Here is a 384981-nt window from a genome sequence, read left to right as displayed (position 1 = left end):
CCCCTGGGCCACCGGCGGCACCACCACCGTCAACGACGGCCGACTCCTCTGCCCCTGCCACCACGCCCGAGCCCACGACCCCCACTACAAGATGACCCAACTCCCCGGCGGGAAGGTCGCCTTCGCCCGGAGGACATAGGAGGACATAGGCCGAACGCTGCAGCACCGGGCGAGTGACCGCGGACGCGGCGGGGTACCCGTCGGTCATGGTCCGCAAGCTCGGCATCGAGGAGGAGCTGCTGCTCTTCGATCCCGAGAGCGGCGAGGTGGTTCCCGCCGCGCCGTCGGTGCTCAAGCAGTTCCGTGAGCACGGTCCGGGCCGGCGTCGGGCCCGGGTCGCCACCGACGAGCTCGACCACGAGCTGTTCCGCCACCAGCTCGAGACCCGTACCGATCCGGTCGTCCGGGTCACCGACGCGCTCGACCAGCTGATCGCGGCCCGCCGGACGGCGGGTGAGGCGGCGCGGGCTGCCGGCCTTGCGGCCGGCGCGTGCGGGATCGTCCCGCTCGGTGGGGACCGCTCGGTGGTCACCCCCAACGACCGCTACCGCGACATGGTCGACACCTACGGCGAGATCGCGCGCACGGGCGGCACCTGCGGGATGCACGTGCACGTCGACATCGGCTCCGACGAGGAGGGGGTCGCGGTGATCGACCGGATCGCCCCGTGGCTGCCGGTACTGGTGGCGCTCGCCGCCAACTCGCCGTACGTCGACGGCCGGGACTCGGGCTACGCGTCGTGGCGCGCTCAGGTGTGGGGGCGCTGGCCCAGCGCCGGGCCCACCGAGCAGTTCGAGACGGTGGCGGGCTACCGCGAGGTGTGCCGGATGCTCCTCGACGTCGGCGCCGCCCGCGACCCCGGGATGCTCTACTTCGACGCCCGGCTCTCGACGGGCCAGCCCACGGTCGAGGTGCGGGTCTGTGACGTGTGCACCGACCCGCTCGATGCCGTCACCATCGGGGCGCTGGTCCGGGGACTGGTCGAGACGGCCGCCGCGGAGTGGGCCGACGGGCGCCCGGCCGCACCCTGGCGGGCGGAGGCGCTGCGCGCGGCGCACTGGCGCTCGTCCCGCTTCGGGATGGCCGACTCCCTGGTGCATCCGCTCGTGCGCGAGCTGCGGCCCGCCCAGGAGGTCGTGGCCGCGCTGGTCGAGGCCGTCGAGCCGGCCCTGGCCGGGGCGGGGGACCTGGACCTGGTCCGCGGCCGGCTCGAGCGGGCGGTCAACGACAACGGCGCCACCCGGCAGCGTGCCGCGTTCGAGCGCGCCGGCGCGGTGCGCGGCGTCGTCGACGACCTGATCGCCCGCACGGAGGCGTCCTGGCAGGACCACGACAGTCGCCCCGAGAGCCTCTAGGGTCGGGCCATGGGCGAAGAGGTCGAGGCTCAGGAGTTCTCCCGGGCCGATCGCACGCGGCACCGCGAGAAGGTGCGGCGCAACCTCGACGTGTTCGCACGGATGCTCCACGAGGCGCGGTTCGACACCGACGACCCGATGACCGGGCTCGAGGTCGAGCTGAACCTCGTCGACGAGGAGGGTGACCCGGCGCTGAGGAACGCCGAGGTGCTGGCGGCCATCGCCGACCCCGACTTCCAGACCGAGCTCGGCCAGTTCAACATCGAGATCAACGTGCCGCCGGCGCGGCTGCGCGAGGGCGGCCTGACGACCTTCGAGGAGAGCCTGCGCCGCAGCCTCAACGACGCCGAGGGCAAGTCCGCGGCCGGCGGCACCCACATCGTGATGATCGGGATCCTGCCGACTCTCGGCGAGGGTCACATGAGCGTGTCCAGCCTGAGCGCCAACCCGCGCTACAAGCTGCTCAGCGAGCAGATCCTGCACGCGCGCGGCGAGGACATCACGATCGCGATCGACGGCCCCGAGCGGCTGCGCACGACCGCCGACTCGATCCTGCCCGAGGCGGCCTGCACCAGCACTCAGTTCCACGTGCAGACCTCGCCCGACCAGTTCGCGGCGTACTGGAACGCCTCCCAGGCGATCGCGGCGGTGCAGGTGGCGGTCGCCGCCAACTCGCCGTACCTCCTCGGCAAGGAGCTCTGGCGCGAGACCCGGATCCCGCTGTTCGAGCAGGCCACGGACACCCGCAGCGAGGAGCTGAAGGCGCAGGGCGTGCGGCCGCGGGTCTGGTTCGGCGAGCGTTGGATCACCTCGGTCTTCGACCTGTTCGAGGAGAACGCACGGTACTTCCCGGCGTTGCTGCCGATCACCGACGACGAGGACCCGCTGGCGGTGCTCGAGGACGGCGGCACGCCCACGCTGCCGGAGCTGCGGCTGCACAACGGGACGATCTACCGCTGGAACCGGCCGGTGTACGACGTCGCCGACGGCGTTCCCCACCTGCGGGTGGAGAACCGGCTGCTCGCCGCCGGCCCGACGGTGGCCGACACGATCGCGAACGCCGCGTTCTACTTCGGCCTGGTCCGTGCTCTCGCCGAGAGCGAGCGGCCGCTGTGGTCGCAGATGTCGTTCAGCGCGGCCGAGGAGAACTTCCACGTCGCGGCCCGGCAGGGGATCGAGGCGCAGGTCTACTGGCCCGGGGTCGGCCAGGTGCGGGCCACCGAGCTGGTGCTGCGCCGGCTGCTGCCGCTGGCACAGCAGGGCCTGGAGAGCTGGGGCGCGTCCGCGGAGGAGATCGACCGCCTGCTCGGGATCATCGAGCAGCGGTGCCTGATCGGGACCAACGGGGCGGAGTGGTTCGCACAGCGGATGCACGCAGCCGGCGAGACCGCCGACCGCTACGACGCGCTGCGCAGCACCCTGCTCGAGTACACCCGGGGCATGCACAGCAACGACCCGGTGCACACCTGGGTGTAGTCACCGCTGGCGCAGCCTCTTCCACTCCCGGCGCACCCCACTGCGCGGGTCGACCCAGCCGTGGCGGGTGACCACGACCAGGGTCAGGTCGACGCCGGCCTCTGCACCCGCCGTGCGGGCGCCCGAGACCCAGGCGGCGTCGACGTCCTCGAGCCCGAGCGCGCCCGGCCGGGTCAGCCACAGCAGGGGGACCGCACCGCTGCTGCGTCCCCGGTGGAGCAGCGCCGCGACGACGTCCGCGCGCAGCGCCTGGTCCAGGGTCGCGTCCGGGACGACGGCGACGACCTCCTCGGTGCCCCCGGGCCGGCCGGCGTGCAGCAGCGCCGGGAAGGACCGCCGCTGCTCGGAGCGGACGTGGTCTAGCACGGCCCGGCGCAGCAGCAGCGCGGTCGCCCGGTCCACCGGCTCGCGGATCCCCTCCACGCGGCACCACCTCCGGCGGCCAGCCTTCCCCGGGAGGATCGATGCCGTGTCGTTCCTCCACAGGCTGCGGCCGGTGCCGCCGATCGGTTACGGTGCGGGCAGTGGGCAACCGCTCACCTCAGCACCTGGGACAGGGAGTGTCGATGGGGACCGTCGTCGTGGGGTACGTGCCCAAGCCGGAGGGAGAGGCCGCGCTGCACAAGGCGGTCGCCGAGGCGAAGCTGCGAGACGCCCAGCTCGTGGTCGTCAACTCCCACCGCGGTGGCCAGGAGTTCGACGGCGACGCCGCGCTCCAGGCCGAGCGTGACCTCGAGGCGGTCCGCAAGGTCCTCGACGAGTCCGGCGTCCCCTACGAGGTCCGCCAGCTGGTCCGCGGCTTCGAGCCCGCCGAGGACCTGATCAGCATCGCCGAGGCCAGCGACGCCGAGCTGATCGTCATCGGCCTGCGCCGCCGCTCGCCGGTCGGCAAGCTGATCCTGGGCAGCAACGCCCAGCGGGTGCTGCTGGACGCGCACTGCCCGGTGCTGGCCGTCAAGGCCGACTGAGCGACTCCAACCGGTCCACGGCGAGCGGGGCGCCGCCGTCCTGCGCCATCGCCGCCGCCAGGGCCTGCGCGGCGGGCCGCAGTCCGCGCGCCCGTCGTACGGCGTCGCGCAGGCTGGTCGGCGACAGCCGGCGGCGGGGGAGGAGCACGCCGGCGCCGGCGGCCTCGGCCCGGCGGGCGACCTCGGCCTGGTCGCGGCCCCACGGGACGACCACGACCGGCACGCCGGCGGCCAGCGCCTTCTGGGTGGCGCCCATGCCGCCGTGCGTGACGGCGACCTCCGCGCGAGCCAACACGGGCGAGTGCGGCACGAACCGCTCGACGCGGGCGTTGGCGGGCACCTCGTCGTCGACGAACGATCCGCCCGGCACGGTCGCCACGACGTCGAGGTCCTCCTGCGCGAGACCGGCGAGGGCCGCGTCGACGAGCGCTCCGTCGTCCTGGAACTCCGAGGACGTCGTGACCAGCGCGATCGGCCGCCGCAGCTCCGCGAGCCACTCGGGCGGGCTGACGGGCGGCTCCCAGACGAGCGGCCCGAGGAAGCAGAACGACTCGGGCCAGTCGGTGCGCGGGTGCTCGAACGCCCGAGACGTGGGGTAGAGGGTCAGCGGCGCTCGTGTGTAGAGGTCGTGCGCGTCGCGGATCGGGGTCGCGCCGGCGAGCGGCCGGACGACGTCGTTGAGGGGCGGCAGGAAGGCCCGCTCGACCACGCCGAGCACCAGCGGGCGCAGCGCCCGGTTGCGCAACCGGCCGAGCGGGCCGCCGAGGGGCCGCAGGCCGGGACCGAACGGCGGCACGTCCCTCGACGGCAGCGGGGTCGGGAAGTGCTGGAGCAGCGCCCACGGCAGCCCCGAGGCCTCCGCGACCGCGGCGGCACCCCAGGTGTTGCCGTCGACCAGCAGCAGGTCCGGGTGCTCCTCGGCGACCAGCCGCTGGACCTCCGGGACCTCGACCCGGGCCCGGTCGGCGAACGTGCGCACCGTGCGCCGCAGGCCCGCCTGGGCGCCGCGAGCCCGGTAGTCGTCCAGCTCGATCGCCTCGATCTCCGGGCTGACCGCCTCCGCCTTCAGGCCGAGATCACGCAGTCGCGCCACCTCCGCCCCCAGGGTCCGCACGACGACGTTGTGGCCCCGGCTGCGCAGCTCGAGCAGGATCGGCACGGTGGGGAACAGGTGCCCGCGCGCGGGCGAGGTGTAGCACAGGACCTTCATGTCAGGACTCCTGTCAGGAGCTCGCCGATCGCCAGCTCGGTCTGGCGCCGGGACAGCCCCTCCTGCCGGCGCAGGAGGGACCAGGTGTGGACGTCGCAGATCGCGACGACCTGGGCGGTCCGGCGCCGACGGTCCGCACCGCCGAGGCCGTCGAGCCAGGGCGCGAACACCTGGGCGCACCAGTCCGCGTGGAGTCGCCGGCCACCCGCGGTGACCTCGGCGTACGCCGGCACCCGCAGCTCCTGCCGGAGCAGGTGCAGCACCAGGCCCCCCTCGAGCTCGTAGTGCTCGACGAGGTTGGCCACCGCCCCGGCCAGGTCGCCGACCGGCGCCTCCCCGCGCTGGGCGAGCACCTGGGCACGGATCCGGTCCGAGAGCGCACCGACGACGCCCTCCTTGGACGCGAACCGGCGTAGCACCGTCTGCACGGTGACGCCGGCGTCCGCGGCGACCTGGTCCAGGGTCACATCGTCGTAGTCGGCGACGGCGAACCGGGCGTGGGCGGCGTCCAGGATCCGCTCCCCGGTCAGCTCGGCGGACCGGGCGCGGGTCGTCTGCACGTACGACCGTTTCATGTGAGTGAGACTAATCTGAAAATGATCCCGGGTCCAGGGGTGGATACTGCGGGCCATGGCTTTCCACATCACGGGCGAGCCGGCCAGTGACGCCGTGCTGGACCAGCACCCGTTCGCGATCCTGGCCGGGATGATGCTCGACCAGCAGTACCCGATGGAGCACGCGTTCCGTGGCCCGGCCAAGGTGCTGGACCGGTTCGGCAGCCTGGACCCCTCGCGGATCGCGGGCGCGGACCCCGAGGAGTTCGCCGCGCTGTGCGCGACTCCGCCGGCGATCCACCGCTTCCCGGGCTCGATGGCGGCCCGGCTCCAGGCCCTGGCCGCGATCGTCGAGGAGCGGTACGACGGGCACGCGGAGCGACTGTGGGAGGAGGCGGCCACCGGCAAGGAGCTGCTCGCCCGGGTCATGGAGCTGCCCGGCTTCGGTAAGCAGAAGGCGCAGATCTTCGTCGCGCTGCTGGCCAAGCAGCTCGGCGTCCGTCCGGACGGCTGGGAGGCGGCGGTCGGCGCGTACGCGGAGCCGGGCTACCGCTCGGTCGCCGACGTCGTCGACGGCGACTCGCTGCAGAAGGTCCGCGATCACAAGAAGCAGGCGAAGGCGGCGGCGCGGCTCGCGGGGGAGGCTGCTGGCTAGACCACCCGCTGGCTACTCGCGAGTCACCGGGATCTGGACCTACCGTCACGAACGGCGAGCCAGAGATCGACTGAGTTCCCCTCCCATCGGATCCGTCCCTCGGGCCCCGCCGAGCCCCGCCGCCCCCTGGTCGGCGGGGCTCTCGGCGTTCGGGTCGCCGGGCGGCACCGGGCTGGGCGTCGACCCGCGGCCGCGTGCTCGGAAGCAGGGGGATTGCCGGGATCTCACGGGGCCCGTGGCAGAATGTGGTCCGCGGCTCTTGACGTTACCGGGCCTCGCCGCGCCCGGATCCGGTTCTCACAGTCGTTGACGAGAGGTGTTCGTGTCCTCGAACGCGCGCAAGATGCTCCCCGCCGAGGTGCTCACGCACCCTGCCGTCGTGGCCCTCATCGATCGAGGTACGCCGACCGGCAGCATCACTCCGGAGGAGGTGCGCCAGGCCAGTGAGGACGCGGCCGTCGAGCCTCGTCACCTCAAGGCGCTGCTCGCGCACCTGAGCTCGCTGGGCATCGCGGTCGAGATCCCCGTGACCAGCCGCGCGGTCGCGGCCACCGCGGCCCGCAAGACCGCGACCACCAAGGCGACCACCAAGGCGACCGCCAAGAAGGCGCCGGCGAAGAAGGCCGCCGCCCCCGCGAAGAAGGCGGCGCCGGCGAAGGCGTCGCCGCGCAAGGCCGCCGCGAGCCGCGCCGCCGGCGAGACCTCCGCGCCGGCCGAGCAGGCCGCGGTGATCGGCCCGGACGGCAAGAAGGTGCTGCCCGACGTGCCGGACGAGCAGTTCGAGAAGGACGTCGCGGCCGACCCGACCATCGTCGAGGACGAGAAGCAGGCGTCGTTCGTCGTCTCCGCCGCCGACGACACCGACGAGCCCGAGCAGCAGGTCATGGTGGCCGGCGCGACCGCCGACCCGGTGAAGGACTACCTCAAGCAGATCGGCAAGGTCCCGCTGCTCAACGCCGAGATGGAGGTCGAGCTCGCCAAGCGGATCGAGGCCGGCCTGTTCTCCGAGGAGAAGCTCGGCAAGGGCGGCAAGCTCTCGACGAAGATGGCCGAGGAGCTCGACTGGATCGCCGAGGACGGCCGCCGCGCGAAGAACCACCTGCTCGAGGCGAACCTGCGCCTGGTCGTCTCGCTCGCCAAGCGCTACACCGGACGCGGGATGCTGTTCCTGGACCTGATCCAGGAGGGCAACCTCGGCCTGATCCGTGCGGTCGAGAAGTTCGACTACACCAAGGGCTACAAGTTCTCCACCTACGCCACCTGGTGGATCCGCCAGGCGATCACCCGCGCGATGGCCGACCAGGCCCGCACCATCCGGATCCCGGTGCACATGGTCGAGGTCATCAACAAGCTGGCCCGCGTCCAGCGGCAGATGCTCCAGGACCTGGGCCGCGAGCCCACCCCGGAGGAGCTGGCCAAGGAGCTCGACATGACCCCCGAGAAGGTCATCGAGGTCCAGAAGTACGGCCGGGAGCCGATCTCGCTGCACACTCCGCTCGGCGAGGACGGCGACTCCGAGTTCGGCGACCTGATCGAGGACTCCGAGGCGATCGTCCCGGCCGACGCCGTGTCGTTCACGCTCCTCCAGGAGCAGCTGCACGCGGTCCTCGACACGCTCTCCGAGCGCGAGGCGGGCGTGGTCAGCATGCGCTTCGGCCTGACCGACGGGCAGCCCAAGACGCTCGACGAGATCGGCAAGGTGTACGGCGTGACCCGGGAGCGGATCCGCCAGATCGAGTCGAAGACGATGTCCAAGCTGCGGCACCCGTCGCGCTCCCAGGTCCTGCGCGACTACCTCGACTGACGGTAGCGGGCGCCTGGGACTGTTTTCGCAGGTCAAAGGCGGTTTCGGGCCTTCGGTCGAGCGACACGCTACGCGCTATAGCGCACGTAGTCCAGATATTCGGCTAGCCTGCGTGTCGTGGACACGACCGAGGCCGAGCTGCTCGCGCAGTCCTGGCAACTCGCGTTGCGGGCCGAGCGCAAGAGCCCGGAGACTCTCAAGGCGTACGGCGCCGGCGTGCGCGCCTACCTCGGCTGGTGCACGACCAGGCCGGCCGACCCGATGACCCGCGCGGCGCTCAACCTGTGGGTGGCCGAGATGCTCGAGAAGGGCGCCGCGGCCTCGACGGCGCGTTCCCGCCAGCTCGCCGTGCGGCGCTTCGCCGCGTGGCTGGCGGCCGAGGGCGAGCTGCCCGCCGACCCGTTCCTCGGGGTCAAGGCGCCCAAGCTCGACGAGCGGGTCGTCGAGCCGCTCACCGACGACGAGATCCGCGCGCTGCTCAAGGCCTGCGTCCCGCCGAGGGGCGCCACGCCGGCCGAGTCGATGCGGCACCGTCGCGACGAGGCCCTGATCCGGTTCATGTTCGAGACCGGCACCCGGGCCGGGGAGGCCGTCGCGCTGCAGCTGGCCGACGTCGACCTGGTCAACGGCGTGGCGATCGTGCGCAAAGGCAAGGGCGGGCGCGGTCGCACCGTGCCGTTCGGCCCGCAGACCTCGCTGGCGATCGACCGCTACGTCCGGCTGCGCCGAGGGCACCGGCTCGCCGAGTCGTCGCCGGATCTGTGGCTCGGCGACCGCGGCAAGCGGTTCAGCTATGACGCCCTCCACAAGACCCTCGGCGAGCGCGCCGCCGCGGCCGGCGTCGTCGGGTTCCATCCGCACAAGCTGCGCCACACCGCCGCCCACCGCTGGCTGGCCGCCGGCGGCTCCGAGAGCGGCCTCATGGCCGTCGCCGGCTGGACCCGCCCCGACATGCTGATGCGCTACACCAAGGCCCAGGCCTCGGCCCGCGCGGCCGAGGAGGCCCGCACGCTGAACCTCGGCGACGTGTGAACTTGAACTATTTGTAGAACTTTCTGCGTGTCGCGCGCGGCCCCCGGTCGCCGGGCGCTGTAGCGTCTGCACCAGAGATCTAGGCTCCGTAGGGTTTGACCCGGACCCGACCCGGAGGGAAGCACACAGGCGTCAGGAGGGCTGAACCGCTCAACCCGAGCGGTTCAGGTGCATCGCGTGACTGGCCGGCCGGGTTGGCCAACGTTCACGGAGCCGCGCCACAGAGATCGTTTCTGTGGAGGCTCCAAATGCCTGATCCGACCCGCGCCGCTCTCGGCGCCATCGGCGCCCACATCAGCTGGGCCAACACCGCCGACCGCGCCGCCCGGACTGCCCCGGCGCGTGCGGCCCTCGAGCAGAAGTTCCTCGACGAGGCCGACGGCGACCCGGTCCGCGCCGCGCACCTGCGCAAGGCGCACTTCAAGCGGCTCGCTCTGAAGTCGGCCCAAGCCCGGCGCGCCAAGACCGCGAAGGCGGTCGCGTCGTGACGACGCCGGAGGCCGAGCGCGCCCGGCGCCAGGCGCACATCGACGGCACCTGCCGGCTGCACGGACAGACGTGCACCTACTGCGAGCTCGTCGAGACGGAGCGCGTCGCTTGGGCGCTGTACATCCTGCGGGGCGGTCAACTCGAGGGCCCAGACCGGCCCGACGCCGACCGGCCCGACGCCGACCGGCCCGACGCCGAGGTCATCCCGCTGCGACCCTGGGGCCGGCGATGAACTACGCCGAGATGTTCGTCGGCTCCTGGCTGGCCACCTACATGCCGGTCGGCGTGCTCGAGGTTGTGCCCGAGACCGAGGGCACGGCGAGCACCGTGCTCTACGACCACTTCGCGGCGTACGTCGAGGCCATCAAGACCGGAGGCCTGGCCAAGGCACAAACGCCGTCAATCACGGCCTGGGGGCGCCGGATGACCGAATTGGGCTACCCGCCGCGGTCAACGGCGACACACAAGACCCGCCCGCTGCGGCTGATCGCGGCTCGCGGTGTCGGGTTGGGGGCCTAAAGTGGACAGTTCAGAGACCTACCCGACAGCGGAATATCCGCAGGTCAACCCCAGTGAATCCGTCGAGAGTGTCGGGTTGCCGGGTTCAAAAGTAGTGAGGCCGCATAACAACGCCTCTCAAAGTTCCACAATAAATCTCACTCCTAATGTTGTAGGGAGTCCGGACGAAACCGTTCGACCCGACACTGAGACGGATTCACCGGGGTTGACCAGCGGAAACGCCCTCTCGGCAACCCGTCACAACCTGGCATGGCCGACCGCACCCGCCTGGGCGGCGCGGTGGCAAGCGAAGATCGACGCCGCCCGGCTCCCGGTCCAGCGCGCCGATGCCGCCTGGCGAGCACTGCGCGCTGCCGCGAACAAGGCGCGACTCGAGCACGACGCCCAGGACGCCCTCTTCACCCAGGTCGCCGACTGGCTGATCGAGCGCGCCAACGCCCTCGCGCCCAAGCCGCCGGCCAAACCTGCGCCACGGCACACAGTCGACCGGGGATCGGGCGAGATCACGCCGGTGCGCGGATGTCCCTGCAAGCACTGCACCTGGGTCTTCTTGGTGCTCGAATGAGCACGCTCGCACCTGTGGTCCGGCACTTGGAGCAGCAGGTGGCCAACAACCAGCTCGCTGCGTGGGTCCGGATCTGGGTTTGGTGTCAGGCCAACGCCGACGATCACGGGCACGCCCGCGCCTACACGGGCGAGCTGCGTCGGCTCCTCGACACCAACGCCCGCGAGGTCAGCCGCGCCATCCGCCTAGCCCGCGAGCGCGGCGTGATCGACCCGTGCTCGACCGCCGCCTGCCTGGTCCTGCCCGGCCACGCCATCGCGCCGTGCGACGCCCACCACCGCGGGGCGGCATGATGCGGAAGCGCGCCTATGACGGGGTGCAGCTGCCGCCCACAGAGCCGCCGGCACCTGTCCCCACGACGCCAGGGCCACCAATGAACGGCGATCCTGCACCCACTGCTACCCCTGACGTTTCCGCAGGTCAGGCCCAGTCGGTCCGTTCCCAGGGTGCAGAGGGTGCAGATACCTCTCAACCCCCCTATGTGCGTGACGCACACAGGGGGGGTTGGGACTACCCGCACCCTCTGCACCCCGGCGCACCCGGGGCCCGCCTGGCCCAGCTCGAGGCGGAGCTCGGGGCGGCACTGGCGCCACCTGCCGACGGATCCCGGGTCGACCTCAAGCGAGTGCGCCGGGCCGCGAACACGGTGTACGACGAGCACCGGCGCCTGGAGTACGGCGGCAGCTCGTGACCGCGCTGGCCCCCTGGTCGGGGCGCAGGGTCCAGCAGGCCCGGGCGCTGGTCGCGGCCTGGCTGCCGATGACCTGCGGCCGGTGCCCCCGCATCGTCGACGGCACCGAGCCGTGGGTGGTGGGCCACAAGATCAGCCGGGCACTCCGCCCGGACCTGATGTGGGACCCCCGCAACTGGCAACCCGAGCACCGCGCGTGCTCGGACGGGACCGGTCAGGCGGCTGTGATCGAGAAGGCGCGCGCCGAGGGCGCTCGGGCCGCGCTGACCGGCGATTTTTCCCGCGCCGAGGCCGGCGGGCAGCCCCCGACCCTTCCCGTCTCTCCCTCCGGACGCCCATCGGGGCCCATCGAAGCCAGGTCGGGCCTCGCGTGGTCGCCGGACGCCCTGCGGCGCCACCCGTGGCTCACCGAATTCGCCGAGGTCCCTGAGGACGCGTCGCCGCCGCTGTGGATGAGCCCGCCGCCGGCCGACGCGGTCGGGTCCTACGGCGCCGAGGCCATCGAGTGGATCGAGTGGATCGAGAACAAGACGCTGCGCTGGTGGCAGCGGCTCGCGGTCACGCGCCAGCTCGAGCACCGCGCCGACGGCTCGCTGTGTCACCGCCAGGTGGTCGAGTCTGCGCCGCGGCGCGCCGGCAAGTCGCTGCGGATCCGCGGCATGGCGCTGTGGCGGCTCGCGATCGGCCCGGACCTGTTCGGCGAGCGACAGCTGGTGATGCACACCGGATCCGACCTCGCGATCTGCCGGGAGATCCAGATGCACGCCTGGCGCTGGGCCGAGAACGAGGCCGACTGGAGCGTCACCCGAGCCAACGGCAAGGAGGCCATCGAGACCCCCGACGCCGACCGGTGGCTGGTGCGCTCGCAGAACGCGGTCTACGGCTACGACGTCACCCTCGGCGTGGTCGACGAGGGCTGGGACGTGAAGCCGGGCACGGTCTCGGACGGGCTGGAGCCCGCGACGCTGGAACGGTCCAGCCCTCAGCTGCACCTGACGTCCACCGCGCACCGGCGCGCGACCTCCCTCATGCGCAGCGAGCTGCTCGCCGCGCTGACAGTCGAGGATCCGACCGTGCTGCTCATGGTCTGGGCGGCGCCGTACGGCTCGGATCCTTCCGACCCGGCCGTGTGGCGCGCCGCCTCCCCGCACTGGACCGAGGACCGGCGCCGCATGATCGCCTCGAAGTACGCCAAGGCCGCAGCCGGCGAGGACGACCCCGAGCTCGACGACCCGGACCCGATGGCCGGCTTCACCAGCCAGTACCTCAACGTGTGGCAGCTGCGGAAGGCGCTGGTCGCCGGCCGCGGCGACACGGTGGTCGACGAGGTGGCCTGGGGCGAGCTGAGGGCCGAGGTCAACGCCGGCCCGCCCGCTGCTGCCGCGATCGAGTCCTGGTACGAGGCGGGCCTCAGCGTCGCGCTCGCCTGGCGTCTCGGAGAGGGCCGCGTCGTGCTGTCCGTGTCCGCGCACGAGGACCTGGCCGGCGCGGTCGCCGCGGTGAAGGCGTCCGGCTACCGCGGCCGGGTCACGGTCGGCACATCCCTGCGTGAGGACCCGTCCGTGCGCGGCAAGCTGCAGACGCACTCAGGGGAGGGTCCGGTCATCGCTGCCGTGCGCGAGCTTCAGCGGCTTCTGGCCGAGGACGCCGTACGCCACGACGGCGGCGAGCACCTGACCCGCCAGGTGCTGGAGCTCCGCACGGTCGACGGCGCCGACGGTCCGCGCATGTCCTCGAGCGCCCGCGCCGACGCGGTGAAGGCCGCGGTGTGGGCGCTGCGGGACGCTCGACAGCCCGGCGGACGGATTCTGGGCATCGTGTTACCCAGTTCTGCGACCAAGGGTTAGCCAGAAACGGAGACCGGCCCCCGCCGCGCGCACGAACGCCCCAGTCTCGGTTCTCGTGGGAGTTCTTCGGTCGCTGCTGACGGGCCGGCCGGACCCGGTCCTGAGCGCAGCGCTCGAGGCGGAACCGGCCGGCACCTTCGCGGTCGACGCCGCCTCGTTCCCGTCCTCGGTCGTCGGGCTCGAGTCGTACGCCACGGCGACTGCGCCGGTTCCGCGTGTCTCGCGCCGTGAGGCGGTCCAGGTGCCGGCGGTGAAGCGGTCCCGCGACTTGGTGGCTGGCTCGCTCGGCACACTGCCGCTCGAGGTCGTGAAGCCCGACCTCACGATCGAGGCGACGTCCTGGCTGCAGCAGCCGGAAGCCAACGTCCCGCGCTCGGTCACGATGACCCGCCTGGTCGAGGACATGCTCTTCGAGGGCGTCGCCTGGTGGCGCGTCATTGCGTTCGACTGGCGAGGGTTCCCGGCCCGAGTCAAGCGCCTCAAGCCGCTGCAGGTCAGCGTCGACGAGGAGCGCAGCAAGGTATACGTCGACGGCAAGCAAGTGCCTGACGCCGAGCTGATCCGCTTCGACTCCCCGAACGATGCCCTCCTGGTGGCCGGGGCACGCGCGATCCGCCAGTGCCTGATCCTCGACAAGGCCGCGCAACGCTACGCCGAGGGCGCCCCGCCAGGTGACTACTTCACGCCGGCCGAGGGCGTCGACCCGTTCGCCGACAGCACCGAGCTGCAGGCCCAACTGCTCGACCCGTGGGCCCAGGCCCGTCAGGCCCGTTCGACGGCCTACATCCCCGCGTCGGTGAACTACCACGCCGCAGCCTTCAACCCCGAGCAGCTCGAGCTCGCCGACCAGCGCCAGCACGCGGTCCTGGAGATCGCCCGGATCGCAGGCATCGACCCCGAGGAGCTCGGCGTCTCGACCACCTCGCGGACCTACGCGAACCAGTACGACCGCCGCAAGGCGTTCATCGACTTCACCCTCGGCGGCTACCGCGCCGCGATCGAGGACCGCCTGTCCATGGGCGACGTCACCACGCGCGGCTCCGTCGTGCGGTTCGACCTCGACGCCTTCCTGCGCACCGACGCGCTCTCGCGCTACCAGGCCTACAAGGCCGGGCTCGAGGTCGGCGCGATCGAGGACCAGGCCGAGGTCCGTCGTCTCGAGGGCAAGCCGGCCTTCAGCACTCCCGCCACCAGCAGCGCCAGCACGACGACCCCAGAGGAGAACCTCGTGACCCCGACCCTCGCGGCGCAGGAGCCGCTCGCCATCACCTTCGACGCCGGTCCGGCCGTCGTGCTCGACGCACCGCCGGCCGCCGACGCCTTCTCGGTCGACACCGAGAAGCGCACCATCCGCGGCCTGGCCGTGCCCTACGGCAAGGTGGGCGTGTCCAACGGCCAGAAGTTCACCTTCACCAAGGGGTCGCTCAAGTTCGCCGACCCCAAGCGTGTGAAGCTGTGGGTACAGCACGACAAGAACCAGGCGATCGGGTTCGCCACCGCGCTCGACGACCGCGACGACGGGCTCTACGCCGAGTTCCAGGTCGCCCGCGGCGCCGAGGGCGACCGCATCCTCTCCCTCGCAGAGGACGGCGTCCTCGACGGCCTGTCCATCGGCCTGGGCCGCGGCGGCCGGTTCCAGGCACGCGACGGCGTCCAGTTCGCCATCGACGTGCCGCTGATGGAGATCAGCCTCACCCCGGCCCCGTCGTTCGACGACGCCCGCACCGGCGTGTTCTCCGAAGGGCGCGAGGGCCTCAAGTTCGACGCCGGCCAGCTCGCCACCGAGATCCGCAAGGCCATGTTCCAGGGCTTCTCCGACCTCGGCCGGCCCGAGGGTCGTGAGACCGTGTCGGCCACCGGTGGCCGGCAGTTCGAGGTCACCGAGCCGTCCCCGTACCGCTTCGACGGCACCAAGGCCGAGCACTCGTTCGTCGCCGACATGCGCAACGCCCAGCAGGGCGACGGGGAGGCCCGCCAGCGGCTCGAGGAGTTCGGCGAGGAGTTCGCGAAGTTCGCCGTCACCACGACGAACACCGCCTCGCTCAACCCGACCCAGAACCGGCCCGACCTGTACGTGCCGAACCTGCAGTACTCGCGGCCGCTGTGGGAGTCCGTGTCCACCGGCACGATCGACGACCAGACGCCGTTCACGGTGCCGAAGTTCTCCAGCGCCTCCGGCCTCGTCGGCGACCACACCCAGGGTACCGAGCCCACGCCCGGGGCGTTCGCGGCCACCGTGCAGACGATCACCCCCGGCGCCACGTCGGGGAAGATCGAGATCAACCGTGAGGTGCTCGACCAGGGCGGGTCGCCGCAGGCCGACCAGATCATCTGGAACGAGATGCTCAACGCCTGGTACGAGGCGATCGAGGCCAAGATCGCCGCGGCGCTCGCGGCCGTCGGCACGGCCGAGCTCAACATGGCTTCGGCGGTCGACGCCGCCCTGGTCGACTCGCTGACGGCGTACTTCGCCGGCCTGCAGTTCGTCCGCGGCGGCAACCGCTTCACCGCCTTCGTCTCCGACGGCAACCTGTTCCCGGCGCTCGTCGACGCCGCCGACTCCACCGGCCGCAAGCTGCTCCCGGTGCTCGGCCCGCAGAACGCCCAGGGCTCGGTCTCCGGCGGGTTCGACCGCGTGCAGCTGGGCAACCAGAGCATCCGGGCCGCGTGGGCGCTCGGCACCGGCAACGACAAGAAGTCCTACAGCTTCGTGCCCTCCTCGGTGTGGGCGTGGGCCTCGGCGCCGAAGAAGTTCGTGTTCGAGTACCAAGTCAAGTCGGTCGACATGGCCGTTTGGGGATATTCCGCGACCGCGGTCCTCCGCGACAGCGACGTCAAGCCGATCGACTACACCACGGCCGACGTCTGATGAGCCGCGAGCGGACTCCCCGGACGGAGCGGGTGACCCCTGCTCCGTCCGAGCCCGCCGAGCCCGAGGCCGCCGAGCGGAAGGGCATGCGTGGCCACGACGACCAGGGCAACGTCCGCCCGGCCGACGGCCGCTACGGCCTGCACCGGACCGAGGACGAGTCGGCGCATGTCCGCTCCACTGGCGAGCAGAAGGCCTGAGCGCAGCCCATGATCACGCTGACCGACGTCAAGGCCTACCTGGGCACCGGCACCACCGCGAGCGACGCGCAGATCCAGCGCGCGCTCGTGGTGGAGCAGGCGGCCCAGAAGGCCTCCTGTCGGCCGGCCGGAGTCGACACCGACGCCACAGCCGTCCTGGACGAGGCGCTGCTTCGCCGGATCGCGGTGAACCTCGCCCGCCGCGGTCTGCCGCTCGGGATGCAGATGAGCGACGTCGGTGCGGCGCGGATCTCGACCAGCGACCCCGAGGTGCGCCGGCTTGAGGCGCCCTACCGGAAGGTGACGGTCGGATGAGCATGGTCGTGCGTCAAGAGCTGGCGGCCGCGGCGACGAGCGTCGAGGGCGTCGTGTGCACGCCGACCTACACCCAGCTCAGCGCGCCGGGTCAGGCCTGTGTCCGGCTCGACCGGCACGAGTACCCGAACCCGTTCGGCGCGGTCGTGCACTGGAACGTCGTGATCTGCCTGGGTCAGGACATGGCCGCTGCCGAGACGTTCTTCGAGGCCAAGGTGCCGCTCGTCGTCGAGGCCCTGGCCCCAGTGCTCGTGGTGACCAGCGCGACCCCTCAGCAGCTCAACCTAGCCGACGGCACGAGCGTGCTCGCTGCCTTCGTCAACGGACACCGGGAGGCGTGATGGACGAGACGTACGACTTCCTCGCGAACGTGGAGGCCGCCGACCTCGCTGCCACCACCCCGACCGAGGTCACGGCCAAGCCTGGTGACGTCGTCGAGCTCGGTGTAGCGACCACGGCCCGGAGCCCGGTCGTCATGCACATCGAGGGCGTCAGCGCGCCGCTGCAGCTCACCCCGAGCGAGGACGGCGGCCTGCGCACGCTCATCGCCGTCGGGCCCGGGACCACCCGGGTCACCGCCCATGCCGGCGCCGCGAGTCCCGTCGAGTTCACCATTACCGCCGACCCGGCCGCGACCGACCCCGCCGCCGACACTGAGAAGGAGTAAGACCCCATGGCCGCACTCGGCACACGCTCACTGACCCTGACCGTCGGTGGACAGGACGTCACCGTTCAGGTCTCCAACTGCCGGATCGCATCCGCACCAGCGGACTCCGACTTCACCAGCTTCGCCGACGCCGCCGCCGGCGGCTCGCGGGCCTACCACCTGACGGGCACCGCGTCGCAGAACATGGAGACCGGCTCCCTGTGGGACCAGATCTGGAACCATGCCGGCGAGACCGTGGCCGTCGTCGTGAAGCCCAACGGAGGGGCGGCGGCCTCGGCCACCACCCCGACCTTCAGCGGCAACGTGGTGATCACGGAGCCGGACGGCGATCTGCTCGGCGGCGAGGCAAACTCCTCAGCTACCGCGAAGTTCACGATCGACTTCGACTGGGAGTTCACCGCCAAGCCCACCATGGCCATCGTCTGATCCGGCGGGTTCAGACATGGCTCGCGCAGGCTTGTACGTCACGGGACTCGCCCAGGTCACCCGTGCGCTGCGCGAGGTGGGCGTCGAGGTCGACGACCTGAAGAACGCCTTCGCCGCCATCGCCGCCGAGGGCGCGCGGCTCGCGGCGGGGTTCGCCCCGATGCGGTCTGGCCGCCTGGCGCGCGACATCCGGGGCAACCGGGCCAAGTCGAAGGCGGTTGTCACCGCAGGGCGGGCCTCGGTGCCCTATGCCGGGCCCATCAACTACGGCTGGCCGGCCCGCAACATCGCGGCCTCCGGCTACATGCAGAAGGCCTCCACCGCAATGGAGCCGGTCGCGCTCCGCCGCCTGGCCGACGAGATCGACAACCAGATCAAGAGACGAGGACTCTAGATGAGCACTACCGACATGACCGCCGAGGAGATGTTCGAGGACCTCACCGGCCTCGAAGAGACCCTGATCGCCGCACACTTCGGCGACGAGCCGGTCCAGCTGGCGCAGACGCGCCCGACCGCCTTCGTGCGGTCGCTGGTATTCGCCCACCTGCGACGCGCCCAGCTGCCGAACGCCAAGAACAAGCTGGTCTTCGACGAGGTCCAGAACATGCGGCTCGGCGACGTGAACACCTACTTCGCCGAGTCCGCCGAGGAGATCGACCTCGAGAACCCGGTGACTGCCGAGGGGGAAGGCGTCGCGCTCGAGCACTGAGGGCCGAGGCGCGGGCCGTGTGGTGCGTCCTGACCCACCAGTCGCCCGAGACCTACGACCGCCTCAGCCGCCTTGAGCGCGAGCTGTTCATGGAAGCCGCCGCGAGGATAGCCAAGAGAGGACTGTGACGTGCCGGGTCCGATCAAGATCGCCGTCCTCGCGAACGGACGCCAGGCGAAGGCCGAGCTCAGCGGCGTCGCGGCCACCGCTGAGCGAGTGTCCGGGCGCATGGCGAAGCTGCGCCTCCCGGCCGCGCTCGCGCTCGGCGGCATCGCGCTTGGTGCGCGGAAGGCCGTCAGCGCCGCCTCCGACCTCAACGAGACCATCTCGAAGACCGACCAGATCTTCGGCCGGCAGTCCGCCGGGATCCAGAAGTTCGCCGACGGGGCGGCCACCGCGCTCGGGCAGTCGAAGGTCCAGGCGCTCGACGCCGCGGCGACCTTCGGCCTGATCGGGCAGAAGGCCGGCCTGACCAGCGGCAAGACTGCCGACTTCGCCCGCCAGTTCACCACCCTCGCCTCGGATCTGGCGTCGTTCAACAACACCACGCCTGAAGAGGCCATCACGGCCATCGGTGCGGCGATGCGCGGTGAGTCGGAGCCGATCCGCAGGTACGGCGTGCTGCTCGACGACGCCACGCTCCGCGCCCGGGCCCTGAAGATGGGCCTGATCAAGACCACGAAGGACGCGCTCACCCCGCAGCAGAAGGCGCTCGCGGCGTCCCACGAGATCCTCGCCCAGACCAGCAAGGCTCAAGGCGACTTCGCCCGCACCAGCGACGGCGCGGCGAACAAGGCCCGGATCGTCGCCGCTCAGACCGAGAACCTCTCCGCAGCGCTCGGCCAGGCGCTGCTGCCGGCGTGGCAGCGCGTCCTCCAGGTGGCCTCCAGCGTGGTCGGCGTCATGTCCCGGCACCAGACCACCGCCAAGGCCCTGGTCGTCGTCGTGGCGGCGCTCGCCGCCGGCGTGCTCGTGGTGTCCGCCGCCACCTCGGTCGTCTCGGCGGCCACCGCCGCATGGACTGCGGTGGCGGTCGTCGCCAGCGCCGCCCAGAAGGCCGCGACCGCCGCGGCGCTGGGCACCCGGATCGGACTGGCCGCGCTCGCCGTGCAGACCGCGATCACCTCAGCCGCCAGCAAGGCCGCCGCGGCCGCTCAATGGCTGCTGAACGCCGCGCTCAGCGCCAACCCGATCGGCCTGGTCGTGATCGCGATCGCGGCCCTCGTGGCGGGCATCGTCATCGCCTACCGGAAGTCCGAGACCTTCCGCGCCATCGTCGACAAGGCGTTCGCCGGCATCAAGACCGCGATCACGGTCGCGGTCGACTTCGTGGTGAAGTTCGTGAAGAAACACTGGCCCAAGCTGCTCGTCATCCTGACCGGCCCGATCGGTCTCGCGGTCGTTCTGATCATCAAGCACTGGTCGAAGATCAAGGCCGCCACACGCGCCGCGTGGTCTGTGATCAGGGCCGTCGTCGGCAAGGCCGTGGCCGTGGTCAAGGCCATCGTCACGACCGAGATCCGCGTGGTCCGCACCATCATCACCGGTGCCTGGAACGTCGTGAAGACCGCCACCAAGGCGGCATGGACCGCCTTCAAGAACATCATCACAACGCAGGTCCGGCTCGCGGTCGCCGTCGTACGCGGGATCAAGGACAAGGTGAGCGCCGTCTTCTCCGGCGCGCTCGACTGGCTGGTCGACGCGGGCAAGAACATCATCCGGGGCCTGATCAGCGGCATCGACTCGATGATCGGCGCCGTCAAGGACAAGCTCGGCAAGCTCACCGACCTCATCCCCGACATCAAGGGCCCACCGGCCAAGGACCGCCGGCTGTTGCGCCCCGCCGGCCAGATGATCATCGAAGGCCTGATCGACGGCATCGACGACGCGATCCCCGACGTGAAGCGCAAGCTCGGCGGCGTCACGGACCTCCTGCAGCACGCCCTGGACGGCCGCTACAGCCCCACGCTCTCGGTCGACCTGGCCACCAGTGCGTACGGCGGCTCCTCGGGATCGCTCCTGCTCGATCGAGGCATGGCGCTGCTGGAGAGTGACAGCGGGCCCGCCCAACCGGCGCGCGTCACCATGCGGTTCACCGCCCAGCAGGTCTCCCAGCTTCAGCGTGGCCGCGAGATCCAGGCCGATCTCGACGTCTACCGCGCCGCCGGCGGCCGGACGAAGGTGAGGCAGCGATGAGCATCGCGCAGACCGCGACACTCGCCCACGGCTACACCATGGACGACCTCAACCGGGCGACCGGCACAGCGGTCCGGCAATCCCGAGGAGGCCGCGCCCTCGACTACGTCACGCCGAACCACCGGTGGGACTGTGCGTGGTTCGGGGTCGTCGAGCACCTGTACGCGAGCGAGGGCCCACCCGAGTTCTTCGATCTGGTAGACGCCGGCCGGCGCGCTATCCGCGCCGCGGCAGAGGACGACGCCCGCGAGCGCGGGGTCCTCAAGAGCAACCGGCCCAACCCTGGTCGGCGGTACTCCTTGCGCTCCGGGCACATGAAGTACTGGATCAACGACAACCGCACCAAGAGCGCCGACTTCACCGAGCGCACCGTCGAGCGGCTTGCCCTGCCCCAGGTGCTCGCGCTGCTCTCCGAAATCGAGTACGAGGCCATCGCAGCGATGGCCGTACACGGCACCCAGAGCGCGGCCGCCGCCGCGCTGGGCCTCGGGCACAGCGCCTTCGAGACCCGGCTCTACCGAGCCCGTGAGCGGATCCTGCGGGCCTGGCTCGAAGGTGAGACCCCCTGGTCGCTACGCAACGTCGACCTCAACTACGAGTGCCGCGCCGGTCACCTCCGCACTGAGCACGGCTTCCGCCTGAACGGTGACGGCCCGTGGCGGTGTCGGGCGTGCATACGCAACGCCGGACGGCGGCGCAAAGCCCGCGGCGACAAGATCACGAAGAGGAGCGAGGCGTGACGCTCAGCCTGATCGGACAGACGGCAACGCTGGTGCACGGCTACACGATGGCCGACGTCGACACCATGACGCGCTTTGCGGTCGCTCGCGCTCGCAGATCGGCGTATCTGCTCGACTCGAGCGACAGCTGGGACTGCGCCTGGCACGCCATCGTCGAGCAGCTCTACGCCAGCGCTGAGGACCCGGGCAGAGCGGTGCTGGTGGCCGAGGCGGCCCGAGCGATCAACCGGGCAATCAGTGACCAGCTGCACCATCGCGGCATCGCCAAGAACACCGGGGGCCTGATGCCCAACGCGGTGAAGTACTGGCTTCCGCCGGTAGTCGGTGCGGATGACGGCTTCGTGGAGAAGCTGATCGAGCGCGCCGCACTGCCCCAGATCCTCGGCCAGCTGTCGGCCGAGCAGTACGAGGTGGTCGCCACGGTGGCCGTCACCGGCACCCACCAGGGCGCGGCTGACGTGCTCGGTCTCACCGTGAAGCAGCTCAGGCGACGGCTCAAGGCCGCCCGAGAGCAGTTCGTCGAGCTGTGGTTCGAGCACGAGACCCCGCCGAACCGGAGGCCGACAGCCGGCCGGTGCGCAGCGGGTCACTCGACGACCGAGCACGGCTACCAGACCGCCAGCGGCCGGACGCGTTGCCGGCTCTGCATGCGCAACTACTCCAGGGCGAGCAGGGCCCGCGAGGGCCGCGCGCAGCTGACGGGCGTCGCCTGAGCCAGGCGCTGCCCTTCCTCGTGGGGCGGCGGGACCGTCGTCACGAGCCTTCGAGTGCCGCGAGCCGCTGTGCGACCTCGTGCATCGTCTCGGCCAGGCGGGTGAGCACCTCACCCTGCTTGGTCAGCAACTCGGTGTGCTTGGTGAGTAGTTCGGTCTGGAGCCGGATCAGCTCGAGCTGCTCAGCGCGCTGAGCCTCCGCCTCGCGCTCGCGCTCTTGCTGCATCTGGAAGGCCTCTAGGGCTGTCGGCTTGGACATGGTGCTCACGCTGCCACAGCGGCAAGCTTGCGCGTCAGCGCTTTGGCCTCTCGGTCGGGAGCGAGGCGACGTACTCCGCGAGGTCGGTGGCGAGCACGACGCGCTTGCTGGCCTTCACCCCCACGTAGTGGGCGACCAGCTCGCCATCCGCGATCGCCTTGGTCAGCGTGGCCTTGCTGATGCCGGAGGCCTCGACCGCGCCGTCCATCGAGTAGGAGACGGCCGCGAGCGCGAGGTGGGTAGTCATGGGCCCCAGCACAGCAGAAGGCCCCAGGCCGAAGCCAGGGGCCTTCTGCTGTTCAGGGCTCTGGGTGACGCCTCACACCTCGCGGTGTGCCTCGAGCCAGGTCGCGGCCTCCTCGGCCGCCGCCGCGAGCTCGCGCAGCGCCGCCGGCGTCGAGTAGTCGATACTGCCGTCGCTGTCGACCGAGTAGATCATGGGCCGGCCGTCGGCGGAGGTGGTCGCCCAGGCCTCGAGCGGCCCGAACCGGGGCCCGCGGTGCAGGCGGTCGCCGCTGCCGTCGTCGTACTCGTCGTCGATGCCGTGACCCGGCTTGTCAAGGCACCAGATGGGGCATGTGCTCGGCGTGGTCGTCGGAGATGATTCGGTCATGATGCTGCCTCCTAGATAGGCGGTGTCTAGGCCCTGGACGGTGTTCGTGCACCGGCCGGGGCCGCTTCTTCTACAGCGTGCCGGCGGGCGCCGACAGCCGGGCCTTGGTGATGATGGACGCGAGCTGGTCGACCTGGTCGGAGTCGAGCAGCCACCGCACGGTGCGCCACTCGGCCGGTGTGAGGTCCAGACCGTCGACCGCCGTAGCGAGCGCCTCGCGCTCTTCGACGAACGGGCGGTAGAGCGGCTGACCGGTGCGCTCGCGCAGGTCGGTCTCGTAGTCTTCGATCGCGCGGCGGAAACCCGCGCTGTCGGTGATCGCTTCCATGGGCATCTGGTGGGCCCTCTCATTCCAGGATATTGCGGCCCACACCACTTCTGACCTGCGCGGATAGAACGCTCACACCAACAGCGTTCAAGCGTCCGTAATGCGCGACTACCTGGACTGATCGGACCGGCCTCGGGCCGCGGGCTCGGTCCCGCGGCTCAGGGCGCCGCGTCGTACCCGAAGACCTGGTAGTCCTTCCGGTAGATCCCGGCCACCAGGTCCTGGAGCTCGGTCGAGGCCAGCAGCTCGGGGGTCCGCGAGGTCGCCGTGCGGTTGCGCGTCCGGGCCGGGACGACGGGGAGGGCCAGGCGCTCGCAGACGGTCGCGAAGTCCGCGTCGAAGGTCTCCAGCCGGCCGAGGAAGTCGATCTGGGTGAGGTCGACGAGGCGGGACTGGAACGCGAGGTGCTGGTTGGCGTCGTCGAGGTCCAGGCCGGCGACCCAGCCGGCGAACTCCTCGGGCCGCGAGCGCATCCGGGCGTGCGTGGGCTCGTCGAACTCGAAGTAGTTGGCGTTGACGACCTTGTCCTGCCAGGTCGAGACGAAGCGCTGCAGCGGGTGCCGGACGAACCCGAACCGGAAGTAGTCGGTGAACAGCGCGGTGGGGTAGCGCATCCACAGGGCGTGGCTGACCTCGCGGGCGACGTCGTTCTCGTCGAAGTACCCGACCAGCGTGCGGGTGGCGACCTTGGCGACCCGGAACCAGACGAAGCGGTGGGTGTGGCTGATCGTCAGGTTGTACGTCAGCGGCGACAGCCTGCCGGAGCGCTCGCTCGACTGCGCCGCCTGGCGCAGCGCCCGCTTCGCCTCGGTGGTGAGCCGGGCCCGCTGGTCCGGCTCGGTGCGCAGCACGTCCACGGAGATCTGGGGGGAGATCTGGGGGGAGATCTGGGGGGAGATCCGGGGGTCGGCCACGGCGGGAGCCTACCGGCGGGGTGGCCCGGGAGCGGGCCGCGGGATCAGCCGGCGGCGACCAGGGCGACCGCGCAGGCGCACAGTGCCAGGCCGACCGCCTGGGGTCGGTGCACGTGCTCGCGGAGCACGGTCGCCGCCAGCAGCACCGTGAACGCGGGGTACAGCGAGGTGATCACCGCGGTCACGGTCAGGTCGCCGCTCTGGGTGGCGACCAGGAACGCCCCGGTGGCCAGCGCGCCGAGGGCGCCGCTGGCCAGGCCGCCGAGCGCGTAGCGGTTGCGTGGCACCCAGTCCCGGCGCAGCGCGACGGCGACGGCGACGATCGCGACGCCGGCGACGACCTGGTTGAGGGCAAGCGGCAGGAAGCCGGCCTCCTCGGGGATCTGGGCGAGCGCGGCGAACAGCAGCCCGAAGCCGAGGCCGGCGAGGATCCCGTCGGTGAGCCCGGAGCCGGTCGCGGGGGTCGCGGTGGACTCGCGGGACACCAGCCACACGGCCGGCAGGGCGATCAGGATCCCGAGCCAGACCAGCTGCCCGGGCCGCTCGCCGGTGGCGACCCCGACGACGATCGGGACCAGGACCGACCCGATCGCCGAGACCGGCGCGACCACCCCCATCCGGCCGCCGGCCAGGCCGCGGTAGAGGAACGCCGTACCGAAGCCGTTGCCGAGGCCGGCGACGACGCCCCAGGCGAAGTCGGTGCCGGTGGGGGAGCCGCCGGTGAGCAGGCTGAGCAGCAGGACCAGCGCCCCGCCGCCGGCCTGGGCGGTCAACGACACCGCCCACGCACCGCCGCGCCGGGAGAAGATGCCCCCGTTGAAGTCGCTGAGGCCGTACGCCACCGCGGCGAGCAGCGAGAGCAGGATCGGCATCAGGTGGCTACGACCCCGGCGACCCACACCAGCGTGGCCGCCAGCGCCGCACCCAGCTCGATCACGATGCTCAGCCCCACGGCCTTGAGCGACTGCACCGTGGACGGCCAGGCCCGGGCCGAGCCCACCCGGCGCAGCTCGGCGAGGTAGACGCCGAGCACGAAGCCGAGGACCAGGCCGACGACCGGTACGACGAAGAAGCCGACCACGCCCAGAGCGACGCCGATCCACTGGGTCGACGCCGGGATCCCGGCGTCCTGGAGGCGCCGCCCCGGGACGAGGTACTTGACCACGGTGCCGGCGGCGATGAGCGTGGTCGCGACGGCGAAGACCACCCAGGCGGTCGGTCCGCCCGTGATCCCGGCCCACACCAGGACGGCGCCGACCACGAGGATCGAGCCGGGCAGCACGGGGACCAGGATCCCGACCAGCCCGACAGCGATCGCCAGGGCGACGAGGACCTCGGTCGGGCTCATGGGCGAGATCCTGGCACAGACGCACCGCGGCCCCGGACTCTCGTCCGGGGCCGCGGTGGATGACGGGGTGAGCGGGTCGTGCCGGCCCCTCCTCAGCGCTCGCCGTCTGTGGCGATGGTGGAGGTGCCGGAGAGCTTGTGGGTCTCGTCGACGACGTTGGCGGCGATCTCCCTGAGCTTGTCACCGTGCTCGCGGGCGTGGTGGGCGCAGAACAGCAGCTCACCACCGGACTGGAGCTCTACGCGAAGGTAGGCCTGGGCTCCGCAACGGTCGCAACGGTCCGCAGCGCTCAGCGCGGCGGTGCTGGGGGCAACTGCAGTGGTCACATCGGCCTCATTTCTCTTCTGCCTCGGTGTCAGCCACAACGTAGCGGCGGGCCCCAAGATTCCCGGCTCTTCGTGGTGTCGGACACCTCATCCAATCACGTTCTCACTTCCCTCTTCGGCCGATTTCCATGCCTTGGGAGACATCGGCGGCCGTCAAGGAGAAAAACGACGATCCGTGCTGAGTTCTCTGCTGAGTGTGACGTGACGGCGACCCGCGACGTTGCGGAAGGGATCGCCCGAGAGCCGATCGTGTCCACATCGTGACGTGCGTCGCAGTCCTGGTCGTGCTGGTCGGGCCTGCTGCTCGATGCTGCTGGCTGGTCCCGACCGGCTGCCGGGATCGGTGCTGACTGGTCGTGCGCTGCGCTGGTGGTGCCGGGGAAGTGTGCTGTCCACGGTAGCCAAGGCGCCCGCAGGCGAGCCTTCACCGGCCACCGGCGTGTCGCAGGTAGATTCGAGGCTGACACCCGCACGGATGGCCGGCGCGATCGGCATCGCTCGGCACGACCAGGAGCCCCACGATCGACAACACGTACAACGCAGCCCACCTCCTCGTGCTCGAGGGCCTGGAGGCGGTCCGCAAGCGTCCCGGGATGTACATCGGCTCGACGGACACCCGCGGTCTCATGCATTGCCTGTGGGAGGTCATCGACAACGGGGTCGACGAGGCGCTCGGCGGGCACGCCGGCCACGTCGAGGTCACCTTGCACCCCGACGGCTCGGCCGAGGTGTACGACGACGGGCGCGGCATCCCCACCGACAAGGAGCCCAAGACCGGGCTGCCGGGCGTCGAGGTCGTGGCCACCAAGCTGCACGCGGGCGGCAAGTTCGGCGGCGGCTCGTACGTCGCGACCGGTGGTCTGCACGGTGTCGGCCTCTCGGTCGTCAACGCCCTGGCCACCCGGATGGACATCGACGTGGACCGCTCGCCGGCTCGCCAGGGCATCTCGTTCCGCCGCGGCGTGCCGGGCGTGTTCTCCGGCGACGGCCCGCAGGCGGACTTCGAGGCACGCTCGGGGCTGACCCGCAAGGGTGCCCGGGTCGCGAAGGGCAGGTCCGGCACCCGCGTGGTGTTCTGGCCGGACCGCCAGATCTTCACCAAGGACGCCCAGTTCGTCTACGAGGACCTGATCGGGCGAGCCCGGCAGACCTCGTTCATCGTCCCGGGCCTCGAGCTCGTCATCCGCGACCTGCGCGGCCCGGACCCGGTCGAGGAGAAGTTCCGCCACGACGGCGGCATCGCCGAGTTCGCCGACTTCCTGGCGCCCGACGAGCCGGTCAGCGACATCCTGCGCCTCCAGGGCACCGACTCGTTCACCGAGACGGTCCCGCTGCTCGACGAGTCGGGGCAGATGACCCCGCAGGAGGTGGAGCGCGAGCTGCAGGTCGACGTCGCGCTGCGCTGGGGCACCGGCTACGACACCGTGCTGCGCTCCTTCGTCAACGTGATCGCCACCCCCAAGGGCGGCACCCATGTCAGCGGCTTCGAGCAGGCCGTGACCCGCACGTTCAACGACGTGATGAAGTCCGCGAAGGTGCTCAAGGTCAACGACGACGACGTGATCAAGGACGACGTCCTCGAGGGCATGACGGCCGTGGTGACGGTCCGGCTCGCCGAGCCGCAGTTCGAGGGCCAGACCAAGGAGATCCTCGGCACGCCCGCGGCCCGCACCGTCGTGCGCCGCGTCGTCTCCGCGGAGCTGAAGAAGTTCCTCACCTCGACCAAGCGCGCCGAGAAGGCGCAGGCCAAGCAGGTGATGGAGAAGGTCGCCGGCGCCGCCAAGACCCGGATCACGGCCCGCCAGCACAAGGAGACCCAGCGCCGCAAGAACGCCCTGGAGTCCTCGGCGCTGCCCTCCAAGCTCGCCGACTGCCGCGCCGCCGACAACGAGCGCACCGAGCTGTTCATCGTCGAGGGTGACTCGGCGCTCGGCACGGCCAAGCTGGCCCGCAAGTCCGAGTTCCAGGCGCTGCTGCCGATCCGCGGCAAGATCCTCAACGTCCAGAAGGCCTCGGTCGGCGACATGCTCAAGAACGCCGAGTGCGCCTCGATCATCCAGGTGGTCGGTGCCGGGTCGGGCCGCACCTTCGACCTCGACGCACGCCGCTACGGGCGGATCATCTTCATGGCCGACGCCGACTCCGACGGCGCCCACATCCGCTGCCTGCTGGCGACGCTGTTCTACAAGTACATGCCCGAGCTGATCCGGGAGGGCCGCGTCTACACAGCCGTGCCGCCGCTGCACCGGGTCGAGATCTCCAACCCGAAGAAGGGGATGGAGAGGTACGTCTACACGTACTCCGACGACGAGCTGCAGCGCAAGCTCGCCGAGCTGAAGAAGAAGGGCGTGCGCTGGAAGGACCCGGTGCAGCGCTACAAGGGCCTCGGCGAGATGGATGCCGACCAGCTCGCGGAGACCACGATGGACCCGCGGCACCGCACGCTGCGCCGGATCACCATCGACAACGCCGAGGAGGCCGCCCAGGTCTTCGAGCTGCTGATGGGCTCCGACGTCGCACCCCGCAAGGAGTTCATCGTGCAGGGCGCCTACGAGGTCGACGTCGAGGCGATCGACGCCTGACCACGCAGGACCAGCACCCGCACCAGCGCAGCGTAGGAGGCCCGATGCCCGTGCCGTGGGTCGACCCGGACGTCGACCTGCACCTGCCCGGGGAGCGCCTGGAGTGGGGCCGGCACCGGTTCGTGCTCCCGGCGATCGCGCTGGGCGGGATGGTGGGCGCGTCGGCGCGGTACGCCGCGGCCCGGGCCTGGCCCACCCCCGATGCGGGCGTGCCCTGGACGACGCTCGGCGTCAACGCCGCGGGCTGCCTGCTGATCGGCGTCCTCATGGTGTTCGTCGTCGATGTCGGCGGCGCGCACCCGCTGCTGCGTCCGTTCGCGGGGGTGGGGGTGCTGGGCGGGTTCACCACGTTCTCGACGTACTCCGTCGACACCGTCACGCTGCTCGACGCCGGCCGTCCGGCGGTCGCGCTCGGCTACTGGGCCGGCACCCTGCTGGTGGCGCTGGCCGCCGTGGCGGCCGGCGTGGTGGTGGCGCGCGCGGGCGTGCTGGCGGCGACCCGGCTCCGGCGGCGCCGAAGAGGACATCGCACCAGGAGAGGGGAGAGGCCATGACCACCGACCCGACGTCGGAGACGAGGCGACCTGCGGGCGGGCTCGGCGGGGCCGCGACCCGGCTGACCGTCTACGTCGGCGAGTCCGACACCTGGCACCACAAGCCGCTGTACACCGAGCTGGTGCACCGGGCGCACGCCGCCGGCCTGGCCGGCGCGAGCGTCTTCCGCGGCATCGAGGGCTTCGGCTCCTCCAGCACCGTGGTGCACACCAGCCGGCTGCTCTCGCTCTCCGAGGACCTCCCGGTGGCGGTCGTGGTCGTCGACACCGCCGACCGGATCGAGGCGTTCCTGCCCCAGGTCGACGAGGTGGTCGGCGAGGGCCTGGTCACCCTCGACGAGGTCACCGTCGTCGTGCACCGCTATCGGGACGACTCGGAGTGACGGGGTTCGTGTGGGTGTGCCTCGGCGCCGCGGTCGGGGCCCCGAGCCGCTACCTGGTCGACCGGGCGGTCCAGGCGCGCCACGACAGCCTGATGCCGTGGGGGACGATGCTGGTCAACGTCGTCGGCTCGCTGGTCCTCGGGGTGCTCGTCGGGCTCTCCACCGGACGCGACGTCCCCGACGCGGTGACCCTGACGCTCGGCACCGGCCTGTGCGGGGCGCTGACCACGTACAGCACCTTCGGCTACGAGACCTTCCGCCTGGTCGAGGACGGGGCCCGGCTGTACGCCGCGCTCAACGTCGGCCTGAGCCTGGTGGTGGGGCTCGCGGCGGCGGCGGCCGGGTACGCCGTCGGCGTCGCAGCGTGACGCCCACGAAGTCGTTGAAGAACGGACCTTGGTCCCGGGATCTGGCCCGGGCGACCCCCGCGGGCGTTCCTCGCCCGGCATAGGGTCGACTGCGTGTGCACGAGCGTCTACGTCGCGTCCGTCGAGGGCTACACCGGCAAGTCAGCGGTCGCGTTGGGGGTGCTGGACGTCCTCTCCCGCAGGGTCGAGCGGGTCGGCGTGTTCCGGCCGATCGTCCGCAACGACCAGGCCACCGCTCGAGGTGAGCGGGACTACGTCCTGGACCTGCTGACCGCCCACGAGGCGGTCACCCTCGACTACGACGAGTGCACCGGGGTCACGTACGACGACGTCCACGCCGACCCGGTCGCCGCGCTGGACACGATCGTCGAGCGCTACCACCGCGTCGCGGAGCAGTGCGACGCGGTCGTGGTGATCGGGTCGGACTACACCGACGTCGCCACGCCGACCGAGCTGTCCTACAACGCCCGGATCGCGGCGAACCTGAGCTCGCCCATCCTCCTGGTCCTCAACGGCGCGGACCGGACCCCCGCTGACCTGGTGACCCTGGCGGACATCGCCGGCACCGCGATCTCGGCCAACCACGCTGCGCTGTTCGCGGTGGTCGCCAACCGGGTCACCCACCCCGAGCCGGCGGAGGTGGTCGCCGCTCTCGGCCGGGACGGCGTGCCGGCGTACGCGATCCCCTACGATCCCCTGCTCTCGGCACCCTCGGTCGGCGACCTGATGCCCGCGTGCGACGGGACGTTCGTCTCCGGCGACCCCGCCCTGCTCGATCGAGAGGTGCTCGGCCTCCTCGTGGCGGGCATGACCATGCCGAACGTGCTGGACCGGCTCTTCGACGGCGCCGTCGTGGTGACCGCGGGCGACCGCCCCGAGGTGGTGCTCGGCGTCCTGATGGCGCACGTGTCCGCGAACTTCCCCCAGGTCGCGGGGATCGTCCTGAACGGCGGGATCGAGCTGCCCGTCCAGGTCTCCCGGCTCCTGGAGGGCATCGGCGCCACGCTGCCGATCATCGCGACCGACCTCGCCACCCAGGAGACCTCGGCGGCACTCACCGGCGTCCGCGGCCGCCTGACGGTGAGCTCGCCCCGCAAGATCGCCGCGGCGCTGGCCCTGTTCGCCCAGCACGTCGACGGCGCCGCGCTCCTCGACCGGCTCGACGTGTCGCGGACGACCGCCGTGACGCCGCTGATGTTCGAGCACCAGCTCCTGGACTCCGCCACCGGCCGGCGGATGCGCATCGTGCTCCCGGAGGGCGAGGAGGAGCGGATCCTGCGCGCCGCCGACCTGCTGCTGCGCCGGGGCGTGGCCGACCTGACCCTGCTCGGCGACCCGATCCGGATCAGCGCGCACGCCGCCCGGGTCGGCGCGGACGTCTCGGCCGCGACCCTGCTCGACCCGCGGTCCTCCGAGCTCGCCGAGCGGTTCGCCGAGGAGTACTTCGACCGCCGCAAGCACCGCGGGGTCGACCGCGCCGAGGCACTCCTGCGGGTCCGCGACGAGTCCTACTTCGGCACGCTGATGGTCGAGCTCGGGCTCGCCGACGGGATGGTCTCCGGTGCCGTCCACACCACGGCCCACACGATCCGGCCCGCGCTCGAGGTGGTGCGCACGGTGCCCGGGGTCTCGGTCGTGTCGTCGGTGTTCTTCATGTGCCTGGAGAACGAGGTGCTCGTGTACGGCGACTGCGCGGTCAACCCGGACCCCACGGCGGAGCAGCTCGCCGACATCGCGATCTCCTCGGCCGAGACCGCGGCGGCGTTCGGCGTCGCGCCCCGGGTCGCGATGCTGTCCTACTCGACCGGGTCGTCGGGGGCCGGCAGCGACGTGGAGAAGGTGTCGGCGGCGACGGCGCTGGTCCGCGACCGGGCACCGGAGCTGCTCGTGGAGGGCCCGATCCAGTACGACGCCGCCATCGACCCGGCGGTCGCCCGGACCAAGCTCCCGGACTCCCGGGTCGCCGGCCGGGCGACGGTGTTCATCTTCCCGGACCTCAACACCGGCAACAACACCTACAAGGCCGTGCAGCGCTCCGCGGGCGCGGTCGCGATCGGCCCGGTGCTGCAGGGGCTGCGCAAGCCGGTCAACGACCTGTCCCGGGGCGCCACGGTCCGCGACATCGTCAACACGGTCGCCATCACCGCCGTCCAGGCCCAGCAGCTCGCGGAGGTCGCCCGATGAGCGCGCTCGTCCTGGTGATCAACGCCGGCTCGTCCTCGCTGAAGTACAGCCTGATCGACGCGGAGAGCGGCCAGAGCCACGCGGTCGGGCTGGCCGAGCGGATCGCGGACGCCTCGGGCGCCACCGGCATCCTCAGCCACACCGGACCCGACGGGGTCGTGCACCGAAGCGAGCTGCCGCTGCCCTCCCACGAGGCCGCGCTGCAGGCGGCGCTGGACGCGTTCGCCGCCCACGGCCCGTTGCTGGAGGCGGCCACGATCACCGCGGTGGGTCACCGGATGGTGCACGGCGGCGAGCGCTTCTCCCAGCCCGCGCTGGTCGACGACGCGCTGGTCGACGCCGTGCGCGAGCTGGTCCCGCTGGCGCCCCTGCACAACCCGGCCAACCTCGAGGCGCTCGCGGTCGCGCGCCGGCTGTTCGACACGCTCCCGCACGTCGCCGTGTTCGACACCGCGTTCCACCAGACGCTGCCCGAGCAGGCCTACACCTACGCGGTGCCGCACGAGTGGCGCGAGGAGCACGGCATCCGGCGCTACGGGTTCCACGGGACCTCGCACCGCTTCGTCTCCGGCGAGACCGCGCGGCTGCTCGGCCGGCCGCTGGAGTCGGTGAACACGATCGTCCTGCACCTGGGCAACGGCGCCTCGGCGGCGGCGGTCGCCGGGGGCCGGTCCGTGGACACCTCGATGGGGCTCACCCCGCTGGAGGGCCTGGTGATGGGCACCCGCTCGGGCGACCTCGACCCGGCGCTGCACGCCCACCTGCACCGGCAGCTCGGCTGGTCGCTGGACGAGATCGACGAGCGGCTCAACCGCGACTCCGGCATCAAGGGCCTGGTCGGGTTCAGCGACTTCCGCGAGCTCGAGCGACTGCTCGAGGAGGGTGAGCCGCGGGCCCGGCTCGCCATGGACGTCTACTGCTACCGGCTGCGCAAGTACGTCGGCGCGTACTACGCGGTGCTCGGCCGGGTGGACGCGATCGCGTTCACCGGCGGGGTGGGGGAGCACGCGCCGGAGGTGCGCGCCCAGGCGCTCGCCGGCCTGGAGCGGCTCGGCATCCGGATCGACCCCGAGGCCAACCGGGCCCAGCGGTCGGGCGCGTTCACCGTGTCCGCCGAGGACAGCGAGGTCGCCGTCCTGGTGGTGCCGACCAACGAGGAGTGGCAGATCGCCCGGGAGTCGCTCGACGTCGTCCGCGACGTCTGACCCGCGGCTGCCTCTCAGACCAGCCGGTCCAGCAGGCCGGTGTCGACGTCGTAGAGGAACCCGCCGACCTTGACGGTGTCGGGGACGAGCGGGTGCGAGACGACCTTGTGCACGTCGTCGGCCAGCGCGGCGCGCTGGTCGGACACCATGCTGAAGGTCTGCCAGGAGACGTCCTGGCCGGCGGAGGCGCCGACCTTCTCGCGGACCTGGTCGAGCGTGGAGGAGGCCATCGCGCAGCGCGTGTGCGGGATCACCAGGATCCGGTCGACGTTGAGCAGGTGGACGCCCAGCACCAGCGCCTCCAGGGCCTGGTCGGTCACCCGGCCACCGGGGTTGCGGAAGATCTTGGCGTCGCCGGGCTCGAGGCCGACCATGCCGAGCGGGTCGATCCGTGAGTCCATGCAGGTCACGATCGCCACGCCGGCCCGGGCGACGCCATCGAAGCCGGCGAGCCCGAAGTGCGCCGCGAAGTCGCGGTTGGCAGCGAGCAGGTCGTCGAAGTCCGAGTTAGCCATGTCTCGGAGGTTAACAAGCGTTCACCCGGCGGCGCGGAGCAGGTCGCCGGTCGAGACGGCCCGGGTCGCGGCACCGCGGAACAGGACCAGGGCGAGGACCGCGGCGACGACGGCGCAGACCGCGGCGCCGGTGAACACGGTGTGCTCCTGGGCGATGCCGGCGACCTTGAGCAGGTCGGTGAACTCCGAGCAGCGGGTCCGGCCGTCGCACACCTCCCGCGCCGGGGGCAGGTCGGCCTGCTCGGCGTAGTAGCGGCGCAGGCCGATCGTGGTCAGGGCGGAGATCCCGACGAGCATCCCGACCATCCGGGCGACCACCACGAACGCGCTGGCCAGGCCGTGCACGTCGTCCTCGGTGCTCGCGAGCACCGCGGCGTTCACGGGTGCGAGGGCGAGCCCGAACCCGAGGCCGCCGAGCAGCAGCGGGATCGTGGCGCTCGCCCGGTCGAGGCTCTCCAGGTCCCAGGTCGCCATCCACAGGAAGCCGCCCGCCGCGCACGCCATCCCGGCCGCGGTCACCAGCCCGGCGCTGACCGTGCGGGTGAGGTAGCCACCGAGCACGGCCCCGACCGGGAGCGCGACCAGGAACCGGACCAGGACCAGGGCCGCCATCAGCTGGGAGTCGGGGTAGACGGTGGTGCGCGCGAACAGCGGGATGTCGATCAGCGCAGCGATCAGGGCGGCGCCGATGAAGAAGCTGACCAGCATCGCGCCCCACGCGGGGGCACGCCGCAGCGCACCCGCCGGGACCAGCGGGTCGGCGGTGCGCCGCAGGTGGACGACGAACGCGGCGGTGGCGAGCGCGGAGCCGAGGAGGTACCACAGGCCCTGGTCGGAGAAGACCTGCACCTTCGGGTCGGCGGTGGCGAACGCGAGGATCACGCCGGCGAGCGCGAGCGCGAGGAACAGGGCGCCGAGCAGGTCGGCCTCGCGCAGGGTGCGCAGCCAGGCGCGCACGTCGAGCAGCGGCCGGCGCGCGGTCGAGCAGCGTACGACGAGCAGCACCGCGGCGGTCAGGGCGACCAGGCCGAGCGGCGTGAGCCACCGCCCGTCGCCGGCGACCGGGATGAACAGCTGCCCCCAGGTCAGGTCGCGCATCAGCTCGCTGGGTCGCAGACACACCAGCGCGCCGGCCACGAGGGTGACCAGCACCAGGACCAGGCCGATCCAGTCGAAGGCACGGGGTCTCGAGGCTCGCTGCGCTCGCACCTCGACCACCGTGAGACGCCGGATGGCACCGGCGAGGACCAGGCCGACCGCGACGTTGATCAGGAAGATCGCGCGCCAGTCGGCGACGGCGAGCACGAGCGCGCCGAACAGCGGCCCGAGCACGCTGCCGAGCTCCTGGACGGCCGAGACGACGCCGAGCGGCACGCCGCGGCGCTCGGCGGGATAGAGGTCGGCGACCAGCGCGAGGGTCGCCGGCACCAGACCGCCGCCGCCCACACCCTGCAGGAAGCGGCCCGAGACCATCGACGGCAGGTCGTAGGCGAGCGTGGTGACCAGGGAGCCGAGCGCGAAGACCAGGAGCGCGGCGACGAGCACCGGGACCCGTCCACGCAGGTCCGCGAGCCGGCCGATCAGCGGCAGCATCGCGACGTACCCGAGCAGGAAGCCGGAGATGATCGGCGCCGCGCGCTGCAGCTGGTCCACCGGGATCCCCGTGGACGCCATCATGTCCGGCAGCGCTAGGACCACCACGTAGGTGTCGGCCGCCGCGAACGCGACGGCCACCGCGGCCAGCGAGAGCAGGACGCGCGAGGAGCCCATCAGGGGACCGTCACGGTGCGGTGATGTCCTGTTCCGTGCCGTAGTCCTCGAACGTCACGGTGTAGGTCATCGAGTCGGTGCCCTCGTAGAAGACCCCGGTCAGCCTCGCGCTGCGCAGCTCCCCGTCGTCGGCGATCGTGTACGTCGCGTCGAAGTCGCCCGAGGCGGTCGGGATCACGTTCTTGACGACGTCGTCACCGACGGAGCCGGTGTACTCGGTCAGCACCTCGCTGTTGTCCTTGCCGCCCCGGACGGAGTCGCCCTCCTCGAGGTCGGTCGTCGCCGGGAGCAGCGAGGAGAAGCCGCGGTCGGCGCTCATCAGCATCGCGGGGTCCGGGGCGCCGTAGTCGGCCGGGTCGATGTCCTGCCAGCCGGTGGTCAGCGGGAGCTGCACGTAGACCGAGCCGCCGACGGCGACCACCGGGACCTCGAAGGCCTGTCCGGAGAGCACGACCGTGATGCTGCCGTCGAACGCCGGTGCATGGGTGCCGACGCCTTCGGCCGCCTCGACCCCGGTCACGCCGTCGGGGAGGTCGTCCGTGGCCAGGGTGAGGTGGACGCCGCTGGTGTCGTCGAGGTGCTGCTTCGCCGTGGCGAGCGCCTCCTCGGGACTGGCGTCGGAGCCGCCCGTCGAGTCGTCGCTGCAGGCGGTCGCGGTGACCGACAGCGCCGTGAGGACGAGGGTCAGCAGCGCGGCCGGCGCGCGGTTGCGGAGGAGCACGGGCTCAGCCTTCCACACCTGCGATGGCGCCGATGCGGTCCGCGACCGGCCCCGCGCACGCGGCCAGCGGCTGGCTGCCGGGCACGCCGGAGCCGTCCCGGCGACCGGTCGCGGGCGGCAGGTCGACCGGGGCTCCGCTGGCGGCGGCCGCCCGGGCGGGGGCGGTCCCGGCCCAGGCGAACACCAGGGCGTCCTCGCCCCTCAGGAAGCGGTGGCAGCGCACGCCACCGGTGGCCCGGCCCTTGGCGGGGTACTCGCTGAACGGCGTCACCTTGACCGCGCCCGGCTCGGTGCCGGGCAGCGCCGTGGCCGACCCGGACGCGGTGACCACGACCGAGCCCTCGGGCGCGTCGGGGTCGATCGCCCCGAACCAGGCCACCCGCTCGCCTGCGGCGACCCGGACGCCGGCGATGCCACCGCCGGAACGGCCCTGGGGCCGCACCGACTCGGCGCCGAAGTGGAGCAGCTGGGCGTCGGTGGTGATGAAGCACAGGATCTCGTGGCCGGTGCTCAGCTCGACGGCGCCGACGACCTCGTCGCCGTCGGCCAGCCGGATCACCTCCCACTCGTCCCGGCCGAGCACCTCGGGGTTGACCCGCTTCACGGTGCCCTGGCGGGTGCCGAGCGCGAGCCCGGGCCCGTCGGTCCCGAGCGTGCAGAGCGCGAGCAGCCGCTCGCCCTGCTCGAGGGGCAGGATCTCGCTGACCGGCAGCCCGCCCGCGAGGTGCGGGTCGTTGGCGGTGCCCGGGAGCTGCGGCAGCTCGAGCACGCCGATCTTGACCAGCCGGCCGGCGCTCGTCAGGCCGCCGACCTCGCCGCGCGCGGTGGTCGCCACCGCCGAGACCACCACGTCGTGGCTGGCCCGGCCGCCGCCGCGGCCGGGCCGGTCGGCGTCGGCGGTGCGGGCCAGCAGCCCGGTGGAGGAGAGGTAGGCGAAACACGGGTCGTCGGCGACCTCGAGCTGCACGGCAGCAGCGGTCACGGTGGTACCGGCCGACTCGAGCAGCACCGTGCGGCGCGGGGTGCCGTACGTCTTGGCCACCTCGGCCAGCTCGTCGGAGACGACCTTCCAGCGCAGCTTGTCGTCGTTGATGATCGCGTCGAGCTCCTCGATGGTGTGGCGCAGCTCGTCCTGCTCCTTCTCCAGCTCGATCCTGGAGAACTTCGTGAGCCGGCGCAGCGGCATGTCGAGGATGTAGTCGGCCTGGACCTCACTGAGGTCGAAGACCGAGATCAGCCGCTCCTTGGCGGCCGCCGCGTTGTCGGAGGAGCGGATCAGCTGGATGACCTCGTCGATGTCGAGGATCGCGATCAGCAGGCCCTCGACCAGGTGCAGCCGGTCGGCGGCCTTGCCGCGGCGGAAGACCGAGCGGCGGCGTACGACGTCGAAGCGGTGGTCGAGGAAGACCTGCAGCATCTCCTTGAGGGACAGCGTGCGCGGCTGGCCGTCGACGAGCGCGACCGCGTTGATGCCGAAGGAGTCCTCCATCGGGGTGTGCTTGTAGAGCTGCTCGAGCAGCGCCTCGGGGACGAAGCCGTTCTTGACCTCGATCACCAGCCGCAGGCCGTGCTCGCGATCGGTGAGGTCCTTGATGTCGGAGATGCCCTGCAGCTTCTTGCTCTGGACCAGGGTCTTGATCCGCTCGATGACCTTCTCGGTGCCGACGCCGTAGGGCAGCTCGGTGACGACGATGCCCTTGCGGCGGTTGGTGACGTTCTCGACCCGAGCGGTCGCGCGCATCCGGAACGTGCCGCGGCCGGTCTCGTAGGCGTCCCGGACCCCCTCGAGCCCGACGATCTTGCCGCCGGTCGGCAGATCGGGGCCGGGGACGAAGCGCATCAGGTCGTCCACCGACGCCGCCGGGTGGGTGATCAGGTGGCGCAGCGCCTGCACGACCTCCACGAGGTTGTGGGGTGCGCAGTTGGTGGCCATACCGACCGCGATGCCGGTGGCGCCGTTGACGACGAGGCTGGGGATCGACGCCGGCAGCACGCCGGGCTCGGTCTCCTGCCCGTCGTAGTTCGCGCGGAAGTCGACGGTGTCCTCGTCGATCGAGGCGGTCATCGCGACCGCGGGCGGCGCCATCCGGCACTCGGTGTACCGCATCGCCGCCGGGGAGTCGTCGGGGGAGCCGAAGTTCCCGTGGCCGTCGATCATCGGCAGCCGCATCGACCACGGCTGCGCCAGGCGCACCAGCGCGTCGTAGATCGCGCTGTCGCCGTGGGGGTGCAGCTTGCCCATCACCTCGCCGACGACGCGCGCGCTCTTGACGTGGCCGCGGTCGGGGCGCAGGCCCATGTCGCTCATCGTGTAGAGGATCCGGCGCTGCACCGGCTTGAGCCCGTCGCGGGCGTCGGGGAGGGCGCGGGAGTAGATGACGGAGTAGGCGTACTCGAGGAAGGACGACTCCATCTCCTGCTTGATGTCGGTGTCGAGGATGTGCTCCTCGAAGTCGTCGGGGCTCTCCCCGTTCCTGGGGCCATGCTTGGGGGTACGCCGTGCCATGCGGGCCATTCTCCCTGCCGGCGCCGACGGATCCGGCGGGGGCACGCCGAGCGGGTGCGGCCGGGCGGGTGAGCGGGGCGGGTGAGCGGGGCGGGTGACGTCGGGCCGGGGGCCGGTAGATTCCTCGTGTGACCCAGCAGCACGCCCCGACGACCGCCCCAGCCCACTGGGAGGCCGACGTCCTGCTGCGGGACGGGCGGACGGCGCACATCCGGCCGATCCGGCCCGACGACCGCGAGGTGTTCGTCGAGTTCTACGCCCGGGTCTCCGACGAGTCGAAGTACTACCGGTTCTTCTCGCCGATGCCGCGGCTCTCCGAGCGCGACCTCGACCGGTTCACGAACGTCGACCACGTCGGCCGCGTCGCGTTCGTGCTGACCCTGCAGGGGCTGATCATCGCGGTCGGGCGCTACGACCTGGTCAAGCCGGGGGAGGCGGAGGTCGCGTTCCTCGTCGAGGACCAGCACCAGGGCCGCGGGATCGCCCAGCTGCTGCTCGAGCACCTCGCCCAGGCCGGTCGCGAGCGTGGCATCGAGCGCTTCGTCGCCGAGGTGCTGCCCGACAACACCCGGATGATCCAGACCTTCCGCGACGCCGGCTACCGGGTCGTCAGCGAGTACGAGGAGGGCGTGCTCCAGCTGGAGTTCTCCATCGATCCCACCGACACCGCCATCGGCGTGATGGTCAGCCGCGAGCACCGGGCCGAGGCCGCGTCGATCGAGAAGTTCTTCAAGCCACGCTCGATCGCGGTGATCGGCGCCAGCCGCCGCCAGGAGACCATCGGCCAGGCGCTGGTGCGCAACCTGGTGATGGGCGACTTCGCCGGCCGGGTCTATGCGGTCAACCCGACCGCCAGCGCCGTGTCCGGGCTGCCGACGTACAAGACGGTCGGCGACATCCCCGACGACGTCGACGTGGCGATCGTCGCGGTGCCCGCCGAGGCCGTCCAGGACGTCGTGCTCGACTGCGCCGCCAAGGGCGTGCACGGCCTGGTGGTGATCTCCTCGGGCTTCGCCGAGACCGGCGAGGAGGGCCGGGTGCGGCAGCGCCGGCTGGTCGGGCTCTCGCGCTCCTACGGCCTGCGGCTGATCGGACCCAACGCGCTGGGGATCATCAACACCGCCGCCGAGGTCTCGCTCAACGCCTCGCTGTCCCCGCTGATGCCGCCGCGCGGCCGAGCCGGGTTCTTCTGCCAGTCCGGCGCCCTCGGTACGGCGATCCTGGAGAAGGTCTACAACCGGGGCCTCGGCCTCTCGACGTTCGTCAGCGCGGGCAACCGCGCCGACGTCTCGGGCAACGACCTGCTGCAGTACTGGGAGGAGGACGACTCGACCGAGGTCGTCCTGCTCTACCTCGAGTCGATCGGGAACCCGCGCAAGTTCTCCCGGATCGCCCGGCGGGTCTCGCTGCGCAAGCCGATCATCGCGGTCCGGTCCGGCCGGACCACCCAGGGCGTCCCGATGGGGCACGCGGTCCGCAAGATCGTCGCGCCACCCGCCGCGGTGGACGCGATGTTCCGGCAGGCCGGGGTGATCCAGGTCGACACGCTCGAGGAGATGTTCGACGTCGCCCAGCTGCTCGCGCACCAGCCGCTGCCGCAGGGCCGCCGGGTCGCGATCATCGGCAACTCCGACGCGCTCGGGCTGCTGGCCGCCGACGCGGCGGCGGCGGTCGGCCTGGTCGTCAACAAGTCCACGGCGCTGGGCGCCGAGGCGAGCGCGGAGGACTTCGAGGACGCGCTCGACGCGGCCATCGACGACCCCGAGGTCGACTCGGTCGTCGCGGTCTACGTCCCACCGATCAACGTCTCCGGCGAGGACGTCGCCAACGTGCTCGCCGCGGTGGGCGAGCAGTCCGACAAGCCCCTGGTGTCCTCGTTCCTCGGCGCCGAGGGCGTGCCGGAGCTGCTCCGGGTCCCCGACGTCGCCGGCTCGACAGCCGGCCGAGGCTCGGTCCCGTCGTACCCGGGCGTGGAGGCGGCGGTCCGGGCGCTCGCCCGGGTCGTCGAGTACGCCGTCTGGCTGCGCACCCCCGACGGCGCGCTGCTCGACCCGGCCGAGGTCGACCTCGCGACCGCGAAGCGGCTGGTCAACCGGCTGCTGGCGCAGCACCCCGAGGGCACCGACCTGGACCTGGAGACGGTCACCGCGCTGCTCGCGGCGTACGGCATCGAGCTGTGGCAGGCCCGCGCGGTCGCGACCCGGGACGAGGCGGTCGCCGCCGGCGCGGCCCTGGACTGGGACGTGGTGCTGAAGGCGACCGCCGAGCACCTGCGCGAGCGGCCCGACCTGGCGCACGTGTGGCGCAACATCGACACGGCCGCGGAGATGACCGACGCCTGGGAGTCGCTCAGCCACGTGATCACCGACCCCAAGCGGGCCGGGTTCGTGGTGCAGAAGAACGCCCGCCCCGGCGTGCCGGTCGCGATCCGCAGCATCGAGGACCCGCTGTTCGGGCCGGTCGTCTCGTTCGGGATCGCGGGGCCGCTGACCGAGCTGCTCGCCGACAAGGCGTTCCGGATCCCGCCGCTGGGGGAGCGCGACGCCGCGGCGATGGTCCGCGAGATCAAGTCCTCGCCGATGCTCTTCGGCTACCGCGGCAGCGAGGTCGTCGACGTCGCCGAGATCGAGCGGCTGATCCAGCGGGTGGCGCAGCTGCAGAACGACCTGCCGCAGGTCAGCTCGCTCGAGCTCTCGCTGGTGCTCGCCGGCGCGGACGGGGCGACGGTGCTGACCGCCGCCGCCCGGGTCGACCCGGTCGCCGATCCGCGCTCGGACTGGTTCGTGCGGCGGATGCCGACGCAGGCGGGGGACACGCTGCCCTCGTAGGCGCGCTGCGGCGGCATCGTAGGATCCGGTGCCGATGGGGCCCGTCCGGGCCCCGTGACAGACTGCAGGCATGCGGAGCAGCAGGATCGACGAGGACCACGACCGGGCTCTCGAGCTCAGGGACGCGATCGACCGCACCGGCTACTACCCCGACGTGGTGGCCGACGGTGTCGCCGGTGCCGTCGCGGGCGAGCAGGTCGTGTCGTACTTCGTCCACCACGAGCCGACCTTCGAGCGCGACGAGGTGCGCCGGCACCTCTCCGTCGTGGTGCTGACACCGAGCCGGCTGATCCTCGCCCACACCGACGAGCACGAGGGTGACGACCTGCTCCCGGAGCCCTACACGTCGACCTCGACCGAGGCGATCCGCCTGTCCGCGGTGAAGTCCGTCGTGGTCACCCGGATGATCGCCAACCCGGCCGCCGGCCCGAGCCGGCCGGCCGAGGCCGTGATGACCATCGGCTGGGGCGGCGTCAGCCGGGTCGACCTCGAGCCGGCCGGGTGCAGCGACCCCGAGTGCGACGCCGACCACGGCTACACCGGGGTGCTCGCCTCCGACGACTTCTCGCTGCGGGTCTCGGCCGCCGCCGACGGGGGCGACGCGGTCGCCGGACTGCTGGCCTTCGCCGAGCAGCTCTCGGCCCGCACGCACGCCGACGAGAGGTGAGCGACTTCCTCGAGCCGGCCTACGGCGAGCGGTCGCTCGGTGACGTCGTCCCCGCCGTCGCGGCAGCGCTCGGACTCCGGGTCGGGGAGCCGCCGACCGGGCTGGTGCTTCCCGAGGCCTCGGCGTACGTCGTGTTCCTCGTCGACGGGCTCGGTGCCCGGCTGCTCGAGCGCTACGCCCATGCGGCGCCGTTCCTCTCCGGGCTGCTCCCCGGCCAGCCGCCCGGCACCAGTGGGGTGCCGTCGACCACGGCGACCAGCCTGACCTCGCTCGGGACCGCGCTGACCCCTGGTGCCCACGGCCTGGTCGGCTTCACCTCGCGGGTGCCCGGGACCGACCGGCTCCTCAACGCGCTGCTCTGGGACAAGGACGTCGACCCCCTGGAGTGGCAGCCGCACCCCACTGCGTTCGCCCGGCTGCACGAGGCCGGCGGGACGGTCACGGTCGTCAACAAGCGGGAGTTCGCGCGCAGCGGGCTCACCGTCGCCGCCCACCGGGGCGCGGAGTACGTCGGCGCCGACAAGGTCGGCGAGCGGATCGCGGCCGCAGTCGCGGCGTCCGCGGAGCCCGGGTCGCTGACCTACCTCTACGACGGGGACCTCGACTGGACCGGGCACCGGTACGGCGTCGCGTCCAGCCAATGGCTCCAGCAGCTCGCGATGATCGACGCGGAGGCCGAGCAGCTGCGCGAGGCGCTGCCCGGCCCGGTCCGGCTCCTCGTGGTCGCCGACCACGGGATGATCGACTCGCCGCCCGCCAGCCGCCTCGACGTCGACGAGCACGCCGAGCTGCGCGACGGCGTGGCGCTGCTCGGTGGCGAGGCACGGTTCCGCCACCTCTACTGCCACGGCGGGGCCGTCGCGGACGTCGCCGCCACCTGGACCGAGGTGCTGGGCGACCGCGCCGAGGTGCTGACCCGGTCCGCCGCGATCGGCCGTGGCTGGTTCGGTGCGGTCTCGCCCGCGGTGCTGCCCCGGCTCGGCGACGTGATCGTCGCGTGCCGCGGCGACCTCGCCGTCCTCTCGACGACCACGTTCCCCTACGAGGCCAAGCTGGTCGGCCTGCACGGCTCGCTCACGGCCGAGGAGATGCTGATCCCGATCCTGCTGAGCTGACGGGTCGCCGCCCGGGGCCCCGGGTCAGCCCAGGGTCATCCGCGGCTCGCCGTTGAGCAGGCCGGTGCCGGCGATCGAGCACTTCCCGCCCCGTGGGGCTCCGCCGTTCCAGGCCTGCCGCACGCAGGAGCGGGTCGCGAGCTGCGCCCAGTAGTTCGGGTGCAGCGACTCCTGGATGTAGTACGGGCTGCTCGAGCAGCAGGTGCTCACCGTGCGGATCTGGTTGATCCACTCGGTGTTGTCGACCGCGCCGGTCGCCAGCCAGTTGGCGATGCCCGTCTCCTCGTAGAGGCCGACCGTGGTCTCGCACAGCCGACGACCGTTGAACGCGGTGGAGAGGTCGAGGGTGCGGGTGTTCGTGAGCCCGGAGTCGGCGACCGCCCCGAAGACGGCGCCGTTGATCGTCGGCAGCGCCGAGTCGTTGGCCCAGTCGGCGTCCCTGTTCCAGAATCCGCAGCCGCCGGTGCTCTGCCGCGTGTAGCCGCTCTCGGAGTACCGGAAGCCGGCGCCCCGCGGGATCGGGCTCGGGTAGTTCTGCACGAGCAGGGTCCACTGGGAGTCGGCGTACCCGGCGTTGCGCATCGCCGTCGCCACGTTGCGCAGGGCCGCGGCGATCCGGGCCCGGACGGTCGTGACGTTGCTGGCCGTGAAGTTCGCCTTCACGCTGCTGTCGTCGTAGCAGTAGTCCTTCCACCAGGTCGGGGAGGACAGGAAGTCGCTGACGCAGGAGGTCACGACGTCGGCGAAGTTGAAGTCGTTGCCGCCGATGGACACCACGACCATGCCGACCCGGTGGGAGACGGCGAACTGCTGGAGCATCTTGGCCTGGCCGAGCCTGCCGGCGCCGTCGTCGAAGAAGTCCAGGCCGGGCTTGAAGTCGTCGCCGTTGGACGTGGCGGTCCTGGCGCCGGAGCAGGCCAGGTTGAGGCCGTTCACGCCGCCCCCGATGTAGGCCTCGGCCGCCTTGCTGCGGTGGCAGCGGGGGATGGTCTCGCCGGTCCCCGAGGCGTTGTCGAAGTACGCCGTCGACCCCAACGCGTCGGCCCGGCTCGAGGAGGTGTTGCTGCTGCCGGCCCAGCGTCCGGCCTCGCCGCTGATGTAGGAGTCGCCGAGGGTGACCACCCACGGGGTGCCGACCCCCGGCCCGTCGGCGCGGGCCTCCGGTGGCGCCACCACGAACAGCCCGACGAGGGCGGTGGCGAGGACGGTCAGGACGCTGAGGGTGCGGGCCCGGGCCCGGGATGTGACCACGATCACGGAGACTAGGGCTACTCGCCGGTATCGCGGAAGGGGGAATCCCTCGGCCGGCCGAAACTGCTTCATCGAATCTTCACGAGCGCGGGCGCACGTCCCTCACATCCTGGCGGCACCGTGGGAGCTGACGCAGGCCGGTGAGCGGCCGAGCGACCGATGAGCGGAGCTGAGGAAGATGAGGATGGACCGCAGGGCGATGACAGTGGGGCTGGCGACCGTGGGGCTGCTCGCGGTCACGGGCGGAGGCGTCGCCTGGGCGGTGGCCGCTCCGGGAGCCCCAGGGGGATCGGGCCCCGCGGCCGGGCAGTGCGCTGGACCGTGGACGGGTGGGGGGCCGTTCGGCGAGGCCGCCGGCGAGAACTCGCCGATGACCGCGGCGGCGGACTACCTCGGCCTCACCTGGACCGAGCTGGTCGAGGAGCTGCGCTCCGGCAGCTCGCTCGCCGAGATCGCCCAGGACCGGGGCAAGAGCGTCGCGGGCCTCGAGGACGCCCTGTTGAGCGCCATGGAGCGCAACCTCGACGCCCACACGGACCTGACCGATGCGCAACGCGATGCGGCCCTCGCGGCGATGGCGAGCCGTGTGGATGCCATGATCGACGGCACCTACCCGTACGGCATGGGCCCCGGCCACATGGGCGGCGGGATGATGGGCGGCGGGATGATGGGCGGCGGCGCCCGCGGCTGGATGGGGGGCTTCGGGGCCTGACGCGCGGCTGATGCCGCGGGCACCCGGGAGGTGAGGGATGACGAGGATCCTCGTCGTGGACGACGAGCCGCCCATCCGGACGGTGCTGCGCGGCTACCTCGAGGCGGAGGGCTTCGTGGTGTCCGAGGCCGCGGACGGGTCGTCCGCGCTCGCCGAGCTGCGCGCCGGCGCGGCCGAGCCGATCGACCTCGTGCTGCTGGACGTGATGATGCCGGGCATGGACGGCCTGGAGGTACTCCGCCGGCTGCGGACCGTCGCCGACACCTACGTCATCCTGGTCACCGCACGTAGCGAGGAGGTCGACAAGCTGGTCGGGCTCGGCGTCGGCGCGGACGACTACGTCACCAAGCCGTTCAGCCCGCGGGAGGTCACCGCCCGGGTGAAGTCCGTGCTGCGTCGCCGACGTGAGGGACCGCCGCGCGACGACGCCCTCCTGCGGTTCGAGGGACTGACCGTCGACCCGATCGGCCGGGAGATCTCGGTGGACGGCGCGCCCGTGCGGCTGACGACCCTGGAGTTCGACCTCCTGCACGCGCTGGCCCTGGCCCCCGGCCGGGTGTTCTCCCGGGCGCAGCTGCTCGAGCAGGTGTGGGGCAACGACTTCTACGGGGACGAGCGGGTCGTCGACGTGCACATCCGCAATCTCCGGGCCGAGCTGGGCGACGACGCCACCGAGCCGCACCTCATCGCGACGGTCCGCGGCGTCGGCTACAAGTTCGTCGGACGGCTCCGGTGAACCTGCGCCTGCCCTGGCGGCTGTTCGCCTCCTACACGCTCGTCGCTGTCGTCGGCGCCGCCGTGTCCTACCTGACGGTCCGGCTGCTCGCCCCGCGCCTGTTCGATCGGCGGATGGGCATGCTGGGTGACGGTCCGCAGATGATGGGCCGCGGGCCGGAGGTGCACGCCGCGTTCGTCTCCGCGGTGGACACCGCGCTCGTGCTCGGCATGCTCTCCAGCGTCGTCGCCGCCGCGGTCCTCGCCGTACTGGCGACGCGGCGGCTGCTTCGTCCACTGGACGCGGTGCGCGCCGCGACCCGGCAGATCGCGGCCGGACGCTACGACGCGAAGGTCCCGGCGCCCTCCGAGCCGGAGCTCGCCGAGCTGGCCTCCGACGTCAATGCGCTGGCGGACGCCCTGGCGGCCACCGAGAGCCGGCGGACCAGGCTGCTGGGCGAGGTCGCGCACGAGATGCGCACGCCGCTCACGTCACTCGACGGCTACGTCGAAGGGATGATCGACGGCGTGTTCACCGCGGACGAGGCGACCCTCGCCTCGCTCAGCGCCGAGCTGAGGCGGCTGCACCGCCTCGCCGACGACCTGTCCGACCTGTCCCGCACGGAGGAGCGCCGCCTCGACCTCTCGCCCAGCGACGAGGACCTCGCCGAGATCGTCCGGAAGACAGCGGCGCGCCTCGCACCGCAGTTCCAGGACGCCCACGTCACGCTGGAGGTGGCCGCCGCGCCGGTCCTGCCCGTGCACGTCGATCCGGACCGGATCACCCAGGTGCTGACCAACCTGCTCGGCAACGCGTTGCTGGCCACTCCGACCGGCGGCACCGTCACCGTCCGCACCCGGCGCTCGGTCGGGGCCGAGGTCGACGTCACCGACAGCGGGGTCGGCCTGGCGGCGGACGACGTCGAGCGGGTCTTCGAGCGCTTCTACCGCGCGCCCGGGCAGCTGCGCCGGTCCGCCGGATCGGGCATCGGGCTCACCATCGCCCGAGGGATCGCGCGCGCCCACGGTGGCGACGTCATGGCGGCCTCGGCGGGACCCGGCACCGGAGCGACGTTCACCCTGTACCTTCCCCGCCGCGACTGACCCGCCGAGGCTGGGGCGGACCAACCGGTCGGTACCGGTCGGTTCAGGCCACGTCGTCACCGGCGATCCGGGCTTCCGGCCCCAGCAGCCGCACCAGCAGTCCCGTGGCGTGGGCGCCAGCACCGCGGATCTCGAAGGTGCGCCCGGCGGTCTCCGCATCGGCGAGGATGTCGCGCAGCATCAGCGCGCCGGTGAGGTCGAGCCGACCGATCCGGTCGAGGTGCAAGACCACCCGGTCGACGGAGGGGTGATCCGCGATCAGCCTCGAGATGCTCCTCTCCAGGGCCGGAGCCGAGCCGAAGTAGAGCACGCCGGTCGGCCGGAGGTGCAGCGTGCTGTCCTCCACGCAGGCCGGCAGGTGCACCCCCATCTCCCGCCACAGGTGCACGGCCAGCGCGGCGGCGACCCCGATCAGGACACCCCGCTCGACCCGGGGCGCCAGTGCCATCGTGGCGGCCGCGGTCAGCACCCCCACCGTGAACTGCGGCTTCGACCAGCGCCAGTACAGCCGGGGGGTGCGGAGATCGACCAGCGAGGCGACGGCCCCGATCACGAGACCGGCGAGGACGGCGAGCGGCAGCGCGGAGAGCACGGACACGAACGGGAGGATGACCAGCACGACCAGCCCGGTGATGCCACCGCTCCACCGGGTCCGCGCTCCACTGAGCCGGTTGAGGCTGGTGCGCGAGAACGAACCGCCGACCGGGAACCCGCCGGCCGCCCCCGAGGCGAGGTTGGCCAGTCCCTGGCCGACGAACTCGCGGTTCGGGTTCCACGGCACCCGGTCGGCGGCGGCGTAGCGGCGGGCGATGGAGGCGGGCTCGGCGAAGCCCACGATCGCGATGACGAGCGCCGGCACCAGGAGCGCTGCGAGGTCGGTGGCCGACACGCCCTGGGGCCCGTCATACGAGAGGTTCACGGCGCCGACCGTGCGCCCGTCGTAGCCGGTGGCCCGGCTCCAGACGATGGCGAGGACCACAGCGAGCAGGGCCCCGGGGAACAGCGACCACAGACGGCGGCTGGCCAGCATCAGCGCCATCGCGGCCAGCCCGAGGACCAGGTCGGTCCACGCCCAGGTCGTCGGGTCGGCCAGCGCCCGGGTCGCGCCCACGATCGGGTTCGCCGACTCGGTCGCCACCCCGAGGAGGGGCGGCACCTGGGTGCCGATGATCAGGAGCGCCGCCGCGGTGGTGAAGCTGACCACGACCGGTTGGGACATCAGGTATGCGATCGGCCCGCCGCCGAGGAGGCCGAGCAGGATGCGGACGAGGCCGACCAGGACCGCGAGCACGGCCGCCAGCGCGGCGAAGTGGAGCGACTCCGGTCGGGCGAGGGGCTCCAGCGCCCCGAACGTCAGCAGGCTCGTCACGGCGACCGGGCCGGTCTGGAGGTAGGGGGAGGAGCCCACGAAGGCGCCGGCGATCGGCGCGGCCGCGGCGGCGTACAGCCCGTACACGGGGTCCAGGCCGGCGATGGTCGCGTAGGCGAGCGCCTGGGGGACAAGCACCAGTGCGACCGTTACCCCGGCGACGACGTCGCCCCGCACGGGTCGGGCGATCCGAGTGCGCATCTGCTCAGACGACGCTGAGCGGCAGCGGACGTCCGACGAGGCTTCGCCGGACGACGGGCAGGCCGGCGGCCATCCGGCTCAGCTCCCGGGCCGCGGGCGAGCCGGGAGCCGCCAGGACGACCGGAGTCCCGGCGTCGCCACCCTCGCGGACGGCCACGTCGAGCGGCACCTGACCGAGGAGGGGCGCCCCGACCGTGTCCGCGAGCTGCTGGCCCCCGCCGGACCCGAACAGCGGCGTGCTCGCGTGGCACGAGCCGCACACGAGGGTGGACATGTTCTCGACGACGCCGGCGATGGGCATCCGCGCGTCGAGAGCCATCCGGCCGACGCGCTCCGCCACCGTCCGCGCGGCCGGCTGCGGGGTGGTGACGGCGACCAGCTGGGCGTCCGGGACCAGCTCGAGCAGGGAGATCGTGACGTCTCCGGTCCCGGGCGGCAGGTCGATGAGCAGGACGTCGGGCTCGCCCCAGTGCACGTCGCCGAGGAACTGCTCGATCGCCTTGTGCAGCATGGGCCCGCGCCACACGACCGGCTCCTCGTCGTCGACGAAGAAGCCGACCGACATCAGCGCGACGCCGTGCGCCTCGACCGGGAGCATCAGTCCCTTCAGGGCCACCGGCGCGCGCCGTACGCCGAACAGGTGCGGCATGGAGTAGCCCCACACGTCGGCGTCGAGAACACCGACCCGCTTTCCCGCTGCCGCGAGCGCCACCGCGAGGTTCGCGGTCACCGTGGACTTCCCGACCCCGCCCTTGCCGCTGGCCACGGCGTACACCTGGGTACTCGAACGGGGGCCGAAGGGGTGATCGGTCTCGCGCCCGCCGCGCAGGCGGGCCGCGAGCGCCATCCGGTCGCCCTCGCTCATGGCTGCGAACCTCACCTCCACCCGCCGGACCCCGGCGACGGCGCCGACCGCCGCGGTGACGTCGCGGACCAGGGTCTCCTTGAGCGGACAGGCCGGCGTCGTGAGCCGGACCGTGACCCGCACGGTGCCGTCCCGGGCCGCCTCGACCTCGCCGAGCATGCCGGCATCGGCGAGCGGCAGGTGCAGCTCGGGGTCCTCGACAGCCGCCAGAGCGACGCGCACCGCCGCCATGTCGACCGTCGAGCGGTCGCCGGACCGTAGCCTCACCGGCCGCCACTCCTTGCGGCCCGGCCCGTCGCCTGGCCCGTCGCAAGGTACGCGGACCTCTTCGGTGTGACGTGACGCATCAGGAACTCCGGGCGGCGCAGCCCACCCGGGCCCGGGCCCGGCCGCGCCATCGCCAGCCACCGTCGGTAGACCTCGCGCGACTTGTTGACGTCGACCTCGACGTCGCCGTACTGGTCGTCGGGGCGGGCCCTCTCGATGCGGACCTTCTGGTGCCAGCAATGCATGCCGGACACCGGGTCGGGCTGCACGGGGAACGCCAGGTTCTGGTGGACGCCCGGGTCGTCCCAGTAGATCCGCTCCGAGTCGGGGTCCTCGCTCGGGAACGGTTTGACGCCCTCGAGGTAGCGCAGTCGCCAGATGCCGCCCTCGTCACGGTCGAGGTTGACCTTCCCCATCACCCAACGGCTGCCGGGGTGCCCGTCCTGCTGCCAGCGGCCCATGTGGTGGGACAGTCCCACGACGCCGGGGCGGATCGCCTCGGTCGCCCAGATCCGGACCACGAAGTGGCCGATCTCGGTGGTCACCCGGACCAGGTCGCCGGTGTGCAGCCCCAAGCTCACTGCGTCCTGCCGGTTGAACCACAGGGGGTGGGTGTTGGCGATCTCGTTGAGGTACTTGGCGTTGCCCGACCGGGTGTGGACCAGGACGGGCAACCGGAAGTTGGGCATCAGCACGAACTCGGCGTCGGTCCGGTCGATCCTGCGGGCCGACACGTGCGACTCGATGTACCCCGGTGTCGCATGCTCCGGCCAGCCCCAGTCGGCGAGCGTGGTCGAGAAGAGCTCCAGCTTGCGCGACGGCGAGAGCCAACCTGCGGTCGTCGTGCCGTCGTCGTGCAGGACGCCCACCGCGCCGGCCTCGCCCACCAGAGGGGGTTGGGTCTCGAGGTCGACCGGCTTGCGCAGCACGCCGTTCCGGTCGGGTGTCGCCCCCGCCAGCTCCGCGTCGGTGAGGGGTCGCTCGTCGAGGCGGTAGATGTCCCGGGAGACCTCGAACACGCCGTACTTGCGCATGTACTGCAACGGAGTGAGGCCCTGGGCCTCCGCCGCTCGTGGCAGGCCGGGCACGCTGTGGGTGAACAGGGTCTCGTAGTACTCGTCCTGGGTCATTCGCTCGCCGGGGCGCTGCGCGGACTCGAAGTACCTGCGGATGCCCAGCGAGCCGTCGGGGTCGATCTGCCAGGACAGCTCGAACCAGAACTCGTTCTCCTCCCACACCTCACCGGGGTTCGTGTCCCGGGTGTCGCGGTAGGGGATGCCGCGCTGCTCCATGGCGACCCGGGTGACCGGCTGCCGGAACGCCAGCCATTTGGAGGTGTGGGTCTCGAAGGACATCGTGTCGTGGCGCTCGGAGGCATGTCCCATCGGCAGCACGTAGTCGGCGAACGCCGCGGACTCGCTCCAGGTCGGGGTGAGGGCGACGTGCAGGCCCATCTTCGACTCGTCCTTGAGCATGTCGAGCCAGGTGAACCCGTCAGGGTTGACCCAGATCGGGTTGTAGACCCGGCTGAAGTAGACCTCGAGGTGCCCGCGCCCGTCCTCGAGCAGGTGGGGGAGCAGGATCGACATCTCGTTGGTGGTGAGGGGGTACTCGCGTGGCCAGAGCAGCTCGCTCCAGGTGTCGTTGGCCTCGGGCATGTCGGGGAAGTGTGGGATGAACTTGTCCCAGCCGTTGGGGTGCGTGCCGCCCTCGGTGCCGACACTGCCGGTGAGCACGTTGAGGAAGAAGAGGCTGCGGGCGATCTGCCAGCCGCCGAGGTTGCCCGCGGCCGCGGAGCGCCAGGTGTGGGTCGCGAGCCGGGTGCCGGCGTCCGCCACCATCTCGGCCAGCCGCTCGACCTGCGCGATCGGGACGTGCGCCTCGGAGGCGGCGAACTCGAAGGTGTAGTGCGCGTAGTCCTCGGTGAGCCGATCGAGGAACACCTCGAACTCGCGGGGCGCATCGGGGTGCAGCCTCTCGAGGTAGACGTCCCAGTTGACCCATCGCCGCAGGAAGTCGCGGGCGACCCGGCCGGTGCGGAGGAGGTGTGCGGCGACGGCGAGGAAGATCGCCGCCTCGCTGCCCGGCCACGGCGCGATCCACAGGTCGGCGTGGGAGGCGGTGTTGGAGAGCCGCAGGTCGAGGACGGCGATCTTCGCGCCGTTCTGCTTGGCCTCCATGATCCGCTGGGCGTGCGGATTGAAGTAGTGCCCGGTCTCGAGGTGCGAGGAGAGCAGGAGGATCGTCTTCGCGTTGGCGTAGTCCGGCGACGGCCGGTCGTAACCCATCCAGTGGGTGTAGCCGGACCGTCCCCCCGAGGAACAGACGTTCGTGTGGCTGTTGTGGCCGTCGACGCCCCAGGCCTGGAGCACCCGCTCGACGAACCCGTCCTCACCCGGGCGGCCGACGTGGTACATCACCTCGTCCCTGCGGCCCTCGACGATCGCCGCGCGGATCCGGCCGGCGATGTCGGCGAGCGCCTCCTCCCACGACACGCGCTCGAACTCGCCCGAGCCGCGCGGCCCGACCCGCCGGAGAGGATGCAGGATCCGCTCCGGATCGTGGACCTGGTTGATCGTGGCCGGACCCTTGGCGCAGTTGCGGCCGCGCGATCCCGGGTGGGCCGGGTTGCCCTCGAACTTCTTGATCGAGAGGTCCTCGTGGTCGACGTAGGCCAGCAGCCCGCACGACGACTCGCAGTTGAAGCAGATCGTGGGGATCAGGGAGTAGGTGTGGGGCACCTTGCGCGGATGGGCCTTGGCGTCGTACTCGACGTGGTGGTCCCAGTCCTCGACCGGCGGGTAGTTGCGCAGCTGCTCGTGGCGGCGCGCGCCGGGCAGGTTCACTTCGGGGTTCACGGACGCTCCATTCGAAGGATCATGAGAGGGGCGGATCCTGGCCGGCGCGCACGAAGGCGCTCTCGTAGGCGATCAGCGCCGGCTGGACCAGCAGGCCCGCGATCGCGAGCGGCACCGTGCCCAGGCCGCCCGCCGCCAACGCGCCGAGGACGAGCGCCGCCCCGGTGGGCGCGACTGCGCCGAGCCAGAACAGGGATGCGTACCGGCCCCGGGCGACGATGTGGGCCGCGACGGCCGCCTGGCGGCTGGCATGCCTGCCGGCGTACTCGAGGGCGAGCATCAGCAGGTGCACGGTCGCCGAGAGCACGAAGGCCATGGCGAGGAGGTCCTCGGCGGCCTCGGAGACGTCGAGGACCAGCGCGGCGATGGCGAGGGCGCCGCTGCCGACCAGCACGGCCTGGACCACCAGGTGCCAGAACAGCAGGGGGGACTGCCACAGGTCGCGGCCCTCCGCCTGACCGAACAGGAACGCCGTGTAGCCCGCCATCAGGGCGCTCACGGGGATCCCCAGCCACGCGAGGACCGTCAGGGCCCACCCCACGTCGAGATGGGATGCCAGGGCCCAGAGGATCGCGCCGCCGGCGAACGCCGTCAGCACGTAGGCACCCAGCACCAGCCAGGACGTCCAGTTCGACTTGAGGAAGATGAAGAGGAAGCGTTCGGGACGCTTGAGGTCCCAGACCAGCAGGCCGCCGGTCGTGGCCGCGCCGAACAGGCCCAGAGCGGGGGCGACCGAGTCGCCGAGGGTACCGGTCTCGACGCCCAGCAGGTGAGCCAGCAGCACGAGCGCCAGCGCGCCCGCACCCACCCCCTTGGTCCACAGGTAGGTGACGACCTTCCACCCCCACGGTCGCGGATGCGCCGTGTTGAGCGTGGTGCGGGCGCCGGTCACGTGGTCGCGGGGCAGGTCGCCCTGGATCTCCAGGCGCTGCCGGTCGGGCTTGGCCCACAGGTAGGTGTCGTCCACCGGCGCCGCGAGCGGGTCCAGGACGGCTCGGTCGGCGCCGAGGTAGAAGACGTTGGGGCCGGTGTTCTGCTCCGGTGAGCGCACCGCCGTCTCCTGGGTGGCGACGAGCCTCGCGATGCCGCTCGATGGGTCGTCCAGGTCGCCGACCCAGATCGAGTGCGTCGGGCAGACGACGACGCAAGCGGGCTCGAGGCCCTCGTCGACGCGGTGCGCGCACATGTTGCACTTGGCGGCGGTATGCGTGTCGGCGTCGATGTAGATCGCGTCGTACGGGCAGGCCTGCATGCAGGACTTGCAGCCGATGCAGCGTTCGTTGTCGAAGTCGACGATGCCGTCCTCGCGCTTGAACAGGGCCCCGGTGGGGCAGATCTTCACGCACGGCGCGTCGGTGCAGTGGTTGCAGCGCATCACCCCGAACGAGCGGGTGGTGTCGGGGAACGTGCCGCTGTCGACGTACTTGACCCAGGTGCGGAACTGGCCGAGCGGAACCTCGTGCTCGGTCTTGCAGGCGACGGTGCAGGCGTGGCAGCCGATGCAGGTGCGCTGGTCGATCGCGAAGCCGTACTGCACCCCCGCCTCACGCCTTCTGGATGTAGTAGCGGTACACGCCGTCCTCGGCGTCGGTCTCGAGCAGCTCGTGGCCGGTGTCCCTGGCCCACGCGGGGATGTCGCTCCTTGAGCCGCCGTCGGTGGCCTCGACGAGCATGATCTCGCCGGAGGCGATCTGCTTGATCCCCTTCGACGTGAGGAGGACCGGCATCGGGCACTTCTTGCCCTTGGCGTCGATGGTGAGGGTGATCTGGTGCGGCATGGGGACGCTCCTTGTCAGATGAAGAGGTTGACCTGTGACTTGCTCATCTCCGACAGCGCCGTCGCTGCCCCCACCGGGGTGCCGACGCCCTCGACGAGCTGGTCCTGACGCAGCCCCAACATCTCCATGGTCATCTCGCACGGCCACAGGTTCACGTCGAGCTCACGGCACATGTCGAGGAGCTCCTGGGGGCTGGCGACCTTGTCGTCGCGGGCGAGCTTCTTCATCATCCAGGCGCCGGCGCCGGCCATCTGGAGCTTGGAGAGCCGCATGTGGCCGATCCCGGGCCGGTTCATCCCGGCCAGCGCCTTGGTCATCGCGTTCTTCCCGGTGATCCGGACGTCGTCGCGCACCAGGGGGAACAGGCCCCAGAACGTGAAGAAGATCGTCGTTCGCATGCCGTACGCCGCCCCGGTGGAAGCCAGGATGAGGGTCGGCCACATCCGGTCCAGGTCGCCGCTCCAGGCGACGATCGTCATGCTCTCGGGTGTTTCCTCGCTCATCGACGGCGTCCTTTCACCTGCGTGGGTTGGATCTCGGCCGGCCATTGCGCGGTGTGATGCAGGACACTACATTCATGATTGCGCATATAACAAGGCTGATTGAAACCAGTTTCGGAGGAGCGCCATGGCCGACACCATCACCCCGCTCGAGCTGTTCCACGCGATCAACGCGGGGCACGTGAGCGAGATCCTCGACGTACGGAACATCGACGAGTTCGAGGCCAGCAGGGTCGAGGCGCACCGACCGGTCACGACCCGGAACGTCCCCGTCTACCGGGTCTTCGAGGACCTGGGCACGGAGGCAGGTCGCACGTGCGACGACGCGGTCGTGATCTGCGGGCAGGGCAACGGCTCGCAGCTCGTGGCCGAGGAGTTCGAGGACCTCGGGCGACGTGCTCGGTCCCTCGAGGGCGGCACGGACGCGTGGAACCGGCTGCTGGTGCCGGTCGAGGTCACCGGTCTGCCCGGCCCGGTGCGGGTCTGGCAGTTCCTGCGACCGGCCAAGGCCTGCTTGTCCTACGTCGTCGGCGTGCCCGGCCAGCACTGCATCGTCGTGGACCCGACGCGTCAGCCGCAGCCGTACCTCGACCTCGCGGCCGAGCACGAGATGAGCGTGACGCACGTGGTCGACACCCACGTGCACGCCGATCACGTCAGCGGAGGCCCACAGCTGGCAGCCGATCTCGGGGTGGAGTACCACCTGCCGCCCGAGGACGCCGGCGGGCTGGTGCCGTTCCCCAACCGGCCGCTGAAGGACGGCGACGTCCTCGACCTCGGGGAGGCCCAGGTGCGAGTGCTGAGCATGCACCTGCCCGGGCACACCCCCGGGACGATCGCGCTGCTCGTCAGTGACAGCGTCCTGCTCGTCGGCGACACCGTCTTCGTCCGCGGGCTCGGCCGCCCCGACCTGACGGGCCAGGCCGACGAGCTCGCGCGGGACCTCTTCCGCAGCGTTCACGAGCGCCTGCGGCCGCTGCCGGCACAGACGCTGATCGCTCCGGCGCACTGGTCGACGGCGGAGGAGGTGAATGCCGACGGTCTGGTCGTGACGACGCTCGCGGATGTGTTCACCGCCACCCTGCTCAACGAGCGGGCCATGGAGCGGTTCGTCGAGGAGATCGTCACCTCGTTGCCAGCGGCGCCGGACTCCTACGACACCATCCGGCGGGTCAACTCGGGCCAGCTCACACCGCCCGAGGACGAGATCGAGATCCTCGACGTCGGCCGCAACCAGTGCGCGGCATCGACGTCTCTGGCCTGATGAGCTCCGGGACCGGGTCGTCCGGTCGGGCCGATCGCGGTCCGCCGAGCGAGGTCGCGGACGCTCCGGACGACCGGTTCACCCTGGCCGACGAACGCACCTTCCTGGCATGGTCCGGTGGACCGCGTTCGGCTCGGTGCTGCTGTCGTTGGTCGCTGCGGGCGTGGTGGTGGGCGCGGCCGCCTCGCGCGGCTGGGCGGCACTAGACTGACCCATCGACCAGCGCAGGAGCTGAGGCGGAGGGAGCACACGTGGACCGAGACGTCGCAGCCGAGCTGCACGAGTTGCACGCCCGCGTGTGCAAGGCGATAGCCGACCCGAAGCGGCTGCTGATCATCAACGAGCTGCGCGACCGGGAGCTGTCGGTCGGGGACCTGTCCGAGGCCCTCGGGATCAGCCAGTCGAACGCGAGCCAGCACCTGGCCGTCCTGCGCGACCGCGGCTTGGTGACGACCCGGCGCGACGGGACCACCGTCTACTACCGCCTGCGCAGCACCAAGATCGTGCAGGCGGTCGACCTGCTGCGCGAGTTCCTCGCCGACGACCTCGCGGAGCGTGGGCGGCTCGGCGACGTGATCGCCGGCTGACCCCCTCGCGGTCACCGCGAGCCGGAACGCCCGCCGCTACCCGAACGGCAGCGGCTCCGGGGCCAGGGAGACCGCCTTGGCGCGGGCCGCGGTGAGGCGGCGCCGGTGGTGCTGGCGGCAGAGCACTTCATAGGCGACATCGGCCGGCGGCTCGTCGATCGCGTCGACGTCGCCGACCACGATCACCTCGCCCTCGACGACCATCATGCCGTTCTCCGTGCGGGCATTGTGGGTGGCGCGCTTGCCGCACCAGCACAGCGCCTCGACCTGGAGCACGTTCATCCGGTCGGCCAGCTCGACCAGCCGGGCGCTGCCCTCGAACAGCTCGGTGCGGAAGTCGGTGAGGATGCCGAACGCGAACACGTCGATCTGCAGCTCGTCGACGACCTTCGCGAGCTGGTCGATCTGGTCGCGGGTGTAGAACTGGGCCTCGTCGCAGATCAGGTAGTCGATCCGGCCACCCTGGGTGAGCGAGCTGACGACGTAGCGCCAGAACTCGAAGTCCCGGTCGACCTCGATCGCGTCGTGGGTCAGGCCGAGCCGGCTGGACAGCGTCGCCTCGCCGGCGCGGTCGAGGGTGGTGAACAGCCGGCCCACCCGCCCGCGCGCGGCGTGGTTGTGGTTGGTCTGGAGCGCCAGCGTGCTCTTGCCGGAGTCCATGGTGCCGGTGAAGAAGTGCAGTTCAGCCACGGGCGAATCCTGTCACGTCACCCGGCTCCGTCAGGATGGGCTCATGTCCTCCCCGCTGATCTCCGCCGCCGAGCTCTCCGCCGTGCTCGACTCGGTCACCGTGCTGGACGTCCGCTACCGGATGGGCGGGCCCGGCGGGCCGGTCGAGTTCGGGGCGGGACACGTGCCCGGAGCGGCGTACGTCGACCTCGACGCCGACCTGGCCGCGCCGCCGGGCGCGGGCGGCCGGCACCCGCTGCCGCGCACGGAGGACTTCGAGGCGGCGATGCGCCGGGTGGGTGTCCACGACGCACGGCCCGTGGTCGTCTACGACGACTGGTCCGGGCTCGCGGCGGCGCGGGCCTGGTGGCTGCTGCGCTTCCACGGGCACCAGGACGTCCGGGTGCTCGACGGGGCCTGGCCGGCGTGGGTGGCGAGCGGGGGAGCGGTGCAGGCGGTCACGGTCGCGCCCGAGCCCGGCGACTTCACCGCCCGGCCCGGATCGATGCCGGTGGTCGAGGCCGACGGCGTGCTGGACGTGCCGGTGCTGGTCGACGCGCGGGCGCCCGAGCGCTACCGCGGCGAGACCGAGCCGGTCGACCCGGTCGCCGGGCACATTCCGGGCGCGGTCAACGTGCCGACGACGACCAACCTGCGCGCGGACGGCCGGTTCCGCCCGCCCGAGGAGCTCCGGGCGCTGTACGCCGCGGCGGGCGTCACGGGTGAGGAGGAGGTCGCGGCGTACTGCGGCTCCGGCGTCACCGCCGCCCACGACGTGCTCGCGCTCGAGGTCGCCGGCGTCCGGGCGGCGCTGTACCCGGGCAGCTGGTCGGGGTGGATCACCGATCCGGCCCGGCCGATCGCGTGACCCGCACGACCCCCACGGCACTCCCCGTGGGGGACTACCAGTGCACGCCCTTGAACACCTTCGCGAGCATGATCTGCTCCGACTCGCGGGTGCCGCCCTCGCCCGGTGCCCTGCCCTTTGCGGCGGCCGAGTCCGGGAACACCTGGTAGGCCAGGTTGAGCACCCGGAACGCGAGCTTCGGCGTGAGCGTGTGCGCCACGGCGCCCGCGTTGCCGAGCATCGTGTTGATCTCGTGGGGGCGCTCGACCATCGCCTCGATCACCAGGTCCGCGGCCTGTGCCGGTGAGATCGTGGGGAACTTGTCGTAGAGCTTGGTCGGGGCGATCATCGGCGTCCGTACCAGGGGCATGTGGATGCTGGTGAACGTGATGCCGTCGCCGACCAGCTCCGAGGAGACCACGTTGCTCCAGGAGTCGAGCGCGGCCTTGGAGGCGACGTACGCCGAGAACCGCGGCGGGTTGGTCTGCACCCCGATCGAGGAGATGTTCACGACGTGCCCGCCGTGGTTGGCGCGCATCGCGGGGATCAGCCCCATCACCAGGCGCACCGCCCCGAAGTAGTTGAGCTGCATGGTGCGCTCGAAGTCGTGGAAGCGGTCCTGCGAGAGCCGCAGCGAGCGCCGGATCGAGCGGCCCGCGTTGTTCACGACGAAGTCGATCGAGGGCAGCTCGGCCGTCAGCGTCTCGCAGAGCGCGTCGATGGCCTCGAGGTCGGAGAGGTCGCAGGGCTGCACGACGGCGGTGCCGCCGCGGGACTCGATCAGGTCGCGCAGCTCGTCCAGCTTCTCCTTGCCGCGGGCGACCAGGATCGGGGTGCCGCCGGCCTGGGCGACCTTGATCGCGGTCACCTTGCCGATCCCGGAGGAGGCGCCGGTCACCACGACGTACTTGCCCTGGAGCCGCTCGCGCACCCGCGGGTCGCGGCCCGTCGACTCGTCGAGGTGCTCCTCCCAGTAGGTCCACAGGGTGCGGGCGTAGGACTCCAGGTCGGGCACGCCGATGCCCGACCCGGCCAGCGCCTGCTCGGTGCGCCGCGAGTCGAAGGCCGCGGTGAACGAGGTGTGCGCGAGCACCTCGGCGGGCACGCCGACGCGGCTGGTCACCAGGTCGAGCGCCGCCAGCACCGCCCCGTTCCTGACCACGGCGTTGAGCAGGCCGGCGGGCGTCAGCGCCTGCGGCAGGCGACGGGTCAGCCCACGGTCCAGCGGCGTCGCGAACCGGGGCGCGCCGGCCGCCGCGCAGAACGCGTTGACCATGTCGACCACCGGCTGCGGCTCGGGGTTGACCAGGTGGAAGGCCTCGCCGTCCCGGTCGGGCACGTGGGCGAGGTGGTCCATCGCGGCCGCGACGTAGTCGACCGGCACCAGGTTGGTGTCGCCGAGGTCGATCCCGACCAGCGGCAGCCAGGACGGCAGCCGGTCGCGCATCGCCTTCATCGCGCCGAAGAAGTAGTAGGGGCCGTCGACCTTGTCCATCTCGCCGGTCTCGGAGGCGCCGACCACGATCGCGGGCCGGTAGACCCGCCAGGGGACCGTCGCCTCCTCGCGCACGATCCGCTCGGACTCGAACTTGGTGCGGTGGTACGGCGAGGGCAGGTGCTGCCCCTCGTCGAACATCGTCTCGTCGAAGCGGCCCCGGTACTCCCCGGCCGCGGCGACCGACGACACGTGGTGGAAGCAGCCGGCGTCCAGCGCCTCGGCGAGCGCCAGCGCGTTGCGGGTGCCGCCGACGTTCATCGTCTCGTTGGCCTCGTCGTCGGCGGTCATGTCGTAGATCGCGGCGAGGTGGAAGAAGTGGTCGATGCCCCGGCCACTGCCGGCGCGGTGCTGCTCGACCCAGTCCGGGTCGACGCCGAGCGCGTCCGCGGCCAGGTCGCCGACCACCGGGATCACCCGGTCGGTGTCCCAGCGGGCGATCAGCGCCTCCAGCCGTGGCAGCGAGCCGGCGCGGACCAGGACGTGGACCTCGCCCTCCCGGTGGTCCAGCAGCTCGCGGACCAGGTGCCGGCCGATGAACCCTGTGGCGCCCGTCACGAAGTACGACATGCGGGGAGGCTACCCGCGGGTCGCGGCCCTGGACAGGGGAGCGGCGGGGCGGTCCTGGGTGGGCCTACGCGCCGTCGCCCTCGCTCGGGCCGAACATGATCTCGTCCCAGCTCGGCACCGACGCGCGGCCCCGGGTCTTCTTCACCGGGCGGCGCACCGGCGGCTCGTGGTGGTGCTCCTCGCGCGGCCGGTCGTCCCGGTCGTCCTCGAGCTCACCGCGGTGCAGGTCGTCCTCCGCGGCCGCCTGGGCGGCCTCCTCGCGCAGCCCGGCCTGCTCGGCGGCGACCTCGGGGTCGGCCGGCGGCTCGTCGTCGAGGAACGCCTCGACCGGCTGCTCGGAGACCAGCCCGATCGCGTCCTCGCCGAGCGGCAGCTCCTGGTCGAGGTCGCCGACCGCGCTGAGCCGGCGCTGGCGGGCGTGCCGCAGGTCGTCCGGTGCGGGCGCCGCCGCGGCGACGGCCTCACCGACCAGCCACCGGGCGTCCTCGTTGTCGAGGGTGACGTAGTTGCCGGGGGCGTCGAAGGTCAGCTCCGCGGTGCCGCTGCGCTCGGGGGAGGAGTACGACGCGGTCAGCGACCAGCGCCCGTCCTCGCGCCGCCAGGCGTCCCACTCGACGGTCGCCGGGTCGACGTTCGCGGCCCGCAGGTGGCTGGCCGCGGCGTCACCGAGGGTGCGGGCACCGGCTGCGGCCTGGCCGCCGTCGGTGCGACGTACCGACGAGCGCTGGGCGCGCTCGGCGACGTGCTGCCGCTCCGCGAGCACGGGTGCGGCGAACGCCATGATCTTGTCGACCGACGTCTGTGCCGCCTGCGCCACCGCCTCGGGGGACTCCCCGGACCTGATCCGGGCCTGGATGTCGCGAGGGCGGAGGGCACTGTCCATCTTGGTCTCCCATCGGCGGGTCCGGTCCCCGCGCAGCGCGGCCCGGAGGCGGTCGTCGACGTCCACGGTGTGCTCGACGCCCTCGGCGTCCACCAGGCGCAGCTGCAACCCGTCGTCGCTCACTCCGGCGAGCGTGAGGTGCGCCATCGGTGGTCGAGCTCCTTGTCCCATCGCGTCGGGTGCGTCTTCGGTGCGCCGAGCCTACGCCAGCGGAGGTCCCGTCCGCGGGATCGTCGCCGCGCGCCCCGCGGGCCGGAGGAGTGGTCACGACTAGCCTCGGAGGGTGTCTTCGCCCGAGCCCTCCACCACCCTGATCGTGCTGGATCTGGTCGGCATCTTCGTGTTCGCGATCAGCGGGGCGCTGGTCGCGGTCCGCAAGGGCCTCGACGTCTTCGGCGTCCTGGTCCTGGCCGGCATGACCGGCCTCGGCGGCGGCTTCCTCCGCGACGTGCTCATCGACGCGACCCCGCCGGCCGCGCTCCAGGACTGGCGCTACCTGATGGTGCCGGTCGTGGCGGGGGCGCTGGCGTTCTTCTACCACCCCGTGCTGGGCCGCGTGGAGCGCGCCGTGAACGTCCTCGACGCGTTCGGCCTCGGGCTGTTCTGCGTCACCGGCGCGCTCAAGGCGCTCGACTACGGACTGGGCCCGGCGCCCGCCGCCCTGATGGGGCTGGTGACCGGCATCGGCGGCGGGGTGATCCGCGACCTGCTCGCCTCGCGCGTGCCCGCCGTGTTCCGCGGCGAGCTGTACGCCACCCCGGCCCTGGCGGGGGCGGTCGTGGTGGTCGCCGGCACCCACGCCGACCTGCCGCTCGGCGTCGTGGTCGCCACCGGCGCCGGCCTGTGCATCGGGTGGCGGCTGCTGGCGCTCTGGCGGCACTGGCAGGCGCCGGTCCCGATGGGCCCCGCCAGCGTGTAAGGGGTCGAGTCGGCGCGTCTTGCCCGGCAAAAGGGGTCGAGTCGGCGCATCTTGCCCGGCAAAAGGCGTCGAGTCGGCGCGTCTTGCCCGGCAAAGGGGGTCGAGTCGGCGCATCTTGCCCGGCAACCGGGCACCTGGCGCCGAGTCGGGCGGAGGCTCAGTCGCCCAACACCCGCCGCAGGTACGCGTTGGCGAAGACCCGGTCCGGGTCGAGGCGGTCGCGCAGGGCGAGGAAGTCGGCGAAGCCGGGGTACGCCGGGGCCAGGTCCGCGGCCGTCCGGGTGTGCACCTTGCCCCAGTGCGGCCGCCCGTCGTGGGCGCGCAGGATCGGCTCGAGCAGCGCGAAGTAGGCGTGGTGGTCGACGTCGCGGTGCGTGTGGAACGCCAGGTAGAGGGAGTCGCGCCCCGCGGAGGTCGACAGGGCGATGTCGTCGGCGGGGGCCACCCGGATCTCCACCGGGAACGTGATCCGCAGGCCCGAGGCGTCGATCGCCGCGCGGCACTCGCGCAGCGCGTCCAGCCCGGCCGCCCGCGGCACGGCGTACTCCATCTCGCGGAAGACCACGCCGCGCGGGGAGGTGAAGACTCGGTGCGCGACGTCGCTGTAGGTGCGGGCGGACAGCAGCCGGCTGGTGGCCTGGTTGAGGGACGGGATGAGCGCCGGGACCCGGTTGGTCAGCAGGTTCAGGGCGCCGAAGACCCGGTTGGAGAGGAACTCGTCGTCCCACCAGTAGCGCAGCCGCGAGAGCGGTGCGACCTCGTCGGGAGCGGCGTCGAGCCGGTCGTCGGTCTTGGTGAGCATCCGGTCGGTGTGCGGGAACCAGTACATGTCGACGTGGTGGTGGTCCGCGACCCGCTGGTCGAACCCGTCGAGCGCCTCGTCCCAGCGCATCGGGGTCTCGTGCGCCTCGAGCACGAACAGCGGCTCGACCCGGAACGTGAGCGTGGTCAGCACGCCGAGCGCGCCGAGCCCGACGCGGGCCAGCGAGAGGATCTCCGGGTTGACCGTCTCGGTGGCCTCGACGACCTCGCCGGTGCCGGTCACCAGGGTCAGCCCGCAGACCTGCGCGGAGAGCGACGCCGCGACGCCGCCGGTCCCGTGGGTGCCGGTCGAGACCGCCCCGGCGAGGGTCTGCTCGGCGATGTCGCCCATGTTGTGCAGGCTCAGCCCGAGCGCCTCGAGCTGGTGGTTGAGGTCCGCGAGCCGGGTGCCGGCCAGCGCCGTCACGGTCATCGCCTCGCGGTCGACCGCGAGGATCCCGCCCAGACGGGTGGGCCGCAGCATCGTGTGCTCGGGCGCCGAGATCGCGGTGAAGCTGTGCCCGGTGCCGACCATCTTGAGCGTGGTCCGCTCGGTCCGGGCCCGCTCGACGGCCGCGACGATCGCCGCAGTGTCAGCCGGGTCCTCGACCCGGGCCGGCTGCGCCGACTCGATGCCCGCCCAGTTCCTCCACCCCGTCACGACGTGATCGTAGTGCGCTGCCGGGGCAGCGCCTGGGCCGCCGCGGCGGCGATCAGGCCCGCGGCGACCGAGACGAGGTACGCCGCGGACGCGCCCTGGTGATCGACCACCAGGCCGCTCAGGGTGGCGCCGGGCGCGACGCCGGCGACCAGCCCGGTCTGCATGATCGCCATGCCCTCGGTGAGCCGCCCGGCCGGCACCGACGCCTCGGTGAGCGACATCGTCGCGATCATCGTCGGCGCGATCGCGAAGCCCGCGACGAACAGGGCCAACCCCATCAGCGGGATCGACCCTACGAACGTCAGCGGCACCATCGCGCAGGCCATCGCGAACGCGCCCCACCGCACCCGCACGGTCGGTCCGCGGCGCCAGTTGATCGCACCGGTCAGCACCCCGGAGGTGAGGCTGCCGAGTGCCCACAGGGCCAGCAGGGCGCCCGACCACGGCTTGTGGCCGAGCTCCTCGGCGAACGCCACGGTGGTCACCTCGGCGGCGCCGAACAGCACCCCGAGTGCCGCGCAGACGACGGCGAGCGCGACCACGGTGCGCCGCGGCAGCGCCGGCCGCGGGCCGGCGGTCTCGGACCGCGGGTGCGCCGGCGGCTCGGTCGCACGCTGAGCGGTGAACGCCAGCGTGCCCACGACGCAGGCGACCACGCCGACCGCGATGCCGGCCACCGGGTGCCAGGCGGTCGCCAGCACGGTGACCACGATCGGCCCGAGGATGAAGACCGCCTCGTCGAGCACGGCCTCGAGCGCGAACGCGGTCTGCACGTCGGCGGGCCGCTCGAGCACGTGGGACCACCGGGCACGCACGCACGAGCCGACCTGGGGCAGGCAGGCGCCGCCGATCGCCGCGAAGACGTACGACGTCGCGATCGGCCAGCCCGCCTGCACCGACCAGACCAGCAGCGAGATCGACACCCCGAAGCCGGCGGCGGCGATGCTGAGGACCCGGCCCTGCCCGAGCGCGTCGAGCAGCCGGCCCTGGAGGATCGCGAAGCTCGCGTTGGCCAGCATGTACGCGGCCGACACGGCCCCGGCGACGCCGTACGACCCGGTGACCGCCGAGACCAGCAGCACGATGCCCAGACCCACCATCGAGATCGGCAGCCGCGCGAACAGCCCGGCCATCGAGAAGCGGAGTGCGCCGGGCTCCGCGAGGATCCGACGGTAGGACGTGAGCATCGCCTGGAGCCTAGGGCTGGGGGACCGCCCCCCACGAATCGTTATCGGAGGCTCCCTACGATGATTCGCATGAGCCTCGACCCCAGCCCGTACGACGCCGTCCTGCTGGTGTCGTTCGGCGGACCCGAACGCCCCGAGGACGTGGTGCCGTTCCTCGAGAACGTCACCCGCGGCCGCGGCATCCCGCGCGAACGGCTCGAGGAGGTCGGGCAGCACTACTACGACTTCGGCGGGCGGTCCCCGATCAACGACCAGAACCGCGCCTTCCTGGCCGCGCTTCGGGACGACCTCGCCGGCGCGGGGCTGGACCTCCCGGTCTACTGGGGCAACCGCAACTGGGAGCCGTTCCTGGCCGACACGGTCCGCGAGATGGTGGCCGACGGGGTCACCCGCGCCGCCTGCTTCGTGACCAGCGCGTACGCGTCGTACTCGAGCTGTCGGCAGTACCGCGAGAACCTCTACGACGCCGTCGCCGCGCTCGGCGCCGACCTGGAGGACGCTCCGGTTCTCGACAAGCTGCGGCACCCCTTCAACCACCCGGGCTTCGTCGAACCGATGGTCGACGCCACCCTCGCCGCGCTCGCCGACCTCCCCGAGCAGGTCCGCGAGGACGCGCACCTCGCGTTCGTGACGCACTCGCTGCCGGAGGCGATGAACGCCGGCAGCGGGCCGGAGGGTGGGGCGTACGTCGACCAGCACCTCAGCGTCGCCGACGAGATCGTCGAGCGGGTCCGCCAGGAGACCGGTCACCGGCACCGCCACGCGCTGGTCTACTGCTCGCGCTCCGGCGCCCCGCACGTCCCGTGGCTCGAGCCGGACGTCAACGACCACCTCGAGCAACTGCACCAGGACGGCGCGCCGGCCGTGGTCCTGGTCCCCATCGGCTTCGTGTCCGACCACATGGAGGTCGTCTACGACCTCGACGTCGAGGCGATGGGCACCGCGGCGCGGCTCGGGCTGCCCGCGACCCGCGCGGCGACGGCGGGAATCGACCCACGCCTGGTCGCGACGGTGCGGGACCTGCTGCTCGAGCGGGCCGCGGTGGAGCGCGGAGAGGACGTGGTGCGCGCCGTCGTCGGCCGCTGGCCGGCGTGCTGGGACCAGTGCCCGTCCGGCTGCTGCCCCAACCCGCGCGCGGAGCGGCCGGCGCTCGCGGGCGCCGACTCGTGAGCCCGGACTCCTCCGACGTGGGGCCGGCCCACGCGGGGCCGTCCAACGCGGAGCTCGCCGACCTGGCGCTGGAGGTGGCGCGGGAGGCGGCCGAGCTGGTCCGCGGTCGCCGTGCGGCCGGCGTGACGGTCGCGGCCACGAAGTCCAGCGAGGTCGACCCCGTCACCGAGGCGGATCGGGCCAGCGAGGCGCTGATCCGAACGCTGGTCGCCGCCCGGCGCCCCGCCGACGCCTTCCTCGGCGAGGAGGGCGACGACGTCGCCGGCAGCAGCGGGATCCGCTGGATCGTCGACCCGATCGACGGCACCGTGAACTTCCTCTACGACCTGCCGGAGTACGCCGTGTCCATCGCCGCGGAGCGCGACGGCGAGGTCGTGGCCGGCGTGGTGCTGAACGTCGCGCGGCGCACCGAGTACGTCGGGCACCGCGCCGACCGGGCCGAGCACGGCGGTGCGCCGGCCCGGGCGACCCGCGACGGGGAGCCCCTCGCCGTACGCGGGCCGGCGCCGCTGCGCCTGCGGCTGGTCGGCACCGGCTTCAACTACGACTCCCGGATCCGGGGGCTGCAGGCCGCCGCGGTCGCCCGGCTGATCACCCGGATCCGCGACATCCGGCGGTGCGGGTCGTGCGCGCTGGACCTGTGCCACCTCGCCGAGGGCGCGCTGGACGGGTACGTCGAGGAGGGCGTCAACCTGTGGGACCACGCCGCCGGCGGCCTGATCGCCGAGCTCGCCGGGGCCCGCCTCGGACACCTGTCCGGCGTCGGTGGCAGCGACCTGGTCGTGTGTGCTCCGACACACGGGTTCGACGAGTTCGTCGCGGCCGTTCAGGAAGCGGGTTTCACGGCCGATTGAGCCGTGCGACGCGCGGAACGGGCAGGGGATCCGGGGGAATAGGCACCCGTCATCCGATGTTCCTGATCCGCGACGTGGGCGCGGTGTGCGAGATACGGGTCTGATGGTGCACAATCTGCCGCGCCACGGTGCCGCGAAGGCAGGACCGACGAGACGTGGGGCAGCAGGTTCCAGGGGAGTGAGTGAGTGACGGATGGCGACTGACTACGACGCACCGCGCAAGAACGAGGACGAGCAGTCCGAGGAGAGCATCGAAGAGCTCAAGGCGCGCCGTCACGACAAGAACTCCGGCAAGGTCGACGAGGACGAGGCGGAGGCCGCCGAGTCCTTCGAGCTGCCCGGGGCCGACCTCTCCCACGAGGAGCTCGCCGTCGAGGTCAAGCCCAAGCAGGACGACGAGTTCACCTGCATGAGCTGCTTCCTGGTTCACCACCGCAGCCAGCTCGCCGACGCCAAGAAGATGATCTGCCGCGACTGCGCCTGAGCGGGCAAGATGCGCCGACTCGGCGGTGCTGAGCGGGCATGATGCGCCGACTCGGCGGTGCTGGGCGGGCATGATGCGCCGACTCGGCGGTGCTGGGCGGGCATGATGCGCCGACTCGGCGGTGCTGAGCGGGCATGATGCGCCGACTCGGCGTCAGGCGGGTCAGGCGGGTCAGGCGTTCTGGTTGTCCTTGCGCAGGTCCGGGGGCAGGTGGCCGGTGGAGCGGGCGTAGTAGGACGCCGCCCGGCGCTGGGCGATCATCCGGGCCAGCCCGATCGCCGTACCGCTGGCGACCGCCCAGCCGACGGCCTCCCAGATGTCCACGTCGGGGTCGGCCGGGTTCTCCGGGGGCTTCTTGCCGGTCGCGATCGTCCACGACTTGTCGATCGCCTTCTTGGCGAGCGCGGCCGCGCCGAGCGCGGACACGAGCGAGAACACGGTCCAGACCTTGGATCCTCCAGATGCCATGGCCGAACAGTACCCAGGCCCCCAGGCGTCAACCGGCGTGTGTCAGCCGGCGCGCGTCAGCGCGGCGAGGGCGCGCGCCAGCTCCTCCGGGTGCCGGGTGCCGACCAGCCAGTACGGCGCGGGGTCGGCCGGGTCGGTGATCTCCACCCGCACCGCGCGCTTGAGGTAGGGGCGCAGCAGCAGGTAGGCGCGGGCGTCGGCCTCGACGCCGGCGGTGCGGTGGGTCTCCTCGGCGTCCAGCGCGGTCACCGCCCCGAGGAACCCAGCGGGGATGTGTGCGCGGCCGGCGCGGAACGTGCCGTCGGCGACCACGATCCGCGCCGACCCGTAGGACCAGAACAGGAAGGTCAGCACCCCGAGCGCGACCGCGGTCACCAGCCATGCGGCCAGTGCCGGCAGCGCGACCACCACGGCCAGCCAGAGGGTGGCGACCAGCATCGTGCCCTGCACCCACCAGCGCAGCGGCACGCCCAGGCGCTCGCTGTAGACAGGCGTGAGGGTCACGGGCGGAATCCTTCCATTCCTCGGGTCGCGACCGGCCGGTAGGGTCCCGCGACGTGACCAGCGACGCCGACCACACCCTCGAGATCGCGGTGCAGCGCCTCGACCCCGACCTCCCGCTGCCGTCGTACGCCCATCCCGGCGACGCGGGCGCCGACCTGCTGACCACGGTCGACGTGACCCTGGCGCCGGGGGAGCGGGCGATGGTGCCGACCGGCATCGCGCTCGCGCTGCCCGAGGGGTACGCCGCCTTCGTGCACCCGCGCTCGGGCCTCGCGGCGCGGCACGGGCTCTCGATCGTCAACACCCCGGGCACCATCGACGCCGGCTACCGCGGGGAGATCAAGGTGATGCTGGTCAACCACGATCCGCGCGAGCCGATCGAGCTGCGCCGCGGCGACCGGATCGCCCAGCTGGTCGTGCAACGCGTCGAGCGCGCCCGATTCACGGAGGTGGGGGAACTCCCCGGCTCGGTCCGTGGTGCCGGGGGTTACGGTTCTACCGGTGGTTTCTGATCTCGTCCGAGGAGTGCTCGTGAAGTTCCGTCGCAAGTCCGCTGACACCGATGCGGCGGCCGACCCCACGGCCGAGTCCGACGTCGAGGGCGCGGCCGTCCCGTCCGGCCCGTTCGACATCGACGACCTCCCCGAGGAGGACGACGTCCCGCGTGTCGACCTCGGCTCGATGCTGGTCGCCCCCGGCCGCGAGCTCGAGCTGCGCCTGCAGGTCGACGAGGACGAGGAGGAGGTCCAGGCGGTGGTGCTCGCCGGCCCCGACGGCGTCCTCGAGCTGCGCGCGTTCGCCGCTCCGCGCGGCGGCGACCTGTGGGCTGAGATCCGGCCGCGGCTGGCGGCCGACTACGCCCAGCGCGGCGGCACCGCGACCGAGCGCGAGGGCCGGTTCGGCACCGAGCTCGACTGTCAGGTGAGCGTGCGCACCCAGGACGGCCGCACCGGCACCCAGGCGTCCCGGGTGATCGGCGTGAACGGCTCGCGGTGGATGCTGCGGGCCACGCTGATGGGCCGCCCGGCCCAGGACGCGACGGCCGCCGGCCCCTGGGAGGACGCGATCGAGCAGATCGTGATCCGGCGAGGCGCGCAGGCGATGCCGGTCGGCGCCGCGCTCCCGCTGGTGATGCCGCCCCGCGAGCAGCTCGTCGAGCGACCGAGCACCTAGGCTCTCGTGCCATGGCGGACAAGAGCCGGCTGCGCCGCAGCATCAGCCGGTGGGCCAACACCAGCGACCAGCACGCCCGAGACATGCGCCGGGAGTACGCCGGCGAGCAGCTCGACCGGATCGGCGATGCCCCGGACCGCGAGCAGGTGCGGCTGCGCGGCACCCTGCGGACCGTGACGCTGCGACCCCGCGGCGGGGTGCCCGCGCTGGAGGCCGAGTTGTTCGACGGCACCGGTACCCTCACCGTGATCTGGCTCGGTCGCCGCCGGATCACCGGCATCGCGCCGGGCCGCTCCCTGGAGATCCGTGGCCGGATCGGCCGCCACGAGGGGCACCGGATCATCTACAACCCGCGCTACGAGCTGATGCCGTGAGCGAGGCCGTCCCGGGACACACGCCACCCAGCGTCGACACAGTCGAGGCGGTCGTGCGGGCCCAGATCTCGCGCGCCCTCGGCGGGCGGCGCGGCATGGTGGAGGCCGCCGTACCCACGATCATCTTCACGGTCCTGTGGCTCTCCACCAAGGAGCTCCGGGTGGCGCTCGGGGCGAGCGTCGCGGTCGCGGTCGTGCTGCTGGCGGTCCGGCTGGTGCAGCGCACCACGGTGCAGTTCTGCCTCAACGCGCTGTTCGGCATCGGCATCGGCTGGGTGTTCGTGACGATCTCGGCCCGCCAGGGCGGGAGCGCGAACGACCAGGCGCTGGCCTACTTCCTGCCCGGGCTGATCTACAACGGCGTCTACACGGTCGTGCTGTCGCTGACCTGCCTGATCGGCTGGCCCCTCGTGGGGTTCATGGTCGGCAGCGTCACCGGTGAGCCGACCGCCTGGCACCAGGACCGCCAGATCGTGCGGCTGTGCACGACGCTCACCTGGCTGCTGGCGATCCCGTGCGCGATCCGGGTGGCGGTCCAGGCGCCCGTCTGGTTCGCCGGCAAGACCGGGTCGATCGACCCCGACTCCGCGGTCGCCGCGATGGGCATCCTCAAGATCGGGATGGGCTGGCCGCTCCAGCTGGCCGCCCTGGCCGTGATGGCCTGGGTGCTGACCCGGAACCGGACCCCGGTCGCCGAGGCCTGACCGCCCCCGGGGCCCAGCCGTCCCTAGCCGCCGTGGGCGGAGGGGGCGAGCAGGCGCTCGAGCTCCTTCTCGATGTCGGAGGGCACCACGAACAGCAGCTCGTCACCGGCCTCGACCGGCTGCTCGGCGTCGGGGACGTAGACCTGGCCGTCGCGCAGGATGGTGACCAGCGCGCAGTTCTCCGGGAACGGGATCAGCCCGGTCGGCTGGCCGACGTACGGCGAGTCGGCGGGCAGGGTCATCTCGACCAGGTTCGCGTTGCCCTGGCGGAACGTGAACAGCCGCACCAGGTCGCCGACGGTGACCGCCTCCTCGACCAGCGCGGACATGATCCGCGGGGTCGAGACGTTGACGTCGACGCCCCAGGCCTCGGTGAACAGCCACTCGTTGTTGGGGTGGTTGACCCGGCCGACGGTGCGGGGGACGCCGAACTCGGTCTTCGCGAGCAGCGAGGTCACCAGGTTGGCCTTGTCGTCGCCGGTCGCGGCGATCACGACGTCGCACTGGTCGAGCCGCGCCTCCTCCAGCGAGGACAGCTCGCAGGAGTCGGCGAGCAGCCACTCGGCGTCGGGGACCCGCTCGGGCTTGATCGACTCGGGGTCCTTGTCGATGAGCAGGATCTCGTGGCCGTTGATGATCAGCTCGCGGGCGATCGAACGACCGACCGCACCGGCTCCGGCGATGGCGACACGCATGGCTCACTCAGCTTTCGTCAGGTCCGCGGTCGATGACCTCGTAGGCCCGGGGGGCGTGCTCCTCACGCATCGTGACGTGGAGGATGTCGCCCTCCTGGATCATGCTCTCGCGGGTGGGCAGCATCCCCTCGCCGAGCCGGTCGATCCAGGCGATCCGGCAGCCGACCTGCTCCTGGAAGTGCACGGTCCGGTGCCCGACCCACGGCTCCGGGGCGGGCAGCTGATCGAGCCGGATGGTGCCGGAGGGGTCGCGGAAGGTGGGTTCGGCGCCGGCCGGGAGCAGGCGGCGCAGCATCTGGTCGGCCGTCCACTTCACGGTCGCGACCGTGGTGATGCCGAGCCGCTGGTAGACCTCGGCGCGGCCCGGGTCGTAGATGCGGGCCACGACCTGCTGGATGCCGAACGTCTCGCGGGCCACGCGGGCGGCGATGATGTTGGAGTTGTCCCCGCTGGAGACGGCGGCGAACGCGTCGGCGCGGCGGATGCCCGCCTTCTCCAGGACCTCCTGGTCGAAGCCCTGTCCGGTCACCTTGTCCCCGTTGAAGCCCGGGCCGAGGCGGCGGAACGCGTCCGGCTCGCTGTCGATCACCGAGACGGTGTGGTTGCGGTCCTCGAGACTGCGGGCCAGCGTCGAGCCGACCCGCCCGCAGCCCATGATCACGACGTGCACGTCGCAGACGCTACAGGAGGGACAGGGAGGGTCTAGCCTTTCCCGTCGTGAGTGTCAGCGACGTATCGAAGCGGATCCTGCTGGGGCGCAAGCTACGCAGCTCCCAGCTCGGGGAGACACTCCTGCCCAAGCGCATCGCACTCCCGGTGTTCGCCAGTGACGCCCTCTCCTCGGTGGCCTACGCCCCGGACGAGGTCTTCATCATGCTGTCCCTGGCGGGCGCCTCGGCGTACGTCTGGTCCTGGAAGATCGGCATCGCCGTCGCCTTGGTGATGGCGGCCGTGGTGGCGTCGTACCGCCAGACCGTGCACGCCTACCCCAGCGGCGGCGGCGACTACGAGGTCGCGACCGTCAACCTCGGCCCGACCGCCGGCACCACCGTGGCGAGCGCGCTGCTCGTGGACTACGTGCTCACCGTCGCCGTGTCGATCTCCTCGGGCGCCCAGTACGCCGCCTCCGCGATCGACGCCCTCAGCGGCCACGAGGCGACCTTCGCGAGCGTGATGGTCATCCTGCTGATGGCCATGAACCTGCGCGGGATCCGGGAGTCCGGCACGTTCTTCGCGATCCCGACGTACGCGTTCATGGTCGCGATCCTCGGCATGTGCGCCTACGGCATGCTCGAGCTGGCCGCCGGACGGCTGCCACAGGCCGCCAGCGCGGACCTGGAGATGGCCACCACGCCCGGCTACGACGACTCGATGACGACGCTCGCCCTCCTGTTCCTGCTGGCGCGGGCCTTCTCCTCGGGCTGTGCGGCGCTCACCGGCGTCGAGGCGATCTCCAACGGCGTGCCGGCGTTCCGGCGGCCGAAGAGCAAGAACGCCGCGACCACCCTGTTCCTGCTCGGCGCGATCGCGATCACGATGATGGTCAGCGTCATCGTGCTGGCCAAGCAGATGGGCCTCCAGCTGGTCGACCCGAGCGAGCTCGACCGGCTCACCCGCAACGGCGAGCCGCTGCCCGCCGGCTACGACCAGCACACGGTGATCGCCCAGATCGCGGACGCCGTGTTCCACGACTTCCCGGCGGGCTTCTACCTGGTCGTGACGGTGACCGGCGTGATCCTGGTGCTGGCCGCGAACACCGCATTCAACGGCTTCCCGGTGCTGGGGTCGATCCTGGCCAAGGACGGCTACGCGCCGCGGGCCCTCGGCTCGCGCGGCGACCGGCTGGCCTACAGCAACGGCATCGTGTTCCTCGCCGTGATGGCGATCGTGCTGATCCAGGTGTTCAACGCCGAGACGACCCGGCTGATCCAGCTCTACATCGTGGGCGTGTTCGTCTCGTTCAACCTCAGCCAGCTCGGCATGATCCGGCACTGGACCCGGCACCTGCAGCGGGAGAAGGACCCGGCGGAGCGGCGGCGGATGGTGCGCTCGCGCACCATCAACGCCATCGGGCTCACGTTCACGGCGGTGGTGCTCGTGATCGTGCTGATCACCAAGTTCCTCGCCGGGGCCTGGATCACGATCCTCGCGATGGTGTTCTTCTTCGCGGGCATGCGCGCCATCCGGCGCCACTACGACAGCGTCAACGCCGAGCTGGCCGCCGACGAGGAGGACAAGATCCTCCCGACCCGGGTGCACGCGATCGTGCTGGTCTCCAAGCTGCACAAGCCGACGCTGCGGGCGCTCGCCTTCGCCAAGGCCACCCGGCCCAACGTGCTCGAGGGCGTCTACGTCTCGGTCGACCAGGCGGCCACCAACCGGCTGCTCGAGGAGTGGGACGAGCGGAACCTCGGCGTACCCCTCAAGGTCCTGCACTCGCCGTACCGGGAGCTGGTCCGGCCGATCGTCGAGTACGCCACCGAGATCCGCCGGGCGAACCCGCGCGGCGTGGTCGCGGTCTACATCCCGGAGTACGTCGTCGGCCGCTGGTGGGAGCAGCTGCTGCACAACCAGACCGCGCTGCGGCTCAAGGGCCGGCTGCTGTTCGCACCCGGCGTGATGGTCACCTCGGTGCCCTACCAGCTGCGCTCCTCGGAGCTGGCCCGGGAGCGCGAGGAGCGGCTCGGGGTCTGGACCCGGCCGACCGACTACCGGCTGGGCGACCCGCGCACGCGTCCCGACTCGGACCGGCAGATCCAGCCGTGACCCGGCAGCCGCGACCGCGCAAGGCTCGCGGCGGCTCCCGGGTCGGCGAGCGGTTCGAGGCCGTGGTCGGCCCGATCGCGCACGGCGGGCACTGCATCGTCCGGCTCGAGGGCACCGCCGACGGGCCGTCGGACCGGCCGCGGGTGGTGTTCGTGCGGCACGCGATCCCGGGCGAGCGGGTGGTCGTGGAGATCACCGAGGGCACCGAGGGCGACCGGTTCTGGCGCGGCGACGCGGTCGAGGTCCTCGAGGCCTCCCGCGACCGGGTCGAGCCGCCCTGCCCGTACGCCGGCCCCGGCCGCTGCGGCGGCTGCGACTTCCAGCACGTGGCGCTGCCACGCCAGCGCGAGCTGAAGGCGGCCGTGGTCCGCGAGCAGCTCGGCCGGCTCGCCCAGACCGACGTGCATGTCGAGGTCGAGCCGGTCCCGGGAGCCGCCCCGAACCCCGACGCCGACGCCGACCTCGACGCGGGGCTGCGGTGGCGGACCCGGATCCAGTGGGCGGTGGGACCGCGCGGCCGGCGCGGGCTGCGCAAGTACCGCTCCCGCGAGGTGATCCCGATCGACGACTGCCTGATCACCCGGCCGGACGCCCGCGCGATCAGCCGGGCCGGCACCACCCTGGACCGGCACGCGACCGCGCTGTCGACGGTGGTGGGGGAGCGGGTCGACGTGCCGCGGTACGGCGGCGAGCACGTCTTCGCCGTGGAGGCCGACGGGTTCTGGCAGGTGCACCCGGGGGCGCCGCGCGTGCTGGTCGAGACGGTCCTGGACCTCCTCGCGCCGCGCCGCGGCGAGACCGCGCTGGACCTCTACTCCGGGGTCGGGCTGTTCGCCCGCTACCTCGCCGACGCCGTCGGGCCGACCGGCCGGGTGCTGGCCGTCGAGGCCGATCGGACCGCCAGCCGGCACGCCCGCGCCAACCTGGCCGGCCTCGAGGGGGTCGACGTCGAGTGCGGCGCGGTCGACCGGGTGCTGGCCGACCCGCTGCCCCCGGCGTACTCCTCGGTCGACCTGGTCGTCCTCGACCCGCCCCGCGAGGGCGCCCGCGCGCTGGTCGTCGAGCAGGTCGTCGAGCGCTCCCCGCGCGCCGTCGCGTACGTCGCCTGCGACCCCGCCGCCCTGGGCCGCGACGTCGCCACGTTCCAGAAGCTCGGCTACCAGCTGCGCTCGCTGCGCGCCCTCGACATGTTCCCGATGACGCACCACGTCGAATGCGTCGCTCTGCTGGAGAAAACCGGCTCCGACCTGCGGTGACGCGACTCGGGAGGGTGACGCACGCCTGCGCGAGGATGCACAGGGTTGCGCGGAATGGCCCGGAGGCTGGCGCGTGGCACGTGGGTCGAGATCCTTGCTCACCGGTCCCTGGCGCAGCTCCGCCATCGCCCATTCGCGGATGACGGCGCGCACGGCGTCGAGGTCCTCTTCGGGTGTTGGCTTCCTCTTCCTGCGCGGCACGACGACTGTGGGCACCGGGTACTCGTTCTTGTCCTTTCGAGGATCCAGCGAAGGTGATAGCGGTATGCGGCGAGAGACTCACGGTCCGGTGCGGTGCCGGCGAGCTCGCGGGGGCGTTCGTCGGCTTCACCCTCCGCCTTTCGAACCACACGTCGATCAGGCGGGCGACCGAGTCGTTTGGCTGGATGAGACCGCCGCCGAACGTGCCGGTGTGGTTGATGAAGAACGCCTTGAATCAGCGAGGCGTTCGAGCTGGGCAGCCGTAGCGGCCGGCGAGCCTGATCGGATGGCCTGAGCCTGGAGGCGTATTGCCAGCACCTGCTCGGGGTCCTCGAGATCAATGTCGACGATGTCGGCGATCCGTTTCATCCGGTGCCGGATCGTGTTTGGATGCACATGGAGCTCCTTCGCAGCCCGGCGAAGGTCGGTCTGGTAGCTCAACCATGCCTCGAGCGTCCGGACGTATTCGGTGCCGAATTGGTCGTCGTGTAGCTGCAACTCCCATACCGGTCCTGGGACGTCATGTTCTGTCATCACTTTCAGCGCTCGCGCCAGGTACAGGCGTGCCCACTCGTCCTCGAATGTCACTGATGACGCGAGAGAGGGTCGATCTCGAAGCAGGTCTGCCAACTCGTCCGCCTCGGTTCGAGACCCGGCGATCGTCTCGGATGTCCGGCTCACGCCGCCGGCCAGAAGGACGAGTGACCCTATCGAGGCAGTCTCCAAGACCAGTCTCCTCAGCCAGTCCCAACTTCCTGGCTCTGCTCCACGGGCCTGGACGAGAACGTAGACCTGCTGGTTAACCGTGGTGATAAGCGGAGTTTGCCACCCGGCGCGTCGGGCATGCAGAAGGAGCCCGGAACAGAGGTTGTCCGCCTCGAAGGCTTGTCTGTCGGCGCCGTCTTCATTGTCGTGAACACGTACTGCTCTCCAAGGTCCAGGGCCAAGAGCGCTCGGTACCCGCCCCGGACCGTGCGTCAGGAGGGAGACCAGGCACGCTTCCAGCTGCCGGCGCTCAACCTCGAGATGCGACTGAATGCGAAGCAACGTCGTCGACAACGACTCCAGGATCCACGACAGCCTCTCGAGGTCGGGGGGCATCGAGCGTTCGGATAGGACTGCCCATATCGCACCCAGCCACTGGCCTCGATGATGGATAGGCACCACCAGGCGAGGCATCGTGCCGTTCGGCCCGTCCTCGATCAGGAACGGACGATCCGACCCGACCAGCTTCTTGAACACTCCACGGGCCCGGTAATGGGCCAGCACCCTCGGGGGCACGCGCCGACCGACGATCGTCGCCAGCCGCGTCGGGTCCGTCTCCTCCTGGCCCGCTGAGTAGGCGAGCAATCTTGACTTGTTGTCTTCGATCGTGACCGGCGCGCCCAGGAGCTGTGCGGCCTCATCGGCCATCGCGAACAGGTCCTCAGGGTGCGGCCCGGCGCTTTCGACAGGCTCTCGGAACTCGCCGTCGAGGACCCGGCGGATCAAGACGACCAAATGGGCCCACGGAACTTCGGCGGGGCACGCGATGAGAGCGATGCCGCGCGACCGCGCCTGTTCGCGCACAGCCTCGAGACGTGCGTTCCCTTCCCGCAGTACGACGCCACACGCTCGGCCGGATGCTGCTTGGTCGATCAAGTCGAGCACGGTCGCCGCGGTTGCTCCGGCTCCGACGATCAACTCGCCGTGCTCGACCTGGGTGCGAACCTCCGGGTCGAACAGCGCAACATCATGTACCGGATCGTTGAATGCGGGTCTGTGTACGAACGACAGCATGTGCGGACCGAGCATGTCCACGACCTCGTCGAGCTCCGGCAGGAAGCCGTTCTGCCGCGAGCGCAGCGAATTGGACGAAAGCGAGGGCACCGCCGTTCTCCGCGTCACCGTACGTCCTCCCGCTTCGGGCGATGCGATGTTTGATCACATCAATAGTGGTGTCATCAATATCACATGGCACGCTCGTGGGGAAGAGGCTCGACAACATGCAGGAGTCGTGGTCTCGGCGGCGCGATCGGCCTCAGGGAACGCCCGGTGCTTCGACCCCACGGCGGAAGGAACGCCTCGTTCGGGGGCGTCGCGCGACGGCCTCGGACGCGCACGATGCGTCGATGAGGAGGAAGTCGGCTGAATCGCCCACGCGAAGCCATGGCGCCCCGTCCGGGTCGACGGCGGGAACGCCGCCGGTGGCCAGGGTTAGGGCGGCTGCCAGAGACCGTTCGTCGAGGCAGCCGAACCGCTGAGCAATGAGCGATGCCTTCTCGAGCATGTCGCCGCTGCCGAACGGATCCCAGTGGTCCATGACGCTGTCGGTGCCAACCGATATCCGTACTCCGAGCCGCCGCATCAGCGGCACGGGAATCGCGGCGTCGAGCTGCAATGCGGTGGTGACATCCACCCCGGCAGCCGCTAGTTCCTCCGCGGTTCCGGCTGCTGTCGACTCGTCGACCTGCGCCAGCGCGTAGGCGTGGCTGATCGTGACGCGGCCGTGCAGGCCGGCGTCCTCGGTGAACGCCGCGATCCGGCGCATCTGGAACGTTCCCAACGTCCCGGGGTCGTGAAGATGGATGTCGATGCCGATGCCGTATGCGGTGGCGAGCTCGAACGTGGCCTCGAGGGCCTTGTCGATGTTCGTCTCCGTCCGTGCGGGGTCGATGCCTCCGATGATCGAGGCGCCCGCTTGGATGGCGTCTCGTAGCACCGGCACCATGCGCCCGTCTTGAAGGCCGTGTTGGGGGAAGGCGACGATCTCGAGATGGGCCAACTGGTCGAGTGATGGGGCGAGCGCCGCGAGTCGCCCGACGCTCTCGGCGCCGACGACGTGGTCGACGTTCGTGTGAACCCTGAGGAACGACGTGCCACGTGAGGCGACGAGACCCACGATGGCGGCAGCCCGTTCCTCCAGATGGCTGACGAGCTCGGGTAGGAGGGCGACTTCCTGGTCGATTCGATCGGCGAGGCTTCTCGCAAGGGCTGGCGCGCGCCACGGGCCGCCGTAGTAGGTCTTGTCCACGTGGATGTGGAGGTCGCGCAGCGGCGGCAGAAGTAGGAGGCCGCCGCCATCGATCACCTCTGAGTCGGCTGGGGCGGTTGACGTGATGGCGGCAATCACGCCGTCGCGGACCTCTACCGCGGCTTGGATGCTTTCGGTGTGTGCGAAACCGCCGGGTTCATCGACGATCGCTCCGTCGAACCGGACGTTGTCCAGCCAGAAGCTGCTCAAGTCTTGTTCCTGCCTCGTTGTGCCCAGGCATCGACCGCGACAGCCGTGACCACGATCGTTCCCTGCACGATCTGCTGGTAGACGGGGTCGACCGCCAGTAGGTTCAGGCCGTTTCCGATCATGGCCAAGATCATCACTCCGAGCACCGTTCTCCAGACGGCTCCGGCGCCTCCAGCCAGCGACGTGCCTCCGAGCACGATGGCGGCGAGGACCTGGAACTCGAGGCCGACACCGACCTCCGCCTGGCCCGCGTTGACCTTGCTCGCGGCGAGCAAACCGGCCAGCCCGGCGGACATCCCGGACACGACGAAGACCACGGCCTTCACGCTGCCGACCGGTATGCCGGCCAAGCGGGCTGCTTCGATGTTGCCGCCGACCGCGAAGACCCTGCGTCCGAACACCGTAAGGTGGAGGAGAACTGCAACTGCGCCCACCCAGACGAACATCACCCAGACGGACCAGCGCAGGCCGAGCCAGCTGTCGACACCGAGGGTGTCGAACCCGACCGGCGCGGCCTGCACGATGAACCCGCCGGTTATGAGCAATGCCAGGCCGCGGATCACCAACGAGCTTCCGAGGGTTCCGATGAGCGAGTTGACGCGGCCGATGAGCGTGATTGCTGCATTCACGAGCCCGCAAGCCAGGCCGGCGATCACGGCGGCGACGCATCCGAGGATTACCGAGCCCGTATCGTTCGCGAACTTGGCAGCGGCGACGCCACTGATCGCGAATATGGCGCCGACCGAGATGTCCAGATCGCCTGCGACGAGCACCAAGGTGCCGGCGACTGCAATGATCATCACGGGAGCCCATTGCTCCAGGATCGTCGCGAAGTTCTGAGCCGAGAAGAATACGTCGGACGAGAACGTCAGGGCCAGGAACAGCGCTACGAAGCACGCGACGATCCCTAGGTCCCGGCCGTGTGCCAGGTCCAAGGAGAATGCGCGCCGGGCGGGGGGCGCGGGTGTCGTCTGGCCGACGTTCGCTTCTGTCATGTCTACTCCAGGTCAGTTGCTGGGCTTGCGGGTTGCAGTTGGCTCGGCGCCGAGGATGGCGCTCAGGACTGCGGCCTCGGAGGCGTGCTTCGCGAACTCTCGGACGATGCGTCCCCCTCGCATGGCCAGGACGCGGTCGGCCAGGCCCAGGACCTCTTCGAGTTCACTCGAGATCACGATGACGGCGACGCCGCGTTGTGCCGCTTCGTCGATCAGGGTGTAGATCGAGTGCCGCGCGCCTACGTCGACGCCTCGGGTGGGTTCGTCGATGATGAGTACGTTGGGGTCGCTCAGGAGGCAGCGGGCGAGGAGGACCTTCTGTTGGTTGCCGCCGGACAGCGAGCCGACCGGAATGTCGACGCCGCTGCCGCGGTAGTCCATCCGGTCGAGTAGGTCGGCTGCCATCGTGCGTCCAGCCCCCGGCATCAGGCATCCGGCGCGCGAGACCGCACTCAGGTGTGGCAGCGTCACGTTGCGGTGCACGGTGTGCCGAAGGAACAGTCCCTGGTCGCGCCGGCTCTCCGGCACGATCCGGACGCCTCGGTTCCACGCGTGGGTGGGCCCGTTCGGGCGGTAGAGCTGGCCATTCAGCCGCATCGTTCCCCTGGTCGCGCGTCGTGCGCCGAGCAGCGTGTGCGCCAGCTCGCTGCGTCCACTACCAACGATGCCTGCGATGCCGAGGATCTCCCCAGGCCTCACGGCCAGGGAGACATCTTGAACCTCGGGGCCGCTGGTGAGGTTCTCGACCACGAGAACAGGGTCACCTGGTGGAGGTGGCTGCCGGTCGGGGAACATCGTCACCAGCGACCGGCCGAGCATCGCTGCTACCAGGGCGTCCTGGTTCGTCGCAGAAGCGTCTCCCTGCCATGTGACCTGTCCGTCCTTGAGGACGGTGATGTCGTCGGCGATCTCGAGCACCTCGCCCAGGAAGTGTGAGACATACACGAAGGTCCTTCCGTCCGCACGCATCCGGTCGATGACCCCGAGGAGACGTTCGGACTCTCGACCGGTTAGGGCTGCCGTCGGCTCGTCCATGACGATCACCTCGGCCTGCGTGGCGAAGGCGCGGAGGATCGTCACGAGCTGGCGGTCGGCCACTCGCAGCGCCCCGACCGGGGCGTCGGGATCGAGGTCGAACCCGGTGGCCTCCAGGAGGGTAGCGACGCGGGAACGCATGGCCGCACGAAGCGCCACTCCGAATCGTGACGGCAGTGAGCCGAGCAGCACGTTCTCGGCGACCGACCGGGCCGGCAGTAGCGCCAGCTCTTGGTCGACGACGGCAACCCTGGCGCGGAGGTGCCCGGCTGAGCCGAGCACCTCCGCCGGATTCTCTCGGTGCAAGGTCACCTGACCGCGGGTGGCCGGGAGGTGGCCACTGATGACCTTGCCGAGTGTTGACTTGCCCGCGCCGTTCTCGCCAACGAGGGCATGAACGCGGCCCCGCCGAATCCGTACGGACACCTGGTCGAGGGCAGCGAACGCGCCGAACGACACGTTCACGTCTCGAACGTCGATGTGTACGTGTTCCGCTGCGTGGCTGTCGGGCATGCCGGATCAGCCCTTGAACTGCGACGGGAACTCAGAGGCGTTCTCGCTCGTCAACGTCGAACCGATCGGGCTGAGGTCGTCATACGTGTTGTACGACCGCTGGGTGGGCTCCGTGCCTCGCACGGCGGCGATCGCGATCTCCGTCCCGCGCTCGGCCTCGGTCCGAGGCATCAGGATGCTCATGCCCGCCGTCTGGCCATCGACGACGGTCTGCACGGCGGCGTCGCTTGCACCGGTAGCGAACAGCTTCACGTTGCCGAGCGCGCCAGCGCTCTCCAAACCGGCGATGACCGGAACCGGGTCCTGCACCGAGAGCAGCACGTCGAGGTCGGGCTGGGCACGCATCATGTCCGTGACTGCATTGATCGTCGTGGCGCGGTCGAACTTGCTCTCGGCTTCGGCCACGATCTGGATGTTCGCGTGCTCGGCGAAGACCTCATCGGTCGCGGCCCGACGCGCTGTGTCGTAGCTGAAGCCCTTGGTCCCGTACAGGTACCCGACCTTGCACGGATCCAGGTCGGCACAGGCCTCCACGACGACCTCCGCGGCATGCTGCCCGACCACGGTGGGCGGGGCCAGCAGCGCCGCGGTCAAACCGTCGACCTGCGGCTCGGCGGTCGTGGTGTCTGCACCGACCGGGGCGTTGATAGCCACGACCTTGATACCAGCGGCGATGGCTTCCTTCGCGCAGTTCGCCATCGCGACCCCGTCGACCGGTTCGATGACCATCGCCTGGTACCGCTGACTCTGGATGGCGTCCTGGCACTGGGTCAGCTGGGTCTGCGGGTTGAAGTTGGCGACGAACGTCCTGACCTCGGCGCTCCCGTCCTTCGCAGCGGCTGCTTCAGCGCCGGCAACGAACGAGTTTGCGTAGTCATTCTGGTTCGGGATGAGCAGGGCGACATTGACCTTTTCGTCGCCAGTGGAGTCGTCGTCGGACGACCCACACGCGGTGAGCGACAGCATGGCCAGCGAGCTGAGAGCGGCAAGCGCCAGCGGCAGTGAACGGGAACGGGAACGGTGCATGCGGATTTCCTTTGCGGACGGGTCCGGAGAGACCGAGTTCGGCCGGACAGACACTCGGTGCCGGTGATGCTGACACGGGCTCGAGCCACCCGAGGCTGTCGACGAATCACAACGTCAGGGCAGTTGGGAGTGCCTGCGGAACAACCCCCAGAGATGGCCGACGGACGTGACGCGGCGGTTGTGCCCGCGCGACACCCAAGAGCGCGAAGGTTGGCCAATCGCACTCGTGCCCTCGCGCTCAGGTGCCCCCAACATGCTCCATGTGAATGCTCATCCTCGTCCTGAGCGCGTCGCTGTCATCGGTGCCGGCATGGTTGGTTTGGCTACTGCCTGGCACCTGCAAGAACTCGGCACCGAGGTGACGGTGTTCGACCGCGCCGATGTCGGATCCGGATCCTCCTGGGGCAACGCGGGGTGGCTGACGCCCGGTCTCGCGACGCCGCTCCCAGAACCGTCAGTCCTCACATACGGTGTCCGCGCGGTCCTCAATCCCCGGTCGCCGGTCTACGTGCCGCCCCGCCTGGATCCCCGGCTGTGGCGTTTCCTGGTCGGCTTCGCGCGGCGCAGCACCATGCGCCAATGGCAGAAGTCGATGGAAGCGCTCATTGCGATCAACGATCTCGCGCTCGATGCCTTCGACGAGCTCGCGGATCGAGGTGTCACTGCCCCGACGAGTCCGGCGTCCTCCTTCGTCGCGGCCTATCGGTCGGCCTCTGACCGCGAGCCGCTCCTCCAGGAGCTCCAGCACATCAAGTCCTCGGGCCAGCGGCTGGAGTACGACTTGCTCGACGGAGCTCAAGCGCGCGCTCAGGAGCCCCTGCTATCAGATGAGGTCACCGCCGCCATTCAGCTCCACGGTCAGCGTTTCCTCGACCCGGGCGCCTATGTCCAGTCCCTAGGAGACGCGGTGCGCAACAGGGGAGCCCGGTTCGAGCTCCAACGCATCGTCGAGCGTGTGGATGCGAACTCGGCGGGTGTCTCCATCGACGGCGAGTCCTATGACGCTGCCGTCGTGGCCGCTGGTGCGTGGGCGGGCCCACTGCTGCGGCGGTTCGGTGTCCGGCGCCTCGTCCAGTCGGGACGCGGATACAGCTTCAGTGTCTCCTGCAGGTCAACGCCCCGAGGCCCGATCTACCTGCCATCCCAACGGGTCGCCTGCACGCCGATCGCCGACCGCCTCCGGGTCGCGGGAATGATGGAGTTCAGCCCACCCGACGCCAAGCTGGATCCCCGCCGCATCGCGGCCATCGTTGATGCCGCCAGACCGTTCCTCGACGGCGCCGACGTCGACGACCGGATCGACGAATGGGTCGGCCCGCGCCCTTGCACGGTCGACGGGCTACCCCTCATTGGCGCTACAGCGTCGCCCCACGTGTTCGTCGCAGGCGGCCATGGCATGTGGGGCATCACCCTCGGCCCGATCTCCGGAAGGCTGCTCGCCAAGCAGATCATCACCGGCAGCCACGGACCGGAGCTCGAGGCATTCTCGCCGCTCCGATGAGGCGGCATGAGTGGCGCGCCATTTCGAGTTGTGCTCGTTGCGAACCGCGGTGAGATCGCGGTCCTGGCCATCCCTGCAGCGCGAGAACTCGGCTACCGGAAACGCTGAGAGTGCGACTTCTCTCTGCCCGACGGTGACCTCCGGGTACATGAGGGCCTGGTGTGGCGGCGCCTCTGCCCTCTCGACCCCGGAGTTCCGCCGTCGGCCCAGGCCCGGTGATGGGAAAGTCCGTCCGGACGGCGAGCGGTCGGTGGTGAGCATTGACTCGGCGTCGCAGCCGGACCACAACTGGATCCGGACCGCCGTTTGCCGCGTGGATGGACGCGTACGGCTCGTGCAGGTTCGCGAGGTCGCCGACGAGAGGTCGGCCGGGTGGGAGCACAGGCGAGTCGGTCGATGACGGTGATCTCCTCGTGGTCGTGAACCCACCCTGGTGTTCATGACGCACAACCCGCCGGAGACACGTTGGTCAGAGCCGACAAGTGCAGGTCGGCACAACTCGCGAACGATGAAGCCATGAAGCGGATACATCTGCAGGGCGGTACAGTAGTCAACAGCGGGTCTTCGGTCGTTGCGGACGTGCTGATCGAGGACGGGTGTGTCGTCGCGATCGGCAAGAACCTGGTAGTCGAGGACGCGGAGGCGATCGACTGCGCCGGTCGGTATGTCATGCCGGGCGGCGTGGACGTCCATACGCATCTCGATGCGCCGATGATGAACACGAAGACCGCAGACGACTTCGCGAGCGGGACGAGGGCCGCTGCCGTCGGCGGCACGACGACGATCGTGGACTTCGCCCTCCAGGCCAAGGGCCAGAAGCTCGAAGACGCGCTGAACGGGTGGCATCAGAAGGCAATCGACAAGTGCGCCATCGATTACGGCTTCCACGTCGCGATCACCGACCTGTACGACGGGGCAATCGCCGACATCGAGGGCCTGGTCCGATCGGGTGTCACCAGCATGAAGATCTATATGGCCTACAAGGGCGCGATCATGCTGGATGACGGTGAGATGTACGAAGTCCTCCGGGAGTCCGGCCGGCTGGGCGCCAAGACGTGCGTGCACGCCGAGAACGGTGACGTGATCGACAGAATCTCCGCAAACCTGGTTGCGTCCGGAAAGACCGGACCCGAGAACCACGCCTTGTCCAGGCCGCCGGCCACTGAGGTCGAAGCGGTGAACCGGGCCATCGCCGTTTCCCGCATCGCGGACGCCCCCATCTACTTCGTCCATCTCTCGACAGGAGGGGCGACCGAGGCTGTCGCCGAAGCGCAGCTGAACGGCTGGCCCGTAGCTGGCGAGACCTGCACGCACTACCTGACCCTCGGTCCGGACCTCTACGACCTCCCCGACTTCGAGGCGGCGAAGGCAGTCCTCACCCCTCCGCTGCGCGACTCGAACCACCAAGAGGCGCTCTGGCGCGGCCTCAACAACGGCACGCTGGGCATCGTCAGCTCGGACCACTGCCCCTTCTGCTTCGTCGGCCAAAAGGATCTCGGGCGGCACGACTTCCGCGCCATTCCAAACGGCGGCGCCGGCATCGAAGACCGAATGCGGGTCATGTACGGCACCGGCGTGGCGGGCGGCCGCATCTCGCTAGAGCAGTTCGTGGCATTGACGTCGACCAACCCGGCCAAGTCCTTCGGGATGTTCCCCACCAAGGGATTCGTCGGCATCGGCGCGGACGCGGACATCATCGTGCTCGACCCGGCTGCCACGACGCACATCTCCGCCGCCACTCAGCACCAGGCCCTCGACTACAACCTATGGGAGGGCTGGACGCTTCCTGGCGCGATCACGCACGTCTTCTCGCGAGGCGAGTTGATCGCCAGCAACGGCCGATTCGTCGGCCGGGAAGGACACGGCAACTACCTGGCCCGAAGCGCCGTGTAGCGCCTCGTCCAAACACGAAGCCAGTCGGCGAGTACGACTGCCGCGACCTTCGCGCCGCCCCAGCCGCCGATCCGGATGTCGGCGGGCAACACAGGCGAATCCAGGACACGACCTCGCATAGGCGTCGATGTCCGAACCGACTCATGACCCAGAAACAGGAACGGAGCACAAGCATGAAGGCATTGGCGATTGACGAGTTCGGTGGCCCCGAGAACTTCAGCCTGATCGACATCGGGCTGCCCGACCCGGGACCAGGCGAGGTGACGATCTCGGTCAGCGCATGCGCCCTCAACCACATCGACGTCGACATCATTCGGGGCGTGTCTCGCCTGCCGGTCAGTCTGCCATTCGTGCCCGGCATCGAGGTTGTCGGAACGATCAAGAACATCGGACCTGGGGTGACCGGATGGGAGATCGGTGAGCGAGTCGCTCCCAGGGTCCAGCGAAACTGCGGACGATGCACCCCGTGCCTGACCGCACGCCAGGACTTGTGCGACGAGCTCGAGTGGATCAGCCTCGCCACATCCGGCGGCTACGCCGAGGAGCTCGTGTGTCACGCGGACCAGCTCGTCCGCGTCCCCGAGAACCTCACCGATGAGGCCGCGGTCGCCGTCCAGGTGGCATTTGGAACCGCTTGGCACATGCTCTTCACTCGCGGTCGACTGCGTGCCGGAGAGACTGTGCTGGTCAACGCGGTCGGCAGCGGGATCGGAGCCGCGGCCGTGCAGCTCGCACGGTGGGCCGGGGCACGCGTCATCGGGACAGCGGGCAGCGACGACAAGCTCGAACGTGCACGGGCGCACGGCATGGAGGCGGGCGTGAACTACACGGCCAACCCGGCCTTCGGGCCCCAGGTGAAGGAGCTCACCGGGGGCGGCGTCGACCTGGTCTTCGAGCACGTCGGTGGATCGACGTTCACCTCGGGCCTGGAGTCGCTCAAGAAGGGTGGGCGGCTCGTGACCTGCGGTGCGCACTCTCAGGAGGTGGTCCCGTTCGACATCATCCCGCTGTTCCGGGGTGAGTTCGAGGTCCTCGGTTCGTTCGCCTTCGTCCAGACCGAGGTGGAGAAGGTCTTCGACTTGGCCGCACGCGGCGTCATTGAGCCCCTGGTCGACAGTGTGTTCTCGCTCGCTGAGGGCGCCCGTGCCGTTGAGCGCATGGAGAGCCGGAAGGCTTACGGCAAGATTGTGATCATGCCGTGACCGCAGAACAGGTCTGGGTCGAGATCGAATGGACCGCGCTCGAACCGAACGAGCGCCGGCCGGATCTACCGGCCGACACAGCAGCTACGCCTCTGCTCGTGCGGACCCGCGGAAACTGTGTGGCGCCGGTCCTCGGCGAGAACGGGACCATCACCACCGTTACGGGACGCACACTCACGGGTGTCGTCCGCGAACTGCGACCCGGATACACGCACGGTTTCGGACATCCGCTTCCCGCGTGGCTTGCCATGCGCGACGCCATCCGCGCGGAGGCCGGGCCTCTGCGTGTCAGCGCGAGGAGAGACCCGCGATGAGTTCCTCCTACCGGGAGATCATGGAGCGCAGGTCGGAGATCCTCGACCGGGCTCTCGGCATCGACTACGGGCAGTTCGAGCAGGGCGCGCTCGCGTTCGACTACGAAGGGCTCCTCGCCTCGACGGGCCGGGATCTCGACGAGGTTCAGGCGATCCAGCGGAGCAGGGGGGTCGGTTCCACTCCTTTGCTCGAACTGCACAACATCACCGACCTTGTCCGGTCGATCTCCCCAGCCGGTTTCGGGGCACGCATCCTCGTGAAGGACGAGGCGGCGAACCCGTCAGGGTCCTTCAAGGACCGTCGCGCTGCGCTGTCGGCACACGTTGCCGCAGAGCGCGGGTACCGCGGCGTGGTAGCCGCCACCAGCGGGAACTACGGCGCTGCGGTCGCAAGCCAGGCCGCGAGGAGCGGATTGGCTGCGGTCATCGTCCAGGAGGCCTTCGACAGCCGGGGATACGGCCAACCGGAGATCCTGGAGAAGGCTCGCAAGTGCGAGGCCTTGGGTGCCGAGGTCCTGCAAACGACGGTGGGGCCGGAGCTCTTTTCGATGCTGCTGTCAGTACTGGAGGACACGGGCTACTTCAATGCGTCGCTGTACACCCCGATGAGCGTCCAGGGAATCGAAACACTCGGCACCGAAATTGTCGACGACGTCCGTGCCTTGACCGGCCGTGACCCAGCAGCGGTCCTGGCCACTCACGCCGGGGGTGGCATGTGCACCGGCGTCGGCCGCGGCCTTCGCGCTCGTGGCGCGGCGACCCAGCTGGTTGGGGTCTCGGTGGACCTCTCCGGTCTGCACATGGCATCGGACCAGCAGTTCAATCGAAAGTCGTTCACAACCGGCCATACCGGCTTCTCTGTTCCGTTCACAACCTGGCCGGACCGCGTCGACGTTCCCAGGAACGCGGCACGGCCGCTTCGGTACCTCGATCGGCTCGTGACGGTCAGCCAGGGTGCGGTGTTCCATGCGACCGAACTGCTCGCGGTCCTCGAGGGCCTCGAGCGGGGACCAGCTGGGAACACGTCGCTCGCGGCGGCTGTCGTGGTCGCACAAGAACTTCCTGCAGACGAGGTGATCGTCATCAGTGAGACCGAGTACACCGGGGCTGGCAAGACGCCGTGGTCTCAGCTGGAGTTCGCGTCGGGCCTCGGCGTCGAGATCTCGACAGGCACCGGACGCGGCACAGCAGGCAGCAGCATCGTGCTACCGCTCTCGGTCAGGGACGTCGCGATCGAGGACATCCGCCTTGACGACCTTCGTGCATCCTACGTACGGACCGCGGGTCGCACCGTCGGCCGTGAGTTCACCGACGATGAGATCCGCTTCCTCGCCGAAGACAGCGGCTGGTCGGACGAAGCCGTCCTTGCGGTCCACCGAGGCTGATATGAGGTGTGAAGGGTTCGTGGCCGCCCTGCCAAGTAGCCAGCACCGACCGGGATATCGTGCCTAAGTGGCCAAGTCATCGACAAGCCCGGCCGCCGAGGCGCCGGCTCCGAATCGTCAGCTCGGTGCCGGAATTCGATCGCGACGTAAACGGATGGGCCTCACCCTCAACGAGCTCGCCAAGCTGACTGAGTTGAGCCAGCCGTTCCTGAGCCAGGTGGAGCGGGGAGCCGCGCAGCCAAGCATGCGTTCGCTCAATCGCATCGCGACTGCGCTCAAGACGAATGGACCAGCGCTGCTCGCGGGGCCGCCGCGTCCCGGTTCGACCACGGCGCTCAGCCGTCACGACGACGATTCGACGGTGATGAATGACGAGGGCGCGTCTGCCTCTTCCTTGATTGCAGGGTCGGCGCGTTCTCTGAGCGAGGGGCTTGGCCACCTGACAGTCACCGAGTTCGTCGGCGGCATGGAGGAGTGGCCGGAGCCGTACGTCCACGAGGGCGAAGAGGCGGTCTATGTGGTCTCGGGAGCAGTCGAGATCCAGGTTGATGGGATGTCGCCGACCGTTCTCGGCCCTCGTGACTGCATGGCCTACAGCGGCCTGTCAGGGCACCGCTGGCGAATGCTGGAGCCGGAGACCACGGTTCTGCTGATCTCGAGTACGTAGGACGCCTCACGAGGCGCACCGGATGGGTGCGCCGTGCAGCGCCGGCTCGGCGAAGCGGACCTGTCGCCCACAGACACGGCCTCCAGAGATCGGCACAATCTGGGCCGACGCTTCATCACGCCCGGCGCCCATGACGCTCGGTAGAGGTACCGAGGGCCTCAGAGGCGGCTCGACGGCACTCCCGCGACTTGGTAGTCACTGGCTCCGGAGGTATCGATCCGACCGCGTTCGGGGCGTCGGATAGAGCAGACATCTTGACGGACTCTCGACGCGTGTGCCGAACGGACAATCACGCAGCCAAGGACTGAACAACGGTCACAACGACTCGTCGCCCATGCCCGGCGATGCTGAGTCAGCAAGCCGAGGACTCGGTCGCGCACCCGGACACGGAGGAAGAATGAGCAAGGATCTAACCCTGGCCGTAGCCCAAGTCGGCGGCATCAGCATCGACGAGGACCGGACTTCTGTGGTCACGCGGCTGGTGGCGCTTCTGCGTGAGGCGAAGATGCTTGGTGCCGACCTAGTCGTCTTTCCAGAGCTGACGCTCACCGCGTTCTTCCCTCGCTATCACCGTGACGATGTCTCGGACATGGACGGCTACTTCGAACGCTCGATGCCCAGCCCTCCGGTCCAGCCGCTCTTCGATGCGGCGAAGGAGCTCGGCATCGGATTCCACCTCGGGTACGCCGAGCTGACCCCTGAGGGTCGTCACTTCAACACGGCAATCCTTGTGAACGCAAACGGCGAGATTGTCGGGAAGTACCGGAAGATTCACCTCCCAGGGCACGCGGAGCCTGTCCCCAACAGCCAGTTCCAGCACCTCGAGAAGCGGTACTTCGAGGTCGGCGACCTCGGGTTCGGTGTGTTCGACGCGTTCGGCGCCCGAATCGGCATGGCCATCTGCAATGACCGCCGTTGGCCCGAGACCTACCGGATGTTGTCGCTGCAGGGCGCAGAGCTGGGCCTCTTCGGTTACAACACCCCAACGATGAACTGGAACCCCGATGAGGAGTCGCACCTCATCATGTTCAACCACCTGCTTGCGCTGCAGGCAGGTGCCTACCAGAACGCCATGTGGATCGCGGCCGCAGCGAAGGCGGGTCGTGAAGACGGTCACCGCCTGATCGGCGGGTCGGTCATCATCGCGCCCTCCGGAGAGATCGTGGCCAAAGCGCATACCGAGGCCGATGAGGTCATTGCCGCGCCCATCGACCTGGAGTTCGGTCGCCACTTCCGCGACTTCATGCTGAACTTCGCGGCCCACCGCCGCCCCGAGCAATACGGCCTGCTGCTCGAGCGAACGGGATACGGCGATCCGCTCCCCGTGCCACGCGACCGCTGGTGACACCGAGCCTGTCATTTCGCATGGAGCGCGTCGCGCTGCTGGAGAGAGCCCACTGACCAGCGGCGATGTGAGTCGCGATGACACGGTGGGCCGTCACGCAGTCAGCGCAGGCGCCCTTGGCTCGCTCCGGGCGCACCTTGCGGACACCTCCGTCGCAGCCAGCGGTGTGCGCTCCGAGCAGGCTCTCCTTCAGGCGCCGTTGTGGATTGTCGACGCGACGTGGCGGTCCCAGCCGAGCTGGTCGCGGTGCGTCACGGCGAGCGACGCGACTGCGATCACGACGGCGAGACCAGGGCGACGACCCCGTTGGACCGTCCGCTGGACATCGCGTCCGTGATTGCGGGAGATCAGGACGATCGACGCCGCTCACCGCAGGACGATCGCGGCGATCCAGGCGCTCCCTCGGGGCGGAGCGCCATCTGAGGGCGCCACCGGCCTCGGCCCCGCCGCCCCAGATCGTTTCGGCATCATGTATCTTGATATCAAGAGATATCGCTCCCGACCGATGGGTACCGATCGGCAGGGTTAGGACAGCCTTCCTTTTCCCCTGTTCGCGCCCGACGGCAGGATGGAGCGAATCACGGTGCAGACGAGACGTCAGAGGAGATGACTGCTGTGGCCAGTCAGGACAGCTTCGGTGCCAAGGGCACCCTGGACGTGGACGGAAAGTCCTACGAGATCTTCCGCCTGGACGCGGTCACCGGCGAGGGGCTCGACGTCGCGTCGCTGCCGTTCAGCCTCAAGGTGCTGCTGGAGAACCTCCTGCGCACCGAGGACGGCGCGGACATCACGGCCGACGACATCCGCGCGATCGCCGGGTGGGACTCGGACGCCGAGCCGAGCAAGGAGATCCAGTTCACCCCGGCCCGCGTGATCATGCAGGACTTCACCGGCGTGCCGTGCGTGGTCGACCTGGCCACCATGCGCGAGGCGATGGCCGAGCTCGGCGGCGACCCGTCGAAGATCAACCCGCTCGCGCCCGCCGAGATGGTCATCGACCACTCCGTGATCGCCGATGTCTTCGGCACCCCCGAGGCGTTCGCGCGCAACGTCGAGATCGAGTACCAGCGCAACCGCGAGCGCTACCAGTTCCTGCGCTGGGGCCAGGGCGCCTTCGACGACTTCAAGGTCGTCCCGCCCGGCACCGGCATCGTGCACCAGGTCAACATCGAGCACCTGGCGCGCACCATCTTCACCCGTGAGGTCGACGGCCAGCTGCAGGCCTACCCCGACACCTGCGTCGGCACCGACTCCCACACCACGATGGTCAACGGCATCGGCGTGGTCGGCTGGGGCGTCGGCGGCATCGAGGCCGAGGCCGCGATGCTCGGCCAGCCGGTCTCGATGCTGATCCCGCGGGTGGTCGGCTTCAAGCTCCACGGCGACCTGCCCGAGGGCTCCACCGCGACCGACCTGGTGCTGACGATCACCGAGATGCTGCGCGAGCACGGCGTCGTCGGCAAGTTCGTCGAGTTCTACGGCCCCGGCGTCAGCGTGCTGCCGCTGGCCAACCGCGCCACGATCGGCAACATGAGCCCCGAGTTCGGCTCGACCATCGCGGTCTTCCCGATCGACGAGGAGACGCTGAAGTACCTCGAGATGACCGGGCGCCCGAAGGACCAGCTCGCGCTGGTCGAGGCGTACGCGAAGGAGCAGGGCCTCTGGCACGACGCGGACGCCGAGCCGAGGTTCTCCGAGCGGCTCGAGCTGGACCTGGCGACCGTCGTACCCTCCATCGCCGGGCCGAAGCGGCCGCAGGACCGGATCTCGCTCGCCGACGCGAAGCAGTCCTTCCGCGGTGCGCTCACGACGTACGTCGACCACGAGAAGCCCGCCGTCGCGGGAGCGTACGACGAGGCGCTCGAGGAGTCGTTCCCCGCGTCCGACACGCCCGCCGCGCACGAGGGCGTGCACGGCCAGACCCCCCGGCGCGACTACCTGTCGTGCGCGCCCACGGACGGCGGCCGCGCGAGCAACCCGGCCCACGTCACCCTGGCGGACGGGACGAAGTTCGAGCTCGACCACGGCGCGGTGGCGATCGCGGCGATCACGTCGTGCACCAACACCTCCAACCCGTCGGTGATGATCGGCGCGGCGCTGCTCGCGAAGAAGGCGGTGGAGAAGGGCCTGCAGCGCAAGCCGTGGGTGAAGACCACGCTGGCCCCGGGCTCGAAGGTCGTCTCCGACTACTACGAGCGGTCCGGGCTCACGCCGTACCTCGACAAGCTCGGGTTCAACCTGGTCGGCTACGGCTGCACCACCTGCATCGGCAACTCCGGCCCGCTGATCCCGGAGGTCAGCCAGGCGGTCAACGAGAACGACCTCGCCGTGGCAGCAGTGCTCTCGGGCAACCGGAACTTCGAGGGCCGGATCAACCCCGACATCAAGATGAACTACCTGGCCTCGCCGCCGCTGGTGGTCGCCTATGCGCTGGCCGGCACGATGGACGTCGACCTGTTCGACGACGCGCTCGGCCAGGACCAGGACGGCAACGACGTGTTCCTGAAGGACATCTGGCCGACCTCGCAGGAGGTCCAGGACGTGATCCGCGACGCGATCACCTCCGACATGTTCACGACCGACTACGCCGACGTGTTCGCCGGCGACGAGCAGTGGCGCTCGCTGCCGACCCCCGAGGGCAAGACGTTCGCGTGGGACGAGAGCTCGACGTACGTGCGCCGGCCTCCGTACTTCGACGGCATGCCCGACGAGCCGGAGCCGGTCGCCGACATCGAGGGCGCCCGGGTGCTGCTCAAGCTCGGCGACTCGGTGACCACCGACCACATCAGCCCCGCCGGTGCGATCAAGAAGGACTCGCCGGCCGGCCGCTACCTCGCGGACCACGGGGTCGAGCACCGGGACTTCAACTCCTACGGCTCGCGGCGCGGCAACCACGAGGTGATGATCCGCGGCACGTTCGCGAACATCCGGCTGCGCAACCAGCTCGCGCCGGGCACCGAGGGCGGCTTCACCCGGGACTTCTCCGCCGACGGCGAGGTCACCACGGTGTTCGAGGCGTCGGAGGGCTACCTCGCCGCCGGCACCCCGCTCGTGGTGCTCGCCGGCAAGGAGTACGGCTCGGGCTCCTCGCGCGACTGGGCGGCCAAGGGCACCGCGCTGCTCGGCGTACGGGCCGTGATCGCGGAGTCCTACGAGCGCATCCACCGCTCGAACCTGATCGGCATGGGTGTGCTGCCGCTGCAGTTCCCCGAGGGCCAGACCGCCGAGTCGCTCGGCCTCACCGGTGAGGAGACGTTCTCGATCACCGGCGTCACGGCGCTCAACGACGGCACCACGCCGGAGACCGTGAAGGTCAAGGCCGGGGACACGGAGTTCGACGCCGTCGTCCGCATCGACACCCCCGGCGAGGCGAACTACTACCGCAACGGCGGCATCATGCAGTACGTCCTGCGCAACCTGCGCCGCGCCTGATCTCGAACACAGCGACCCGCCCGAGACCTTCGGGCGGGTCGCTGTGCTTCGCCGAGCGCGAGGGCCTCAGGCCACCTGGACGGTGAGGTCGGCGGCGTAGTCCGGCAGCGCCTCCTCGAGGGTGGCGGCGAGCTGCTCGGGGTCGACGACCTCCTCGGGGCAGGTGAAGGTGACGATCACGTGCGCCGGGGCCGCGGGCTCCTGGGGCGCCTCGGGGACCAGCTCGACCGGCGCGTCCTGGCGGCGGTGACAGCGGCTGCACTGCTCGATCTCGGCGAGCAGCGCGGCGTGCTCGGGGCTGTGCAGCCCTCGTCCGCTCGCGCCGCGAACGGTCGCGGCGGTCAGGCGGAGCATTCGCAGCTCGTGCCGCAGGCAGATCCTCGTCATCTCGTCCCCTCCTCGAGCCGGCGGATGGTCCCGGATGTCCGGCCGGGCCCCAACGGGTTCAACCTCCGGACGGGGAGAAGGTCACGGCCGGGACGCCGCAACTAGGCTGGACGCATGATCGTCGCGTTCAGCATCTCCCCGACTACCGCCGACGAGACCGGTGGCGTCTCCGAGGCCGTGGCGGCCGCCGTCCGGGTGGTCCGCGAGTCCGGGCTCCCGCACGAGACCAACGCGATGTTCACCAACGTCGAGGGGGAGTGGGACGAGGTGATGGCAGTGGTCAAGCGCGCCGTCGACGTCGTCGCCGCGGTGTCCCCGCGCGTCGGGCTGGTGCTCAAGGCCGACATCCGGCCGGGGTACGACGGCCAGCTCTCCGCGAAGGTCGAGCGCGTCGAGCGACTGCTCGCGGACTGACCGGACGGCGATGTCCGACCTGCCGCCGCCACCGGCGTACCCGCCTCCGCCGCCGGCGTACCCGCCGCCACCGCCGCTCCCACCCGAGCCGTCGCAGGGCCGACGGTCGCTGCCGGTCGTGCTTGCCGTCGCGGGGGCGGTCCTGGTGCTGGTGGTCGCCGTGGCCGTCCCGCTGGTGGTGCGCGTGCTGCGCGCCGACCGTGCCGCGCAGGAGGCGGCCGGCCTGGCGGCGGTCCGGGAGTACGACGGCCTCTCGCGGGCCCACACCGCGGCGGACGTCGACTACCCGCAGACGCCGCCGGTCGGCGGCCCGCACGCGGGGGCCTGGCTCGACTGTGGCGTCTACGACGAGCCGGTCCGCGACGAGAACGCGGTGCACGACCTCGAGCACGGCACGGTCTGGATCACCTACGACCCCGACCTCGACGCCGCCGACGTCGCCACGCTGGCGGACCTGCTGCCCGCCAACGGCATCCTCTCGCCGTACGCCGGCCTCCCGGCGCCGGTGGTGGTCACGGTCTGGGGCCGCCAGCTGGAGCTGGACGGCGCCGACGACGCCCGGCTGGCCCTGTTCGTCCGCACGTTCGGCGGCGGCGAGACCGCACCGGAGCCGTTCGCGTCGTGCGCAGGCGGGGTGACCGATCCCGACGGCGTGCCGGGCACTAACGTCTAGGACGGGTCGACGGAGGGCTGCACCCGCCTGCGGGACGCCTGGTCGCTGCCGGCCTCCTGGAGGAGCGCGACGTCGGTCCGGTAGGCCAGTGAGCGCACGGGCACGGAGGCGACCGTAGCGGCCCGTGGCACGATCGGGCGCGTGGATTCCGAGACGCGCAGCTACCGCACCGGCGACCGCGAGACCGTCCTGGACCTCACCGACGACTGCCGCGACTTCGTGGCGGGGCGCGGGGACGGCCTGCTGCACGTGTTCGTCCCGCACGCGACCGCCGGGATCGCGATCATCGAGACCGGCGCCGGCAGTGACGACGACCTGCTCGCGGCCCTGGCCGACCTGCTGCCCGCCGACGACCGTTGGCGGCACCGGCACGGGAGCCGCGGCCACGGGCGCTCGCACGTGCTGCCGGCGCTGGTGCCGCCGTACGCCACGGTGCCGGTGCTCGGGGGCCGGCTCGCCCTCGGCACCTGGCAGAGCGTGTGTCTGGTCGACCTCAACGTCGACAACGCCGAGCGCGAGGTGCGGCTCAGCTTCCTCGGCTGAGCCCGCGCGCCGCCGACGATCGGGGCGGTCGGGGGCCGCGCTGCTACGCTGGTGGTGTTGAAGGGGCCTCGGCTCCTCGGCGGCCGATCCTGACCGCCGGTTCGTCGCACTCATCACTTGGTCTTCGGTCAGCTGGACATCAAGCGCAGCGCAGATGTCTTCAGCTCGCGGCCGGCGAGAACGCCGGGCGCATCCAACACGAACAAGGAACACCAAGATGGCACAAGGCACCGTGAAGTGGTTCAACGACGACAAGGGCTTCGGCTTCATCGCCCAGGATGGCGGTGGCCCGGACGTGTTCGTCCACCACACCGCGATCGCCGGCACCGGCTTCAAGTCCCTCAAGGACGACCAGCGCGTCGAGTTCGACGTGACGCAGGGCCCCAAGGGCCCGCAGGCGGAGAACGTCCGCGCCCAGTAGTACCTGCTGAGCAGCACGAGGGGCGGATCACGATCTCGGTCGTGGTCCGCCCCTCGTGGCGTGTCCGGGGTCAGCGGTCGAACAGGTCGCGGTGCAGCTTCAGCTCCGCCTGCATCCGCCACGGCACCGGCAGCTTCCGCCGCTCGAGCGCCGAGACGTAGGCCTGGAGGGCGAGCATCAGCTCGTGCCGGGCGTCGGCGAGCTCGTCGCGCGCGACCCGGCCGTTGCGGCACTGCTCGACGGCGCTCCGTGCCCGGCGGACCCGCAGGAGCAGCGTCCCGAGGGACCGATCATGGGCAGGTTCGGTGGTCATCAGCAGACGACCTGATCGAGCCTCATCGACGTACCCGCCTCGCAGCCACCGCGCTCGGGAGGTCCACGGCGGCGGCTCCCCGAGCGGTTCCCGACAGAGTACAGGTGGCTACCTGCGGCTCGCGGCGCCGCTCGTCCGCGCGGACCAGAGGACGACGTCCCGAGGTCGAGGTGGCCTCGTACCCGGTCCGGAGCCGGGAGGACCCGGGTCCCGAGTCCCGGCTCGGGCGGGACCTCGGGCTCTACGCCGCCGGGCGTCGCGCGGAGAGAGTCGAGGGTGACGCGGGGGATGGGCCAGCGCAGGAACCGTGCGCCAAGTCCGGTCACAGGATGCGCGCCGAGTGACCGATGGTGAGCGGCGGCCACCAGGTTCCGGGAGCGGCCCACCCCCCGCCCCACCGTTCTCGGTGATCCGGCAGGATCCTGCGCGCGTGGAGGCCGCCCGGGTGGCATGCTGACGCGGTGCGCGTGGGTGGATCGCCGGCGGTCGCCTGCGGGGGGTGCCGATGAGGACGAGGTACCGACCGTTCCAGGCGCTCGCCCTCGCCGCGCTGGCCGCCCTGGTCGCCGCGTGCGCCGTGTTCGCACCGCTCTACGACCGCGCGATGCAGCAGGCCCTCACCGACATCACGGTCGAGCGCGCCGACCCCGCCGTCGCCGGCCTCCAGCTGATCGCGACCCGGGCGGGCGGAGGCGGCTTCGGGTTCCAGAACCGGGAGCGGCCGGCCGCGCCGGAGACCATCGCGGAGGTCGTCCCCGCGGGGACCCGAGCCCACTACCTCGCGCCGGTCCTGGGCTACGCGGCCGAGGCGAACGTGCTGCCCGGCTCGTCCCGGGACCCGGGCGGCGACGTCGTCTGGCGGGAGGGGGCGTGTGAGCACCTGACGCTCGTCGCCGGGGTCTGTGCGGAGCGGGCCGGCGAGATCATGGTCAGCGCGGCCGACGCGGACAACTTCGACCTGCCGGTGGGCACCCGGCTGGCGATCCCCGGGATCCCGCACAACGGCGCCCACGCGACCGTGCCGCGGGCGCACCTGGTCGTCGCGGGCGTCTACGACCAGGAGCCGTCGGCGTACTGGCTGGGCCTGCAGCTGACCGGGCGGTCCGGCCTCGTGGACCCCGGTCCGCCCGCCCAGGTCCAGCACGACGTCTGGCTGACCGCGCGCTCGACGTTCGAGGGCCCCGGGCTGCCGCCGCTGCCCGCCGGCCGGTCCACGGTCGGGCTCCCGCTCGACGTCGACGCGCTCGGGGTTGACGACCTGTTCGCGCTCTCCGACGCGATCCGCCGGCTCGCGAAGACCGCGGGCGCGGGCGCCGACGGCACCATCGTCACGCCGTACTCCGGCCTCCCCGACCTCGCGGACGACGTCCGGGAGCAGAGCGACCAGTCGCAGGTCACCGTGCCGCTGCTGATGGCCCAGCTCGGCCTGCTCGCCCTCGTCGTGCTGTGGCTGACCCTGCTCGCCGTCACCGAGCAGCGGCGGCCCGAGGTGGCGCTCGCCCGGCTCCGCGGCCGTGGCCGGCGGGGCGCGCGCGGCCTGCTCCTCGGGGAGCTGCTCCCGGTCGCGCTCGCGGGCGTCCTGCCCGGCGCCGCGCTGGCGCTGCTGGGGGTCTGGGCCGCGCGAACCATGCTGCTGCCCGGCCACGCGCCGTTCGAGACCGGCGTCCGGCTGCTCGGCGCGCTCGGCCTCGCCGTCCTCGCGCTCGTGCTGCTCACCGGGCTGGCGGTCGCCCGGGTCGCGCGCGAGCCGGTCGAGACGCTGCTGCGCCGGGTGCCGCCGCGCCGCAACAGCTGGGCGCTGGGCACCGGCGACGCGCTCGTGGTGGCCGGGTGCGGATCGCTCGTCGTGGTCTTCGCCACCGGCGGCCTGGAGGGCCCGGTGGCGCTCGCGGCGCCCGGCCTGCTCGCGGTCGTCGTCGGCCTGGTCCTCGCGCACCTGACCGGGCCGATCACCGCCCTCGCCGGCCGCCGGGCGCTCGCCCGCGGTCGGGTCCGAGCCGCGGTCAGCCTCCTGGACGCCGCCCGCAGCCCGGCCACCCGCCGGGTGGTCGCCATCGTCACGCTCGCCTCCGCCCTGGCCGTCTTCTCCGCCGACGCGTTCGTGGTCGGCGATCGCAACCGGGCCTCGGCGGCGGCGCAGGAGACCGGCGCCCGGCTGATCGCCGACGTGGAGGGCGGCGACCTCGCCGCGGTCCGGGGCGCGCTCGCCGACGTCGACCCCGACGGCCGCCGGGTCACGCCCGTCGTGCGGATCCGCCCGCCCGGCACCGGCGCGGTCGAGACCGTCGCCGTGGTGCCCGACCAGTTCCGCCGGATCGCGCTGCTGGGGACCGCCGCGCCGCCGGCGTCCGCCTGGGACCGGCTCGCGGTCTCCGACGCCGAGCCGATCCGGATCAGCGGGACCCGGCTCCGCGTCGACGTCGACGACTCGACGCTGGTGTCGATCCGCACCGACGGCGAGCGCGGCCCGCTGAGCCTGGGGCTGGACCTGGTCACCCCGGCCGGCGAGACCCTGCACACCGCGGTCGCCGACCTCCCGGACGAGGTCGCGCACGCCCGCTTCGAGGTGACGTCGTACTGCCGTGACGGCTGCTTCGTCACCGCCGTCTGGCTGCAGACCGTCCCGGGCGCCACGCTCACGGGCACCGCGACGCTGAGCAACCTCGTCGGCGAGGAGCCGGTCGCGATCGGCCCCGCCTCACGGTGGACGCCGCTGCAGGACCCGGTGGTCGGCGACATGGTGCCCGACTCGACCACGCCCGACCGGCTCACGATCCGGGTCCGCAGCGAGGGCTCCAGCGAGCTCACGATGCGGCAGGCCTGGCTGCCCAGCGTGGTGCCGGCGCTCGTCGCCGGCGCCCTCCCGCCGGCCTCCCAGGGCGACGACTTCGACCTGACCGGGCTCGACGGGACCGTGCGGGCCGCGGCACGGGTCGGCACCCTCACCCGGGTCCCGGGGGCCGGGCCCGACGTGGCCGTGGCCAACCTCGACCTGGTGCAGCGCGGGGTGAGCCTGGCGACCAGCGCCCGGGTCGCGCTGTGGTTCGCCGCCGACGACCGGGACCTGCTGGCCGAGGTCGACGCGGCCCTGCACGACCGCGGCGCCGGCATCGCGACCACCACGACGCTCGCGGACGTCCGGCGCGGCTACGACGAGTCCGCGGCCGCGTGGAGCGTGCAGCTGGCCGCCATCGTCGGCGCGGCCGCCGTCCTGATCGCGCTGCTCGTGCTGCTGGTCGGGGCGGCGAGCAGCTGGCGGTTCCGCACCCGTGACCTCGCGGCGCTGCGGATGAGCGGCGTGCCTCGCCGGACCGTCGGCGCGATGGCGGTCGCCGCCCAGCTGCCCGCCGTCGCCGTCGGCGTGGTCGCCGGCACCGCCGCCGGCCTGTACGGCGCCTACCTCGCACTCCCGACCGTGCCGCTCCTCGCCGACCCGCCGGCGGTCTCCACGCTGGACCTGGACACCGCCTGGTCGGCCGTCGCCGTGGCGGTGCTGGCGGTCCTCGCGGTGCTCGCCACCGCGAGCGTGCTGATCGGCCGCACGCTCGCCCGCCGGTCCGACGTACGACGGCTCAGGGAGACGCTGTGAGCGCCGCGCGGACCGGCCTGCGGGTGAGCACGCGGCGACTCGTCCACATCTACCGCTCCGAGGGGCACGAGGTCGCCGCGCTGTCCGGCGTCGACCTCGACGTCGCCGCCGGCGAGCTGGTCGGTCTGCTCGGACCCTCGGGCGCCGGCAAGTCCACGCTGCTCAGCCTGCTCGCCGGGGTGTTCCGCCCCAGCGCCGGCAAGGTGCACGTCGGCGACCTCGAGCTCTCCGCCGCGAGCGCCCGCGACCTCGACCGGATGCGGGCCCAGGACGTGGCGCTGATGCTCCAGGGCGCGGGCCGCAACCTGCTGCCGTACTACCCGGCCCTCGACAACGTCCGCTTCGCCCAGCGGGCCGCCCGCCGGGCCGGCAAGGACCTGCCCGAGCCGGAGGAGGTGCTCGCCGGGCTCGGCCTGGTGGCGGACGCGCGCCGGCCGCTCGCCGAGCTCACGCCCGGCCACCTCCAGCTCGCCGCCCTCGCGGTCGCGATGGGCTCCCGCCCCGGCCTGCTGCTCGCCGACGAGCCGACCAGCCAGCTCGACCATGCCGCCCGCGACCAGGTGCTGGCCGCGATCGCGGAGACCAGCCGCGAGCTCGGCACCACCGTCGTGATCGTCACGCACGACCCCGACGTCGCGGCCCGGCTGCCGCGCACGATCACGATCCGCGACGGTCGGGTCGGCGGCGAGGGCCGCAGCGGGGAGGAGTACGCCGTGGTCACCCCCGACGGGTTCCTGCCGCTGCCGCTGCACGTCCGCGACCGGCTCGCGCCCGGGACGCTGGTGCGCTTCCACCCGACCGACGGGTCCGGCTACCTCCTGGTACCCGAGGAGGAGTCCGATGAGTGACCTGCGAGCGAGCGGCCTCTCGGTCTCGTACGGCGACCTGCTCGCCCTGCACCCCCTCGACCTGGCCGTCGCGCCGGGCCGGATCGTGGCGGTGACCGGGCCGTCCGGCGCCGGGAAGTCGACCCTCCTGTGGGCCCTCGCCGGGGCCCTCGCGCCGACCGCGGGCCAGGTTCACCTGGGGGAGATCCCGGTGCGCGACCGCGAGCAGGCCGCCGGGCTCGGCGTGGTGGTCGTGCCGCAGGGCAACGGCCTGGCCTCGGCGCTGACCGCGGCCGAGAACGTCGTGGTGCCGCTGCTCAGCCACGGCGTCGGGGCGGCCGACGCGCACCGCCGTACCGCGGAGGCGCTCGCGGCGGTCGGCCTCGAGGAGTCCGGCAACCACCTGATCGAGGAGCTCTCCGGCGGCCAGCAGCAGCGGGTCGCGCTCGCGCGGGCGCTCGCCGCGCGTGCCGTGGTGCTGCTGGCCGACGAGCCGACCAGCGACCTGGACGCCGCCAACCGCGAGCGCGCCATGGCGGCGCTGCGCGCCGAGGCGGACCGCGGCGCGATCGTCGTGGTCGCCACCCACGACGCCGAGGCGGCCGCGCAGACCGACGCCGAGCTGCACCTCGACGAGGGCGTCGCCAGCTGGCCCCGGCCGCCGGCCTGACCCCGGCCCCGACCCGGCCCGACCGTGCCCCGTCCGGACCTCAAGCCGACTCCCAGTCGGTCCCAAGTTCCGCGGCGCACGCTGCTCCCACCGATCAAGCAGACGGCATCCAGCCTCGTCCAGCCTCGTCCAGCCTCATCCAGCCTCATCCAGGGAGCAGCACGTGAACCGCATCCTCTACCGCCTCGGCGCCGGCGCCGCGGCGCACCCGTGGCGGACGATCTCCGCCTGGGTCGCCGTGCTCGTCGTCGCCTTCGGGCTCGCCGGAGCCCTCGGCGGCACCACGCACGACGACTACGACATCCCCGGCGCCCGCGCCCAGGTGGGCATCGAGCAGCTGCGCGCCCATGTGCCCGACGGCGGCGGCGCGACCGCCCAGGTCGTCGTGCACGACCCGGACGGCGCCGCCCTCGACCCGACCGACCTCACCGGCCTGGTCCAGCGCCTGCACGGCCTCGACCACGCCAGCCACGTCTCCGAGCCGCGGGTCTCCGCGGACGGCGACACCGCGCTCGTCACCGTGTCGTACGACGTCCCCGTCACCGACCCCGACCTGGTCGGGGCGAACGGCTACGACCCGCTCGTCGAGGCCGTCGCGCCGCTGCGCGCCGACGGCCTCCAGGCCGAGCTCGGCGGCGAGCTGCCCGGCGGCGCCGAGTCGGAGCTGAGCGGCAGCGGCGAGATCGCCGGCGTGATCGCGGCGCTGGTGCTGCTGGTGGTCTCGTTCGGCTCCGTGGTCGCCGCCGGCCTGCCGCTGGCGATCGCGCTGATGGGCCTGGCGGTGGGCTCCGCCGGCGTCACCCTGCTCACCGCGACCATGGACGTCAGCACCGCCGCACCCACGGTCGCCACCATGGTCGGGCTCGGCGTCGGCATCGACTACGCGCTGCTCCTGGTCACCCGGCACGTGGAGTTCCTCGGCCAGGGCCTCGACAGGCGGGAGGCGGCGGGCCGCGCGATGGCGACTGCCGGTCGCTCCGTCGTGTTCGCCTCGGCCACCGTGCTGATCTCGCTGATGGGGCTGCGCCTGGGCGGGCTGCCGGTCTACTCGACGTTCGGCTACGCCACCGCGCTCGCCGTGGTGGCCGTGCTGGCCGCGGCGATCACGCTGGTCCCGGCGCTGTGCGGGCTGGCGGGCGACCGGCTGCTGCCCCGCCGTACCCGGACCGGCCGCGGTGACCGCGGCGCCAAGACCCCGCTGACCGCCCGGTGGGCCGCCCGCGTCGCCCGGCGCCCGGTCGCCGCGGCGCTGGCCGCGCTCACGTTCCTGCTCCTGCTCGCCGCCCCCACCCTGGGCATGCGCACCTGGCCGCAGGACGGCAGCAGCAACAGCCCGTCGACCTCCGTGCGCCGGGCCTACGACCTGATCGCCGAGGAGTACGGCGCCGGCGCGAACGGACCGTTCACGATCGTCGTCGACACCACCCGGGCCGATGCGGCAACGGTGGCCGACCTGGTCGCCGACCACGCCGGCATCGCCGGGGTCACCACCCCCGTCACCTCGCCGGACGGCGCGCTCGGCTTCTTCGCCGCGGAGCCCACCACCGGCCCCGCCGACGAGCGCACCTCGGACCTCGTGACGAGCCTGCGCGACGACCTCCCGGCGGGCGTCGAGGTCACCGGCACCACGCCGCTGTTCGCCGACATCACCGGGATGCTCTCGGGCCGGCTGTGGCTGGTCGTCGGCTTCGTGGTCGCGGTCTCCGTGCTGCTGCTGGCGATGATGTTCCGCTCGGTCGTCGTGCCGGTGAAGGCCGCCGTGATGAACCTGCTCTCGATCGGAGCGTCGTACGGCGTCCTCACGGCGGTGTTCCAGTGGGGCTGGGGCGGGAGCGTGCTCGGCATCGACCACGCGGTCGCCGTGTCGAGCTGGGTCCCGATCCTGAACTTCGCGATCCTGTTCGGCCTCTCCATGGACTACGAGGTGTTCCTGCTCTCGCGGATCCGTGAGGAGTGGCTGCGCACCGGCGACGCCCGGGGGAGCGTGGAGCGCGGCCTGGCCTCGACCGGCCGGGTGATCTCCTCGGCCGCGGCGATCATGGTCGTCGTCTTCCTCGGGTTCTCCACCGAGGCCGACACCGTGGTCAAGCAGCTCGGCTTCGGCATGGCCGCCGCGATCGTGCTGGACGCCACCGTGGTCCGCCTGGTGCTCGTCCCCGCCACGATGACCCTCCTCGGCCGCTGGAACTGGTGGCTGCCCGCGTGGCTGGACCGGCTGCTGCCGACCATCCAGGCCGAGCGGCACGAGTCCGACGACCAGATCTGGGACGACTTCGACCAGTCCGACGAGCGCACGCCGGCCGGCGTGTGAGCGGCCCCGGGTCCGGTGAACAGGGCGGACGACATGCTGGGAGCTCTGCGCGGGGTGCTGCACGAGCACCCCACCACCGAGGACGACGTGATGGTCGGCGGGCCGTTCCGGGTGCTGTGGCTGCTGACCCGCCCCGGCTTCGTGCGCCGGGAGGCCCGGGGGTTCCGGTACGTCTGACGGCCGGGCCCCCGCGTCGGTTTCCCCGGGTACCCGGGGAAACCAGCACTGTTCGGCCGAAACTTCGGCCTACAAGTGCAGGCTTTGCCTGAGGAGTCGGGGCGGACGTGCGGGGCGGCGGGGAGGGCGGGAAGGGCGGGAAGGGCGCCCGAGGCTAGAACCCGAACCGCTCCCGCTCGCGGCGGACCTGGTCCGCCGCGAGTGGCACGCCCCAGAGCTCGCACAGCTCGAGGGCCCGGTCGGCGTGCCGACCGGCCAGGTCGTCCTCGCCGGTGGCGTGGGCGGCCATCGCGAGGAACAGGTCGACCGGCCCGATCGCCGAGCCGGACCCGGCGCACGCCGGCCGGCCGGCGAGGTCGGCGAGGCACTGGTACGCCGTCGCCCCGAGCGCGGCGTCGCCCAGGTGGCAGGCCGCCTCGGCGCCCATGCTCCACGCCATGGGGGAGAACCAGGTGTCGGTGGCCATCGCCCGCTCGACGTCCTCGCCGTGCGCCTCGAAGTAGGCCCGGGCCCCGTCGAGGTGGCCGGTGCGGCACTGCACCGCCACGATGGAGGTGGCGATCGGGAGGAACGTGTTGCCCTCCATGGCGGTCATCGCGACGGACAGCTCGTCGTCGCGGCCCTGCCAGAGCAGCTGCATGAGGACGGCCCCGGCGACGGCCTCCTCGTAGCCGGTGATCGACACGACCTCGCCGATGCCCTGCAGGTGCTCGATGATCCGCTCCACCTCGTCGAAGCGGCCCTGCATCGCCGCCCACGACACCTCGAGGGAGTCCAGGACCAGCTGGGCGTAGATGTGCCGCAGCCGGTTCGCCTCCGCGCGGGCCCGGGCCAGGCTGTCGTCCAGTACGGCGAGGTCGCCCAGCTCGCCCGCGGCGACCGCGCGCAGGGTCAGCGCGGAGCTGAGCGAGAAGCCGTCGCCGAGCTGCTCGGCGAGACCGACCGCCTCGGTGGTCAGGTCGAGCCGCAGCTGCGCCGTAGCGGCCCGCCAGACCGCGATCGCCGCGTGCAGGCAGGCGCTCAGCGTGAGCTCGGGGTCACCGAGCCGGCGCGCCATGGCGACGGCCTCGGCCGAGATCGCCTCGCGCTCCTGCGGGGAGGCGCCGTAGTAGATCTCGCCGGCCAGGCCGAGCATCACCCGGCAGCGGGCCGGGGAGTCGCCCTCGGGCAGGCGGTCCAGGGCCCGGCGCAGGGCGCCGACCACCGTCGGGTCGACCTGGGCGTGCGCGGCGGCCTGCCACAGCGCGCCGGTGCTCGTCATGATCCCGGCCCGGCCGAGCAGGTCCGGGTCGCCGAGCTCGTCGGCGATCTCGATCGCCTCGTGGGCGACCTCGCGCAGCTCGATCCACCGGCCGGCCCGGCGCAGCACCTCGGCGAGGTCGGTGATCAGCTCGAACCGGGCCCGGTCGTCGGACCCCGGGTCCTGGTCCTGCGCGCGCAGCGCGTGCTCGAGCATCTCGAGCGCCTCGACGTACGCGTAGACGGCGATCGCGGAGCGGCCGGCGGCCTGCGCCGCGGGCCAGGCGTCGGCGAGGTGACGCGGCCCGGCGGCCAGCCAGTGCCGGGCGACCTCGGTCTCGCGGCCGGTGCGGCCGGCGAGCGCGCGGGCGGCCCGCGCGTGCACCCGGGCCCGGCGGGACCGCGGCAGGCTCGAGAGCACCGTGTCGCGCACCAGCGCGTGGGTGAACCGGAACCGGTCCACGCCGTCCTCCTCGACCAGACCGGCGGCCAGTGCGGGATCGAGCCGGTCGAGCACCTGCTCGTCGTCCTGGTCCGCGGTGCCGGCGAGGGTCCCGAGCTCGAAGATCCGGCCGAGCACGCTCGCGACCCGGAGCAGCTCGCGGGTCGGCTCGTCGAGCTGGGCGAGGCGCCGGGACAGCACCTCGTGCACGGCCGCCGGTGGCTGCGGCTCGGCCATCAGCGCCGCGGTGTCGCCGCGCTCGCGGGCCAGGCGGGCGTACTCGACGAGGAAGAACGGGTTGCCCTCGGTACGCCGGCGCAGGGCGTCCGACTCGGCCTCGGTGGGCTCGGACTCGGTGATCTGGGCGAACAGCTGGGCGGCCGCCGCCGCGGGGATCCCGCGCAGCTGGAGTCGCAGGGCGTGCTTGCGGGCGAGCGCCTCGGCCACCTCGGCCAGCGCGCCGGTCGGCGGCGGGTGCTCGCGCCAGGTGGTGAGCACGAGCAGGCGCGGTCCCGGGCCGTCGGCGACCGCCGCCTCGGTCAACAGGCGCAGCACCCGCAGGCTGGAGGTGTCCGCCCAGTGCAGGTCGTCGAGCACCAGCATCAGCGGCCCTGCGGTGGCTGCGGCGAGCACGGACCCGACCACGGTCTCCCAGGCCCGGAACGCCGCGCCGCCGTCGTCGTCGGTGTCGCTGGACGGCAGCTCGGAGCCGAGCCGCTCGAGGACGGTCGCCCAGGGCCAGAGCGCGGGAGCGCCGTCGTCCTGGGAGCAGCGGCCCCAGGCGATCGTCATCCCGTGCGCCGCGGCGTAGGTGGCCGCCTCGATGGACAGCCGGCTCTTGCCGATGCCGGGCTCGCCGGTGAGCGCGACGAAGGACGGCGACCGGTCCCTGCCCTCGACCACCCGGTCGACCAGGTCGGTGAGCGCGGCGAGCTCGTCGTCGCGCCCGGCCAGGGACCATCCCCACAGCGTCGGGAACGGCAGCGGGGCGTGCACCGCCGGACGGCTCGACGGCGGCGCCGGCTCGGGCACCGCGGTCGTCTGCTGCCGGAGCACCGCGGCCTGCACGGCGCGCAGCTCGGCGCCCGGCTCCAGGCCGAGCTCCTCGTCGAGCACGTCGCGGACCTGACGCAGCACCGCCAGCGCGTCGGCCTGGCGGCCCGAGCCCGCGAGCGCGAGCGCCCGCAGCGCCCAGGCCCGCTCGCGCAGCGGGTGCTGCCGGGTGAGCGCGTCCAGCTCGGCCGCCACCGTCGCGTGCAGCCCGAGCAGGATGCCGAGTGCGGAGCGGTCCTCGCTCGCGAGCACCCGCAGCTCCTCGAGCCGGGCGCGCTCGGCCTCCGCCGACGGCACCTCGCCGAGATCGGCGAACGGGACGCCGCGCCAGAGTGCGAGCGCCTCGTCGAGGGTCTGGTGCAGGGCGTCGAGCCCGGCGGCGTCCGGCGAACCGGGCGGGAGCGCCCGTCCCCGGCAGAGCGCGTCCGCGAGCGGGACGACCCGGCTGTGGGCGGTCGACACCGCCTGCTCGAACGCGGCGGTGTCGAGGTCCACGTCGGGCAGCCGGAGCGCGTAGCCGGGCTGCTCGGTGACCAGCAGGGTGCCGCCGCCGCGGGTGGTCCGGTCCGGCTCGAGGGCCCGGCGGAGGCCGGCGACGTACCCCTGCAGCGTGCCGGAGACGCCCGGCGGCGGGGCGCCGTTCCACACCACGTCGGCGAGCGTGTCGACGGAGACCGCGCGGCCCCGGTGCAGGGCCAGAGCGGCGAGGAGGGCGCGTTGCTTGGGGCCCCCCAGGCCCACCGGCCCGGCGGAGTCGGTGGCCACGGTCGTACCGAGGACGCCGATGCGCATGCCCCGAAGAATAGGGCCGCTCGGCGCAGGGTGTCCCTAGATGTGGTCCGCCACGTGGCAGCCCGGGCACGCCCTGCTCACGAGCCAGCTCGACGCGCGCGCGACGCACCGCGCCGGACAGCCGTGGAGGGCCGCGGGTGGCTGTGCTTCGGGGGCCCGCGGTCCGCGGTGGTCATCGTGGGTGGCAGCGACGGGAGAGCCGGGTGGATGGTCGCCTGCGGTCCCCGCCGCGGCCGAGACCGCAACCCGACGCCGACCCGACAGCCGCAGCCCGATCCGCTGGCCCGGGCATCGCTAGCGTGGGCGCATGCACCGGTTCGCCAGCGTCCTCCTCGTGGACCCCCGCGGGTGGGTGCTGCTCCAGGAGCGGGACGAGCGGCCGGTGATCGACCCGGACCGATGGGGCCTGGTGGGCGGCCACGTCGAGCCCGGGGAGGAGTTCCAGGCCGCGGCGTACCGCGAGCTCGCGGAGGAGACCGGCATCCGGCTGGCGCCCGGCGAGCTGAGTCGCTGGCGCGACACCGAGGTCTTCCACGAGGCCTACGGCACCGTCGACGTCGTGCAGGTGTGGGTCGGCCGGACGACGCTGACCGACGCGGACATCGTGGTGGGGGAGGGCCGCCGGATCGTGTTCGTCGACCCGGACCGCGCGCGAGCACTCGACCTGACCGCGTCGGCGAGCCGGATCGTCCCCGAGTTCCTCGCGTCCGGGACGTACGGCGAGCTGGTCGGATGATCGCGGACGCCCCGCTGGCCGGCGTACCGCTGCGCCGGCGGCGCCGGCCGGACGCCGTCCGCGCCGCGGTGCTGGCGGTCTGTGCCGTGTCGGCCCTCGCGCTCCTGGTGCGATCACTGCTCTGATGTCCTCCATGGACCTCACCGTGATCCCCGTGCCCGGCCCCGGAGCCGAGGACGTCGTCGTCGCCGGACCCGGACCCGACGAGGGGGCCGTGTTCACCGGCACCGAGGACGGCAGCATCTTCCGCGTCTCCCACGACGGGCGCCGGGTCGACCGCGTCGCCCACACCGGCGGCCGGCCGCTGGGCATCGAGCTCGACCTCGACGGGCGACTGCTCGTCTGCGACGCGCGACGCGGCGTGCTGCGGGTCGACCCGCGTGCCGGCGCGGTCGAGGAGGTCACCGACCGGCTCGACGGCGCGCCGATGATGTTCTGCAACAACGCCGCCGTCGCCACCGACGGGACCGTGTGGTTCACCGACTCCTCGACCCGCTACGGGATCGACCAGTGGAAGGACGACTTCGTCCAGAACACCCGCACCGGGCGGCTGGCGCGGCTCGGCACCGACGGCAGCGTCGAGGTGGTGATCGACGGCCTCGCGTTCGCCAACGGCGTCGCGCTCGCCGCCGACGAGTCGTACGTCGCCGTGGCCGAGACCGGTGCGCGGACCGTGGTCCGGTGGTGGCTGACCGGGGAGCGGGCCGGGACCCGCGACCTGCTCGCGAGCGACCTGCCGGGCTACCCCGACAACATCGCGCGGGGGAGCGACGGCCTGGTCTGGGTCTCGATCGCCAGCCCGACCGACCCGGTCGTGGAGCGCCTCCAGCGAGCGCCACTGCCCCTGCGCAAGGCCGTGACGAAGATCCCCGAGCGGCTCCAGCCGAAGCCGAAGCGGACGATCCGGGCCCAGGCCTTCGACGATACGGGCCGGCTGGTCCACGACATCGACCTGCCGGGCACGGCGTACCACATGGTCACCGGGGTCCGCGAGCACGACGGCCGGCTCTGGCTCGGGAGCCTGCACGAGCCCGCGGTCGCGGTCGTCGATCTGGCCCGGAACCCCGAGTCGTAGACTCGAGCACTATGGGCCTCCTCGACTCGATCGCGTCCCCGGGTGACCTGCGTGCGCTGAGCGACGCCCAGCTCGAGCAGCTCGCGAGCGAGATCCGCGACCTCCTGATCCGCACCGTGGCGACCAACAGCGGTCACCTCGGCCCGAACCTCGGCGTGGTCGAGCTGACGCTCGCCATCCACCGGGTCTTCGACTCCCCGCGCGACCGGGTGGTCTTCGACACCGGCCACCAGGCGTACGTGCACAAGCTGGTGACCGGTCGGGCCGCGAACTTCGGCACCCTGCGCCGTGAGGGCGGGGTCAGCGGCTACCCGAGCCAGGCGGAGTCCCCCCACGACATCGTCGAGAACTCCCACGCGTCCACGGCGCTCAGCTACGCCGACGGGCTCGCGAAGGCCTACACGATCCGCGGCGAGGACCGCCACGTCGTCGCGGTCATCGGCGACGGCGCGCTCACCGGAGGCATGGCCTGGGAGGCGCTCAACAACATCGCGATCGCCAGGACCAGCAGGCTGGTCATCGTCGTCAACGACAACGGCCGCTCCTACACGCCGACGATCGGCGGCCTCGCCACCGCCCTGACGTCGCTGCGCACCAACCCGCGCTACGAGAACGTGCTGGACCTGGTCAAGCGCCGGCTCAACGCGGTCCCGGGCGTCGGGCCGGCGGCGTACGACGCCCTCCACGCCATGAAGAAGGGCCTCAAGGACGCGCTCGCCCCCCAGGGCCTCTTCGAGGACCTCGGCCTGAAGTACGTCGGCCCCGTCGACGGCCACGACCGCGCCGCGGTGGAGCAGGTGCTCGCCCAGGCCAAGCGGTTCAACGGGCCGGTGATCGTGCACGCGATCACCCGCAAGGGCTACGGCTACGACCCGGCCGAGCGGCACGAGGCCGACCAGTTCCACGCGCCCGGACCCTTCGACGTGCAGACCGGCGCCGAGAAGCCCAAGGGCCGGATCTGGACCGACGTCTTCTCCGAGGAGATCGTGCACATCGGGCACCGCCGCAAGGACGTCGTCGGCATCACCGCGGCGATGATCCACCCGGTCGGCCTGGACGCCTTCCAGGCGCACTTCCCGGAGCGCACCTTCGACGTCGGGATCGCCGAGCAGCACGCCGCGACCTCGGCGGCCGGCCTCGCGATGGGCGGCATGCATCCGGTCGTCGCGTTGTACGGCACGTTCCTCAACCGGGCCTTCGACCAGGTGCTGATGGACGTCGCGCTGCACAAGTGCGGGGTCACGTTCGTGCTCGACCGCTCGGGGGTGACCGGCGACGACGGCGCGAGCCACAACGGCATGTGGGACATGTCGATCCTGCAGGTCGTCCCCGGGCTGCGCCTGGCCGCGCCGCGCGACCCCGCTCGCCTCTGCGAGCTGCTCAACGAGGCCGTCGAGGTCGACGACGCACCGACCGTCGTGCGGTTCCCGAAGGGCTCGCCGCCCGAGGACATCGAGGCGGTCGGCAGGGTCGGCGGCGCCGACGTGCTGGTCCGCAACGGCCCCAAGGACGTGCTGGTCGTCGGGATCGGGGCGATGGCCACGACGGCGGTCGAGGTGGCGCAGCGCCTGATCGCGCAGGGCATCGGCGTCACGGTCGTCGACCCCCGCTGGGTCAAGCCCGTCGACCCCGCGATCGTCGAGGTCGCCCGCGAGCACCGGCTCGTGGTCAGCATCGAGGACAACGGCGAGACCGGCGGCTGCGGAGCCGTGCTCCTCCAGACGCTCAACGCGGCCGGCGTGCACACGCCGTTCCGCCTGCACGGCATCCCGCAGCAGTTCCTCGGCCACGCGAAGCGCGCCGCGATCCTGGAGCGGATCGGCCTCACCCCGCAGGCGATCGCGCTCGGCATCGTGGAGGACATGACCTCGCTGTCCGAGGGTCGTTCTCCCCTCGATGTCGAGCAGACGACCTGAGGCCCTCCTCCTGGCCGCTGCGCTGGTCGCGGCGGCGCTGTCCGGTTGCTCCGGATCCGACGAGGAGCCCGCGCCGGCTGCTGCCGCCGCGGCCCCCCTGGACGTGGTGCACGCCCTCGACCGGGCCCTCGACGCCCGGGCCCGCGTCGTACGCCGGGCCGACGCCGCGGCGTTCACCCGGCTGGTCGGCGGCGGCGCCGGCTTCCGCGAGCGACAGGCCACCTGGTTCGGCAACCTGAGCCAGCTGCCCGTCGCCCGGCTGTCCTACCGGGTCGACCCCGGCAGCGTGGTCCGCGAGGGCAGGACCTACCGGGTCACCGTGGCAGAGTCGCTCCAGTTGGCGGGGTACGACGCCACGCCGGTCACCACCCAGGGCCGCTACCGGTTCGCGCCGGTGCCCCGCCACCCCGGCCGGCTGGTGCTGACCGCCGTCACCGAGGCCGACCCGCAGCCGTGGGACACCGGGCCGGTCGAGGTGCGCGAGGGCAGCGGCGTGCTCGGCGTCTTCGACCCCGGCAGCGTCGACCAGGCCGCGGCCCTGATCGGCTCCGTCGAGGACGGGATCGCCGCGGTGTCCGCAGCGGTGCCCTACGACTGGTCCCGCGCGGTCGTGGTCTACGCGCTCTCCGAACCGGCGTTCCTCGACAGCCTCGAGGACGTGCCCGGCGACGACCCGGGCGACCTCGACGCGGTCGCGTTCCCCGCGGGTGACGGCACCCGGTTCGTGCTCAACCCGCGGATGGTCGACCAGCCCGGCCGCGAGCGCGATCGGCTGGTGCGTCACGAGCTCACCCACGTCGCCGTGGGCACGCGGGACGACGCCGCGCCCGTGTGGCTCTCCGAGGGGCTCGCGGAGTACGTCTCGGTGCGGCCGCTCGCGCCCGAGGACCGCAGGATCCCCGAGGCCGCGATCGTCGCGGCCGAGGCGGGCGTGGCGGACCTGCCCGACGACGAGACCTTCAACGACGACGACTCCGATGCCCACTACGGCCTCGCCTGGTGGGCGGTGGAGTACCTCGTCGACGCGTACGGCGACCAGGCGCCCTGGCAGCTGCTCGACGCGATGGGCGTGCCCGGGGCCGACCCGGACGCCGTGCTGCGCGAGCGGTTCGCGACCAGCACCCACGACCTGGCACGCCAGGCGGACCGGCTGATCCTGGCGCTCTACGACCCGGCGGCCGGGACGCCTTAGCCTCACCGTTTCGGACCGGCGCCGAGCGGAAAGGGTGAGTGCATGAGCCTGATGCGCACCAAGTCCGTCGAGCAGTCGATCGCGGACACCGACGACCCGGACCACAAGCTCCGCAAGGAGCTCGGCGCGCTCGACCTGATGGTCTTCGGCGTCGGCGTCACCATCGGCGCGGGCATCTTCGTGCTGACCGGCACCGTCGCGGCGTCGAACTCCGGCCCCGCGCTCGCCCTCAGCTTCCTGATCGCCGGCGTCGCGTGCGGGCTCGCCGCGCTGTGCTACGCCGAGTTCGCCTCGACGGTGCCGGTCGCGGGCTCGGCGTACACGTTCTCCTACGCGACGCTCGGCGAGCTGGTCGCCTGGATCATCGGGTGGGACCTGATCCTGGAGTTCACGATCGGGGCGGCGGCGCTGTCGGTCAGCTTCTCCGGCTACCTGCAGGAGCTGCTCGCGGGGACGCCGTTCGAGGTGCCGGCCCAGATCGGCTCGGCGGCGGACGGCGTGATCGACGTGCCTGCCGTGGTGATCGCGCTGCTGGTGATGCTGGTGCTGATCCGCGGCACGAAGCTCTCCAGCATGGTCAACCAGGTCGTGGTGGCCATCAAGCTCGCCGTCGTCGCCGCGGTCATCGTGGTCGGCATCGCGTACGTCGACACCTCGAACTGGACGCCGTTCATCCCCGAATCCCAGCCGGTCTCCGGCGCCGAGGGCGGCTTCCGCCAGCTCCCGCTGATCACCACGCTGCTCGGGATCGAGCCGGCGGTGTTCGGCATCGGCGGCGTGATCGCCGGAGCGGCGATCGTGTTCTTCGCGTTCATCGGCTTCGACGTGGTCGCGACCACGGCCGAGGAGGCCCGCAACCCGCAGCGCGACATCCCGATCGGCATCTTCGGCTCGCTGGCCATCGTCACCGTGCTCTACATCGCGGTCAGCCTGGTCGTCACCGGCGTGCAGAGCTACCACGACATCGACCCCGACGACGCCGCGCCGCTCGCGACCGCGTTCTCGGCCGCCGGCGTCGGCTGGGTCGGCGACCTGATCTCCGTCGGCGCCTGCATCGGCCTGATCGTGGTCGCGATGATCCTGATGCTCGGCCAGTGCCGGGTCGCGTTCGCGATGGGCCGCGACGGGCTGCTCCCGCGCTCGATCTCGAAGGTGCACCCGAGGTTCGGGACGCCGCACCGGATCACCCTGATCACCGGTGTGGTGGTCGCGACGATCGCGGGCTTCGTCGACCTGAGCACGCTGGCCGACCTGGTCAACATCGGCACCCTGTTCGCGTTCATCCTGGTCAGCATCGGCGTGGTGGTGCTGCGCCGGACCCGTCCCGATCTGCCGCGTGCGTTCCGCACGCCGCTTGCGCCCGTCGTCGCCACGCTGGCGACGCTGCTGTGCTTCTACCTGATGCTCAACCTCAAGGGCGAGACCTGGGAGCGGTTCTTGATCTGGATGGCCCTCGGGCTCGTCGTGTACTTCCTCTACGGCCGGCGGCACAGCCGGGTGGGTCAGGCCGAGCGCGAGCGGAGGTTCGGGTCGGTGCAGGACACCGAGGTGCGGTGACCGGCACGACGAGCCCGACCTGCGCCCGGACCGGTGGACGGTCCGCACCGTCGGGGACCGGCTCGCCGAGCGCGGATGGCGAATCCGCTCGTCCGGACCACCGACGCAGCACCCTTCGACTACCGTGGGGCTCCACGTTTCGGGCCGTTGGGAGGTGAGCGGGTGGCGGATCCGGCCGAGACCGAGGACCTGTGGCGACTGATGCTGCAGCACTCGCCGATCGGGATGGCCGTGGTCCAGCTCGACGGCCGGCTGCTGATGGTCAACCGGGCGCTCTGCGAGATGCTCGGCTACGCCGAGGACGAGCTCGTCCAGCACGGCTTCCAGGACCTGACCCACCCCGACGACCTGGACGCCGACCTCGCGCTGTTCCACCGGGCGCTCGCCGGGGAGATCGACTCCTACCGGATCCGCAAGCGCTACCTGGACGCCCAGGGCCGCGTGGTCTGGGGCGACCTCTCGGTCGCGGTGCTGCGCGACGCGGACGGCGATGCCTTGCACTTCATCTCGCAGGTCCTCGACGTGACCGAGCAGCGCGCTAACGAGGAGCGGCTGGAGGCCGTGACCGCCGAGGTCGACCGGGAGCGGCAGACGCTGGCCGCGATCTTCGACACCGTGAACGTCGGGCTGCTCCTGATCGGCCCCGACGGCCGGTACGAGCGGATGAACAGGCGGCACGCCGACACGCTGCGACGCCCGTTCCCCGACGGGCACGAGGGCGAGGCAGGCCAGCTCGGGCACGTGTACTTCCCGGACGGCAAGACCAAGATGACGCGCGAGCAGATGCCGTCGTACCGCGCGGCCCAGGGCGAGGAGTTCGACGACTACAACTACTGGGTGGGCGCGGACCCGGCGACATGGTCGGCGTTCTCCACCTCGGCGCGGCAGGTGCGCGGCCCGTCGGGCGAGCGGCTGGGCGCGGTCCTGGCCTACCAGGAGATCACCGACCTGATGCGCGCCATCCAGGTCAAGGACGAGTTCGTCGCCTCGGTCTCCCACGAGCTCCGGACCCCGCTGACCTCGGTGCTCGGCCACCTGGAGATGCTCGGGGAACGGGACGACCTGACCGACGGCGCCACCGCCTGGCTGCGGGTCGTGCACCGCAACGCGGCCCGGCTGCAGGCCTTGCTCTCCGACCTGCTGCTGATCGGCCAGGTCGCCGACGGGACGCTGGAGCTGCACCCGGCGCCGGTCGACCTGCGGACGGTCGTCGACGAGGCCGTCGAGGCGGTCCGGGTGGTCGCGGACCAGAGCGACGTCACGATCCGCACCGAGGCACCCGCGACGCTCCCCGTGGTCGCCGACGGCCAGCGGCTGCGACAGGTCCTCGACAACCTGCTCTCGAACGCGATCAAGTACGGGCGTGCAGGCGGCTCGGCCACGGTCGGGCTGCGACAGGTCGGTGCCGACGTCGAGCTCGCTGTGGCGGACACCGGCATGGGCATCGCCGAGCAGGACCGGGAGCACGTGTTCGGCCGGTTCTTCCGCGGCGGCGAGGCGATCCGGCAGCACCTCCCCGGGACCGGCCTCGGCCTGAGCATCGTCGCCTCGATCGTGGAGGCACACGGCGGCACGGTCACCGTCGAGAGCGAGCTGGGTCGGGGGAGCACCTTCCGCGTGGCGCTCCCGGGTGCCATCGTCGAGCAGCACTGATCGGTGGCGAAAGCCCGGGGGTGGACGGGCCTTTCTGCTCTACGCGACGTGGCGCGGCGGAGAGAGCGTGGGTGCGGCCAGAAGGAAGGTGTCTCGACCGTGCGACTCGCCTGGAGGGACGACGTGGCCGCCCGCGCCGTCGCAGTCGCGGGGCGGGGCACCCGACGTGGTCGACCCGTGGACCGGATGACGGAGATGGACGGCGCAGGCGAACGCGACCACACCCCCGTCTGGCCCCTGGCCGGCACCTCCGCCCCCGGCGCCGTTGTGCTCGGGGTGGACTGACCGCACGACCGGGCCGCTGCGAGCCGTGCGGCTCGCGGCGGCCCGGGCGCGTGGGAGCGGTGCCCGGCCCGTGCCGAGGCTCAGTGGAACGTGCCGAGCCCCTCGCGCTCGAGCAGCATCGTCAGGCCGCCGTTCCAGAACGAGAACCCCGCGCCCGTGATCATCGCCAGGTCCAGGTCCTCGGCGGCGACGACCACGCCCTCGTCGAGCATCCGGCGGGCCTCGTCGGCGAGGCCCGTCAGCACCCGGGTGCGGATCTCCGCGGGCTCCAGGACGACCGGCTCGGCCGGGGTCTCGAGCAGCGCCTCGACCTCGGGGTCGATCGCGCCGTCGGGTCCGTAGTACGACGCCTTCCGCGCCGCCACCACGCGTTCGAGTGCGGGGGAGACGTAGAACCGGTCAGGGAAGGCGCGGTGCAGCGTCTCGTTGTTGTGCAGCGCGATCGCCGGTCCGACGAGCGAGAGGAGCATGAACGGCGGCATCGGCGCGACGCCCGCGAAGGCGCCGTCGACGACCGGCACCGGCGTGCCCTCGTCGACGATCCGCCCGACCTCGCCCATGAACCGGCCGAGCAGCCGGTTCACGATGAACGACGGGCTGTCCTTGACCAGGATCGTGGTCTTCTTCAGCGCCTTGCCGGTCGCGAACGCCGTGGCCAGCGTGGCGTCGTCGGTGCGCTCGCCCTTCACGATCTCCAGCAGCGGCATCACCGCGACCGGGTTGAAGAAGTGGAAGCCGACGACCCGCTCCGGGTGCTCGAGGTCGGCCGCCATCTCGGTGATCGACAGCGACGACGTGTTGGTCGCCAGGACGCACTCGGGGGACACGGACTTCTCGACGTCGGCGAGCACCGACTTCTTGACCGACATCTCCTCGAAGACCGCCTCGATGACGAAGTCGGCGTCCGCGAACACGTCGCTCTTGTCGACCGCGCCGGTGACCAGGCCCTTGTGCCGGTTCGCCCGGTCGGCGTTGATCCGGCCCTTGGCGAGCAGCTTGTCGATCTCGGCGTGGACGTAGCCGACGCCCTTGTCGACGCGCTCCTGGTCGAGGTCGGTGAGCACGACCGGGACCTCGAGGCGGCGCACGAACAGCAGCGCGAGCTGGCTGGCCATCAGACCGGCGCCGACGATGCCGACCTTCGTCACCGGCCGGGCCAGGGACCGGTCGGGGGCGCCGGCCGGTCGCTTGGCGCGCTTCTGCACGAGGTCGAAGGCGTACAGCGAGGCGATCAGCTCCGGCGTGTGCGACATCGCCTCGAGCGCGTCGTCCTCGCGGGCGAACCCGGCGTCGCGGTCGCCGTCGCGGGCCGCGTCGATCAGCTCGACGGCCCTGAGCGCGGCCGGGCTGGCGCCGCCGGTCTTGGCCCGGACGAGCGCACGAGCGCGCTCGACGGCCGCGTCCCAGGCCGCGCCCCGGTCGACCGGGGCACGCTCGACGACGATCTCGCCGCGCAGCACCGCACCCGCCCAGAGCAGCGACTGCTCCAGGAAGTCCGCGCCCTGGAACACCGCGTCGGCGAGGCCGAGCTCGTACGCCGCGGCACCGCCCAGCGTCCGGCCGTTGTTGAGCGGGTTCTCGAGGATCACGGTCACGGCCTTCTCGGCGCCAAGCAGGTTCGGCACCAGGAACGCGCCGCCCCAGCCGGGGACCAGGCCGAGCATCACCTCGGGCAGGCCCAGCGCGGGGGCGCTGTCCATCACGGTCCGGTAGGTGCAGTGCAGGGCCACCTCGAGCCCGCCGCCGAGCGCGAGGCCGTTGACGAACCCGAAGGAGGGCTTGCCGCCCTCGCCGAGCTTGCGGAACACCGCGTGCCCGAGCTCGGCCACGACGCGCACGGCGTCGGGGCCGCCCCCGGCGACGGAGGTCAGGTCGGCGCCGGCCGCGAGGATGAACGGCTTGCCGGTCACGCCGATGGCGATGATCTCGTCGTCCGCGAGCGCGGCGTCGATCGCCTCGTTGAGCGCGAGCAGCGAGCGCGGCCCGAACGTGTTCGGCTTGGTGTGGTCCTCGCCGTTGTCCAGCGTGATCAGCCCGAGCACCGCGCCGCCGCGGCCCGAGGTCGAGGTCGAGGTCGAGGGCAGCGTCACCTTGCGCAGGTGGGCGGCGGTCACGCGCTCGGCGTCGGAGGAGATCTCCTGGGCGCGCTCGAGCAGGGGGGTGATGTCCGGCATGTCAGGCCGCCTCTCCGGTCCAGTGGGGGTTCTCCCAGATCACGGTGCCGCCCATGCCGATGCCGACGCACATCGTGGTCAGGCCGTAGCGGACCTCGGGGCGCTCCTCGAACCGGCGCGCGAGCTGGGTCATCAGCCGCACGCCGGAGGAGGCCAGCGGGTGGCCCACCGCGATCGCGCCGCCGTACGGGTTGACCCGTGGGTCGTCGTCGGCGATCCCGAAGTGCTCGAGGAACGCGAGCACCTGCACCGCGAACGCCTCGTTGACCTCGAAGGCGTCGATGTCCTCGATGGTCAGGCCGGCCTGCTTGAGGGCCTTCTCGGTCGCCGGGATCGGGCCGGCGCCCATCACCTCGGGCTCGACGCCGACGAAGGAGTACGCGACCAGGCGCATCTTCACCGGCAGGCCCAGCTCGCGGGCGGTCTCCTCCTCGGCGAGCAGCGCGGCGGTGGCGCCGTCGTTGAGGCCGGCGGCGTTGCCCGCGGTCACCTTGCCGTGCGCGCGGAACGGGGTCTTCAGCGCGGCCAGCGACTCCATCGTGGTGCCGGGGCGCATCGGCTCGTCGGTGGTGGCCAGGCCCCAGCCCAGCTCCTCGGAGCGGGTCGCGACCGGCACCAGGTCCGGCTGGATCCTCCCGGCGTCGTACGCCGCGGCGGTCTTCTGCTGGGAGCGGACGGCGTAGGCGTCCACGCGCTCCTTGGTGATGCTCGGGTAGCGGTCGTGGAGGTTCTCCGCGGTCTTGCCCATCACGAGCGCGTCGGGGTCGACGACCCGCTCGGACAGGATCCGCGGGTTCGGGTCGACGCCCTCACCCATCGGGTGGCGGCCCATGTGCTCGACGCCGCCGGCGATCACGACGTCGTACGCGCCGAAGGCGATGCCGGAGGCGGTGGTGGTGACCGCGGTCATCGCGCCCGCGCACATCCGGTCCACGGCGTAGCCGGGGACGCTCTGCGGCAGCCCCGAGAGCAGCGCCGCGGTGCGGCCGATGGTCAGGCCCTGGTCGCCGATCTGGGTGGTGGCGGCGACCGCCACCTCGTCGACCCGCTCCGGGGGGAGCGACGGGTTGCGGCGCAGCAGCTCGCGGATGCACTTGATCACGAGGTCGTCGGCGCGGGTCTCGGCGTACTGGCCCTTGGCCTTGCCGAACGGGGTGCGGACGCCGTCGACGAAGACGACCTCACGCAGCTGTCGGGAACCGCTCATGTCCGCTGGTCTCCTAGGGTTCGGGGATGCGGGTAGGTTACCCCGGAGTAACAAAGCGGTCACCCACCGCCGGTGTGACCTCTCCCTCGCCACTACGCTGGGCCCATGCCTGAGCGCCTGGTGCACATCGTCGACGAGGTTCCCGAGCTCGACGACGCGCGCTCCCGGGGCGCGCTGACGATGGTGCTCGTCCTCGACGGCTTCCTCGATGCCGGCAACGCGGCCGGGCGGGCCGCCCAGCATCTGGTCGACCTGTCCGAGGGCCCGGTCGTGGCGACCTTCGACGTGGACAAGTTCCACGACTACCGCGCCCGGCGGCCACCGATGTCCTTCGTCCGGGACCACTACGACGCGTACGACGCCCCCCGGCTGGTCGTCCGGCTGGTGCGCGACACCGGCGGGGCGCCGTACCTCCTGCTGCACGGTCCCGAGCCGGACAACCGCTGGGAGGCGTTCTGCCGGGCGGTCCGCCAGGTCGTGGAGCGGTTCGGCGTGACCCGCGTCGTCGGGATGGGCGCGGTGCCGATGGCGGTGCCGCACACCCGCCCGATCGCGATCACCCACCACGCCAACAACCCCGCACTGATCACCGGCGAGAGCCCGTGGCGCGGCGAGCTGCGGATCCCCAGCAGCGCGCAGGCCCTGCTCGAGGTCCGGCTGGGGGAGTGGGGCCACGACGCGATGGGCTTCGTCGCGCACATCCCGCACTACCTCGCGCAGATGGACTACCCGCGGGCCTCGGCGGCGCTGCTCGAGCAGGTCGAGATCGCCGGGCGGCTCACCGTGGACCTGTCCGGGCTGCGCGCGGAGGCCGAGGACCGCGAGGCCGAGATCGCCCGGTACCTGGCCGCCAACGAGGAGGTCGCCGAGGTGGTCGCGGCGCTCGAGCGGCAGTACGACGCGTTCGAGCGTGCCGAGGAGAGCGGCACCAGCCTGCTGGCGCGGGAGCAGCGGCTGCCCACCGGCGAGGAGATCGGCAAGGAGTTCGAGCGGTTCCTCGCCGGGCTCGACCGCCCCGGCCCCGACACGGGTCCCGACGGCGACACCGACGAGACCCAGGGCTGACGGGGTGCCGAGGAACGCCGACGAGCTCGTCGCGCTGCTCGACCTCGAGCGCATCGACGACAACCTGTTCCGCGGGCAGCAGATGCCCTCGTCGCTGCCACGCGTCTTCGGTGGCCAGGCCGCGGCCCAGGCACTGGTCGCCGCGACCCGCACCGTGGACCCGGCGTACGTCGTGCACTCGCTGCACTCCTACTTCCTCCAGCCGGGCGACACCCGGGCGCCGACGATCTACGACGTCGAGAACCTCCGCGACGGCCGCTCGTTCGCGACCCGTCGGGTGCTCGCGCGTCAGCACGGACGGCCGATCTACGCGCTGACCGCGAACTTCCACCAGCCCGAGCCCGGCTACGAGCACCAGGACCGGATGCCCGAGGTGATCGCGCCGGAGGAGGCGATCGACACGCGCGCGGCCGCCGAGGCGCTCGACCCCGGCCGCGACACGTCCGAGGACGCGGAGTGGGACGTGGTCGACTTCCGCTACGTCGGCTCCGACGGCGACGGGCTGATCGAGCCCGACCCGGCGCACCCGGCGCGGCAGCGGTTCTGGCTGCGGGTCTCCTCGCCGCTGCCCGACGACCCGGCGCAGCACGTCGCCGCGTTCACCTACCTCTCCGACATGACCCTGATGGGGGCGGCGCTCGCGCCGCACGGCGTGCGGATCGGCGGGCCCGAGACACTCGTGGCCTCGCTGGACCACGCCGTGTGGTTCCACCGGCCGTTCCGCGCCGACGAGTGGTGGCTCTACGACCAGGTCTCGCCGTCCGCCTCGGGTGGGCGCGGGCTGGTGCTGGCCCGGGTGTTCACCCAGGACGGCACCCTGGTCGCCAGCGTGGCCCAGGAGGCGCTGATCCGCCGGCGGACCCGACCGTGAGCGGGGGCGAGCCGAGCCCGGCCGAGGAGCTGGTCGCGCTGCTCGACCTGGAGCGGATCGACGCCGACCTGTTCCGCGGCGGGCAGCCGGACTCGGTGCGGGCCCGGGTGTACGGCGGGCAGGTGGCCGCGCAGGCGCTCGTGGCGGCGACCCGCACCGTGGACCCGGCGTACGCCGTCCACTCGCTGCACTCCTACTTCCTGCTGCCCGGCGACTACTCGGTGCCGATCGTCTACGACGTGGAGCGGATCCGCGACGGCCGCTCCTTCCAGACCCGGCGGGTGATCGCGCGTCAGCACGGGCGGGCGATCTACTTCCAGGCGCTGGACTTCCAGCGTGCCGAGGAGGGCTTCGAGCACCAGGACGTCATGCCCGAGGTCAAGGCGCCCGAGGAGGGCCTCGACCTGGTCGAGGTGATGCGCCGCGGCGGCAACGCGGAGGCGGACGCGCTCGGCAGGGAGTGGGGCGCCCTCGACGTGCGCTGGCTCGGCAACTCGCGGTTCGGCCTCGACCCGGACCCGGACCGCCCGTCCCGGGCGCGGATGTGGGTGCGGCTCAAGGAGGGGCTCGGCGACGACCCCGTGGTCCACCTCGCCGCGTTCACCTACGCCAGCGACGTGACCCTGCTCGGCTCGACGCTCGCCGCGCACGGCGTGAACCCCTCGAAGACGCAGATGGCGTCGCTGGACCACACGATCTGGTTCCACCGGCCGTTCCGCGCGGACGAGTGGTGGCTCTACGACCAGGCCTCGCCGGCGGCGGTCGGCGCCCGGGGGCTGGCCTTCGGCCGGATCTTCACCCAGGACGGCACCCTGGCGGCCACCGTCGCGCAGGAGGGCCTGATCCGGCCGCGCAGCGACGAGTACGCCGGCCCCGGGGTGGCCTGAGCCCGCCCGGTCGGCCGGGTGGGCCCGACGGCGGGTCAGAACCCGGCGACCCCGGCGACCAGGGTCAGCGCGGCCACGAGCATCCCGAGACCGCCCACCACGGCCGCCGCGCCGCCGAGGTGCCGCGCCACCGGCTCCGGCCCGCGCAGGGCGCGTCCGGCCAGGAGAAGTGCACAGCCGGCGAGCAGGACCTGGGCGACGCCGGTGAGGACGACGCTGTCGCTGAACGAGCCTGGGCCGTTGCGGTTCAGCCAGCCCTGCACGGCGTACGTCCAGGCCCCGTCGGCCAACAGGCTGAGCGTGGCGATGACCAGGGCCGCGATCCCGGCGCCGGTCGGGGTCAGCCAGGCCGTGGACCGGCCCTGGCCCCCGGAGGTCTCGAACGCGGCCATGTCTGCTCCCGGTCGTCGACGTGCTGGCGCGCCGAGGCTACCGGGCGGAGGTGGACCCCGCGAGGTGCGGCGCCCCGGTCGACGGGGAGCTGAGCGAGAACGCCCACCGGTCGTCGACCCGGCGCGAGCCGAACGCGATCGTCCCCGGCAACAGGATCGGCTTCTTGAACGCCACCGCGACGGTGACCTCGGCCGGCAGCCGGTTCTCCAGGGCGCCGACGCAGCGGGCCATCGACCACATGCCGTGCGCGATCTGCCGGGGGAACCCGAGCGCCTTCGCGGTCAGCGGGTAGAGGTGGATCGGGTTGTGGTCGCCGGAGACCGACGCGTAGCGCCGGCCCAGGTCGCCGGGCAGCCGCCAGGTCGTGCCGGTCGCCGGCGCGGCGGGGAACGCCGTACCGGCCGGCGCGTCGTCCTGGCCCGCGCCGCGGCGCAGGAACGTCGAGGTCTCCTCCCACACCGGCTCGGCGCGCGAGTGGACCCGGGTCACCATGTCGAAGACCTGGCCCTTGGGGTGCGGCCGGAGGTTCTCGGCGTACGCCGTGACCTGGAGCGCCTCGGTGAGCGCGATCGGCCGGTGCTGGGTGATGGAGTTCTCCAGGTGGACGGTGCCGATCGCGGGGAACGGGAAGTCGCCCGCGGTCATGATCTCCATGTGCAGGCCGAACGCCAGCAGGTGCGGGTAGGGCAGCGGGAGCACGTCCTTGCGCGGGAAGCCGCACAGGTCGGCGTACCGCGCGACGTGGCCGGGGTCGAGCGCGACGTCGTGGCGCTCCAGGGTGCGCTCCGGCAGCGGGCCGCCACTCTTGCGGACGCCCGGCAGCAGGCTCACGACCGGCACCGCGGGCAGCGCCGCCCGGACGGTGGTCGGCAGCAGGTCGGCCCAGGCCATCTCAGGCCCCCAGCATCATCTGGCCGCAGACCCGCACGACGTTGCCGTTGACGGCCGTCGACGCCGGGTTGGCGTACCACGCGATGGTCTCCGCGACGTCGACCGGGAGGCCGCCCTGGGCCATCGCGTTGAGGCGCTGGCCGACCTCGCGGGTCGCGAACGGCACCGCCGCGGTCATCTGGGTGATGATGAAGCCGGGGGCGACCGCGTTGATCGTGATGCCGTCGGTGAGCTCGTCGGCGAGCGAGTCGACCAGCCCGATCACGCCGGCCTTGGAGGCGGCGTAGTTGGTCTGCCCGACGTTGCCGGCGATGCCCGCGATCGAGGCGACGCCGACGACCCGGCCGTTGGGCCGGATCACGCCCTGGTCGAGCAGCTCGCGGGTGATCCGCTCCGGGGCCGTGAGGTTGACCGCGATCACGGAGTCCCAGCGGTCCTCGGCCATGTTCGCGAGCTTCTTGTCCCGGGTGATGCCGGCGTTGTGGACGACGACGTCGACGCCGCCGTGCTTGTTCCTGAGGTGGTGGGCCAGACGCTGCGGGGCGTCCTTGGCGGTGATGTCGAGCACCAGGTGGTCGCCGTCGAGCTCCTTCATCACGGCCTGGAGCTCGCTGGCCGCCTGCGGCACGTCGACGCCGACGACGGTGGCGCCGTCGCGGTGCAGCACCCGGGCGATCTGCTCGCCGATGCCGCGGCTCGCGCCGGTCACCAGCGCGACCTTGCCCTCGAGCGGGCGCAGCCAGTCGCCCACCGGCTCGGCCCGGGTGGCGCCGTGGGCCCCGATCCGCACGACCTGCCCGGAGACGTAGGCGGACTTGGGGGAGAGGAGGAACGCCAGCGTCGAGGCGACAGCGCCCTCGGCGCCCGCGGCGACGTACACGAGCTGGACGGTGCCACCGCGGCCGATCTCCTTGCCGAGGCTGCGGGTGAAGCCCTCCAGGGCACGCTGGGCCACCCGCTCGCCGCCGGAGACCTGCTCGGGCGGGGTGCCGAGCACGACCACCCGGGGGCAGCCGGCGAGGCTGCGCATCAGCGGGGTGAAGAAGTCGCGGAGCTCACCGAGCTCCTCGGAGCCGGTGATGCCGGTCGCGTCGAGGACCAGACCCTGGTACGTCGTGCCGTCCTCGGCGGTGGCGCCCTCGACGGCGGCGATGCCGAGCGTGTCGAGGATCCCGACCAGCGACTCGGCCAGCCGGCCGCGGCCGCCCACGGCGATCGTGCCGTCGACCAGGGGCGCGCCCTCGACGTACCGTTCCAGCGTGGCGGGCGCGGGCAGGCCGAGCAGCTTGGTGACCTGACGGCCGATCGCGGACTGTGTGAAGCCCTGGTAGAGATCGCTCATGACGGGTATGTAACTCCTTGTGTAACTGAGAGTCCAGATTTCGTGATCTGGCCCTCATGCCCTTCTCTCGTTCCCCTGCTCGACGGAGGATGAACCCATGGCAGCCAACACTCAGGGCACCCCTCGGGGCAACGCCCAGGCCCCCGCCCACGGCAGCACCCGACGGGTCGCCGTCCTCGGCGGCAACCGGATCCCGTTCGCCCGGTCCAACACCGCGTACGCCGACGCGTCCAACCAGGACATGCTGACCGCCGCGATCGACGGCCTGGTCGAGCGGTTCGGGCTCCAGGGCGAGCGGCTCGGCGAGGTCGTCGCCGGGGCCGTGCTCAAACACGCGCGTGACTTCAACCTGACGCGGGAGTCGGTGCTCGGCTCCAAGCTCGCGCCCGAGACGCCGGCGACCGACCTCCAGCAGGCCTGCGGCACCGGCCTGCAGGCCGCGAGCCAGGTGGCCAACAAGATCGCCCTCGGGCAGATCGAGGCCGGGATCGCGGGCGGCACCGACACCACCTCCGACGCGCCCGTCGCGATCAGCGACCGGCTCCGCAGGAAGCTGATGAAGGTCAACGCCGCCCGGGACACCAAGGGCAAGCTGCTCGCGCTCGGTGCGATCCGGCCCGGTGACATCGGCCTGGAGATCCCGCAGAACGGCGAGCCGCGGACCCGGCTGTCGATGGGCGAGCACGCCGCGTTGACCGCGCTCGAGTGGCAGGTCGGCCGCGAGGAGCAGGACGAGCTGGCCGCCGCGTCGCACCAGCACCTGGCCGCGGCGTACGACCGGGGCTGGCTCGACGACCAGATCACGCCGTTCCGCGGCGTCGAGCGCGACAACAACCTGCGCCCGGACTCGACCGCGGAGAACCTGGCCAAGCTCAAGCCGGTCTTCGGCAAGGGCGAGGCGGCGACGATGACGGCCGGCAACTCCACGCCGCTGACCGACGGCGCCTCGGCGGTGCTGCTCGCCAGCGAGGAGTGGGCCGACGAGCACGGGCTGGCGCCGCTGGCGTACTTCGTGGACTCCGAGACCGCGGCCGTCGACTACGTGCACGGGGGCGAGGGGCTGCTGATGGCGCCTGCGTACGCCGTCCCGCGGATGCTGGCGCGCAACGGGCTGACCCTCCAGGACTTCGACTTCTACGAGATCCACGAGGCGTTCGCCTCGCAGGTGCTCGCCACCCTGAAGGCGTGGGAGGACCCGGTGTTCTGCAAGGAGCGGCTCGGCCTGGACGCCCCGCTCGGCTCGATCGACCGGGCCCGGCTGAACGTCAACGGCTCCTCGCTGGCCGCGGGGCACCCGTTCGCCGCCACCGGCGGCCGGATCCTCAACGTCGCCGCCAAGCTGCTCGCCGAGCAGGGGTCGGGCCGGGCGCTGATCTCGATCTGCGCCGCGGGCGGCCAGGGCGTGGTGGCGATCCTGGAGCGCTGACCTGCGGGGTCCCGGGCTGGCGCCCGGGGCCGTCGAGTGACGTGAAGTGGCTGTCCTGGGGGCCCCGGGGCAGCCACTTCACGTCACTCGACGGGAGATCAGCGGCTGGCCAGCGCCAGGGCCGAGGCGACCAGGTAGTCGCGGACCTGGTCCGGCGAGATGCTGCCGACCGTCGGCACGCCGGGGGCGGCCTCCTTGACGAGGATGCCGACCCGCGCGAGCTGGAGCGCGCCGAGCCCGCTGGCGTAGAGCGTGTTCGCGAGCAGGGTCGGGTCCTCGACCCGGAAGGCGCCCGCCTCGACGCCGTCCTCGAGCACCTGGCTCAGCGTGGCCAGGCAGGAGGAGATGCCCCGGCCCAGGCGCAGCATCGCGCTCTCGGACATCTCGTCGAAGAGCTCCGGACCGGTACGCCGCATCAGCGTCTGCGCGCAGTCGACGAACGCCGGGTGCGCCACGCCGTACTCCACGAACGCGCCGACCAGGGCGGCCAGCCGGTCCGGCGGCACCGTCGTGGAGTCGGCCGCGGCACTCAGTGCCTCGCGCAGCTCCTCGAGGTAGCCGACCAGGGTGAGCGCGAACAGCTCCTCCTTGCCGGTGAAGTGCCGGTAGACGATCGCACGGTTGATGCCGACCGCCCTGGCGATGTCCTCGATCTGCGCGTCGCGGACGCCGCGCCTGTCGAACAGCGCGCGGGTCGCGGCGATGATGTCCTTCTCGCGGGCCCGGCGTCGCGCCGCGGCCGCCGATCGGCGGCCGTCGGTGCCCGGGGTGGTGCTGGTCATGACGGCATCGTACTTCCGTGCAACTGGCAGTTGCACGGGTGTGACGGAGCAGTCGCGCTCGTCGGTCGGGCCGCGGTCGAGGGTCGAGGGTCGAGGGTCGAGGGTCGAGGGTCGAGGCGAGAGTGCGGTGGCTGGGTTGAACCAGCGTCATCCGGGCCACCGCGCTCGTGCTCCGGTCCCGCCGACGCTCACCCGAGGAACGACCGCACCGTGTCGATCGTGTCGATCTCGGTGACCGGCTTGTCGTCGCGGTAGCGCACCACCCGCGCGAACCGCAGCGCGACGCCGCCGGGGTAGCGCGAGGACCGCTGCACGCCGTCGAACGCGATCTCGACGACCTGCTCGGGCCGCACGTGCACGACGTAGGAGGACCGCGACGTCTCCAGCTCGAGGAACCGCTCGGTCTGCCAGGCGAGCATCTCGTCGGTCATCCCCTTGAACGTCTTGCCGAGCATCACCAGCCCACCGGTGGCCGGGTCGCGGGCGCCCAGGTGGATGTTGGAGAGCCACCCGTGGCGCCGGCCCGAGCCCCACTCGACGGCGAGCACGACCAGGTCGAGGGTGTGCACCGGCTTGACCTTCACCCAGGACGCGCCGCGGCGCCCGGCCTCGTAGGGTGCCGCGAGGCTCTTGACGACGACCCCCTCGTGACCCGAGAGCAGTGCCTGCGCGAGGAACTCCTCGGCCACCCCGAGGTCACCGGTGACCACCCGCGGCACCCGGTGCTGCTCCGGCACCAGCCGCTCGAGGGCGGCGGCGCGCTCGGCGGCAGGCGCGTCGAGCAGGTCGGCGCCGTCGAGGTGCAGGACGTCGAAGAAGTACGGCGTCACCGCCACCCCGGCCCCCATCGCGGTGCGCGAGGCGGTCTCCTGGAACGGGCGCGGCCGGCCGTCCTCGGCCAGCGCGAGCGCCTCGCCGTCGAGCACGAACGACGTCGACGGCAACGCGAGCGCGACGTCGACGACCTCCGGCAGCCGGGAGGTGATGTCCTCCAGCGAGCGGGTCGCGACCACCACGTCGGGACCCGAGCGGTGCACCTGGATCCGGATGCCGTCGAGCTTGGTGTCGACGGCCACCTCGCCGCCGGCGGCGACGCCGCCGGCCTTGGCGAGCGCCGCGGCCAGGTCGGGCGCGCTCGAGGCGAGCATCGGCAGCACCGGCCGGCCGACGGTCAGGCCGACCTCCGCCAGCGCCTCGACCCCCTCGAACGCCGCACCGGCCACCACGACCGTCGACCCGGCGAGCATCGCGGCCCGCCGCACGTCGCCGAGGGGTACGCCGGCCGCCGCGGCCAGCCCCTCCTGGACCAGCGAGTCGAGCGCGCCCTGGCGCACCGCGCCGGTCACCACCCCGCGCAGCCAGTCCTGCTCGGCTGCGGTGGCCCGGCCGAACAGGTCGACCACCGAGGCGGCCCGGGCGGCCTGCGAGCCGGCGCCCGAGAGCGCGGCGATCCGCCCGAACGCCTGGTGCACGTCGAGCACGGTCAGCGTCGCCGCCGGCGCGGGGGAGGGCAACGTCGCGAGCCCGCGCCAGCCGAGGCCGGTGCGGCGCTGGCGCAGCGTGCCGCCGACGTACGCGGTGACGGTCTCGAGCTCCTCGGCGTCGGCACGGGCGAGCAGGTCGGCGATCGCGGCGACCTTGGCCTTGCGGGACCGGGTGGCCGTGATCGCCGCGGAGGTGGCCACGACGTCGGTGAGCAGCACGGGTCCATTCAAGACGACGGCACCGACGGATGGCGGTCGGCTCGGGACCTTCGGCCCTCCGTGCCGCGCCGCGGCCGTCGATAGCGTCGGAGCTGAAGGAGGCCCGACCATGACCGTGCGACCCCACGACCTGACCGACCTGCTGCTCGCGCCGACGCTCATCGACCTCGACGACGTGCTGACACGGCTCGGCGAGCTCAACCCCGGCGAGCTCGCCTTCGAGCTGATCCTCGCCACCAACCACGAGCCGCGCGACGCCGGCGAGCGCGCCGCCGTGCTGCTCGAGTCGCTGCGCGTCCGGCTGGACCTGCACCGCTGGCAGCTCGCGCTGACCGACCGCGGGCTCAGCGTCGAGCACGGCGGCCGCGCGGTGGTCCTCGGGCTGCCCTCGAACGTCCGGGACTACCTCGCCGGATGATCCCGCCCGGCCGCGCCCCTACGGTGGGTCCGTGAGCCGGTTGCAGCGCCTCGTGGTCGACGTCGAGCGCGCCTGGGACGCCGCGCGCCTGCGACGGAAGGGGTCCGGGCGGCCGGCGGACTTCCGGATCGAGGCCTACCTGGGCCACGGCGGCTCCGAGGGCGTGGTCGTCCGCGGCCGGGTGCTCGACGACCCGCCGCCGACCGACGCGGTGGAGGGCGAGGGCGTCGGCGCCGCCGTACGCCGGAGCCTGCGGCAGTTCCTGACCGCCGAGCTGCCGGGGGTGCCGCTGCGGGTGACGGTCGCCGACGCCTCCGTCGAGGTCGTCACCGACACGGAGGGCTACTTCCTGGCCCGGCTGCGTCCCACCGCCCCCACCGGTCCGTGGCAGCACGGCCGGGTCGAGCTGGCCAGGCAGTACCGCGGCCTCGCCGACCCGCACCCGACCCCGGTGCGGGTCCGGGTGCCCGGCCCGGACGCGGCGTTCGGCGTGATCTCCGACGTCGACGACACGATCATCGAGACCGGCGTGCAGCGGGTCGGCCTGATGCTGCGCCAGACCTTCACCGGGTCGGCCCTGACCCGCACCCCGTTCCCCGGCGCCGCCGAGCTCTACCGGGACCTCGAGGCGGGCGCGAACCCGTTCTTCTACGTCTCCTCGAGCCCGTGGAACCTGCACGCGTTCCTGCTCGCGTTCCTCGACCACCGCGACTTCCCGCTCGGTCCGCTGCTGCTGCGCGACCTGGTCGGCAGTCGCGAGGGCCGGGCCCGCAAGCACGACCGGATCGAGGAGGTGCTCGCGCTGCACCCCGGCCTGCGGTTCGTGCTGATCGGCGACTCCGGCGAGCGGGACCCGCAGATCTACGCCGAGGTCGTCGCCGCCCACCCCGGCCGGATCCTGGCGGTCTACATCCGCGAGGTCCGCCTCGACCCGGGCGACGGCCGGGTCGAACGGGTCAGCGACTCCTGGGCGCACGACGTGCCGTTCGTGCTCGCCGCCGACAGCGCGGCGGTACGCCGCCACGCCGCCTCGATCGGGCTGCTGTGAGCGGGGCGCGCCTGCTGCTGGCCGTCGACGCCCCGTCGCTGCTGCACCGCAACCACCACGCCCGCGTCGGGTCCGGCCTCCTGGACCACGGCGGCCGGCCCGCCTGGGCGCTGCACGGCATGCTGCGCCAGATCCTCGACGCGATCGACCGGTTCGCCCCGGACGCGGTGCTGTTCGGTCTCGACGACCGGCGTACGTCGGTGCGCGAGCAGGCCTACCCGGCGTACAAGGCCGGTCGCGCCGAGAAGGACCCCGCCCTGGTCGACCAGCTCGAGCGGGCGGCCGCGCTCCTCGACGCCCTCGGGATGCTCACGGTCACCCCGGACGGCCTCGAGGCGGACGACGTGAACGCGTCCGCGGCCACCTGGGCCGAGCGGCACGGCTGGAGCTGCGTGCTGATCACCTCCGACCGCGACGCGTTCGCCCACATCAGCGAGCACACCCAGGTGCTGCGGCTGATCACCGGCGGCATCAACGGCTCCCCGCTGCTGAACCCGGGCCGGCTCCGCGCCATGTACGGCATCGCGGCCGAGCACTATCTGGAGTACGCCGCCCTCCGCGGCGACCCGAGCGACAACCTGCCCGGCGTCCCCGGGATCGGCGAGAAGATCGCACCGTTCCTGCTCTCCGAGATGGGCTCGATGCGGGCCGTGTGGGCCGACATCGACCACTGCGGGGGCGCGACCCTGGTGGCGACCCTCGACTCCTACTGCGCGGAGGTCGGCCGGCCCCGGATCGGCTCGGCCGTGCTGAAGCGGCTGGCCACCCCCGCCGCCCGGGAGCGGTTCGAGTTCAACCTCGCGATCATGTCCGGCCGCACCGACCTGGACCTCGGCCTGACCCCGGACGTCCCGGGCAGCCCCGGCCTGCTGCCGCTCCACCCGGACCGGGTCTCGCGGGTGGTCGGCCACCTCGGGGTCCCCGCGACGACCCAGCTGGCGCTGCGGGTGCTCACCGAGCCGCCGGCCAGCACCGGCCGCTGAGTCAGAGGCCGCTGAAGTCCGGCTCGCGGCGCTCGGCGAACGCCGCGAGCGCCTCGAGGTTCGCCGGCCCGCCCATCAGCTCGGCGAACGCGGCGTTCTCGCGCTCGCGGGCCGCAGCGATCCCGGCACGCAGCGGCTCGGTCATCGTGCGCTTGACCGCCACCAGGGACGCGATCGGCCGCGCGGCCAGCAGCTCGGCGTGCCGACGCGCCTCGGGCAGCAGGTCGTCGGGCTCGCAGACCCGCCAGACCAGGCCCATCTCGAGCGCCTCCTGCGCGGAGACCCACTCGGCCGACAGCAGCACCCACGCCGCCTGCTGCCGCCCGACCAGGCGGGGGAGGAGGTACGACGACGCCGCCTCGGGGGCGACCCCGAGGCTGGTGAACGGGCACTTGAGCCGCGCCGTCGTCGACATGAGCGCCAGGTCGGCGAAGCCCAGGATCGTGGCGCCGATGCCGAGTCCGACCCCGTTCACCGCGCAGATCAGCGGCTTGGGGAACTCGGCGAGCGCGTCGACCAGCCCGACGAAGCCGTGCCGCCCGGGGACGAACGCCGGGTCGGTGGCCCGGGCGTGCATCTCGAGCAGGTCGGTGCCGGCGCTGAAGCCGCGGCCGGCGCCGGTGAGCAGCACCACCGCGACCCCGGGATCCTCGGCGGCGTCGCGCAGCGCGTCCGTGGTGGCGTCGTACAGCTCCTCGTCGAACGCGTTCAGCGCGTCGGGGCGGTCCAGGGTGAGCGTGCGGACCCGCGCGCGGTCCTCGATCAGCAGCGGCATGCGACCAGACTAGCCAGGACTAGAACACGTTCCAGTGTCGGCGGCCCGGGCTATCCTCGCCGCGATGGACGGACGGGTGCGGGAGTGGCGACCGGAGTGGCCGTGCCCGGTCGGCTCGGTTCTCGGCGTGCACCGGCGCGGGGGCGGCGACCCGACGTACCGCATCGACCGCCACGCCGACGGCGACACCCACTGGCGCGGCATCCGCACGCCGGACGGGCCGACGACGCTAGCGGTCCGGGCGCGGCCGGGCGACGGCGTGGTCCACGCGGAGGCGTGGGGGCCCGGGGCGGCGTGGGTGCTCGACTCGCTGCCGGCGCTGCTCGGCGCCGAGGACGACGTGCGCGGCTTCGACCCGGGGCCGCACCCGCTCGTCGCGGAGGGCTGGCGCCGCTACCCGCACTGGCGGCTCGGCCGCACGGGGCTGGTGATGGAGTCGCTGGTGCCGGCGATCATCGAGCAGAAGGTCACCGGCCTGGAGGCGTTCGCCGGGTTCCGGATGCTCGTGCACCGGTACGGCGAGCGCGCCCCCGGCCCGGGCCCCGACCTGAAGCTGTGGGTGCAGCCCGACCCGGCCATCCTCCGCCGCGTCCCGTCGTGGGAGTGGCTGCGGATGCACGTCGACCCCGCGCGCTCCCGCGCGCTCGTGTCCGCCGCCCGGGTCGCGGACGCGCTCGAGCGGACCACCGGCCTGCCCGGCGGGGAGGTCGAGCGCCGGCTGACCAGCCTGCCCGGCATCGGCGTGTGGACCGCCGCCGAGGTGCGCCAGCGGGCCCACGGCGATCCGGACGCCGTGTCGTTCGGCGACTACCACGTCGCGAAGGACCTGGGCTGGGCGGTGGCCGGCCGGCCGTTCTCCGACGACGAGATGGCCGAGTTCCTCGAGCCCTGGCGACCGCACCGCGGCCGGGTGCCGGTGCTGGTCGCGCTCGTGGCCGGCCGCCGCGAGCGGCACGGGCCCCGGATGGCGCCGCGCACGCACCTGCCGGCGCGGGTCACCCGGCGCTGAGACCACCCGCCGCCGCCGGACGTCATACGGACAGTGTGTCCCCCTCCACGGACCGTATGACGTCTCGCGGGTGGGAGGCGAGGGACGTAACCGCGGTGGCGAGGCGCCGTTGCACCCTCGTGCGCAGCCGACCACCCGACCTGCAGGACGCCAACGTCTTCCTCACCGGAGCGGCGAGCGGCATCGGCCGGGCCACCGCCGAGCTGCTCGGCCGCCGGGGTGCCCGGCTGCACCTCACCGACGTCGACGCGCCGCGGCTGGCCGAGTTCGCCGAGCACCTGCGGGCCTGCGGGAGCACCGTGGTGCTGGCCGTACCCGCCGACATCGCCGACTACGACGCCGTCCGCGCGCTCGCGGCGGAGGTCACGGCGGTCTCCGGCGCGATGGACGCGGTCCTCAACGTCGCGGGCATCGCGATCTGGGGCACCGTCGCCGCGATGGAGCACGACCAGTGGCGGCGGCTCGTCGAGGTCAACCTGATGGGCCCCATCCACGTGCTCGAGACGCTGGTCCCCGAGATGGTCGACGCCGGCCGCGGCGGGTGGGTCGTCAACGTCTCGTCGGCCGCCGGCATCATCGGCATGCCGTGGCACGCCGGCTACAGCGCCACGAAGTTCGGGCTGCGCGGCCTCTCCGAGGTGCTCCGCTTCGACCTCCGCCCGCACGGCATCCACGTCTGCCTGGTCTGCCCGGGCGGTGTCGACACCGGGCTCACCGAGACCGTGCGGATCGCCGGCGTCGACACCGCGAGCCCCGCGTTCGAGCGCGCCCGGGCGCGCTTCCGCCGGCGTGCGGTGACCCCCGAGGCAGCCGCCGAGGCGATCGTCCGGGGCATGCTGCGGCGCCGCTACTGGGTCTACACCTCCGCCGACATCCGGGTGGTGCACGCCGTACAGCGCTGGTGCCCCCCGGCGTACGCGCTGATGATGACCGTCCTCAACCGCGGCGCGAACCGGGCGCTGCCCGCCGTCGCCCGCGCCCGGCGCGCGGACCGTGCGGCATGAGCGCCCGGACCACGCCGGCGCGCGTCCGGCCCGGCGGTCTTCGTGAGGTCGGACCGTTCGTGACGGCCTTCGCGTGGCTCGCGGGCCGGGTCAGCGGCACCGTGCCGCCGGCGGTCTTCCTCACGCTCGGCCGGAACCGCCGGCTGTTCTGGGGCTGGCTGTTCTTCGCCGGCCGGCTGATGCCGGGTGGCCGGCTGCCGCGGCGTGACACCGAGCTGGTGATCCTGCGGGTCGCGGTGCTCACCGGCTCGGAGTACGAGCACACCCAGCACACGCGGCTGGCCCGCCGGGCCGGCCTCGATGCCGCGGCCGTCGACCGGGTGAGCGACGGCCCGGACGCGCCCGGCTGGACCCCGCGGCAGGCGCTGCTGCTGGACGCGACCGACGAGCTCCACCACACCCGGGACCTCTCCGACCCGACCTGGGCGGCGCTGCGTGCGGAGCTCGACGAGCGGGTGTGCATCGAGCTGCTGATGCTCGTCGGCCACTACGAGATGCTCTCGACCACCCTGACCGCGCTGCGCGTGCAGCCGGACGCGGCGCGGGGGACCGGCCGCCGGTAGGCCCCCGGAGGCGACGGGTCAGAGCAACGGACGCAGCGGCCCGAGCAGGGCCTCGGTGAACTTGCGGTGCAGGTCCCGCGCCTCCCACTCCGCGTGGGTGAGCTCGAGCGAGTTGGACTCGTCGGTGTGGTAGATCTCCTCCATCGTCTCCGCGAAGCCCGGGTCGATGATCTCGACGTTGATCTCGTAGTTGCCGGTGAGGCTGAGCCGGTCGATGTTCGCCGTGCCGACCGTCGACCAGGTGCCGTCGATGGTGGCGGTCTTCGCGTGCACCATCGCGTCCTTGAACCGGAAGATCCGGACCCCGGCATCCAGCAGCTGCGAGAAGTACCCGCGGGAGAGCCAGTCGGCGACGATGTGGTTGGACTTGTGCGGCAGCAGCAGGCGTACGTCGACCCCGCGGCGCGCGGCGTCCTTGATCGCGTCGACGAAGTCCTGGTCGGGCAGGAAGTAGGCGTGGGTCAGCCACACGTTGGTCGAGGCCCGGCTGATCGCCTCGATGTAGATCGAGCGGATCGGGAACATCCACAGCCGGGGCACGTTGCGGTGGATCCGGATCCGCGGCTCCCACTCGGACGCGGTCTCGAGCAGCAGCGGCCGCTCGCTGCTGCCGAGGCGACGGCGGCGGTTGAGGTTCCAGAAGTCCGCGAACGCCCGCTTGAGGTCCCACACGCCGGGCCCCGTGATGCGCACGTGCGTGTCGCGCCACTCCGTGGCGTACGCCGAGCCGATGTTGTAGCCGCCGACGAAGCCGACCGCGTCGTCGACGACCAGGATCTTGCGGTGGTCGCGGCCGTACCGGCGCAGGTCGAAGAAGTGCAGCCCGGCCGGGTAGGCGGGGTAGCGCAGCACCTTCATGTTCCGCGGGAACCGCTTGAACCGGGGCGAGACCACGAGGTTCGCGAAGCCGTCGTAGATGCAGTAGACCTCCACACCCCGGTCGGCGGCCGCGGCGAGCGCGGACTTGAAGCGCTCCCCGACCTCGTCGCCCTTCCAGATGTAGGTCTCGAAGAGGATCTGGCGCTGGGCGCCGGCGATCGCGGTGAGCATCGCCTGGTACAGGTCCTGCCCGTAGGTGTACGTGGTGAGGGTGCCGTCGCCGACCGGCACGGTGCGCGGCGCGGTGACCGGGAACGGCTTGGGCCGCTTGCCGCGGCGCCGGTAAGAGTCGACCAGCGTCATCACGATCGCCAGCGCCAGCTGGATGCCGACCACGGCCAGCAGGGTGCGGCGCAGCACGGTGAACAGCCGCTCGGCGACGGACAACGGGCTGCTCACGCTGCAAACCCTAGCGAGCGGGCCGCGGGCCCGTGGAAACACACGGCGGCGGCTGTCGGCGCCCCCGTCTAGGCTCGAACCATGCGACCTGTCACCGATCTCGAGCGCCGGGTGGCGCCGTTCCAGGTGGTCTCGGACTACCAGCCGTCCGGCGACCAGCCGGCGGCGATCAAGGAGATCACCCGGCGCCTCCGGGCGGGGGTCCAGGACGTCGTGCTGCTGGGGGCGACGGGCACCGGCAAGACCGCGACCGTGGCCTGGGTCGCCGAGCAGGTGCAGCGGCCGATGCTGGTCATGCAGCCGAACAAGACGCTGGCCGCGCAGTTCGCCAACGAGCTGCGCCAGCTGTTCCCGGAGAACGCGATCGAGTACTTCGTCTCGTACTACGACTACTACCAGCCCGAGGCCTACGTCCCCCAGACCGACACCTACATCGAGAAGGACTCCTCGATCAACGAGGAGGTCGAGCGGCTGCGCCACTCCGCGACCAACAGCCTGCTCACCCGGCGGGACGTGATCGTGGTCAGCACGGTGTCCTGCATCTACGGCCTCGGCACCCCGCAGGAGTACGTCGACCGGATGGTCCGGCTCAAGGTCGGCCAGGAGCACGACCGCGACTCGATCCTGCGGCGCCTGGTCGAGATCCAGTACACCCGCAACGACATGTCGTTCACCCGCGGCACCTTCCGGGTCCGCGGGGACACCCTCGAGATCTTCCCGGTCTACGAGGAGATGGCGATCCGGATCGAGTTCTTCGGCGACGAGATCGAGCGGATGATGACGCTCCACCCGGTGACCGGCGAGGTCGTCACCGAGGACGAGGAGCTCTACATCTTCCCGGCGACCCACTACGTCGCCGGGCCCGAGCGCATGGAGCGCGCGATCCGCGGCATCGAGCTGGAGCTGGAGGACCAGCTCGCGACGTTCGAGCGGCAGGGCAAGCTGCTGGAGGCGCAGCGGCTGCGGATGCGCACGACGTACGACGTCGAGATGATGCGCCAGGTCGGCTCCTGCTCGGGCATCGAGAACTACTCGATGCACATCGACGGCCGGACCCGTGGCTCCGCGCCGAACTGCCTGCTCGACTACTTCCCCGAGGACTTCGTGCTGGTCGTCGACGAGTCCCATGTCGCCGTCCCGCAGATCGGCGGCATGTACGAGGGCGACATGTCGCGCAAGCGCAACCTGGTCGACCACGGCTTCCGGCTGCCGAGCGCGATGGACAACCGGCCGCTGCGCTGGGAGGAGTTCCTCGACCGGATCGGCCAGACCATCTACCTCTCCGCCACCCCGGGCGACTACGAGTTGGACAAAGTCAGTGCCGGCGGCGGCCCCCCTGATGTGGTCGAGCAGATCATCCGCCCGACCGGGCTGGTCGACCCCGAGGTCGTGGTCAAGCCGACCAAGGGCCAGATCGACGACCTGATCCACGAGATCAACGTGCGCGTGGAGAAGAACGAGCGGGTGCTGGTCACGACGCTGACCAAGAAGATGTCCGAGGACCTCACCGACTACCTCCTCGACGCCGGGGTCCGGACCCGCTACCTGCACTCCGAGGTGGACACCCTCAAGCGGATCGAGCTGCTCCGCGACCTGCGGCTCGGGCAGTACGACGTGCTCGTCGGCATCAACCTGCTGCGCGAGGGCCTGGACCTGCCCGAGGTGTCGCTGGTCGCGATCCTGGACGCCGACAAGGAGGGCTTCCTGCGCTCGGACAAGTCGCTGATCCAGACGATCGGCCGCGCCGCCCGCAACGTGTCCGGCCAGGTGCACATGTACGCCGACCGGATCACGCCGTCGATGGAGTCGGCGATCGACGAGACCAACCGGCGCCGGGCCAAGCAGGTCGCCTACAACACCGCCCACGGCATCGACCCGACGCCGCTGCGCAAGAAGATCGCGGACATCACCGACATGCTGGCCCGCGAGGACGAGAGCACCCAGGAGCTGCTCGACACCTGGCAGCACCTCGACCCCAAGCACCGCAAGGCCCCGGTGCCCGGGCTCTCGCGGATCGCCGGCGGCGAGGCGGGGCAGCACTCCGCCGACCTCGCCGGCCTGCCGAGCGCCGAGCTCGCCCAGCTGATCCAGGAGCTCACCGACCAGATGAAGGGCGCTGCCGCCGAGCTGCACTTCGAGGTCGCCGCGCGGCTGCGTGACGAGATCAGCGATCTGAAGAAGGAGCTCCGCCAGATGATGGAGGTGGGTGCGAAGTGAGTGCCGTCCGGCAGGTCCAGGTGACCTTCGACTGCGCCGACCCGAGGGCGCTGTCCCTGTTCTGGAACGAGGCGCTCGGCTACGAGCTCCCACCGCCGCCACCGGGCTTCGACTCCTGGGACGCGTTCGCCGCGACCCTGCCGCCCGAGCTGCGCAACAGCGCCTCGGCCTCCCAGGACCCCGCCGGGGTCGGCCCGCGGGTCTTCTTCCAGCGGGTCCCCGAGGGCAAGGCCGCCAAGAACCGCGTCCACCTCGACGTGCGCGCCGCTCCGGGTCTCCAGGGCGACGAGCGGATGGCCGCGCTCGAGGCCGAGTGCGAGCGCCTGGTGGCGCGGGGCGCCACCCGGGTGGAGCGCCACGAGCCCGGCCCGCCCCTCGGCGCCGGCCACATCGTGATGCAGGACCCCGAGGGCAACGAGTTCTGCCTGGACTGAGCGGAGACGCGTCAGCGGATCCGCTGATGGTGGCCGTGCGTCGGAGAGACCGACCACCACTAGGATTCTCGGAGTGACGCCGAGCCTCCGCAGCCCCTATGCGGTCTGGCTGGTCGGCCTCCTGGTCTACCTGGTGGCGGTCTTCCACCGCTCCTCCCTGGCGGTCGCCGGCCTCGCGGCCACCGACCGGTTCGACATCACCGCCTCCCAGCTGGCGACGTTCACGATGCTCCAGCTGCTCGTGTACGCCGGCCTCCAGATCCCGGTCGGCCTGCTCGTGGACCGGTTCGGGCCGCGCAGCCTGCTGCTGGCCGGCACCCTGCTGCTCACCGTGGCCCAGGTCGGCTTCGCGCTGGCCTCGACGTACGGACTGGCGCTGGTGGCCCGCGTCTTCGTCGGGATGGGCGACGCGATGACGTTCATCTGCGTGCTGCGGCTGGTGAGCACCTGGTTCCCGGCCCGGCGGATCCCCCTGATCACCCAGCTGACCGGCACCTTCGGCCAGCTCGGGGCGATCGCGGCGGCCGTGCCGATGACCTGGGCCCTCGGCCGCCTGGGGTGGACCACCGCGTACCTGATCGCCGCCTCGCTGGGCGTCTTCCTCGCCGCCGCGCTCCTCGCGGTGGTGCGCGACGCGCCGCACCTGACGCACCTGCGCGGGCCGACGATGTCCCTGACCGCCGTCAGTGCCAGCCTGGCCGCGTCGTGGTCCCACCCCGGCACCCGGCTCGGCTTCTGGATGCACTTCGTGACCCAGTTCAGCGCGACCGCGCTCAGCCTGCTGTGGGGCTACCCGTTCTTCGTGCGCGGCGAGGGCACCAGCTCGGCGGTCGCGGGCGTGCTGTTGACGATCATGGTCGTGGCGGTGATGTGCGCCGGCCCGGTGCTGGGCTGGCTCGTCGGCGCGCACCCGTGGCAGCGCTCGACGATGGTGCTCACGATCGTCGGCTCGATCGTCGTGGTCTGGACGGTCGTGCTGACCTGGCCGGGGGACGCGCCCCTGTGGCTCCTGGTCCTGCTCGTCGTCGTGGTCGGCGTCGGCGGCCCGGCGTCGATGATCGGCTTCGACCTCGGGCGCACCTCGAACCCGGACGAGCGGCTGGCCAGCGCGAGCGGGATCATCAACCAGGGCGGCTTCCTCGCCAGCCTGCTGCTGGTGATCGCGATCGGCGTCATCCTCGACTGGCGCACCCCCGGGGAGAGCTCGGCCTACGGCCCGTCCGCGTTCCGCTGGGCGATGAGCGCCCAGTACGTGCTGTGGGCCGTCGGGCTCACCCAGGTCTACCGCTACCGGGTCCGGACCCGGCGCGTGGTCGACCGCGACGAGCTCGAGGGCGTGAACCGCACCCCGGCGGGCTGAGGCTCGACCCGTCGATGCCGAGGCGCGCCCGGGACCGGGACGAACGTCCCGGCGCGGGTGGGCAGATCTCCTCTCGGATCGACCGGCCCCCGGCGGGAGACTCGAGGGAGGACCCCGCCCCTCGCATGCCAGGAGGCACCCATGTCCTCACGATCCCGGATCCTCGCCGCTTCGGTCGTCACCGGCCTGGCGCTCCCGCTGGCCCTCACGGCGCCCGTGGTGGCCGCCCCCGAGCCGCCTGCGGACCCGTCGGGCTGGGGGCCGGTGAAGACCCTGGCGGCCAGCCCCTGGGGCGAGTCGCTCGCGGTCGATGCGCGCGGCACCGTGACCGTCGTGTGGTCGACCGGTTCCGCGGCCGGGTCCGTCGTCGCGCTCCGGAGGCCGGCGGGTGGGTCCTGGGGCGACCCGGTGGTGATCGGGCACGGCACCCAGCCACAGGTCGCGGCCGACCGCCGCGGCGCCGTGACCGTCGTCTGGCTGACCGAGCGTGCGGGCCGGACCGATGGCGTGGCAGCGGCCCGGCACCCGGTTCGCGGCCGCTGGACCACGCCGGTGCGGCTCACCGGCGACCAGGCGACGCCGTACGCCGCCGGCGAGGTCGTGCTCGACGTGAATCCCGACGGCGACGCGGTGGTCGCCTGGGCGAGCCGGGACCGGCGCGACCGGCCGTGGCGGGTCCGGTCGGCGTACCGCCCGGCGGGCGGACCCTGGAGCGGGCCGGTCGCGGTGACGCCCACGGACGGCACCCGGCACCCGCAGGTCGGGATCGACGACGAGGGCCGCGCACTGCTGCTCCTGTGCCGCCAGCGCTTCGGGCACCCGCAGGTCCTCCGGACCCAGGAGCGGTCGCCGGACGGCAGCTGGACCGACCCGGTGGTCGTCACCCGTGCCGGCTACAGCCCGATCCTCGCGGTCGACGCCAGCGGGGACGCGCTGGTGGCGTTCTCGCCGGACTTCTCGGGGGTCGCCGCAGCGGTCCGGCCGGCAGGCGGGCCGTGGCAGCGCGCCCGGGCGCTCCTGCCCGAGGGCGTCGAGGTCGCCGACTTCGCACTCGCCGTCAACGACTCGGGCGCTGCCGTCGTCGCACTGGGACGCGTCAACGGCCGGGTCGACGTCGTCCGCCGGCCGGCCGAGGGCCCATGGTCGGCGTCCGAACGCGTGGTCGCCGGGGGAGACACCGTGTACGACGTCCTCGTGGCGCTCGACGACGCGGGGGACACGTTCCTCGGCTGGGGCGGCTACGCGCTCCTCGGCGCCTACCAGCCGGGTGGGGGCGCCTGGGGCGAGCCGGCCACCATCTCGCCCGACGCGGGCGTCGAGGTGCTGGAGAGCACGCACGTGCGGATCGCGCCGACCGGCGACGTGGCGGTGCTCTGGAAGCAGGAGGCTCGGCCCTTGAAGGTGCGGACGATGAGCGCCGTTCCGGCGCGCTGACCGGACGCGCACCTGGTTTGCGTGGTCCCCGGTCTGGTTAACGTCCGGGCATGACGAACATCGATCTCGGCCGGCCGATCCAGGGTGACGTCGTCGAGCTCATCCTCGACGATCACCGCCGCTTCGAGGCGCTCCTCCGCGACCTGCGAGACAGCAGCTCGGACCGGGACGCCGTCCTGCAGGCGTTCGCCGCGCTCCACGTGGCGCACGCCGAGGCGGAGGAGAAGCACGTCTACCCCAAGCTCAAGCGCAAGGACGCGGTCGACGACGAGGAGGCCGACCACGGCGTCGAGGAGCACGCCGAGGGCAACGAGGCGCTGCTCGCGGTGCTCGAGCTCAAGGGCACCGACACCCAGGCGTTCGACGACGCCGTGGAGGAGCTGGCCCGCCTGGTCAACCACCACCTGACCGAGGAGGAGCTCACGATCCTCAACCCGGCCCGCGAGGAGGTCGGGCCGCAGGTGCGGGCCGACCTCGGCGCGCGGTTCGCCGAGGAGCGCAACGCGCAGATCGATGCGGACTGCGGGTCGCTGGAGAACGTTCGTCGCATCGTCGCCGAGGCGCACCGCTCGGGTCTGCTCGACGACGATGACGACCAGTGATGAGGGCCGGCCGGGCTGGCGCGTCGTACCGACGCTGCTCGTCGCCTGGGCGGCCGTCCTCGGGGTCGTTCTCGGCCTGGGCTGGCTGATCACCGGTCCGCTCCAGTCGGCGGTGGATCCGTGGGACAACGGCGTCGTCCGCTGGTTCGCGGGCGAGCGCAGCGCCGACCTGAACCGCGTCGCCGACGCCGGCACCCTCCTCGGTGAGACGGTTGTGGGCGTTGCGGTCGCAGCCGTCGCCGCGGTCGCCCTCTCGCTCTGGGCCCGGTCGCTCCGGCCGGCCGTGTTCGTAGCGCTCGTGCTCGCCGGTGTCGGCGGATGCTACGGAATCGCCACCGTGCTGATCAGCCGGGACCGGCCGCCGGTGCGGATCCTCGACCCTGGTCTGGTGCCCGACGACAGCTTCCCCTCGGGCCATCTGGGCACCGCCGTCGCCGTGTACGGCGGCATCGCGCTGCTGCTCCGGTGGCTCGCCCCCAGGAGCCGCCCCTGGCCCTGGCTGCTCCTGCTGGTGCCGGTCGTGGTGGCGCTGGCCCGGCTCTACCAGGGCGCGCACCACCCGACCGACGAGCTGGCCAGCGTCTTCTACGCGGGCACCTGGCTCGCGGTCGTCGGCTCCGTGGTCCTGGGGGAGCGCGGCGCGGGCCGTGCACCCCCGGGGCCCACGGATCGCTAGGCGTCCGATCGGCGGGCGACGGAGCGCAGGTGGGTCGGGAGGCTCATCGGTCGGCCTCGTCGTCGGGCCGCCAGGGCTGGCCGAGCGCCTTGCGCTGGCGGTTCTCCAGCCGCCGGCGCTCCCGGGTGACCATCTCGGTGCGTGAGGTGGCGGTCTTCGCCGCGTGGATGCCGGTGCCGAGCATCACGAACAGCGGCCACGGGAAGCCGCCGAACATCACGGCCGCCCAGATCGTCCAGCAGATCACCGAGGCGACCACGAAGCCGACGATCGCCGAGCGCCGCTCCTCGCGCCACTTCGCCACCGCGCGCTCCTCGATCTGGGCGGCGGTCAGCACGCCGTCGCCGATCCCGGCGAGCGGGACCGGCGCCGAGACCGGCACCAGGCCCTCGAGCAGCGCCGGTAGGTCACCGAGGGTGCGGGCGGTGCCGGTGGCGGCGGTGCGGGCGTCGAACTCGTCGCGGTCGAGCCGGCCGTCGGCGTACGCCTCCGTGAGCACCTGGTGCACGACGTCGCGGTCGGTGTCGGAGGCTCGCAGCGAGGCGTTCTCGGAGTGCCGAGGGTCGCGGGTGAACGACGACCAGACCTCCTGCTCCACGCGCACATCGTAGGGGCGTCGGACGCTCCCGACCCGCGGCTGAGCGGTCCGGCCCACGTTTCCGGGCCGTCACCCGCGCGGAGGAGCGTCGTTGATCGGGGCGGGAGACAGGGGAGCGCTCGACGTTTGCCCGAAACGAGAACACGTTCTATTCTGTGGCGGCCGTCCAGACAGCTCCGGGGAGGTGGGCACATGGCGTTCTCAGCCGTGTCTGTGATCCGCGGCCCCGGCGAGATCGCGGTGATGGTGGTCGAGGTCACCAAGCGGATGTTCACCCGGCCCTTCCAGTTCCGCGAGTTCGTCGAGCAGGCCTGGTTCATCACCAGCGTGACGCTGATGCCCACGATCCTGGTGTCGATCCCGTTCGGAGCCGTGATCTCGCTCCAGGTCGGCAACCTCACCGGCCAGCTCGGCGCCCAGTCCTTCGCCGGCGCGACCGCGGTCCTCGCGGTGGTCCGCGAGGCCGCCCCCATCGCCGCGGCCCTGATCATCGCCGGTGCGGCCGGCTCCGCGATCTGCTCCGACATGGGCGCGCGCAAGATCCGCGAGGAGATCGACGCGATGGAGGTCCTCGGCGTCGACCCGCTCGAGCGGCTGATCGTGCCCCGCGTGGTCGCGACCATGTTCGTCGCGCTGATGATCAACGGGATCGTGATCGGCGCCGGCATCGGCGGCGGCTACTTCTTCACCGTGATCGTCCAGGGCGGCTCCGCCGGTGCGTTCCTCTCCTCCTTCACCGCTCTCGCGACCCTGCCCGACCTGTACATCTCGATGATCAAGGCGGTCGTCTTCGGGTGGCTGGCCGCGATCGTCGGCTCCTACAAGGGCCTGAACGCCGGCGGCGGCCCGAGCGGCGTCGGCCGTGCGGTCAACGAGTCGGTGATCGTCGCCTTCATGCTGCTGTTCTTCCTGAACGCGGTCATCACGGCCATCTACTTCCAAGTCGTCCCGCCCCCGGGGCTGTGACGCCGATGGCCTCCCTCAGCGCGCTCGGCGGCTCCTTCGTCCGAGGCCGGCGCGACTCCCTCGAGCAGTACGGCGACCAGCTGCTGTTCTACGTCAAGGCGCTGTCCTGGACGCCGCGCGCGATCAAGCGGTACCCGCGCGAGATCGTCAACACCCTCGCCGAGGTCACCTTCGGGGCCGGCGGCCTGAGCCTGATCGCGGGCACCGTCGGCGTGATCGCGTTCCTCGCGTTCTTCGCCGGCACCGAGGTCGGCATCCAGGGCTATGCCTCGCTGAGCCAGATCGGCGTCGCGAAGTTCAGCGCGTTCATCTCGGCCTACTTCAACACCCGCGAGGTCGCCCCGCTCGTCTCGGCGATCGCCCTGGCCGCGACGGTCGGCTGCGGCTACACGGCGCGGCTCGGGGCGATGCGGATCTCCGAGGAGATCGACGCGCTCGAGGTGATGGGCATCCCGTCGCTGCCCTTCCTCGTCACCACCCGGATGGTCGCGGCGTTCGTCGCCGTGATCCCGCTGTACGTCGTCGCGCTGAGCGCGTCGTACCTCTCGCCGCGCCTGATCACGACGCTCGTCTACGGGCAGTCGCCCGGCACCTACGACCACTACTTCCTGCAGTTCCTGCCGCCGATCGACATGCTCTGGTCGTTCTTCAAGCTGCTGTTCCTGGCGGCGGCGGTCATCCTGATCCACTGCTACTACGGCTACACGGCGTCCGGGGGACCCGCCGGCGTCGGCATGGCCGTCGGCCGCGCGATCCGCACCAGCATCGTGACGATCGTGGTCGCCGACTTCTTCCTCAGCTTCGCGATCTGGGGCTCCACCACGACCGTCCGGATCACGGGGTAGCCGCGCGATGCTGGTGAACATCTACCACGACAGCCCGCGGGAGCACCGCCGGCTGCTGGTGGCCGGCGTCGCGTTCCTGACGGTGATCGCGCTGCTGATCGCGCTGTCGATCGCGATCTACCAGAAGGTGTTCGACCCGGCCACGACCGTGCGCATCGAGGCCGACCGGGCCGGCCTGCAGCTCGCGAAGTTCGGGGACGTGCGGCTGCACGGCGCCCTGGTCGGCCAGGTCCGCTCGGTGTCCCAGGACGGCGACCAGGCGGTGATCACGGTCGCGCTCCAGCCGGACGAGGCGAAGCGGATCCCCGAGAACGTGTCGGTGCGGATCCTCCCGACGACGCTGTTCGGCCAGAAGTTCATCTCGCTCGTGACGCCGGCCGACCCGTCGCCGACCTCGCTCGCGGACGGGGACGTGATCCCCGCCGACCGCGTGGAGACCAACGTCGAGCTCAGCCGGATCCTCGCGAACCTGTTCCCGCTGCTGCGCGCGGTGCGGCCAGCCGACCTGAACGCGACCCTGAACGCCCTCGCCACCGCGCTCAGCGGCCGGGGCGAGCAGCTCGGCGAGACCATGGACCGGCTCGACGACTACCTCGGCGAGATCGACGACCACCTGCCGACGCTGCGCGCGGACCTGGTCAAGCTCGCCGACGTCGCGGACACCTACGACCTCGCCGCGCCGGACCTGCTCGGCGTGCTCCGCGACCTCACCACCACCGGCCGGACCGTCATCGACAACAAGGCCCAGCTCGGCGCGTTCTTCGGCGACCTCCAGGGACTCGCGGACACCTCGACCCGGGTGCTGCGCGAGAACTCCACGAACCTGATCCGCGTCGGCCAGGTCACCGAGCCGATGTTGCGGCTGCTCGCGGTGTACTCGCCGGAGCTGCCCTGCCTGCTCCAGGGCGCGGCTCGCTACGCGCCCCGTCTCGCCCGCACCTTCGAGGGCAACCAGGTCAAGCAGTACATCGAGTTCGGCACCGCCCAGTACCGCCCCTACGACGAGCGCGACCGGCCGACGTACGGCGAGGTCGGCCACGGACCCTGGTGCCTCGGCCTGCCGCACCCGAAGGTGCCCGCGCCACCCATCGCGCTCGACCAGGGCAGCGACATGGACGAGCACCCGCCGGACAGCCCGCTGCCGACGCAGCTCAGCGGGCTGGGCCGGGTCGGTGCGGACTACTCGGGCACCGCGGGGGAGCGGCAGGTCGTCAACGCGCTGCTCGCCCAGCTGACCGGGCGGCCCGCCGACAGCTACGGCTCGCTGGGGTCGCTGCTCTACGGCCCGGTCGTCAGCTCACCCGCAGCGGCCGCAGGGGGTGGGCGTTGATGTCGCGCAACTCGACCACGCTGGCCGCCGGCATCAAGCTCGGGATCTTCACGGTGGTGTCGATCCTGGTGACCGGCCTGCTCGCGGCGATCATGGGCAACATCGGCTTCGGCGCGGGGACGACGTACCAGGCGATCTTCAGCACCGCCTCGATGCTCGAGAAGGGCGACGACGTCCGCGTCGCCGGCGTCAGCGTGGGTGAGGTCAAGCAGGTCGAGCACTACGACCGCAGCGAGGCCCTGGTGACCTTCCGGGTGCAGTCCGACGTCCCGCTCACGACCGCCTCCCGGGCCGAGATCCGGTTCCTGAACCTGGTGGGCGACCGCTACCTGGCGCTCGAGGAGGGTGCCGACGCCGATGCCGAGCCGATGGAGTCCGGGGACACGATCCCGATCGGCCGGACCACGCCGGCGCTCGACCTGACCACGCTGTTCAACGGCTTCCAGCCGCTGTTCCAGGCGCTCAACCCGGAGCAGGTCAACGACCTGAGCATGAACCTGGTCCAGGTCCTCCAGGGCGAGGGCGGCACGGTGCAGGGGCTGCTGCAGAGGACGGCGTCGCTCACCAACACCCTCGCCGACCGCGACCGGCTGATCGGCCAGGTCGTCGACAACCTCGGCCAGACCCTGGCGACGGTGGACAGCCGGCACCAGCAGCTCAGCGACCTCGTCGTCGGGCTGAAGGACTGGATGGGCGACCTGGCCCGCGACCGGGGCACGATCGGCGCGTCGTTGCAGAACATCTCCGACCTCACCGTCGTCGTCGCCGACCTCCTACGGCAGGGGCGCCCGCTGGTGAGGTCCGACGTCGCGAAGCTGCGCCGCCTGGCCGCGCTGCTGAACGAGAAGAAGAGCAGCGACCAGCTCACCGAGCTGCTCGACCGGCTGCCCGAGTCGATGACCGACCAGACCCGGACCGGCACCTACGGGTCCTGGTACAGCTACTACATCTGCGGGTTCAGCGGCCGGATCACGCTGCCCGCGGACCTGGGGGAGCTGCCCGGCGTGCGCCAGCTGATGGCCCAGCTGAACAACCTCGACTTCCACTCCACCGCGCCGCGGTGCAACGGGGCGACGGCGCCATGAACCGCTACGGAGACGCTCGGGTCCTCCGGCTGGGAGCCATCACGGTGGTCGTGATGCTCCTGGTGATGGCGGCCGCCTTCAACCTCTCCCAGTTCCCCGGCTTCAAGGGCAGCACCTACCGGGCGGAGTTCAGCGACGCGAGCGGGCTCCACCGCGGCAACATGGTCCAGGTCGGCGGCATCCGGGTCGGCCGGGTCCAAGACGTCGCGCTGGAGAACAGCAACACCGTGCTGGTGACCTTCGAGGTCGACCACGGCGTGGAGTTCGGCACCGAGAGCAGCGCCTCGATCGAGGTGCTCAACCTGCTGGGCGAGAAGTACCTCGACCTGCAGCCGGCCGGCTCCGGCCAGCTCGACGAGGACGAGGTGATCCCGGTCGAGCGCACCCACTCGGCGTACGACATCGTCGGCGTGTTCGGCGACCTCACCACCACCACCGAGCGGATCGACACCGACCGGCTCAAGCAGGCGCTGGACGTGGTCGCGGACACGACCAACCAGGCCGCTCCCGAGATCCGGTCCAGCTTCCGCGGCATCGCCCGGCTCTCCCAGACCGTGGCGTCGCGCGACGAGCAGATCCAGGCGCTGCTGAAGAGCTCGCAGGGTGTCAGCAAGGTGCTCGCCGACCACAGCTTGGACCTCGTCGACCTGATGAAGCACAGCGACCTGGTCTTCCAGGAGGTCCAGCGCCGCAAGCAGGCCGTGCACCTGCTGCTCGTCAACGCCCGCAGCCTGGCGCGCCAGCTGCGCGGGGTCGCCGAGGACAACCAGGCCCAGATCGCCCCCGCGCTGCAAGAGGTCGACGACCTGCTCGCGCTGCTCAACGGCAAGGAGAAGGAGCTGAAGTCGACGCTGGCCGCCCTCGGCCCCTACGTCTCCATCCTCGGCAACATCATCGGCACCGGCCCCTGGTTCGACGCGTACGCCTCGAACCTCGCGGCGATCCCGACCGGCGAGTTCGTGCCCGGACCCCTGGAGGGCCAGTGATCACCGGACTGTGGAGCAGGGTCAACGGCCGCGCGCTCGCGGTCGCCGCCGCGGTGGTGCTGCTGGCGGCGACGTACTTCATCGTGCTGCGCGACGACACCGCGACCAGGACGGTGAGCGCGCACTTCCCCCGGGCGGTCAGCATCTACCAGGGCAGCGACGTGCGCATCCTCGGCGTCAACGTCGGCCGGGTGACCGCGGTGACGCCCGAAGGCAACTCGGTACGTGTCGACATGGAGTACGACGCGAAGTACCAGGTGCCGGCCGACGCGAAGGCGGTGATCGTGACGCCGACCCTGGTCGCGGACCGGTTCGTCCAGCTGACACCGGCCTACGACGAGGGCGACCGGGTGATGGCCGACGGCGCGGACATCGCGCTGCCCGACACCGGCGTCCCCGTCGAGCTGGACCGGATCTACGCGAGCCTGCGCGACCTCTCCGAGGCCCTCGGCCCCAACGGCGTCAACAAGGACGGCACCCTGGACCACCTGCTCCGCGCCGGGGCGCACGCCCTGGACGGCAAGGGCGCTCTCGGCAACCGGATGCTCAGCCAGCTCGCCGCCGCCGCGCAGACGTTCGGGGAGGGAGCGGGACCGCTGTTCGACACCGTCAGCCAGCTCGCCGAGTTCACCACGACCCTCGCCCAGAACGACAAGCTCGTCCGGGCGTTCATCAAGGACCTCGCCGGCCTCTCCTCCCAGCTCGCGGACGAGCGCACCGAGATCCAGGGGGCGCTCGGCGCCGTCGCCGCCGCGGTCGGGACGGTCAAGACGTTCGTGCACGACAACCGCGCGGCCCTGGTGGGCGACGTCGAGCGGCTCACCCGGGTGATGAAGACCATCGCGTCCGAGAAGGACAGCATCGACACCGCGCTGCGGATCGCACCGGTCGCCATCGGCAACCTCAGCCTGGCCTACAACAGCAAGTCCGGGACGATCGGCTCCCGGATCGGCATCAGCGGCAACGCCTGGGACGCCGACGGCTTCCTGTGTGCGGTCGTCCAGCAGTCCAGCCTCCCGCGCGCGAGCAAGGACCTGGCGTGCACGCTGTTCAAGCAGCTGCTCGAGCCGGTCGAGGGCCAGCTGCCCACGATTCCCCCCGGCCCCCCTGGCCCCCCCGGCCCGGACGGCCGGACGTCCGCGCCCGGTGCTGCGGCGGGTGACCCGGCCGGCGCCGGCGCCGGCCGGGTGCAGCGGCAGTACGCCGCGACCGGCGGCTCGCTCGGCCAGCTGATGGGAGGGGGCTCGTGAACCGCCTGCTCCGCAGTGGGGCCTTCATCGCCGTGCTCGCCCTGCTGGCGGGGGCGTGCAAGTTCGACGGCGCCTACGACCTCCCGCTGCCGGGCTCGCCGGTCGACGCCGACCACTCCTACGACGTGACCGCCGAGTTCGCCGACATCCTCAACGTGGTGCCGCGCTCCCCGGTGATGGTCGACGACGTCACCGTCGGCGAGGTCACCGACGTCGAACGGGTCGGCTGGCACGCCCGCATCACGCTGCGGATCCGCGACGACGTCCACCTGCCCGACAACGCGATCGCCGACATCCGCCAGGTCAGCCTGCTGGGGGAGAAGTACGTCGCGCTGGAGGCGCCCACCGGGACGACCGCCGCGGGCACGTTGTCCGACGGCGACAACATCCCGCTGGCCGACACCGGGCGCAACCCGGAGGTCGAGGAGGTCCTCGGCGCGCTGTCGTTCCTGCTCAGCGGCGGCGGCGTGAGCCAGCTCGGCACCATCACCCACGAGCTCAACCAGGTGATGGACGGGCGCACCGAGCGGCTGCGCCACCTGCTCGGCTCGCTGGAGAGCGTGGTCGGGACGCTCGACGACCAGAAGGCCGACATCGTGAACGCGATGGAGTCGCTGGACCACCTCACCTCGACGCTCAACGCCGAGAAGAGGACGGTCACCAGCGCCCTCGACGTCGCCGGCCCCGCCGTCGAGGTGCTCGCCGCGCAGCACGACGAGCTGATCGGGATGCTCAGCTCCCTCAACCGGCTCGGCGCCGTCGGCACCCGGGTGATCGGCCAGAGCAAGGCCGACATCCTGGCCTCGCTCGACCACCTCCAGCCGATCCTCCAGCGCCTCCACGAGGCGGGCGACGACCTCGCCCCCGGGCTGAACCTCCTGGTGAGCTTCCCGTTCCCCAAGGAGGCCTCGGAGATCGTCAAGGGCGACTACGCCAACACCTCGATCCGCGCCGACATCAGCCTCGAGAACCTGCTGCCCGGTCGGTCCGGCGGTGGCATCCCGGGCATCCCCGATCCCGGCGAGCTGCTCAGCACCGTCGAGAAGTGCCTGCTGAGCGGTGACCTCACCAGCCGGGCCTGCCAGAAGGTGCTGGGCTCCGCGAACCTGCTGAAGAAGCTGGTCGAGGACTGCAGGAGGAAGAAGTACGACGGCAACCCGGTCTGCACGATCGTCGAGGCGCTGCCCGAGCTGCCCGACCTCCCCGGGCTGCCCGGCGGCGCTGGTGGCCTGCTGGGCCCACGGGTCCTGGGCGAGGCGCTGAGCAGCGGTGAGCCGAGCCGGGCGCCGAGCCCCGCCGGCCTCTACGGAGGCACCCCATGACCCGGGGCGTGAAGATCCGGATCGCGGCGTTCCTGGTGCTCAGCGCCGTCGGCATCGTCTACGTCGCGGGGTCCTACCTCGGGTTCGTCGACCGGGTCCTCGGACGGGGGCTCAGCGTGCACGCGACGCTGCCGACGTCGGGCGGGCTCTTCGAGGGCAGCGAGGTCACCTACCGCGGGGTCAAGATCGGCAAGGTCAGCGCGATGACCGCGACCGCCGAGGGCGTCCGTCTCGACCTGGCCCTCGAGGAGGGCACCCGGCTGCCCGCCGACTCCCCGATGTACGTGCACAACCTCTCCGCGGTCGGCGAGCAGTACCTCGACTTCGAGCCGCCCGACGACGCCGGCCCCTACGTCGAGGCCGGCGACACGCTGCACGGCTCCGCCGCGTCCCTGCCCGTGGACGAGGGGGACCTGCTGGTCGAGCTCGACCGGTTCGTGAGCTCGGTGGACAAGAAGAGCCTCCAGGTCGTGGTCCGCGAGCTGGGCACCATGTTCACCGACACCGGCGTGCCGCTCCAGCGGCTGATCGACAACGGCAGCGCGTTCGTGCGCGAGGCCGCGGCGCACACCGCGGACACCATCCGGCTACTCGACAGCGGGTTGCAGGTGCTCAGCACCCAGCAGGGCCAGAGCGAGAACATCCGCGCCCTCGCCCGTGACCTGCACAGCCTCACCGGCGCCGTCGCCGCCAGCGACGACGACCTCGAGCACGTCCTGGACGGTACTCCCGGCACGGCGCGCGAGCTCGACGCCCTCCTCCGGGACCTCGAGCCCACGCTGCCGGTGCTGCTCGGCAACGCGGTGAGCGTCAACCAGGTCGTGGTCTCGCACCTTGCCGGCCTCGAACAGCTGCTGGTGACCTACCCGCGCACGATCTCGGCCGGCTTCACCGGCACGCCCGGCGACGGCTACGGTCACGTGAACCTCCAGTTCGACAACTCGGTGCCGCCGTGCACCGAGGGCTACAAGCCCCGCAACGAGTGGCGCCCGCCGAGCGACCTCACCGACAGCCCGATCTACCCCGCCCGGTGCGCCAGCGGGCCGCCGTACGTGATGCGCGGCCCGAAGTACTCACCGGGCTCCTCCGGCAACTCCTCGCCGGGCCGCCTCTACCGCTCCTCCTACGACCCGGTCACCGGTTTCGTGTCGGGTGCGGTCGACGCGGGCGGCAACCCCGTACGATTCGTCGATCAGGGCAACCTGTCGATCCTGGGAGGGGACGCGTGGAAGTGGCTGCTGGTGGGGCCGGTGACGAGCCGGTGACCCCCGGGCCGGAACCTCGGGCTCGCCGGCACCCCTCGCTGAACCTCGTCCTCTACGTGCTCGCGCTGCTCCTCGCGTGCGCCGTCGTCTTCGGCGGCGTCCTGGTCGTCCAGGAGCACCGCGACCGGGGCCGGGCCGCCGTGGAGCAGGAGCGGTACGGCGAGGTCCTCAGCGCTGCCCGGACCGAGGTGGAGGCCTTCATCAACATCGACTACCAGCGCGCGCAGGAGAGCATCGACGCCGTGGCCGCCGGAGCCACCGGTGACTTCGCCAAGCAGTACGACACCTCGACCAAGAGCGTCATCGAGGTGCTCCAGCGCAACAAGTCCGTGATGGACGGCAAGGTGCTCTGGGCCGGCGTCGTGACCGTCGACTCGGACAGCGCCACGGTCATCGCCGCCACGACCGGGACGGTCGCCAACGTGTCGACCGACAACCAGCCGGTCGCCCGGTACTTCCGCCTCAAGCTGGACCTGCAGAAGGTCGGCGGCGACTGGTTGACCGCCAACCTGGAGTTCGTGGGCTGATGGCCGGCACCTCAGGAACCTCAGGCAAGGCAGACAGGCCCCGCCGCCCCGTCGTCGGCTCCCGCAGCCCGACCGGCCGTCCGCGCAGGATCGCCGGCCAGGCGGAGCCGACGACCGAGCACGTCGAGGGCCCGGTGATCGAGGCCGGCCCGCCGCCCCGCGAGAAGACCCCCGGCGGTGGCATCGGCGGTCGGCGTACGACGACCGCGCTGATCCTCGCCGTCGTCGTGCTGGTCGCCGTCGGGGTCGCCGAGGTCGTCTACCTGACCCGCGACGCCACCCCGACCCTCTCCGCGAGCCGCCCCGTGGTGACCGGTGAGCTGACCCACCGCGCGGCCGTCGAGGCCGCGGCGCGCTCCACCGAGGAGATCCTCTCCACCAGCTTCGAGAACTACGACGACCAGGTGGACCAGGCCACCGCGAAGATGACCGACACCTTCGCCGAGCAGTACCGGCAGACCTCGGCGGGCATCCGGGACAAGTTCATCGCGGCCCGGACCAAGCTCCAGGTCAAGGCGGTCGCGCAGGGGGTCGTGCAGGCCTCACCGGCCCAGGTCCAGGCGCTGCTCTTCCTCGACCAGTACGTCGAGAAGACCGAGCAGGGCCGGCCGCGCACCGACTACCGGCAGTATCGCGCCCTGGTCACCGTCGTGCGCACGGACCAGGGCTGGCTGGTGTCCGACCTCGAGACCCAGTAGCGTTCCGCGAAACTAGAACAGGTTATAGTTGAGCTGCGCCCCGGAGAGGAGAAGGATCGCCGCGTGCCCACAAATAACGCTGTCGATGTCGACCTCCTCGTGATCGGGGCCGGCCCGACCGGCCTGTTCGCGACCTACTACGCCGGATTCCGCGGCTTCCGGGTGGCGGTGGTCGACTCGCTCCCCGAGCTCGGCGGCCAGATCACCGCGATGTACCCCGAGAAGCAGATCCTCGACGTGGCCGGGTTCCCCTCGGTCAAGGGCCGCGACCTGGTCGAGGGCCTGGTCGCCCAGGCCGCGACCGCCGACCCGACCTACCTCCTGGACCGGACGGCGATGACGCTGCGGGAGGACGACGACTCGGTCATCATCGGGCTCGACGACGGCACCGAGGTACGCGCCAAGGCGGTGCTGGTCACCGCCGGCATCGGCAAGTTCAGCCCCCGCCCGCTGCCCGCCGGCGACGGCTGGCTGGGCCGCGGCCTGGAGTTCTTCGTGCCGAGCTTCGCGCCGTACGCCGGCAAGGACGTGGTGATCGTCGGGGGCGGCGACAGCGCCTTCGACTGGGCTCTGCACCTGGAGCCGGTGGCCCGGTCGGTCACGCTGGTCCACCGCCGCGAGGGGTTCCGCGCCCACCAGCGCACCGTCGACGCGGTGCAGGCCTCCTCGGTGGAGATCGTGACCCGCGCTGAGGTCTCCGCGATCCGCGGCAACGGGGTCGTGGAGTCGATCGAGATCACCGTCGACGGCGAGGCCTCGGAGCGCCCGGCCCAGGCCGTGGTCGCCGCGCTCGGGTTCGTCGCCGACCTCGGCCCGCTGCAGCAGTGGGGCCTCGAGGTCGAGAAGCGGCACCTGGTCGTCGCCCCCTCGATGCGCACCAACCTCGCCCGGGTCTTCGCGGCCGGCGACATCACCGAGTACCCCGGCAAGGTCCGGCTGATCGCCGTCGGCTTCGGCGAGGCGGCGACGGCGGTCAACAACGCGGCCGTCGTGATCGACCCCAGCGCCCACGTGTTCCCCGGCCACTCCAGTGAAGGAAGCTAGGTGCAACGATGAAGATCAAGGTCGACTACGACCTGTGCGAGTCCAATGCCCTGTGCGAGGCGCTCGCTCCCGACGTGTTCGAGCTGGACGACGACGACTACCTCCAGCTCAAGACCGAGGAGACCACGCCCGGGAACATCGAGGCCGTCAAGCGGGCGGTGGCCGCCTGCCCGCGCGCCGCGATCTCGCTGGAGGACTGAGCGTGAGCCTCTCTCTCGACGGCCGGGTGGCGATCGTCACCGGGGCCGGCGCCGGCCTGGGCCGCGCCGAGGCGCTCGCCCTCGCCGATGCCGGTGCCCGGGTGGTGCTGAACGACCTGCCGGGCGGCGCCGACGAGGCGGCGCAGGAGATCCGGTCCCGCGGCGGCGAGGCGACCGTGGTCGCCGGCGACGTGGGGGAGCGGGCCACCGCCGACGCGATGGTGGCCGCGGCCGTGGACGGCCTCGGCGGCCTGGACATCGTGGTGAACAACGCCGGAGTGACACGCGACCGGATGCTGTTCAACATGTCCGACGAGGAGTGGGACCAGGTGATCCGCATCCACCTGCGCGGCCACTTCCTGCTGTCCCGCAACGCCGCGGCGTACTGGCGGGCCAAGGCCAAGCAGACCGGCGCGCCGGCCGGCGCGAGCGTGGTCAACACCGCGTCCGAGGCGTTCCTCTCCGGACCGCCCGGACAGGCCAACTACGGCGCCGCGAAGGCCGGGATCGCCGCGCTCACCGTCTCGACCGCGCGGGCGCTGGCTAGCAGCGGCGTGCGCGCGAACGCGATCTGCCCGCGGGCGCGGACCGCGATGACCGCCGAGGTCTTCGGGGCGGACGACTCCGGGCTCGAGGTCGACCCGTACTCACCCGACCACGTCGCCCCCGTGGTCGCCTACCTCTCCTCGCCGGCCGCGGCGCACATCACCGGCCAGGTCTTCGTCGTGTACGGCGGCATGGTCGCGCTGGTCGCCGCGCCGGTGGTCGAGCAGCGCTTCGACCGGTCCGGGTCGCTGTGGACCCTCGACGACCTCGACAAGCAGCTCGGTGGCTACTTCGAGGACCGCGACCCCTCCGTCGGCTTCGCCGCCGACTCGATCATGCGCCTCTCGCCGGTCGAGCCCGTCGAGGCCCAGGAGGTGCGGGCGTGAGCCGGCTGCAGGGCAAGGTCGCGATCGTCACCGGCGGCGCGCAGGGCCAGGGGGCCGGCATCAGCCGGGCGTTCGTGGCCGAGGGTGCCCGTGTGGTGATCGCCGACATCGCCAAGGAGCAGGGTCAGGACCTCGCCGCGGAGCTGGGCGCCGCCGCCCACTTCGTCGACCACGACGTCAGCGACCAGGCCTCCTGGACGGCGCTGGTCGAGGACACCAACCAGCGGTTCGGCCCGGTCAACGTGCTGGCCAACAACGCCGGCATCCTGCGGTTCGGCGACATCGAGACCATGGCCGTCGACGAGGTGGAGCTGCTCTGGCGGGTCAACCAGCTCGGCTGCTTCCTCGGCATGAACGCGGTCAGCCACACGATGCGCACGAACGGCGGCGGCTCGATCATCAACGCGTCCTCGGTCGAGGGCCTGGCCGGCATGGCCGGCTGCACGGCGTACGCCGCGACCAAGTGGGCGATCCGCGGGATGACCAAGTGCGCGGCGATGGAGCTGGGCCCCCAGGGCATCCGCGTGAACTCCGTGCACCCCGGCATGATCGACACCCCGATGACCCGGGTCCACGGCGGCGACGCCGCGATGGAGTACGGCGCCTCCAAGGTCCCGCTGCGCCGGGTCGGGCACCCCGAAGACATCGCACCGCTCTACGTCTACCTGGCCAGCGACGAGTCGGCGTACGTGAACGGCGCCGAGATCGCGATCGACGGCGGCGTCACGGCGACCCACGCCTTCGGCGGCTGAGGCGTGGCCAACCAGCGCGACCAGGTCGTGATGACCCACGACGAGCAGGTCGCGTTCCTCCACCAGCAGCGCTCGTGCACGCTCGGCACGCTCGGTCCGGAGGGTCGGATCCACCTGGTCGGCATGTGGTACGCCGTCAAGGACGACCACATCTGGTTCGAGACCAAGCGCAAGGCGCAGAAGACCGTGAACCTGCGCCGCGACCCGACCTGCAGCTTCCTGGTCGAGGCCGGCCACACCTACGACCAGCTCCGCGGCGTCGCCATCGAGGGCACCGCCGAGGTGATCGAGGACGAGGCCGTCGTCTGGGACGTGTGCGTGAACATCTTCGAGCGCTACCACGGCCCGTACTCCGAGGAGATGAAGCCGTTCGTGGAGTTCATGGCCCACAACCGCGTGGTCGTCCGGCTGGACCCGCAGCGGGTCCGCTCCTGGGACCATCGCAAGCTCGGCCTCCCGGCCATGGAGCTCGGCGGCAGCACCGCGGCCTTCCTGGAGTAGCGGCCGCCGACAGGTGTCGGCGCGGGTCGCCCCCCAGCACGTCTTGTCTGGACCGGCGGGGCGCCGGTGCGATCCGACCCCTCACCCGGCCGGGCATGCGGCTTGCTCGCTGAGATCCCCGGGCCACAGAATGTGGCCGTGGCCGACGAACGCAACGTCTGCACTGTGTGTGTGGTCTCGGGGCAACCGGTCGTCGTGGCCGGCATCCGTGCGCTCCTCGCCGAGTCCGCTGATCCGGGGCGGGTCTACGCGACGGTGACGGAGCCCGCCGACGCGGACGTCGTCATCTATGACGCGTTCAAGCTCGCCACCAACGACGACGACGGCAGCGCCGGGGAGCTCGCGAAGCTGGTGGCCAGCCACCCCGGACGAGTCCTGGCACTCTCGCGGCTCCTCCAACCCGGCCTGACCGCCCGAGCCCTGGCCAACGGCGCGGTCGCCCCCGTGTCGGTCAGCGCGGACGCGGACGAGATCGCCGCGCTCGTCGACGCCGCCGCCAGCGGAGACCTCGCCGCCGACCCCGAGCAGGTGCGACGCTACGAGGCCGACCTGGTCCGCGTGCTGGCCGCCGACGTCGAGCTCACCTCGCGCCAACAGACCGTGATCGCCCGGATCGCCGCCGGGTACGCCAACGACGAGATCGCCTCCGACCTCTACATCACCATCAACACGCTGAAGAGCAACATCCGTGCCCTCTACTCCCGCATCGGCGTCACCAATCGCGCCAGCGCCGTCGCCTGGGCCGTCGAGCACGGCTACGGGGGCATGAGCGCACCCGCCCGGCGCAGGAACCGGTGACCCACGCGACGGTGGTGAGCCGGTCGACCTGGGCTCGCACCTCAGCCACCCAGGACAGCGGGCAGCCAGGCCGTGCTCGAGGAAGGGAGCACACCTGTGCGGGTGTAACGGGCGCCGCGAGGCTCGCGTAGCGTCGAGGTACCGAGGAAACCTCGAGTCTCGCCATCCAGGGCGGCACTGTTCTTGGTGGCGTGTTCGCGCCGGAAGGCGATGGTGGCGATGCGGATCTCTAGCGTCCACGATGTCGACGGGCGCCCCGTCGTACGGGTGTGCGGGGACGTCGACCTGCTGACGGCCCCGGAGCTGGCCGGCCACCTGTGGCGGCTGATCGCCGACGGCAACCAGCTGATCGAGGTCGACCTCGCGGGCACGACCTTCATGTCCTGCCGCGGCATCGCCGTCCTGGTCGCCGCGATCCAGTTCGCCGCGCTCCGGGGCCAGGTGGTCCGGGTGGTGAAGCCGAGTCGGCGGGCCCGGCAGGTGTTCGCGCTCGGCGGCGTCGGGCGGCTCCTCGAGCCCGCCTGACGGATCGGTCACACCGCAGGCGGCGCGGCGGAAAACCAGGAGAGAACCTCCTGCGGTCCCGCATAGCGTGGGGACACCATGACCGCCACCGTCACCGCCCCCACGACACCGGAGCAGCAGCGCCCGACGCCCCTGGCGGTCGACCCGTCCCGGAGCATCGACTGGCGCCGGTTGAAGAGCCCGGTGGTGATGGCCGCGCTGGTCGCCTCGGCGGTGGCCGCTGTCGGGATGACCCTCGGCACGGTCGTGGCCGGGCACCTCGCCGAGGACCCGACCCGTGGCCTGGTCTGGCTGCTCGCGGCCTGCCTCGTCGGCGCGGCCGTGGTGGACACGACCGGGAAGGTCGCCTGGGTCGGCTGCTCGGACCGCGCGGAGGGCCGGCTCCGCGAGGACCTGCTCCGGGCCGCACTGAGCCAGCCGCTCCCCGCACTGAGCGAGCAGGCCGTGGGCGAGGTGCTGGACCGGATCGACGACGACACGCACGAGGTCGGCAACCTGGTCCGGTGGCAGATCTGGATGCTCGCCCGCACCCTCTTCGGCGCCCTGCCGATGTGGGTGGTCGCCGGCGTCACCTGGTGGCCGTCCTTCATCCTCTTCCCGGTGCTCGCGATCGTCACGTGGTTCGCCGTTCGGTCACTGCTGGGTGAGATCTCTCGGCGCAAGGTCGTCGAGGAGATGGCGTGGACCGACCACGCCGCCGTGCTCGAGGAGGGCATCGCCGGTCGCGACGACCTGCGCACCAGCCTGGGCCAGGCCCACGTGCTGGGTCGCGTGGCGCGGCTCTCCGCCGACGTACACGCCAAGTTCCAGACCGTCGTCGCCGTCGAGAGCCGCCTGGTCCGGCGCGCCGGCATCCTGCTCCACGCCCTGCTCGCCGCCATCGCGGTCGCCGGGGTGGCGCTCACCTCCAGCGGCAGCCTGTCGGTCGCCGAGGTGGTGACCCTCTTCCTGGTCACCTCGACGTTCGTCGGCCAGATCGCGATGGCGGCCAACCACCTGCCGGACCTGCAGGCCGGCCTCGGAGCCGTGATCCGGCTCCGGCAGATGCTCGCCGTCCCGCCCGAGCCGGAGGGCGGGAGCGAGCTTCCCGAGGGGCCACTCGACCTGGAGCTGCGCGGCCTCGACTTCTCCTACGTCGAGGGTGCCTTCGCGCTGCAGGGCATCGACCTGCGGGTCCCCGCCGGTCAGACCGTCGCCCTGGTCGGCCGCACCGGCTCGGGCAAGTCCACCCTGGCGGCTCTCGTCTCGCGCGCGATGGAGCCGCCGCGCGGCACTGTGCTCCTGGGCGGCGCGGACGTCCGGGACCTCGATCTCCAACGGCTGCGTCGCGCGGTCGGCGTGGTGACCCAGCGGACCGAGATCCTCGCCGGGACCCTCGCCGAGAACATCGCCCTGTTCGCCGAGGTCCCGCGGAGCACGATCGAGGCCGCGGTGGCCGAGCTGGGTCTCGGCGGCTGGTCCGCCGGCCTGCCGGACGGCCTCGACACCCTCCTCGGCCCGGGCGGCACGTCGCTGTCTGCGGGGGAGGAGCAGCTCGTGGCGTTCGCCCGGCTCCTGGTGCGTGACGTGCGCGTGGTCGTGCTCGACGAGGCAACCGCCCGCATGGACCCGCTCACGGAGCGCCGCGTGGTGGCGGCCGCGGACCGGCTGCTCGCGGACCGCACCGGCATCCTCGTCGCGCACCGGCTCTCCACGATCGAGCGGGCACCGCTGGTCGCCGTCCTCGACCGCGGGCGCGTCGTCCAGCAGGGCGTGCGCGCCGAGCTCGCCGTGGTACCGGGACCGTTCCGGGACCTGCTGGCCGCCAGCCGCACCGACCACGGCCACGACCTGCCCGCCGGGGTGGGGGTCGACGCCAAGGGCCGGGCTGCGGTCGAGCTCTCCGAGGCCGACCCCAGCGGCGTCGGGGTACGACGGCGCTCCGGCCCGCCCCCGGAGCTCGACGACGTCGGGACGGGTCCGTCGCTCGCACGCGGGACCGCGCACGCGCTCGCCGTACGCCCCACCTGGGGCCTGCTCGGCGCGCTCCTGTTCCTGCTGGCGTCCCTCACCGGCGCCCAGGGCGCCGTCACCGGTCTGCTCTGGGGCCGGGTCGTCGAGGACCTGGGCGAGGGCGGCAGCCCCACCTGGCTGACCGGCGCGGTCGTGGTGAGCCTGCTCGCCGCCCCGGTGATGCTCGCCAACGCGTTCTGGCGCTATCCCCGCTGGTGGGTCGAGGTGATGCTCCGCACCCGGATGTCGGTCCTCTACGGGCAGACCCGGGAGCGGCGCCTCGCGCGGACACCGCCCGGTGAGGTCGTCGCCCGGTCGATGGACGCCGACCGCTATGCCCGGTACGCCGACCGCTGGGTCGACTTCGTCAACGGCCTGCTCATCGCCAGCATCACCGCGGTGCTCGCCGGCACCTGGATGGCCGGCGCCGTGCTGCTCGCCGTGATGGTCACCTCGGCGCTCGCGTCGACCCTGGGCCGGCCGATCGCCGGCCGGTCGGCGGCCGCGTCCTCCACGGCCCGAGCGGGGTTCGGGCGCGCCCTCGTCTCGGCGCTCGACTCGGTGCGGACCGTGAAGCTGGCCGCCGCCATCCCCGAGATCCACGCCCACCTGCGCCACGTGGACTCGGGCCGCGTCGCCGCGGCGGTGAAGGAGCACCGTGTGCAGGCCGTCCTCGACGGCGTGCCGATCGTGATGGTGCAGTCCGGCGTCGTGGCGTCGTGGGCGATCTACTTCCAGGGCGGCTGGAGCCTCGCCATCGCGCTGCTCGTGGCCAACGCGGTCGGCGGCTTCGACTGGTTCGGCCGCGTCGCCGGGATGGTGGTCACCGAGGCGCCGGGGACGCGGGCCTGGCAGAAGGAGACGAGCCGGTTCGCGGGCGGTGCCGACCTGATGGACCTGCCGCCGGGCGTCGACCTCGTCACCGGGGCCGCCCCGGAGCCGGAGCCGGTCCAGCGGGTGCCGCTCGAGCGGCTGGAGCTGTCCGGCTTCGCCGCGATCCACGACGACGGCACGATCGGCGTCAGCAACGTGGACCTCACCGTGGCGGCGGGGGAGCTGGTGCTGCTGGTCGGGCAGGTGGGCTCCGGCAAGTCCAGCCTGCTGTCGGCGCTCGCCGGCCTGATCGAGCACTCCGGCGGGCTGCGCTGGAACGGCCGGGAGGTCACCGACCCCCAGGCCTTCCTCAGGCCAGCCCAGGTCGCCCACGTCGCCCAGGTGCCTCGGGTGCTGTCCGGCAGCTTCTCCGACAACGTCCTGCTCAGCCACCGGCGGGCGTTCGACGACCCGGTCGCCGCCGCCCGGCTCGATCGCGACATCGAGGAGGCCGGGGGGAAGGACGCCCTCGTCGGGCACCGCGGTGTGCGGCTCTCCGGCGGGCAGGTCCAGCGGCTCGCCCTGGCCCGCGCGCTGGCCGCCGACGCCGAGCTGCTCCTGGCCGACGACGTCTCCAGCGCGCTCGACGCCGCCACCGAGATCGAGCTCTGGGAGGCGCTGAGAGACCGGCGTACGACGGTGATCGGGGCGACCTCGAAGCGGGCCGCGCTCGCCCGCGCCGACCGGGTGGTGGTCCTCGTCGACGGCGCGGTCGCCGCCGCCGGCCCGTGGAGCGAGATCGGCTCGGCCTGGGGGCACCTGGCGGGCTGACGGCGACCCGCGTGTGTGCGGTGCGGCGGCCGAGTGTGATGGGCGCGGTAGCCGGGAACCATGACTCACGGATCGTCGGTGAGACCAGCCACCGCGGAACCCCGTCCGAGGGGCACCGGTCCGCGCTCTCCGCGGCTCTGGTGGCCGGGTGTCCCGGTCCGGCTCGTCCGCGCGACGCAACCTCAGCGGCGCGCTTCTCCCGGCAGGTACCCGTGCGCCAGACCAGGGACTGCGGTCGGGTTCGCCGGGCGCCTGCCGTCGGCCCACGGGTACCGAGAACTCGCGTGGACGGCGGATCGCACCCGTCGGTAGGGCACCAGGTAGGCCAGGCCGAGGTAGGTCCCCGCCGCAGCCAGGGCCGTGGCTGTATAGCCGATCGCGGCGCCGGTCAGACCGTTCCCGACCGGGTCGCTCGACAGCAGACCCGGCAGCACCATCAGGAATGTCGTCCACGTCGCTCCCCGTCTGGCGGCCTTGGCGGTGCGACTCCGGGCGCGCACCTCCAGGGCGCTGTGAGGCGTGCCGGTGACCTGTCTCGACGAAGTGCTGAGAGTGCTCACGTCATGATCAGGCCATGCGCAGGCGTACCCGAGGCGGGCTCCCGGCGGCTCTCCGGCGGACGTGACGTGAACGTCTGGCAGCCGCGATGCGCCCGCTCCGCGGACTTCGTGTCCGTCGGGCGGTGGGGCCACCGGTCGTTCATCCGCCGCGTCCAGCCTGCCGGAGCTCGCGTGGTTCCGCGGCTATGCCGAGACGGTGCCGTTCGGCCACCACGCCCCGGTCGCGCGCGTCGCGACGGAGGCGCAGGCAGCAACGCGCCCGGCTCGCATCCCAGGCCTCGTGCCCGAACGTCACGGCCGAGCCCGAGGACAGGCTTGATGGGACACGCCGGTGAGGCTCGGTATCTGGCCCCGCGTCCCGGGTCGCGGCTGCAGCTCCGGGCGGTCCTCATCCGGCGATGACGAGCAGGACGACGAAGGCGATGAGTCCAAGACCTGCCGCAGCGAGGCCGATCAGGGCGCGGCCGTGTCCTGGCCCGCTGCGGGTGAGCAGGTAGGCGATCGGTGCTCCAACGAACCCGAGCGGAAGCCACACCAAGCCCGCGACCCTCACCCAGTGGGGCGGATTGAACCCAGCGCTCAGGCTCAGTGCGTACGTGAACACGGTTGCGGCAGCCGCCAGGAGTCCCAGCACGAGAGTGATCGTGGCGGCGTGATGCGAGACGGTGTCGCTCACGTGGGGGCGGATATCCGTAGTCAACTCGTCCATCCCCTTCGAGACCTCAGCAGGCCGGTCCACGGCTCAGTCGGCGGCGTCAGCCGGTGACCACGCCGACGAGGTACGAGGCAAGGTTGAGTCCGACGAAGCCGATGGCAATGGCCGCTCCCACGATGGCTGGCACCTTGCCGTCCGGTCGTCCGAGGCTCATGGCTTCGCGACCCTGGCGAACCGAGAGGACGCCCGGGACCACGAACACGACCACGGCGGGAGTCCCCGCGAGGAGAAGGTGCCAGAAGGCGGGGTCGCCGGTGTCGGAGCTCACCGCTGACAGGATGCCTTCACCGATGGCGAAGGCGGCCACGAAGGACACCGGGTAGAGCGCGAGAGACCACCACGCACGCCGGTACGCGCCGTCTGCACGATCGCGGTGGGCTGCGGTGCCTCTCGGCCGGGCGCCCGATCCCAGGGGTGAGGTGCTGTGGGTCGACATCGAGCGCACCTCCTTCGCGGCTCTCCCTCCAGGATGCCGCGGAGATCACGGGCGGTGTAGGGGCATTGGTCACCCTTCGCCAGGTTCCCGACCTCGCAAGCGCACATCGGCTGCTCCGGATGACAGGTCCGCCGATGACGCGTCATGAGATCGAATGCCCCTGCTGGACCCGGCAGCCAGCGTCTCTCGGCTGAGCCCGAAGCGCGGCGGAAGTGGCCTTCAGCGTTGGAGGCCGGCTTTGCGAGCGAGCCGGTCTGCGAGCTCCGATGGGGCGAGGCGCCCGTCCACGACCTGACGCGTAGGCCAGCCACTCACGTCGAGCCCCGACAGCTGGCCCAGGATCTCGAGGTCGTCGGCGTAGTGTTCGGCGAGCCGGCTGATGTCCCCGGAGGTCGGTGGGGGAGCAACCAGGTCGTCGCGAGTCGACTGGATCACCCGCAGTCGGGGCTCGCGGGAGAACGGCGCGAGGTCGAGGAACCGGGTCGTGCGGTCCAGAGCCGTCCGGTGGTCGCGCACGAGCTCGTGGAAGTCGAGAAACAGCCACTGCTCGCGCGGGAACAGCTCGAGCCCGCGCTGGACCTGTGCGCCGTACAGACCCCGGGGGATCATCGACCAGCGCCGCATCCGCAGGTGGTTCCAGCCGGGTGGGATCCGATCGAGCAGCGCGTTGCGGCTCGGACCCTGGGCCAGCTCGCTGAAGGTCGGGTAGGACCGCAGTCTCCCGAAGTACATCGCCCAGTGGGAGAAGGCCCGCTCGATCGGGTCGCGGAGGCTGGCGATCAGCCTCATGTCCTGACGGTAAGCGCGCATCCGTTCCAGGGCGTGCGGCCAGAACATGTAGGTGGGGGTGCCGTCGATCGCGACCCGGTGCCGCTCCAGCCGTGCCGGTGTCCCGTAGTGCGTGTAGTCAGGGTGGTCCCACGATCGCTTCTCGTCGTCGAAGAAATGCCACTCCTTCCGAGGCCCCGGGCACACCTCCGGGTGTTTGCGGAGCATGTCGAAGAGCGAGCTGGTCCCGGCCTTCTGGGCACCGACGATCGCCACGTTGATCGCGACGAAGGGAGCCGCCTCGCGGGGAAGCTGGTTCATACCGGGAGCCTTCGAGGCGGGATCCAGGGAGTCACCCGTGCATACCTATCAGATCTGGATGGCGACCGGTTCATCCGACGTCGGGCTGCCGGACCGTCCCGAACCGGGTCCGACAGTCCACCCCGGCGCAGTCCTTCAGCAACCTGGTGCGCCTGGCCAGCTCGGCGACCACTGCCTGGTAGGCACGGCGCCTGCCGAGGTTGACCAGCTCGAACGGGTCGTTCTTGCGGTCGTACAGCTCCACGCGCCCGGACCGGGCGTTGCGTCCGTAGGTCCACCTGTCCGTGCGTACGCCGCGGGACTTCCAGCCGTCGTCGGACCAGATGCGGGCGCGTCGCCCGGTCTGCACGAGCTGGGTGTCGCGCCAGGTCAGTGGATCGCCGCGCAGGAGTGGGGCGAACGACTCTCCGTCCACAACTCGCTCGGGGGTGACCCCGGTGAGGTCGGCGATGGTGGGGGCGATGTCGACCGAGGTGACCGGGAGGTCGGAGGTGGTCGGCCTCGCGCCGGGAACCCGGACCAGGAGCGGGACGCGGAGCGCCTCGTCGAAGAGGTAGTTCTTCTCGATGAGGCCGTGCTCGCCGAGCAGGTAGCCGTTGTCGGTGGTGAACACGATGTAGGTGTTGGACCACTCGCCGGTCCTCTTGAGGGTGTGCACGATGCTGCGCACGCCCTGGTCGACGGCTTGCAGGGACTCGATGCGGGTCTCGAACTTGTGGTTCATGGCCGGGCCGAGCAGGCGGGGGGTCGTGAACCCGCCCTTCATGCCGTGCCGCACGCCGACGCCGTACGAGGGCTTCCTCGTGGCCGGGTTGACCACCCCTGCCAGGGTGCCGCGGTGTCGCCGTGCGGGCAGCGGGTTCGTGCCTTCCCGCTCGGTGCCGCGGTCGCCGGTGAGTCGACCGTGCGGGGCGAGATCGGACGCCCAGACGTAGAACGGGGCCTTCTTGCGAGCGAACTCACGGATGTAGGAGTTGACGTAGCCGGTGACGGCGTCATCGACGTGGGTGCGACGCAGGGCTGGGTTCCCGTCGTTGAAGAACGTGGTGTGGTTGTAGGAGTAGACGCCACGGATGGACGGGTTCCAGTGGTCCCAGCCCTTGCGCGAGGCCCGGTCGGGTGCGTACTGGTTCAGGTACTTGCCGGCCATCCCGGTCTGGTAGCCCGCGTGGTGCAGCCAGCGCGCCAGCGTGTTGCCGGGGTCACGGAGCGCCGGGTAGCCGCCGTGCACGCCCCGGTTGTAGCTGACGCCGTTGTTCTGTCCGTACTGCCCGGTGACGAACTCGGCCCTCGCAGGACAGCACAGCGGGTGCGGGGAGACCGCGTCGGTGAAGGTGACCCCGTGCGCGCCGATGAGGTGGCGGGTGTACGGCATCCACCGCATCTCGTTGGTGCGCTGGTCGTCGGTGGAGATGAACACGATGTTCGGGCGACTTGGCCGGCGATCGCCGCGATCATCGGGACGGGCCGGCACGGTCGCGCCGTCTGCGCGGTCGTGGCCCTGGCCCGACGGCAAAGCATGTCCAGCAGTGGTCCGGCCGGCCGATGACGCGCCGATGCCGATGAAGGACAGGAGAAGTCCTACCAGCCCTGCGCTCACAAGAAGGCGAAGTGCGATGGCACGCACCCGTGCAGGATTCAAGACAGGACACTCGCTCGGCGAGGCGCAGCGGTTCCGCAAGCGGCCCGAGGCGGCGTGCTCGTTGTCGGCAGGCCGAAGCGTGGCAGTGGATGCACGGCGTCAGGGTATGCGGCGGGCGGCTCGGAGCAGGGCGGGATCCGGATTTCCTGAATGACCGAGCACGGCGTACGGCACGAACTGCGCAGCGTCGACCACGCCGACGGCGAAGGCTGACGCATCCAGCTGCTGCACGACCAGGACGGGGCAAGGAGCTCGGGGTCCTCGCGCGTCGCAGGCCGTCGTGGAGGCCGCGGTCGCGCTCGCGAGCGGTGCCGGGGAAGTGGGAGTCCGCCGGTCGAGCCGGTAGATTTCGCGCAGTGTCCGACACCCGCCCGCGCCGTACGTTCGCCGTCATCAGCCACCCCGACGCGGGCAAGTCCACACTGACCGAGGCGCTCGCTCTCCACGCGCGGGTGATCACCGAGGCGGGTGCCGTCCACGGCAAGGGCGAACGGCGGGCGACGGTCTCGGACTGGATGGCGATGGAGAAGGCGCGCGGCATCTCGATCACCTCGGCCGCGCTCCAGTTCGTCTTCCGTGACCACGTGATCAACCTCGTCGACACCCCGGGCCACAGCGACTTCTCCGAGGACACCTACCGCGTGCTCTCGGCCGTCGACTCCGCGGTGATGCTGGTCGACGCCGGCAAGGGCCTCGAGCCGCAGACGCTCAAGCTCTTCAAGGTCTGCGCGTTGCGCGGCATCCCGGTGATCACCGTCATCAACAAGTGGGACCGTCCGGGCCTGTCTGCCCTGGGGCTGATGGACCTGATCCAGGAGAAGATCAAGCTGCGCCCCACGCCGCTCACCTGGCCGGTCGGCGAGGCCGGCGACTTCCGCGGCGTCGTGGACCGCCGTACCGGCGAGTTCGTGAAGTACACCCGCACCGCGGGCGGCGCGACCCGGGCGCCCGAGCAGCGCCTGGTGCCCGGCATGGTCGAGGAGGCCGACGCGCACTGCTGGGCCGCCGCGGTCGAGGAGCACGAGCTGCTCACCTTGGACGGCGCGGACCACGACCAGGAGCGGTTCCTGGCCGGCGAGACCACGCCGGTCGTGTTCGCCTCGGCGCTGCAGAACTTCGGCGTCGCACAGCTGCTGGAGCTGCTGCTCGACATCGCCCCGGGCCCGGGTCCCGCCGAGGGCGTCGACGGCTCGGTGCGTCGGGTCACCGACGACTTCAGCGCGTTCGTCTTCAAGGTTCAGTCGGGCATGAACAGCGCCCACCGCGACCGGCTCGCCTACGCCCGGGTCGTCTCGGGCACGTTCGAGCGCGGCATGGTCGTCACCCACGCAGGCACCGGCCGACCCTTTCCGACCAAGTTCGCGCAGTCGGTCTTCGGCCGCGAGACGACCTCGGTCGAGACCGCCGAGGCCGGTGACATCATCGGCTTCGTCAATGCCCAGGCGCTGCGCGTCGGCGACACCGTGTACGTCGGGGAGCGCATCGAGTACCCACCCGTCCCGAGCTTCGCGCCCGAGCACTTCGTCACTGCGAGCGCCGGCGACATCGGCCGCTTCAAGCAGTTCCGCCGGGGCATCGAGCAGCTGGACCAGGAGGGCGTCGTGCAGGTGCTGCGCTCGGACCTGCGCGGTGACCAGAACCCGGTGCTGGCGGCCGTCGGCCCGATGCAGTTCGAGGTCGTCGAGGACCGGATGACCAACGAGTTCAACGCCCCGATCCGGTTCTCCCGGCTCGACTACCAGGTCGCCCGGCGCACCGACGCCGCCGGGGCCTCGACGCTGGCCGGGATGCGGGGCGTCGAGGTCCTCGGGCGCAGCGACGGCACCCACCTGGCGCTGTTCGTCGACCAGTGGCGGGCGAACGTCACCGCGCGGGACAACCCCGACATCGTGCTGGAGGCGCTGCCGGCGGGCGGGGGCTGAGGCTCAGCCTCGACCCACGGTGTCGTACGCCGGCTAGAGCTTGGACATCTTGTGGAACGGGCGCGGGATGCGAAGCGTCTGCGCGCCGAAGTCCACCATCACTGCGCCGGCGTCGACGTGGGTGACGCGACCCATGCCGTGGGTGTCGTGGGTGACGAGGTCCGCGACCTCGAACTCCGGGATGATGGGCTCAGGATCGGGTCGGAAGGGGCTGCTCGCCAGATGGCGTCGCGCCCGTGCTTGATTGGTCATCACGGCCAGTATCGCACCGCGGGCGGCCGGTGGCACCAGACAGGTGTCAGTCGCGCAGGAGCAGGCGGACCGCGACCTCGATCTGCTGGCCGGTCTCGGCGGCGGAGTTGCGGCCGGTGACCCAGCCGACGAGCGCGGAGAGCCAGACGTCGCCGATCACCTTGGCGATCGCGACGTCCTCCTCGGTGAGCTCGTCGTGGTCCTCGGGACGCATCACCCGGGTCAGCATCGAGGTCAGCAGCATGCCGACCTGGTGGATCTCGGCCTGCACCGAGGCGTCGGCGAACATGAACGCCCGGGTGAGGGCCTCGGTGAGCTTCGCGTCGCTCTGCATGCCGCGGGTGGTGCGCTTGAGGACGTTGATGACCCGGTCGGCGGTCGTGTCACCCTCGACGGGCCGGTCCCTCAGCGCCGCCTCGGTGCGCTCGAACTCGCGCTGCAGCGCCGAGACGAGCAGGTGGATCTTCGAGGGGAAGTACCGGTAGAGGGTGCCGAGGGCCACGTCGGCCTGCTCCGCGACCGCGCGCATCTGGACGGCATCGAAGCCGCCCTGGGACGCGAGCGCGATCGTCGCGTCCAGGATGCGCTTGCGCCGGTCGCGCTGGGCTGCGGAGCCCAGCTCGTCGACCGTCAGCGAGTTGGCGCTGCTCACACGGACCCCCATCTGATGGCTGTCGGAACGCCGTTGGCCCGCTGAGTCTAGTGAACCCCGACGTGACCCGCTGGTAACAGCGACTAGGCTATCAATCCGTGACCTAGAATAGGAACACGTTCCAGTTTGTCCGGCACGGCGTGTCCCACGCATCCGGCGATCTCCTCCGGCCGCCGGAGGTCCGAGAGAGAGGGTGCGGATGCGGGTCGCACTGTTGTCCTACCGGAGCAAGCCCCACTGCGGGGGGCAAGGCATCTACATCCGGCACCTCAGTCGCGAGCTGACCAACCTGGGCCACTCGGTCGAGGTGTTCTCCGGCCAGCCCTACCCCGACCTCGACGAGGGCGTGACCCTCACCAAGCTGCCCAGCCTCGACCTCTACCGCGAGCCGGACCCGTTCCGGGTGCCCAAGCTCAAGGAGTTCCGCGACCGCATCGACGTCGAGGAGTTCGCGACGATGTGCGCCGCCGGCTTCCCCGAGCCGAAGACGTTCAGCCTGCGCGCGGCCCGGGCCCTGCGCGACCGGGTCGACGACTTCGACATCGTGCACGACAACCAGGTGCTCGGCTACGGCCTGCTCGAGATCGAGAAGATGGGGCTGCCGCTGATCACCACGCTGCACCACCCGATCACCTTCGACCGGCGCATCGACATCGGCTCCACCCGCAACCCGTGGCGCAAGCTCACGCTCAGCCGCTGGTACGGCTTCTTGAGGATGCAGGGCCGGGTCGCGCGCCAGGCGCGCAGGATCATGACCCCCTCGGAGACGTCCAAGCGCGACATCGTCAAGGACTTCGGCGTCGACCCCGAACGGATGCAGGTGATCCTGCTCGGCGTCGACGACGGCTTCGTGCCGCCCACCAAGCCCCGTGTCCCCGGCCGGATCCTCGCGATGGCCAGTGCCGACGCGCCGATGAAGGGCATCTCGACGCTGCTCGAGGCGTTCGCCAAGCTGCGCACCGAGCGCGACCTCGAGCTGCTGCTCGTCACCAAGCCGACGCCGGGCGGGCGCACCGAGCGGCTCATCGACAAGCTCTCGATCGGCGACGCCGTCCGGTTCGTGCACGGCGTCAGCGACGCCGAGCTGGTCGAGCTGATGGGCTCGGCGGAGATCGCCTGCGTGCCTTCGCTCTACGAGGGCTTCTCGCTGCCGACTGCCGAGCTGATGGCCTGCGCCACCCCGCTCGTGGTCTCCCGGGCCGGGGCGATCCCCGAGGTCGTCGGCCCCGACGGGCTGTGCGCCGACCTGGTCACCCCGAGCGACGTGGGCGAGCTGACTGCCGCGATCGCCGCCCTCCTCGACGACCCCGAGCGACGGGAGCGGTACGGCGCCGCCGGCCGCCGGCGGGTCGAGGAGCTGTTCAGCTGGCGCGCGGTCGCGCAGAAGGTCGCGGCGGCATACGAGGACGTGATCGAGGACTACTGGGCCTCGACGGCTCCTGGCGTCGAGCTCGTCGAGACGACCACCGAGGAGATCTGATGCTCACCGTCGACTTCGACCGGCTCGGCCTGCGCCCGGGCGAGCGCGTCCTCGACATGGGTGCCGGCGGCGGGCGGCACGCGTTCGAGATGTACCGCCGCGGCGCCGACGTCGTCGCCTTCGACATGGACGCCGACGAGCTGGCCGGCGTCCTGGAGATCTTCGGCGCGATGAAGGAGAACGGCGAGGTGCCCGAGGGCGCCGAGGCCGACATCAAGCAGGGCGACGCCCTGCAGCTGCCGTTCGCCGACGGCGAGTTCGACCGGATCGTCGCGGCCGAGGTGCTTGAGCACATCCACCAGGACGTGGACGCCATCAAGGAGCTGGTCCGGGTGCTGCGGCCCGGCGGCACGCTGGCCGTCTCGGTGCCCCGCTGGCTGCCCGAGGTCATCAACTGGCGGCTCTCCGACGACTACCACAACGCCCCGGGCGGCCACATCCGGATCTACACCGACCACGAGCTGATCGACAAGGTCACCAAGGCCGGGCGCTACAACGACGGCAACCCCGGCGACGCCATGGTCTTCGAGGGCAAGGACTACGCCCACGGCCTGCATGCGCCGTACTGGTGGATCAAGTGCGCGGTCGGCGTGACCAACGACGACCACGTCCTCGCCCGGACCTACCACAAGCTCCTGGTGTGGGAGATCATGAAGCAGCCCAAGGCGCTCCAGCTGGCCGGCCGGGTCCTCGACCCGCTGATCGGCAAGAGCATGGTCCTCTACTTCCGCAAGCCGGCCGATGACTGATCCGCTGGCTCGGATCCCGTACGTCGACGGCATCATCAGCGCCGCGCAGGTCGCCGAGACCGCGGCCTCGATCGCCGCGATGCAGGAGGACTGCGGCTCGGTGCCGTGGACGACCGGCGAGCACACCGACGTGTGGAACCACGTCGAGGCAGCCATGGCGATGCTGGTCGGCGGCCAGGTCGAGGCCGCCGAGCGCGCCTACGCCTGGGTCCCCACGGTGCAGCGCGCCGACGGCTCGGTGCCGATGAAGATCGTGAACGGCGTGGTCGAGGACCCGCGCGGCGAGGTCAACATGTCGGCGTACCTCGCCGTCGGCGTCTGGCACCACTGGCTGGTGCGCCGCGACGTCCGCTTCGTCCAGCAGTACTGGCCGACGGTGCGCTCCGCGCTCGACTGGGTCGTCTCCCAGCAGCTCCCGTTCGGCGGCATCAACTGGACCCCCACCGAGTCCTTCGCGCTGCTGGCCGGCTGCTCGAGCATCTACCACTCGCTGCGGGCCGGCGTCGCGCTCGCCGACCTGCTCGACGACCCCCAGCCGGAGTGGGAGCTCGCCGGCGGGCGCCTCGGGCACGCGCTGCGCGAGCACCGCGACCTGTTCGCCGACAAGTCGACGTACTCCATGGACTGGTACTACCCGGTGCTCGGCGGCGCCGTGCGCGGTCGCGACGCGCTCGAGGTCCTGGAGGCCCGGTGGGACGCGTTCGTGGTGCCCGGCATGGGCATCCGCTGCGTCGACACCAACCCCTGGGTGACCGGGGCCGAGACCTGCGAGCTCGCGATGGCGCTCGACGGCCTCGGCGACCACCGGCGCGCCCTGACCTTGCTGGGCGACATGCAGCACCTGCGCGGCGAGGACGGCAGGTACTGGACCGGCTGGGTCTACGGCGACGGGTCGACCGTCGTCCCCGAGGGCGAGCCGCGCGACGTGTACTGGCCGGTGGAGTGCACCACCTACACGGCCGCGGCGGTCATCCTCGCGGTCGACGCGCTCGGCGAGGTGGCCGGCCACAGCACCGCCGGCTCGGGCATCTACCGGGGCACCTCGCTGGCGCCGCACTTCACCGAGCTCGCGCTCGAGTGCGGGTGCCCGTCAGCCGACGACCTGTCCCGCCTCGCCGGCGGTGCGGCGTAGCACCCGCATCGACCCCAGCGCCTCCACCTCGGTGAAGGCACCGCTCTCCAGCGCGCGCAGGAACACGTGGTACGGCGGCTGCCCGCCGTCGGCCGGGTCCGGGAAGACGTCGTGGATCACCAGCAGGCCGTCGCGCATGACCCAGTGCGCCCAGCCGGTGTAGTCGTTCTGGGCGTGCTCCTCGGCGTGCCCGCCGTCGATGAACAGCATCGACACCGGCGTGCGCCAGTGGGCGCTCACCGTCGTGCTGCGCCCGACGATCGCGACGACCCGGTCCTCGAGCCCGGCGCGGGCCAGCGTGCGGCGGAAGACCGGAAGCGTGTCCATCAGGCCGAACTCGTCGTCGACCAGCGAGGAGTCGTGGTGCTCCCACCCGGCCTGGTTCTCCTCCGAGCCGCGGTGGTGGTCGACGGTGAACACGACCGCCTGGGGTCCGCCCACCTCGCGAGCCGCGGCGCCGAGATAGATCGCGGACTTGCCGCAGTAGGTCCCGACCTCGAGCGCCGGGCCGTGGGGGAGCCGGTCGAGCGCCACCCGGTGCAGCAGCAGGCCCTCGTCCTCGGGCATGAACCCCTTGGCGGCCACCGCGTGCCTCAGCCAGTCGGGCGGGTCGGCGGGCATCTCGGTCATGGGTCCCGAGTCTAGTAGGATTGGAACACGTTCTAGTTCTGCGCCTCGCCGCTGGCCGAGGCGCGAGCGCAGAGCGCTTGTCCTGAGGTGCGAGCGAAGCGAGCCTCGAAGGAAGCCCGGAACCAAGGCGGTGGAGCATGTCGATCGGGATCTCCGACGAGCACGTCGAGCTGGCGTCCAGCCTGCGCAAGTGGGCTGCGGACCTGAGGGGCCGCGAGCTGGCGCGCGCTGCCGAGGAGGACGAGGCGGCGACGTTCGGCACCGCCTGGGCCGCCCTGACCGAGATGGGCGTGCCCACGATCGGGCTGCCCGAGTCCGCCGGCGGCGGGGGCGGCACGACGCTCGACGTGGCCGTGGCGCTGGAGGCCTGCGGGCACGAGCTCGTGCCGGGACCGCTGCTCGGCCCCGCGGTCGCGGCCCTGGTCCTCGGGGAGCGGCTGCCCGCGGACGCCGTCGTCGGGATCGCCCTCGGCGAGGTGGCGTGGGACGCGCCGTCGGCCACCCACGTGCTCGTGGGGCTGGAGGACGGCTGGCGGCTGCTGCCCCGCGACGCCGTGGAGCTCACCCCGGCGCCGGGGCTGGACCTGAGCCGCCGGCCCGGTCGCCTGCGCGTGCTCGACGGGTCCGCCGGCGACCGCGTCGAGACCAGCACCGACGACGTACGCCGCGCGGTCGTGACCCTGGCCGCCGCCGAGGCCGCCGGAGTCGCGCGGTGGTGCCTGGCGACCGCGGTGGAGTACGCGAAGGTGCGCGAGCAGTTCGGGCAGCGGATCGGCAGCTTCCAGGCGATCAAGCACCTGTGCGCGGAGATGCTGGAGACCGCCGAGTCCGTGACCGCGGCGGCCTGGGACGTGGCGGTCGCCGCGTCCGGCGACGACGAGCAGTGGACGTTCGCGGCCGACGTCGCCGCCGCCGTCGCCTTCGACGGCGCCGTCGAGGTCGCGAAGTCGTGCCTCCAGGTGCTCGGCGGCATCGGCTTCACCTTCGAGCACGACGTCCACCTGTACCTGCGCCGGGCGATCGCCCTGCGCGCGCTGGTGGGCGACAGCGACGCCGCGGCCGACCGGCTCACGAGCGCCGCCGTCGCCGGCGTGCGGCGGCGGGTCGAGCTCGACCTCGAAGGCCGCGACGACGCGGTCCGTGACGAGGTCCGTGCCACCGTCGAGCGGATCGCGGCGCTGCCGGCCGAGGAGCGGCGCGCGGCGTTCGTCGAGAGCGGCTACCTCACCCCGCACTGGCCGGCGCCGTACGGGCTCGGCGCCGACCCGGTCACGCAGATCGTGATCGACCAGGAGCTCGCCCGCGCCGGGCTGACCCGCCCCGACATCGTCATCGCCGGCTGGGCGCTGCCGACGATCCTCGAGCACGGCACCGACGAGCAGCGGGAGCGGTTCGTGACGCCGTCGCTGCTCGGCGACCTGGTGTGGTGCCAGCTGTTCTCGGAGCCCGGCGCCGGCTCGGACCTCGCCTCGCTGCGCACCCGCGCCGAGAAGGTCGAGGGCGGCTGGCGACTGACCGGCCAGAAGGTCTGGAACTCGGTGGCCGAGCGGGCCGACTGGGGGATCTGCCTGGCCCGCACCGACCCGGACGCGCCCAAGCACCGGGGCATCACCTACTTCCTCGTCGACATGAGGAACAGTCCCGGCATCGACGTCCGGCCGTTGCGTGAGATCACCGGGAAGGCGCTGTTCAACGAGGTGTTCCTCGACGACGTGTTCGTGCCCGACGAGATGGTGGTCGGCGGCGTCGACGACGGGTGGCGGCTCGCCCGCACCACGCTGGCGACCGAGCGGGTCGCGATGGCGACCAGCCGGCTCAGCACCAGCACCGAGCGGGCCGTCGAGCTGGCGGCCGCCGGAGTGACGGCCGCGCAGCGGGTCGCGGTCGGGCACTCGATCGCGCTGGCCACCGTCTGCTCGCTGCTCGGCGTGCGCTCGACGCTGCGCTCGCTCGCCGGCCAGGGGCCCGGCGCGGAGTCGAGCGTGGCCAAGCTGCTCGGCGTACGCAACCGGCAGGACGGCGCCGAGCTGGTCGTCTCCCTCCACGGCGACCGTGCGGTGCTCGGCGACGACGACGCGGTCCGGACGGACGTCTGGGAGCTGCTCAACACCCGGTGCCTCTCGATCGCGGGCGGTACGACGCAGATCCTGCGCAACGTCGCCGGCGAGCGGATCCTCGGCCTGCCGCGCTGAACGGCCCGCGCGGGACCCCCGTGGAAGTCAATCCCTCCTTCGGGGGTATGTGGTTGTGGATCCGAGGCGCACACTGGATCCGAGGCGCACACTGGAGGAGCCCGCGCCGCCGACGGAGGGATGAGGACGCCGTACCCATGCACGCCATCCGGACCGTTCGACTGGCCGCCGGCGCGGTCGCCACCCTGGCGACCGTCGCCGCGGTCGCCGCGTCGTCGCCCGGCGGTGGCCCGGCCGCCGGACCCGGTCCGGCGCGGGACGTGGTGATCGCCGTCGACTCCGGGGCCGGTGCGCCGGTCGTCACCCCGTCGTCGACCCAGACGCGGCAGGTCGCCCACGAGCCCCGGGGCGATCGGGTGATGACGACCGCGGCGCTCGCGCACCTCGACATCCCGGTCGAGGCGGTCGGCGCCTACCGGTCCGCCGCCGCGGTGATGCGCGAGGTCGACCCCGGGTGCGGGCTGTCCTGGACGCTGCTGGCGGCGATCGGCCGGGTCGAGTCCGACCACGGCCGCTACGCCGGCGCCGCCCTCGGCTCGGACGGGGTGTCCGCCCCGCTGATCCGCGGCGTCGCCCTCGACGGCACCGGGCCGGTCGCCCGGGTGCGCGACACCGATGCCGGCACCGTCGACGGCGACCGGCGCTGGGACCGCGCGGTCGGGCCGATGCAGTTCCTGCCCAGCACCTGGGCGGCGGTGGGCGTGGATGCGGACGGTGACGGGCTCCGCTCGGCCGACGACCTCGACGACGCCGCACTCGGCGCCGCCGTGTTCCTGTGCGCGGCGCCCGGCGAGCTCGACACCCGGTCCGGACGGCGCACCGCGGTGCTGCGCTACAACCCCTCGGCGGCGTACGCCCGCGACGTGCTCGCGGCCGAGCGCGCCTACCGGGCCGGCGACTACGCGCTGCCGGTGCCGACGACGTACGGCGACGCCCCGCTCGTGGTGCGTGCCCTCGGTCCGCTCACCGGCCAGGCGACTCCCGCCGGTCCCGAGGCGGCCGACCCGGAGCACGGCGCGCCGCACGCCGATCAGGGCACCCACGGGCACCCGGTCGAGCCGGTCGGCCCCGGCCCCGGGCACGCCCCGACGAGCGGCCCGACAGCCGACCCGACGACCGACCCCGCGGACGACCCGACGACGGAGCCCTCGGCCGACCCGAACGCCGCGGCCCCCGAGCCCACGCCGGACCCCACTGACCCCACTGACCCCACTGACCCGACTGACCCGACGGCCGAGCCCGCCGCGACCGAGGAGCTCACCGGGACCCTGCAGGCCTGCGGGACCGAGGACGAGCCCGCCTGGTGCCTCGACGACCTCGTCCTCGAGGTCGGCGACGACGAGGTGCTCGCGACCACCGCGCTCGCGGACTTCGACGCCGACGGCACGGTCGAGACCAACGCCGAGGAGCTGGCCGGCCTGGCCGACACCGAGGTGACCGTGACCGTGACGGTCCCGGCGACCAACGACGAGGATCCCGCGCTGGTCGCGATCGGCGAGGACGCCTACCGCCCCGAGGCCCCGCCGGCTCCCGCCGAGCCGGAGGGTAGGAGCTAGTCTCCGCCGGCTCCCGAGGTCGGGGCGGGGACGCCGTGCTCGCGGCGCCAGCCGTTCCAGTGCCACTGCAGGTAGCGATCGATGGCGCGGACCACGTGCTGGCTGCGGATCGAGGGGAACACGTCGAACGCGTGCTGGGCGCCGGGCAGCTCGGCGTAGACCACGGTCGCGCCGGAGACCTCGCGGAGCCGCTGGACGAACAGTCGCGCCTGCTCCACCGACACCAGCGAGTCGTGGGCGCCGTGCAGCACGAAGAAGTCGGGTGCGTCCTTGCCCACCCGGAGCAGCGGTGTGCCGGCCTCGAAGACCTCCGGGTCGTCGGCCCAGCTGCGCCTGACCACCCGCGGCGCCAGGAACTGGTCGCGCATCTGCTCGGCGCTGCGCAGGCCCGTGCAGCCGGCGAAGTCGTAGACGCCGTAGTGGGGGACCGCCACCGCGACGCTGGTGTCCGCGCCCTCGAAGCCGGGCTGGTACGCCGGGTCGTTCGCGGTCACGGCGGCCAGGGCGGTGAGGTGCCCGCCGGCCGAGCCGCCGGTGATGGCGATGTAGTCCGGGTCGCCGCCGTACTCCTCGATGTGCTCGCGGATCCAGGCGATCGCCCGCTTGACGTCCACGATCTGCGCCGGGAACGGGTCGCGGGGGGCGAGGCGGTAGTTGATCGCGACGCAGACCCAGCCCTTCGCGGCGAGGTGGTGCATCAGCGGGATGCCCTGCTGGTCCTTGTTGCCGATCGTCCAGCCGCCGCCGTGGACCTGGAGCAGGACCGGGGCTCCGGTCACCGCGCCCTCGGCGGGCCGGTACACGTCCAGCAGACCGCGCTTGCCGTGCTCGGGGGCGTAGGCGACGTTCTTGTCGACCCGGACCGCGAGGTCGCGCATCCGGAACGGGTTGACCAGCCGGCGCCACGGCACCGCGAGCTCGGCGGGGGTGGGCTTGGCGTCCAGCTGCTCGATGTAGTCGTAGCCGAGGCCCTCGACCAGGGCGTCCTCGGCCTCGGTGCGCACCCGGCGTGCCTGGTCGACCAGGAAGGCCTGCCCGGCGAGGTTGGCCGCTGCCAGCGCCAGCCCGGCACGGCTGCGCCGGCGCCGGCGTACGTGCGCGGCGGTGTCCGCGGCGGTCAGCGCCATCAGGTGCGGCGCCAGCTCCGTGGTCAGCCAGCCGGCGGCGAACGAGGGGATCGCGACCCGGAAGCCCGGCACCGGGCGGATCGCGTTCGCGGTCAGGGCGGCGGTCACGAGCTGGCGGCGAAGGAACGACATGCGACCACGGTAGAACGGGTTCGGGATGGGCCCGGTGGCGTCGAGGGCGACTTCCGGACGTTCGTGGACGAGACGTCCGTCACACGTCGCCCGTACGGTGGGTATGTCGTTAGCAGTGTCGAACGCGTTCCACATCCGCCTCGAAGAGAGCAACCACCACATGGACCGTCTGTCGGGGCTCGACGCGAGCTTCCTCTACCTCGAGACCCCCGCGCAGCTCATGCACGTGTGCGGCGTGATCGTGCTCGACCCGAGCACGATGCCCGGCGGCTACTCCTTCGAGACCCTCCGCGACCACCTCGAGGCCGGGGTGCGCGACGTCCCGACGTTCACCCGCAAGGTCCGCAAGGTGCCGCTCGGCCTCGACCACCCGATCTGGGTGCAGGACCGGCACTTCGCCATCGACCGGCACGTGCACCGCCTCGCGCTGCCGGCGCCGGGCGGGTACCGCGAGCTCACCGAGCTCACCGGCCACCTGGCGGGGCTGCCGCTGGACCGCTCCCGGCCGCTGTGGGAGATGTGGGTGATCGAGGGCTACCGCCCCGACAGCGGTGAGGACGCCGTGGTGGTCTTCTCGAAGATGCACCACGCGACCGTCGACGGTGTCTCCGGCTCGAACCTGATCTCCCACCTGTGCAGCCTCGAGCCGGACGCCGAGCCGATGGCGCCGGGCGACCCCAGCTCGGCCGGACACGAGCCGGGCCAGGGCGAGCTGCTCGGCCGCGCCGTGCTGAGCAACCTCACCCGGCCGCTGAACGCCGTACGCCTGGTGACGCCGTCCGTGCAGCTCGTGACGAGGACGATCGGCCGGGCCCGGGCCGGCACCGCCATGGCCGCGCCGTTCTCGGCCCCGCGGACGTCGTTCAACGGCACGATCACCGGGCACCGCGCGATCGCGCTGGCCGACATGGACCTCGAGGACGTCCGCCAGGTCAAGAACGCCACCGGCACGACGGTCAACGACGTCGTGCTCGCCGTGGCCGGGGGCGCCCTGCGCTCCTACCTCGACAACCGCGGTGAGCTGCCGGCCACCTCGCTGCTGGCGACGGTGCCCGTCTCCGTGCGCGAGCAGTCCCGCCACGCCACCGGCGCCAACAAGGTCTCGGCCCTGTTCGCGAAGCTCGGCACCGACACCGAGGACCCCCTCGAGCGGCTGCACGACCTCGCCGAGCGCAACCGGTTCGCCAAGGAGCACCACTCCGCGATCAGCGCCGACTCGCTCCAGGACTGGGCGGAGTTCGCGGCCCCGCGCACGTTCGGCCTGGCGATGCGCGCGTACGCCGGCCTGCGGCTGGCCGAGCGGCACCCGGTCGTGCACAACCTGGTGATCTCCAACGTGCCCGGGCCGCCCATGCCGCTGTACTTCATGGGCGCCGGGATCGTGGCGCTCTACCCGCTCGGCCCGGTCTTCCACGGCGCCGGGCTGAACATCACCGTGATGTCCAACAACGGCCGGATCCACGTCGGGATCATCGCGTGCCGCGAGTCGATGCCCGACGTCGATGACCTGGTCCGGCGCTTCCCGGCCGAGCTCGCCGCGCTGAAGGCCGCCCTCGTCGAGGCTCAGGCGCCGACGCCGGTCAAGCCGACCCGGAAGCGCGCCGGCGCCCGCTGAGTCGGCGGACGTCCCCGCGCCGGGCGTTGACCGTGTCGACCGCCTCGAGCAGGGCGGGCACGAACCGCTCGGACTCGAGCACGCACGAGGCGTGGCCCGCGTCGATGTCGTGGACGGTCGCGCCGGGGATCCGCCGCGCGAGCGCGATCTGGTTGTCCGGAGGGAGGACCTTGTCGCGCATCGTCACCACGACCGCGGTCGGTACGTCGATCCGGCCCAGCCAGGGCCGCGAGTGGTGCCGGCCCAGCGCGGCGACCGCCTGGCCGACCGCCCACGGGCTGGTGGAGCGGAACTCCCCGAGCACCCAGTCGTGCATGTCCTCGGGGAACAGCTCGAGCGCGCGGCCGGCCTGCCGGGACGCCCGCACTGCCGTCCGGGACCGGGAGACCCCGCGGGCCCCGGCCATGGCGATCTCCAGGCCCTGGTGGAAGAGCCGCTCGGGGATCGTGGAGCGGAACCGGTCGGTGGTCGCGCAGAGCACCAGGCCGTCGATCCTGTCGGGGTGCTGGCGCCAGACCCGCTGGGCGATGATCGAGCCCATCGAGAACCCGGCGACGATCACGTCGCGCAGCTCCAGCGCGTCGATCAGTGCGGCCACGTCGTCGGCGCAGTCGTGGAGGGAGAGCTCCGGGGACTGGATGCCGCGGCCGTGCCACCGCTGGTCCAGCGTCACGACCCGGTAGCGACGGGAGAGCGGCTCGATCGAGGGGAACCAGGTCAGCAGCCCGGTGCACCCCACGGCGTGCAGCAGCAGCACGGTGGGGGAGTCGGGGCTCGGTCCGGGCGTGTCGGTGACGTACGTCGTCCCCCGTCCCGGCAGCTCGAGCACCTCGCCGGCCGGGATCCGGGCGTGCGGGACGTGGTAGCGGCGGCGCACCAGCGCGCCGGGCGACAACGGGTTCACCCTCGGGCCTCTCGCAGACGTTCCTCTGTAGAGTAGAACAGGTTACAGTTTCGCTCGTCAGTACCCGAGAACCAGCAGGAGATGCGCGTGGGGCAGGACGGTTGGGCCGACGTCGACACGGCGGGCGCCGAGGCTGCGGAGGCTGCGGAGGCCGTGCGCTCGGTGGTGATCGAGGCGCTCGAGCGCGCCGGGGAGGCTCTGTACGACGAGGGGGGCGACGCGACCTGGCGGGCACTCGCCTCCGCGGGTCTGCTCGCGCTCGCGGTCCCCGCGGAGCAGGGTGGCGAGGGGCTCGGCCTGCCCGAGGTCGCCGTGCTGCTGCGCGAGACCGGCGTGCGCGCCGTCCAGCTGCCGGTGTGGGAGACGCTGTGCTGCGGCGCCCTGACGCTCGCCGCGGCCGGCTCCGCGGAGCAGCGCCAGGTCCTGCTTCCCGGCGTGGCGGCGGGCGAGAAGCTGCTCACCCCCGCCCTGCGCGAGGTCGGCGCCGGCATCCCCGACCGGCCGGCGACGTCGTACGCCGAGGGCCGCGTCACGGGACGCAAGATCGGCGTCACGTACGCCGACCGCGCGGCCCGGCTGCTGGTGAGCGTGACGGCCGGCGACCGCCCGGCGGTCGCGCTGGTCGACCCGCACGGCCCGGGCGTGCGGCTGCTCGAGTCGCCGTCGTCGACGCACGCCCCCCAGCACACGGTCGTCCTGGACGGCGCGCCGGCGGAGCTGCTCGAGGGCCCGGACGCGGCCCGCATCCTGAACCGGCTCGCCGTGGCGGGCCTGTGCCTGACCGCGGCCGGCGTGGTGGCCGGGGCCCGCGACCTGACCGCGTCGTACATCAAGGGACGCACCCAGTTCGGCCGCGCGCTGGCGGAGTTCCAGGCGGTCGCGATGCAGGCCGCCGACGTCTATATCGCCTCGCGGACCCTCGACCTGGCGGCGCAGAACGTCGCCTGGCGGGTCGCCCGCGACCTCGACGTGACCGATGACCTCGCGGTCGCGGCGTACTGGGTCTGCCGCGAGGCACCCGCCGCGATGCGCACCTGCCACCACCTGCACGGCGGCATGGGCGTCGACATCACCTACCCGATGCACCGCTACTTCTCCTGGGTCACCGACATCGCGCACGCGCTCGGCGGCCGGCCCGAGGACGTGGTCATCGAGGACCCGACCACCAAGAACCTCGAGCTCAGCGCCGACCAGCGGGCGCTGAAGGCCCGGCTGCGCGACTACTTCACCGGGCTGGCCGGCCGCGACGAGCACGAGGAGATCGGGGTCGATCGTCACGGGGAGGCCTACCAGCGGGTGATCCGCCAGCTGGGCGCCGACGGCTGGATGGGCATCGGCTGGCCGCAGGAGTACGGCGGCCACGGGCTCGGCGAGATCGAGCAGACGATCTTCGCCAACGAGGCGCAGCGCGCCGACGTGCACCTGCCGGCGGTCACGCTGCAGACCGTCGGCCCCACGCTGATCAGGTACGGCACCCCGAAGCAGAAGGACCTGTTCCTCAAGCGGATCCTGGCCGGCGACGTGCACTTCGCGATCGGCTACAGCGAGCCGGACGCCGGCACCGACCTGGCCTCGCTGCGGACCACCGCCCGGCGCGACGGCGATCACTACGTGGTCAACGGCCAGAAGCTCTGGACCACCGGTGGGCACCAGGCCGACTACGTGTGGCTGGCCTGCCGCACCGACCCGGACGCGCCCAAGCACAAGGGCATCTCGATCCTGATCGTCGACACCCGCGACCCCGGCTACTCCTGGACGCCGATCATCACCGCGGACGGCTCGCACCACGTGAACGCGACGTACTTCAACGACGTGCGGGTGCCCGTGGACATGCTCGTCGGCGAGGAGAACCAGGGCTGGAAGCTGATCACCACCCAGCTCAACCACGAGCGCGTCATGCTCGGCCCGGCCGGGCGCCTCGAGGGGCTGCGCGACCGGGTCGCGGAGTGGGCGACCAAGGCGGGTGTCATCGACCGGCCCGAGGTGCGCCGCACGATCGGCGAGGTGACCGCGGTCTTCCGCGTCAACGAGCTGCTCAACTGGGAGGTCGCCCGCGCGGCCGCGGTCGGCGAGATCTCGGTGGGCGACGCCTCCTCGTCGAAGGTGTTCGCCGCCGACGAGGTGCAGCACCTCGCCGCCGACCTCGTCGACGTCGTGCACCGGTACGGCGACCCCTCGGACGACGAGACGGCCTACCTGATGGGCTACCTGGACGCTCAGGCCAAGCGCAACCTGGTGCTGACCTTCGGCGGCGGCGTGCAGGAGGTGCAGCGCGAGCTGATCGCGATGTTCGGGCTCGGCCTGCCCCGGGTGCCCCGATGAACCACCCGATGAGTCAGCCCACGGAGGTCGAGACCGGCCGCCACGAGCGGATCATGGCCGAGGCCGAGCGGATCGAGGCGCTCGGCGAGGCCTCGGAGTCGATCGCGCCGTACCCCGTCAACCAGGCCACCATCGGCACCTGGCTGGATGCGATGGGCTACGACAACCAGCGGTTCCGCAGCGGCGAGGCGCCGCCGTCGATGGCCCAGGTGTGGACGATGCCCGGCCTGGGCCGCAAGCGCCCGCCGGAGGACCCGCTGAGCCGGATGACCGAGGTCCTCACCGGCGAGGGCTACACCGCGGTGCTGGGCACCAACTGCGAGCAGACCTACGAGCGCTACCTGCGGGTCGGCGAGCAGCCGCGCGTCACCAGCGCGCTGGACTCCGTGGTCGGACCCAAGCGGACGGCGATGGGCGAGGGGTACTTCGTGACCTCGCGCAACACCTGGTACGTCGACCACCCCGACGGCTCCAGCGAGGTCGTGGCGACGATGCTGTTCCGGGTGCTCAAGTTCATCCCGAAGGAGGCGCACGGTGGTTGAGGTGCGTGCGGAGCCAGCCTCGGGACCATCGACCGTGCGCCCGATGATCGGGCGCGACTCGCGGTTCTTCTGGGAGGGCACCGCCCTGGGCGAGCTGCGCATCCAGCGGTGCAACGCGTGCGGTGACCTGCGGTTCCCGCCCGGCCCCGCCTGCCCGTCCTGCGGTGCCCTGGACCGCGGCCACGTCGTCGCGGCCGGCACCGGCACGGTGTTCTCGTACGTCGTGCACCGGCACCCCCCGGTGCCCGGCAAGGAGCTGCCGATCGTGATCGCGCTGGTCGACCTCGACGAGGGCGTGCGGATGGTCGGCGAGGTCGCCGACGTCGCCCCGGAGGAGATCCGGATCGGGATGCGGCTGCGCGCGGACTTCAACCGGGTCGACGAGGACCTGACCCTGCCGATCTGGAGGCGCGCGTGACCGCACCTGTCCTCAGGGCGGGAGACGCCCTGCCCGAGTGGTCGCTCCCGCTGACCCCGACCACGATCGTGAGCACCGCGATCGCGACCCGCGACTGGCAGGACGTCCACCACGACCGGGACGTCGCGCAGGCGGCGGGGTCGAAGGACATCTTCATGAACATCCTGACCAGCAACGGCCTGGTCGAGCGCTACGTCGTCGACTCCCTCGGCCCCGACACCGAGCTGAGGGGGATCGCGATCCGCCTCGGCGCCCCGGCGTACCCCTACGACACGCTCACGTTCCGCGGCGAGGTCACCGGCGTCGAGGACGGCGTCGCGACGATCGCGATCGTCGGCTCGGTCTCGCTGGGCGACCACGTGACCGGCACGGTGCGGGTGGTGGCGCCGTGACCCTCTCCGGGAAGGCCGCGATCGCGGGCATCGGCGCCACCGAGTTCTCCAAGGAGTCCGGCCGCTCAGAGCTCCAGCTCTCGGTGGAGGCCGTGCAGCACGCCCTCGCCGACTGCGGGCTCACCGCCGCGGACGTCGACGGGCTGACCACGTTCACCATGGACACCTCCTCGGAGATCGCCGTCGCACGCGAGCTGGGGATCCCCGAGCTGCGCTTCTTCAGCCGGATCAACTACGGCGGCGGCGCGGCGTGCGCGACGGTCCAGCAGGCCGCGATGGCGGTCGCGACCGGCGTCGCCGACGTCGTGGTCTGCTACCGCGGCTTCAACGAGCGCTCGGAGTCGCGCTTCGGCCAGTTCTCGGTCGCCGCCGCCACCCAGGTCAACACCAACGGACTCGACAACGCCTGGACCTACCCGATGGGCCTCGGCACCCCGGCCGCGACCGTCGCGATGCAGGCCCGCCGGTACATGCACGAGTACGGCGCGACCTCCGAGGACTTCGGCCGCGTCGCCGTCGCCGACCGGCGGCACGCGGCGACCAACCCTGCCGCGTTCTTCCACGGCCGGCCGATCACGCTCGAGGAGCACCAGGCATCGCGGATGATCGTCGACCCGCTGCACCTGCTGGACTGCTGCCAGGAGTCGGACGGCGCGGTCGCCCTGGTCGTGACCTCGGCCGAGCGGGCCCGCGACCTGGCGCAGCGACCGGCGTACATCTCGGCGGCGGCGCAGGGGAGCGGCGCCGACCAGTTCGTGATGACCTCGTACTACCGCGCCGACATCGGCATCCCCGAGATGGGCGTGGTCGGCCGCGAACTGTGGCGCCAGTCCGGCCTCGGCCCGGACGACATGCGGATGGGGATCCTCTACGACCACTTCACGCCGTACGTGCTGATGCAGCTCGAGGAGCTGGGGTTCTGCGGGCGCGGCGAGGCGCCGGGGTTCATCGCCGACGGCGCGATCGAGGTCGACGGGCGGTTCCCGCTCAACACCCACGGCGGCCAGCTGGGCGAGGCCTACATCCACGGCATGAACGGGATCGCCGAGGCGGTCCGCCAGGTCCGCGGCACGTCGGTGAACCCGGTCGAGGGCGTCGAGCACCTGGTCGTCACCGCCGGCACCGGAGTCCCGACCAGCGGCCTGATCCTCTCCGCCTGACCGCCCGATCCGCCCGACGGCCGGTGGGTCTGACCGCCTGCTGCCGCTCGAGGAGGTGCCGCGTGGTCCGACCAGGCGGACGGCCGCGCCGTACGCCGCCAGGTGCTGCGGGTCGGCTGACCCGCCCCGCGCGCACGCTCAGGCGGGAGGCGACAGCTTCTCGCGGAAGAACGCGATGACCCGGTCGACGGCCTCCTGCGAGCGCTGCTCGGTGAGCGTCGAGTGGCCCTTGCCGTCGAGGTCGACGTGCAGGAACGCGTCGCCCAGCTCGCGCGACAGGGTCTCGAAGCGGGTGCCGACGGCCCGGTCGCCGCGGTAGCGCAGCCCGAGCACCTCGCAGCCGCCCGCGGCCCGGTCCTTCACGGCCGCGAGGTCGGCGGGGGAGAGGTTGAGGTCGGCGGCCCGCGCCCGGCCGACCGGGAACGGGAGCGAGGGCTGGGCGAGGACGGGCGCGACCACGGAGGTGTCGACCATCATCGCCAGCGCGAACCCGCCGGTGAAGCACATGCCGAGGGCGCCGACGCCGGGCCCACCCGTGCCGGACCGGCTCAGCTCGTCGTGCAGGGTCCGGGCGAGGTCGCGCAGCCAGAGCGCGATCGGCGAGGTCCGCCCGGTCGCCATCGTGGTGAACTCCTTGCTGACGCACACCCGCGGCAGCACCTTCGCGACCGCCCCGACGCTCATCGGCGCCCCGGGCGTGCCGAACAGGTGCGGCAGCACGACGGTGAAGCCGGCGTCGACGACGTCCTCGCCGAACCCGACCACCTCCGGGGTCAGCCCCGGGATCTCGTGGATCACGATCACCCCGGGCCCGGTGCCCTTGCGGTACGTCGGGTGGGTGACCCCGCCCGCGGTGTGCTGTCCCGTGGTCCAGGAGTCGAGGAGCGCCATGGCGGCAGTATGCCCCGACCCTGCGTGGCTGAGCAGCCGAGCAGCGGTCGGTGCGCCGCCTCCGAGACCTCCCACGTCCCGACGCTGGTCACGCGCTCCCGCGGGAGGGGAGACTCGTCAGGGACCGGCCTCGACCAGCTCCCGCACCCGCGCCAGGTCGAGGTCGAAGGGGCCGACCCGGGTCAGCACCCAGGTCGCCCCCGAGTCCAGCCACGGTGCCGGGTCCTGGTCGGGCCGCAGGTCGACGACCACGTCGAAGCCGGGCCGCGGACCCTGCTCGCCGAGGCCGGTCCGGACCTTCGCGACGCCGGACGGGTCGTCCAGCCCGATCACGAAGTAGCCGTCGTGGCGCGCCGCGCGCCGCAGCGGTACGCCGTTGCCGAACCGTCCCCCCAGCCAGATCGGCACCCGGGGAGCGGGGAGGTGACGCGCGCCGCGCGCCACGTAGTGCTCGCCGTCGTGGTCGACCGGCCGGCCCGAGAGCAGAGCGGTGAGGACCTCGAGGCCCTCGTCGAGCATCCGGCCCCGCGTGCGAGGGTCGACCTCGTCGCCGTACTTGCTGAACTCTCCGACCCAGTCGTCGCCGAGGCCGAGGCCCAGCACGAACCGGCCCTGCGACATCACGGCGAGGCTGGCGGCCTGCCGGGCGAGCACCTGCGGCCGCCGGCGGGCCAGCGGCGTGACCATCGGTCCGAACAGCAGCCTCTCCGTGCGCAGGGCCACGGCGGCGCAGCAGGCCCAGACGTCGGCGATCTCCTGCACGCGATCGCCGTACTGCAGGTGGTCCCAGACGAAGAGCCCCTCCCACCCGGCAGCCTCGGCGCTCGCCGCGAGGTCGCCGACGACCCGAGGGTCGGCCAGCGCGTCGAACGGGGCGACGAAGAGGCCGCGCCGTGCTCCGGATCGGGTCATGCCAGGGAGTATGGACCGCATGCCGAAGCTGCACGCCCTCGAGCTGGTCCCCGACGACGACGGCGTCGAGGCCGTACGCCGGGACTGGCAGCGGCTGCGCGACGCCGGGCTGCCCAGCCAGCTCGACCACCCGGCCCGGACGAACTCGCCGCACCTCACCGTGGTCGCGGCGCCGCTGCTGCCGGACGCCGCCATCGACGTGGCCCAGGTCCGGCTGGGCTCGCTGCTGCCCGTGCGCGCGCGGACGGCGGGCCTGCTGCTCCTCGGCGGGGACCGCCTGACGATCGCCCGGGCCGTGGACATCGACGACGACGTCGTACGCCGGGTGCTGGCCGTGCGCGTGCAGGTCCCCGACCGGCAGCACGTGGGCTGGCTGCCGCACGTCACGCTGGCGCGCAGGGTGGATCGTGCCGACGCCCAGCGCGCGCTCGAGGTGCTCGGACACGAGGACGTCGTGCTGACGCTCACCGAGCTGCGGCGGTGGGACCCGGACGCCGGGAGGGTGACCACGATCGCCCAGGCGCGTCAGTAGGGTCGTCCCATGCCCGATCGTCCTGGCCTCCCCGAGCTCGACGCCGAGGAACAGCGCGTGCTGGGCAGCCTGCTGGAGAAGCAGCGCACCGTGCCCGACTCCTACCCGCTGACGCTGAACGCGCTGCGCACCGCCTGCAACCAGTCCAGCAGCCGCGACCCGGTCGCCGAGTACGACGAGCAGACCGTCGAGCACACCGCCAAGCGGCTCAAGGAGCGCGGCCTGGTGCGCATCGTGTGGTCCGACAAGGGCCGGCGGACGCTGAAGTACCACCAGGCGCTCGACGAGGCGCTCGGACTCGCCGAGGACGAGCGGGCGCTGCTCACCGTGCTGCTGCTGCGCGGGCCGCAGGCGCCCGGCGAGCTCAGGACGCGCACCGACCGGCTGCACGGGTTCGCCGACCGGGCCGCGGTCGAGGTGACGCTGTCCCGGATGGCCGAGCGCGGTCTGGTCCGCGAGCTGCCGCGCCAGCCGGGCCAGCACGACCCACGGTGGGTGCACCTGCTGGGCGAGCCGACAGTGGCAGCCGTGGTCGCCACCCCCGCGGTGGACCGCGACGCGGTGCTCGCGGACGGGGCCGAGGCGCGGGACGCCCGGGTGCGCTCGGCGTACGACGCCGTGGCGACGAGCTACTCCGAGCGGATGTTCAACGAGCTCGCCAGCCTGCCGTTCGAGCGTTGGCTGCTCGACCGGGTCGCTCGCCACGCCGACGGTGGGCCCGTGGTCGATGTCGGCTGCGGCCCGGGCCACGTGACGGCGTACCTCGCGGCCGCCGGCGCCGACGCGACCGGGATCGACCTCTCGCCCGGCATGATCGCGGCGGCCCGGCGTCGGTTCCCCGACGGGAGCTACGAGGTCGGCGACCTGCGGCGGCTGATCCGGCCGGCGACCGGCCCGAGCTGGCAGGCCGTGCTCGCGTGGTACTCCCTGATCCACCTGGGGTCGTCCGAGCTGCCCGCCGCGATCGCGGCCCTGGCCCGGCCGCTCGACGCGGGCGGCTGGCTGGTGCTCGCCCTCCACGCGGGTGCCGAGGTACGTCACGTCGACGAGTGGTTCGACGAGCCGGTCGACCTGGACTTCGTGCTGCAGGATCCCGCGTCGGTCGTCGGGCTGGTCGAGCAGGCCGGCCTGGTCGACGTCGAGTGGTACCACCGCGGCGCGCTGGCCGCCCGGGGCGAGACCACCGACCGGCTCTACGTGGTGGCCCGCAAGCCGAGCCGAGCACGCACCTGACCCCTGGGTCGTGCTTCCCGTCGATCCGCGACAGATGCGTCAGGTGCGACGGTCAGGCCAGGTCCAGCACCACGTCGCCGAGCACCGGGGCGCCGTCGCGCTGACCGCCGGCGACGGTGGCCGAGGCGACGATCCTGTCGTCCTCGCGCCAGCCCCGCACCCGGATCGTCTCGCCGGGGAACAGCACGCCGGCGAACCGCACCCCGAAGCCGCCGACCTGCGTGGCGTCGCCGCCGAGCAGCTCCTCGGTCAGGGTGCGCAGCACGATCCCGTAGGAGCACAGCCCGTGCAGGATCGGGGCGGGGAAGCCCGCGGCCTTCGCGAAATCCGGGTCGGCGTGCAGCGGGTTGCGGTCGCCGCACAGCCGGTAGAGCAGGGCCTGCTGCGGCAGCACGTCGTACGCCGCGTCCGCGTCCGGCGTCCGGTCGGGGAGCTCGACCGGCGTCGATGACCCGCGGTCGCCGCCCCAGCCGCCCTCGCCCCGGACGAAGATCGACGAGCGGGTGGTCCACAGCGGCTCGCCCTCGGGCGAGACCGCGACACCCTCCTGCCAGATCACGGCCGCCTTGCCCTTGTCCCAGACGTCGCTGATCCGGGTGGTGACCCTGGCCGAGCCGGCGGTCGGCACCGGCCCGGTCACGGCGATCGACTGCGACCCGTGCACGACCTGGGCGAGGTTGATGTCGCAGCCGGGCAGGTCCAGCGGCGGCGGGTCGGTCATGTGGAAGGTCGGCGCGACCACGCCGAAGGACGGCAGCACCTGGAGCGCCGGGCCCTCGAGCGTGTACGAGAGGTCGGTCGCACCGATCGCCAGCTGGTAGAGCAGCACGTCGCTCTCCGACCAGCTGAACTCGACCGAGCCGAGCTCGGCGCCGATCGCGACGGACGGGTCGATGGGCATCAGGGGTTCTCCTTCGCGATGTCCTCGGCGGCCAGGTAGCCGAAGGCCAGCGCGGGTCCGATCGTCGCGCCCGGCCCGGCGTAGGTGCGTCCCATCACCGCGGACGAGACGTTGCCGGCGGCGTACAGGCCGGGGATCGCCGAGCCGTCGGGGCGCAGCACCCGGGCGCGCTCGTCGGTGACCAGCCCGCCCTTGGTCCCGAGGTCGCCCGGGACGATCTTCACGGCGTAGAACGGCCCCTGGTCGATGACGTGCAGGGACGGGTTCGGCCTGACCCGCGGGTCGGAGTAGTACTTGTCGTAGGCACTCTCACCGCGGTGGAAGTCCTCGTCGACGCCGGCCGCGGCGAAGCCGTTGAAGCGGGTCACGGTCTCCACCAGCGCGTCGGCCGGTACGTCGATCTCCGCGGCGAGGGCCTCCAGGGTCGGGGCCTTCCGCACGGTGCCGTGTTTGTACCAGCGGCCCGGGAACGGCTGGCGCGGCGAGAGCCCGGCGAACAGGTACCGGTTGCGGTAGCGCTGGTCGACGACCATCCACGCCGGCACGTGCCCGACGCCCGTCGCCTCGCCGGCGTAGATCTCGTGCACGGCCTCGACGTACGGCAGCGCCTCGTTCATGAACCGCCGGCCGGCCTGGTTGACGATGATCGAGCCCGGCAGGTTGCGCTCGGCCAGGCAGAACCACGGCCCGGACGGCAGCGGGATCGTCGGGCCCCACCACGCGTCGTCCATCAGGTCGACCTGCGCGCCCGCCGCGATGCCGGCGAGCACGCCGCCGCCGGTGTTGAACTGCGAGCCGGTCGTCCAGTCCACCGAGGTGGGCTGCGGCTGGTACTTCTCGCGCAGCTCGAGGTTCTTCTCGAACCCGCCGCTGCCGAGGATCACCCCGCGCTCGGCGCGGATCACGGTCTCGACGCCGTCGCGGAGCACGCGTACGCCGACCACGCGACCCTCCTCGAGGACCAGGTCGCGCAGCTCGGTGTCGTAGTGGACGGGCACGCCCGCGTCCATCAGGCCCTTGCGCAGCCCGATGGCGATCGCGTTGCCCATCGCGTACATCCGCTGGCCGCGCACCAGGCTGACGACCCGGCGCAGCAGCACCTTGACCATCGTCAGCGGACCGCGGAGGGTGCGCAGGCCGAGGCTGATCTTCCGGAAGTCGGCCTGGGTCACGATCATGTTCGCCGGTGCCTTGGTGTACTGCGGGTGCAGCCGGCTCAGCTCCTCGCCGAGGAACCGGGCGTCCATCGGGATCGGCTCCGCCGAGCGCCCCGCGGCCCGGCCGCCAGGCGCCTCGGGGTGGTAGTCGGCGTACTGCGGCACCCAGGTGAACCGCAGCGGCGTCCGCTCCCTGATGAAGTCCATGACCTCGGGGCCGCGCTCGAGGTAGGTGTCGCGGCGCACCTTGGGCACCACGTCCCCGACGATCGAGTCGAGGTAGAGCTTGGCGCTCTCCAGCTGGTCGTCCTGCCCGGCCGCCTTCAGCGCGTAGTTGCCGGGGATCCAGACCCCGCCGCCGCTGCGCGCGGTCGACCCGCCGAAGTAGGAGCTCTTCTCGATCAGCACCGTGTCGAGGCCGTGCGCTGCGGCTGCGAGCGCAGCCGTCATGCCGGCACCGCCGGCGCCCACGACGACGACGTCGACACTCTCCTCCAGGTCCCGGGGAGGCAGGGGGGCCGTCATGGCGTGAAACTGTAACAGGTTCTACTATCGGTCACGTGACCTCCCAGGACTCGAGCGCGACCTCGATCGATGCCGCCGTCGAGCGACTCTCTCAGGCCCAGGCGACCCGTGTCCCGTGCGCGCCGGTCCGTGACCTGATCGGCACCGAGGACCTCGCCGCGGCGTACGCCGTGCAGCAGGGCCTGGTGCAGGGTCGGCTCGCCCACGGCGCCACCGTGGTCGGCCGGAAGATCGGCGCGACGTCGGAGGCGGTGCAGACCCAGCTCGGCGTCGACCAGCCGGACTTCGGCTACCTGCTCGACGACATGGACGTCTCGCCCCGCGAGGGGCGCCGGGGACCCATCTCGATGCGCACCCTGCTCCAGCCCCGGGTCGAGGCGGAGGTCGCGTTCGTGCTGGCTCGCGACCTGGACCTGCCCGAGGACGAGATCACGCTCGACGCGGTGCGTGCCGCCGTCGAGGTCGCGCTGCCCGCGCTCGAGATCGTCGACTCGCGGATCGCCGACTGGCGGATCGGCTTCACCGACACCGTCGCGGACAACGCCTCCAGCGGGCTGTTCGTCGTGGGCGCCGACGGCCGCTCCCTCGACGACATCGAGCCGCGCGACGTGGTCATGTCGCTGACCATCAACGGCGAGGAGCGCTCGGCCGGCAACGGCGCCGCCTGCCTCGGCGACCCGCTCGAGGCGCTGCGCTGGCTGGCCGTGCAGGCGGCGCGCTTCGGCGACCCGCTGCGCGCAGGCCACCTGATCCTGTCCGGGGCCCTGGGCCCGTTCGTGCCGTTCGTCCCGGGTGACCGGGTCGTCGCGACCATCAGCGGCTTCGAGCCGCTCAGCGTCACCTTCGAGGAGTGAGCATGCCAGAGACGAGCAGAGCCAAGCTGACGGCAGCGATCGTGGGACCGGGCAACATCGGCACCGACCTGATGTACAAGCTGCTCCGGTCCGCCGAGAACGGGGGGAGCATCGAGCCGAGATGGATGATCGGCGTCGATCCGACCAGCGAGGGCCTCAAGCTCGCCGCCGGCAAGGGCCTGGAGACGTCCCACGAGGGGGTCGACTGGCTGCTCAAGCAGGACGAGCTGCCCGACCTGATCTTCGAGGCGACCTCGGCCTACGTGCACCGCGAGTACGCGCCGCGCTACGAGGAGGCCGGCATCCGCGCGGTCGACCTCACGCCCGCCGCGGTCGGCCCCGCCGTGATCCCGCCGGTCAACGGCGAGGAGCACTGCGGTGTGGGCGGCGCGATGAACGTCAACATGATCACCTGCGGCGGCCAGGCCACGATCCCGATGGTGGCCGCGGTCTCGCGGGCGACCGCACCGTTCGGGGGAGTGTCGTACGCCGAGATCGTCGCGTCGGTCTCCTCGGTCTCCGCCGGGCCGGGCACCCGCGCCAACATCGACGAGTTCACCCGCACCACGGCCGCCGGCGTCGCCGCCATCGGAGGAGCCGCCGAGGGCAAGGCGATCATCATCCTCAACCCGGCCGAGCCGCCGATGATCATGCGCGACACGATCTTCTGCGCCGTGGACCCGGACGCCGACCGCGACGCGATCGTGCAGTCGATCGCCGCGATGGAGAAGGCCGTGCAGGAGTACGTGCCCGGCTACCGGCTGCTCCAGGAGCCGCAGATCGACGACCCGTCCCCGGCCACCCGCGGCCAGGCGAAGGTCTCGATCTTCGTGGAGGTGGAGGGCGCGGGCGACTTCCTGCCGCCGTACGCCGGCAACCTCGACATCATGACCGCCGCCGCGACGCAGGTCGGCGAGAACATCGCCCGTTCGATCCTCGCGGAGGTCTGAGATGAACGACGTCAACGCACTCGCCCGTACCTGGTCCGGCACCCACGGTGACGACCCGTGGGGCAAGCTCGACCTGCGCCTGACGGACACTTGTCTGCGCGACGGGTCGCACCACAAGCGCCACCTGTTCACAGCAACGGAGTGCCACGACATCGTCGAGGCCCTGGACGCCTCGGGGGTCCCGGTCATCGAGGTGACCCACGGCGACGGGCTCGGCGGCTCGTCGTTCAACTACGGGTTCTCCCGGACGTGGGAGCAGGAGCTGATCAAGATCGCGGCCGAGACCGCGAAGCGGGCCAAGATCGCGTTCCTCATGCTCCCGGGCGTCGGCACCAAGGACGACATCCGCGCCGCCCAGGACAACGGCGGCCAGATCTGCCGGATCGCCACGCACTGCACCGAGGCCGATGTCTCGATCCAGCACTTCGGGCTGGCGCGTGAGCTCGGGCTGGAGACGGTCGGCTTCCTGATGATGTCGCACACCCAGCCGCCCGAGGTGCTCGCGAAGCAGGCGCGGATCATGGTCGACGCGGGCTGCCAGTGCGTGTACGTCGTCGACTCCGCCGGCGCGCTGATCATGGAGCAGACCGCGGATCGGGTGTCGGCACTGGTCGCCGAGATCGGCGAGCAGGCCGACGTCGGCTTCCACGGCCACGAGAACCTCGGCCTGGGCGTCGCCAACACGATCATCGCGGCCCGCGCGGGCGCGACCCAGATCGACGGCTCGGTGCGCCGCTTCGGCGCCGGCGCCGGCAACACGCCGCTCGAGGCGTTCGTCGGGGTGTGCGACAAGCTCGGCTGGGAGACCGGCATCGACTTCCTGCAGCTCGTCGACGCCTCCGAGGACGTGATCCGGCCGACGATGCCCGAGGAGTGCCAGCTCGACCGGATGACGCTGATGATGGGGTACGCCGGGGTCTACTCCAGCTTCTTGAAGCATGCCGGCAACGCCGCGGAGCGGTATGGCGTCTCCGGCGCGCAGATCCTGCTCGAGGCCGGCCGCCGCAAGCTGATCGGCGGCCAGGAGGACCAGCTCGTCGACATCGCGCTGATCTTGAAGCGGGAGGCCGACAAGCAGGCCGCCAACTCCTGAGCGCTGGCCCGGCGACTTCGGCACATCAAGGACCGAAGACACCGGAGGTCGGGACCTTCCGCCGCTGCGCGCCGCGACGAGCGGGCCGATCCTGGAGATGTCAGAAAGACCGATCCCCTCGTCCACCAGGACTCGCCATGACGCTCAGCACGCTGGTCGCACCCGCCACCCTCACCGAGGCCGTGCTCGCCGCGGTCGGGACCGGCGCCTGGTCTCCCGCCGAGATCCTCGTCGCCGTCGCCGACCAGCACGCCGACCGCTGCGACGTCATCGCGACCCTGTGGGACCTCGTCGACGCGGGCCTGCTCGACTTCGTCGCGGACTTCAGCTACCCGGCGTTCCGGCTCGCTCGCTGAGCCACTGAGCCGCTGAGCTGCTGAGCCGCTGAGCGACTGAACGACTGAGCCGCCGGGCCCGCCGCGCCGGTCCGCGCGCGCAGGCGGGCTCCGGAGGCTCGCGGTCGACCCACCTGGTCGGGTCGGGCAGGATCCCGGGGGCGTCGTCTCGACCCAAACGAGAACGTGTTCTAGTATTGCTCCTGTCCGACCACGACAGGAGATGCGATGTCCCAGGCTGTTCTCGATGGCGTCCGTGACCTGCTGCCCGGGATCCGGGAGCGGGCCGACGAGGCCGAGCGTCTTCGCGTCGTCCCGGAGGCGTCGATCAAGGAGCTCGAGGAGGTCGGGTTCTTCCGGCTCCTCCAGCCCCGCAGGTTCGACGGCCACGAGGCCGACCCGGTCGACTTCTACACCGCTGTGCGCGACATCGCCGGCGCGTGCGGCTCCACCGGCTGGGTCTCCAGCGTGGTCGGGGTCCACCCCTGGCAGATCGCGCTGTTCCCCGACGCTGCCCAGCAGGCCGTCTGGGGCAGCGACACCGCGACCAGGGTGAGCTCGTCGTACGCCCCGACCGGCAAGGCGGTGGTGACCGACGGTGGCTACACGCTGTCGGGCAAGTGGAGCTTCTCCTCCGGCTGCGACCACTGCAGCTGGGTGCTGCTGGGCGGGCTGGTGTTCAACGACGAGGGCCAGGTCATCGACTTCAAGACGTTCCTGGTCCCGCGCGCGAACTACACGATCAACGACGTCTGGAACGTCGTCGGCCTCTCCGGCACCGGCTCGAACGACATCGTGGTCGAGGACGTGTTCGTGCCCGCGGACAACACGTTGTCGATGGGCGACACCGGCCGCTGCTTCGGCCCGGGCCAGGAGCAGAACCCCTCCGACCTCTACAAGCTGCCGTTCCACTCGATCTTCACCGGCACGATCACCACGCCGATCATCGGCATGGCGCTGGGGGCGTACGCCGAGCACGTGGACATGCAGCAGAAGCGGGTGCGTGCGGCGTACCTCGGTGAGAAGGCCTCGCTCGACCCGTTCGCCGCCGTACGCATCGCGAAGGCCTCCTCCGACATCGACGCCGCCTGGGCGCTGCTGGTCAACAACATCCGCGAGGAGCAGGCCTGCGTCGAACGCGGGGAGAAGATCCCGCTGGGCCTGCGTCTGAAGGTCCGCCGCGACCAGGTGCTCGGCACCCAGCGCGCGATCGACGCGATCGACTCGCTCTTCGAGGCCTCCGGCGGCCGGGCGCTCGCGACCGGCACCTACCTGCAGCGCGCCTGGCGCGACGCGCACGCCGGCCGGGTGCACGCCGCCAACGACCCCGAGCGGGCGCTCCAGATGTACGGCGCGCACGAGTTCGGCCACAAGATCGACCCGGGGATGTACTGAGTTGTCCGAGCCGGTGAGCATCACCAAGGAGAGCGTCCGAAGGTCCGCGAAGGCGCGGGACATCACGCTCAGCTACTACGAGGCGGGCGTCGCGGCGAGCTCGACGACCGGGGAGCCGGTGGGCGGCGGCCTGCCGCTGATCATGCTGCACGGCGGTGGGCCGGGAGCGTCGGCGTGGTCGAACTTCGGCAGCGCGCTGCCGAGGTTCGCCGCGTCGTTCCGGACCCTGCTGGTCGACCAGCCGGGCTTCGGCGCCTCCGACAAGCCGCCGGTGGTGGGCAACTACTACCGTCACTCCGCCGACCACGTCGTCGCGCTGCTCGACGAGCTCGGCATCGATCGGGTGCACCTGCTCGGCAACAGCCTCGGCGGCGGTACGGCGATGCGGCTCGCGCTCGACCACCCCGACCGGGTCGGGCGGCTGGTCCTGATGGGTCCCGGCGGGCTCTCGCTCAACCTGTTCCACGCCGACCCGACCGAGGGCGTGCAGCGGCTGATGGACTTCGGCGCCGACCCGACGCGGGAGAAGCTGCGGGCGTTCATCTCGACGATGGTCGTCGACCAGCGGCTGGTGACCGACGAGCTGGTCGAGGAGCGGTTCGCCGACGCGACCGCACCGGGCGCGCAGGACGCGATGCGCTCGATGGGGATGTCGTTCTGGAACCCCGAGACCGCCGAGGACGGCATGCTCTGGCGCGAGGCGCACCGGCTGCGCAAGCACACGCTGCTGACCTGGGGCCGCGAGGACCGGGTCAACCCGCTCGACGGCGCGCTCGCCGCCCTCAAGCTGATCCCGAAGGCCCAGCTGCATGTCTTCTCGAACTGCGGGCACTGGGCGCAGGTCGAGGCCGCCGACGAGTTCGCCGAGGTCTCGATCGCGTTCCTGGCCCGGCACGTCGAGTCTCGTCGGGCGCGATCACCGGAGCAGGGGGAGTCGTGACCATCGACATCAAGTCCATGGGCTACGTCCGCGTGGCCAGCACGGACCTGTCCCAGTGGGAGACCTTCGCGGGCAAGGTGCTCGGGCTCGCCGCCGGTCGGGGGCCGAACCCCGGCCACCAGTACTGGCGCATCGACGAGGTCTCCGCGCGGCTCGTGGTGTTCCCGGCCGACGTCGACCAGCTCGCCTGCGTGGGCTGGGAGGTGGCCGACCACCGCGCCCTGCAGGAGGCCCGCGAGCACCTGCAGAAGGCCGGCGTCGACTTCGACGAGGGGACCCGGGAGGAGCTCGACGAGCGCCGGGTCCAGGAGCTGGTCCGGTTCCGCGACCCGTGGGACAACGTCTTCGAGCTGTTCCACGGCATCAGCTACGAGTCGCGGCCCGTGGTGACGCCGTACGCCGCCCGGTTCGTCACCGGAGACCAGGGGATGGGCCACATCGTGCTGCCCGTGCTCGACGACGTCGAGGCGCTGCGGTTCTACACCGACGTGCTCGGGTTCCGGCTGCGCGACTCGATGAGCATGCCGGGAGAGTTCGTCGGCAAGGAGCCCGGGTCCAAGGTGTGGCTGCGGTTCCTCGGCGTGAACCCGCGCCACCACTCGCTGGCCTTCCTGCCGATGCCCAACCCGGCCAAGTGCGTGCACATCATGCTCGAGGTCGACGAGCTCGACCACGTCGGTCGTGCGCTCGAGCGGGTGCGCAAGCACCAGGCGCCGCTCTCGGCCACCCTCGGCCGCCACATGAACGACGAGATGATCTCCTTCTACGTCAGGTCGCCCGGCGGCTTCGACGTCGAGTTCGGCACCGACGGGCTCACGGTGGACGACGGGCGCTGGGTGGCCCGGGAGTCCACCGCGGTGTCCTACTGGGGTCACGACTTCGGCGCCGGGGCCGGGTGAGCGATGCTCAGCGATTTCGGGCGCAGTGAGAAACTCGACCACATGACCTCCGAGCCGAGCCGCGAGATCCCGGACGGCATGAGCCCGGACGCGCGTGAGACCTGGCCGAGTCCGGAGCTGATCAGCTCGTGGCTGGGCGACCAGGACATCGACTTCGAGTTCCGCCCCGGCGAGGACCTCGCCGTCCGCGACGACCCCGAGACGGTCGCCGCCGCCCGCCTGTTCCGCGACGTGCTCGGCCGGTTCGCCTCGGGCGTCACGGTCGTCACCGCCACCAGCAGCGACGAGCCGGTCGGGCTGACCTGCCAGTCGTTCTCGAGCGTGTCCCTGGACCCGCCACTGGTGCTGTTCATCCCGGCGAAGACCTCACGGGCCTGGCCGCTCATCCAGCGCTCGGGCAAGTTCTGCGTGAACTTCCTCGCCGCCGACCAGGCCGAGCTCTCCAACACGATGGCCAGCCGCGGCGTCGACAAGTTCGCGGACGTCAAGTGGACGCCGTCGCCGGGCACCGGATCGCCGATGCTCGAGGGCGCCCTGGCCCACCTCGACTGCACGATCCACACGGTGCACGAGGCCGGTGACCACTACGTCGTCATCGGCCGGGTCGTCGACCTGATCACCGAGGACGACGCCGCCGAGACCGGCCCGCTGCTGTTCTACCGCGGCGAGTACCGCACCACCGACCGCCGCTGAACCCCGGCCATTTCGCGTCGAGTGACGTCAACTGGCTCTCCGCAGGTGGATCTCGCAGCCGATCCACGTCACTCGACGGTGAGCGAGCGAGCCTCCTCGCCGTCGGATGCCCTCAGAGGGCCACGGCCGCGCGGTGTGTGTGCGGGGCGCCGAACAGCTGACCCAGCGCGTGGGCGCGCTTGAACACCAGGTGGGCGTCGTGCTCCCAGGTGATCGCGATCCCGCCGTGCAGCTGGACGGTCTCGCCCGCGATGTGGGCGAACGCCTCGCTGCAGTAGGCCTTGGCGACGTGCGCGAGCTGGCCGGCGTCGTCGGTGCCGAGCGCGACGGCGTACGACGCGGCCCAGGACGCCGACCGGGCCATCTCGAGTCGCACGTGCAGGTCGGCCATCCGGTGCTTGAGCGCCTGGAACGAGCCGATCGGCCGGCCGAACTGGACCCGCTCCTTGGAGTAGGCCACGGTCATCTCCAGGGCGCGGGCCGCGCCGCCGACGGCGAGTGCGGCGGTGGCGACCGCGCCGACCAGGCCGGCCCGGTCGCGGGCGGCCCGACCCTCACCGATCCGGGTCGCCGCGGTGAGGTCGGAGCGGACGGTCGCGAGCCGGATCGTCTGGTCCATGGACGGCGTCCAGGCCCGGTCGGCGGTCTCGGGGGCGACCTCGAACAGGCCGTCGTCGGTGGCCACCACGAGCACCGTCGCGTGGTCGCCGTCGAGCACGTCGGAGGCGTCCGCGCCGTCGGCGAGGGCCCCGACCTCCCCGGCCGCGAGGCGCGGCAGCAGCCGCTGCCTGGCGTCCTCGCCGGCGCCGGCGAGCAGCGCCTCCGAGGTGACCAGCGAGGCCAGCAGGGGCGAGGGTGCCAGCGAGCGGCCGATCTCCTCGAGGGCGACCAGGGACTCGAACAGCGTGAATCCGGCACCGCCGTACTCCTCCGGGATGCCGAGCGCCGCCACGCCGATCTGCTCGCAGAGGGTCTGCCACAGGGCCTCGTCGAAGGATGCGACGCGGGGGTCGGCCCGCCTGGCGAGCAGCCCGCGCACGGTGGCGGCCAGCTCCTGCTGCTCCTCGGACAGTGCGAACTCCATCAGCCCACCAGCCCCTCGAGCACCCGGGCGCGGTGGAAGGCGGGGGTGCCCCACGCGGTCACGAGCGCCCGGACCTTGGTCAGCCAGAGGCTCAGGTCGAGCTCCTGGGTGTAGCCGACCGCGCCGTGCACCTGCAGCCCGGTGCGCGAGGAGAGGTACGCCGCGTCCGCGCACGCGACCTTGGCGGCGGAGGCCGGCACCTCGCCGAGCGCCGCGCCCAGGACCAGCGGTCGCGCGAAGTCGAGGGCGATCCGGACGTCGGCGAGGGCGTGCTTGATCGCCTGGTAGGAGCCGATCGGGCGGCCGAACTGCGTGCGCTGCCCGGCGTAGGCCACCGTGTCGTGCAGGATCCGCTCGCCCGCCCCGAGCAGCTCGGCGGCGGTCGCGAGCACGGCGAGGTCGAACGCGGGCACCGGCGGTCGAGGTGCGAGCGGCGCGAGCCTCGAGACCCCGGTGACGTGGAAGAGTCGGCGCGTCCGGTCGACCGAGCCGACCATCTCCCCGACCTCGGCCTCGTCGATCGAGTCGTCGGACCCGACGTACACCCGGTCGGCGACGTCGGCGTCGAGCGCGTAGGGCACGACCGGTGGCAGCGCCACGGTCGCGATGCCGGCCACCTCGTGGCCGAGGGCGACCGGGAGGTACGCCGCCGACTCGACCCACGGGCCGGGCACGGCGTGCCGGCCCAGCGCCTCGAACGCGATGACGACCTCGACCGCGCTCGCCTCGGCCGCCAGCTGGGTGACGCCCAGCTCGGCCAGCCGGGCCCAGAGCTTCAGGCCGGGGGCGTGGTCGCCGTCCGCCCAGGCGCGGGCCGCACCGACGGTGTCCGCGTTGGCGAGCAGGCTCTCCAGGGCGCCGGCGAAGTCCCTCTGGTCGTCGTCGAGCTCGAACCTCACGTCCGCACCTCCCTCGGCAGGCCGAGGATCCGCTCGGCGACGATGTTGCGCTGGATCTCGTTGGTCCCGGCGTAGATCGGCCCCGAGAGCGAGAACGTGTAGCCGTCCAGCCAGGCCGACTCCACCTCGGCCTCCGGCCCGAGCAGGTCGAGCGCGGTCTCGTGCAGCGCGACGTCCAGCTCGGACCAGAACACCTTGTTGGCCGACCCGGCGGCGCCCAGGTCGCCGCCCTGCGCGACCCGGGTCACCGTGCCCCAGGTGTAGAGCCGGTAGGCCTGGGCCCTGATCCAGGCGTCGACGACGCCGTCGGCGGCGGACGGTGCTTGAGCTGCGAGCGGAGCGAGCCTCGAGGCCTCCGTCCGCTCCCGGTACAGGTCGACCAGCCGGTCGGCGGCGGCGCAGAACCGGCCGGGGGAGCGCAGCGACAGGCCGCGCTCGTTGCCGGCCGTCGACATCGCGACCCGCCAGCCGTCGCCGGGCGCGCCGAGCACGTCGGCGTCCGGCACGAAGACGTCCTCGAGGAACACCTCGGCGAAGCCCGCCTCGCCGTCGAGCTGCGCGATCGGGCGGACCGTGATGCCGTCGGCGTCGAGCGGGAAGAGGAAGTAGGTGAGCCCCGAGTGCCGCTGCGCCTGCGGGTCGGAGCGGAACAGCCCGAAGCCCCAGTGGGCGAAGGACGCCCGCGACGACCAGGTCTTCTGGCCGTTGAGGACCCACCCGCCGCGCTCGTCGTCACGCGTGGCCGTCGAGCGCAGCGCGGCGAGGTCGGAGCCGGCCTCGGGCTCGGACCAGCACTGCGCCCAGATCTGCTCGCCGGTCGCCATCGACGGCAGGAACCGGTCCTGCTGCTCCTGGGTGCCGTGGTCGAAGAGGATCGGGGAGAGCAGGAAGATGCCGTTCTGGGAGACCCGGCCGGGCGCGCCGGCGCGGTAGTACTCCTCCTCGAAGACCACCCACTCGACCAGCGACGCCTCGCGGCCGTGGTACGCCGCGGGCCAGCTCACGACCGACCACCTCGCGTCGGCGAGCCGCTGCTCCCACTCCTGGTGGGCGCGGAAGCCCTCGGCGGTGTCCATCGAGGGCAGCGGCTCGGCCGGCACGTTCGCGGCCAGCCAGGCGCGCGCCTCGTCGCGGAACGCGAGCTCGGACGCGGACAGGGTCAGATCCATCAACAGCCCCTCAGCTCGTTCTTCAGCACCTTGCCGGACAGGTTGCGCGGCAGCGCGTCGATGACCTCGACGTAGCGCGGGACCTTGAAGTTCGCGAGCCGCTCCTTGGCGAACGAGATCACGTCGTCCCTCGACGGCGGGGCCGGCGTGGCCGAGGAGAGGACGACGTACGCCTTGCCGACCTCGCCCAGCCGCTCGTCGGCGACCCCGACGACCGCCACGTCGGCCACTCCGTCCATCCGCGCGAGCGCCTGCTCCACCTCGGCGGGGTACACGTTGAACCCGCCGGAGATGTACATGTCCTTGAGGCGGTCGGTGATCGAGAGGTTGCCGTGCTCGTCGAGGGTGCCGACGTCGCCGGTGTGCAGCCAGCCGTCCGCGTCGATCGCCTCCGCGGTCGCCGCGGGGTCGTCGAGGTAGCCGAGCATCACGTAGGCGCCGCGCACGAGCAGCTCGCCCCGCTCGCCGATCCTCGTCTCCATCCCGGGGATCGCGCGCCCGCACGTGGTCGCCACGGTCTCGGCGGGGTCGCCGTCGCGGCACATGGTGACCACGACCGCCTCGGTCATGCCGAACGCGGTGACCACGCGGTCGATGCCGAGGTCCTCGCGCATCCGCTCGATGAGCACGACGGGTACGACGGCGGCGCCGGTCACCGCGAGCCGCAGCGAGGACAGGTCCCGCTCGGCGCGGCCCGGGGCGGCCAGCAGCGACTGGTAGACGGTCGGGGCGCCCGGCAGCACCGTGATCCGCTCGGACTCGATCAGCCGCATCGTCTCGTCCAGGTCGAACGTCGCGAGCGGGTAGAGCGTCGCCCCCGTGAGGAGGCCGGTGACGATGCCGACCTTGTAGCCGAAGGAGTGGAAGAACGGGTTGACCACCAGGTAGCGGTCGTCGGCGCCCACCCCGCCGAGCGAGCCCCAGGCCTCGGCCACGCCGACGGTCTGCCGGTGGGCCGACATCGCGCCCTTGGGCCGGCCGGTGGTGCCCGAGGTGAACAGGATGTCCGCGACGTCGTCGGGGGAGACCGCCGCGGCCACGTCGTCGATCCCACCGGGCTCGGCCTCGACCGCGACGAGCCGGGCGATGTCGATGACCTCGCGCACGCTCGGCAGCGCGCTGGCCGCGCGCAGGTCGGCGATCTGGGTGCGGCCGAGGAAGCCGTCGGCGACCACGACCAGCACCGCGCCGGTCCGGTCGGCGAGGTCGGCGACCTCGTGGCCGGTGTAGCGGGAGTTCGCGGGCACCAGCGTGCCGCCGGCGTACGACACGGCGAGCGCCGCGACCACCCAGTCGACGCTGTTCGGCGCCCACACGACGACCCGGCCGCCGGGGGCGAGGCCGCGGGCGCGGTAGCCCGCCGCCGTACGACGCACCCGCTCCAGCAGGCCCGCGAAGCTGGTCGCGACCCCGCCCTCGACGTACGCCGCGTGGTCGCCGAAGCGCTCCACCGCGGCGCGGAGCGCGCCCGGGATCGTGTCCGCCATGTCACCTCCGTCAGCCAACCAAGCAATTGCTTGGTAGGGTACCACTCGTGGACCTGACCTACTCCGACGCGGACCAGGCCTTCCGCGCCGAGGTGCGAGCCTGGCTCGAGGAGCACCTGACCGGCAGGTGGGCCGCGCTCAAGGGGCTCGGCGGCGCCGGCCGCGACCACGAGGCGCACGAGGAGCGGGTCGCCTGGAACCGGCTGCTGGCCGAGCACGGCTGGACCTGCCTGGGCTGGCCCGAGGAGCACGGCGGCCGCGGGCTGAGCCTGGTCCAGCAGGTGATCTTCCACGAGGAGTACGCCCGGGCCGACGCGCCCGGCCGGGTCAACCACCTCGGGGAGGAGCTGCTCGGCCCGACCCTGATCGCGTTCGGCACCCCCGAGCAGCAGGCACGGTTCCTGCCGCGGATCGTCGCGGTCGAGGAGCTCTGGGCGCAGGGCTACTCCGAGCCGGACGCCGGCTCCGACCTCGCCAACGTGCAGACCAAGGCACGACTCGTCGGCGACGAGTGGGTGATCGACGGGCAGAAGGTGTGGACGTCGAACGCCCACCTCAGCCAGTGGGCGTTCGTCGTCTGCCGCACCGTGCCGGGGTCCACACGCCACCACGGGCTGTCGTTCCTGCTGGTGCCACTGGAGCAGGACGGCGTGGAGATCCGGCCGATCGAGCAGCTGACCGGCGGCTCGGAGTTCAACGAGGTGTTCTTCACCGGTGCCCGGACCGCCGCCGACCTGGTCGTGGGGGAGCCCGGGGGTGGCTGGCAGGTCGCGATGGCGCTCCTCGGGTTCGAGCGCGGGGTGTCGGTCCTCGGCCAGGTGGTCGGCTTCGCCCGCGAGCTGGACGGCGTCGTCGGGCTGGCCCGGGAGACCGGCGCGATCGACGACCCGGTGCTCCGCGACCGGCTGGCCGCGCTGAAGGTCGAGCTCGAGGTGATGCGGTTCCAGGCGCTGCGCGGGCTCGCCTCGGACGACCCCGGCGGCGCCTCGGTCTTCAAGCTGGTGTGGGCGGGCTGGCACCGGCGCCTGGGCGAGGTCGCGATGGACGTCGCCGGCGCAGCAGGCCTCACCTCGCTCCCGGGCTCCCCGGAGTCACCGTACGAGCTGGACCGCTGGCAGCGGCTCTTCCTGTTCTCGCGCGCCGACACGATCTACGGCGGCAGCGACGAGGTCCAGCGCAACATCCTCGCCGAGCGGGTGCTCGGCCTACCGAAGGAGGCTCGCGGATGACCGCTCCCGCCTACGTCCCCGGCCACGACCTGCTCGCCGGGAAGGTGGTCGTCGTGACCGCCGCCGCCGGCGCGGGCATCGGCGCCGCCGTCGTACGCCGCGCGCTCGAGGAGGGCGCGAAGGCGGTGGTGTTCAGCGACACCCACGAGCGCCGGCTCGCCGAGGCGGAGGAGGCGCTGGCGGGGGAGTTCGGCCGCGACCGGGTCCGCCAGCTGGTCTGCGACGTCACCGACGAGGCGCAGGTGCAGGCGCTGCTGGACGCGGCCGAGGAGCTCGGCGGCGTCGAGGTGATGGTCAACAACGCCGGCCTGGGTGGCACGGCGAGCGTGCTGGAGATGACCGACGAGCAGTGGTCGCGGGTCCTCGACATCACGCTGACCGGGACCTTCCGGTGCGTGCGAGCCGCCGGGCAACGGATGACGGCGTCCGGTCGTGCCGGGGTGATCGTCAACAACGCCTCGGTGATCGGCTGGCGTGCCCAGGAGGGCCAGGCGCACTACGCCGCCGCCAAGGCGGGGGTGATGGCGCTGACCCGGTGCGCGGCGCTCGACCTGGCTCCGCACGGCATCCGGGTCAACGCCGTGGCGCCGAGCCTGGCGATGCACCCGTTCCTGGCGAAGGTCACCTCCGACGAGCTGCTCGCCGAGCTCACGGGCCGCGAGGCGTTCGGCCGGGCCGCGGAGCCGTGGGAGGTCGCCAACGTGATGGTGTTCCTGGCGAGCGACTACTCGTCGTACCTGACCGGCGAGGTCGTCTCCGTGAGCAGTCAGCGAGGCTAGGGACATGTCCGCCCAGAAGTCCGCGCAGAAGACGCCCGAGTCCGAGGCTCCGCACACCCGCCGTGCCGAGCTGCTGCAGATCGCCGCCGGTCTGTTCGCCGAGAAGGGCTTCAAGAACACCACGGTGCGCGACATCGCCGACGCCGCCGGCATCCTCTCGGGCAGCCTGTACCACCACTTCGACTCCAAGGAGTCGATGGTCGACGAGATCCTGCGGACCTTCCAGGAGGAGCTCTTTGGGCAGTACGACGACATCCTCGGCGGCGACCTCGACCCGCGGGCCAAGCTCGAGCAGGCCGTACTCGTCTCCTTCGAGGCGATCGACAAGCACCGCGACGAGGTGGCGATCTTCCAGAACGAGGCGGCCTACCTGCTCACGTTCGACCGGTTCGCCTACCTCGCCGACCGCAACCGGCAGTCCCAGGAGGTCTGGCTGACCCTGCTGCGCACCGGCGTCGACGCCGGGGTGCTGCGCGACGACCTCGACCTCGAGCTGACCTACCGCTTCATCCGCGACACCGTCTGGGTCGCCGTGTCCTGGTACCGGCCCGGCGGCCGGCGCACGCACACCGAGATCGCGCGGCAGTACCTGTCCATCCTGCTCGAAGGGATCGCCCATGCCTGAGGCCTACATCGTCGACGCGGTCCGCACCCCGGTCGGCAAGCGCGGGGGAGCGCTGGCCGGCGTCCACTCCGCCGACCTCGGCGCGCACTCGATCGCCGCCCTGATGCGGCGTACCGGCGTGGACCCGGGCGCCGTGGACGACGTGATCCTCGGCTGCTGCGACACGATCGGCTCGCAGGCCGGAGACGTGGCCCGCACGGCGTGGCTGGTGGCTGGGCTGCCCGACCACGTGCCGGGCGTGACCATCGACCGCCAGTGCGGCTCCGCCCAGCAGGCGGTGCACTTCGCCGCTCAGGGCGTGCTCTCCGGCACCCAGGACCTCGTGGTCGCCGGAGGCGTGCAGAACATGAGCGCGATCCCGATCTCGTCCGCGATGGTCGTCGGCCAGCAGTACGGCTTCTCGACACCGTTCGCCGAGTCTCCGGGCTGGCGGTCGAGGTACGGCGACCAGGAGGTCAGCCAGTTCCGCTCCGCGGAGCTGATCGCGGAGAAGTGGGGCGTCTCGCGCGTCGACATGGAGGAGCTGGCACTCACCTCGCACGAGCGCGCCAAGGCCGCGATCGCCGAGGGCCGGTTCAAGGACGAGATCGAGCCGGTCACGCTGCCGGACGGGACGGTGGTCGACACCGACCAGTGCCCGCGCGAGACCTCACTGGAGAAGATGGCGGCGCTCGACCCGCTCGTGCCGGGCGGTCGGATCACCGCGGCGGTGGCCTCCCAGATCAGCGACGCCTCCGCGGCGATGCTGATCGCCTCCGAGCAGGCGGTGCGCGACCACGGCCTTACGCCCCGGGCCCGGATCCACCACCTCTCGGTGCGTGGGGACGACCCGGTCTGGATGCTCACCGGGCCGATCCGTGCCACCCGCCACGCGCTGGAGCGCACCGGGCTCGTGATCGAGGACATCGATCTGTTCGAGTGCAACGAGGCGTTCGCGTCGGTCGTGCTGGCCTGGATGAAGGAGACCGGCGCGCCCCACGAGCGGGTCAACGTGAACGGTGGCGCGATCGCCCTCGGGCACCCGATCGGCGCGACCGGCGCCCGGCTGATGACGACCCTGCTCAACGAGCTGGAGCGCACCGGCGGCCGCTACGGGCTGCAGACCATGTGCGAGGGTGGCGGCCAGGCGAACGTCACCATCATCGAGCGACTCTGACGGGACCGCCGAACGGGCCCGCCGCGTTGCCGCGGCGCGGAACACGGCCCACCCGGCCGCGGTCGCGATCACGGCCGCGAGCAGGATGCCGACGACGGCGCGGTCGTGGCTGGCCCGGTCGGGGAAGGCGAGACCGGCGACCAGCAGCGACACGGTGAACCCGATGCCCGAGAGCGCCGCGCCACCCGCGACGTGACCGAGGTCGACGCCGGACGGGAGACCGCCGACCCGACTGCGCACCCCGGCCCAGGTGAAGAGCAGGATGCCGACGAGCTTCCCGACGACCAGCGCGATGGTCACGGCCCAGGTGAGCCGGGACGTGAGCGCGTCGGCCAGCACCCCGCCGCGCAGGTCCACCCCGGCGTTGGCGAGCACGAACAGGGGGACGACCACGAGGTTGCCCCAGGGGTGCAGGCGCCGCTGCATGCGCTCGTTGACGGACACCGCGCGCACCAGCTCCCGGTGCGCGGACCGGCCGACGTCGACGCCCGGCGACTCGTGGAAGGCGCGGAACCGATCCGCCGCGCGCTTGACGGCCGTCGGTCGCGGGCGGTGCGCGGCGACCAGGAGACCGCCGAGCATCCCGGCGATGGAGGCGTGCAGGCCGGCCTGCAGGGTCGCGAGCCACAGCCCCAGGACGCTCAGGAAGTACGGCGCGACCGTCCACACGCCGTACCGGCTCAGCAGCCCGACCACGGTGGCGAGGGCCGCGACGAGCAGCAGGCCGACCGCGTCGACGGAGTCGCTGTAGAAGACGCCGATGACGCCGACGGCGACGATGTCGTCGATGACGGTGAGCGTGAGGAGGAAGACGCGCAGCTTCGTCGCCAGCCGCGGCCCTACGACGGCCAGTGCGCCCAGCATGACCGCGGTGTCGGTGCCGATCACGACACCCCAGGCGCTCTGCGTCTCGGCGGGTGCGAGCAGGACGTACAGGGCGGCGGGGACCACCAGTCCGCCGACGGCGGCGACCAGGGGGATGGCGGCCCGGCGGGGCGTGGTCAGCGCGCCGATGGAGAACTCCCGGCGGACCTCGAGGCCGATCATGAAGAAGAACAGCGCCATCAGCCCGTCGTTCACCCACTGGCCGAGGGGCATCGACAGCCGCCAGTCGGCGACCGAGAGCGAGGCCGGTGTCGACCACAGGGACTGGTAGGCGCCCGACCACGGTGAGTTGGCCCAGGCGAGCGCGACGAGGACCGCGGCCAACAGCAGCCCGGCACTGCCTGTCTCCGACCTCAGCACGCGCCGGGCCCGACCACCGGCCCTCACGGGCGACCACGCGGCGGGAGCAGGGATCCGGTTCGTCCCGCGTCGTCCCGGTCCAGGTCGTCGGTGGGAGGCGGCGGGACGTACCCCGGCGCCGCGTGGGCGAGGCCGCGCACGATCGAGTCGACCCTCGACGACTCGCCCGGGGACCCGAGCCACCGCTCGAGCGCCGCGAGGAAGCCCGGCGAGGTGACGAGGACGACGAACCCGACCACGACCAGGCCGGCACCGAGGGCAGGCAGGTGGCCGACGATGGCGGCCGGGACGGTGCCGGCGGCCAGCGCCGTCGCAGCGGTCCGCCGCGGCGGACCGCCGGCCGACCAGGCGGCTCCCGCGCCCGCGCCGAGCAGCAGCGCCGTACCCGCCAGGCCCGGGTGGTGGTCGAGGCCGAGCGTGACGCCCCGGGCGACGAGGACGCCGACGGCGACGGTCCAGGCGATCCGGTAGGCCTTCATCGCCGGGCCTCGTCGCGCTCGGCCTCCTCCTCGAGGAGCACGGGGACCGGCGTGGCCTCGTCCCGGCCCAGCATGCCGGCGGCCGCGAGGGTGCCGACCGCGAGAATCAGGATGATCATCACCGCGATCGCGATGAGCCAGGTCACTGCGCCGAGCTCGTACATGGTGGGCACTCTCCTTCTTGGTCGGCACCTGCACAGGTGCGAAGTATTTGACACGTCAACCATAACGGTTGGAGAGACCAAAGTAAAATAGTTGGTGTAGCCTCACCATGTGACGACCGAAGAGGATGCGGAAGCGGCCGCTGAGGCCGCGGCGGGGCTCGAGCGCGCCGTCCCGATGCTGGTGCGATGGTTCACGCGCAGCGACGTCAGGAGGTCGATGCTCGCGGACGCCGATCCGGCCCTCTCGGCCACGGATGCGTGGCTGCTCGGCCGGATCGCCGACACCGGCCCGCTGCGGCTCTCCACGCTGGCGGACTGGCAGGAGGTGGACCGGTCCACGATGAGCACCGAGGTGCGTCGGCTCGAGTCGTGGGGCCTCGTCTCGCGCGCCACGGACCCGCAGGACGGTCGCGCGGTCCTGGTCAGGGCCACCCGCGCCGGCGCCGCCCGCCACCGGCGCACGAAGCGGACCGCTCGGACCGTCTACGAGGCGCTCCTGGCGGACTGGTCGGAGGAGGACCTGCGAGCGGCGGCGCACGTCGCCGCCCGGCTGATCGAGACCCTCGAGCACCGCACGGGCCGTGCCGCCGCGGGACGGCGCGGCTGAGAGCCACGACCCGGAGCGTCAGCCCCGGACCAGGACCAGCCCGACGATCGCCGGGACCAGCCCGAGGAGCAGCCAGGGGGAGAGGAACCTCTTCTGGTGGATGACCCGGGACACGACGACCGCGAGGACCCCGAACGCCCCGGCCAGGACGCTGAGGCCGACCTGCGCCCCGGGGCGCGATTCCTCGATGGTCAGCGCGGCGATCACCAGTCCGGCGGCCAGGTGCCCGATGGTGGTCGCGGCGAGCACGGACAGCACCCAGCGCTGCACCGGCTCGAGGGCCAGCACGCCCGGGCCGGTCGGCCGGATGATCTCGCGGCGCAGGTTGTCGGGGTCCATCAGGTGCCGGGGGCGCTTCCGGACTTGCTGCTCGCTCACGACCACCATTGTCCCCGGATCCTCGACGGGCGCGTCACGCGGGCACGGGCGTGGGACGCCGGGCGAACACCAGCGCGCCGAGGAGGACGACGTACCCGACCAGCGCGATCGCCGCGCCGGCGAGCGTGATGGTGAAGCTCAGGTCGAACAGCCCGTCGGAGTAGCCGAACACCTGGGTGAGCAGCGAGAGCCGGCTGTCGTCGGTGTCGCCGAAGTCGGGCATGAACGCGCCGAGCACGAACAACCCGCCCCAGGTGACGACCTGGGCGGAGGCCTGGAGCCCGGTGAGCGCGCGCGGCCGGCCGTCCTGGGTGTAGGCGAGGACCGTGGTGACCAGCAGCGCGACCAGGACCACGGGGACCACCGAGACCAGGAAGATCAGGAAGAACCACCCGCCGACGCCGAACACGATCCGACCGATCCAGACCCAGGCGACCAGCACCAGGTTGACGGGGATCATCCACAGCAGGGTGGTGCGGCCCAGGGTGCTCACGAACGCACAGGCTAGGGCACCAGCCACCACGGACTGGTGTAGGCGACGCCGAGGTCGTTGCAGGGATGTCCGTCGGGCCCGGGCGTGGCGTTGGGCTGGCTGGGGTCGGCGACCCGCAGCAGCACCCAGTCGCCGTCCGCGACGTCGAGGGGTACGGCGAAGTCCACGACGGGACCGACCCGGAACTCCGCGACGTGGGTGACGGTGGGCGCGTCCGTGCCGGGCCGCAGCACCTGCACGGTCAGCGGCCGCCCGATCCACGAGGTGTCGCGCGCCAGGTCCAGCCGGAACCGGACCGTCCCGGCCCGCAGCGGCAGCTCCGACCCCATCCGCCGCACGGTGCCGGCGGGCGTCGCCGCGATCGCATCGACCCGCAACCCCGACGTACGGGTCGCGAAGAACCGCCGCGCCCGCATCGCATCCTTCACGCCGGCCCGCGAGTGCTCGCGGACCCACAGGCCGGTGCGGCCCTTGCCCTCTGGGTGGCCCCAGTCGGTGCCGTGCTCGTCGGTGACCCCGGTGATGCCGGTGCGCCAGCCCGCGTTGAGGCAGGCGACCAGGGGAGACGACCTGTCGTCGGCCCAGCCCTCGAACAGGAAGTCGTCGCGGCGGTTGAACATCTCCAGCGACACGACCTGGTCGCAGACCCGCTCGTCGTAGGTGAACTCCTGGAAGCGCCCCGGCTCGCGGCCCGGGTGGTTGAACCCGGCCAGCCCGTCCGCGCCGCCGTCCAGGACCAGCCCCGGCTCGCGCCGCAACCACTCCAGCAGCGGCTGCATCAGCCCGGCCTGGAGGACATCGGTGTAGTGCTCGGTGAACCAGACGTTCACGTGGCCCAGCAGCGGCTCGGACCACTCGAAGCCGCGGATCGCGGTGAAGGCGCCGTCCTGGTTCGCGGCGTCGGCGTACTCCCGCGTCCGCGCCCAGCCGCCGGGCGTGAGCCCGGCGAGCTGGGTGTACTCCGGCGGCAGGATCCCGGTCAGTGCGTCGCCGAGCACGTTGTCGGACAGCGTCGCGTGGTCGGTCAGCGCGGCGACGTCGAGCCCGGCGGCGCGCATCGAGTCGAACGCCAGCCCCGGGTCGCCGTCGCCATCGGAGAGCAGCGTGTGGTTGTGCAGGTCGGCGTGCACGAGGCGGGTCCCTCGGCCGAGCCGCGACGTGCGGGCGGCACCCGTGCCCGCGATCGCCCCCGTGGCGGTGCCGACCGACGAGGCCAGCAGCAGGCCCGCGCCCGCCGCGATCGTCGCTCGCCGGGTGAGCGGTCGGCAGGGCAGCGTCGCGTGGTGGTGGTGGCCGTCGCACATGCCCGGCCCAACGCCCGCCGCGCCCCGGGGTGACGGTCGATCGGGCGAACGAAGGGTGAACTCCCGCCCCTGTAGGCTGCCCGGCGTCCGGCAGATCGGCGACAGGGGACCAGATGATCGGGCTTCCGGCCCACGGCTTCGTGCTGTTGTCGATGCCCAAGTGCGCCTCGACCTCGCTGGTGCGCTCCCTGCAGGGCCATGCGGAGCTGCTGCTGCGGATCAACCCGCGGCTCAAGCACATGAACTGCCGGTCCTTCCACACCCTGATCGTCCCGGTGCTGCGCAACGCGGGCTACGAGCGCGACGACTACGAGCTGGTCTCGCTGTTCCGGGAGCCGACCGCGTGGCTGGAGTCGTGGTGGCGCTACCGCCAGCGCCCTGCGCTCGCGAAGGAGGACGCCGCGAAGTACACCGGTGACCTGAGCTTCGAGGAGTTCGTCGGACGGTACGTCGACGGCGACCCCCGGCCGGGCACCCTGCGCGGTCGACCGGCCCGGTTCGTCGCGCTGAGCGACCGCCTCGACCTCGGGGTCGACCGGCTGTTCGCACTCGAGCAGCCGGAGGTCTGGCAGACCTGGATCGGCGCGAAGGTCGGCGGCGGGATCGACGTACGGACGGACAACAAGTCGACCGTGCGCCCCGAGCCTGATCTGAGCCGCACGATGCGGGCCCGGCTCGACGAGTTCTTCGCCCCGGAGTACGCGATCTACGAGGAGCTCCGCACGACCGGCGAGTGGGCGCCCCCGCGCGGGCTCGTCCCGGGCAGCTAGATCGTCAGCGCACGTACGACGCGGCGCGGCGCAGCTCGTCCGCGGCTCGGGTGACCACGCGGTCGATCAGCTCCTCGCAGGTCGGCAGGTCGTCGATCACGCCGACCACCTGGCCGCTCGCCAGCACGCCCGCGCCGGTGTCGCCCTCGACCAGGCCGGCCCTGAGCATCGTCGGCGTGTTCGCGGCGAGCGCCATCTGGCCCAGGGTGCGACCCTGCGCCTTCCGCATCGACCGGCCGTCCTTCGCGAGGCCGAGCCAGGTCATGCCGCTGCTGCGCTTGAACTCGACGGTGCGCCGCACGGTCGGGCCGAGGCGCTTGAGCGAGCTGCTCTCCTCGAGCTGCGCGACCAGGTCGGTGCGCAGCATCCGGTGCGGCATCCCGTCGACCTTCGCGGTGACGACCGTGTCGGTCAGCCCCCGCTCGAGGTAGAGCTGCTTGACGGCGTCGGGGACGGCCGAGTCCCGGGTCAGCAGGAACCGGGTGCCCATGCCGATCCCCGCCGCGCCGTACGACAGCGCGGCCGCGAGCCCGCGGCCGTCGAAGAAGCCGCCCGCCGCCACGACGGGGATCTCGCTCCCGGCGTCGCGCAGGGCGTCCAGGACGCTCGGGAGGAGCAGCGTGGTCGGCACTGGGCCCGTGTGGCCGCCGCCCTCGCCGCCCTGCACCATCACGGCGTCCGCGCCCCAGGACGCGACCTTGACCGCGTGCTTGGCGGCGCCGATCGAGGGCATCACGACGATGCCGTGCTCCTTCAGGTTCGCGATCAGCTCGGGCTTCGGCGCGAGGGCGAACGACGCCACCTTGACGCCGTGGTCGACGAGGAGCCGACAGCGGTCGGGGGCGTCGGCGGCATCCGCGCGGAGGTTGACGCCGAACGGCTGGTCGGTGCGGCCGTTGACCTCGATGATCGCCTGCTCCAGCTCGGCGATCGTCATGGTGGCGCCGGCGAGGATCCCGAGGCCGCCGGCGTTGGCGGTGCCGCTGACCAGGCGCGGGCCGGACACCCAGCCCATGCCCGTCTGCACCACCGGGTGGCGGACGCCGGCGAGGTCGGTGAGCGGGGTGCGGAGCAGCTGCTCAGTCGCCATCCGGGACCTCCCTGAAGCGCAGTCCCTCGGGGTCGAGCACCTCGCGGATCAGGATCAGCTCCTCGGTCGTCGGCTCGCGCGTGGTGGGCACGTCGGCGGGCGCGTCGAGCTCGAAGCCGGTCGCCGCCCGTACCTCCTCCACGCTCACGCCGGGGTGGACGCTGAGCAGCCGCACCGTGTCGTCGGGACCCTGGACGTCGAGCACCGCGAGGTTGCTGACGATCCGGTGGATGTCGTTGTAGCGGGCGGCCGCGGGGCCGGCCTCCCGGGCGAGCCGCGGCCCGACCCCGGTGACGATGTCGACCCGCTCGACGAACACGCGGGGGGAGTGCCTCGGCACCCAGTACGACGTCCGGTTGTTGACCGTGTTGCCCGGCGCGCCGCGGCTGCCGAGCAGCTGGCGCTTCGGCCGGGCCCAGTCGCCGATGGCCGAGATGTTCTGGTTGCCGTGCCGGTCGACCTGGGTGGCGCCCATCATCACGTGCCGCTTCCCGTGCGCGACCACGTCGAAGACCTTGCGGAACGGGATCCAGCCCTCGACCACGTCACCCGTGCCGAACAGCGGCGGGACGCCGGCGAGGAACAGCGACTCGCCGTCGGAGATCACCAGGTCGGGGTTGCTGGTCAGCTTGGCCAGCCGGACGCCGAGCATCGGCAGCAGCCCCATCGGGCTGCCGAAGATCTCGCCGTCGTCCCTGAACGCGTCCGCGATCGCCGCGGCGCACACGTCCGCGCGGGTGCTGCCGTTCCTGGGGTCGCTCATGCCTGCTCCTCCCCGAAGGAGCGGACCGCGGCCTGGTAGCTCGCCTCGTCGCCGGCGAGGAACCGGGACTCGAACGCCGCCCAGTCCTCGTCGCTGCCGGACGCCGCCGCGGCGTACGCCCGCTGGAACCTCTCGTCGCGCTCGTAGTCGGGTGTGCAGGTCGTGAAGTGGGCGCCATGGGGCGTCTCGACCACGCCGCTGACCAGCATCCGGCTGAGCAGCAGCCGCTGGACGGGGGTGTCGACGGTGAGCCCGGCGGTGTCGACCACCTGCTCGCAGGAGACGAAGGTGCGGTCGGCGGCCATCGCGAACAGGTCGTCGAAGTACGGGTCCGGGCCGAGGTAGGTCGCGTTGCCGTGCCGGTCGGACCGGTTGAGGTGCACCAGGGCGACGTCGAGCCTCAGCGCGGGTACGGCGACCAGCTCCTCGCCGTCCGCATAGGGACTCGTGACGGTCCTGATCCACGGCTGGTTGACCAGCACGTCGGTGCCGAGCCCCGCACGCATCGGCAGGAACGGCAGCCGCTCGGCGGCGGCCCGGAGCCCGGCCTGGAACATGCCCTCGTCGAGCTCGACGACCTCGGGGATCGCGCCCTCCTGGCGAGCCCGCTGGAAGTTCGGCTCCAGCGGCACGGAGTCGAGCGACACGAACGCGAAGACCAGCTTGCGGATCCTCCCGGCCCGGGCGAGGAGACCCACGTCGGCACCGCCCCAGCTGACGATCGTCAGGTCCTTCAGGTCGCTGCGGAGGATGGCGCGCACCAGCGCCATCGGCTTGCGGCGCGAGCCCCAGCCCCCGATGCCGATGGTCATGCCGTCCTGCAGCTCGCCGACGACCTCGTCGAGCGACATCTGCTTGTCGCGTGGTCCCTTGGTCACTCCGAGCCCTTCTTGGCTGCCTGGTCCGTGCCCTCGCGATGCCGATCCACAAACGTGTCGCGCAGCTCGTCACTCACGCCGGCGAGGTTGAGCTCCATCGTGAAGCCCTGCTCGAACCGGTAGCTCTTGTTCACGTCGATCGGGTCGATCCCGTTGAGGCACTCCTTGGCGGCCCGGATCACCCGGGTGTCGTGCGCGGCGATCTCGCCGGCGACCTGCAGCGCGGCGTCGTCGAGTCGGTCGCGGGGGACCACCTCGAGCACGCTCCCGAACTGCACCAGGTCGGCGGCCCTGATGGTTCGCGCGGTGAAGTAGAGGGTTCTCATCAGGTGCTGCGGCACCAGGCGCGCCATGTGGGTGGCGGCGCCGAGCGCGCCCTGCTTGACCTCGGGCACCCCGAAGTAGGCGTCGTCGCTGGCGACCACGCAGTCGGCGTTGCCGACCAGGCCGACGCCGCCGCCGAGGCAGAAGCCGTTGACCGCGGCGACGACCGGCACCGCGCACTCGTAGACCGCCTTGAACGCCGCGAAGCACCCCTTGTTCGCGCCGATCAGCGCGTCGAACCCGGCGGTGTTCTGCATCTCCAAGATGTCGACCCCGGCGTTGAAGCCGCGCCCCTCGGCGCGCAGCACGACGACCTTCGTGTCGTGATCGCGGCCGGCCTCGTCGAGCGCGGCGGCGACGTCGTACCAGCCCTGCACGGTCAGCGCGTTGACCGGAGGGTGGTCCATCGTCACCACCCGGATCCCGTCCGGGCGCAGTTCGGAGGTGATGGGCATGGCGTCCTCACGTCGGCGGAGCCTGTCGAAACCAAGCAAGTGCTTGGTAGGGTAGCAGCATGACGTTGACGGTGGACCTCTCCGGACGCGTCGCGCTCGTCACGGGCGGGACGCGGGGGATCGGCCTCGGCATCACCAGGTCGCTCCTGGCCGCCGGTGCGTCGGTGGTCACCTGCTCGCGCTCGGAGGTCGAGCCCGCCCCGGGGACGACGCACCGGGTGTGCGACGTCCGGGAGCCCGACGCCGTGCAGGCGATGGTGGCCTCGGTCGTGTCGTCCTTCGGGGGGCTCGACATCCTGGTCAACAACGCCGGGGGAGCGCCGGCGAGCGACGCCGCGACCGCCTCGCCGCGGCTCCATGAGGCGATCGTCGGCCTCAACCTGCTCGCCCCGCTGATCTGCGCCCAGGCCGCGAACGCGGTCATGCAGCAGCAGGAGGCCGGCGGCGTGATCGTGAACATCTCCTCGGTCTCCGCCAACCGCCCGGCGCCGACCATCGCGGCGTACGGCGCGGCCAAGGCCGGGCTCGACTCGCTCACCGCGTCGCTCGCCATGGAGTGGGCGCCCCGGGTGCGCGTCAACGCGATCGACGTCGGGCTGTGCCGGACCGAGCAGACCGACGACCACTACGGCGACGACGCCTCAGTCGCGGCGATCGAGCAGACCATCCCGCTCGGCCGGATGGCCCGGCCCGAGGAGGTCGGCAACGTCGCCGCCTTCCTGGCGAGCGACCTGGCGTCGTACGTCTCGGGCGCGACCGTCGCCTGTCACGGCGGGGGGGAGCCGCCCGCCTTCCTGATCGTCCAGAAGGGACTGCCATGACACTCCTCGAGGGTCGCGTCGCGATCGTCACCGGTGCGGGCCGCGGTATCGGCCGCGCCCACGCGCTCGAGCTCGCGCGGCACGGTGCGGCCGTCGTCGTCAACGACTACGGCGTCTCGCTCGCCGGCGAGGGCACGGGGGAGACGCCGGCCGAGTCGGTCGTCGCCGAGATCGAGGCCCTCGGTGGCCGGGCGGTGGTCAACACCGCCGACGTCGCCGACTTCGCCCAGGCCGAGGCGATGGTTCGCCAGGCGATCGAGACCTTCGGCGGCCTGGACATCCTCGTGAACAACGCCGGCTTCGTGCGCGACCGGATGCTGGTGACCACCGCCGAGGAGGAGTGGGACGCCGTGATCCGGGTCCACCTCAAGGGCCACTTCGCGCCGCTGCGGCACGCGGGTGCCTACTGGCGCGCCGAGGCCAAGGCCGGCCGTGAGCGCGCCGCCCGGGTCGTCAACACCTCCTCGGGCGCCGGCCTCCAGGGCTCGGTCGGCCAGGCGACGTACTCCGCGGCGAAGGCCGGCATCGCCGGCCTGACGCTGGTCGCCGCCCAGGAGCTGGGCCGCTACGGCGTCACCGTGAACGCGATCGCCCCGGTCGCGCGGACCCGGATGACCGAGGGCGCGTTCGACACCTCGGACATGGCGCTGCCCGAGGACAACTCCCCGATCGTCGCGTGGCTCGCCTCGGCGGAGGCCGGCGACGTCACCGGTCGGGTGATCGAGATCGACGGCTCGACGATCACCGTCGAGACCGGCTGGGCGCACGGCCCGTCGAACGACCTCGGCCGCAGGTGGGAGGCGGCCGAGGTCGGTCCCGCGTTGCGTGACCTGCTCGCCGCCGCGCCTGCCCCCGAGCCGGTGTACGGGGCGTAGGCGCCAGTTTCATCGGCCGGCCGATGAAACTGGCCAAGCCGCAAAGCCGCCCGACCCCTCAGATCCGCTCGAGGATCGTCCCGGTCGCCATCGCACCGCCGGCGCACATGGAGATCAGGGCGGTGGTGGCGTCGCGGCGCTCGAGCTCGTGGAGCGCGGTGGTGATGAGGCGGGTGCCGGTGGAGCCCACGGGGTGCCCGAGCGCGATGGCGCCGCCGTTGACGTTGACCCGGTCGAGGTCGACGCGGTGGTGGCCGGCCCAGGACAGCACGACCGAGGCGAACGCCTCGTTGACCTCGAAGAGGTCGAAGTCGGAGATCGCCATGCCGGCCCGGTCGAGGACCCGCTGGGTCGCGTCGATCGGGCCGTCGAGGTGGTAGTACGGGTCGGAGCCGACCAGGCAGTGCGTGACGATCCGTGCCCGCGGGGTCAGCCCCAGGGCGTGCGCCCGGTCGGAGTCCATGATCAGGACCGCCGACGCGCCGTCGGAGATCTGCGAGGACGTGCCGGCGGTGTGCAGCCCGTCGGGCAGCACGGTGCGCAGGCCCGCCAGTCCCTCGAGGGTGGTCTCCCGCAGGCCCTGGTCGGTGTCGACGAGCCGGGTCTCGCCGGTGGGAGTGCCGGACTCGTCGAGCACGGGGGCGTCGTACGCCGCGATCTCCCGCTTGAACCGCCCCTCGTCGACCGCGACCCGGGCCTTCTGCTGGGAGGCCAGGCCGAACGCGTCGAGGTCCGCGCGGGTGATGCCGCGGTTGCGGGCGATCCGGTCCGCCGCCTCGAACTGGTTCGGCATGTCGATGGTCCAGTCGTCCGGGCGGGGGTCGCCGAGGCCGGGCGGGACGTTGGCGCCGAGCGGGATGCGCGACATCGCCTCGACCCCACAGGCCACCCCGACCTCGATGGTGCCCGCCACGACCATGTCGTGGACCAGGTGGGCCGACTGCTGGCCGGACCCGCACTGCGCGTCGACCGCGGTCGCGCCGGTGTGCTGGGCGAGCCCGGCGTGCAGCCACGCGCGGCGCACCATGTCGTTGGACTGCTCTCCCGCCTGGGTGACGCACCCGCCCACCACCTGCTCGACCAGGTCGGAGTCGACCCCGGCGCGGGCGAGCACCTGCGCCTGTGCGAAGCCGAGCAGTACGGCGGGGTGCACGCCGGCGAGCCAGCCGTTGCGCTTGCCGAGGGGGGTGCGGACGGCGTCGACGATCACAGGGGTGCCCATGGCACAAAACTAGAACACGTTCTTATCCTGGACAACCTTCCCCTGCGTACTTCCGGTATGTAGTCTCTGTCACTAGAACGTGTTCCAGCCAGCCAGCTGAGGGAGCTCCAGTGACCGCATCCGACGTCCTCCCCGAGGGTTTCGACTTCACCGACCCGGACCTGATCCAGGAGGCGATCCCGCACGAGCAGTTCCGGGCCGCCCGGCAGAAGGCTCCGATCACCTGGATCGAGCAGCCGTGGGAGCCGCGCAGCGGCTTCGCCGCGGAGGCCGGCACCGGCTACTACGCGGTCACCCGCCACGAGGACGTCGCGGCGATCTCCAAGGACAGCAAGAACTGGTCGACGTACGAGAACGGCGCGATCATCCGGTTCCCCGGCGAGATGGCGCGCGAGCAGGTCGAGCTCCAGCGGGTGATCCTGATCAACCAGGACCCGCCCGAGCACACTGCGACCCGCGGGATCGTCTCGCGCGGCTTCACCCCGCGCTCGATCGCCGAGCTCGAGGACACCATGGTGCAGCGGGCCACGGCGATCATGAAGGAGGCCGTCGCCCGCGGCACCGGCAACTTCGTCGAGGAGGTCGCCGCGGAGCTCCCGCTGCAGGCGATCGCCGACCTGATCGGTGTCCCGCAGGAGGACCGGCACAAGCTCTTCGAGTGGTCCAACCAGATGCTCGCCGGCGAGGACCCGGACTTCGCCGGCGAGAACGACGTCGCCGCGGCCGAGATCCTCGGCTACTCGATGATGCTGGCCGCCGACCGGCAGGCCAACCCCCGCGACGACCTGATCACCAAGCTGATCAACGCGCACAAGGGCGAGCGTGGCCTGACCGACGACGAGTTCGGCTACTTCGTGATCCTCCTGGCGGTCGCCGGCAACGAGACCACCCGCAACGCGATCACCCACGGCATGAACGCGTTCTTCGACAACCCCGAGCAGTGGGAGATCTGGAAGAACGACCGGCCGGCGACGATGGTCGACGAGATCGTTCGCTGGGCCACCCCGGTCAGCGTCTTCCAGCGCACCGCGCTCAACGACGTCGAGCTGGGGGGCGTGCAGTTCAAGAAGGGCCAGCGCGCCGCGCTGTTCTATGCCAGCGCGAACTTCGACGAGGACGTGTTCGAGGACCCGTACACGTTCAACATCCTGCGTGACCCCAACCCGCAGCTGGGCTTCGGTGGACACGGTGCCCACTACTGCCTCGGCCACAACCTGGCCCGCCAGGAGATGCGGGCGATCTTCAACGCGATCGCCGACTACGCGCCGGACATCACCAAGCTCGCCGAGCCGAAGCGGCTGCGGCACTCCTGGGTCAACGGGATCAAGGACCTGCAGGTCCGGTACGCCTGACCGGGGCGCCGCTCAGCCGCGTGCGGTGAGCACGACGGGGCCGTCCGCGGTGATCGCCACCGTGTGCTCCATGTGCGCGCCCCGGGACCCGTCCTTGCTGCGCAGGGTCCAGCCGTCGTCGTCGGTGTAGATCTCGTCGGTGGTGTGCAGGAACCACGGCTCGATCGCGATCACCAGGCCCGGGCGCAGCTTCAGCCCGCGCCCGGGACGGCCGTCGTTGGAGACGTGCGGCTCGCCGTGCATCGTCCGGCCGACCCCGTGCCCGCCGAACTGGAGGTTGATCCCCAGCCCCGCCGCACGCGCGACGTCGCCGATCGCCGCGGAGACGTCGCCGAGCCGGTTGCCCGGTCGCGCGGCCTCGATGCCGGCGTCCAGCGCTCGCGAGGCCACCTCGATCAGCTCGAGGTCCTCCGGGCGCGGCGTGCCGACGACCAGGCTGAGGGCGGAGTCGGCCACCCAGCCGTCGACGCTCGCCGCGAAGTCGACGCTGAGCAGGTCGCCGTCGGCGAGCCGGTAGTCGTGCGGCAGGCCGTGCAGGACCGCGTCGTTGACCGAGGTGCACAGCACCTTCCCGAACGGCGAGGCGCCGAAGGACGGGTGGTAGTCGATGTAGCAGGACTCGGCGCCGCGGTCGCGGATCATCTGGTGCGCCAGCGCGTCCAGCTCCAGCAGGTTGACGCCGACGGCGGCGCGCTCGGCGAGCGCGGTGATGACGTCGGCGACGAACCGGCCGGCCGGGCGCATCTGCTCGATCTGGGCGGGCGTGCGGAGCTCGATCATGGGGGCGACCCTATCCAGCGGACGGGTGGCTCCTCTGCTGAGGGCGGATCCGCCGACAGCGGATCCGCTGGGATCGCGACGCCGTACGCCGCAGGCTCGGGCCATGACCCAGACGCCCTCCCTCGCCGGCCCGTCCGCGGCCGACCGCCTGCTGCACCAGCGCATCATCGTGCTCGGCCAGCAGGTCGACGACGACATCGCCAACAAGCTCTGCGCCGAGCTGCTCCTCCTCTCGGCGGAGGACCCGAAGCGCGACATCGCGCTCTACATCAACTCGCCGGGCGGCTCGGTGAGCGCCGGCCTGGCCATCTACGACACGATGCGGCTGATCCCCAACGACGTCAGCACCCTGGCGATGGGGCTGGCCGCCAGCATGGGCCAGTTCCTGCTCTCGGCCGGCACCCCCGGCAAGCGGTACGCGCTGCCGCACTCGCGGGTGCTGATGCACCAGGGCTCGGCCGGCATCGGCGGCACCGCGATCGACATCGAGATCCAGGCCGAGAACCTCGAGCACACCAAGAACGTGATGATCGGCCTGATCGCCGAGCACACGAGCCAGCCGGTCGAGGTGATCGAGCGGGACTCGCTGCGGGATCGGTGGTTCACCGCCGAGCAGGCCCGCGACTACGGCTTCGTGGACCGGGTCCTGACCGACGTGTCCGCGGTGACGCCCGCGCGCCCGGCCCCGTCGTTCGGGCCGAGGTGAGCGCGGTGAGCAGCTACACCATCCCCAGCGTGGTCGAGCGGACCGTGCGTGGCGAGCGGGTTGTGGACATCTACAGCCGGTTGCTGACCGACCGGATCGTGTACGTCGGCACCGAGATCGACGACGGGGTGGCGAACGTGGTCATCGCGCAGCTCCTGCACCTGGAGTCCGAGGCGCCCGACCAGCCGGTCAGCCTGTACCTCAACTCACCCGGCGGCTCGGTGACCGCGATGCTCGCGATCTACGACACCATGCAGTTCATCCGGCCGGCGGTCGGTACGACGTGCGTCGGCCAGGCCGCCTCCTCGGCGGCGGTGCTCCTCGCCGGCGGCGAGCGCGGGAGCCGGACCGTGCTGCCCCGGGCACGGGTGGTGCTGCACCAGCCCTCCGGCGGTGCGCAGGGCACGCTGCCGGACCTCGCGCTGCAGGCCAAGGAGATCGTGCGGTTGCGCGCCGCGATGGAGGAGATCCTCGCCGAGCACACCGGGCGCTCGGTGGCGCAGGTGCGCGAGGACACCGACCGGGACCTGGTCCTCTCCGCGGAGCAGGCCGTGGCGTACGGGCTGGCCGACGCCGTCCTGGACAGCCGGAAGAAAGTCGTCGCCTGAGCGGTTGGCGCAGGCATGAGCGAACTCGCGGACCGCACCATCGTCGCCCTCCGAGCCGAGCACGACTCACTGACGACGCTGCTCCCGAACCTCACCGACGAGCAGCTGGCGGGCCCCAGCGGCGCGTCGGAGTGGACGATCGCGCAGGTGCTCTCGCACCTGGGCAGCGGCGCTGAGATCGGCCGTCTGCCGATCGCCCGCGCGTTGGGCGAGTCGGTGCCGGACGAGGACAACGAGTCGATCTGGGCGCGGTGGGACGCCGCCGGCCCCGTCGACCAGGCCGCGGGGTTCGTCCGCCACGGCCAGGCCTACCTGGACACGATCGAGTCGCTCACCCCGGAGCAGCGCGAGTCCCTGATCGTCGACCTCGGATTCCTGCCCGAGCCGGTGCCGCTGGTCGTCGCGCTCGGCATGCGCCTCAACGAGGTCTCCGCCCACGCCTGGGACGTCCGGGTGGGCCTCGACCCGGCCGCGGGAGTCAACCCGGACTCCGCGACCCTCGTCCTGGAGCTGCTCGCCGGGCCGGTCTCGTTCCTGCTCGGCTTCGCCGCCAGGGCCGACGAGCTGGCCGAGCCGGCCCGGGTCTCGATCCCGGGAGGCGGTGCGATCGAGATCGCCGACGAGGTCGCCCTGAGGACGGGGCTCGCGGACCCCACCGCGACCTTCGACGGCCCGCAGGAGGCCGTGGTCCGGCTGCTGAGCGGACGCCTGAAGCCGGAGCACACGCCCGAGGAGGTCCAGGTCACCGGGAACGTGACGCTGGACGACCTGCGGAAGGTCTTCCCCGGGTACTGATCCCGTCTCGACACGCGGGTCGCGACCTCGCCAGCTCAGTCGCGCCGCTCGCTCGACCACCATCAGCGGGTCCGCTGGCGCGTCCCCGCTAGCCCGCCAGGCAGACCGGGCCGCTGATCCGGCTCAGGCGCCGACTGACCCGCGAGGTCAGGTCGACCAGACGCAGGCCGAGGGCCCCGGCGACGGCGCCGAGCACCTCCGAGCTCGGCTCCTTGCGGCCGCGCTCGACCTCGGAGAGGTACTGCGTGGACACGCCGGCTCGTCCGGCGACGTCGGCCAGGGTGCGTCCCGTCGTACGCCGCTCCTCGCGCAGCTCGTGCCCCACCGCCTCGCGCCACAGCGGCTCCGGCTCGGGCCGGGGGACGGGGGAGCGTTGCGGGGGGACCGGGAATGCGAGGACGTCACCCATGCAGCGACTGTAGCCCGTCAGTTGGAGGGCTTCTCGGACCCGACGACCCACATCGCGAAGAACTGCGACCCGCCGCCGTAGGCGTGGCCGAGGGCCCGCCGAGCGCCGTCGACCTGGTGCTCCCCGGCGGCCCCGCGCACCTGGAGCGCGGCCTCGCCGAAGCGGAGCATGCCGGAGGCGCCGATCGGGTTGGACGAGAGCACCCCGCCCGAGCAGTTGACCGGGAGCCTCCCGTCCATCGCGGTCGCGCCGGACTCGGTGAGCCGCCAGCCGCCGCCGTTCGCCTCGGCGAAGCCGAGCGACTCCAGCCACATCGGCTCGAACCAGGAGAACGGCACGTAGATCTCGGCCGCGTCGATCTCCTCGATCGGGTTGGTGATGCCGGCCTGCTTCCAGAGGACTGCGGCCGCGTCGCGCGACGCCTGCGGGTTCACCTGGTCGCGCTCGGCGGCGGTGGTCGCCTCCGATCGCATCACGGTGCCGTGGATCCACGCAGGGTTGGGCGACGCGGCGGCGGTGTCCTCGTCCACGATCACCAGGGCGCACGCGCCGTCGGAGGACGGGCAGGTCTCGTCGTAGCGGATCGGGTCCCACAGCATCTGCGAGGCGAGCACCGACTCGACCGTGGTGTCCGGGTTCTTCAGGTGGGCGTAGGGGTTCTTGAGCGCGTTCTGCCGGTCCTTCGCGGCCACGATCGCGCCGACGTGGGTGGGCGCCTCGGACCGGCGGATGTAGGAGCGCACGTGGGGGGCGAAGTAGCCGCCCGCGCCGGCGTGCACCGGCATGTTGAACGGCAGCGGCACCGACAGCGCCCACATCGCGTTCGACTCCGACTGCTTCTCGAAGGCGACGGTCAGGACCCGCTTGTGCACGCCGGCCTGGACGAGGGAGGAGGCGACGATGGCGGTCGAGCCGCCGACCGATCCCGCGGTGTGCACGCGCAGGAGCGGCTTGCCGGCCGCGCCGAGCGCGTCGGCCAGGAACAGCTCGGGCATCATCACGCCCTCGAACAGGTCGGGTGCCTTGCCGACGACGATCGCGTCGATCTCGTCGAGGGTCAGGTTCGCGTCGAGCAGGGCGCGGTCGATCGCCTCGCGGCACAGGCCTGCCATCGAGACGTCCTCGCGCTTGGCGCGGTGGTGGGTCTGGCCCACCCCGACCACGGCTGCGGGCTGCTTGGCCATCAGTTGCTTGCCCCTTCAGTAGTCGAGCCCAGGACGCAGACCAGGTTCTGCTGCAGGGCCGGGCCGGACGTCGCGTGCGCGACGGCCCTGCCGACCTCGCCGGACCAGATCCGGGAGGCCGCCTCCCCGATCCGGATGCCGCCGCCCGAGAACATCGGGTTGCCGGTCAGGGCGCCGCCCGACGGGTTGACGCGGACGTCGTCGGCCAGGCCCAGCTCGCGGCGCAGGATCAGCTCCTGGTGGCTGAACGGCGCGTGCAGCTCGGCGAGCTCGACGCCGTCGAGGTCGACCGCCGCGGCCGCGCGGGCCGCCGATGGCGCGCGGGTCAGGTCGCGGGTGCCGATGCTGATCGGGTCGATGTTGTGCGCCAGTCCCTCGATCCAGGCGGGCCGGTCGCGCACCTCGCGCGCCTGGTCACCGGCCGCGAGCACGATCGCCGCCGCGCCGTCGGTGACGGGGGAGCAGTCGTGCTTGCGCAGCGGGTCGGCGTACACGGGTCGGGACAGCAGCTCCTCGACCGACGAGCCGCCCTTGCGGATCGCGTACTCGTTCTTCTCGGCGTCGGTCAGCGAGCGGTTGGCCACCTCGGCCATCGCCCGCTCGTCCCAGACCCCGGCGTCGATCCCGGCGCGCGCCTGCAGGCCCGCGAGCGAGACGGTGTCCGGCCAGAGCGGGGTCATCGTGTACGGGTCGAGCTGGAGCGCGAGACTGCGCCGCAGCACGCTGGCCGACGCCTTGCCGAACGCGTAGACCAGCGCGGTGTCGACCTCGCCGGTCTGGATCTTGAGCCACGCCTCGTACATGGCCCAGGCCAGGTCCATCTCCACGTGCGACTCGTTGACCGGCGGGATCACGCCGATCGCGTCGACCGCGGACACGAACGAGAACGACCGCCCGGCCAGGTAGTCCGAGGAGCCCGAGCACCAGAACCCGATGTCCCGTCGGGTCCAGCCGGTCTGCTCGTAGCACTCCGCGAACAGCGGGACCAGCAGCTCCACACAGGTCGGCGACCCGTCGAACACTTCCATCTGTCGCTGGGCGAAGCCCACGACCGCAACGTCTCTCATCTCACTCGCCCTTCGGTCGTCGCGTCAGAGGTGGTGCCGGTAGGACTCGTAGTCGGCGTCCGGCTCGCCGGTCGGCTCGAAGTGGTCGATGTTCTCCAGCGAGTACTGCCACTCCTCCTCCGGCTTCCAGACCGCCTCGACCCGCATGCCCATCCGGACCTCCGAGGCCTCGACACCCAGGATCAGGTGGAGCACCGCGATGTCGGCGCCGTCCAGGAGCACGTACGCCGACACGTAGGGCGGGGTGATCTTCTGGCCCAGGAACGGCACGTTGACGATGCAGAACGTCGTGATCGTGCCGGTCTGCGAGACCTCGACCTCCTCGGCGGTCGGTGTGCCGTCGGACGGGCACGCGCTGCGCGGCGGGACGTAGACCTTCTGGCAGCTCGGGCAGCGCTGGCCGAGGATCCGGCCCTCGTTGAGGCCGCGGTAGAAGGCGCTCTCCTCGGGGCTGGCGGCGTAGAGGTAGTCGAGAGACACGGGAGTGACGACGCCGCTCACGTCGGTGGGTCTCGACCGCTCCGTCGCAGCCTCGTTCCTCGGCTGCGGTCGCGCTCGATCTGGCCCGGGGTCGTCGGACTCGACTCCATCGAGCCCGACGACGGGCTCGAAGCACGCGATGTCGGTGATCGCGCCGACCCGCTCGTCCGCCCAGCGCACCCGCACCCGCATCCCGGTGGAGACCTGGTCGGGGGCGGTGACGTCGAGCGCGTGCAGCAGCGGGGCGTCCGCGCCGTCCAGCGTCACCAGCGCGAACGCGAAGGGCCGGTCGAACGGCTGGTCCTTGACCGGCTCCGGGACCCACGTCCAGGACGTGACCGTGCCGGTCGGCGCGACCTCGACGAACTCGTCGATCGCCGCGTGCGTCACCGGGTCGAACTCCGGTGGTGGCACCACGACCCGGCCCTCGGACGTGCGGCCGCCGAGGACCTTGCCGTCGCGCAGCCCGGTGAGGAAGCGCCCGAGCACCGGTCCGGTCGAGCGGGTGTAGTCGAACGCTACGGTGACCGGTGCTGACAGTGTTCGTGCCATGGTCTGAAACTAGAACACGTTCTACACTTCGACAAGCTCAGTGACCGCCATGTGAAGCTCGATCAACGAAATCTGACCCTGAGGAGACCGATCGATGAAGCTGGGACTGCAGCTCGGCTACTGGGGAGCGCAGCCCCCGCAGGGCGTCGGCGAGCTGGTCGCCGCGGCCGAGGAGGCCGGGTTCGACGCGGTGTTCACGGCCGAGGCGTGGGGGAGCGACGCGTTCACCCCGCTCGCCTGGTGGGGTCGCGAGACGTCGCGGATCCGGCTGGGGACCTCGATCGTGCAGATGTCGGGCCGGACGCCGACCTCGATCGCGATGCACGCGCTCACCCTGGACCACCTCTCCGGCGGCCGGGTGGTGCTCGGCATGGGCGTCAGCGGCCCGCAGGTCGTCGAGGGCTGGTACGGCCAGCCGTTCGCCAAGCCCCTCGCGCGCACCCGCGAGGTGGTCGGCATCATCCGCCAGGTGCTCGCCCGCGAGGCGCCGGTGACGAGCGACGGCCCGCACTACCCGCTGCCGTACGCCGGCGAGGGCTCGGTCGGGCTCGGCAAGCCGCTCAAGCCGATCGTGCACCCGCTGCGGGCCGACGTCCCGATCTGGCTGGGCGCCGAGGGGCCCAAGAACGTCGCGCAGACCGCGGAGATCGCCGACGGCTGGATCCCGATCTTCTACACGCCGAAGTCCGCCGGGATGTACCGGCCCTGGCTCGACGAGGGGTTCGCCCGGCCCGGCGCGCGGCACTCTGCTCCGTGGCAGGGCGGCTCCGACTTCGAGATCGCCGCGACCTGCCACCTCCAGGTGGTCTCCGGCGCCGACGAGAAGCAGGCCGTGCTCGACGCGATGCGGCCGTTCGTCTCGCTCTACATGGGCGGGATGGGCGCGAAGGAGGCCAACTTCCACAACCAGGTGTTCGTCCGGATGGGCTACGAGGACCTCGCCGCGGAGGTCCAGACGCTGTACCTCGCGGGGGAGAAGGAGCGCGCCACCGCGCTGATCCCCGACGAGCTCGTCGACGACATGCACATCATCGGCACGGCGGGCGAGGTCCGCGAGAAGGTCGCCCAGTGGGAGGAGACCGGCGTGACGACGCTGATGCTCAGCCTCGGCTCGCCGGCGGAGGTGCGCTCGGTCGCCGAGCTGCTCGCCTGAGCCTGACCCGGACCGGTTGTGAGCGGGAGCACCCGCTCGCCGGATTCAGGTCTCGCCCGGACCTGCCGATGCTGGAGGAGTCTCGGGCGCGACGACGCGCCGCTTCCTCCCGTCCGGAAGGTTCCCGTGCCTCGCCTGTCCCGTCGCGCGCCGCTGTGGGTCGCGCTCCTCACGCTGGTCCCCGTCCTCCTGGCCACCGCCTCGGTCGTACCGACCTCCGCCAGCCCCCAGCGGGCCGAGAGCGCCGCGTTCACGTTCGGCACCCACAACAGCCACCGGGGCCACGGGCGCTTCACGGGCTTCGCCGACATCATCTGCTGGCAGGAGGTCGCGCTGCCGCAGTCGAAGGAGAAGCTCCTGAGGAGCCTGCGCGACTACGACCACTACATCGAGCCCGGCGTCGCCGGCCAGGTCCCGACGTCCTGGCGCGCGGCCCGGTTCAGCCTGGTCGACGCCGACACGGTCCAGGCCGCGCCGCGAGTGAAGTCCTACTCGCCGCCGCGCTTCATCTCCCGCACCGTGCTGCGCGACAGCCGGACCGGGCGTCTGGTCGCGATCTACAACACCCACCTGGTCCAGGGCGCCTGGAACGGCCGGCGCAAGCCGTTCAAGCAGATGCGGCAGCGCAACTGGCGCGAACACGCCCGGGTGCTGCGCCGAGAGCTGCGACGGGCGGACCGCGACATCCCGGTCCTCGCGTGCGGCGACTTCAACCGGGTGCGCTACCTCGACCTGCCCGGCCTCGACCCGATCAGGAGGCAGGGCGGACGCACCGGCCTCGACCACCTCTACCGCGACACCCGGGGCGTGCGCGCCCGCCGGGCCCACAGCGAGGGGAACGCCGGGTCCGACCACCCGCGCCTGGTGACCAGGATCCGGCTCCGGTAGCCGGTCCGGCCGTTGCCCGGAACTGGAACACGTTCTACTCTCGCCTCATGACGGACGACCTGCGACTCGGGACCCACAACGGCCACCTCATGGTCTCCGCGCTCAAGCGGCACCGGACCAAGCCCGTGATGCACCTCGGCGAGACCACCATCACCGGGGGCCAGGCCGCGGAGCGGATGAGCCAGTACGTGCAGGCCTACGAGTCGCTCGGCGCCGGCCGGGGGACCGCGGGCGCCCTGCTCGCGCTCAACCGACCAGAGGTGCTGTTCATCCTCGGGGCCGGGCAGACCCAGGGCTACCGGCGTACGTCGCTCCACCCGCTCGGGTCCCTGGACGACCACGCCTACGTCATCAACGACGCCGAGATCACCACGATCACGATCGACCCGGTCCCGATGTTCGTCGAGCGCACGCTCGGGCTGCTCGAGCGCTGCCCCAAGCTGGAGAAGGTCCTCACGATCGGCCCGGTGCCCGAGGAGCTCGGCCACGTCGGCTACGACCTCAACGCGGCGGCCGCGTCGTTCGACCCGGCGCCGCTCGAGGCGGTGACCCTCGCGCCCGACCACATCGTCTCGATCACCTACACCGGCGGCACCACCGGCAAGCCCAAGGGCGTGATCGGGACCTCGCGGCAGATGCACACGATGACTCAGATCCAGATGGCCGAGTGGGAGTGGCCGGAGGCGCCGCGGTTCTTGATGTGCACGCCGCTCTCGCACGCCGGCGCGGCGTTCTTCGTGCCGACCGTGCTCAAGGGTGGCTGTCTCTACGTGCTTGCGAAGTTCGACCCGGCCGAGGTGCTGCGCACGATCGAGGAGCAGCGGATCACCGCGACGATGCTGGTGCCGTCGATGCTCTACGCGCTGATGGACCACCCGGACAGCCGGACCCGCGACCTGTCCTCGCTGGAGACCGTGTACTACGGCGCATCGGCGATCAACCCGGTCCGGCTCCAGGAGGCCATCGGCCGCTTCGGCCCGATCTTCGCGCAGTACTACGGCCAGTCCGAGGCACCGATGGCGATCACATACCTGCCCAAGGGAGACCACGCGGAGGCACTGGAGGAGGGCGGCGACCAGCGCCGGCTCGCCTCGTGCGGTCGGCCCTCGGCGTTCATCCGGACCGCGCTGCTCGACGAGGACGGCCGCCCGGTCCCGGTCGGCGAGCCCGGCGAGATCTGCGTGGCGGGCCCCCTGGTGGCCGGCGGCTACTGGAACCTGCCCGACGAGACCGGGGAGACCTTCCGCGGCGGCTGGATGCACACCGGCGATGTGGCTCGTGAGGACGAGGACGGCTTCTGGTACATCGTCGACCGCACCAAGGACATGATCGTCACCGGCGGCTTCAACGTGTTCCCGCGCGAGGTCGAGGACGTCGTCGCCGCCCACCCCGCGGTCGCCCAGGTCGGGGTCATCGGCACCCCGCACGAGAAGTTCGGCGAGGCCGTCACGGCGATCGTCGTGCTGCGCTCCGACGCGCCGCGCGACGAGGAGGCGATCAGCCGGATGACCGCGGAGATCAAGGAGATGGTCAAGGAGCGGAAGGGCTCCGTGCAGGCGCCCAAGCAGGTGGTCGTCGCCGACTCGCTCCCGCTGACCGGGCTGGGCAAGCCGGACAAGAAGGCGCTGCGGGCGCAGTACTGGACGGGCGACCGCGCGGTCGGCTGACCGCCGCGGCATCTCGCACCGGCCGCTCGCCGTGCCCGTACGACCCCGAGGTCGGACAGATGGCGCCGATGCTGCGCGACATCCGCCCGGTCAGCGCTCCTCGGCGTACGCCGGCGCGGAGACGACCTCGATCGCGGGCGGCACGCCCCGGTGCCGGGCGAGCAGGGACCGGACCCCGGTGTCCAGGGCGAGGCCGCCCCACAGGAGCAGGACCGCGACGATGCCGTCGAGCCACCAGTGGTTGGCGGTCGCCGCGACCACGAGCGTGGTGAGGACGACGTGCAGCAGGAACAGCCAACGCCACCGGCTGGTGCTCGCCGCCACGATGCCGAACGAGACGACGGCCGCCCAGGCGACGTGGATCGAGGGCATCGCGGCGAACTGGTCGGACACGCCGGTGGCCACGTCCGAGCCGTAGACCGAGACGCCGTAGTGGTGGGACAGGTCCTGGTAGCCGAGGTCGGGGAAGAAGCGCGGCGGGGCGACCCGGACGAATCGGATCACCAGGCAGCCCGCGGTGACGAGCACGAGCCCGTTGCGCCAGTGCGGGTAGCGGTCCCGGTGCCGGAAGAACAGCCAGACCAGGAACGCGATCAGCGCCGGCACGTGGAGGGTGGCGTAGTAGACGGTGGTGGGCTCGCCCAGCCAGTCGTGACGGAGCACGAACTGCTGCAGCGACAGCTCGGTCGGCAGGTGCAGCCAGTACTCCGCGGCCACGATGTCGCGGGCCCGGTCCATCGCGCCGGAGTCGGTCGCCAGCGGCAGCATCCGGGCCAGCCGCCACACCGCGTAGAGGGTGGAGACCAGCGCGAACTCGGCAGCGACGGGCTCCAGGAAGCGCGTCGGCTCAGAGCGGATCCGGCGCAGCGTCCACCACAGCGCGACGCTGAGGACGGCGGCCAGAGCGGCCTGATCCCAGGTCGGCCACGGCACCCGTCCAGTCTGCCAGCGGCCCGCGAGCGGCGCCGGAGAACCCCCGGCTCGGTGAACGGAGGCTCAGCGGCCCCGGAACTCCGGGGGCCGCTTCTCGGCGAAGGCCCGGGGACCCTCCTTGGCGTCGTCGGAGGCGAAGACCGCCATGCCGACGGCGGCGTCGTCGGCCCAGCAGTCCTCCTCGTGCCGGCCCTCCGAGGCGCGGGCGGTCCGCAGGATCGCCTGCACCGCGAGCGGGCCGTTGGCGCAGACCAGGTCGGCGACCTCATGGGCCTTCGCGAGCGCCTCGCCGTCGGGGACGACGTACCCGATCAGCCCGACCTCCTTGGCCTCCGGCGCCTTGATGTGCCGGCCGGTGAGCAACAGGTCCATCGCGACGGTGTACGGGATCTGTCGCCGCAGGCGGACCGCGGAGCCGCCCATCGGGTAGAGGCTCCACCTGGCCTCGGAGATGCCGAAGCGAGCCGACTCCCCGGCGATGCGGATGTCGGTGCCCTGGAGGATCTCGGTGCCCCCCGCGATCGCGGGGCCCTCGACCGCGGCGATCAGCGGCTTGGTGAGCCGGAAGCCCTTGAGCAGCCCCTTGATCACCGAGGGGTCGAAGCCGGACTCGAAGCTCTCGCTCGGCGGCCGCTGGGTCGCGGCCTTGAGGTCCATGCCGGCGCAGAAGTAGCCCCCGGCCCCGGTGAGGATGCAGGCCCGGATCGCGTCGTCCTGGTTGACCCGGTCCCAGGCCTCCTCCATGATCGCGAGCATCTCCCCGGAGAGGGCGTTGCGGGTCTCGGGCCGGTTCATCGTGACGACCAGCTTGTGGCCGTCCTGCTCGACGAGGCAGTGGGGTGCGTCCGGTCCCGGGGAGGTCATGGCGGGAGCCTAGCCAAAAACGAGAACGTGTTCTAGTCTCGCGTCGTGGCTCACAACATCGCTGACCTCTTCGAACACGCCGTCGATGCCGCACCCGACAACCGCGCCCTCAAGGTCGGTGATCGGGTCGTGACCTACGCCGAGCTGGAGGCCGACGCCAACCGCCTCGCGCACTTCCTGCAGGCCCAGGGGGTCGGGGTCGGGGACCACGTGGCGATCTACGCCAAGAACAGCATCGAGCACGTCGTGGCGGTGCTCGCGGTCGCCAAGATCCGCGCCGTCAGCATCAACGTGAACTACCGCTACGTCGAGGCCGAGCTCGACTACCTCTTCGACAACGCGGACGTGGTCGCGGTGATCCACGAGCGCACCTACGCGTCGCTGGTCGCCGCGTGCCTCCCGAAGCACGAGAAGCTGCGCCTGGCCGTGGCGGTGCGTGACGCCATCGAGCCGGACGACGACTCCGACGTCTCGTCGTACGGCGGGGTCCTGTGGGAGGACGCCCTGGCCGGCCGCAGCGCCGAGCGCGACTTCGGCGAGCGCAGCCCCGACGACATCCACATCATCTACACCGGCGGGACGACCGGCTTCCCGAAGGGCGTGATGTGGCGCCACGAGGACTTCTGGCGGGTGCTCGGCGGCGGCATCGACTTCTACACCGGCGCGCCGCTGGAGGAGTACGACCAGTCCACGCAGGCCAACGACCCCCGGATGGTCACCTTCCCGCTGAGCCCGCTGATGCACGGCGGCGCCCAGGCCGGCCTGCTCATGCACCTGTTCGCCGGGCACCTGACGATCCTGGAGCCCAAGTTCGATCCGGTGCGGACCTGGCAGATCATCGACGAGAACCAGGTCCAGCTGATCTTCATGACCGGCGACGCCATGGCCCGGCCCCTGATCGAGGCCTACGAGGCCGGCGGCTTCGACGGATCCAGCCTGTTCGCGATCTCCAGCAGCGCCGCGATCTTCAGCCCGCCGGTGAAGAAGCGCTGGATGGACGCCTTCCCCAACGCCGTGTTCACCGACTCCATCGGGGCCTCGGAGACCGGCTTCCAGGGGATGGGCATGCAGGAGAAGGACAACATCAGTCCGGACGGCCCGGTCGTCGGGCTCGGTCCGCACAGCGTGGTCATCGACGAGGACAACCGGGTCCTCGACGTCGCCACCGACATCGGCAAGGTCGGCCGGCTCGGCCGCGGCGGCAGCGTCCCGGTCGGCTACTACAAGGACCCCACGAAGTCGGCCGCCACCTTCCTCACCATCGACGGCGAGCGCTACTCCGTGCCCGGCGACTTCGCGCGGATCGAGGAGGGCGGCCGGGTCACCCTGCTGGGCCGTGGCTCCAACTGCGTGAACACCGGTGGCGAGAAGGTCTACCCCGAAGAGGTCGAGATGGCCGTCAAGGGACACCCGTCGGTGTACGACGTCCTCGTCGTCGGGATCCCCGACGAGCGGTACGGCCAGGCCGTGGCCGCGGTCGTCGAGCTGCGCGAGGGGGCCTCTCTCGAGCTGGACGACCTGCGCAGCTACCTGCGCACCCACCTGTCGGGCTACAAGCTGCCCCGCGCCCTCACCGTCGTCGACCGGATCCCGCGCAACGCCACCGGCAAGGCGCAGTACCCGAAGGCCAAGGAGCTGGCCCTGGCCGGCTTCGCCGCCAAGGCGCCGACGGTCGACCCGACCTCCGTCGGACCCTGACCCGACGCCAGCCGATCCGTCCTCGGGAGAGAGAGTCCTCATGCGCACCCCGATCTGCGACACGTTCGGGATCGACCACCCGATCTTCGCCTTCACCCCCTCCGAGCACGTCGCCGCCGCGGTCTCGCGTGCCGGGGGCCTGGGAGTGCTCGGCTGTGTCCGCTTCAACGACACCGACGAGCTCGAGCGCACGCTGAGCTGGCTCGACGACAACACCGATGGCAAGCCGTACGGCGTCGACATCGTGATGCCGATGAAGATCCCGACCGAGGGCAGCTCGGTGGACCTCAAGTCGATGATCCCCGAGGAGCACGTGAGCTTCGTCGAGCGCACGCTGCAGCGGCTCGGCGTCCCCCCGCTCCCGGAGGGCGAGGGCCGTGACGGGGTGCTCGGCTGGCTGCACTCGGTCGCCCGGTCGCACCTCGACGTCGCCCTGAACCACCGGCCGGTGCTGATCGCCAACGCGCTCGGGTCGCCCCCGGTCGACGTGATCGAGAAGTGCCACGAGCACGGCATCCTGGTCGCCGCGCTCGCCGGGGCCGCGAAGCACGCGCGCTCGCACGTCGCCAACGGCGTCGACATCATCGTCGCCCAGGGCTACGAGGCCGGCGGGCACACCGGTGAGGTCGCGAGCATGGTGCTGCAGCCCGACATCGTGGACGCCGTGGGCCCCGACGTGCCGGTGCTCGGCGCCGGCGGGATCGGCTCGGGACGCCAGGTCGCGGCGTCCCTGGCGCTGGGCTCGCAGGGCGTGTGGACCGGCTCGATCTGGCTGGGCACCGAGGAGTACCAGAACCTCCAGTCCAACGCGGGCTGGACCCAGGCGTTCACCCGCGCGACGTCCTCCGACACCGTCCGCACCCGCATCTACACCGGCAAGCCGGCGCGGCTGCTCAAGACGAGGTGGACCGAGGCCTGGGCCGAGCAGGACGCGCCCGAGCCGCTGCCGATGCCGCTGCAGAACCTCCTGGTCGCCGACGCCCACAACCGGATCAACGCCTCCGGCGACCCCGACGTCATCTCGATGCCGATCGGCCAGATCGTCGGCCGGATGAACGAGGTGCGCCCGGTCGCCGAGGTGATGGCCGACCTGGTCGCCGAGTTCGAGGAGACCGTCGCCCGCCTCGAGTCGATCCGCACGTAGCGCGATCGGCCTTCGGCCAGGATCAGCACCACGGCCGGCCCGGGCCGGACCTGAGCGGTCCATCGGCAAAATCATGCCGCGCCTGCCACGGCCGTGACCGGTGGCGTGGCACCATGGGGTCTAGGGGGAGGGGTCCAGGGGAACCGCACCACCGCCATCACCAGGTCTGGGGGGACCGAGATGCGCGACGTACTTCACGGCATCGCGACCGCACTCGTCATCGCGATCGCAGCACTCTGCACCATCGTGCAGGTCTCCGACGTCCAGGACGGCGTCGACCGGCTGCGCCACGACGACAGTGCCGTGCAGCAGGTCGGCTACGACCACGTCGGGCAGCGGGTCGGGCAGCACCCCGGGAGGTAGCGGGCCCACCGGCACCCGCGGCGCGGACCTTCGCCCCTGATCGCGCCCGGACCGGCGCGGCAGGCTCGGTGTGGGAGGTCCCATGTCGATCACCGAGCTCGTCGCAGCAGCGGCCCGGGCGCCGTCGTCCCACAACACGCAGCCCTGGCGCTGGGTCGCGTCCGCGGACGGGCGCCGGATCGAGCTGTACGCCGATCGCAGCCAGGCCCTCCCGGTCAACGACCCGCGCGGCCGCGAGCTGGTGATCAGCTGCGGCGCCGCACTGTTCGCGCTGCGGGTGGCGGCCGCCCAGGACGGCACCGGCGCACTCGTCGAGCCGTTCCCGGACGCCGACCCCGACCACCTCGCGACCGTCCACCTCACGGGCGCGCCCGGCGACGAGGCCGCGCTGTACGGCGCGCTCGCCGCCCGTCGTACCCACCACGGGCCGTTCGTCCGGGCGTCGATCACCCCGGACACGCTGGCCGCGCTGCGGGCGGCCGTGCAGACCGAGGGGGCGTGCCTGCACGTCATGGACGCGCTCCAGCGCGACTCGGTGGCCGGCCTGGTCGCCGAGGGGGACCGGGTCCTGTGGTGCGACCGCGGCTGGCGGCGGGAGCTGGCCCGGTGGCTCCGGACCCGGCGCAGCGGGGACGGGCTGACCGTCTCGACGGCCGCGCTGGTGCCGACCCGGTTCGCGGTCGCCCACCTCGACCTCGGCCGGCGCCGGGGTGTCGCGAACGCCCGGCTGGTCGAGGACGCCCCGGCGGTGGTCGTGCTCGGCACGCACGAGGACGAGCCGGCGGACTGGCTGCGGGCCGGCCAGGCCCTGGAGCGGATGCTGCTGGTCGCGACGGCGGCGGGGCTGTCCGCGGCCTTCGAGAACCAGCCGTGCGAGGCCAGCCCGGCGCTGCGGTCCCGCCTGGGCGCGGTGCTGCACGGGCACGTCCCCCAGATGGTGGCACGCCTCGGCCCGAGCGAGCCGGCCCGGCCCACCCCTCGCCGGCGGGTGCGGGTCAGCGCAGGTCGGGGTGCGCCCGACCCGCGATGAGCGGCAGGTCGAGATAGGTCCGGATCCCGGGCTCCGCGGCCACGACGTACGGGACCGAGTTCACGCAGTGCATCGCAGTCGCGACCACCCCCGGGTTGCGGACCAGGCCCTCCTCGACGGTCTCCGGCTGCCAGCCCTTGATCGTCACGAACGCGTTCGGGTCGCCGCGCACCTCGACCTCGAACCGCTCTCCCTCCGGGCCGAAGCCCCAGGCGGGCTCCAGGTGCGCCTCGCCCATCAGCCAGTTCACCGCGATCCGGACCACGCACTCGTCGCGGACGAACGCCTCCCAGACGAACCGCTGGCCGGCGACCAGTCCCGGCTCGATGACGCCGATCGGCGACCCGATCGGGGCGGTCGCGACCGCGACCTCCTGGGAGGTGCGGATCTCGGCGCCGGGGGAGAAGCCCAACGCATCCAGGCACATCCGGACGGACTGGACGAAGCCGCCCGACAGCAGGCCGAGCATCGGGCCCCCCAGCGCCTCCTCCGGGCGGCCGCCGAACATCATGATGTGCCGGACGACGTCGGGCGCGTCGTAGGTGCGGATGTCGGAGAACTCCTCGCCGCGCACGAACCGGACGGCCGACGAGAGCGCCGAGAACATCAGCGGATGCAGCTCGGTGATGCCGCCCGGGATGATGCCGGTGCCGTGCAGGGTCGTCCCGCCCTCGGCGCAGGCCGCGGCCAGCGGCGCGCCGTCCTTCTCGGTCGGGTAGAACCAGCCGACCGGGGTCACCACGTTCTTGCCCGAGCGCAGCAGCGCGGCGACCTCGTCGCGGTCGGGGACCAGCGGCGCGTACACCACGGCGTCGGCCGGCAGGGCGAGGATCTCCTCGACGCTGCTGGTCGCGCGCACGCCCAGGGGCTCGGTGCCGAGGATCTCGCCGACGTCCCGGCCGTGCTTGCTCGCGCTGTGCACCCAGCAGCCGACCAGCTCGAGGTCGGGATGGAGCCGGATGCCCTCGATCGCCGCCCGGCCGACGCCGCCGGTGGCCCACTGGATGACGCGCACGGGCGACACCGTCGCAGATAGAACACGTTCTTGTCGACGGGTGTGCGCGCCTCAGAGCGAGGTCATCGCGCCCACCGGCTCGGGGGAGAACCGGGGGAACACCGCCGCCGTGGACGCGCCGAACCGGGTCGAGACGACCTCGGCGAGCACACTGCGGTAGTCGGTGGTGACGAGCAGGTCGGAGTCGAGGTCGCCGGTGAGCCCGGGCCAGGTGCCGTAGTACCGACCGCCCTTGACCCCGGCGCCCGCCAGGAACATCACGTTGCCGTAGCCGTGGTCGAGGCCGTGGCTGTCGTTCTCGACGACGCGGCGCCCGAACTCGCTGATCGTCACCAGCGTCACCTTGGCAGCCTGGTCGCCGAGGTCGTCGAAGAACGTCGCGATCGCGGCCGCCAGGTCGCGGGTGTTGTCGCGCAGCCAGCCGCGCTCGACGGTGCCCAGGTCGGCGTGCATGTCCCAGTCGCCCTGGTCGACGGTGATCACCTCGACGCCGACGTCGCCCCGGATCACCCGCGCCACCTCCGAGAGCGCCCGCCCGATATCGGTCCGCGGATAGGCCTTCGCGTTGTCGACCGCCGCGCGCGCGGGCGCGAAGTCGTCGAGCGCCGCGAACATGGAGCGCATCGCGGTCCCCAACGTGCTCGGGTCGTCGTCCCAGAGGCGGTGCAGCGAGGACCGGCGGCCCTTGGTGGTGTCCCACTTGTCGTCGCCGGGGATCCGCACGGAGTCGACGTCCCCGGCGGACATCACGCCCTGCGGCCCGTAGAGCGAGGTCGGTACGACGCCGCCGCCGACGTTGAAGCCCTGCAGCGGGGAGGGGCCGGGGTCGGTCCCGATCAGCCGGTTCAGCCAACCGGTCCGGACGTCGGAGCCGGGGTCGGCGTCCTCCACCTCCTCCATCGCGGAGAAGTGCGACCGGTTCGGCGCCGGGAGCCCGGTGGCGTGCACGGCCGCCAGCCGGCCGGCCTGCCAGAGCGGCAGCAGCGGCTCGAGCGCGGGGTGCAGGCCGAACATCGCGTCCTTGGCGAGCAGGGACGCGGCCGGGACCGCGATGCCCGGCCGGGCGCTGTAGTAGACGGGGTCCGCGTGCGGGACCACGAGCGAGAGGCCGTCGGCCGCGCCGCGCAGCGACAGCACGACCAGGACCGACGGGGCCGGGGCCAGCGCGGCCGCCGACGTCGTGATGGCCGCGGAGCCCACGACGGTGGTCGCGCCCGCGAGCGCCACGGCACCGGAGAACAGTCCACGGCGCGAGAGGCGCGCGAACTCGGCGCAGCAGGGGTCGGTCATGGGGTCACCGGGTCAGGAAGGCGGGGGAGTCGAGGAACGTCGTGAGCAGCCGCGGCATGTTCCAGCGGACCAGGCCGTGGTCGCGGGTGATCCGCTCGCGCGGTCCGACGTCGACGGCCAGGCAGCACGCCTCCAGCAGCTGCACGGTCGAGCGGCGGTGCAGGAGGACCTGCGAGAGGTGGTCGACCAGCAGGTCGAAGCGGATCGGGAACCGGGGCACCCACCGGGCCGGCGGGTGGTACGCCGCGCCCTGGGTCGGCCACCAGCGCCCGGCGAGGCTCAGGTGCACGTCCATCGAGGCCAGGAGCCGCGACGGCGAGGCCCAGGCCTCGTTGTCGACCGGCTGGCCGTCGGGCCGCGGCCAGTCGAAGGGCTTGGTGCCGATCCCGTCGACCTGCCAGAGCAGCGCGTTGGCGGCGTACTCGTCGCCGGCGTCGCCGTCGGGCGGGGCCGTGAGCCGGACGTCGAGGGCCCGGTAGGACGCGACCAGGTCCTCGCCCGGGTCCCGGACCTTGGCCCCCACAGCCCGGGTGAACGCGGTCGACGCGGCCAGGGCCCGCAGCACCGGGGCGATCGCGGTGTCGTGGTCGAGGTAGACCTGCGCGAGCTGGTCGACCAGGGCGTCCGGGGGGCTGTCGCTGATGAACTTCACCGCGAGCTTGCGGGCCAGCCGCCGGGCGGTGGCGGGGTGCCGGGCGAGGTGGCGGAGGTAGGCCTCGGTGACCGCCCGGCCGTCGGAGTCGGCGTTCGGATGGCTGAAGTCGATGACCTGCACCGGACCGGTCGCGTGCCACTTGCGGCGGTACTCGGGCTGGAAGGTGTCCCACATGTCGACGCTCCACCCGGTGAGGATCCGCGCGGAGGCCTTGACGTCGTCCTCGCCGTAGGCGCCGCGCCCGACCGTGTGCAGCTCCAGGAGCTCGCGGCCGAGGTTCTCGTTCGGGTGGGCCCTGGTCGAGTCGACGTTGTCGAGGCTGATCAGCATCGCCGGGTGGGTGATGGTCGCCTGCAGCAGGTCCGCGAAGCGACCCAGGGCCGCGGCCCGGATCGCGTCGCCGTACTGAGTGCGCCAGAAGCCCTGGGCGTCGCCGTTGACGGGGACGTTGAAGTGGTTCTCCCAGAACTCGGTCATCACCTCGAGCAGCTGGCGGCGCGAGCGCATCCGGCGCACCAGCACCCAGCGCTGGTAGTCGAACATGACCTCCCAGACGCCCTCGACACCCGAGCGCTGCCGCTGCCACAGCTCGGTGGCCCCCCGCGACAGGCTCGGCCACCACTCGCGCACCGCGTCGGTGCCCGGGTCGGTCACGGCGTCGGGGTCCAGCTGCGCCTCGAACCAGGCCCGGGCGCCGCCGGCGGCGCGCACCTGGTCGGCCAGGGCGGGCGTCACGCCGTAGGAGAACCGTCCGACCAGGTGCCGGCCCGATGCCCCGAGCAGCCGATGACCGCGGTAGCGGGCGGGGGAGTACGCCGACCCGGCGCGTGCGGCGCCCGACCCGGCCAGGACGGCGCCGACGGTGCCGGCGGCGACGCCGGACGCCGCACCCGAGACGAGGGCGCGGCGGGACGGGGTGGGGAGGGTCCGAGACATGGGGCGACCAGGCTAAGGCGGGACCGGGCCGCGACGGGAAGCTTCGGGGAATGTCGCGGCGCGGGTGGCGCCGGTAGAGTGCGGGGGCACCGGAACCCCGATCAGTGAGGACTCGACGCCCAGCTCATGGACGGCTCCCAAAGTCCCCGGCTCCCCCTGACCGGACTCAGGGGGAGCCACCACCCGCCTGACGCGGGTCGTGTCCGGGGAGTGCACCGATGACCGCGTGGCTGCTGCTCGCGGCGGCGCTGCTCCTGATCGCCGCCTGCGGCGTGTTCGTCGCCGCCGAGTTCTCCTTCGTCACCGTCGACCGCAGCCAGGTCGAGCGGGCTGCCGCAGCGGGTGACGCCGGGGCGAGTGGGGTGCAGGCCGCGCTGCGCAGCCTGTCCACGCAGCTCTCCGGGGCCCAGGTCGGCATCACCATCACCAACCTCGCCATCGGCTACCTCGCCGAGCCGGCGATCTCGGACCTGATCGACGGGCCGCTGCGCAGCCTCGGGACGCCGGAGCGCGCGATCACGCCGGCCGCCGTCGCGATCGGCCTGACGCTCGGCACCATCCTCACGATGATCTTCGGCGAGCTGGTGCCCAAGAACCTCGCGCTGGCCAAGCCGATGGCGGTGGCGCGCGCGACGCAGCGCTTCCAGCGCGCGTTCACGGCGCTGGCCCGCGGCCCGATCCGGGTGCTCAACGGCTCGGCCAACGCCGTCGTACGCCGCCTCGGCCTCGAGCCCCAGGAGGAGCTGCGCTCGGCGCGCAGCTCGACCGAGCTCGCCTCGCTGATCCAGCGCTCGGCCGACCTCGGCACCCTCGACCTGGAGACCGCCGAGCTGATGGAGCGCTCGGTCGAGTTCGGCGCCCGCACCGCGGGCGAGATCATGACGCCGCGGGTGCGGTCCAGCAGCCTCGAGGTCAACGACCGGGCCAACGTCGTCATCGAGCTGACGCGCGAGACCGGGCACTCGCGGTTCCCGGTGCTCGACGCCGACGAGAACGTCGTCGGCACCGTGCACGTCAAGAACGCCGTCGCCCTGCCCGTGTACGAGCGTGCGACCACGAAGGTCAAGCACCTGATGGCCAAGCCGATCGTGGTCCCCGACTCGCTGCGGCTCGACCCGCTCCTGGCCCTGCTGCGCAAGGACGGCTTCCAGCTCGCGGTCGTCATGGACGAGTACGGCGGCTACGCGGGCATCGTGACCCTCGAGGACGTGGTCGAGGAGATCGTCGGGGACATCGCCGACGAGCACGACCGGCTCAGCGCCACCGCGCGGCTCCAGCGCGACGGGACCTGGTCGCTCTCCGGTCTGCTGCGTCCCGACGAGGTCGAGGACGTCACCGGCGTCGTGCTGCCCGACCACGAGGACTACGACACGATCGCGGGGCTGGTCCTCCAGGTGCTCGGTCGGGTGCCGCAGGTGGGCGACCTCGCGGAGGTGAGCGTCCCCGACCGGTCCGACCCCGACGAGCCGCGCGAGCAGCTCGCCGTACTCACCGTCGAGCGGATGGAGGGGCTGCGCATCGACCGGCTGACGCTGCGGCTGCTCGACACGCCCACCCGGGGGGAAGGGTCGTGAACAGCCTCACCGCCATCGCGCTCGCCGTCCTCCTGCTGCTCGGCAACGCGTTCTTCGTGGGCGCCGAGTTCGCGCTGGTCTCCGCGCGCCGCACGCAGCTCGAGCCCCGTGCCGAGGCCGGCTCGCGGATGGCTCGCACCACGATCAAGGCCATGGAGAACATCTCCCTGGTGATCGGAGTCAACCAGCTCGGCATCACCGTCTGCTCGCTGGTGCTCGGCGCGGTCGGCGAGCCCGCGGTCGCCCACCTGGTCGAGCCCGTGTTGCACGCGGTGCACGTCCCGGAGGACTTCGTGCACCCGGTCTCGTTCGTCGTCGCCCTGTCGGTGGTCGTCTACCTGCACGTCGTGCTGGGGGAGATGATCCCGAAGAACATCGCCCTGGCGGGACCGGACCGGGCCGCGCTCGTCCTGGGACCGCCGATCTGGGGCATCGTGACGGTGCTCCGGCCGGTCGTCGTGGTCATCAACGCGATCGCGGCCGGCGTGCTGCGCCTGATGGGCGCCCGGCTGACCACCGAGGTGAGCTCGACGTACACGCGCGAGGAGGTCGCCGCCCTCGTCGAGGAGTCGCGGGGCGAGGGTCTCCTGGAGGCCGACGAGTACGACCGGCTCGCCGGCGCACTCGGGTTCACCGAGAAGACGGTCGGCGCCGTCCTGATGCCGCCCGACTCGCTGACCACCGTGGCCCGGGGCTCGACCGGCGCCGAGGTCGAGGCACTGTGCGCCTCGACCGGATTCAGCCGGTTCCCCGTCGTGGGCGAGGACGGGGGGCTGCTCGGCTACCTGCACATCAAGGACGTCCTCGAGCCGGACGAGGCCCGCCGGGCCCGCCCGGTCGAGGACAAGTGGATCCGGCCGTTCGCCCCGGTGAGCGCCGACGAGCCGCTGCACGGCGCCCTCGAGACACTGCAGCGCCGCGGCGCGCACATGGCGCGCGTGATCGACGACAAGGGCCGCACCCTCGGCCTGGCGACGCTCGAGGACGTGATCGAGGAGCTGGTGGGGGAGATCCGCGACGCCGCGCACTTGGAGGACCACCTCTGACGGCGTGCGGCTGCCAGCGATCCGGGCGCCGTGGCCGCTAAGGTTGGCGCGGCAGCACGACCCGGGAGAGCGGACAGGCGAGCAGTGGCGGACGACTCGACGCGCAACCGCGTGTGGACACTTCCCAACCTGCTCAGCGTGGTCCGGTTGGCAGGCGTCCCGGTGTTCCTGTGGCTGGTGCTCGGCCCGGAGGCGGACGGCTGGGCGCTGGCGCTGCTGGCGATCGCCGGTGTCACCGACTTCCTCGACGGCTACCTCGCGCGCCGGCTCGGGCAGACCTCGGCACTCGGCCAGATCCTGGACCCGGTCGCCGACCGGCTCTACATCCTCGCGGTCGTCGTGGGCCTCGCGCTGCGCGACGTGATCCCCTGGTGGGCGGCGCTGTCGCTGCCGCTGCGCGACCTCCTGCTCTGGGGTCTGGTGCCCCTGCTGCGGACCCGCGGCTACAGCGCGCTGCCGGTGCACTTCCTGGGCAAGGCGGCGACGTTCAACCTCCTCTACGCCTTCCCCCTGCTGCTCCTCGGCGACGGGGAGGGCACCGTGGCGACCCTCGCGAACGTGTTCGGCTGGGCGTTCGCCCTGTGGGGCATCGGCCTCTACTGGTGGGCGGGCATCCTCTACGCCTGGCAGGTCCGCACCCTGCTGGCCACCACCGAGCGGCGCCGGGCGGCGGTCCCCGATGCCTGACACCCCGGCCGCGGCCGCCGAGCGGGTCAGCACGCCGCTGCTGACCCTGATCACCCAGCAGTCCCTCGACGAGGACTACCGCCACGTCGCCGAGCGGCGGGCCGACCAGGGCGCGATGCCCACCCACCGCCGGCGGGTGGGGACCGCGACCGTGGTGGTGGCCGTCTTCGGCCTGCTGGTGACGGTCGCGGCCGTCCAGAACTCCCAGCGCGCCGGGGTGGAGAGCGCCAGCCGGGCGTCGCTGATCGCCAACATCGACCGCGGCCGCGCCGACGTGGCGGCGCTCCAGGAGCGCATCGTCGACCTCCGCGAGCTCGACGTCTCGCTGCAGGACAACCTTGTCGACGTCACGGCCTCCGCGCAGGGGGCGCTCGCCCGGGTCGAGCGCCTCGAGGCAGTCACCGGCTTCGGCGCCGTCACCGGCCCGGGCGTCCGGGTCACGGTCGACGACGCCGAGAGCTTCTCGGTCCGCGACCGGGACCTGCGCCCGCTGGTCGACGGGCTGTGGAACGCCGGGGCCGAGGCGATCTCGATCAACGGCCAGCGGCTCACCGCCCGCACGCCGATCCGCAACTCGGGCGCCGCGATCCACGTGAACTTCCGGCCGCTGTCGCCGCCGTACGTCGTGCTCGCCATCGGCGACCCGCGCACCCTCCAGGCCGACCTGATGGAGACCACGAGCGGCCTGACGTTCCGCGACACGGCCAGCCACTTCGGCTTCCCCTGGAAGATGGACAATGTGGACCGGCTCGCCCTCCCCGCGGCCCCGCAGCGCCTGCAGCGCCTGAGCTGGGCCGTCGAGGGCACCGCCAAGGAGAACCTCGTCAAGCGTCGGAAGGAGACACCGCCGTGATCGCCGCACTCGGGCTGCTGGTCGGGATCGTGCTGGGCGTGGTGTTCCAGCCCGACGTCCCGGCCGGCCTCGAGCCCTACCTGCCGATCGCCGTCGTCGCCGCGCTGGACGCGGTCTTCGGTGCCCTCCGTGCCTACCTGGACGGCATCTTCGACGACAAGGTGTTCGTCGTCTCGTTCGTCAGCAACGTCGTGATCGCGGCCGCGATCGTCTACCTCGGCGACAAGCTGGGCGTGGGCGGCCAGCTGTCGACCGGCGTGATCGTGGTGCTCGGGATCCGGATCTTCTCCAACGTCGCCGCCATCCGAAGGCACCTGTTCCATGCCTGAGGAGCAGCCGACCGGACGGCAGCGCCTGCTCCGCGCCCTGGTGCGGCCCAGCCGCAGCCAGGCAGTGGTCGCGGTGCTGCTCGCCGTCCTCGGCTACGCCGCCGTCACGCAGGTCCGCTTCAACGAGGTCGACAACACCTACGGCAGCCTGCGCGAGCAGGACCTGATCGACGTGCTCAACGGCCTGGCCGGCACCAGCCAGCGCGCCGAGGCCGAGATCGCCCGGCTGCAGCGCACCCGCGACGACCTGCTCTCCGACACCGGCTCGCGCGAGGCCGCCCTCGCCCAGGCCCAGCAGGAGGCCGACACCCTCGCCATCCTCGCCGGGCTGGTCCCCGTGACGGGCCCGGGCATCCGGGTGACCGTCACCGAGCAGACCGGCGTCGTCGGGGTGCAGAGCATGGTCGACACCCTCCAGGAGCTGCGCACCGCCGGCGCCGAGGCGATCCAGATCAACGGCCAGGTCCGGGTGGTGGCCGACACGGCGGTGGAGGACGTCTCCGGCGGGCTCCTGGTCGGCGGCCAGATGGTCACCTCGCCGTACGTCATCGACGTGATCGGGGAGCCGCACACCCTCGCCAGCTCGGGCATCGACTTCCCCGACGGGCCGCGCGACCTGTTCCAGGACGACGGCGCGAGCGTCGTGGTCGACGAGCTCGCCTCCCTGGACATCGAGAGTGTGGTCAAGCCCGAGAGACCGGAGTACGCCGAACCCGACGGCGCGCAGTAGCCTCAGCGCTGGGCGCCCGTGCGCCCTCGACCCCGGCACCGATCCCCCGAGGAGACGCCTTGTACCCCGACGACCTGAAGTACAGCACCGAGCACGAGTGGGTCCGCGAGCCCGGGGAGCACGAGGGCTCGGTCCGGATCGGCATCACCCACTACGCGCAGGACGCGCTGGGTGACATCGTCTACGTCTCGCTCCCCGAGCTCGGGTCGACGGTCGACGCCGGCGACACCTGCGGCGAGCTGGAGTCCACGAAGTCGGTGAGCGACGTCTACGCGCCGGTCTCCGGTGAGGTCGTGGCCCGCAACGACGCCCTGGACGCGACCCCCGAGCTCGTCAACAACGACCCGTACGGCGGCGGCTGGCTCTTCGAGGTGGTCCCGAGCGATCGCACCGGCCTGGACGCGCTGCTCGACGCGGCGGCGTACGAGGCCTCGCTCGACGCCTGACCGGTCCTGAGCGGTTCTCATCGATCCTCATCGGTCCTGAGCGGTCCTGATCGGTCTTGATCGGCCGGGTCGGGCTGATAGGTTCGGACCAACCGTCAACCTCAACCCGGCCCTGAGGGTTTGCCCCCCGACCGAAGGACAGACCGATGCCGTTCTGCACAGCGTGTGGCACGCAGAACCCCGACGACGCACGCTTCTGCTCCCAGTGCGGCACCCGCCTGGTCACCGCGTCGCCGCCGGCGGGCCCCGCCGCGACCCGGGAGCCGTCCGAGGAGTCGACGGCGACGATCGCGATCGGTCTCGGCGCCGACAAGGTCGAGACCTCCGACCGCCAGCTCAACGCCGTGGACGCGGCGGCCGTGGACGCGCTCCCGGCCGGCCACGCCCTGCTCGTGGTGCAGCGCGGCCCGGGGGCCGGCAGCCGGTTCCTGCTGGACGCCGACGTCGTCAACGCCGGCCGTCACCCCGACAGCGAGATCTTCCTCGACGACGTCACCGTCTCCCGCCGGCATGCCGAGTTCCACCGGTCCGGCGACACGTTCACGGTGAGCGACGTCGGCAGCCTCAACGGCACCTACGTCAACCGGGACCGGATCGACCGGGTCCAGCTGACCGACGGTGACGAGGTCCAGATCGGCAAGTACCGCCTCGTGTTCTTCTCCGGACACGCGGCGAGGTGAGCCGGGCCGTGTCCACCGCCTCGGGGGCGTCCTCGGCAGCGCGGGCGCGGATGAACATCGGGCAGGTGCTCGACCAGCTGCGCCCCGACTTCCCGGGTGTCACGATCCCGAAGATCCGGTTCCTCGAGGACAAGGGACTGATCAAGCCCGAGCGCACGGCGGCCGGCTACCGGAAGTTCTCCCACGCCGACGTCGAGCGGCTGCGCTACGTGCTGCGCATGCAGCGCGACCACTACCTGCCGCTCAAGGTGATCGGTGAGCACCTCGACGCGATCGACCGCGGCCTGGAGCCGCCGCCGATCGACCCGGTCGTGCCGACGGTGCCGCGGGTCGCGCTCGCGGCCGACGGCCTGCCCAGCCCGGCGTCGTTCACCCGGCGTGACAACGTGCGGCTCTCGCGCCGCGAGCTGGTCAAGATCGCCGAGATCACCGAGGACCTGCTCGACCAGCTCGAGCAGTTCGGGCTGATCGCCCCGCACCGCGGCACCGGCCACTACGACACCGACGCCCTGGTGATCGCGCAGACCGCGCGCGAGCTGGCCGACTTCGGCTTCGAGCCCCGGCACCTACGGGCCTTCAAGACCGCCGCGGACCGTGAGGTCGGTCTGGTCGAGCAGGTGGTCGCCCCCCAGAAGCGGGGTCGCGACGCCGCCGCGAAGGCCCGCGCCGAGGAGACCGTCAGCGAGATCGCGGCCCTCTCGGTGCGCCTGCACGCGACCCTGGTGAAGAGCGCGCTGCGCTCGACCTGACGGCCCGCCCGGCCGCCGCCGTCGGTTTCCCCGGGTACCCGGGGAAACCAGCACTGTTCGGGCGAAACTTCGGCCCAGAAGTACTGGTATTGGCCGACAAGTACGCCGGGGTGCGGGCCCCCGCGCCGCCGGGCCGGCTCTCGCGCCGGGGGTACTGTGGAGTGGTGCGCGAAGTCGATGTCATGGGAGTCAGGGTGGAGATGCCCTCGAACCAGCCGATCGTGCTGCTGCGCGAGGTCTCGGGCGAGCGCTACCTCCCCATCTGGATCGGTGCCGTGGAGGCGACCGCGATCGCCTTCGCCCAGCAAGGGGTGGTCCCGCCGCGGCCGCTGACGCACGACCTGCTCAAGGACGTGCTCGAGGCGACCGGCAACGAGCTGACCGAGGTGCAGATCACCGACGTCAAGGACGGGGTGTTCTTCGCGACCCTGGTCCTCGGATCCGGGGCCGAGGTGAGCGCGCGCCCGTCGGACTCGATCGCGCTGGCGCTGCGCACCGGCAGCCGGATCGTCTGCGCGGAGGAGGTGCTCGACGAGGCCGGCCTCGCCGTACCCGCCGAGCAGGAGGACGAGGTCGAGAAGTTCCGCGAGTTCCTCGACCAGGTCACCCCGGAGGACTTCGACGCCCCCACCGAGCCCTGAGCGCACCCAGGCACGGCAGCTGGCAGGGGAGCGCCGCACGGCGACCTGCTTGCGGGAGGTCGACCCCGGGTCGACCAGAACCCTAACCCTCAGCCAGAGGTTGAGGGTTGCGACACGCCGCCGGCATCTTTGACGGGCCTGCGGCGGGGGCCTACCTTGAAGTGTCTCTGTTGTAACTCCCACGCTGTGGTGCCCCCCTGAACGGGCCGCGCGGCACCTTCCCCCGGGGGCTACGCACAACGGAGTAGCTCACGGAGGACCGTGTGAACGAGAACGAGCAGCAGTCGGACCACGCCGAGGTGGCCCGCGCCGCCCACACCGCGGAGGAGCAGGGTCTGCTCTTCACCGACGACGTCTCTCCGCTGCCCAGCGACACCGGCTACCGGGGCCCGACCGCGTGCAGCGCGGCCGGCATCTCCTACCGCCAGCTCGACTACTGGGCCCGGACCGGGCTGATCGAGCCCACCGTGCGCGGCGCCAAGGGCTCCGGGTCGCAGCGGCTCTACTCGTTCCAGGACATCCTGCTGCTCAAGGTCGTCAAGCGGCTGCTCGACGCGGGCATCTCGCTGCAGCAGATCCGCACCGCGGTCCAGCACCTGCGTGAGCGCGGCACCGACGACCTGACCCGCGTCACGCTGATGAGCGACGGCGTCTCGGTCTACGAGTGCACCAGCAACGACGAGATCATCGACCTGCTCCAGGGCGGGCAGGGCGTCTTCGGCATCGCGATCGGCGGCGTCTGGCAGGAGATCGAGGGCACCCTCGCCGAGCTGCCCAGCGAGCGCACCGCGGAGCCCGAGGCGGAGCCGTCGCCCGGCGACGAGCTCGCCGCCCGCCGCGCCGCGCGCAAGACCGGCTGACGAAGACCGGCTGACCAAGACCGGCTGGCATCGACAGCGGTGCGCGCACCGGCTTGATAGATTGGGAGTGCTGACACTCCTGCACGGGAGAGTCCCCGGGTACTCTCCGGGGCGCCGAAGGGGCAATTCCTCCCCGGAACCTCTCAGGCCTCAGGACCGTGCGGGTCAGGCACTCTGGAGCACCACCCGGCGGCGCGACAGAGGGGGAGGCACCCGAACACCTTTCGAGGAGCCCCGATGTCAGACCTCCGCCCGCTCGCCGACCTCGACGACGCACTGCCGTTCGTCGACCGCCACATCGGACTTCGCCCCGGCGACGTCGACACGATGCTGGCCCGGCTCGGCTTCGACTCGCTGGACGCGCTGATGGCCGCGGCCGTGCCCGGCGGCATCCGCTCGGCCGACCGGCTGGACCTCCCGGCCCCGCTCAGCGAGGAGGCCGCCGCGCGCGAGTTGCGCGCGATCGCCCACGCCAACCGCCCCGGCGAGGCGATGATCGGCCTCGGCTACCACGCGACGACCACCCCGCCGGTGATCCGGCGCAACGTGCTCGAGGACCCGAGCTGGTACACCGCGTACACGCCCTACCAGCCCGAGATCTCGCAGGGCCGGCTCGAGGCGCTGCTCAACTTCCAGACGGTCGTCGGCGACCTCACCGGGCTGCCGGTCGCGAACGCCTCGCTGCTCGACGAGGGCACCGCCGCGGCGGAGGCGATGACGCTGGTACGCCGGGCGCACCCGAAGGCCACCGGCCCGTTCGTGGTCGACGCCGACGCGCTGCCGCAGACGATCGAGGTGGTCCGCACCCGCGCGTCCGGCCTCGGCATCGAGGTCGTGGTCGCCGACCTGACCGACGGCCTGCCCGCGTCGGTGCTCGAGGACGGGCTGTGCGGCGTGCTCGTGCAGTACCCCGGTGCGTCCGGCCGGGTGCTCGACCCGCGGCAGGTCATCGAGCAGGCCCACGAGCGGGCCGCGCTCGCCGTCGTGGCGGCCGACCTGCTCGCGCTCACGGTGCTCGAGTCGCCGGGCGCACTCGGCGCCGACGTCGTCGTCGGCTCGAGCCAGCGCTTCGGCGTGCCGCTGTTCTACGGCGGCCCGCACGCCGGCTTCATGTCGGTGGGCGCCGGCCTGGAGCGGCACCTGCCGGGACGCCTGGTCGGCGTGTCGGTCGACGCCGAGGGACGCCCGGCGTACCGGCTCGCCCTGCAGACCCGCGAGCAGCACATCCGCCGCGACAAGGCGACGTCCAACATCTGCACCGCCCAGGTGCTGCTCGCGGTCGTGGCGTCGATGTACGCCGTCTACCACGGGCCGGAGGGCCTGCGCGCGATCGCGACCCGCACGCACCGGTACGCCGCGGTCCTCGCGGCGGCACTGGGCCAGGGCGGGTTCCCGGTGGTCCACCAGAGCTACTTCGACACGCTGAGCGTGGTGGCGACCGGCCGGGCGGCCGAGGTCGTCACCGCGGCCCGCGCGCTGGGCGTGCAGCTGCGGCTGGTCGACGCCGACCACGTCGGGATCAGCACCTCCGAGTGCACGACCCGGTCCACCGTCTCCAGCGTGCTCAAGGCGTTCGGGCTGTCGACCGGCGCGGGCGACCACGCGGTCCAGCTGGACGCCGTCGACGCGGCGACCGGTGACGCGCTGCCGGACGCGCTGCGGCGGACCACGCCGTACCTCACCCACGAGGTGTTCGCGGCCCACCACAGCGAGACGCAGATGCTGCGCTACCTGCGCCGGCTCTCGGCCCGCGACTACGCGCTCGACCGCGGGATGATCCCGCTGGGCTCGTGCACGATGAAGCTCAACGCCACCACCGAGATGGAGCCGATCTCGCTGCCCGGCTTCGCCGACCTGCACCCGTTCGCACCCGCGGAGGACGCCCAGGGCTACCGGCAGCTGGTCACCGAGCTCGAGGGCTGGCTAGCGGAGGTCACCGGCTACGACTCGGTCTCGATCCAGCCGAACGCCGGCTCGCAGGGCGAGCTCGCCGGCCTGCTCGCGATCCGCGCCTACCACCGGGCCAACGGCGGCGAGGCGCGCAACGTGGTCCTGATCCCGTCGTCCGCGCACGGCACGAACGCCGCGTCCGCGGTGCTGGCGGGCATGCGGGTCGTGGTCGTGCGCTCCGGGCCCGGCGGCGAGGTCGACCTCGACGACCTGCGCGCGCAGTGCGCGGCCCACGCCGACGACCTCGCCGCGATCATGGTGACCTACCCGTCCACCCATGGCGCCTACGAGGAGACCATCACCGAGCTGTGCGAGATCGTGCACGAGCACGGTGGCCAGGTGTACGTCGACGGCGCGAACCTCAACGCGCTGCTGGGCTACGCCAAGCCCGGCGAGTTCGGCGGCGACGTCTCGCACCTCAACCTGCACAAGACCTTCTGCATCCCGCACGGCGGCGGCGGCCCGGGCGTGGGCCCGGTCGCGGTGCGCGCCCACCTGGCGCCGTACCTGCCCTCGCACGGCATGCACCCCGAGGAGGCCAAGCGCACCGGGATCGGCCCGGTCAGCGCGGCGCCGTACGGCTCGGCGGGCATCCTGCCGATCTCGTGGGCCTACATCCGGCTGATGGGCGCCGCCGGCCTGACCCGCGCGACCGCAGCCGCGGTGCTCTCGGCGAACTACGTCGCCGCCCGGCTGGGCGAGCACTACCCGGTCCTCTACCGCGGCCACGGCGGGCTGGTGGCACACGAGTGCATCCTGGATCTGCGCGGCCTGACCAAGGAGACCGGCGTCACCGTCGACGACGTCGCCAAGCGGCTGGTCGACTACGGCTTCCACGCACCGACGATGTCCTTCCCGGTCGCCGGCACGCTGATGGTCGAGCCGACCGAGTCCGAGGACCTCGGCGAGATCGACCGGTTCGTCGACGCGATGATCGCGATCCGCGCCGAGATCGACCGGGTCGCGGCGGGGGAGTGGACCCCGGAGGAGTCGCCGCTGCGCGGTGCGCCGCACACGTCGCGGGCCCTCGTCGGCGAGTGGGACCGCCCCTACTCCCGCGAGCTCGCCGTCTTCCCGACCGGCGTCGACCCCGACAAGTACTGGCCGCCGGTGGCGCGGATCGACCAGGCCTACGGCGACCGGCACCTGGTCTGCGCCTGCCCGCCTCTGGAAGCCTTCGCGGAGTGACGGTCAGCGACACGACGGCGCGGCGGCTGCTCGCCCGCGTCGCCCGGTCGCAGTCGACCGGGCGGCTGCCCTCGGTGGTGGCCGGCCTGGTGCGCGACGGCGAGCCGGTGTGGTTCGGGTCGTACGGCGGACCCGCCGTACCTGATCACGACCCGCTGGACGTGCAGTACCGGATCGGCTCCATCACCAAGACCCTGACCGCGGTGCTGGTCCTCCAGCTGGTCCGCGACGGCCGGGTCGGCCTTGACGACCCCGCCTCCGCGGTGCTCGGCGAGCTCGCGGGGCACCCGTACGCCGACCGGACGCTGCGCACCCTGCTCGCCCACGGCTCCGGGATGCAGTCCGAGCCCGCCGGCCCGTGGTGGGAGCGGACGGCGGGAACCTCGTTCGCCGAGCTGATGGCCGCCAACGACGGGTCCGGGGCGGTGTTCGGCGTCCACGAGCGGTTCCACTACTCCAACCTCGGCTTCGCCGTGCTCGGCGAGGTCGCCGCCCGGGCGCTCGGCACGAGCTGGTGGGACGCCGTCCGCGACCGCATCCTCGCGCCGCTGGGCATGACGCGTACGTCGTACCTCCCCGAGGGCGCCGCGGCGCAGGGCTGGTCGGTGCACCCCTACGACGCCACGCTGCTGGCCGAGCCGGCCACGGACACCGGGGCGATGGCCCCGGCCGGGCAGGTGTGGGCGACGATCACCGACCTCGCGACGTACACCGCCTTCCTCGGCGGCGGCCACCCCGAGGTGCTGCCGGCCGAGGAGCTCGCCCGGGCGTTCGCGCCCCAGGCGGGCAGTCCCGAGGACGGGCTGCGCTCCGCGCACGGGCTCGGCTTCCAGCTGTTCGCCGGCGGCTCCGGCACGCTGGCCGGCCACACCGGCTCGATGCCCGGCTTCCTCGCGACCTGCCTGGTCGACCTGGAGCGGCGCACCGGCGGCCTCGTCCTCGCGAACGCGACCACCGGCTTCTCACCGGCGGAGGCCGTGGTCGGGCTCCTGGAGGAGCTCGAGCGCTGCGAGCCGTTCCTGCCCGAGCCGTGGCGGCCGGCCGAGGCGGTCCCCGCCGAGCTCGTCGACGTGCCGGGCGTCTGGCACTGGGGCAACACCCCGGTGGTGTTCACGATGGAGGGGGCCGAGCTGGTGGCCCGGCGCAACGGGGTCGAGGCCTACCGGTTCGGCGTGCGTGCCGGCCGGGTCGTCGGGCTGTCCGGCTACCACGCCGGCGAGGAGCTGCACGTGGTCCGCCGCCCCGACGGCTCCGCCGGTCACCTCGAGGTGGCGACGTTCGTCTACACCCGGACGCCGTACGACCCGGAGGCCCCCATCCCTGGGGGCGCTCCGGGTCGCTAGGGCCGCTGCTGTGCCGCTGCTGGGCCGCTGTTGGGGGCGACGGTCAGACCGTGGACTCCTTGGTGACCTGCAGGTCGTAGACGAACGCGTTGTCGCACGTCAGCGGTGCGGTCGCGCCCTTCCACGTCAGGGTCAGGTCGGTGTTGAGGCGCTTGTGGAAGCCGTCGACGGTGATGTGCTGGCCGGCGTCGTCGTGCTCCTCGTGGACGGCGATCCGCTCGCCGACCTTGCGGGCGGTGCCCTCGACGACGGCGCGGCGGCCGGCGACCTTGAGGACGCCACGGACCTGGCGGCCGTCGCGGAAGTCGCGGTCCGTGTCCCGGCTGCCGCCGACCTGGTGGCCGTCGTCGCCGATGAGGATCTGGATCGTGTTCCGCACGGTGTCGTTCTCGTAGAGGCTGGTGTAGACGTCCCGGCCCTTGATGGCGCCGGTGCACTCGATGACGATCCCGCGCTCGCGGGTGGTGGTCGGCTCGCTCGCGGTCGCCGGGGCGGCGAGGCCGACCAGGCCGGAGGTCGCGACGACGGCCAGGACGCCGGTGATCAGCCCGGTGACGGGCGAGGTGGTACGCATGAGGGTTCCTTGCTTCGGATGATCGGTCGTGGTGTTCGGACACAGGGGATACGCCCCGGCCCGGGATCCGGTTGCATCCGATTCCCAGACGACCTCAGCGGGCCTGCGACACGCTCGACATGTTGAAGTCGGGCACCCGCAGCGCCGGCATCGCCGTCCGCGAGAAGTAGTCGTCGCCCCACTCCCGGCTGAACGCCGGCACCGTCGCCGAGGCGTGCGTGAACCGGTTGAGCAGGTCGACCGGGCTCTCGTTGAACCGGAAGTTGTTGACCGCCCCGGTGATCTCGCCGCCCTCGACGAGGTAGACGCCGTCGCGCGTGAGGCCGGTCAGCAGCAGCGTCTGCGGGTCGACCTCGCGGATGTACCACAGGCAGGTCAGCAGCAGGCCGCGCTCGGTGCCGGCGACGAGGTCCTCGACCGAGCCCGATGCGCCGTCGACGGCGAGCACCAGGTTGTCGATCGCGGGCGTCACCGGCTGGTCGGTCATGGCCGCCGAGTGTCGGGTCTGCAGCAGCGCGGCGAGGCGGCCGTCGTGGATCCAGTCCGTGCGCCCCAGCGGCAGCCCGTTGTCGAAGACCGACGACTCGTTGTCGGAGCTCGCCGCGAGCGCGAACGGCTCGCACTCGAGCCCGGGCTGCGCCGGGTCCGAGTAGAGGTGGACGCCGGGCCGCGCGATCGGGTCGCCGATCCGGGTGCCGCCACCGCGCCGGCTGTAGACCGACTGCCCCTCGAACGCGGTGCGGGCGCCGGCGTACCAGTAGGCATCGATCATCAGGTCCGCCACCGCCGTCGGGGGCAGGATCGTGTCGTAGCGCCCGGCGGGCAGGTCGACCTGCCGCTCCGCCCAGCCGAGCCGGCGGGTGAGCGCCTCGTCGAGGGCCAGCGGGTCGACGTCGGAGAAGTCGCGCGTGGCGGCCCCGATCCACGCGCTGCGGGTCAGGTCGGCGCTCTTGGCGGTGCAGGCGACGTGGCCGGTCGGCTGCACGTGGCGAAGCCGCAGCCCGGTCGTCGAGCCGAGGTACGTCGTGGTGGACTCGTGGTTGACGAAGCCGTAGAGCACCCGGCCCTCGCCGGCGGCCCGGCCGAACGCCTCGCCGAGGGCGGGCGCGACCTCGTCGTACACGTGGATGTCGGTCGGCACCGGGGCGTCGTCCCAGTCCGGCGACACCGCGTCGCGGACCAGCTCGTTGGCGTCCTCGGCCGGCGCGGCCGCCCGGGCAGCGGCGTCCGCGGCCTCGACCAGCCCGGTGACGCCGGCCTGGGTGGTGACGGTGCCGGTCATCGAGCCGGTCGCCACGCCGGCGGCGGTCCGCACGAACGAGATCACCGTGACGTCGACGCCGGCCATCACGCCGTTGGTGGTGAGCGTGTTGTTGGCCCAGCGCAGGTTGGCGCTGGTCCGGTCGCGCACGATCACGACGCAGTCGTCGGCGATCGACGTCGCGACCGCGTGCTCGACGAACGACTGGGGGCTGATCGGGATGCTCATCAGTGGCCGGCCTCGTCGGTGGTGTTGAGGATGCGGACGCCGCGGAACAGTGCGGTGGGGCAGCCGTGGCTGACGCTGGCGACCTGGCCGGGCTGGGCCTTGCCGCAGTTGAACGCGCCGCCCAGCACCCACGTTTCGGGGCCGCCGACCGCCTCCATCGATCCCCAGAACTCGGTGGTGGTCGCCTGGTACGCCGCGTCCCGGACCTGGCCGACCAGCTCGCCGTCGGCGATCTTGTAGAAGCGCTGGCCGGTGAACTGGAAGTTGAAGCGCTGCATGTCGATGCTCCAGGACTTGTCACCGACGACGTAGAGGCCGCGCTCGACCCGGCCGATCAGCTCCTCGGTCGACGGCCCGTCGGGCGCCGGCTGCAGCGAGACGTTCGCCATCCGCTGGATGGGGATGTGGCCGGGGGAGTCGGCGTACGCGCAGCCGTTGGAGCGGCCGCCGTTCAGCTCGGGGTACATCCGGCCCATCGCGCGGTCGAGCTGGTAGCCGACGAGCAGCCCGTCCCTGACGATGTCCCACGACTGGGTCGCGACGCCCTCGTCGTCGTACCCGACGGTGGCCAGGCCGTGCTCGACGGTGCGGTCGCCGGTCACGTTCATGACCGGCGAGCCGTACTGCAGCGTGCCGAGCAGGTCCGGTGTCGCGAACGAGGTGCCGGCGTAGTTGGCCTCGTAGCCGAGCGCGCGGTCCAGCTCGGTCGCGTGGCCGATGGACTCGTGGATGGTCAGCCAGAGGTTCGAGGGGTGGACCACCAGGTCGTAGGTGCCGGCCTCCACGCTGGGCGCCTTCAGCTTCTCGGCGAGCAGCTCGGGCACCTCCTCGATCTCGGCGTCCCAGTCCCAGCCGTCGGGTCCGCCGGCCCCCTTGTCCAGGTACTCCCAGCCGCGGCCGACGGGCGGGGCGATGCTGGCCATCGAGTCGAACGCGTCCGCCCCGGCGCCCATGGCCTCGAAGCCCGGGTGCAGCCGGACCCGCTGCTGGGTGGTGCGGGTGCCGGTGAGGTCGGCGTAGTACTTGTTCTCCTGCACCTGGAGCAGGTGCGCGGAGGCATGGTCGACGGCAGCGCCCGCCCGCAGTCGATGGGTCCAGTCGATGAGGAGGTCCGCCTTGTCGCGCACCGGCACCTCGAGTGGGTTCACGACGTACGACGAGACCCACTCCACGTCGGCGTGCACCGGCTCGTCCGCCAGCTCCACGGGGCTGCTGGTCATCCCGGCCGCGACCTGCGCCACCGCGACCGCGGCCTCCGTGACCCGCACCGCCTCCTCGGGCGTGAGCACGACCCCGGACGCGAAGCCCCAGGCACCCCGGTGCACGACCCGCACCGCGAAGCCGAGGTCCTCGGTGTCGTTCGCACCCTGGAGCACCCCGTCTCGGACCCCGAGGGTCTGGTAGCGGACCCGCTCGAAGCGGAAGTCCGCGCGGCTGGCTCCGAGCTCCTGCGCGCGGGCGAGCGCGGCGTCCCCGAGGCTGCGGTAGGGGAGTGCGGTGAAGGACTGGTCGAGGGCGGGAGCAGCCATGCCGGCACGGTACCGGACCTCAGCCCGGGGAACGCCCGGCTGCTGCGATAGGGTCCGCAGCCATGGGCGCTCCTTCCTGGCTCGGCATCGGTGCGCAACGCAGCGGCACCACGTGGTTCACCGCACTGTTGTGCCAGCACCCGCAGGTCGACCTCGGCACCAACGACGTCAAGGAGCAGCAGCTGTTCCACCGGGTCGCGGACGGGCTCGTGCCCGAGGCGGAGTACTTCGACCTCTTCCCCGACGACGGCATCCGCCGCGGTGAGTTCTCGCCCAGCTACCTGCGTCACCCGTCGATGTCGGCCGTCGTGGCCCGCACGATGCCCGACGCCCCGATCGTCGTCCTGCTCCGCGACCCCGTCGAGCGCTACCGCTCCGCGATGCGGCTGGCGGCCTTCCGGGGCCGCTCCTACCCCTTCCCGGTGCCGCAGCAGCTGCAGACCTGGGCCGGCATGTACGCCGACCAGCTCGACGCCTGGGCGCACTTCGTCGGACGCGACCGGCTCAAGGTCCTGGTGTACGAGCAGGCGCGCACGGAGCCGCAGCCGGCTGTCGACCTGGTGTGGCGCGACCTGGGCCTCGAGCCCGTGCCGCTGCAGCACAGCGAGCGCCCCTCGCCGACCACCAGCAAGGCGAGCTGGGACTGGCCCGAGGGCACGCGCGAGATGCTGCAGGTGCTCTACCGCCCGCAGGCCCGCCGGCTCGTCGACGACTGGGGTCTGGACCTGTCCGCCTGGGAGTCGCTGGCCTGAGCAGCGCGCCGCTCAGCGGCTGATCGCCAGCGTCGACCCGCGCCGCGACTTCGACACGACGAGCTGGGTGGGGATCCGGTCGCGCATCTCGGCGACGTGGCTGACCACGCCGACCACGCGCCCGCCGTCGCGCAGCGAGTCGAGGGTGTCCATCACGTCGTCGAGGGTGTCGGCGTCCAGCGCACCGAAGCCCTCGTCGACGAACAGCGTGTCGAGGTCGGCCCCGCCGGCCTCCTGGGTGACGACGTCGGCCAGCCCGAGCGCCAGGGCGAGCGAGACCACGAACGTCTCGCCGCCGGACAGGGTCGCCGGGTCCCGGGACTCGCCGGACCAGTCGTCGCGCACCAGCAGGCTCAGGCCACCGCGGGCCTCGCCGGCGCCACGCCGGCCGGTGTGCTCCAGGGAGTAGCGCTGGTCGCTCATCGTGCCCAGCCGCGCGTTGGCGGCGGCGACGACCTGGGAGAGCCGGTAGGCGAGGACGTAGGCGGAGAGCCGCATCTGGAGCCGGTTGTCGGCGGACTTGCCCTCGACGAAGCTGCACAGGCGGGTGGTCAGGTCGAGCTCGGCGCGCAGCGGACCCCAGGCGGTCAGGGCCGCGTCCAGCTCGGCGACCAGGCCGGACAGCCGCCCGGCCCGGGCGGCCCAGGCCGACTCCTGGGCGCGGGCGGCGCCCAGGGCGTCCAGGGCGGCCCGGTGGCCGCGCTCGAGCCCACCCAGCTCGGGGAGGACCGCGGCCGCGATCTCGGCCGCCCCCGGCTCGGCGAGCACCGCGGCGACCGCCGCGAGCCGGCGGTCGTGGTCGGCGACGGTGGCCGCCAGTCGGTCGTAGGTGCGCTGGTCGAGGCTCGCCGCGACGGCCGCGTCGGCGCTCGCGAACCCGGCGTCGGCGACGGCCGCCGCCAGCGCCGCCCGGGCGTCCTCGACCGCGACGCTCGTGGCGTCGAGCCCGTCGAGGGCCGCGAGGGCGGCGCGACCGGCCTGCTCCTGGCGGGTGTGGGCCACCGCCAGCGACTCGTCGTACCCGACCAGCTCGGACTCGAGCCCCGACGCCTCCGCCGCGAGCCGCTCCAGCCCGGTCTCGGCGGCGGCGACCTGCGCCGCCAGCCCGGCCGGGACCTGGTCGACCTGCGCGGCCGCGGCGTCGAGCTGCGCGGACAGGTCGCGGACCTCGACGTCGCGCAGGTGCTCGGTGGCGGCCGCGTCGTCGGCGGCGCGCACGGCGGCCTTCTCCGCGACGTCGTCGGGGGCGCCGGCGCGGGTCGCCGCCTTGTGGGGGTGGTCGCAGGAGCCGCAGACCGGGCAGGACGCGCCGACCGCGAGGGCGCCGGCGATCTCGGCCGCCATCCCGTCGAGGCGCGCCTCGCGTACGTCGAGCGCGTGGCCGCGCAGCCGCTGCGCCTCCGACCGGGCGAGGGCGTGCGCGTCCCGGGCGTCGGCGACCCGGGCGGTGAGCGCCTGCACGAGGGCACGGGCCGCCTCCCGCGCGGCCTGGACCTCCTCGGTGAGCGCCTGCTGACGACGCTGGAGGCGAACGGTCTCGATGTGCACCTGCTGGAGGCGCGCGGCCCGCGGCTGCAGGGCCCGCATCCGGGCGGCGCCGTCGACCGCCTCCGCGACCGCGGCCTCGAGCGTCGCGCGGTCGGCGACCTCGAGCCGCTCGACGACGGTCCGGGCCGCGGAGTGGGCCCGCTGGGCCTTCACGGCGACGGCGTGCAGCGGCACCACGCCGGCGGCCCTCCGGGCGGCGTCGAGCCGGTCGCGGGCGGCGTCCTGCTCGGCAGTGGCCGCGGTGAGCCGTCGGTGCTCGGCGGCGGCCGCGTCGAGGCGGCCCCGGCGCTCGGTCAGGGCGCGGGCCGTCTCCCAGGCCGCGCGCGCCTCGGCCTCCGTCTCGGCGGCGTCGCCGGCGGCGGCCGCGGTCTCCGCGCACCGCGCGGTCGCGTCGGCGAGCAGGGCCTGCGCCCAGTCGGCCACCGGGTCCTCGGGGGCCGGGGTGCCGGTGGTCTCGCTGACCCGGTTGACCAACCCGTCGACGCGGCGGCGGACCTCCTCGCTCTCGCGCCCCAGGGCGAGCCGCCGGTCGCGCAGCCAGCGCTCGACACCCTCGAAGCGGCCGGCGCGGAACAGCTGCTGGAGCAGGCGATGGCGCTCCTCGGAGCGCGCCCGGAGGAACGCCTGGAACCGGCCCTGCGGGAGCATCGCGACCTGGGTGAACTGGTCGGCGTTCATGCCGACCAGGCGGGTGACCAGGTGTCCGGTCTCGTCGAGCCGCGTCGAGTGGGTCAGCCACCGGCCCTCGACCCGCTCGGCGATCGTGACCGACGCCTGCTCGGTGGTCAGGCCGCTGCCGCGCTTCTTGGGCCGCTCCCAGGACGGCGAGCGGACGATCCGGAACCGGCGGCCGGACAGCGTGGCCTCCAGGGTCACCTGCGGGCGGACGCCGGGGCCCGCCTGGTCGGAGCGGAGCCGCTTGGCGGTGCTGCGGTCGCCGGGGACGTCGCCGTACAGCGCGAAGCACACGGCGTCGAGCACGCTGGTCTTGCCGGCGCCGGTCGGCCCGGAGAGCAGGAACAGGCCGGCGCCCGACAGCTCGTCGAAGTCGACCGAGACGGTGTCGGCGAACGGCCCGAACGCGGTCACCTCGAGCTGGTGGATCCTCATCCGGACACCACCACGTCGACGTCGGGGTCCTCGGCGCACGCGTCGCACGCCGCGAGCAGGAGCGCGGACTCGGCGTCGGTCGCCGGGGCGCCGCGCAGCTGGTCGACGAAGTCCAGCGCGATCGCGTGGTCGGAACGGCCGCGCATCGTGGCAGACGGGACCGTGGGCTGCTGGCCGCCGGCCGGCTCGAAGCCGAGGACCAGGGTGTGCGGGAAGCGGCGGCGCAGCTGCTCCATCGCCTGGAGCGGGCGGACCTCGTCGGTGAGGGTCGCCTGGACCCAGGCCGGCTCGTGGGCCTCGAGGCGCGGGTCGCCGAGCAGCTCGGCGAGGGTGCCGCGCAGCCGCGCGAGGGCGCGCGGCACCGGCGCCTCGACGAACGTCGTGGCCCGGACCCCGTCGGCGCCGAGGTCGACCAGCCACGAGCCCTTGACCTGGGTCGCCTCGGAGAACGAGTAGGCCAGCGGTGAGCCGGAGTAGCGCACCGTCTCGGTCAGGGTGTGCCGGCCGTGCAGGTGGCCGAGCGCGGTGTAGTCGACGCCGTCGAAGACCGTCGTCGGCACCAGCGAGACCCCGCCGACGCTGATGTCGCGCTCGGAGTCGCTCGCCTGCACCGACGCGGCCGCGCTCGCGACGAACGCGTGCGCGAGCACCACCGAGCGGGCGCGGCGGCCCGCCAGATCGGCGCGCACCCGGCGCATCGCCTCGGCGAGCGCTGCCTCGTGGCTGCGGACCGGCAGCCTCCAGGGCTCGCGGACGGCGTCGGGGTCGAGGTAGGGGATGCCGTAGACGGCGACCGGGCCGTGCTCGTCCGCCAGCAGCACCGGGGTGCCGACGCCTCCGGCGTCGGTGCGGATGAACACCCCGGCGGCGTCGATCAGCCGCGAGCTGAACCCGAGCCGCTGCGCGGAGTCGTGGTTGCCGCTGGTGAGCACCACCTCGGCCCGCGACGCCGCCAAGCGCGCCAGGGTCTCGTCGGCGAGGCGTACGGCGTCCACGTGGGGGAGCGCCCGGTCGTAGATGTCGCCCGCCACGACCACCAGGTCCACCCGCTCCTGCTCGACGACCTCGAGGAGGTGGTCGACGTACGCAGCCTGGTGCCCGAGCATGCCCTCCCGGTGGAAGGACTGCCCGAGGTGCCAGTCGGAGGTGTGGAGGATGCGCACACCGCCACGCTAGGAGCGGGCGCCGACATCGCCGCGGGGGCGCGCCGAGGAGGGGCGGGCGCAGGGAGTCGTGTGGCTCACGGGGCGCCCCAGCGCACGCTCAGCCGCACGATCGTGGCGGGTGGATCTACGCGTCCGGAAGGCGGCGGAAAGACGCGCGTGGGCAACGGGCACAGGGTGCTGTGTGGGGAGAAAATGGCCAAAAGTGGGTTGGACGCTGGCGGGTGCTCGGTACATGTACGTGGTGAAGTAGCCCCCCAACCTGCAGGAGACGTGATGACGCTCGATGAGCAGCTGAGTGCCTCGGCCCCGCCGGTGCCCGCCCGCACGGCCGACCTCGACAGGGAGCTGCTGTTCGTCATCGCGGAGGCAGAGCGGCTGGCCTGGCCGGCCCGTCGGCACCGCCGCCGGCTGACCATCGGCGGCCTGGCGGCCCTCGGTGCGGTCGCGGTCGGTACGGCGGCCGCGGGTGCGGCCGGCCAGCTCCCTTGGTACGACAGCGCGCCGTCGCGGGGGTCCGCGACAACGGCAACCGGAGAGAAGTGCGACGTCGTCTACGGGGTCAAGGGCATCGAGGTCCAGGCCCACCCGGTGGGCGCCGCGACCCGGGCGGCTGCGATCGCCGCGGCGGAGGAGTTCCTCGAGAGCTTCGACGCCTCGAGCGTCCGCATCGACCAGGACTCCCTTGCTGAGGTGCAGAAGCTGGTCGACGCCGAGCTGGTGAAGCAGGGCCTGCCCACCACGGCGGTCGGCGTTTCGATGGCCCTCACCTGCGACGGAGTCGCGAAGTGAGTGCTGCCGCGCGGACGGCGCTACGCGACGCGTCCATGGACCTGCTGGCGTACTTCGTCCGTCGGGTGCCGTCGCGCGAGGACGCCGCCGACCTGTACGGCGAGACGATGCTCACTGCCTGGAAGCACATCAACAAACTGCCCGCCGAGCCCGAGCGCCAGCGAATGTGGCTGTTCGTGATCGCCGCCAACACACTGAGCAACCACCGGCGGACCGCCCAGCGCCGACTGTCCCTCACGGACCGGCTCCGCGACGTGCTCGCCGTCACCGCCCCGACGCCTGACGTGGAGGGCGCGTACGCCGTCCGCGACGCCGTCCTCCGCCTCCACGACGCCCAGCGCGAGTTGGTCATGCTGATCCATTGGGACGGCTTCACCATCGTCGAGGCCGCCGAGATTCTCGGCCTGAACGCCTCGACCGCGCGGAGTCGGTACGCCGCAGCCCGGGTCACGCTGCGCGAGGCGCTGGTGGACGCGCGGGCCTGATGGCCCCGGATACCAGCTGCGAGGCGACCCAGGGCGCCGGATAGTGCCCACTCGCCGGGGTGTCGAGAGCCTTGTGGCACGGCCAAGCAACGCCCTACGAGTAATCCCTGCACCGGCTCGCAGCCTCACAACTAGGCGGCGGTGTGTCGCAGGTCCTCAACGGCGCGGGAGCGCGCGACCGCCGGCTTTGACCGGGCGGGCAAGACTTCACCTATGACGAATCTCGCCTTGCGTTGCCCTCGGTGCAAGCAGGCCTTTTCCGACGACGACGCCGACCGTCTCGCGGACGCCCTGATCGCTCATATTGAACTTGAGCACGGGCACGCTCCGCCACGGGAACACGTCCTGAACCGGATCGAACGGCATGGCCCGACGACTTGAGGGCCACCTCGGAACGGATGTGAGCCACCGGGAAGGTCCGGGCGCCCAGCACTGGGATTCTCGCGGCGCAATGACGCGCTCCCAGATCCCAGAACGAGCGCCCGCGGTGACGGCCGCAGGGCGCGGCTGTGCACGTGCGGCTCAGGCGGCGTACTCGATGACCAGCGGGGTGTAGTAGAGCTCCGAGCGGAGGACGGGTCGGTGCCGGGTCGGGGTGGGGGCTCGGGGTGCGGTGCTGGTGACGGTGTGGCCGGTGGGGAGCCGGGTCTCGACCGTGTGCAGGTCGCCGGGAGGACCGAGTGGTCGGGCCGCCCAGCCGGCGACCTCCTTGGCGTGGTTGCAGCGCTCGCAGAGGCCCTGGCCGTTGACGGCGCTGGTGGGCCCGCCCTCCGCGTGGGCGACGGCGTGGTCGTGGTGCCGGATCGGCGCGTCACACCACGGGGTGCGGCAGGTCCGATCGCGGAGGTCCAGGAACAGCGCGAGGCCCTTCGGGAACGCCCGGGCGACCGAGTCCATCGCGACCAGCGCGCCGCTCGAGGGTGCGGCGTAGAGGCGGCGCAGGGCGGCCGTGGCGTCCGCGATGGCTCGCGCGGCGAGGTCGCGGGCGGTGTCGGCCGTGACGGGGCCGTAGTCCTCGACCCAGGCGGGCGCGGAGCCGCCGGTGAGCAGGGTCTCGTCGGAGACCACGAGGTTGACGACGATCGGCACGGCGTCGGCGCGTGCCTGGCCGGTGATCCGCTCGACGAGGGCGTCGGCCATCACCTGGCCACGGGAGCGGGGGTCGCCGGCGGCGCGGGCCTGGTCGGCGATCCGGGCGAGCGTGGCCCAGACGGCGACACCCTGGGCGGCCGGCAGCAGCGCGCTCAACCGGGCCATGGTGTCGGGAGCGGGACGCAGCGAGACCTGACGGTCGGCCTCGGCGCGGGAGCGCCGGTCGACCACCGCGACCGGATCGACCTCGGCGACCAGGGCGCGGACCTCGGCGACGAGCCGGCGGTCGCCCCATCCGTCGAGGGCCCGGACGCCGTCCTGATCGGCCGCCGCAACCTGCTCGTCGACGTCGGCACGGTCGTCCGCGCACAGGCAGGCGGTCTCGCGGGTGATCAGCGTCGCGCGCCACTCCGGGACCGCGCCGGAGTCCATCGCGGCCAGCGTGTGGGGAAGCTCGGTGGTCAATGCCGTCGCGAGGCCGACGTGCTGCCCGGCCCGGGCCGGTGACTCCCGCCGGGCGTAGCCGACCAGACCGGCCGCGTCGTCGGGCCGGACCGCTGCCAGGCGGGCGGTCAGCCGGGCCTGGGCGGCGCAGGTGCGGGACTTGAGGTCCTCCAGGTCCCGGATGGCGTCGACGAGCTCGGTCGAGGTCGCGTCGTCGCGGACCTGCCCGAGCTCGATCTGGATCACCATCTATATATGGTAACCGAACACCAGTTCGAAGTCAAGAGAGGATCCGGCGTGTTGCGGGGAGGGGGGAGCGGACCCGAAGACGGGACGCGGGCTACGCGTAGCGCACGCAGCGCTCGGGGGAGGCGAACCCGTAGAGCACCAACCCGGACTCCTCGGCGAGCCGCACCGACAGGCTGGTGGGGGCGCCGACGGCGACCAGGGCGCCGATGCCGGCGGCCACCGCCTTCTGCACCAGCTCGAAGCCGGCCCGCCCGCTGACGACCAGGCAGGCCTCGGCGGGCGGTGCGCCGCCCAGCACGCGGGCGCCGGTCACCTTGTCGACCGCGTTGTGCCGCCCGACGTCCTCGCGTACGACGAGCAGCCGGCCGTCCGCGTCGGCGAGGCCCGCAGCGTGCACGCCGCCCGTGCGCGCGAACACCGTCTGGCTCGCGTGCAGCCGGTCGGGGAGCGCCCGGACCACCTCGGGTGCGGGCAGCGGCCCGGCCCAGCGACCGGCGGAGGTGGTGGCCAGCGCCGCGTCGAGGCTGTCCTTGCCGCACACGCCGCACGCCGAGGACCCCGAGGAGAGACCGACGTGGCGGTGACCCGGCGGGGTCAGCGGCGGCGCGGACAGGGTGACGGTCACGACGTTGAACTCCTGCTCGGCGGCGAGCTCCGCGTCGGTGCAGTACGCGACGCCGTGCACAACGTCGGGCGCAGCGATGCCCTCGTGGACGAGCCAGCCGGCGGCCAGCTCGAAGTCGTGGCCGGGGGTTCGCATCGTCACCCAGACCCGCCGGGCCGGTGCGCCGGGCCACGCCAGTCGGATCTCCAACGGCTCCTCGGTCGCGAGGCGGTCCTCGTGCCGGCGCTCGCCCTCGGCGAGGTGCTCCTGCACGCGGGCGCGGACCGTCGGCCCGGGGCGCCGTGCGCGCTCGCCGCCGATCATGGGCAGGTCATGCGGGGTACGCCGCCCGGATCGCGATCCGTCGCTCGAGCTCGTCGGCGAGGTCGACGACCCGGCGCCGCATCGCGAGCTCGAAGTCCTCGCGCGCGATCAGCTCCCGCGCTCGCTCGAGGGTGTCGGTGGTCTCGAAGACGAGCGGGAAGAACCACATCGCGGCGTCGGCCTGCACCCACCCGCTGCGCACCCGGGCGGTGTCGGCGACCTCGGCGAAGTAGCGGTCGACGTACGGCGCCAGCAGCTCCTCCTGCTCGCCGCGCCACATCCCGACGCCGGCGGCCTCGAGCTCGTAGTTGGGCACGTCGACCCGGCCCGTGAAGCGCTCCCACGCCCAGGCCTTCGCGTCCGGGTCCGGCAGCGAGGCGAGCGCCCGGGTGTGCTCGACCCGGGACCGGGCGGTCGGCTCGGCGTCGAGCGCGGCCTGGAGCTCGGCCCGGTCGGTCGCGCCCAGCACGGCCAGCCGGACCAGGATCCGCCACCTCAGGTCGAGGTCGACCTCGACGCCGTCGGGGAGGGCACGGCCCTGGAGCCAGTCGCGGAGCGGCTCCGCGGAGCCGGCCGAGGACACGGCCGCCTGGAACGCCGCGAGCTGGAGCGGCGACCCGGCGCCCGAGGCCTGCGCCTTCGCGGCCGTCGCGCGGTGCACCCGCGCCAGGGCCGCGGCCGGGTCGGCGGTCAGCGGCACGACCTTCGCGAGCACCCAGGGCATCGTGTAGAACAGCGCGTCGTCGCTGTCCTCGATCGGCAGGCCCGCCTCGACCAGGTCGAGCACGTCCGCGGGGTCGAGCGCCGCGTTGTGGAAGGCGCTCCGCACGTTGTTCCAGATCCCGGCCCGCAGCAGCGTGTCCTCGGTGCGGGGGAGCAGGGACTTCAGCGCGGCGACCGTGGTCGGGTCGGGCTGGACCAGCGCCCAGCTGTCCTCGAAGGGGTCGAGCACGACCGCGGCGGTCTCGCCGGCGTCGTACGGCGTCTCCGCGCTCGCGACCGTGAGCGGCGCGACCTCCCACTTGCCGTCGGGCAGCGCCCGGGCCACCCGGAACGTGTGGGAGCGGTCGGCCGGGTCGCCGGCCGGGGGAGTGCGGCGGACCACACCCGCGGCGCGGTCGAGCACGATCGCGTCGGGGCCGGCGGTGCGCAGCCAGCTGCCGGTGAACGCCGACAGGTCGCCCGCCCCGGCCCGCTCCCAGCTCGCGAACAGGTCGTGCATCGTCGCGTTGGCGAACCGGTGCCGGGCGAAGTGGTCGAAGGCGCCGGCGAAGAACACCTCGTCGCCCAGCGCGGCGTTCAGCTGCTTGAGGATGCTCGAGCCCTTCGTGTACGAGATCCCGTCGAAGTCCTGGAGCGCCGAGCCGGCGTCCTCGGCGCCATTGCCGGCGACCGGGTGGGTGCTCGGCCGCTGGTCGGCCACCAGGCCCCACTGGCGGCGGGCGTAGGCGTTGTGGGTCCAGGCGTCGTCGTACTCGGTGACGTCTGCGGTGACCCGGTTGCCCATGTACTCGGCGAAGGACTCGTTGAGCCACAGGTCGTCCCACCACCGCGGGGTGACGATGTTGCCGAACCACTGGTGCGCCATCTCATGGGCCACCGTGGTGGCCCGCTGGATCCGCACGCCGCGGGTGACCCGGCTGGTGAAGACCAGCGGGTCGCGGAACGTGACGCAGCCCGGGTTCTCCATCGCGCCGGCGTTGAACTCGGGCACGAACGCCTGGTGGTAGTCGCCGAACGGGTACCGGATGCCGAACAGCCGGTGGAACTCGTCGAAGCAGGCCTTGGTCATGGTCAGCAGCTCGTCGGCGTCGGCGTCCAGCGCCCCGGCGATGCTCGCGCGCGCCGAGAGCCCCAGCGGGATGCCGTCGTGCTCGTCGCGGATCACGTGGTACGGGCCGGCGACCAGGGTCACGAAGTACGTCGAGAGCGGCTGGGTGCGCGCCAGCTCCCAGGACGAGACCCCGCCGGGGCTCGTCTCGGTGCGGGTCGCGGGCGCGTTGCCGATCACGGTCCAGTCGGCGGGCGCGAGCACGTGGAACGTGAACGGGGCCTTGAGGTCGGGCTGGTCGAAGCAGGCGAAGACCGTGGGCGCCGCCTCCATGAACGACATCCCGTAGACGTAGTGCCGGCCGTCGGCTGGGTCGACGCTCCGGTGCAGGCCCTCGCCGTCGTTGCGGAACGGCATGACCGCGTCGACGACGAGCTCGTGGGTGCCCGCGTCCGTCTCCAGCGGGAGCCGCCCGCGCTGGAGCAGGTCCGGGTCGAGTACCCGGCCGTCGAGCCGGATCTCGTTGACCCGGACCGGCTTCAGGTCGAGGAACGTCGGTCCGCCGCGGCTGGTGAAGCGGATGGTCGTCACCGACCCGAAGGTCTGCTCGTCGGCGGCCAGGTCGAGGCGGACGTCGTACTCCTCGACGGAGAGGAGGTCGCGGCGGGCGACCGCCTCGGCCTGCCGAAGACTCTGGTAGGGGCTGCTCACCCGATCACCCTATGACGGCGGCCGAGGAGCGTTGCGGGTCACCGATCGGTCGAGGTTCCGGCGTTCCGCGACGCGCATCGGTCCAGACCACCTAACCTCAACCCGGGCCACCGGGGTCCCGACGCAACCAGGCGGGGGTCTTCCGAGTCTTAGGGGTACGGCGCGACAGCCGCGCCGCAGTTTCGGGAGGAAGACAACTCACATGCAGCGGATCACTGCTCACCGGCGGGCCCGGGCCCTGGCCTCGCTCGTCACCGTCGCGGGGCTCGGCCTCGCGGTCGCCGCGGTCGGCCCCGGGTCGGCGCAGGCGGCCGACCCGACGGGGGACTGCGCCACGCCGTACCCGGTCGCCGAGCTCGCCGCCGACCAGCCGGTCACCGGCCTGACCGTCAGCCGCGGCACCACGCCCGAGGGCTTCACCGGCGAGGTGCTCGGCGTGCTCGACGACGGCATCGCGCCGGGCCTCGACATGGTGATGGTCCGCCTCACCTCCGCGGAGATCGACCGCGTCGGCATCTGGCAGGGCATGTCCGGGTCCCCGGTCTACGCCGCCGACGGGCGTCTGATCGGCGCGGTGGCCTACGGTCTGGCGATGGGCGCGTCCCCGGTCGCCGGGGTCACGCCGTTCGCGGACATGGACGACTACCTGGGCACGGGCGCCGCCCGCACCGTGACGGTCGACGGTGCCGCCGCGCGGACGATCGCGCGACACAGCGACGTGACGGCCCAACAGGCCGGTCTGGGCTTCGCCCAGCTCCCGGCCCCGCTGGGCGTCGCGGGCGTCGGCGCGCGCCAGCTCACGCTCGCCCAGCAGCACGCCGGCTCGCGCACCTACCTCCCGCGCTCGGCGTACGCCGTCGGCCGGGCCTCCGCGGACGCTGCGGGCCCGGACACGGTCGTCGCCGGCGGCAACCTCGCCGCCTCGCTCGCCTACGGCGACATCACGATGGCCGCCGTCGGCACGGCCACGTCCGTGTGCGACGGCAAGGTCGTCGGCTTCGGCCACCCGGTCCAGCGCCTCGGCGCCACCACGATGGCCCTGCACCCGGCCGACGCGATCTACGTCCAGGAGGACCTGGTCGCCGGGTTCAAGCTCGCCAACCTGGGCGCGCCGGCGGGCACGATCACCGACGACCGCACCACCGGCATCACCGGCGTCCTCGGCCCGCTGCCGGAGACCACCGGCGTCTCGTCGATCGTGACCTACGGCGACCGCAGCCGGACCGGGGTCTCGCAGGTCTCGGTGCACACGCCCGACGCGCTGGCGAGCACGACCTTCTACCAGTTCCTGGCCAACCAGGACCGGGTCGTCGACGGCACCGTGGACGGCAGCGAGCTGGCGTCGTGGACCGTGACCGGCACCGGGCCGGACGGCGCTGCCTTCGAGCTGACCAGCACCGACCTCTACGTCTCGAACTGGGACCTGTCCTACGAGGTCGGCTTCTCGCTCGGTGACATCGTCTACGCGCTCGCCCGGATCCCGGGCGTCTCGATCGACAGCGTGTCGACCGACGCCACCGTCCGGGACGACGCGACGTCGTACCGGCTCACCGCGCTCCAGCGGAAGGTCGACGGCGAGTGGACGAACGTGTCCCGCCGCCAGGCGATCCCGGTGCGCGCCGGGTCGACGCTCAGGCTCCAGGCCGTGCTCAGCGGTGCCACCGGGAGCACCACCGTCCCGGTGACGGTGCGGATCCCGCGCCGGATGGCCGGCGGCGCCGGCTTCCTGGACGTGACCGGGGGCCAGTACCTCGGTGGCCTGGGCCGGTTGACCAGCATCGAGCAGGCGCAGAAGGCGGTCGCGAACCTGGTCCGCAACGACCAGCTGAAGGTCACCTTGGTCTCGCTCAGCAAGCGCGGCCGCGGCCAGTCGGTCGGCAGCCAGGTGCTCGGACCCGTCGACGGCGTCGTCGCCGGGAGCAGGTCCGCGCAGCTCGTGGTCCGGTAGCCCTGCGGGAGGGCCTCCCGGGTGGGAGCATGACCGACATGGTGGTCGTGCATGCCTGACCGGGAGGCCCTCCTCGGGCTGATCCGCGACTCCGTGATCGGCGAGGACCACCTCATGGAGACGCCGTACGGGAGCCGCCGGGTGACGTACGCCGACTACACCGCGTCCGGGCGCGCCCTCACGTTCATCGAGGACTTCATCCGCGACCAGGTGCTGCCCGGCTACGCCAACACGCACACCGAGTCCAGCGGCACCGGCCTGCAGACCACCCGGCTGCGCGAGGACGCCCGGGAGATCATCCGCGAGGCCGTCGGCGGCGACGAGGACACCGTCGTGCTGTTCGCCGGCTCCGGGTCGACGGGTGCGATCGCGAAGCTGATCGGCGTCCTCGGCCTGCGGATCCCCTCCGCGCTCGAGGACGCCTACGGGCTCGCCGAGCACATCCCCGCCGAGCGGCGGCCGGTGGTCTTCATCGGTCCCTACGAGCACCACTCGAACGAGATCCCGTGGCGCGAGTCCGTCGCCGACGTCGTCACGATCCGGCAGGACGGCGACGGCGGCGTCGACCAGGACGACCTGCGCGCCCAGCTGGCGGCGTACGCCGGGCGACCGTTGAGGATCGGGTCCTTCTCCGCGGCCTCGAACGTGACCGGCATCGTGTCGGACACGGCGGCGATCGCCGAGCTGCTCCACGAGCACGGCGCGCTGAGCCTGTGGGACTTCGCCGCGGCGGCGCCGTACGTCGACGTCGCGATGGGTGCGCTGCCCGACCGGCCGCTGTCCTACAAGGACGCCGTGTTCATCTCGCCGCACAAGTTCATCGGCGGGCCGGCGACGCCCGGCGTGCTCGTCGGGCGGCGCGAGCTGTTCGCCAACCGGGTGCCCGACGTCCCCGGCGGCGGCACCGTCGCCTACGTCAACGACGACGACCACCGCTACCTGACCGACCCCGCGCAACGCGAGGAGGGCGGGACGCCCGCCATCATCGAGGCGATCCGCGCCGGCCTGGTCTTCCAGCTCAAGCAGGCCGTCGGCACCGGGACGATCCGGGCGCAGGAGGAGCGGCACCTGCGCCGGGCCGTCGCGGCGTGGCGGGACGAGCCGGCCCTGGAGCTGCTCGGGAACCTCGAGGCGGAGCGGCTCTCGATCGTCTCCTTCGTCGTGCGCTCGCCGTCCGGGCGCTACCTGCACCACAACTACGTGGTCGCGCTGCTCAACGACCTGTTCGGCATCCAGTCGCGCGGCGGCTGCTCGTGCGCCGGCCCCTACGGCCACCGGCTGCTCGGCATCGACCTCGAGCGCTCCCACGAGTTCGAGCGCGAGATCGCCGGCGGCTGCGAGGGGATCAAGCCCGGCTGGGTGCGCGTCAACTTCAACTACTTCGTCTCCGACGCGGTCGTCGACTACATCGTCGAGGCGGTCCGGCTGGTCGCCCGCGACGGCTGGCGGCTGCTCGACGACTACCGGTTCGACCCCGCCAGCGGTCGCTGGCGGCACCGGGCGGGCCTGGTCAGGCCGCCGCTGAGCCTGCGCGACGTCTCGTATGCCGGCGGCCGGGTCTCGATGCCCAGCAACGACGCCACCGGGGGAGAGGAGCTGCTCGCCGAGCACCTGCGCGAGGGCGTCGCGATCCTGGCGTCGGCGATCGGCCCGGACCTCACCACGCACCCCGGGAACCTCAGCGCGGACTTCGAGCACCTGCGGTGGTTCGACCTCCCTGGGGCGAGCTTGCTCGCCCCAGAAGGGGAGGGCAGGTCGAGTAGCCGCGCGACCGAGGCACGAGGTCGCGACCGGCGTATCGAGACCGAGTCGATGCCGGAACCGCCCGACCGAGGCGGCGAGCTTCACACGTAACCGGGACGGCGACGGGTTCGTTGCCCGAGCATGCGCCTCTGGACCGGAGTCATCGCCGTCGTCGCGACGCTGGCCGCGGCCACCGCCACCCTCGCCGCCGCGCCCGCGTCAGCCGACGACCCGCTCGAGCGGCGTGGTGACGACGTACGTCGCGCCGTCTTCGTCGGTAACAACTGGGACGGCACCGCCGACATCCTCGACCCGGACACGTTCGAGCGACTGGGCCGCATCGACATCGTCCCCGACAAGAACGAGCGGATCCAGGAGATCGCGACGGACCCGTACCGGTTCGCCTACTTCCTAGCCATCCGCGCGCTGATCGGCGAGGGCCACGACCAGTACGTCGACGACATGTACTCCTCGAACGACGGCCGCCTGCTGATCGTGTCGCGGCCGTCCTTCGCCGACGTCGTCGCGATCGACCTGGGCAGCAAGGAGATCGTCTGGCGCTTCCAGGTCGACGGCGCCCGCTCCGACCACATGGCGATGTCCCCGGACGGCAGGCGCGTGGTCGTCAGCGCCTCGACCGGCAACGTCGTGCACGTGCTCCGGGTCGCGGACGGCGTCGAGGTCGGCCGGTTCCCGTCGGGCGGGTCGCCGCACGAGAACATCTTCATCGACGACGGCTCGCGGATCCTGCACGCCAGCATCGGGATGGTCTACAGCCCGCTGGACGACCCGGCGCTCGACGCCACCAAGCAGGAGCGGGTGCTCCAGATCGTCGATGCCAAGACGTTGAAGGTGGTGCGCAGCTACGACCTGCGCAAGGCCCTCGACGACCGCGGGCTGACCAGGATGAGCACCGCCGTACGACCGATGACGCTCTCCCCGGACGACCGGACGCTGTACTTCCAGCTCTCGTTCTTCCACGGCTTCGTCGAGATGGACCGCGCCTCGGGGCGGATCACCCGAGTCAAGCACCTGCCGAACCTGGTGCCGGACATGCCGCGCGAGCAGTACGTCCTGGACTCCGCCCACCACGGCATCGCGATGAACCCGGCCGGCACCGAGCTGTGCGTGGCCGGGACGATGTCGGACTACGCGACGGTGGTGGACGCGAGGACGTTCCGTCGCGGGCCGCTGCTGAAGAAGCAGGACGGCAAGCCGTACTGGGTCACCCCGAGCTGGGACGGCCGGTCCTGCTACATCTCGTGGAGCGGCACCGACGAGGTCTCGAAGATCTCCTACCGCACCGGCCGGATCGTGCAGACCGCGCCCGTCGGCGACCACCCCCAGCGGGTCCGCAACGGCTGGGTGCGCACCGACCTGGTGCCGGGGCTGTAGGGCCGCCGCCCGCAGACGTCATCCGGGCGGAGCAACCGCTTGCTCCGCCCGGACGACGTGCCGCAGGCCGTCAGCCCTGCAGGGCCAGGGCGAACTCGACCTTGCCGGACGGGTCGACGGCGGCGTCGAGGATCTTGTCGCCGAGGAGCTCCGCGGCGGACTCGTCGAGGTAGACGGTCGCCCCGCCCTGCTCGACCACCTGGTCTCCCGGCTCGGCCTGCTCGGCGGCGGAGATCGCGAAGGCGGGCTCCGGGGAGTCGTCGGTGGTGATGCGCAGCCCCGCGGACTCGGCGAGGCCGGGCTGGTTGGTGATCTCGTTGACGATGGCACTGGCGTTCTCGGTGAGGGTGAGCATGCTCGCCTTCCGACTAGCTTGGCTGTGGTCAACCTCCACCGTCCCCGATGGCGGCGGACGAGACAAGGCCGGCACCCGTCCCGGGCGTGTCGCGGCCTCTGGCACCCTGGGGCCATGACCACAGCCGATCAGTCCGCCTCGGACGCCGCCCACCCGGACACGCTGCGCCACATCGACCTGCACAAGATCGGCGTCGGCCGGTTCATGGCGACCAACGGGCGGGGCGGTGTGCTGCCCGTGGGCTCGGGGGACGATCCGGACTTCACCCCGGTGGAGCTGCTGCTCGCCGCCCTGGCCGGCTGCAGCGCGATCGACGTCGACCTGATCACCGGCAAGCGCGCCGCGGCGACGACCTTCGAGGTCGCCGCCGAGGGTGAGAAGGTCCGCGACGAGCAGGGCAACCGGCTGGTCGACCTGCGGCTGAGCTTCCACGTGCGCTTCCCCGAGGGGGAGGACGGCGACCGGGCCCGCGAGGTGCTGCCCCGCTCGGTCGAGCAGTCCCGCGACCGGCTGTGCACGGTCGGCCGCACCGTCCAGCTCGGCGGACCGGTCGAGTACGGCATCCGCTGATCGCGGGGCGCCGGTGGCGCGGTGGGACGCCTCCAGCGGGCGCGACCCGGGTCAGTCGACCGTGACGGACTCGATGTCCACCGGCGTCCGGGGGTGCCCGTCGCCCGGGCCGTTGGCGTCGTCGGTGCCCGCCGCGGCGACCTTCTCCACGGCCTTCAGGCCGGCGTCGTCGACGGTGCCGAACACCGTGTAGTCGGGGGGCAGCGGCGTCTCGCCGTACACGATGAAGAACTGCGAGCCGCCCGAGTCCGGGGCCTGGGTCCGCGCCATCGCGAGGGTGCCCGCGGGATAGGTCTCCGACCCGTCCACCTCGTCCTCGATCGTGTAGCCGGGGCCGCCGGTGCCGGTGCCGGTCGGGTCGCCGCACTGGAGCACGTGGATGCCCTGGGTGGTGAGCCGGTGGCAGGACGTGCCGTCGAAGTAGCCCTGCTCGGCCAGCGACACGAACGAGTTCACCGTGCACGGCGCCGCGGCCGCGTCCAGCTCGAGGCCGAGGTCGCCGACGCTGGTCGCCATCGTGAGCGCGACCGTGCCGGAGGCGGGCGCGTCCTCGGAGGGCGGGTCGACCTCCTTGGCGGGCGCCTGGCCGTCCGCGGCGTAGGTGCAGGTCGTGGTCGCTCCCGGCTCCGGGGCGCTCTGGTCACCGCCGTCCTCGGAGCCGCAGCCGCCGAGCAGCAGGGCGGCGGTGGCGAGGGTGGCGACGGCGGCGGCGGTGCGGAGCGGCATGGCCGGAATCGTAGGGGAGCGGCTCAGCCGTTGCGCCCGCGGGCGGCGACCGGCCACGCCTCGAGCCCACCGCCGGTGTCGCTTCCGGTGTCGGCCCACAGCGTGTCGGCGAGGTTGACCGCGGCGCACACGTGGTTGGGGACCACGTCGACGTGGGCGCCGAGGCGGGGGAGCGGGGCACCCGCCAGGTCGACGACCGCGTGGTGCTCCGAGAGCTGCACGACGCGCGCGTCCGGGTACGCCGGCAGCCGGCCCCACCCGGTCGCGTACGCCGCCCGGTCCGCGCCGAGCGCCTTGCTGCCGGCGTCCAGGACCAGCCGGCCGCCGGCGTGGCTGACGACCGTGGCCCGACAGGTCAGTGCGAGGTCGCCGGGTGCCGCCGTGCCGAGCTCCCACTGCTGGGCGTCGCCGAAGACGTACACGCCGGGCCGCAGCTCGGTGAGCTCGTCGGTGTGGGTGTGGGCCAGGCTCGGGGTGGACCCGCCGCTGACGACGTCCGGCTCGAGGCCGATCGCACGCAGCGACGCCGTGGCCGCCTGCAGGGCCCGGGCCTCGTCGGCGGCGGCGGTCCGCAACGCGTCGGGGGAGTAGCTGTGGCCCGGAAAGGTGAACACCCCGCGCACCGGCAGGCCCGCCTCGACGGCCGCGGCCGCGACCGCCCCGGCCCCGGCGGGGGCGACCCCGGAGCGGTGCTGGCCGCTGTCAACCTCCACGAGGGCGGCCACCCCGCTGCCCTCGAGCAGTCGGGCGGCCTGCTGCGCCGCCTCGGCCGAGTCCACGCCGATGGCCAGGTCCGCGCGATCCGCGAGGTCGCGCACCCGTCGGGCGCCCGCCTCGGTCAGCCAGAGCGGGTAGGCGACGAACACGTCCTCGGCCCCGGCCTCGACGAACACCTCGGCCTCGCCGATCGTCGCGACGGTGAGCCCGAGCGCTCCGGCCGCGAGCTGGAGCCGGGCGATCTCGGGGCTCTTGTGGGTCTTGGCGTGCGGCCGCAGCGAGACGCCGGCCGTCGCCGCCCACCGGGCGGTGCGCTCGATGTTGGCCCGGAGCCGGCTGACGTCGACGCGGAGGTACGGCGTGGCCGGCTCGACCGCGGGCCCGCTCACATCTCCTCATGGGTGTCGGGGTCGCCGCCGAACAGCCGGCCGTCCGGGCGGCCGAGCGCGGTGATCGCCGCGACCTCCTCCTCGGAGAGCTCGAACCCGAGCACGTCGAGGTTCTGCCGCTGCCGCTCGGGCGTGGCGGACTTGGGGATCGGGATGTTCCCGAGCTGGAGGTGCCAACGCAGGATCACCTGCCCCGGCGTCACGCCGTGCCGCTCCGCCGCGGTGGCGACGGCCGGCTCCGCGAACGGCGCCTGGCGCTTGCCCAGCGGGCTCCAGGCCTCGGTCCGGATCCCCAGGCGCTCGTCGACGGCACGCATCTCGGCCTGCGGGAAGTAGGGGTGCAGCTCGATCTGGTTGACCGCGGGCGTCACGCCGGTCGCCTCGATGATCCGCTCCAGGTGCCGGGCGGTGAAGTTGGAGACGCCGATCGAGCGGACCAGGCCCTGCTCGCGCAGGTCGACGAGGGCCCGCCAGGCCTCGACGTACCGGTCGCGACTCGGGTTGGGCCAGTGGATCAGGTGCAGGTCGAGGTACTCCAGGCCCAGCCGCTCGAGCGACCCGTGCACGCTCGCGATCGCGTCGTCGTACCCGTGGTCGCGGCCCGGGAGCTTGCTGGTCACCTGGAGCAGCTCACGGGGCACGCCGGAGCGCCGGATCGCCTCGCCGACCGCGCTCTCGTTCTGGTAGTTCACGGCCGTGTCGAGCAGCCGGTAGCCCACCTCGATCGCGCTCCGGATCGCGTCGACCCCCTCCTCGCCCTTCATCGGGTAGGTGCCGAAGCCGATGGCCGGGAGCGTGCTGCCGTCGTTGAGGGTGTGGGACGGGAAGGACATGGTCGCCAACCTACCGACGCAGGCCCTCGGCGATGGACCACTGCGCGGCGGTGTAGGTCGCTATCACGGTCGCCTCGAGCGCGGCGGACGCCGGGCTCTCCTCGCCGACCAGGAAGGTGCGGACGCCCAGGACGGTGTCCGAGACGAGGAACAGCGCGGCGCCGACCAGGACCCGGTCGCGACCGCGGTCCCGGTCGATCGCGGCCGCCGCCGCGACCATGGTCGCCAGCGCGCCGGCGTACGCCGCGATCGGCGCGGCGAGGACCCGGTCCTCGCGGGCCGCGGCCAGCGTCATCCCTGCGGCGGCGAGGCCGCCGAACGCCAGGAAGCGCCGGCGTCCCGGCGTGGCGAGGACCGGCGCCGAGGAGCGGGCCCGGAAGGCGGAGAGGTACGCGACGTGGGCGCCGAGGAACAGGCCGACCCCGGCCAGGAACGACGTACGCCCCTTCCCGAGCAGGGCGAGGTCACCGCCCCAGGAGAAGGCCTGGGCCGTGGCGAGCGGGTGGTCGGCCGGTGCGGGCAGCGAGCGGGTCAGGAGCGCCGGCATCAGCAGCGGCTTGGTCAGCAGCCGGAGCCGCCGGATGCGCGGTGGCGCCCCCGCCAGGGCCGCGTCGGTCAGCGCCAGCAGGCCGAACGCGGCCCCCGGCACCCGCCGAGGGGCTCGGCCGTCCGCGTGGGTCATCACCGGAATCAGACCGTCGTCTCAGAGATCGTCGGGAGTGGCTTCGTGGCCGGGAGCGCCGTGGGTACGGCGGTCCTCCTTCATCTCGGCCTCGTAGAGGTGCCGGCGCCCGCCGACGAGCAGCTCGCGGGCGGCCCGCTCCAGCTCCTGGAACGTCGCGTAGTAGCCGTCGTCGTAGGCCTCGACGATCTGGAAGGTCCAGCGGCCGGGGATCACGTTCCGCCCCACCAGGTCCAGGTCGATGCGATCGGCGAGCTCGACGTGCCCGGCCTCGCGCAGCCTCCGGACGGCGTCGCCGAGCGTCAGGTCGGCCGTACCGGAGAGCCGGTGGAAGGCGTACAGATGGCCGCGGGCCACCTCCACGGCCTCCAGCGCCTCCGAGAGCCGACCCAGCGCCTGGACCGTGGCGTCGTCGACGCCCTCCGGGCGCCGGTGGGCGGCACTGGGTCCGTCGGTCATGCCTGGGGCGTACCCAGTGGGAGCTGGTCCCACGCGCGTGCGGGACCCTGTCCGCATGGCCGCGACGGACGTGCTCTCCGGGCTCTCCGGGATCTGGGACGACGTCGTCGGTCACCAGGCCCCGCTCGAGCAGGATCGGGTCCTGCTCGCGGGGGTGGCCGCGCTCCTGCTGGTGGTGCTGCCCGCCGGGTGGCGGTTCGGGCGGCACCTGGTGACGATCGCGCACGAGGGCGCGCACGGCGTCGCGGCGCTGCTCAGCGGCCGGCGGCTCGCGGGCATCCGGGTGCACTCCGACACCTCCGGCCTGACCGTCTCCCGCGGCCGCCCGACCGGCCCGGGGATGGTGGCCACGACCGCGGCCGGCTATCTCGGCCCGGCTGCGCTCGGCCTGGGCGCGGCGTACCTGCTCCGCGAGCGGCACGCGCTCGCCGTGCTGTGGCTCGCGGTGCTCCTCCTCGCGCTGCTGCTGCTCCGGATCCGCAACTTCTATGGGCTGTACGCCGTCGGGGTCGCCGTCCTGGTCGTGCTCGCCGTCTCCTGGTGGGGGAGCGGGCAACTGCAGACCGCGGTGGCCTACGCCGGCACCTGGTTCCTCCTCCTCGCCGCGCCGCGGCCGGTGCTGGTGCTCCAGGCGCTGCGCCACCGGGGCCGCGCGCGCACGTCGGACGCCGATGTGCTCGCGCGGCTGACCCGGCTGCCCGGGCTGGTGTGGGTCGGGGTCTTCCTGGCCGCGACGCTCGGCGCGCTGGTGCTCGGCGCGCGCTGGCTGCTCGCCGTGCCCAGCTAGGGAGTGGCCCGGTCTAGGCTCGGGCCGTGCAGATAGGGATCCACTACGCGAACTTCAGCCACCCCGAGTGGCAGAGCCGGCTGGCCGAGCGCCTCACCGAGACCGCGGTGACGGCCGACCAGGGCGGTGTCGCACAGCTCACCGTGATGGACCACTACTTCCAGATGGAGCAGCTGGGCGGTCCTCCGGAGCCGATGCTCGAGGGGTACACGACCCTGGGCTACCTGGCCGGCCGGACCGAGCACCTGCGGCTGGGGCTGCTGGTGACCGGCGCGACGTACCGGCACCCGGGCCTGCTCGCCAAGATCGTCACCACGCTCGACGTGCTCTCGCACGGCCGCGCCCTGCTCGGCCTGGGCGCGGCGTGGTACGAGCGCGAGCACGTCGGCCTGGGCGTGCCGTTCCCGCCGACGGCCGAGCGGTTCGAGCGGCTCGAGGAGACGCTGCGGATCTGCCGGCAGCTGTGGAGCGAGGACGACGGCCCGTTCGAGGGCCGGCACTACCGGCTCGCCGAGACCGTCTGCGTGCCGCCGCCGGTGCAGCGGCCGCACCCGCCGATCCTGGTGGGCGGGGGAGGGGAGCGGAAGACGCTGCGCCTGGTCGCGCAGTACGCCGACGCGTGCAACCTGTTCCCGGACAGCCCGGAGGGCGCGCGGCACAAGCTCGACGTGCTGCGCGGGCACTGCGACGCCGTCGGCCGCGACTACGACGAGATCGAGAAGACGATGCTCGGTGGCGCGAGTGGGCCCGACCCGCTGGCGGACACCGACGCCTACGTCGCCGAGATGGAGCGGTACGCCGCGCTCGGCATCACCCTCGTCGCGCTGACGCCGCCGACCGACGACCCGGCCGGCTGGACGGCCGCGCTGTGCGAGCGGGTCGTCCCGCGCCTGGCGCAGCTTCCGGGAGCGAGCTAGAGGACGCTCAGGCCGTACATCTCGCCGAGCGGGTCGGAGATCAGCTCCACCCGGGTCCCGTCCGGGTCGCGGAAGTACATCGAGGTGCCGCTCTCCAGGAGGTACTCCACGCCGTCCGCGTCCAGGTTGGCCCGCAGCCGCTCCCAGCGCGCCGGCTCGACCGAGATCGCCAGGTGGTGCAGGCCGCCGAGGACCTCGGCGTACGGCCCGACGTCGAGGCCCGGGAAGTCGAAGAACGCGATCAGGTTGCCGTTGCCGATGTCGAAGAAGAAGTGGTTGGAGCCGGCGTAGTCGCGGTTCTCGACGATCTCGGTCAGCGGGAACTCCAGCACCTGCTGGTAGAAGCGCACGGTCCGCTCGACGTCCGCGCACACGATCGCGACGTGGTGCAGGCCGCGGGCCGCGGACGGCGCCCGCGAGGACGTCGGGGAGAGGTAGGTGGCGCGGATCCGCTCGCGCTCGGCGGCGATCCCGGCCAGGTCGACCTCGGTCATGCCGGGAGGCTACTCCGGATCGCCCGCCGGGGCGTCACCTGACATAATGTCAGTTATCGGCGAACCAGACCGGGGTGTTGGGGTGGGCGTCGTACCTGACGGAAATGTCGTCTCCCAGGCCGATCCACAGCAGGTTCGTCAGGTGCGCGACCGCTCCCAGGTCCCGGACGACGGCTCAGGGCCCGACGTACGCCGCGAGGTGCTCGCCGGTCAGGGTCGACCGTGCGGCGACCAGGTCGGCCGGCGTGCCCTCGAAGACCACCCGGCCGCCGTCGTGGCCGGCGCCCGGGCCGAGGTCGATGATCCAGTCGGCGTGCGCCATCACGGCCTGGTGGTGCTCGATCACGATCACCGACCGGCCGGCGTCGACGAGCCGGTCCAGCAGGCCGAGCAGCTGCTCGACGTCGGCGAGGTGCAGCCCGGTGGTGGGCTCGTCGAGCACGTACACCTCGCCCTTGTCGGCCATCTGGGCCGCGAGCTTGAGCCGCTGCCGCTCCCCTCCGGACAGGGTGGTGAGCGGCTGACCCAGGCTGACATAACCGAGCCCGACGTCCGAGAGCCGCTCCAGGATCCGGTGCGCGGCCGGCGTGGCCGCCTCGCCCTCGGCGAAGAACGCCAGCGCCTCGGTGACCGGCATCGCCAGCACCTCGCTGATGTCCTTGCCGCCGAAGGTGTACTCCAGCACCGCGGCCTGGAAGCGCTTGCCCTCGCAGTCCTCGCACGGGGACTCCATCGTGGCCATCACGCCGAGCTCGGTGAAGATCACCCCGGCGCCGTTGCAGGTCGGGCAGGCGCCCTCGGAGTTCGCGCTGAACAGCGCCGGCTTCACCCCGTTGGCCTTGGCGAAGGCCTTGCGGATCGGGTCGAGCAGGCCCGTGTACGTCGCCGGGTTGCTGCGCCGGGAGCCCTTGATCGCGGCCTGGTCGACCACGACGACGCCGTCGCGGCCGGCCACCGAGCCCTGGACCAGCGAGCTCTTGCCCGACCCGGCGACGCCGGTGAGCACGCAGAGCACCCCGAGCGGGAGGTCGACGTCGACGTCGCGCAGGTTGTGCGTCGAGGCACCTCGGACCTGCAGCGCGCCGGTGGGCTCGCGGACCGAGTCCTTGAGGGCGGCCCGGTCGTCGAGGTGCCGTCCGGTGACCGTCGGACTGCTGCGCAGGCCGTCGTACGTGCCCTCGAAGACCACCTGGCCACCGGCGCTGCCGGCGCCGGGACCGAGGTCGACGACGTGGTCGGCGATCGCGATCGTCTCCGGCTTGTGCTCGACGACGAGCACGGTGTTGCCCTTGTCGCGCAGCTGCAGCAGCAGCCCGTTCATCCGCTCGATGTCGTGGGGGTGCAGCCCGATCGTGGGCTCGTCGAAGACGTAGGTGACGTCGGTCAGTGACGAGCCGAGGTGGCGGATCATCTTGGTCCGCTGCGCCTCTCCCCCGGACAGCGTGCCCGCGGGCCGCTCGAGCGAGAGGTAGCCGAGGCCGATCTCGGCGAACGAGTCCAGCAGGTGCTGGAGCCCGGCGACCAGCGGGGCCACCGTGGGCTCGTCGAGGTCGCGGAGCCAGGCGGCCAGGTCGGTGATCTGCATCCGGCACAGGTCCGCGATGTTCTGCCCGGCGATCCTCGAGGAGCGGGCCTCCGCGCTCAGCCGGGTGCCGTCGCAGTCGGGGCAGGTCGTGAACGTGATCGCACGCTCGACGAAGGCCCGGATGTGCGGCTGCATCGCCTCGACGTCCTTGGAGAGCATCGACTTCTGGATCTGCGGGATCAGGCCGAGGTAGGTCAGGTTGATCCCGTCGACCTTGATCTTGGTGGCCTCCTTGTACAGGAGGGCCTCCAGCTCCTTCTTCGTGTACTTCCGGATCGGCTTGTCGGGGTCGAACCAGCCGCAGCCGCGGAAGATCCGTCCGTACCAGCCCTCCATGCTGTAGCCGGGGATCCTCAGGGCCCCCTCGTTGAGCGAGAGGCTGTCGTCGTAGAGCGCGGTGAGGTCGAAGTCGCTGACCGAGCCCATCCCCTCGCAGCGCGCGCACATGCCGCCGAGGTAGACGGCCTTGCGCACCGTGATCCGCTCCCCGCGACCCTTGTCGACCGACATCGACCCGCTCGCCGTGCGGGTGGGGACGTTGAACGAGAAGGCGGTCGGCGAGCCGATGTGCGGGTCGCCGATCCGGCTGAAGAGGATGCGCAGCATCGCGTAGGCGTCGGTCGCGGTGCCGACCGTGGAGCGCGGATTCGCCCCCATCCGCTCCTGGTCGACGATGATCGCCGTGGTCAGCCCCTCCAGGACGTCGACCTCGGGGCGTGCCAGCGTGGGCATGAACCCCTGCAGGAACGCGCTGTAGGTCTCGTTGATCAGCCGCTGCGACTCCGCGGCGATCGTGTCGAAGACCAGCGAGCTCTTCCCCGATCCCGAGACCCCGGTGAACACGGTGAGCCGGCGCTTCGGGATCTCGACGTGCACGTCACGCAGGTTGTTCACCCGGGCGCCGTGCACGCGGATCACCTCGTGGCTGTCGGCGGGGTACGGCGTGCGGGCAGGTGCGGCGGACTTCGAGGGCATGCCGGGGCGGACTCCTTCGCGGATGGTTGCTCAGTCGATCTGCTGGATCCGGACCAGGTTGCCCGCCGGGTCGCGGAACGCGCAGTCGCGCACGCCGTACGGCTGCAGGGTGGGCTCCTGGACGACCTCGGCGTCGGTGGCCTGGACCCGGTCGAACGTGGCGTCCAGGTCCTTGGTCGCCAGCAGGATCCAGCCGTAGGTGCCCTTGGCCATCATCTCGGAGATCATCCGGCGTTCGTCCTCGGTGATGCCGGGGTCCGCGGCCGGCGGGGCCAGCAGGATGCAGGTGTCGGGCTGGCCGGCCGGACCGACGGTGACCCACCGCATGGTGCCGGTGCCGACGTCACTGCGGACCTCGAAGCCGAGGACGTCGCGGTAGAACGCCACCGACTCGTCCGGGTCGACGTGGGGCAGGGCCGTGGTGTGAATGGTGATGTCCATGGGGTTCACGCTAGGTGGGGTGCGTGGGCCGGCGCTTCTCGATTCCTGATCGGTCTGGTGACCTGCTTCGCGACGCACGACGGCAGGCCGGCCGGCACCTGCGCCTCCTGGCGGTAGACGCTCGGCGGCATGCCGACCAGCTCGGTGAAGCGGGTGCTGAACGTGCCCAGCGAGGAGCAGCCGACCGCGAAGCAGACCTCGGTGACCGACAGGTCGCCGCGGCGCAGCAGCATCATCGCCCGCTCGATCCGGCGGGTCATCAGGTAGCCGTAGGGCGACTCGCCGTACGCGAGCCGGAACTGGCGGCTCAGGTGCCCGGCCGACAGGTGCGCGCCCCGGGCGAGCGCCTCGACGTCGAGCGGCTGGGCGTACTCCCGGTCGATCCGGTCCCGGACCCGCCGCAGCCGCGCGAGGTCGCGCAGGTCCGGCGTCTTCGCGGGTCGGGTCGCCACGTCCGCGAGTCTTCCACATCGGGTCGCTCGGCCCGGTCGGTCGCGGTTCCTTCACTGCCGACCGTTCCGGCCGATGGCAGAGGTATCCGGTGGGTGATCTCGGGCCTCCTCTGGACACGGAGGTCCGAAGCCATCAGGGACGATGTGGGAGGAAGCGCCATGTGGGACACGGTCGAGACCAGCAGCGAGCACCTGTCGCACGACCGGCCGTGCCCGCTGTGCGGGCACGCACTGCACGTCTACCTGGCGTGCGACGGCTGCGACTGCGAGCCGCGCCCGGTCCACGCCGCCTGATCGGGCCCGCTCGGGCGTCGAGCCCGGGTCAGGATCCGGCGCGGCGGCGCTCGAGGGCGTCGAGGTCGCGCTCGGCGTAGAGCCGGTGCAGCCACTCCTCGTTGATGATCGCGCGCAGGCACCGGCGTACGGGGTAGGCGACCGGCGGCGGGTAGCCGGGAGCGTCGACCGGCTCGGTGTCGCCGGCCAGCCGCTCATCGGTGAGCCCGGCGAGCACCTCGCGCACCGTGGCCATCCGGTCGGCCCGCACGGCCAGCACCACCTCCAGGCTCGGCCGGGCGTCGGGGTCGTTCGGGACGCCCGGCACGTCCCCCATCTCGGTGTGCGGCAGCCCGAGCGGGTGGTAGGGAGCGGGGTCGCCCAGGACGGCGCGGAGCACCCAGGCGTCGGTGGCCATCACCAGGTGGCGCAGCGTCTCGACGAACGACCACTCGTCGTCCACCCGCTCGTGCAGCAGGTCCGGCGGCAGCCGACGGGCCCGTTCGACGGTGACCGTCCACAGCTGCTCGAGGGTCGCCCAGGCGACCCGGTAGCCCTCGGCGTCGGTGGGCCGCATCCGCACGCGCTGCGGATGGCGGCGATCGAGCTCGGCCTCCACCAGCGGCGCGACCTCGATGCCGTTGACGCGCAGGCCGTCGATGTCGCCGTCGATCTCCGCATCGGTGAGCAGGGCGCCGCGGATCACCGTGTCGGTCAGGTCCACGTTGTGGAAGCGCGACCGGCTCAGGTCGACGTTCTCGAAGCGCGACCCGGTGAGGTCCTCCTGGACATGTTCGACCACGGCGTCACCGTAGACGGGGCCACCGACAGCGGGTCCCCCTGGCCCGGTCGGGCTACTCCCCCCTGCCCCGTCCGGGTGGTTCGATGCCGTCCCGTCACATCCGTCCCACCGGATCCTTACCGTCGATGGCGAGGCGCCGCGCCGCACGCCCGGTCCGACCTGTTGTCCACAGGTCGTCCGGGGCCGGGTTGGCCGGGCCTCGCTGGGGGGCACGATCGACGGTACGAGAGGAGGTAGAGCCATGTGGGACACCGTCCAGACCAACGCGGTGCACCTGTCGCACGACATGCCGTGCCCACATTGCGGGCACGCCCTCCACACCTACCTAGCGTGCGGAGACGCCTGCAACTGTGAGCCGGCGCGTCCGCGCCGGTACGCCGAGGCCGTCCTCGCCTGAGTCGCACCACCGACTCCCCCGACCCCCACCCGGAGCGTCGGCCGGGCACCCGTGTGGTGTCCTCAGCCGACCGGGTCGACGGTCGCCACCCGCTTGAGCACGGGCAGTTCCGGGCGGCCGTCGACCTCCCCCGCGACCCACCAGAACCGCACGCCGCCGGCGCCGACCTCCAGGATCGCCAGGTTGTTGTCGTACCAGGGGCCCTGGGTGACGGCCCAGCGCAGCGGCTCGAGCGGCACCCGGCCCGCGAGCGAGAGCAGTCGGCCCACCCGGCCCGCGGCTCGCTTGGAGGTGGCCCTCATGAACCCGCGCATCACCCGCGGGAGCGGGTTCCGGATCGGCGAGCACACCGCCTGCACGATCCGGCTGGCGACCTCGCCGTGTCGTGGCCACGCCTCCGCCACGTAGCTGTGGTGGACGTCGCCGGACAGGAACGTGACCGTGCGCGGTGCCCGCCCGCGCCGGCCGGCGGCCACCTCGAGCACGATCTCGGCGACGTCGCGGAAGCCCTGTTGGAAGGCCGCCCAGTGCTCCAGGTCCGCGCCGGACCGGGCGTGCTCTCCCAGCCACATGCCCGGACGGCCCCACGCCCCCTCGGCGATCGACTCGCTGAACGACTCGATGTGGTGCAGCCCGGGCGCGAGCAGGAACGGCAGCGAGGTGCCGACCAGGAGGTGGTCGACGTCCCCGCGCAGCTGCGCGTCGAGCCACATCAGCTCGCCGTCGTCGAGCATCGATCGGCGGTCGGGCTCGAGCACGCGCGCGGCACGCGAGTCCACGACGACCAGCCGCGCCTGGGTGTCGAAGTCGCGGGAGTAGCTCCAGCGATAGGTCTCCGGCTCCTGGTCGGCGCGGTCGGCCAACGCGTCCAGCGTCTCGGTGACGTCCAGCTCCTCCCCCTCCCCGGCAGCGCCGTCGTACGACGTGATCCGCCGCCAGAGCTCGTCGGCGGCGCGCTCGTCGGGGCCGAGGTTGCCCAGGTGCTGGTAGACCCAGTACGACGCCAGCCCACCCACGACGCGGTCGTGCCACCACGACGTCGCCTCCATCGCCTGGCGCCAGGACCAGCTGGTGTTCCAGTCGTCGCGGATGTCGTGGTCGTCGAAGATCATCGCGCTGGGCAGGGTGGAGAGCAGCCAGCGGTTCGCGGGGTCACGCCAGGCGAGCGAGTACAGGTGGGCGTACTCCTCGTAGTCCTTGAGCTCGTACCACGGCGCCTGCTCGGGGTCGCGCCGGCGCTCGATGAAGGCGCGCATCTCGTCGCTGGTCTCGTCGGCGTAGACCTGGTCGCCGAGGAACAGCACCAGGTCCGGCCAGCGCTCGCTGTCCTCGGGCGAGTCCGCGGTCGTGACGCCGGCCATGAACAGCGCGTAGGCGCGCAGCGCGTCGACCCCGAACTGCGCGTTGCCGTGCTCGTCGTTGGAGACGCTGACCCGGCACGAGCCGAAGGCCATCCGCAGCGGCTTGCCCGGCTCGAGGGTCGGGATCACCGACGGCGGGAACTCCGCGAAGGCGGGGTCGTCCGAGGGCCAGACCCGGGCGCCGTCGACGTCGACGGTGTACGGCGTGTGGGTGCCGGGCTCGAGGCCGGTCAGCTCGACCAGCGCGTAGTGGTGGCCGTGCGCGGCGAAGGTCCGGCTCGTGGCCGCGTGCGCGCCGGCGGTGACCGTGACGGCGGCGTCTCGGGCGGTCTCGACCCACACCGCCGCGGTCGTGGCGTCGACGTACCGGAGCAGCGGGCCGAGCACCAGATCCGACATAGGAGTGAACCTAATACGCTAGGGCCCATGGCGACCCCTGTGCAGCGCACTTCCCACGTCCCGGCCCACCCCGCCGCCGACCTCCCGTCGGCCGAGCCCGTCCCCGTCGTCGCGCCGTTCGGCTGGCTGCTGGCGCTCCTCGGCGGCGTCGGACTGATTCTCGCGACGTGGCTGATCTACCCCCTCGACGAGGACGGCATGTGGGCCGGCTACCGCGGCAGCCTCATCGGCACGGTCGTGATCGTGGCGGCGCTGTGGCTGCGCACCTCGCTGCCGGCCCGGCCCGCGATCGGCCTGATCGGGCTGTCGGGTGTGCTGCTCGTGCTGTTCGCGGTGTTCCTCGACAACTCCCAGCGGGTGCTGGTCAGCGAGCTGGTCGCCGGGATCGTGCTGCTGCTGGGCGCCGGCCTGCAGGCCGCCGGTCCGCACCGCAGGTGAGCCTCACGGCTCGACCAGCACCTTGATCGCGCGGCGCTCGTCCATGGCCCGGTAGCCCTCGGCGACCTCGTCCAGCGGCAGCGTGCTGTCGAAGACCAGGCCCGGCTCGATCCGGCCGGCCAGCACCAGCTCGAGCAGCTCGGGGACGTAGCGCCGGGTCGGCGCCATGCCGCCCGACAGGCCGATGTTGCGCTGGAACATCCGGCGCACCGGGAGCTCCACGCCGTGCGGAACGCCTACGAAGCCGACGGTCGACCCGGGCCGGGCGATCGAGAAGGCCGTGCGCATCGCCTGGTCGGTGCCGACGCACTCGAGGACCGCATCGGCCCCCACTCCCCCGGTGATCTCCATGATCGCCGCGGTCCCGTCGTCGCCGCGCTCGGCCACGACGTGGGTCGCCCCGAAGCGCCGGGCCAGCTCCTGGCGCGGCTGGTGCCGGGACATCGCGACGATCGTCTCCGCCCCCATCACCGCTGCGGCCAGCACGCCGCACAGCCCGACCGCGCCGTCGCCGACCACGACCGCCGTACCGCCCTCGCGGACGCCGGCGGAGACCGCCGCGTGCCAGCCGGTGGGCAGCACGTCGGCCAGGGTGAGCAGTGAGGGCAGCAGGCCCGCGTCCGGCGCACCCTGCGTGGCGACCAGGCTGCCGTCGGCCTGGGTGACCCGGGCGTACTCCGCCTGGCCGCTGACGGTGAAGCCCAGGTTGACGCAGGCGGACTGGGCGCCGGCCAGGCAGTGCGGGCAGGTGTTGTCGCAGTGGTCGAACGGCACGATCACGAAGTCGCCGGGCCGGACCGTGCGGACCTCGGGGCCGACCTCCGCCACCACGCCCACGCACTCGTGGCCGATGGTGGCGCCGGGCGTGATGTCGTTCTCGCCGCGGTACGGCCACAGGTCCGAGCCGCAGATGCAGCCCGCCACCACCTTCACGACCGCGTCGGTGGGCGCCTCGATGGTGGGGTCGGGGACCTCGGAGACCCGGATGTCGCGAGGGCCGTGGATCGTCGTTGCGCGCATGCCAACATCCTGCCAGCCGGCGCTCCCCCGGCGCCGCGGCGGCCGACCGACCCGAGTCTGTGGCGTTATCTCATATGTGAGTTACCGTGCAGGTATGAGCGAGGGATACAAGAACCGCATCGGGAACCTCATTCGTGACGCCCGCAAGCACCGGGGCCTGACCCAGCACCAGCTCGCGGACCTGCTCGGGACCAGCCAGAGCGCGATCAACCGGATCGAGAAGGGCCACCAGAACCTCTCCCTGGAGATGCTCGCCCGGATCGGCGCCGCACTCGACTCGGAGATCGTGGCCCTCGGCGCCGGCCCCACCCACCTGCGGGTCAGCGGTCCGACGACCCTGTCGGGCGAGATCGACGTGAAGACCTCGAAGAACGCCGGCGTCGCACTGCTGTGCGCCACGCTCCTCAACCGTGGCCGCACCACGTTGCGCAAGGTCGCCCGGATCGAGGAGGTCAACCGGCTGCTCGAGGTGCTGACCAGCATGGGCGTGCAGTGCCGCTGGCTCAACGACGACAACGACCTCGAGATCGTGCCCCCGCGGACCCTCGAGCTGGACCACGTCGACGCCGACGCGGCCCGCCGGACCCGCTCGATCATCATGTTCCTCGGGCCGCTGCTGCACCGTGCGGACGCCTTCGAGCTGCCGTACGCCGGCGGCTGCGACCTCGGCACCCGCACCGTCGAGCCGCACATGGCGGCACTGCGGCCCTTCGGCCTGGAGGTCAAGGCGACCGAGGGCAACTACCATGCGGCGGTCAACCACGCGGTCGAGCCGACCCGTCCGATCGTGCTCACCGAGCGCGGCGACACCGTCACGGAGAATGCGCTGATGGCCGCGGCGCTGCACGCCGGCACCACCGTGATCCGCAACGCCTCGTCGAACTACATGGTCCAGGACCTGTGCTTCTACCTCGAGCGGCTCGGCGTGGGCATCGAGGGCATCGGCACCACCACGCTCTCGGTCACCGGCCTCGCCGAGATCGACGTCGACGTCGACTACGCGCCCAGCGAGGACCCGATCGAGGCGATGTCGCTGCTGGCCGCCGCGATCGTCACCAAGTCGTCGATCACGATCCGCCGGGTGCCGATCGAGTTCCTCGAGATCGAGCTGGCCCTGCTGGAGGAGATGGGCTTCTGCTACGAGCGCTCCGAGGAGTATGTCGCGCTCAACGGACACACCCGCCTGGTCGACATCACGACGCTCCCCTCCGAGCTGCACGCGCCGCTGGACAAGATCCACCCGATGCCGTTCCCCGGGCTGAACATCGACAACCTGCCGTTCTTCGCGGTGATCGCGGCCGTCGCCGTGGGCCAGACCCTGCTGCACGACTGGGTCTACGAGAACCGGGCGATCTACCTCACCGACCTCAACAAGCTCGGCGCGAAGGTCAAGCTCCTGGACCCGCACCGGGTGATGATCGAGGGGCCCACCAGCTTCACGGGCACCGAGCTCGTCTGCCCGCCGGCCCTGCGCCCCGCGGTCGTCATCCTGCTGGCGATGCTCGCCTCGAAGGGCACCTCGGTGCTGCGCTCGACCTACGTCATCCACCGTGGCTACGAGGACCTCGCCGAGCGCCTCAACCAGCTCGGCGCCAGCATCGAGACCTTCCGCGACATCTGAGCTGCCGTGGTCACCCGAGCTCGCTCGGGTGACCAAGCCCCGGAGCCAACGAACAGGGCTCAGTCGAAGAGGGTCTCCACCCACGCCCGGGGCGAGGGCTTGCCGACCGGCGGGGCGGTCATGTCGGCGGTGATCCGCGGCATCGGCGCGGTGTGCTGGCCGGCGTGGCGGTGCCAGTCGCTCTCGGCCTCGATCAACGCTCCCAGGTCGGCCCGCGCGAGGAACACGCCGTGCCCGTCGGGACACTGGCTGACCTCACCCTCGCCCAGGGACGAGCTCAGGGTGTGCGTGACCATCTCGGCGCCGCAACGAGGACAGGTCAAGGTCTCCATGGGCCGACGCTACCGCCCGGCCACCGGCGCCGGTCGCACCCGGGTCGGGTTTACTCATCCCGTGGTCACGCCCCGCACCGGATACGCCTACCTCGACGATCCCGGACCCGTTCTGGCCTTCGCCCACCGCGGCGGCGCGTACCACCCCGAGATCGAGGGCCTGGAGAACACCCTGGCGGCGTTCCAGCACGCGATCGCGCTCGGCTACGACTACCTCGAGACCGACGTGCACGTGACCCGGGACGGGGTGCTGCTGGCCTTCCACGACACCGTGCTCGACCGGGTGACCGACTGCAGCGGGGAGATCGGCGCGCTCACCCACGCCGAGGTACGCCGGGCGCTGGTCGGCGGCCGCGAGGCGGTCCCGGCCCTGGCCGAGCTGTTCGACGCGTTCCCGCACGCCCGGTTCAACATCGACCTCAAGTCCGACGGCGCCGTGCCCGCCCTCGCGGAGTTCCTCGCCGCCCGCCAGGCCTGGGGCCGGGTCCTCGTGGGCTCGTTCTCGCCGCGCCGCATCCGGCTGTTCCGCAGCCTCACCGCCGACCGGGTGCCGACCGCCGCCACCCCGGTCGAGATCGCCCTGTTCCGCTTCCTCCCCAGTGCCCGGCTGGCCGCCCTGCTCAGCCGCTGCCGGTCCGCCGCCCTGCAGGTCCCCCATCGCCGAGGGCGGGTCACGATCGCGACCGCCGGCCTGGTCCGCCGGGCACACGCCGCGGGCCGCCACGTCCACGTGTGGACCATCGACGATCCCGACGAGATGCGAGTGCTGCTCGAGCGGGGCGTCGACGGACTGTTCACCGACCGGACCGACATACTCAAGGCCGTCCTCACCGAGCGGAACCAGTGGCGGGGCCAGGACAGGGAGGCGCCATGACGGCCAGCGGCGTTGCGGACCTGGGGCCGCTGCGACGGGAGCGCGAGCAGAAGGCCTGGTACTGGTACGACTGGGCGAACAGCGCCTACGTCACGACCACCGCCGCGGTGCTGTTCGCGCCGTATCTCACCTCGGTCGCGGAGAAGTCCGCCTGCGGCTTCGTCACCGACGAGGACAAGGGGCTCAAGTGCACCGAGGACCTCCACGTCCTCGGCCTCGGCCTCTCCGCCGGATCGCTGGTCTTCTACATCGTCACCGCGGCCACGATCCTCTCGGCGGTGGTGCTCCCGGTCGTCGGCGCGATCGCCGACCGCAGCGGCAACAAGCCGCGGCTGCTGGGTGGCTTCGCCTGGGCCGGAAGCGTGATGGCGATGCTGATGTTCCTGGTCACCGGCAGCAACTGGCAGCTGGGAGCCGGGCTGCTGCTGCTCGCGACCCTGTTCCTCGGCGCCAGCCTGGTGGTGTATGACGCCCTGCTGGTCGAGGTCGCGGACCCGGACGACCGCGACCGGGTCTCCTCGCGCGGGTGGGCGCTCGGCTACCTCGGCGGCGGCATCCTGCTCGCGATCAACTTCGGACTGCTCACCGCGCTGAGCGACGACACCGAGCTCGCCGTCCGGATCAGCCTGCTCAGCGCCGGCCTGTGGTGGGCGGTGTTCACGATCATCCCGGTGCGGGGCATCCGCGCCCGCCCGCCGGTGAACCCCGTCGCCGAGCCGGGCGGGCTGCTCCAGGCGAGCTTCGGCCAGCTGTGGCGGACCCTGAGGGACCTGCGCCGCTACCCGGTCACGATGACGTTCCTGGTCGCCTACCTGTTCTACAACGACGGCATCCAGACGGTGATCTACGCCGCGTCGGTCTACGGCGAGAAGCAGCTCGGCTTCGAGAAGAGCACCGTGCTACTCGCGTTCCTCGTGGTCCAGTTCGTGGGCATCCTCGGGGCGCTGTGGTTCGGGCGGGTCGCCCGGGGCCGGGGTGCGTACCGGGTGATCCTCGGCGGCCTGGTCGTGTGGCTGCTGGTCGTGGTCGCCGGCTGGCTGATCCCCGACGAGAACCTCCCGATGTTCCTGCTGCTCGCCGTGGCGATCGGCATCGTGCTGGGCGGCACCCAGGCCCTGTCCCGGTCCTTCTACAGCCAGCTGATCCCCCGGGGCCGGGAGGCGGAGTACTTCTCGCTCTACCAGGCGTGCGAGCGCGGGACGAGCTGGGTCGGGACCCTGGTCTTCGGCCTGGTGCACCAGTGGGCCGACTCCTACCGACCGGCACTGCTCGCGCTGGTCGTGCTGTTCGTGCTCGGGATCGGGTTCCTGCTGCGGGTCGACCCGCGCCGCGGCATCCGGGAGGCCGGCAACCCGCTCCCCCAGGTCGTCTGAGAGCGTCCAGGAGCGGCCAGGAGCGTCCAGGGGCGGCCAGGAACGGCCCGAGCGGGCGTTCCAGCCGGCGATGCGGGGAATCTTGCCGGCGCCAGTACCGTTGAACGGGTTGAGACGTCGCCCGGCTGGGTACATGGAAGTCTGGAGTCCGGTGTCACGAACGCTGTCACGAACACGGGGTTCGTCCGTCTCGGTCAATGCATGGGGGACAAGAATTCGGGAGGTGGCTCATGGCGGAGCGCACATTGCGGGGAGCGCGGCTCGGGGGCCAGAGTTTCGAGGATGAGCGCGGCATCGAGTTCGCGGCTCGCCAGCAGGTCGGTTACCGGTGCCCCCAGGGGCACGAGTTCGAGATCACGATGTCGGTCGAGGCCGACGTCCCGGCCGTCTGGGAGTGCCCGCGGTGCGGTGCCGAGGGGCTGAGCGTCTCCGGCATCCTGCCCGAGGCCAAGGCGGAGAAGCCGGCTCGCACCCACTGGGACATGCTCCTGGAGCGGCGCTCGGAGAAGGAGCTCGAGGACATCCTCAAGGAGCGGCTGCAGCTGCTCCGCGACGGGGAGATCGGTCCCGCGCACCTGCACCGCGCGAACCAGAAGAAGCGGAAGGCGACTGCCTGAGCGCAGCCGCGTCAGCGTCGAGCCCCCCGTGACTGGGGGGAGCCCTCGCCCGCTACTCGTCGACGACCTCGCCCCGGACGACCGGCCCCTCGGGCCCGGGTCCGGGGCGAGTCGCATCTGCGACGACGCCGGCGAGCACCCGGCGTGACACCAGGCCGGCCAGGAGCCGGCGGAACAGGGGTCGGGTCACCGGCAGGATCAGCAGCACCCCGAACGCGTCGGTGACGAAGCCCGGTGCGAGCATCAACGTGCCGCCGACCAGGATGAGCGCGCCGTCGGCGAGCTCCCGGGCCGGCATCCGGCCGCCCCCGAGGGCCTCGCGCAGCGCGCGCCAGGCCCGGCCGCCCTCGTGGCGGATCAGCAGGGTGCCCAGGATGCTGTCGAGCACGAGCAGCAGGATCGTCCACCAGGCACCGATCACCTGGCCGACCTGGACGAGCACGTAGATCTCGACCAGCGGCATCCCGATGAACAGCGCCACCAGCAGGAGGGCGAGGGGCCGGCGCCGCCTGCTCATCGGCGTCCCCAGGTCCGGCGCACCTGGGCGCTGCGCTCCCGCAGACCCCATGCGGTGATCCGCCGGAGCGACTCGACGGCCACGGCGCCGCTCATCTTCGAGTCGCCGCGGACCCGCTCGACGAACTCGATCGGCACCTCGCGCACCGTCAGCCCGGCGCCGAGCGTCCGGGAGACCATGTCGGTCTGGAAGACGTAGCCGGTGGACTGCACCGACTCGAGGTCGATCTTCTCCAGCGTCGCCCGGCGGAACAGCCGGTAGCCCGCCGTCGCGTCGCGCACGGGCACGCCGAGCAGCATCCGGACGTAGAGGTTGCCGCCGCGGGAGAGCAGCTCGCGCCGCCGCGGCCAGTTGACGACCGATCCACCCGGCACCCAGCGTGAGCCGATGACGAGGTCGGCGCCGTGCAGCGCCTCCAGGAGCAGGCCGAGCTGCTCGGGCTGGTGGCTGCCGTCGGCGTCCATCTCCCCGATCACGTCGTAGCCCGCCGCCAGCGCGACCCGGAAGCCGTGCAGGTAGGCCGCCCCGAGCCCGGCCTTGGCGCTGCGGTGCACGACCGACACCGCCGGGTCCGCGAGGGCCAGCTCGTCGGCGATCGCGCCGGTGCCGTCCGGCGATCCGTCATCGACGACCAGTACGTCGACGTCCGGCTGCGCAGCGCGCAGCCGGCCCACGATCCAGGCCAGGTTGCTCGCCTCGTTGTACGTCGGGATCACCACGACGACGCGGCCGAGGCCCGCGATGCTCCGTGCGCTTGACGGCTCACTCACCTGCCGGTTTCCCTCCACTCGCAGTCGTGGCCGCGACCGGGAGGTCGGAGCCTGCCCGGCCGTCCGCGGCCTGCCGCCGGTCCCGCTCCCGACGATACGGGAGCCATCGTGAAGCCAGCGTGAACAGCAGGCCGAGGGCGGCGAGCGCGATGAGGAACCGTCCCGGCCAGGCGCCGAGCCGCACGGCCGGAGTGACGCCGTCGACCAGCCCGACCTGCTCGACGAGCACCTGCTGGGTGCGCGGCGCGGCGCTCGCGACCACGTGGCCGTCCGGGGCGATCACGCCGGAGACCCCGTTGGTCGAGGCGACCGCCAGCCAGCGGCCCGTCTCGATCGCCCGGAGCCGGGTGATCGCGAACTGCTGGTCGATCTGGTCGGTGTGGATGAACGTCGCGTTGCTGGTCTGCACGACGAGCAGCTGCGCGCCCCGGCTGACCTGGGCGTAGATGCCGTCGTCGTAGGCCACGTCGAAGCAGATGGCGTCGGCCACCTCGATGCCCGCGACCTGCAGCGGGGTCCGGCGGGTGCCGGAGAGCATGTCGCGTGGGATCTCGGCGAGCCGGCCGAACTGGCGGGTGAAGAGCTCACGGGCCGGGATGTACTCGCCGAAGGGCACCGGGTGCCGCTTGGTGTACCGGTCCCCCGCCCCGGTGACCGGGTCCCAGACGATGCCCTGGTTGAGCACGTGCTCGGGGCCTGCGTCGACGATGGCGCCGACCAGGATGGGCACCCCGATCGCGGCGCTGGCGGTGCGGATGCCGCCGTTGGTCTGGGCGTCCCGGAACGGGTCGATTGCGGTGGAGTTCTCCGGCCAGAGCACGAAGTCCGGCCGCGGCACCGTGCCGGCCGCCACGTCGCGCGCGAGCCCGACGGTCACATCCACCTGGTTCTGGGTGACCTGCCGGAAGTCGTACAGGATGTCGTCGCCGTCGCCGGGGACGTCGCCCTGCACGGCCGCGACCGTCGCCTCGCCCGTGGTCTCGGCCTGCCAGGGGAAGGCCACCGGCAGTGCGGTCGTGAGGACGAGCGCCAGCAGCGCGCCCGCCGCCACGCGTCGCTCCCGCCCGCGGGCCACGAAGATCCAGGCGAGCAGGGTGCCGCTGAGGGCGAGCAGGAAGCTGACGCCGACCGAGCCGACCCAGGGCAGCGCCTTCGCGACCGGCGTGTCGACCACGGCGAAGGCGAGGCGCCCCCACGGCATGCCGCTGAACGGCCAGCCGCTGCGCCACACCTCGATCGCGACCCAGGCGGCGGCGACCCACAGCGGCCACCAGCGGTTCCGGCACAGGATCGCCGTCAGTGAGGCCAGCAGCGCGATGAAGGCCGCCTCGACGGTGGCCAGCGCCAGCCAGGCATCGGGACCGACCGCGCGCATCCAGAACAGCAGCACGTACTGGAAGCCGATCCCGAACAGCAGGCCGGGCAGCCAGGCCGAGCGGGCCTGCAGCCCCCGCACGGAGAGCACGAAGCCGGCGACCGCGAACGGGATCACCACCGGCGCCGCGACGGGCTCGAAGGCGACGGAGAGTGCCACCCCCGAGAGGACGGCGAGGAGCAGGCGGGCGGGCACGAGACGAAAATACCGGTCCGGCGTTCGCCGGACCGGCTCTCCCCCATGCAGGCGCTGCTCCGATCCCTCTGCAGATCACGGAAGGGTCCCGCACCCTTCGGTCCAGCACGACGCCGACTGGGTGCCGAGAACGTGTCTGTTGTCTAGGGGACGCGGGTCCCTTCCGTATCCGTCCTCGCGGAGCGGACCGACCTCCGCGAACCAGGGCGGACGGATGGTTGGCACTGCCATCCTCGACCCGGCCACTCGGACGTCGGTTCGCCGGCCACGATCTGCATGAACGGACGGCCCACAGTGGATCGCTGGGCGCTCGCCTGTCAACCGTCCGATGACCTGCGAGAACGTGCGAAGTCGCAGGTCACGGACCTGGCCCGGGCGCCGAAAATCCTTCGAATTTGCCTGCGTCGCGGCGTGTCGGGGCGGGACGCGCCGAGAGGAGGACGCCCCGGGGCCGTTCAGGCGGGGACGACCACCGTGCCGGTGGCTGTGGTCGCCAGGATCGGCTCGGCGAGCAGCTCGGCCGCGCCCGGGCGCTCGTCGGTCGCGGCGCCCCGGGCGACGACGTGGACGGCGAGGTCGAGCACCCGGGAGCGGGTGCCGACCCGGGTCAGCTCGGCGGTGATCTCCAGGACGTCGCCGGCGCGCACCGGGGCGCGGAACTGCACGTCGGAGTACGACGCGAACAGTCCCTCGTCGCCGTCGGTGCGGATGCACATCTCGGTGGCGACGTCGCCGAAGAGCCCGAGGCTGTAGGCGCCGTCGACCAGGTTGCCGGCGTAGTGGGCGTGCGAGTACGGCACGTAGCGCCGATGGGTGACGCGGACGCCGACCTCGGGGGGCGGGGTGGTCATGCTGCGGCTCCCTTCGCTGCCAGCCGGTGGACGAGGTACGACGCGACCTCGGTCGGCGTCGTACCGCGGACGAAGATCCGGTCGACGCCCAGGTCGCCGGCCATCGACTCGTCGAAGCGCGGCCCGCCGACGACCAGGAGCGGACGTCGGTCCGCGGGGTAGGCCTCCCGGAACGCCGCGGACATCTCGCGGGTGTTGAGCAGGTGCGCGTCGCGCTGGGTGACGACCTGCGAGACCAGCACGGCGTCGGCCTTCTCGGCGCGGGCCCGCTCGACCAGCTGGGGCACCGACACCTGGGCGCCGAGGTTGACCACCTTGACCTCGCGGTAGTACTCCAGGCCCTTCTCGCCGGCGAAGCCCTTGATGTTGAGGATCGCGTCGATGCCGACCGTGTGGGCGTCGGTGCCGATGCAGGCACCGACGACGGTCAGCCGGCGGCGCAGCGCGCGCTTGATCGCGGCGTTCGCCTCCTTGGGGCTGAGCAGCGGGTAGTCGCGTTCGACGACGGTCACCTCGTCGAGGTTCACCAGGTGCTGGACCCGGCCGTAGACCACGAAGAACGTGAAGTCCGGCCCCATCGGCCTGGTGTGCACCACGAGGGCCGGGTCGAGGCCCATCTTGTTGGCCAGCTGCGCCGCGGCGCCCTCGGCGCGCCGGGCGCTCTCGCCGCGGCCGTCGACGGGCAGGGTGAAGCTGATCTGCACCATGCCGTCGCCGGTGGTGTCGCCGTACGGTCGGACGAGCTCGCTCATCGGTGCACCATCCCATCGGCCTCGAGGATCTCGCTGGCGGGGTTGTAATACACCGCGGACTTCGGGGCGACGCCCTCGAGGCCCCTGCCGGCGTCCGCGGGCCGCTTCATCAGCCCGAAGGTGCCGTCCGCGATGGCGTTCAGCAGCGTGTCGTCCACGATCCGGTCGAGCAGGTCGATCGACTCGGCGAGCACCTGGCGGGCGCGCTGCACGATGAACCCGTCGGGCTCGGGCCGGAAGTCCCGGTGCAGGTCGCCGGCCGCGTTCATCACGTACCGCACGTTCTGCAGCGCCAGGTCGCGGTCGGAGATCCACGGGGTCACGACCGCCTCGGTCATCATCCCGACCAGCAGGATGCCCTGGCCCGTGAGGGCGCCGACCAGGTTGAAGAACCCGTCGAGCAGGTAGCCGCGGAACACGTCGCCGGTCATGTGCCGGGTCGGCGGCATCCACTTCAACGGCGCGTCGGGGAAGAGCTCGCGTGCCAGGAGCGCATGCGCCAGCTCGAGACGGAAGGAGTCGGGGACCTCGGGGTCGATCTCGAAGGCGTGCCCGAGGCCGAGCTGCCAGTCTTCGAGGCCGGCCTCCTTGGCGAAGTACTCGTTGAGCAGCTGGCTGGTGGTGACCGTGTGCGCGGCCTCGACCGCGTCGGCGGTGGTGAGGTAGTTGTCCTCACCGGTGTTGATGATGATCCCCGCACGGGCGTGCACCTGGCGGCTGAACCGCTGGTCGACGAACGTGCGCACCGGGTTGATGTCGCGGAACAGGATCCCGTACATCGAGTCGTTGAGCATCATGTCCAGGCGCTCCAGCCCGGCCAGGGCGGCGATCTCCGGCATGCACAGGCCCGACGCGTAGTTGGTGAGCCGCACGTAGCGGCCCAGCTCGCGGCTCGACTCGTCGAGCGCGGCCCGCATCAGCCGGAAGTTCTCCTGGGTGGCGTAGGTGCCGGCGAAGCCCTCGCGGGTCGCGCCCTCGGGCACGAAGTCCAGCAGGCTCTGGCCGGTGGACCGGATCACGGCGATCACGTCGGCCCCGGCCCGGGCGGCGGCCCGGGCCTGCGGGATGTCCTCGTAGATGTCGCCGGTCGCGACGATCAGGTAGATCCACGGCTTGCGCGGGGCGTCGCCGTAGCGGCGGATCAGGCGGTCGCGCTCGGCACGGCGGCGGTCGATCTGCCGGATGCCGCGCTGGACCTGCGTGCGCGCCGCGCGTCGAGCCCGGTCGGCGTCCTTGCCTTCCGGGAGCCGGAACCGCACCGAGCCGGCCGACGCCTTCTCGGCGAGGGCGGCGAGGTCGTCGGCCTCGCCGCGCAGCAGCGCGTCCCAGACCGGCAGGGCGACCCCGTGCGCGAGGCCGCCGTCCTGGTCGAGGTCCGCGCGGACCGACTCGAGGAGCCGGTTGACCCACGGCGTGCCGTCCGGGTCGGCGCCCTGCAGTCCGGCCAGCCGGAGCGTCGCGCGCTCGACGGAGACCGTCGTGTGCCGCTTCGCCATCGTCACGATCGGGCGGCCGGCCTTGCGGGCGAGGCTCCGGGCCTGCCGGACCGTGGCCGGGTCCAGGTCGAGCTTCCCGCGGGCCCTGCTCATCCGAGCCTCCTTTCGAAGAGGCCGCGCACGCCTGGGACGTCGCGGAGCAGCTCGAGGGCGTACGCCGCGTGCCCGGGTGCGTAGCCGTTGCCGATCAGCATCGTGACGTCGGCGGCGAGGCCCTCCGCGCCGAGCGCAGCGCCCGAGAACGACGTGGCCATGGAGAAGAACAGCACCGTCCCCCGGTCCGCGGTGGCCAGGATCGCGCCGCCCTCGCAGCCGGGGACGTCGACGCACACGACCGTGACGTCGGCCGGGCCGCCGGCCTTCGCTGTGGCGTCGCGCAGCCCGATCGCGTCCCGCGCGTCGGCGATCACGACCTCGTCGGCCAGGTCGGCCTCGCGCAGCAGCGCGGCCTCGGCCTCGTGCGGGACGATCCCGATCGTGTGCCGCGCGCCGGCCCGGCGGGCGGCGGCCAGGCTCAGCGAGCCGGACTTTCCGGCACCGCCGACCACGGCGACCACGGGGGCGTCATAGGACGCGACGACCCGGGCGGTCAGCGCCGGGGCGCCGCACACGTCCATCACCGAGAGGCTGAGCTCGGCAGGCAGGTCATCGGGCAGCACGGCCGCGATCGATCGCCCGAAGAGCACGGCGTACCCGTCACAGGGCACCTGCTCCCCCAGCCCGTCCCACCGGGCCAGGCCGTCCTCGATGACCAGCGGCGTCAGCGTGAGCGAGACCAGGGTGGCGACCCGGTCGCCGACCGTCAGGCCGAGCGGCGAGTCGGGACCGACCTCCTCGACCGTGCCGACCAGCATGCCGCCGGAGCCGGTCTCGGGGTTCTGCATCTTGCCGCGGCGCGCGACGATGTCGAGGACCGCGGCCCGGAGCGCGTCGCCGTCGACCCGGCCGTCGAGGGAGTGCGTGCGCTCCAGCTGGCGGTACGACGCGGCGTCGAGGTTCAGCCGCTCCACGCGCACCCGGACCTCGTCGGGCCACAGCTCGCGGCGGGTGTCCAGCCGCTCGGCGGCCTGCGGGAGCCGCGCTCCCCCGCCGGGTACGTCGTCGAGCACCCGGTGCAGTCCGGTGGGGTCACTGATCCGAGGCGTCGACACGGCGCATCCTCCGATGAAACGGTATTGTGGCAGGAAGAGATCCGGTGTGCCTTTGGACAGACCGTATGATCTTCTCCTACTCTGGCAGACGAGGCGGGCCGGACACAACCGACGCGCCACCCGTCCTCCCGACGTCGTCCCCCCCTGTGCCAACCGAGGAGCACCACGATGACCACGAACACGAGCATCGAGACCTCCGTCGCCGAGGTCGAGGCACGCAGCGGCCAGCCCTACCCGTACCGGCGCACCGAGCTCGTCGAGCCGGACTGGACCCGCTTCCCCGGCTGGCGCGACGTGACCCGCGCCGAGTGGGATTCGGTGCAGTGGCAGCGCGCCCACTGCGTGAAGAACCTGCGGCAGCTGCGCGAGCTGCTCGGCGACCTGGTCGACGAGCGGTTCTACGCCGACCTCGAGCGCGACCAGGCCGAGCGCGCCACGATGTCGATGCTGGTGCCCCCGCAGATGATGAACACGATGGTGCCCGACCAGGTGCCAGCCGGTCCGGGCTCGTTGACCGATGGGTTCTACGCCGACCCGGTCCGGCACTACATGATCCCGGTGTTCTCCGACCGACGCACCGACTGGCCCTCGCACCCGCACGCCACGCGCGACTCGCTGCACGAGCACGACATGTGGGTGGCCGAGGGGCTGACCCACCGCTACCCGACCAAGGTGCTCGCCGAGCTGCTGCCGACCTGCCCGCAGTACTGCGGCCACTGCACCCGGATGGACCTGGTCGGCAACTCCACGCCGACGATCGACAAGCTGAAGTTCGTGGCCAAGCCGAACGACCGGCTCGGCGACATGCTGGACTACCTGCGCCGGACGCCGCAGGTGCGCGACGTGGTCGTCTCCGGCGGCGACGTCGCCAACCTGCCCTGGCCCCGGCTCGAGGACTTCCTGACCCGGCTGCTGGAGATCGAGAACATCCGCGACATCCGGCTCGCGACCAAGGCGCTGGTGGGCCTGCCCCAGCACTGGCTCCAGGACGACGTGCGCGCCGGCATGGCCCGCGTCGCCGGCACCGCGCGGGCCCGCGGCGTCTCGATCGCGATCCACACCCACGCCAACCACGCCAACTCGATCACCCCGCTGGTCGCCGACGCCACCGCGGCGATGTTCGAGGCCGGGGTGCGCGACGTACGCAACCAGGGCGTGCTGCTCAACGGCGTCAACGCCGGCCCGGACGCCCTGCTCGACCTGTGCTTCCGCCTGCTCGACGGCGCGCAGATCATGCCCTACTACTTCTACATGTGCGACATGATCCCGTTCTCGGAGCACTGGCGGGTCTCGGTCGCCGACGCGCAGCGGCTGCAGCACCACATCATGGGCTACCTCCCCGGCTTCGCGACGCCCCGCATCGTGTGCGACGTGCCGTTCGTCGGGAAGCGCTGGGTGCACCAGCTCGCCGACTACGACACCGAGCGCGGCATCTCGTACTGGACCAAGAACTACCGCACCTCGATCGAGAGCGAGCAGTCGGACGCGCTCACCCGGACCTACGAGTACTACGACCCGATCCACACCCTGCCGCCGGCCGGCCAGGCGTGGTGGGCCGAGCACGCCCTGGACTGATCCCCGGGCGGCGTCCGGCCGCCGCGACGGCCCTCAGATGGCCGAGCGGCCCTCGAACGGCGTCGAGAGCACGATGGTGGTGCGGGTCGACACGTTGGCCGACGCGCGGATCCGCGCGAGCAGGTCCTCCAGGTCGGTCGGGGTGGCCACCCGGACCTTGAGGATGTAGGACTCGTCGCCGGCAACCGACCAGCACGACTCGATCTCGGGGATGGTGCGGACCCGCTCGGGCGAGTCGTCGGGCTGCGAGGGGTCGATCGGCCGGATCGAGATGAAGGCCGTGAGCGGAAGGCCGAGCTGCTCGTGGTCGATGACCGCGCCGTAGCCCCGGATCAGGCCGCGTCCCTCGAGACGCTTGACCCGCTGGTGGACGGCCGACGTCGACAGGCCGGTGGCCTTGCCGAGGTCGGTGAACGACATCCGGCCGTCCTTCGCGAGAAGCTCGAGGATCTTGCGGTCGGTGCCTTCGAGTTCGGACTGGCTCACGGCGCTCAGCGTAGCGTCGCGTGGCAGGATGCGGGTCGTGGACCAGCCCGGGCGACTGATGCTTCTCGACTCCGCCTCGATGTACTTCCGGGCCTTCTTCGGGGTCCCCGAGATCCTGGCGCCGGACGGCACTCCGGTCAACGCCGTGCGTGGGCTGCTCGACTTCATCTCGCGGCTGGTCGCCGACTACCGGCCGACCCACCTGGTCGCCTGCTGGGACAACGACTGGCGCCCCCAGTGGCGGGTCGACCTGCTGCCGTCGTACAAGGCGCACCGAGTCGAGGCCGAGCGCACCGGCGCGCCGGACGTCGAGGAGGTGCCCGATCCGCTGGAGGTGCAGGTCCCGATCATCCGCGAGATGCTCGAGGCGTTCGGGATCTGCGTGCTCGGGGCGGACGGCTACGAGGCCGACGACGTCATCGGCTCGCTGGCCACGCAGGCGCGGCAGCCGGTCGACGTCGTGACCGGCGACCGGGACCTCTTCCAGCTCGTCGACGACGACGCCGATGTCCGCGTGCTCTACATCGCCCGCGGGGTGGGCAACCACGAGCGGGTGACCAACGAGTGGGTGCGCGCGAAGTACGGCATCGACGCCCGGCAGTACGCCGACTTCGCCACCCTGCGCGGCGACGCCTCGGACGGGCTGCCCGGCGTGGCCGGCGTCGGGGAGAAGACGGCCGCGACCCTGCTGGGTCGCTTCGGCGACATGGACGGGATCGTCGCGGCCGCCCTCGACCCCGACTCCGACATGGGGCCCGGCCCGCGGGGGAAGATCAAGGCGGCCTCGGCGTACCTCGAGGTCGCGCCCCAGGTGGTCGCCGTGGCCCGCGACCTCGACCTCGGCCCGGCCGACACCCGCCTCCCGGCCGAGCCCCGTGACCTGCCGCGCGTCGCCGATCTCGCCCAGCGGTGGGGCATCGAGAGCCCGGTCCAGCGGCTCACCGACGTGCTCGTGGGTCGCTGATCGCCGCGGTTTGGTCACCAACGACAGATCTGGCCGGTTCCTGACTGCGGTTGGTGACCAAACGACAACCGGGCCGCTCGTACGGTGAAGGACATGACTCGCATCGCCATCGTCGGCGGCCACGGCCAGATCGCCCGGCAGCTCGTCCCCCTGCTCCGACGTGCGGACCACGACCCGGTCGCGCTGGTGCGGAACGAGGCCTACCGCGAGGAGCTGGAGGGCCGCGGCGCCGAGGTGCGGATGCTCGACATCGAGCACCAGGGCGCGGCGGAGTTCGCGGCCGCGTTCGCCGGCTGCGACGCCGTCGTCTTCGCCGCGGGCGGCGGCCCCGACGGCAACGTCGAGCGCAAGCGCACCGTCGATCTCGAGGGCTCGCTGAAGTCGATCGAGGCCGCCCGGGCGGCCGGGATCCGCCGCCTCGTGCAGGTGTCCGCGATCGGGGTGGACGACCCGCTGGACGCCGACACCGGCGACGTCTGGCGGGCGTACGTCGAGGCCAAGCGCGACGCCGACGCCGCCCTGCGCGCCAGCGGCCTGGACTGGACGATCCTGCGCCCCGGCCGGCTCACCGACGAGCCGGCCACCGGGCACGTCGCCCTCGGCCCGGGGGTCGCCCGCGGCGAGGTCACCCGCGCCGACACCGCCGCCGTGCTGGCCGCGGTGCTGGACGTGCCGAGCAGCATCGGCCAGCAGTGGAACGTCGTGAACGGCGACGTCCCCATCGAGCAGGCGGCCCGCTCCCCCGGTCGCTGACCCGGCCCGGGCCCCGACTCACGCGTCGTCGGCGAGCGAGGAGTAGGCCACCACGCCGCGACGCAGCCGGCGGACCACCTCCCGCGCGGTGTCGCGCAACGGCGTCGGTCCGGCCGCATCGGCGACCTGCCCCGCCAGGTCGAGCAGCTGCTTCATCCAGCGCACGAAGTCGCCGGCCGCGAGGTCGCTGACGACCAGGACGTCGTCGAGGTCGTCGCCCTCCGCCCAGCGGTAGGCGACCCACGCGAAGCCGAGGTCGGGCTGGCGCAGGAAGTCGAGCTTGTGCTCGCGCTCGAGCGCCTCCAGGCTGCCCCAGAGCCGGACCATCTCGCCGACCACCTCACGCACCGCGCCGCCGGGGATCCGGGGCGAGGACGCGTCGTCGGGCCGGCGCGCCTCGAAGACCAGCACCGAGAGGGCCGCGGCCAGCTCGGAGGGCGAGAGCGCGTCCCAGAGCCCGTGCCGCATCGACTCGGCGGCGAGCAGGTCCATGTCGGAGTACAGGCGCCGGAGACGGCTGCCGCGCTCGGTGACCCGGGCGTCGGCGCCGTCGCCGCTGAGGTAGCCGAGCGCGGCCAGCACCTCGCACACCCGGTCGAACTGACGGGCCACGGTGTTCGTGCGCTGCTCGACCCGCCGCTTGAGGGTCTGGGCGTCCCGGTCGAGCTTGAAGTACCGCTCCGCCCACCGCGCGTGGTCCTCGCGCTCGGGGCACTCGTGGCAGGGATGCGCCTTGATCTCGGCGCGCAGCAGCGCGATCTCCTCGTCGGCAGCGGTGCGGACCTGGTCGCGGCCGCCCGCCGACCGACCCGACGAGCGGCCGGGTGGGGGCGGGGTGAGGTCGTGGGTGCGGGAGCGCAGCGCCGAGGCCAGGTCGCGACGCATCTGCGGGTTGCGCCCGTTGAAGCTCTTGGGGACCTTCACCCGGGCGAGCGCCGTCACCGGCGTGGGGAAGTCGATCATCGCCAGCCGGCGGGCCTGCCGATCCGCGGTGACGACGTACGGACGGGGGCCCTCGGCCGACCAGCCGGGGTCGACCACGACCGCGAAGCCGGCGAACTTGCCGGTCGGCACCTCGATCACGTCCCCGGGCCGGAGCGCGCGCAGCGACTCGATGGCGGCCTCGCGCTGGTCGGCACGGCGCGTGCGGCTGGCGCCCTTCTCGACCTCGCCGACCCGGCGGCGGAGCCCGGCGTACTCCATGAAGTCGCCGAGGTGGCAGGTCGCGGCGTCCCGGTAGCCCTCGAGCGCGTCCTCGCTCTTGCGCAGCTGTCGGGCCAGACCGACCACGGCCTTGTCGGCCTGGAACTGGGCGAAGGACTGCTCCAGCAGCTCGCGGGAGCGCTCGCGGCCGAACTGGTGCACGAGGTTGACCGCCATGTTGTACGACGGGCGGAAGGACGACCGGAGCGGGTAGGTGCGCGTGGAGGCGAGGCCGGCGAGCTCGCGGGGGTTCATCCCGGGCTGCCAGAGCACGACCCCGTGGCCCTCGACGTCCAGGCCGCGCCGTCCCGCGCGGCCGGTGAGCTGGGTGTACTCCCCCGGCGTGATGTCGGCGTGCGTCTCGCCGTTCCACTTGGTGAGCTTCTCGATCACCACGGTGCGCGCCGGCATGTTGATGCCCAGCGCGAGCGTCTCGGTGGCGAACACGACCTTGCACAGGCCGCGCACGAACAGCTCCTCCACGCACTGCTTGAACGCCGGCAGCATGCCCGCGTGGTGGGCCGCGACGCCGCGGGTCAGGCCGTCGAGGAAGTCGTGGTAGCCCAGCACGTGGAGGTCGTCGGCGGGCAGGTCGCTGCAGGCCTCCTCGACGTAGGCGTAGATCGTGTCCCGCTCCTCCGGCGAGGTGAGCCGCACGCCCGCGTTGAGGCACTGGGTCACCGCGGCGTCGCAGCCCACCCGACTGAAGATGAAGACGATCGCGGGGAGCAGGCGCTCGCGGTCGAGGCGGTCGATGACCTCGGGTCGGCTGGGGATCCAGACCCGGCGCCCGTTGCCGACGTTGCGCTGCCCCGGCTTGGACCGGCCGCGCGGGTTGCGCCGGTCCTTGATCCGGCTGCTGGCCCAGTCGTCCCGGGCGACCTTCACCAGCTCGTCGTTGACCGGGGCGCCCTCCTTGACGAACCCGGCGGCGGCGTCGACGTCGGAGGATGCGAACAGGTCGAGCAGCCGGCGGCCCACCATCACGTGCTGGTAGAGCGGCACCGGGCGCCGCTCCTCGACGATCGTCGTCGTGTCGCCGCGCACGGTCTCCAGCCACTCCCCGAACTCCTCGGCGTTCGACACGGTGGCCGACAGCGAGACCAGGGACACCGACTCGGGGAGGTGGATGATGACCTCCTCCCACACGGCGCCCCGGGAGCGGTCGGCGAGGTAGTGCACCTCGTCCATGACGACGAACCCGAGGCCGAGCAGGGTGCGGGACCCGGCGTACAGCATGTTGCGCAGCACCTCGGTGGTCATCACGACGACGGGCGCCTCGCCGTTGACGACGTTGTCGCCGGTGAGCAGGCCGACCTGGTCGGGCCCGTACCGGGCGACCAGGTCGTTGTACTTCTGGTTCGAGAGGGCCTTGATCGGGGTCGTGTAGAACGCCTTGCGCCCGGTCTGCAGCGCCAGGTGGATCGCGAACTCGCCCACGATCGTCTTGCCGGAGCCGGTCGGGGCGGCGACCAGTACCCCGCGACCCGCCTCGATCGCCTGGCAGCTCCGCACCTGGAAGTCGTCGAGGTCGAAGCCGTAGAGGGCCCGGAAGTCCCGGAGCACGGGGTGCTTGCGATCGGTGCGGTACTCGGCGTACCGCTCGGACGGGCTGCGGTCGTCCGAGGCGCTGCTCATGAGCCCAACCTACGTGAGGACGGTCAACGCGCCGGGCGCACACTCCACGGTCAGCGGCAGCGGCCCGAAGCGCTCCCCGTCGGCGTAGGACACGATGCCCGGTGCGGCGACGGTGATCGTGCGGACCCGGTGGTGCTCGTACTGCGGGTGGGTCACGTGGGTGCCCTTGAACAGCTTGGGGTAGGTGCGGATCAGGCCGGCCTTGCTCATCGGCTTGATGATCACCACGTCCAGCAGCCCGTCGTCGAGGAGCGCCCCCTCGGTGATCCGCAGTCCGCCACCGAACGACGGGCCGTTGCCGACGGCGACCAGCATCGCCTCGAGGTGGTGCGCGACGCCGTCGAGGTCGAGGGTGTACGGGATCGGCTCGAAGGTGCGCAGCTCGGCGAGCGTCGCCAGGTTGTAGCGCATCTGGCCCTTGGGCCAGGTCATCTTGTTGGCCCGCTCGTTGACGATCGCGTCGAAGCCGGCGGCGAGCACGGTGAGGTAGTACTGGCGGCCGCTGCGCGCCAGGTCCACCACCCGGGTGCGCCCGCCGATCACGACGTCGGCGGCCGCCCGGGGGTCCCTGCGGGGCACGTCGAAGTAGCGGGCGACGTCGTTGCCGGTGCCGGCCGGTACCAGCCCGAGCGGGATGCCGGTGCCGGCGAGCGCCTGCACCGCGAGGTGCACCATGCCGTCGCCGCCGACGATCACCAGCGCGTCGACGCCGTCCGCGACGGCCTGGTGCGCGAGGTCCTGGGACTCGTCGGCGTCGCGCCCGGTCAGGTTGCGGACGGTCAGCCCCGCGGCGCGCAGGTGCGCCAGGGCGGCGTCGCGGTAGCGGGCCCCGCGACCCTTGCCCGCGGTGGGGTTCGTCAGCAGCGCGATGTCCCGGTCGGTCACGCGGGTGAGACTAGGGCCTCTCGGCGCCGATCCGCAGCAGCACGGAGTAGCGCTCGACCGAGGCGCCGACCGCGAGCGCCAGCCGGCCGACCGCCTCGAGGACCAGGTCGGCGGTGAACCCGGTGCCCGGGACTGCGAGCGTCAGGCGGCCGTCGCGGCCGACGAGGAGCACCTGGCCGTACCGCCAGGCCTGGTGCGCGTCGTGGCGCACCGTCTCGGGGGCCACGGTGGCGGGGTACGCAGGGTCGACCGCGAGCAGGTCGCACCGGATCGGCTCCTGGCCGGGGCTGGTGAGCAGGCCCGTCACCGCGTGCCCGCGGCGGACGCCGGTCTCGGGGGCCCAGGTCACGTCCGAGACCCCGAGCCAGTCGGGCAGGTCGAACGGGTCGACCGCGTCGAAGCCCGCCGGTGCGGTCACAGCGGTGACGCCTCGTCGTCGGCCCACTGGTCGGTCGCCTGCCGGCTGCGGCCGCGCGCCCGATCGACGGCTCGCGCGATGATCTCGGCGACGAGGAACAGGACCAGCATCGGGATGGCGAGCATCGTCATCGAGAAGGGGTCGGTGGACGGGGTCGCGACGGCGGCGAACACGAAGGTACCGAGGATGATCCAGGGCCGGTACCGGCCGAGTGCCTTGCCGGAGACGACCCCGGCGAGGTTGAGCATGACCACGAACAGTGGGATCTCGAAGGCGATGCCGAAGACCAGCAGCATCCGGGTCAGGAAGGAGAAGTAGTCGCCGAACTCCACCAGGTTGTCCAGGCCTGCGGGGGTGAACCCGATCAGGACCTCCAGGCCGCGCGGCAGCACGTAGTAGCCGGTGCCGACGCCGACGATGAAGAGCGGGCCGGCGATGGCGGCGAAGATCCGGGTCCACTTCCGCTCCTGGTCGTGCAGGCCGGGCACGACGAAGGCCCAGATCTGGTAGAGCCAGTAGGGGCTGGAGGCGACGATCGCGGCGACGCCGCACAGCTTGAGCTGCAGCATCAGCGGGCCGGTGGCGCCCGCGACGTACGCCTTCGTCTGGACCTTCTCGCCGAGCATCGCACGCGCGTCGTTGTAGGGCCCGAGCACGAGCCCGAGCAGACCGTCGTGGGGACGGTCGAAGAAGAAGAGCGCGATCGCGAACGTCAGGACGAGGAAGAGCACCGACTTGAGCAGCCGGGCGCGCAACTCGCGCAGGTGGTCCGAGAGGGCCATCCGGCCGTCGGCACCCACCGGGTGGCGGGGTCGGCCGGAGAAGTAGTCGAAGACGCCGCTGAGGGACAACGGGCGGGTGCGCTCAGGCGCCGTCGGGACGCTGCAGGCGGTCCCGCTCCGCGTCCAGGTCCGCCTGGCGGCGGTCCAGCTCGGCCTGCCGGGACTCGAGCTCGCGCTGCTCGGGGGTCTTGGTGACGTCGTCCTGGTCGTCGTCCATCAGGCCCTTGGTCTCGGCCTTGAAGATCCGCAGCGCCCGCCCGCTGCCGCGGGCCAGCTCGGGGAGCTTCGCGGCGCCGAAGAGCAGGATGATGACAGCCAGGATGATGAGCAGCTCGGTCGTGCCGAGGCCGCCGATGGCGAGCGGAAGCATGTGTGTCCTCACGGGCTGGATGGTGACGTTCTCATGGTACGCCGGGTCAGGCGTAAAGGCTGAGGGTGGCGCGCGCCCGGCGGGTGAACGCCTGGTCGAGCTCGGTGGGGCTCAGCACCCGGGCGTGGGGTGCCAGGCGGAGCAACAGTCGCTGGAGCCAGCGCTCGTCGGCGATGAGCAGGTCGACGTCGAGTGCCGCACCCGGGCCGGGTCGCACCGCCTCGACCGGGTAGTACTCGACGATCCAGCGGGCCGGAGGCTCCACGCGGAGGGTGACCAGCGTGGTGTCCTCGGCCCTCTTGAACAGGCCCTCGGAGAGGTCGCGCGGCGGCTCCGGCGCGGTGCTGACAGGCGTGTCGAGCACCGCGGCCTCGCGGATCCGGTCGAGCCGGAACAGCCGCGGCGCCCGGGCGCTGTGGCACCAGGCATCGAGGTAGGTGAACCCGTGCGCAGAGACGATGCCCCGCGGGTCGACGGTGCGCTCGGACTGCTCATCGCGAGAGGGGACGAAGTAGATGAGCCGGACCTGGCGCTGCCGGGCGACCGCGTCGTGCAGGTCGGCCTCCAGGCGGACCTGGTCGAGGCGCTCGAGATCCACCTCCCCCGGGTCGATCTGGCGGGCCGCCGAGCCCTCAGTGGCGGCCGCCTCGAGCTTGGTGAGCGCCCGGTCGACGACCTCGCGGGTCTCCTCGCGGGCGCCCGAGCGCAGGGCGCGCAGCGCGACGATGATCGCGGTCGCCTCGGTGGGGGTCAGCCGCAGCGGCCGGGACAGGTAGTCGGCGTTCGACACCCGGATCACGCCGTCGGCCTCAGGGCCCTCCAGCGCGTCCAGATCGACGTCGATCAGGTCGTCGGGGTAACCCCCGGGCAGCCCACACATGAGCAGCACCTTGAGGTCGCTGAGCAGCTGCCCCGGTGCGACGCCCAGCGCCGCGGCCGCGTCGTCGAGGCGGACCCCGTCGTGGGAGTGGAGGAACGGGACCAGGGTGAGCAGCCGGGCGACCTGGTCCTTGGCGCCGCTGGCGGACGGGGTGCTCACGACGCCTCCCCCACGATCGCGCGCAGCCGGTGCACGACCGCCTCGCGCAGCGCCTCCGGCTCCTCGACGTACACGTCGGGGCCGTAGCCGAGCACCTCGTCGGCGGCACCGGTGCCGCCCCTGCTGGTCACGACCCGGTCCCAGCCGGTGCGCTCGTCCGGCCCGGCGACGCCCGGCTCCACGGACTCGGCGTCGCGGCGCAGCGCGAGCCCGGAGCCCTCGCGCACGAGCAGCACGGCACGGCCGGTGGTCGGCTCGGGGGCCAGCCGCATGGTCGTGGCGCGGACGTCGGTGCCCGGCGGGACGTCGTACGAGCCGGGCTGCCCGGCCCTGCGGGCCTCGCCCTGCACCCGTGAGAGACGGAAGACCCGCTCCTCGTCGCGGTCGGTGTCCAGGCCGACGACGTACCAGCGGCCGGAGTAGCGCACGACGCCCCACGGCTGGAGGTGCCGGGTGGTCGCGGCGGTGGCGCCCGGGCGGCGGTACTCGAACTCGACCGGGATCCGCTCCTGGATCGCCTCCCAGAAGAGGTCGAAGGAGGGCTCGTCCGCGCTCAGGCGCGGCTGGGCGATGTCCAGCGCGCTCACGTCGAGCGGCAGGCCCAGGGCGGTCAGCTTGCGGACCGCCTCGGTGGTCGCCTCGGCCAGCCGGGCGTGCTCCCAGACCCGGGTCGCCAGGCCGATGACGGCGGCCTCGTCGGCGGTCAGCGAGATGTCGGGCAGCGCGAACTCGTCGGGGCGGATCCGGTAGCCCGGCTCGTCGTCGAAGTAGGCGTCCATGTTGCCGACCTCGATCGGGACCCCCAGGCTGCGCAGCTCCTCCTTGTCACGCTCGAACATCTTCTCGAACGCCTCGGTGCTGGAGTCCGGGTAGAGGATCGCCCGGATCCGGTCCTTGGGGACGTAGTGGCGCTGGACCAGCAGCATGATGAGCAGGTTGAGCAGTCGTTCGCTCTTCGCCACCGCCATGCTGCTGATCCTCGCGCGTCCGGGTGTCGGGCGCTACTTGGCGTCGATGATGTCGACGACGAAGTACAGCGTGCTGTTCGCCGGGATGCCGCTCTGCTCGGATGCGCCGTACCCGAGGGCCGGCGGGATCTGGAGGAGTACCCGGCTGCCGACCTTGAGGCCCTCGAGGCCGTAGGTCCAGCCCTGCACGACCTGCGAGAGCGCGAACGGCACCGGGTCCTTGGAGTAGCTCTCGTCGAAGGGCTTCTTGGCGCCGTACACCATGCCGAGGTAGTTGGCCGTCACGGTCATGTCGGTGGTGACCGTCGTTCCCTTGCCCTCCTTGACGACGCTGCGCAGCAGGTCGCCGTCGGCCTTCGGCTCGTCGATGCCCTTGAAGTCGAGCGCGACCGGCTCGCCCTTCTTCTCCACGATCCCCGGCAGCTGGGCCGACGGCACGTCCTTCGGCGTCGGCGGCTGGTACATCTCCATCAGGTCCACGATGATCAGCACCGTGTCGGTGGGAGCGATCCCGATCGAGGTGTTGCCCGCCTCGCCGAACGCGTCCGCGCCGGTCGCGGTGACGGCGACCCGGGAGCCGAGCTTCTGGCCGAGCACGGCGTCCTTGAACACCGGCGCCAGCTGGTCGCTGGCCGTCACGGTCTCCTCCTGGCCGCCCTCGGCGTAGCTGCTGTAGGCCTCCTCCTGGGTGAAGCCGTTGCCGATCCAGAGGTTGACCTGGACCTTGTCGCCGTCCTTGACCACGTCTCCGTCGCCCTCGGTGAGCACCGTGGTCTCGGTCTTGTCGACGTCGAGCTTGCCGTCCCACTTCACCTCCGGCCCGCTGCCGAGGTCACCGGTCACGGTGATCCCGTGCAGGCTGTCGGACGACGACGAGGAGTCGCCGTCGGAGGAGTCGGAGCCGCACGCGACCAGCGTGGTGGCCAGCATGGTGGCCAGGACCAGCGGGAGCAGGACGGCCGAGAGACGGCGGGGACGTCGAAACACTGAGTTCAACCTTCGCAGTTGGGTGCTGGGACAGCGGCGCTCAGACTAGCCGCCAACCCTGAGCGGAGTCTGATCGCGGGTCCGCCCGGTGGTCGCTGGGGACTGTGGTTTGGTCACCAACGACACTCCTGGGGCTCATCCGGTTGCAGTTGGTGACCAAACCGCAACGAACGAGCCTCACATGCCGTCGATGAGCCGCTGGACCCGCTCGTCGTGGGCTCGGAACGGGTCCTTGCACAAAACGGTGCGCTGGGCCTGGTCGTTGAGCTTGAGGTGGACCCAGTCGACCGTGAAGTCGCGGCGGCGCTCCTGGGCGCGGCGGATGAACTCGCCGCGCAGCCGGGCCCGGGTGGTCTGCGGCGGCACCGACTTGGCCTCGAAGACCTTCAGGTCGGTGGTCACCCGGGCGACCGCGCCCCGCTTCTCCAGCAGGTAGTAGAGCCCGCGGCCACGGTGGATGTCGTGGTAGGCCAGATCGAGCTGGGCGATCCGGGGATGGCCCAGGGGCAGGCCGTGCTTGGCCCGGTAGCGGTCGATGAGCTTCCACTTGATCACCCAGTCGATCTCGCGGTCGACCAGGCCGAGGTCGTCGGACTCGACCGCCTTCAGGCCGCGCTCCCAGAGGTCGAGCGCCCGCTCGATCAGCGGCGTGCTGATCTCGCGGCGGTCGACGAAGTCGCGGGCCTTCGTGAGGTACTCCTGCTGGATGTCCAGCGCGCTGGCCTCGCGGCCGTTGGCCAGCCGGATCTTGCGGCGACCGGTGACGTCGTGGGAGATCTCCCGGATCGCCCGGATCGGGTTCTCCATCGTGAGGTCGCGCATCACCACGCCCTCCTCGATCATCCGGAGTACCAGATCGCAGCTGGCGACCTTGAGCATCGTCGTGGTCTCGCTCATGTTGGAGTCGCCGACGATGACGTGCAGCCGGCGGTACTTCTCGGCGTCGGCGTGCGGCTCGTCGCGGGTGTTGATGATCGGGCGGCTGCGGGTGGTCGCGCTGGAGACGCCCTCCCAGATGTGCTCGGCACGCTGGGACACGCTGTAGCTGGCACCGCGCGGCGTCTGGGTGATCTTGCCCGCCCCGACCACGATCTGCCGGGTCACCAGGAACGGGATCAGCACGTCGGCGAGCCGGGAGAACTCGCCCGCCCGGCTGACCAGGTAGTTCTCGTGGCAGCCGTAGGAGTTCCCCGCGGAGTCGGTGTTGTTCTTGAACAGGTAGATCTCGCCGGCGATGCCCTCGTCGTGGAGCCGCTGCTCCGCGTCGAGGAGCAGACCCTCCAGGACCCGCTCCCCCGCCTTGTCGTGGGTGACCAGCTCGATCACGTCGTCGCACTCGGGGGTGGCGTACTCGGGATGGCTCCCGACGTCGAGGTAGAGCCGGGCGCCGTTGCGCAGGAAGACGTTGCTGCTGCGTCCCCAGCTGACGACCTTCCGGAACAGGTAGCGCGCCACCTCGTCCGGGCTGAGACGGCGCTGACCCTTGAACGTGCACGTCACGCCGTACTCGTTCTCGATCCCGAAGATCCGCCGGTCCACGAGGTCAGCCTAGGCGCAGCCTGGTCGGCTGGGGCGGCAAGTCCGTCGCGTGGCGGCACGCCGGGATGGCGCAGCCGGCCCTGACGGCGCAGAACGTTGCCCGGTCAGGAGGCCCGTGACCAGTCCATGATGGCGCTCTGGCGCCGCCACCGGTTCATGAGTCGTTCGCGGCCGGCCTCGGAGTACAGCGAGTTCTTCACGATCGCGCGCCAGCGACGCAGCCGACGCGCTCGGTGGGGACGGTCGAGGGCCCGGTCGATCTCGTGCATCACGACCGCGGGGTGGTTCAGCAGGTCGTCGAGCGCGAAGCCGCTGCGGGTGTACGGCGAGCCCGCCCACCCCCGCTCCCGCCGCATGTCGACCCGGTGCTGGTCCTTGTCGCGATGGTGCTCGCCGTCGTACTCGTGGATGTCCGTGGTCCCCGTGACCAGCAGGTCGACGCGGCCGATCAGGTTCCCGCGATCGTCGAACAGCTCGACCTGCGGCTGCACGGGCACGTCGATCGCCTCGTCGAAGATCCGCAGAATCGTCTCTCCCTCGGACTCGCTCAGGGGGTTCGCCAGCCGGTATGCGATCCGCAGCATCCGCACCCCCGGTCGCCTGGACTGGAGCAGCCGTTCCATCCGAACCGGGTCCAGGTCACCCATGCGGAGGGCGGAGTCGATCACGATGACCATGTCGAGGACGCCCAGGTCCCGCGACAGTCTCAGCAGGATCTCCTCGGCCTCCTCGACCGGCAGGCCGAACCGCTCGGTGGGCTGACGGTCGGAGGTCAGCCTCGAGCAGATCAGGCCGTGCCGTCGGGGCCGCGGATCCTTGAGCCGCACCGCCACGAACACCGGCACCTGCTCGGGCAGCTTCGGCAGCCGCCACCCGCGCAGACGCGCACCCGTGAAGTGCGTGAAGACGGCTGACTTCGGAAGCACCAGCCGATAGGCCTCGAGCTCCCGGACGAACTCCTCGTCCTCGGTCAGCCCATCGCGCTGCAGGACGTACAGCCCGTGGCTGACGCGCCGGTAGCTCGCCAGCCTGACCTGCCCCCGGATCGGCTCGTCGCCGGCGGCCCGCTTCTTCGTCGTCGTCCCCATGGCCTCAGGCTGCGCGCTCCCAGGCCACCACAAACCGGGCTCCCCCGGGCCTGTGGATGACGCCGCGGGTCACCGATGGTCGTGGTTTAGTCACCAACGACAGAGAGTGGCGCTCCAAAGATGTCGTTGGTGACCAAACCGCGGAGGTCGAAGACCGATCAGCCCGGCGGCGCGACCGGTGGCTCGTCGTCGCCGGTGTCGTCGGCGGCCGGGTCTTCGGGCGGCTGCTCGGCGGGCGCGTGCTCGGCGGGTCCGCGCTCGCCGAGGAGCTCCTCGAGCCGCGCGGGCCGCAGCCGGGCGAACTTGCGCGGCTGGGCGCGGGTGCGATCGAGGATGGCGACCTCGAGGTCGTCGATGGGAACGACCCGGTCCTCGCTGGCGGTGTGACCGAGCGAGCCGACGGCGAGCCGGATGGCGTCCGCGAGCGAGGCGCCCTCGGCGTACCGCTCCTTGAGGTACGACGCCACCGTGTCCGCGGCGCCGCCCATCACGGCGAAGCCGTGCTCGTCGGCGACCTGGCCGTCGTAGGTGAGCCGGTACAGCTGGTCGTCGGCGGCCGAGTCGCCGATCTCGGCGACGAACAGCTCCACCTCGTAGGGCTTCTCACCGCCGCTGGAGAAGATGGTGCCCAGGGTCTGGGCGTAGGCGTTGGCCAGGGCGCGGCCGGTGACGTCGCGGCGGTCGTAGGCGTAGCCACGCATGTCCGCGAGCCGGACGCCGGCGATCCGCAGGTTCTCGAACTCGTTGTAGCGACCGACTGCGGCGAACGCGATCCGGTCGTAGATCTCCGAGACCTTGTGCAGCGCCTGGGAGGGGTTCTCGGAGACGAACAGGATGCCGTCGGCGTACTGCACGGCCACCACCGACCGGCCGCGGGCGATGCCCTTGCGGGCGAAGTCAGCGCGGTCCTTCATCAGCTGCTCGGGCGAGACGTAGAAGGGCATGCTCATCGGGGTCACGCACCTTCCGTGGTCTGCGCCGGGGGTCGGGCCGTCAGGGGGGCGTTGGGGCCGTCGGGGTTGCTCATCCGGCCGGCGATCACCCGGTCGGCGATCGCGGCGACCTCGGCGTCGGGCATCCGGCGGCCCCCGTCGGCGGTCATCACCTGGACGACGGGGAAGATACGGCGGGTCACATCGGGTCCCCCGGTGGCCGAGTCGTCGTCGGCGGCGTCGTACAGCGCCTCGACGACGGCCTGGACGGTCTGCTCCGCGGTGAGGTCGGCGCGGTAGAGCTTCTTCAGCGAGCCGCGGGCGAACAGCGAGCCGGAGCCGACCGAGTGGAACGCGGTCTCCTCGTAGCGGCCGCCGGTGACGTCGTAGCTGAAGATCCGGCCCTGGTCGGCGACGAGGTCGAAGCCGGCGAAGAGGGGGACGACGGCGAGCCCCTGCATCGCCATCCCCAGGTTGGACCGGATCAGCGCCGCCAGGCGGTTGGCCTTGCCGTCCATCGAGAGCGTGCTGCCCTCGATCTTCTCGTAGTGCTCGAGCTCGGTCTGGAACAGCCGCACCATCTCCACCGCGAGGCCCGCCGAGCCGGCGATGCCGACCGCGGAGAACTCGTCGGCCGGGAAGACCTTCTCGATGTCGCGCTGGGCGATGATGTTGCCCATCGTGGCGCGCCGGTCACCGGCCATCACCACCCCGCCGGGGAACGCCGCGGCCACGATCGTGGTGCCGTGCGGGGCGAGCTCGCCGGCGTGGCCCTGCGGCACCGCCCGGCGGCCGGGCAGCAGGTCCGGGGCCTGGACGGCGAGGAAGTCGCTGAACGACGAGGAGCCCGGCTGCAGGAACGCAGCCGGCAGACGGGGGTCGCTCATCCGGGCTACTCCCCGCCCTTCTGGATGAAGGACTTCACGAAGTCCTCGGCGTTGGTCTCGAGCACGTCGTCGATCTCGTCGAGGATGTCGTCCACGTCGCTGTCGAGCGCCTCCTTGCGCTCGCTGACGTCGGTCTCGGGGACGGTCTCGACGGACTCCTCGGCCTCCGACGACTTCCGCGGTTGCTTCTGCTCCTGTGCCATACCCACAACCTAACCACTCAGCGGGTGAGAGCGGTGAACAACTCCTCGGCCGTCTCACAGCGATCGAGCAGGTCGCCCACGTGGGCCCTGCTGCCGCGCAGCGGGTCGATGGTCGGGACCCGCTGCAGCGACTCGCGGCCGGGCAGGTCGAAGATCACCGAGTCCCAGGAGGCGGCCGCGACGTGCGCGGCGTACTTTTCGAGGCACCGGCCGCGGAAGTAGGCCCGGGTGTCCTCGGGCGGGTCGTGCATCGCGGCGTCGACGGCGGCGTCGTCGAGCAGCCGGTCGATGCGGCCGCCGGCGGCCAGCCGGTGGTACAGCCCCTTCTCGGGCCTGATGTCGGAGTACTGGAGGTCGATCAGCTGCAGCTTGGCGTCGTCCCAGGCCAGACCGTCGCGCTGGCGGTACTGCTCGAGGAGCTTGAGCTTGGCGACCCAGTCGAGCTCGCGGGCGCACAGCATCGGGTCGCGCTCCAGCCGATCCAGGACCGACTCCCACCGCGCCAGGACGTCCACGGTCTGCGGGTCGGCGTCCGCGCCGTAGCGGTCCTCGACGAACTTGCGGGCCAGGTCGAGGTACTCGAGCTGGAGCTGGATCCCGGTCAGCCGGCGGCCGTCGGTGAGCGTGACCGTGGTCCGCAGCGTCGGGTCGTGGGAGATCGCCCGCAGTCCGGTGACCGAGCCGTCGACGGTCAGGTCGGCGGTGATGAACCGCTCCTCGATCATGGCCAGCACCAACGAGGTGGTGCCGACCTTGAGGTACGTCGAGATCTCCGAGAGGTTCGCGTCACCGAGGATGACGTGCAGCCGACGGTACTTCTCCGGGTCGGCGTGCGGCTCGTCGCGGGTGTTGATGATCGGACGCTTGAGGGTGGTCTCGAGCCCGACCTCCACCTCGAAGAAGTCGGCCCGCTGGCTGATCTGGAAGCCGTCCTCCCGGCCGTCCTGCCCGATCCCGACCCGCCCCGCGCCGCAGAAGACCTGCCGGCTCACGAAGAACGGTGTCAGGTGCCGGACGATGTCGCCGAACGGCGTCGAGCGCCGCATCAGGTAGTTCTCGTGGGCGCCGTACGACGCGCCCTTGTTGTCGGTGTTGTTCTTGTAGAGCACGATCTGCGGTCCGCCCGGCAGCTGGCCGGCGCGCCGCGCGGCGTCGAGCATCACCTGCTCCCCCGCCTTGTCCCAGCGGACGATGTCGAGCGGGGTGGTGACCTCGGGCGTGGAGTACTCGGGGTGTGCGTGGTCGACGTAGAGACGGGCGCCGTTGGTGAGGATCACGTTGGCCAGGCCCATGTCCTCGTCGGTGAGCTGGGTCGGGTCCGCGACCTGGCGGGACATGTCGAAGCCGCGGGCGTCGCGCAGCGGCGACTCCTCCTCGAAGTCCCATCGCGCCCGGCGGGCCTTGGCGGTGGCCGACGCGTAGGCGTTGACGACCTGGGAGGAGGCGACCATCGGGTTGGCCAGGGGCTGTCCCTGCACGGCGATGCCGAACTCCACCTCGGTCCCCATGACCCGGCGCACGCTCATGGGCCGAGCCTACGCGAGGCGACACGTCCTACCCTCGTGGCATGGGCTACTGGACTGATCACGTCGTACCCCGGATCGCCGACCGATCGCTGTCCACACCGGAGGTCGGGCGCTGGCGATCGGTCGCGTGCGCCGGCCTGGACGGGCGGGTGCTCGAGATCGGGTTCGGCAGCGGCCTGAACGTCCCGCTGTACCCCGCGCGGGTGACCCAGGTCGACGCGGTGGAGCCGTCGGAGCTCGCGTGGGAGATGTCCGCGCGGCGGCGTGCCGGATCGAGGGTCCCGGTGGAGCGGACCGGCGCGGACGCGCAGCGGCTCGCGGCGGCGGATCGGCAGTACGACGCGGTGCTGTCGACCTTCACGCTGTGCACGATCCCGGACGCGGAGCAGGCGCTGCGCGAGGTACGTCGGGTGCTGCGCCCCGGGGGCACCTTCTGGTTCCTCGAGCACGGGCTCGCCCCCGACCGCGGCGTCGAGCGGTGGCAGCACCGACTCGAGCCGCTGCAGCGCCGGCTGGCCGGGGGCTGCCATCTGAGCCGCGACATCCCCGGGCTGGTCGCCGACGCCGGGCTGGACGTCGTCGACGTGACTGCGTCGTACCTGCCCGGCCCGGCGGTCAGCCGCCCCTGGACGCACGGCTTCGTCGGGTCCGCCCGGCGCCCGTCGTGACCGAGGGTGCGGGTCAGGCCGACGGCGACACGGACGGCGACATGGACGGCGACGGCGCGGCCCGGGCGCTCGCCGCCGCCGAGGCCCTCGGGCTGGCCCCCACGGTGACCCGGCACGGACCGGTGCGGTCGCTCGACGAGGCGGCCGCGGCTCGCGGCCTCGTGCCGCACCAGATCGTCAAGACCATGGTCGTGCGGGTCAGCGCACAGGACCATCGGTTCGTGCTGGTCCCGGGCGACCGCGAGATCGCCTGGCCGAAGCTGCGCGCGCTGCTCGGAGTCAACCGGCTGTCGATGCCGAGTGCGGACGCGGCGTTCGAGGTGACCGGCTACGAACGCGGGACCATCACGCCGCTCGGGGCGTGGACGGCGCTGCCGGTGATCGCGGACAGCTCGATGACCGACACGGTCAGCATCGGCGGCGGCGCCCACGGGGTGGCGCTCACGGTCGACGCGGCCGAGCTGGTCGCCGCCCTGGGGGCGACGGTCGCCGACGTTACCGAGCCCCGGTGAGAGTCAGCCGATCCCGGGGCTGCCGTGGATGCCGTCGTTGTGGATCCGGTTCTGGTTGAGGGCCCGGCCGCGGTCGATCTCGGCCCCGGCGTCGGGCCGGGGGGCGATCCTCCTGGTGCGGCCGCTGCTCCACCAGGCCAGTGCGAACAGCACGGCCGCGACGACGAGAACGCTGAGCCAGAACATCGTGGCGACTCCCCCGAGCTCGGGCGGGTGACGCCCGCCGTTGGCTCGACGGTACTCCTGGTTCCGCGCTCCTGCGCTAGTGCCGACCTGACGTCGTTTGGTCACCAACCACAGATGCGATCGCTCACGATCTGTGGTTGGTGACCAAACGACGTGCCTCGGCCGGCCCGGGCACCCCGGGCAGTAGCCGGCGGTGCCCGGAGCAGACCTACCGGATCAGAGGTACTGGCCGGTGTTGGCGACGGTGTCGATGGAGCGGCCCGGCTCGGTGCCCTGCTTGCCGGTGATCAGCGTGCGGATGAACACGATCCGCTCGCCCTTCTTGCCGGAGATGCGGGCCCAGTCGTCGGGGTTCGTGGTGGTCGGGAGGTCCTCGTTCTCCTTGAACTCGTCCACACACGCCTGGAGCAGATGGGAGACCCGCAGGCCGCGCTGGTCGTGGTCGAGGAAGTCCTTGATCGCCATCTTCTTCGCCCGGTCGACGATGTTCTGGATCATCGCGCCGGAGTTGAAGTCCTTGAAGTACAGGACCTCCTTGTCGCCGTTTGCATAGGTGACCTCGAGGAACCGGTTCTCCTCGGTCTCGGTGTACATCCGCTCGACCGTGGCCTGGATCATCCCACCCACGCAGGCCTCCCGATCCCCGCCGAACTCGGCGAGGTCGTCGGCGTGCAGGGGCAGCGTGGTGGTGAGGTACTTGCTGAAGATGTCGCGCGCAGACTCGGCGTCGGGCCGCTCGATCTTGATCTTCACGTCGAGGCGGCCGGGACGCAGGATCGCCGGATCGATCATGTCCTCGCGGTTGGAGGCGCCGATGACCAGGACGTTCTCCAGCGCCTCGACACCGTCGATCTCGCTGAGCAGCTGCGGGACGATGGTGTTCTCGACGTCTGAGGACACCCCCGAGCCGCGGGTGCGGAACAGCGAGTCCATCTCGTCGAAGAACACGATGACTGGGGTGCCGCCACTGGCCTTCTCCCGGGCCCGCTGGAAGACCAGCCGGATGTGCCGCTCGGTCTCCCCGACGTACTTGTTGAGGAGCTCGGGGCCCTTGATGTTCAGGAAGTAGGACTTCCCCTCCTGGCCGGTCTTGGCCGCGACCTTCTTGGCCAGCGAGTTGGCCACGGCCTTGGCGATCAGGGTCTTCCCACAGCCCGGGGGTCCGTAGAGCAGCACGCCCTTCGGCGGCTTGAGCTCGTGCTCCTTGAACAGCTCGGGGTGCAGGTAGGGCAGCTCGACGGCGTCGCGGATCTGCTCGATCTGGCCGGCCAGGCCGCCGATCGACTCGTAGGCGATGTCCGGGACCTCCTCGAGGACGAGCTCCTCGACCTCGGACTTCGGCACCTTCTCGTAGACGTAGCCCGCGCGGGAGTCGAGCAGCAGCGAGTCGCCGGCCCGGATGGTGTCGCCGCGCAGCGGCTCCGCCAGGCGCACGACGCGCTCCTCGTCGGCATTGGCGATCACCAGCACGCGGTCACCGTCGGCTAGCAGCTCCTTGAACATGACGACTTCGCCGACCTCCTCGAAGTCGAGGGCGGCGACGACGTTGAGGGCCTCGTTGAGCATGACCTCCTGGCCCCGCTGCAAGGTCTCGAGGTCCACGCTCGGGCTGACGTTCACGCGCAGTTTGCGGCCGCCGGTGAACACGTCGATCGAGTCGTCCTCGTTGCGCGCCAGGAAGGTGCCGAAGCCGGCCGGCGGCTGGGCCAGCCGGTCGACTTCCTCCTTGAGCTTCATGATCTGCTCGCGGGCCTCGCGCAGCGTCTGCGCGAGCCGCTCGTTCTGCGAGGTCAGGCCTGCGAGCGAGCGCTGGGCGTCCGCGAGCCGCAACTCGAGGCCGTGCGAGCCGCCGGGGCTCTCGCTCAGCCGTCGGCGCAGGTCGGAGACCTCGGCCTCCAGGAGCCGGACCTGGCTCACGAGCTCTTCGGGGCTGCGACCGCCCGTGCTGGGAACGCCATCCGATGTCGACATCAGCGCCACCTCCTGTGCGATTGACCCTACCCGCGAGCGGTGATGAGGAAAGACCTCATTTCGCGGTGTTGATCACGATTTGGACGCGACGGGTCCGCTGCCGTTTGGTCACCAACCGCAGGAACCGGCACCGCCAGGTCGTGGTTGGTGACCAAACGACGAGGCATTTCGGCCGGCGGGTGGGTCAGTCGGTGGGGTCGTCGACGGGGGTGCCGGGTGGGCGGGGGCCCGTGTAGTCGGGGCCGTAGGCGCCGGGTGCGGGACGGCGGCGCTTGAGCGGCGGCCGCTCGCCGGGGGCCATCCGGCGGGCGGTGACCAGGAACGCGGTGTGGCCGATCATCTTGTGGCCGGGGCGCACGGCGAGGCCCTCGACGTGCCAGTCGCGCACTAGGGACTCCCAGGCCTGCGGGTCGGTGAAGCCGCCGTGCACCCGGACCGTCTCTACGAACCGGGACAGCTGCGTGGTGGTCGCGACGTACGCGCAGACGATGCCGCCCGGACGCAGGGCGTCGGCCGTGGCGTCGAGGCACTCCCAGGGGGCCAGCATGTCCAACACCACCCGGTCGGCGCGCTCCCCGGACGCGGGCAGCGCCTCGGCCAGGTCGCCGACGGTGAGCCGCCACGCGGGGTGGGTGGCGCCGTCGGGGGCGCCGAAGAACTGCGTGACGTTGCGTCGCGCGACCTCGGCGAACTCCTCGCGGCGCTCGTAGGACGACACCCGACCGAACGGGCCGACGGCACGCAGCAGCGAGCAGGTGAGGGCGCCGGAGCCGACGCCGGCCTCGACGACATGCGCGCCCGGGAAGATGTCGACCAACGCGACGATCTGGGCGGCGTCCTTCGGGTAGACCACGGCCGCGCCCCGCGGCATGGAGACCACGAACTCCGAGAGCAGCGGGCGGAAGACGAGGTACTCACCGCCGGCCGACGAGGTGACCGTGAACCCCTCCTCGCGGCCGATCAGCTCGTCATGGTCGAAGTGCCCGCGGTTGGAGAAGAACCGCTTCCCGGGCTCGAGGCAGATGTTGTGCCGGCGGCCCTTGCTGTCGGTGAGGCGCACCCACTCACCCGCACGGAGCGGTCCGCGGTGGACGCCGGACCACGCCTCGGTGGGGACGTCGGGATGCTCGGACACGGGCGGAACCCTAGTGGGCCGAGTCGCGGAACGCCCTATCCACGTCGGCGGTGGCGAGCACCCCGACGACCGACCCGTCGGGCTCGACGAGGAGGTACTCCGCCGCCGGAGTGCGGCTGATCGCCATCACCAGCTCCTCGCCGGCGAGGTCGGCGGGCAGCCGCAGCCCGTCCTGGAGGGACCGCGACACGGCGGAGACCGCCACCCACGGGCGGCGCTCCTCCGGGGTCGCCTGGACGGCCGCCTCGCTGACGATCCCCTCGGGCATGCCGCTGGCCGTGACGGTCACGATGCTGCCGGCCCGGGCGTCGTGGGCCCGGCGTACCGCCTCGGCCAGGGGGAGGTCGCTGGGCACCGCGAGGGTACGGCGGGCCAGCTGGCGGGCCACCAGGTGCGGGAGCCGGCTGCGCAGCCGCGCCGACGCCATGGCGGCGCTCGAGCCCGACCAGAGGAACGCGGCGATCACGAACGCGAGCACGAAGTCGAGGATGTCCGGCTCGGTGCCGAGCACCGGCTCCTGGACGGCCGGCCAGAACAGCACCGCGGCCGCCGTGAGGCGCCCGCCCCAGCCGGCCACGATCGTGCCTCGGTGGGCGTTGCCGGTCAGCCGCCAGACCAGTGCCTTGAGCACGCGGCCACCGTCGAGCGGGAGTCCGGGAACCAGGTTGAGCACGCCGACGAGCAGGTTCGCCCCGGCCAGTCCCTCGACGGCCATCAGCAGCAGGCCCTCGGGCGTCACCGGGCGCAGACCGAGCGCGACCGCACCCACCAGGATCGACGTCAGCGGGCCGACCACCGCGATGAAGAACTCCTGCCGAGGCTTGCGGGCCTCACCCTCGATGGCCGTCATGCCGCCCAGGAAGTGCAGCGTGATCGAGGACACCGGGAAGCCGAAGTGGCGGGCGGCGAGGGCGTGCGACGCCTCGTGCAGCAGCACCGAGAGGTAGAGGATCACCGCGAACGCCAGGCCCGCGACGTACTTCCACCCCCCGAGGCCCGGCTGGGCCTCGTCGACCACCGGCGCCACGATGACCGCGATCAGCCCGGCGACGAGGAACCAGGACGAGGAGACCAGCACGTCACTGCCTGCGATGGTGCCGACCTTGAGCATGCCCGGCGGGCGGGTCCGGGGCGTGGAGTCGGGCACCTGACGAGGCTATCCGACGGGGTCCGACGCGCTCGGAGCCGCCATCGAGACGTCGGTGGCCTCACCTAGGGTGAGGGCCATGAGCACGCAGTCGGAGTCGCCGGCGACCCGAGTGTCGACCCCGGTGGACGGAGTCAACGTGCTGGGGGCGCTCTCCCCGAGCCGGGCGGGCGACTTCATGAGCTGTCCGCTGCTCTACCGGTTCCGGACCATCGACCGGCTGCCGGAGCGGCCCTCCCCGGACGCCGTGCGCGGCACCGTCGTACACAAGGTGCTCGAGGACCTCTTCGACCTGCCGGCTGTCGAGCGCACCCCCGACCGGGCCCAGGCGATGCTCGAGCCGGCGTGGGAGCGACTGGTCGAGGCGGAGCCCGAGCTGAGCCAGATGTTCCCCGCCGACGGCGAGGGCGCCCAGGCCGCTGGGTGGCTGGCATCGTGCCGGGCGGTCCTCGAGCGGTACTTCACCCTCGAGGACCCGCGGCGGCTCGAGCCCGCCGAGCGCGAGCTGTACGTCGAGGCGCTGCTGGACTCGCGGCTGCTGCTGCGTGGCTTCGTCGACCGCATCGACGTGGCGCCCGACGGCGCGATCCGGGTCGTCGACTACAAGTCGGGACGCTCGCCCTCGGAGATGTTCGAGGCCAAGGCGCTGTTCCAGATGCGGTTCTACGCCCTGGTCATCTGGCGCACCCGTGGCGTCGTCCCCGCCATGCTCCAGCTGATCTACCTGGGCAACGGCGAGCTGCTGCGCTACGTCCCCGACGAGCCCGACCTCCTGGCCACCGAACGCAAGGTGGAGGCGATCTGGCAGGCGATCCGGCGGGCCGAGGAGTCCGGCGACTGGCGGCCCAGCCCCGGCCGGCTCTGCGACTGGTGCGCGCACCGGGCGATCTGTCCCGCCTGGGGCGGCACTCCCCCGCCGATCCCGGCCCGCGAGGCGTCGGCGGACCGCTCCGTCGACGCATCGGTCGACGCATCGGTCGACGCATCGGTCGACGCGGTGTGAGGCTGCCGCCGGCTCCTGTCGTTTGGTCACCAACGGCAACCCGACCCGCCCAAAATCTGTCGTTGGTGACCAAACCGCACGGCGGCGGCGCTGCGGGCTAGAGGCCGTTGCGCTCGGCCCAGAGGGCGGCCTGGGTGCGGTCGACGACGCCGATCCGGGCGAACGCCGAGGTGAGGTGGGCCTTGACGGTGCGCTCGCTGATGTCCAGGCGACGGGCGATCTGCTTGTTGGCCAGCCCCTCCCGGACCAGGGTCAGCACCTCGGTCTCGCGGCTGGTCAGCTGCACCTGGGGGGAGCCCGCGCGCACGCCGAGGAGGGCGCGGGCGGCCTTGGGGTGGATCGGCGACTCGCCGCGGCTGACGGCCCTGATGCCCTGGAGCACGTCCTCGGGGTCGGCGTCCTTGAGCAGGTAGCCGACCGCGCCGGCGTCGAGGGCCGCGATGATCCGCTCGCTGTCGGAGAACGACGTCAGCACGAGCACATCGACGCCCAGCTTCGCGGCCATGATCGAGCGAGTGGCGGCGACGCCGTCGACCTTCGGCATCTGCAGGTCCATCAGCACAACGTCCGGCCGGATCCGGCGGACGACGTCGAGAGCCTCGGCTCCGTCTGCGGCGGTGCCGACCACCTCGATGTCGTCGGTCCCGGCCAGGAGCTGCTCGAGCCCGGCCCGGATCACGGCGTGGTCGTCGACCAGGACGACCCGGATCGGCCGGGGCGTCGTCGGTGTTGTGGGTGTCGTCACTGGGTTTCCACCTCCATGCGCACGGTGGTCCCCTCTCCCGGGGCCGACCGGACGTCCAGCACGCCGCCACTGTCGGCGACCAGGCTGCGCAAGCCTCGCAGACCGTAACGGTCGGGATCGCGCATCGAGCTCGGGTCGAACCCGATCCCGTCGTCGACCACCTCGAGTGTCAGTAGCCGACCATCGCCGCGGACGGTGACTGCCAGGGTGGATGCGCTCGCGTGCCGCAGCGCGTTGCGGACGGCCTCCTGCGCGACCCTCCAGACCAGGGCCGCCTTCTCGTCCGAGGCCGTCTCCGCCCCCTCGACGCTCACCGACGCCTGGACGTCGGTGGTGCCCGCGGGGGCGATCAGGTCGGCCAGCGCAGCGGCGAGACCGTCCGCGCGCAGGTCGGGCGGATGGATCTCGACGAGCAGTGACCGCAGGGACTTCAGGCCGTCGCGCAGCGATGATCCCGCTCCTTCGAGGGTGTCGCGAGCGTCGGCGGGGGTCTCGGGACTGCGCGACAGGGCGCCGATCGCGAACGCCGTGCCCGCCAGGTCCTGGACCACAGTGTCGTGCAGGTCCCGCGCGATCCGGCGGCGCTCCGCGTCGGAGGCCTCCATCGCCGAGCGCAGCAGGCGCTCACGCTCGGCAGCCGCCTTGCGCAGCTCGCGGGTCAGTGTCACCAGGATCGCGGTGGCGACCAGGATGAGCAGGAGCAGCGGCGCGAGCGTGATCCACCGGAACGACGAGTAGATCTCGCTGCGTCTCTGTTCGATCTCGTCGAGGGTGTAGTAGGCCTCCACCAGGAGCGGCTGACCTTCTGGCGAGGTGATCCGGGTGTAGGTCTGGACCAACCCGCTGGCCCCCTCCTCAGCGGCGATCTCGCGGTTCTCCGGGCTATGGGGGTCCGCGATGACCGAGCCGCTGCCGCCATTGACGATGACGTCGAGCTGATCGTCGGTCAGCGGGAACTTCCGGCCGAGCAGCGCACTGCCCGCGCTCGAGTACACGTTCCGGCCGTCCTTGGTCCAGATGTTCACGCGATCAGCCGTCTCGACGTCGAGCAGCCGGGGTGTGATCGCGCGGTCCATCTGATCGGCAGCGGCCAGCTTGCGCCGGGTTGTCCGCACCAGTCCCTCCGGGACGTCGGGCTCGACCACGGACCTGGCCACGACCTCGGTCGTCCCCTGTGCCTCGGCGATCGCCTCCTGGCGTGCCGCGCGGTCGGCGAGCTTGTTGGTGCCCAGGAAGATCGCGGTGACGGTGAGGGTGCCGATCAGCAAGAAGAGCGCGACGGGGCTGCGGACGACGCGCAAGCGGGACACCTTTCGACGGGGCCTGCTCAGGATAGGTCCTGCCCGGCGCGCCTAGTAGTCCACGAAGGTGCGGCAGACCTCACCGGTGCGGATGTTCTCGGCGCGGAACACGACGTCGTCCACGCCGTAGCCGTTGAACATGGTCCGGGAGATCCGGAAGCTGAGGTCAGCGTCCTCACTCCCGCGAGCGCGCCCCTCGTCGGAGACGTCGCCGTTGTGCTTGAGCTTCCAATCCCAGCTGTCGCTGTCGTTGCTCCAGACGGTGCCGACCACAAGAAGCCGGGCGTTGTTGCCCTCGACGGTGCTGACCCTGAGCTTGGCTCGGGTCGCGGTGCCCTCGCCGCAGGAGTCCCGGTCCTTCTGCACGTCCGTTGCGTTCCCGCCATCACCCGCGAATGCGATAGGAGCACTCACGAGGGCCGCTGCACCCAGCGCGAGGCTGAGCACGATGGCGGGAACGCGTCGGACGAACATCTTCAACCTTTTCGGACCTATCCAGGTGGAACAGCTCCCCCCGAGATGTCCTCATCCTCCGACGCCGCGAGGGCGGTGCGCCATTGTCCGGTGGTACTAGGACCTTGCGGCCGGGTGACTAGTCATCGACTAGTCACCTCGTGCGTCCCGTGACCACACCTCGCCGATGTCGAGCCCGTCGAGGGTGTCGGCGAAGACCCGCCGCGGACCGGCCAGGACCGGGACGTGGTTCTCCACGACCAGCACCAGGCACCCGGCGGCCTCCGCCGACTTCGCGCCGGTGTTGGAGTCCTCGATCGCCAGGCACTGGTCCGGTGCGAGCCCCAGCGCGGCGGCGGCGGTCAGGTACGGCTCGGGGTGGGGCTTGCCCCGCTCGACCCGGTCGCCGGTCACGACCACGCGGAACGTCTCGGCGGGCAGCCGCGCCAGGATCGGAGCCACGAACCGCTCGTAGGACATGGTGACGAGCGCGCACGGGATGCCGGCGCCGCGGATCCGGTCCAGGAGGTCGACGGCCCCGGGCCGCCACGGGACCTGGCGCTCGACCCGGCCCACCACGCCGTCGAGGAGCTCCTCGACGATCTGCTCGGCACTGACGTCGATCCCCATGTGCTCGCGGATGTAGTGGCCCGAGGAGAGCAGGTCGTTGCCGACCAGGTTCAGCGCATCGGCGTCGCTCCAGCGGCCGCCGTACCGCTCGGCCAGCTCGTACTCGGCCTCGATCCAGTAGGGCTCGGTGTCGACCAGGGTGCCGTCCATGTCCCAGAGGACGGCCGCCGGCAGCCGCCGGGGCCCACCGGGAAGGTCAGTCATCCGGGTCGTAGCCGAGGTTGGGCGAGAGCCACCGCTCGGCCTCCGCGAGCGTCCAGCCCTTGCGCTCGGCGTAGTCGGCGACCTGGTCGCGGCCGATCCGGCCCAGCACGAAGTACTGCGATTGCGGGTGGCTGAAGTACCAGCCCGACACGGCCGCGCCGGGCCACATCGCCATCCCGTCGGTCAGCTCGATGCCGGTGCGCTCCGTCACGTCGAGCAGGCGCCACAGGGTGCGCTTCTCGGTGTGCTCGGGGCAGGCGGGGTAGCCGGGCGCGGGCCGGATGCCCTGGTACCGCTCGGCGATCAGCGCGACGTTGTCGAGGTCTTCGTCGGCCGCGTGGCCCCAGAACTCCGTGCGCACCCGCTGGTGCAGGCGCTCGGCGAAGGCCTCGGCGAGCCGGTCGGCCAGCGCCTCGAGCATGATCGCGGAGTAGTCGTCGAGCCGCTCCTTGAACTCCAGGATCCGGTCCTGGGCGCCGAGCCCGGCGGTGACCGCGAACGCCCCGACGTGGTCCGCCAGCCCGGTCTCGCGCGGGGCGACGAAGTCGCCCAGCGAGCGGTTGGGGATGCCGTCGCGGTGGTCGCCCTGCTGGCGCAGGTTGCGCAGCGTGGTCAGCACCTCGGCGCGCGAGTCGTCGGTGTAGACCTCGACGTCGTCCCCGACCGCGTTCGCGGGGAACAACCCGAACACGGCGTTGGCTCGCAGCCACCTCTCCTCGATGACCCGGTCGAGCATCGCCTGGGCGTCGTCGTACAGCCCGCGTGCGGTCTCGCCCGTCGTCGGGCTGTTGAGGATGTCGGGGAACTTGCCCTTCAGCTCCCAGGCGTTGAAGAACGGCTGCCAGTCGATGTAGTCGCGCAGCTCGGCGAGGTCGTAGTCCTGGAGGACGTGGACACCTGGGGCCCGCGGCGCGGGGGGCGCGTACGCCGACCAGTCGATCGGGGTGCGGTTCGCCCGGGCCTGCTCGAGGGGCACCATGGGACGCTCGTGCTTGGTGGCGTGCCGGGCCCGCAGGGAGTCGTAGTCCTTCTTGATCTCGGCCATCAGCCGGGGGCGCTGCGCCGGGTTGAGCAGCGTCGCCATGGTCGGCACCGAGCGCGAGGCGTCCTTGACCCACACGACCGGGCCGTCGTACTTGCCGTCGACCTTGACCGCCGTGTGCGCCCGCGAGGTGGTGGCGCCGCCGACCAGCAGCGGGATGTCCATGCCGCGGCGCTGCATCTCGGCGGCCACACCGACCATCTCGTCCAGCGACGGCGTGATCAGGCCGGAGACGCCGACGGCGTCGGCGCCGACCTCCTCGGCCGTGTCGAGGAGCTTCTGGGTGGGGACCATGACACCGAGGTCGATGACCTCGAAGTTGTTGCACTGCAGCACCACGCCGACGATGTTCTTGCCGATGTCGTGGACGTCGCCCTTGACGGTGGCCATCACGATCGTGCCGTTGGTCTCCTTGGCCGTCGCGAGCTCGGGGTTGTCCAGCTTCTCCTGCTCGATGAACGGGATCAGGTAGGCGACCGCCTTCTTCATCACCCGCGCCGACTTCACGACCTGCGGCAGGAACATCTTGCCGGCACCGAACAGGTCGCCGACGACGTTCATCCCGTCCATCAGCGGGCCCTCGATGACCTCGATCGGGCGTCCGCCACGGGCGGCGATCTCCTGGCGGAGCTCCTCGGTGTCCAGCTCGACGTGGGCGTCGATGCCCTTGACGAGCGCGTGGGTGATCCGCTCGTCGACCGGCAGCGTGCGCCACTCCTCCGTCGCGGCCTCGGCGGTCTCCCCCGTCCGGTTGTGGGCCTCGGCGATCTCCAGCAGCCGTTCGGCGGCGTCCGGGCGGCGGTTGAGGATGACGTCCTCGATCCGCTCCCGCAGCTCCGGCTCGACCTGGTCGTAGACCACGAGGGCGCCCGCGTTCACGATGCCCATGTCGAGCCCGGCCGCGATCGCGTGGTACAGGAACACGGCGTGGATCGCCTCGCGGACCGGGTTGTTCCCGCGGAAGGAGAAGCTCACGTTGGAGATGCCCCCCGAGACCCTGGCGCCGGGGAGGTTCTGCTTGATCCAGCGGGTGGCCTCGATGAAGTCCACGCCGTACGACGCGTGCTCCTCGATGCCCGTGGCGACCGCGAACACGTTGGGGTCGAAGATGACGTCCTCGGGCGGGAAGCCCACCTCGTCGACCAGGATCCGGTACGCGCGCTCGCAGATCGCCTTGCGCCGCTCCACGTTGTCGGCCTGGCCGTCCTCGTCGAACGCCATCACGACCGCGGCCGCGCCGTACCGACGGCACAGCCGCGCCTGCTCGCGGAACTTGTCCTCGCCCTCCTTCATGGAGATCGAGTTGACGATCGGCTTGCCCTGGATGTTCTTCAGGCCGGCCTCGATCACCTCCCACTTGGAGGAGTCGACCATCACCGGGACCCGGCTGATGTCGGGCTCGCTGGCGATCAGGCGGGTGAAGCGGTCCATCGCCGCCACCCCGTCGATCATGCCCTCGTCCATGTTGATGTCGATGACCTGCGCGCCGTTCTCCACCTGCTGTGCGGCCACGCTCAGCGCGGTGTCGTAGTCGCCGTCCTTGATCAGCTTGCGGAAGCGCGCCGAGCCCGTGATGTTGGTGCGCTCCCCGACGTTGACGAACAGGCTCTCGTCGGTGACCGCGAACGGCTCGAGGCCGGAGAGGCGCAGCGCCGGCGCCGCCTCGGGGACCGGGCGGCGGGTCTTGCCCTCGACGGCCCGGGCGATCGCCGCGACGTGGGCGGGGGTCGTGCCGCAGCAGCCGCCGACCAGGTTGACGAAGCCGCTGGCGGCGAACTCCTCGATGATCGCGGCGGTCTCCTCGGCGGCCTCGTCGTACTCGCCGAAGGCGTTGGGCAGGCCGGCGTTCGGGTAGCAGGAGACGAAGGTGTCCGCGATCCGCGCGATCTCGGCGATGTAGGGCCGCATCTCCTTCGCCCCGAGCGCGCAGTTCAGCCCCACGGCCAGCGGTCGGGCGTGCCGCACGGAGTTCCAGAACGCCTCGGTGACCTGCCCCGAGAGCGTGCGACCGGAGGCGTCGGTGATCGTGCCGGACACGATCACCGGCCAGCGGCGGCCGTGCTCCTCGAAGAGGGTCTCGACCGCGAAGATCGCGGCCTTCGCGTTCAGGGTGTCGAAGATCGTCTCGATCACCAGCAGGTCGGCGCCGCCGTCGACGAGGCCGCGCGCCGAGTCGAGGTACGCCGCGACCAGCTGGTCGTAGGTGACGTTGCGGGCGCCCGGGTCGTTGACGTCCGGCGAGATCGACGCGGTCCGGGTGGTCGGGCCGAGCGCGCCCGCGACGTAGCGCGGTCGGTCCGGGGTGCTGACCGCGTCGACCTCGCGCCGGGCCAGTCGAGCCGCCTCGAAGTTGATCTCGTAGGCGAGCTCCTGCATGCCGTAGTCGGCCAGCGACACGGCGTTGGCGTTGAACGTGTTGGTCTCGATGATGTCCGCGCCGGCGGCGAGGTACTCACGGTGGATGCCCGCGACGATCTCCGGCCGGGTGATCGTCAGCAGGTCGTTGTTGCCCACGAGGTCGCTCGGCCAGTCGGCGAACCGCTCGCCGCGGTAGCCCGCCTCGTCGGGGCGGTCCCGCTGGATCGCAGTGCCCATTGCGCCGTCGAGCACCAGGATCCGCTCCTCCAGGGCGCGGGTCAGCTCCTCGGTCAGGTCGGGGCGCAGGTGCGGTGACCGGGACAACGGGACTCCTCTCTGCCGCCCGGAGGGACGACGTCTATAGCGTAGGAACCGTGTCCACGACGTGGACCCGCCATCCAGATCGTGACATCGCGCATCCGCCGGGGAGAAATCCTCACGGCGACTACGCTTGTGGGGTGATCGAGCTCGAGGACGTGCCGGACCTGGTGGACCCCGTCGTCATCGCCGCCTTCGAGGGCTGGAACGACGCCGCGGACGCGGCGTCCTCGGTGGTCGACCACCTGATCCAGGTGTGGGGCGCCCGGACCGTCGGCGCCGTGGACCCGGAGGACTTCTACGACTTCCAGGTCAACCGTCCGGTGGTCGGGACCGACGAGTTCGGTCATCGCCGGCTCACCTGGCCGAGCACCGAGATCGCGATCGCCTCTCCCCCGGACCTCGACCGGGACGTGATCCTGATCCGGGGCATCGAGCCGAACATGCGGTGGCGCCAGTTCTGCGCCGAGCTGCTCGCCGCCTGCGACGAGCTCGACGGCCAGCTCGTGGTGACACTCGGCGCGCTGCTCGCCGACACCCCCCACACCCGCCCGATCCCGGTGAGCGGCACCGCGACCGAGCCCGAGCTCGTCGACCGGCTCAAGCTCGTGCAGTCGACGTACGAGGGGCCGACCGGCATCGTCGGGGTGTTCCAGGACGCGTGCATGCGGGTGGACGTGCCGGCGGTGTCGTACTGGGCAGCCGTGCCCCACTACGTCGCGCAGCCGCCGTGCCCGAAGGCGACGCTGGCGCTGATCGGGCAGCTCGAGGACCTGCTCGAGGTCAGCATCCCCCTCGGCGACCTGCCCGAGGACGCCCGTGCCTGGGAGCGCGGCGTCGATGAGCTCGCGGAGGAGGACGAGGACATCGCCGACTACGTGCGTGCGCTCGAGGAGACCCGCGACACCACCGAGCTGCCCGAGGCCTCCGGCGAGGCGATCGCGCGCGAGTTCGAGCGGTACCTCAAGCGCCGTCAGGGCGACGAGTAGGCGCCGGGGCGGGTCAGGGGCGCCGGCGGCGCCCGTCGTTTGGTCACCAACCGCGATTGGGAGCGCTCCCGTTCTGTCGTTGGTGACCAAACCACGACAGTCGGGGCCCGCGCCAGGTGAGAGCGAGGGTCAGCTGAGCCAGAGAGCCAGGCCGAGGGCGGCGTCGAGGGCGGCGAGCAGCCGGCTGCCCGCGTCGGGGTCGCTGGTGTCGGCGAGGTCGTCGGTGCCCAGGGTGGCCGCGACCCACCGGTCCACCGCCGCGGTCGCCCGCGGGGCGTCCAGGTCGTCGGCGAGGGCGGTGAGCATCTCGTCGATCACCGGGCCGGCGGGGGCGCCGGCGCCCAGCGAGAGGGCCTTGCGCCAGCGGGCGACATCGTCGACAGCGGTCCACAGCTGGTCGTCGGTCCACTCCCAGTCGGCGCGGAAGTGGTGGCGCAACAGCGCGAGCCGGATCGCCATCGGGTCGACGTCGCTGTTGCGCAGCGCCGAGACGAAGACCAGGTTGCCGCGGGACTTCGACATCTTCTCGCCGTCGTAGCCGACCATGCCGCCGTGGCTGTAGACCTGCGCGAACGGCGTGCCGGGGACCGCGACCTGGGCGTGACCGGCGCACATCTCGTGGTGCGGGAACACCAGGTCGCTGCCGCCGCCCTGGACGTCGAAGCTCGAGCCGAGGTGACGCTGCGCGATCGCGGTGCACTCCACGTGCCAGCCCGGGCGCCCCGGACCCCACGGGCTCTCCCACGACGGCTCACCCTCGCGACGGCCGCGCCACACGACGCAGTCGAGCGGGTCCTTCTTGCCGGGCCGGTCGGGGTCGCCGCCGCGCTCGGGGTAGATCGCGAGCATCCGCTCGCGGTCCCAGCCGGACTCCGCGCCGAAGGCCGGGTCGGCGGTCACGGAGAAGTAGAGGTCGTCCTCGACCCGGTAGATCGCCCCCGCGGCCTCGAGGCGCCCGATCAGGTCGATGACCAGCGGAATCGACTCCACGGCACCGACGTAGTGGTCCGGGGGGATCACCCGCAGCGCGGCCATGTCCTGCCGGAACAGCTCGGTCTCGCGCTCGGCGAGCTCCACCCAGTCGACGCGCACCTTCTCGGCACGCTCGAGGAGGGGGTCGTCCACGTCGGTCACGTTCTGCACGTAGGTGACCTCGTGCCCGGCGTTGCGCCAGGCGCGGTTGAGCAGGTCGAAGGCGACGTACGTCGCGGCGTGCCCCAGGTGCGTGGCGTCGTACGGCGTGATCCCGCAGACGTACAGGCGAGCGGGCCCGTCCGGGGTCGTCGTGACCTTGTGACCCGACGGCGTGTCGTGCAGCGCCACGGGCGGTCCCGGGACCGGCAGCGTCGGGATCTCCGGGGTGGGCCAGGCTCGCATGCGGCGAAGCCTATCCGCCGATCTCAGAACGGCGGCCACGGGATCGCGGGCCACTCGCCGTGCGGCGAGGGCATCACGGCCCGGTCCGCGAGCCGCGCGCAGCGCCGCACCAGGGCCTCGATCTCGGGGTCGCTGAGGTGGGGCGCGAGAGCGTCGCCGAGCGCCGCGCCGGCCTCGACCCCGAGCCGGCGCACTGCGGTCACCTCGTCGGCGGTGAGCTCCTCGCCCAGCCACCCCCACAGCACGGTGCGGTGCTTGTGCTCGGTGTGGAAGGTGACGCCGTGGTCGACGCCGTACCGGTGCCCGTCGGTCATCGCGAGCACGTGTCCGCCCTTGCGGTCGGCGTTGTTGACGAGGATGTCGAAGATCGCCATCCGGCGCAGCGGCGCCGAGTCCTCGTGGATCAGCGACACCGGCCGGTCGTGGCCGTCGAGGCCGTCGAAGACGTGTCGCCAGCCTGCGGGCACCTGCCCCTCCGGCACCAGCGTGACCGCGACCTGCTCGTCGTCGGGCTCCTGCCAGCGTTGCACCATGCCCGGACCGTGCGGGCCGTCCCGCAGCCAGGTCTCGGGGACGACGTTCCAGCCGGTCGCCTCCGAGACGAGGTACGCCGCACGCTCCCGGCCGGCCAGGGTGCCGTCCGGGAAGTCCCACAGCGGGCGCTCGCCGGCGACCGGCTTGTAGACGACCTTCACCCCGCCGATCTCGCCGACGAAGGTCGCGTTCGAGGCCGGCATCACGCGGCCGTGCAGCACGAGGTCACCCTCGAGCAGGTCGCGCCCTGCGTCGGTGGTCACGGATCGCGGCGCCGGAAGCCGTTGGCGCGGACGCACAGGTGCCCGTCCGGGTCGATCGGGTTGCCGCAGAAGGGGCAGGTCGGGCGGCCCGCCTCGAGTACCTGCTCGGCCCGCTTGACGAAGGCCCGGGCCGGGCCCGCGGCGAGCCGGACCAGGAACACCTCGTCGGGCTCGGGCTCCTCGAAGTCCTCGTCGAGCTGGTCCGGGGTGACCACTGCCGCCTCGGTGAACGGGAAGACCTCGATCACGACCCGCTCGTCGGCCGGGTCCCACGACAGTGTCATGGTGCCGGCGCGGAACTCCTCCTCGATCGGCTGGTCCAGCGGCTCGGAGTCCTCGAGCCCGAGCGGGGCCACCGCCGGGACGATCGTGTCGCCCGGCTCGCCGGCCATCACCTCGTCGAGCAGCTCGTCCACCCGCTCGGCCAGCGCTTGGACCTGCTGCTTCTCGAGCGCGACGCTGACCACGCGGCTGCCGGAGCGGGCCTGGAGGAAGAAGGTCCGCTCCCCTGGGGGGCCGACGGTGCCGGCGACGAACCGCTCCGGCGGGTCGAATCCATGGACGACAGGCATGCGCCCACCCTAGGACCCTGTCGAAGGCCCGGCTCCCCCGCCGACGACCGCGTCGTCGGAGCGCTGGGTGCGGGACCGCCGCCGCTGGCCGCGAGGGCGGGCCGGGGCGAGCCAGGACAGGTCGCCCGCGTGCGTGTTGGTCGCGAGCACATAGGGGCGCGTGGCGGTGTAGCGGATGACCGAGATCGACGCCGGGTCGACGTGGAGCCGCTGGAACAGGTCGAGGTGCATGCCGAGCGCGTCGGCCAGGACGGACTTGATGACGTCGCCGTGGCTGACCGCGACCCACACGGCACCGGGGCCGTGCTCGGCGTCGACGGCGGCGTCCTGGCGGCGTACGGCGGCCACGGCGCGCGCCTGCATCGCCGACATCGACTCGCCCTCGGGGAAGACGACCGCCGAGGGCTGGGTCTGGACGGTGGACCAGAGCTTCTCCTTGGCGAGCTCCTTGAGCGGCCGGCCCTGCCAGGCGCCGTAGTCGCACTCGGTGATCCCGCGGTCGGTGGTGACGCGGATCGGGTCGGTCCGGGCGCCGGCGATCGCCTTGGCGGTCTGCCGGCACCGCTCGAGCGGGCTGCTGATGATCGCGGCGAGCGGCACGCTGCTGAGCCGCTCGGCGGCTCGCACGGCCTGCTCCGCGCCGGTGCCGTCGAGCCGCACCCCGGGGAGCCGGCCGGTGAGCGTGCCCGCGGCGTTCGCCGTCGTCCGGCCGTGCCGGACGAGGATCACGGTTGCCATGCGGTGGACTGTAGTGGGGCTACCGTGGGCCCGTGATCGTCGACTGCGCCCTGTACCGCCAGGGTGTCCGCGTCGAGGGCGGCGGTGACGTCCGGGCCCTACGAGCGCGGGCCGACCGCGACGGCGACTTCGTGTGGGTGGGCATGCACGACCCGAGCGCCGAGGAGATCGCCGAGGTCGCCGAGGTCTTCGGGCTGCACCCGCTCGCGGTCGAGGACACCGTGAAGGCGCACCAGCGGCCGAAGCTGGAGCGCTACGACGACACGCTCTTCGTGATCTTGAAGACGCTCTGGTACGTCGACGCCGATGACGCCGTCGAGACCGGTGAGATCGCGCTGTTCGTCGGCCGCGACTTCGTGGTCAGCGTGCGCCACGGGGAGGGCAGTGCGCTGCACTCGTCGCGAGAGTTCCTCGAGTGCAGTCGGGACCTGCTCGTCCACGGACCCCCGGCCGTGCTCTACGCCGTCTGCGACCACGTCGTCGACGGGCACGTCGCCGTCGTCGACGAGCTGGTCGTCGACGTGGACGAGATCGAGACATCGGTGTTCTCCGATGAGCGCACCGACGACGCTGCTCGGATCTACGTGCTCAAGAGGGAGCTCGCGGAGGTGCGCCGGGCCGTGCTGCCGTTGCGGGACCCGATGGCGCGGCTGGCCGCCGGCACGAGCGAGGGCATCCCGAGGGAGACGGCGCCGTTCTTCCGCGACGTCGGTGACCACCTGGCACGCGCGGCGGAGACCGTGGACAGCCTCGACACCCTGCTCTCGACGGCCTTCGACGCCCACCTCGCTCAGATCTCGGTGCAGCAGAACAACGACATGCGCAAGATCTCGGCCGGAGCAGCGCTCGTGGTCGTCCCGACGCTGATCGCCGGTATCTACGGCATGAACTTCCGGCACATGCCCGAGCTCGACTGGACCTACGGCTACCCGTTCGCCATCGGCCTGATGGCAGTGGTCGCCCTCGGACTGTGGGTGTTGTTCAAGAGGTCCGGGTGGCTGTAGCTACGCCGCAATCACGCCGGTCGCGACGAGGACCAGGGTCGCGGCGCCGAGCAGCACCCGGTAGAGGACGAACGGGGCGTAGGACCGGGTGGTGACGTAGCGCAGCAGCCACGCGATCGCGGCGTACCCGACCACGAAGGACACGATGGTCGCGACGATCGTGGGGCCCCAGCCGTAGAGGTTGTCGCCGTTCGGGATGTCCTTGAGCTCGAAGATCCCGGCCCCGATCACGGCGGGGATGGCGAGCAGGAACGCGTAGCGGGTGGCGGCCTCGCGCTCGTAGCCGAGCAGCCGGCCCATGGACAGGGTCGCGCCGGAGCGGGACACGCCGGGGATCAGCGCGAGGGCCTGGGCCAGGCCCATCAGGATCGCGTCGCGCAGCGAGATCTGCTTGATCGTCCGGTCGGTGCCGCCGAGGCGGTCGGCGACGCCGAGGACCACGCCGAGGACGATGAGGGTGGTGCCGATCAGCCAGAGACTGCGGAAGTCCTCCTCGATGACGTCCTTGAGCGCGACGCCGAGCACCACGATCGGCACCGAGCCGAAGATGATGAACCAGCCCATCCGGGCGTCGAGGTGACCGCGGTACTCCGGCTTGAACAACGACAGCAGCCAGGCCCGACCGATCCGCCAGATGTCCTTGCGGAAGAACATCAGCACCGCGACCTCGGTGCCGATCTGGATGACAGCCGTGAAGGCGGCACCGGGGTCGCCCCAGCCGAACAGCTCGGGGTAGATCCGCAGGTGCGCGCTGCTGGAGATCGGGAGGAACTCCGTGAGTCCCTGGATGAGCCCGAGCACCACAGCCTGGAGGAAGTCCACCACGGCCGGAACTCTACGGGCGGCCGCCGGGCGTGCCGTTGTGGGCCCGCGTGGTGTCGCCTACTACCTTGGCGCCATGCAGCAGCGGCGCGTCGGCTCGACCGGCCTCACCGTGTCCCGTCTGGCGCTCGGCACGATGACGTGGGGGCGCGACACCGACGAGCACGAGGCGCGCGACCAGCTGGTCGCGTTCACCGAGGCCGGCGGCACGCTCGTCGACACCGCGGCCGGCTACGGCAACGGCGCCTCCGAGGAGCTGATCGGCTCCCTCGTCGGCGATGTCGTCGCCCGCGACGAGGTGGTGCTCGCCACCAAGGCCGGGATCACCGCCCGGCGCGGCGGGCGCGAGTACAACACGTCCCGCGGGCATCTGCTCGCCACGCTCGACGCCTCGCTCCGCCGGCTCGGCGTCGCCCACGTGGACCTGTGGCAGGTGCACATCTGGTCCGACGACTCGCCGCTCGAGGAGACCCTCGGCGCGCTCGACACCGCGGTCCAGAGCGGGCGGGCGTCGTACGTCGGCGTCTCGAACTATGCGGGCTGGCAGACCGCCCAGGCCGCGACCTGGCAGCGGGCGGTGCCCGGCCGGACACCGCTGGCCAGCACCCAGGTGGAGTACTCCCTGCTGAACCGCGGCGTCGAGCACGAGGTGCTCCCGGCCGCCGCGGCGCTCGGGCTCGGGGTGCTGCCGTGGTCGCCGCTGGGCCGGGGTGTGCTGACCGGCAAGTACCGCACCGGGACCCCGTCCGACTCGCGGGCGGCGTCCTCGCACTTCGCGAACTTCGTCAACCCCTACCTCGACGAGCGCTCCGGCGGCATCGTCGAGGCCGTCGCCCGGGCCGCGGACGGCCTGGGCTGGACGCCGCTCGAGGTCGCGCTGGTCTGGGTGCGCGACCGGCCGGGCGTCACCGCGCCCGTCGTCGGTGCCCGCACCGCGGCCCAGCTGCGCGGCGCCCTCGGCGTCGAGGAGCTGAGCCTGCCAGCCGAGATCACCGCCGCCCTGGACGACGTGTCCGCCGATTGACCCGCTGACCGAGACGGAGACCAGATGAGCACAGAGCTGCGCCGGCCCCCCGCTCGTGGTGTCGAATGGGAGTTCGACAAGGTGACGTTCTCGCGGGAGTACCCCCGCAACGTGGTCACCAGGCTGCTCGTCGAGCGTGCCGAGCACGGCGGCTGGGAGCTGGACCGGGTGCGCATCACCGCCGACGGCACCCGCCGGGTCGTGCTCCGGCGCAAGATCATCCGAGCCGTCCGCACCGCCTGAGCCGTGGCTCGGCGCTCCGGCGCGCGGGGGTCATGCCGTTTGGTCACCAACGGCAGATCCCAGCAGGTCAGATGTGTCGTTGGTGACCAAACGACAACAGGTGGGCGACGCGGATCCGGGCGCCGGGTTGGTCCGGGCGGTCCGGAGTTGGCACGCTGCCTCCATGGCCGCGCCGCTGATCACCATCCCCGTCACCTCCGAGCTGGTGCACGGCGCGATCGAGCTCGAGCCGACCGAGCACGGCCTCCGGCCGCACCGGCTGCCCGCCTGGGCACGCGGGCAGTGTGCCGACGGCCAGCTGGCGATGGCGGAGGCACAGCCGTCCGGGGTGCGGCTGGTGTTCCGCACGGAGGCCACGACGATCGAGCTGGACGTGCTCGCCACCAAGATGACGTACCCCGGCCTGCCGCCCCGGCCGGACGGGCAGTACGACCTCGTCGTCGACGGCCGGCTCGCGGCCCGGGCGACCGCACCGCGCGGGCACCTGCTGACGGTCGACCTCGCGACCGGCGGGTCCGCGCTCGAGCCCGGGCCGGTCGGCACCGTCGCCTTCCACGGGCTCCTGCCGGGGGCCAAGCACGTCGAGCTCTGGTTGCCGTACTCCGAGGTCACCGAGATCGTGGCGTTGCGCACCGACGCCCCCGTGCAGCCGGTCGGCACCGACGACCGACGGGTGTGGCTGCACCACGGCAGCTCGATCAGCCACGGGTCGAACGCCGAGAGCGCGTCGACCACCTGGCCGGCGCTGGCGGCCGCCGCGGGCGGGGTGGAGCTGGTGAACCTCGGCCTCGGCGGCAGCGCGCTGCTCGACCCGTTCACAGCGCGCACGATGCGCGATGCGCCCGCGGACCTGCTGAGCGTGAAGATCGGCATCAACCTGGTCAACCTGGACCTGATGCGGCTGCGCGCGTTCGGACCCGCGGTACACGGCTTCCTGGACACCGTGCGCGAGGGCCACCCGGAGACCCCGCTGCTGGTGGTCTCCCCCATCTACTGCCCGATCCACGAGCAGACGCCGGGGCCGAGCGCCCCGGACCTCTCCGAGGGGGTGCGCTTCGTCGCCCTCGGCGACCCCGCCGAGCGCGCGGTCGGCAAGCTCACCCTACGCGTGATCCGCGACGAGCTCGCCGCGATCGTGGCGGCGCGGGCGGCCCTCGATCCACACCTGCACCACCTCGACGGTCTGGAGCTGTACGGTCCGGCCGACCACGACCGGCTGCCGCTGCCCGACCAGCTGCACCCCGACGCCGCGACCCACCGGCTGATCGGCGAGCGCTTCGGCCGGATCGAGTTCGGGCCCGGCGGCGCCTTCGCCTGCGGCTAGGCGCTCAGACCTCGTCGAGGAACCGGTCGAGGACCCGCGCGCCGAACTCCAGCGCGTCGACCGGCACCCGCTCGTCGACGCCGTGGAACAGCGCGGTGAAGTCCAGGTCCGCGGGGAGCCGCAGCGGCGCGAAGCCGTAGGAGCGCAGCCCGAGCCGGCGGAAGTGCTTGGCGTCGGTGCCGCCGCTCATCAGGTACGGCGCGACCACGGCCTCCCCGTCCTCGGCCAGGAGCGAGCGGGTCATCGCGTCCACCAGGTCGCCGTCGTACGGCGTCTCCCAGGGCTGCTGGTGGCTCAGGTGCTCGACCTCGATCCCCTCGCCGACCAGCTCGGCCAGGGTCGCGAAGAACTCGTCCTCGAAGCCCGGCAGGAAGCGTCCGTCCACGTGCGCCGTCGCCTCGGTGGGGATGACGTTCACCTTGTAGCCCGCGCCGAGCATCGTCGGGTTGGCGGTGTTGCGGATCACCGCACCGAGCATCCGGGCGGCGCCGCCGAACTCCTCGACCAGCGCGGCGGCGTTCTCCGGGGTCGCCTCCGTGCCGGCCAGCTCGGCCACCGCGGCGAGCAGCGTGCGCATCGTGGGGGTGAGCCGCACCGGCCAGTCGTGCGTGCCGATCCGCGCGACCGCTGCGCTGAGTCTCGTGACGGCGTTGTCGGGGTTCATCATCGACCCGTGACCGGCGCGGCCCCGAGCCGTCAGCCGCATCCAGGCCATCCCCTTCTCGGCGGCCTCGATCAGGTAGACCCGTCGACCGCGCACCGTGGCGCTGAAGCCACCGACCTCGCCGACGGCGTCGGTGCAGCCCTCGAGCTCCTCGGCCCGCTCGTCGACCAGGACCTGGGCGCCACGGTGGCCGCCCGCCTCCTCGTCCGCGGTGAAGCACAGCGTGATCGGCCGCTCCGGCACCCGCCCGGCCCGCTGCCGGGCCCGCACCACGGACAGCAGCATCGCGTCGAAGTCCTTCATGTCGACCGCCCCGCGGCCCCAGAGGTAGCCGTCCTGGATCTCGCCGGAGAAGGGATGGACCTGCCAGTCGTCGACGGCGGCGGGTACGACGTCGAGGTGGCCGTGCAGCAGCAGCCCGCCCTGCTCCGCCGCGGACCCGCCCCACCGGGCCAGCACCGAGGTGCGCCCCGGCTCGGACTCGTGCAGCCGCGCCTCGATGCCCACCTCGTCGAGCAGCGCGGCGACGTACTCGGCGGCCTTGCGCTCCCCCGGACCCTCCTGGTCGCCGTAGTTGGAGGTGTCCATCCGGATCAGGTCGCGGCACACGTCGACGACCTCCGCGGCAGGGTCGTGAGCGGCCTGCGCGGGGTCGTTGCGGGGGTGCTGGGCCATGGCCCCAGCATGACACCCAGGGGTGCCGATGCCGATGCGAGGAATGCCCGTCCCCTTTGCTACAGTTCCACCCGCACTCGTCCGGGTGGCGGAATTGGCAGACGCGCTAGCTTGAGGTGCTAGTGCCCGTATTAGGGCGTGGGGGTTCAAGTCCCCCCTCGGACACCGATCAAGGCCCCTGTCCCGGCTCTCGCCGGGGCGGGGGCTTCTGCGTGGCGGCCCTCGGACCCGATGCCAACACCCTCTCCGGCAGCGGCAGCGGCACGGTCGACGCCGCCCGCGGCTGCCGCGCCCGATCGCGCTCCGCAGCAGCCAGGCAGCCAACCCGGCGGGCGGCTCTCAGGCGGGCACGTACATCGAGTCGAGCAGGTCGTGGTAGGCCGTCTCGATCACCTTCCGGCGCACCTTCATGCTCGGGGTGAGCTCCCCGTTCTCGACGCTCAGGTCGTGGTCGAGGATCCGGAACTGCTTGATCGTCTCCCACCGGTTGAGCCGGCTGTTCAGCTCCGCCACGCAGGCCGCGACGTACTCGTGGACCGCGGGGCTCGCGGCGAGCGCCGAGTAGTCGGTGACCGGCAGGCCCTCGGCCCGGCTCCACTGGGTCAGCGCCTCGGGGTCCAGGGTGATCAGGGCCGTGGCGTAGCTGCGCCCGTCGGCGTGGACGAGCATCTGGCTGGCGAGCGGGCAGACCGCCTTGAAGATGATCTCGATCGCCTGCGGCGCGATGTACTTCCCGCCGGAGGTCTTGATCAGGTCCTTCTTACGGTCGGTGATCCGCAGGTGGCCGCGCTGGTCGAGCTCGCCGACGTCACCGGTCGCGAGCCACCCGTCGGCGCTGAGCACCTCGGCGGTCGCGTCGGGCAGGTGGTGGTAGCCGCGCATCACGCCGGGCCCGCGCACGAAGATCTCGCCGTCGGAGGCGATCCGCACCTCGGTCCGGTCCAGCGGCCTCCCGACGGCCCCGAACGCGACGTCGTCCGGGAGCACCATGCAGGTGCCGGCACTGGTCTCGGTGAGCCCGTAGCCCTCGAGCACCAGCAGGCCGGCCGCGTGGAACCACCGCGCGACGTCGGGTGAGAGCGCGGCGCTGCCGGAGACCAGGAACCGGATCCGCCCGCCGAGCCGGTCCCGGATCCTGGTGAGCACCAACCGGTCCGCCACGGTGTGCTGCGCCCTGACGTACGGCGAGGGCCGGCGCCCCTCGACCCGGCTCCCTGCCACCTCCTCGCCCACCCGGAAGGCCCAGGTGAAGAGGCGGCGCTTCAGGCCGCCCTCCTCCTGGACGGTCTGCACGACCTTGGCGTGCACCTTCTCGAAGATCCGCGGCGGTCCGGCCATGAACGTGGGGCGCACCTCGGCCAGGTTCTCCACGATCCGGTCCAGCCGTCCGTCGACGGCGGTGGGGAACCCGATCTGGAGCTGGACGGCCTCGAGCATCTTCCCGAAGGAGTGCGACAGCGGCAGCCACAGGAACTGCAGGTCCGCGGCGGAGAGGATGCCGAGGTTGTCGGCGGCGGCGCCGATGTAGGTCCAGCACCGGTGCGGCAGCTCGACGCCCTTGGGCTGGCCGGTCGTCCCCGAGGTGTAGATGAGGGTGGCCAGGTGCTCCGGCCCGATCGCGGCGACGGCCCGGTCGACGGCACCGGGGTCCTCGACGAGGCGCCGCGCCCCGAGCGCCAGGAGGTCGTGCAGGCTGAGCACCCACTCCCCGTCCGCCTGCCCGTCGAACGTGATGACGCGGACCAGGTCGGGCAGGTGGTCGCGCCGGGAGCGCAGCTTGGCGATCTGCGTGTCGTCCTCGGCGAACGCGATCCGCGACCCGCTGTCGGCGAGGATGAACGCGACGTCGTCGGCCGTGGTCGTCGGGTAGACGGTGGTGGTCGCCGCACCCGCGCACATGATCGCGAGGTCGGCCTCGAGCCACTCGACCCGGGTGTTGCTGAGGATCGCGACCCGTTCCTCGGGCCGGATGCCGAGGGCCAGCAGCCCGGCGGCGACGGTGCGGACCGTCTCGCCGGTCTGTCGCCAGGTGACCGAGCGCCAACCGGAGCCGTCGGGGAAGCGGAAGGCCTCGCGGTCAGGCGTCGCAGCGACGCGGTCGTAGAACATCCGCGCCAGCGAGACCGCCGGCTCCGGACGCGTGTCGTCGTACGTTGGGGTCGTCGAGGCCACGGTGCCACCCTCTTCCGGACACGATCACCCTTCCCCGGCCACCGGGGCCGCGCTAGAGGATTTCGTCCTCCGCTGCGGCGCGCGCCTCGACCTGGGATCCCGCGCCCGGCTCGCCGCCCGGCCCACCGTCGGACGGCAGCTCGACCACGACGTCGAGCCGGTTCGGCCCGGCCGGCTCGGCGACGGTCGGACCGAGCCGCCGGAGCATCGCGAGGGAGGCGGCGTTGTCGGCGGTGACCGTGGTGACGAGCCGCCTGATGCCGACCGGTCGGCGGCGCATCAGCTCGCCGAGCAGCGCGGTCGCGACCCCACGTCGCTGGAACTGGTCGATCACCGTGACCGCGACATCGGCGGCGTCGCGCTGCTCGGAGTACCGGATCATCCGGGCGACCCCGGCCGGCACCCCGGTGCCGTCCGCGTCGAGGACCACGAGGGCGATCGCGACGTGGTCGACGCCGTCGACCTCGTCGACGAGGTGGTCGAGCATGGTGTCGGTCAGGTGCGGCACCGCGGCGAGGAACCGGTGGAACCGGGTCTCCTCGGAGAGCTGCTCGAAGCCCTCGCGCACGGCCTCGCGGTCACCGGGGCGCAGGTCCCAGATCAGCGCACGAGTGCCGTCGTTGAGCCGCGCCTCCGCGAACACGCCCCCACCTCCCCGCTCAACCTACGCGAGTCACGGGTCCCCGGGCGGGTTTGGGACGCCCGTCACGTCGGCGACGCGGTCTGGTCCAGCCGGGCCTGGAGGTCGTCGCGCACCTGCCGGCGCAGCACCTTGCCGATGACCGAGACCGGGAGTGCGTCGACGGCGTACACCCGGCGCGGCACCTTGTACGCCGCGACGTGCTCGCGGCACCGGGCCCGCACCGCGTCCTCGTCGAGCGACGTGCCCGGCTCGAGGACCACGACGGCGACGACGTCCTCGTCCCCGCGCCCGGAGGGCAGCCCGACGACCGCGGCGTCGGCGACCCCCGGCAGCTGCCGCAGGGCGTGCTCGACCTCGCTCGGGTAGACGTTGAAGCCGCCGGTGATGATCAGCTCCTTGATCCGGTCGACGATGGTGAAGAACCCGTCCTCGGACATCACCACCACGTCGCCGGTGCGGATCCAGCCGTCCGCGAGCACCACCTCCGCGGTCTCGGCGGGGCGCTCCCAGTAGCCGGCGAAGACCTGTGGCCCGCGCAGGAGCAGCTCGCCGGCCTGGCCGGCCGGCAGGTCCTGGGACGGGTCGTGGCGGTCCACCACGCGCACCTGCGTCGACGGGAACGGCACCCCGATCGCGCCGATCCGCCGGGCGTCACCGGCGGGGTTCCCGAGCGCGACCGGCGAGGTCTCGGTCATGCCGTAGCCCTCGACGAGCAGCCCGCCGGTCGTCGACTCCCACAGCGCGGCCGTCTCGGCCGGCAGTGACATCGCGCCGGAGATGGCGTACCGGATCGACGAGAGGTCGACGCCGTGCTCGACGGCGCCCGCGGCGAGCCGCTCGTAGACCGGCGGCACCGCGGGCAGGAAGGTCGCCGGGCGCCGCCGCATCGCCTCGAGCACCAGGTCCACGTCGAAGCGCGGCATCAGCACCAGGGTCGCGCCGATGCTCATCGAGAAGGTCAGGCACAGGGTCAGGCCGTAGGCGTGGAACAGCGGCAGCACCGCATAGACGACCTCCTCCCCGTCCGCGAGCCCGGGCATCCAGGCCCGGCCCTGGGCGGCGTTCGCGCGCAGGTTGCGGTGAGTGAGTACGGCGGCCTTGGGCCGCCCGGTCGTGCCACCGGTGTACTGGAGCAGTGCGACGTCGGCGCTCGTCGGCCGCGGGTGGTCCGCTGCCAGCGCCGGTCCGCGCACGATGCGCTCCCAGCGCCGGATGCCGCGGGCCGGACCGGTCATCGCGGCCCGGGTGCGCGCGGCCCGCGGGACCGGCAGCCGCAGCGCGAGCCGCTTGAGCCGGGGCAGCGCGGACGTGAGGTCGACCGCCAGCAAGGCCCGGACGCCGAGCGGCTCGGCGATCCGGCGCACCATCGGCGCCACCTTGTCCCAGGCGATGACGACCGTGGGCCGGTGGTCGGCCAGCTGGAAGGCCATCTCCTCCTCGGTATAGAGCGGGTTGTGCTCCACGACGACCGCGCGCAGCCGCAGCGTGGCGTAGAACGCGACCACGTGCTGGGGGCAGTTCGGCAGCACCAGCGCGACCCGGTCGCCCGGCGCGACGCCCAGCCGACGCAGGCCCTCCGCCGCGCGGTCGACCAGTTCGCCCAGCTCGGCGTACGTCGTGGTCGCGCCGAAGAAGTCGAGGGCGACGAGCGGGGCGAACCGGGCCGCGGACGCCTCCAGCAGGTCGACCAGGGACTCCTCGGGGACCTCGATGTCCAGCGGCACACCGGGGGCGTAGCTGTCCGCCCAGGGACGGTCGTCGGGTCGCATCGGCCTCATTTCCTCTCGTTCGCAGCCTAATGGCCGATCAGAGGAGTGAGACCACGGGAGAATTACACCGGTGTAAGTTTAACCTTCGTTCTCGGCGTGTCTCCTTGACATTTTCGTCACTTCGTTCCCACGAGGACTCAAATGTCCCTAGACTCCCATCCGTGCCGCTGCGCTCCCGACTGCTCGCGCCCCTGACCGCTGCCCTCGTCGCAGCCCTGGTCACCGGGCTGCTGGTGCTCGCGCCGGCACCCGCCGGTGCGGCAGCGCCCAGCCGGCCGCCGACGGGCAAGGCTGGGGCCCTCGATCCCGACGGCCGGGCGCCCTCGGCCGTCTTCAAGCGCAGCGCCTACCTGTGCATGGGCTACCAGGCCTGCCGCGACGCCGGGATGGGCAATGGCGGCTACGCCTCCAACAACCGGACCATGTACTGGCGGATGTACTCGGGTCACAACTGCACCAACTACGCGGCCTACCGGATGGTCAAGAGTGGGCTGCCGAACGAGCGCCCGTGGTCCGGCGGCGGCAACGCGACGTTCTGGGGCAGCTCGATGTCGAGGGTCACCGACGGCACCCCGCGGGTCGGCGCGGTGGCGTGGTGGCGCGCGAACACCGGGCCGGCCGGGTCCTCGGGACACGTCGCGTACGTGGAGCGGGTCGTCTCCGCCGACGAGATCGTGATCTCGCAGGACAGCTGGGGCGGCGACTTCTCCTGGGCGGTCGTCACCCGCGGCAGCGGCAACTGGCCGAGCGGGTTCGTGCACTTCAACGACAAGGCGCTGCTCAACACCGCCGCCCCCGTCGTGACCGGGACCGCCAAGGTCGGCGCGGTCCTCAGCTCGACCGCGGGCACGTGGCGACCCGCGTCGGCCACCGTCGCCTACCAGTGGCTCGCCGACGGCCGGCCGATCAAGGACGCCGTCGGCGCCAGCCTCAAGCTGACCCGGGCCCGCCTCGACCAGGTCATCACGGTCCGCGCGACCGGCTCCCAGCTCGGCTACCCCACCGCGTCGGCCACCTCCACGCCCACCGCGCCCGTGCAGCCCGGACAGCTGCGGAACCTCTCCGCGCCCACGATCAGCGGCGAGGCGAAGGTGGACTCCTCGCTGACGCTCTCGCCCGGCACCTGGAACCCGGAGCCCGCGCTCGCCTTCCAGTGGCTCGCCGACGGGCAGCCGATCGTCGGGGCCACCGGCACCACCCTCGACCTCGGGCCGGAGCTGGTCGGCCGGGTCATCACCGCCCAGGTGACCGCGACCCGCGAGGGGTACGAGGCCGTCACCGCCGCGGCCGCCCCGACCGTGCCGGTCGCCCCCGGCACGTTCACCGTCACGACCGCGCCGAGCCTGGACGGCACCGCACGCCTCGGTGAGACGCTCACCGTCGACCCGGGCCTGTTCCGCCCCGCGGACGCCGAGGTGCAGGTGCAGTGGCTGCGCGACGGCGAGCCGGTCCCCGACGCGACCGGCACGACGTACCAGATCTCCAACCTCGACCTCGGCACTCGGCTCTCCGCCCGGATCACGCTGACCAGCGCGGGCTACACGACCACCACCCTGGACACCCCGCGGTCCGCACGAGTGAAGAGCGACCCGCGGATCCGGGTGGCCGTCGACCGCAGCGCCCGCCGGGTCCGGGTCACCGTCACGGTGACCGCACCGGGCGTCAGCGAGGTCACCGGGCCGGTCGTGGTCCGCCTGGCCGGGATCTCCCAGGAGGTCACGCTGCGCCACGGCTCGGCGAGGGTGACCTTCAAGGGCCTGCCGGCGGGCAAGCGCACGATGACGGTGCGGTACGCCGGCAGCGAGTTGGTCAAGCGCCTGGTCACCACGCGGACGGTGCGGGTCGGCTGAGCGGCCCGGGTGAGACGTCCGGGCCGGCGCCCGGTCGCGGTCAGCCCTCGGGGTGGTAGCCGCAGGCGTCGTCGGTCCGCACCGCCCGATCCGGGTCGTCCTTGGCGCCGCCGCCCGAGCGGGGCCCGAGCGCCTTGGCGACCACCGACTGCATCCAGGTGTAGTCGGGATCGCCGGAGAAGAACTGCTCCGAGCTGACGAAGGCCACCGACCGGGTCTTCTTCTCCTGGACCTTCAGCGCCAGGTCGACGAACGCCGGCATCAGCCGGCGGGGCACGTCGGTGCGCAGGATCTCCTCGCCTGCCTTCGCGAGGTCCTGGTAGCGGCGCAGCACGTTGAGCGGGTCGGCCTCGTCGATGATCGCGCTCACCATGCAGCGCTGGCGCAGCATCCGGTCGTAGTCGTCGGACCCCCAGCGCCCGCGGGAGTACCAGAGCGCGTGGAAGCCGTCGAGATGCTGGTCGGGCCCGGGCTGCAGGTAGCCGGTCGGCGGGATGTTGAGGTCGGTGTTGCCGTTGATCGCGATCGGCTCGTTGATGTTGACCGTCACGCCGCCGATCGCGTCGACGAGCTGCTGGAAGCCGAGCAGGTTGATCAGCACGTAGTAGTCGACGTGCGTGCCCAGGCTGCCGGCGACCGCCTGCTTGACCGCGTCGGCACCCTCGTTCTCGGAGTCGCCGAGGATGTGCGGGTAGAGCGCGGGCACCTGGCCGTAGATCGCGTTCAGCATCCAGCTGCCGGGGTCGCCCGCGCCGCGGAAGCCCTCAGGGAAGGCGTCGTGCAGCGGGCTGTCCGGGGGGAACTGCGCGTTCATCATGTTGCGGGGCAGGCTGAACATCACCGACCTGCCGGTGTGGGTGTCCATGCTGAGCAGGATCACCGAGTCGGTGCGGATACCGGTGCGGCCGACACCGCCGTCGCCGCCGAGCAGCAGCACGTTCACCTGGTCCCGCCCGGCCCAGGGGTCCTCCTCGGTCACCCCCTCGGGGGTGGTCTGGGTCTGCTCGTCGTCGAAGACGGTGGCGACGAAGTGCGCCTGGGTCATCGCGATCCGCACCGTCTGGAACGCCGGCAGCGCGACCAGGACGCAGAGCAGTGACACGACGAGGGCCCCGAGCCCGCCCTCGAGGCGGCTCATCCCCCGTGGCCGGGCCATCGCGTAGGTCGTGACCACGACGAAGGCCCAGACCAGGAACGCGAGCGCGAGCACGACCGCAGCCGCCCGCAGGCGGGCGGGATCGAAGGCGAAGTCGACGAGCCGGTGCAGGTCGCGTGCGTACAGGCCGACGAGGGCCAGGCCGGCGAGGAAGGGCAGCAGCACGACGTACCCGAGCCGGCGGCGGGTCCACAGGTAGCCGGAGCCCGGCACGGCGGCGCCGAGGATGGTCACGCCGAGGGCGCCGGCGAGGGTGCGGGCCCGGCGGAACACCCGCGGGTGGCGCCGCGCGCGGTGCCGGGCCGCGTGCCGACCCTGGGACCGGGCGGACCGGGCGCGCACGGGCGGGGGTGCGGGCACCTCCGGGCGCGCCTCGGGCGCGACCGTGCCGCCCGGACCCGCCATCTGCACCCTCCCGGCGCCTCGAAATCCGGGACGAGGCTACCCGAGCGGGCCGGTCGGGTCCGTGCCGGCGCGAGCGCGCGGCTCAGGTCACCGCTCGTCCTCGAAGGCGACCGAGGTGGACGGGGCCGGGGCGCCGGCGTCGATGGTGCTGCTCGGGACGTGCTCGATGGTCGCGCGGACCCGCGGACGCTCGCGATCCGTGCCGCCCGGGCAGTACACGCGGACCAGCTGCGTGTCGGTCGGCGACACCGCCGCGGCGTACCCGTCGCCGGCGAGCGCGGCGAGCACGGTGGCCGGGTCCTGGCCCTCCGGCACCCGGTAGTCGAGGGTGGGCGTCCCGGGCGCGTTGATCTCGTCCGCGGTGTGCTGGCGCCGGCGCGCGAGCGGGACGACGATGAGCGCGACCGCTGCCAGCACGACCAGCAGGGCGAACGCGATCACGAGTCCGGTCAGGCCACCACCCATGCCCGCCCGGTGCCCCGTCGACGGCGGCGCAAACCCCTGGCCGACCGGGCTCAGGCAGGGACCTCCGCGCCGGCGGCGACGTACGCCGTCCCGCGCTCGTGGCGGGTCCACAGCACGCCGTCGCCGGCGGTCGGTCCCTGGGCGGCGAGCTCGCGCTTGAGCACCTTGTTGGTGGCGGTGCTCGGCAGGTCCGGGGCGATCCGGACGAACCGCGGCCAGGCCTTCGCCGAGAGGTCCGGCTGGTCGGCCAGGAGCCGCTGCAGCTCGGTGGGCTCGAGCTGCGCGCCGTCCTGGAGGACGAGCGCGGCCATCACCTGGTCGCCGACGTTCGGGTCCGGTACGGCGTACACCGCGACCCGGTTGACGACCGGGAGCCGCTGCAGGATCCGCTCGATCGGCGCGGCCGCGAGGTTCTCACCGTCGACCCGCATCCAGTCGGCGGTGCGTCCGGCGAGGTAGATCCAGCCGTCGGCGTCGCGGTAGGCCAGGTCGCCCGACCAGTACATGCCGTGCCGCATCCGCTCCTCGTCGGCCGCGCTGTCGTTGTAGTAGCCGCTGAAGTAGCCGGCGCCCTGGGTGTTGACCAGCTCCCCCACCGCGCGGTCGGCGTTCACGAGGGCGCCGGTCGCGTCGAACTCGGCGACGGCGCACTCGGTGACCGTGTCGGGGTCGTAGATCGCGACGCCGTCGGCGCCGCGGCCGATGGAGCCGCGCGGGGTGCCGGGCTCGCGGGTGATGATGACGGCGAGCTCGGTCGAGCCGAAGCCGTCCCAGACCTCGCACCCGAACCGGCGGCCGAACTCCTCGATGTCACGGTCGCTGGCCTCGTTGCCGAACGCGATCCGCAGCGGGTTGTCCGCGTCGTCGGGCCGCTCCGGGGTGGCGAGCACGTACGCGAGCGGCTTGCCGACGTAGTTCAGGTAGGTGACCCCGTACCGACGGACGTCGCCGAGGAACCCCGACGCGCTGAACCGCGCCGGGACGATCGTCGACCCGCCGCAGGCGGCCACGCTCCAGCCGGCGACGACGGCGTTCGAGTGGAACAGCGGCATCGAGACGTAGCAGACGTCGTCCGGGCCGAGCCCGAAGCGGCCCTGCAGGTTGAGGCCGGCGAAGAGCACCATCAGGTGGTTGACCTGGACGGCCTTGGGCTCGCCGCTGGTGCCCGAGGTGAAGATCATCATGAACGTGTCCATCGCCCCGACCTCGCGGTACGGCGTCAGGCCGGCCGCCCCGGCGACGAGGTCGGCCCACTCGTCGGTGGAGGTGTCGAGCACGCGCACCCCGCCGAGGTCCAGGCCCTCGAGGAGCGGCCGGTGCTCGGCGTCGGTCACCAGCAGCTGGCACTCCGCGCGACGGATGTCCGCGAGCAGCCCCTCCCCGCGGCGGGTGTTGTTGATCCCGCAGAGCACGTAGCCGCCGAGCGCCGCGCCGGCCATCGCGCGCAGCATGTCCGGGGTGTTGGCGAGCAGGGTGCCGACGTGCAGCGGCCGGTCCGGGTCGGCGATGCCGATCAGTGCGGACGCCACCGCCTCGGACTCGGCCACGTGCTCGCGCCAGGACCAGCTCTCGTCGCCGTACCGGACGCCGGGGTGGTCGTCCTCGGCCCGCTCCCTCAACAGCTGCTGGACGGTCTCCGCCACGTCGCCTCCCTCATCGCCTGGCATCGTCTGACGCGCGTCAAACTAGGCGAGGATCGGCTATTCTGCAACACGTTCTAGTTTCGAGGGTTCCTGGAGGCTCGATGCCCAGCCGCTACGCCGGCCTCTCCCGGGCCGAGCTCGCCACCCTCGTCCCGGAGCTGCTGCTGATCGGGCAGCTGATCGACCGCTCGGGCATGGCGTGGTGCATCTCCGCGTGGGGCCGCGAGGAGATGGCGCGGATCGCGATCGAGGAGTGGGCCGGGGCCAGCCCGATCTACACGCGGCGGATGCAGCGGGCGCTGCGGTACGAGGGCACGGACGTCGTCACGATCTTCAAGGGCCTCCAGCTCGACATCGGGGCGCCGCCGCAGTTCATGGACTTCCGCTACGAGGTGCACGACCGGTGGCACGGCACCTTCCGGCTCGACCACTGCGGTGCGCTCATGGACGTGGAGCCGATGGGCGAGGAGTACGTGGTCTCGATGTGCCACGACATCGAGGACCCGACCTTCGACGCCACCGCCGTGGCCACCAACCCTCGGGCCCGGGTCCGGCCGGTGCACCGTCCGCCGCGCATCCCGGCCGACCGGCATCCGCACTGCGCCTGGACCGTGACGATCGACGAGTCCCACCCACCCGTCGAGCCGCTGGCGCCGTACTTCACGATCGAGCGGACCCGGGCGGCGGCGGTCGAGCTGGACCCGATCGACGCCGCTGACGAGGGCGCGCCCGACTACGCCGGCCCGTTGCTCGGCGACGTCGACTTCGCCGCGTTCTCGCACTCCGCCCTGGTCCGGATCGCCGACGAGGTGTGCCTGCAGATGCACCTGCTGAACCTCTCCTTCGGGCTCGCGGTGCGCCGCCGGGCCGCGGACGCCGACCAGGCCCTGGACGTCGCCACCAAGCAGCTGGTCGGCATCGCCGGGGTGGCCGCCGAGCGGATCGCCCGCGCCCTCCACCTCGACGACCCGCTGCGGGTGCTCGAGCTGCACCCGCTGCTCAACCCGGCGGCGTACGTCGCCGCCACGGTCACCGACGAGGCGGTGCTCGTCGAGCCGTCCCCCGCCGCCGCCGACGGCGCGTGGATCGCCCTGTGCGGACCCGGCCGGGTGCGGCCGCTGCAGGCGGTCGTGCAGACGCTCGACCCCCTGCTCGACGTCGCGGTGGAGGGGACCGCGGAGCGGTGGACGGTCCGCCTGGCCCGCCGGACGGCGCCGGCCCCGGAGCTCGAGGAGGTCGCCGTCACCCGGTTCAGCACGGGCGCGTCGTTCGCGTTCGAGCCACGGCGGTCCCTGCCCATCACGCCGGTCTAGGGCATCCGACCGATTGGGCCGGGGACCATACTGGAGGGGTGCCGATCACCCGAGGCTTCACCGGCAACCGCCGCCGCGAACGCCCCGACCGGCTGCCTCCCGGGCAGTACGACACCGGCAGCTCCTGGCCGACCCTGACCGCGGAGGCCACCCCCAGCGGGTCCCTGGAGCAGTGGACCGAGCGGTGGCGGCTGCGCGTGGACGGGCTGGTGGAGAGTCCCCAGGAGTGGTCCTGGGCCGGCGTCCACGCGCTGCCGCGCTCGTCGTACGCCGGGGACATCCACTGCGTGACGACCTGGTCGAAGTTCGGCATGACGTTCACCGGCGTCAGCGTCGACACGCTGCTCGAGGCCGCGCGCCCGCAGCCCGAGGCGAGATTCGTGCTCGCCCACTCCACGACCGGCTACACGACCAACCTGCCGCTCGAGGACGTCACCGGCGGCCGGGCCTGGGTGGCCTGGGAGGTCGACGGCGAGCCGCTCCCCCGCGGCCACGGCGGCCCGGTCCGGCTGATCGTCCCGCACCTGTACTTCTGGAAGTCCGCGAAGTGGATCACGCGCCTCGAGCTCCTCGCTCGCGACCAGCCCGGCTTCTGGGAGCAGAACGGCTACCACGACCGCGGCGACCCCTGGCTCGAGCAGCGCTACCAGGGCGACCCGTGACGGGACCGGCCCCGGCCGGCGGCTGGACGGTGGGCAGGATCGTCGAGATCGACCACCCGACCGACCGCCTGGTCCGGCTGCGGCTGCATGTCGACGACCGCGTGGACCACCTGCCCGGCCAGCACTACGTGGTGCGGCTGCGGGCGCCGGACGGCTACACCGCCCAGCGGTCGTACTCGGTCGCCTCCGACCCCGACGACCCGCTCCTGGAGCTCATGGTCGAGTGCCTGCCAGGCGGCGAGGTGTCCGGGTTCCTGCACGACGTCGCCGAGGTCGGCGACGTGCTCGAGTTGCGCGGGCCGATCGGCGGCTGGTTCGTCTGGGAGGGCGACGTGCCCGCGGTGTGCCTCGCCGGCGGGTCCGGCGTGGTGCCGGTCGTCGCGATGACCCGCTACGCCCGACGACTCGGGATCGAGGACCGGCTCCGGGTCGTGGTGGTCGCCCGCACCTGGGAGCAGCTCCCCTACGCCGCCGAGCTGAGCCGGTACGGCGCCTTCGTGGCCTTGACCCGCGAGAACCTGGGCGAGCGGGTCGCGGCCCCGCCGTACCCCTCCGAGCTGGCGGCGTACGTCGCCGGCGCCGGGCGGGCCTACGTGTGCGGCTCGGTCGGGTTCGCGACGTACGCCACTCGCCTGTTCGAGGAGGTCGGCGTCGCCACCGACACGATCCGCGTGGAGCAGTTCGGCGAGACCGGCTGAGGCGTCCCCGCGTCCGGCCGTCCTGTCGTTTGGTCACCAACGACAGCCCGGAGCGCCCCCGGTCTGCGGTTGGTGACCAAACGACACGCGGACCCGGCGGAGGGTGACCGACCGTAGGGTGGGCGGGTGAGCGAGGCGTTCGGACACTTCCGGGTGGGTTTCGTGACCGGCGCGACCCCGGACAAGTGGGCCCGCACCTGGCGCGCGCGGTACTCCCGCGACCCCCTGGAGCTGGTGCCACTCGATGAGGAGGAGCAGGAGGCCCGGGTGCGCGAGGGCACCCTCGACATGGCGATCGTGCGGCTGCCGATCGATCGCGACGGGCTGCACTGCATCCCCTTGTACGACGAGCTCCCGGTCGCGGTGATGGGCGCCGAGCACGTCCTCACGCTCGCCGAGGAGGTCACCACCGCCGACCTGGTCGACGAGCAGCTGGTGCTGCCCCATGCGTCGGGCTGGACCCCCCGGGCCGAGCAGCTGGGGTGGCCGCCGATGACCGTCAAGGACGCCGTCGAGGTCGTCGCCTCCGGCACCGGGGTGGCGATCGTGCCGATGTCGATCGCGCGGTTGCACCACCGCAAGGACGCCACCTACCGGGTCGTCACCGACCTGCCGTCGACGACCGTGGGGCTGGCCTGGCTGATCGAGAACGAGGACCCGTGGGTGCAACGCTTCATCGGGATCGTGCGCGGCCGGACGGAGCGCAGCTCCCGAGGGTGAGCGGGCTCACCGTTTCATCACCGCGCGGCAGTGGTACCCGACTGTGATGACCACTCGCCACGACCACGACCATCCTCGTGCCAGCCGTGTGGCGGACGCCGTACGCACGCCCGCCGCCGACGTCGTCCCGCACCCAGCTCTCGACCAGCCGTTCGAGGCCGCCGCGCCCGACCGGGCCGGCCTGGACAAGGTCGTCTTCGGGGTGACCGCGGCGATCGCGGTGGCGTTCCTGGTGTGGGGCTTCGTGAGCACGGCCACCCTGGCGTCGGCGTCGTCCGAGGCGCTCGGCTGGACGATGACCAACACCGGCTGGCTGTTCGTCCTCACCGCGAGCGGCTTCGTCGTGTTCGTGCTGTGGCTGGCGCTGAGCCGGTTCGGCAACATCCCCCTGGGCCGCGACGACGAGGAGCCGGAGTTCCGTACCGTCTCCTGGGTCGCGATGATGTTCAGCGCGGGCATGGGCATCGGTCTGATGTTCTACGGCGTCAGCGAGCCGCTGACGCACTACGTCACACCGCCCCCCGGCACCGGCGCCGAGGGCAACCCGCAGGCGGTCCAGCACGCGATGGCCACGACCCTGTTCCACTGGACGTTCCACCCGTGGGCGATCTACGCGGTCGTCGGCCTCGCCATCGCGTACGGCGTGTACCGCAAGGGCCGGCTCCAGCTGATCTCGTCGGCCTTCGAGCCCCTCCTCGGCCGGCACGCGAAGGGCGGCTGGGGACGGGTGATCGACATGCTCGCGATCTTCGCCACGCTGTTCGGGTCCGCCGCCTCGCTCGGTCTGGGTGCGCTGCAGATCCGGAGCGGGCTCGAGATCGTCGCCGGGATCGGTGCGGTCGGAAACGGCATCCTGGTCGGCATCATCGCGGTGCTGACCGTCGCCTTCGTGCTCTCCGCGGTCTCCGGGGTCGCCAAGGGCATCCAGTGGCTCTCGAACATCAACATGGTGCTCGCGATCGCCCTCGCCGCGTTCGTCTTCGTGCTCGGCCCGACCGTCTTCATCCTGAACCTGGTGCCGACCTCGATCGGTAGCTTCGTGCAGGACCTGCCGATGATGGCCGCGCGCACCAGCGCGGAGGGCTCGGAGACCAGCACCTGGCTGCAGTCGTGGACGGTCTTCTACTGGGCGTGGTGGCTCTCCTGGACCCCGTTCGTCGGCATGTTCATCGCACGCATCTCCCGCGGCCGCACGATCCGCCAGTTCGTCACGGGCGTGCTGCTGGTCCCGAGCCTGGTCAGCCTGGTGTGGTTCTGCATCTTCGGCGGCGCGGCCATCGACCTGCAGAGGTCCGGCACCGACCTCGCCGGCGCCAGCGGCGTCGAGTCGCAGCTGTTCGGCACCCTCGACGCCTACCCGCTCGCCACCCTCGCCAGCGTCGTCGTCATCGCGCTGGTCGCGATCTTCTTCGTCTCGGGGGCGGACGCGGCCTCGATCGTGATGGGCACGCTCTCCGAGCGCGGCACCCAGGAGCCGAGCCGCGCGACCGTGGTCTTCTGGGGCGTCGCGACCGGCGCGGTCGCCGCCGTGATGCTGCTGGTCGGTGGCAACGAGGCGCTCACCGGGCTGCAGACCATCACCATCGTCGCGGCGCTGCCGTTCGTCGTGGTGATGGTGGGCCTGGCGGTCTCGCTGGTCAAGGACCTGCGCACCGATCCGCTGATGGTGCGCAGGCAGTACGCCGCCGAGGCGGTCGAGCAGGCCGTGATCGCCGGTGTCACCGAGCACGGCGACGACTTCGTGCTCGCCGTCGACCGCGACCCGGGCACGGTGCGCGACGACAGCGTGTCGCGCGACCACGGCGACGGCTAGAGGCACGCCCTCGATCCGCCCGTCACGACCCGCGGGCCGGCCCCGCTACCAGCTGGTGGCGAGCGGCCGGCCCTCGTGGAAGCCGGCCGCGGACTGCACGCCGACCAGCGCGCGCTCGTGGAGCTCGGGGAGCGTCCGCGCGCCGGCGTACGTGCACGCCGAGCGCAGCCCCGAGCAGATCTGGTCGACGAGGTCCTCCACGCCGGGCCGGGCCGGGTCGAGGTACATCCGCGAGGACGAGATGCCCTCCTCGTACAGGCCCTTGCGGGCCCGGTCGTAGGCCGACTCGGTCGCGGTCCGGTTCGCCACCGCACGCGCCGAGGCCATCCCGAAGGAGACCTTGTAGGCACGGCCGTCGGAGTCGAGCATCAGGTCGCCGGGCGACTCGTGGGTGCCCGCGAACCACGAGCCGATCATCACTGCCGACGCCCCGGCCGCCAGCGCGAGGGCGACGTCGCGGGGGTGCCGGACGCCGCCGTCCGCCCAGACGTGCTTGCCGAGCTCGGCGGCGGTCCGGGCACACTCCAGCACCGCCGAGAACTGCGGGCGTCCGACCCCGGTCATCATCCGCGTCGTGCACATCGCGCCGGGGCCGACACCGACCTTGACGATGTCGGCGCCCGCCTCGATCAGGGCGCGGGTGCCCTCGGCCGAGACCACGTTGCCGGCGGCGACCGGGACCCGGGGGGCGAGGGTCCGGACCGCCGCGAGTGCCTCGAGCATCCGGTCCTGGTGGCCGTGGGCGGTGTCCACCACCAGGCAGTCCACACCCGCGTCGAGCAGCTCCGCCGCGGTCCGCGCGACGTCGCCGTTCACACCGATCGCGGCCGCGACCCGGAGCCCGCCGTGAGCATCGACGGCCGGCGCGTAGAGCGTGGCGCGCAGCGCCCCGGTCCGGCTCAGCACGCCGACGAGCGCGCCGGCTTCGTCGACGGCGACCGCCAGCGCCGCGTGGGACCCGTCCAGGGCGTCGAAGGCGGCCCGCGGGTCCGCGTCCGCCGGGAGCACCACGGCGGGCGGGCGCATCACGTCCCGCACCTGGGCGAAGCGGTCCACCTCGACGCAGTCGGCCTCCGCCACCACCCCGACCGGGCGACCCTCGTCGACGACCACCGCGGCGCGGTGTGCGCGCTTCGGGATCAGCGCGAGGGCCTCGGCGACGGTCTGGTCGGGGGCGAGTGCGATGGGGGTGTCGAAGACCAGGTGCCGCGACTTCACGTAGCGCACCACGTCGGCGACGACCGGGACGGGGATGTCCTGCGGGAGGACCGTCAGCCCACCCCGGCGCGCGACCGTCTCGGCCATCCGCTTGCCGGCGATCGCCGTCATGTTCGCGACCACGAGCGGCAGCGTGGCGCCGGTGCCGTCGGCCGTGGCGAGGTCGACGTCGTACCGGCTGGCGACCGCGGAGTGCCGCGGGACCATGAACACGTCGTCGTAGGTCAGGTCGTGGTGCGGGGTCACCGCGTCGAGGAACTGCACGTCGCGTCACTCTACGTCGCAGCCGCTCCTTAGGGTGATCCCATGGCCTTCGTCGAAGCTGGTGACCCCGCAGAGCTCGCGGACGCCGTCCGCACCGCGTTCGCCGAGGCGTACGGCGGTGCTCCGACCGCCGTCGGCCGCGCGCCCGGGCGGGTCAACCTGATCGGCGAGCACACCGACTACAACCGCGGGCTGGTGCTGCCGGTCTCACTCCCCCACGCCACCTACGCCGCGGCGGCGCCGCGCGTCGACGGCCGGATCCGCATCGGCAGCCTCGAGCAGGCCGACCCGTGGACCGGCTCGGTCGACGACCTTGCTCCGGGGACCGTCGACGGCTGGGCGGCGTACGCCGCCGGCGTGCTGTGGGCGATGCGGGAGGACGGGTACGACGTCCCGGGCGTGGACCTGCTCGTGCACGGCACGGTCCCGCTGGGGGCGGGCCTCTCCAGCTCGGCGGCGCTGGAGTGCTCGGTCGCACTCGCCGCCTGCGGCGTCCTCGGGGTCGACCCGGACGCCGCCGTACGCCGTCGTCTCGCCGCCGCCTGCATCCGCGCCGAGACCGAGATGGCGGGCGCCCCGACCGGCGGCATGGACCAGACCGTGTCGCTGTTGGCGTCCGCGGGATCCGCCCTGCTCATCGACTTCGACGTCGCGGCGGGCCGCGACGGCGCGGCCCGGGACGTCGCGCTCGGGCTGGACCCGGCCGGCCTCGCGCTGCTGGTGACCGACACGCGGGTCTCCCACGCCCTTGTCGACGGTAGGTACGCCGCGCGCCGGGCCGACTGCGAGGCCGCCGCGGCGGCCCTGGGAGTGCCGTCGCTGCGACAGGCCTCACTCGCCGCGGTCGAGGGACTCGAGAACGACCGGGTGCGCCGGCGGGCCCGGCACATCGTCACCGAGATCGACCGGGTCCGCGACACCGTCGCCGCCCTGGACGAGGGCGACTGGCAGGCGATCGGCAGCGCCTTCCGCGACTCGCACGTGTCGATGCGCGACGACTTCGAGATCTCCTGCCCGGAGCTGGACGTGGCCGTCACCACGGCGGTCGAGGCGGGGGCGGTCGGCGCCCGGATGACGGGCGGAGGCTTCGGCGGCTCGTCGATCGCGCTCGTCCCGGTCGAGCGCCTGGAGGCCGTGGCCCGCGCGATCGACGCCGCGTTCGTCGCCGCCGGCTTCGGCGCACCCCAGCACCTGCGCGCCGTGCCGTCGGCCGCCGCCGACCTGGTGGACGCGGCCGAGGTCTGACCTCGTCCTGACCCCGGCTGCTCCGCGTGCCGGTCATGTCATTTGGTCACCAACGACAGTCCGGAGTGGAGGATGCCCGTCGTTGGTGACCACACCGCAAGGCCCTGCCGCAGCGGTCAGGTGGCGGAGACGCCGATCCGGCCCTCGCGGAAGGCGGCGACGAACAGCGCGTGGTCCTCGCGGACCCGGTCGGCGTAGCCGAGGGCGAAGTCGGTCACCCAGGCGACCAGCTCCTTGCGCCGCCCCTCCAGCACCTCGGCGATCGCCTCCTCGACCTGGAAGGCGACCAGGTCCTGCTCGCTGTCCTCGTCGGAGGCGCAGTGGATCTTCGCGGTGGCACAGCCGAGGAGGTCCACCACGCCGAGGATCTGGTCGGGCTCGGTGAGCACGGACCAGTCCAGGTCCACCTCGTAGGGCGAGAGCTCGGAGACGACGTAGCCGACGCCGTCGTGGTCGGTGTAGCCGAGCAGCGGGTCGGTGTGCACCTGCAGCGCCCGCTGGCTGACCACCGTCCGGTGTCCCTCGTGCTCGAAGTAGCGCTCCATCTCCGCGGAGTCGACGAACCGGCTCAGCGCCGGGACGTTGGCCTGCTTCATGGACAGCACCACGTCGTTGTCCAGCGCCTGGCTGTAGCCCTCGACCAGCAGGTTGTACGCCGGCAGGCCGGCGCTGCCGATGCCGAACCCGGACTTGCCGACGACGTCGCGCAGGTCGTAGAAGAGCGCGCGGTCGAAGCGCTTCTCGTCGGGGATCGACTCCAAGTAGCGCTCGAACGCGGCCACCACGGAGGCCCGCTCCCGCTTCCCGAGCCGGCGCACCGAGTCGTCCTGGCGGAACGCGCGGGTGCCGCCGGCGACCAGCGTCAGGCCGTCGAGCAGGTCCGCGCGGCGCCGCAGCCGGGCGCTGACGAGCGCGTCGCGGATCGGCCCGTCGGTGTTGTCCAGGTGCAGCGCGTAGTCGTCGTCGTCGCTGCGCCGGTAGGCGTCGACCTGGGCCAGGTAGCACCGCAGGTAGCGGCCGATCAGGCGGCGCACGTCGTCCTCGGGCAGCGCCTTCTGCCAGCCGACCAGCGCGAGCGAGGCCGCGAACCGCTGCAGGTCCCAGGTGAAGCGCCCGAGGTAGGCCTCGTCGAAGTCGTTGACGTCGAAGACCAGCCGGCCGTCGGAGTTGAGGTAGGTGCCGAAGTTCTCCACGTGCAGGTCCCCGTGGATCCAGATCCGGCCGCTGCGCTCGTCGCAGAACGGGTCCTCCGTCGCCGTCACGTCCGCGTAGAACAGGCAGGCCGTCCCGCGGAAGAACGCGTGCGGGTCGGACGCCATCGTCCGGTACTTGCCGCGGAACGCCACCGGGTCCGCGACCATCAGCGGCGCGAAGGCGTCCTCCAGGGTGTCCACGATCAGGCGGGCGCGGTCGTCGCGGGAGTGGGCCATGCCACGCAGCATGCCCCGGTTCACTGGGTACATGCTTCAATCCAGAGCACGACCCAGAGAACCCGATCGAAGGGAAGCCACGTGGCCAGCAAGAGCCCGCTCCAGAAGCTCCAGGACGCCCTCGTCGAGACCGTGAAGGGCGCGATCACGCACCCGCGCGACACTGCCGCGAAGGCCGGCGAGCAGGCGAAGGGCACGATGTCCCTCGGCAAGGCGGTGGCCGGACACGTCACCAGGAGCGCCGCCGGCGTGGTCGCCAGCCGACTCCCGGGCCACCGCTCCCCGACCGGTACGCCGGGCCGGACGCCCGAGGTCGACGTGCCGCGGTCCCGTGCCGAGGCGCCGGCGGACCCGTCGCCCGCGGGCCGGCAGCCCACCCCCACCAAGCCGCCCGTGACGGACGTCGTGACGGACCTGGTCAAGCAGCAGGCGGCCAGCCGACCGGCTGCGAAGCGGGCCCCGGCCCCGGTCAGCCCCATCGACGCAGCCGCCGACGCCGCGCACGTCGAGGCGACGCCTGCCGACCTGGCCAAGAAGGCGACCACCGCGCAGAAGGCGAGCGCCAAGCGGACGAGCACCAAGTCGGCGGCGAAGAAGGCTCCGGCGAAGAAGGCTCCGGCGAAGAGGACCCCGGCGAAGACTGCCGCGACCCCGAGCGACCGGCTGCCGGCCCGCAAGCGGGTCCCGGCGCCGGACGCCGACCAGGGCTGAGGACGGCCGCGGGCGGGCCGAGCCTCGAGCAGAGGCTCGGCCCACTCCTCAGCCCACGCTCGGCCCGGGCCTACTTCAGCTCGGTGCTGGTCAGGCCCAGGACCCGGCGGGCGACGATGAGCTGCTGGATCTGCTGGGTGCCCTCGAAGATGTCGAGGATCTTGGAGTCGCGGGCCCACTTCTCCAACAGCTCGGCCTCGCTGTAGCCGACCGATCCGGCGAGCTCGACGCACGACAAGGTGATGTCCGAGCCCACCCGGCCCGCCTTCGCCTTGGCCATCGACGCCTCGAGCGAGTTGGGCTGCCGGTTGTCGGCCATCCAGGCGGCCTGGAGCATCAGCAGGTACGCGGCCTCCCAGTCGGCCTCCATCTGGAGGAACTTCGCGGCGGCGGCGGACTGGGTCAGCGCCGGCCGGTCGTAGTCGATCTCGACCCCGGCCTGCTCGAGCAGGTCCCGGGTGAGGTCGAGGGCCGCCTTGGCGCACCCGACGGCCATCGAGGCCACGAGGGGGCGGGTGTTGTCGAAGGTGGCCATCGCCCCCGCGAAGCCCTGCTTGACGTCGATCTCGGGCGAGCCCAGGAGGTTCTCGGTGGGCACGCGGCAGTCGTCGAAGATGATCGTCGCCGTGTCGGACGCCTTGATGCCGAGCTTGTGCTCGAGACGCTCCACGCGCATGCCGGGGGTGCCCTTCGGCACGACGAAGGACTTGATCGCCGCCCGGCCGAGGTCGCGATCCAGCGTCGCCCACACGACGACCGCGTCACAGCGGTCGCCCGAGGTGACGAAGATCTTCTCGCCGTTCAGGACGTACTCGTCGCCGTCGAGGACGGCGGTGGTCGTGATGTTCGCCGAGTCCGAGCCGGTGCCCGGCTCGGTGATCGCCATGCCGGCCCAGACCCCGGCGAATCGCGCGGCCTGCTCCTCGTTCGCGACGGACGCGATCGCGGAGTTGCCCAACCCCTGGCGGGGCATGGAGAGCAGCAGGCCGACGTCGCCCCAGCACATCTCGGCGATCGACATCACCGAGGCGAGGTTGGCGCCGTTCGCGACCCGCTGGTCGGTGCCGGCCGACTCCTCGCGCCGGACTCCGGCCGCGCCCGCGCCCTCGCTCGCGCCGGACTCGGAGAGCCCGTCGATCATCGCGGCGAGCATGTCGAGCTCCTGCGGGTAGGCGTGCTCGGCCTTGTCGTACTTGCGCGAGATCGGCCGCAGCATGTTCATCGCGACCTGGTGGGCCTGACCGACGAGAGGCCGGAACTTCTTCGGGTCGTCCAGATTGATCGCCATTACACGAGCACCGCGCCTTCCATGACACCGATGGCCCGGAGGTCGCGGTACCAGCGCTCCACCGGGTGTTCCTTGACGTAGCCGTGGCCGCCGAGCAGCTGGACTCCGTCGTTGCCGATCTGCATGCCCTTCTCGGCGCACAGCCGGCGGGCGAGGGCCACCTCGCGCGCGAAGTCCTTGCCGGCGGCGGCACGTGCGGCGGCCTTCCAGGTCAGCAGCCGCATCGCCTGCAGCTCGATCGCGATGTTGGCGACCATGAACGCGACCGACTGGCGGTGCGCCACGGGTTCCCCGAACGCCTGGCGCTCCTTGACGTACGGCGTGACGTAGTCGAGCACCGCCTGGCCGGTGCCGACCGCGAGGGCACACCAGGCGAGGCGGGCGAGGCGGACGCACTCGGCGTACGTCGATCCGTCGGACGCCCCGAGCACCGCGTCGGAGGGCAGCGCCACGTCGGTGAGGACGAGCCGGGTCAGCCCGGCGGCGCGCACCCCCATCGCCGGGTCGGCCACCACCTCGAGGCCGGGCGTGCTCGAATCGACGAGGAACAGCACGGGTGCGCCGTCGAGCCGGGCGCCGACGACGAACAGCTCGGCGTCGGCACCGCGCGGCACCGCGGACTTCACGCCGTTGAGCACGAAGCCGTCGTCGGTCCGCTCGGCGGTGGTCGTCGGCGCGAGGGGGTCGAAGAGGACGGTCGGCTCGGTCAGTGCGATCGCCGCGGCGGGGACCGCGTCGCCGGTGAAGGCGGGCAGGTAGGTCTGCTGCTGCGCGTCGGTGCCCCACAGGCCCAGCGCGGTGGCGACCGAGCCGGGCGCGAGGGACGCGACGGCGAGGCCGAGGTCGCCGCGCGCGAGCGCCTCGGCCACCAGGGTGCCGGCGACCGCCGAGCGCTCCTCGGAGATCCCGCCGAGCGACTCCGGCACGCCGAGGATCGGCAGTCCCACCTCGAGGCCCGCCTTGAGCACCGCCTCGGGGGCGGTGCAGGTCTCGTCCGCCTCGGCGGCCGCCGGCCGGAGCACCTCGTCGGCGAGCTCGGTGACGACGTCGACGAGCATCTGCTCGTCCTCGGTCGGAGTCAGGTCGAAGACGCCAGCTCCCGCAGCGGGCGCCGGCCGGGTGCCTGCTGCCCCGGACGTCCCGGCCCGGGCGAACTGCCGGCTCGCGGCGGTCGCGGTGCGGAAGCCCGTGCGGGTCGCGGTGAAGACGCCACGCTCGGCCTGCTTGCGCAGTCCCAGCCGGTCCAGCACGTCGCTCTGCGCGAGCCGGCTCAGGGCGGCGACGGCGTACCCGATCGGGTCGCGGGTCTCCTTCGAGGACAACCCGTGCCGGCCGCCGGGCCGGAGGTTCCAGACCTTGGATGATGGAGACATGCGGTTAATGTAACTCGGAGTTACACCTCACGCTACAGGTGGCTGCGTGCGTCGGGTCACACGCTGGCTACGCTGCTCCCCATGCCTTCCCCAGACGACCAGGAACCGCCGCGCGCCCCGCACGGCACGTTGCCGGCGGGCGGCACCGTGCGGCCGATCACCCGGTGGGGCGCGCCGGTGATGCACCGGACCCAGCAGCCGGTCACGACGTACGACGAGGGGCTGCGCGCCCTGGCGGCCGACATGGTCGCGACCATGTACGCCGCTGACGGGGTGGGCCTGGCCGCCTGCCAGATCGGCGTCGATCTGGCGATGTTCGTCTTCGACTGCCCCGACGACTCCGGTCGGCACACGGTGGGCGTCGTGTGCAACCCGCAGCTGGGCCTCCCCGAGGGCCGCGAGCGCCAGCTCGACGAGTCCGAGGAGGGCTGCCTGTCCTTCCCCGGTGCGTACGTCGAGTGCGCCCGGCCCGACCAGGCCTCGGTCATCGGGACCGGCCTGGATGGCGAGCCGGTCGCCTTCTCCGGTGACGGGCTGCTCGCGCGCTGCCTCCAGCACGAGACCGACCACACCCGCGGCACCGTCTTCGGCGACCGGCTCTCCACCAAGCTGCGCAAGCGGCTGCAGAAGGAGCACGACCGCGCGGTCGAGGACTATCCGCCGGAGTGGCCGGCCGACTGAGGCGGGTCCCTGCGCCGCCCGCCGGCAGCGCGGGGGCGTTGCGGTTTGGTCACCAACGGCGGATCCGGGCCGCGCCAGGATGTCGTTGGTGACCAAACCGCACGCCGTTCCGGCGCGCGCCGGGTCAGCGCCGGGTCAGCGCCGGGCGGCGATGTAGCAGGCGACGGCCGTGGCGGCGGCGACGTTGAGCGAGTCGATGCCTTCGCGCATCGGGATGATCCCCCGCCGGTCCGCCGCCTCCTCCCAGCGCGCGGAGAGGCCGTGGCCCTCCGAGCCGAGCACCAGCGCGACCTTGTCCAGCCCGCTGACGGCGGCCTCGATCGGCACGGCGTCGGGGGCGAGCGTGAGCGCCACGGTGGTGAACCCCGCGCCGGAGAGGGACGGGAGCGCGTCGTACCAGTCCGGCAGCCGGGTCCACGGCACCGCGAACACCGCGCCCATCGCCACCTTGATCGACCGCCGGTACAGCGGGTCGGCGCACCGCGGCGCGAGCAGGACGGCGTCGAACCCCAGGGCGGCGCCGGAGCGGAAGATCGCGCCCACGTTGGTGTGGTCGACGACGTCCTCCAGCACCAGGACCGACCGGGCGCCGGCCAGCACGGAGTCGACCGACGGCAGCGGCCGGCGCTCGAGCGAGGCCAGCGCGCCGCGGTGGACGTGGAAGCCGGTCACCTCCTCGGCGAGCGCCTCGGAGACGACGTAGCACGGCGCGTCGGAGCGGTCGAGGACGTCGGCGAGGCCCTCGAGCCAGCGCGGCGCCATCAGGAAGGACCGCGGGGCGAACCCCGCCTCGACCGAGCGTCGCACCACCTTCTCGCCCTCGGCGAGGAACAGCCCGTGGGTGGCCTCGAGGTGCTTGCGCAGCTCGACGTCGCGCAGGTCGCGGTAGTCGGCGAGGCGCGGGTCGGTCGGGTCGGAGATCTCGAGCTGGGTGGCCATCACGCAAAGTGTCGCGGATGGGCGACCCGCACCACCTCGCCGACCACGATCACCGCGGGCGGCCGCACGGATTCCTCCTCGAGTCGCGCGGGCAGGGTGTCGAGCGTGGCGAGGACGGTGCGCTCCCCCGGCATCGTCCCCTCGCAGACGACGGCCACCGGCGTCGAGCCCGCACGCCCGCCGGCCACCAGGGCCGTTGCGATCCGGGGCGCGTTCTCCACCGCCATCATCAGCACGACGGTCCCGCTCAGCGCGCCGATCGCGGCCCAGTTGACCTGCGACTCCGCGTGCCCGGGCGGCAGGTGCCCGGACACGATGGTGAGCTCGTGCGCGACGCCGCGGTGCGTCACCGGGATCCCGGCGACGGCGGGTACGGCGACCGAGCTGGTCAGTCCGGGCACGACCGTCACCGGCACGCCCGCCTCGCGGCACGCGATCACCTCCTCGAACCCGCGGCCGAAGACGAAGCTGTCGCCCCCCTTGAAGCGGACCACCCGCTTGCCCGCCAGGGCGCGCTCGACGATGACCCGGTTGATCTCCTCCTGCCGGGCCGACCGGCCGCGGGGCAGCTTCGCGACGTCGATCAGCTCGACGTCGGCGGGCAGCTCGCCGAGCAGCTCGCGCGGCGCCAGCCGGTCCGCGACGACCACGTCCGCCTCGACCAGCGCCCGGCGACCGGCGACCGTCATCAGCTCCGGGTCGCCCGGGCCGCCGCCGACGAGCACCACACCGGCGCTGCGGTCCCGCTGGTGCCGGGCCACGATCGTGCCCTCGCGCAGCCCCTCGAGGATCTCGTCGCGCACGGCGGCGGAGCGTCGCGGCTCGCGCTGGCCGAGCACGGCGACGGTGACGCCCGCGTGCCGGCCGACCGCCGGGGTCCAGGCGGTCGCGCGGGTCGCGTCGTCGGACCGCACGCAGAACACCCGGCGCGCCTCGGCCGCGTCCGACACCTGCTCGTTGACCGCGCGGTCATCGGTCGCGGCGACGACGTACCACGCCTCGTCGAGATCGGTCTCCTCGAAGCCGCGCCGGTGCCAGGTCACCTCGGCCGAGCCGACCATGCCCTCGATCGCCGGGGTCACCTGGGGGCTCACCACGTGCACGTCGGCACCGGCGGCGATCAGGTGCGGCACCCGGCGCTGGGCGACCTGCCCGCCGCCGACCACCACGACCCGGCGTCCGGACAGCCGCAACCCCGAGGGGTACGTCGTGTACTCGTCCATCCGGACATCATCGCCGCCCCGGCCCCGCCGGCCGTGGCGCGCGTTCAGCCACCGGACTACGTTGAGGGCGTCCCGGACCCTGAGCTATCAGTAGGAGCGTCATGAGCCTCGACCGGCCCGTCAGCCCGAACCCGTACGACCTGCTCCCCGCCGCCCCGTCGTTCACGGTGACCAGCGCGGACGTCACCGACGGCCGGCCGTTGAAGGACGACCAGGTCGCGGCGGCCGGGAACACCTCGCCCCAGCTCTCCTGGGAGGGTGCTCCGGAGGGCGCGAGGAGCTACACGGTCACCTGCTTCGACCCCGACGCGCCGACGCCGAGCGGCTTCTGGCACTGGGTGCTCGTCGACCTGCCCGCCGACGTGACGTCCCTCGACGCGGGGGCGGGTGCGGAGGGGGCTGACCTCCCGGGTGGTGCGTTCATGTGCCGCAACGACGGCGGCTCCAAGGCGTTCATGGGGGCGGCTCCCCCGCAGGGCGACCAGGTGCACCGCTACTTCTTCGTGGTGCACGCGGTGCAGGAGGACTCCCTGGGCGTCGACTCCGACGCCTCACCCGCGGTCGTGTCGTTCAACCTCGCGTTCAAGACGGCGGGCCGGGCCATCCTGCACGGCACCTACCAGCACTGACCGGCCGGTCGTCCGGCGCGGCCGCCCTCAGGCGCCGCGGAGCAGCTCCTCGAACGGCGTCGGGTCCGCGAACTCCTCTTCGAGCGTGCGTGCCCGCCGGCGCGGCGCACCGGTGAGGAGCGCGGCCAGCTCGCCGGCCGCGCGCTCGATCCGGGCCTCCAGCCCGGGCGCGCCGAAGTCCTCGCTGGCGGCGAAGACCGCGGTCGGGACGACGACGGCGTGCAGGTAGGTGAACAGCGGCCGGAGGGCGTGCTCGAGCACCAGCGAGTGCCGGGCGGTGCCCGCCGTCGCCGCGACCAGCACCGGCATCCCGTCCAGCACGTCGCTGTCGAGCACGTCGAAGAACGTCTTGAACAGGCCGCTGTACGACGCGGAGAACACCGGCGTCACGACGATCAGGGCGTCGGCGCGGCGGACCGTGTCGATCGCCGCGGCCAGCTCGCCCGACGCGAAGCCGGTGAGCAGGTTGTCAGCCAGTCCGTGCGCCAGGGGGCGCAGCTCGATCGCGTCCACCTCGACCGGCTCGTGCAGGGCCGCCACGGCCGCGTACGCGAGCCGGTCGGCCAGGAGCCGGGTGGAGGACGGCACGCTCAGTCCGGCGCTGACGACGACCAGTCGGGTGCTCATACCGAGATCCCGGTGACGTCGTCGACCGCGTGCAGCGTCGAGTCGTGGGGCCCGCCGGCAGCGGCGACCAGCGCGGCGTGGTTGGGCGCGTCCGGAACGTCCGCCGGGCGGCCCTCCGCGAAGCCCGCCCGCAGGTCCGGCAGGATCTCCCCGAGCAGGTCGAGCTGCTCGAGGACGATCTTCGTCGGGAGGCCGGCGTGGTCGAGGAGGAACAGCTGGCGCTGGTAGTCGCCGACGTACTCGCGGAAGCCCAGCGTGCGCTCGAGCACCTGCTGGGTGGAGCCGACGGTCAGCGGGGTCTGCGCGGTGAACTCCTCCAGCGACGGGCCGTGGCCGTACACGGGCGCGTTGTCGAAGTACGGACGGAACTCACGCACGGCGTCCTGGCTGTTCCGGCGCATGAAGAACTGGCCGCCGAGGCCGACGATCGCCTGCGCGGCGGTGCCGTGGCCGTAGTGCTCGTAGCGGCGCCGGTAGAGCGCGACCATCTGCTTGGTGTGGGAGGCCGGCCAGAAGATGTGGTTGGAGAAGAACCCGTCGCCGTAGTACGCCGCCTGCTCGGCGATCTCGGGGGTGCGGATCGAGCCGTGCCAGACGAACGGCGCTACGCCGTCGAGCGGCCGTGGCGTCGAGGTGAAGCCCTGGAGCGGTGTGCGGAACCGGCCCTCCCAGCTCACGACGTCCTCGTGCCAGAGCCGGTGCAGCAGCGCGTAGTTCTCGATGGCCAGGTTGACGCCCTCGCGGATGTCCTTGCCGAACCAGGGGTAGACGGGTCCGGTGTTGCCGCGACCGAGCATCAGGTCCATCCGGCCGTCGGTGAGGTGCTGGAGGGTGCCGTAGTCCTCGGCGATCCGCACCGGGTCCGTGGTCGTGATCAGCGTCGTCGAGGTCGAGAGGACGATCCGCTCGGTCTGGGCGGCGATGTAGGCCATCGTCGTGGTCGGCGAGGAGGCGACGAACGGCGGGTTGTGGTGCTGGCCGACCGCGACCACGTCCAGGCCGACCTCCTCGGCCTTCTTCGCGATCTCCACCTGCGCCTTGATCCGCTCGTGCTCGGTCGGCGTGCGTCCGGTGGTGGGGTCCGCCGTGACGTCGCCGACGGAGAAGATCCCGAACTGCATGGCCACTTCACTCCTCAGGTCATGTGGTTGAAAGTCGAACTATGTACTCAACCGGACCGGCGCGCGGGGTATTCCGGGATCCCCTGCCACCATGGCCCCCGTGCCGATCCGTCGCTGTCCGTCCTGGCTGCCCGCGCTCGTCCTGGTCCTGACGGTCGCCCAGCTCGCCGTGGCCGAGTGGGTGCCGGGCATCGACCGGTTCGCCGACAAGGCGTTCGGGGCGCGGCTGGTCGCCTACCCCCTGCTGATGCTGCTCACGCCGGCCCTCTGGGTCCTGGTGGCGCGGCGCCGCGGGTCGACCCGTGAGAATGCGCCGTACGGCGCCTTCACGCTGGTGATGCTCCCGTTCCTGGTCGACGTCACCGGCAACAGCCTCGACCTGTACGACGCGATCGGGTGGTGGGACGACCTCAACCACTTCGCGAACTGGGCGCTGCTGCTCACGGGTCTCGGGCTGATCCTGTGCCGGCGGGTGCGGCCGGCCTGGGCGGTGGTGGTGCTCGTGACCGGCCTCGGCGCCGTCCTCGCCATCGGGTGGGAGCTCGGCGAGTGGTACACGTTCATCCGGCACGGGACCGAGATCGACACCGCCTACGAGGACACCCTGGGCGACGAGACCCTCGGCACCCTCGGCGCCCTGGTCGCGGGTCTCGTCGTCGCCCGCGCGTCGCGAGCCTCGGCTACGCCACCGGTGTCGCGGTGACGACGACGTTGCTCAGGTAGCGCTCGCCGTCCCAGTCCTCGCAGGTGATCAGGACCAGGCGTCCCGGCACCCGCTGGCTGAACAGCGTGGTGGCGTGCTCGGCGAGCGACCCCTTGCTGTAGACGTGGACGCGTCGCACGTCGTACCGGATCGTGCTCTTGTCGGTGCGGACGACGACGCGGTCGCCCCGCTCGAGGTCCTCCAGGTGGTCGAGCGCGCCCCCGCCGTCGTGGACGGTGTGGCCCGCGACCAGCGCACTGCCGGTGGTCGCGCCCGGCTTCGCGCCGTCCGCCCACCAGCCGAGCCGTTGCGGGTCGCTGGGCGGTACCAGGGTCCGCCCGGGTGCCCGCACCGGGAGCACCGGCGCGTCCACCCGCAGTGCCGGGATCCGGACCCGCTGCGGCGCCCCGGGCTCCCGGCGCGCGAGCACCGGCTCGGCCGGGGAGCCGGCGGAGGGCGCGCCCGCGGCACGACCGCCCGGGTCGGCGGTCAACGCCTGGGTGCGCGTCGACTGCGCCCACCACAGGGTGGCGCCGACGGCTACCAGCGCGAGGCCGACCGCCGCCACCCACCCGGGGTGGCGGCGGGTGGGCGCCCTCCGCGTTCCGGCCTCAGGCATGACCAGACATGGTCGGCACGACCCGGACAGGGTCAGGCACGGGACCGGTTCCGCAGCACGATGCCGGCACCCGCCAGTACGAGAGCGAACGAGACCAGCGTCAGCGGGAGCGGGTCCTGCGCCCACGCCGGGAGCATCGAGTCCTCGCCGGCGTCCACGGCGGTCGGGACCGCCGACTCGTCCGCGGCGGCCGCTCCGGCGACAGGCGCGGCGCTCCCGGCGGTGAACATCTCGCCGAGGACGCCTTGGTCGACACTCGCGCCGGTGCCCCGGTCGCCGTTGGCCCGGGTCCCGTTCGACAGCGTGCCGCGGCCCCCGCCCGGTGCGACGTCACCGGTCTCGGAGCCGGTTGCCGTCGCCGCACACGGCTCGACCCAGAAGACCTTCGTCTTGGTGTCGTTGCCCTGCGAGCGCGGCGTCGCCACGGTCAGCCGCACGTGGTAGCCCTGCTGCGGGTGCGGCTCACCGACGAAGGAGAGCGTGTAGTCCTGGACCGCGTCGAGGCCGGTGTCGGTGCCCGCGCCGGACGCGGCGTCCCCGCCCACCGGCACCTGGCCGGGTCCGTCGACCGTGACCGTCGCGTCCGAGGTCGGCGCCTGCATGGCGAAGGTCACCGTCGAGACGACGTCCTGGCCGCTGTCGAAGCCGTACCACTCCACCTGGAAGGTGCAGCCCGGGTGCGGGGTGTTGTTCGGGATCCCGTCCAGCTCGCCGAGCTCGGCGATCTTCACCGTCCCGTTGTTGCCCAGCGGGTCGCTGTCGGCGGCGTCGGTGCCCCGGTGGCCGTCCTGCTGGCCGGGCGCCTGCGCCTGGCCGGCGTGGCTGGCGTGGTCGGCGTGGTCGCCCTTGGTCCTGGCGCCCTGGCTCTGACCCTGACCGTGCGCCTGACCCTGGCCGGGCTGCTGGCCCTGACCGAGGTGCCTGCCCTGGTCGGCGTGGTCCGCCCGGTGATCGGCGGTCGCGGCGATGGCCACGCCGCCGAGCGAGCCGAGCCCGAGCAGGCCCGTGGTCACGAGCGCGAGAGCGCGCAGGCGTACCGAGTTCCGCATGATGGTGCTCCGTTGTCCAGGCCGCCTCGGCGGCAGATGGTCCCCTCAACGGAGTGGGTGTTGCCGGTTGTTACCGGCCGGAAACCTGTGCCGTCCGTACTAGACCAGTGGACTAGACCAGTTCCGGGTCACACTCGGGCTCGTCGCACGACGGGGCGCATTCGCGCGGCCACCGCCCGGGACTGGCTAGGTTCCTCCCGTGACGACGGGCGGCGCGGTCGAGAGCCCCAGCGCGCGCGTCGGCCTGCTCCAGGTCTGCGCCGCGGGCGTGCTGTGGGGCACCGGCGGGGTCGTCGTGACCGTCCTGCACGAGCGCGACGGGTTCGGTGCGATGACCGCGAGCGCCTGGCGGATGGCGCTCGCCGCGGTGGCGCTGATCGGGTTCTCCCTCGTCACGGGCCGGTGGGGCCGCACCCGCGAGGCGCTGCGCGTGCACCCGACCCTGGTCGTCCTGGTCGGAGGTGGCACCGCCGCCTACCAGGGCCTGTACTTCGTGTCCGTGCTGATGGTCGGGGTCAGCGTGGCCACCGTCGTCTCGCTCGGGCTGGCGCCGCTCCTGGCCGCGGTCTGGGAGCATCTGGTCGGGCAGACGCGGCCGTCGGGACGGGACGTCCTCGTGCTGGCGGCGGCCTTGGGCGGGCTGGTGCTGATCAGCGTCACGGCCGGCGACGGCGCCGACGCGCCGGGGGACGATCCGACGCTCGGGCTGGTGCTCGCGGTGCTGGCCGGCACGACGTACGCCGCGACTACCGTGCTGGGGCACACGCTGGCCCGACGGGTCGATCCCGTCGCCCTCACCACCTGCGGGACCGCTGCCGGCGCCGTCGTGCTGCTGCCGTTCCTCGCGGTCGCGGGGGCTCGCGGGGAGCCGGTCCTCACCTCGGACCCGGCCTCGCTCACGCTGCTGCTCTACCTCGGCGTCGCGACCATGGCGCTGTCGTACGGCCTCCTGTACGCCGGCCTGCGCACCACGCCGGCCTCGGCCGCCACGATCGCCACCCTGGTGGAGCCGCTGTCCGCGGCCGTGTTCGCGGCCGTGATCCTGGGCGAGCGGCTTCCGTGGCCGGCCCTCGTCGGCGGGGCGCTGGTCCTGGCCGCCGTCGCCGCCCTGCGCCCGAACGCGGGGGAGGTCACCGCGGTCGGTGCTCCGTGAGCCAGCGCGACCGGCGAGCGGCCGAGGCGCGCGCGAGCCACGCGTCCTGCACGACCTCCGCCAGCTCGGCGTAGGTGATCTCGCCGAGGCGGCCGGCCCGCAGCAGGATCGAGAGGTGACCGTCGAAGTGCGGTGTCGTGAAGAACGGCGAGGAGTCGTCCTGCACCAGGGCGAGCTTGTCGCCCTCGTCGGGCACCCAGAACACGATCACGTCGTCGTACCGCTCCCCCGTCTCCGGGTCGGTTGCGTCGGGTCGCGGGTTGCGGAAGAACACGAACGACCTCCCGCCGACCTGGTAGACGGGCCGGTGCTCGGTACCGGGGGACACGGTGACGTGGGGCATCGCCCGGGCGAGCTCGTGCACGTCCTCGACCCGGGCCGGCCGCGACTGCGTCGTCATGGGCCCATTGCACCAGCAACCCCGAGCCACGCCCTAGGTTGCTGGCATGAGGACCCTCGGAGTGGCGGTGCTCGTCGCCGTCCTGCTCCTGGGTGCGCCGGCGACCGCGGCGTCGCCCACCGGCCTGGACCGTCCCGACCGCAAGGAGATCGCCATGCAGCTGGTCTCGAGCGCCGAGAACTCCTCGCTGGCCTGGCGTGAGCAGTACCGCTACCTCGAGGACATCGGCGACGGGCGGGGCTACACCGGAGGCATCATCGGGTTCTGCTCCGGCACCGGGGACATGCTGGAGCTGGTGCGCCGCTACACCCGCGCCCACCGGGACAACCCGCTGGCCCGCTTCCTGCCGGCGCTGCGCCGGGTGGACGGGACCGACTCCCACGCCGGCCTGGGTCGACCGTTCGTGCGCGCCTGGCACCACGCGGCGCGGACGCCCGGCTTCCGCCGGGCGCAGGACGCGGAGCGCGACCGGGTCTACTTCGACCCGGCGGTCCGGCGCGCGAAGCGGGACGGGCTGCGCACGCTGGGCCAGTTCGTCTACTACGACGCGATGGTGATGCACGGTCCGGGTAGCGACCGGCTGAGCTTCGGCGGCATCCGGCGCGCGGCGATGCGGCGGGCCGACCCACCGGCTGCGGGCGGCTCGGAGGTGCGCTTCCTCGACGCGTTCCTCGACGTCCGCCGGCGGGTGATGCGCACCGAGGCGACGCACGAGGACACCTCCCGCATCGACACCGAGCAGCGGCGGTTCCTCCGCGAGCGCAACCTCGGCCTGCGGCCGCCGCTGACGTGGCACGTGTACGGCGACCGGTACCACATCGCAGCCTGATCGGGCAGTGGGCTGAAGCGTCTCAGGCCAGCGGCGCCCGGAGCGCGACCCGGACCGGGTACCGCTCCCCCGCGACGTCGACCTCGAACGCGGCGCCCGCCAGGCTCTCCGCGGTCACCGCGCCATCGGATCGCAGCAGGGCCAGGCCCACGCAGGATCCGACCGTCTCGCCCCAGGCTGCGCTGGTGACCTGGCCGGTCGGGTGGCCGTCGCGCAGCAGCAGCTCGCCACCCCAGAGCATCGGCTCGGGCGACTCCACGACGAAGGAGACCACTCGTCGTCGCGGACCGCCGGCCGCGAGGGCCGCGCGGTGCGCCTCGAGCGCCGACCGGCCGAGGAAGTCGCCGTCACCGGCGAGCCCGGTGGCGAAGACCAGGCCGGCCTCGATCGGCCCGAGGTCCGGGGTGAGCTCGCGACCGAATGCGCGGTAGCCCTTCTCCAGGCGCAGGGACTCGATCGCGTAGTAGCCGGCGTCCGTCGCTCCCCCCGCCCGGACGGCTTCGTAGACGGCGACCGCGTCGGAGGCGGCGACCAGCAGCTCCCAGCCGAGCTCGCCGACGTAGGTCATCCGGGTCGCCCGCAGCGGCACGCCCGCGACGGTGACCTCCCGGCTGGTCGCGAACGGGAAGCCCTCCTCGGACCAGTCGTCGGGTGAGCGCGAGGCCAGCAGGCTGCGGGACCGCGGACCCATCACGCCCAGCACGGCGTACGCCTCGGTGACGTCCTGCGCGGCGACGCCGTGCCGGGCCAGCCAGTCCAGGTCGCGGACGGTGGTCGCGGAGCTGGAGACCAGGAGGAACTCCTCGGGCCCCGTCCGGGTGACCGTCAGGTCGGCCTCGTAGGTGCCGCGCTCGTTGAGGAACGGCGTGTAGACGCAGCATCCGACCGGGACGTCGACGTCGGCGGCGCACACCCACTGCAGCCCGGCCAAGGCGTCCGGCCCGGCCACGACGTACTTGGAGAACGAGGTCTGGTCGAACACCGCCGCGTCGGTGCGAGTGGCTCGTTGTTCGGCTCCCGACCACGGCAGCCAGGCCGGCTTCTCCCAGGAGTAGTCGAGCCGGGCGCCGGGCGGTCCGAAGACGTTGGGGCGCTCCCAGCCCATCCGGGTGCCGAACAGCGCGCCCGCGGCGGCCGTGCGCTCGTGCAGCGGGGAGCGGCGCTGCGGCCGGCCGGTCTCGAGCTCGCGGTTGGGCCAGGGCACCGCGTAGTGCAGGCCGAGCACCTCGGCGACCCGCGAGCGCAGCCAGCCGTTGTCAGCCTGGAACGGCGCGAAGCGGCGTACGTCGACCCCGACCAGGTCGTCCTGCGGCTCCCCGGAGACGATCCACTCTGCGAGCGCCCGCCCGGCACCACCCGCCGACGCGATGCCGACCGAGTTGAACCCCGCACCCACGAAGAAGCCGCGCAGCCCCGGGGCCTCGCCCAGCAGGAACTGGTTGTCGGGCGTGAACGACTCCGGTCCGTTGTAGAACTTGCGGATGCCGGTCTCCTCGAGGACCGGGATCCGCAGGAGCGCCTGGTCCATCAGCACCGAGAAGTGCTCCCAGTCCTCCTCGAGCAGCTGGAACTCGAACGGGTGGGGCAGGTCGTCGGGTGCGCGCCACGGCTTGGCCTCCGGCTCGAAGCCGCCGACCACGAGGCCGCCGGTCTCCTCCTTGAAGTAGGTCCAGCCGTCGGGGTCGCGCATGATCGGCAGGTCGGGGTGGGCGCCGGGGACCGCCTCCGTCACGACGTAGAAGTGCTCGGCCGAGTGCAGCGGGACCGTGACGCCGACCAGGTCGCCGAGCGCCTTGGCCCACTGGCCCGCGCAGTTGACGACCACCTCTGCCTCGACCGTGCCGTGGTCGGACACGACGCCGGTGACCCGGCGGCCGGCGGCTCCGTCCGCCACGGTGAAGCCGGTGACCCGGACCCGCTCGGCGATCCGCGCGCCGCGCTGGCGGGCGCCCCTTGCGAGCGACTGGGTGAGGTCCGTCGGGTTCACCTTGCCGTCGCCGGGCAGCCAGATCGCTCCGAGCAGGTCGTCGACCTGCATCGGGGGCCACAGCTCCTGGGCCCGGGCCGGCGACACCAGCTCGCAGGGCAGGTCGTAGGCCGCGGCGTTCGCCGCCGTCCGGCGCAGCTGCACCATCCGCTCGGGCGTGCGCGCGACGATGACCCCACCGACGTTGCGGTAGCCGGTGGCCAGGCAGGTCTCCGCCTCCAGGGAGGCGTACAGCTCGGCGGAGTACTGCACCAGCCGGGTGCCGCTCTCGGAGGCGCGCAGCGGGCCGACCAGGCCGGCGGCGTGCCAGGTGGTGCCGCAGGAGAGGCTGCCCTGCTCGAGCAGGAGCACGTCGGTCCAGCCGAGCCGGGTGAGGTGGTAGGCGACCGAGGTGCCGACCACGCCGCCCCCGACGACGACCACGCGGGCGCGGGCGGGCAGGTCAGCCACCGTCGCCGACCTCCGCGAGGAGCCCGGCGAGGTCGGGCCCCCGGAACGTCGCGACCGCCTTCTCGTAGCGCTCCATCCCCCAGGCATGGAAGTCGAACGCGATCGGACTCACCGCCTCCTGGATGAAGCCCCACAACGACCAGCCGTACGCGCTGCACAGCATCTGCAGCCGCACCCGGGCCAGGTCGGCCCGGGTAGGCGAGCCGTAGTAGGCCGCGACGTACGCCTCGACCTGCGCGGGCGTGAAGCCGCACTCGGTGGCGGTGTTGCCGAGCTCGAACGCCGCGTCGTTGTTGCCGGAGTACTCGTAGTCGATCAGCCAGGCCCGGTCGCCGTCATCGATGAAGTTCGCCGCCAGCAGGTCGTTGTTGCACGGGACCTTCGGGCGCGGTGCCGCGGCGAGGACGCGACGTACGTCGGCCCAGGCGTCGGCGTGGTCCGCGTAGTCCGCCGGCACCCGGTAGCCGTGCTCGCGCACCGTGCGCAGGTAGTCGGCCTGCCGCGCGAACATGTCGAAGTCGGCGCCGAACGGCGGACCGGCGTGCAGCACCCGGCAGGACGTGGCGGCCCGGGTGAGCACGCCGGGGTCCGCGAAGTCGGCGTTCGCCAGCGCCTTCCCCTCGAGGAACTCGATGACGAGCAGGCCGAGGTCCGGGCGGTACTCGACCACTCCGGCGGCCACGCCGGTCGCCGCCGCGATCTCGGTGTGGGCGGCCTCGGCGTCCCGGTCGATCCCCAGCAGCGCCGGGTCACCCTGCGACCACCGCACCACCAGGTCGAGCCGAGGCCCCCCGTCCTCGGTGACGACGTGGAGGTTGACGTTGGTCAGACCGCCGGGCAGCTCCGTGCAGGACCAGGACCGCCCCGCCAGGCAGGCGAGGCGGTCCAGGTGCGGCCCGGAGGCCCCACACCCCCCGGCGGACGTGCGCGTCGAGGTCAACTCAGGCGTCGAACGCCTCGACCACGGCCTGGTCGATGGTGTGCTTCGGCCCGGTGAACCAGTTCTTGGCCGAAGTGAACCACCACAGGGTCAGCAGCAGCAGCGTGCCGAGGGTGACGATCGGCGCGTAGTTGACGAACTTCCACTCGAAGTCCGACTCGCTGAACGGGTTGCCACCGGGCAACGACGGCATCATCAGGTACAGCGTGACGATCAGGATCTCGGCGACGGCCACGAGGTTCATCCACTTGTACTTCGAGCCGTTGTTCCACGACCCGACCTCGAACCGGCTGCCGTGCCGCCACCGCAGCCAGATCGGGATCGCGAAGGCGAGGTAGAGGCCGATCACCGCGATCGACGTGACCGCGTAGAACGCGACCGGGATGACCAGCGGAGCCTCCGGCGTCCCGATGTTGACCTCGATCAGGGCCGGGAGCGTGACCACGGCGGCGGCGATGCCCACGAAGACGACCGCGTTGGCGGGGACCCGGGACGACGTCAGTCGCTGCAGGACCGGCGAGCCCGGGATGGCACCGTCGCGGCTGAACGCGAACGTCATGCGCGACGCCGACGTCATGCAGGCGGTGGCGCAGAAGAACTGGGCCGCGGCCGAGATGAACAGCACGAAAGTCGCCCAGTTGGTGCCCAACGACTGCACGAAGATGTAGGCGACGCCACCGGCACCTACACCGGCGTTGTCAGGGGCGCCGTCCGGCGTGCTGGGGATCGCGAAGACCACGGCCAGCAGCAGGATGTAGCCACCGATGACCGAGTAGAAGATCGAGCGCCAGATCCCCTTGGCGGCCACGGTGGAGGCCGTCGCGGTCTCCTCCGAGAGGTGCGCCGAGGCATCGAAGCCGGTGATCGTGTACTGGGTGAGCAGGAAGCCGAACGGCACGATCGCGAACCAGAACATCAGGTTGGAGGTGCTGCCGTCGCCGTACCCGGAGTTGTTGAAGCGCTCGGTGAACACGTAGCTGAAGCTCTGGTGCTGATCGGGCACGAGGACCAGGATCAGCACGATGCCGGCCGCGCCCGCCACGTGCCACCAGACCGAGACGTTGTTCATGACTGCCATCAGGTGGCCGCTGAAGATGTTCAGCACGGAGGCGAGCGCCAGCACGACCACGAAGATGACGAAGACCCGCGTGAGCGAGTAGTCGGCGGCGAACGAGTCGGAGTAGGTGCTGATGGTCAGGTCGATGAACGTCGCGCAGCCGTAGGAGACGCCGGCGGTCACCGCGACCAGGCCGATCAGGTTCAGCCAGCCGGTGTAGAAGCCGGCCGCGGGTCCGCCGAGCTTCGAGGCCCACCAGTAGATGCCGCCCGAGGTCGGGTAAGCCGAGACCAGTTCGGACATCGTGAAGCCGATGATCAGGATGAACACGCCGAGGATCGGCCACGACCACGAGATCGAGATCGGCCCGCCGTTGTTGAAGCCGGCTCCGAAGTTCGTGAAGCAGCCGGCCAGGATCGAGATGATCGAGAACGAGATCGCGAAGTTGGAGAAGCCGGACCAGGAACGATTGAGCTCCTGCTTGTATCCGAGTCGCGCCAGGTGGGCTTCGTCCGCATTGAGGTGATGAGCCTCGACGGGCTCGTGTGCTTCGGGCATGCGACACCTTCCAGGGGAGGATCGTGCGAATGTGAACGGACGCTAGACCCGTCCCGATCCGGGTGTAAATGGTCGCCAGCAAATTGGTATGAACTCAGACCATTGCGTCATTGACAGGTGCTGCGGGGAAGTCGAAGGTTGAGCCCGTGACCGCCTCCCCCGACGATCGGCTGCCCGTCGCGGTGCTGCGTCCGGTGCGCGGGCACCACGCGTTCGAGGCGTGTGTCGAGCAGCTCGCCACCGCGATCCGGCTGGGTGTCTACCCGCTCGGCGCGACGCTGCCCGCCGAGCGCGAGCTCGCCGAACAGCTGGCGGTGTCCCGGGCGACGTTGCGCGAGGCGATGGCGGCGCTGCGCGAGGCGGGGCTGGTCGAGACCACGCGCGGCCGGGGCGGCGGCACGGTCGTCACCCTCAAGCCGCGCTCCCCCAGCGGCCGCCGTGCCGCGCGCCTGACGGCCGTCCAGCGGCGGGACTGGCTCGACGCGCTGGAGTTCCGGCGGATCGTCGAGCCCGGGGCGGCGTACCTCGCGGCCCGGACCGACCTGGACCCGGCAGGGCGCGAGCAGCTGGAGACCGCGCTCGCGGCGGTCAGCGCGGCCCGCAAGCCGGCCGCGCACCGGCAGGCCGACTCCCGGTTCCACCTGACGGTCGCCTCGCTGGCCGACTCGCCCCGGGTGATCGAGGCCGTGACCTCCGTGCAGGCGACCCTGCACGAGATGCTGCTGACGATCCCGGTGCTGGGCACCAACATCGCCCACTCCGACCGGCAGCACGCCGCGCTGGTCAGGGCGATCCTCGCCGGCGACGCCGAACGGGCCCGCCGGGTCATGGAAGAGCACTGCGACGACACGGCCGCGCTCCTGCGCGGCCTCGTGGGATAGGAGACAGCGTTGGCCCAGAAGGCGACCCAGGACGAGACCGGACTCCGCAACAGCCGGCACCTGACGATGCACCAGCTCATCGATCGGATCGAGAGCGGCGTGATCGACACCGTCGTCGTCGCGATGACCGACATGCAGGGCCGGCTCCAGGGCAAGCGGCTGCACGGGAGGTACTTCGTCGACCACGTCGCCGGGCACGGTACCGAGGGCTGCAACTACCTGCTCGCCGTGGACGTCGACATGAACACCGTGGACGGCTACGCCAACTCGTCGTGGGAGACGGGCTACGGCGACATGGAGTTCCGGCTCGACGAGCGCACGATCCGCATCCTCACCCACCTGCCCGCGACCGCGATGATCCAGTCTGACCTGGTCTGGCCCGACGGGTCGCCGGTCACCCAGTCGCCGCGCGGGATCCTGCGCCGCCAGCTCGACCGGTGCGCCGAGCAGGGGTGGACGGCGCTGGCCGGCACCGAGCTCGAGTTCATCGCGTTCGACACCACCTACGAGCAGGCCCACGCCGACGGCTACCGGGACCTGACCCCGGCGAACCAGTACAACGTCGACTACTCGATCCTCGGGACCAGCCGGATCGAGCCGCTGCTCCGCGCGCTGCGCAACCACATGTACGGCGCGGGCCTGGACGTCGAGGGCGCCAAGGGCGAGTGCAACCTCGGGCAGCACGAGGTCGGCTTCCTGTACGCCGACGCGCTCACCACCGCCGACAACCACGCCGTCTACAAGACGGCCGCGAAGGAGATCGCCGCCCAGCAGGGCAAGGCGATCACGTTCATGGCGAAGTACGACCAGCGCGAGGGGAGCTCGTGCCACATCCACCTCTCGCTGCGCGGCCCCGACGGTGCGCTGGTCTTCTGGGACCGCGAGACGGGGACGCGAACCCCGCTCTACGACCACTTCGTCGCGGGCGTGCTGGCCACGATCCCCGACTTCACGCTCCTCTATGCGCCCAACATCAACTCCTACAAGCGGTTCGCCGACGGCTCCTTCGCGCCGACCACCCTGGCGTGGGGGCTCGACAACCGCACCTGCGCCGTCCGTCTCGTCGGCCACGGACCGTCCGCGCGGATGGAGAACCGGATCCCGGGCGCGGACGTGAACCCCTACCTCGCACTGGCGGCCATGGTCGCCGGCGGCCTGCACGGCATCGAGAACGAGCTCCCGCTCGAGGACGAGCTCGTCGGCAACGCCTACACGTCGGGCCGGCCGCAGGTGCCGCGCACCATGGCCGAGGCGCGGGGCCGGTTCGCCGGGTCCGCCGTCGCACGCGCCGCCCTGGGCGACGACGTCGTGGACCACTACGTCAACATGGCAGACGTGGAGCTCGCGGCCTACAACGCGGCCGTCACCGACTGGGAGCTCCGCCGTGGATTCGAGAGGCTGTAAGTGAGCGACACGCGAGCCGACCTGCATACGGTCCTCAACCCCGCGACCGCGGCGCCGGTCACCGACGTCCCCCTGGCCTCGACGGCGGACGCGGACCGGGCGATCGAGAGCGCACACGCCGCGTTCCCGGCCTGGAAGGCGCTGCCGCCCGGCGAGCGGGCCGGCTTGCTCCGGCGCTTCGCCGCCGTCGTCGACGCGCACGTCGACGAGCTCGCTGGCCTCGAGGTGCGCAACGCGGGGCACACCTGGGGCAATGCCCGGTGGGAGGCGCGCAACGTCCGCGACTGCCTGAACTACTACGCGGGTGCGCCCGAGCGGCTCTTCGGCCGACAGATCCCGGTGCCGGGCGGCGTCGACATCACCTTCCACGAGCCGCTCGGCGTCGTGGGGATCATCGTCCCCTGGAACTTCCCGATGCCGATCGCGGGCTGGGGTCTCGCGCCGGCGCTGGCGGCCGGGAACACCGTCGTCCTCAAGCCGGCCGAGCTCACCCCGCTCACCGCGCTGCGGCTCGGCGAGCTGGCGTTGGAGGCCGGCCTGCCCGAGCACGTCCTGACCGTCGTCGCCGGGAAGGGCTCGGTGGTCGGCGAGCGGTTCGTGACCCATCCGCTGGTCCGCAAGGTCTGCTTCACGGGGTCGACCGAGGTCGGCAAGCGGATCATGGCCGGCTGCGCCGAGCAGGTGAAGCGGGTGACGCTCGAGCTGGGCGGCAAGAGCGCGAACATCGTGTTCGCCGACGCCGACATCGACGCCGCGGCCGCGAGCGCGCCGTACGCCGTCTTCGACAACGCCGGCCAGGACTGCTGCGCCCGCTCGCGGATCCTCGTGGAGCGCTCGGCGTACGACGAGTTCCTCAGCAAGCTCCAGCCGGCCGTCGAGGGCCTGCGCGTGCTCGACCCCGGCGACGAGGCCAGCGAGATGGGCCCGCTCATCTCGGCGCAGCAGCAGGCCACGGTCACCGGCTACCTCGACGAGGTGGAGGTCGCGTTCGCCGGGTCGGTGCCCGGCGGTGCGGTGGCCGACGGCTTCTGGGTGCCGCCGTCGGTGGTCACCGTCGAGGACCCCGCGACCCGGATCTGGCGTGAGGAGGTCTTCGGCCCGGTCGTCGCGGTGATGCCCTTCGACGACGAGGCGGATGCAGTCGCGAAGGCCAACGACACCGAGTACGGCCTGTCCGGATCGATCTTCACCACCGATCTCGGCCGGGGTCTGCGGGTCGCCCGCGCCGTCGAGGCCGGCAACCTCAGCGTGAACTCCCACTCCTCGGTGCGGTACTGGACCCCGTTCGGGGGGTACAAGCAGTCCGGGCTCGGCCGCGAGCTCGGTCCGGACGCCCCGATGGCGTTCACCGAGGAGAAGAACGTCTTCATCGCCCACTAGCAGGTCTCGACACGGCCGCTCGTTCCGCGCGGCCTACTCGACCAACGATCGGAGTGACATGGCAGGACGCATCCAGGACCGGGTCGCGGTCATCACCGGGGGCTGCTCGGGCATCGGCCTCGCGACCGTCCAGCGGTTCGTCCAGGAGGGCGCCAGGGTCGTGATCGGCGACATCGACGACGACCGCGGGCACCAGCTCGTCGAGCAGCTCGGCGGAGCGGGCGTCGCGACGTACGTCCACGTCGACGTCACCAGCAAGGACGAGGTCGACGCGCTCTTCCGGACCGCGAAGGACGTCTACGGCTCGGTCGACATCGCGTTCAACAACGCCGGCATCAGCCCGCCCGAGGACGACTCGATCCTCGACACCGACCTGGACGCCTGGCGCAAGGTGCAGGAGGTGAACCTGACGTCGGTCTACCTGTGCTGCAAGGCCGCTCTCCCCCACATGCTCGAACAGGGCCGGGGCTCGATCATCAACACCGCGTCGTTCGTCGCCGTCATGGGTGCGGCGACCAGCCAGATCTCGTACTCCGCGTCGAAGGGCGGGGTGCTGTCGATGACCCGGGAGCTCGGCGTCCAGTTCGCCCGCCAGGGCGTGCGCGTCAACGCACTGTGCCCCGGGCCGGTGAACACGCCGCTGCTGCAGGAGCTGTTCGCCAAGGACGCCGAGCGGGCCGCGCGCCGGCTGGTGCACGTGCCGATGGGACGGTTCGGCGAGCCCGAGGAGATGGCGTCGGCGGTGCTGTTCCTCGCGTCGGACGACTCCTCGTTCATGACCGCGAGCACGTTCCTGGTCGACGGCGGCATCTCCGGCGCCTACGTCACCCCGCTCTGACGTGGC

The 384981-nt window shown here is 72.3% G+C and carries 370 protein-coding genes, 1 tRNA gene, 1 pseudogene and 1 riboswitch (1 of these 373 cut by a window edge); of the genes and pseudogenes, 205 read left to right on the top strand and 167 right to left on the bottom strand.

Annotated elements, in window-relative coordinates:
- The first annotated feature begins 206 nt into the window (after positions 1 to 206).
- The gene (locus QMC84_RS02415) at positions 207 to 1355 is read left to right on the top strand and encodes a glutamate--cysteine ligase (protein WP_300371400.1); all 1149 of its coding nucleotides are present in this window, start codon (positions 207 to 209) and stop codon (positions 1353 to 1355) included.
- A 9-nt stretch (positions 1356 to 1364) separates the two neighbouring features.
- Entirely contained in the window at positions 1365 to 2831 is a 1467-nt protein-coding gene (locus QMC84_RS02410) for a glutamate-cysteine ligase family protein (RefSeq protein ID WP_300371399.1), read from the top strand.
- On the opposite strand, the gene QMC84_RS02405 is transcribed toward QMC84_RS02410, so the two are convergent.
- Positions 2832 to 3254 carry a hypothetical protein gene (locus QMC84_RS02405; protein ID WP_300371397.1) on the bottom strand — a complete coding sequence of 141 codons (423 nt, stop codon included), beginning with the start codon at positions 3252 to 3254 and terminating at the stop codon, positions 2832 to 2834.
- Positions 3255 to 3397: 143 nt separating this feature from the next.
- Between QMC84_RS02405 and QMC84_RS02400 the strand changes: the two genes are divergently transcribed.
- The gene (locus QMC84_RS02400; RefSeq protein WP_300371395.1) at positions 3398 to 3799 is read left to right on the top strand and encodes a universal stress protein; all 402 of its coding nucleotides are present in this window, start codon (positions 3398 to 3400) and stop codon (positions 3797 to 3799) included.
- Here QMC84_RS02400 and QMC84_RS02395 read toward each other — a convergent pair.
- The gene (locus QMC84_RS02395) at positions 3786 to 5009 is read right to left on the bottom strand and encodes a nucleotide disphospho-sugar-binding domain-containing protein (protein ID WP_300371393.1); all 1224 of its coding nucleotides are present in this window, start codon (positions 5007 to 5009) and stop codon (positions 3786 to 3788) included. The two genes, QMC84_RS02400 and QMC84_RS02395, sit on opposite strands and share 14 nt — an antisense overlap.
- On the bottom strand, positions 5006 to 5584 hold the full coding sequence (locus tag QMC84_RS02390; RefSeq protein ID WP_300371391.1) for a TetR/AcrR family transcriptional regulator: 579 nt from the start codon (positions 5582 to 5584) through the stop codon (positions 5006 to 5008). The genes QMC84_RS02395 and QMC84_RS02390 overlap by 4 nt, the downstream gene beginning before the upstream one ends.
- A gap of 55 nt (positions 5585 to 5639) precedes the next feature.
- Here QMC84_RS02390 and QMC84_RS02385 point away from each other — a divergent pair, with 55 nt between their 5' ends.
- The 21 genes from QMC84_RS02385 to QMC84_RS02285 all read left to right on the top strand — a co-directional run bounded on the left by QMC84_RS02385 (position 5640) and on the right by QMC84_RS02285 (position 22000).
- Complete coding sequence (locus QMC84_RS02385; protein ID WP_300371389.1) at positions 5640 to 6218, top strand: HhH-GPD-type base excision DNA repair protein; 579 nt, start codon at positions 5640 to 5642, stop codon at positions 6216 to 6218.
- Between the two features lie 316 nt (positions 6219 to 6534).
- The gene (locus QMC84_RS02380) at positions 6535 to 8022 is read left to right on the top strand and encodes an RNA polymerase sigma factor (protein ID WP_300371387.1); all 1488 of its coding nucleotides are present in this window, start codon (positions 6535 to 6537) and stop codon (positions 8020 to 8022) included.
- A gap of 117 nt (positions 8023 to 8139) precedes the next feature.
- Positions 8140 to 9054: a tyrosine-type recombinase/integrase gene (locus tag QMC84_RS02375; RefSeq protein WP_300371385.1), complete on the top strand. Its 915-nt coding sequence runs from the start codon at positions 8140 to 8142 to the stop codon at positions 9052 to 9054.
- A gap of 248 nt (positions 9055 to 9302) precedes the next feature.
- Complete coding sequence (locus tag QMC84_RS02370) at positions 9303 to 9542, top strand: hypothetical protein (RefSeq protein ID WP_300371383.1); 240 nt, start codon at positions 9303 to 9305, stop codon at positions 9540 to 9542.
- Positions 9539 to 9775, top strand: a complete 237-nt coding sequence (locus QMC84_RS02365; RefSeq protein ID WP_300371381.1) for a hypothetical protein — start codon at positions 9539 to 9541, stop codon at positions 9773 to 9775. Before QMC84_RS02370 ends, QMC84_RS02365 begins: the two co-directional genes overlap by 4 nt.
- Positions 9772 to 10062 carry a hypothetical protein gene (locus QMC84_RS02360; RefSeq protein WP_300371379.1) on the top strand — a complete coding sequence of 97 codons (291 nt, stop codon included), beginning with the start codon at positions 9772 to 9774 and terminating at the stop codon, positions 10060 to 10062. Before QMC84_RS02365 ends, QMC84_RS02360 begins: the two co-directional genes overlap by 4 nt.
- Before the next feature lie 205 nt (positions 10063 to 10267).
- A complete protein-coding gene (locus tag QMC84_RS02355) occupies positions 10268 to 10627 on the top strand; it encodes a hypothetical protein (protein ID WP_300371377.1) in 360 nt (119 codons plus the stop codon).
- Positions 10624 to 10920, top strand: coding sequence for a hypothetical protein (locus tag QMC84_RS02350; RefSeq protein WP_300371375.1), 297 nt, complete (start codon positions 10624 to 10626; stop codon positions 10918 to 10920). The genes QMC84_RS02355 and QMC84_RS02350 overlap by 4 nt, the downstream gene beginning before the upstream one ends.
- A 188-nt stretch (positions 10921 to 11108) precedes the next feature.
- Positions 11109 to 11318 carry a hypothetical protein gene (locus QMC84_RS02345; protein ID WP_300371373.1) on the top strand — a complete coding sequence of 70 codons (210 nt, stop codon included), beginning with the start codon at positions 11109 to 11111 and terminating at the stop codon, positions 11316 to 11318.
- On the top strand, positions 11315 to 13165 hold the full coding sequence (locus QMC84_RS02340; RefSeq protein WP_300371371.1) for an HNH endonuclease: 1851 nt from the start codon (positions 11315 to 11317) through the stop codon (positions 13163 to 13165). Before QMC84_RS02345 ends, QMC84_RS02340 begins: the two co-directional genes overlap by 4 nt.
- A 55-nt stretch (positions 13166 to 13220) precedes the next feature.
- Complete coding sequence (locus QMC84_RS02335) at positions 13221 to 16034, top strand: phage portal protein (RefSeq protein ID WP_300371369.1); 2814 nt, start codon at positions 13221 to 13223, stop codon at positions 16032 to 16034.
- Between the two features lie 32 nt (positions 16035 to 16066).
- Positions 16067 to 16234 (top strand): hypothetical protein, encoded by a 168-nt coding sequence (locus QMC84_RS02330; protein WP_300371367.1) that lies wholly within the window; start codon positions 16067 to 16069, stop codon positions 16232 to 16234.
- Between the two features lie 9 nt (positions 16235 to 16243).
- Positions 16244 to 16549, top strand: a complete 306-nt coding sequence (locus QMC84_RS02325) for a hypothetical protein (RefSeq protein WP_300371365.1) — start codon at positions 16244 to 16246, stop codon at positions 16547 to 16549.
- Positions 16546 to 16890, top strand: a complete 345-nt coding sequence (locus QMC84_RS02320) for a hypothetical protein (protein ID WP_300371364.1) — start codon at positions 16546 to 16548, stop codon at positions 16888 to 16890. The genes QMC84_RS02325 and QMC84_RS02320 overlap by 4 nt, the downstream gene beginning before the upstream one ends.
- A complete protein-coding gene (locus QMC84_RS02315) occupies positions 16890 to 17216 on the top strand; it encodes a hypothetical protein (RefSeq protein ID WP_300371362.1) in 327 nt (108 codons plus the stop codon). The genes QMC84_RS02320 and QMC84_RS02315 overlap by 1 nt, the downstream gene beginning before the upstream one ends.
- A gap of 6 nt (positions 17217 to 17222) precedes the next feature.
- Positions 17223 to 17642 (top strand): hypothetical protein, encoded by a 420-nt coding sequence (locus tag QMC84_RS02310; protein WP_300371360.1) that lies wholly within the window; start codon positions 17223 to 17225, stop codon positions 17640 to 17642.
- Positions 17643 to 17658: 16 nt separating this feature from the next.
- On the top strand, positions 17659 to 18036 hold the full coding sequence (locus tag QMC84_RS02305; protein WP_300371358.1) for a hypothetical protein: 378 nt from the start codon (positions 17659 to 17661) through the stop codon (positions 18034 to 18036).
- A complete protein-coding gene (locus QMC84_RS02300) occupies positions 18037 to 18351 on the top strand; it encodes a hypothetical protein (protein ID WP_300371356.1) in 315 nt (104 codons plus the stop codon).
- Positions 18352 to 18480: 129 nt separating this feature from the next.
- Positions 18481 to 20547: a hypothetical protein gene (locus tag QMC84_RS02295; protein ID WP_300371354.1), complete on the top strand. Its 2067-nt coding sequence runs from the start codon at positions 18481 to 18483 to the stop codon at positions 20545 to 20547.
- On the top strand, positions 20544 to 21287 hold the full coding sequence (locus tag QMC84_RS02290) for a hypothetical protein (protein WP_300371353.1): 744 nt from the start codon (positions 20544 to 20546) through the stop codon (positions 21285 to 21287). Before QMC84_RS02295 ends, QMC84_RS02290 begins: the two co-directional genes overlap by 4 nt.
- Complete coding sequence (locus QMC84_RS02285; protein WP_300371351.1) at positions 21284 to 22000, top strand: hypothetical protein; 717 nt, start codon at positions 21284 to 21286, stop codon at positions 21998 to 22000. Before QMC84_RS02290 ends, QMC84_RS02285 begins: the two co-directional genes overlap by 4 nt.
- Before the next feature lie 40 nt (positions 22001 to 22040).
- On the opposite strand, the gene QMC84_RS02280 is transcribed toward QMC84_RS02285, so the two are convergent.
- The 8 genes from QMC84_RS02280 to QMC84_RS02245 form a co-directional block, all read right to left on the bottom strand.
- Positions 22041 to 22259: a hypothetical protein gene (locus tag QMC84_RS02280; RefSeq protein ID WP_300371349.1), complete on the bottom strand. Its 219-nt coding sequence runs from the start codon at positions 22257 to 22259 to the stop codon at positions 22041 to 22043.
- Positions 22260 to 22293: 34 nt separating this feature from the next.
- The gene (locus QMC84_RS02275; RefSeq protein ID WP_300371347.1) at positions 22294 to 22506 is read right to left on the bottom strand and encodes a hypothetical protein; all 213 of its coding nucleotides are present in this window, start codon (positions 22504 to 22506) and stop codon (positions 22294 to 22296) included.
- A gap of 72 nt (positions 22507 to 22578) precedes the next feature.
- Positions 22579 to 22872: a hypothetical protein gene (locus tag QMC84_RS02270; RefSeq protein WP_300371345.1), complete on the bottom strand. Its 294-nt coding sequence runs from the start codon at positions 22870 to 22872 to the stop codon at positions 22579 to 22581.
- Between the two features lie 70 nt (positions 22873 to 22942).
- The gene (locus tag QMC84_RS02265) at positions 22943 to 23200 is read right to left on the bottom strand and encodes a hypothetical protein (RefSeq protein ID WP_300371343.1); all 258 of its coding nucleotides are present in this window, start codon (positions 23198 to 23200) and stop codon (positions 22943 to 22945) included.
- A gap of 158 nt (positions 23201 to 23358) precedes the next feature.
- Positions 23359 to 24114 (bottom strand): sulfotransferase family protein, encoded by a 756-nt coding sequence (locus tag QMC84_RS02260; RefSeq protein ID WP_300371341.1) that lies wholly within the window; start codon positions 24112 to 24114, stop codon positions 23359 to 23361.
- A 44-nt stretch (positions 24115 to 24158) separates the two neighbouring features.
- Positions 24159 to 24986, bottom strand: a complete 828-nt coding sequence (locus QMC84_RS02255; RefSeq protein WP_300371339.1) for an EamA family transporter — start codon at positions 24984 to 24986, stop codon at positions 24159 to 24161.
- Complete coding sequence (locus QMC84_RS02250; RefSeq protein ID WP_300371337.1) at positions 24986 to 25462, bottom strand: DUF456 domain-containing protein; 477 nt, start codon at positions 25460 to 25462, stop codon at positions 24986 to 24988. Before QMC84_RS02250 ends, QMC84_RS02255 begins: the two co-directional genes overlap by 1 nt.
- Positions 25463 to 25554: 92 nt before the next feature.
- Positions 25555 to 25788, bottom strand: coding sequence for a hypothetical protein (locus QMC84_RS02245; RefSeq protein ID WP_300371335.1), 234 nt, complete (start codon positions 25786 to 25788; stop codon positions 25555 to 25557).
- A gap of 593 nt (positions 25789 to 26381) precedes the next feature.
- Here QMC84_RS02245 and QMC84_RS02240 point away from each other — a divergent pair.
- From QMC84_RS02240 to QMC84_RS02215, 6 genes are all read left to right on the top strand, one after another.
- A complete protein-coding gene (locus QMC84_RS02240) occupies positions 26382 to 28370 on the top strand; it encodes a DNA topoisomerase IV subunit B (RefSeq protein WP_300371412.1) in 1989 nt (662 codons plus the stop codon).
- 44 nt (positions 28371 to 28414) lie between these two features.
- Positions 28415 to 28924 carry a fluoride efflux transporter CrcB gene (gene crcB, locus QMC84_RS02235; protein ID WP_300371333.1) on the top strand — a complete coding sequence of 170 codons (510 nt, stop codon included), beginning with the start codon at positions 28415 to 28417 and terminating at the stop codon, positions 28922 to 28924.
- A complete protein-coding gene (locus QMC84_RS02230) occupies positions 28921 to 29307 on the top strand; it encodes a DUF190 domain-containing protein (RefSeq protein WP_300371331.1) in 387 nt (128 codons plus the stop codon). The genes crcB (QMC84_RS02235) and QMC84_RS02230 overlap by 4 nt, the downstream gene beginning before the upstream one ends.
- A complete protein-coding gene (gene crcB / locus QMC84_RS02225; protein WP_300371329.1) occupies positions 29304 to 29675 on the top strand; it encodes a fluoride efflux transporter CrcB in 372 nt (123 codons plus the stop codon). The genes QMC84_RS02230 and crcB (QMC84_RS02225) overlap by 4 nt, the downstream gene beginning before the upstream one ends.
- A 93-nt stretch (positions 29676 to 29768) precedes the next feature.
- Positions 29769 to 31859: a phosphate acetyltransferase gene (gene pta, locus QMC84_RS02220; RefSeq protein ID WP_300371327.1), complete on the top strand. Its 2091-nt coding sequence runs from the start codon at positions 29769 to 29771 to the stop codon at positions 31857 to 31859.
- Complete coding sequence (locus QMC84_RS02215) at positions 31856 to 33064, top strand: acetate kinase (protein WP_300371325.1); 1209 nt, start codon at positions 31856 to 31858, stop codon at positions 33062 to 33064. Before pta ends, QMC84_RS02215 begins: the two co-directional genes overlap by 4 nt.
- A 14-nt stretch (positions 33065 to 33078) precedes the next feature.
- Here QMC84_RS02215 and QMC84_RS02210 read toward each other — a convergent pair whose 3' ends face one another.
- The 4 genes from QMC84_RS02210 to QMC84_RS02195 are packed head-to-tail and all read right to left on the bottom strand — an operon-like array spanning position 33079 to position 38576.
- The gene (locus QMC84_RS02210) at positions 33079 to 33579 is read right to left on the bottom strand and encodes a carbonic anhydrase (protein ID WP_300371324.1); all 501 of its coding nucleotides are present in this window, start codon (positions 33577 to 33579) and stop codon (positions 33079 to 33081) included.
- Between the two features lie 21 nt (positions 33580 to 33600).
- The gene (locus QMC84_RS02205; RefSeq protein WP_300371322.1) at positions 33601 to 35349 is read right to left on the bottom strand and encodes an MFS transporter; all 1749 of its coding nucleotides are present in this window, start codon (positions 35347 to 35349) and stop codon (positions 33601 to 33603) included.
- Positions 35350 to 35359: 10 nt separating this feature from the next.
- The gene (locus tag QMC84_RS02200) at positions 35360 to 36070 is read right to left on the bottom strand and encodes an LppX_LprAFG lipoprotein (RefSeq protein ID WP_300371320.1); all 711 of its coding nucleotides are present in this window, start codon (positions 36068 to 36070) and stop codon (positions 35360 to 35362) included.
- 4 nt (positions 36071 to 36074) lie between these two features.
- Positions 36075 to 38576, bottom strand: coding sequence for a DNA topoisomerase IV subunit A (locus QMC84_RS02195; protein WP_300371318.1), 2502 nt, complete (start codon positions 38574 to 38576; stop codon positions 36075 to 36077).
- Between the two features lie 128 nt (positions 38577 to 38704).
- On the opposite strand from QMC84_RS02195, the gene QMC84_RS02190 reads away from it, so the two are divergent.
- From QMC84_RS02190 to QMC84_RS02180, 3 genes are all read left to right on the top strand, one after another.
- Positions 38705 to 41404 (top strand): bifunctional GNAT family N-acetyltransferase/acetate--CoA ligase family protein, encoded by a 2700-nt coding sequence (locus QMC84_RS02190; RefSeq protein ID WP_300371316.1) that lies wholly within the window; start codon positions 38705 to 38707, stop codon positions 41402 to 41404.
- Positions 41405 to 41474: 70 nt separating this feature from the next.
- Entirely contained in the window at positions 41475 to 42071 is a 597-nt protein-coding gene (locus tag QMC84_RS02185) for a DUF5998 family protein (RefSeq protein WP_300371314.1), read from the top strand.
- The gene (locus QMC84_RS02180; protein ID WP_300371312.1) at positions 42068 to 43186 is read left to right on the top strand and encodes a nucleotide pyrophosphatase/phosphodiesterase family protein; all 1119 of its coding nucleotides are present in this window, start codon (positions 42068 to 42070) and stop codon (positions 43184 to 43186) included. Before QMC84_RS02185 ends, QMC84_RS02180 begins: the two co-directional genes overlap by 4 nt.
- A gap of 24 nt (positions 43187 to 43210) precedes the next feature.
- Here the strand turns inward: QMC84_RS02180 and QMC84_RS02175 are convergent, their stop codons facing one another.
- Positions 43211 to 44437 carry a hypothetical protein gene (locus QMC84_RS02175; protein WP_300371310.1) on the bottom strand — a complete coding sequence of 409 codons (1227 nt, stop codon included), beginning with the start codon at positions 44435 to 44437 and terminating at the stop codon, positions 43211 to 43213.
- 184 nt (positions 44438 to 44621) lie between these two features.
- On the opposite strand from QMC84_RS02175, the gene QMC84_RS02170 reads away from it, so the two are divergent.
- Genes QMC84_RS02170 through QMC84_RS02160 form a run of 3 tightly spaced genes read left to right on the top strand, consistent with a single transcriptional unit; the run spans position 44622 to position 46967 of the window.
- Positions 44622 to 45149 carry a hypothetical protein gene (locus QMC84_RS02170; RefSeq protein WP_300371308.1) on the top strand — a complete coding sequence of 176 codons (528 nt, stop codon included), beginning with the start codon at positions 44622 to 44624 and terminating at the stop codon, positions 45147 to 45149.
- A 37-nt stretch (positions 45150 to 45186) separates the two neighbouring features.
- Complete coding sequence (locus tag QMC84_RS02165) at positions 45187 to 45885, top strand: response regulator transcription factor (protein WP_300371306.1); 699 nt, start codon at positions 45187 to 45189, stop codon at positions 45883 to 45885.
- Positions 45882 to 46967 carry a HAMP domain-containing sensor histidine kinase gene (locus QMC84_RS02160; protein WP_300371304.1) on the top strand — a complete coding sequence of 362 codons (1086 nt, stop codon included), beginning with the start codon at positions 45882 to 45884 and terminating at the stop codon, positions 46965 to 46967. The genes QMC84_RS02165 and QMC84_RS02160 overlap by 4 nt, the downstream gene beginning before the upstream one ends.
- Before the next feature lie 43 nt (positions 46968 to 47010).
- Here QMC84_RS02160 and QMC84_RS02155 read toward each other — a convergent pair whose 3' ends face one another.
- The 6 genes from QMC84_RS02155 to QMC84_RS02130 are packed head-to-tail and all read right to left on the bottom strand — an operon-like array spanning position 47011 to position 54808.
- The gene (locus QMC84_RS02155) at positions 47011 to 48537 is read right to left on the bottom strand and encodes a SulP family inorganic anion transporter (protein ID WP_300371302.1); all 1527 of its coding nucleotides are present in this window, start codon (positions 48535 to 48537) and stop codon (positions 47011 to 47013) included.
- Between the two features lie 4 nt (positions 48538 to 48541).
- Positions 48542 to 49669, bottom strand: a complete 1128-nt coding sequence (locus tag QMC84_RS02150) for an Mrp/NBP35 family ATP-binding protein (protein WP_300371300.1) — start codon at positions 49667 to 49669, stop codon at positions 48542 to 48544.
- Positions 49666 to 52527, bottom strand: a complete 2862-nt coding sequence (locus tag QMC84_RS02145; protein WP_300371298.1) for a molybdopterin-dependent oxidoreductase — start codon at positions 52525 to 52527, stop codon at positions 49666 to 49668. Before QMC84_RS02145 ends, QMC84_RS02150 begins: the two co-directional genes overlap by 4 nt.
- A 19-nt stretch (positions 52528 to 52546) precedes the next feature.
- Complete coding sequence (locus tag QMC84_RS02140) at positions 52547 to 54064, bottom strand: 4Fe-4S dicluster domain-containing protein (protein ID WP_300371296.1); 1518 nt, start codon at positions 54062 to 54064, stop codon at positions 52547 to 52549.
- Between the two features lie 7 nt (positions 54065 to 54071).
- The gene (locus QMC84_RS02135; protein ID WP_300371294.1) at positions 54072 to 54305 is read right to left on the bottom strand and encodes a sulfurtransferase TusA family protein; all 234 of its coding nucleotides are present in this window, start codon (positions 54303 to 54305) and stop codon (positions 54072 to 54074) included.
- A gap of 14 nt (positions 54306 to 54319) precedes the next feature.
- Positions 54320 to 54808, bottom strand: a complete 489-nt coding sequence (locus QMC84_RS02130) for a DsrE/DsrF/DrsH-like family protein (protein WP_300371292.1) — start codon at positions 54806 to 54808, stop codon at positions 54320 to 54322.
- A 124-nt stretch (positions 54809 to 54932) separates the two neighbouring features.
- Here QMC84_RS02130 and QMC84_RS02125 point away from each other — a divergent pair, with 124 nt between their 5' ends.
- Both QMC84_RS02125 and QMC84_RS02120 read left to right on the top strand, forming a co-directional pair.
- Complete coding sequence (locus QMC84_RS02125; RefSeq protein WP_300371290.1) at positions 54933 to 56069, top strand: MBL fold metallo-hydrolase; 1137 nt, start codon at positions 54933 to 54935, stop codon at positions 56067 to 56069.
- Positions 56070 to 56320: 251 nt separating this feature from the next.
- Entirely contained in the window at positions 56321 to 56656 is a 336-nt protein-coding gene (locus tag QMC84_RS02120; RefSeq protein WP_300371288.1) for a metalloregulator ArsR/SmtB family transcription factor, read from the top strand.
- Positions 56657 to 56692: 36 nt separating this feature from the next.
- Here QMC84_RS02120 and QMC84_RS02115 read toward each other — a convergent pair whose 3' ends face one another.
- Complete coding sequence (locus QMC84_RS02115) at positions 56693 to 57346, bottom strand: thymidine kinase (protein WP_300371285.1); 654 nt, start codon at positions 57344 to 57346, stop codon at positions 56693 to 56695.
- 43 nt (positions 57347 to 57389) lie between these two features.
- On the opposite strand from QMC84_RS02115, the gene QMC84_RS02110 reads away from it, so the two are divergent.
- A complete protein-coding gene (locus QMC84_RS02110; RefSeq protein ID WP_300371283.1) occupies positions 57390 to 58193 on the top strand; it encodes a sulfurtransferase in 804 nt (267 codons plus the stop codon).
- Between the two features lie 34 nt (positions 58194 to 58227).
- Here the strand turns inward: QMC84_RS02110 and QMC84_RS02105 are convergent, their stop codons facing one another.
- Both QMC84_RS02105 and sepH read right to left on the bottom strand, forming a co-directional pair.
- A complete protein-coding gene (locus QMC84_RS02105; RefSeq protein WP_300371281.1) occupies positions 58228 to 60237 on the bottom strand; it encodes an SDR family oxidoreductase in 2010 nt (669 codons plus the stop codon).
- A gap of 64 nt (positions 60238 to 60301) precedes the next feature.
- Complete coding sequence (gene sepH, locus QMC84_RS02100) at positions 60302 to 61267, bottom strand: septation protein SepH (protein ID WP_300371279.1); 966 nt, start codon at positions 61265 to 61267, stop codon at positions 60302 to 60304.
- A 136-nt stretch (positions 61268 to 61403) separates the two neighbouring features.
- Here sepH and QMC84_RS02095 point away from each other — a divergent pair, with 136 nt between their 5' ends.
- On the top strand, positions 61404 to 62039 hold the full coding sequence (locus QMC84_RS02095) for a trimeric intracellular cation channel family protein (protein WP_300371277.1): 636 nt from the start codon (positions 61404 to 61406) through the stop codon (positions 62037 to 62039).
- Positions 62040 to 62196: 157 nt separating this feature from the next.
- Here the strand turns inward: QMC84_RS02095 and QMC84_RS02090 are convergent, their stop codons facing one another.
- A complete protein-coding gene (locus tag QMC84_RS02090; protein WP_300371275.1) occupies positions 62197 to 63501 on the bottom strand; it encodes a D-arabinono-1,4-lactone oxidase in 1305 nt (434 codons plus the stop codon).
- Complete coding sequence (locus QMC84_RS02085) at positions 63498 to 64688, bottom strand: MFS transporter (RefSeq protein ID WP_300371273.1); 1191 nt, start codon at positions 64686 to 64688, stop codon at positions 63498 to 63500. Before QMC84_RS02085 ends, QMC84_RS02090 begins: the two co-directional genes overlap by 4 nt.
- 69 nt (positions 64689 to 64757) lie before the next feature.
- On the opposite strand from QMC84_RS02085, the gene QMC84_RS02080 reads away from it, so the two are divergent.
- The 3 genes from QMC84_RS02080 (at position 64758) to QMC84_RS02070 (ending at position 67196) form a co-directional block, all read left to right on the top strand.
- Positions 64758 to 65858, top strand: coding sequence for a ferrochelatase (locus tag QMC84_RS02080; protein WP_300371271.1), 1101 nt, complete (start codon positions 64758 to 64760; stop codon positions 65856 to 65858).
- Positions 65855 to 66712, top strand: a complete 858-nt coding sequence (locus QMC84_RS02075) for an inositol monophosphatase family protein (protein ID WP_300371269.1) — start codon at positions 65855 to 65857, stop codon at positions 66710 to 66712. The genes QMC84_RS02080 and QMC84_RS02075 overlap by 4 nt, the downstream gene beginning before the upstream one ends.
- A gap of 193 nt (positions 66713 to 66905) precedes the next feature.
- Positions 66906 to 67196 carry a DUF4193 domain-containing protein gene (locus QMC84_RS02070; protein ID WP_300371267.1) on the top strand — a complete coding sequence of 97 codons (291 nt, stop codon included), beginning with the start codon at positions 66906 to 66908 and terminating at the stop codon, positions 67194 to 67196.
- A gap of 171 nt (positions 67197 to 67367) precedes the next feature.
- Here the strand turns inward: QMC84_RS02070 and QMC84_RS02065 are convergent, their stop codons facing one another.
- Positions 67368 to 67664: a DUF4235 domain-containing protein gene (locus QMC84_RS02065; RefSeq protein ID WP_300371266.1), complete on the bottom strand. Its 297-nt coding sequence runs from the start codon at positions 67662 to 67664 to the stop codon at positions 67368 to 67370.
- 42 nt (positions 67665 to 67706) lie between these two features.
- Positions 67707 to 68168, bottom strand: a complete 462-nt coding sequence (locus QMC84_RS02060; protein ID WP_300371264.1) for a DUF3093 domain-containing protein — start codon at positions 68166 to 68168, stop codon at positions 67707 to 67709.
- A 53-nt stretch (positions 68169 to 68221) separates the two neighbouring features.
- On the opposite strand from QMC84_RS02060, the gene dut reads away from it, so the two are divergent.
- From dut to QMC84_RS02040, 4 genes are all read left to right on the top strand, one after another.
- Positions 68222 to 68680: a dUTP diphosphatase gene (gene dut / locus QMC84_RS02055; RefSeq protein ID WP_300371262.1), complete on the top strand. Its 459-nt coding sequence runs from the start codon at positions 68222 to 68224 to the stop codon at positions 68678 to 68680.
- Between the two features lie 19 nt (positions 68681 to 68699).
- Entirely contained in the window at positions 68700 to 69341 is a 642-nt protein-coding gene (locus QMC84_RS02050) for a DUF3710 domain-containing protein (protein WP_300371260.1), read from the top strand.
- An 83-nt stretch (positions 69342 to 69424) separates the two neighbouring features.
- Entirely contained in the window at positions 69425 to 69715 is a 291-nt protein-coding gene (locus QMC84_RS02045) for an OB-fold nucleic acid binding domain-containing protein (RefSeq protein ID WP_300371410.1), read from the top strand.
- Positions 69712 to 70419 (top strand): DUF3159 domain-containing protein, encoded by a 708-nt coding sequence (locus QMC84_RS02040; RefSeq protein WP_300371258.1) that lies wholly within the window; start codon positions 69712 to 69714, stop codon positions 70417 to 70419. Before QMC84_RS02045 ends, QMC84_RS02040 begins: the two co-directional genes overlap by 4 nt.
- A 23-nt stretch (positions 70420 to 70442) precedes the next feature.
- Here the strand turns inward: QMC84_RS02040 and QMC84_RS02035 are convergent, their stop codons facing one another.
- Complete coding sequence (locus QMC84_RS02035) at positions 70443 to 71114, bottom strand: TrkA family potassium uptake protein (RefSeq protein ID WP_300371256.1); 672 nt, start codon at positions 71112 to 71114, stop codon at positions 70443 to 70445.
- A gap of 7 nt (positions 71115 to 71121) precedes the next feature.
- The gene (locus tag QMC84_RS02030) at positions 71122 to 71784 is read right to left on the bottom strand and encodes a TrkA family potassium uptake protein (RefSeq protein ID WP_300371255.1); all 663 of its coding nucleotides are present in this window, start codon (positions 71782 to 71784) and stop codon (positions 71122 to 71124) included.
- A gap of 47 nt (positions 71785 to 71831) precedes the next feature.
- On the opposite strand from QMC84_RS02030, the gene QMC84_RS02025 reads away from it, so the two are divergent.
- Both QMC84_RS02025 and QMC84_RS02020 read left to right on the top strand, forming a co-directional pair.
- A complete protein-coding gene (locus QMC84_RS02025; RefSeq protein WP_300371253.1) occupies positions 71832 to 73880 on the top strand; it encodes an APC family permease in 2049 nt (682 codons plus the stop codon).
- The gene (locus tag QMC84_RS02020) at positions 73877 to 75136 is read left to right on the top strand and encodes a TRAM domain-containing protein (RefSeq protein ID WP_300371251.1); all 1260 of its coding nucleotides are present in this window, start codon (positions 73877 to 73879) and stop codon (positions 75134 to 75136) included. The genes QMC84_RS02025 and QMC84_RS02020 overlap by 4 nt, the downstream gene beginning before the upstream one ends.
- A 357-nt stretch (positions 75137 to 75493) precedes the next feature.
- Here QMC84_RS02020 and QMC84_RS02015 read toward each other — a convergent pair whose 3' ends face one another.
- The 5 genes from QMC84_RS02015 to QMC84_RS01995 form a co-directional block, all read right to left on the bottom strand.
- Positions 75494 to 77206 (bottom strand): PucR family transcriptional regulator, encoded by a 1713-nt coding sequence (locus QMC84_RS02015; RefSeq protein WP_300371249.1) that lies wholly within the window; start codon positions 77204 to 77206, stop codon positions 75494 to 75496.
- A 151-nt stretch (positions 77207 to 77357) separates the two neighbouring features.
- Positions 77358 to 78560, bottom strand: a complete 1203-nt coding sequence (locus QMC84_RS02010) for an amidohydrolase family protein (RefSeq protein WP_300371247.1) — start codon at positions 78558 to 78560, stop codon at positions 77358 to 77360.
- The gene (locus QMC84_RS02005; protein ID WP_300371245.1) at positions 78557 to 79555 is read right to left on the bottom strand and encodes an ABC transporter permease; all 999 of its coding nucleotides are present in this window, start codon (positions 79553 to 79555) and stop codon (positions 78557 to 78559) included. Before QMC84_RS02005 ends, QMC84_RS02010 begins: the two co-directional genes overlap by 4 nt.
- Positions 79556 to 79567: 12 nt before the next feature.
- The gene (locus tag QMC84_RS02000) at positions 79568 to 81055 is read right to left on the bottom strand and encodes a sugar ABC transporter ATP-binding protein (RefSeq protein WP_300371244.1); all 1488 of its coding nucleotides are present in this window, start codon (positions 81053 to 81055) and stop codon (positions 79568 to 79570) included.
- Positions 81056 to 81109: 54 nt separating this feature from the next.
- Positions 81110 to 82129, bottom strand: coding sequence for a sugar ABC transporter substrate-binding protein (locus QMC84_RS01995; protein ID WP_300371242.1), 1020 nt, complete (start codon positions 82127 to 82129; stop codon positions 81110 to 81112).
- 253 nt (positions 82130 to 82382) lie between these two features.
- Between QMC84_RS01995 and QMC84_RS01990 the strand changes: the two genes are divergently transcribed.
- From QMC84_RS01990 to QMC84_RS01960, 7 genes are all read left to right on the top strand, one after another.
- Positions 82383 to 83630 (top strand): FAD-dependent oxidoreductase, encoded by a 1248-nt coding sequence (locus QMC84_RS01990; protein ID WP_300371240.1) that lies wholly within the window; start codon positions 82383 to 82385, stop codon positions 83628 to 83630.
- A gap of 516 nt (positions 83631 to 84146) precedes the next feature.
- Positions 84147 to 85523, top strand: coding sequence for a dihydropyrimidinase (gene hydA / locus QMC84_RS01985; protein WP_300371238.1), 1377 nt, complete (start codon positions 84147 to 84149; stop codon positions 85521 to 85523).
- A 143-nt stretch (positions 85524 to 85666) separates the two neighbouring features.
- Positions 85667 to 86725, top strand: a complete 1059-nt coding sequence (locus QMC84_RS01980; protein ID WP_300371236.1) for a zinc-binding dehydrogenase — start codon at positions 85667 to 85669, stop codon at positions 86723 to 86725.
- Between the two features lie 310 nt (positions 86726 to 87035).
- A complete protein-coding gene (ortB, locus tag QMC84_RS01975; RefSeq protein ID WP_300371234.1) occupies positions 87036 to 88424 on the top strand; it encodes a 2-amino-4-oxopentanoate thiolase subunit OrtB in 1389 nt (462 codons plus the stop codon).
- 67 nt (positions 88425 to 88491) lie between these two features.
- Entirely contained in the window at positions 88492 to 89091 is a 600-nt protein-coding gene (locus QMC84_RS01970; RefSeq protein ID WP_300371232.1) for a helix-turn-helix domain-containing protein, read from the top strand.
- A gap of 397 nt (positions 89092 to 89488) precedes the next feature.
- Positions 89489 to 90436 (top strand): N-carbamoyl-D-amino-acid hydrolase, encoded by a 948-nt coding sequence (locus QMC84_RS01965; RefSeq protein WP_300371230.1) that lies wholly within the window; start codon positions 89489 to 89491, stop codon positions 90434 to 90436.
- Between the two features lie 606 nt (positions 90437 to 91042).
- Positions 91043 to 93868, top strand: coding sequence for an aconitate hydratase (locus QMC84_RS01960; protein ID WP_300371228.1), 2826 nt, complete (start codon positions 91043 to 91045; stop codon positions 93866 to 93868).
- 66 nt (positions 93869 to 93934) lie between these two features.
- Here the strand turns inward: QMC84_RS01960 and QMC84_RS01955 are convergent, their stop codons facing one another.
- Complete coding sequence (locus tag QMC84_RS01955; RefSeq protein WP_300371226.1) at positions 93935 to 94255, bottom strand: hypothetical protein; 321 nt, start codon at positions 94253 to 94255, stop codon at positions 93935 to 93937.
- A 114-nt stretch (positions 94256 to 94369) separates the two neighbouring features.
- Here QMC84_RS01955 and QMC84_RS01950 point away from each other — a divergent pair, with 114 nt between their 5' ends.
- The 4 genes from QMC84_RS01950 (at position 94370) to QMC84_RS01935 (ending at position 96306) form a co-directional block, all read left to right on the top strand.
- Positions 94370 to 94669: a thiamine-binding protein gene (locus tag QMC84_RS01950; protein ID WP_300371224.1), complete on the top strand. Its 300-nt coding sequence runs from the start codon at positions 94370 to 94372 to the stop codon at positions 94667 to 94669.
- A 10-nt stretch (positions 94670 to 94679) separates the two neighbouring features.
- Positions 94680 to 95342 (top strand): DUF3105 domain-containing protein, encoded by a 663-nt coding sequence (locus QMC84_RS01945; RefSeq protein WP_300371222.1) that lies wholly within the window; start codon positions 94680 to 94682, stop codon positions 95340 to 95342.
- Between the two features lie 141 nt (positions 95343 to 95483).
- Positions 95484 to 95885: a secondary thiamine-phosphate synthase enzyme YjbQ gene (locus QMC84_RS01940; protein WP_300371220.1), complete on the top strand. Its 402-nt coding sequence runs from the start codon at positions 95484 to 95486 to the stop codon at positions 95883 to 95885.
- Positions 95886 to 96102: 217 nt separating this feature from the next.
- Positions 96103 to 96306 carry a cold-shock protein gene (locus QMC84_RS01935; protein ID WP_300371218.1) on the top strand — a complete coding sequence of 68 codons (204 nt, stop codon included), beginning with the start codon at positions 96103 to 96105 and terminating at the stop codon, positions 96304 to 96306.
- A 70-nt stretch (positions 96307 to 96376) separates the two neighbouring features.
- Here the strand turns inward: QMC84_RS01935 and QMC84_RS01930 are convergent, their stop codons facing one another.
- Positions 96377 to 96619 carry a hypothetical protein gene (locus tag QMC84_RS01930; protein ID WP_300371216.1) on the bottom strand — a complete coding sequence of 81 codons (243 nt, stop codon included), beginning with the start codon at positions 96617 to 96619 and terminating at the stop codon, positions 96377 to 96379.
- A 505-nt stretch (positions 96620 to 97124) separates the two neighbouring features.
- Between QMC84_RS01930 and QMC84_RS01925 the strand changes: the two genes are divergently transcribed.
- From QMC84_RS01925 to QMC84_RS01905, 5 genes are all read left to right on the top strand, one after another.
- On the top strand, positions 97125 to 100208 hold the full coding sequence (locus QMC84_RS01925; protein ID WP_300371214.1) for an FtsX-like permease family protein: 3084 nt from the start codon (positions 97125 to 97127) through the stop codon (positions 100206 to 100208).
- Complete coding sequence (locus QMC84_RS01920; protein WP_300371212.1) at positions 100205 to 101056, top strand: ATP-binding cassette domain-containing protein; 852 nt, start codon at positions 100205 to 100207, stop codon at positions 101054 to 101056. The genes QMC84_RS01925 and QMC84_RS01920 overlap by 4 nt, the downstream gene beginning before the upstream one ends.
- Positions 101049 to 101705, top strand: coding sequence for an ATP-binding cassette domain-containing protein (locus QMC84_RS01915; protein WP_300371210.1), 657 nt, complete (start codon positions 101049 to 101051; stop codon positions 101703 to 101705). The genes QMC84_RS01920 and QMC84_RS01915 overlap by 8 nt, the downstream gene beginning before the upstream one ends.
- A 163-nt stretch (positions 101706 to 101868) precedes the next feature.
- Positions 101869 to 104016, top strand: coding sequence for an MMPL family transporter (locus tag QMC84_RS01910; protein WP_300371208.1), 2148 nt, complete (start codon positions 101869 to 101871; stop codon positions 104014 to 104016).
- Between the two features lie 33 nt (positions 104017 to 104049).
- Positions 104050 to 104193: a hypothetical protein gene (locus QMC84_RS01905; protein ID WP_300371206.1), complete on the top strand. Its 144-nt coding sequence runs from the start codon at positions 104050 to 104052 to the stop codon at positions 104191 to 104193.
- Between the two features lie 154 nt (positions 104194 to 104347).
- Here the strand turns inward: QMC84_RS01905 and QMC84_RS01900 are convergent, their stop codons facing one another.
- Positions 104348 to 107719: a BTAD domain-containing putative transcriptional regulator gene (locus QMC84_RS01900; RefSeq protein WP_300371204.1), complete on the bottom strand. Its 3372-nt coding sequence runs from the start codon at positions 107717 to 107719 to the stop codon at positions 104348 to 104350.
- A 307-nt stretch (positions 107720 to 108026) separates the two neighbouring features.
- Between QMC84_RS01900 and QMC84_RS01895 the strand changes: the two genes are divergently transcribed.
- From QMC84_RS01895 to QMC84_RS01865, 7 genes are all read left to right on the top strand, one after another.
- Positions 108027 to 108455, top strand: coding sequence for an NUDIX hydrolase (locus QMC84_RS01895; protein WP_300371202.1), 429 nt, complete (start codon positions 108027 to 108029; stop codon positions 108453 to 108455).
- Positions 108452 to 108580: a hypothetical protein gene (locus QMC84_RS01890; protein ID WP_300371200.1), complete on the top strand. Its 129-nt coding sequence runs from the start codon at positions 108452 to 108454 to the stop codon at positions 108578 to 108580. The genes QMC84_RS01895 and QMC84_RS01890 overlap by 4 nt, the downstream gene beginning before the upstream one ends.
- A gap of 8 nt (positions 108581 to 108588) precedes the next feature.
- Positions 108589 to 109530, top strand: a complete 942-nt coding sequence (locus QMC84_RS01885) for an SMP-30/gluconolactonase/LRE family protein (protein WP_300371198.1) — start codon at positions 108589 to 108591, stop codon at positions 109528 to 109530.
- An 11-nt stretch (positions 109531 to 109541) separates the two neighbouring features.
- Entirely contained in the window at positions 109542 to 111446 is a 1905-nt protein-coding gene (gene dxs / locus QMC84_RS01880) for a 1-deoxy-D-xylulose-5-phosphate synthase (protein ID WP_300371196.1), read from the top strand.
- Entirely contained in the window at positions 111427 to 112638 is a 1212-nt protein-coding gene (locus QMC84_RS01875) for a hypothetical protein (protein ID WP_300371194.1), read from the top strand. The genes dxs and QMC84_RS01875 overlap by 20 nt, the downstream gene beginning before the upstream one ends.
- A gap of 42 nt (positions 112639 to 112680) precedes the next feature.
- Positions 112681 to 114195, top strand: a complete 1515-nt coding sequence (locus QMC84_RS01870; RefSeq protein WP_300371192.1) for an amino acid permease — start codon at positions 112681 to 112683, stop codon at positions 114193 to 114195.
- A 162-nt stretch (positions 114196 to 114357) separates the two neighbouring features.
- Positions 114358 to 115848: a sensor histidine kinase gene (locus tag QMC84_RS01865; RefSeq protein ID WP_300371190.1), complete on the top strand. Its 1491-nt coding sequence runs from the start codon at positions 114358 to 114360 to the stop codon at positions 115846 to 115848.
- A gap of 365 nt (positions 115849 to 116213) precedes the next feature.
- Here QMC84_RS01865 and QMC84_RS01860 read toward each other — a convergent pair whose 3' ends face one another.
- Complete coding sequence (locus QMC84_RS01860) at positions 116214 to 118307, bottom strand: 3-hydroxyacyl-CoA dehydrogenase NAD-binding domain-containing protein (RefSeq protein WP_300371188.1); 2094 nt, start codon at positions 118305 to 118307, stop codon at positions 116214 to 116216.
- Between the two features lies 1 nt (position 118308).
- Positions 118309 to 119514, bottom strand: coding sequence for a thiolase family protein (locus QMC84_RS01855; protein WP_300371187.1), 1206 nt, complete (start codon positions 119512 to 119514; stop codon positions 118309 to 118311).
- 105 nt (positions 119515 to 119619) lie between these two features.
- Here QMC84_RS01855 and QMC84_RS01850 point away from each other — a divergent pair, with 105 nt between their 5' ends.
- Genes QMC84_RS01850 through QMC84_RS01840 form a run of 3 tightly spaced genes read left to right on the top strand, consistent with a single transcriptional unit; the run spans position 119620 to position 122337 of the window.
- Entirely contained in the window at positions 119620 to 120579 is a 960-nt protein-coding gene (locus tag QMC84_RS01850; RefSeq protein ID WP_300371185.1) for a PAC2 family protein, read from the top strand.
- Positions 120580 to 120583: 4 nt separating this feature from the next.
- Positions 120584 to 121450, top strand: a complete 867-nt coding sequence (locus QMC84_RS01845) for an acyl-CoA thioesterase II (RefSeq protein WP_300371183.1) — start codon at positions 120584 to 120586, stop codon at positions 121448 to 121450.
- The gene (locus QMC84_RS01840) at positions 121447 to 122337 is read left to right on the top strand and encodes an acyl-CoA thioesterase II (protein ID WP_300371181.1); all 891 of its coding nucleotides are present in this window, start codon (positions 121447 to 121449) and stop codon (positions 122335 to 122337) included. The genes QMC84_RS01845 and QMC84_RS01840 overlap by 4 nt, the downstream gene beginning before the upstream one ends.
- A 35-nt stretch (positions 122338 to 122372) precedes the next feature.
- Here QMC84_RS01840 and QMC84_RS01835 read toward each other — a convergent pair whose 3' ends face one another.
- From QMC84_RS01835 to QMC84_RS01825, 3 genes are read right to left on the bottom strand one after another with little or no spacing between them, the layout of a single operon-like run.
- Positions 122373 to 122729, bottom strand: coding sequence for a hypothetical protein (locus QMC84_RS01835; protein ID WP_300371179.1), 357 nt, complete (start codon positions 122727 to 122729; stop codon positions 122373 to 122375).
- A 37-nt stretch (positions 122730 to 122766) separates the two neighbouring features.
- Positions 122767 to 123621 carry a MaoC/PaaZ C-terminal domain-containing protein gene (locus QMC84_RS01830; RefSeq protein WP_300371177.1) on the bottom strand — a complete coding sequence of 285 codons (855 nt, stop codon included), beginning with the start codon at positions 123619 to 123621 and terminating at the stop codon, positions 122767 to 122769.
- Position 123622: 1 nt separating this feature from the next.
- Positions 123623 to 124963: a 3-oxoacyl-ACP reductase gene (locus QMC84_RS01825; RefSeq protein ID WP_300371175.1), complete on the bottom strand. Its 1341-nt coding sequence runs from the start codon at positions 124961 to 124963 to the stop codon at positions 123623 to 123625.
- A gap of 97 nt (positions 124964 to 125060) precedes the next feature.
- On the opposite strand from QMC84_RS01825, the gene QMC84_RS01820 reads away from it, so the two are divergent.
- Entirely contained in the window at positions 125061 to 126389 is a 1329-nt protein-coding gene (locus QMC84_RS01820) for an acetyl-CoA C-acetyltransferase (RefSeq protein WP_300371173.1), read from the top strand.
- A gap of 98 nt (positions 126390 to 126487) precedes the next feature.
- Here the strand turns inward: QMC84_RS01820 and QMC84_RS01815 are convergent, their stop codons facing one another.
- Positions 126488 to 127171: a TetR/AcrR family transcriptional regulator gene (locus QMC84_RS01815; RefSeq protein ID WP_300371171.1), complete on the bottom strand. Its 684-nt coding sequence runs from the start codon at positions 127169 to 127171 to the stop codon at positions 126488 to 126490.
- A gap of 188 nt (positions 127172 to 127359) precedes the next feature.
- The gene (locus QMC84_RS01810) at positions 127360 to 128874 is read right to left on the bottom strand and encodes an ATP-dependent DNA ligase (RefSeq protein WP_300371169.1); all 1515 of its coding nucleotides are present in this window, start codon (positions 128872 to 128874) and stop codon (positions 127360 to 127362) included.
- 109 nt (positions 128875 to 128983) lie between these two features.
- On the opposite strand from QMC84_RS01810, the gene QMC84_RS01805 reads away from it, so the two are divergent.
- The 3 genes from QMC84_RS01805 to QMC84_RS01795 are packed head-to-tail and all read left to right on the top strand — an operon-like array spanning position 128984 to position 131323.
- Positions 128984 to 129292, top strand: coding sequence for a hypothetical protein (locus QMC84_RS01805; RefSeq protein ID WP_300371167.1), 309 nt, complete (start codon positions 128984 to 128986; stop codon positions 129290 to 129292).
- 31 nt (positions 129293 to 129323) lie between these two features.
- Positions 129324 to 130340, top strand: coding sequence for a phosphatase domain-containing protein (locus QMC84_RS01800; protein WP_300371165.1), 1017 nt, complete (start codon positions 129324 to 129326; stop codon positions 130338 to 130340).
- Entirely contained in the window at positions 130337 to 131323 is a 987-nt protein-coding gene (locus tag QMC84_RS01795; RefSeq protein ID WP_300371163.1) for a 5'-3' exonuclease H3TH domain-containing protein, read from the top strand. Before QMC84_RS01800 ends, QMC84_RS01795 begins: the two co-directional genes overlap by 4 nt.
- A gap of 1 nt (position 131324) precedes the next feature.
- Here the strand turns inward: QMC84_RS01795 and QMC84_RS01790 are convergent, their stop codons facing one another.
- Positions 131325 to 132098 carry an enoyl-CoA hydratase-related protein gene (locus QMC84_RS01790; protein ID WP_300371161.1) on the bottom strand — a complete coding sequence of 258 codons (774 nt, stop codon included), beginning with the start codon at positions 132096 to 132098 and terminating at the stop codon, positions 131325 to 131327.
- 64 nt (positions 132099 to 132162) lie between these two features.
- Here QMC84_RS01790 and QMC84_RS01785 point away from each other — a divergent pair, with 64 nt between their 5' ends.
- From QMC84_RS01785 to QMC84_RS01775, 3 genes are all read left to right on the top strand, one after another.
- Positions 132163 to 133107: a DNA-3-methyladenine glycosylase 2 family protein gene (locus QMC84_RS01785; protein ID WP_300371159.1), complete on the top strand. Its 945-nt coding sequence runs from the start codon at positions 132163 to 132165 to the stop codon at positions 133105 to 133107.
- Between the two features lie 95 nt (positions 133108 to 133202).
- A complete protein-coding gene (locus tag QMC84_RS01780; protein WP_300371157.1) occupies positions 133203 to 134111 on the top strand; it encodes an SDR family oxidoreductase in 909 nt (302 codons plus the stop codon).
- Positions 134108 to 134674, top strand: a complete 567-nt coding sequence (locus QMC84_RS01775; RefSeq protein WP_300371155.1) for a carboxymuconolactone decarboxylase family protein — start codon at positions 134108 to 134110, stop codon at positions 134672 to 134674. The genes QMC84_RS01780 and QMC84_RS01775 overlap by 4 nt, the downstream gene beginning before the upstream one ends.
- An 18-nt stretch (positions 134675 to 134692) precedes the next feature.
- Here the strand turns inward: QMC84_RS01775 and QMC84_RS01770 are convergent, their stop codons facing one another.
- Positions 134693 to 135952: a phospholipase D-like domain-containing protein gene (locus QMC84_RS01770; protein ID WP_300371153.1), complete on the bottom strand. Its 1260-nt coding sequence runs from the start codon at positions 135950 to 135952 to the stop codon at positions 134693 to 134695.
- An 81-nt stretch (positions 135953 to 136033) separates the two neighbouring features.
- Between QMC84_RS01770 and uvrB the strand changes: the two genes are divergently transcribed.
- The 6 genes from uvrB to QMC84_RS01740 all read left to right on the top strand — a co-directional run bounded on the left by uvrB (position 136034) and on the right by QMC84_RS01740 (position 142675).
- Positions 136034 to 138169: an excinuclease ABC subunit UvrB gene (uvrB, locus tag QMC84_RS01765; RefSeq protein WP_300371151.1), complete on the top strand. Its 2136-nt coding sequence runs from the start codon at positions 136034 to 136036 to the stop codon at positions 138167 to 138169.
- The gene (locus tag QMC84_RS01760) at positions 138166 to 138603 is read left to right on the top strand and encodes a VOC family protein (RefSeq protein ID WP_300371149.1); all 438 of its coding nucleotides are present in this window, start codon (positions 138166 to 138168) and stop codon (positions 138601 to 138603) included. Before uvrB ends, QMC84_RS01760 begins: the two co-directional genes overlap by 4 nt.
- A gap of 73 nt (positions 138604 to 138676) precedes the next feature.
- On the top strand, positions 138677 to 139963 hold the full coding sequence (locus tag QMC84_RS01755) for an MFS transporter (RefSeq protein WP_300371147.1): 1287 nt from the start codon (positions 138677 to 138679) through the stop codon (positions 139961 to 139963).
- A 141-nt stretch (positions 139964 to 140104) separates the two neighbouring features.
- On the top strand, positions 140105 to 141397 hold the full coding sequence (locus QMC84_RS01750; RefSeq protein ID WP_300371145.1) for a hypothetical protein: 1293 nt from the start codon (positions 140105 to 140107) through the stop codon (positions 141395 to 141397).
- A gap of 50 nt (positions 141398 to 141447) precedes the next feature.
- Positions 141448 to 141999 carry a hemerythrin domain-containing protein gene (locus QMC84_RS01745; RefSeq protein WP_300371143.1) on the top strand — a complete coding sequence of 184 codons (552 nt, stop codon included), beginning with the start codon at positions 141448 to 141450 and terminating at the stop codon, positions 141997 to 141999.
- Positions 141986 to 142675: a phosphatase PAP2 family protein gene (locus QMC84_RS01740; RefSeq protein WP_300371141.1), complete on the top strand. Its 690-nt coding sequence runs from the start codon at positions 141986 to 141988 to the stop codon at positions 142673 to 142675. Before QMC84_RS01745 ends, QMC84_RS01740 begins: the two co-directional genes overlap by 14 nt.
- A gap of 43 nt (positions 142676 to 142718) precedes the next feature.
- Here the strand turns inward: QMC84_RS01740 and QMC84_RS01735 are convergent, their stop codons facing one another.
- A complete protein-coding gene (locus tag QMC84_RS01735; RefSeq protein WP_300371139.1) occupies positions 142719 to 143273 on the bottom strand; it encodes a DUF1707 domain-containing protein in 555 nt (184 codons plus the stop codon).
- Positions 143274 to 143465: 192 nt separating this feature from the next.
- Here QMC84_RS01735 and QMC84_RS01730 point away from each other — a divergent pair, with 192 nt between their 5' ends.
- The 18 genes from QMC84_RS01730 (at position 143466) to QMC84_RS01645 (ending at position 161935) form a co-directional block, all read left to right on the top strand.
- Positions 143466 to 144239 (top strand): ABC transporter permease, encoded by a 774-nt coding sequence (locus QMC84_RS01730; RefSeq protein WP_300371137.1) that lies wholly within the window; start codon positions 143466 to 143468, stop codon positions 144237 to 144239.
- 5 nt (positions 144240 to 144244) lie between these two features.
- Entirely contained in the window at positions 144245 to 145084 is an 840-nt protein-coding gene (locus QMC84_RS01725; protein WP_300371135.1) for an ABC transporter permease, read from the top strand.
- 7 nt (positions 145085 to 145091) lie between these two features.
- A complete protein-coding gene (locus QMC84_RS01720) occupies positions 145092 to 146414 on the top strand; it encodes an MCE family protein (protein ID WP_300371133.1) in 1323 nt (440 codons plus the stop codon).
- The gene (locus tag QMC84_RS01715) at positions 146414 to 147499 is read left to right on the top strand and encodes an MCE family protein (protein WP_300371131.1); all 1086 of its coding nucleotides are present in this window, start codon (positions 146414 to 146416) and stop codon (positions 147497 to 147499) included. Before QMC84_RS01720 ends, QMC84_RS01715 begins: the two co-directional genes overlap by 1 nt.
- A complete protein-coding gene (locus QMC84_RS01710) occupies positions 147496 to 148485 on the top strand; it encodes an MlaD family protein (RefSeq protein ID WP_300371129.1) in 990 nt (329 codons plus the stop codon). The genes QMC84_RS01715 and QMC84_RS01710 overlap by 4 nt, the downstream gene beginning before the upstream one ends.
- On the top strand, positions 148482 to 149735 hold the full coding sequence (locus tag QMC84_RS01705; protein WP_300371127.1) for an MCE family protein: 1254 nt from the start codon (positions 148482 to 148484) through the stop codon (positions 149733 to 149735). Before QMC84_RS01710 ends, QMC84_RS01705 begins: the two co-directional genes overlap by 4 nt.
- Positions 149732 to 151057 carry an MCE family protein gene (locus QMC84_RS01700; protein ID WP_300371125.1) on the top strand — a complete coding sequence of 442 codons (1326 nt, stop codon included), beginning with the start codon at positions 149732 to 149734 and terminating at the stop codon, positions 151055 to 151057. Before QMC84_RS01705 ends, QMC84_RS01700 begins: the two co-directional genes overlap by 4 nt.
- Complete coding sequence (locus QMC84_RS01695; protein WP_300371123.1) at positions 151054 to 152322, top strand: MlaD family protein; 1269 nt, start codon at positions 151054 to 151056, stop codon at positions 152320 to 152322. Before QMC84_RS01700 ends, QMC84_RS01695 begins: the two co-directional genes overlap by 4 nt.
- Entirely contained in the window at positions 152283 to 152849 is a 567-nt protein-coding gene (locus tag QMC84_RS01690; RefSeq protein WP_300371121.1) for a hypothetical protein, read from the top strand. The genes QMC84_RS01695 and QMC84_RS01690 overlap by 40 nt, the downstream gene beginning before the upstream one ends.
- Positions 152849 to 153547, top strand: coding sequence for a hypothetical protein (locus QMC84_RS01685; RefSeq protein WP_300371119.1), 699 nt, complete (start codon positions 152849 to 152851; stop codon positions 153545 to 153547). Before QMC84_RS01690 ends, QMC84_RS01685 begins: the two co-directional genes overlap by 1 nt.
- A 63-nt stretch (positions 153548 to 153610) precedes the next feature.
- Positions 153611 to 154591: an NAD(P)/FAD-dependent oxidoreductase gene (locus QMC84_RS01680; protein WP_300371117.1), complete on the top strand. Its 981-nt coding sequence runs from the start codon at positions 153611 to 153613 to the stop codon at positions 154589 to 154591.
- An 8-nt stretch (positions 154592 to 154599) separates the two neighbouring features.
- Positions 154600 to 154791 carry a ferredoxin gene (locus tag QMC84_RS01675; protein WP_300371115.1) on the top strand — a complete coding sequence of 64 codons (192 nt, stop codon included), beginning with the start codon at positions 154600 to 154602 and terminating at the stop codon, positions 154789 to 154791.
- A gap of 2 nt (positions 154792 to 154793) precedes the next feature.
- Positions 154794 to 155723: a 3-oxoacyl-ACP reductase gene (locus QMC84_RS01670; protein WP_300371113.1), complete on the top strand. Its 930-nt coding sequence runs from the start codon at positions 154794 to 154796 to the stop codon at positions 155721 to 155723.
- Positions 155720 to 156475 (top strand): glucose 1-dehydrogenase, encoded by a 756-nt coding sequence (locus QMC84_RS01665; RefSeq protein WP_300371111.1) that lies wholly within the window; start codon positions 155720 to 155722, stop codon positions 156473 to 156475. The genes QMC84_RS01670 and QMC84_RS01665 overlap by 4 nt, the downstream gene beginning before the upstream one ends.
- A 3-nt stretch (positions 156476 to 156478) precedes the next feature.
- Entirely contained in the window at positions 156479 to 156976 is a 498-nt protein-coding gene (locus QMC84_RS01660) for a PPOX class F420-dependent oxidoreductase (RefSeq protein ID WP_300371109.1), read from the top strand.
- 138 nt (positions 156977 to 157114) lie between these two features.
- The gene (locus QMC84_RS01655; protein WP_300371107.1) at positions 157115 to 157774 is read left to right on the top strand and encodes a response regulator transcription factor; all 660 of its coding nucleotides are present in this window, start codon (positions 157115 to 157117) and stop codon (positions 157772 to 157774) included.
- 219 nt (positions 157775 to 157993) lie between these two features.
- Entirely contained in the window at positions 157994 to 158299 is a 306-nt protein-coding gene (locus QMC84_RS01650; RefSeq protein WP_300371105.1) for an STAS domain-containing protein, read from the top strand.
- Positions 158300 to 158377: 78 nt separating this feature from the next.
- Complete coding sequence (locus QMC84_RS01645) at positions 158378 to 161935, top strand: ABC transporter ATP-binding protein (RefSeq protein WP_300371103.1); 3558 nt, start codon at positions 158378 to 158380, stop codon at positions 161933 to 161935.
- A 948-nt stretch (positions 161936 to 162883) separates the two neighbouring features.
- On the opposite strand, the gene QMC84_RS01640 is transcribed toward QMC84_RS01645, so the two are convergent.
- The 4 genes from QMC84_RS01640 to QMC84_RS01625 all read right to left on the bottom strand — a co-directional run bounded on the left by QMC84_RS01640 (position 162884) and on the right by QMC84_RS01625 (position 166155).
- On the bottom strand, positions 162884 to 163171 hold the full coding sequence (locus tag QMC84_RS01640) for a hypothetical protein (RefSeq protein WP_300371102.1): 288 nt from the start codon (positions 163169 to 163171) through the stop codon (positions 162884 to 162886).
- 79 nt (positions 163172 to 163250) lie between these two features.
- A complete protein-coding gene (locus tag QMC84_RS01635; RefSeq protein ID WP_300371101.1) occupies positions 163251 to 163517 on the bottom strand; it encodes a hypothetical protein in 267 nt (88 codons plus the stop codon).
- Between the two features lie 348 nt (positions 163518 to 163865).
- Complete coding sequence (locus QMC84_RS01630) at positions 163866 to 164735, bottom strand: sulfotransferase domain-containing protein (protein ID WP_300371099.1); 870 nt, start codon at positions 164733 to 164735, stop codon at positions 163866 to 163868.
- Positions 164736 to 164805: 70 nt separating this feature from the next.
- Positions 164806 to 166155, bottom strand: coding sequence for a sulfatase-like hydrolase/transferase (locus tag QMC84_RS01625; protein WP_300371097.1), 1350 nt, complete (start codon positions 166153 to 166155; stop codon positions 164806 to 164808).
- A 578-nt stretch (positions 166156 to 166733) separates the two neighbouring features.
- Here QMC84_RS01625 and QMC84_RS01620 point away from each other — a divergent pair.
- Complete coding sequence (locus tag QMC84_RS01620; RefSeq protein WP_300371095.1) at positions 166734 to 168299, top strand: peptide chain release factor 3; 1566 nt, start codon at positions 166734 to 166736, stop codon at positions 168297 to 168299.
- A 33-nt stretch (positions 168300 to 168332) separates the two neighbouring features.
- Here the strand turns inward: QMC84_RS01620 and QMC84_RS01615 are convergent, their stop codons facing one another.
- Both QMC84_RS01615 and QMC84_RS01610 read right to left on the bottom strand, forming a co-directional pair.
- Entirely contained in the window at positions 168333 to 168551 is a 219-nt protein-coding gene (locus QMC84_RS01615; protein ID WP_300371093.1) for a hypothetical protein, read from the bottom strand.
- A gap of 46 nt (positions 168552 to 168597) precedes the next feature.
- Positions 168598 to 169203 carry a TetR family transcriptional regulator gene (locus QMC84_RS01610; protein WP_300371091.1) on the bottom strand — a complete coding sequence of 202 codons (606 nt, stop codon included), beginning with the start codon at positions 169201 to 169203 and terminating at the stop codon, positions 168598 to 168600.
- A gap of 199 nt (positions 169204 to 169402) precedes the next feature.
- Between QMC84_RS01610 and QMC84_RS01605 the strand changes: the two genes are divergently transcribed.
- The 3 genes from QMC84_RS01605 to QMC84_RS01595 are packed head-to-tail and all read left to right on the top strand — an operon-like array spanning position 169403 to position 172564.
- A complete protein-coding gene (locus QMC84_RS01605; protein ID WP_300371089.1) occupies positions 169403 to 170683 on the top strand; it encodes a glycosyltransferase family 4 protein in 1281 nt (426 codons plus the stop codon).
- Entirely contained in the window at positions 170683 to 171432 is a 750-nt protein-coding gene (locus QMC84_RS01600) for a methyltransferase domain-containing protein (RefSeq protein WP_300371087.1), read from the top strand. The genes QMC84_RS01605 and QMC84_RS01600 overlap by 1 nt, the downstream gene beginning before the upstream one ends.
- Positions 171425 to 172564, top strand: a complete 1140-nt coding sequence (locus tag QMC84_RS01595; RefSeq protein WP_300371085.1) for a prenyltransferase — start codon at positions 171425 to 171427, stop codon at positions 172562 to 172564. Before QMC84_RS01600 ends, QMC84_RS01595 begins: the two co-directional genes overlap by 8 nt.
- On the opposite strand, the gene QMC84_RS01590 is transcribed toward QMC84_RS01595, so the two are convergent.
- Entirely contained in the window at positions 172523 to 173194 is a 672-nt protein-coding gene (locus QMC84_RS01590; RefSeq protein ID WP_300371083.1) for a class I SAM-dependent methyltransferase, read from the bottom strand. The two genes, QMC84_RS01595 and QMC84_RS01590, sit on opposite strands and share 42 nt — an antisense overlap.
- A gap of 137 nt (positions 173195 to 173331) precedes the next feature.
- Here QMC84_RS01590 and QMC84_RS01585 point away from each other — a divergent pair, with 137 nt between their 5' ends.
- Both QMC84_RS01585 and QMC84_RS01580 read left to right on the top strand, forming a co-directional pair.
- On the top strand, positions 173332 to 175386 hold the full coding sequence (locus tag QMC84_RS01585; protein WP_300371081.1) for an acyl-CoA dehydrogenase: 2055 nt from the start codon (positions 173332 to 173334) through the stop codon (positions 175384 to 175386).
- A gap of 137 nt (positions 175387 to 175523) precedes the next feature.
- Positions 175524 to 176942 carry a hypothetical protein gene (locus QMC84_RS01580; protein ID WP_300371079.1) on the top strand — a complete coding sequence of 473 codons (1419 nt, stop codon included), beginning with the start codon at positions 175524 to 175526 and terminating at the stop codon, positions 176940 to 176942.
- On the opposite strand, the gene QMC84_RS01575 is transcribed toward QMC84_RS01580, so the two are convergent.
- On the bottom strand, positions 176939 to 178201 hold the full coding sequence (locus tag QMC84_RS01575) for an alpha/beta hydrolase (protein WP_300371077.1): 1263 nt from the start codon (positions 178199 to 178201) through the stop codon (positions 176939 to 176941). The genes QMC84_RS01580 and QMC84_RS01575 overlap by 4 nt on opposite strands.
- Positions 178202 to 178361: 160 nt before the next feature.
- On the opposite strand from QMC84_RS01575, the gene QMC84_RS01570 reads away from it, so the two are divergent.
- Entirely contained in the window at positions 178362 to 179816 is a 1455-nt protein-coding gene (locus QMC84_RS01570) for a wax ester/triacylglycerol synthase family O-acyltransferase (RefSeq protein WP_300371075.1), read from the top strand.
- Here QMC84_RS01570 and QMC84_RS01565 read toward each other — a convergent pair.
- Positions 179782 to 180720 carry an alpha/beta fold hydrolase gene (locus QMC84_RS01565; RefSeq protein ID WP_300371073.1) on the bottom strand — a complete coding sequence of 313 codons (939 nt, stop codon included), beginning with the start codon at positions 180718 to 180720 and terminating at the stop codon, positions 179782 to 179784. The genes QMC84_RS01570 and QMC84_RS01565 overlap by 35 nt on opposite strands.
- Positions 180721 to 180801: 81 nt before the next feature.
- Here QMC84_RS01565 and QMC84_RS01560 point away from each other — a divergent pair, with 81 nt between their 5' ends.
- From QMC84_RS01560 to QMC84_RS01540, 5 genes are read left to right on the top strand one after another with little or no spacing between them, the layout of a single operon-like run.
- On the top strand, positions 180802 to 183042 hold the full coding sequence (locus tag QMC84_RS01560; RefSeq protein ID WP_300371071.1) for an acyl-CoA dehydrogenase: 2241 nt from the start codon (positions 180802 to 180804) through the stop codon (positions 183040 to 183042).
- A gap of 8 nt (positions 183043 to 183050) precedes the next feature.
- On the top strand, positions 183051 to 183584 hold the full coding sequence (locus tag QMC84_RS01555) for a hypothetical protein (protein WP_300371069.1): 534 nt from the start codon (positions 183051 to 183053) through the stop codon (positions 183582 to 183584).
- Positions 183585 to 183627: 43 nt separating this feature from the next.
- The gene (locus tag QMC84_RS01550) at positions 183628 to 184002 is read left to right on the top strand and encodes a Zn-ribbon domain-containing OB-fold protein (RefSeq protein ID WP_300371067.1); all 375 of its coding nucleotides are present in this window, start codon (positions 183628 to 183630) and stop codon (positions 184000 to 184002) included.
- Positions 183999 to 184394 (top strand): MaoC family dehydratase, encoded by a 396-nt coding sequence (locus tag QMC84_RS01545; protein WP_300371065.1) that lies wholly within the window; start codon positions 183999 to 184001, stop codon positions 184392 to 184394. Before QMC84_RS01550 ends, QMC84_RS01545 begins: the two co-directional genes overlap by 4 nt.
- Complete coding sequence (locus tag QMC84_RS01540; protein ID WP_300371063.1) at positions 184391 to 185554, top strand: lipid-transfer protein; 1164 nt, start codon at positions 184391 to 184393, stop codon at positions 185552 to 185554. Before QMC84_RS01545 ends, QMC84_RS01540 begins: the two co-directional genes overlap by 4 nt.
- A 138-nt stretch (positions 185555 to 185692) precedes the next feature.
- Here the strand turns inward: QMC84_RS01540 and QMC84_RS01535 are convergent, their stop codons facing one another.
- Both QMC84_RS01535 and QMC84_RS01530 read right to left on the bottom strand, forming a co-directional pair.
- On the bottom strand, positions 185693 to 186445 hold the full coding sequence (locus tag QMC84_RS01535) for a dienelactone hydrolase family protein (protein WP_300371061.1): 753 nt from the start codon (positions 186443 to 186445) through the stop codon (positions 185693 to 185695).
- A gap of 117 nt (positions 186446 to 186562) precedes the next feature.
- The gene (locus tag QMC84_RS01530) at positions 186563 to 187357 is read right to left on the bottom strand and encodes an LLM class flavin-dependent oxidoreductase (protein WP_300371059.1); all 795 of its coding nucleotides are present in this window, start codon (positions 187355 to 187357) and stop codon (positions 186563 to 186565) included.
- A gap of 19 nt (positions 187358 to 187376) precedes the next feature.
- Between QMC84_RS01530 and QMC84_RS01525 the strand changes: the two genes are divergently transcribed.
- The gene (locus tag QMC84_RS01525; protein WP_300371057.1) at positions 187377 to 187889 is read left to right on the top strand and encodes a 2'-5' RNA ligase family protein; all 513 of its coding nucleotides are present in this window, start codon (positions 187377 to 187379) and stop codon (positions 187887 to 187889) included.
- A gap of 9 nt (positions 187890 to 187898) precedes the next feature.
- Positions 187899 to 189122: a DUF480 domain-containing protein gene (locus QMC84_RS01520; protein ID WP_300371055.1), complete on the top strand. Its 1224-nt coding sequence runs from the start codon at positions 187899 to 187901 to the stop codon at positions 189120 to 189122.
- A gap of 52 nt (positions 189123 to 189174) precedes the next feature.
- Here QMC84_RS01520 and QMC84_RS01515 read toward each other — a convergent pair whose 3' ends face one another.
- Positions 189175 to 190023, bottom strand: coding sequence for a MaoC family dehydratase (locus QMC84_RS01515; protein WP_300371053.1), 849 nt, complete (start codon positions 190021 to 190023; stop codon positions 189175 to 189177).
- Complete coding sequence (gene kstD / locus QMC84_RS01510; RefSeq protein ID WP_300371051.1) at positions 190023 to 191705, bottom strand: 3-oxosteroid 1-dehydrogenase; 1683 nt, start codon at positions 191703 to 191705, stop codon at positions 190023 to 190025. Before kstD ends, QMC84_RS01515 begins: the two co-directional genes overlap by 1 nt.
- Positions 191706 to 191740: 35 nt before the next feature.
- Between kstD and QMC84_RS01505 the strand changes: the two genes are divergently transcribed.
- The 8 genes from QMC84_RS01505 (at position 191741) to QMC84_RS01470 (ending at position 198864) form a co-directional block, all read left to right on the top strand.
- Entirely contained in the window at positions 191741 to 192559 is an 819-nt protein-coding gene (locus QMC84_RS01505; protein ID WP_300371049.1) for a fumarylacetoacetate hydrolase family protein, read from the top strand.
- A 2-nt stretch (positions 192560 to 192561) separates the two neighbouring features.
- Complete coding sequence (locus QMC84_RS01500; RefSeq protein WP_300371046.1) at positions 192562 to 193509, top strand: acetaldehyde dehydrogenase (acetylating); 948 nt, start codon at positions 192562 to 192564, stop codon at positions 193507 to 193509.
- A gap of 1 nt (position 193510) precedes the next feature.
- Positions 193511 to 194602, top strand: coding sequence for a 4-hydroxy-2-oxovalerate aldolase (dmpG, locus tag QMC84_RS01495; RefSeq protein WP_300371044.1), 1092 nt, complete (start codon positions 193511 to 193513; stop codon positions 194600 to 194602).
- A 137-nt stretch (positions 194603 to 194739) separates the two neighbouring features.
- Positions 194740 to 194958: a hypothetical protein gene (locus tag QMC84_RS01490; protein WP_300371042.1), complete on the top strand. Its 219-nt coding sequence runs from the start codon at positions 194740 to 194742 to the stop codon at positions 194956 to 194958.
- 207 nt (positions 194959 to 195165) lie between these two features.
- On the top strand, positions 195166 to 196332 hold the full coding sequence (gene hsaA / locus QMC84_RS01485; RefSeq protein WP_300371040.1) for a 3-hydroxy-9,10-secoandrosta-1,3,5(10)-triene-9,17-dione monooxygenase oxygenase subunit: 1167 nt from the start codon (positions 195166 to 195168) through the stop codon (positions 196330 to 196332).
- 13 nt (positions 196333 to 196345) lie between these two features.
- Positions 196346 to 197272 carry a 4,5:9,10-diseco-3-hydroxy-5,9,17-trioxoandrosta-1(10),2-diene-4-oate hydrolase gene (gene hsaD, locus QMC84_RS01480; protein ID WP_300371038.1) on the top strand — a complete coding sequence of 309 codons (927 nt, stop codon included), beginning with the start codon at positions 196346 to 196348 and terminating at the stop codon, positions 197270 to 197272.
- On the top strand, positions 197269 to 198171 hold the full coding sequence (gene hsaC / locus QMC84_RS01475; protein ID WP_300371036.1) for an iron-dependent extradiol dioxygenase HsaC: 903 nt from the start codon (positions 197269 to 197271) through the stop codon (positions 198169 to 198171). Before hsaD ends, hsaC begins: the two co-directional genes overlap by 4 nt.
- A 42-nt stretch (positions 198172 to 198213) precedes the next feature.
- Positions 198214 to 198864 carry a flavin reductase family protein gene (locus QMC84_RS01470; protein ID WP_300371034.1) on the top strand — a complete coding sequence of 217 codons (651 nt, stop codon included), beginning with the start codon at positions 198214 to 198216 and terminating at the stop codon, positions 198862 to 198864.
- A gap of 112 nt (positions 198865 to 198976) precedes the next feature.
- Here the strand turns inward: QMC84_RS01470 and QMC84_RS01465 are convergent, their stop codons facing one another.
- Genes QMC84_RS01465 through QMC84_RS01450 form a run of 4 tightly spaced genes read right to left on the bottom strand, consistent with a single transcriptional unit; the run spans position 198977 to position 203503 of the window.
- Positions 198977 to 199948 carry an acyl-CoA dehydrogenase family protein gene (locus QMC84_RS01465; RefSeq protein ID WP_300371032.1) on the bottom strand — a complete coding sequence of 324 codons (972 nt, stop codon included), beginning with the start codon at positions 199946 to 199948 and terminating at the stop codon, positions 198977 to 198979.
- On the bottom strand, positions 199948 to 200847 hold the full coding sequence (locus QMC84_RS01460; RefSeq protein ID WP_300371030.1) for an acyl-CoA dehydrogenase family protein: 900 nt from the start codon (positions 200845 to 200847) through the stop codon (positions 199948 to 199950). Before QMC84_RS01460 ends, QMC84_RS01465 begins: the two co-directional genes overlap by 1 nt.
- The gene (locus QMC84_RS01455) at positions 200844 to 202016 is read right to left on the bottom strand and encodes an acyl-CoA dehydrogenase family protein (RefSeq protein WP_300371028.1); all 1173 of its coding nucleotides are present in this window, start codon (positions 202014 to 202016) and stop codon (positions 200844 to 200846) included. Before QMC84_RS01455 ends, QMC84_RS01460 begins: the two co-directional genes overlap by 4 nt.
- Complete coding sequence (locus tag QMC84_RS01450) at positions 202016 to 203503, bottom strand: FadD3 family acyl-CoA ligase (RefSeq protein WP_300371026.1); 1488 nt, start codon at positions 203501 to 203503, stop codon at positions 202016 to 202018. Before QMC84_RS01450 ends, QMC84_RS01455 begins: the two co-directional genes overlap by 1 nt.
- 47 nt (positions 203504 to 203550) lie before the next feature.
- On the opposite strand from QMC84_RS01450, the gene QMC84_RS01445 reads away from it, so the two are divergent.
- From QMC84_RS01445 to QMC84_RS01430, 4 genes are read left to right on the top strand one after another with little or no spacing between them, the layout of a single operon-like run.
- Positions 203551 to 204732: an acyl-CoA dehydrogenase family protein gene (locus QMC84_RS01445; protein ID WP_300371024.1), complete on the top strand. Its 1182-nt coding sequence runs from the start codon at positions 203551 to 203553 to the stop codon at positions 204730 to 204732.
- A complete protein-coding gene (locus QMC84_RS01440) occupies positions 204729 to 205511 on the top strand; it encodes an SDR family oxidoreductase (protein WP_300371022.1) in 783 nt (260 codons plus the stop codon). The genes QMC84_RS01445 and QMC84_RS01440 overlap by 4 nt, the downstream gene beginning before the upstream one ends.
- Positions 205512 to 205515: 4 nt before the next feature.
- A complete protein-coding gene (locus QMC84_RS01435) occupies positions 205516 to 206136 on the top strand; it encodes a TetR/AcrR family transcriptional regulator (RefSeq protein ID WP_300371019.1) in 621 nt (206 codons plus the stop codon).
- Positions 206129 to 207292: an acetyl-CoA C-acetyltransferase gene (locus QMC84_RS01430; RefSeq protein ID WP_300371016.1), complete on the top strand. Its 1164-nt coding sequence runs from the start codon at positions 206129 to 206131 to the stop codon at positions 207290 to 207292. The genes QMC84_RS01435 and QMC84_RS01430 overlap by 8 nt, the downstream gene beginning before the upstream one ends.
- A gap of 102 nt (positions 207293 to 207394) precedes the next feature.
- Here QMC84_RS01430 and nhaA read toward each other — a convergent pair.
- From nhaA to QMC84_RS01415, 3 genes and pseudogenes are all read right to left on the bottom strand, one after another.
- A pseudogene (nhaA, locus tag QMC84_RS01425) lies at positions 207395 to 208537 on the bottom strand (Na+/H+ antiporter NhaA); the annotation flags it as partial.
- A gap of 23 nt (positions 208538 to 208560) precedes the next feature.
- Entirely contained in the window at positions 208561 to 209016 is a 456-nt protein-coding gene (locus QMC84_RS01420; protein ID WP_300371013.1) for a hypothetical protein, read from the bottom strand.
- Positions 209013 to 209180 (bottom strand): hypothetical protein, encoded by a 168-nt coding sequence (locus QMC84_RS01415; protein ID WP_300371010.1) that lies wholly within the window; start codon positions 209178 to 209180, stop codon positions 209013 to 209015. Before QMC84_RS01415 ends, QMC84_RS01420 begins: the two co-directional genes overlap by 4 nt.
- 109 nt (positions 209181 to 209289) lie before the next feature.
- Here QMC84_RS01415 and QMC84_RS01410 point away from each other — a divergent pair, with 109 nt between their 5' ends.
- The gene (locus QMC84_RS01410; protein WP_300371007.1) at positions 209290 to 209787 is read left to right on the top strand and encodes a MarR family transcriptional regulator; all 498 of its coding nucleotides are present in this window, start codon (positions 209290 to 209292) and stop codon (positions 209785 to 209787) included.
- Between the two features lie 18 nt (positions 209788 to 209805).
- Here QMC84_RS01410 and QMC84_RS01405 read toward each other — a convergent pair whose 3' ends face one another.
- From QMC84_RS01405 to QMC84_RS01395, 3 genes are read right to left on the bottom strand one after another with little or no spacing between them, the layout of a single operon-like run.
- Positions 209806 to 210174 carry a hypothetical protein gene (locus QMC84_RS01405; RefSeq protein ID WP_300371004.1) on the bottom strand — a complete coding sequence of 123 codons (369 nt, stop codon included), beginning with the start codon at positions 210172 to 210174 and terminating at the stop codon, positions 209806 to 209808.
- Positions 210175 to 210199: 25 nt separating this feature from the next.
- The gene (locus tag QMC84_RS01400) at positions 210200 to 210658 is read right to left on the bottom strand and encodes a hypothetical protein (RefSeq protein WP_300371001.1); all 459 of its coding nucleotides are present in this window, start codon (positions 210656 to 210658) and stop codon (positions 210200 to 210202) included.
- 11 nt (positions 210659 to 210669) lie between these two features.
- A complete protein-coding gene (locus tag QMC84_RS01395; RefSeq protein ID WP_300370998.1) occupies positions 210670 to 211962 on the bottom strand; it encodes a CehA/McbA family metallohydrolase in 1293 nt (430 codons plus the stop codon).
- Between the two features lie 113 nt (positions 211963 to 212075).
- Here QMC84_RS01395 and QMC84_RS01390 point away from each other — a divergent pair, with 113 nt between their 5' ends.
- On the top strand, positions 212076 to 212732 hold the full coding sequence (locus tag QMC84_RS01390; RefSeq protein ID WP_300370995.1) for a hypothetical protein: 657 nt from the start codon (positions 212076 to 212078) through the stop codon (positions 212730 to 212732).
- A gap of 4 nt (positions 212733 to 212736) precedes the next feature.
- Here QMC84_RS01390 and QMC84_RS01385 read toward each other — a convergent pair whose 3' ends face one another.
- The 4 genes from QMC84_RS01385 to QMC84_RS01370 are packed head-to-tail and all read right to left on the bottom strand — an operon-like array spanning position 212737 to position 216242.
- Positions 212737 to 213822, bottom strand: a complete 1086-nt coding sequence (locus QMC84_RS01385) for a nitronate monooxygenase (protein ID WP_300370992.1) — start codon at positions 213820 to 213822, stop codon at positions 212737 to 212739.
- Positions 213812 to 214585, bottom strand: coding sequence for a CoA-transferase (locus QMC84_RS01380; protein WP_300370990.1), 774 nt, complete (start codon positions 214583 to 214585; stop codon positions 213812 to 213814). The genes QMC84_RS01385 and QMC84_RS01380 overlap by 11 nt, the downstream gene beginning before the upstream one ends.
- Positions 214582 to 215463 (bottom strand): CoA-transferase, encoded by an 882-nt coding sequence (locus QMC84_RS01375; RefSeq protein WP_300370988.1) that lies wholly within the window; start codon positions 215461 to 215463, stop codon positions 214582 to 214584. Before QMC84_RS01375 ends, QMC84_RS01380 begins: the two co-directional genes overlap by 4 nt.
- A complete protein-coding gene (locus QMC84_RS01370; RefSeq protein WP_300370985.1) occupies positions 215460 to 216242 on the bottom strand; it encodes an enoyl-CoA hydratase family protein in 783 nt (260 codons plus the stop codon). Before QMC84_RS01370 ends, QMC84_RS01375 begins: the two co-directional genes overlap by 4 nt.
- Positions 216243 to 216301: 59 nt before the next feature.
- Here QMC84_RS01370 and QMC84_RS01365 point away from each other — a divergent pair, with 59 nt between their 5' ends.
- Positions 216302 to 217063 carry an SDR family oxidoreductase gene (locus tag QMC84_RS01365; RefSeq protein ID WP_300370982.1) on the top strand — a complete coding sequence of 254 codons (762 nt, stop codon included), beginning with the start codon at positions 216302 to 216304 and terminating at the stop codon, positions 217061 to 217063.
- On the top strand, positions 217060 to 217938 hold the full coding sequence (locus QMC84_RS01360; protein ID WP_300370980.1) for an SDR family oxidoreductase: 879 nt from the start codon (positions 217060 to 217062) through the stop codon (positions 217936 to 217938). Before QMC84_RS01365 ends, QMC84_RS01360 begins: the two co-directional genes overlap by 4 nt.
- A gap of 58 nt (positions 217939 to 217996) precedes the next feature.
- Here QMC84_RS01360 and QMC84_RS01355 read toward each other — a convergent pair whose 3' ends face one another.
- A complete protein-coding gene (locus QMC84_RS01355) occupies positions 217997 to 219160 on the bottom strand; it encodes a steroid 3-ketoacyl-CoA thiolase (protein ID WP_300370977.1) in 1164 nt (387 codons plus the stop codon).
- A 110-nt stretch (positions 219161 to 219270) separates the two neighbouring features.
- On the opposite strand from QMC84_RS01355, the gene QMC84_RS01350 reads away from it, so the two are divergent.
- A complete protein-coding gene (locus QMC84_RS01350) occupies positions 219271 to 220512 on the top strand; it encodes a cytochrome P450 (RefSeq protein WP_300370974.1) in 1242 nt (413 codons plus the stop codon).
- 12 nt (positions 220513 to 220524) lie between these two features.
- Here QMC84_RS01350 and map read toward each other — a convergent pair whose 3' ends face one another.
- Entirely contained in the window at positions 220525 to 221292 is a 768-nt protein-coding gene (gene map / locus QMC84_RS01345; protein WP_300370971.1) for a type I methionyl aminopeptidase, read from the bottom strand.
- 103 nt (positions 221293 to 221395) lie between these two features.
- On the opposite strand from map, the gene QMC84_RS01340 reads away from it, so the two are divergent.
- Genes QMC84_RS01340 through QMC84_RS01330 form a run of 3 tightly spaced genes read left to right on the top strand, consistent with a single transcriptional unit; the run spans position 221396 to position 223401 of the window.
- A complete protein-coding gene (locus tag QMC84_RS01340) occupies positions 221396 to 221998 on the top strand; it encodes an ATP-dependent Clp protease proteolytic subunit (RefSeq protein ID WP_300370968.1) in 603 nt (200 codons plus the stop codon).
- Between the two features lie 5 nt (positions 221999 to 222003).
- Complete coding sequence (locus QMC84_RS01335; protein WP_300370965.1) at positions 222004 to 222606, top strand: ATP-dependent Clp protease proteolytic subunit; 603 nt, start codon at positions 222004 to 222006, stop codon at positions 222604 to 222606.
- Positions 222607 to 222621: 15 nt separating this feature from the next.
- A complete protein-coding gene (locus tag QMC84_RS01330; RefSeq protein ID WP_300370962.1) occupies positions 222622 to 223401 on the top strand; it encodes a maleylpyruvate isomerase family mycothiol-dependent enzyme in 780 nt (259 codons plus the stop codon).
- Between the two features lie 88 nt (positions 223402 to 223489).
- Here QMC84_RS01330 and QMC84_RS01325 read toward each other — a convergent pair whose 3' ends face one another.
- The 4 genes from QMC84_RS01325 to QMC84_RS01310 are packed head-to-tail and all read right to left on the bottom strand — an operon-like array spanning position 223490 to position 227093.
- A complete protein-coding gene (locus QMC84_RS01325; RefSeq protein WP_300370959.1) occupies positions 223490 to 223810 on the bottom strand; it encodes a helix-turn-helix transcriptional regulator in 321 nt (106 codons plus the stop codon).
- 17 nt (positions 223811 to 223827) lie between these two features.
- The gene (locus tag QMC84_RS01320; RefSeq protein WP_300370956.1) at positions 223828 to 224994 is read right to left on the bottom strand and encodes a thiolase domain-containing protein; all 1167 of its coding nucleotides are present in this window, start codon (positions 224992 to 224994) and stop codon (positions 223828 to 223830) included.
- Entirely contained in the window at positions 224994 to 226061 is a 1068-nt protein-coding gene (locus QMC84_RS01315) for a thiolase domain-containing protein (RefSeq protein ID WP_300370953.1), read from the bottom strand. Before QMC84_RS01315 ends, QMC84_RS01320 begins: the two co-directional genes overlap by 1 nt.
- A 24-nt stretch (positions 226062 to 226085) precedes the next feature.
- The gene (locus QMC84_RS01310) at positions 226086 to 227093 is read right to left on the bottom strand and encodes an OB-fold nucleic acid binding domain-containing protein (protein WP_300370950.1); all 1008 of its coding nucleotides are present in this window, start codon (positions 227091 to 227093) and stop codon (positions 226086 to 226088) included.
- A gap of 94 nt (positions 227094 to 227187) precedes the next feature.
- On the opposite strand from QMC84_RS01310, the gene QMC84_RS01305 reads away from it, so the two are divergent.
- The 3 genes from QMC84_RS01305 to fadD8 all read left to right on the top strand — a co-directional run bounded on the left by QMC84_RS01305 (position 227188) and on the right by fadD8 (position 230801).
- Positions 227188 to 228246 carry an LLM class F420-dependent oxidoreductase gene (locus QMC84_RS01305; protein ID WP_300370947.1) on the top strand — a complete coding sequence of 353 codons (1059 nt, stop codon included), beginning with the start codon at positions 227188 to 227190 and terminating at the stop codon, positions 228244 to 228246.
- A gap of 126 nt (positions 228247 to 228372) precedes the next feature.
- A complete protein-coding gene (locus QMC84_RS01300) occupies positions 228373 to 229134 on the top strand; it encodes an endonuclease/exonuclease/phosphatase family protein (protein ID WP_300370944.1) in 762 nt (253 codons plus the stop codon).
- 47 nt (positions 229135 to 229181) lie between these two features.
- Positions 229182 to 230801, top strand: coding sequence for a fatty-acid--CoA ligase FadD8 (gene fadD8, locus QMC84_RS01295; protein ID WP_300370941.1), 1620 nt, complete (start codon positions 229182 to 229184; stop codon positions 230799 to 230801).
- A gap of 90 nt (positions 230802 to 230891) precedes the next feature.
- Here fadD8 and QMC84_RS01290 read toward each other — a convergent pair whose 3' ends face one another.
- Both QMC84_RS01290 and QMC84_RS01285 read right to left on the bottom strand, forming a co-directional pair.
- Positions 230892 to 231734 carry a phosphatase PAP2 family protein gene (locus tag QMC84_RS01290; RefSeq protein ID WP_300370938.1) on the bottom strand — a complete coding sequence of 281 codons (843 nt, stop codon included), beginning with the start codon at positions 231732 to 231734 and terminating at the stop codon, positions 230892 to 230894.
- Positions 231735 to 231797: 63 nt separating this feature from the next.
- The gene (locus tag QMC84_RS01285; protein WP_300370936.1) at positions 231798 to 232598 is read right to left on the bottom strand and encodes a crotonase/enoyl-CoA hydratase family protein; all 801 of its coding nucleotides are present in this window, start codon (positions 232596 to 232598) and stop codon (positions 231798 to 231800) included.
- 45 nt (positions 232599 to 232643) lie between these two features.
- Here QMC84_RS01285 and QMC84_RS01280 point away from each other — a divergent pair, with 45 nt between their 5' ends.
- From QMC84_RS01280 to QMC84_RS01265, 4 genes are all read left to right on the top strand, one after another.
- The gene (locus QMC84_RS01280; RefSeq protein ID WP_300370933.1) at positions 232644 to 234296 is read left to right on the top strand and encodes an acyl-CoA synthetase; all 1653 of its coding nucleotides are present in this window, start codon (positions 232644 to 232646) and stop codon (positions 234294 to 234296) included.
- Positions 234297 to 234336: 40 nt separating this feature from the next.
- On the top strand, positions 234337 to 235440 hold the full coding sequence (locus tag QMC84_RS01275; protein WP_300370929.1) for a nitronate monooxygenase family protein: 1104 nt from the start codon (positions 234337 to 234339) through the stop codon (positions 235438 to 235440).
- A 180-nt stretch (positions 235441 to 235620) separates the two neighbouring features.
- The gene (locus QMC84_RS01270; RefSeq protein ID WP_300370926.1) at positions 235621 to 235803 is read left to right on the top strand and encodes a hypothetical protein; all 183 of its coding nucleotides are present in this window, start codon (positions 235621 to 235623) and stop codon (positions 235801 to 235803) included.
- Between the two features lie 82 nt (positions 235804 to 235885).
- Positions 235886 to 236833 carry a hypothetical protein gene (locus QMC84_RS01265; RefSeq protein ID WP_300370924.1) on the top strand — a complete coding sequence of 316 codons (948 nt, stop codon included), beginning with the start codon at positions 235886 to 235888 and terminating at the stop codon, positions 236831 to 236833.
- Here QMC84_RS01265 and QMC84_RS01260 read toward each other — a convergent pair.
- From QMC84_RS01260 to QMC84_RS01250, 3 genes are read right to left on the bottom strand one after another with little or no spacing between them, the layout of a single operon-like run.
- Positions 236799 to 237848: a hypothetical protein gene (locus tag QMC84_RS01260; protein ID WP_300370921.1), complete on the bottom strand. Its 1050-nt coding sequence runs from the start codon at positions 237846 to 237848 to the stop codon at positions 236799 to 236801. The genes QMC84_RS01265 and QMC84_RS01260 overlap by 35 nt on opposite strands.
- 51 nt (positions 237849 to 237899) lie before the next feature.
- Entirely contained in the window at positions 237900 to 239138 is a 1239-nt protein-coding gene (locus QMC84_RS01255; protein ID WP_300370918.1) for a DUF1501 domain-containing protein, read from the bottom strand.
- Positions 239139 to 239142: 4 nt separating this feature from the next.
- A complete protein-coding gene (locus QMC84_RS01250; RefSeq protein WP_300370915.1) occupies positions 239143 to 240729 on the bottom strand; it encodes a DUF1800 domain-containing protein in 1587 nt (528 codons plus the stop codon).
- Between the two features lie 218 nt (positions 240730 to 240947).
- Here QMC84_RS01250 and QMC84_RS01245 point away from each other — a divergent pair, with 218 nt between their 5' ends.
- The 13 genes from QMC84_RS01245 to QMC84_RS01185 all read left to right on the top strand — a co-directional run bounded on the left by QMC84_RS01245 (position 240948) and on the right by QMC84_RS01185 (position 253805).
- A complete protein-coding gene (locus QMC84_RS01245; protein WP_300370912.1) occupies positions 240948 to 242303 on the top strand; it encodes a hemolysin family protein in 1356 nt (451 codons plus the stop codon).
- Positions 242300 to 243349: a hemolysin family protein gene (locus tag QMC84_RS01240; protein WP_300370909.1), complete on the top strand. Its 1050-nt coding sequence runs from the start codon at positions 242300 to 242302 to the stop codon at positions 243347 to 243349. Before QMC84_RS01245 ends, QMC84_RS01240 begins: the two co-directional genes overlap by 4 nt.
- An 84-nt stretch (positions 243350 to 243433) precedes the next feature.
- Complete coding sequence (locus QMC84_RS01235) at positions 243434 to 244036, top strand: CDP-alcohol phosphatidyltransferase family protein (protein WP_300370905.1); 603 nt, start codon at positions 243434 to 243436, stop codon at positions 244034 to 244036.
- Positions 244029 to 244889, top strand: coding sequence for a DUF881 domain-containing protein (locus tag QMC84_RS01230; RefSeq protein WP_300370902.1), 861 nt, complete (start codon positions 244029 to 244031; stop codon positions 244887 to 244889). Before QMC84_RS01235 ends, QMC84_RS01230 begins: the two co-directional genes overlap by 8 nt.
- Complete coding sequence (locus QMC84_RS01225; RefSeq protein ID WP_011756159.1) at positions 244886 to 245218, top strand: DUF1290 domain-containing protein; 333 nt, start codon at positions 244886 to 244888, stop codon at positions 245216 to 245218. Before QMC84_RS01230 ends, QMC84_RS01225 begins: the two co-directional genes overlap by 4 nt.
- Positions 245211 to 245948, top strand: coding sequence for a DUF881 domain-containing protein (locus QMC84_RS01220; protein WP_300370893.1), 738 nt, complete (start codon positions 245211 to 245213; stop codon positions 245946 to 245948). Before QMC84_RS01225 ends, QMC84_RS01220 begins: the two co-directional genes overlap by 8 nt.
- Positions 245949 to 246007: 59 nt before the next feature.
- On the top strand, positions 246008 to 246394 hold the full coding sequence (gcvH, locus tag QMC84_RS01215) for a glycine cleavage system protein GcvH (RefSeq protein ID WP_300370890.1): 387 nt from the start codon (positions 246008 to 246010) through the stop codon (positions 246392 to 246394).
- Positions 246395 to 246540: 146 nt separating this feature from the next.
- A complete protein-coding gene (locus QMC84_RS01210) occupies positions 246541 to 247074 on the top strand; it encodes an FHA domain-containing protein (RefSeq protein ID WP_300370887.1) in 534 nt (177 codons plus the stop codon).
- Between the two features lie 8 nt (positions 247075 to 247082).
- Positions 247083 to 247823, top strand: coding sequence for a MerR family transcriptional regulator (locus QMC84_RS01205; protein WP_300370884.1), 741 nt, complete (start codon positions 247083 to 247085; stop codon positions 247821 to 247823).
- A gap of 164 nt (positions 247824 to 247987) precedes the next feature.
- Positions 247988 to 248464 (top strand): bifunctional nuclease family protein, encoded by a 477-nt coding sequence (locus tag QMC84_RS01200; protein WP_300370881.1) that lies wholly within the window; start codon positions 247988 to 247990, stop codon positions 248462 to 248464.
- A gap of 299 nt (positions 248465 to 248763) precedes the next feature.
- The gene (locus QMC84_RS01195; protein WP_366145730.1) at positions 248764 to 249324 is read left to right on the top strand and encodes a MerR family transcriptional regulator; all 561 of its coding nucleotides are present in this window, start codon (positions 248764 to 248766) and stop codon (positions 249322 to 249324) included.
- A gap of 74 nt (positions 249325 to 249398) precedes the next feature.
- Positions 249399 to 249493, top strand: a riboswitch (glycine riboswitch).
- A 68-nt stretch (positions 249494 to 249561) separates the two neighbouring features.
- Positions 249562 to 252462, top strand: coding sequence for an aminomethyl-transferring glycine dehydrogenase (gene gcvP / locus QMC84_RS01190; protein WP_300370876.1), 2901 nt, complete (start codon positions 249562 to 249564; stop codon positions 252460 to 252462).
- The gene (locus QMC84_RS01185) at positions 252459 to 253805 is read left to right on the top strand and encodes a serine hydrolase domain-containing protein (protein ID WP_300370873.1); all 1347 of its coding nucleotides are present in this window, start codon (positions 252459 to 252461) and stop codon (positions 253803 to 253805) included. Before gcvP ends, QMC84_RS01185 begins: the two co-directional genes overlap by 4 nt.
- Before the next feature lie 43 nt (positions 253806 to 253848).
- On the opposite strand, the gene QMC84_RS01180 is transcribed toward QMC84_RS01185, so the two are convergent.
- The 3 genes from QMC84_RS01180 to QMC84_RS01170 form a co-directional block, all read right to left on the bottom strand.
- Positions 253849 to 254379: a hypothetical protein gene (locus QMC84_RS01180; protein ID WP_300370870.1), complete on the bottom strand. Its 531-nt coding sequence runs from the start codon at positions 254377 to 254379 to the stop codon at positions 253849 to 253851.
- Positions 254380 to 254473: 94 nt separating this feature from the next.
- The gene (locus QMC84_RS01175; protein ID WP_300370867.1) at positions 254474 to 255868 is read right to left on the bottom strand and encodes a metallopeptidase TldD-related protein; all 1395 of its coding nucleotides are present in this window, start codon (positions 255866 to 255868) and stop codon (positions 254474 to 254476) included.
- Positions 255868 to 257397: a TldD/PmbA family protein gene (locus QMC84_RS01170; RefSeq protein WP_300370864.1), complete on the bottom strand. Its 1530-nt coding sequence runs from the start codon at positions 257395 to 257397 to the stop codon at positions 255868 to 255870. The genes QMC84_RS01175 and QMC84_RS01170 overlap by 1 nt, the downstream gene beginning before the upstream one ends.
- Positions 257398 to 257459: 62 nt before the next feature.
- On the opposite strand from QMC84_RS01170, the gene QMC84_RS01165 reads away from it, so the two are divergent.
- A complete protein-coding gene (locus QMC84_RS01165) occupies positions 257460 to 258149 on the top strand; it encodes a sulfotransferase (RefSeq protein WP_300370861.1) in 690 nt (229 codons plus the stop codon).
- A gap of 12 nt (positions 258150 to 258161) precedes the next feature.
- Here QMC84_RS01165 and QMC84_RS01160 read toward each other — a convergent pair whose 3' ends face one another.
- Positions 258162 to 260807, bottom strand: a complete 2646-nt coding sequence (locus QMC84_RS01160; protein WP_300370858.1) for an SMC family ATPase — start codon at positions 260805 to 260807, stop codon at positions 258162 to 258164.
- The gene (locus tag QMC84_RS01155; RefSeq protein ID WP_300370855.1) at positions 260804 to 261970 is read right to left on the bottom strand and encodes an exonuclease SbcCD subunit D; all 1167 of its coding nucleotides are present in this window, start codon (positions 261968 to 261970) and stop codon (positions 260804 to 260806) included. The genes QMC84_RS01160 and QMC84_RS01155 overlap by 4 nt, the downstream gene beginning before the upstream one ends.
- 276 nt (positions 261971 to 262246) lie before the next feature.
- Between QMC84_RS01155 and QMC84_RS01150 the strand changes: the two genes are divergently transcribed.
- Together QMC84_RS01150 and QMC84_RS01145 are read left to right on the top strand one after the other, a co-directional pair.
- Positions 262247 to 262762, top strand: coding sequence for a hypothetical protein (locus QMC84_RS01150; protein WP_300370852.1), 516 nt, complete (start codon positions 262247 to 262249; stop codon positions 262760 to 262762).
- On the top strand, positions 262759 to 263247 hold the full coding sequence (locus QMC84_RS01145) for an RNA polymerase sigma factor (protein WP_300370849.1): 489 nt from the start codon (positions 262759 to 262761) through the stop codon (positions 263245 to 263247). The genes QMC84_RS01150 and QMC84_RS01145 overlap by 4 nt, the downstream gene beginning before the upstream one ends.
- A 207-nt stretch (positions 263248 to 263454) precedes the next feature.
- Here QMC84_RS01145 and QMC84_RS01140 read toward each other — a convergent pair whose 3' ends face one another.
- The 4 genes from QMC84_RS01140 to pepN all read right to left on the bottom strand — a co-directional run bounded on the left by QMC84_RS01140 (position 263455) and on the right by pepN (position 268442).
- Entirely contained in the window at positions 263455 to 263613 is a 159-nt protein-coding gene (locus QMC84_RS01140; protein ID WP_300370846.1) for a hypothetical protein, read from the bottom strand.
- Between the two features lie 156 nt (positions 263614 to 263769).
- Positions 263770 to 265032: an HNH endonuclease signature motif containing protein gene (locus QMC84_RS01135; RefSeq protein ID WP_300370843.1), complete on the bottom strand. Its 1263-nt coding sequence runs from the start codon at positions 265030 to 265032 to the stop codon at positions 263770 to 263772.
- A 91-nt stretch (positions 265033 to 265123) separates the two neighbouring features.
- Complete coding sequence (locus QMC84_RS01130) at positions 265124 to 265960, bottom strand: formate dehydrogenase accessory sulfurtransferase FdhD (protein WP_300370840.1); 837 nt, start codon at positions 265958 to 265960, stop codon at positions 265124 to 265126.
- Between the two features lie 7 nt (positions 265961 to 265967).
- Positions 265968 to 268442: an aminopeptidase N gene (pepN, locus tag QMC84_RS01125; RefSeq protein ID WP_300370837.1), complete on the bottom strand. Its 2475-nt coding sequence runs from the start codon at positions 268440 to 268442 to the stop codon at positions 265968 to 265970.
- Positions 268443 to 268644: 202 nt separating this feature from the next.
- Between pepN and QMC84_RS01120 the strand changes: the two genes are divergently transcribed.
- Genes QMC84_RS01120 through QMC84_RS01110 form a run of 3 tightly spaced genes read left to right on the top strand, consistent with a single transcriptional unit; the run spans position 268645 to position 273528 of the window.
- Positions 268645 to 270390 (top strand): hypothetical protein, encoded by a 1746-nt coding sequence (locus QMC84_RS01120; protein WP_300370834.1) that lies wholly within the window; start codon positions 268645 to 268647, stop codon positions 270388 to 270390.
- Positions 270391 to 270441: 51 nt separating this feature from the next.
- Positions 270442 to 272244 carry an aminotransferase class V-fold PLP-dependent enzyme gene (locus QMC84_RS01115; RefSeq protein ID WP_300370832.1) on the top strand — a complete coding sequence of 601 codons (1803 nt, stop codon included), beginning with the start codon at positions 270442 to 270444 and terminating at the stop codon, positions 272242 to 272244.
- Positions 272245 to 272274: 30 nt separating this feature from the next.
- Positions 272275 to 273528, top strand: coding sequence for a serine/threonine protein kinase (locus tag QMC84_RS01110; RefSeq protein ID WP_300370829.1), 1254 nt, complete (start codon positions 272275 to 272277; stop codon positions 273526 to 273528).
- Positions 273529 to 273598: 70 nt separating this feature from the next.
- Here QMC84_RS01110 and QMC84_RS01105 read toward each other — a convergent pair whose 3' ends face one another.
- Complete coding sequence (locus QMC84_RS01105) at positions 273599 to 273883, bottom strand: Fe-S cluster assembly protein HesB (RefSeq protein WP_300370826.1); 285 nt, start codon at positions 273881 to 273883, stop codon at positions 273599 to 273601.
- A gap of 114 nt (positions 273884 to 273997) precedes the next feature.
- Here QMC84_RS01105 and QMC84_RS01100 point away from each other — a divergent pair, with 114 nt between their 5' ends.
- Complete coding sequence (locus QMC84_RS01100) at positions 273998 to 274453, top strand: OsmC family protein (protein ID WP_300370823.1); 456 nt, start codon at positions 273998 to 274000, stop codon at positions 274451 to 274453.
- Between the two features lie 51 nt (positions 274454 to 274504).
- Here QMC84_RS01100 and QMC84_RS01095 read toward each other — a convergent pair whose 3' ends face one another.
- The 5 genes from QMC84_RS01095 to QMC84_RS01075 are packed head-to-tail and all read right to left on the bottom strand — an operon-like array spanning position 274505 to position 278259.
- Positions 274505 to 275179, bottom strand: coding sequence for a peptidylprolyl isomerase (locus QMC84_RS01095; protein WP_300370820.1), 675 nt, complete (start codon positions 275177 to 275179; stop codon positions 274505 to 274507).
- Positions 275180 to 275202: 23 nt separating this feature from the next.
- Positions 275203 to 276285 carry an alanine racemase gene (locus QMC84_RS01090; protein WP_300370817.1) on the bottom strand — a complete coding sequence of 361 codons (1083 nt, stop codon included), beginning with the start codon at positions 276283 to 276285 and terminating at the stop codon, positions 275203 to 275205.
- Complete coding sequence (locus QMC84_RS01085) at positions 276282 to 277118, bottom strand: aldo/keto reductase (protein WP_300370813.1); 837 nt, start codon at positions 277116 to 277118, stop codon at positions 276282 to 276284. Before QMC84_RS01085 ends, QMC84_RS01090 begins: the two co-directional genes overlap by 4 nt.
- Positions 277119 to 277128: 10 nt before the next feature.
- Positions 277129 to 277800, bottom strand: a complete 672-nt coding sequence (locus tag QMC84_RS01080) for a lysoplasmalogenase (protein ID WP_300370810.1) — start codon at positions 277798 to 277800, stop codon at positions 277129 to 277131.
- A gap of 21 nt (positions 277801 to 277821) precedes the next feature.
- Entirely contained in the window at positions 277822 to 278259 is a 438-nt protein-coding gene (locus tag QMC84_RS01075) for a hypothetical protein (protein WP_300370807.1), read from the bottom strand.
- A 55-nt stretch (positions 278260 to 278314) separates the two neighbouring features.
- Between QMC84_RS01075 and QMC84_RS01070 the strand changes: the two genes are divergently transcribed.
- Both QMC84_RS01070 and QMC84_RS01065 read left to right on the top strand, forming a co-directional pair.
- Positions 278315 to 279046, top strand: a complete 732-nt coding sequence (locus QMC84_RS01070) for a M50 family metallopeptidase (RefSeq protein WP_300370804.1) — start codon at positions 278315 to 278317, stop codon at positions 279044 to 279046.
- A gap of 26 nt (positions 279047 to 279072) precedes the next feature.
- Positions 279073 to 279963 carry an LLM class F420-dependent oxidoreductase gene (locus QMC84_RS01065; RefSeq protein ID WP_300370801.1) on the top strand — a complete coding sequence of 297 codons (891 nt, stop codon included), beginning with the start codon at positions 279073 to 279075 and terminating at the stop codon, positions 279961 to 279963.
- Here QMC84_RS01065 and QMC84_RS01060 read toward each other — a convergent pair.
- The 4 genes from QMC84_RS01060 to QMC84_RS01045 form a co-directional block, all read right to left on the bottom strand.
- On the bottom strand, positions 279960 to 280457 hold the full coding sequence (locus QMC84_RS01060; protein WP_300370799.1) for a VOC family protein: 498 nt from the start codon (positions 280455 to 280457) through the stop codon (positions 279960 to 279962). The two genes, QMC84_RS01065 and QMC84_RS01060, sit on opposite strands and share 4 nt — an antisense overlap.
- Positions 280458 to 280632: 175 nt before the next feature.
- Positions 280633 to 283017, bottom strand: a complete 2385-nt coding sequence (locus tag QMC84_RS01055) for an excinuclease ABC subunit UvrA (RefSeq protein ID WP_300370797.1) — start codon at positions 283015 to 283017, stop codon at positions 280633 to 280635.
- Positions 283018 to 283047: 30 nt separating this feature from the next.
- Positions 283048 to 283458: a VOC family protein gene (locus tag QMC84_RS01050; RefSeq protein WP_300370794.1), complete on the bottom strand. Its 411-nt coding sequence runs from the start codon at positions 283456 to 283458 to the stop codon at positions 283048 to 283050.
- A gap of 5 nt (positions 283459 to 283463) precedes the next feature.
- The gene (locus tag QMC84_RS01045; protein WP_300370791.1) at positions 283464 to 283910 is read right to left on the bottom strand and encodes a helix-turn-helix transcriptional regulator; all 447 of its coding nucleotides are present in this window, start codon (positions 283908 to 283910) and stop codon (positions 283464 to 283466) included.
- Between the two features lie 159 nt (positions 283911 to 284069).
- Between QMC84_RS01045 and QMC84_RS01040 the strand changes: the two genes are divergently transcribed.
- Entirely contained in the window at positions 284070 to 284204 is a 135-nt protein-coding gene (locus tag QMC84_RS01040; protein ID WP_300370788.1) for a hypothetical protein, read from the top strand.
- 28 nt (positions 284205 to 284232) lie between these two features.
- On the opposite strand, the gene QMC84_RS01035 is transcribed toward QMC84_RS01040, so the two are convergent.
- Complete coding sequence (locus QMC84_RS01035; RefSeq protein WP_300370785.1) at positions 284233 to 284985, bottom strand: DinB family protein; 753 nt, start codon at positions 284983 to 284985, stop codon at positions 284233 to 284235.
- Positions 284986 to 285444: 459 nt separating this feature from the next.
- Positions 285445 to 287142, bottom strand: a complete 1698-nt coding sequence (locus QMC84_RS01030; protein WP_300370782.1) for an alkaline phosphatase D family protein — start codon at positions 287140 to 287142, stop codon at positions 285445 to 285447.
- Positions 287143 to 287169: 27 nt separating this feature from the next.
- Here QMC84_RS01030 and QMC84_RS01025 point away from each other — a divergent pair, with 27 nt between their 5' ends.
- Entirely contained in the window at positions 287170 to 287580 is a 411-nt protein-coding gene (locus tag QMC84_RS01025; protein WP_300370779.1) for a hypothetical protein, read from the top strand.
- A 3-nt stretch (positions 287581 to 287583) separates the two neighbouring features.
- Here the strand turns inward: QMC84_RS01025 and QMC84_RS01020 are convergent, their stop codons facing one another.
- Positions 287584 to 288600: a zinc-dependent alcohol dehydrogenase family protein gene (locus QMC84_RS01020; RefSeq protein WP_300370776.1), complete on the bottom strand. Its 1017-nt coding sequence runs from the start codon at positions 288598 to 288600 to the stop codon at positions 287584 to 287586.
- Between the two features lie 94 nt (positions 288601 to 288694).
- Here QMC84_RS01020 and QMC84_RS01015 point away from each other — a divergent pair, with 94 nt between their 5' ends.
- Positions 288695 to 290221: a UDP-N-acetylglucosamine 1-carboxyvinyltransferase gene (locus QMC84_RS01015; protein WP_300370773.1), complete on the top strand. Its 1527-nt coding sequence runs from the start codon at positions 288695 to 288697 to the stop codon at positions 290219 to 290221.
- Between the two features lie 59 nt (positions 290222 to 290280).
- Here the strand turns inward: QMC84_RS01015 and QMC84_RS01010 are convergent, their stop codons facing one another.
- On the bottom strand, positions 290281 to 290553 hold the full coding sequence (locus tag QMC84_RS01010) for a zf-TFIIB domain-containing protein (RefSeq protein ID WP_300370770.1): 273 nt from the start codon (positions 290551 to 290553) through the stop codon (positions 290281 to 290283).
- A 61-nt stretch (positions 290554 to 290614) separates the two neighbouring features.
- Here QMC84_RS01010 and QMC84_RS01005 point away from each other — a divergent pair, with 61 nt between their 5' ends.
- The 3 genes from QMC84_RS01005 (at position 290615) to QMC84_RS00995 (ending at position 293417) form a co-directional block, all read left to right on the top strand.
- Positions 290615 to 291427, top strand: a complete 813-nt coding sequence (locus QMC84_RS01005) for a glycerophosphodiester phosphodiesterase (protein WP_300370767.1) — start codon at positions 290615 to 290617, stop codon at positions 291425 to 291427.
- Positions 291424 to 292800, top strand: a complete 1377-nt coding sequence (locus tag QMC84_RS01000) for an MFS transporter (RefSeq protein ID WP_300370764.1) — start codon at positions 291424 to 291426, stop codon at positions 292798 to 292800. The genes QMC84_RS01005 and QMC84_RS01000 overlap by 4 nt, the downstream gene beginning before the upstream one ends.
- Positions 292801 to 293030: 230 nt before the next feature.
- Positions 293031 to 293417 carry an RNA polymerase-binding protein RbpA gene (locus QMC84_RS00995; protein ID WP_300370761.1) on the top strand — a complete coding sequence of 129 codons (387 nt, stop codon included), beginning with the start codon at positions 293031 to 293033 and terminating at the stop codon, positions 293415 to 293417.
- Positions 293418 to 293469: 52 nt separating this feature from the next.
- Here QMC84_RS00995 and QMC84_RS00990 read toward each other — a convergent pair whose 3' ends face one another.
- From QMC84_RS00990 to QMC84_RS00960, 7 genes are all read right to left on the bottom strand, one after another.
- On the bottom strand, positions 293470 to 293934 hold the full coding sequence (locus QMC84_RS00990) for an FxsA family protein (RefSeq protein WP_300370758.1): 465 nt from the start codon (positions 293932 to 293934) through the stop codon (positions 293470 to 293472).
- Positions 293931 to 294704 (bottom strand): polyprenol monophosphomannose synthase, encoded by a 774-nt coding sequence (locus tag QMC84_RS00985; protein WP_300370754.1) that lies wholly within the window; start codon positions 294702 to 294704, stop codon positions 293931 to 293933. Before QMC84_RS00985 ends, QMC84_RS00990 begins: the two co-directional genes overlap by 4 nt.
- On the bottom strand, positions 294697 to 296274 hold the full coding sequence (gene lnt / locus QMC84_RS00980; RefSeq protein WP_300370751.1) for an apolipoprotein N-acyltransferase: 1578 nt from the start codon (positions 296272 to 296274) through the stop codon (positions 294697 to 294699). The genes QMC84_RS00985 and lnt overlap by 8 nt, the downstream gene beginning before the upstream one ends.
- Before the next feature lie 455 nt (positions 296275 to 296729).
- Positions 296730 to 297125: a hotdog domain-containing protein gene (locus QMC84_RS00975; RefSeq protein WP_300370747.1), complete on the bottom strand. Its 396-nt coding sequence runs from the start codon at positions 297123 to 297125 to the stop codon at positions 296730 to 296732.
- Positions 297122 to 297877: an OAM dimerization domain-containing protein gene (locus tag QMC84_RS00970; RefSeq protein WP_300370745.1), complete on the bottom strand. Its 756-nt coding sequence runs from the start codon at positions 297875 to 297877 to the stop codon at positions 297122 to 297124. Before QMC84_RS00970 ends, QMC84_RS00975 begins: the two co-directional genes overlap by 4 nt.
- Complete coding sequence (locus tag QMC84_RS00965) at positions 297874 to 299466, bottom strand: lysine 5,6-aminomutase subunit alpha (protein ID WP_300370742.1); 1593 nt, start codon at positions 299464 to 299466, stop codon at positions 297874 to 297876. The genes QMC84_RS00970 and QMC84_RS00965 overlap by 4 nt, the downstream gene beginning before the upstream one ends.
- Positions 299463 to 300524 (bottom strand): L-erythro-3,5-diaminohexanoate dehydrogenase, encoded by a 1062-nt coding sequence (locus QMC84_RS00960; protein WP_300370739.1) that lies wholly within the window; start codon positions 300522 to 300524, stop codon positions 299463 to 299465. Before QMC84_RS00960 ends, QMC84_RS00965 begins: the two co-directional genes overlap by 4 nt.
- Positions 300525 to 300692: 168 nt before the next feature.
- On the opposite strand from QMC84_RS00960, the gene QMC84_RS00955 reads away from it, so the two are divergent.
- Positions 300693 to 302099 (top strand): lysine 2,3-aminomutase, encoded by a 1407-nt coding sequence (locus QMC84_RS00955; protein ID WP_300370736.1) that lies wholly within the window; start codon positions 300693 to 300695, stop codon positions 302097 to 302099.
- Positions 302100 to 302132: 33 nt separating this feature from the next.
- Here the strand turns inward: QMC84_RS00955 and QMC84_RS00950 are convergent, their stop codons facing one another.
- Positions 302133 to 302585 (bottom strand): Lrp/AsnC family transcriptional regulator, encoded by a 453-nt coding sequence (locus QMC84_RS00950; protein WP_300370733.1) that lies wholly within the window; start codon positions 302583 to 302585, stop codon positions 302133 to 302135.
- A 58-nt stretch (positions 302586 to 302643) separates the two neighbouring features.
- Here QMC84_RS00950 and QMC84_RS00945 point away from each other — a divergent pair, with 58 nt between their 5' ends.
- Both QMC84_RS00945 and QMC84_RS00940 read left to right on the top strand, forming a co-directional pair.
- Positions 302644 to 303549 (top strand): 5'-3' exonuclease, encoded by a 906-nt coding sequence (locus QMC84_RS00945; RefSeq protein WP_300371408.1) that lies wholly within the window; start codon positions 302644 to 302646, stop codon positions 303547 to 303549.
- Positions 303550 to 303642: 93 nt separating this feature from the next.
- Positions 303643 to 304302 (top strand): SDR family oxidoreductase, encoded by a 660-nt coding sequence (locus tag QMC84_RS00940; RefSeq protein WP_300370730.1) that lies wholly within the window; start codon positions 303643 to 303645, stop codon positions 304300 to 304302.
- Positions 304303 to 304320: 18 nt separating this feature from the next.
- Here QMC84_RS00940 and QMC84_RS00935 read toward each other — a convergent pair whose 3' ends face one another.
- The 14 genes from QMC84_RS00935 to dop all read right to left on the bottom strand — a co-directional run bounded on the left by QMC84_RS00935 (position 304321) and on the right by dop (position 318767).
- Positions 304321 to 307143: a DEAD/DEAH box helicase gene (locus QMC84_RS00935; RefSeq protein ID WP_300370728.1), complete on the bottom strand. Its 2823-nt coding sequence runs from the start codon at positions 307141 to 307143 to the stop codon at positions 304321 to 304323.
- Between the two features lie 9 nt (positions 307144 to 307152).
- On the bottom strand, positions 307153 to 308028 hold the full coding sequence (locus QMC84_RS00930) for a diacylglycerol kinase (RefSeq protein ID WP_300370725.1): 876 nt from the start codon (positions 308026 to 308028) through the stop codon (positions 307153 to 307155).
- A 10-nt stretch (positions 308029 to 308038) separates the two neighbouring features.
- Complete coding sequence (locus QMC84_RS00925) at positions 308039 to 308446, bottom strand: hypothetical protein (protein ID WP_300370722.1); 408 nt, start codon at positions 308444 to 308446, stop codon at positions 308039 to 308041.
- Positions 308443 to 309297, bottom strand: a complete 855-nt coding sequence (gene tatC / locus QMC84_RS00920) for a twin-arginine translocase subunit TatC (RefSeq protein WP_300370720.1) — start codon at positions 309295 to 309297, stop codon at positions 308443 to 308445. Before tatC ends, QMC84_RS00925 begins: the two co-directional genes overlap by 4 nt.
- A 13-nt stretch (positions 309298 to 309310) precedes the next feature.
- Positions 309311 to 309610, bottom strand: a complete 300-nt coding sequence (gene tatA / locus QMC84_RS00915; protein ID WP_300370717.1) for a Sec-independent protein translocase subunit TatA — start codon at positions 309608 to 309610, stop codon at positions 309311 to 309313.
- A gap of 34 nt (positions 309611 to 309644) precedes the next feature.
- Positions 309645 to 310637: a WYL domain-containing protein gene (locus QMC84_RS00910; protein WP_300370712.1), complete on the bottom strand. Its 993-nt coding sequence runs from the start codon at positions 310635 to 310637 to the stop codon at positions 309645 to 309647.
- Positions 310634 to 311605, bottom strand: coding sequence for a WYL domain-containing protein (locus tag QMC84_RS00905; RefSeq protein WP_300370709.1), 972 nt, complete (start codon positions 311603 to 311605; stop codon positions 310634 to 310636). The genes QMC84_RS00910 and QMC84_RS00905 overlap by 4 nt, the downstream gene beginning before the upstream one ends.
- A gap of 33 nt (positions 311606 to 311638) precedes the next feature.
- Positions 311639 to 312592, bottom strand: coding sequence for an FKBP-type peptidyl-prolyl cis-trans isomerase (locus QMC84_RS00900; protein ID WP_300370706.1), 954 nt, complete (start codon positions 312590 to 312592; stop codon positions 311639 to 311641).
- A gap of 177 nt (positions 312593 to 312769) precedes the next feature.
- Positions 312770 to 314131, bottom strand: coding sequence for a Pup--protein ligase (gene pafA, locus QMC84_RS00895; RefSeq protein ID WP_300370703.1), 1362 nt, complete (start codon positions 314129 to 314131; stop codon positions 312770 to 312772).
- Between the two features lie 104 nt (positions 314132 to 314235).
- A complete protein-coding gene (locus QMC84_RS00890; RefSeq protein WP_300370700.1) occupies positions 314236 to 315219 on the bottom strand; it encodes a hypothetical protein in 984 nt (327 codons plus the stop codon).
- A 158-nt stretch (positions 315220 to 315377) separates the two neighbouring features.
- Complete coding sequence (gene prcA / locus QMC84_RS00885; RefSeq protein ID WP_300370697.1) at positions 315378 to 316169, bottom strand: proteasome subunit alpha; 792 nt, start codon at positions 316167 to 316169, stop codon at positions 315378 to 315380.
- Between the two features lie 5 nt (positions 316170 to 316174).
- Positions 316175 to 317038, bottom strand: a complete 864-nt coding sequence (prcB, locus tag QMC84_RS00880; RefSeq protein ID WP_300370694.1) for a proteasome subunit beta — start codon at positions 317036 to 317038, stop codon at positions 316175 to 316177.
- A 5-nt stretch (positions 317039 to 317043) separates the two neighbouring features.
- The gene (locus tag QMC84_RS00875; protein WP_300370692.1) at positions 317044 to 317241 is read right to left on the bottom strand and encodes a ubiquitin-like protein Pup; all 198 of its coding nucleotides are present in this window, start codon (positions 317239 to 317241) and stop codon (positions 317044 to 317046) included.
- Positions 317242 to 317258: 17 nt separating this feature from the next.
- Positions 317259 to 318767: a depupylase/deamidase Dop gene (gene dop, locus QMC84_RS00870; RefSeq protein ID WP_300370690.1), complete on the bottom strand. Its 1509-nt coding sequence runs from the start codon at positions 318765 to 318767 to the stop codon at positions 317259 to 317261.
- A 41-nt stretch (positions 318768 to 318808) separates the two neighbouring features.
- On the opposite strand from dop, the gene QMC84_RS00865 reads away from it, so the two are divergent.
- On the top strand, positions 318809 to 319435 hold the full coding sequence (locus tag QMC84_RS00865) for a class I SAM-dependent methyltransferase (protein WP_300370687.1): 627 nt from the start codon (positions 318809 to 318811) through the stop codon (positions 319433 to 319435).
- Positions 319432 to 319947, top strand: coding sequence for a YbaK/EbsC family protein (locus QMC84_RS00860; protein ID WP_300370684.1), 516 nt, complete (start codon positions 319432 to 319434; stop codon positions 319945 to 319947). The genes QMC84_RS00865 and QMC84_RS00860 overlap by 4 nt, the downstream gene beginning before the upstream one ends.
- 3 nt (positions 319948 to 319950) lie before the next feature.
- Here QMC84_RS00860 and QMC84_RS00855 read toward each other — a convergent pair whose 3' ends face one another.
- From QMC84_RS00855 to QMC84_RS00840, 4 genes are all read right to left on the bottom strand, one after another.
- Positions 319951 to 320133, bottom strand: a complete 183-nt coding sequence (locus QMC84_RS00855) for a hypothetical protein (RefSeq protein ID WP_300370681.1) — start codon at positions 320131 to 320133, stop codon at positions 319951 to 319953.
- A 216-nt stretch (positions 320134 to 320349) separates the two neighbouring features.
- A complete protein-coding gene (gene arc / locus QMC84_RS00850) occupies positions 320350 to 322104 on the bottom strand; it encodes a proteasome ATPase (protein ID WP_300370678.1) in 1755 nt (584 codons plus the stop codon).
- A gap of 184 nt (positions 322105 to 322288) precedes the next feature.
- Complete coding sequence (locus tag QMC84_RS00845; RefSeq protein WP_300370675.1) at positions 322289 to 323239, bottom strand: tRNA (adenine-N1)-methyltransferase; 951 nt, start codon at positions 323237 to 323239, stop codon at positions 322289 to 322291.
- A gap of 10 nt (positions 323240 to 323249) precedes the next feature.
- On the bottom strand, positions 323250 to 324386 hold the full coding sequence (locus QMC84_RS00840) for a site-2 protease family protein (protein WP_300370672.1): 1137 nt from the start codon (positions 324384 to 324386) through the stop codon (positions 323250 to 323252).
- A 79-nt stretch (positions 324387 to 324465) separates the two neighbouring features.
- Between QMC84_RS00840 and QMC84_RS00835 the strand changes: the two genes are divergently transcribed.
- Positions 324466 to 325389 carry a PD-(D/E)XK nuclease family protein gene (locus QMC84_RS00835; RefSeq protein WP_300370669.1) on the top strand — a complete coding sequence of 308 codons (924 nt, stop codon included), beginning with the start codon at positions 324466 to 324468 and terminating at the stop codon, positions 325387 to 325389.
- 97 nt (positions 325390 to 325486) lie between these two features.
- Here QMC84_RS00835 and QMC84_RS00830 read toward each other — a convergent pair whose 3' ends face one another.
- From QMC84_RS00830 to metH, 5 genes are all read right to left on the bottom strand, one after another.
- Entirely contained in the window at positions 325487 to 326134 is a 648-nt protein-coding gene (locus QMC84_RS00830; protein ID WP_300370666.1) for a response regulator transcription factor, read from the bottom strand.
- Entirely contained in the window at positions 326131 to 327435 is a 1305-nt protein-coding gene (locus QMC84_RS00825; protein ID WP_300370663.1) for a histidine kinase, read from the bottom strand. The genes QMC84_RS00830 and QMC84_RS00825 overlap by 4 nt, the downstream gene beginning before the upstream one ends.
- Before the next feature lie 51 nt (positions 327436 to 327486).
- Complete coding sequence (locus QMC84_RS00820) at positions 327487 to 327801, bottom strand: hypothetical protein (RefSeq protein WP_300370660.1); 315 nt, start codon at positions 327799 to 327801, stop codon at positions 327487 to 327489.
- A gap of 237 nt (positions 327802 to 328038) precedes the next feature.
- Positions 328039 to 328722 carry an HAD family phosphatase gene (locus tag QMC84_RS00815; RefSeq protein WP_300370657.1) on the bottom strand — a complete coding sequence of 228 codons (684 nt, stop codon included), beginning with the start codon at positions 328720 to 328722 and terminating at the stop codon, positions 328039 to 328041.
- Complete coding sequence (metH, locus tag QMC84_RS00810) at positions 328715 to 332428, bottom strand: methionine synthase (protein ID WP_366145729.1); 3714 nt, start codon at positions 332426 to 332428, stop codon at positions 328715 to 328717. Before metH ends, QMC84_RS00815 begins: the two co-directional genes overlap by 8 nt.
- A gap of 152 nt (positions 332429 to 332580) precedes the next feature.
- Here metH and QMC84_RS00805 point away from each other — a divergent pair, with 152 nt between their 5' ends.
- Positions 332581 to 333429, top strand: coding sequence for a PAC2 family protein (locus QMC84_RS00805; RefSeq protein WP_300370651.1), 849 nt, complete (start codon positions 332581 to 332583; stop codon positions 333427 to 333429).
- Between the two features lie 129 nt (positions 333430 to 333558).
- On the opposite strand, the gene mshC is transcribed toward QMC84_RS00805, so the two are convergent.
- Genes mshC through QMC84_RS00785 form a run of 4 tightly spaced genes read right to left on the bottom strand, consistent with a single transcriptional unit; the run spans position 333559 to position 336913 of the window.
- Positions 333559 to 334806 (bottom strand): cysteine--1-D-myo-inosityl 2-amino-2-deoxy-alpha-D-glucopyranoside ligase, encoded by a 1248-nt coding sequence (mshC, locus tag QMC84_RS00800; RefSeq protein WP_300370648.1) that lies wholly within the window; start codon positions 334804 to 334806, stop codon positions 333559 to 333561.
- Positions 334807 to 334829: 23 nt separating this feature from the next.
- Entirely contained in the window at positions 334830 to 335603 is a 774-nt protein-coding gene (locus tag QMC84_RS00795) for an SCO1664 family protein (RefSeq protein WP_300370645.1), read from the bottom strand.
- Positions 335600 to 336175: a DUF3090 domain-containing protein gene (locus QMC84_RS00790; RefSeq protein WP_300370642.1), complete on the bottom strand. Its 576-nt coding sequence runs from the start codon at positions 336173 to 336175 to the stop codon at positions 335600 to 335602. The genes QMC84_RS00795 and QMC84_RS00790 overlap by 4 nt, the downstream gene beginning before the upstream one ends.
- A gap of 9 nt (positions 336176 to 336184) precedes the next feature.
- On the bottom strand, positions 336185 to 336913 hold the full coding sequence (locus QMC84_RS00785; RefSeq protein ID WP_300370639.1) for a histidine phosphatase family protein: 729 nt from the start codon (positions 336911 to 336913) through the stop codon (positions 336185 to 336187).
- Positions 336914 to 336945: 32 nt separating this feature from the next.
- Here QMC84_RS00785 and corA point away from each other — a divergent pair, with 32 nt between their 5' ends.
- A complete protein-coding gene (gene corA, locus QMC84_RS00780) occupies positions 336946 to 337917 on the top strand; it encodes a magnesium/cobalt transporter CorA (protein WP_300370636.1) in 972 nt (323 codons plus the stop codon).
- Here the strand turns inward: corA and QMC84_RS00775 are convergent, their stop codons facing one another.
- Positions 337918 to 338742, bottom strand: coding sequence for an undecaprenyl-diphosphate phosphatase (locus tag QMC84_RS00775; RefSeq protein ID WP_300370633.1), 825 nt, complete (start codon positions 338740 to 338742; stop codon positions 337918 to 337920).
- Positions 338743 to 338815: 73 nt separating this feature from the next.
- Between QMC84_RS00775 and QMC84_RS00770 the strand changes: the two genes are divergently transcribed.
- The 3 genes from QMC84_RS00770 (at position 338816) to QMC84_RS00760 (ending at position 341330) form a co-directional block, all read left to right on the top strand.
- Positions 338816 to 339763 (top strand): aldo/keto reductase, encoded by a 948-nt coding sequence (locus tag QMC84_RS00770; protein WP_300370630.1) that lies wholly within the window; start codon positions 338816 to 338818, stop codon positions 339761 to 339763.
- A 24-nt stretch (positions 339764 to 339787) separates the two neighbouring features.
- Positions 339788 to 340006: a DUF5703 family protein gene (locus QMC84_RS00765; protein ID WP_300370627.1), complete on the top strand. Its 219-nt coding sequence runs from the start codon at positions 339788 to 339790 to the stop codon at positions 340004 to 340006.
- 163 nt (positions 340007 to 340169) lie between these two features.
- A complete protein-coding gene (locus tag QMC84_RS00760; RefSeq protein WP_300370624.1) occupies positions 340170 to 341330 on the top strand; it encodes a GDSL-type esterase/lipase family protein in 1161 nt (386 codons plus the stop codon).
- A gap of 4 nt (positions 341331 to 341334) precedes the next feature.
- On the opposite strand, the gene QMC84_RS00755 is transcribed toward QMC84_RS00760, so the two are convergent.
- Positions 341335 to 342669: a M20/M25/M40 family metallo-hydrolase gene (locus QMC84_RS00755; RefSeq protein WP_300370622.1), complete on the bottom strand. Its 1335-nt coding sequence runs from the start codon at positions 342667 to 342669 to the stop codon at positions 341335 to 341337.
- Between the two features lie 79 nt (positions 342670 to 342748).
- On the opposite strand from QMC84_RS00755, the gene QMC84_RS00750 reads away from it, so the two are divergent.
- Positions 342749 to 342834: transfer RNA gene (locus QMC84_RS00750), tRNA-Leu, on the top strand.
- A gap of 174 nt (positions 342835 to 343008) precedes the next feature.
- Here QMC84_RS00750 and QMC84_RS00745 read toward each other — a convergent pair.
- From QMC84_RS00745 to QMC84_RS00735, 3 genes are all read right to left on the bottom strand, one after another.
- Positions 343009 to 344841, bottom strand: coding sequence for a long-chain fatty acid--CoA ligase (locus QMC84_RS00745; protein ID WP_300370619.1), 1833 nt, complete (start codon positions 344839 to 344841; stop codon positions 343009 to 343011).
- Between the two features lie 52 nt (positions 344842 to 344893).
- Positions 344894 to 345484: a GNAT family N-acetyltransferase gene (locus tag QMC84_RS00740; protein WP_300370616.1), complete on the bottom strand. Its 591-nt coding sequence runs from the start codon at positions 345482 to 345484 to the stop codon at positions 344894 to 344896.
- A gap of 62 nt (positions 345485 to 345546) precedes the next feature.
- Positions 345547 to 347262: a long-chain-fatty-acid--CoA ligase gene (locus QMC84_RS00735; protein ID WP_300370613.1), complete on the bottom strand. Its 1716-nt coding sequence runs from the start codon at positions 347260 to 347262 to the stop codon at positions 345547 to 345549.
- A gap of 152 nt (positions 347263 to 347414) precedes the next feature.
- On the opposite strand from QMC84_RS00735, the gene QMC84_RS00730 reads away from it, so the two are divergent.
- The gene (locus QMC84_RS00730) at positions 347415 to 349103 is read left to right on the top strand and encodes a CHAP domain-containing protein (protein WP_300370610.1); all 1689 of its coding nucleotides are present in this window, start codon (positions 347415 to 347417) and stop codon (positions 349101 to 349103) included.
- A 40-nt stretch (positions 349104 to 349143) separates the two neighbouring features.
- On the opposite strand, the gene QMC84_RS00725 is transcribed toward QMC84_RS00730, so the two are convergent.
- The 3 genes from QMC84_RS00725 to fadD1 all read right to left on the bottom strand — a co-directional run bounded on the left by QMC84_RS00725 (position 349144) and on the right by fadD1 (position 352772).
- Complete coding sequence (locus QMC84_RS00725; protein ID WP_300370607.1) at positions 349144 to 350664, bottom strand: LCP family protein; 1521 nt, start codon at positions 350662 to 350664, stop codon at positions 349144 to 349146.
- Between the two features lie 87 nt (positions 350665 to 350751).
- A complete protein-coding gene (locus tag QMC84_RS00720) occupies positions 350752 to 351129 on the bottom strand; it encodes a hypothetical protein (RefSeq protein ID WP_300370604.1) in 378 nt (125 codons plus the stop codon).
- A gap of 50 nt (positions 351130 to 351179) precedes the next feature.
- On the bottom strand, positions 351180 to 352772 hold the full coding sequence (gene fadD1 / locus QMC84_RS00715) for a fatty-acid--CoA ligase FadD1 (protein ID WP_300370601.1): 1593 nt from the start codon (positions 352770 to 352772) through the stop codon (positions 351180 to 351182).
- A 101-nt stretch (positions 352773 to 352873) separates the two neighbouring features.
- Between fadD1 and QMC84_RS00710 the strand changes: the two genes are divergently transcribed.
- The 5 genes from QMC84_RS00710 (at position 352874) to QMC84_RS00690 (ending at position 357978) form a co-directional block, all read left to right on the top strand.
- Positions 352874 to 354085, top strand: a complete 1212-nt coding sequence (locus QMC84_RS00710) for a hypothetical protein (protein ID WP_300370598.1) — start codon at positions 352874 to 352876, stop codon at positions 354083 to 354085.
- A gap of 38 nt (positions 354086 to 354123) precedes the next feature.
- Positions 354124 to 354747 (top strand): sulfite oxidase-like oxidoreductase, encoded by a 624-nt coding sequence (locus tag QMC84_RS00705; protein WP_300370595.1) that lies wholly within the window; start codon positions 354124 to 354126, stop codon positions 354745 to 354747.
- Positions 354744 to 355445 carry an FAD-binding oxidoreductase gene (locus tag QMC84_RS00700; RefSeq protein ID WP_300370592.1) on the top strand — a complete coding sequence of 234 codons (702 nt, stop codon included), beginning with the start codon at positions 354744 to 354746 and terminating at the stop codon, positions 355443 to 355445. The genes QMC84_RS00705 and QMC84_RS00700 overlap by 4 nt, the downstream gene beginning before the upstream one ends.
- A 126-nt stretch (positions 355446 to 355571) precedes the next feature.
- Positions 355572 to 356165, top strand: a complete 594-nt coding sequence (locus QMC84_RS00695) for a LysR family substrate-binding domain-containing protein (protein ID WP_300370589.1) — start codon at positions 355572 to 355574, stop codon at positions 356163 to 356165.
- Between the two features lie 46 nt (positions 356166 to 356211).
- Positions 356212 to 357978, top strand: a complete 1767-nt coding sequence (locus tag QMC84_RS00690; RefSeq protein ID WP_300370586.1) for a BCCT family transporter — start codon at positions 356212 to 356214, stop codon at positions 357976 to 357978.
- Between the two features lie 45 nt (positions 357979 to 358023).
- On the opposite strand, the gene QMC84_RS00685 is transcribed toward QMC84_RS00690, so the two are convergent.
- Positions 358024 to 359460, bottom strand: coding sequence for a GuaB1 family IMP dehydrogenase-related protein (locus QMC84_RS00685; RefSeq protein WP_300370583.1), 1437 nt, complete (start codon positions 359458 to 359460; stop codon positions 358024 to 358026).
- 42 nt (positions 359461 to 359502) lie between these two features.
- Between QMC84_RS00685 and galK the strand changes: the two genes are divergently transcribed.
- The gene (gene galK, locus QMC84_RS00680) at positions 359503 to 360705 is read left to right on the top strand and encodes a galactokinase (protein WP_300370580.1); all 1203 of its coding nucleotides are present in this window, start codon (positions 359503 to 359505) and stop codon (positions 360703 to 360705) included.
- Between the two features lie 116 nt (positions 360706 to 360821).
- On the opposite strand, the gene QMC84_RS00675 is transcribed toward galK, so the two are convergent.
- Positions 360822 to 362168 (bottom strand): DUF2252 domain-containing protein, encoded by a 1347-nt coding sequence (locus QMC84_RS00675; RefSeq protein WP_300370577.1) that lies wholly within the window; start codon positions 362166 to 362168, stop codon positions 360822 to 360824.
- 48 nt (positions 362169 to 362216) lie between these two features.
- On the opposite strand from QMC84_RS00675, the gene QMC84_RS00670 reads away from it, so the two are divergent.
- Positions 362217 to 362846: a hypothetical protein gene (locus tag QMC84_RS00670; protein WP_300370574.1), complete on the top strand. Its 630-nt coding sequence runs from the start codon at positions 362217 to 362219 to the stop codon at positions 362844 to 362846.
- 70 nt (positions 362847 to 362916) lie between these two features.
- On the opposite strand, the gene QMC84_RS00665 is transcribed toward QMC84_RS00670, so the two are convergent.
- Both QMC84_RS00665 and QMC84_RS00660 read right to left on the bottom strand, forming a co-directional pair.
- Positions 362917 to 364134, bottom strand: coding sequence for an acyl-CoA dehydrogenase family protein (locus QMC84_RS00665; RefSeq protein WP_300370571.1), 1218 nt, complete (start codon positions 364132 to 364134; stop codon positions 362917 to 362919).
- Positions 364134 to 365507, bottom strand: a complete 1374-nt coding sequence (locus QMC84_RS00660; RefSeq protein ID WP_300370568.1) for an acyl-CoA dehydrogenase family protein — start codon at positions 365505 to 365507, stop codon at positions 364134 to 364136. The genes QMC84_RS00665 and QMC84_RS00660 overlap by 1 nt, the downstream gene beginning before the upstream one ends.
- 81 nt (positions 365508 to 365588) lie before the next feature.
- On the opposite strand from QMC84_RS00660, the gene def reads away from it, so the two are divergent.
- Complete coding sequence (gene def / locus QMC84_RS00655) at positions 365589 to 366188, top strand: peptide deformylase (RefSeq protein WP_300370565.1); 600 nt, start codon at positions 365589 to 365591, stop codon at positions 366186 to 366188.
- A 135-nt stretch (positions 366189 to 366323) separates the two neighbouring features.
- On the opposite strand, the gene QMC84_RS00650 is transcribed toward def, so the two are convergent.
- Together QMC84_RS00650 and cobA are read right to left on the bottom strand one after the other, a co-directional pair.
- Positions 366324 to 367127, bottom strand: a complete 804-nt coding sequence (locus tag QMC84_RS00650; RefSeq protein ID WP_300370562.1) for an RNA methyltransferase — start codon at positions 367125 to 367127, stop codon at positions 366324 to 366326.
- Complete coding sequence (gene cobA / locus QMC84_RS00645) at positions 367127 to 368350, bottom strand: uroporphyrinogen-III C-methyltransferase (protein ID WP_300370559.1); 1224 nt, start codon at positions 368348 to 368350, stop codon at positions 367127 to 367129. The genes QMC84_RS00650 and cobA overlap by 1 nt, the downstream gene beginning before the upstream one ends.
- Positions 368351 to 368451: 101 nt before the next feature.
- Between cobA and QMC84_RS00640 the strand changes: the two genes are divergently transcribed.
- Entirely contained in the window at positions 368452 to 368979 is a 528-nt protein-coding gene (locus QMC84_RS00640; RefSeq protein ID WP_300370556.1) for a YbhB/YbcL family Raf kinase inhibitor-like protein, read from the top strand.
- 27 nt (positions 368980 to 369006) lie between these two features.
- Here the strand turns inward: QMC84_RS00640 and QMC84_RS00635 are convergent, their stop codons facing one another.
- A complete protein-coding gene (locus QMC84_RS00635; RefSeq protein WP_300370553.1) occupies positions 369007 to 369606 on the bottom strand; it encodes an FMN reductase in 600 nt (199 codons plus the stop codon).
- Positions 369603 to 370727 (bottom strand): LLM class flavin-dependent oxidoreductase, encoded by a 1125-nt coding sequence (locus QMC84_RS00630; protein WP_300370551.1) that lies wholly within the window; start codon positions 370725 to 370727, stop codon positions 369603 to 369605. Before QMC84_RS00630 ends, QMC84_RS00635 begins: the two co-directional genes overlap by 4 nt.
- 91 nt (positions 370728 to 370818) lie before the next feature.
- Here QMC84_RS00630 and QMC84_RS00625 point away from each other — a divergent pair, with 91 nt between their 5' ends.
- On the top strand, positions 370819 to 371430 hold the full coding sequence (locus QMC84_RS00625) for a hypothetical protein (RefSeq protein WP_300370548.1): 612 nt from the start codon (positions 370819 to 370821) through the stop codon (positions 371428 to 371430).
- On the opposite strand, the gene QMC84_RS00620 is transcribed toward QMC84_RS00625, so the two are convergent.
- Together QMC84_RS00620 and QMC84_RS00615 are read right to left on the bottom strand one after the other, a co-directional pair.
- Positions 371408 to 372049, bottom strand: coding sequence for a class F sortase (locus QMC84_RS00620; RefSeq protein ID WP_300370545.1), 642 nt, complete (start codon positions 372047 to 372049; stop codon positions 371408 to 371410). The genes QMC84_RS00625 and QMC84_RS00620 overlap by 23 nt on opposite strands.
- A 32-nt stretch (positions 372050 to 372081) precedes the next feature.
- Entirely contained in the window at positions 372082 to 373098 is a 1017-nt protein-coding gene (locus tag QMC84_RS00615; RefSeq protein ID WP_300370542.1) for a hypothetical protein, read from the bottom strand.
- Between the two features lie 199 nt (positions 373099 to 373297).
- Here QMC84_RS00615 and QMC84_RS00610 point away from each other — a divergent pair, with 199 nt between their 5' ends.
- Complete coding sequence (locus tag QMC84_RS00610) at positions 373298 to 374251, top strand: EamA family transporter (protein ID WP_300370539.1); 954 nt, start codon at positions 373298 to 373300, stop codon at positions 374249 to 374251.
- Here the strand turns inward: QMC84_RS00610 and QMC84_RS00605 are convergent.
- Entirely contained in the window at positions 374229 to 374651 is a 423-nt protein-coding gene (locus QMC84_RS00605) for a hypothetical protein (RefSeq protein ID WP_300370536.1), read from the bottom strand. The two genes, QMC84_RS00610 and QMC84_RS00605, sit on opposite strands and share 23 nt — an antisense overlap.
- A 46-nt stretch (positions 374652 to 374697) precedes the next feature.
- On the opposite strand from QMC84_RS00605, the gene QMC84_RS00600 reads away from it, so the two are divergent.
- Complete coding sequence (locus QMC84_RS00600) at positions 374698 to 375480, top strand: chitosanase (protein ID WP_300370533.1); 783 nt, start codon at positions 374698 to 374700, stop codon at positions 375478 to 375480.
- A 22-nt stretch (positions 375481 to 375502) separates the two neighbouring features.
- Here QMC84_RS00600 and QMC84_RS00595 read toward each other — a convergent pair whose 3' ends face one another.
- From QMC84_RS00595 to QMC84_RS00585, 3 genes are read right to left on the bottom strand one after another with little or no spacing between them, the layout of a single operon-like run.
- The gene (locus QMC84_RS00595) at positions 375503 to 377917 is read right to left on the bottom strand and encodes an FAD-dependent oxidoreductase (protein ID WP_300370530.1); all 2415 of its coding nucleotides are present in this window, start codon (positions 377915 to 377917) and stop codon (positions 375503 to 375505) included.
- Positions 377910 to 378857 carry a choline kinase family protein gene (locus QMC84_RS00590; RefSeq protein ID WP_300370483.1) on the bottom strand — a complete coding sequence of 316 codons (948 nt, stop codon included), beginning with the start codon at positions 378855 to 378857 and terminating at the stop codon, positions 377910 to 377912. The genes QMC84_RS00595 and QMC84_RS00590 overlap by 8 nt, the downstream gene beginning before the upstream one ends.
- 1 nt (position 378858) lies before the next feature.
- Positions 378859 to 380472, bottom strand: a complete 1614-nt coding sequence (locus QMC84_RS00585) for an amino acid permease (protein WP_300370480.1) — start codon at positions 380470 to 380472, stop codon at positions 378859 to 378861.
- 146 nt (positions 380473 to 380618) lie between these two features.
- Here QMC84_RS00585 and QMC84_RS00580 point away from each other — a divergent pair, with 146 nt between their 5' ends.
- The 5 genes in view from QMC84_RS00580 to QMC84_RS00560 are tightly spaced (at most 58 nt apart) and all read left to right on the top strand, a layout consistent with a single transcriptional unit that may run on beyond the window.
- Positions 380619 to 381353, top strand: a complete 735-nt coding sequence (locus tag QMC84_RS00580) for an FCD domain-containing protein (RefSeq protein WP_300370478.1) — start codon at positions 380619 to 380621, stop codon at positions 381351 to 381353.
- Positions 381354 to 381362: 9 nt separating this feature from the next.
- A complete protein-coding gene (locus QMC84_RS00575; RefSeq protein WP_300370475.1) occupies positions 381363 to 382757 on the top strand; it encodes a glutamine synthetase family protein in 1395 nt (464 codons plus the stop codon).
- Positions 382758 to 384137 carry an aldehyde dehydrogenase family protein gene (locus QMC84_RS00570; protein ID WP_300370473.1) on the top strand — a complete coding sequence of 460 codons (1380 nt, stop codon included), beginning with the start codon at positions 382758 to 382760 and terminating at the stop codon, positions 384135 to 384137.
- Positions 384138 to 384195: 58 nt separating this feature from the next.
- The gene (locus QMC84_RS00565) at positions 384196 to 384975 is read left to right on the top strand and encodes a 3-oxoacyl-ACP reductase (protein ID WP_300370470.1); all 780 of its coding nucleotides are present in this window, start codon (positions 384196 to 384198) and stop codon (positions 384973 to 384975) included.
- Between the two features lies 1 nt (position 384976).
- On the top strand, positions 384977 to 384981 hold the beginning of the coding sequence (locus QMC84_RS00560) for a gamma-glutamyl-gamma-aminobutyrate hydrolase family protein (RefSeq protein WP_300370467.1). The gene runs 721 nt beyond the window's last position; the window shows 5 of its 726 coding nt (coding positions 1-5); it begins with the start codon at positions 384977 to 384979; its stop codon lies off the right edge, out of view.

The organism is Nocardioides sp., from assembly GCF_030019515.1.
Classification (GTDB): domain Bacteria; phylum Actinomycetota; class Actinomycetes; order Propionibacteriales; family Nocardioidaceae; genus Nocardioides.
The sequence above is the reverse complement of the archived record's forward strand: the minus strand, read 5'-3'. Positions and strand labels throughout refer to the sequence as shown.

Coding starts and splice junctions, on each gene's coding strand:
- QMC84_RS01130 (WP_300370840.1), bottom strand. CDS start 265,960: ATGATCGGCGGCGAGCGCGCACGGCGCCCCGGGCCGACGGTCCGCGCC.
- QMC84_RS01775 (WP_300371155.1), top strand. CDS start 134,108: ATGAGCGCCCGGACCACGCCGGCGCGCGTCCGGCCCGGCGGTCTTCGT.
- QMC84_RS01875 (WP_300371194.1), top strand. CDS start 111,427: ATGTCGAGCAGACGACCTGAGGCCCTCCTCCTGGCCGCTGCGCTGGTC.
- kstD (WP_300371051.1), bottom strand. CDS start 191,705: ATGACGGCCCCCCTGCCTCCCCGGGACCTGGAGGAGAGTGTCGACGTC.
- QMC84_RS01340 (WP_300370968.1), top strand. CDS start 221,396: ATGACCCAGACGCCCTCCCTCGCCGGCCCGTCCGCGGCCGACCGCCTG.
- QMC84_RS02395 (WP_300371393.1), bottom strand. CDS start 5,009: ATGAAGGTCCTGTGCTACACCTCGCCCGCGCGCGGGCACCTGTTCCCC.
- QMC84_RS00770 (WP_300370630.1), top strand. CDS start 338,816: ATGCAGCAGCGGCGCGTCGGCTCGACCGGCCTCACCGTGTCCCGTCTG.
- QMC84_RS01605 (WP_300371089.1), top strand. CDS start 169,403: ATGCGGGTCGCACTGTTGTCCTACCGGAGCAAGCCCCACTGCGGGGGG.
- def (WP_300370565.1), top strand. CDS start 365,589: ATGCCTTCCCCAGACGACCAGGAACCGCCGCGCGCCCCGCACGGCACG.
- uvrB (WP_300371151.1), top strand. CDS start 136,034: ATGCGACCTGTCACCGATCTCGAGCGCCGGGTGGCGCCGTTCCAGGTG.
- QMC84_RS00890 (WP_300370700.1), bottom strand. CDS start 315,219: ATGGGGACGACGACGAAGAAGCGGGCCGCCGGCGACGAGCCGATCCGG.
- QMC84_RS01915 (WP_300371210.1), top strand. CDS start 101,049: ATGAGTGACCTGCGAGCGAGCGGCCTCTCGGTCTCGTACGGCGACCTG.
- QMC84_RS02270 (WP_300371345.1), bottom strand. CDS start 22,872: ATGACCGAATCATCTCCGACGACCACGCCGAGCACATGCCCCATCTGG.
- QMC84_RS00640 (WP_300370556.1), top strand. CDS start 368,452: ATGAGCCTCGACCGGCCCGTCAGCCCGAACCCGTACGACCTGCTCCCC.
- QMC84_RS01895 (WP_300371202.1), top strand. CDS start 108,027: ATGCACCGGTTCGCCAGCGTCCTCCTCGTGGACCCCCGCGGGTGGGTG.
- QMC84_RS01710 (WP_300371129.1), top strand. CDS start 147,496: ATGAACCGCTACGGAGACGCTCGGGTCCTCCGGCTGGGAGCCATCACG.
- QMC84_RS00855 (WP_300370681.1), bottom strand. CDS start 320,133: ATGTTCTGGCTCAGCGTTCTCGTCGTCGCGGCCGTGCTGTTCGCACTG.
- crcB (WP_300371333.1), top strand. CDS start 28,415: ATGCCCGTGCCGTGGGTCGACCCGGACGTCGACCTGCACCTGCCCGGG.
- QMC84_RS01535 (WP_300371061.1), bottom strand. CDS start 186,445: ATGGCGCTCCTCGACTCCTGGACCACGGGACAGCACACCGCGGGCGGG.
- QMC84_RS01740 (WP_300371141.1), top strand. CDS start 141,986: ATGACGACCAGTGATGAGGGCCGGCCGGGCTGGCGCGTCGTACCGACG.
- QMC84_RS01055 (WP_300370797.1), bottom strand. CDS start 283,017: ATGCCCTCGAAGTCCGCCGCACCTGCCCGCACGCCGTACCCCGCCGAC.
- QMC84_RS01855 (WP_300371187.1), bottom strand. CDS start 119,514: ATGAGCGGTTCCCGACAGCTGCGTGAGGTCGTCTTCGTCGACGGCGTC.
- QMC84_RS01860 (WP_300371188.1), bottom strand. CDS start 118,307: ATGCCGGACATCACCCCCCTGCTCGAGCGCGCCCAGGAGATCTCCTCC.
- QMC84_RS01095 (WP_300370820.1), bottom strand. CDS start 275,179: ATGCCGCTCCGCACCGCCGCCGCCGTCGCCACCCTCGCCACCGCCGCC.
- dxs (WP_300371196.1), top strand. CDS start 109,542: ATGGGCCTCCTCGACTCGATCGCGTCCCCGGGTGACCTGCGTGCGCTG.
- dop (WP_300370690.1), bottom strand. CDS start 318,767: ATGAGCGTGCGCCGGGTCATGGGGACCGAGGTGGAGTTCGGCATCGCC.
- QMC84_RS01030 (WP_300370782.1), bottom strand. CDS start 287,142: ATGTCGGATCTGGTGCTCGGCCCGCTGCTCCGGTACGTCGACGCCACG.
- QMC84_RS01320 (WP_300370956.1), bottom strand. CDS start 224,994: ATGGCCAAGCAGCCCGCAGCCGTGGTCGGGGTGGGCCAGACCCACCAC.
- QMC84_RS02215 (WP_300371325.1), top strand. CDS start 31,856: ATGAGCGCGCTCGTCCTGGTGATCAACGCCGGCTCGTCCTCGCTGAAG.
- QMC84_RS01440 (WP_300371022.1), top strand. CDS start 204,729: ATGACCGCTCCCGCCTACGTCCCCGGCCACGACCTGCTCGCCGGGAAG.
- QMC84_RS00650 (WP_300370562.1), bottom strand. CDS start 367,127: ATGGCCACCCAGCTCGAGATCTCCGACCCGACCGACCCGCGCCTCGCC.
- QMC84_RS01575 (WP_300371077.1), bottom strand. CDS start 178,201: ATGTCGTTCCTTCGCCGCCAGCTCGTGACCGCCGCCCTGACCGCGAAC.
- QMC84_RS01390 (WP_300370995.1), top strand. CDS start 212,076: ATGATCGGGCTTCCGGCCCACGGCTTCGTGCTGTTGTCGATGCCCAAG.
- QMC84_RS01435 (WP_300371019.1), top strand. CDS start 205,516: ATGTCCGCCCAGAAGTCCGCGCAGAAGACGCCCGAGTCCGAGGCTCCG.
- QMC84_RS01110 (WP_300370829.1), top strand. CDS start 272,275: ATGCGCCTCTGGACCGGAGTCATCGCCGTCGTCGCGACGCTGGCCGCG.
- prcA (WP_300370697.1), bottom strand. CDS start 316,169: ATGAGCATGCCCTTCTACGTCTCGCCCGAGCAGCTGATGAAGGACCGC.
- QMC84_RS02130 (WP_300371292.1), bottom strand. CDS start 54,808: ATGAGCGAGGAAACACCCGAGAGCATGACGATCGTCGCCTGGAGCGGC.
- QMC84_RS01415 (WP_300371010.1), bottom strand. CDS start 209,180: ATGTACGAGCTCGGCGCAGTGACCTGGCTCATCGCGATCGCGGTGATG.
- gcvP (WP_300370876.1), top strand. CDS start 249,562: ATGTCAGACCTCCGCCCGCTCGCCGACCTCGACGACGCACTGCCGTTC.
- QMC84_RS02300 (WP_300371356.1), top strand. CDS start 18,037: ATGAGCACTACCGACATGACCGCCGAGGAGATGTTCGAGGACCTCACC.
- QMC84_RS00955 (WP_300370736.1), top strand. CDS start 300,693: ATGACCACGAACACGAGCATCGAGACCTCCGTCGCCGAGGTCGAGGCA.
- QMC84_RS01990 (WP_300371240.1), top strand. CDS start 82,383: ATGCTCCATGTGAATGCTCATCCTCGTCCTGAGCGCGTCGCTGTCATC.
- QMC84_RS01595 (WP_300371085.1), top strand. CDS start 171,425: ATGACTGATCCGCTGGCTCGGATCCCGTACGTCGACGGCATCATCAGC.
- QMC84_RS01015 (WP_300370773.1), top strand. CDS start 288,695: ATGAGCGAGGGATACAAGAACCGCATCGGGAACCTCATTCGTGACGCC.
- QMC84_RS01955 (WP_300371226.1), bottom strand. CDS start 94,255: ATGACGAGGATCTGCCTGCGGCACGAGCTGCGAATGCTCCGCCTGACC.
- QMC84_RS02310 (WP_300371360.1), top strand. CDS start 17,223: ATGGCCGCACTCGGCACACGCTCACTGACCCTGACCGTCGGTGGACAG.
- QMC84_RS01965 (WP_300371230.1), top strand. CDS start 89,489: ATGAGCAAGGATCTAACCCTGGCCGTAGCCCAAGTCGGCGGCATCAGC.
- QMC84_RS01150 (WP_300370852.1), top strand. CDS start 262,247: ATGACGCTCGATGAGCAGCTGAGTGCCTCGGCCCCGCCGGTGCCCGCC.
- QMC84_RS00725 (WP_300370607.1), bottom strand. CDS start 350,664: ATGGCGGGTCCGGGCGGCACGGTCGCGCCCGAGGCGCGCCCGGAGGTG.
- QMC84_RS01355 (WP_300370977.1), bottom strand. CDS start 219,160: ATGGGCACCCCTGTGATCGTCGACGCCGTCCGCACCCCCCTCGGCAAG.
- galK (WP_300370580.1), top strand. CDS start 359,503: ATGGCCTTCGTCGAAGCTGGTGACCCCGCAGAGCTCGCGGACGCCGTC.
- QMC84_RS00615 (WP_300370542.1), bottom strand. CDS start 373,098: ATGCGGAACTCGGTACGCCTGCGCGCTCTCGCGCTCGTGACCACGGGC.
- QMC84_RS02255 (WP_300371339.1), bottom strand. CDS start 24,986: ATGCCGATCCTGCTCTCGCTGCTCGCCGCGGTGGCGTACGGCCTCAGC.
- QMC84_RS01255 (WP_300370918.1), bottom strand. CDS start 239,138: ATGACCGACCCCTGCTGCGCCGAGTTCGCGCGCCTCTCGCGCCGTGGA.
- QMC84_RS00835 (WP_300370669.1), top strand. CDS start 324,466: ATGAGCACGCAGTCGGAGTCGCCGGCGACCCGAGTGTCGACCCCGGTG.
- QMC84_RS01645 (WP_300371103.1), top strand. CDS start 158,378: ATGACCGCCACCGTCACCGCCCCCACGACACCGGAGCAGCAGCGCCCG.
- dmpG (WP_300371044.1), top strand. CDS start 193,511: ATGAACGACGTCAACGCACTCGCCCGTACCTGGTCCGGCACCCACGGT.
- QMC84_RS01310 (WP_300370950.1), bottom strand. CDS start 227,093: ATGGCACGAACACTGTCAGCACCGGTCACCGTAGCGTTCGACTACACC.
- QMC84_RS02370 (WP_300371383.1), top strand. CDS start 9,303: ATGCCTGATCCGACCCGCGCCGCTCTCGGCGCCATCGGCGCCCACATC.
- QMC84_RS01890 (WP_300371200.1), top strand. CDS start 108,452: ATGATCGCGGACGCCCCGCTGGCCGGCGTACCGCTGCGCCGGCGGCGC.
- QMC84_RS02320 (WP_300371364.1), top strand. CDS start 16,546: ATGAGCATGGTCGTGCGTCAAGAGCTGGCGGCCGCGGCGACGAGCGTC.
- QMC84_RS02035 (WP_300371256.1), bottom strand. CDS start 71,114: ATGCGTGTCGCCATCGCCGGAGCCGGTGCGGTCGGTCGTTCGATCGCC.
- QMC84_RS01100 (WP_300370823.1), top strand. CDS start 273,998: ATGACCACAGCCGATCAGTCCGCCTCGGACGCCGCCCACCCGGACACG.
- QMC84_RS02105 (WP_300371281.1), bottom strand. CDS start 60,237: ATGTCGTACTTCGTGACGGGCGCCACAGGGTTCATCGGCCGGCACCTG.
- QMC84_RS01750 (WP_300371145.1), top strand. CDS start 140,105: ATGTCCTCACGATCCCGGATCCTCGCCGCTTCGGTCGTCACCGGCCTG.
- QMC84_RS01120 (WP_300370834.1), top strand. CDS start 268,645: ATGCAGCGGATCACTGCTCACCGGCGGGCCCGGGCCCTGGCCTCGCTC.
- QMC84_RS01070 (WP_300370804.1), top strand. CDS start 278,315: ATGGCCGCGACGGACGTGCTCTCCGGGCTCTCCGGGATCTGGGACGAC.
- QMC84_RS01745 (WP_300371143.1), top strand. CDS start 141,448: ATGACGAACATCGATCTCGGCCGGCCGATCCAGGGTGACGTCGTCGAG.
- QMC84_RS00735 (WP_300370613.1), bottom strand. CDS start 347,262: ATGAGGCCGATGCGACCCGACGACCGTCCCTGGGCGGACAGCTACGCC.
- QMC84_RS02315 (WP_300371362.1), top strand. CDS start 16,890: ATGGACGAGACGTACGACTTCCTCGCGAACGTGGAGGCCGCCGACCTC.
- QMC84_RS01085 (WP_300370813.1), bottom strand. CDS start 277,118: ATGTCCTTCCCGTCCCACACCCTCAACGACGGCAGCACGCTCCCGGCC.
- QMC84_RS01650 (WP_300371105.1), top strand. CDS start 157,994: ATGCGGATCTCTAGCGTCCACGATGTCGACGGGCGCCCCGTCGTACGG.
- QMC84_RS02110 (WP_300371283.1), top strand. CDS start 57,390: ATGTCCTCCCCGCTGATCTCCGCCGCCGAGCTCTCCGCCGTGCTCGAC.
- QMC84_RS01450 (WP_300371026.1), bottom strand. CDS start 203,503: ATGGCGGACACGATCCCGGGCGCGCTCCGCGCCGCGGTGGAGCGCTTC.
- QMC84_RS01305 (WP_300370947.1), top strand. CDS start 227,188: ATGAAGCTGGGACTGCAGCTCGGCTACTGGGGAGCGCAGCCCCCGCAG.
- QMC84_RS01330 (WP_300370962.1), top strand. CDS start 222,622: ATGAGCGAACTCGCGGACCGCACCATCGTCGCCCTCCGAGCCGAGCAC.
- QMC84_RS02185 (WP_300371314.1), top strand. CDS start 41,475: ATGCGGAGCAGCAGGATCGACGAGGACCACGACCGGGCTCTCGAGCTC.
- QMC84_RS01555 (WP_300371069.1), top strand. CDS start 183,051: ATGAGTCAGCCCACGGAGGTCGAGACCGGCCGCCACGAGCGGATCATG.
- QMC84_RS00690 (WP_300370586.1), top strand. CDS start 356,212: ATGACCACTCGCCACGACCACGACCATCCTCGTGCCAGCCGTGTGGCG.
- QMC84_RS01520 (WP_300371055.1), top strand. CDS start 187,899: ATGCCCGATCGTCCTGGCCTCCCCGAGCTCGACGCCGAGGAACAGCGC.
- QMC84_RS02070 (WP_300371267.1), top strand. CDS start 66,906: ATGGCGACTGACTACGACGCACCGCGCAAGAACGAGGACGAGCAGTCC.
- QMC84_RS01980 (WP_300371236.1), top strand. CDS start 85,667: ATGACCCAGAAACAGGAACGGAGCACAAGCATGAAGGCATTGGCGATT.
- QMC84_RS01960 (WP_300371228.1), top strand. CDS start 91,043: ATGACTGCTGTGGCCAGTCAGGACAGCTTCGGTGCCAAGGGCACCCTG.
- QMC84_RS00625 (WP_300370548.1), top strand. CDS start 370,819: ATGGCCCCCGTGCCGATCCGTCGCTGTCCGTCCTGGCTGCCCGCGCTC.
- QMC84_RS01230 (WP_300370902.1), top strand. CDS start 244,029: ATGCCTGACACCCCGGCCGCGGCCGCCGAGCGGGTCAGCACGCCGCTG.
- QMC84_RS01995 (WP_300371242.1), bottom strand. CDS start 82,129: ATGCACCGTTCCCGTTCCCGTTCACTGCCGCTGGCGCTTGCCGCTCTC.
- QMC84_RS02305 (WP_300371358.1), top strand. CDS start 17,659: ATGGCTCGCGCAGGCTTGTACGTCACGGGACTCGCCCAGGTCACCCGT.
- QMC84_RS01075 (WP_300370807.1), bottom strand. CDS start 278,259: ATGACCGACGGACCCAGTGCCGCCCACCGGCGCCCGGAGGGCGTCGAC.
- QMC84_RS01945 (WP_300371222.1), top strand. CDS start 94,680: ATGTCCGACCTGCCGCCGCCACCGGCGTACCCGCCTCCGCCGCCGGCG.
- QMC84_RS01020 (WP_300370776.1), bottom strand. CDS start 288,600: ATGCGCGCAACGACGATCCACGGCCCTCGCGACATCCGGGTCTCCGAG.
- ortB (WP_300371234.1), top strand. CDS start 87,036: ATGAGTTCCTCCTACCGGGAGATCATGGAGCGCAGGTCGGAGATCCTC.
- QMC84_RS01675 (WP_300371115.1), top strand. CDS start 154,600: ATGAAGATCAAGGTCGACTACGACCTGTGCGAGTCCAATGCCCTGTGC.
- QMC84_RS01515 (WP_300371053.1), bottom strand. CDS start 190,023: ATGCCCATCGACCCGTCCGTCGCGATCGGCGCCGAGCTCGGCTCGGTC.
- QMC84_RS02210 (WP_300371324.1), bottom strand. CDS start 33,579: ATGGCTAACTCGGACTTCGACGACCTGCTCGCTGCCAACCGCGACTTC.
- QMC84_RS01870 (WP_300371192.1), top strand. CDS start 112,681: ATGAGCCTGATGCGCACCAAGTCCGTCGAGCAGTCGATCGCGGACACC.
- QMC84_RS02125 (WP_300371290.1), top strand. CDS start 54,933: ATGGCCGACACCATCACCCCGCTCGAGCTGTTCCACGCGATCAACGCG.
- QMC84_RS02085 (WP_300371273.1), bottom strand. CDS start 64,688: ATGCTCACGTCCTACCGTCGGATCCTCGCGGAGCCCGGCGCACTCCGC.
- QMC84_RS01720 (WP_300371133.1), top strand. CDS start 145,092: ATGCTGGTGAACATCTACCACGACAGCCCGCGGGAGCACCGCCGGCTG.
- QMC84_RS02005 (WP_300371245.1), bottom strand. CDS start 79,555: ATGACAGAAGCGAACGTCGGCCAGACGACACCCGCGCCCCCCGCCCGG.
- QMC84_RS01395 (WP_300370998.1), bottom strand. CDS start 211,962: ATGTGCGACGGCCACCACCACCACGCGACGCTGCCCTGCCGACCGCTC.
- QMC84_RS01725 (WP_300371135.1), top strand. CDS start 144,245: ATGGCCTCCCTCAGCGCGCTCGGCGGCTCCTTCGTCCGAGGCCGGCGC.
- QMC84_RS00675 (WP_300370577.1), bottom strand. CDS start 362,168: ATGTACCCAGTGAACCGGGGCATGCTGCGTGGCATGGCCCACTCCCGC.
- QMC84_RS00600 (WP_300370533.1), top strand. CDS start 374,698: ATGAGGACCCTCGGAGTGGCGGTGCTCGTCGCCGTCCTGCTCCTGGGT.
- QMC84_RS02065 (WP_300371266.1), bottom strand. CDS start 67,664: ATGGCATCTGGAGGATCCAAGGTCTGGACCGTGTTCTCGCTCGTGTCC.
- QMC84_RS01170 (WP_300370864.1), bottom strand. CDS start 257,397: ATGGCTGCTCCCGCCCTCGACCAGTCCTTCACCGCACTCCCCTACCGC.
- QMC84_RS01615 (WP_300371093.1), bottom strand. CDS start 168,551: ATGACCAATCAAGCACGGGCGCGACGCCATCTGGCGAGCAGCCCCTTC.
- QMC84_RS01585 (WP_300371081.1), top strand. CDS start 173,332: ATGTCGATCGGGATCTCCGACGAGCACGTCGAGCTGGCGTCCAGCCTG.
- QMC84_RS02275 (WP_300371347.1), bottom strand. CDS start 22,506: ATGACTACCCACCTCGCGCTCGCGGCCGTCTCCTACTCGATGGACGGC.
- QMC84_RS01000 (WP_300370764.1), top strand. CDS start 291,424: ATGACGGCCAGCGGCGTTGCGGACCTGGGGCCGCTGCGACGGGAGCGC.
- sepH (WP_300371279.1), bottom strand. CDS start 61,267: ATGGCGCACCTCACGCTCGCCGGAGTGAGCGACGACGGGTTGCAGCTG.
- QMC84_RS01050 (WP_300370794.1), bottom strand. CDS start 283,458: ATGGACATCACCATTCACACCACGGCCCTGCCCCACGTCGACCCGGAC.
- QMC84_RS00620 (WP_300370545.1), bottom strand. CDS start 372,049: ATGCCTGAGGCCGGAACGCGGAGGGCGCCCACCCGCCGCCACCCCGGG.
- QMC84_RS01250 (WP_300370915.1), bottom strand. CDS start 240,729: ATGTCTCGGACCCTCCCCACCCCGTCCCGCCGCGCCCTCGTCTCGGGT.
- arc (WP_300370678.1), bottom strand. CDS start 322,104: ATGTCGACATCGGATGGCGTTCCCAGCACGGGCGGTCGCAGCCCCGAA.
- QMC84_RS02415 (WP_300371400.1), top strand. CDS start 207: ATGGTCCGCAAGCTCGGCATCGAGGAGGAGCTGCTGCTCTTCGATCCC.
- QMC84_RS01835 (WP_300371179.1), bottom strand. CDS start 122,729: ATGGCCGCGTTCGAGACCTCCGGGGGCCAGGGCCGGTCCACGGCCTGG.
- QMC84_RS02250 (WP_300371337.1), bottom strand. CDS start 25,462: ATGAGCCCGACCGAGGTCCTCGTCGCCCTGGCGATCGCTGTCGGGCTG.
- QMC84_RS00660 (WP_300370568.1), bottom strand. CDS start 365,507: ATGTCTCCATCATCCAAGGTCTGGAACCTCCGGCCCGGCGGCCGGCAC.
- QMC84_RS00940 (WP_300370730.1), top strand. CDS start 303,643: ATGACTCGCATCGCCATCGTCGGCGGCCACGGCCAGATCGCCCGGCAG.
- QMC84_RS01885 (WP_300371198.1), top strand. CDS start 108,589: ATGGACCTCACCGTGATCCCCGTGCCCGGCCCCGGAGCCGAGGACGTC.
- QMC84_RS02195 (WP_300371318.1), bottom strand. CDS start 38,576: ATGGCACGGCGTACCCCCAAGCATGGCCCCAGGAACGGGGAGAGCCCC.
- QMC84_RS01630 (WP_300371099.1), bottom strand. CDS start 164,735: ATGAACCAGCTTCCCCGCGAGGCGGCTCCCTTCGTCGCGATCAACGTG.
- QMC84_RS01360 (WP_300370980.1), top strand. CDS start 217,060: ATGACACTCCTCGAGGGTCGCGTCGCGATCGTCACCGGTGCGGGCCGC.
- QMC84_RS01590 (WP_300371083.1), bottom strand. CDS start 173,194: ATGACCGAGATGCCCGCCGACCCGCCCGACTGGCTGAGGCACGCGGTG.
- QMC84_RS00815 (WP_300370657.1), bottom strand. CDS start 328,722: ATGACTGACCTTCCCGGTGGGCCCCGGCGGCTGCCGGCGGCCGTCCTC.
- QMC84_RS00785 (WP_300370639.1), bottom strand. CDS start 336,913: ATGGCAACCGTGATCCTCGTCCGGCACGGCCGGACGACGGCGAACGCC.
- QMC84_RS00865 (WP_300370687.1), top strand. CDS start 318,809: ATGGGCTACTGGACTGATCACGTCGTACCCCGGATCGCCGACCGATCG.
- QMC84_RS01455 (WP_300371028.1), bottom strand. CDS start 202,016: ATGGATCTGACCCTGTCCGCGTCCGAGCTCGCGTTCCGCGACGAGGCG.
- QMC84_RS02165 (WP_300371306.1), top strand. CDS start 45,187: ATGACGAGGATCCTCGTCGTGGACGACGAGCCGCCCATCCGGACGGTG.
- QMC84_RS01685 (WP_300371119.1), top strand. CDS start 152,849: ATGGCCGGCACCTCAGGAACCTCAGGCAAGGCAGACAGGCCCCGCCGC.
- QMC84_RS00605 (WP_300370536.1), bottom strand. CDS start 374,651: ATGACGACGCAGTCGCGGCCGGCCCGGGTCGAGGACGTGCACGAGCTC.
- QMC84_RS01525 (WP_300371057.1), top strand. CDS start 187,377: ATGCCGAAGCTGCACGCCCTCGAGCTGGTCCCCGACGACGACGGCGTC.
- QMC84_RS01530 (WP_300371059.1), bottom strand. CDS start 187,357: ATGACCCGATCCGGAGCACGGCGCGGCCTCTTCGTCGCCCCGTTCGAC.
- QMC84_RS01950 (WP_300371224.1), top strand. CDS start 94,370: ATGATCGTCGCGTTCAGCATCTCCCCGACTACCGCCGACGAGACCGGT.
- QMC84_RS01430 (WP_300371016.1), top strand. CDS start 206,129: ATGCCTGAGGCCTACATCGTCGACGCGGTCCGCACCCCGGTCGGCAAG.
- QMC84_RS00945 (WP_300371408.1), top strand. CDS start 302,644: ATGCTTCTCGACTCCGCCTCGATGTACTTCCGGGCCTTCTTCGGGGTC.
- QMC84_RS00635 (WP_300370553.1), bottom strand. CDS start 369,606: ATGAGCACCCGACTGGTCGTCGTCAGCGCCGGACTGAGCGTGCCGTCC.
- QMC84_RS00990 (WP_300370758.1), bottom strand. CDS start 293,934: ATGAGCAGGCGGCGCCGGCCCCTCGCCCTCCTGCTGGTGGCGCTGTTC.
- QMC84_RS01270 (WP_300370926.1), top strand. CDS start 235,621: ATGCGCGACGTACTTCACGGCATCGCGACCGCACTCGTCATCGCGATC.
- QMC84_RS00665 (WP_300370571.1), bottom strand. CDS start 364,134: ATGGCGATCAATCTGGACGACCCGAAGAAGTTCCGGCCTCTCGTCGGT.
- QMC84_RS01385 (WP_300370992.1), bottom strand. CDS start 213,822: ATGGCGACTGAGCAGCTGCTCCGCACCCCGCTCACCGACCTCGCCGGC.
- QMC84_RS02350 (WP_300371375.1), top strand. CDS start 10,624: ATGAGCACGCTCGCACCTGTGGTCCGGCACTTGGAGCAGCAGGTGGCC.
- QMC84_RS01500 (WP_300371046.1), top strand. CDS start 192,562: ATGCCAGAGACGAGCAGAGCCAAGCTGACGGCAGCGATCGTGGGACCG.
- QMC84_RS01490 (WP_300371042.1), top strand. CDS start 194,740: ATGACGCTCAGCACGCTGGTCGCACCCGCCACCCTCACCGAGGCCGTG.
- QMC84_RS02280 (WP_300371349.1), bottom strand. CDS start 22,259: ATGTCCAAGCCGACAGCCCTAGAGGCCTTCCAGATGCAGCAAGAGCGC.
- QMC84_RS01465 (WP_300371032.1), bottom strand. CDS start 199,948: ATGGAGTTCGCACTGTCCGAGGAGCAGCAGGAGCTGGCCGCCACCGTG.
- QMC84_RS01420 (WP_300371013.1), bottom strand. CDS start 209,016: ATGAAGGCCTACCGGATCGCCTGGACCGTCGCCGTCGGCGTCCTCGTC.
- QMC84_RS00630 (WP_300370551.1), bottom strand. CDS start 370,727: ATGCAGTTCGGGATCTTCTCCGTCGGCGACGTCACGGCGGACCCCACC.
- QMC84_RS02205 (WP_300371322.1), bottom strand. CDS start 35,349: ATGGGCTCCTCGCGCGTCCTGCTCTCGCTGGCCGCGGTGGCCGTCGCG.
- QMC84_RS01040 (WP_300370788.1), top strand. CDS start 284,070: ATGTGGGACACGGTCGAGACCAGCAGCGAGCACCTGTCGCACGACCGG.
- QMC84_RS01785 (WP_300371159.1), top strand. CDS start 132,163: ATGGACGGACGGGTGCGGGAGTGGCGACCGGAGTGGCCGTGCCCGGTC.
- QMC84_RS01815 (WP_300371171.1), bottom strand. CDS start 127,171: ATGACCAGCACCACCCCGGGCACCGACGGCCGCCGATCGGCGGCCGCG.
- QMC84_RS01325 (WP_300370959.1), bottom strand. CDS start 223,810: ATGGGTGACGTCCTCGCATTCCCGGTCCCCCCGCAACGCTCCCCCGTC.
- hsaA (WP_300371040.1), top strand. CDS start 195,166: ATGTCCCAGGCTGTTCTCGATGGCGTCCGTGACCTGCTGCCCGGGATC.
- mshC (WP_300370648.1), bottom strand. CDS start 334,806: ATGCGAGCCTGGCCCACCCCGGAGATCCCGACGCTGCCGGTCCCGGGA.
- QMC84_RS01900 (WP_300371204.1), bottom strand. CDS start 107,719: ATGCGCATCGGCGTCCTCGGTACGACCGTGGCCACCGACTCCGCCGGG.
- QMC84_RS00905 (WP_300370709.1), bottom strand. CDS start 311,605: ATGGCGGTGGCGAAGAGCGAACGACTGCTCAACCTGCTCATCATGCTG.
- QMC84_RS02170 (WP_300371308.1), top strand. CDS start 44,622: ATGGACCGCAGGGCGATGACAGTGGGGCTGGCGACCGTGGGGCTGCTC.
- QMC84_RS01175 (WP_300370867.1), bottom strand. CDS start 255,868: ATGAGCATCCCGATCAGCCCCCAGTCGTTCGTCGAGCACGCGGTCGCG.
- QMC84_RS01080 (WP_300370810.1), bottom strand. CDS start 277,800: ATGACCCACGCGGACGGCCGAGCCCCTCGGCGGGTGCCGGGGGCCGCG.
- QMC84_RS01135 (WP_300370843.1), bottom strand. CDS start 265,032: ATGGTGATCCAGATCGAGCTCGGGCAGGTCCGCGACGACGCGACCTCG.
- QMC84_RS01010 (WP_300370770.1), bottom strand. CDS start 290,553: ATGGAGACCTTGACCTGTCCTCGTTGCGGCGCCGAGATGGTCACGCAC.
- QMC84_RS01825 (WP_300371175.1), bottom strand. CDS start 124,963: ATGAGCGATCTCTACCAGGGCTTCACACAGTCCGCGATCGGCCGTCAG.
- QMC84_RS00765 (WP_300370627.1), top strand. CDS start 339,788: ATGAGCACAGAGCTGCGCCGGCCCCCCGCTCGTGGTGTCGAATGGGAG.
- QMC84_RS00585 (WP_300370480.1), bottom strand. CDS start 380,472: ATGCCCGAAGCACACGAGCCCGTCGAGGCTCATCACCTCAATGCGGAC.
- QMC84_RS02390 (WP_300371391.1), bottom strand. CDS start 5,584: ATGAAACGGTCGTACGTGCAGACGACCCGCGCCCGGTCCGCCGAGCTG.
- QMC84_RS02135 (WP_300371294.1), bottom strand. CDS start 54,305: ATGCCGCACCAGATCACCCTCACCATCGACGCCAAGGGCAAGAAGTGC.
- QMC84_RS01140 (WP_300370846.1), bottom strand. CDS start 263,613: ATGCCGTTCGATCCGGTTCAGGACGTGTTCCCGTGGCGGAGCGTGCCC.
- QMC84_RS01560 (WP_300371071.1), top strand. CDS start 180,802: ATGCGCGTGGGGCAGGACGGTTGGGCCGACGTCGACACGGCGGGCGCC.
- QMC84_RS00790 (WP_300370642.1), bottom strand. CDS start 336,175: ATGCCTGTCGTCCATGGATTCGACCCGCCGGAGCGGTTCGTCGCCGGC.
- QMC84_RS01550 (WP_300371067.1), top strand. CDS start 183,628: ATGATCGGGCGCGACTCGCGGTTCTTCTGGGAGGGCACCGCCCTGGGC.
- QMC84_RS01905 (WP_300371206.1), top strand. CDS start 104,050: ATGCTGGGAGCTCTGCGCGGGGTGCTGCACGAGCACCCCACCACCGAG.
- QMC84_RS01285 (WP_300370936.1), bottom strand. CDS start 232,598: ATGACCTCCCCGGGACCGGACGCACCCCACTGCCTCGTCGAGCAGGAC.
- cobA (WP_300370559.1), bottom strand. CDS start 368,350: ATGGACGAGTACACGACGTACCCCTCGGGGTTGCGGCTGTCCGGACGC.
- QMC84_RS01220 (WP_300370893.1), top strand. CDS start 245,211: ATGCCTGAGGAGCAGCCGACCGGACGGCAGCGCCTGCTCCGCGCCCTG.
- QMC84_RS01165 (WP_300370861.1), top strand. CDS start 257,460: ATGGGCGCTCCTTCCTGGCTCGGCATCGGTGCGCAACGCAGCGGCACC.
- QMC84_RS00935 (WP_300370728.1), bottom strand. CDS start 307,143: ATGAGCAGCGCCTCGGACGACCGCAGCCCGTCCGAGCGGTACGCCGAG.
- QMC84_RS02360 (WP_300371379.1), top strand. CDS start 9,772: ATGAACTACGCCGAGATGTTCGTCGGCTCCTGGCTGGCCACCTACATG.
- QMC84_RS00965 (WP_300370742.1), bottom strand. CDS start 299,466: ATGAGCAGGGCCCGCGGGAAGCTCGACCTGGACCCGGCCACGGTCCGG.
- QMC84_RS01850 (WP_300371185.1), top strand. CDS start 119,620: ATGCCTGAGCGCCTGGTGCACATCGTCGACGAGGTTCCCGAGCTCGAC.
- prcB (WP_300370694.1), bottom strand. CDS start 317,038: ATGAGCGACCCCCGTCTGCCGGCTGCGTTCCTGCAGCCGGGCTCCTCG.
- QMC84_RS01805 (WP_300371167.1), top strand. CDS start 128,984: ATGACCGTGCGACCCCACGACCTGACCGACCTGCTGCTCGCGCCGACG.
- QMC84_RS00875 (WP_300370692.1), bottom strand. CDS start 317,241: ATGGCACAGGAGCAGAAGCAACCGCGGAAGTCGTCGGAGGCCGAGGAG.
- QMC84_RS01245 (WP_300370912.1), top strand. CDS start 240,948: ATGACCGCGTGGCTGCTGCTCGCGGCGGCGCTGCTCCTGATCGCCGCC.
- map (WP_300370971.1), bottom strand. CDS start 221,292: ATGATCGAGCTCCGCACGCCCGCCCAGATCGAGCAGATGCGCCCGGCC.
- QMC84_RS01695 (WP_300371123.1), top strand. CDS start 151,054: ATGACCCGGGGCGTGAAGATCCGGATCGCGGCGTTCCTGGTGCTCAGC.
- QMC84_RS02080 (WP_300371271.1), top strand. CDS start 64,758: ATGAGCCTCGACCCCAGCCCGTACGACGCCGTCCTGCTGGTGTCGTTC.
- QMC84_RS01115 (WP_300370832.1), top strand. CDS start 270,442: ATGCCTGACCGGGAGGCCCTCCTCGGGCTGATCCGCGACTCCGTGATC.
- QMC84_RS01830 (WP_300371177.1), bottom strand. CDS start 123,621: ATGGCCTGGGCCGACCTGCTGCCGACCACCGTCCGGGCGGCGCTGCCC.
- QMC84_RS00760 (WP_300370624.1), top strand. CDS start 340,170: ATGGCCGCGCCGCTGATCACCATCCCCGTCACCTCCGAGCTGGTGCAC.
- QMC84_RS01790 (WP_300371161.1), bottom strand. CDS start 132,098: ATGCCGCTGCTGATCGAGGACCGCGCGCGGGTCCGCACGCTCACCCTG.
- QMC84_RS01210 (WP_300370887.1), top strand. CDS start 246,541: ATGCCGTTCTGCACAGCGTGTGGCACGCAGAACCCCGACGACGCACGC.
- QMC84_RS01025 (WP_300370779.1), top strand. CDS start 287,170: ATGGCGACCCCTGTGCAGCGCACTTCCCACGTCCCGGCCCACCCCGCC.
- QMC84_RS01470 (WP_300371034.1), top strand. CDS start 198,214: ATGACCTCCGAGCCGAGCCGCGAGATCCCGGACGGCATGAGCCCGGAC.
- QMC84_RS00565 (WP_300370470.1), top strand. CDS start 384,196: ATGGCAGGACGCATCCAGGACCGGGTCGCGGTCATCACCGGGGGCTGC.
- QMC84_RS01380 (WP_300370990.1), bottom strand. CDS start 214,585: ATGAGCGACCCCAGGAACGGCAGCACCCGCGCGGACGTGTGCGCCGCG.
- QMC84_RS01405 (WP_300371004.1), bottom strand. CDS start 210,174: ATGGTGGTCGTGAGCGAGCAGCAAGTCCGGAAGCGCCCCCGGCACCTG.
- QMC84_RS01060 (WP_300370799.1), bottom strand. CDS start 280,457: ATGACCGAGGTCGACCTGGCCGGGATCGCCGCCGAGCGCGAGCGGATC.
- QMC84_RS02045 (WP_300371410.1), top strand. CDS start 69,425: ATGCGCCGGGAGTACGCCGGCGAGCAGCTCGACCGGATCGGCGATGCC.
- QMC84_RS02155 (WP_300371302.1), bottom strand. CDS start 48,537: ATGCGCACTCGGATCGCCCGACCCGTGCGGGGCGACGTCGTCGCCGGG.
- QMC84_RS01580 (WP_300371079.1), top strand. CDS start 175,524: ATGCACGCCATCCGGACCGTTCGACTGGCCGCCGGCGCGGTCGCCACC.
- QMC84_RS02410 (WP_300371399.1), top strand. CDS start 1,365: ATGGGCGAAGAGGTCGAGGCTCAGGAGTTCTCCCGGGCCGATCGCACG.
- QMC84_RS00970 (WP_300370745.1), bottom strand. CDS start 297,877: ATGAGCGAGCTCGTCCGACCGTACGGCGACACCACCGGCGACGGCATG.
- QMC84_RS01180 (WP_300370870.1), bottom strand. CDS start 254,379: ATGCGTACCACCTCGCCCGTCACCGGGCTGATCACCGGCGTCCTGGCC.
- QMC84_RS01315 (WP_300370953.1), bottom strand. CDS start 226,061: ATGAGAGACGTTGCGGTCGTGGGCTTCGCCCAGCGACAGATGGAAGTG.
- QMC84_RS00710 (WP_300370598.1), top strand. CDS start 352,874: ATGCCCAGCCGCTACGCCGGCCTCTCCCGGGCCGAGCTCGCCACCCTC.
- QMC84_RS01370 (WP_300370985.1), bottom strand. CDS start 216,242: ATGCCCATCACCTCCGAACTGCGCCCGGACGGGATCCGGGTGGTGACG.
- QMC84_RS02290 (WP_300371353.1), top strand. CDS start 20,544: ATGAGCATCGCGCAGACCGCGACACTCGCCCACGGCTACACCATGGAC.
- QMC84_RS02265 (WP_300371343.1), bottom strand. CDS start 23,200: ATGGAAGCGATCACCGACAGCGCGGGTTTCCGCCGCGCGATCGAAGAC.
- QMC84_RS01930 (WP_300371216.1), bottom strand. CDS start 96,619: ATGACCACCGAACCTGCCCATGATCGGTCCCTCGGGACGCTGCTCCTG.
- hydA (WP_300371238.1), top strand. CDS start 84,147: ATGAAGCGGATACATCTGCAGGGCGGTACAGTAGTCAACAGCGGGTCT.
- QMC84_RS01935 (WP_300371218.1), top strand. CDS start 96,103: ATGGCACAAGGCACCGTGAAGTGGTTCAACGACGACAAGGGCTTCGGC.
- QMC84_RS01265 (WP_300370924.1), top strand. CDS start 235,886: ATGTCGATCACCGAGCTCGTCGCAGCAGCGGCCCGGGCGCCGTCGTCC.
- QMC84_RS01160 (WP_300370858.1), bottom strand. CDS start 260,807: ATGAGGATCCACCAGCTCGAGGTGACCGCGTTCGGGCCGTTCGCCGAC.
- QMC84_RS01365 (WP_300370982.1), top strand. CDS start 216,302: ATGACGTTGACGGTGGACCTCTCCGGACGCGTCGCGCTCGTCACGGGC.
- QMC84_RS02400 (WP_300371395.1), top strand. CDS start 3,398: ATGGGGACCGTCGTCGTGGGGTACGTGCCCAAGCCGGAGGGAGAGGCC.
- QMC84_RS02325 (WP_300371365.1), top strand. CDS start 16,244: ATGATCACGCTGACCGACGTCAAGGCCTACCTGGGCACCGGCACCACC.
- fadD8 (WP_300370941.1), top strand. CDS start 229,182: ATGACGGACGACCTGCGACTCGGGACCCACAACGGCCACCTCATGGTC.
- QMC84_RS00975 (WP_300370747.1), bottom strand. CDS start 297,125: ATGACCACCCCGCCCCCCGAGGTCGGCGTCCGCGTCACCCATCGGCGC.
- QMC84_RS01715 (WP_300371131.1), top strand. CDS start 146,414: ATGTCGCGCAACTCGACCACGCTGGCCGCCGGCATCAAGCTCGGGATC.
- QMC84_RS01105 (WP_300370826.1), bottom strand. CDS start 273,883: ATGCTCACCCTCACCGAGAACGCCAGTGCCATCGTCAACGAGATCACC.
- QMC84_RS00720 (WP_300370604.1), bottom strand. CDS start 351,129: ATGGGTGGTGGCCTGACCGGACTCGTGATCGCGTTCGCCCTGCTGGTC.
- QMC84_RS02230 (WP_300371331.1), top strand. CDS start 28,921: ATGACCACCGACCCGACGTCGGAGACGAGGCGACCTGCGGGCGGGCTC.
- QMC84_RS01275 (WP_300370929.1), top strand. CDS start 234,337: ATGCGCACCCCGATCTGCGACACGTTCGGGATCGACCACCCGATCTTC.
- QMC84_RS00995 (WP_300370761.1), top strand. CDS start 293,031: ATGGCGGAGCGCACATTGCGGGGAGCGCGGCTCGGGGGCCAGAGTTTC.
- QMC84_RS01730 (WP_300371137.1), top strand. CDS start 143,466: ATGGCGTTCTCAGCCGTGTCTGTGATCCGCGGCCCCGGCGAGATCGCG.
- QMC84_RS01820 (WP_300371173.1), top strand. CDS start 125,061: ATGGCAGCCAACACTCAGGGCACCCCTCGGGGCAACGCCCAGGCCCCC.
- QMC84_RS01925 (WP_300371214.1), top strand. CDS start 97,125: ATGAGGACGAGGTACCGACCGTTCCAGGCGCTCGCCCTCGCCGCGCTG.
- QMC84_RS02240 (WP_300371412.1), top strand. CDS start 26,382: ATGTACATCGGCTCGACGGACACCCGCGGTCTCATGCATTGCCTGTGG.
- QMC84_RS01600 (WP_300371087.1), top strand. CDS start 170,683: ATGCTCACCGTCGACTTCGACCGGCTCGGCCTGCGCCCGGGCGAGCGC.
- QMC84_RS00755 (WP_300370622.1), bottom strand. CDS start 342,669: ATGGCCCAGCACCCCCGCAACGACCCCGCGCAGGCCGCTCACGACCCT.
- QMC84_RS01570 (WP_300371075.1), top strand. CDS start 178,362: ATGGACCGTCTGTCGGGGCTCGACGCGAGCTTCCTCTACCTCGAGACC.
- QMC84_RS02385 (WP_300371389.1), top strand. CDS start 5,640: ATGGCTTTCCACATCACGGGCGAGCCGGCCAGTGACGCCGTGCTGGAC.